Source organism: Rhizorhabdus wittichii (assembly GCF_017607425.1).
Classification (GTDB): domain Bacteria; phylum Pseudomonadota; class Alphaproteobacteria; order Sphingomonadales; family Sphingomonadaceae; genus Rhizorhabdus; species Rhizorhabdus wittichii.
This window is the reverse complement of record NZ_CP059319.1, coordinates 281157-725172: the sequence shown is the minus strand read 5'-3', so window position 1 is coordinate 725172 and position 444016 is coordinate 281157. Positions and strand designations below refer to the sequence as shown.

Genomic DNA, 444016 nt, shown 5'->3' with positions numbered 1-444016 from the left:
TGATCGGCCCGGTCGAGGAGGCCACCGGCCTGCTCGCGACCGGGGTGCCCGAATGGTTCCTGCCCAACGGCGACGTGCTGCGCCCCGAGACGCACGACCTGGGCACCGCCACGCTGCGCATGGCGAACGGCGCGATCGGCAGCCTCCAGGCCGGCTGGTGCGTGCCCGACACCGAAGGCTGGCGGGTCGAGGTCTGGGGCGACCGCGGCCGGCTGCTGCTCAGCGATTCCAGCTTCGGCAACCTGCTCTCGGCCAGGCTCTACGCGGGCGACGCGCGGCTGATGCCCTATGGCGAGCGCGCCTGCGCCGAGGTCGAGATCGATCCCGCCTTCTACACGGTGCCGGGCACGACCGGCGGCGAGACCGGCCCGCGCCCGTTCGTGGCGATGGACTGGATGTTCGCCAACATGGCCGCCGCGATCCGATCGGGCGGCGAGGGATCGCCGAGCTTCACCGAAGCCGCCGCCGTCCACCGCGTGGTCGAAGCGGTCGAACGCGCCGACGCCGAACGCCGCTGGATCAGGATGGACGAGATGGGGTGACGGCGAGCGGTCCAGGGCCAGGCCTCTCCTCGCCCCCTATCGTCATTCCCGCGAAAGCGGGAATCCATGGACGACGGCCCGCAAGAGACAAACTGTGCCGCAACCGTGGATTCCCGCTTTCGCGGGAATGACGAGAAGAAGGCCCCCCAGGAAGCGGGCGCCCAGCCGCCGGAGACCTCAACGCCGTTCGATTAACGAGCGGGCCGCCAGTCTGATCCGATAGGGCGCTCAGCAGGTGGGATCAGATGCTGGACCGATTTCCGCACGAGTTCGCTGAGAGCGCCGTAATGATCGCTGCAAGCTGCGTTTCCATTACCAGACGTCACACCTTTCCGCGTCCAGAGCTCAAAGGCGACACCAGTACCGTCAAGGCAGCCTACTCGCTCCCCCTTCCAATTTTCCGTCATAGCTTCGACGTCAAGAATAAGGCGACTTGCCGACGATTTCGCCATCGAGAAGGAAATGGTCTTCACCATTATCAGCTCTTCTTGTGGGCCATCCGGATGAGCAAAGATGTTGACGACGCCTCTGGCTCGATCACCATGCGCCGGTACCGTGAGGGCAAGCGCGAACCATGAGTCCCGAAGTGATGGCAGAGCTATGAAATGCAGGGAGTTCATTTGCAGGGGCGGCAGTGTCGCCAGCAGGTCCAAATCGTCTGGACGATAGCTTCGCGAACCCTTGACGACTATCGGACCATCATGAGTTCGCGTCAGCTCCATCGCTACTGCGAGATGCTTTCTGTCCTCATTCCAAAAGTAGAGGCTCAGGACCATTAGCCCCAGCAACTCCGCGGCAACGATAGCGGTTGTGAAGTAGCCGATGCGGTGTAGCCAGATCAGGGTTCGACTGCGTGTCATGCCGCATCGTCCACTTTCCCGCGTTCCGCTTCAAGGACCATCGACAGCTAACTGCTTCATTACGGATAGATCGATGGCGCGGAGAGCGGCCCGATAGAAGCCTTTGCGGCCTGTAGCTTCGGCCGCATTTGGCGCGGCGATGCTTCTGCGCCCTAGGACGCGTGCGCCCCGCCGCCCGAGACCTCGATCCCGCGACCGGTGATCATCGCCGCCTCGTCGCTCGACAGGAACAGCACCGCCGCCGCGATCTCGGCGGGCTGGACGCAGCGGTGGATCATCTGGTGGTGGCTGGCGACCTCGGCCTGCTGCTCCAGCGTGAACATCGACGCGATCTGCGGCGTGGCGGTGAGGCCGGGGAGCACGCTGTTCACCCGGATATTGTCCGCCGCATAGGTGCAGCTCGCATAATGGCTGAGATGGATCACCCCGGCCTTGGCGGCCGAATAGGAGGGCGGCGCCGAGGGGGTGAAGATGCGGCCCGACATCGAGGCGGTGTTGACGATCGTCCCGCCGCCATTCGCCTTCATCACCGGTATCTCGTGCTTCATCGCCAGGAAGGTGCTGGTCAGCGAGATCTGGACGGTCCAGTTCCAGTCGTCGAGGCTCAGCTCCTCCAGCGAGCCGAGCTTCGCCGCGCCGACATTGTTGAAGGCGTGGCGCACCGGGCCGTGCGCGGCGCAGGCCGCCTCGACCATCGCCCTGACCGACGCCTCGTCGGTCGCGTCGGTCTCGACGAAGCGGGCGGTGCCGCCCTCGGCGGCGATCGCGTCGCACACCGCGCGGCCCTTGTCGCCGTCGAGTTCGGCGATGGCGACGAGCGCGCCCTCGGCGGCGAAGGCGCGCGCGGTCGCCTCGCCGATGCCCGATCCGGCGCCGGTGACGATCACCGAACGGCCTTCGAAGCGGCGGTTGCTGCTCATGCTGTGTCTCCTGTCGGAAGCGCCGTCAGCGCGGCGATGCGGTCTGCGGCCTCTTCGGCCCAGAAGGGATTCCAGGCCTCGAATTCCTGCGGCAAGGTCGGCGGATGCGGGTGCGCGGCCCAGCCGGTGAAGGGCGCGCTCGGGCGCTCCTGCCAGTCGGCGGCGTACCAGTGCTTCTCCTGCCGGCGGACGAAATACCAGGCGCCGTCGCGCCGTTCATAGCTGTCGAAATAGGCGATCGCCATGACGATCCACTGGCCCTCGGCCTCATGCTCGGCGCGGCAATAGACCACGCCACGGGCATGGTCGGCATCGTCGAACTCGACCCGGTGGCCGCAAATCTGGTGGATCGAGCGGTAGAAGGTCCGTACCGCCGGCTCGATGATCGAGCGCAGCACCGCGCGGCCCGATCCGCGCCGCCCGCAATTCACATCGGGGACGAACAGCCCGACCCAGGCGTCGAGGTCGCGCCCGTCGACCGCCAGCGCGTAGCGGATCGGAAGCTGCTGGATCGCCGCCTGCGACTCCAGCCGATCGATCCGTTGCTCGATATCGCTCATGTCAGCCGCTCCAGGCTGGCGGGGTCGAACGGCAGGAAGGGCTCGCCCGCCACCGCCTTGGTGAACCAGGCCGGATCGTTGAGGATCGCCCGGCCGACCGCGACCAGGTCGAACTCGCCACACTCGAACCGTTCGACCAGCAGCGACAGGTTGTTCACCGACTGCTGGCTGTCGTCGATATGTTTCGCATTGCCCCGAGCCTTGTCGAGCGCGACGCCGCCCACCGTCATCGATGCCTTGCCGGTGAGCTTCTTCGCCCAGCCGGCGAGGTTGAGGGTCGATCCCTCGAAGGTCGGCGTGTCGAAATAGCGCTGGCTGGCGTCGAACAGGTCGACCCCGGCATCGGCGAGCGGGCCGAGCAGCGCGCCGAGCGCGTCGGGCGTGTCGGCGAGCAGCGCCTGATAGTTCTGCATCTTGAACTGCGAGAAGCGCAGCACGATCGGGCGGTCCTCGCCGATCTCGGTACGGATGGCGCGGACCACCTCCGCCCCGAACGCCGCGCGGCGGGCCGGATCGCCGCCCCACCGGTCGTCGCGCCGGTTGGTGTAATCCCACAGGAAGGTGTCGATCAGATAGCCGTGCGCGCCATGGATCGCGATGCCGTCGGCGCCCAGCGCCACCGCGTTGCGCGCCGCCAGAGCATAGGCGCCGATCACGTCGGCGATGTCGCCGTCGGTCATCGGCGGCACCGGCGCCAGGCTGGCGTCGCGGCCTTCGGGCCGGAAGGAGATCACCCCGTCGGCAGGTCCCCATATCCCCGACGGCCGCATCGGATTGCCGGTGCCGGGGCCGGCATATTCGACGTTCCACATCGGCCCCTGGTGCCAGAGCTGTGGCACGATCCGCCCGCCGGCCGCATGGACCTCCTCGATCACCTTGCGCCAGCCCTCCAGCACCTCGACCCCGTCGATGCGCGGGATGTCGGGATGGTCGGCGGCGGCATAATGCGGCAGCGCCACGCCCTCGGTCAGGATCAGGCCCAGGCCGGTCGCCGCGCGCCGGGCATAATAGCTCGCCACCTCCTCCGTCGGCACCCCGGCCGGCGACCGGTAGCGCGTCATCGGCGCCATCACGACGCGGTTGGGCAGTTCCAGGCCGCGCAGCGCGAAGGGCCGCAGCAGCGGTTCGATCGCGCTCATCTCATTGCCCCGTGAACTTGGGCCGGCGCTTCTCGAAGAAGGCCTTGCGCTTCTCGGCGGTGTCGCCGGTCGACTGACTCATGAAGATGGCGCGGTTCTCCATCTCGATCGCCGCCTCCAGGCTCGGCGCATCGGCGTTCAACCACATCGAGCTCTTGGTCAGCGCGATGCCGATCGGGCTGTTGGCCATCACCGCGTCGGCGAGCGCCAGCGCCTCGTCCATCAGCCGCGCGTCGTCGACGCAGCGCAGCACCAGCCCGATCCGCTCCGCCTCCTCAGCCATCACCGCGCGGCCGGTCAGCATCAGCTCGGCCGCCCGCTGGGCGCCGACGAGGCGCGGCAGCATGTAGCTGAAGCCCAGTTCATGGCCGGTGCCGGCATTGTGGAAGGCATTGACGAACTTGGCCGATCGCGCCGCGATCGTCATGTCGGCGGCCAGCGCCAGCGCATAGCCCGCTCCCGCCGCCGCGCCGTTGACCGCGCAGATCACCGGCTGCGGCAGCGCGCGCATCCGCAGCGGTATCTGGCCGAGCTTGTCCATGATCCGGCGCTGCCACTGCGCCTTGCCCAGCCCTTCGTCCACCCAGTCGGGCGCGCCGCCGGCGCGGGTGTCGTGGCCGGCGCAGAAGGCGCGGCCGGCGCCCGTCAGCAGCACGACGCGCACGTCATGATCGTAGCGGATCGCTTCCAGATGATCGATCAGCTCGCCATACATGGCGTAGCTCAACGAGTTGAGCGCGTCCGGACGGTTGAGCGTGAGGCGGCAGACGCCTTCGGCCGGGGTGTCCCGCAAGATGTCGCCCATGCGGCCTCCAATCCTATCCTCGGTTGTTCTCGGCCCAGCAATTGGACCAACCCCGCCGCAAAGGCGAGAGCCGCGGGCCTGCCGGAAAGCGCGCGCATCGGCATATCATGGTTGTGAACAGGCGGGCGGCGTCCCTTGCCATGGCGCCGGGCCGTGGCGAGGGATGATCGGGCAATTGCAGGTTGAGCCATGGCCAGACTACCCCTCGAGAATATCCGCGTCCTCGATCTCACCCGCGTGCTGGCGGGCCCGTTCGGATCGCAAGTGCTCGCCGACATGGGCGCCGACGTGATCAAGATCGAGCGGCCGGTGGTGGGCGACGACGCCCGCATCTTCGGCGAGCCCTATCTGCGCGACGCCGAAGGCAACCGCACCCGCGAGAACGCCTTCTACATGTCGGTGAACCGCAACAAGCGGTCGGTGGCGCTCAACATCGCCTCCGCGCGCGGGCAGGCGCTGATCCGCGAGCTGGTCCTGTCGTGCGACGTGGTGATGGAGAATTACAAGGTCGGCGACCTCAAGCGCTACGGCCTCGACTATGAGAGCCTGAAGGCGATCAACCCGCGCATCGTCTACTGCTCGGTCACCGGCTACGGCCAGACCGGGCCGCTCGCCGCCAAGCCCGGCTATGACGCGGTGTTCCAGGGCGAATGCGGGCTGATGAGCGTCACCGGCGTGCCCGACGGCAAGCCCGGCGCCGGGCCGATGAAGGTCGGCCCCAGCATCATCGACCTGTTCACCGGCCTCAACGTCGCCAACGCGATCCTCGCCGCGCTCTATCATCGCGACGCCGCCGGCGGCAAAGGCCAGTATATCGACGTCGCCCTGCTCGACTGTGGCATCTCCGCCCTGTCGCACTATGCCCAGATCCACCTCACCTCGGGCGACGTCCCGGTGCGGCGCGGCACCCAGGGCAATGGCGGCATGCCGACCAGCAAATTCGCGTGCAGCGACGGGGCGATCATGATCACCTCTGGCAACGACAAGCAATATGTCGCGCTGTGCGACGCGGTCGGCCATCCCGAACTCGCCACCCATCCGCGCTTCCACACCAACGTGCTGCGCGTCCAGCATCGCGACGAGATCACCGAGGTGTTCGACGCGATCTTCGCCACCGACACGGTCGCCCACTGGCTGGAGAAGCTGGGCGCGGCCGGCATCCCCAGCGGCCCGATCAACGACCTGGAGCAGGTGTTCGACTATCCCCAGGCGCGGCACCGCGGCATGCGCGTCCGCGCGCCGCACCCGCTCAAGCCCGATCTCGACCTGATCCGCAGCCCGCTCAACTTCTCCGAGACGCCGATCACCGACTATCGCGCCCCGCCGATGCTGGGCGAGCATACCCGCGCCGTGCTGGCCGGGGAGCTGGGCCTGAGCGAGGCCGAGATCGACGCGCTCGGGGACGAAGGGGTGATTTGAGGCCGCGCCCCGCCGCCTCAATTCTCCGGGATCATCGCCCCGACCGCCGCCCAATAGTCGGGCGAGCCGTAGATATATTCGACATGATGGCCGAGCGTCGCGCGCGCGTCGGCGTAGAAATAGGTCATGCCGTTGGATTCGGAATCGATCGGGATCGCGAAGCCGCGCTCCCTCGCCGTCCGGTGCAGCGCCTCCAGCTCGGCGAGCGTGTCGACCCGCTGCGCGACATGGTGGAAGTGCAGCGGGCCCGGCCGGTCGAGCGGCTCGCGATAGAGGTCGGCCGCGCCGCCGAGCGGCTGGATCAGCTCGATCTCCAGCCCACCGGTCCGCCCGAGCGCGATATGGCAATGCGCCTCGGCGCCCGCCCGATCGACCGGAAAGCGGATATCGCGCAGCTCCAGGAAGCGCTCGATGCCATGGCCGGCGCGCAGCGCCGCCAGCCCCGCGTCGAAGTCGGCGGTGACATAGGCGATCTGGTGGAACTGGCCGCCGAGCAGGTTGCGCATCTCCGTCTCCTTCACGATCAGGCGTAGCCGCGCCGGGCGCGATAGTCGGCGAAGCGCTCGCGCAGGCCGTCGGCGGTGAGGCCGAAATCCTCGGGCCGGTAGCGCGGCCCGGCAGCGGCCGCACGGCGCGGATGGGCGTCGAGCCAGGCCTGCATCGCCGCCTCGGTCGACGCGTCGAGGGTCAGGCCGAAATGATCGTAGAGCCGCTTGACCGTGCCGAGCTGGTCCCGCGTGAAATCGCGGAACTCGATGTCGAAGAAGCGATTGGCGCTGCCGGCACGCACCCGCTCGGCGCGGTCGAGCGCCACCGCCCACATCTCCGCCTCGCGCCCGCCGATCGCCACCGGATCGGCGCGATCGCCCGAAAAGACGCGCTGCGCGGCGAGGATCAGGTTGCAGATCGACGGCATCGCCTCGACTGGATCGCGATGCGTCTGGACGATCATCGCGTCGGGGAAGACGTCCAGCACCTCGCCGAGCGAGAACAGGTCGGTCGGGTTCTTGAGCAGCCAGCGGCGGTCGTCGCCCTTGCCGATCAACCGCAGCACGTCGGCCAGCCAGCGATAGCTGTCGCGGTCGTCGCGGTCGCGATACCAGAGGTCGTAGCGCGGCACCGGCCACATCGACGGCCACATGTTGCTGGCGAAGCCGGTGGCGAGGATGAACAGCGATTCCTCGATGCCGTCCGCCGACATCATATGGTCGTCGAGCATCTCGGGGGCGCTCGCCACGAAGGCGGCGATCGAATCGGCGACGGCGCGATAGTGCGGATCGTCCTGCCACCGGTCGCGCGGCGGGCGCGGCTTGGGCGCCACCGTCAGCCAATGCTCGGGGCCCTGGAACTGCGGATCGAGCGAGAGGAGCTGATGCAGCGCGGTGGTGCCCGAACGGACCAGCCCGGCGATGATCAGCGGCCGGCGAACCGGCGTCGCCAGCACCTCGTCATGCCGGCGTAACCCGTCGACCGCCAGCGCGCGCGCGTCGAGGAACTGGCCGATGCGGAAGGCGGTCGCCCGGGCGAAGCCTTCGGCCAGATCGAGCGCGCGGATGTCGGACAGCAGCCGGTCGAGCCCCTCGCGGAAGCCGGGATCGCCGAAGTCGGACAGGCCGGTACGCGCCGCCGAGGCCGCGAGCATCGTCTCGGGCGCGAGCAGGTCCGCCATGCTCATGCGGCGATCCAGGGGTCGACATGCACCTTGGTCTGGGTCGATCCGGTGCGCAGCGCCTCGAAGCCCGACGGCAGCGCGTCGAGCCCGATCGTCTCACTGACCATCATGCGCGGCGCGACATGGCCGGCGTCGAGCGCATCGGCGCAATGCTGGAACTCGCGCAGGTCGTAGGCGAAGGAGAATTTCATCGTCACCTGCTTCCAGGTGGCGAGCGACGGGATGATCGGATCGGGGCTGCCGCAGAAGCCGAGCGAGACGATCGTGCCGCCGGGCCGCACCAACTCGACCGCCTTCTGCATCAGGCCGACCGCGCCGGCACATTCGAGCACCGCGTCGGGCAGGCCGCCCAGCGCCGCCGCCAGCCGATCGCCCTCGCCTTCGCCGAACGCCTCGAACCCGTCGGCGCCCATCGCCGTGGCGAGGTCGGCCCGCCGCGCCGAGCGCGACATGGCGACGATGCGCCCGGCGCCGAGCATCCGCGCCCAGTAAATCGCAGCAAGCCCCACCGCGCCCGCGCCGAGCACCGCGACCGTCGCGCCGGGCCTGAGCCCGGCCAGGGCGACGCCGCGCAGGCCGACCGCGAGCGGCTCGACCAGCGCGCCGTCGGCCATCGACAGCGTATCGGGCAGGTGGATCGCGGCGGGCGCGTAGATCCGCATATATTCGCCGAAGCCACCGATCATCCCCGCCATCGTGGTACAGCCCAGCGGAAAGCCGGCCAGGCAGGATGCGCAGCCGCCGCAGCCCTTGGCCGGCATCGCCGAGACGCGCTGGCCGACCTTGAGGTTCGACACGTCCCTGCCGACCGCGACGACCTCGCCGGCATATTCATGGCCCAGGGTGGTGCCGGCGGGATAATCGGCATGGCTGCCCGACGTCATGCCGATGTCGGAGCCGCAAATGCCGCAGCGGCATACCTTGATCACCGCCTCGCCGGGGCCGGGCTCGGGATCGGGCACGTCCTCGATCGTCATCGGCTTGCCCGCGCCGTGGAATATGGCGGCCCGCATCATCCCTCCTCCGCGCCGATCCCGGCGTCCTTCTCTCGTCGGGATGTGGCCGGGCGCGCCGGTTCGTTGCAAGATCGCCCGGCAAGGGATCGCACCTATGATGTCCCCACTACACAGAAGACGAAAATAGGCGGCCCGCCCTAGGAAGACATGATGACCGAGATCCGATTCATCGACGCCAACGGGGCGGTGACGATCGCGCGGGGCGACAACGGCTTCTCGCTGATGGAGGTCGCCAAGCGCCACGGCGTCAGCGGCATCGTCGCCGAATGCGGCGGCTCCTGCGCCTGCGCGACCTGCCATGTCCATGTCGACGCCGCCTGGCTGGAGGCGGTGGGCGAACCGGGCCCAGGCGAAGCCGACATGCTCGATTTCGCGCGCGGCCGCCGGCCCGACTCCCGGCTATCCTGCCAGATCCGCATCACCCCCGCGCTCGACGGGCTGATCGTCCATGTGCCCGAGAGCCAGGGCTAAAGGCGTTCAGGATGTGATCGGATACCGCGAATCTCCCCACTTTTTCCGTCATTCCCGCGAAAGCGGGAATCCAAGGTCACGGCACATTCAGCCTCTTGCGGGCCGCCGTCCATGGATTCCCGCTTTCGCGGGAATGACGATGGGGGTCAGCCCAGCCTGGCCAGCGCCGCGAGCATCGCGGGTTCGTCGCCGATCGGATCGAACTCGGCCTCCAGCATCCCCCGCCAGCCGATCCGGTCGAGCGCGGCCAGGATCGGCGCGAAGGCCAGTCCCCCCGCCCCCGGCTCGACGCGGCCCGGCACGTCGGCGATCTGCACCACGCGCAGGCGATCGGCCTGGGCCAGGATCGCGGCGGGGATATCCTCACCGCCCAGCGCCATGTGGCAGCTATCGACGATCAGCCCGAGCGCCTCGTCGTCGATCCGGGCGACGATCGCCGCCGCCTCCGCCATATGCTCGACCAGCGCGAGCGGCACCCGGATGCGGCTGACCGGCTCCAGCGCGAGGCGGAATCCGCGCGCACGGGCCAGCACCGCCGCCCGGCCGAGATTGTCGGTCGCCCGCGCCAGCTGGTCGGCGCGCGGGGCGCCGGCGTCGAGCAGGACGAGGTTGACGACACCACTCACCCGTTCGGCCGCCGCGAAGGTCGGCGCGAGCGCGGCGGCGAGATCGGGCTGCGGCGCGCCCCAGAAGAAGCACGGCCCTTCGCCCGGCGGGTCATGGGTGAAGCTGCCCATCTCCATGCCGAGGGCGCGCAGCCGCTCGCCCATCCGCCGCTGCACGTCGGGCGGGCGCAGCATCAGGCCGTTGTCGGTGATGCCCGCGAAGCCCAGCACATGCGCCCGCTCGATCTGCGCGATCGGATCGACGCCGCCGCCGAGCAGCGGCCGGTCGGGGGACGCGATGCCGAGATGCGCGGCGAAGCGCCGACGCCCGTCGAGGCGCGGCGTCAGGCCGCCGTCCATCGCGCCAGCGCCGCACCGGCGTCGGTGCCGAGCGGCGGGTCGATCTCGCCGATCTGCGCCGGCGTGTGCGACAGGCGCGGCGACGGCGCGGCCAGGGCGAGATCGCCGAGCCGTTCGCTGCGCACATGGCGCAGGCTGTCGCGCGCGCGGACGTGCGGATCGGCCAGCAGCGCGTCGAGATCGTTGACCGGGGCGATCGGGATGCGCCGGGCGACCAGCGCGTCGATCGCCTCGTGCCGGGTCCGTCCCGCCATCCAGGCGGCGACGCGGGCATCGTCGTCGCCCTCCGCGCCGCCGGCCAGCGCGACCAGATCGGCATGGTGGCGCGCGGTGCTGGCCGAGAGCGCGACGAAATGGCCGTCGCCGGTCGCATAGACGTTGCGCAGCACGCCGGGCAGCTTCGATCCGCAGCGCATCGGCGGATCGCCCGGCGACCAGCGCTGCGCGGCATGGGCGACGATCTGGAGGATCGGCTCGTAGAGGCTCGTGTCGACCTGCTGCCCCTGCCCGCTCCGCTCGCGCCAGTAGAGCGCGGACAGCACGCCGATCATCGCGCTCATCGCGCCGACCGCGTCGCCCAGCGCGACGCTGGGCAGCATCGGCGGCCCGTCGCCCTCCCCGGTCAGCCAGGTGAGCCCGCCGAAGCCCTCGCCGATCGTGCCCGATCCGGGCCGGTCGGCATAGGGCCCGTCGGCGCCGAAACAGGAGACGCTGAGCATCACCAGCCGGGGGTTGATCGCCGACAGCACCTCCCAGCCGATGCCGCGCTTGCGCAGCAGCGCCGCCGGATAATTCTCGACGACCACGTCGGCCTCGGCAACCAGCGCCTTGAGCGTCTCGATCCCCTCGGCCATGCGCAGGTCGAGTTCGAGGCAGCGTTTGCCGCGCGCGACCAGCGGCCACATCCTGCTCTCGCGGAACGGATCGCCGCCAGGCGGCTCGATCTTGAGCACGTCGGCGCCGAAATCGGCCATGATCGTCGCGGCGAACGGCGCCGCGTAGAGCGACGCCATGTCGATCACCCTGAGCCCGGCCAGCGCCGCCATCGCCGGATCAGCCATCGACGCGCTCCGCCGCCAGGAATTGCTCGCGCAGCTTGCGCTTCATGATCTTGCCGGTCTCCTCGCGCGGCAGCGCATCGGTGAGGACGATGTGGCGCGGCACCTTGTAGCCCGCGAGCCGGCCGCGCAGGAAGGCGCGCACCGCCCCGGCGTCGATCGCGCCGGCGGGCTGGACATAGGCGACCGGCGCCTCGCCATATTCGGGATCGGGGACGCCGAACACCGCGCAGTCGCCGATCGCCCGATGTTCGAGCAGCGCCGCCTCGATCTCGGCCGGGTAGATGTTGACCCCGCCCGAGATCAGCATGTCGACGCGGCGATCGCACAGGAAGAGATAGCCCTGCGCGTCGAGCCAGCCGATGTCGCCGCAGGTGACCAGCCCGTCATGCTCGACCGCCGCGCGCTTGGCGGGATCACCGTGGAAGGTGAAGTCGGGGGTGCCGTGGATGCGCAGATAGACGTCGCCGACCGTGCCCGCCGGCGCCCAGCCGCCGTCCTCGCCGCGGATGCGCACCTCGCCGGTCAGCACCGGGCGGCCGACGCTGCCCGGACGTTCGAGCCATTCGGCGGGGCCGATCTTGGTGACGACGCCGGTCTCGGTCGATCCATAGGTCTCGTGCAGCACCGGCCCCCACCAGCCGAGCATCGCCCGCTTCACCTCGGGCGCGCAGGGCGCCCCCGAATGGACGACGTGACGCAGGCTCGACAGGTCGTAGCGGGCCTTCACCGCCTCGGGCAGGCGCAGCAGCCGGACGAACAAAGTCGGCACCAGCGCGCTGTGGGTGACGCGGTGGCGCTCGATCAGCGCCAGGCAGGCTTCCGGGTCGAAACGCTCCATGATCACCACCGATCCGCCCGCGCCGAAGGTCGCGGTCATCAGCGCCTGGCCGAACAGATGGTAGAGCGGCCCTGTGACCAGCGCGACATTGCCGGGCGCGCTGTCGTGGATCATCGCCAGCACCCGCGCGCGCTGCGCCGATTCCTCGCCCGAGGCGGGCAGCCGCCGCACCGCCTTGGGCCGCCCGGTCGTCCCCGAGGTGTAGACCATCGACGATCCCAGGCCGGTGCCGCTGCCGGCATGCGGTTCGTGGCCGGCGATCCAGCCGTCATAGTCGATCCAGCCCCGCGCCGGATCGCCACCGATCGCGACGACGGTCAGCCCGGCCGGGATACGGTCCTCGATCGCTTCCAGCAGGTCGCGGTGGCCGATCAGCAGCCGCGGCGCGCAATCGCGCAGGACATAGCCGATCTCGTCGGCATGCCAGTGCCAGTTGACCGGCACGCCATAGGCGTCGAGCCGCCGCACCGCGAGATTGGCCTCCAGCACCGCGAAGTCGTTGCGCAGCAGCAGCGCGACCGCGTCGCCCGCTTCCACCCCCGCCGCATGCATCGCCGCCGCAAGCCGCGCGCCGCGCTCGATCGCCTCGTCACGGGTGCGGACGCGGTCGCCGATGATGACGACCGGCGTCATCGGATCGGCCGGGTCACGGTCAGGCAGGTGCCCCAGCTATGCAGCATCGCCGCGTGGAGCCCGCCCAGCCCGCCCGCGACCATGACGATGACGTCGTCGGGTGTCGGCGTCAGGGGACGCGCCCGTCCGCCCCGATCCGGCCCAGCGCCTCGATCGGCGCGCGATATTCGGGGCGCCACCAGTCGATCGGCAGCGCGCATCTGTCCCACAGATAGGCCTGGACATCGGCCATGTCGGGATAGGCCCTGGCGATCACCTCGGCCCAGACCGGATTGATCGCGCACAGCGTCTCCGAAAAGGCCGAGGAGGTGAGGAAGCCGTTGGCGCCGGGATAGGCCATCGACTTGGCGATGATGTCCAGGAAGCCCTCGGCGCTGTCCGCAACCACGTCGCAGATATTGGCGGTGCCCATCGCGCCGTAGACGGTCACCGCGTCGCCCGCGACGCCGCGCCGTTCGGCGAGCGGCGCCCAGGGCGAGCGTTCCTCCCATTCGCCGAAGACGATGCCGGCGACCCGGCCCGGTGTCCCGTAGACGCTTTGCGAGGTGGCGTCGATCAACTGCCCCGCGACGTTGCGCATGATCAGCCGGATCGCCCGGCCGATCGCCGGCGCGGGACCGGCGACACCGCCCAGGCAACCGGCCTGGCAGGGTATGTCGAGTGCGTGGCGGACCGGGCCGTTGACGATGATCGCGGGCACGACCGATCCGGTGGTGGCGTTGAGCCCGGCCAGGTCGAACTTCGGATCGGCCATCGCCTCGATCGCGGCGCAGAGCAGCGGCATCGCGTCGCCGGCGCAGCCCGCCATCACCGCGTTGACCGCGATCTTCTCGACGGTGCATTCGGCGCGCAGCGGCGGCAGGATCGCGACCAGCTCGTCGGGGAAGCGCCCGCCCGCGACCAGGAAGTCCTGGACCCGCGCCTCGGTCGGCGGGATCAGCGGCAGGCCGTCGCCCCAGCCCTGCGCCATGGCGAAGCGGTTGAAGGCGACGATATCCTCGTCGACCTCATGCCGCCGACTGCTCAGCCAGTCCGCCTCGCACCCCGAAATTCCGCAGGAACGATCGATATTGGTCTCTTGCAATGTCATCAACCTGGTCCCGTGGCAGGATGTCGAGCGGATAGGGCAGGACGTGGAGCCGGAGCCCCGATCGCCCGCCGCGCTTGGCGAGATTATGGGCGAGCCCCTCGAAATGGGCGGTGGCGACGGCGATGGTCGGCAGGCCGGTGGCGGCCGCCTCCAGCGCGTCGGCGATCGTCCAGGAGGTGCAGGAGCCGCAATTGCCCAGGCCGACGATCGCGGCGTCGCTCTCGCGCAGCAGCGCGGCATAATCCATGGCCGCCGCCTCGCCCTCGGCGCCGGTCCGGCCGCAGCTCCGCCAGAAGGTCACCTCGGCGCCCTCGGCGCGCAGCCCCTCCGCCCAGATCGCGCTGACCCAGTCCCAGGAGCGCCACAGCATGTCGATGCGGATGGCGATGCGCTTGCCGCGCAGCGCGCCGGCGTCGGGGCCCGGATCGGCGATGTCGTGCGCCAGCGAGGCGGTGGGGTCGAGGACTCGGATCGTCATGACCTTCCTCTAATCAAATTTACATGTTGCATGCAAAACTAAAATGCGAACTGCGGCTCGGCGATCCCCCTGAAGCCGGTGTCGATCGCGAACAGCCCGCCCGCCTGATCGCCCAGCGGCTCGTCGCCGGGCATGTGGCGATGGCCCGCGCTGGTAAGGTAGAGGGTGGCGAGGTCCGGTCCGCCGAAGGCGATCTTGGTCGGCTGCAGCACCGGGACCGGGATCAGCCGGTCGAGCTTGCCGTCGGGCGTGTAGCGCGCGACCGCGCCCTTCATCAGCAGCGCGACCCAATAGCCGCCCTCGCTGTCGACCTCGGCCCCGTCGGGCTTGCCCTCGTCGGGGCCGAAGCGGACGAAGTCGCGCCGGTTGCCGGGCGTCCCGGTCGCCACGTCATAGTCATAGGCGAACACAGCGTTCTGCACGGTATCGGCCAGGTACATGGTCCGCCCGTCGGGGCTGAACGCCAGCCCGTTGGAACAGGTGATGCCGGTGACGATCGGCGCCAGGCCGGCGGCGTCGAGCCGATAGACCGCCGCCCGGCCGGCGATGCGGTTCTCGAAGAAGTCCAGGTCGACCGAGCCGACGACATAGCGCCCCTGGCGATCGCATCGCCCGTCATTGTAGCGCAGCGCCGCCTGGTCATAGGGCGGCGGCGCCGCGACCGGAGTCAGCGCGCCGCTCGCCCGGTCGAAGTCGAACAACCCGGTCCGCAGCGCGACGAGCAGCTTCCCGCCCCGGCCCCGGATCGCGAAGCTGCTGATATGGGCCGGCATCGTCCAGGCCTCGTTGCGCCCCGTCGCCGGATCGAAGGCGTTGAGCGTGAAGGCGAGCTGGTCGACCCAGAACAGCCGCTGCTCGGCCACCGACCAGACCGGGGTCTCGCCCGACTCCGCCCTGATATCGAGCACGCATTCGACCCGCGCCATGCCGCTTCTCCTCGCTCCCGCTGGGGCGAAATCGCCCGCCTGGGGCGCAGCATGCCCCGCCCCGTGCGCGCGGCAAGCCGCCGGGGGCGATCGGCGTCAAAGCATCATGCTGGTGATCGGCGGCGCTTCAGGTGGTGGCGAGCGAGCGGAGATGGAAGGCGCGGGTGCGCCCGATATGGGCGCGCATATGACGCTCGGCGGCGTCTGCGTCACGGGCGACGATCGCCCCGGCGATCGCGGCATGATCGCGCAGCACCGCGCGTCCGCTCCAGCCCTCGGCGCGCGACAGGCGGCCGTTGAGCACGCGCAGCTGCAGCTCGATCTGGCCGAGCTGGCGGGCGAGCCGGTCGTTGCCCGCCGCCTCGCGGATCGCGGCATGGAAGGCGGCGTCGAGCTCGACATGCCGGGCGAGGTCGCCCTCCTCCAGCACCGCCCTGTGATCGGCGAGGATCGCCTCGAGCCGCGCGACGCCCGCCGCGTCGATCCGCTCGGCGGCGCGCCGCGCGGTCATGATCTCCAGCCCTTCGCGGATGTCGAGCAGGTCGAGTATCTCCTCGCGCCCGCCCGCGATCACCGCCATGCCCGCGCTCGATCGCGGCACCACCAGCCCCTCGCGTTCGAGCAGCAACAGGCTCTCCCGCGCCGGGGTCCGGCTGACGCCCAGGCGGCGCGCCAGTTCGGGCACGCTCAGCCGTTCGCCGGGGGCGAGTTCGCCCGACAGGATCGCCTGGCGAATCAGCCCGGCGACGCGCCCGGTCAGCGCCTCGGGACGCGCGAGCACCGACAGCGCCTTGCCCGCCCTGTCCTCCCGCCCGATGTCCGCAGATCCATCCTCGCTCGCCATCGCGCCGTCATGCCGCGAGCGGGCGGCGGTTGCAACGGACCGCCGCGAATCGAGCCGGGCGATCCGAATGACGGCGAACATCCGCCACCGCGACCACTATGTAGCGAGTACTATATAATTTTTGATTTAAGGAAGGTTCCTTATTCAAATATGACAGCTCAGCTTTTCAAATAAAGCAAGCGGAACCTTCGAAGCAGGCACATATTCGCTGGCGAGGGATCGCATACGCGATTGCTGGGCGACTTTGCCCGACCATTGTCGGCGCGCTCCGGTCGACCTGTTAAGCTGCGCCTCATCCTGTGAAGCACGCATCTGCTTTAGGACATCCAAGAACAGGGGAGGAAAAAGTGAAACAATCACTACACGTCGCCAGTATTGCGACCATCGCGTTCCTGACCATGATCCCGGTCGACGCCCAGGCGCAGGAAGCCGCCAGGGCGGCGCCCGCCGACGAGGCGCCGGCCGCCGGCGGCATCGACGACATCGTCGTCACCGCCCGCCGCCGCGCGGAGCGCCTCCAGGACGTGCCGCTGGCGGTGAGCGCAGTGTCGACCGCCGCGCTCGAACGCGCCAACATCCAGAACGTCGCGCAGCTCAGCCGGCTGGTGCCCAGCCTCACCTCGGTGCCCGGCCAGGGCGGCAGCCGCTCGCTGCCCAACTTCTCGATCCGCGGCCTGTCGCAGCAGGAGCTGACGATCCTCGCCGACCAGTCGGTGTCGACCTATATCGGCGACATCGTCGCGGCGCGCACCCAGGGCATCAACAGCGCGCTGTTCGACATCGCCTCGGTCGAAGTGCTGCGCGGTCCGCAGGGCACGCTGTTCGGCCGCAACACCACCGGCGGCGCGATCATCATCCGCCCCGCCCGGCCGACCGACGAGTTCGAAGGACGGGTCGGCGTGACCGTCGGCAATCTCGACACCTTCAACGTCGAGGGCATGGTCAACGTGCCGCTCAGCCCCAACATCGCGATCCGCGTCGCCGGCCAGCGGCAGCGCGACGACGGCTTCGTCTATGACGAGATCCTCCAGCGCAACGTCAACGACACGAAGCAGGAGGGCGCGCGCGCCTCGATCCTGATGCACAACGACGATCTGGAATCGCTGACCGTCTACAATTATTTCCACGAGAATGACGGCGGCACGGCGAGCTTCCTCCAGAATGTCCGCGCCACCGGCTCGCTCAACGGCGCCGCGGTGCGCGCGTCGCGCGGCTATCGCCCGCTCGAGGACCTGCTGGCCGAGCAGCGGGCGCGCGGCATCTACCGCATCGCCAACGGCTCGCCGATCTTCACCAAGGTCGAGACCCACGACATCGCCAACACCACCAGCTTCGACCTGTCCGAGACGATCAAGCTGAAGAACATCGTCGGCTATCGCCATGTGAAGGATCACATCTTCGACGACATGGACGGCAGCTCGAACGCGCTGCACCCGCAGGAGCGCATCGATCGCGCCAAGCAGTTTTCGGAGGAGTTCCAGATCCTCGGCGACACCGCCAATCTGAACTGGATCGCCGGTCTCTATTATTTCCGCGAGAGCGGCCGCAACCAGGGCATCTCGGCGGTCGGCGCGGTCGACCCGGGCCTGGTCGAGCCGGACAATGTCGCCGCCTTCCCCGGCACGGCGTACAGCAACACCGACACCGCCGCGCGCAACACCAGCTATGCGGCCTTCGCGCAGGGCACCTATCGGTTCGGCGGCGGGCTCAGCCTCACCGCCGGCATCCGCTACAACCGCGACGAGCGCCAGGCGACGATCCGCAACCGCACCGCGACCGCCTGCCGCTTCACCCGCGATCTCGACAATAATCCGGCGACGCCCGAAACCGCGGTGCCGCTGGCGCAGTGCGAGCTCGGCGTGAAGGACAGCTTCTCCGAGGTGACCTACAATGTCAGCCTCGAATATAAGATCGCGCCGGACAAGCTGGTCTACATCGCCCATCGCCACGGCTACCGCACGGGCGGCTTCGGCGCCCGCGCCTCGACCGAGGCCGGCCTGCGCCGCACCTTCCGGCCGGAGACGGTCGACGACGTCGAGGTCGGCGTGAAGGCCGACTGGCGGATGGGCGACGCCTTCCTGCGCACCAACCTCGCCGGCTATTACGCCAAGTACAAGGACATCCAGCGGCTACTGACCGATCCGGTGGCGGTGCCGCCGACCACGGTGACCACCAATGCCGGCCGGGCGCGGATCTACGGCATCGAGGCGGACATCCTGTTCCGCCCGGTGAAGATGATCGAGCTGACCGCGAACTACGCCTATACCAACGCGAAGTTCACCAAGTTCATCTATCCGGACGGCACCGATCACTCGAACGATCCGTTCGCCCGCGCGCCGCGCAACGTCTACACGCTGGGCGCCCGCCTGCTCGCGCCGCTCGACGAGGGCCAGGGCGACGCCTCGGTCGGCGTCAGCTACTACCACACCGGCGACTATAGCGGGAACGACACCTATGTCCCCGGCTATACCGACGTGAAGGGCTACAGCCTGCTCAACTTCGACGCGAGCTGGAACCGGGTGATGGGATCGGGCTTCGACGTGGCGCTGTTCGTCAACAACGTCACCAAGAAGAAGTACGACTTCCTGCTGATCAACCTCGACAGCCTGGGCTATACCAGCCACACGCCCGGCATGCCGCGCACCTATGGCGCGACGCTGCGCTACCATTTCTGAAGATTGCCGCATGCTGCGGTGATGCCCCGGTCGCCTCCCCCTCCCCCGCTGCCGTCCAGGCGGTAGCGGCGGGGATGGAGGCGACGGTCCCTCGAAGCATGGGACGCCTGGGAGGCTTGACGGATGCCGTCAGGCCTCTCCTTTTGTCCGACGACCCGAGGCACCCCGACGATCGCGGCCGAGCGGCCCGCGTCAGAAGCGGGGAACGGCCTCGAACAGGCTCTGGCCGGCGGGGCCGGGCCGCATATATTCGACGAAATGACCGATCTCGGCGCGGCGATCGAGATAGACGTAGCGCATCAGCCCGCCGAAATCGCCGCGCACCGGCATCGCCACGCCGGAGGCCGCCGCATCGGCCAGCACCGCGTCCCATTCGGCATCGCTGCCGACGAGGCAGCCGATATGATGGAGCCGCAGGCCACCGTCGGGCGGCAGCATGTCGCGATAGACCTCGTCCGTCCCGCCGGCCGGGGCGATCAGCTCGATCTGGACCGGGCCGGCGAACGCCAGCGCGAAATGACATAGCGCGGCCCCCCGCCCCGTCTCGATCGCGACGGCGCGGTTGACCTGCATCTTCGCCACGCCGAAGCGCCGCGCCGCCAGCGCGACGGCGGCGTCGATGTCGGCGGCGACATAGGCGGTCTGGAAGATGTTGAACGGGATCACGCAGCCCGCTCCGGGACGGCCGGCGCCTTGTGCAGGCCGCCGCCCCTGACGATCGCGAGCAACGCGTCGGATCGGGCGAGCAGTGTCGGATCGACGAGCGGATCGCCGTCGACCAGCAGCAGGTCGGCCGGCGCGCCCGGCGCGATCCCGCCCGCCCCCATGCCCATCAGTTCGCCGCCATTGCGGGTCGCGGCGACCAGCGCCTCGCGCGGCGAATAGCCGAGATAGGTGACGAAATGCGCGACGTCGCGCGCGTTGCCGCCGTTGGGCTGCCAGGCGAGGCCATAGTCGCCGCCGATCACCGCGCGCACCCCGCGCCGCCGGAGCGCGCGGTGCACCTCGACATTCGCCTCCATCGCCGCCTCGACGCCCATCCGGTCGAGCGTAGCGCGGTCGAACGGGCTGTCGTGGAGCAGGCTGTGATAATAGCCGATCGTCGGCGCCACGAAGACGCGGTCCTTCGCCGCCTCGAGCATGTCGAGCGCCTCCTCGTCGGCGAAATCGGCATGGTTGATCAGGGTCGCGCCGGCGCGCAGCGCGCGCTTGATCGACTCCGCCGAGCGGGCATGCGCGCTGATCGGCAGGCCGAGCGCGGCGCAGGTCTCGCCGATCGCCCGCATCTCGTCCTCGGCCAGGGTCGTGGTGCGGCCCGACGGGCGCGGGAAGAAATCGTCGCCCGAGACGTTGACCTTCACCAGGTCGACGCCCTCGCGATAGCCGGTCCGCACCGCGCGGCGGCAGGCGTCCGCTCCGTCGACCACCATCGCCGCCACGTCGCGCGCCTGGTGGAACTGGGCGGTGTCGTTCAGTCCGCCGGTGGCGGTCAGCGTCGGCGTCGACGCCATCAGGCGCGGGCCGGGGATGCGTCCCGCCTCGATCTCGTTGCGGATCACGACCTCGGCGCGCAGCTTGGGCGATCCCGCCCCCACCACCCCGGTGAAGCCGGCATCGAGCAGGATGCGGGCATTGTGCATCGTGATCAGCACCGTCTCCTCGGGCGGCGTGTCCTCGATCTGATAGGCGTAGGTGACGACGGGAAAGCTCAGATGGGCGTGCGCGTCGACCATGCCGGGGATCAGGGTCGCGCCGCGCGCGTCGACCCGCCGCGCGCTCTCGCAGCGCCCCGCCGGGACGGCGCCGACCATGGCGACCATCCCGTCCTCGATCAGCACGTCGGCGGCCACGGCCTCCTCGGCCAGACCGTCCCAGACCTTCCCGCCCGCGAAAAGCAGCTTCACCGACCCTCTCCCACGCCTTTGGGCCGACGCTATCATGTTCCGGCGCGACGGGGCCGGTTTCGGCCTTGGGCGCGCATATCATCGCCTATCTGAAGACCGGCGCGCCCACCCGCGTAACAGCGGTGTCATGTTCAATGCCTAGCTGGACGGGAAGGCAACGATCCAAGGCGGACCCCCATGAGCGCGACGATCGCAGCATCCGACCAGCATTCCCGGCCCAATCTCGACGGGGGACTCGGTCTCGCCGGCCAGCTGGGCTTCGGCGCCACGATCGTCGCGGCGATCGCCTATGTCGCCTACAGCATCTATATGGACGCCAACGCCGCCGGCGTCTCGGCGCTGGCGATCCTGCCGTTCATCCTGCTGTTCGTCGCGTTGATGATCGCGCTCGGCTTCGAGTTCGTGAACGGCTTCCACGACACCGCCAACGCGGTGGCGACCGTGATCTACACCAACGCCATGCCCGCGCATGTCGCGGTGGTCTGGTCGGGCTTCTTCAATTTCCTCGGCGTGCTGCTGTCGACCGGCGTGGTCGCATTCGGCATCGTCTCGCTGCTGCCGGTGGAGCTGATCCTGCAGGTCGGCTCGAACGCGGGCTTCGCGATGGTGTTCGCGCTGCTGATCGCCGCGATCATCTGGAACCTCGCGACCTGGTGGATCGGCATCCCTTCCTCCAGTTCGCACACGCTGATCGGTTCGATCATCGGCGTCGGCGTCGCCAATGCGATGATGCACGGCAAGAGCGGCACCGCCGGGGTCGACTGGTCGAAGGCGACCGAGATCGGCCAGGCGCTGCTCTTCTCGCCGCTGATCGGCTTCGGCGTTGCCGCGCTGCTGTTCGTGGCGATGAAGCTGCTCGTCCGCAACCAGGCGCTCTACCAGGAGCCGAAGGACGGCCTGCCCCCGCCCTGGTGGATTCGCGGCCTGCTGATCTTCACCTGCACCGGCGTCAGCTTCGCCCATGGCTCGAACGACGGGCAGAAGGGCATGGGCCTGATCATGCTGATCCTGATCGGCACCGTGCCCACCGCCTATGCGCTGAACCGCGCGGTGCCGGCCCATTACACCGCCGAATTCCACGCCAACGCCGACGCCGCCCGCGTCGCGCTGCACGAAGGTCCGGATGCCGGGATCGCCGCGGCGGACGCCCGCAAGCTCGTCACCGCCTATATCGCCGACCGGCAGTTCACCCCCGCCGTCACCCCGGCGATGGCCGCGCTCGTCAAGGACATCGATCGCCAGGTCGCCGAATATGGCTCGCTCGCCCAGGTGCCGGCGGCGGCGGTCGAGAACGTCCGCAACGACATGTACCTCGCCTCCGAGGGGATCAAGCGGCTGGGCAAGGAAAAGGCGATCCAGTTCAGCGAGGGCGAGAAGAAGGCGCTCGACACCTACAAGGCCTCGCTCGACGCCGGCACGCGCTTCATCCCCACCTGGGTCAAGGTCGCGGTCGCCTTCGCGCTCGGCCTCGGCACGATGGTCGGCTGGAAGCGGATCGTCGTCACGGTCGGCGAGAAGATCGGCAAGTCGCACCTCACCTACGCGCAGGGCGCGTCGGCGGAACTGGTGGCGATGGGGACGATCTTCGCGGCCGACCATCTCGGCCTGCCGGTATCGACCACCCATGTCCTCTCCTCGGGCGTCGCGGGAACGATGGCGGCCAACCGCTCGGGTCTCCAGATGAGCACGATCCGCAACCTCGCCATGGCCTGGGTGCTGACCCTGCCGGTGTCGATCCTGCTGTCGGGCACGCTCTACATGCTCTTCTCGTCGCTGTTCTGATCCGCCGCGACGGGGCCGTTCCGGTCAGTAGATTTCGGGAACGTACATCTCGCGCGGGACCGGGTGGCGGATATAGTCGTCGTGCCGCACCCGCGCCGGCAGGACCACCGACGGGCGCGGCGCCTCGTCATAGGGAATCCGCCCGAGCAGATGGGCGATGCAGTTGAGGCGGGCGCGTTTCTTGTCGACCGCCTCGACGATCCACCAGGGCGCCTCCTCGATATGGGTCCGCTCCAGCATCGCCTCCTTGGCGCGGGTATAATCCTCCCAGCGCCGCCGCGACTCGACGTCCATCGGGGATAGCTTCCACTGCTTGAGCGGATCGTGGATCCGCATGTTGAAGCGGAACTGCTGCTCGTCGTCGGTGATCGAGAACCAATATTTGAGCAGGATGATGCCCGAACGGACCAGCATCCGCTCGAACGCGGGGACGGAGCGGAAGAATTCCTCGACCTCCTCCTCGGTGCAGAAGCCCATCACCCGCTCGACGCCCGCGCGGTTGTACCAGCTCCGGTCGAACAGCACGATCTCCCCGGCGGCGGGCAGGTGCGCGGTGTAGCGCTGGAAATACCATTGGGTCCGCTCGCGCTCATTGGGCGCGGGCAGCGCGACGACGCGGCAGACGCGCGGATTGAGCCGCTGGGTGATGCGCTTGATCACCCCGCCCTTCCCCGCGGAATCGCGCCCTTCGAAGATCACCAGCACCTTGAGCCCGCGGTGCTGGACCCAGTCCTGCAACCGCACCAGCTCATGCTGCAGGCGGAACAGCTCGCGGAAATAGAGGCGCCGGTCGAGCTGCTCCTGCTCCGGATGCTCGGCCAGTTCGCCGAGCATCGCCTCCAGGCGGCTCTCGTCGATCTCCATCTCCAGCTCCTCGTCGAAGCTGTCGGCGATCTCCTGCTTGATACGCTCCATCTCGAAGGAGGGCGGGGCATCGGGCGAAGTCATGGTCCGGCTCATTCCTCGGTCGTCATTGCCCCGGCCTGTCTGTCAGCCCGCTGTGACAGACGCATGACCGGTCGGCCCCGCGCCCTCACCGGCGCACCGTCACCCCGATCGTGATCGCCGTCGGCGTCGCCCCGTCCAGATAGCGGCCCGCCAGGACATCCAGGTCGATCCGCCCCGCGTCCACCGTCCAGCGCACGCCCGCCTGTCCACCGGGCTTGCCCTGGTCGCGGGTGAACAGCTCGGTCATCAGGCTGACGGTCGGCCGCAGCGCGAATTCCACCTGTCCGCCGACGAACAGGTCGTGGCCGTGATCGGCGCGGGACCATTGCCAGCCGCCGTCGAGGTTGAATCGCAGCCGCGCCCCCACCGGGATCGTGACCGGGACGATCATCGAAGCCGTCTCGATCCGGCCGTGGCCGATATCGTAGCCGACGCTGGTCGCGACCCCGACGCCGAGGCCATGATCCTCGGATCGGAGCATCAGTTTCGGCGCGATGCCGATCACCGTATCGGCGGCGGCCCGCGTCCAGCCGTGCGAGACGAACCCGCCGATCTCCAGATCGGGCCATGCCTCGCGGGTGCAGGCCGGCGCGACATTGATCAACCCCGCGCCATGGCTCGACCGCGTGACCCAGCTTTCGACATGGCAGGCGCCGGGCGCCTCGACCGCCGCATCGTCGACGACATGGCCGCCGCCGGCCGCGAAGGCGGGGCCCGCCGCCGCCAGCAGCAGCCACGCCCCCCAGGATGCCGCCCGCATCAGCTCGGATCTTCCAGGCTGAAGCGATCGGTGTCCTCGTCATAGGCGAAGATCTCGGCATAGCGCGCCCAATGCGTCACCGCGCTCAGCGTCCCGGCGGCATAGTCGGGCGACATATGGTCCTCCAGCTCGTCGCGGAAGCGGCGGGCGGGCGCGACATGGCCGGGCCGCTCGTCGAGGATGCGGCGGATATGGCCGGCAAGCGGGACATGCGCGAGCAGCGCCTGGGCGAACAGGCCCTTGCGCGTGTCGACGTCGGCCTGGGCATAACGCCGCGCCGCCGGGGTCAGCCGCAGGTCCGCGCCCTTGAGCTCGGCGAACCGCATCAGTTGCAGCGTCTCCGCCATCGGGAAGAGCTGATCGACCTCCAACTGGAGCTGGTCGGCGAGGTCGGCCAGGCTGGCCTCGCCGTCGAAGGGCGCGCCATCCACCTCCTCGATCAGGCCCGCCAGCGCGTTGGTCGAGACGACCGGCAACGCCATGGCGATGCCGGTGCCGGGGAACAGCCCGTCATGGGCCGGCGCGGCGGCCGGACGCGCCGTCATCAGCGCGTATATCTCATCGACCAGCGCCCGGAACGCGGGATCGAGCCGGTCGCGCGGCTGCGGCAGGTCGACCCTGATCTCCGCCGCGACCCGGCCGGGATTGGACGAGAAGACCAGGATGCGGTCGCACATCAGCACCGCCTCCTCGATATTATGGGTGACGATCAGGATCGATCGGATCGGCATCCGCCCCTCCGACCAGAGATCGAGCAGGTCGGTGCGCAGCGTCTCGGCGGTGAGCACGTCGAGCGCGGAGAAGGGCTCGTCCATCAGCAGCAGCGACGGATCGACCACCAGCGCGCGGGCCAGGCCGACTCGCTGGCGCATCCCGCCCGACAATTCCTTGGGATAGGCGTTCTCGAAGCCGTCGAGGCCGATCAGGTCGATCGCCGCAAGCGCGCGGGTGCGGCGCTCGGCGGCGGGCACCCTGCGCGCCTCCAGCCCCAGCTCGACATTCTGGAGCACGGTCAGCCAGGGGAACAGCGCGAAGGTCTGGAAGACCATGCTGACGCTCGGCGGCGAGCCGTCCTCGCCGGGCACGAAGCGCACCTCGCCTTCGCTGGGCGCGATCAGGCCGGCGATCGAGCGCAACAGGGTGGACTTGCCCGAGCCGGAACGGCCGAGCAGGCCGACGATCTCGTTCTCGTCGAGGGTGAGGTCGACATTGTCGAGCACCAGGGCGCGGCCATGCCCCCGGCCATAATGGTGGCGGACATTGACGACCCGGACGAGCGGACGACGGTCGAGGATGGTGGCAGCCATATCGAGGCTCCTTGTTGAAACGGAATCTGGGTCGAAAAGGCATCAGGCGAGGCGCAGGCGACGCTCGGCGAAGCTGTAGAGCGGTCGCCAGAGCAGCCGGTTGAAGGCGATGACGAAGAGCGACATCATCGCGATGCCCAGGGCGACGCGGGGATAGTCGCCGATCGCGGTCGCATCGGCGATGAAGGCGCCCAGCCCCGACGCGTGGAGATGATCGTCTCCCCACGACACCGCCTCGGCGACGATCGAGGCGTTCCACGAGCCTCCGCTCGCGGTCAGCGCGCCGGTGACGTAATAGGGGAAGATGCCGGGCAAGGCGACCTGCCGCCACCATTGCCAGCCCCTGACGCCGAACATGCCGGCCGCTTCGCGCAGGTCGGTCGGAATGGCGCTGGCGCCGGCGATGACGTTGAACAATATGTACCACTGCGTCCCCATGACCATCAACGGCGACAGCCAGATGTCGGGATCGAGTTTCCAGCGGACGATCGCGATCACCGCGAACGGAAAGAGGACGTTGGCCGGGAAGGCCGCGAGGAACTGCGCCACCGGCTGGAGCCGTTCGGCCCATTGCGGCCGGAGCCCGATCCATACCCCCACCGGGACCCAGATCAGGCTGGCGACGGCGATCAGCGCCAGCACGCGCAGCATCGTCAGGCAGGCCAGGCCGAAGACGGCGGCGGCCTCCGCCCAGTCCAATGTCCGGCCGACATAGCCGATGATCGTCCAGGCGGCGAACAGCACGGCGATCGCGATCGCGGCGGTCCAGACCCTGTCGCCGATCACGCCGCGCCGTGCCTCGGCGCGTCCGGCCGGCCGCGTGGCGCGGACCGGATCGAGCATCAGCAGCGCCCGGCCGAGCCCGGTGAGCGGCATCAGCAGCAGCGGCAGCAGCCGGGTGAGGCGGAACAGCTCATAGGCCCAGGAGCGCGGGCGTTCCGTGCTCGCGACCTGCTCGAAGCGGAAGCGATCGGCCCAGGCGACCACCGGCCGGAAGACGAGCTGGTCGTAGAGCAGGATCACGACCGCCATCGCGCCGACCGCCCAGGCGACGCCGGTGAAGTCGCTCCGGTCGATGGCGAGCGCGAGCCAGGAGCCGATGCCCGGCAGCGTGACCGAGGTGTTGCCCACCGTGATCGCCTCCGACGCGACCACGAAGAACCAGCCGCCCGACATCGACATCATCGCGTTCCAGACCAGCGCCGGAGTCGCGAAGGGCAGTTCCAGCCGCAGGAAGCGGCGCAGCGGCGACAGGCCGAAGCCGCGCGACACCTCCTCCAGGTCGGACGGCACCGAGCGCAGCGACTGGTAGAAGCTGAACGCCATGTTCCACGCCTGGCTGGTGAAGATCGCGAAGATCGACGCCAGCTCGACGCCGAGCTGTCGCCCGGGGAACAGGCCCATGAAGAAGGTGACGGTGAAGGTCAGGAAGCCGAGGACCGGCACCGACTGGAGGATGTCGAGCGCGGGCACGATGATCTGCTCGGCCCGCCGGCTACGGGCCGCGAGCGTGCCGATCGCCAGGGTGAAGGCGAGCGACGCGAACAGCGCCGCGAACATGCGCAGCGTCGTGCGCAGCGCATAGCCCGGCAGGTTCCACGGATCGAGCGTCACCGGCGCGTTGCGCAGCCGCGCGAGCGGCTCGGCCATGCCCTCGGCGCCGCGGATGACGAGTATGGACAGTCCCGCGAGCAGCAGGACGGCGATGATGTCGGCCCGGTTCGGCGCCGTCACGCGCAACATGCGCGAGAAGGGACGCAGACCCCGGGCGATCGGGGTCGTTGAGTTCATGTCTCACCTCTTCGGATGCCGCTGGCGGCACCCGGGGCGAGACTGACGAAAAATCAGGCTCGGCCGGCGACCGTCAGCAGCAAGGGCAATCGACTACTGTCGCTTGGCATTGGTCGGTTGGCTTTCCTGATTGTCGGCGGAACTGCCGACGGGCGGCGCTCCTGCTCCCGCCGGGCGCCGTTGTCAAGCAAGGGAGGCAAGCAAGGGCCGGAATCGAAACGGGGAAGGACAGCGCCCTTCCCCGTCGGACGGCCGAAGCGGCCGATATGGCGCAGCCCGGCCGGTTCAGTCGGCCAGTTCGGGCGTGGCCGGCAGGTCGCCGGGCGCCTTCGCCGACATCCCCAGCGCCTTCGCGACACCGGCGCCATAGGCCGGGTCGCAGCGGGTGCAGTTGTCGATGTGCCGTTGCTTGATGAAGTCCGGCGCATCGCCCATCGCGCGGGCGGTGTTGTCGAACAGCACCTGTTGCTGGGCGGGCGTCATCAACTGGAACAGCTTGCGGGGCTGGGTGAAATAATCGTCGTCATCCTCGCGGAAGTTCCAGAAGTCGGCATTGCCGTCGATCTTCAGCGGCGGCTCCCGGAAATCGGGCTGGTCGACCCACTGGCCGAAGCTGTTCGGCTGATAGTGCGGCAGGCCGCCATAATTGCCGTCGGTCCGGCCCTGGCCGTCACGATGGTTGCTGAACACCGGGCAGCGCGCAGCGTTGACCGGAATCTGGTGATAGTTGACGCCGAGCCGGTAGCGCTGCGCATCGGCATAGGCGAACAGCCGCGACTGGAGCATCTTGTCGGGCGACACGCCGATGCCGGGCACCAGGTTCGACGGCGCGAAGGCGCTCTGCTCGACGTCCTGGAAGAAATTCTCCGGGTTGCGGTTGAGCTCGAACTCGCCGACCTCGATCAGCGGATAGTCCGACTTGTACCAGACCTTGGTGAGGTCGAACGGGTGGACGTGATAGGTCTCGGCGTCCTTCTCCGGCATCACCTGGATGAACATCGTCCATTTCGGGAAATCGCCGCGCTCGATCGCCTCGTAGAGGTCGCGCTGGTTGCTCTCGCGGTCGCCGGCGACGACGGCCGCCGCCTCGGCATCGGTCAGGTTGTCGATGCCCTGCTGCGTCCGGAAGTGGAACTTCACCCAGAAACGCTCGCCCGCGTCGTTGTAGAAGCTGTAGGTGTGCGATCCGAAGCCGTGCATGTGGCGGTAGCTCTTCGGGATGCCGCGGTCCGACATCACGATCGTCACCTGGTGCAGCGCCTCGGGCAGCAGCGTCCAGAAATCCCAGTTGTTGGTGGCGGAGCGCATGTTGGTGCGCGGATCGCGCTTCACCGCCTTGTTGAGATCGGGGAATTTGCGGGAGTCGCGCAGGAAGAAGACCGGCGTGTTGTTGCCGACCAGGTCCCAATTGCCCTCCTCGGTATAGAATTTCAGCGCGAAGCCGCGGATGTCGCGCTCTGCGTCGGCCGCGCCGCGCTCGCCGGCGACGGTGGTGAAGCGGGCGAACATCTCGGTCTTCTTGCCGACCTGCGAGAAGATGTCGGCGCGGGTGTAGCGGCTGATGTCATGGGTGACGGTGAAGGTGCCGAACGCGCCCGACCCCTTGGCGTGCATGCGCCGCTCGGGAATGACCTCGCGGTTGAGGTTGGCGAGCTTCTCGAGCAGCCAGACGTCCTGCATCAGCAGCGGCCCGCGCGGGCCGGCGGTCAGGCTGTTCTGGTTGTCGACCACGGGCGCGCCGAAGGCCGTCGTCAGATGGGTCACCGGGCACTTGCCGGCATTCTGCGGATTGTCGGACATGTCGATCACTCCTTCCACTCGGTCATCATTTGCAACGGATGCAGCAGGGCTAAGCCATTATCCTCCCACGGTACAATTGATCGATCCGGCGACAGTGATCGCCTCCCTCGATCTATCCGAGCCCGGCGGCAAAGGCGATCCGCAACGCGTCGGACAGGCTCTTGACGCCCAGCTTGGTCATCAGGTTCGCGCGATGCACCTCGACGGTGCGCGAGGAGATGGCGAGGTCATAGGCGATCGTCTTGTTGGGCAGGCCCCGCGCCAGCCCGTCGAGCACCTCGCGCTCGCGCGCCGTCAGCTTGGCCAGCATGACCTGCGCCTCGGCGCCGCGCGCCGCCTCGTCCGCCTGCCGGCCGAGGCGCGCATGCGCCGCCTCGATCGCCGCCAGCAGCGCCGTCCTCTCGAACGGCTTCTCGATGAAATCGACCGCGCCGGCCTTCATCGCCTGCACCGCGGTCGAGATGTCGCCATGGCCGGTCAGGATGATCACCGGCATGGTGACGCCGCGCTCGTTGAGCTGCTGCTGGACCTGCAGCCCGTCCATCTCGGGCATGCGCACGTCGAGCAGGATGCAGCCCGGCGCGGCATGGCGGACGGCCTTCAGGAAGGCGGTGCCTGACTCCCAGCATTCGACGGCATAGCCCACCGTCGTCAGCATGAAGCGCGTCGATCGGCGGATCGCCTCCTCGTCGTCGACGATATGCACCAACCGCGTGTCATCCATGCTCGTCCTCCGGCGTGAAGCCCAACAGGGTGAAGTGAAAGCGCGATCCGCCGCCGGGATCGCGTTCGTAGGTGATCCGGCCGCCATTGGCCTCGACGATCGTCCGGCAGATCGACAGGCCCAGCCCCATTCCGCCCGCCTTGGTGCTGTTGAAGGCGCTGAACAGGCCCGCCTCGATCTCCGGCGCGACGCCATGGCCGCTGTCGGCGACGGTCACGCGCACCATGCCGTCGCCCTCCCTGCGCGTCTCGATCCGCAGCAGGCGGACCGGGCTGTCGGCCATCGCCTCGATCGCGTTGCGCATCAGGTTGATCAGCACCTGCTGGATCTGGACGCGGTCGACCAGCACCGGCCCGGCCAGCGGATCGACGTCGAAGCGCAGCTCGACGCCGCGTTCCTGCGCGCCGATTAGGCCCAGCTTGGCGGCGACGTCGATCAGCGCCGGCAGGTCCTCGACGGTCTTCTCGACGTCGCCCCGGGCGACATATTCGCGCAACCGCCGAACGATCTGCCCGGCGCGCATCGCCTCGCTCGCGCTTTCCGCCAGCGCCTCGCGAATGACGGGCAGGTCCCCGGCCTTCGGCTCCACGAGCATGTCGCGGACCGTCTCGACATAGTTGACCACCGCGGTGATCGGCTGGTTGAGCTCATGCGCCAGCGTCGACGCCATCGTCCCCATCGCGCTGACCCGCGCGACATGGATCAGGTCCGACCGCAGATCCTCGATCCGCTCCTCCATCCGCACCGCCTCGCTGAGGTCGCGGATGAAGCCGGTGAAGACCGGCTCGCCCCCGGCCTCGGCCTCGCCGACCGACAATTCCATCGGGAAGGTCGATCCGTCGCGCTTCTGGCCGATCACCTTGCGGCCGATGCCGATGATGTGGCGCTCGCCGGTGCTGGCATAGCGGTCGAGATAGGAATCGTGCCGCTCGCGATAGGGCGACGGCATCAGCCGGCTGACGTTGCTGCCCAGCATCTCCGCCTCGGCATAGCCGAACAGCCGCTCGGCGGCGGCGCTGAACGAGATGATCAGGCCGCGCGCGTCGATCACCACCATCGCGTCGGGAACGGTCGAGAGGATCGATCGCATCTGCCCGGCGCTGGAGCGGAGCTGCCGCTCGACCGCGCGCTGCTCGGTCACGTCGCGGATCACCTTGCCGAAGCCGCGCAGCTGGCGATGCTCGTCATAGAGCGCGGTCAGCGACATGTGCGCCAGGAATTGCGATCCGTCCTTGCGGATGCGCCATTCCTCCTCCTCGAAGCGGCCCTCCTGCCGGGCGCGGTCGAGGTCCGCCGCCGGCTTGCCCGCCGCCACCGCCTCGGGCGGATAGAAGAAGGCGATCGGCTGCCCGACCGCCTCGGCCTCGCTCCAGCCCATCAGCCGCTCGGCGCCCTTGTTCCAGATCGTCACCCGGCCGTCGGGGTCGAGCATGTAGATCGCATGGTCCGTCGCGCCGTCGATCAGCAGGTTGAGCTCGTCGGCGGTCTCGCTCGCCGCGACCGCGCGGCGATAGCCCTCCAGCTTGTCCTGGGCGAGCCGACGCCGCGTCCGCTCGACCGAGCGCGACAGCCCGACGATCACCGCCGCGACCAGGAGGAAGCCGGCGAGGTCGGCGGCGCGCGCATGATCGAGCGGCGCGCCCTTCCCCTGCAGCACGACGAAGCCGGTCGCCGCGACCGCCGCGATCGCCGCCGCGGCGCTGCCCCCGGTCAGGCCGGCGACCAGCATCGCGACGATCAGCGGCAGATAGTCGCCCGCCGCGCCGGTCGACATCGCCAGCTCGACCTGGACCAGGGCGGCGACGCCCACCGCCGCCAGGGCGAGGAGAACGGCCGGGATGGTCCTGCCCATCGACATCTTTCCTCGGATCCGCACGGCGCCGACCATAAGCGCAAGCCGGCCGGCCGCAAGGCGCGAAACGACCCGCCTCAGTGCGCCATGAACAGCGGCACCGGGCTTTTCGAGAGCAGGCTGCGCGAAACCCCGCCGAACAGCGCCTCGACGAGGCGCGACCGGCCGAAGCCGCCCATCACCAGATAGTCCGCCCGCTGCCCGGCGATCGCGGCAAGGATGTTCGCCTCCGCCCGGCCCTTCGTCGCCTTTTCGAGGATGACGAGCGGGTGGACGCCATGCCGCGACAGGAAGCTCGCCGCCTCGCCCGCCGGGATGCGGATCGATCCGTCGTCGACCTGCAGGATCATCACCTGCTCGGCCAGCCCGAGCAGCGGCACCGCCGCGCGCAGCGCCGCCTCGGCCTCGGGCGAGCCGTCCCAGGCGATCAGCGCGCGGCCGCCCAAAGCGATGCCCCGCGCCCGGTCGGGAACGGCCAGGACCGGCGGCCCGCTCTCCAGCACCAGTCCGGCGACGGCGCCGTGCGGATCGCGGTCGACCACGATCAGGTCGGCGATCGCCGCCGCGCCGCGCAGGCATCGTCCGGGTTCTCCGACCATGTCGACCCAGCTCCAGGAGACGTCCTCCTTCGCCAGGCGCTGCTCCAGCGTCGCGCGGTTCGCAGCCTCGCGCTGGCGTTCCTCCGCCATCAGCAGCGCGCTTCCGGCGCCGCCGTCCCACAGCTCGGCCGGCGCCTGCGGCGGCACGACCACGTCGACGCAGGTGAGATGGCCTTCGAGCGCGCGGGTGACGTCGAGCGCCGCCTGGAATCGCGCCTCCTGCCCTTCGTCGTCATGCACCAGCAACAGGATGTTCTTCACCGCAGGTCTCCGTCTCGTCCTCCGGAAGATTGCTAGGTGCGGACGGGCCATTCCGACATTGGGGACTATACGGATGGGCGCCCGTTCCGGAAATCACCCTATTTTGCACGGATCGGCGGAAAAACGGGAAATTATCGCGTGGAGAGCCATCACTGAAAGATTAGTTTGCAAGGCCATGTGATTTTGGAGGGTTCACTCGGGATATCATCCCTGTATAGGCACGGCCGAAACGCCCGCGCGATCGGGCCCAAGGGAGCAGCATGCCGGATGGCCTATCCGCACAATCAGGGTCTGTACGATAGCCGCAACGAGCATGACGCCTGCGGCGTCGGCTTCATCGCCAACATCCGTGGCGAGAAATCCAACGCGATCGTCCAGCGCGGCCTCGAGATCCTGCTCAAGATCGACCATCGCGGCGCGGTCGGCGCCGATCCGCTGCTCGGCGACGGCGCCGGCATCCTGATCCAGATTCCCGACGCGCTGCTGCGCGCCTGGGCCGCCGGCATCGGCGTCACCCTGCCCGCGCCCGGCGACTATGGCGTCGCCATGTGCTTTCTGCCGCGCGACGCCGCCGCGCGCGACCTGGCGGTCGGCAATTTCGAGAAGTTCATCGCCAAGGAAGGCCAGCATCTGATCGGCTGGCGCGACGTTCCGGTCGACACCGCCGGCCTCGGCCAGGCGGTGCTCGACGAGATGCCGGTGATCCGCCAGGCGATCATCGGCCGCGGCGGCGACTGCGCCGACCAGGATGCGTTCGAGCGCAAGCTGCTCGTCATCCGCAAGCAGACCCAGAACCCGCTCGAAGCCCTCGCCCGCAAGCACGACCTGCCGGGCCTGACCGATCTCTACATGCCGTCCTTCTCGACCCGCACCGTGGTCTACAAGGGGCTGCTGCTCGCGGGCCAGGTCGGCAGCTTCTACAAGGACCTGTCCGATCCGCTGACCACCTCGGCGATCGCGCTGGTCCACCAGCGCTTCTCGACCAACACCTTCCCGAGCTGGAAGCTGGCGCACCCCTACCGCTTCATCGCCCACAACGGCGAGATCAACACGGTGCGCGGCAACGTCAACTGGATGAACGCGCGCCGCCGGACGATGGAGTCCGACCTGATCGGCGCCGATCTCGACAAGATCTGGCCGATCATCCCGCACGGCCAGTCGGACACCGCCTGCCTCGACAATGCGTTGGAGCTGCTCGTCGCCGGCGGCTATTCGCTGGCGCATGCGGTGATGATGCTGATCCCGGAAGCCTGGGCCGGCAACCCGCTGATGGACCCGGCGCGCAAGGCCTTCTACGAATATCACGCCGCGCTGATGGAGCCGTGGGACGGCCCCGCCGCCGTCGCCTTCACCGACGGCCGCCAGATCGGCGCGACGCTCGACCGCAACGGCCTGCGCCCCGCCCGCTTCCTCGTCACCGACGACGACCATGTGATCATGGCGTCGGAATCGGGCGTGCTGCCGGTTCCCGAGGAGAAGATCGTCCGCAAGTGGCGCCTCCAGCCCGGCAAGATGCTGCTGATCGACATGGAGCAGGGCCGGATCATCGAGGACGAGGAGATCAAGGCCAGCCTCGCCGAGGCCGAGCCCTACGCCAAGTGGCTCGAGGCCAACCAGTACAAGCTCAAGGACCTCGAGGTGCTGGCAACCGACGACGGGACCGCCACCCCCGCCCTGCCCAACGACCCGCAGGCGCTGCTCGATCGCCAGCAGGCGTTCGGCTATTCGCAGGAGGACATCGCCCGATTCCTCGAACCGATGGCCCGCGCCGGCGAGGACCCGATCGGATCGATGGGCACCGACACGCCGATCGCCGTGCTCTCGGCCCGGCCGCGCCTGCTCTACGACTATTTCAAGCAGAATTTCGCGCAGGTCACCAACCCGCCGATCGATCCGATCCGCGAGGAACTGGTGATGTCGCTGGTGTCGATGATCGGCCCGCGCCCGAACCTGCTCGGCCGCGAGGCCGGCACCCACAAGCGGCTGGAGGTCGACCAGCCGATCCTCACCAACCGCGACCTGACCCGCATCCGTTCGGCCGAGGAGCAGCTCGACGGCGCCTTCCGCACCGAGACGATCGACATCACCTGGGACGCCGCGACCGGGGCCGACGGCCTCGCCATGGCGCTCAAGGAGATGTGCTGGGCGGCGACCGAGGCGGTGCTCGCCGACAAGAACATCCTGATCCTGTCCGACCGCGCCCAGAGCGCCGACCGGATCGCGATGCCCGCGCTGCTCGCCACCGCCGCCGTCCACCATCATCTCGTCAAGCAGGGGCTGCGCATGCAGACCGGCCTCGTCGTCGAGACCGGCGAGGCGCGCGAGGTCCATCATTTCTGCGTGCTCGCCGGCTATGGCGCGGAGGCGATCAACCCCTGGCTCGCCTTCGACACGCTGGAGGAGATCCGCGTCCGCCAGGAGCTGCCGCTGTCGCCCAACGGGGTGCAGAAGAACTACATCAAGGCGATCGGCAAGGGCATCCTCAAGGTCATGTCCAAGATGGGCATCTCGACCTATCAGAGCTATTGCGGCGCGCAGATCTTCGACGCGATCGGCCTGTCGTCGGCCTTCGTCGACAAATATTTCACCGGCACCGCGACGACGATCGAGGGCATCGGCCTGGCCGAGCTCGCCGAGGAGACCGTCCGCCGCCACGCCGCCGCCTATGGCGACAACCCGATCTACCGCAACATGCTCGATGTCGGCGGCGTCTACGGCTACCGCATCCGCGGCGAGGAGCATGCCTGGACGCCCGAGAGCGTCTCGGCGCTCCAGCATGCGGTGCGCGGCAACAGCAAGGAGCGCTACGAGGCGTTCGCCCGCTCGATCAACGAGCAGAACGCCCGGCTGCTGACGATCCGCGGCCTGATGACGCTGAAGAAGGTCGACCGGCCGCTGTCGATCGACGAGGTCGAGCCGGCCTCCGAGATCGTCAAGCGCTTCGCCACCGGGGCGATGAGCTTCGGCTCGATCTCGCGCGAGGCGCACACCACGCTGGCGATGGCGATGAACCGCATCGGCGGCCGTTCGAACACCGGCGAGGGCGGCGAGGAAGCCGATCGCTTCAAACCGCTGCCCAACGGCGACTCGATGCGCTCGGCGATCAAGCAGGTCGCCTCGGGCCGGTTCGGCGTCACCGCCGAATATCTGGTCAACGCCGACGACATCCAGATCAAGATGGCGCAGGGCGCGAAGCCCGGCGAGGGCGGCCAGCTGCCCGGCGACAAGGTCGACAAGAACATCGCCCGCGTCCGCCATTCGACGCCAGGCGTCGGCCTGATCTCGCCGCCGCCGCACCACGACATCTATTCGATCGAGGACCTGGCGCAGCTCATCCACGACCTCAAGAACGTCAACACCGGCGCCCGCATCTCGGTGAAGCTGGTGTCGGAGGTCGGCGTCGGCACGGTCGCGGCCGGCGTCTCCAAGGCGCGCGCCGACCATGTCACCATCTCCGGCTATGAGGGCGGCACCGGCGCCTCCCCGCTCACCTCGCTCACCCATGCCGGCAGCCCGTGGGAGATCGGCCTGGCCGAGACCCAGCAGACGCTGCTGCTCAACGGCCTCAGGAGCCGCATCGCGGTGCAGGTCGACGGCGGGCTGCGCACCGGCCGCGACGTCGCGATCGGCGCGCTGCTGGGGGCCGACGAGTTCGGCTTCGCCACCGCGCCGCTGATCGCCGCCGGCTGCATCATGATGCGCAAATGCCACCTCAACACCTGCCCGGTCGGCGTCGCCACCCAGGACCCGGTGCTGCGCGCGCGCTTCACCGGCCAGCCCGAGCATGTGATCAACTATTTCTTCTTCGTCGCGGAGGAGCTGCGCCAGATCATGGCGGAGATGGGCTTCCGCACGATCGAGGAGATGGTCGGCCGGGTCGACCGGATCGACATGCGTCCGGCGCTCGACCATTGGAAGGCGCACGGCGTCGACCTCGGCCGCCTGCTCCACCAGGCGCCGCCGGCGATGGGCAACACGCTCCACCACTCGCAGTTCCAGGACCACGGCCTCGACGCCGCGCTCGACAACCACCTGATCGCCGCCGCGATGCCGGCGCTCGAACAGGGCGAGCCGGTGGTGATCGAGCGGCCCGTCGCCAACGTCAACCGCACCGTCGGCGCGATGCTGTCGGGCGAGGTTGCGAAGCGCCACGGCCATGAGGGCCTGCCGGAGAACAGCATCACCGTCCGCCTGACCGGCGTCGCGGGGCAGAGCTTCGGCGCCTTCCTGGCGCATGGCGTCACCCTGGAGCTGACCGGCGACGGCAACGACTATGTCGGCAAGGGCCTGTCGGGCGGCCGCGTGATCGTCCGCCAGCCGGCCGGAGTCGACCGCGATCCGCTGGAGAACATCATCGTCGGCAACACCGTGCTCTACGGCGCGATCGCGGGCGAGGCCTATTTCCAGGGCGTCGCGGGCGAGCGCTTCGCGGTTCGCAACTCGGGCGCGATCGCGGTGGTCGAGGGCACCGGCGACCATGGCTGCGAATATATGACCGGCGGCGTGGTCGCCGTGCTCGGCCGCACCGGGCGCAACTTCGCGGCGGGCATGTCGGGCGGCATCGCCTATGTCCACGACGCCGACGGGCTGTTCCGCCAGCGCTGCAACCTGGCGATGGTCGACGTCGAGCCGATCGACCCCGCCGCCGACGCCGACGTCGAGGAGGGCCGCCCGCACCAGCGCGCCGCCAGCGTCCACGACTATGGCATGGGCGACATGCTCCGCCACGACGCGGCGCGGCTGCGCATCCTGCTCGAACGGCATCATCTCCACACCGGCAGCGATCAGGCCGCCGCGCTGCTGGAGGATTGGGACACCACGCTGTCGCGCTTCGTGAAGGTCATGCCGCGCGACTATCGGCGGGCGTTGCAGCAGCTTGAGGCCGAGCGCCTCGCCGCCGCCAACGTCGCCGCCGAATGACCGGAGATTGATGATGGGCAAGGCAACCGGATTTCTCGAGATCGAGCGCAAGGACCGCGGCTACGCCAAGCCCGGCGAGCGGCTGAAGCACTGGAACGAGTTCGTCGTCCCGCTCGCGGGCAACGACCTGCGCGATCAGGCGTCGCGCTGCATGAATTGCGGCATCCCCTTCTGTCACAATGGCTGTCCGGTGAACAACATCATCCCGGACTGGAACCATCTCGTGTTCGAGGATGATTGGAAGAACGCGCTGGAAGTTCTTCATTCCACGAATAATTTCCCGGAGTTCACCGGGCGCGTCTGCCCCGCCCCGTGCGAGGCGGCCTGCACGCTGAACATCCAGGACACCCCCGTCACGATCAAGTCGATCGAATGCGCGATCGTCGATCGCGGCTGGGAGGAAGGCTGGATCATGCCGCAGCCGCCGGCCCGCAGGACCGGCAAGTCGGTCGCCGTCGTCGGATCGGGCCCGGCCGGCCTCGCCTGCGCGCAGCAGCTCGCCCGCGCCGGCCACAGCGTCACCCTGTTCGAGAAGAACGACCGGATGGGCGGACTGCTCCGCTACGGCATCCCCGACTTCAAGATGGAGAAGCATCTGATCAACCGCCGGCTGGTGCAGATGGAGGCCGAAGGCGTCACCTTCCGCACATCGACCGAAGTCGGCGTCCAGGTCTCGCTCGACTCGCTGCGCGAGAATTTCGACGCGATCGTGCTGTCGGGCGGCGCCGAGAAGCCCCGCCCGCTGGAGGTTCCGGGCTTCGAGCTGTCGGGCGTCCGCTATGCGATGGAGTTCCTGACCCAGCAGAACAAGCGGGTCGCCGGCGACGACGAGCTGCGCGCCGCGCCGCGCGGCTCGCTGACCGCGACCGGCAAGCATGTCGTCGTGATCGGCGGCGGCGACACCGGTTCGGACTGCGTCGGCACCTCGAACCGCCAGGGCGCCGCCTCGGTCACCCAGCTCGAGATCATGCCCCGCCCGCCCGAGAAGGAGGCGAAGGCGCTGTCCTGGCCGAACTGGCCGCTCAAGCTGCGCACTTCGTCGAGCCATGAAGAGGGCTGCGAGCGCGACTGGGCGGTCGTCACCAGGCGCGCGATCGGCACCAACGGCCAGCTCACCGCGCTCGAATGCGCGCGGGTCGAGTGGGTCGACGGCCGGATGCAGGAGGTGCCGGGCAGCGCGTTCACGCTGAAGGCCGACCTCGTCCTGCTGGCGATGGGCTTCCTCGGCCCGAACACCGCCGGGATGATCGAGCAGGCCGGCGTCGAGCTCGATCCGCGCGGCAACGTCAAGGCCGACACCAGCGGCTATGCGACCAGCCAGGACGGCATCTTCGCCTGCGGCGACATGCGGCGCGGCCAGAGCCTGATCGTCTGGGCGATCCGCGAGGGCCGCCAATGCGCCCGCGCGGTCGATCTCCACCTGATGGGCCGCACCGACCTGCCGAACTGATCGGCCCTTGCCCTGCCCCGCCCGCTCCCTATCTCAAGGGAGCGGGACCGGGCCCCTCTGGCGATCCATCGGATCGTGATGTCGGACCGCATCGAGCATGCTCGGTGACGCGGGGTCCATCTTCCTCACGCGCCGGGCGCACCATCGAGGGAGACGACCATCATGTCCATGAACTGCCCCGTCTGCGCGGTGCCGCTGACGATGAGCACGCGCCAGAATGTCGAGATCGACTATTGCCAGCAATGCCGGGGCGTCTGGCTCGACCGCGGCGAGCTCGACAAGATCATCGAGCGCTCGGTCGCCGAGCTCGCGCCGCAGGCGCCGCCGCGCGGCCCTGATCCCGCGCCGCCGCCGTCCTACGGCCGCCCTCATGACGACCGCTACAAGTACAAGCGGAAGAAGAGCTTCCTGGAGGAGCTGTTCGACTAGCCACATCACCCCCCTCCCTTTCAAGGGAGGGGCCCGGGGGTGGGTGACGGAGCCGAGGGGCTCGACGCCCCTCGGCGGAGTTCCATGGAATGGCCGGGGCAGGCTCGCTGCGCTCGCCACCCACCCCTTGATCCCCTCTCTTGAAAGGGAGGGGAAAGTCATGGCCTCAAGCCGCCGCCTTGGCCCGGCTCGCGCGCTTGCGCTCGTGGGGGTCGAGGTGGCGCTTGCGCAGCCGGATCGACTTCGGCGTCACCTCGACGAGCTCGTCGTCGTCGATATAGGCGATCGCCTGCTCCAGCGTCATCCGCTTCGGCGGGGTCAGGCGGATCGCGTCGTCCTTGCCGCCCGAGGCGCGGAAGTTCGTGAGCTGCTTCGCCTTCATCGGGTTGACTTCGAGATCGTCGGTCTTGGCGTTCTCGCCGACGATCATGCCCTCGTAGAGCGCCTCGCCATGGCCGACGAACAGGATGCCGCGATCCTCGAGCGGGCCGAGCGCATAGCTGTTCGCCTCGCCCGCGCCGTTGGAGATCAGCACGCCGTTCTTGCGGCCTTCGATATTGCCCTTGTGGGGGCCGTATTTCTCGAACAGCCGGTTCATGATGCCGGTGCCGCGCGTGTCGGACAGGAACTCGCCATGATAGCCGATCAGGCCGCGCGACGGCGCCGAGAAGGTGATGCGGGTCTTGCCGCCGCCCGACGGGCGCATGTCGGTCATCTCGGCCTTGCGCTGCGCCATCTTGTCGACGACCGTGCCCGAATAATCGTCGTCGACGTCGATCACGACGGTCTCATAGGGCTCCTCGCGGCCGCCCTGCTCATTCTCGCGGAACAGCACGCGCGGGCGGCTGATGCCGAGCTCGAAGCCCTCGCGGCGCATCGTCTCGATCAGCACGCCGAGCTGGAGCTCGCCGCGGCCGGCGACCTCGAAGCTGTCCTTGTCATCGCTCTCGGTCACCTTGATCGCGACGTTCGATTCCGCCTCGCGGAACAGACGGTCGCGAATCATCCGGCTCGTCACCTTGCTGCCTTCGCGGCCGGCCATCGGGCTGTCGTTGACGGCGAAGCGCATCGACAGCGTCGGCGGATCGATCGGCTGCGCGTGCAGCGGCTCGGTGACGCTCGGATCGGCGATGGTGTTGGCGACGGTCGCGACGGTCAGGCCCGCGATCGAGATGATGTCGCCGGCCTTCGCCTCGTCGACGGGAACCCGCTCGAGGCCCCGGAACGCCATGATCTTCGACGCGCGGCCGGTCTCGACGACATTGCCCTCGGGATCGAGCGCGTGGACCGGCGAGTTGATCTTGACGGTGCCGCTCTGGACCAGGCCGGTGAGGATGCGGCCGACGAAATTGTCGCGGTCGAGCAGCGTCACCAGGAATTTGAACGGGCCGTTGGGATCGGCCTTCGGCGCCGGCACATGGTCGACGATCTTCTGGAACAGCGGCTTCAGCGTGCCCGAGCGCGCCGACGGGTCCTCATTGGCATAGCCGTTGCGGCCGCTGGCGAACAGGACCGGGAAGTCGAGCTGCTCGTCGGTCGCGTCCAATGAGACGAACAGGTCGAACACCTCGTCGAGCACCTCCTGGGTGCGCTCGTCCGGCCGGTCGATCTTGTTGACCACGACGATCGGGCGCAGCCCCAGCGCCAGCGCCTTGCCGGTCACGAACTTGGTCTGCGGCATCGCGCCTTCGGAGGAGTCGACCAGCAGGATGACGCCGTCGACCATCGACAGGATGCGCTCCACCTCGCCGCCGAAGTCGGCGTGGCCGGGCGTGTCGACGATGTTGATGCGGGTCCCTTCCCATTCGACCGAGGTGCACTTGGCCAGGATGGTGATCCCGCGTTCCTTTTCGAGGTCGTTCGAATCCATCGCGCGTTCTTCGACGCGCTGGTTGTCGCGGAAAGTGCCCGACTGCCGGAAAAGCTGGTCGACGAGCGTGGTCTTGCCGTGATCGACGTGGGCGATGATGGCCACGTTGCGAAGGCTCATATAATATCCGGTCCTGTTTGGAGGAATCTGGCGCGCGCATAGCGGAATTGGCGCAATGCAACAAGGGCGCCGTTCCGCCCTTTCGACCTTTATCCGCAGGACGGGCCCGATCGCCCGCCGACAAAAAAAGGGCCGGCTCCGAAGAACCAGCCCGTAAGTCATTAGGAGAGGATGCCTGAAAGGCCCGCTCCCTTTGCGGGCCGGTGCCCGATTCGACAAATGCTGATGCGGCAATGACGATTGCAGTAAATGCAATCGTTCGATTTTGAAATGCGCAATCGCAACGCCGGCCGGAGCGGCTCCGCGGTCCGCGCCGTATCGCTTGAATAATGCACCCCATGCGGCCATCTTCCGTCCAACAACGCATCAGGAGACCAAGGGGCATGGCAACCACGACGACGACCGAGGAACCCGATCTGGTGCTGCAGGCGCCGGCTCCGGTGAAGGTGCTCGCTCCGGAGAAGGCCGCCGGTCTCGTGCCGCTCAGCGACGAGCAGCGCTCCAAGCTCGACGAGAAGGTCGACGGCTTCATCGAGGAACTGGTCGCGCAGGACGTCAACAGCCCCGAATTCGGCAAGCGCGTCGATTCGATCAGCAATATGGGCCGCAAGGAGATCGCCGAGGCGGCCGGCCAGTCGAACCGCTTCCTCGACCGTCCCGTCCGCGCGATGGATGCCGACACCGGCGTCGGCGCCGACCTGGCCGAGCTGCGCCGCACCATCGAGGATCTCGACCCCGGATCGAAGGGCGACCTGTTCACCCGCCGGAAGCTGTTCGGGATCATCCCGTTCGGCAGCCGGATGCGCGACTATTTCGACAGCTACAAGTCGGCGCAGAGCCACATCTCCTCGATCCTGCGCAACCTCGCCTCGGGCAAGGACGAGCTGATCAAGGACAATGCCGCGATCGACGTCGAGCGGCAGAATCTGTGGGCGGCGATGGGCCGGCTCGAACAGATGATCCACCTGTCGAAGAAGCTCGACGACAAGCTCGAGGCCAAGGCGCTCGAACTCGACAGCAGCGATCCGGAGAAGGCCAAGACGATCCGCGAGACCGCTTTGTTCTACGTCCGCCAGCGCAGCCAGGACCTGCTGACCCAGATGGCGGTCACCGTGCAGGGCTATCTCGCGCTCGACCTGGTCAAGAAGAACAATGTCGAGCTGGTGAAGGGCGTCGACCGCGCCTCGACCACCACCGTCTCGGCGCTGCGCACCGCGGTGACGGTGGCGCAGGCGCTGACCAACCAGAAGCTGGTCCTCGAACAGATCACCGCGCTCAACACGACGACCGCGAACATGATCGAGTCGACCGGCTCGATGCTCAAGAACCAGACCGGCGAGATCCACAAGCAGGCCGCCGCCTCGACCATTCCGATCGAGACGCTGCAGCGCGCCTTCCAGAACATCTACGACACGATGGACACGATCGACCGCTTCAAGGTCGAGGCGCTGTCGTCGATGAAGCAGACCGTCAACACGCTGACCAGCGAGGTCGAGAAGTCGCGCGGCTATATCGCGCGGGCCGAAGGCGCCAACCAGGCGCAGGCCGAGCCGTTCAAGGCGCTGGAATAGGATAGCGGGACAGCCGATGGCCGACAGCCGCGTCACCATGGACCGCGCCGAGGAAGTGCTCGAACGCATCCGCGCGCGCACCACGCCCCGCGCGATCAAGGCGCATCGCCGCCGCGTCGTCGGCTTCTTCCGCCGGCTCAAATATGCCTTCTTCGCGGTGCTCGGCGTCGCGCTGGCCGGGGGGCTGATCGGCAGCTTCGTCACCCCGCTCGGCATCTGGGGCTTCTTCCTGATGCTGGTGGCGATGGCGATCGTCTTCTTCGGCATCCTCGGCTGGCCGCAGGCGCCCGAACCGACCCCGCAGCAGATGGCGAAGAGCGATCTGCCGCTGCTGCCGTCGCAGACCGAACGCTGGCTGGAGGCGCAGCGCCCCGCCCTGCCCGCGCCCGCGCAGCAACTGGCCGACGCGATCGGCATCAAGCTGGAGGCGATCGGGCCGCAGCTCGCCCAGATCGACCCGCGCGAGCCCGCCGCCTTCGAGTTCCGCAAGTTGATGGCCGAGGAGCTTCCCGAGCTGGTCGAGGGTTACAAGCGCGTGCCCGAGGGGATGCGCCGCGCCGAACGCAACGGCAGCTCGCCCGACCGGCAGCTGGTCGAGGGCCTCCAGGTCGTCGACGAGGAGCTGGCGCGGCTGAGCGAGCAGATCGTCAGCGGCGACCTCAACAAGCTCGCGACCCAGGGCCGCTACCTAGAACTCAAATATCGCGGCGAGGACGGCGAGACGCGCTGAACCGCCCCCATTCCGCCACCGTCACCCCGGCGGAGGATCGTAGGCGGACAGCGGACTGCCGGGGGCAGTCCGCAGCCGGAGATCGGCTCGCAAAGCGAGCCGGGGGGTCTCGGGAGAGAGGAGATAAGGCCGAGGCAGGAACCGCCTGAGATGCCGGCCTCCGCCGGCATGACGGTGAATGGGCCGTCCGATTAACAGTCGGATGCCCCTATCTCCGCCCGTCCGCCCGCTCGATCCCCCGGTACAAGGTCGCCATCGCATCGGGATAAGACGGGCCGCCGCACGTCGTCAGCGCCTCGGGGATGACGATCCGCCGGCCCGGCGGCACCGCGCGGCGGAGCAGCGGGTGCTGGAGCAGCTCGGTTCCCTTGTCGCGGACCTGGTCGCCATTCTCGACGAGCAGGAAGTCGGGCCGCGCCACCGCCATCTCCTCCAGCGACAGGCGCGACAGCATCGGCCGGTCGAGCCGGGTGGCGAGGTTGGTCAGCCCGGCGCGACGCATCATCTCGTCGATCAGCGTCCCCTGCCCGGTCAGATAGCCGCGCCGCTGATAATAGGCCGCGATCCGACCCCGCCCTGGCGGCGGGCCCAGCGCCCTGATCCGGGCGCGCATCGCCGCGATCAGCGCCTCGCCGCGCGCGGGATGGCCGATCTCGGCGGCGATCGTCCGCGCGGTCCGCTCGATGCCGGCGAAGCTGTCGGCCCAGCCGATGTCGACGAGCCGCACCTTGCGGCTGCGCAGCACCGCCAGCGCCGCCGGGGTGCCGAAGCCCGAGGTGAAGACCAGGTCGGGCTTCAGCGTCAGCATCTCCTCGGCGCTGCCGCGCACCGCCGGAAAGCGCCGCGCCTTCGCGACGCCCCACGACATCGCCGGATCGTGCGAGAAGCGGTTGAGCGCGACGATCTGGCCCGGATCGGCGAGCAGCAGCAGATATTGGTCGGCGCACAGGCTGAGCGAGACGATCCGCCGCGGCGCGGCCGACAGCGGGCCCGCCGCCGTGAGCGCCAGCGACAACCCCGTCAGGAGCCGGCCAAGATTTCGGAACCGCATCGGCTTCTCATTCGGAGAAGGGCCCGCTAGGGTCAAGCCGCCCCGATGAGCAGCACCTTCCCCAAGCGCCTGATCCTGATCGCCGCGCTGGCCGCCGCCGCGCTGCTGCTTGCCGTCGGCTCGCTGCTGACCGGGCCGACGCGCTTCGGATCGGGCGAGATCGCGGCGATCCTGGCGGGCGGCGGCGATCCGGTGCTGCGCGCCGTGCTGCTCGAACTGCGACTGCCGCGCGCGCTGCTCGGCCTGCTGGTCGGCGGGATGCTCGGCCTCGGCGGCGCCGTCCTGCAAGGCTATCTGCGCAACCCGCTCGCCGAGCCGTCGGTGCTCGGCACCTCCAACGTCGCGGCGCTCGGCGCGGTGATCGCGCTCTATTTCGGGCTTGCCCAGGCGCATCCGCTGGCGCTGCCGCTGCTCGCGGTCGCCGGGGCGCTGCTCGGCCTCGCGCCGCTGCTGCTGCTCGCCGGGCGCGCCGAAAGCCCGCTCTCGCTGATCCTCGCCGGGATCGCGGTCGGCACGCTCGGCGGCGCGGGGATCAGCCTCGCGCTCAACCTCGCGCCCAATCCGTTCGCGGCGATGGAGATCATGAGTTGGCTGATGGGGTCGCTCGAGGATCGCTCGTTCGAGCATTTCTGGCTGGCGCTGCCCTGCATCGCGATCGGCGCGACGCTGCTGCTGTGGAACGCTCGCGCGCTCGACGCGCTGACCCTGGGCGAGGACGCCGCCCGGACGCTCGGCGTCGACCTGCGCGCGCTGCGCTGGCGGCTGCTCGCCGGGGTCGCGATCGGGGTCGGCGGCGCGGTCGCGGTGTCGGGCGCGATCGGCTTCGTCGGGCTGATCGTCCCGCACCTGCTCCGCCCGCTCACCGATCGCTCGCCCTCGGCGCTGCTGCTGCCCTCGGCGCTCGGCGGCGCGGCGCTGCTCAGCGCGGCCGACATCGCGGTGCGGCTGATCCCGACCGCCGACAGCGAGCTGCGGCTCGGCGTGCTCACCTCGCTGCTCGGCGTCCCCGTCTTCCTCTACCATCTGGTGCGCGAGCGGCGGCTATGGTGACCCTGTCGATCGAGGCGCTGCGGATCGATCTCGGCGGCCGCGCGATCCTGCACGGCATCGATGCCGAGATGCGCTCGGGCAGCCTGATCGGCGTCATCGGCCCCAACGGCGCCGGCAAGTCCACGCTCGCGCGCGCCGTGACCGGGCTGCTCCGCTCCGCCTCCGGGCGCGTCGCCATCGACGGGACCAACGTCCGCGCCTTTTCGCCCGCCGATCTCGGCCGCCGCATCGCCTATCTGCCGCAGGGGCAGACGGTGCATTGGCCGCTGACGGCCGAGCGGCTGGTCGCGCTCGGCCGCCTGCCCCATCTCGCCCCCTTCTCGGCCATGGCGCGCGCCGATCGCGACGCGATCGAGCGGGCGATGGCGCGCGCCGACGTCGGCGGCCTGCGCGAGCGGGTCGTCACCGAACTGTCGGGCGGCGAGCGCGCCCGCGTGCTGATCGCCCGCGCGCTGGCGGCCGAGGCGCCGGTGCTGGTGGTCGACGAGCCGCTCGCCGCGCTCGACCCCGGCCACCAGCTCGAACTCATGGACCTGATGCGCGCCGAGGCCGAAGCGGGGACGCTCGTCCTGCTGATCCTCCACGACCTGGCGATGGCCGCGCGCTTCTGCGACCGGCTGCTGCTGCTCCATGAAGGTCGGCTGGTCGCGGACGGCGCCCCCGGCGCGGTGCTGACCCCCGAATATTTGAGCGACTGCTATAATATTCGCGCCTGGACCGGCACGATCGAGGGTCAGGCGGTGGTGCTACCGATCGAGCGGTCGTCGCCGCCCGGCGCGGCGAAGCTGAGATAGGCGAGCCGCCGCACCTCGCGCCGGCCGCGCACGACGGTGGCGAGGATCAGCCCGCAGAACAGGTTGAGGAAGGCGAGGATCATCAACCCGGTGGCGAGCATCGCGGTGGGCAGCCGCGGCACCAGCCCGGTCTGGAAATAGGTGATGCCGAGCGGGATGGCGAGCAGCACGGCGAACAGCGCCAGCGCCGCCGCGATCACCCCGAAGAACAGCATCGGCTTCTCGATCCGGAACAGCGTCGCGATCGTCCAGAGGATGCGCCAGCCGTCGCGATAGGTCGACAGCTTCGACGCCGACCCCTCCGGTCGCGCGCCATATTGGGTGACGAGCTCGCCGACCGGCATCTGCAGCTCCAGCGCGTGGATGCTGATCTCGGTCTCGATCTCGAAGCCCGCCGAGAGCACCGGGAAGCTCTTCACGAACCGTCGCGAGAAAACCCGATAACCCGATAGGATATCGGAGAAAGTCCGTCCAAACAGGCGCGCCAGCAGGCCGGTCAGCATGCGGTTGCCGAAACGGTGCCCGCGCCGATAGGCGGCCTCGACCTCCGACTTGCGCGCGCCGACCACCATGTCGAGCCGCTCGTCGAGCATCATCCGGATCATCTCCGGCGCCGCGGCGGCGTCATAGGTCGCGTCGCCGTCGGCCATCACATAGATGTCGGCCTCGACGTCGGAGAACATCCGCCGCACGACATGGCCCTTGCCCTGCATCCGCTCGGTCCGGACGATCGCGCCGGCGGCGCGGGCGACCTCGACCGTGCGGTCGCGACTATTGTTGTCGAACACGTAGATGCGCGCGTCGGGCAGCGCCCGGCGGAAAGCCGCGACCGTCGCGCCGATCGCCGCTTCCTCGTTGTAGCAGGGCAGGATCACGGCGATATCGGGCGTCATGACGGCCTGATAGCCGGGGCCGCGGGGCTTGTCATCCGTCCGTGGCGCGCGCTTCCCCGGCGCCGCGCCAGAGCAGGCCGGCAATGATCGCCGCCAGCGGCAGCAGCCAGACGATCCGCGCCTGATAGCGCGCCTGCGGCTCGGATATGCCGCCGCCGAGCAGCGCGTTGGCCGCCAGCGCGACGACGATCAGCAGCAGCCAGAGACGAAGGTCGTCCCGCCGCTCGCCGCCCCGCCGCGCATCGACCGCCAGCCAGGCCAGCAGCAGCAGGATCGCGGCGACGATCGCGCCCTGTTGCAGCCGCGCGATCGCCGGCTGCGGCCACAGCCCCCGGCCGCCCAGGCTGGCCTGCAACGCCGCCCGCTCGCGCGGCGGCAGCGCCGGCCAGCAATGCGGGCCCGCGACGCAGGCATAGTTGAGCAGGTCGGCCTCGACCGCGATCGCCTGCCGCCAGCCATTGCAGAGGATGTCCGCCCCTTGCGCCAGCGGATGATCGGCAAGCACCGCCAGGGCGAAGGCCTTGTCCTCGGCCGACAGCGCCCGGCGGGTCGCGGCGTCGGCGAACATATAGCCGCCCTTCGCCGGATCGTGCGACCAGAGCAGGTCCGCCACCACGACCTCGTCGCGATCGGCCCAGGCGCAGGCGGCGAACCCCGCCTCCGGGCAATGGCGGCGCAGATAGTCGAGGCCGGGCCCGTCCGCCATGAAGCGCGCGGTGAGCAGCGGGACGAGCAGCGGCTTGCGACCGAACACCTGCTCGACCACCGTCGAGGTGAGCAGCACCGACGCGATCCCGGCGGCGAGGATCAGCAGCGTCGGCGCGATCGGCGCGACGATCCGCGCGCGGGGCCAGTGCCCCGCCCACGCCCGGATCGCCAGCACCGCCGCCATCGCCGCGACGATCAGGATATGGGTGAGGTGCGCGACCACCGACAGCAGCAGCAGCGCGAGCAGCCCGATCCGCTCGCCCCGCGCCAGCCGTCCGCGATCGATCGCGAGCAGCAGGAAGGCGAGGATGCCGATCCCGGCGAGCAGGTCGGGCATCAGCAGGCCGGTGAAATAGGGCAAGGCGGTGACCGCCGACAGCAGCAGCACCGTCCCCGCGACGGTCGCCGGCCGGGCGAGCCCGAACAGGCGCAGCGCGACGCGGACCAGCCAATAGGCGATCGCCGCCTGGGCGACGACGAACAGCCAGAAGCGGCTGAGCAGGTAGCTGAGCCACAGCAGCGCCCCGAAATAGGGCGAGCGGCCGGCCATGATGCTCTCGCTGGCGAGGTCGTTGCCGCGCGCGCCGACATGGCGGTCGGCGTCGCGCGCCTTGCCTTCGGGGTCGAGCGAGCGGCGATAATGCTCGGTCCATTCGGTGCGGATGCGCTCGCCCGAGAAGATATAGGCGGCGCTGTCGGCGGCGCGGACATAGGCGGTGCTGTCGGGGAAATAGAAGGGCTGCCCGTTGATAAAGGCAGGCCAGGCCAGCGCCAGCACGCAGCCCAGATGGAACAGCCATCGCTGAAGCACCGCCCCGATCCCCGCATCAAACCCCATCCCGTCATCCGGGATTAGCGATGGCATTGCAACCGATGTTGGGGCAGCAGGGGACGGGATGCATGAAGATTACAATCTTTTCGTCACCATCGTCGAGGCCGGCAGCCTGTCCGCCGCGGGCCGGCGGCTGCGCATCTCCCCGGCGATGGTGTCGAAGCGGCTCGCCCGGCTCGAGGCACGGCTCGGCGCGACGCTGGTCCATCGCACCACGCGGCGGCTGCTGCTCACCGACGTCGGCCAGGGCTTCTACGAGGACGCCAGCCACATCCTCGACGCGGTCCGCACCGCCGAGGCGCGGGTGGCCGGGCGGGTCGGGCAGCCGGGCGGGCGGCTGCGCGTCTCGGCGCCCACCTCGTTCGGGCGGATGCACGTCGCGCCCTATCTCCGCGCCTTCCTCGATCGCTATCCCCGGATCGAGCTGTCGCTCGACCTCGACGACGGCTTCGTCGACCTGCTCGGCGAACGGATCGACGTCGCGATCCGCATCGCCACCCGGCCGGAAGGATCGCTGGTCGCGCATCACCTCGCCGAGAATCGCCGCATCCTCTGCGCCGCCCCCGCCTATCTCGCCGCGCAGGGCACGCCCGCGACCCTCGCCGACCTCTCCCGCCACCGGCTGCTCGCCGCCGACCACCAATTCCCCTGGCGGCTCGAAGGGCCCGACGGCCCGGTGGGGCTCGACGGGGTGAGCGCGGTCCGCACCAATTCGAGCGAGGTCGCGCGCGAGCTGACCGTCGCCGGGCTCGGCATCGCGCTGCGGTCGACCTGGGACGTCGGCCCGGCGCTGCGCGACGGATCGCTGGTCCGCATTCTGCCGGAGATCAGCGGCGCGACCGACGTCGCCATTTACGCCGTGCAGCCGCGCGGCACCGCCGGCGCGCCCAATGCCGGCGCCTTCGTCGACCATTTCCGGGCGCTCTTCTCGCCGGTGCCGCCCTGGGATAGGTGACGGTCATGCTTGAAGAACTTCGCGACATCATGGCGCGCCTGCGCGACCCGGAAACCGGCTGCCCCTGGGACGTCGAGCAGGATTTCCGCACCATCGCCCCCTATACGATCGAGGAGGCCTATGAGGTCGCCGACGCGATCGAGCGCGACGACATGGCGGCGCTGCGCGACGAGCTGGGCGATCTCCAGCTCCAGGTCGTGTTCCACGCCCGCATGGCCGAGGAGGCCGGCGCGTTCGACCTGAAGGACGTGCTCGATTCGATCAGCGCGAAGATGATCCGCCGCCATCCCCATGTGTTCGGCGACGGCGCAAGCCCCGGCTGGGAGGAGATCAAGGCCGCCGAGCGCGCGGGCGCGTCGGAGGACCGCAGCGCGCTGGCCGGGGTCGCGTCCGCCCTGCCCGCGCTGCTCCGCGCCGAAAAGCTCCAGAAGCGCGCCGCGCGCACCGGCTTCGACTGGCCAGATCCCGACGGCGCGCGCGACAAGGTCGCCGAGGAGATCGACGAGGTCCGCACGGCGGCGACCGATGCCGACCGCTTCGAGGAGATGGGCGACCTGCTGTTCGCGGTGGTCAACTGGTCGCGCAAGCTGGGCATCGACCCCGAAGCGGCGCTGCGCGCGGCCAATCTGAAGTTCGAGAAACGCTTCCGCGCGATGGAGGATATCGCCGGGGAGGCCTTCAAGGGCCTGTCGCTCGACGACAAGGAAGCGCTCTGGGTGCGGGTGAAACGATCCTGAACGTCATTCCAGCGAAAGCTGGAATCTCATTGCCTTAGCTCGCTCAGTAAAAGTGCGATCCCAGCTTTCGCTGGGATGACGATGCGCGTCAGCGCGCCTCGAAGCGCGCCAGGTCCTTGTCCGACAGCCGCACCTCGACGATCATCGCGTCGCCCTCGACCTCCTGCCCGATCACCTCGCCATTGGCGTGGAGCCAGGCCAGCGCCGCGCCGTCGGCGATCGGCACCGACAAGGTGCGGACGCGGTTGCCGGTCGACAGCCGGTCGGACACCAGCCGGCGCAGCTCCTCGACGCCCTCGCCGGTCAGCGCCGACAGCGGCGCGACGTCGTCGCGGCGCGCGGCCTCCGCCTCGGTCGCGGCGCGGGCCTCGGGATCGAGCATGTCGATCTTGTTCCAGACCTCCAGGATCGGCGCGCCCTCGCCGGCCTCGCCTGAGCCATGCCCTTCCGGCGCCCTGGGGCCGACGCCGATCTCGCCCAGCACCGCCAGCACGTCGCCCGCCTGGGCGTCGCTGTCGGGGTGGGATATGTCGCGGACGTGGAGGATGATGTCGGCGCCGGTGACCTCCTCCAGCGTCGCGCGGAAGGCGGCGACGAGCTGGGTCGGCAGGTCGGAGACGAAGCCGACCGTGTCGGACAGGATCGCCTTGTCGAGGCCGGGCAGCGAAATCTGCCGCATCGTCGGGTCGAGCGTGGCGAAGAGCAGGTCCTCGGCCATCACCTTGGCCCCGGTCATGCGGTTGAACAGGGTCGACTTGCCGGCGTTGGTGTAGCCGACCAGCGCGATCACCGGCCAGGGCGCGCGCTGCCGCCGGGCGCGGTGGAGGCCGCGGGTGCGGCGCACCTGCTCCAGCTCGCGGCGCAGCTTCGCCATGCGGTCGCGGATCAGGCGGCGATCGGCCTCGATCTGGGTCTCGCCCGGGCCGCCGAGGAAGCCGAAGCCGCCGCGCTGCCGTTCGAGATGGGTCCAGCTCCGTACCAGCCGGCCCGCCTGATAGTCGAGATGGGCGAGCTCGACCTGCAGCCGGCCCTCGGCGGTCGCCGCGCGCTCGCCGAAGATCTCCAGGATCAGGCCGGTGCGGTCGATCACCTTGGCCTCGGTCGCCTTCTCCAGGTTGCGTTGCTGGATCGGGGTCAGCGCCGCGTCGACGATGATCAGCTCGGCCTCGCCCTGGCGGGCGGCAAGTGCGATCTGGTCGACCTGGCCGGAGCCGAACAGGGTCGCGGGCTTGGGATCGCGCAGGCGGAAGGCGAGCTTGTCGACCACGTCGACCCCGATCGCGGCGGCAAGCCCTGCCGCCTCGTCGAGTCGCGCCTCCGCGCTGCGAGGATTGTCGCCGGAACGTTCGGGCAGGGCCACCAGCGCTCGCGCGCCGCGGCTCAGCCCGTCGTCCTCGTCACGGTTGAAGACGCTCAATCGTCGTCCGTGCTGTCGATCTCGGCCAGGTTGATCGGATGCGCCGGCTGCACCGTCGAGATCGCATGCTTGTAGACGAGCTGGCTGAGACCATCCCGCCGCAGCAGCATGCAGAACAGGTCATAGGCCGCGATCTCGCCCTGGAGCATGACGCCGTTGACGAGGAACATCGTCACCGGCTCGCGCGCCTTGCGCACCGCCGAGAGGAACACCTCCTGCAACAGGTGGGACTTCTTGTCCTCGAAGCTCTTGTCGATCTCCGCCATGTCGAGCGGATGCGCGGGCATCACCGTCGAGATGGCGTGCTTGTAGATGAGCTGCGACTGGCCGTCGCGGCGCAGCAGGACCGAGAAATTGTCGAACCAGGTGATGATGCCCTGGAGCTTGACGCCCTTCACGAGGAACATCGTGACGGGCGTCTTGGTCTTACGGACCGAGTTGAGGAAGATATCCTGAAGATTATTGACCTTGTCGGCCATTGCCGGTCTCCGGTCTTGGCGGGTCATGGCCCGCTGATTGCGCCGTTGCATGGCGTCGTGCAGCCCGCGCCACATGCGGGGCTGGGTGCTTCATATAGCAGCTTGGCGGGCGCGTCCATCTCGCAGTTGCAGCAAAACCGCTCGCTTCGCCGCAACCCTCCCATCGTCATCCTGACGAAAATCAGGATCTCCCTTCTTCTTCAACATCTTGCCAGAGCTTACTGAAAGACAGTGAGATCCCGGCTTTCGCCGGGATGACGGTCCGGAGGTTACTCCTCCCCCTCCTCCCGCGGATCGACCAGTCCCAGCGTCTTGAGCTTGCGGTGGAGCGCCGAGCGCTCCATGCCGATGAACGAGGCCGTCTTCGAGATATTGCCCGAGAAACGGCGGATCTGGACGCGCAGATATTCGCGCTCGAACGTCTCGCGCGCCTCGCGCAGCGGCGTCCCCATGATCGATCGGGCCGCCTCGCCCGGCGCCAGCCGCGCCTGGTCGCTCAATATCTCGGGCGGGAGCATGTCGAGTTCGATCTGGCCGATCCGCTCGCCGGGCGCGAGGATGATCGTCCGCTCGACGATATTGCGGAGCTGACGGACATTGCCCGGCCAGTCGTAGGTTTGCAGCGCGCCGACCGCATCGTCGGTGACGACCGGAGTCGGCACCCGCCGTTCGGAGGCGAAGCGCGCCAGGAAATGTTCGACCAGCGCCGGGATGTCCTCGCGCCGCTCGGCCAGCGGCGGGATGTTCACCGGCACGACGTTGAGTCGATAATAGAGGTCCTCGCGGAAACGCCCGGCGGTGATCTCCTCGGCCAGGTTGCGCGAGGTGGCCGAGACGACGCGGACGTCGACCTTGACGATGCGCTGCCCGCCGACCCGGTTGAACGCCTGTTCAGTCAGCACCCGCAATATCTTCGCCTGGGTGGTGAGCGGCATGTCGGCGATCTCGTCGAGGAACAACGTGCCGCCATGCGCCTGTTCGAGCAGGCCGGGGCGAAGCAGCTCGCCATTCTCCTCGACCCCGAACAGCTCCTCCTCGACCCGCTCGGGCTCCATCCGCGCCGCGCTGACGACGATGAAGGGCGCCTGCGCGCGGTGGCTCCAGACATGGAGGAGGCGCGCCGCCACCTCCTTGCCGACGCCGGCCGGGCCGCTGATCAGCACGCGGCTGCCGGTCGCGGCGACGCGTTTCAGCGTGGCGCGGATGCCGTTGATCGCGCCCGAATTGCCGGTGAGTTCCTCCTCCTGGCCAATCTGCGCCTTGAGCGTCGCATTCTCGCGGCGCAGCCGGTCGGTCTCGGTCGCGCGGTCGACCAGCAGCAGCAGATGCTCGGCCTCGAACGGCTTCTCGATGAAGTCGGTCGCGCCGCGGCGGATCGCCGTCACCGCGGTGTCGAGATTGCCGTGGCCCGAGATCATCAGCACCGGCAGGCTCGGGTCGCGGCGCTTGATCTCGTCGAGCAGGTCGAGCCCGTCGAGGCGCGATCCCTGCAGCCAGACGTCGAGCAGCACGAGCGACGGCCGCCGCTCGTCGATCGCCGCGAGCGCCGAGTCGCTGTCGGCGGCGGTGCGGGCGGCATAGCCCTCATCCTCCAGCACGCCCGCCACCAGGTCGCGGATATCCGCCTCGTCGTCGACAATCAGGATTTCGAGCGCCATGCCTCAACCAGTTCCACTTCGCTTGAGTTCGGGGAATTTTGCTTCCTCGGCCGCGTTGCCGGCGCGGTCCGCGCCCTCGACGGCGAGGCTGCCGAGCGCCTCCAGGTCGAAATCCATCTCGACCATGGTGCCGCCGCCGGGCCGGTCGCGCAGCGCCAAGGTACCGAGATGGTCCTCGACGATCTTGCGGACGATGGCGAGGCCGAGCCCGGTGCCGCGCTTGCGCGTCGTCATATAGGGCTCGGTCAGCCGCTCGCGCTCGGGCGGCAGGCCGGGACCGTTGTCGGCCAGCACGATGCGCAGCCGCCGCTCGGCGATGCGGATCGTCATCGCGATCACGCCCGGGGCGTGCTGCGCGGGGTTCTCCTCGATCGCCTCGACCGCGTTCTTGACGAGGTTGGTCAGCGCCTGGCCGAGCTGGCGGCGGTCGCAGATCATCGTCGGGGTCAGCCCCTCGCTGTCAAGGCTGAAGCTGATCGCGGGATGGGCGACCTCCTGCAGGAACATCGCCTGCCGCGCGATGTCGACGATCGCCTCCTCGCGGAAGGCCGGCTTGGGCATGCGCGCGAAGGACGAGAATTCGTCGACGATCCGCCGCATGTCGCCGACCTGGCGGACGATCGTCGCGGTCAGCCGCTCGAACACGCCCGGATCGGACTGGATTTCCTTGCCGTAGCGGCGCTGGAGCCGTTCGGCGGCGAGCTGGATCGGGGTCAGCGGGTTCTTGATCTCGTGCGCGATGCGGCGGGCGACGTCGGCCCAGGCGGCGCGGCGCTGGTCGGCGAGGCGCTGGGTGATGTCGTCGAAGGTCAGCACCCGCGCGCCCTCCGCCGCGACCGCGCGCACCGACAGGGTACGCGGCTCGCCGGCGATGACGATCTGGACCACCGCCTCGCGGTCGCCGGCGTCGAGGATATGGTGCAGCTCGGGCGAGATGTCGGCGAGCGGCCGGCCGTCGACCGGTTCCTCCAGGGCGAGCATCGCCCGCGCCGAGGGATTGACGAGCGTGATCCGGCGGTCGCCGTCGACCGAGATGACGCCCGCGGTCACGCCCGACAGCACCGCCTCGATGAAGGCGCTGCGGCTTTCGAGCTGGCTGTTGGCGGCGACCAGCGCGCCGGTCTGCTCGCCCAGCTTGCGGGTCATGCGGTTGAAGGCGCTGCCGAGCGTGCCGATCTCGTCGGGGCTCGGATCGATATGCACGCGCGCGCTGAGATCGCCGGCCGCGACCCGGCGCGCGGCGGCGACGAGGTCGTTGACCGGGCGGACCAGCCGGTCGGCCACCGTCATCGCCACCCAGATGGCGATGCCGAGGATCGCCAGCGCGATGATCATCAGCAGGATGTTGAAGCGGAGCTGGAGCGCGCGGGCGCGGTCGACGGTCGCGACATAGTCGCCCAGCGCCGATCGCGCGCGGGCGGCCTGGGCCAGCACGTTCCGGTCCGACTGGCGCGAGATGTAGAGATAGGTGCGGCTCGCCGCGTCGAGCAGGATCGTGCCCTCGATCCGGTCGCCCGCCCCGGCGGTGATGCGCGGCTGTCCGCCCGCCAGGAAGGGCAGCGTCGCGGGCGGCAGACGCTTGTCGAGCGGCCGCTTGTCGAGATTGGCGAGCGCGATGAGCTGCGGCGTGCCGGCGCGGTCGACACTGATGATCGCCGCTTCCGACAGGCCGCGATAGGCGACCTGGCGCGCGAAGAAGGGCGCGAAGCGCGGATCGTCGATCGTCGTCGCCGACAGCGCGCTGCGCAGGTCGCCCGACATGGCGAGGATGTCGCCGAGCAGCCGCTCCTTGCTCTCGGTCACATAGGCCTGCGCGACCCGCTCGGAGCTGCGCAGCACGACGGTGGCCTTGTCGGAGAACCAGAATTCGGTGCCGAGCTGGAACAGCAGCGACGCGAAGATCACCACCAGCAGCGTCGGCGCGGTGGCGATCAGCGAGAAGAAGGCGACGAGGCGGACGTGCAGCCGCGCCTTGCCCCCCAGCCCCGACCGCGCCGCGCGGTGCAGCGCCACCCGGCGGGCGGCGAGCACCATCAGCACCATGAACGACAGCAGGTTGGCGCCGAGCAGCAGCGCCACGACGGTCGGCGAGATCGGGATTTCGGGCTTGCCGCTGGCCGTGACGACCCGATAGCTGACCGCGACCACCAGCAATGCGGCCAGCGGCGCCAATATCTCCAGCAAAGGCAGCAGGCGCCGTGGCCGCAGCGCCGTCACCGCGCGCCTGCGCCATCGCCTGGATACAAGCCCATATGCAGCCATCGTGGCCGGATTACCACAAGGGCGTGGCTTCGGGAACACAGTTAACATGCATTTGGTCGAGCGGGGTCGTCGGTCCGGCGATAGCGGCCGATCGGCCCCGCCGATATCGGCGGCCCGACTTTGCTCTTTCCCGCCTCGGTCCGGCTGATATGCTCGCTCATCGACGAGCCATCACAGGATGCCAGCCATGACGTTCAAAGGCCGATCCTCCTTCCTCCTTTCGGCGCTCATCCTGGTCCCGGCGGCGGGGCAGGCGCAAAGCAGCGACGATGTCGCCGACCTGGTCGGCGCCCGCGCCGCCGGGGCGGAGACCCAGATGGAGGCGCGCGGCTATCGCGCGACGGTCAGCAACACCGTCCGCGACCAGCGCTTCACCTTCTGGTGGAACGAGCGGAAAGGACGCTGCGTGTCGGTCTCCACCGTCGACGGCCGCTATGCGTCGATCGATGCCGTCCCGCCGGGGAACTGCGACGCGCAGGACGCGTCCCGCCCAGCCTATGGGGCGCAGCAGGCGCCCGGGCACGACGCGAAATCGCTGGTCCTCGTCTGCTACGGCGCGGGAACCAAGCCGACCGTCGAACCGTCGCGCTATGCTTGGAACCCGTGGAACCACAAATGGGAATGGAGCACGCCCCAGAACGGCGCCAAGGGCTTCAGTTCCGACGTGCAGATCGAGCTCTACGGCGATTCCGGCCGCATCCATCTGGGCAAGAGCCTGGTGCCGCCGATCCACTCGGGCGGCGACAACGGCTGGTGGGACATCGAAAACCTGGCGGTGACGCCGGACCGGATATCGGGCAGCTACCGGCTCAACGGCATGAACAAGCCGCGCTTCACCGTCGATCGGCGCACCGGACGGATCGAGGTCAAGGCCGTCACCAATTTCGCCGGACAATGCGACATGGGCGACTGGGGCAAGGGCCAGCACCGCTTCTAGGACACCGGGTTCAATCCGCCCGGCGCGAGGCCCCCGCGTCGATCCCCAGATCGGTCAGCTTCTTGCGCAAGGTGTTGCGGTTGATCCCCAGCAGCCGCGCGGCGCGGAGCTGGTTGCCCTTGGCCGCCGCCATGCTGAGTTCGAGCAGCGGCCGCTCGACCTCGGCCAGCACCCGGTCGTAGAGCCCGTCGGGCGGCAGCTCGCGGCCGAAGGTGGTGAAATAGCGGGCGAGGTGCTGCTCGACGGCATCGGCGAGGCCGCCGCTGCCCGCCGGCACGGGCGGCGGAACGTCGGCCGTCGGGCGCTGATGGAGCTGCTGCTCGACCAGCGCGGCGGTGATCACGTCCTCGCGGCTGAGCACCGCCAGGCGGCGCATCAGATTCTCGAGCTCGCGGACGTTGCCGGGCCAGCCATGCTGGATCAGCCGCGCGACCGCCCCCGCGTCGAGCGCCTTGCGCGGCAGCCCGTCCGCCGCCGCCCGGTCGAGGAAGAAGCGCGCCAGCTCGCCGATGTCGTCGCCGCGCTGGCGCAGCGCCGGCAGGCGGATCGGCACGACGTTGAGGCGGTAATAGAGGTCCTCGCGGAAGCCGCCGTCGGCGATCAGCCTGGGCAGGTCCTTGTGGGTCGCGGCGATGATGCGAACGTCGGCGCGGATCGAGCGGGTGCCGCCGACCGTGGTGAACTCGCCCGCCTGGAGGACGCGGAGCAGCCGGGTCTGCGCCTCCATCGGCATGTCGCCGATCTCGTCGAGGAACAACGTGCCGCCCTGCGCCTGCTCGAAGCGGCCGGCGCTGCGCGCCTGCGCGCCGGTGAAGGCGCCGCGCTCATGGCCGAACAGCTCGGATTCGATCAGCTCGCGCGGGATTGCGGCCATGTTGATCGCAACGAAGGGTGCCGCGGCGCGTGGCCCGAAATCATGGATGGCGCGCGCGACGAGCTCCTTGCCGGTGCCCGATTCGCCCAGCACCAGCACGGTCAGGTCGTTGGCGACGACCCGCGCGATGGTGCGGTAGACCTCCTGCATCGGCGGCGACCGGCCGATCAGCGGCAGGTCCTCGGCCGCCTCGCCGTCGAACGCCGCCGCGCCGCCGCCCGCCCGCGCCGCCAGCGCATCGGACACGGCGCGGGTCAGCTCGCCCAGGTCGAACGGCTTGGGCAGATAGTCGAACGCCCCCTGCTCTGTCGCGCGCAGCGCCGTGGTGAAGGTGTTCTGCGCCGACAGCACGATCACCGGCAGGCCGGGATTGGTGCGGAGCATCTCCGGGATGATGTCGAGCCCGTTGCCGTCGGGCAGGATCACGTCGGTGACGAGCACTTGCGGATCGAAGCTGGCGAACAGCCGGCGCTGCTCGGCGACCGAGGCCGCCGTCTCGACGATATGGCCGGCGCGGCGCAGCGCCTCGCGCACCACGGTGCGGATGGCGCCGTCGTCGTCGACGACCAGGACCCTGCCCCCGGTTCCGGTCATGCCGTCACCCGCGCGCGCGGGAGCAGGAGGCGGAACACGGTCCGCGACGGCGTGCCTTCGCGCGCATATTCGATGATTCCCCCCTGGTCGGAAACGAGCTTCTCCACCAGCGCGAGGCCAAGGCCACTGCCGGTGCGCTTGGTGGTGACGAACGGATCGAACAGATGCCCTTCGATCTCGGGCGGCGCGCCGGGGCCCTCGTCGATCACGCACAGCTCGATCGGCAGCGGCTGGCGCGCGTCGCCGTCGGCGCGGCGCATCGAGACGCCGTGGCGATAGGCGGTGGTGAGCGTGATCGCCCCCGGCTCCTCGCCCATCGCCTCGGCGGCGTTCTTGAGCAGGTTGATGACGATCTGGATCAGCGAATCGCGATGGCCGAGCACCGCCGGCAGCGACGGATCATAGACCTCGCGGATCACCCGCCCCTGCGCGAAGCCCTTGAGCGCCACCTCGCGCGCATGGCCGAGGATGGCGTGGATGTTCTGCGGCGTCATCTCGATCGGGCGGGTGTCGGTGAAACCCTGCATCCGGTCGATCAGCGCGGCGACGCGGTCGACCTCCTCGCGGATCAGCCGGGTGAGCGGACGCGATTCCTCGTCGCAGCTCGTCTCCAGCAGCTGCGCCGCGCCACGCACCGCCGACAGCGGGTTCTTCACCTCGTGCGCCAGCATCGCCGCGGCGGCGACGGCGGTGCGGGTGCCGCCCTCGCGGTCGATCGACCGCGCCCCGATCGCGCTGCGGGCATGGCCGTGGATCGATACCGCGCGCCAGCCCGGCCGGTCGGGCAGCGGCGCGACCATCAGGTCGACCCGCATCCGCCGCCGGCCCGGCAGGACGATGTCGATGTCATAGGCGGCGAAGGGCGCGTCGCTGGGCATCGTCGTCAGCGGATGGCCGATCGCGTCGAGCACGCCATGCCCGACGATCTGGCTGCGGCTGAGGTTGAACAGCGATTCGCAGGCGGCGTTGATCTCGACGACCTGACCGTCGGGATCGATGGTCAGCACGGCGGTCGCCATCGCCGCCATGATCTCGGCCGCCGAGGGGGCGTCGGCGGGACGATCCGCCGCGGATGCGCGCCGCCCGAAGCGGATCAGGCTGCTGCCCGGGAGAGCCATGGCGCGTAGAATTCTCCGAGCATGGCGATCACCCTGGCGGCGTCGGGCTCCTGGTTGACGGTGTTGCGGAACTCCGCCGAGCCGACCAGCCCCTTGGTGTACCAGCCGATGTGCTTGCGCGCCATGTTGACGCCGACCTCTTTTCCATAGAGTTCGAGCATCGCATGATAATGCGCTAATATAACGTGATATTGCTGCTCGATCGTCGGATCGGGCCTGCGCTCGCCGGTAGCGAGATAATGCATCACCTGCGACAGCAGCCAGGGCCGGCCATAGGCGCCGCGCCCGATCATCAGCCCATCGGCGCCCGACTGGTCGAGCGCGGTCTCGGCATCCTCGATCGAGCAGATGTCGCCGTTGACGATCACCGGGATCGACACCGCTTCCTTGACCCGGCGGATGAACGCCCAGTCGGCCGATCCCTTGTACATCTGGCAGCGGGTACGGCCGTGGACGGTGATCATCTTCACGCCGACATCCTCGGCGATGCGCGCCAGTTCGGGCGCGTTGAGGCTGTCATGGTCCCAGCCCATCCGCATCTTGAGCGTGACCGGCACCTCGACCGCCGCGACCGTCGCCTTGACGATCTCGACCGCCAGTTCGGGCGTCCGCATCAGCGCCGATCCGGCGTCGCCGTTGACGACCTTGCGCACCGGGCAACCCATGTTGATGTCGATGATCGCGGCGCCGCGATCCTGGCTGAGCTTCGCCGCCTCGCCCATCTCCTTCGGCGTGCAGCCGACGAGCTGCATCGACACCGGCTCCTCGGCCGGGTCCCACAGCGCCTTCTGCACCGACTGGCGCGTCTCGCGGATCGCCGCCTGGCTGGCGATCATCTCGGTGACGTTCAGCCCCGACCCGTAGCCGCGCACCACCTTGCGGAACGGCAGGTCGCTCACGCCGGTCATCGGCGCGAGAATCACGGGGTTGTCGATCCGCACGGGACCGATGTCGATGGGGCGCAGTCTGGGGGTCATGAAGCCATATTGCCTAAAAAAGCGGCAATCGCTCTACCCGCAAAGCGGCCGGGGAGCAAGCGAGGTGGCATTGCCCAACCAAATCGTCATTCCAGCGAAAGCTGGAATCTCCCTACCTTCCCACATCCCGGGAAGAAGGGAGATCCTGGCTTTCGCCAGGATGACGGACAAGGGGCGACGGCGGCCCGAGCTTTACTGTTCGAGCCCCCCCACCTAAAGCGCGGCGCATGACGGGGAAGCCCAGCATCGCCGCCTTGATCGTCGCCGCCGGACAGGGCGTCCGCAGCGGCGGCGGCGTGCCCAAGCAATATCGGTGGATCGGCGGCAAGGCGGTGCTCGCCCATGCCGTCGACGCGCTGGCGCGCCATCCGGCGATCGGCAGCGTCCAGCTCGTGATCGGCGCGGGCCAGGAGGACCTCCATGCCGAGGCGGTCGGCGGACGCGCCCTGCCCCCGCCCGTCACCGGCGGCGCGACCCGGCGCGATTCGGTGATCGCCGGGCTGGCGGCGGTCGACGCCGACATCGTCCTGATCCACGACGCCGCCCGCCCCTTCCTGCCCGCCGCGGTGATCGACCGGCTGATCGCCGCGCTCGACGGCAGCGACGGCGCGGTTCCCGCGCTCGCGGTCGCCGACACGCTGGCGAAGGGCGACGCCCTGCTCGGCGACGCCGTGCCGCGCGACGGGCTGCACCGCGTCCAGACGCCGCAGGCCTTCCGCCGCGCCGACATCCTCGCCGCGCACCGCGCCTGGGACCCGGCGCGCGAAGCGACCGACGACGCGCAGGTCGCGCGCGCCCACGGCCTGTCGGTCGCGATCGTCGAGGGCGACCGCAGCCTGGAGAAGCTCACTTTTGCCGCCGATTTCGAGGCCGCCGAGGAAAGGATGGCGATGATCAGCCGCACCGCGATGGGCTTCGACGTCCACGGCTTCACCGCCGGCGACGGCGTCCAGCTCGGCGGCGTCCGCATCGCCCATGACCGCGCCCTCGCCGGGCACAGCGACGCCGACGTCGCGCTCCACGCGCTGACCGACGCGCTGCTCGGCACGATCGCGGCGGGCGATATCGGCAGCCATTTCCCGCCCAGCGACCAACGCTGGAAAGGCGCCGATTCGGCGATGTTCCTGGCCCATGCCCGCGACCTCGTCGCGGCGGCGGGCGGGATCGTCGACTTCGTCGACCTGACCATCATCTGCGAAGCGCCCAAGGTCGGCCCGCACCGCGCGGCGATCCGCGACCGGATCGCCGCCCTGCTCGGCCTGACGGCGGGCCAGGTCAGCGTCAAGGCGACCACCACCGAGCGGCTAGGCTTCACCGGCCGGCGCGAGGGGATCGCGGCACAGGCGGTTGCAACGGTGCGCGTGCCGTCCATATAGCGAAGGGGAAGAGATCGTGACCGAGCACCAAGACACATTGCTGCCCCCCGAGCTGGTCGAGGCCGCGCGCCGGGTGATCGAGGCGAACCGCGCCGAGGGCCGCAAGATCGCGGTGGCGGAGAGCTGCACCGGCGGCCTCGTCGCCGCCGCGCTGACCGAGATTCCGGGATCGTCGGACGTGCTCGGCTGCGGCTTCGTCACCTATTCGAACGAGGCGAAGGTCTCGCTGCTCGGCGTGTCGGTCGAGATGATCGAGACGTTCGGCGCGGTGTCGATCGCGGTCGCCTGGGCGATGGCGCGCGGCGCGCTGGAGCAGAGCGGCGCCGACACCGCGGTGGCGATCACCGGCGTCGCGGGCCCGGGCGGCGGCAGCGAGAAGAAGCCGGTCGGCACGGTGGTGTTCGGCCGCGCGCGGAAAGGCGCCGATCCCGAGGACATCGCCGCCGACAAGCGCCATTTCGGCGACCTGGGACGCGGCGGCGTCCGGCTTCAGGCGGCGCTATGCGCGCTCGAGCTGCTGATGCCGGGGGCGACGCTGGCCGAGGAGCCGTAAAGCTTCGCCGCGCGTTCCTCGAACGCGTTGATCATCATCCTGAGCGCCCGGTCGAACATCTGGCCGGCGATCATCTCGAACAGCCGCGACCGGAACTCGAAGTCGATCGAGAAGTCGACGATCGACCCGCCCTTGCCGTCGGCGGCGAAGGCCCAGTCGTTGTGGAGGAATTTGAGCGGCCCATCGACATAGTCGACATGGATGCTCGCCGGCCGCTGCTTGCTGACCTTCGAGGTGAACTTCTCGCGTAGCGCCTTGAAGCCGACCATCAGGTCGGCGACCATCTCGGTCTCGCTGTCGGAGCGGACGCGCACCGCCGACACCCAGGGCAGGAACTCGGCGTAGGACGCGACGTCGGCGACGAGCGCGTACATCTGCTCCGGGCTATAGGGCAGCGTCCGGGTCTCGCGGTGGCGAGGCATGTCAGGCGGCCGGCACCGCCGCCTTGCGGGCCAGCTCGGCATTGCGGGCGTCGCGCAGCTTCACGAAATCGTCGCCGGCATGGTAGCTCGACCGGGTCAGCGGGGTCGCTGCGACCAGCAGGAAGCCCTTCGCTCGCGCGATCGCGGCATAGGCCTCGAAGGTCTTGGGCGCGACGAAGTCGGCGACCTTGGCGTGCTTCGGCGTCGGCTGGAGATATTGGCCCATCGTCAGGAAATCGATGTCGGCCGAACGCATGTCGTCCATCACCTGATGGACTTCGAGCCGCTCCTCGCCCAGCCCGACCATGATGCCCGACTTGGTGAAGATCGTCGGGTCGAGCCGCTTGACCGTCTCCAGCAGGCGCAGCGACGCATAATAGCGCGCGCCCGGCCGGATCGTCGGATAGAGCCTCGGCACCGTTTCGAGATTATGGTTGTAGACGTCGGGCCGCGCCGCGACGATCATCTCGATCGCCGCGTCGGCCTTGTTGCGGAAATCCGGGGTGAGGATCTCGATCGTCGTCCTGGGCGTGGTCCGGCGCAGCGCCTCGATCACCTTGACGAACTGCTTCGCGCCGCCGTCGGGCAGGTCGTCGCGGTCGACCGAGGTGACGACGATATGCTCCAGCCCCAGTTCGGCCGCGGCGTCGGCGACATGCTGCGGCTCCAGCGCGTCGACCGGGCGCGGCATGCCCGTCTTGACGTTGCAGAAGGCGCAGGCCCGGGTGCAGGTGTCGCCCAGGATCATCACCGTCGCATGCTTCTTGGTCCAGCATTCGCCGATGTTCGGGCAGGCCGCCTCCTCGCACACGGTGGCGAGGTTGAGGCGGCGCATCAGCGCCTTGGTATCGGAGAAAGCCTGGCCCATCGGCGCCTTGACCCGAATCCAGTCGGGCTTGCGCTGCTTCGGGGCGTCGGTGATCGGCAGGGGTTCGCTCATGGGATGCCAGATAGGCGATAAGGGCCGCTCTTGCCAGTCCCCCCGCTCAGGTCTAGGGCACTCGCTCATGACCGACTTCTCCGGGCTCATCGAGGGCTATCGCCGCTTCAAGGCGAATGGCTGGAAACAACAACGCGAACGCTGGACGCAGCTCGCCAGTGGGCAGAATCCCCGCTTGATGGTGATCGCCTGCTCGGACAGCCGGGTCGATCCGACGATCATCTTCGACACCTCGCCCGGCGAGATCTTCATGGTCCGCAACATCGCCAACATGGTGCCGCCGTTCGAGACCACGGCGGGCCGTCACGGCGTCTCGGCGGCGCTGGAGTTCGCGGTGACCCAGCTCGAAGTGCCCGAGATCGTCGTGCTCGGCCACCAGAGCTGCGGCGGCTGCGCGGCGGCGCTCACCCGCCGCTTCGAAAATGCCGAGAAGGGCCAGGGCGGCTTCATCGCCGACTGGATGTCGATGCTCGACGAGGCGCGCGACAAGGTCGTCGCCGAGCATGGCCATGGCGAGGAAGCGGTGCGCGCGCTCGAATGGGAGGCGGTCAAGGTCTCGATCGCCAACCTGCGCACCTTCCCCTGCGTGCCGATCCGCGAGCGGAAGGGCCGGCTGAAGATCCACGGCGCCTATTTCGCGGTCGCCGACGGCATCCTCCACCTGCTCGACGAGGAAACCGGCGAGTTCTCGCCGGCCTGACGCTTCCTTTGGCGAGGGGGCCGGAACGCCCGCCCCTCTCCGTTCGTTGAGCCCCTCGATCATTTGTTGAGGAGCTTGACCATGATAGCCCGTTCGATCCTGGCGATCACCGCGCTGATCGCCGTCGCCTCGCTCGCGGCCCAGAGCAGCCCGGCCCAGACCGATCCCGCCCACCAGGCCGCCGACGCCCGCGAGGTCCCGGAGACCCGGGCGCTGAACGACAAGGTCGGCAGCGCGATCGCCCAGACCCAGACCAACAACGCGGTCGCGCAGGCGCAGAACGAAGAGAACCAGGCCCAATATGAGGCCGACAAGGCCGCCTATGCGGCAGCGCTGCGCCAGCACAACCGCGAGGTGCTGGAGAACGACGCGACCTTCATCCGCCAGCGCGAGGCCTATGCCATGGCGATGCGCGACTGGCGCGCCCAGGTCGCGATGTGCAAGCGCGGCTACCAGAGCGCCTGCAAGCTGCCGACGCCGGACCCCATGAACTATATGTGAGGAGTTCGTCATCCTGGCGAAAGCCAGGATCTCACTACCTTCCTGACGAAGAAGAAGAAGGGAGATCCTGGCTTTCGCCAGGATGACGGTCGGAATGAACAAGAAAAAGCCCGGAACCTCTTGAGGTCCGGGCTTTTTCCTTAACGCGTCAGCTTCTTGTACGCCCCGGCGCTGGCCCGGTCGGCGGCGTCGCCGAGGCGGCGGCGCTTGTCTTCCTCATAGCTTTCGAAATTGCCTTCGAACCATTCGACATGGCCGTCGCCCTCGAAGGCGAGGATGTGGGTGGCGAGGCGATCGAGGAAGAAGCGGTCGTGGCTGATCACCACCGCGCAGCCCGCGAAATTCTCCAGCGCGTCCTCGAGCGCGCGCAGCGTCTCGACGTCGAGGTCGTTGGTCGGCTCGTCGAGCAGCAGCACGTTGCCGCCCTTGCGGAGCATCTTCGCCATGTGGACGCGGTTGCGTTCGCCGCCCGAGAGCTGGCCGACCTTCTTCTGCTGGTCGGGGCCCTTGAAGTTGAACGCGCCGACATAGGCGCGGGTCGACATCTCGAACTTGCCGACGGTCATGATGTCATGACCCTCCGACACTTCCTCCCAGACGTTCTTGTTCGAATCGAGCGCGTCGCGGCTCTGGTCGACGAAGCCGAGCTTGACGGTCGGGCCGATGTCGATCGAGCCGGCGTCGGGGGTCTCCTGGCCGGTGATCAGCCGGAACAGCGTGGTCTTGCCCGCGCCGTTCGGCCCGATCACGCCGACGATGCCGCCCGGCGGCAGCGTGAAGTCGAGCCCCTCGAACAGCTTCTTGTCGCCATAGGACTTGGTCAGCCCCTTGGCCTCGATCACCTTGCCGCCGAGGCGCTCGGGGGTCTGGATGACGATCTGGGCCTTGCCGGGCGCGCGGTTGTTCTGCTTCTCGACCAGTTCGTCGAACGCGCGGATACGCGCCTTGGACTTGGTCTGGCGCGCCTTCGGGCTCTGCCGGATCCACTCCAGCTCCTCCTTGATCGCCTTCTGGCGGCCGGCGTCCTCGCGCTCCTCCTGCTCCATGCGCTTCGCCTTGGCGTCGAGCCACGACGAATAATTGCCCTCATAGGGAATGCCCCGGCCGCGATCGAGCTCGAGCACCCAGCCCACGACATTGTCGAGGAAGTAGCGATCGTGGGTGACGAGGATGACGTTGCCCGAATAATCGACCAGATGCTGTTCGAGCCAGGCGACGCTCTCCGCGTCGAGATGGTTGGTCGGCTCGTCGAGCAGCAGGATGTCGGGCTTTTCGAGCAGCAGGCGGCACAGGGCGACGCGGCGCTTCTCGCCGCCCGACAGGCCGGTGACCGGCAGGTCGCCCGGCGGGCAGCGCAGCGCTTCCATGGCGATCTCGAGCTGGTTGTCGAGCGTCCAGCCGTCGGCCGCGTCGATCTTCTCCTGGAGGACGCCCATCTCCTCCATCAGCGCGTCGAAATCGGTGTCGTCCTTGGGATCGCCCATCTCGGCCGAGATCGCGTTGAAGCGGTCGATCATGTCCGCGACCTCGCGGACGCCGTCCATCACGTTCTGCTTGACCGTCTTGTCCGGATCGAGCTGCGGCTCCTGCGGCAGATAGCCGACGCTGACGCCCTCTGCGGCCCAGGCCTCGCCCGAATAATCGGTGTCCATGCCGGCCATGACCTTCATCAGGGTCGACTTGCCGGCGCCGTTGACGCCGATGATCGCGATCTTCGTCCCCGGCAGGAACTGCAGGTGGATGTTGTTGAACAGCGGCTTGTTGGCGCCGGGGAAGGTCTTGGTCAGACCCTTCATCACGAAACTATATTGCACGGCCATCGGGCGCGAACCTCATCGAACGTCAGGGCTGGGATTTGCCGCCGCCACTAACCGACGACAGGGCAATTGGCAAATGGGGAGCGGATGGTTAGCAACCAACCCCATGAAGAAAATTTCGTTGCTGGCGCTCGCCGCCTCCGCCGCCCTTTCCTCCCCCCTCCTCGCCCAGGCCAAGCCGGAAGAGACCGCCGCGCTGCGCGACGCGGCGCTGACCGACAGCGTCGCCTGGGACATCACCGAAGGCCTGACCACCGAGATCGGCCCCCGCCTCGCCGGCAGCGACGCCGAGGCGCGCGCCCGCGACTGGGCGGTCGCCCGGCTCAAGGCACTCGGCTTCTCCAACGTCCGGGTCGAGCCGTTCGAGGTTCCCTATTGGGAGCGCGGCGAGGCAAGCGCGGAGATCGTCGCGCCCTATCCGCAGCCGCTCGTCCTCACCGCGCTCGGCAACAGCGCCGCGACCCCGGCCAAGGGGCTGACCGCCGAGGTGATCGGCTTCGACAGCCTCGATTCGCTCAAGGCCGCCGATCCCGCGGCGGTGAAGGGCAAGATCGTCTTCCTCACCCACCGCATGGCCGTGACCCAGGACGGATCGCATTACGGCACGGTCGGCAAGGTCCGCCGCGAAGGGCCCTCGGCAGCCTCCAAGCTCGGCGCCGCCGCGATCCTGATCCGCTCGATCGGCACCGACCATCACCGCGCGCCGCACACCGGCGCGCAGAGCTGGAGCGACGGCGCGCAGCCGATCCCGGCGCTGGCGCTCGCCAATCCCGACGCCGATCAGCTCGAACGGGTGCTCAAGCGCGGCCAGCCGGTGACGGTGGCGCTGAAGGCGACGGCCCGGATGGCGGGCAAGCGCCTGTCGGGCAACGTCATCGCCGAGGTGCCGGGCCGCGATCCCAATGCCGGGATCGTCCTGGTCGGCGGGCATCTCGACAGCTGGGACCAGGGCACCGGCGCGATCGACGACGCGGCCGGCGTCGCCATCACCACGGCGGCGGCCAAGCGGATCATGGACGCCGGGCAGCCGCTGCGCACGATCCGCGTCGTCTGGTTCGGATCGGAGGAGATCGGCCTGTTCGGCGGCGCCGCCTATCGCGAGAAGCACAAGGACGAGAAACACCATCTGCTCGCCGAATCCGATTTCGGCTCGGACCGCATCTGGCGCTACCAGACCTCGATCGCCGAGGCCGCCCTGCCGGCGATGAAGCCGCTCGCGGCGGCGCTCGCCCCGCTCGGCATCCAGCCCGCGCCGCGCAACGGCGACGCGTCGGGATCGGACATCTCCGAGATCCAGAAGCTCGGCATCCCGGTGATCGAGCTGGGCCAGGACGGCACCCGCTATTTCGACGTCCACCACACCCCCGACGACACGCTCGACAAGGTCGATCCGGCGCAGCTCCGCCAGAATGTCGCCGCCTGGACGGCGCTGCTGTCGGTCACCGCCAACGACCCGACCGATTACGGCCCGGTCCCGCCCCGCGCCCACTGATCCCTGGCCAACTGATCCCGGCGGGCGGCGGCAAATGTCGCCGCCCAGCAAAGGACCAGCAACACAGCGGTCATACCTCGGCTGTCGCGACCGCCCGCAGGAACGGCGGCGCAAGCAGGAGAACGCAATGACCATGATGATGCTTTTGGGGGCGCTGACCGCATCCCTGGCGGGCGCGGATGGAGGCCATCTCCATCGCACGACGATCGAGCATCGCGGCGCGCCCGTGACGATCGACTACCGGGCGAGCACTGCGCTCAGCACCCGCCAGACCGGGATGTCGCCGCCGACGCGGACCGGCGGGGTCGTCCGCTGCGCCTGGGTCGCCCGGGTGGCGGTCGAGCGGAGGCTGGGCGGCGCCGACGGACTCAGCCGCGTCGTTGACACCGGGCTGCAGCTCAAGGGCAGCCAGCCCGGCACCTGCACCGCCGCGAAGAAGGCGATCGAGCGCGAGGTCGCCGCGCGCGGCGACGAGGTCCGCCGCCACGTGCTGGCGGTGGTCGAGCGCGACCGCGCGACCTTGCTCGCCGAGCTCGAGGCCGCCGCGCGGCCGAACGCGAGCTGATCGTGCGTCTCCGGGCAGCGACCATTTTTTCCGGCCTGCTGCTCGGTGGCCAGGCAATGCAGGCGGCGCGGGCGGCGGACTGGTCGCCCTCGCTCTCCGCGACGCTGACCAGCGACGAGCGCCGCCGCGGGCTGAGCTGGAGCGACGGCCGTCCGGCGGCGAGCGCGCGCCTGTCGCTGCAACCCGTCGAGGGCCTGTCGGTCTCGGTCGCGGGCACGACGCTGCGCCACGGCGCGCGGCACGATGGCGCCGCGATCGGGATCGACAGCGCGCTAGTCTACACGCAGGACTTCGGCGCGATCCGCGCCGACGCCCAGGTCAGCCACCACGCCTTCCCCGGCCATGGCGGCGCGAACTTTGTCGAGCTGGGCGGCGGCGCGGGGACGACGATCGGCCCGGTGCAGTTCGACCTGTTCGGCCTCTACGCCCCCAAGCAGGACGCGATCGGCGGCGACAATCTCTACCTCGCCGCCGCCGCCTCGGTCGCGATCGTCGGGACGCCGGTCACGGTCGGCGCGCAGGTCGGCCGGTCGAGCGGCACGTCCGACGATCCCGTCCGCTCCGCCCGCCTCCGCCCGCACGGCCGCTACACCGACGCGGCGCTGCGCGTCGACTATGTCGCCGGGCCCTTCACGATCGGCGTCGACCTGACCGACAGCTGGCACGGCCGCCGCGTGGCCAGCGGCCCGATCGCGGCTGACGCCGGACGGCGGGTTTCGGCGCGGATCGGGGTCAGCCTCTAATTCCTCATGCCGGCAGGCTCTACCCCCGCTTCGGAATCTCCAGCCCGCGCTGCACCGCCGGGCGGGCGAGGCCGCGGTCGAGCCAGGCGGGGACGTTCTTCAGGCCGTCATATTCGACGAGGTCGCGCGCCTCGTAGAAGGTGATCAGGTTGCGGACCCAGCCGAGGGTCGAGACATCGGCGATGCTGTAGTCCGCCCCCATGATCCAGTCGCGGCCGTCGAGCCGCTGTTCGAGTACGCCGAGCAGCCGCTTCGACTCGGCGACGTAGCGCTCCAGCGGGCGCTTGTCCTCATAGGCCTTGCCGGCGAATTTGTTGAAGAAGCCGACCTGGCCGAACATCGGGCCGATCCCGGCATTCTGGAAGAACACCCACTGGATCGTCTCGTAGCGCAGCGCCGGATCGGCGGCGATGAACCGGCCGCTCTTGTCGGCGAGGTAGATCAGGATCGCTCCCGACTCGAACAGGCCCAGCGGCCGGCCGCCGGGGCCGTCGGGATCGATGATCGCCGGAATCTTGCCGTTCGGGTTGAGCGACAGGAATTCGGGCGTGTGGCTCTGGTCGGCGGTGATGTCGACGAGGTGCGGCTCATAGGGAAGCCCCGTCTCCTCCAGCATGATCGACGCCTTCACCCCGTTGGGCGTGTTGAGCGAATAGAGCTGGATGCGGTCGGGATGTTCGGCCGGCCAGCGCCGGGTGATCGGAAAGGCGGAAAGATCGGCCATCGATGGTCTCCATTCTATGATCTGGGTTTTGTTTAACCCCCTCTTCCATCGTCATGCCAGCGGAGGCTGGCATCCATGTCTGTCGTCTCCTCAGATGGCATCTGGCTGGTGAGAGACATGGGCCCCAGCCTCCGCCGGGGCGACGGTGATATCAATAAACCTCGCTGTCCGGCTGGCCGCGCATCCGCAGGGTGTGGACCCCGGCGAAGGCCAGCCCGACCAGCCCCGCCACCACGCCGAAGATCGCCGGCGGGAAGCGGCCCTGCCCTGCCGGCATCCAGTCGCCGCGTTCCATGTTCGCGACGATCGCGAAGCGGCGGCCGACCGGATAGTCGGCCAGCTCGCCGCAGGCGATCGACAGACCGTCCTGGAAGGCCATCGTCCGGTCGCGGAACTCTATCCGCAGCGAGCAGATCGCCAGCGGCGACGGGTCGCTGCGATACTGCGCCACCACCCGCGCCGAAAGCTCGCGGCCGCCGCGCAGGATCGCGTCGCGACGCGCATATTCGGTGGCGGAGACCCAGGCGAAGACCAGGGTGAGGACGCTCAGCACCGCCCAGACGATCCGCAGCGACAGCCAATGGTCGGGCCTGTTCTCCGCCAGCGCCATCGACCGTCTGCCGCGTCAGTTCGGCAGGCCCGGCTCGCCGCCCTCCGGCGATGCCAGCAGGTCGACCGACGGCTCGCTCGCGCGGGTCTCGATCGCGCCCAGCTCGTCGATCTCCTTGTCGCCGGTCTCGACGTTGAGCTCGCGGAACTTGCGACCGGTGACGAGAACGCGGCCCTCGAAGCTCGACACGAATTTGTTGTAATTCTCGACCGCGCTGTTGAGCCCGCCGCCGACCCGGCGCAGATGGCCGGCCGCGGTCGACAACCGCTCGTACATCTCCTTGCCGAGCCGGCCGATCGCGCGCGCCTCCTCGGCCATCTTCTCCTGCCGCCAGACGCTGGCGATGGTGCGCGCGAGCGCGACGAGGTTGATCGGCGTCGCGATCAGCACGCGGCGCTGGTGCGCCCAGTCCCACAGCTCGGGGTCCTGCTCCATCGCCGCCGACAGGAAATGCTCGCCCGGGATGTACATGACGACATAATCGGCCGCATCGCCGAAACGATCCCAATAGCTTTTCTGGCCAAGCTGGTTGGCATGGGTGCGCAGCGCCGCCGCATGCGCCTTGAGCAGGGTCGCGCGCGCCGTCTCGTCGACCTCCTCGCTCGCGTCCATATAGGCGTTGAACGAGCATTTGGCGTCGACGATCAGCTTGCGGCCGCCGGGCAGGCGGACGACGACGTCGGGGCGCAGCCGGCCGTCCTCGGTATCGACCGACACCTCGGTCGCGAAATCGGCATAGGGCGACAGGCCCGCCTGTTCGAGCACGTTGCGCAGCGACTGCTCGCCCCAGCGCCCGCGCGCCTTGGGGCTGGCGCGCAGCGCGTTGACGAGGCGAGCGGCCTCGTCGCGCACCTGCCCCTGCCCCTGGCGGACCAGCTCGACCGCCTCGCGCAGGCCGGCATAGCTGTCGACCCGCTCCTTCTCGACCCGCTGCAACCCTTCCTCATAGCGCTTGAGGGTGGTCTCGACCGGGTTGAGCAACGCCTTGAGCTGCGCCTCGTTCTTCTCGCCCGCCTGGTGGAAGCGCTGGTCGGCGCGTTCGAGGAACTGGCGCTGCGCCTGGTCGAGCAGCTTGCCGCCGACCTCGGCGAACTGGGCCGCGAGCTGCTCCTTCGCCTCCTGGAGCTGGCGGATCTGCGCCTCGAACGCCTCGGTCCGCGCCTGCCGCTCGGCGGCGAGCCCGGCGCGATCCGCCTCCGACCGGGCGAGCGCGTCGCGCGCGGCGTCGAGCGCCCGGCGCAGCCCGGCGGCGTCCTCGGCCCCGCTCGCCAGCAGCCGGCCGCGCACCAGCCAGCCGATCGCGAGCCCGATCAGCAGGCAGGCGGGCAAGGCAAGGGCGACGATCGGCGACATGGGGCATCCTTTGGAACAGAATGGGAACCCTGCCCCGGACCGGCACGGATTGCAAGCGAACTCGCCGCTTCCCATCTGCCTCGCAATCGCTCTAATATCCCGCCAGGGCATATTGGGGGATTCTATGGCGGGTAGCGGCGAAGGCGCGTCACTGGCGGCGCGTATCCGGGGTTTCGGTCCGCTCTTGCGCAAGACGCTGCGACAGATCGGCGCGACCCGACTCGTCGTCACCGCGATCTTCCTGATCCTCGGCCTCGCCTTCGCCCGCTACAGCTGGAACGTGATGCTGGCGAAGGACGCCGAGCGCGCGCTGTTCGACGTGCGGCTGCTGCTCGCCAGCCCGCGGGTCGAGACCGATCCGCGCATCGCGATGGTGACCTTCACCGAGGACACGCTGCGCCTGACCGGCCGCCGCTCGCCGCTCGACCGCTCGATGCTGGCCAAGGGACTGCTCGCGCTCGACCGGATGAAGCCGAAGGCGATCGGCATCGATATCCTCGTCGATCAGCCGACGCCCGAGGACCAGATATTGATCGACGCCTTCCGGACGATGAAGACGCCGACCTATCTGGGCTTCGCGTCGCATGCGACCAACACGACCTTCATGACGCTCGACCAGGAGAATTTCCTCCGCGACTTCCTGCGGCAGACAAAACCCGGCAACGTCCACCCGACGAGCATCCGCCTGCTCGCCGACGACGACGGGGTGATGCGGAGTTGGCCGAACCAGCCGCGCGAGCTGCCGCCGCTGATGGCGAACTCGCTGACCGGCGGCGGCGAGCAGTTCCGGTCCTACCAGGGATCGATCCGCTACCGGCTGCCGAAGTTCGCCGACCGGCCGGTGTTCGACAAATTCCCGATCGAGATCATCGCCAATCCCGATCTGATCGAGGCGTTCCGCCCGCAGATCGAGGGGCGCTACATCATGATCGGCGGCGACATCCCCGACGTCGACCAGTTCATCACCCCCGCCTCGCGCATCCAGAAGGGCGAGACGACGATCGGGCTGGAGATCCACGCGACGCTGCTCGCGCAGATGCTCGACAACATCATGCCGCGCAAGATTCCGGGCTGGGGCCTGTGGCTGATCGCGCTCAGCGTGATCGCGCTCGGCGCGCTGACGGCGGTGTCGAACATGAAGATCTGGAAGCTCGGCCTGCTGCTGCTGGTCCAGGCGGGCGCGATCGCGGCGGTGCCGTTCATCTGGCAGTTCCACGGCATCGACACCCAGGGGCTGCCGGTGTTCGGCTGGCTGATCGGCTGGGTCTTCGCCTATTCGGCGGTCGGCACCGCGGCGCGGGGCATCGGATCGGAGCAGCGCAACTTCGCACAGTCGGCGCTCGGCAAATATCTGCCCGGCGACATCGCCAAGGACATCATGAAGAATCCGGAGCGGCTCCAGCTCCACGGCGAGAAGCGCGAGATCTACGCGCTGTTCAGCGACCTGGAAGGCTTCACCAAGCTCAGCCACCAGATCGAGCCGGAGATGGTCGCCTTCCTGCTCAACAAATATCTCGACGTGCTGTCGGAGACGGTGCTCGAACATGGCGGCACGATCGACAAGTTCGTCGGCGACGCGATCGTCGCCTTCTGGGGCGCGCCGATCAGCCGCCCCGACGATTGCGAGCGCGCCGTCCGCTGCGCGGTGGCGATGTACGAGGCGGGCGAACAGTTCCGCCGCGAGGCGCCCGAGGGCGTGCCGCCGATCGGCGTCACCCGCGTCGGCGTCCATTTCGGCGAGGCGATCGTCGGCAATTTCGGCGGCGAGGGCCGCATCCAGTACACCGCGCTCGGCGACTCGATGAACACCGCGTCGCGGCTCGAAGGCGCCAACAAATATCTCAAGACCAAGACGCTGGTCAGCGACACGGTGGTCGAGCGCTCGGCGCTGAGCTGTTTCCGGCCGGTCGGGCGGATCGCCGTGTCGGGCCGGTCGACCCCGATGGAAGTGTTCGAACCCGTCTTCGATTTTTCCGAAACCGCTGTGCAACAGTTCACAGACATCTTCCGTAGATATGATGCAGGAGATGAAGGTGCGTTGGCCGAGTTCGAAAAGATGGCCACAGAAAATCCTGATGATAAGGCGCTCGCCAATCTGATAGAGCGTCTTCGTGAGGTTGGACCGGGAGGTTATAGTGCTCTGGACAAATAAACGCCGGCCGCAGGCTGCCATTGCGGCGTTCCTTGGAATCATGCTGGCGGGCAGCGCCGTGGCGGCCCCGCTGGTGGTCCGTTCGGCGGGCCCCTCGGCCAAGGTCTATCCGGCCGGCAAGGCGCTTCCGGACAATGCCAAGATCACGCTGAAGGCCGGCGACACCGTCGTCCTGCTCGACGGTCGCGGCACCCGCACGCTCAGCGGCCCGGGCACGTTCAGCTCGACCGGATCGACCGTCGCGGCGGCGACCACCGGCTCGACCCTGGGCGCGCTCGTCTCGGGCGGCGGCGAGCGGCGCGCGCGGATCGGGGCGGTGCGCAGCGCGAGCGGCATCGACAAGAATGCCGGCCGCAACCCGAACGTCTGGTATGTCGACGTCACCCGCAGCGCGAATATGTGCGTCGCCGACACCTCGTCGGTGACGGTGTGGCGCCCCGACGCGAGCAAGGCGGCGAGCGTCCGCGTCACCCGCGCCGACGGCACCAGCGGCACCATCGACCTCGCCGCCGGCCAGGCCGCCGGGCTGTGGCCGGCCAGCCTGCCGGTCACCGACGGCAGCGCCTACAAGCTGAGCTGGGACGGCGCCAAGGCCCCGACGTCGCTCAAGTTCGTCGTGGTCAAGCCGACCTCGCCGGGCCTCGAGGACATGGCGCAGTCGCTGATCAAGGCCGGCTGCAACGCGCAGCTCGACCTGCTGATCGAGACGGTCGCGCTGCCCGACGGCAAGTCGCAGGGCTGATCCCTCCCTTCGGGGCAGAGCGGAGGCCGGCGGGGCGACCTGCCGGCCTTCTTCTTTAGGGAGAAATCGTCATTCCAGCGAAAGCTGGAATCTCCCTGCCTTTCGACGCTGTGACGGAAACAGGCCGGGCGAGGTGAAGGGAGATCCCGACTTTCGTCGGGATGACGGATATGGGGACAGGCCCCTTGGCCCCGTCCGCCAAAATGCTCTAGAGCCGCGCCGCTATCTTTATGGGATCATCGATGACCGACACCGCACCCGCCGGCGCTCCCCTGATGCTGTTCGACAGCCTCACCCGGTCGACCCGCGCCTTCGCGCCGATCGATTCGGCGATGGTGCGCCTCTACAGCTGCGGTCCGACGGTCTATAATTTCGCCCATCTCGGCAATCTGCGCGCCTATGTCTTCACCGACACGCTGCGCCGGACGCTCAACTGGAAGGGCTGGCCGGTCAACCATGTCATCAACATCACCGACGTCGGCCACCTGACCTCCGACGCCGACGAGGGCGACGACAAGATGGAGGCGGCGGCGAAGAAGGCGGCCAGGACGATCTGGGAGATCGCGGCCTTCTACACCGACGCGTTCAAGGCCGACCTCAGGGGCCTCAACATCATCGCGCCGACGCTGTGGAGCGTGGCGACCGACCATATCCAGGACATGATCGCCTTCGCCCGGACGATCGAGGCGGCGGGCGCGAGCTACGAACTCGACGGCGGCCTCTATTTCGACACGTCGAAGGTGCCCGACTACGGCCGCCTCGCCGGCGCGCGCGGCGACGAGACGGTCGGCCGCATCGCCGAGGTCGAGGGCAAGCGCAACGCCGCCGACTTCGCGCTGTGGCGCCGATCGGCGACGGGCGAGCAGCGGCAGATGGAATGGATGTCGCCCTGGGGCCCCGGCGCGCCCGGCTGGCACCTCGAATGCTCGGTGATGAGCATGAAATATCTGGGCAGCCAGTTCGACATCCATACCGGCGGGATCGACCATCGCGAGATCCACCACTGCAACGAGATCGCCCAGAACCAGGCCTTCACCGGCACCGCCGCGTCGGGCGCGAATTTCTGGATGCACAACAACTTCCTGGTGGATCGCGGCGGCAAGATGTCGAAGTCGAAGGGCGGCTTCGCGACGCTCGCGGGCGTGATCGACAAGGGCGTGCATCCCCTCGCCTATCGCCTGCTCTGCCTGTCGGCGCATTATCGCTCCGAGCTCGAATTCTCGCCCGAGGCGCTGGCGGCGGCGCTGACCCGGCTGACCCGGCTGGTCCTCGCCGCGCAGCAGCTCCGCGAGAAGGCCGGCGATCCCGACTGGCTGCGGCTGATCGACGAGACCGGCGCGAGCAAGGGCGCCTCCTTCGCCTATCAGCGCTCGGTCGTCGAGGCGGGGCTCGGCGCGAAGGCCCGCGCGCTGATCGTCCAGTTCGACGAGGCGCTGTCGAACGACCTGATGGTGCCGCAGACCCTGCCGCTGCTCGAAACCGCGATCGCCGACAAGGCGATCCCCGCCGAGGAACGGCTGCGGCTGCTCGCGTCGATGGACCTCGCGCTCGGCCTCGGCCTGCTGCGCCTGCGGCGAGTCGACCTGCGGCTCCGCCCCGCCGACGCGCGGATCGGGGACGACGAGATCGAGGCACTGATCGAACAGCGCCAGGCCGCGCGCGCCGACAAGGACTATGCCGCTTCGGATCGCATCCGCGACGAACTCGCCGAACGAGGGGTCTCGGTGATGGACGGGGCCGGCGACATGCGCTGGGACTGGATTCTCGATCTCTAGGCAATTGTGGCGGAATCAATCCGCAACAGATTGTAAAAAATCCTGTTCCCCGTCGCCGAAATGACATAGCAATCGCCCATCTTGCATGGTCGCAACAGGGGCGCGACGACAGTAAGGGGGGCATAGCATGGCGACGAAGGCATCCGATCTCTTCATCCAATGTCTGGAAGAGGAGGGCTGCGAATATATCTTCGGCGTTCCCGGCGAGGAAAACCTCGACATGCTCGACAGCCTCTCGCGGTCGACGAAGATCAAGCTGATCCTGACCCGCCACGAACAGGGCGCCGGCTTCATGGCCGCGACCTATGGCCGCCACACCGGCAAGACCGGCGTCTGCATGGCGACGCTCGGGCCGGGCGCCACCAATTTCGTGACCGCCGCCGCCTATGCGCAGCTCGGCGGCATGCCGATCCTGATGGTCACCGGCCAGAAGCCGATCAAGAAGTCGAAGCAGGGCCGCTTCCAGATTCTCGAAGTCGTCGAGATGATGAAGCCGATCACCAAATTCACCCACCAGCTCGCCTCGGCCGACAACATCCCGAGCCGCATCCGCGAGGCCTATCGCCTCGCCGAGGAGGAGAAGCCGGGCGCGACCCATATCGAGTTCCCCGAAGACGTCGCCGACGAGCACACCGACTCGAAGCCGCTCAAGCGCTCGCTGGCCCGCCGTCCCGAGGCCGAGGACAAGGCGGTCCGCGCCGCCGTGAAGATGATCGAGGACGCGAAGTCGCCGATCCTGGTGATCGGCGCCGGCGGCAACCGCAAGCAGACCGGCCGGATGCTGCTCCAGTTCATCGAGAAGACCGGCATCCCCTTCGTCACCACCCAGCTCGGCAAGGGCGTGATCGACGAATGCCACCCGAAGTTCCTGGGCTGCGCCGCGCTGTCGGCGGGCGACTTCGTCCACCGCTCGATCGAGCATGCCGACCTGATCATCAACGTCGGCCATGACGTGATCGAGAAGCCGCCCTTCTTCATGCGCAACGGCGGCACCCCGGTGATCCACGTCAGCTCGAAGACCGCCGAGGTCGACCCGGTCTATTTCCCGCAGGTCGAGGTGATCGGCGACATCGCCAACGCCATCTGGAAGATGCAGAAGGACATCGTCCCGTCGGGCCGCTGGAATTTCGACTTCATGATGAAGGCCCGCAAGGCCGAGGTCGCCCATACCGAGACGCTCGAAGGCGATGAGCGCTTCCCGATCTTCCCGCCGCACCTGGTGCGCGAGATCCGCCGCGCCATGCCGGCCGACGGCATCATCTGCCTCGACAACGGCGTCTACAAGATCTGGTTCGCGCGCAACTATCCGGCGCGCCAGCAGAACACCGTGCTGCTCGACAACGCGCTCGCCACGATGGGCGCGGGCCTGCCCTCGGCGATGGCGTCGGCGATGGTCTATCCCGACCGCAAGGTGATGGCGATCTGCGGCGACGGCGGCTTCATGATGAACAGCCAGGAGATGGAGACCGCGGTCCGCCTCGGCCTCAACATCACCGTGCTGATCCTCAACGACAGCTCCTACGGCATGATCCGCTGGAAGCAGGCGAACATGGGCTTCAAGGACTGGGGCCTGACCTACGGCAATCCCGACTTCGTCAAATATGCCGAAAGCTACGGCGCCAAGGGCCACCGCGTCGAAAGCGCGGCCCATCTGACCAAGCTGATCAAGGAATGCCTCGACACGCCCGGCGTCCACCTGATCGATTGCCCGGTCGACTATTCCGAGAACGACCAGATCCTCAACAAGGACATCAAGACGCTCAGCAAGGAAATATCTTAATTCCGTTATGATCGATTTCGGCGGGGTCGCCTGGCTGCCTATATGGAGCCGCCACCCCCGCCGCTCCCGGCGATGACGATAACGGACGGTCCGCGATGAAGCTCAAAGACACCTATCCCCTCTATCTCGCCAACGAGGCGCAGCAACCGAACACCGACCTGAAGGTGACCGACAAGTTCACCGGCGAGGTCGCGACCCGCGTCGCGCTGGCCGACGCCAAGACGATCGACGCCGCGATCGGATGGGCGGTGAAGGCCGCCGAGCCGATGGCGAAGATGGCGAGCTACGAACGGCAGGCCGTCCTCCAGCATTGCGTCGACCGCTTCGTCGAGCGCAAGGACGAGCTCGCCTACGCGCTGTGCGTCGAGGCCGGCAAGCCGATCAACGACTCGCGCGGCGAGGTCGGCCGCCTGATCGACACCTTCCGCATCGCCGCCGAGGAATCGGTGCGCATGACCGGCGAGGTCCAGCCGCTCGACATCTCGCCGCGCGCCCGCGGCTATCAGGGGATCTGGAAGCGGGTGCCGATCGGCCCCTGCTCGTTCATCTCGCCGTTCAACTTCCCGCTCAACCTCGCCGCGCACAAGATCGCCCCGGCGATCGCGGTCGGCTGTCCGTTCGTGATGAAGCCGGCGAGCCGCACCCCGCTCGGCGCGATCATCATGGGCGAGGTGCTGGCCGAGACCAACCTGCCCAAGGGCGCCTTCTCGATCCTGCCGGCGGCGCGCGACGGCGCCGACCTGTTCACGGTCGACGACCGGCTCAAGCTGCTGTCCTTCACCGGCTCGCCCGACGTGGGCTGGGACCTCAAGGCCCGCGCCGGCAAGAAGAAGATCGTGCTCGAACTGGGCGGCAACGCCGCGGTGGTGATCGATGCCGACGCCGACCTCGACGACGCGGTCGAGCGCACCGTGTTCGGCGCCTTTTACCAGTCGGGCCAGTCGTGCATCGGCGTCCAGCGCATCCTGGTCCACGACGCGGTCTACGACGCGTTCCGCGACAAGCTGGTCGCGAAGACCAAGACACTAATCGCCGGCAACCCGCATGACGAGAAGACCTTCGTCGGCCCGATGATCGACGTGAAGGAGGCCGAGCGCCTCGACGGCTGGATCCAGGAGGCGACCGCCAAGGGCGCGACCCTGCTGTGCGGCGGCAGGCGCGAGGGCGCGATGCTCGAGGCGACGCTGCTCGAGAAGGTCGATCCCGACACCAAGCTCAACCGCGAGGAGGCGTTCGGCCCCGCCGCCTTCCTGATCCGCTTCAGCGACTGGCACGAGGCGCTCAGGATCGTCAACGACTCGAAGTTCGGCCTGCAGGCCGGCATCTTCACCCGCGACATCTTCAAGATCCTCGACGCCTGGGACGATCTCGACGTGGGCGGCGTCGTCGTCAACGACGTGCCGAGCTACCGGGTCGACAACATGCCCTATGGCGGCGTCAAGGACTCGGGCCTCGGCCGCGAGGGCATCCGTTTCGCGATGGAGGACATGACCGAGATCCGCAATCTCGTCATCCGGCGGCGAAGCGCTTGATAAGCTTTGAATGATTGCCATCGGGCGGTTAAAGAGCGATACAAACTCTCGATCGTGACCGCCCAGGGGCAAAAGTGGCGTTTACGAATGGGCATCGGCAGTTAGGGAGCGCCGAATTGGGGGGTAAGGTCTCGAGCAGGCTATCCTGTGTCTGCGGGCTTATCGGCGCCGCGGTTCTCGGCATCGCGCTGCTGTTCCTCGCCACGACGGGCACGGCCGACCAGGCGGTCGCCTCCTCGGCGTCCGCCGCCACCGGCGCGGTCCATGTCGGCGTCGCCTCCTGCGCGGGATCGACCTGCCACGGTCGCAGCGAGCCCACCGGCAAGGTCGTCCGCCAGGACGAGATCCTCCACTGGCAGAACGCGTCGAGCAAGACCGGCGCGCACAGCCGCACCTATGCCGCCCTCGCCTCCGCGCGCGGCCAGGCGATCGCCGCGAAGATGGGGATCGGCCCGGCGACCTCGGCCGGCGAATGCCTCGGCTGCCACGCCGATCCCGCCTTCAACGGCAAGGGCCCGCGCTGGCAGGTCAGCGACGGCGTCGGCTGCGAAGGCTGCCATGGCGGCGCGGGCGGCAGCAATGGCTGGCTGACGACCCATTATGCGGTCGGGCAGAGCCACGCCGCCAACGTCGCGCGCGGGCTCTACCCGCTCGATCAGCCGCGCGCCCGCGCGGAGAAGTGCCTCGACTGCCATCTCGGCAGCGACAAGCCCGGCCAGTTCGTCTCGCACCGGATCATGGCCGCGGGCCACCCGCGCGTCGCGTTCGAGGTCGACCTCTTCTCGGCGCTCCAGCAGCACCATGACGAGGACGCCGACTATGTGCAGCGCAAGCGCCGCACCAACAACGTCCAGCTCTGGGCGGTCGGCCAGGCGACGGCGGTCGGCCGCGCGACCAACCTGTTCGCCAATCCCAGGCTCGGCACCGACGGCATCTTCCCGGAAATCTATTTCTTCGACTGCCAGAGCTGCCACCGCCAGATCATCGACGGCCCGAACGGCCGGGCCAACTGGGTCGCCAATCCGGGCCGCCCGATCCCGTCGGGGATGCCGCCGTTCAACGACGAGAACATGATCATGCTGTCGGCCGCCGCCAAGGTCGCGGCGCCGGGCATGGCGGCGAAGTTCGATGCCGACTCGCGCGCCTTCCACGCCGCGCTGGCGAAGGACCGCCCGGCTGCCGTCGCCGCCGCGCGCCGGCTGTCGGCAACGGCGGGCAGCCTCGCCGACACGCTGAGCCGCAGCGCCTTCGGCCGCGAGCAGACCTTCGCGATCATCGACACGATCGCCGGCAACGCCATCTCGCCGCGCTTCACCGACTATGAAGGGTCGGCGCAGGCGGTGATGGCGGTCGACACGCTGCTCAACGCGCTGGTCCGCCAGGGCCATGTCAGCGAGGATCGGGCCCGTGGCGCGCGCGGCGCGATCGATCGGGCATACAAGGCGGTGGGCAACAGCAACGCCTATCGTCCCGCGGAATTCCGGGCGGCCCTGGGGCAGGCAGCCGCTTCGATAAGGGCCCTCAAATGACCGTTGCCTCGCGTAGTGAGCCGCTTTCACCGCCCCGCCTTCACGCTCGCCTCCTGCGGCGGCGGCAGCGGCGACAGTTCGACCCCGACGCCCACCTACCCCGACGCCGACGCCCACCGCGCTCTACACCGCGCCGGCCCAGGAGGCGCTGACCGTCGCCGACGTGCAGAAGGTGCTGGCGCAGGCGATCGAGGAAGCCGCGGCGCGCAACAAGCCGGCCGTCATCGCGATCGTCGACCGGGTCGGCAACGTCCTCGCCGTCTACCAGATGACCGGCGCGCCGACGACGCTGACGATCAAGACCACCCACCGCGTCGTGACGCCGACCGACGTCGAGGGCCTCGTCGTCGCCGGATCGCCCGCCGCCAACCCGCTCGCGGCGGCGGCGATCGCCAAGGCGATCACCGGCGCCTATCTGTCCTCTTCGGGCAACGCCTTCTCGACCCGCACCGCCAGCTTCATCGTCCAGGAACATTATCCGCCCGGCAACAACCAGCTCGCCGGCGGCCCGCTGTTCGGCGTGCAGTTCAGCCAGCTCCCCTGCTCGGATTTCTCGCGGCGCTACCTGCCCGCCGGGGGCAGCGCCGCCTTCATCGGCCCGAAGCGCTCGCCGCTCGGCCTCGCCGCCGATCCGGGCGGCTTCCCGCTCTACAAGAACGGCGTGGTGGTCGGCGGCATCGGCGTCATGTCGGACGGCCTCTACGGCTATGATCCGAACGTCGACGACATCGACAGCGACGACGACGAATATATCGCGACGGCGGGCCTGAGCGGCTTCGATGCGCCCCAGGACGTCCGCGCCAACAATATCCAGGTGATCGTCCAGCTTCGCTATACCGACGCGGACACGTCCAGGCTGCGCACCAACCCGGCCAACGCCCGCGCCTTCTCTGCCCTGTCGGGCACCGGATCGCTGGTATCGATCCCGGGCTATTATGCGCAAGGAAGCACCCCGGCGGTGCTCGCCGGCCATGCCTATGGCACCGAGGCGTCCGGCTATCGCGCGGTGACCGCGGCCGAGCGCAGCTCGGGCAACGCGATCGACAATGTCGACGCCTTCGTCCTGACCGACGGCGCCGGCAACAACCGCTACCCGCTGCGCGGCGGCACCGACGCCGCCGAGGTCTCGACGCCGCTGACCCAGGCCGAGGTGAAGGCGATCCTCGAGGAAGCCTTCAAGGTGATGAGCCGCGCCCGCGCGCAGATCCGCAAGCCGCTCGACAGCCGCGCGCAGGTGACGATGACCGTCGTCGACACGCGCGGCGTCGTGCTCGGCATGGTGCGCGGCCCCGACGCCCCGATCTTCGGCACCGACGTGTCGCTACAGAAGGCGCGCACCGCGACCTTCTTCTCGGGCGCCCACGCCGCGCCCGACCTGCTCGGCGACACCAGCCCCGACGTCCAGTCCTTCGTCCAGAAGGTCCGGACCTTCCTCAACGATCCGAGCGCGCTGACCGGCACCTACGCCTTCGCCGATCGCTCGGGCGGCAATCTCTCGCGCCCCTTCTTCCCGGACGGCGAGGTGGGACGGCCCAACGGACCGCTGTCGCGCCCCTTCAACCAGTGGAGTCCCTTCTCCACCGGACTGCAGAGCGCGCTGATCTTCAACAACCTGGCCGAGCATCTCGGCTTCGTGCTGGGCGCCTCGCCCACCGACACGCGCCAGCGCTGCACCTTCCTGCCCGACGTTCCCGGCACGACCGAGAACCGCTTGCAGAATGGCATGCAGATCTTCCCCGGATCGGTGCCGGTCTATCGCGGCAACAAGCTGATCGGCGGCGTCGGCGTGTCCGGCGACGGCATCGACCAGGACGACATGATCTCCTTCCTGGGCCTCCATAACGGCGGCGAGCGGGTCACCACCGTCTCGAACGCGCCCAAGGACATCCGCGCCGACAACATCATCGTGGCGGTCGGCGCGGGCGTCCGCCTGCGCTTCGTCAACTGCCCCTTCGCTCCCTTCCTCGATACGTCCGACCAGGACGTCTGCGGCGGGAAATAATGGCGGCGGCGCTCTCCTCCCTGCTCCTGCACGCGGTCGCGCTGGCCTCGGCCGCGCCCGACGAGGCCGCCGCGCAGCCGCGCGACGCGACAGCACCGGTCGACGCGCCCGCCCCCGATGCGCTCGCCGTCCCCGGCAGCGTCGAGCCCGGCGCCACCGTCGACGATCCGATGATCGCCGGCCGCCGCCGTCCCGGCTACGTCACCGAGCTGCCGGCGCCGATCGTCCAGAACAATGTCGGCGCGGTCCATGCCCCCCCGCCCGAGGCCTTCCCGACCGACCAGTTCCCGATCCCCGATCGCTGGCGGCTGGTCACCGCGCTGTGTCCCGACAAGAATTTCGTCGGGCTGCAGACGGTCTGCAAGTCGCGCTTCGACCCCTATCACCAGAACCCGCTGAAGGCCGACCGGCCGATCCAGCTCGACAAGAAGCCCTTCTTCCTGCCGATCACCGGCGACGACTGGTTCTTCGGCATCAACGCGATCTCCGACACGGTCGTCGAGCCGCGCTCCTTCCCGACCCCGGTCGCCGACCAGACGAGCAGCTATCCGGGCGCGATCGACACCTTCGGGCGCGACCGCAGCCTCGTCCTCGCCCAGACCGGCCTGCTCGGTTTCGGCCTGACCAAGGGATCGACCGCCTACAAGCCGCCGGACGTCGAATATCGCGTCCTGCTGGCCTATCAGGTCAACTATGTGAACGTGCAGGAACGCCGCGTCCTGAACGTCGAATCCTCGCGCCCGACGCACCGCACCGACACGTTCCTGGGCGTCCAGGAATTCTTCGTCGACAAGCATCTGGGCAACCGTTCCGACCGCTTCGACTTCGACTCGATCCGCATCGGCATCCAGCCCTTCCAGTTCGATTTCCGCGGCTTCCTGTTCCAGGACAACCAGCTCGGCATCCGCTTCTTCGGCAATCGCGACAACAACCGCTACCAGTTCAACCTCCAGGCGATCTGGCGGCTCGACAAGGATACCAACAGCGGCCTCAACGACATCACGAAGAAGCCGCGCGACGACTATATCCTGAGCGCCAACATCTTCGCGCAGGACTTCCCGCTGCCGGGCCTGACCTCGCTCGCCTCGTTCACCGCCAACTTCAACCGCGAGACCGAGCGCGAGCTCGACCATAACGGCTTCCCGGTCCGCCCCGCCCTGCTCGGCGACCAGCGGCCGCGCGAATATGACGTCTATTATGTCGGCTACAGCCTCGACGGGCGGCTCAAGCGCTTCAACCTGTCGTCGACCCTCTACGGCGCCTTCGGCGAGGACCGGAACAGCTTCTTCACCTCGAAACCCGCCAAGATCCGCGCCTTCTTCGCGGCGGCCGAGCTGAGCTACGACATCGACTGGATTCGCGTGAAGCTGTCGGGCCTCTACGCGACCGGCGACGGCAAGCCGAAGGACAACAAGGAGACCGGCTTCTCGGCGATCTTCGAGAACCCGATCTTCGCGGGCGCCGACACCAGCTACTGGATCCGCCAGACCGTCCCCTTCGCGGGCGGCGGCGTCAACGTCGCGCTGTCGCCGCGCAACGGCCTGCTCAACGACCTGCGCACCTCGAAGGAGCAGGGCCAGTCGAACTTCAACAATCCGGGGACGATGCTGCTCGGGGTCGGCGCCGATTTCGACATCCTGCCGCAGCTCCGCTTCTCGACGAACCTCAACCATCTGTGGTTCGAGAACACCGCGACGCTGCGCGAGCTGCGCAACGAGGGCAGCATTCCGAAGTCGATCGGCTGGGACCTGTCGGGCGCGCTGATCTGGCGGCCCAGCATGATCCAGAACATCGTCTTCCGCCTGTCGGGCGCGGTGCTCGATCCGGGCAAGGGCTTTTCGGACCTCTTCACCAATTCGCGCGGCGACGACCGATATTATTCGGTCCTCTTCAACGCGATCCTGTCTTTCTGAGGATGTAGATGCGAGGCTTGGGATCCCTGGTGACGATGCGGTGGGCGGCGCGCGGCGCGATGGCGCTGGCGGCGGCGGTCACCTTCCTCGTCTCGGCGCCCTCGCCCGCCCCGGCCTCCGAGGGCGAGAAGCCGGTCGCGCGCAGCTATCCCAAATTCGCCGACGCCCCGCGCACCCAGGACTGGGCCGAGGCCGACGGCAAGAGCGCGGGCTGCGTCTCCTGCCACACCGCGACCGACCGCAAGACGATGCACCAGACCGAGGCGGTCGTGCTCGGCTGCGTCGACTGCCATGGCGGCGACGCGACCGTCCATGTCGATGCCGGCGCGAAGATGGGCGACGCCGCCTATACCCGCGCCCGCGACAAGGCGCACGTCCTGCCGAAATATCCGGAGAGCTGGCACTGGCCCTCCCCCGCCAACCCGAAGCGCGGCTACACGCTGCTCAACCGCGAGGCGCCCGAATATGTGCGCTTCGTCAACCCGGGCGACTATCGCGTCGCGCGCCAGGCCTGCGGCTCCTGCCACCTCGAGATCATCCAGGCGGCCGAGCGCTCGCTGATGTCGACCGGCACGATGTTCTTCGGCGGCGGCGCCTACAACAACGGCATCGTCCCCTATAAGAACTACATCTTCGGTGAGGCCTATACGAGCAAGGGCGAGCCGGCGCAGGTCAAGTCGCCGGGCACGCCCGCGGGCACCGTGACGCCCGAGCAGAAGGCGCGCGGCGCGCTGCCGGTCGTCTATCCGCTGCCGACCTGGCACGTGCTCCCGCCCGCCGACGTCTTCCGCGTGTTCGAACGCGGCGGCCGCACGATCAACAGCACCTTCGCCGAGATCGGCCTGCCCAACTCGACCGGCAGCATCCAGCGCCTCGAGGAGCCGGGCCGTCCCGACCTCAAGCAGTCGAACCGCGGCCCCGGCACCGGCCTGCGCGTCGCGATCGCCGTGCTCAACCTCCACAAGACGCGCCTCAACGACCCGTTCATGTGGTTCATGGGCACCAACGACCAGCCCGGCGACTATCGCAGCTCGGGCTGCTCGGGCTGCCACGTCGTCTATGCCAACGATCGCGATCCGACCCACAGCCTGATCTACGCCAAATATGGCCGCGATGGGCAGACCGCGACGGTCGACCCGACGATCAAGGACCGGCTCGAACCCAAGGACGACGGCCATGGCGGCCACGGCGCCAAGGGGAGCGGTCCCAAAGGCGATCACGGCGACGACCACGGCACCGCCGACACGCCGCGCCATCCGATCGGCGCGATGAAGGAGAAGGGCCACCCGATCGAGCACGCCTTCACCAAGGCGATCCCGACCGCGCAGTGCATGAACTGCCACATGCACCAGCCCAACATCTTCCTCAATTCCTACCTCGGCTACACGATGTGGGACTATGAGGCCGACGCGCCGCTGATGTGGCCGGAGAAGCAGAAGCATCCGACCATGGCCGAGCGCCACGCGGTCTACGAGCGCAACCCCGAAGGCGCCGCCGCGATCGGCAAATGGGGCGATCTCGACTTCACGCGCAACGTCTATGACGACATCAACCCGCGCGCCAAGGACACCCAGTTCGCCGACTATCACGGCCATGGCTGGAACTTCCGCGCGGTCTACAAGCGCGACCGCGAGGGCAACCTGCTCGACGAGGCCGGCAACATCGTCTCGCCCGACGATCCCGAGAAGTTCCGCAAGGCGGGCATGCCCGAATTCGCCCCCGTCGGCGAACAGAAGGGCAAGGCGGTCCACATGATGGACATCCACGCCGAGAAGGGCCTGCAATGCGCCGACTGCCACTTCGCGCAGGACAGCCATGGCAGCGGCCTGATCTATGGCGAGGTCGCCGCCGCGGTCGAGATCGGCTGCAAGGACTGCCACGGCACCGCCGACGATTTCCCGACCCTGCGCACCTCGGGCCCCGCCGCGCCTCCGGGCGGCACCGACCTGTCGCTGCTGCGCAACCAGGACGGCAAGCGCCGCTTCGAATGGACCACCGACGCCAATGGCGAGCGCGCGCTGATCCAGCGCTCGATCGTCGATCCCAAGCTCGAGTGGAAGGTTTCGCTCGTCAAGGAGGCGGTCGACCGCAACAGCGCCCATTTCAACCCGCTGGCGGCCCGCTCGAAGCTGATGGGCAAGGCCGGCAAGGACACCGGCACCTATTTGTGGGGCCCCGGCATCGCCAAGGCCGACCGCGCCCACGACACCGACAAGATGGCCTGCTTCACCTGCCATTTGTCGTGGACGACGTCGTGCGGCGGCTGCCATCTGCCGATCGAGGCGAACTGGAAGACGACCAGCCACAAATATGAAGGCTGGGAGACGCGCAACTTCGCCAGCTACAACCCGCAGGTCGCGCGCGACGAGATGTACCAGCTCGGCATCCACCAGACGACCAAGGGCAACATCATCGCCCCGATCCGGTCGACATCCGCGCTGGTGCTGTCGTCGACCAACCTGAACCGCGAGCGCATCTACGTGCAGCAGCCGCCGATCTCGTCGGCCGGCTTCTCCAGCCAGGCCTTCGCGCCGCACTTCCCGCACACCGTCCGCAAGACCGAGACGAAGAAGTGCACCGACTGCCACCTGTCGGAGGAAGACGACAACAACGCCATCATGGCGCAGCTCAACCTGCTCGGCACCAACTTCGTCAACTTCGTCGGCCTCAACGCCTGGACCGGGCTGGAGAAGGGGATCGAGGCGATCCGCGTGACCGAATGGGACGAGCCGCAGGCGGTGATCGGCTCCTACCTGCACAAATATGCCTATCCGGAATGGTACAAGCAGCATCTCGACCATGGCCGCGAGCTGATCGAATGGGTGCGCGGCACCCGCTTCGACAAGAAGCTGTCGGGCGAGCCGGACTCGCTCGAGGAGTTCGCCAACACCCATCACCCGACCGGCGGCGCGGCGCGCTGCGTCCAGCTCCGCGGCGAATATTTCTTCGTCGCCGAGGGCAAGGGCGGGTTCCGCGTCTATGACGTCGCATCGATCGCCAACAAGGGCACCTCGCAGCGCATCCTGACCGCGCCCTTCTCCCCGCTCGGCCACGACACCCATGTCCCGTCGCAGAACGCGACCTGCATGGCGCTGCCGACCGACCAGGCGATCTCGACCGAGCGCAACGACCACATCCTCAAATATTATCCCGAGAACCAGGAACAGAAGATGGGCGAGATCTATCGCTACGCCTTCGTCACGGACTCGGTGGAGGGCCTGATCGTCGTCAATGTCGAGACGCTGGCCGACGGCGAGCCGCGCAACAACTTCCTGAAGCGCACCGCCACCTGGAACGAGAACAACGTCCTCGCCGGCGCGCGCCACATCACGATCGGCGGCAACTATGCCTATATCGCCGCCGATGTCGGGCTGGTCGTCGTCGACATCAGCGATCCGAAGCATCCGCGCCTCGCCGCGACGGTGCCGCTGCGCGACGCCCGCGCCTCGGCGCTGCAGTTCCGCTATCTGTGGGTGACGACCGCCGACGGCCTCCAGCTCGTCGACGTGACCCAGCTCGACAAGCCGGTGCTGATCCCGTCGGCGACGCTGCCGATCGCCAATGCGCAGCGCATCTACCTCGCCCGCACCTATGCCTATGTCGCGGCGAAGCAGGACGGGCTGGTGATCGTCGACATCACCCGGCCGCTCAAGCCGAAGCTCTACGAGAAGGTGACGTTCGACGGGCGGCTCAACGATGCCGAGGACGTGATCGTCGGCACCACCAACGCCTCGCTGTTCGCCTATGTCGCCGACGGCCGCAACGGCCTGAAGGTGATCCAGCTCACCTCGCCGGACAGCCAGCCCAATTTCTACGGCTTCTCGCCCGCGCCCAAGCCCGAGCTGATCGCCTGGGCGAAGACCCCCTCGCCCGCGCTGGCGCTGTCGAAGGGCCTGGACCGCGACCGCGGCGTCGACGAGAGCGGCAACCAGATCGCGATCTTCGGCCGCCTCGGCTCGCGCCCGTTCAAGCGCAACGAGATGGAGAAGCTCTATCTCAACGCCAAGGGCCAGGTCTGGAAGGTCAGCGACACCCCGACCTTCGCCGACTGGGTCGCGGCGCGGAAATAGGCCTCCCGATCCTCCCCATGCTCCGCATGAGGAAGGGGACCGTCCGCAGGACGGTGGAGGGGTAAATCCCAATTTCCAGCACCGGTGGTAGGAGGACGCGGCTACCCCTCCACCGCCCTATGGGCGGTCCCCCTCCCCGGCCTGCGGCCAGGGAGGATTTTTTGAGGGGGGATCACGCCCTCGGATGGGCGTTGCGGTAGACGTCCATGAGGTGCGCAGCGTCGACGCCGGTATAGACCTGGGTCGACGACAGGCTGGCATGGCCGAGCAGTTCCTGGAGCGAGCGCAGGTCGGCACCCCGGCCGAGCAGGTGGGTCGCGAAGCTGTGGCGCAGCGCGTGCGGCGTGGTCCGCTCGCCCAGCCCCAGCCGGACCCGCGCGGCGCGCATCGCGCGGCGGATCAGTTCGGGCGCGAGCGGCCCGCCCCGCGCGCCCCGGAACAATATCTCGCCCGGCGCCGCGCCATGGGGGCTGAGCGCGACATAGCGCTCGATCGCCTCGCGCACCGGCGCGAGCATCGGCACGATGCGCGTCTTGGCGCGCTTGCCGGTGACGCTCAGCGTGTCGCCCAGCGGCAATATGTCGCCGGTCAGCGCCATCGCCTCGCCGATGCGCAGCCCCGCGCCGTACAGCAGCAGCAGCACCGCCTCGTCGCGCGCGGCGATCCAGGGTTCGGCGGCGGACTCGGCCGCATCCTCGGCGATCGCGGCGATATCGTCGGGGGCGACCGGACGCGGCACGCCCTTCTTGATGCGCGGCCCCTTCACCTTGACCGGCTTGGCCGCGCCCTCGCGCTCGGCGACATAGTCGAGGAAATTGCGGACCGCCGACAGTTCGCGCGCGGTCGAGACGTTGGACAGCCCCTCGCCGCGCCGCTCGGCCAGATAACCGCGCAGGTCGCCGCGATCGAGCCGCGCCAGCAGCGCGCCGTCGACCGCCGCGCCGCGATGGCGGCCGAGAAAGGCGATCAGGCGATGCGCGGTGGCGAGATAGGCGCGGACGGTATGCTCGGACCGGCGCCGGTCGCGGCGGAGATGATCGGCCCACGCCACCGCGATGTCGCGGGCGGGATGATCGTCTAAAGTTAGGGCAGCAACCACCGCCCTATCATGCGCGAAAGCATCGCGCCGAGGAAGCCCAGCAATTCGGAGCCGGCGCGGGTGTCGAAGCCCATCGGGCGGCGCTGGCCCAATGCGAGCACCCCGCCGGGCAGTGGCGCCTCGGCCGACAGGCGGATCAGCGCCTCGGCGCGGATCAGTTCGGAGGCCGGGCCGAACAGCGGATGGCCACGCTCGACGCTGCGCATCACCACGCCCTCGATGTCGACGATCGACCGCTCGATGATCCGCCGCTCGACGAACTGCATGCCCGACGCATCGGCGCGCAGCCCCTGGTCGCCGACGAACAGCGCGACCGACACCGCGTCGAGGCCGAGCATGTCGGGCCAGACCTGGGTGACGATGTGGATGAGATGATCGAGCCCGTCCGACTCGGTCGCCGCGAGCACCGCCGCATGGATCGACGAGACCGCGCCCGAATGGCCCCGCGCGAAGGCGATGAGGTCCTGATTGGCCTCCTCGACCTCGGCCATCCGCCGCTTGAGCGAGGCCATCGCGCCGCCCTCGAAGTCGATCACGCTTCCCATGCGGGCAGTTTACCCTGCATTGGTTAACACTCAATGGGTTGTTTGTTACGCCCTTGGTTGGGTGCCCTCAGGCGCCGGGCGCGAGGCATCCGCCTCGCTTGGCTATCCTCGCATAAGCTCGGGCGCGCATTCGCGCTTGCGGAGCCCTAAGGGCTCCGATGCAGAACCTATGCGGTGGAACGGGACGCGCAGCGTCCCGCAAGGCCGAACGGCCGCCCGAGCTTATGCGAGGATAGCCAAGGTCACGGATGTGACCGCCGGCGCCTGAGGCCAAACAAATCAATGCCCCGCCTTCTGCTGTTCCCACGCCCGGAATTTCTGGACCAGGCAGCCGCTCGCGCCCGCTGCACCCGACGGCGAGCAGGAGCCGATCCCGCTCTCGCCGCCTTCCATCAGCCGGTGCCGCTCGCGCGACACGCCATCGACCGCTTCCTGGTGGAAGTCGAAGCCGTCGGGGCGCAGCGCCTCGGGAATGCGGTAGCGTTCCGCCGCATTGCCGCGCCGGCACACCACGATCTCGCCCGACCGGCCGCGCGGGCAGGCGGTGGCCGTCTCGATCGCGGCGCCCAAGGTCGAAGGCATCGTCGGCGCCGCTGCCGGCGCTTCGGCGGCCAGCAGCAGCGCCAGCGGGATCAGAGGATGCTCTGCCCCGTCTTGGCCCAGTCGGCCATGAAGCCCTGGATGCCCTTGTCGGTCAGCGGATGGTTGAACAGCGCGCGGATCACGGCCGGCGGCGCGGTCATCACGTCGGCGCCGATCTTCGCCGATTCGAGGATGTGGATCGGGTGGCGGACGCTGGCGACCAGGATCTCGGTGCCAAAGTCGTAATTGTCGTAGATCTGGCGGATGTCGGCGATCAGGCCCATGCCGTCGAGGCCGACATCGTCGTGGCGGCCGACGAAGGGCGAGATGAACGCCGCGCCCGCCTTGCCGGCCAGCAGCGCCTGGTTGGCCGAGAAGCAGAGCGTGACGTTGACCATGGTGCCGTCGTCCGACAGCGCCTTGCAGGTCTTGAGCCCGTCGATCGTCAGCGGCACCTTGATGCAGACATTGTCGGCGATCTTGCGGAGGACCTCGGCCTCCTTCATCATCGTCGCATGGTCGAGCGCGACGACCTCGGCCGACACCGGGCCCGGCACGATCTTGCAGATCTCGGCGATCACGTCGACGAACTGCTTGCCCGACTTGGCGATCAGCGAGGGATTGGTGGTCACGCCATCGAGCAGGCCGGTCGCCGCCATTTCGGCGATGTCGGCAGTGTCCGCGGTGTCGACGAAGAATTTCATGTAGGAAGGCCCTTCCGGCTGCATATCTGATTGCCGCTGCCTATAGCGGCCGCGACGCCCCTCGCCTAGGCCCGGAACGGGTTATCCACCGCTTCTACGGGGGCGGCATTGCGGCGGCCGGAGGCTCCCCCTAAGCACGGACGAATGGCCCGCGCCCATGTCCTCCTGCTCAACCCCGCCCTCGGGCCGCTCGACTATCGCGCCGACCGCGAGCATGTCGTCGAGCCGGGCAGCATCGTGCTCGCGCCGCTCGGCCCCCGGCAGATGATCGGCGTGGTCTGGGAGGAGGAGACGCTGCCCTCGGCCGACCAGGTCGGCGACAACCGGCTCCGCCCGCTGCTCGACGTCTACGACGTCCCGCCGCTCGCCGCGCCGCTGCGCCGGCTGATCGAGTGGACCTCGGACTATTATCTGGCGCCGCCCGCCGCGGTGCTGCGGATGGCGCTGCCCTCCTCCAGCGCGCTCGACGGCGCGCGGACGATCGTCGAATATCGCGCGACCGGCGAGCGGCCGGGCCGGATGACCCCGCAGCGCGAGCAGGCGCTCGACCGGATCGGCCAGCGCCAGGGCCTGATCCGCGAACTGGCGACGATCGCCGACGTGTCCGAGGGCGTGATCCGCGGCCTCGTCAAGTCGGGCGCGATCGAGGCGGTGACGGTGTCGATCGACACGCCCTGGGACGCCCCCGATCCCGACCATAAGGCGGTCGAGCTGTCGGACGAGCAGCAGCTCGCCGCCGGCATGCTGGCGGAAGCGGTCGCGGCGAAGCGCTTCCAGCCCTTCCTGCTCGACGGCGTCACCGGATCGGGCAAGACCGAGGTCTATTTCGAGGCGATCGCCGAGGCGCTGCGCGCCGGCCGGCAGACGCTGGTGCTGCTACCCGAGATCGCCCTGACCGAACCCTTTCTCAAGCGCTTCGAGGCGCGCTTCGGCCATCTCCCCGTCGCCTGGCACAGCGAGCTGCGCCAGTCGCAGCGGCGGCGCGCCTGGCGCGGCATCGTCCATGGCGAGGCGAAGGTCGTCGTCGGCGCGCGATCGGCGCTGTTCCTGCCCTATCGCGACCTTGGCCTGATCATCGTCGACGAGGCGCACGAGACCAGCTTCAAGCAGGAGGACGGCGTCCTCTACCATGCCCGCGACGTCGCGGTGATGCGCGCCAAGCTGGAGGAGATCCCGATCGTGCTCGCCTCGGCGACGCCGGCGATCGAGACGCGCCAGCAGGCGGCGATCGGCCGCTACACCGAATTGAAGCTCACCGCGCGCCACGGCGCCGCCGAGATGCCGGAGATCGAGGCGATCGACCTGCTCGCCGATCCGCCGCCGCGCGGGCGCTGGATCGCGCCGACGCTGGTGCGCGCGCTGGCCGACCGGCTCGAGAAGAAGGAGCAGAGCCTGCTCTTCCTCAACCGGCGCGGCTATGCGCCGCTGACGCTGTGCCGGACCTGCGGCCACCGCTTCCAATGCCCGAACTGCACCGCCTGGATGGTCGAGCACCGGCTGCTCGGCCGGCTGCAATGCCACCATTGCGGGCACAGCATGGCGCCGCCCGCCGAATGCCCGGAGTGCAAGGACGAGGACAGCCTGGTCGCCTGCGGCCCCGGCGTCGAGCGGATCGCCGATGAGGTGGCGGCGCTGTTCCCCGACGCGCGGGTGGCGATCGCCACCTCCGACACGCTCTCCACCCCCGCCCGCGCCGCCGAGTTCGTCGAGCGGATGGAGGCGGGCGACATCGACGTGGTGGTCGGCACCCAACTCGTCACCAAGGGCTATCACTTCCCCGAGCTGACGCTGGTCGGGGTGATCGACGCCGATCTCGGCCTGTCGGGCGGCGACCTGCGCGCGGCCGAGCGCAGCTTCCAGCAGATCGCCCAGGTCGCCGGGCGCGCCGGGCGCGGCGCCAAGCCCGGCCATGTCTATATCCAGACCCACGCGCCCAAGGCCCCGGTGATCCAGGCGCTGCTCTCGGGCGACGCGCAGAGCTTCTACACGGCCGAGACCGAGGCGCGGAAGATCGCCGAGGCGCCACCCTTCGGCCGCTACGCCGCGATCATCATCTCCGCCGAGAAGCTGGAGGAGGCCGCGACCACCGCGCGGCTGATCGGCCGGACCGCGCCCGCCATCGACGGCATGCACGTCTACGGCCCCGCCCCCGCCCCGCTCGCCATGCTGCGCGGCCGCCACCGGCAGCGCCTGCTGGTCCACGCCCGCCGCTCGCTCGACGTCCAGCAGGTGATCCGCGACTGGCTCGGCCCGCTGCAATGGCCGCGCGGCGTCCGCGTCGCGGTCGACGTCGATCCGTATAGCTTCTTGTAAACGCGTTCGTCGTAAACAGCCCGTCACCCCTGCGAAGGCAGGGGTCCATGTCTCTCATCGGCCAGATGGCCGTCGGGGAGAAGACAGACATGGATGCCAGCCTTCGCTGGCATGACGCGGATGGGGAAAGGAAGGCGCTTGAAGTTACCCTGCCCAAGTGCTGAAACGCCGTGCATGACAGCCCTGCGCCGCCCGACGATCCGATCGATTCTCGCCGTCGCCGCGCTTCTCCTGTCCGCCCTGCTGATCGCCGATCCGGCGCTGGCCTCGACCGCGGGGCCGGCGCAGACCGGCGCGCTCGACCGGGCGATGACGACGATCGCGGGCGACGGCCGGCCGCTGTCGCTGTCGCTCCAGATCCTGGTGCTGATGAGCCTGCTGACGGTGCTGCCGTCGCTGGTGCTGATGATGTCGAGCTTCACCCGCATCATCATCGTCCTGTCGCTGCTGCGCCAGGCGCTGGGCCTGCAACAGACCCCGCCGAACCAGGTGCTGGTCGGCCTCGCCATGTTCCTGTCGCTGTTCGTGATGCGGCCGTCGATCGACCAGATCAACGCCGATGCCTTCAAGCCCTATGGCGCCGGACAGATCACGATCGAGGAGGCGATCACCCGCAGCGGCGCGGTGCTCCATCGCTTCATGGTCCTCCAGACCCGCCAGACCGACCTCAAGCTGTTCGCCGACCTCGCCAAGGCGCCGAAATTCGCGCGGCCGGCCGACATACCCTTCTCGATCCTGCTGCCCGCCTTCGTCACCAGCGAGCTCAAGACCGCCTTCCAGATCGGCTTCCTGATCTTCCTGCCCTTCCTGATCATAGACCTGGTGGTGGCGTCGACCTTGATGTCGCTCGGCATGATGATGCTGTCGCCGGCGATCATATCGATGCCGTTCAAGCTGCTATTGTTCGTCCTCGTCGACGGATGGGCGCTGACGATGGGCTCGCTCGCGGCGAGCTTCGCGACATGAGCGCCTTTCCGATCGTCACCCCGGCGGAGGCCGGGATCTCAGGAGACAAGGGCGCGCGCAAGCCTCCCGAGGCCCCGGCCTCCGCCGGGGCGACGGAATGGGCCCATGGATAGCGCCGGCAGCCCCGACTATTTCATCGGCATCGCCCAGCAGGCGATGTGGATCCTCGCCCTCGCCTCGGCGCCGATCCTGATCCCGGCGCTGGTCGCGGGGATCATCCTGGGCATGATCCAGGCGGCGACCTCGATCAACGAGCAGACGTTGAGCTTCGTCCCCAAGCTGATCGTCGTCGGCATCGCGCTGGCGCTGTTCGGCGGGGCGATCCTGATGCTGCTCGCCGATTTCACGCGCGAGATATTCGCCCGCATCCCGGACATGCTCCGATGATGGCGCTCCCATGATACCCCAGGGCCTGGCGGGGATCGAAACCCAGCTCTGGCTTTGGATGATCGCGATGATCCGGCCGGGCGCGGCGTTCATCGCGGCGCCGGTGTTCGGCGCGCCGCAGGTGCCGATGCAGCTTCGCGCCGTCGTGGCGCTGGCGATCGGCATCCCCGCGCTGGCCAACACGCCCTTCGTGATGCCGGTCGGCGGGATCGTGACGATCGAGGGCTTCCTGCTCGTCGCGGGGGAGATACTCGCCGGGCTCGCGCTCGGCTTCGCGGTGCAGATTGGCTTCTCCGCCGCGCTGGTCGCGGGCGAGGTGATCGGCAACGCGATGGGGCTCGGCTTCGCGGGGATGATGGACCCGGCGACCGGATCGCCCTCCCCCGCCGTCAGCCAATATCTCTCGCTGCTCGCGACCTTCCTGTTCCTGGCGACCGGCGGCCATCTCCAGCTCGCCGCGATCATCGTCGAGAGCTATCGCGCGCTGCCGCCGGGCGAGGCCTGGCTCGGCGCGCGCAGCATCCAGGGGCTGGCGCTGTTCGGCGGCGACCTGTTCGCGGCCGGCCTCGCCATCGCCCTGCCGGTCGGCTTCGCACTGATCCTCGTCCAGCTCGTCATGGCGATGCTGGCGCGGTCGGCGCCGCAGATGAACATCTTCTCGGTCGGCCTGCCCGCCACGCTGATGGCCGGCCTCATCCTGCTGGCAATCGCCGCCCCGGTGATGGCCGACGGCATCACCGCCGCGATCCAGCGCGGCCTCGCCGAGGCGCGGCTGCTCGCGCTCGGGAGATAGGCGATGGCCGAGGGTCCCGAGGACGACGAGAAGACCGAAGCCCCGACCCCGAAACGGCGGCAGGACGCCGCCGAGAAGGGCGACGTCCTCCAGTCGCGCGAACTGGGCACCGCGCTGGTGATGGTCGTCGGCGCCGGCTGGATCGCGATCGCCGGCCCCTGGGCGATGGCGGCGCTCAAGCGGATGCTGTCCAACGCGCTGTCCTTCGATGCCGGCGCGATCGAGAATTTCGATCCGCTCTCGGCCGCGCTGGCGATGGTCGCGACGGTGGCGCTGCCGCTGCTGCTGCTGTTCGCGCTGACCCTGGCGGCCGCGATCGCCGCGCCCGCCATGCTGGGATCGCTCGGCTTCCGCTGGTCGGCGCTCGGCTTCAAGGCCAACAAGCTCAACCCGATGGCGGGGCTCAAGCGCATCTTCGGCATGCAGGGGCTGATCGAGCTCGGCAAGTCGCTGCTCAAGATCCTGGCGCTCGGCGCGGTGGGCTACTGGCTGCTGATGGACCGCATCGCCGCGATCGTGACGATGGGGCAGCAGGACCTTCGCACCGCGCTCGACAGCCTCGGCTCGACCTTCGTCTTCGCGGTGCTGGTGATGACCCTCGCGCTCGCGGTCGTGGCCGGCGCGGACGTGCCGATGCAGATGTTCCAGCGCGGCAAGCGGCTGCGCATGTCGAAGCAGGAGATCAAGGAGGAGTCGAAGCAGACCGAAGGCTCGCCCGAGCTCAAGGCCGCGATCCGCCAGAAGCAGATGGCCGCCGCGATGGGATCGGCGCGCAAGGCGGTGGTCGAGGCGACGGTGGTGCTGACCAACCCGACCCATTTCGCGGTGGCGCTGCGCTACCGCCCCGGCTTCGACACCGCGCCGGTCGTGCTGGCGCGCGGCCGCGGCGCGACGGCGCAGGCGATCCGCGAGCTGGCGACCGAGAACAGCGTTCCGATGCTGCACTATCCGCAGCTCACCCGCGCGATCTACTACACCAGCCGCTCGGGCCAGGTGATCCGCGAGGACCTGTTCATCGCGGTCGCGGCGATCCTCGCCTTCGTCTTCAACCTCGACCGCGCCATGGCCGAGGGCATCGCCCAGCCCGAAGTCGACGTGCCCCAGGGGGCGCGGTTCGACGAGGAAGGCAGGCGGGCGGGATAGAAAGAGCATCCCGTCATCCCGGCGAAAGCCGGGATCTCAGTGCCTTCGCTTCGGAAGCGCCACGAGAAAGAAGGGAGATCCCGGCTTTCGCCGGGATGACGTTGGCAGCAAGGGTGACGGCCCTTGGGAAAAGATGGTTAGCCGCCGTTAGGAAATTAAAAGGACTTGCCCGGCTAAACCCCTCGTCGAATGCGCCGTTACCGGCAGCAGCGAGGTGGTGAGAAGTCCATGGTCACGTCTGTCGGTTCGTCCATCCTGACCGCGCTCGGCGCGTCGAGCATCGACACCAGTTCGCTGGTCGACCAGCTCGCCACCGCCGCGATCGCCAACAAGACCAAGGCGCTGACCGACCGCGAGACCGCGAACACCGCGAAGATCTCCGACCTCGCCAATGCGGTCAATTCGATCACCACCTTCTCCTCGTCGCTGTCCTCGCTGATCTCGGGCGGCTCGCTGTTCACCCAGCCGACCAGTTCGAACAGCTCGATCGTCAACGTCAGCGCGGTCGCGGGGTCGCGGCTCAGCGGCCTGTCCTCGACGATCAAGGTCGAGCGGATCGCCAGCGCCCAGACGCTGACCGCCGCCGCCCTGCCCGGCGCGGCGAGCCCGGTCGGCCTCGGCACGATGGAGCTGACCGTCGGCGACAAGACCAAGACGATCACCATCACCTCCGCCAACAACTCGCTCGCCGGCCTCGCGCAGGCGATCAAGGACAGCGGCCTCGGCGTCACCGCCAGCATCGTCACCGATTCGACCGGCGCGCGCCTGGTCGTGAAGGGCGCGACCGGCGAGGCGAACGCCTTCTCGCTCAAGGTGACGAGCGGCACCACCGGCGAGCTCGACCGCTTCGCCTTCGATCCCGCCACCTACGATCCCGACGCCGTCACCGGCATGACGCTTCAGCAGCAGGCGCAGGACGCGCAGATCGTCGTCGACGGCGTCACCGTCAACAAGGCGAGCAACAGTTTCAGCGACGTCATCCCTGGCGTGAAGATCGACCTCGTCTCGGCCTCGCCGGGCACGACCGTGTCGATCGGATCGAGCCAGCCGGTTGATTCGATCAAGCAGGCCGTCAGCGACTTCGTCGCCGCCTATAACGAGATGAAGGCGACGCTCACCGCGATGACCGGCACCGAGGGGTCGCTGCGCAGCGACGCCGGCATCCGCGCGCTCGTCACCAAGCTCGGCGGGCTGACCTCGACCCGGCTCACCTATGCCAGCGACGGCAGCCCGACGACGCTGGCCGAGATCGGCGTGTCGACCAACCGCGACGGCACGCTCTCGCTCGACAGCGCCAAGCTGTCCTCGGTAATGGCCAGCAACCCGGCCGCGGTCGAGGCGATGTTCAACCCCGGCCAGCGCAGCGACAATCCGCTGATCCAGATCACCAATGCGGTCGGCCAGGTGCGGGGCGGCGTCTACACCGTCACCAACGCCACCCCGGGCGGCTCCGGCAGCACCGCGCAGGCGACGCTCGACGGCGGCTATACGCTGCCGCTCGGCGCCACCGGCGTCCAGGCGTCGTTCACCTCGGCGGCCGCCGGCCTGTCGTTCGACGTGCTCGGCCCGGTCGCCAGCGCGACGATCACCATCGACCTCGGCCTGCAAGGCGCGCTCGATGCGATCAAGAACGAGCTGACCGCCTCGTCCGGCCAACTCACCGCCTCGCAGACCCGGCTCGACAACGAGAAGAAGTCGATCTCCGACGACAAGGACAAGCTGACCGCGCGCGACACCGCCTACCGCGCCCAGCTCACCGCCCAATATACCCGCATGCAGGGCGCGCTGTCCGCCTTCTCGTCGACGCAGAGCTATCTGAGCCAGCAGATCAAGCTCTGGACCAACGACAGCAGCAGCTAAACGAAGAGGCCGAATTCTTATGTATATGAGCCACGGTTATGGCAGCCCGATGAATGGGGCGAAGCTCCGTTATCAGACGGTCGACGTGGACAGCCGCGTCGAGGGCGCCTCGCCGCATCGGCTGATCGGCATCCTGTTCGAGGAGCTGATGAAGGCGCTGGAGATCATGACCGCCGCCCAGCGCGCCGGCATGACCGCCAAGGCGATCGACAGGCAGGCGCGCGCGTCGAACATCCTGCTCGCGCTCGAAACCAGCCTCGACTACCGCAACGGCGGCGAGATCGCGGTCAACCTCGCGAAGATCTACCGCGAGGCGCGCCGCCTGGTGCGGCTCGGCGGCCGCGACAACCAGCCCGAGCTGGTCGACCGCGCCCGCTCCTACCTGGCCGAGATCGTCGAGGCCTGGGAAGCGATCGGCTGAAGCCCTTAGGCTTTCGTTAACGCATTCGGCCGCATCATGCGGCCGACTGGAGACGACCATGGCCCTGTTCAAGCACAAGCCCGATGCCGACGCCGCCCCCTTCCGGGAGCGCCGCGTGCGCGGCAAGGTCGTCGCCTTCTCGGCCGACATCGTCGCCGAGCACGTCCCCTCGCCCGCCCACGCGCTCCAGCAGATGCTCGCCGAGCGGACCGCGGACGGCTATATCCTCGATCCCGTCGCCCGCCGCCGCGCGCTGATCCGCTTCCTCGGCACCGCGCTGCTGCTGTGGGGCGGCAGCGCCGTCGGCCTCGCCACGATGATGATGCTGGCGCGCTGACAGTTTCCGTCAATCCTCCAGCTTCGCGCCGTCGACCAGCCGGTCGGCGCGGGCCTTGTCGATCCGGTCGCGGTCCTTTTCCGCTTTGGTGCGGCCGAATTTCGCGCGATTGGCCTCGGCGACGACCTTCGCGTCGGACCGCGCTTTCGCCTTGCGCGCCTTGTTGAGATTGACCACGTCGCCCATCGCGCCACCCTGCCGCGCGGGCGGAGGTGACGCAATCCCCGCGATCGGCTAAGGCGCGCGCGATGAACGACACCGCCCTTCGCGCCTGGATCGCCGACACGCTCGGTCACGAAGCGCGCGACCTCGCCCTGTTCGAGCGCGCGCTGACCCATGGCAGCTACGGCCCGAACCATTATGAACGCCTCGAATTCCTCGGCGACCGGGTGCTCGGCCTGGTCGCGGGCGCCTGGCTGTTCGAACTGTTCCCCGACGAGCCCGAGGGCAAGCTGTCGCGCCGCCTCAACGCGATCGTCAGCCGCGAGACCTGCGCCGACGTCGGCCGGGCGATCGGCGTCGCGACGCACATGAAGCTCGGCAAGCAGGCGCGCGACGACGGCGCGGTGCAGAGCGACAATGTGCTGGGCGACGTGGTCGAGGCGCTGATCGGCGCGCTCTACCTCGAAGGCGGGCTCGACGCCGCGCAGGCCTTCGTCCGCCGCGCCTGGGACGACCGCGCCACCGGCCAGGCGCAGGCGCCCAAGCATCCCAAGTCCGCGTTGCAGGAATGGGCCGCCGCCCATCGCTGCAAGCCGCCCGTCTACACCATGGGCAACCGCAGCGGCCCGCACCACGCGCCGCGCTTCACCGTCACCGTCGCCATCCCCGGCCGGGCCGAGGCGAGCGCCGAGGGCAGCTCGAAGCAGGAAGCCGAAACCGCCGCCGCCAAGGCGCTTCTGGAGAAATTGTCATGACCGAGCGCTGCGGCTTCGTCGCCGTCGTCGGTGCCCCCAATGCGGGCAAGTCCACCCTCGTCAACGCGCTGGTCGGCCAGAAGGTCGCGATCGTCAGCCCCAAGGCGCAGACTACGCGCACCCGGCTGATCGGCGTCGCGATCGCGGGCGAGAGCCAGATATTGCTGGTCGACACCCCCGGCATCTTCGCGCCGCGCCGCCGGCTCGACCGGGCGATGGTCGCCGCTGCCTGGGGCGGCGCGCAGGACGCCGACCTGATCGCCTTCGTGATCGACGCCAAGACCGGCATCACCCACCGCATCGGCGAGCTGCTCGACACGCTCGCCCAGCGGCGCGAGCCCAAGCTGGTGGTGCTCAACAAGGTCGACATCTGCTCGAAGGAGAGCCTGCTCGAACTGGCCGTGCGCCTACAGGAGAAGCTCGCCCCCGAGGCGATCTTCATGGTCTCCGCCGCGACCGGCGACGGCGTCGCCGACCTGCGCCAGACGCTGGCCGACCGGGTGCCCGAGGGGCCGTGGCATTTCCCGGAGGAGCAGGTCTCCGACGCCACCGACCGGATGCTCGCCGCCGAGGTGACGCGCGAGCAGCTCTACCTCCAGCTCCACGCCGAGCTGCCCTATGATTCGGCGATCGAGACCGAGAAATATGAGGAGCGGCGCGACGGATCGGTCGCGATCCACCAGCAGATCCTGGTCGCGCGCGACACGCAGCGGGCGATCGTGCTTGGCAAGCGCGGCGTCCGGCTGAAGGAGATCGGCTCGCGCGCCCGCGCCGAGCTGGAGACCCTGCTCGAACGCAAGGTCCACCTCTTCCTCCACGTCAAGGTCGCCGAGAAATGGGGCGAGGACCGCGGCCTCTACCGCGAGATCGGCCTCGACTGGGTGGATTGAGCAGATATGCCCCTCCCCTTCAGGGGAGGGGACAGGGGTGGGGTACGGAGCCAAGGGGCTCGATGCCCCTTGGCGGAGTTCTGCGGAACGATCGTGGCGCTCGCTGCGCTCGCGACCCACCCCCGGCCCCTCCCTTGCAGGGAGGGGAGCTACTTTCCCAAAATCTCCTCCACCCACGCCGGCACCAGCTCGCCCGCCGGGCCCAGTCGGGTCTCGTGGAAGAAATAGCTCCCCGCCGACGGCTCCAGGTTGAGTTCGAGCGTCTCGATCCCGGCGTGGCGCGCCTGCTGGACATAGCCCGCCGCCGGATAGACCGCGCCCGAGGTGCCGATCGACACGAACAGGTCGGCTGCGCCCAGCGCCGCGTCGATCCGGTCCATCTCATAGGGCATCTCGCCGAAGAAGACGATGTCGGGGCGCAGCGTGTCGGCCGCGCCGCAGCCGCCGCACCGCGTCCCGTCGAGCATCGCGCCGCCGAAGCGCTGGCGATGGCCGCAATGCTCGCAGAAGGCCGACATCAGCTCGCCATGCATGTGCAGCATCCGCTCCGCGCCGGCGCGCTCGTGCAGGTCGTCGACATTCTGGGTGACGATCAGCAGCCCGCCCTGCCATTCGCGATCGAGCCGCGCCAGCGCGACATGCCCGGCATTGGGCGCGACCGTCGCCAGCGCCGCGCGCCGCTGGTCGTAGAAGTCGAGCACCAGCGCACGGTTGCGCGCCAGCGCCTCGGGCGTGCAGATGTCCTCGACCCGATGCCCCTCCCAAAGGCCGCCCGGCCCGCGAAAGGTGTTGAGCCCGCTCTCGGCGGAGATGCCGGCGCCGGTCAGGACGACGATGTTGCGGATGTCGGTCATGGCGCCTCTCCCGGCCGTGGAATCTGCGTCAGCCCATGGCGCGTCCGGCGGTCATAATCCTCCTGGATGTCCTCGATCCGCTCCTGGGTGCGCTTCGCCACATCCTTGATCGACCCGCAGTTCGCCTTCGCCGCCGCCTTCACGAAGTCGTTGCGATGGTCGATCGCGATCCGCGCATGGCCCGCCTCGTGGATCTCCAGCCCGTGCATCGTCCGTTCCCAGAAGGCCAGCCCCTCCGGCGTCACCCCGTCGGTGGTGGCGAGGCGCGGCAGGACCACGGTGATCGACAGGCTCGTGATCGGGTCCGCGACCTCGCAGGTCTTGCCGCGCCGCGTCTGGCGCCAGCCGACCCGGATGTGCCAGGCGGTGTGCGCCACGCCGTCGCCCTTCTGCGGCGCCCGCGCGCGCATCGACGCGTAGATCTGGGCCGGGGTGCGGCCCTCGACGTCATAATAGCGGAAGGTGAGATTGGGCATGCCCGCGAAGGGCGACGATGCGGGAACCTCGGCGCTCGTCGCCGCGGTGAGGGCCAGCCCGAGCGACAGGATCATTCGCCGCCCTTCGGCCCCCAGAAGATCACCCAGGTCGCGAAATCGTCGCTGAAATCCTCGAAACGGTGGAGCGCATGCGCTTCGACGAAGATCGCGTCGCCCGGCTTGAACGGTCGCCGCTCGCCGCTCTTGACGAAGGTGCCGGTGCCCGAGGCGATGATGTAGAGCTCGTCCTGCTCGTGGGGCGCCTGCTCGTCGATGCCGAGCGGGGCATAGACGCCGATCCGCATCGAGCCGTGCCGGATCGGATAGGCGAAGCGGCCGTCCGGCCCCTCGGGCAGCGTGGCGAGCGCCGATTCGAGCGAGAACATCCAGTCCGACGGAACCATGCGAGCCTCCTTTCCCTCCGACCCTTCCGTTTGAGCATGGCCGCCGCCGCAACGCCAGCGGCTATCGCATGCTTGCGTCGCGCGACGGCGCCCGCCATGAAGCGCGCGACGAAGACGAGGGGCACGGCATGACGGTGATCGGGATTTTGGGCGCGAACGGACGGATGGGCCGCGCGATCGCCACCGTGGCCCCCGAACTGGGCGCCGGCCTCGCCGGCGGCGTCGACCAGGAGGGCGCGGTGTTCGGCCCGCATGGCGACGCCGCCGCGCTCGCCGCCGCCAGCGACGTGCTGGTCGACTTCTCGGCGCCTTCCGCGCTCGCCGGCCATCTCGACGCCGCGCTGGCGGCGAAGGTGGCGCTGGTGGTCGGCACCACCGGCCTCCAGCCCGAGCATCACCGCCTGATCGACGCCGCCGCCGCGCGCGGGCTGGCGGTGCTGCAGTCGGCGAACACCTCGCTCGGCGTCAACATCCTCGCCCATCTGGTGCGCGAGACCGCGGCACGGCTCGGTTCCGACTGGGACATCGAGATCGTCGAGATGCACCATCGCCACAAGGTCGACGCGCCATCGGGCACCGCGCTGCTGCTCGGCACCGCCGCCGCGCAGGGCCGCAACGCGACCCCGGAGGCGCTCAACCGCTTCGACCGGATCGGCCATGGCAACGACCGCCCGCGCGAGGAAGGCACGATCGGCTATGCCAGCTTGCGCGGCGGATCGGTCGCGGGCGACCATATGGTCGTGTTCGCGACCGACAATGAGCGGATCGAGCTCGGTCACCGCGCCGAGAACCGCGCCATCTTCGCGCGCGGCGCGGTCAAGGCCTGCCTGTGGATGGCGGGACGCCCGGCCGGCCGCTACGCGATGGGCGACGTGCTGAGCCTATGAAGAAGGCGGACATCTTCGAATTCTACCGGCGGCTCGCGGAGGACGATCCCGCGCCGGAGACCGAGCTCAACTATGTGAACCCCTATACGCTGCTGGTCGCGGTGGCGCTGTCGGCGCAGGCGACCGACGTCGGGGTGAACAAGGCGACCGGCCCGCTGTTCGCCAGGGTCACCACGCCGCAGCAGATGCTGGAACTGGGCGAGGAAGGGCTGAAGCGGCATATCAAGACGATCGGCCTGTTCAACACCAAGGCGAAGAACGTCATCGCCGCCGCCCACATCCTGGTCGACAAATATGGCGGCGAGGTGCCACAAAGCCGCGAGGCGCTGGAGGAACTGCCCGGCGTCGGCCGCAAGACCGCCAATGTCGTGATGAACACCGCCTTCGGCGCCGAGACGATCGCGGTCGACACCCATATCTTCCGCGTCGCCAACCGCACCGGCCTGGCGCCGGGCAAGAACGTCCTCCAGGTCGAGCTGAAGCTGGAGAAGGTGACGCCCAAGCCCTTCCTGCAGGGGGCGCATCACTGGCTGATCCTGCACGGCCGCTACATCTGCAAGGCGCGCAAGCCCGAATGCTGGCGCTGCCCGGTCGCCGACCTGTGCGCGTTCAAGCCCAAGACCCCCGCGCCGCCCCCGCCCAGGGCGGCCTGACCGCTTTTCCGTGACCGTCGCCGCGAATCGAGCGTATGATCGCGCGACCGGCGGGACGAAGCACCCGAGGCGACAGGAGACGGCGATGAGCAGGATGATCGCGGGCGCGGCGGCGCTGATGCTGGCCGCCATCGGGATGACGGCCGACGCCCGGCCGCTGAAGCCCGAGCAGGAGGCGAAGATCAAGCCGGCCGGCCCGGCCGAGAACTGCATCCAGCTCCGCTCGATCCGCAACACCCGCGTCCGCGACGACCGGACGATCGACTTCTACATGAACGGCGGCAAGGTCTACCGCAACGTCCTGCCGCAGAGCTGCCCCGGCCTCGGCTTCGAGGAGCGCTTCGCCTATGCGACCTCGCTGTCGCAGCTCTGCTCGGTCGACATCATCACCGTGCTGAACAGTTCGCCCGTCCCGCAGGGCGCGAGTTGCGGCCTCGGCAAATTCCAGCCGATCACGGGCGCGCCGAAATAGCTGCGGCGCAATCCGAAATTGCGCTGGCGGTTCGCGGATCGCTTTGCTAAGCGCCCCTCGACGCACCCGTAGCTCAGCTGGATAGAGCGCTGCCCTCCGAAGGCTCACGTCCAACGCGAGAGTAAAGGAATCATACAATATTTTCGGCTACTTAGGAAGGCCGGCGAAAGGACGAAGAAAAAAACTCACCAGAAACTCACCGTGATCGGACAGCCATTTTTGATCGCGGATTGACCTTCTTCGTCACAACAAATACGGCTTCAAGCCATCCGCACCCGTAGCTCAGCTGGATAGAGCGCCGCCCTCCGAAGGCGGAGGCCACAGGTTCGAATCCTGTCGGGTGCGCCAAAATATTCTATAAAATCAGTTAGTTGTAATGGATGCGACGATCCCATCTGCGGTGTCGCTGATTCCCAAACTCACCAACCTCGGCAGCGATACCCGCAAGTCCCCTGGATTTCGGCCGGAAAATGCCGGGTGCAAACTCACCAGAGACAACGAAATGAAGGCGGGGCGATCGAATACCACGTCGCGAGCAGTCGCGACTGGAAGTCTTCGCCTTGGGTTTCGGAACATCTGTCATGCGACACACTGCTGTCCTGGTTCGAGCAGGAAAAGAAATAGCTGGGGGAAGTCTCCCCCTGAGCGGGAGCCCTTGGGTCTCCCGCTACCCCCTCTGCGGGGACACCCCGCAACGCCCCGAGAGTGAGAGTCCGCCCGGTCGGCCGTGACGGGCTCACGAGGCAGAGGGAGTGACCCCTGCCGGCCCGTCGCGGAGACTTGCGATGGCGCTTTCCACCGCCGCGACCCGCGTCGGCTATGATCCGGCGAGCCTCATCATTCTTGGCCAGACCCCAGACCGCGACGCGATCCGATTGCGCGTGCTTAGCCTGGGCGCTGGCGTCCAATCGACCACGCTGGCGCTGATGGCCGCCCACGGCGAGATCGGGCCGATGCCCGATTGCGCCATCTTCGCCGACACCGGCTGGGAGCCGCGCGCCGTGCGCGAGCATCTCACCTGGCTCATGTCCGCGAAAGTGCTGCCCTTCCCGGTGCATATCGTCTCGGCCGGCGACATTCGCGCCGACCTGTTGCGCGCTGGCAGCGGCGCGCGCTGGGCTTCGATCCCCGCTTTCACGCGCACCGTGAAACGCGGCCGCATCGAGGTCGGCATGATCCGGCGCCAATGCACCAAGGACTACAAGATCGTCCCCATTCGCCGGAAGGTGCGCGAGCTGGTCGGCCTGACCCGCCGCCGCTCGCCGGACCATGCGATCGTTGAGCAATGGATCGGCATCTCGCTCGACGAGCTAATGCGGATGAAGCCGTCGTTCGAGGCATGGCAGGTCAACCGTTGGCCGCTCGTCGAGCAGCGCATGGCGCGCCACGACTGCCTGCGCTGGCTGGAACGGCACGATTATCCGATCCCGCCCAAGAGCGCCTGCGTCGGCTGCCCCTTCCATTCCGACATGCGCTGGCGCGAGATCCGCGACCGCGATCCCGAAGCCTGGGCCGAGGCAATCGAGGTCGATCATGCCATCCGCACCGGCCTGCGCGGCATCCGCGGTGACGTCTATTTGCACCGTTCGGCCGTGCCGCTCGACGAGGCCGACCTCAGCACGCCCGCCGATCGCGGCCAGCTCGATCTCTGGGGCAACGAATGCGAGGGCATGTGCGGCGTGTAGCGGCGGACGTGGTGGCTGCGGCGGCCGAGAGAGTGAGAGGAGGGCCTTCGGTTTCGTGACGGGCTGGATAGCCGAGAGAGTGTCTCGCGGCGGCCCGTCATGGAGTAACCGACATGGCAAAAGCCACCCCCAAGATCGTCCTCAGCGCGTCGCGGGACATTCCCTTCGACAAGCTGTTCCTGTCCGATTCCAATGTTCGCCGCGTGAAGAACGGCGTGACGATCGAAGACCTCGCCGACGACATCGAGCGGCGCGGCCTGCTGCACGGCCTCAATGCCCGCCCCGAGGTTGACGACGACGGCAACGAGACCGGTCGGTTCGGCATCCCCGCCGGCGGCCGCCGCTACAGTGCGCTGGCGATCCTCGTAAAGCGCAAGCGCATGGACAAGACTTGTCCGGTCCCGTGCATCGTCAAATCGGCCAGCGATCCGATCCTTGCCGAGGAAGATTCGCTCGCCGAGAACAGCCTGCGCGAACCGCTTCATCCGCTCGACGAGTTCCGCGGCATGAAGCTCCTTCACGACAAGGGTGAGCGCGAGCAGGCCATCGCCGCGCACTTCCGCGTGACCCCAGCCGTCGTCACGCAGCGCCTGCGGCTGGCGTCTGTCTCGCCCAAGCTGCATGAGGTCTATGCCGCCGGTGACATGACGCTCGATCAACTCATGGCGTTCACGGTCAGCGAGGATCATGCGCGCCAGGAGCAGCTCTGGAAGCAGCTCGACCACAGCAGCAACAGGTCGCCGGCGTTCATTCGCGAAAAGCTGACCGAGGACATGGTGCCGGTTTCCGACAGGCGCGTGCTGTTCGTCGGTCTCCCGGCCTATCTCGCGGCCGGTGGCACCGTGCCGACGCGCGACCTGTTCGAGCCCGATGACGGCGGCTGGCTGTCCGATCCCGCTTTGCTCGACGGCCTGGTTGCCGAAAAGCTCGATGTCGAAGCCGCAGCGATCAAAGCCGAAGGTTGGAAGTGGGTCGCGGCGCTGGTCGACCTGCCCTATGGCTACGACGAAGACTACCGGGAAATCGATGCGACCCGTGAGCCGCCGACCGAGGCGGACGAAACCCGGATCGCCGAGCTTCGCGCCGAAGCTGACGCGCTGGAGGAACAGTGGGCGGGCAGCGGCGACGTCCCGCCGGAGGTCGAGGCCCGCGTCACCGCCATCGACGTCGAGCTGGCCAAGCTGTCGCGCGGGTGGTTCACCTACGATCCGCAGGAGCAGGCGCGCGCTGGCGTGTTCATCGGTCTCGAAACCGATGGCACGCTCTATATCGACCGCGGCTGGGTGCGACCGGAGGACGAACCCGAGGAGGAACCCGACGAGACGGGCGACGGCGAAGCCTTGGCCGAAACGTCCAGCGACGAACCGGCTGGCGACGACGCGCATTCCGTGCCGGCGAACTCGGAACCCGCAACCGTTCCCGGTCTCGCTGTCGAATGCGGTGACGACGACGAGGACGTCATCAAGCCGCTGCCCGATCGGCTGGTGGCCGAGCTGACCGCCTCCCGGACGGTCGCCCTGCAGGACGCCTTCGCGCAGAATCCCTCGGTGGCGTTCGCCGCCGTGCTTCATGCGATGGTGCTCACCACCTTCTATCAGGTGCGCACGGAGACCTGCCTGGAGCTGTCGGTCAACCGCGTCTATTTCCCGTTCCAGGCGCCGGGCCTGCGGGAAAGCGCGGCGGTCAAGGCGGTGGAGGAGCGCCACGCGGGCTGGAAGGCGCGGCTGCCCAAGTCCGACAAGGACGCCTGGGACGCGATCCAGCAACTCGACGGCGCCGATCAGGCGGCTTTGTTCGCGCATTGCGCCGCCTATGCGGTGAATGCGCAATGGGAGCCGGTGCCCAAGCATGGCGGCGGCCGCATCTCGGCGCATGGCGTCGCGCGCCGGGTCGAGCACGCCAATGTGCTGGCCCGCGCGGTCGGGTTCGACATGGTGGCGGCCGGCTGGCGGCCCACAGTCGAGAATTATCTCGGCCGCGTCACCAAGCCGCGCATCCTCGAAGCCGTGGCGGAAGGCACGGAGCCGCAGAAGGCCGGGCTGATCGACCACCTCAAGAAGGGCGACATGGCCCGCGAGGCCGAGCGGCTGCTGACCGATTCCGGCTGGCTTCCCGAGCCGCTGCGGATGGCGGAGGTCGAACCCGTCCTGCCGATCGCCGACATGCCGGTTGACGGCGGGGATGCCGAGGCGCTTCCGGCGTTCCTGGGCGACGAGGGCGAGGACGAGCAGGACTCGGCCTACGCCATCGCGGCGGAATAGCCGCACACGGGCGGGGCGGTTTCGGCCGCTCCGCCCATTTCTTCACACCCCCTCGATGGCCCGGCCGAGCGCCGGGCCTTTTTGCGTGGCCACCGGGCCACTTCCGACCGGGCGGCTTCCCCTTCAGCATAGGAGACTCGCCATGAAGATCGACGACATCGCGCTGGCCGACGCGGACGCGCTCGCGCCCGTCCTGCTCGCGGCCATCCAGCGTCTCGGACAGCTCGGCCGCTCAGGCGCCGTCGCGCTGGCGCGGCAGGTCGAAGACGGCGACGCCGATTTCGACGAGGCCGCCTCCTGGATCGCCGACATCGCAGCCGGGGCGCTCGCCGACTGAGCCGCGCCGCCAGTCCCGTCACTGAGGCCGGCGGCCAGAGCGCGAGGGCGGGCCGGGGCCGGGTGAGCCGGACGGATGGAGAGAGCGCCGGACGGCTCGATCCTTTCCCGCTCTCCACGGAGACCCATGATGTCCGACCTGATTTCCAATCCGGCCCAAGCCGCCGTTTCGGCTGTGCTCGATGGCCACGCGGTCATCGCCACCGCGCCGCTCGGAACCCTGCTGCGCTTTTCCGACGGGGAACCGCGACCGCCCGAACGCTTCCGGCGCAAGCTGTCCGCCTGGAAGAACCGCAACGGCACGGGCCGTCTGGTCGAGAAGTCGGCCGCTTGCACGCTCGGCGACAGGCCGTTTCCCGCCACGTTCACGCTGCACCTCGCCAACTACGGCTCGAACGGCACGATCGTCATGGTCGTGAACCGGGGTTTCCAGGCCACGACCGATCTTCGCTTCGAGGTTCTCGAACGTCCCGCATCCGGCATGGTTCGCGTGCTCTCGCGGCGTGGCGGCCGGGTCGAGCTACATCGCCTAACATCCGATATGGCCGAGGCCGAGGCATGGATGGCAAAGAACCGCTATTGCGATCCCATCGCCGAGATCGTCGGTGAAGATGAAGCCGGTGCCGCCCCGGTCGGGAGGGCAGCATGAACGCCGTCGCTCCCACGCAGGCCGTCTATGGCCGCACCGCCGATGGCGACCTGGCGGCGCTGGTCGGCGACAATGCCTATCTCGCGCTTCCGGTCGAGGATGGTCTGCGTCTCTGGAGCGGTTGGCGGATCGACCGTCCGATCGCCGAGTGGCGGCGGGCTGACTTCTCCGGCTTCGGCGACGCCATCGCCGACGAAGCGGCGTTTCGGGTTCTCGTCGCGGAGCAGGTCGAGCATCGGCGCGAGATGATCGCGCTCGATCGACGACACCGAGCGTCCGACCGCTGGAGCCCCTGGGGCGCGTCGCAGGGCGGCTCGGTCTATGCCGAGGGCGTCGTCTTCCATGTCACCGCCAGCCACGGCGGCTTCAATCTCGATGACGCCCACAATGCGGCCATGCCCGCCGCGCTACGCATCGAAAGCGGCTGGTATGAGGAGGACTGCGATTGGGCGATGGTTGCGCTCGGCTTTCCCGAACTGTTCACCGCCTACGAACGCCGCATCGCCGAGAAAACCCTGCGCGACACCTATCCCGAACGCTGGGAAGCCGTCCACGGTCGGCCCCTCGCGCCCGGCGAGTCCTTTACCAAGGATCGCCGTCTGTTCGAGGAAGCCCATGCCCAGGACTGGATCGTCATATCCGCAAGCATGTCGGGGACCACGCCGGGATTGGTGCAATGCGTCGCGGCGCTCGGCGGAAAGCGCGACCAGCGACCCTATCGCGGGTTTCTCGTCCCCAAGACGGAATATCGCGCCGGGCCGCATGGTTTCGTGATCGACGAGGCCCGGCACGGAACCTGGGAACTGCCGACCGCTCCCGACGCCTGAATCCTGTCTAGCCCGTCCCTGCGCCTCGGCCGGGGACGGGCTTCTTTTTTGTTCGACCGCTGGAGATCGCTTCTCCCCGGCGCGCGGCAACCGGCACGCCGCAAGCGTCGGGCCGAGCTGCGAACCAGGAGAGTGAGAGATGGGCCGGAAACGGGCGGGTCGACCGGATCGAGAGAGAGCGTCCGGCCGCCCGTTCCCTCCCGGCTCTCCAGGACATCCACCATGACCCTTGCTGCACCCGCTGCCCATCCGGCGGCGCCGTATCCCGTCGCGCCCGGTTTCGCCGCAACCGCCCGGTCCATCCTTGCCGCCGCCACGCTCATCCTGCCCGATCTCGAACGGGGCCGCGCTATCGACGCGCGCGCCCTGCGCTGTGCGATGGAAACCGCGTTCGGCGGCTCCGACGCCGATGGCGCCTGGAACTGGAAAACCGCTTACGACGCCTGCGAGGCGGCGCAGGTTCTGTTCCTGCGCAAATACGGCGGCACGATCCTCCGCAAATCCGCGTCCACGGTCGCCGCGCTGGCGATGATCGAAAAGGTGGCGGCGCTGCTCCCCACCCATACGCGCCGGTCGGAGACATCCCAGGCGTTCCAGCAATTCTCGACCCCGGTCGGACTCGGTTTCGTCGCCACTGTCGCGGCCGCGATCCGGCCCGGCGAGCTGGTGCTCGAACCCTCGGCCGGGACCGGGTTGCTCGCCATTCAGGCCGAGACGCGCGGCGCGAGTCTCATTCTCAACGAACTCGCCGAGATTCGCGCCGAGATGCTCGCCGGCCTGTTCACCGATTGCCCTGTCACCCGCCATGACGCCGCGCACATCCATGATTATCTGCGCGCCGACATCGTGCCGAGCGTGGTGGTGATGAATCCGCCGTTCTCGGCTGTCGCCCACGTTGACCGCACGATGAAGGATGCAGCGCTGCGCCATGTGGGCTCAGCACTTGCCCGGCTCGCCGAGGGCGGCCGCCTAGTCGTGATCACCGGGGCGAGCTGTGCCCCAGACAATCCCGCCTGGACCGACGCCTTCGCTCGGCTTCAGGAGCGTGGCCGCGTCCTGTTCTCGGCGGCGATCGACGGCCGGGTCTATGCCAAGCACGGCACGACCATCGACACACGCCTGACCGTTATCGAGCGCGTTCCCGCCGATGACCCTTCCGTCTTCCCGGCCTCGCCCGGCGTCGCGCCAGATACCGCGACCCTGCTCGGCTGGGTGCAGGACCACGTGCCGCCGCGCGGGTCCGGCCCCGATACGCCGCCGCCCGCCATGCCGGTGGCCGTGCCCGTCGCCATGCGGGCGATGTCGGCCAAGCCCGCCATTCGCCGTCAGGTCAGGCCCGCACCGCGCGCACCCATCGCGCTGCCCGAAGCGGCGGAGATGGCCTATGACGCGATGGACTGGACGCCGGCCGAGGCGGGCCGCCTGACCGATGCGATCTACGAGCCCTATGCGCTCCAGTCGCTGCGCATTGACGGCGCCAAGCCGCATCCGACGCCGCTCGTCCAATCGGCGGCGATGGCCTCGGTCTCGCCGCCCAAGCCGAGCTATCGGCCCATGCTGCCCGCCAACCTCATCGCCGACAGCATCCTGTCGGACGCCCAGCTCGAATCCGTCATTCTCGCGGGCGAGGCCCATAGTGGCCACCTCGCCGGAGCGTGGACGGTTGATGACACCTGGGATGTCGTCACAGCGGCGCCGGACGAGGCACAGGATGCCGTGCGCTTCCGCCGCGGCTGGTTCCTCGGCGACGGCACCGGCGCAGGCAAGGGCCGCCAGGTCGCAGGCATCATCCTCGACAACTGGCTGAAAGGCCGCCGCCGCGCGGTCTGGGTAAGCCGGTCCGAGACCCTGCACCAGGACGCGATGCGCGATTGGGAGGCGCTCGGCCAGGAGCGCCTGTTGGTGACGCCGCTGTCCCGCTTCCGGCAGGGCACGGCGATCGCGCTGGACGAGGGCGTGCTGTTCACCACCTACGCCACCCTGCGGTCGCAGGAACGCGGCGAGAAAGCGAGCCGTGTCCAGCAGATCGTCGACTGGCTCGGCGCCGACTTCGACGGCGTGATCGTGTTCGACGAGGCGCACGCGATGGCGAACGCGGCCGGCGGCACGGGTCCGCGCGGCGAGCAGGCGCCGTCGCAGCAAGGCCGCGCGGGGCTTCGGCTCCAGCACGCGCTGCCCAATGCGCGTGTGGTCTATGTCTCCGCCACCGGCGCGACCACCGTGCAGAACCTCGCCTACGCCCAGCGGCTCGGCCTGTGGGGCGGCGAGGATTTCCCGTTCGCCACGCGAGCCGAGTTCATCGCGGCGATCGAGGATGGCGGCGTCGCGGCGATGGAGGTGCTGGCGCGCGACCTCAAGGCCCTCGGCCTCTATTCGGCCCGCTCGCTGTCCTTCGACGGCGTTGAATATGAGATGCTCGAACATGTGCTGACGCGAGCGCAGATCGGCATCTACGACGCCTATGCCGGCGCCTTCCAGATCATTCACAACAATCTGGACGCGGCGATGAAGGCCGCGAACATCACCAGCACGACCGGCACGCTCAACAGCCAGGCCAAGTCGGCTGCGCGCAGCGCCTTCGAGTCGGCCAAGCAGCGGTTCTTCAATCACCTCATCACCGCGATGCAGACGCCATCGCTGATCGCCAGCATCGAGCGTGATCTGGAAGCCGGCCACAGCGCCGTCGTCCAGATCGTCTCGACCGGGGAGGCGTTGCAGGAGCGCCGGCTGGCCGACATCCCGACCGAGGAATGGGATGACGTGCGCGTGGACGTGACGCCCCGTGAATACGTCCTGTCCTACCTCGAACACAGCTTCCCGGTGCAGCTCTACGAGCCGTTCACGGACAGCGAGGGCAACCTGTCGTCGCGGCCCGTCACCGACGCCGACGGCAATCCCGTCGAGTCCCGCGAAGCCGCCGAGCGCCGCGACCGGCTGATCGAGCGCCTGGCGTCGCTGACCCCGGTTCCGGCCGCGCTCGACCAGATCATCCACCATTTCGGGACCGATATGGTCGCCGAGGTGACGGGGCGCTCGCGGCGGATCGTCAAGCGGCGCGGCTCAGACGGTATCGACCGCTTTGTCGTCGAGAGCCGGCCGGGTTCGGCCAATGTCGGCGAGACCGACGCGTTCCAGAGCGACGCCAAGCGCATCCTGATCTTCTCCGACGCCGGCGGGACCGGCCGCAGCTATCATGCCGACCTCGGCGCGCGGAACCAGCGGCTGCGGGTCCATTATCTGCTGGAGGCGGGCTGGAAAGCCGACAACGCCATCCAGGGCTTTGGCCGCACCAACCGGACCAATCAGAAGCAGCCGCCGCTGTTCCGGCCGGTGACGACCGACGTGAAGGCGCAGAAGCGTTTCATCTCGACCATCGCGCGCCGCCTCGACACGCTGGGCGCGATCACGCGCGGCCAGCGCCAGACCGGCGGCCAGGGGCTGTTCCGGCCGGAGGACAATCTGGAATCGCAATATGCGCGCGACGCGCTGCGCCAGCTCTACCGGCTGCTCTATGCGGGCAAGGTCGAGGGGTGCTCGCTGCTCGCCTTCGAGGACGCGACGGGTCTTCGCCTCAGCGACGATACCGGCCTCAAGGACGAGCTGCCGCCGATCACCACCTTCCTCAATCGTATGCTGGCGCTCACCATCGCCCTCCAGAATACGCTGTTCACCGCCTTCGAGGATTTGCTGACCGCCCGCATCGAGGGAGCCATCGCCTCGGGAACCTACGAGCTTGGCTTGGAAACGCTTCAGGCCGAGAGCTTCACGATCATCGACCGCAACATCATCTATACTCATCCGGGCACCACGGCGGAAACGAGGTTGCTGACGATCGAACGCAAGGACCGTAATCGGCCGATCACGCTGGACGACGCGCTCGACCGGCTTTCGGACCCGCGCGCGGTCCTGATGGTCAACGCGCAGTCGGGTCGCGCGGCGGTGCAGATTCCGACGCGCGGGTTGCTGCTCGACGATGGCAGCATCGAGCGGCGCGTGCGGCTGGTCCGGCCGATGGAATCGACGCCGATGCCGCTGGAGGCGATGGCGCAGACGCAATGGCGCGAGGCGAGCCGCGCCGACTTCGCCCGCGCGTGGGAAGCCGAGCTGGCCGAGGTGCCGGAGTTCGCCACCAGCACCATGCACATCGTCACCGGCTTGTTGCTGCCGATCTGGAAACGCCTGCCCAACGAGTCCACCCGCGTCTATCGGCTCCAGACCGATGGCGGCGAGCGGATCATCGGCCGCCGGGTCTCGCCGGCCTGGGTGGCGACGGCGACCGCCAACGACGACGGCCCGCGTCTCGACCCGCAGGCCGCCTTCGCCGCGCTGATGGACGGCCGCACCGTCCTCGACCTGGCCGAAGGGCTCCAGCTCCGCCGCGTGCGGGTGATGAGCGCCTACCGGATCGAATTGACCGGCTTCACCGACGCCATGCGCGAACGGCTAACCGCTTACGGTCTCTTCCACGAGATCATCTCGTGGTCGCTGCGCATGTTCGTTCCCGTCGATGCGGGCGGCGTCGCGGTGCTGGAGCGGCTGATGAAGCGCTGGCCGCTGCAACGCATCGCCGACCGGGCGGCCGCGTGATGGGCCGGCTGTCGGACCAGGCAGGCGAGTTGGCGCACCGTCTCGGCGATCGGGCCGAGGCGGTGTGCCGCCACTATCTGTCGAAGGGCTGCCGCGAAGGTCGCTACTGGATGGTTGGCGACGCGCACAATACGCCGGGGCGCAGCCTCTATGTGCGGCTTACCGGCTCAGAGGACGGCCGCGGCGCGGCCGGCAAATGGACCGATGCGGCGACCGGCGAACATGGCGACTTGCTCGACATCATCGCGCTGGTCTGCGGCCATGTGCAGCTCGGCGACACGCTGGACGAGGCCCGGCGCTTCCTCAGCTTGCCGGACCCCGAGCCTTGCCCCGAGGGTTTGCGCCGCCGGGGTGAACCGAAGGCGCCGACCGGCTCGCCGGAATCGGCGCGGCGCTTGTTCGCCGCATCCCGGCCTGTCCGGGGATCGCTTGTCCAGGCGCATTTGCGCGCGCGGGGGATCACCGACCTGCGGGCCGACGATCCGCTCCGCTTCCATCCCCGCTGCTACTACACCCCGTCGCGGAAGGATTTGCCGGGGACACGTCGCGCATGGCCCGCGATGATCGCCGCCGTCACAGACCTGGACGATTCGATCACCGGCGTTCACCGCACCTATCTGGCCTCCGGGCTCGGCCCGGCCGCACCGACGAAGGCGCCGGTCGCCACGCCTCGGCGCGCGATGGGTTTCCTGCTCGGGAACGGAGTCCGCTTTGGCGGGGCGGATGCGGTGATGGCGGCCGGCGAAGGCGTCGAGACCATCTTGTCGCTGCGTCAGGTCGTGCCCGCTGTGCCCATGATCGCCGCTCTGTCCTCGGCCCACCTCAGCGCCATCCTGTTCCCGCCCGCACTTCGGCGTCTCTATGTCGCCCGCGACGACGATCCTGCCGGCGATGCGGCGTTGGCGACGTTGTCCGAGCGGGCGGCGACGGCCGGGATCGAGGTCGTGCCGCTTTCGCCCATACTCGGCGATTTCAACGATGATCTGCGCCTGGTCGGGCCTGAGCGGACGTGCGCGTCGCTCGCCGTGCAGCTTGTCCCCGAGGATGCCAACCGTTTCCTGACCATCTCCGGCTGAAGGCCGGAAGGAGGGCGGAAGGCGTCGGTTCGGAGTTCGCGAAGACCCCGGCTTGCGAGTTGTGATGACAGTTCGATCATCGCAAGAGGACCGCGCCATAGCGGCCTTCTTGAGAGGCGTTCGGGACGACAGCCGCCCCGGCCCGGCAACGGCGGTCTGCGACTAATTTCCGCCGCGGCCGCAAGCGGCCGCTTTGCATCGCGAGACAAATTAGTCGCCGCCCTGCCGTCCGGCGCTTCGCTTGGCCCCCACCCGCGTCAGAGGCGCGGGATGGCGGTGCAAGCCCGGTTCGCCCGCCGTCTTTCGACGCCTGCGAAGGCCGCGATGGTCGCGGTCAGCCGATGAAAGGCGTCATCATGTCAACCGACAGTCCGCTTCCCGAATTTGAACCCGAACACGAGGCATCCGCCACCGCCCACCTGCTTCAGGAGATGGCCCTATACGGATACCGGCCCTTCGACGACGAACCCGACGATCGGCCGCTTCCCGATGACCGCCAGGCGACAGGCGCAATCGTCGACATCTTCGATGCGATGATCTCCTGCCTGATCGACACGCGGCTCGAACCGGACCTTGAAGACCTGCTCTGGAACATCACCAACGTCTTCCACCGCGCCGGCGAGCGGATCGAGCGCGACCTGGACAGCAACGAGGTCGCCCAGAAGCGCAGCCAGCAGGAACAGGATGGCTCGGAGGTGAAGTCGGTCGAGCTGGAGCGGCTCCTGCGCGAGGGCGCGACCATGATCGAGCGCCGCAACGCGATGGAGTTCTTCCGCGACACCTGCGCCGACCAGTTCCGCACGCACTTCCTCAAAGCCTGGACGCCGCGCTCCGGCTCCAAGGTGAACCGCAAGGCGCTCACCTCGGCCGTGATCGCCAGCCGGGACTTCATCAATGCGCGCAAATGGGCCGACAAGCAGGTGCTCGTGCCGCCCGGCACCCGCATCGCGGTCTCCTCGGGGCCGGCGTTCAACGACGTCGATTTCATCTTTGCGACGTTGGACCGCATCAAGACGAAGTTCCCCGACATGGTGCTGCTGCATGGCGCGACACCGACTGGCGGCGAGAAGATTTCCGTCAGTTGGGCCGACATTCGCGGCGTCCCCACCGTGCCGTTCAAGCCCGATTGGGCCAAGCACAAGCGGGCAGCGCCGTTCAAGCGCAACGACGAGATGCTGTCGGTGATGCCGAAGGGCATCGTCATATTCCCCGGCACCGGCATTCAGGACAATCTGCGCGACAAGGCCAAGGTGATGGGCCTCAAGGTCTGGGACTTCCGGGATCGGAGCGGCGCGTGAGCGCCGCTTTGTGCTATCGTATCTGTGTTTTGGGAACGCCGCGCAGGCGATAGTCCAAGTCAAACGCCGGTATAGGGGAGCATTTGTGGCGACATTCACCTTGGAGATTGTTCAGGCTGTCAGTGATTGGCAGCGCGGCGGCGACCACAACGCCAAGGTCAAGCGAGGCGCGGCGCTGAAAAGGGCATGTGCGGGACTGCCATCGTCATTCCGCACCTGGGGCGGTCCCTGCTATCGCCAGGAAGCCCATGAAAAAGACCGTGTGTGGCAGCTCCTCGCGGACAACCACCTCCCCGAAACGATCGCGGCATGGACGACCGACCTCGACATCGCCAAGACTTTCAAGGGCGGGGTGCCTCCCGCGGAACTTCGTGGCGTGATCTTCAAGCTGCATCCACCGGCAGCTTCCGTCATCGTCAACCTGTCCGCGCTCTATGCCGACGCTGACTTCCATGACGCCTGCCAACGCCACCAGAGTCAGATCTCCTGTTACGGCGGCGGCATCGGACGATATGGAGACAGTCAGAAGGAAGTCGTCCTCGAAATCGCTTCGTTGGATCGAGCGTCGATCCATGCCTATGGCGGCTATTCAAGTTCGCGCGAAGACCTCGCCGAACTGTATTTCGGGCGCGTCCCTTCAGATGACGACTTGGCGGCCTTCGACCGACTTTGCCTTCAAGCCAATGCTGGCGCCGGCCCTTGGTGGTTGAGCGAGACCGGCACGCAATCCGTCCTCAAACGGATGGAGTCCGATATGGCGCGGCTAAGGGCGCAACGGCAGGCGGCGATAACCGCCCCAGCGCGATGACCCACAGCCCAGAATCGCAGCCATCCCGGCCCAAGGCGTTCGACCTCCTCGCGTCGGTCGCCTCCTTCGCGCGCGACCAGCGACTTGCCCTCAACGATCCCTCACTGATTGAACGGTTCACCCACGATGCAGCGCAAAGGCTGCAAGAGGCTTTGGCCGACCCGGCGTTGATTCACGGATCGCGCACAGAGCGGCTGTTCGAGGCCACCGTCCTGAGCCTGGGCAAGTTCCGACTGCTCAAATCGGAGGATGCGGGTCGCGTTCATCCCCTTGGGGCCTACCGCGCACCGGACTTCCGCGTCGTTCTGGACGATGGCCACCAGTGGCTGGTCGAGGTGAAGAACGTGCGGTGCAAAGAACCTTTGCGGCAGCAGACGACCATGACCGCCGCCTATCTCGCCTCGCTCGAAGCCTATGCTGACGCCGTAGGCTCGCCGCTGAAGATCGCGATATTCTGGTCGCTCTGGAATATCTGGACCGTGATCTCGCCTGAGCGTTTCCGGCGCCCCGATGGCGGGCTTCGGATTGAGATGCAGGAGGCGCTGGTCGCAAACGAGTTCGGCCGGATCGGTGAAGTTATCATCATGACCAGGCCGCCGCTGCGTCTCGTTCTCGGCGCGGCGACCGACATGCCGCGCACACTCAGCGTTGACGGCCTGGCCAACTTCGTCATCGGTTCCGCCAAGCTGTTTAGCGGCGACACCGAGCTGGTCGATCCGAAGGACCGCAAGCTCGCCGAGGTGCTGTTCCTCTATGGCGACTGGTCGGTCGAGGGGCCGTTCGCGATCATGGACGACGGGGGTATCGCCGGTGTCGAGTTCGTCTCGAATCCGGTTGAACCATCGGACGAGGGATTTGATGGCATCGGCTGGGCGAGCCGAATCTTCACGCGCTTCTTCGCGCAGCAAACCGTCGATGGCGATCACGTCATCCAGCTCAACGGCGAAGCCGCGCCCGAGTGGTTCGCGCCTCTGGCCGAATGGGATTTCCGCAACAGCAAGCTGCCTCTCTGGCTCGGCAAGATCGAGCCATCCGCTTTGAAAACCGACGAGCGCGCCGGCGAATAGGCGCACCGGCATCGGGTCTTAGATGGGCTCAAGCGATTTTGCGGAATGGGGCATCCGACTCCCACCTGCGCGCGCACCACCCCGCTCTTTGAGGCGCAATCCTTGGTCTGACCGATGGCCTGGCGCCATCAACCCGTAAAGGGTCCGCTACGCGAGCGTGCGGCCTTCAGGCTTCGCCTGTGCGGTGATTGCGGCCATCCGCCCGACGCTTCGGGCGCCTGTCGAGCGGGGATGGTCCCCGCTCCGAAAGACAGGAGCCGGATCAATGTCCCTGGAAATCGCTCAGTCTCGTGCCTGGAACCTCGCCAGAACGCTGATGACCTGCATCGTCGTCATCAGGATCGCCGACCAGATGTTCGGCGTCGTCGAGTCAAGCGAGTTCGACGGTGACGCCGCCACCATCGTTCGTGAATATGATCCCTTCGCATGACGATCGGCGAACCGATCGCATAGCGAGCGCATGGGCGGTCATAATGGCCGCCCTATCGCGTTTGCGCTCAGAAATGGATGAAGCGGCCGTGCGGGGCAAGCTGCTGGATCAGGTCGAACTCGTCCCGGTTGGCCGTCAGCACCGGCAGGCCCGCTTTCGCCGCCGTCAGGAAGATCAGCGCGTCGTTCAGGGCTTCCTTGCGCTGATACCGCTGCCAGTTCTGCGCGCGGGCGAGCGTGCCTGCAATCAGTCCGGCTTCGGCCCAGACGTCAGGGTCGGGCGTCAACAACCGCGTGGCCGGGATGCTGGCAATCACCCCCGCATAATAATCGCGCAGCGCCTTCCAGCCGGCATGGGCGGGATCGGCGTTGGCGATGCCGGTGCTCAATTCCCCGACGCAGACCGAGCAGTGAAACAGCAGCCCCTGCACGACCAGCAGTTTCACCGCGGCCGGCAGAGTGCCGGCGGCGGCATGGATATAGACATTGGTATCGACCATGATCGCCGCCCGCCCGCCGCCGACGAAATCGGCGGCCGCAGCCAAATCTTCGGGCTGACGCGGGACGAGCTGGCGAAGATGCTTGTCCGGTTTGATGCGTCGCAGAGGCGCGCGCAGGTCAATAGTCAAGCTGGTGATCCGCTCCGAGCTTACCGTAGTTTTTCTTGAGATAGGTCGCTACCGGGTCGGGCTGGGCCAGCATCGCCAGCGCTAGCAGACCAAGCTCGGTCGGTTTGGTCGCACCGCTCTCGCGCTTGGCTGCCTCGATCAGCGCCTTGGGCGCACGGAAGCTGACATGCTCGGTCGAGTCCCCGTCGAGCAGGCCGGCGCGACGCGCTTCCTCCATCACCACCGATGCGCCGGTGATGCGCCCGGTCGCGCGCGAACGCGCGCCCTTGGGAGCGCCGCGCTTCTCCGCGCTCTTTCCACTTTTCGACGTTGCCGCACTGGCGATCATGATCGACTCCTTATGTGTGCAAGATAATATCATCTGTCACACAAATCAAGGTGGCCGGCGGCGCTGCGCCGGCCCTCTCGCACCCCGGTTAGGGGACCGCCGTGATCGCCGACGGCGGCATTCTCCCCATCGGCGCACGCCCGCAGGCTGTCCACCTGGCCATCATCCCGACGCCGCAGACGCCCGCCGCTGTCGCTCCCTCGGCATGGGCGCGCGACCAGCCTTATTTCCTTCCCGGCTCCTGAGCGGATCGCCGGGCCGTGCCGGGGTTGCGCCATTGGAATCCTGAACCGCGCCGCTGTCCCATTGAAATGTCCACCGTCCACGAAGGGACGGCGGCGGGGTGAAAGGGACGCAGGACCACCCTCGGAGGCGGCAAGGCCAACCTGTCTCGCGTCACCGCGAACGACGCTGCGCCCCAGCATATCCCTCCAGGTCGCTTCGCCGAAGGAACAGCCCCTTCCGACTGACTGATCCCCTAAGCCCGTGCGGTTTTCGCCAGCAACCCCCGCGGCATCCGAACCGTGTTGGCGCTGAAGCGCCTGCCCGCACCACTTCGGGCCTTGGGGGTCGAGGTCTCCGCTGCGCGTCGATGCCAGCGCCTCCCGCCGGTCTTTGCCGGGTCTCGTCGGAGGGGCGGTCCCTCGGACTTGAAGCAACGGAGACTTAAAATGCAGAACATCGTCATCCTCGCCGGCAACATCGGCCAGGCCCCGGAAAGCCGCACCACCCAGGGCGGCACCACCATCACCCACTTCACGCTCGCCACCTCGCGTCCCCGCTACGCGGAGGGCAAGGTTCTCCGGGACGAGAACGGCTACCGCGTCCAGGACACCGAATGGCATCGCATCACCGCCTTCAACGGCCTCGGCAAAACCATCCAGGATCATTGCGAGAAGGGTATGAAAGTGCTGGTTCGCGGCCGCATCCACTACACCAAGTGGACCGACCAGCAGGGCGTCGACCGCTACGGCTGCGAGGTCATCGCCGAGACGGTGGACTTCCTTAGCCGGGGCAAGTCCGGCCAGACGGGCAATAACGCCACCGACGATCTCGACGACGACGACATCCCTTTCTGATCCGGGGCGCGAGAGGCCCGGCGGCTCCCCGCCGCCGGGCCTTTTTTCTTGGGACATCGCGCCGCGTTGCAGTTATACCAAGACGACTATAATAGTCGTTTCCATGGCGTATAGTTCTCGCCTGGTGAACGTGATCGCACATGATCACTTCCCGCCAGGTGCGGGCCGCACGCGCGCTTCTCGGTTGGACACAGGAGATGCTTGCCGACAAGGCCCTCGTCGCACTGACCGCGCTCAAGCGCGTAGAGTCGGTAAGCGGCCTGCCCGTGCGCGAGGAAACCCGGCACCAGGTGGTCAAGGCGCTGGAAGCGGCCGGCGTCGTTTTTCTCGACTCGGACCGAGGCCAGGGCGTGATGGTGGTCAGCGAGGCCGCGGAGAAGGCACGGAAATAAAAGGCCGGGTCGCTAAGTCTATTATCCCTCTTGCATGGAGCGGCCATAGCCGATCCGGTGTGATTACTTCGGTCCATTATGGTGTATATCTCGCCGGTCAGCAGGCGCAGGAGGCTATGGCTGAAGGCGGAGCGTGGCGATGGCGATAGCCGCTTTCGAGGATCGCGCGCCCGACGCGCCCCAAGTCACCGATTATGACGAACGTCACCACCGGACCTACTGGCGGCTGCTCGACGCCGCGGAGGAAAATGCCGACTGGCGCGAGGTCGTGCAGATCGTTTTCGGGATCGACCCGGTAGCCGAGCCGGAGCGCGCGCGCCTGGTTTACGCCTCCCACCTCGCCCGCGCCCGATGGATGTGCGAGGCCGGCTATCGCCACTACCTGCCCCCGGACCAATCGTAAAATTGGGATTCACGCTGTTCGGCTAGTGCGTGGAATATCGAGCCAAAACGCTGACTTGAATCAGCTATGCGGCTGTCCGGACAGCGGGCCTTCACAGCCGATACTTGCCTGAGAACATCTCCCGACGCGCTCCATAGAGGGCCACGCTTGGGAGGGATTCGATGCCACCTGAGAGGGACTGGCGCGCGCCCCTGGACGAAGCCGGGGACGACGCGCTGCAATATTCCGACATCGCCATCGGCTATGTCAGCAGGAACACGCGCTATCGCATTGACTACCGCCGCGCCCTCGGCCGCGTGAAGCGCGGCGCGACGACCGCCGACGAGGCGACCGCCGATCTCGTTCGACGCTGGGGGATCAGCTTCTATGCTGCGCCGACCGCCGCCTACGATCCGAAGCTGGCGGTCGCGCGGCCTGACCTTTCGCCGGACAATATCGTGCTGGCGCCATCGCTCGATGGAATCGGCGACGCGCGACCGCTCGACATGAAGATGCTGGGCGCCGTGCGGGCGCGCATGAAAATCGGCGACTTCCTCCATCTCATTCTCGCTGACAGCGATGGCGATGAGCATATCTGGATCTCGGGATCGCTCGATCTTCCGCTGGCGATGATCCTGCCGCTCGGGCGCGATCCCTTCGCACGCCTCGCGGCCGCCGAACGCCTGTCCCGTCGCTTGCTTGGCGTTGCCGCGGGGCCGCCGGCTCTACGCCCCACGCCCTTTCGCCGCCAGCATCTTCTCACCCTGTTACAGGTGCTCGACGGACATCAGGCGGGCGCTACCCGCCGCGAACTGGCCGCCGTCCTGATCGACGGCAGCGTCCGCGACTACAGCGCCGCCGAATGGTCCGACAGTCGCCAGCGCAAACGCATCAACCGATGGTTCGCCGAGGCCGTCGAACTGCGCGACGGCGGCTATCTGCGCCTGCTGCGCGGCGCGTGAACGGGGACATTTCCGAGCGCCTAGGTTCTGTCCATTCACCGCATAGAGGTCGGTTCGCCACCATCACCTCCTGTCCGCCGACCCCGCTTTTCGGAGCCGGCCAACATCAGGAGGATCATCATGGCCGAGCCTGTCACCGCCACGACGCCACGCTATCTCAAGACGCCCGATGCCGCGATCCATCTGGGCCTGTCGGCCCGGACGCTGGAGAAGCATCGCTGCTTCGGCACCGGGCCGGTCTTTCGCAGGCTCGGCGGCCGCATCGTCTATGCCATCGACGATCTTGACGCCTGGGCGGCGCTGGGCACCCGGCGCTCGACCTCCGATCCGGGCAACGGCGTCGTCCATCCCGCCAAGCCGCTGCCCACCGATTGCGTTCGGCGTTGAGCGATCCATGCACCCAATCCGCTCTCATTCCGGCCCCGTCAGCGGGGAACGAACACAGCTTGAGCTGTTTCGCTCGAAGCCCGGCGATCTCGCGCCGCGCGATGCCCAGGACTTGATGGCGTGGCCGTTCTTCAGCCTCGCCAAGACCAAGCGCACGACGCCGATCGACTTCCGCATGGGCACAACATGGATCTCGGTCGAGGCGGTATTCGAGCACGGCATGGCAACCATTTGGGACGCCGACGTGCTGATCTGGGCCGCCAGCCAGCTCGTCGCCGCGCGCGACGCCGGCCATCCGACATCGCGGCTCATGGTGACGACGCCGCACGAGATATTGGCCTTCACCCGGCGCGGCACCGGCAAGGCGAGCTACGAGCGGCTGAAAGCCGCGCTCGACCGGCTGCAATCCACGACCGTCGCCACGTCGATCCGACAGGAGCATCAGCGCCGCCGCCATCGCTTCTCCTGGATCAACGAATGGCGCGAGTTGGCTGACGGCAATGGCCGCGCGCTCGGCATCGAATTGATCCTGCCCGACTGGTTTTACGATGGGGTGCTCGACCGCGCGCTCGTCCTGACGATCGACCGCGCCTATTTCGACCTGACGGGCGGCCTCGAACGCTGGCTCTACCGCATCGCGCGCAAACATGGCGGGCGGCAGGACGGTGGCTGGAGCTTCGATGTTCCGCATCTTCATCTGAAGTCCGGCGCGCTGTCGCCGCTTCGCCGCTTCGCCTTCGAGCTGCGCGCTATTGTCGCCCGCCAGTCGCTTCCCGGCTACGTCCTCACCCTCGAAAACGCGCTCGGCCGTGACCGGCTGAACTTCGCGCCGATCCCGCCCGATCCGCTCCACGCCGCGATGCGCCGTGTCGGCCTCAAGCCCGTGGAAAACTGGCCATGAGATTCGGACGATCAGGAACAGCCGGAGTCGGACCATCAGGAACGCCGGACTCGGACTTTCGGGAACGCGCGCACCTTCCAAGCACCTGTGATTCCTCGCTGAATCCACCCCCTTCTAACCATGCTAATAGAATCGAATCCTTCGGATTCTTGCTAACCGCGCGCTCGGCTGTGGACAGCCGGCGTCCGGCCGCGCGCGCTCGATCGGGAAGCGACCCGGCCAAGCCTCGAACCGACTGCCCATCATCCCCGGAGATCACCCATGAACGATGACCGCCCTCGCGGCGTCCGCGTCGGCGGCGCGTTCAGCGCGCTCGCCCGCGACGGACTCACCCATGTCGAAGTGACCTGGATCGAGCAGAGGCTGGAGCATTGGATACGCTTCGGCCGCGTCTCGGATGACCGCATCCTGAGCCGACGAACGCGCGTCGTCAGCTTCCGGCCGGGCGCGGTCTTCGCCTTCGTCCGCTGGGCCTCGAACGACTTCGGCACCATCGTCTCGCGCATCGACGTGGTGCGCGCGGTGGCGTCGGGCGAGCCCTACACCACGCTCCCATTCGTGCGGCCCGGCGGGGAAATCCTGCTCAAGATCCAGGGCTGGCCGAAGGTCCAACAGGCGCTCGCCGCCATCGACGCGGTGGAGGCGGCCGGCGTCGATCCCTGCGACGCCGCGCCCGATCACTGGCGGCATGTCCACCAGCGCATCGCCGCCGGCCATCAGCCGCGCCTCTACACGGCGGAGCGCCATAGCGCCTGGCTCAAGCGGCGGGAGATCGAGCAATGACCTCCCGCTTCTATGGCATGGCCACCGTCATTGCGGCGTCCGTGGCCACGGTTTCGTTCGTCGCGGTGGCGCTCGCTAATCCGGCGCCGTGGCTGATCTGGAACGCCAGCGCCAGCGCGCCGATCGGCCTCTACCGCATCCATTCCGACCGCGATCCGCAGGTCGGCGCGCTGGTCGCCGCGCTGCCGCCCGCCGGTCTCGCACACTGGCTTGCCGAGCGGCGCTATCTCCCTGTCGGCGTCCCGCTTTTGAAGCATGTCGCGGCCAAGGCGGGGCAGCGCATTTGCCGGACCGGCGACGTGGTGAGCGTCGATGGGCGCACCGTCGCCATCGCTCAGACGCGCGATAGTCGCGGCCGGCCGCTGCCCGTCTGGCGCGGCTGCCGCAACCTGCGAACCGGCGAACTGCTGCTGCTCAACCCGGCCGTCCCGGACAGCCTGGACAGCCGCTACTTCGGCCCGCTTCCGGCATCCGCCGTCATCGGCCGAGCGACGCCGCTCTACCCGCGCACGCCGTCGCCGCCGCTTTCACCCGTCAACCCCAAGGAGAGTGACCATGCCGGTGAACATCTTTGAACCCACCGACAATGGCTATGCCGGCCGCGTCCGGCTGTTCGCCATCAACGAGGCGATCGTGCTCGTTCCCGCCGAGCCGAGCCGCGCCGAGGATGCCGCCGACTATCACATCCATCTCGACGACGCGGACGGTCCCATCGTCGGATTTGCGCGCAAGCGCAGCAGCGAACTCGCTGGCGATTACATCGCGTTGGAGATCGAAAGCCCGCTGTTTCCGCGCTGGTTCAAGCCGAAGCTATTCCGCGCGGATGCCGAAGGGCGGGCGTTTCGGCTGGCGTGGCGGCACCCGCGATCCGGCCAGGACCGCGCCTGATGCCGTTCCGGCGTCCCGGTTCGCCGCGTTGTCGGATGGTGGCGCTGGCGCTGCTCGCCGTCACGGTGGGCGCGCCGGTCGCCATTCGAGCCGCACCCGCCCACGCGCAATCCGCCGCATCGTCGAGCGCCGCGGCACTCGACCGTCATGTCGCCGACGCGGCCCGGCGCTTCGCCATCCCCGAAGCCTGGATATGGGCGGTGATCCGCGCCGAGAGTAACGGCGATGTCCGCGCCGTCTCGCCGGCCGGGGCGATGGGCCTCATGCAGATCATGCCCGCGACCTGGGCAACCCTGCGGGCGCGCTATCGTCTCGGCTCCGATCCCTTCGATCCGCGCGCCAACATCATGACGGGCGCGGCCTATCTGCGCGCGATGCACGACCGCTACGGCAACGCGACGGCGATGCTGGCCGCCTACAATGCGGGGCCGGGCCGCTATGACGAATATCTGTCGCGCGGCCGCCCGTTGCCCGCGGAAACGCGCGCCTACCTTGCAAAACTGACGGCGATCACCGGCGGTTCGGGCGACGGCCAGCTTGCCGCCGCGCCTGCTCCCGATCCGCTCGCCTGGCGCCGCGCCGCGCTATTCACCATGCGCTCGGGCGTCGCCGCGACAGCGCCGCCGGATGCCGCAAGCGATGACGCCGCCGCGCAGACCGCGCGTCGCCCGACCGACCGCGCTGGCGTTACGGTGGCCGCGACCACGCCGCCTTCGACCGGCCTGTTCATCCCTCTTTCCGGCTCGCCCGCGCCATGAGCGGCTACCGCGCACTCTGGCGGGCTTCGTCGCAGGCTTTCGCAGCGCCGGAAGGGGGCAGGCTTCGGGTTTGGCAGGGGAAGGAGCGAGGGCAAGATAAAGGGCGGCAATGTGCGTTGCCATTTCGCCCCGGTCGTAGCCTTGATTCTCAAGGCTTTGGGTCATTGCTGCGCAATGTGTGCGGGAAACCCGCACTGTGCGGCGCTGGCCGAAACCCAGCCGCCAGCAGGCATTTCCGCACCGTGCCGAGCGCCGCGCCATGAGCGGCGACGACGATTTCCGCATCCGGCCTGGCCGTATCCGTTCGCGCGGCGGCCAGCGCACGCTTCCGATCGTCGCCCAGGCGATCGCCGCCGCGCAGCGCGCGGGCGGCCATGTTTCGCGCCGTGGCCGGATCATCGCGCCGGGCCGCTCGACCTTCGGCCGGGGCCGCGTCGCCAGCCTGCGCGCCACGCACCGGCTCGGCCACCGAGCGCGCCAGGTCGTCGTCAAGGCGCGGGTGGTCAAGCATGGCGGCCGCGCCTCGCTCGCCGCTCATCTCAATTATCTACAACGCGACGGCGTGACCCGCGACGGTGAGAAGGGTGTGCTGTTCGGCGCCGAGGCCGAGGGCCTCGACCGCAACGACTTCGCCGCGGCTTGCGAAAACGACCGGCACCATTTCCGCTTCATCGTCTCGCCCGAGGACGCGCCACAGATGGGCGACCTCAAGGGCTTCACCCGCGAGCTGATGGCGCGGATGGAAAAGGATCTGGGCACCAAGCTCGATTGGGTCGGCGTCGATCACTGGAACACCGACAACCCCCATGTCCATATCATCGTGCGCGGCGTCGCCGACGACGGCCAGAACCTCGTTATCTCCCGCGACTATATCGGCGAGGGGATGCGGGCGGTCGCGCGCGAGATCGTCACCCGCGAGCTGGGGCTGCGCAGCGACCTCGACATCCATGCTTCGCTGGAACGGCAGGTCGAAGCCGAACGCTGGACCGAGATCGACCGCGACCTGTCGCGCACACTCCAGCGCGATGGCGTCATCGACATGGCGCCCGAGCCGGGCGTGCGGCCGGCCGGCGACCATGCGCTGCGGATGGGACGGCTGCGCAAGCTGGAGCGGCTCGGCCTCGCCAGCGAGATCGCGCCGGGCCAGTGGACGCTCGCGGACGACGCGCAGCCGGCCTTGCGCGCCCTTGGCGAACGCGGCGACATCATCAAGCGGATGCACAAGGCGATGAGCGAACGCGGCATCGACCGGGGCGCCGCCAGCTACGTGCTTGCGCCCGATCCCGCGCAGTCCGTTGTCGGCAGGCTGGTCGATCGGGGCCTCCATGACGAACTGACCGGCCGCGCTTATGCGATCGTCGACGGGATCGACGGGCGCACGCACCATGTCCAGCTTCCCAACATCGAGGCGACCGGCGATTGCCGGCCGGGCGCCATCGTCGAGCTGCGCCATTTCACCGACCGCAAAGGGCGCGATCGCGTCGCGCTCGCCGTGCGCTCGGACATGGACCTCGACGCGCAGGTCAACGCGCCGGGCGCCACCTGGCTCGATCGCCGCAACCTGGCGAGCGACGGCCGCGATCTCGGCGGCGGGTTCGGAACCGAGGTGCGCGCCGCGATGGAAGCGCGCGCCGGGCATCTGGCGGATATTGGCCTGGCGCGGCGGCAGGGCCAACGCATCATCTTCGCGCGCGGCCTGCTCGATACGCTCAAGCGGCGCGACCTCGACGCGACGGCCAAGGAATTGTCGGCCGAGATCGGCCTGCCGCACACGCCGTCAAAGGCCGGCGAATATGTCGCCGGCACCGTGCGCCAGCGCCTGACGCTCGCCTCGGGCCGCTTCGCCATGATCGACGACGGCCTGAGCTTCCAACTCGTGCCCTGGTCTCCCTCGCTCGACCGTCAGATCGGCAAGCACATCTCCGGCATCATGCGCGGTGACGGCGGCGTGGACTGGTCATTCGGGCGCGGCCGGGGCCTGGGGCTGTGACAAAGAGATAGAAGATGCCCGCCACAAAGATACTCTGGGGCCAGGTCATCACCGTTTTCGCGATCGTCCTCGCAACGGTCTGGATCGCGACGCAATGGACGGCGGCGGCGCTGGATTACCAACCGCAGCTCGGCCCGCCGTGGTTCATGCTGGGCGACTGGCCGATCTATCCACCCTACGCCTTCTTCATCTGGATGTTCTTCTTCGACGCCTACGCGCCGAAGATATTCGAGACCGGCGCGTGCATCGCGGCCTCGGGCGGCTTCCTCGGCTTCATCATCGCCATCGCCATGTCGGTGCGCCGGGCTCGCGAACTGAAGAACGCAGAGACCTACGGCTCGGCCCGCTGGGCGGAGCACCAGGAGGCGGAGGCGGCGGGCCTGCTCGGGCCGAACGGCGTCATGCTTGGCCGGCTGGGGCGCGACTATCTTCGCCATGACGGCCCCGAGCATGTGCTCTGCTTCGCCCCAACAAGGTCAGGCAAGGGCGTCGGCCTGGTTGTGCCGACGCTGCTCACCTGGCCGGGCTCGGCGATCGTCCACGACATCAAGGGTGAAAACTGGACGCTGACCGCCGGCTTTCGCGCGCGGCAGACGCGCGTGTTGCTGTTCGATCCGACCAATGCCGCATCGGCCGCCTACAACCCGCTGCTCGAAATCCGCAAAGGCGCCTGGGAAGTGCGCGACGTGCAGAATGTCGCCGACGTGCTGGTCGATCCCGAGGGGAGCCTGGAGAAGCGTAACCATTGGGAAAAGACCTCCCATGCGCTGCTGGTCGGCGCGATCCTCCATGTCCTCTATGCCGGCGAGGACAAGACGCTGGCCGGCGTCGCCGCCTTTCTGTCCGACCCGCGCCAGCCGATCGAGTCCACCCTGCGCGCGATGATGACCACCCCGCATCTGGGTGAAGCGGGCGTCCATCCCGTCGTGGCGTCGGCCGCGCGCGAACTGCTCAACAAATCGGCCAACGAGCGGTCGGGCGTGCTCAGCACCGCGATGTCGTTCCTGGGATTGTATCGCGATCCCGTCGTCGCCGAGGTGACGCGCCGTTGCGACTGGCGCATCGCCGATCTGGTCGATGGCGCGCGGCCCACCACGCTCTACCTCGTCGTGCCGCCGTCCGACATTTCGCGCACGCGGCCGCTCATCCGGCTCATGCTCAATCAGATCGGGCGGCGCCTGACGGAAGATCTGAAGCCCGCGGCCGGACGCCAGGACATGCTCATCATGTTCGATGAGTTTCCGTCCGAAGGCCGGCTGGACTTCTTTGAAAGCTCGCTCGCCTTCATGGCTGGCTACAAGATCAAATGCTTCCTCATCGCCCAATCGCTCAATCAGATCGAGAAGGCTTACGGCCCCAACAACGCGATCCTCGACAACTGCCATGTGCGCGTCTCGTTCGCGACCAACGACGAGCGCACCGCCAAGCGTATCTCGGACGCGCTCGGCACCGCCACCGAGATGCGGGCGATGAAGAATTACGCCGGCCATAGATTGTCGCCCTGGCTGGGGCATTTGATGGTGTCGCGCTCGGAGACCGCCCGCCAGCTCCTCACGCCCGGCGAGGTGATGCAGCTCCCGGCCGCCGACGAGATCGTCATGGTCGCGGGCGTGCATCCGATCCGCGCCAAGAAGATTCGCTACTTCAAGGATCGGCGGTTCACGGAGCGGGTGCTGTCGCCACCGGACCCGAAGGCCGGCGTCGGTCAACCGCGACCCGACGACTGGAGCGCATTGGCACCGGTCTCTGCGCCACCCATGCCCGATCCACCGGAATCCAAAGAGTCGAAGAAGCCGAAGAAGAAAAAGGCCGGCAAGAAAAAACAAGATGCCGACGATGATGCCGCGAACGCGGACCTGCGCCGCGAGCCGGAAATCGAGCGCCATGTCGACATCGCGCCTCCACCCAGCCCGGAGCCTGCCAACGAGTTCGAGCTGGATGAGCCCGATGCCGATGCTGGACGGCAGGCCACGGTTCGGCGCCACATGCAGGATATGGCGCAGCAGGCGTCGCTCGATCCCGACGACGGCATCGAGCTATGACCACCAAGACGCCGTTCTCGGTCTATCTCGACCCGGAGGTGATGGAGGCGCTCGCTGCCTACGCGGATCGCCGCGGCAAGTCGCGCTCTCTGGTCGCCGAGGCCGCCATCGCATCCTTCCTCTCGCCCGACGCCGACGAACAGCGCGAGGCCGCTATCGCCAAGCGGCTTGACCGGCTCGACCGCCGCCAGACCCGGCTTGAGCGTGATGTCGGGATTGGCGTCGAAATGATCGCGCTGTTCGTCCGATTCTGGCTGTCGAACACGCCACCGCCGCCCGAAGCGGAACGGGCCGTCCTGCGCCGTCAGGGCGGCGATCGCTACGACGCCTTCATCGAGGCGCTGGGCCGCCGACTCGCCAAGGGTCCGAAGGTCAAACAGGAAATCGGCGAGGACTTTGCGCCTCAAGAAGAATAAGCAAACTACGCCAGTTTTTGTATCTCTGCGCCAGACTACGATGACCACATTTCTTTGTTGAATCTCGATTTCTTCTGCCTTTCTTGATGTTCCCCTGATGCCGGGCGGTGGTTCGCCCGGCCCAATTCAGGGGCTATCTCTTGTCCATCCACCCGATCCGATCCGAGGCGAATGCACGCGGCGCGCGAATGCTGCGCACCGCTCTCGGGCCGTCGATCGCCGCCTGGCTCGATGATGCCGCCGTCATCGAGGTGATGCTGAACCCGGACGGCCGCCTTTGGGTCGATCGGCTGGGCGAGGGGATTTCCGACACCGGCCTCACGCTGACCGCGCAGGACGGCGAACGCATCGTGCGCCTGGTCGCCCACCATGTCGGCGCCGAAGTTCATGCCCGATCACCCCGCGTCTCGGCCGAGCTGCCGGAAGGGGGCGAGCGGTTCGAGGGCTTGCTCCCGCCCGTAGTCGCTGCGCCGGCGTTCGCGATCCGCAAGCCCGCGGTCGCCGTGTTCACGCTCGATGATTACGCGACAGCCCACATCATGTCGGCCGCCGAAGCGGTCGTGCTGCGCGATGGCGTCGCCAGCCGCGCCAACATCCTCGTCGCGGGCGGCACCGGCAGCGGCAAGACCACGCTGGTCAACGCGCTATTGGCGGAAGTCGCCAAGACGACCGACCGCATCGTCCTGATCGAGGACACGCGCGAGCTGCAATGCGCCGCGCCCAATCTCGTCGCCATGCGGACCAAGGACGGCATCGTCTCGCTGTCCGATCTCGTGCGTTCGTCGCTGCGCTTGCGGCCTGATCGCATCCCCATCGGCGAGGTGCGCGGCGCCGAGGCGCTCGATCTCCTCAAAGCCTGGGGCACGGGCCATCCCGGCGGCATCGGCACGATCCATGCCGGCACCGCGCTGGGGGCACTGCGCCGCATGGAGCAGCTCATCCAGGAGGCCGTCGTCACGGTCCCGCGTGCGCTGCTGGCCGAGACCATCGACCTGATCGCGGTCCTGGTCCGCGACGGCCACGGCCGGCGCCTCGCTGAGCTGGCCCGTGTCGAAGGGCTCGACGCCGCGACCGGCGACTACCGGCTGACCTCTCTCACACCCGCACCCCAAGGAGATACACCATGATCCATGCCTTGTCGGGCCGCGCACGTCGCGCCGTGCTCGCCGCAACCGCCAGCCTCGTCGCCTTGACCACTGCCGTTCCCGCCTATGCGTCGGGATCGTCGATGCCGTGGGAAGCGCCGCTGCAAAGCATCCTCGAAAGCATAGAGGGGCCGGTGGCGAAGATCGTCGCGGTCATCATCATCATCGTCACCGGCCTGACGCTGGCGTTCGGCGATACATCGGGCGGCGCGCGGCGCATGATCCAGATCGTTTTCGGCCTCAGCATCGCGTTCGCAGCCAGCTCCTTCTTCCTGAGCTTCTTTTCGTTCGGCGGCGGGGCGCTGATCTGATGGACGCTGGCGACCCGATCGCGGGCTTCTTCGCCCCCGTCCACCGGGCGCTGACCGAGCCGATCCTGCTCGGCGGCGCGCCCCGTGCGCTCGCTATCGTCAATGGCACGCTGGCGGGCGCCATCGGCCTCGGCCTGCGTCTCTGGATCGCCGGCCTGGTGATCTGGGCGATCGGCCACGCGATTTCGGTCTGGGCCGCGCGCCACGATCCGCAGTTCCTCGACGTGGCCCGGCGGCACCTTCGCTATCCGGTGTGGATGCGGCCATGATGTCCTTGCGCGAATACCGCAACAAGGCCGCGCATCTGGCCGACTTCCTGCCCTGGGCGGCGCTGGTCGGCGAAGGCGTCGTTCTGAACAAGGACGGCAGCTTTCAGAGAACGGCGAAGTTTCGCGGCCCCGATCTCGACAGCGCGACGCCCGCCGAGTTGGTCGCCACCACCGCGCGACTCAACAATGCGCTGCGCCGCCTCGGCTCGGGCTGGGCCATCTTCGTCGAGGCGCAGCGGACGCCCGCGCTCCATTACCCGGAATCGGTGTTTCCCGATCCGGTCTCGGCGCTGGTCGACATGGAGCGGCGAGAGCAGTTCCGCGAAGCGGGCAGCCACTTCGAGAGCGCCTATTATCTGACCCTGCTGTGGATGCCGCCCGCCGAGGAAGCCGCGCGGGCCGAAGGCTGGCTCTACGAGGGCCGCTCGACGTCCGGGGTCGATCCGTGGGAGTTGCTCAAGAACTTCGCCGACCGCAGCGACCGCGTGCTGGGTCTGGTCGAGGGCTTCGTGCCCGAGGTCCGCTGGCTCGACGATGGCGAAACCCTGACCTACCTTCATTCAACGATCTCGACCCGGCGCCAGCGCGTGCGCGTCCCCGAGACGCCCATGCACCTCGACGCGCTATTGGCCGACGAGCCGCTGACCGGCGGTCTCGAACCCAAGCTGGGCGATCATCATCTGCGTGCCCTGACGATCGTCGGATTCCCGAGCCTCACATTTCCCGGCCTGCTCGACGAGCTGAACCGGCTGGCCTTCGAGTATCGCTGGTCCACCCGCGCGATCATGCTCGACAAGACCGATGCGACCAGGCTGCTGACGCGCATCCGTCGCCAATGGTTCGCCAAGCGCAAAAGCATCGCGGCGATCCTGAAAGAGGTGATGACCAACGAGGCGTCAACGCTGCTCGACAGCGACGCCTCGAACAAGGCCGCCGACGCCGACACCGCCCTCCAGGAGCTGGGCGCGGATTATGCCGGCATGGCCTACGTCACCGCGACGGTCACGGTCTGGGATCGCGACCCGGCCATCGCCGCCGAGAAGCTGCGACTGGTCGAGAAAATCGTTCAGGGCCGCGACTTCGCCGTCATCCCCGAAGGCATGAACGCGATCGAGGCATGGCTAGGGAGTCTTCCCGGCCAGGTTTACGCGAATGTCCGCCAGCCCCCCATCTCCACGCTCAATCTCGCCCACCTGATCCCCCTGTCAGCGGTGTGGGCGGGGCCGGAGCGGGACGAGCATTTCGGACAGCCCCCGTTGCTCTACGCACGGACCGAAGGCTCGACCCCGTTCCGGTTTTCCCTTCACGTCGGCGATGTCGGGCACACGCTGATCGTCGGGCCGACAGGTGCCGGCAAATCGGTGCTGCTCGCGCTGATGGCGATGCAGTTTCGCCGCTACGAGAACGGCCAGGTCTTCGCGTTCGATTTCGGGGGCAGCATCCGCGCCGCCGCACTCGGCATGGGCGGAGATTGGCAGGATCTCGGCGGCGGTCTTTCCGATGACGACGATGGCGGCGTCCAGTTGCAGCCGCTGGCCCGCATCGACGATCCGGCGGAACGCGCCTGGGCGGCCGAATGGCTGGCGGCGATCTTTGCGTCCGAAGGCGTCGCGGTCGATCCGCAAGCCAAGGAGCATATCTGGTCCGCGCTCGGCTCCCTGGCGTCGGCGCCGATGCCGGAACGCACGCTGACCGGGCTGGCAGTGCTGTTGCAGAGCCAGCAGCTCAAGCAGGCGCTCGCGTCCTACTGCATCGGCGGGCCGTGGGGCCGGTTGCTCGATGCCGAGGTCGAACGGCTCGGCGAGGCCAGGTGCCAAGCGTTCGAGACCGAGGGATTGGTCGGCGCGGGATCGGCTGCGGCCGTGCTGTCCTATCTGTTCCACCGGATAGAGGGCCGGCTGGACGGTTCGCCGACGCTCATCATCATCGACGAGGGCTGGCTCGTGCTCGACAGCCCGGCCTTCGCGGCACAGCTACGCGAATGGCTGAAGACGCTCAGGAAGAAAAACGCTTCCGTCGTCTTCGCCACGCAGAGTCTCGCCGACATCGAGACCAGCGCCATCGCGCCGGCCATCATCGAATCCTGCCCGACGCGGATATTCCTGCCCAACGAGCGCGCGGCCGAGCCGCAGATCGCGGCGATCTACGAGCGGTTCGGGCTTAACGCGCGGCAGATTGAAATCCTCAGCCGGGCGACGCCCAAGCGCGACTATTACTGCCAGTCGCGGCGCGGCAACCGGCTGTTCGAGTTGGGGCTGGGCGAGGTGGCGCTGGCCTTCGCCGCCGCCTCGGCCAAGACCGATCAGCTCGCCATCGCCGAGATCATCGAAACCCACGGCGCTCCCGCCTTCGCCGCCGAATGGCTGCGCCATCGCGGCTGTGCCTGGGCCGTCGAGCTGCTGCCGGACCCTGTGTCCGACCGCGAGCCCGAACTTCCGCTCACGCCCGACATGGAGATCGAACCATGAAACTGCCTGCCCTTCGCCGCGCCCTCATGGCCGGCGCTCTCGCCACGACGGCGATCTTGCCGGTGATCGCGCCGATGCCGGCCTATGCACAGTTCGGCTTCGGCGGGATTGTCTATGACCCGACGAATTATGCTCAAAACGTGCTGACGGCGGCCCGCTCGCTCCAGCAGATCAACAACCAGATCCAGCAAATCCAGCAAGCAGCGACGAGCCTCATCAACCAGGCGCGGAATCTGGAATCGCTGCCGTTCAGCTCGCTCCAGCAGTTGCAGCAACAGGTCCAGCGCACCCAGCAGCTTCTCGGGCAAGCGCAACGCATCGCCTATGACGTGCAGAACGTCCAGCAGGCGTTCACCGACCGCTACAAGGGCGCGGCGCTGACCGGCGATCACGCGCAGATGGTCGCTAACGCCAATGCACGCTGGGAAGATAGCGTCGGCGCGTTCGAGGACGCCATGCGCGTCCAGGCCGGCGTCGTCGGCAATATCGAGGGCGAGCGCACGACGATGAACGGCCTGGTCTCGGCCAGCCAGTCGGCGACCGGCGCGCTTCAGGCGACGCAGGCGGGCAACCAGCTCCTCGCGCTGCAATCGCAGCAGCTCGCCGACCTCACCGCCGCCGTCGCCGCGCAGGGCCGGGCGCAGGCGCTGCAATCGGCTCGGCAGACCGCCGAGGAAGCCGAAGGCCGCGAGCGGTTCCGCCGCTTCATGGGCAACTGAGGCCTCGCGATGTCGCGCACGGCGAAGATCGCGGGGGTGGCGGCGCTGGCCGGCATGATGATGGCGGTGGCGATCGTCGCCGCTACCGATGATCGCAAGCCCGCGTCCGCGCCGCACCTCGTCTTGCCGGCGGACGAAGGCCGTGACCGGCTTGCGCGCGAACTCGACCGCTGCGCCACGCTCACCATGCCCGATAGCGGCTGCGAAGCGGCCTGGGCCGCAAACCGGCGGCGCTTCTTTCACCAGGCCATGCCAGCACCCGGACACCCGAGCGACGGGAACATGCCGACCGATGCCGAAGGCGTCGCGCCATGAACGACACCGGCGTCATCGACACCTTCCTGTCGGTCTTCAGCACCTACATCGACAGTGGATTCGGGCTGCTCGGGCATGAGGTCGCGTTTCTCTCGACCACGCTCATCGCCATCGACCTGACCATCGCCGGCCTGTTCTGGGCCTGGGGCGCGGACGAGGACGTGCTTCAGCGGCTCGTCAAGAAGACGCTCTACATCGGCACCTTCGCGTTCATCATCGGTAACTTCCAGAACCTCGCCACCATCGTCTTCGAGAGCTTCGCCGGGCTCGGCCTCCAGGCGAGCGGCGGCGGCATGTCGATCGCGGACTTTATGAAGCCGGGCACGATCGCCGCCACCGGCCTTCAGGCGGCCAAGCCGCTGCTCGACGCGGCAGGCCAGTATTCCAGCCTTTGGGCCGTCTTCGCGAACCTCGCGCTGATCCTCGTGCTGCTGATCGCCTGGCTGATCGTCGTCTTGGCCTTCTTCATCATCGCCGTGCAGGTTTTCATCACGCTGATCGAGTTCAAATTGGTCACGCTCGCCGGGTTCGTCCTGCTCCCCTTCGCCTTCTTCAACAAGACCGCCTTCATGGCCGAGCGCGTCCTGGGCCACGTCGTCTCGACCGGCATCAAGGTGCTCGTGCTCGCCGTCATCACCGGCATCGGCACGACGCTGTTCAATCAGTTCACCAGCGCCAACCTCGGTGTCGAGCCGGACATCAATCAGGTCATGGCGATCGCACTCGCCGCACTGTCGTTGCTCGGCCTCGCAATCTTCGGCCCCGGCATCGCCAACGGTATCGTCTCGGGCGGCCCCCAACTCGGGGCGGGCGCTGCGGCAGGCACGGCGCTGGCGGCAGGCGGTGCTTTGGTTGGCGGCGCTGCGCTCACGCGGCTCGGCATGGGTGCCGCCGGGTCCGCTATGGGCACGGCCGGCCGGATGACCGCCGCCGCCGCGCGCGGCGGGGCGCAGATGGCGGGCGGGGCAACGAGCGCCTATAGCCTCGGCTCCCTCGGCAAGACCGGGGCCGGCGCTGTCGCAGGCGGTATGGCCGCAGCCGGTCAGGCCGCGGCGGGAAGCGCGGCCAACGCCGTCCTCTCCCCGTTACGCAACGCGGCCGCCAAGGGCGGCGCGGCGATGAAGGCCAGTTTCCGTTCCGGTGCGCGCGGCGGATTCACCGCCACCGGCGGCACCATTACCGGCGGCCCTGCACCCGCGGCCACCACCGCTGCGGCCGGTTCAGTTCCTGCTTCCAGCGCCTCCGGCGCACCCGCCTGGGCTGCTGCAATGAAGCACCGCCAGTCCGTGACCCACGGCGCCACCATTCTCACGCACACGATGAAATCCGGCGACAGCCACGGCGGCGGCGGTGGTCCCGACATCAAGGAGAAGGACTGAGCCCATGTTCCGACGCCCGACAATCCGCTACGGCCAGATGCCCGAACCCGTCACGCCCTATCAACGCGCCGTGCAGGCGTGGGACGATCGGATCGGCTCTGCCCGCGTCCAGGCGAAGAACTGGCGCCTCGCCTTCTTCGGCGCGCTGGCCCTCGCCGGTGGGCTGGCCGGCGGCCTCGTCTGGCAGTCGGCCCGCGGCACCATCGTTCCCTGGGTGGTGGAGGTCGATCGGCTGGGCCAGGCCCAGGCGGTCGCACCGGCCGAGGCCGGCTATCACCCGACCGATCCACAGATCGCCTTCCACCTCGCCCGCTTCATCGAGGAGGTGCGCTCGATCCCCGATGATCCGATCGTGGTGCGCCAGAACTGGCTGCGCGCCTACGACTTCACGACCGACAAGGGCGCGGCGGCGCTCAACGATTACGCCCGCGCCAATGACCCGTTCGCGCAGATCGGCAAGGCGCAGGTCGCGGTGGACGTATCGAGCGTCATCCGGGCCTCGCCCGACAGCTTCCGCGTCGCCTGGACCGAACGCCATTACCAGGACGGAAGCCTCGCCGCGACCGAGCGGTGGTCGGCCATCCTCACCATCGTCGTGCAACCGCCGCGCACGCCCGACGCGCTGCGCAAGAATCCGCTCGGCGTATTCGTCAACGCCCTCAACTGGTCAAAGGAGCTGTCGCAATGACGCATGTGCCTTTTCACCGTTCCGCCTCGGCGGTCCTGCTTGCGTCCGCCGCGGTGCTGGGCGGATGCGCCACCACATCGGCGAAGCCGCCCGCCATTGCCTATGACGACCCGCCGACCGAGATCGCCGCAACCCTGGCGCCGGAACCGCTCAAGCCCGTCAAAGTGGTGACGATCCCCGAACCTCTGCCATTACCCGGCCAGCTAAAGCGGCTGACGCCGAGCGCCCCGTCGCCCGAGGCGGCCGATCCGCGCAACCGTGTCAGTGCGGCCAACGCGGCGGCGCGTATGCAACCCGTGCGCGACGGCTTCCTCAATTCCATCCAGCAATATCCGTGGGCCGACGGCGCGCTTTATCAGGTCTATGCCGCGCCCGGCCAGGTGACGGACATCGCCTTGCAGGAGGGCGAGCAGCTCGTCGGGCCAGGCCCTGTCGCCGCCGGCGACACTGTGCGCTGGATCATCGGCGACACGACAAGCGGCGCTGGTCCTACCGCGCGCGTGCATATTCTGGTGAAGCCGACCCGGCCGGACATCACGACCAACCTGGTCATCAACAGCGACCGGCGCACCTATCATCTGGAACTGCGCGCCACGCCCGCAACCTACATGGCGTCGGTATCCTGGACCTATCCGCACGACGCGCTGCTTGCGCTGGCGGGCCGGAACGCGGCGGCGGCCTCCGCCGCGCCGGTGGCGACCGGGGTGAACGTCGCCGCGCTCAATTTCCGCTACCGCATCGACGGCGACCGCGCGCCGTGGACGCCGCTGCGCGCCTTCGACGATGGCCGACAGGTCTATATCGAGTTTCCGGCCGGGATCTCGCAGGGCGAGATGCCGCCGCTGTTCGTGATCGGCGCGACCGGCAACGCCGAGCTGGTCAACTATCGCGTCCAGGGCCGCTACATGGTGGTGGACCGCCTGTTCGCCGCCGCCGAGCTGCGCCTGGGCGACAAGCACAGCGAACAGCATGTGCGCATCGAGCGTGACGACGGACGAAAGGGGCGGTCGTGAGCGATCCCGCCGATACGCCCGCACCGGAAACGGGAAGCCCGCAAGCGCCCGCATCCGATCCGCAAGCCTTTCAGCTTCGCGGGCCGACACCGCGCGTCATGCGCCTGTCGCGCAAAACCCTGGCTGTCCTTGGCATCACCACCGGCCTCTGTATTGGCGGCTCGCTGATCTATGCGCTCAAGCCCGCCGGCCATCGCGAGGCCAAGGAACTCTACAACACCAATGGCCGCGCAACGGCCGAGGCGATCACGTCAGCGCCGAAAGACTATACGCAGGCGCCTCGGCTTGGCCCGCCGCTTCCCGGCGATCTCGGCCGTCCTATCGTCTCGGCACAGCAGCGGGGCGAGAACGTGCCCGTGTCGCCGATCGGTGCATCCGGCGCGCCGTCCGATCCTCGCGCGCAGGCGGCGGAGACTGCTCGGCAACGTATCATCCAGGAACGCGACGCGGCGCGCACCAGTTCGGTGTTCCTAGGCCACGGCGCACAGAACGCCGGCGCGGCCGTGCAGCCGGCCACGATCGCGCCGGATCGGGCGGCGGCGCCGCAAGTTGGCGGTGCGGCGCAGGGAGACCAGGCCGCCAAGCGCGCCTTCATGGCGCGAGCGTCCGACCTGAACACGGTGAGCGGCGAACGGCTTGCGCTGCCAGCATCGCCCAACATCATACAAGCCGGCAGCATCATCCCGGCCGCACTCATCACCGGCATCCGTTCCGATCTCCCCGGTCAGATCACCGCCCAGGTGACGGCCAACGTCTATGACAGCATCACCGGGCGCATTCTGCTCATTCAGCAGGGCGCGCGGCTGATCGGCGAATATGACAGCGACATCGCCGCCGGCCAGACCCGCGTGCTGCTTGCCTGGGACCGGCTGATAATGCCGGACGGCCGCTCGATCGTTCTCGAGCGCCAGCCCGGCGCCGATGCAGCGGGCTTCGCTGGGCTACAGGACCGCGTGGACCAGCATTGGGGCAACATGCTCAAGGCGGCCGCGATCTCGACCTTGCTTGGCGTGGGCGCCGAGCTGGGCGCGGACGGGGACGACGATCTTACCCGCGCGCTGCGCCGGGGAAGCCAGGACACCATCAACCAGAGCGGCCAGCAGCTTGTGCGGCGACAACTGGACGTGCAGCCGACGCTCACCATCCGGCCGGGCTATCCGTTGCGCGTGGTCATCACGCGCGACCTGGTGCTCGAACCCATTGGAGCGACACGATGACGAAATTGAAGCTGGGACCGCTGGCCGATGACCGGCCGGTGAAGCTCACGGTAGAATTGCCCGCCGCCGTCCATCGCGATCTCGTTGCCTATGCCACAGCACTCGCCGCCGAAACCGGGGAACCGCCGGTAAAGCCCGACAAGCTGGTCGCGCCGATGCTGACCCGGTTCATGGAGACCGATCGCGCCTTTCGCCGGCATCGCGCCCAGGCGAAGTGAGGGAGCGTCCGCTCTACTTGCCCAGAAAACGCTTGAAGCGATCCCGGCCATCGGCCTCGGTGACGGCCTGCTCGGCATTGGCGCACTCGTTTCCGCGCACCGTTCCCTGGGCGCAGCCCGCTACGATCCGGCGCCCTTCATCTAGATGCGCCGCGAAATATTGCGTGCTGCGTGCCCCGGGGGGCGCCGGGGCGGCAAGAGGTGGGCCGGCGACGGCCCTTGTCTGACCGACAGGGATAATCACCGGCCGTAGGACGATGCCCGCCCCGAATCCGACGATTAGTGCTATCAGCACGATGATAAGTGTCTTGCCCTGCGTCATGGCGGTCCCAATTCTGATTGCTGAGGCGGAGGATGCGACCCCGACAAGGGCGGTAGCGAATAGCGGACGGCCACAAAATCGAGGAACCGACGCAACACCGCATTCTCATTGTCGTCGCGCCAGTAGCCCGAGAAACCGACTCGTATGTGGCCGTTGGTCTCATGAACTTCGCGAAACACAACACCCGGCACCTGGATGCCGAGCGCTGATTCCGCAACGATCGACATGTGCCCGCCCGGCGCGATGGCGCTCAGCACCGTTTCACGGCTAACGTCGTTCATGTCGATCTCGGGCGTGTAGCCGGGCATCCCGAGCTTGCCCAAAAGCATGTTGCGCGTCTCTGGGCCGGGATCTCGTTCGGTCAACAGGAAGCGTTCGCGGGTCAGGTCGGTCCAGTGGATGCGTTCGCGTTCGGCCAGCGGATGGCCTTCCGGCATCGCCACCAATATACGCTCGCTCCAGAGTGGGCGGCTCATCAGTCCCCGGTAAGGCGCTTCGCCAATCATGATCGCGATGTCGAGCAGGCCGTTCTCTATGCCGGCCAGCAGCATATCGCGGTCTCGTTCGAACCCGCGCACCCTGACATCGGGATAGCGTTCGCCGAACTCGGTCACGGTCGCGCGCAAATTGCCAGCGGAGAAAGAGGTGTAGAAGCCGATACCGAGATTGCCGACATGACCGTCGTTCGTGGCGCGGACCCAAGCGTTTAGTTCCTCGAACTCCCTTACGATGCGCTGTGCCGTGCGCAGATAGATCATACCGTTCGGCGTCAGCGTAGCGCCGCGCGTCATGCGGTTGAAGAGCACCATGCCTAGGCGCTTCTCGATCTGCAGGATGTGTCGGCTGAGTGTGGCTTGCTTGATGTTCAGATTGCGGGCCGCTCGGCTGAAGCTACCCGCCTCATCCGCTGCGATCAAATAGCGAAGTTGACGAAGTTCAGTCAAATATTTTCCTATAATTATGCGTAATAAATCTCGGAACTATGGCTTATTTTTAAAGTTGTCTTATGCTGAGCGGAATAAGTAAATTTAGTCACTTTTCTTTATCCATATTTGAAACCGGTCGAGATAAAGATAGATTACCGGCGTCGTGTAGAGCGTGAGCAACTGACTAAACACAAGTCCGCCGATTATCGCATAGCCGAGCGGTTGACGCAGCTCCGAACCAGTGCCGGTGCCGAGCGCGAGCGGAATGCCAGCCATCAATGCCGCCCCCGTCGTCATCAGGATAGGGCGGAAACGCAAGAGACACGCCTCGCGAATGGCTTGGGCTGGCGTAAGATGCCGGTCTCGCTCGGCGACGATGGCAAAATCGACCAGCATAATGCCATTTTTCTTGACGATGCCGATCAATAGGATGATCGCGATGATGCCGATCACCGAAAGATCCATATTTCCCATCCACAGCGCAAGCAGCGCCCCGACGCCGGCCGACGGCAATGTGGACAGGATGGTCAACGGATGAATGAAGCTCTCATATAAGATGCCGAGAATGATATAGATAACGACGAGCGCGGCGATAATAAGCACGGGCATCGTCGACAGAGATGCCTGGAACGCCTCCGCATTACCCTGGAACGCGCCGGTCACTGTCCCCGGCATGTTGATCTCATCTGCGGCACGGTTGATGGCGGTGACAGCCTCCCCTAACGCAACACCAGGCCGAAGATTGAACGACAGGGTAACAGCCGGAAATTGGCCCTGATGCGTTACCGATAATGAGCCAATGTGGGAGGTATCCACTTTCACAAGCGCGGAAAGCGCTACCGGAGTGCCCGTCAGCGGAGACCGCACATAGAGCCGATCGAGCGATGCAAGCGTGCGCTGCAGTGACGGCGTCGCCTCGAGAATGATCGGATATGTACTGAGTTGAGTGAAATATTGCGTGACCTGTCGCTGTCCGTAGGCATCGTTGAGCGTATCGTCGATCATTTGTGCCGAAATCCCAAAGCGCGAGGCCTGGTCCCGATTGATGTCCACGGTGAGCAGTGGCGCTTCAGCGAGAAGGTCAGTGGCAACGTCCGCGAGTTCCGGCAGTTCGCGCATTTTCTCGAGCATCTTCTGCGTCCACGTAGTCAACTCGATGTTATCGGCGCTCTGCAAGGTATATTGAAAACTGCCGCGCGAAGAGCGGCCGCCTACGGTGATGTCCTGTGTCGCTGACATGGAGAGCTTGACGCCCTGGACTTTTGCAATTTGCGGTCTCAAACGATCGATAATCTGGGATGCTGTCTTCGTGCGCTCATCGCGCGGCTTGAGAACGATATAAAAGCGAGCGGTATTCGCAGTCTGCGCATTGCCGTTGCCACCGGTGCTCCCTGTCCATGAGGCAACTCCCTCAACACCAGGGTCCTTGAGGATGACATCGCCGAGCAGGCGTTGGAGACGCTTCATCTCCTCGGGCGATACCTCCTGAGCGGCCTCCGCCAAGCCGCCGATCAGGCCGGTGTCCTGAATTGGAAAAAAGCCTTTGGGTATCTGGATGGCCATGACCACGGCCAACATCACCGTCAGGAAGAACACGCCCAGGGTGGCCGCCTGATGGCGCAGCACAATGTCAAGCGTGCGCTGATAGCCGGATAGCATCGTGTTGAAGAACGCTTCGAGAGCGCGGTAGACGCGGCCGTGACCCGCGGGCGCCTCCCGGCGCATGAAGCGCGAGCAGAGCATCGGCGCGAGCGTGAGCGACACCAGCACTGAGACTGCGATCGCCGCCGTCACGGTTAGCGCAAACTCTCGAAACAAACGGCCGACAATTCCACCCATCAGCAAAAGCGGGATGAAAACGGCGACCAACGAGAAGCTGATGGATAGCACTGTAAATGCGATTTCGCGTGAGCCTTTCAGCGCAGCTTCAAAGGGCTGCGCTCCATTTTCGAGATGACGGTAGATATTTTCGACGACGACAATCGCGTCATCGACGACGAAGCCGACAGCTATCGTCAAGGCCATCAGAGACAGATTGTCGAGACTGAACCCAAGCATATACATGGCCGCGAACGATCCCAGCAGCGCGAGCACGATCGTGATGCTCGGGATCACCGTCGCCCAGATATTGCGCAGGAAAAGCAGGACCACCATCACGACGAGACCGATGGTCAAGAGGAGCGTAAACTCGACGTCGTGCACCGAGGCGCGGATGGTGGTCGTTCGGTCCAGAACGGTGTGGATCGTGATGGCCGGTGGGATGTCGACTGTGAGGCTGGGCAGTTGCGCCTTAATCCGGTCAACGGTGTCGATGACGTTGGCGCCTGGCTGCTTATAGATCGTGAGAAGGATCGCGGGCTTATTATTGTCATAGGCCGCCGCGGTTCGATCGGATGCGGCGAAAACTGCCTGACCGACGTCGCTGACTCTGACAGGGGCGCCGTCACGGTAAGCGAGTACGACATCATCGAATTTTTTTGCTTCGGTGATCTGGTCGTTTGCGCGAATTGTGAAGCTCAGCTTGCCAGTGTCGAGTGCTCCCTTGGCACTCTCCGTCGTGGCGCTGGCAAGGACGGGCCGTATCTCCTCGAGTGTCAATCCGCGCGAGGCGAGCTTGGCTGGATCAACTTGGATACGGATCGCCTGCTTCTGCTCGCCGCCGAGCGAAACCTGGGCCACGCCGGGGACTTGGGAGATTTTCTGGGCGAGATAATTGTCGGCATATTCATTGACGCCGGTCAGCGGGATGGTGTCTGAACTTGCCGAAAGGACGAGGATGGGTGCGTCGGCCGGATTCAGCTTCTTATAGGTCGGCGGCGTCGTCATCGATTGCGGCAAGGTCTTGGATGCGGCGTTGATCGCCGCCTGCACATCCTGCGCAGCGGAATCGATGTTGCGATCGAGATCAAATTGAACCGTGATGGATGTCGCGCCCAGAGCGCTAACCGATGTCATCTGGGTAACGCCCGCGATTTGCCCGAGTTGGCGCTCCAGCGGCGTCGCAACTGATGAAGCCATCGTCTCGGCGCTCGCTCCGCTAAGCGTCGCGGTGACTTGAACGGTCGGGAAATCCACCTGCGGCAGCGGAGCCACGGGCAGGAGCGGAAATGCGGCAATGCCGAGGAACGCCAAGGCCGCCATCAGCAATGTCGTTGCGACTGGCCGCGCGATGAATGGTGCGGAGAGATTCACCTAACGCCCTCGGGCCTTGGCGACATCGATAACGTGGCCCTGATCTGTACCTGCGCATTGCGCTTCAGCTTGAACTGTCCCGCCGTCACAACACGCTCACCCTCGCGAAGACCCGACGTGATCACCGTCAGATCGCCACTCGATGGCCCGGTCTTGATCTGCCGGGTTTCAGCCGTGTTATGCCCTGTCACGAGCCATAGAAATAAGCCCTTCGGCCCTCGTTGGACCGCAGCCGATGGAACCACGACGACATTGTCGAGTGTCTTGAGCAACAAACGCGCGTTGACGAACTCACCAGGCCAGAGCCGTTCATCATCATTGGGGAAGATGGCTTTCAGACGAATGGTATCGGTGGCCTGATCGACCGTACCGTCCACGAGGAGGAGCCTTCCGGTGCCGAGGGGACGCAAATTGTCCTGGTCCAATGCCGTCACTTCAACCGCACCGACGGCCAAAGCGCCACGAACGTCGTCGAGGAAGCGCGCTGGCAAACTGAACAGAACTGCCGACGGCCTGATCCGCGTCAGCACGGCGATCGGCTGTGCGTCGGACACATGCACCAGGTTGCCAGGATCGACCGAGCGAATACCAATCCGTCCGTCGTTTGGCGCGCGGATTGTCGTGTAGGAGAGTTGCGTTCGCGCCGTCTCGATCGCGGCTTCGTCTGCGGCAATGGATGCTTCCAGTTGATCGACTGTCGCCTGTTGATGGTCGACGGTTTGCCGCGCTATCGCCTCCAACAGGACCAATGCCTTATACCGCTCGAGATCTTTCCTGGCGGAAACGAGCAGCGCGGTATCCTGAGCTTTTTTTGCCAGAGCCTGGTCGAGCGCAGCCTTGAACAGGCGTGGGTCTATCCTCGCGAGCACATCGCCTTTTCTTACATTCTGTCCTTCGACGAATACCACGTCCTGCATTGTCCCATCGACCTGGGGCCGAATGTCGACGGTCAAAGATGCCTGAACGATGCCAAGCCCGGTTTGATAGACAGGTACATCCTGTCGACTAGCAACAGCGGTGCTTACCGGCACTGGCGTGTGTGTGGGGAGCTTGCTCTTGGGACTCGCCAAATGCCAGTAAGTGACCGCCCCAATTGCAAGGAGAGCGGTAATCGCGCAAATGAGAACGATACGACGTTGTCGGATAGGGCGGCGCCTAGCAGGCGGATTCACTATTGTCCCACCGTGTTGCCAGAGTCCACCACTATGCTTATGGCAACGAACAAACCGATGATCGTTTTGACGTCATGAGCAAATTTACGCATAGTAATTCTCCGCTATGCCGTACAAGATGCCCCCAATAATCTTGAGCAACAAATGCGAATTTCTCACCGTTAGCCCAATCTAAGTTTATGGTCATAATGACTTGCCATCTATTCTCTTTGAGAGGATGGCGCGCCTTCGAAGCGGCTACGCGGCATAGGCTGCGACATTGCCACTGTGCCTCAGCCCGGCGCCCCGACATCGGTGTCGAAGCCAGTCGGGCAGCCAAAAGAGAGGCGGCTTAGCCGCCATTGCCGGTCGGCGGAGGCAGGGTGTCGACAAGCTGGTCGCCGCCGAGCGCACGGTAGACGGCAACTAGGTTGGTGGCGCGCACCAGCCGCGTGTTGGCGACGGTGCGGCGTGCCTGATACAGCGTCCGCTGAGCATCCAGAAGGTCAAGGTATGTGTCGATTCCGCGCTGGTAACGCGCGGTGGCCAGGGTCAGCGTGTCGGCGGCGGCGGCCTCAAGCCTGGTATCGGCGGCCAATTGATCATCGATCGTCGCGCGCCGTGCGAGGGCGGTGGCGACATCGCTGAACGCGGTCTGGATCGCCTTCTGATACTTGGCTGTCGCCGCGTCGCGTTCGGCCTTCGCAAAGGCCAGATTGCCGCGATTGGCACCGCCGTCGAAGATCGGCAGCGTTGCTTGCGGGGCGACCTGCCAATTGAACGCGCCACCGGTGAACAGCGCCGACAAGGCGGTGCTTGCTAGTCCGGCGACGGCGGTCAGCGAGATGGTTGGGAAAAAGGCGGCACGGGCGGCACCGATGCGGGCGTTGGCGGCGCGCAGCGCATATTCCGCCTGCAAGACGTCGGGCCGTCGTAGCAGAATTCGCGAATCGAGCCCAGCCGGTATCGCTGCCCGCAGCCCCTCGACCGTTTCGATCGCCGCCGGCAGGTCCGCGTCGGCGACCGGCGCGCCGACCAGCAGGTCGAGCGCGGCACGATCCTGCGCGACCTGCGTAGTCAGTTGCGCCTTGTCCGACTGCGCCTGCGACAGAATGGTCTCGGCCTGACGCAGATCGGTGCGCGGGGCGAGCCCCCCCGCCAACCGCACTCGGGTGAGTTCAACGCTGCGTGTCGCACTGTCCTCCGTATCAACCGCGATGGCCAGCAGGCTGCGATCGGCGGCAAGGGTCAAGTAGGTGACGGCAACCTGCGCCACCAAGGTCAGCCGTGCCGACCGCAGCGCTGCTTCGGTCCCCAGATATTCATTGAAGGCGGCCGTGCTCAGGTTGCTCAACCGTCCGAACAGGTCCACTTCGAAGCCGCTGAGACCGCCGTCGAGCGCGTAGCTCTTGCCGGGAAGGTTGTTGCTGGCGCCGCCCGCTTCGCCATGCCGGACGTCGGCACCGGCGGTGACGTCCAGCTGCGGCAGTATCTGCGCTTGCGCCACTCGCGATTGCGCGCGCGCCGCCGCAACATTTGCGAGTGCCACGCGCAGGTCCTGATTGTTGGCCAGTGCCTGGCCGATGATCGCTAGCAGATGTGGATCGCGGAATATTTCGCGGTAGCTGACCGCCGGCAACGCCGCTTCGTCGGCTCGCAGGTCTGGTGCGCCAGCCGACCACGATGGCGGGATGGCCGGATCAGGCCGGTGATAGGCCGGCGCCAGGCTGCACCCGGCGAGAGCGAGAAGTGCGGGGAGGCCTGCGGTCATGCAGTCGCTCCCTTGGAGCCCATGGAACCTCACTTTTTTATGGGGTCCGGAATAGAGCGCCCTTTCCCTTTCTCGGCTACGATGAACTCCAGGAACCGTAGAGGCTTCGTTGCGCTGGGATTCCAGTGAGAATGGATCGTGCCGGCAGGAACATACAAGCTGTCGCCCGCGCGCAGCGTTACCGCGGGCTTCCCCTCCTCCTGCCAAACACCTGTTCCTGACACGACATAGAAGGTGACGGCCGCCGGATGGAGGTGTCGCGGATTGATCGCACCGGGAGCATATTCCGTCTCGTAAACCGCGACCTCGACGTTCGCCGTGCCGGGCAAGAGCGTTTTCAGGAGCGGCGCGTGCGGTATCACACCATGCTTTACCTGGCTCGCGGCCGGCGCTGCTTGAAGGATACACAAGGCGCCCATTGCCGCGACCATGATTCTTGGGATGCTCGATATGGTCGTCATTTGAAGCTCCTCGCACGTCGGGCCACCATAGAGCCGCATGGCGCGAGCTCGTTGCTGGATGGATAGCCGGGTCAGGCTGTGGCTGCCCGCCAGCTTACGCTATCATCGGACCTTGCCGCTGAGGCCAACTGCACTGCCGGTCTGAGAATGCCACCAATCGTGCCAAGGCCAGTCCCACCCGTGGTGCATGGGCCCTCGTGGAACCAGGCTTGCAATGGCCACCACTATGATTGCAACGGCAATCAAGCTAATGGCGATTTTGATACCGGGAGCAAATTTACGCATAGAAATTATCCGCCTCTGCGCTTAAGATTGCTCCGATAGGCGCAGGTAGCAAACGCAAATTTCTCACGGTTAGCCCAACATATATTAGGGGTCTCAATGCATCGCCAACTACCCTCTTTGAACGGTTTGCGCGCCTTCGAAGCGGCTGGAAGGCATGGCAGCTTCAAGGCGGCAGCAGAGGAATTGAATGTCACGTCAACGGCCGTGAGCCATATGGTGCGACTTCTGGAGAATCAGCTCGGGTTCGGGCTTTTCCATCGTCGTGCGAACAAGCTTGAATTTACCGATCAGGGTCGGGCTTTCCAGCCAGGCCTTACAGACGCCTTCGATGCGATCGCGCGACTCACCGAGCAGGTGACCGTGATGCAGGCAGGGCCAGTGCTCACCGTAGGAGTTTCCCCCGCCTTTGCTTTGCACTGGCTTATTCCGCGGTTGACGAACTTCAATCGCAACCATCCCGATGTTGAGGTGCGAGTCTCTGCCGGCGGTGCAATGCATCCGATGCGCGACGATTGGACATGCGCCGTGCGGCGCGGCACTGGTGACTGGCCTGGCTATGCTGCCGAGGAGCTCTTCGCGTCGACACTGATACCAGTCTGCACGCCGACGATGGCAGCAGGCCTGCGGCACCCTCGCGATCTCAGCAGTGCCACCTTAATCGTCGTTGCTCATTTGCGTGAACAATGGACTTGGTGGTTCCAAGCGGCAGGCCTGCATGCGTCGATCCAGCCTGCCAATGAGGTGCTGTTCGAGAGTTCCGCGATGGCAATTCAAGCCGTTCTTGACGGAGTAGGAATCGCCGTCGCACAACTTCCGTATGTCAGTGACGCGCTGGCGGCAGGCCGTCTGGTTTCCCCCTTTCCTGTCAGCGAGCTTAAATATGAAGACTGGTATCTGGCCTATCGGCCGATGCGTAAGGAGGATCCAGCGTTATTGGCGTTCCGCGAGTGGCTGCACAGTGAAGCGGAGTTGCAACGCCAAGCGTATAAGAAGCTAAGTTCGACACAACCGCTTACGGCTGCATCGCACCTTAAAGAGTCCATGTCGGCGGTTACACGGTGATCTCCAGAAGGGGTACGAATGGAAGATCTCGAATCCCCACCTTCTAAGCCACCTTCCTTAGCAGAGATCGCTTACGTTTCCGTCCGGTACGGCAATTTCACGTTTGGGGGCGGAAGCGCCGGCGTGGCGGTCATGTACCGGGAGATATTCCATAAGCGTCATTGGCTCACCAATGATCAGTTCAATCTTGTTTTCATCTTGGCTCGGCTCGTGCCCGGTACAAACCTCTTTGCTTTCGGAACGGGCGTGGGCTGGACATTGCGCGGCATTCCCGGTGCCGTAACCGCATTGTTGGCGGGCTCCATCCCTTGCAGCCTAATAATCTTTGCCGCGACGGCATTATTCCGTGATTTGCAGCACAACCCTTGGGCTCAACCCGCGATCCATGGCGCTATTGCCGCCGCAGTTTCAATCACCGTCAAAGCCGGTTGGGAGATCGCCCATTCCCAATTGCACGGCCGCGCCAAGCCTCGTGTTGTCATCATCGCGATTACAGCCTTCGTGCTTTACACCTTTTTTGGTGTCCCCGCTTTCGACGTTCTATTGCTAGCAGCACTGACAGGCGCAGTCGTTACACGGGACACCGATGAATTTATTTGAACTCTATATCGTATTCTTACGAGGGTCTTTGTCGGCTTTTTCTGGACTTGCGTCATTGCCAGTAATCCAAGATAGCCTAGTCATCCATAGCCACGTCCTCACTACCGCGCAGTTGAACGAAGCGGTCATGATTACGCGGAGCGTGCCAGGACCCGTGGGATTATATTTTGTCAGCGTTGGCTACTTCGTCGCTGGCATTCCGGGCGCGATCACTGGTTGGCTGGCAACGATTACACCTGCGTTTCTTATCATTCCAATGACCCATTTTGTTGGGCGAAAGATGAAAAATCCGCGTGTGCGCTCAATCTTAGATGCTGTCATAACCGCAAGCGCGGGCCTTCTGGTCGCTTCGGCCATCCCTCTCGCTAAAGATGCACTTACGAATCCTGTCGATATAGTGATCGCCTTGGTTAGCTTTGCATTTCTTCTGAAGACGAATATTGACACAATTTGGATTCTTCTTGCTGCTGGCGTTATTTCAACTACTGTTCACGCCCTCGGTGTTCTGCAGAGTCTCACCTAAATCCGCCCGATATGTCCTGCATCGTCGACCCGCTCGGCAATGTGCTCGTCGAACCGGATTTCACGGGCGAGACAATCCAGCTGACGGAACTGGACCGCGTCATCGCGCGCGGTAAATACGACCTCGACGTCGTCGGCCATTATGCGCGTCCGGACATTTTCAGCCTCTCGGTCGATGCCCGGCCCAAACCCGCTGTGGCTTTCACGCTGCCACCTGGGCTATCGATCGTCGCTGAGGCCGACGCAGAGAGCGAGACGCAGGGGGAATAGCATGCTCGGACTGACCGCATTGGAACTGGCGCGCATTCAGTTCGGCTTCACCATCTCCTTCCACATCATCTTTCCCGCGATCACTATCGGGCTCGCCAGCTATCTCGCCGTCCTCGAAGGGCTGTGGCTGTGGAAGAAAGACACGGTCTATCGCGACCTCTACCATTTCTGGTCGAAGATCTTCGCCGTCAATTTCGCCATGGGCGTCGTTTCCGGCCTGGTCATGGCCTATCAATTCGGCACCAACTGGAGCTATTTCTCGTCTTTCGCCGGTTCGATCACCGGCCCGCTGCTCGCCTATGAGGTGTTGACGGCGTTCTTTCTCGAAGCGGGCTTCCTGGGCGTCATGCTGTTCGGCTGGAACAGGGTCGGACCGGGCCTCCACTTCTTCGCGACCATCATGGTGGCGCTTGGTACATTGGTCTCGGCGACCTGGATTCTGGCATCGAACAGCTGGATGCAGACGCCGCAGGGTTATGAGATCATCAACGGCGTCGTCGTTCCGGTCGACTGGTTCAAAGTGATCTTCAACCCCTCCTTCCCCTACCGCCTCGCCCATATGACCGTGGCCGCTTTCCTCGCGACGGCGCTCTTCGTCGGTGCATCGGGGGCCTGGCATCTCCTGCGCGGCAACGATACGCCGCGCGTGCGCACGATGCTGTCGATGGCGATGTGGATGCTGCTCATCGTCGCGCCGATCCAGATATTCATCGGCGACATACACGGCCTGAACACACTGAAGTATCAACCGGCCAAGATCGCGGCGATGGAGGGGCATTGGGAGAACACGCCCGGCGAGGGGGTGCCGCTCATCCTGTTCGGGATGCCCGACATGGAAGCGGAGACGACGCGCTACGCCGTCGAGATACCCCATCTCGGCAGCCTGATCCTCACGCATGAGTGGAACGGCCAGTTTCCGGGGCTCAAGGAATTCGCCCGCGAGGACCGCCCGAATTCGCTCGTGGTGTTCTGGAGCTTTCGCATCATGGTCGGGCTCGGCGTGCTGATGCTGGTGCTCGGCGTCTGGAGCCTGTGGTTGCGCTGGCGCGGCGGATTGTTCCGATCGAAGCTTTTCCTGCGCTTTGCCATGTGGATGGGACCGGCTGGCCTGATCGCCATCCTCGCCGGTTGGTTTACCACCGAGATCGGTCGGCAGCCCTGGATCGTCTATGGGGTGATGCGCACCAAGGACGCGGTCTCGAACCACTCGGCACTGGTGCTTTCGACCACGCTGATTGTCTTCATCGTCATGTATGCGATCGTGTTCGGAACCGGCATCAGCTACATGCTCAAGCTCGTCGCCAAAGGACCGCATCCAGGCGAGGATGAAGCGCCCCCGCATGACCTCGACCAATCGCAACGTCCGGCGCGGCCGCTCTCGGCCGCACCCGACGACATCGATCCGTCGCTGTACTGAGGAGGACATATCATGGGTATCGATCTTCCTCTGATCTGGGCGATCATCATCGGCTTCGGGCTGATGATGTACGTCATCATGGACGGCTTCGACCTGGGCATCGGCATCCTGTTCCCCTTCGTGAAGGGCAGGGAGGACCGGGATGTCATGGTCAACAGCGTGGCGCCGGTCTGGGACGGCAACGAGACATGGCTCGTGCTTGGCGGCGCGGCGCTTCTCGCCGCCTTTCCGCTTGCCTATGCCGTGATCCTGAGCGCGCTCTATCTGCCGCTGATGATGATGCTGGCCGGGCTGATCTGGCGCGGCGTCGCGTTCGAGTTCCGGTTCAAGGCGGACGAGGCGCACAAGCCGTTCTGGGACAAGGCCTTCATGTGGGGATCCTATATCGCGACCTTCTCGCAGGGGCTAGCGCTCGGCGGGTTCATCAACGGTTTCGAGGTCAGCAAGGACGCCTATGCTGGCGGGTTCCTCGACTGGCTGTCCCCATTCAGCCTGTTCACCGGCGTCGCGCTGGTCATCGGCTATGCACTGCTCGGGGCAACCTGGCTCGTCATGAAAACCGAAGGGGCGTTGCAGCAGCGGATGCGCGCGCTGGGCAAGCCGATCACCTTGGCCGTCCTCGCAGCGACCGCCATCGTCAGTCTCTGGACACCCTTCGTCCATGCCGACATCGCGGCCCGCTGGTACTCCTTGCCCAACCTCTTCTTCTTCGCCCCGGTGCCGGTGCTGGTCGTTCTGGCGACATGGGCACTTCTGAGGAGTCTGAAGCGTGAGAGTCACGCCGCGCCATTCATCCTGGCGCTGTTTCTGCTGTTCCTTGGATATACCGGGTTCGGGATCAGCCTGTGGCCCAACATCATCCCGCCGGACATCTCGATCTGGGATGCCGCCGGCCCGGCACAAAGCATGGGCTTCACGCTGGTCGGGGCCCTGCTCATCATCCCCTTCATCCTCGTCTACACCGCCTGGTCCTATTACGTCTTCCGCGGCAAGGTGAAGCCCGGCGAGGGCTATCACTGATGTCGTCCGACAGGCGGGACAAGAAGCTCTGGCCGCGCCGCATCGGCTGGCTCGTGCTGATCTGGGTCGCCAGCGTCGGCGTGCTGGCAATCGTCGCGGTCCTGTTTCGGCTGTTGATGAACATGGCCGGACTGACCGTGTAGGCGGGCCGAGAACGACGAAACGGGGAACTACGTCTACACGCTATGGCCCTCCGTGACCCTCCTAAATGGAGCGGCGGCTGAATGGCAGCACAGGGGTGGATTCCTGCCCGACCGCTTCCAAGCGGCAGAGTTGGAAAATCGGCCATCTACGCAAACAGGCTTGTGTGGCACGCTTGCGCCTGAACCCTCAATAAGTCGAGCCTGGTTCGGCTTGCAGTTCTCGACGGCGCGGGCATTGGCTTCTTCATGGAAGCCGATATTGGCGACGACATTGCCGCCGGATGGCTCGAACGCGTTCTCGAAGACTGGATGCCGTCGGTCGCCCCGCTTTGCGCCCATTATCCCGGCCGCAAAAATCCCCGTGCCGCTTTCAGCGCCTTTATCCAGGCCGCGCGCGAATTCGGGAATGCTCGGCGTGCATGATTTCAGGCCGCCGATCTTCAAGGGTCAGCATCCGACCGTCCGCAATCTCCGATGTCGAGCAAATGAGGTGAGGAGCGGGATGATTGAAATAGTCGATCGGGGTCATGTCGGGGTTAGGAAACAGACCCCCCGCTCTTGGTGCGGGAAAGCAGACCCACCTGTTTCTCGTCTTATGTCTCAATGTTCTTTCCGAGGAAATCGATGAGAACCCGCGCTGCCATCGGCAGATGACGCCGGGAAACATAGAGCGCGTGGATGCCCAATGTTTCGGGCTGCCATTCCGCAAGCACCGTTTCGAGCCTGCCATCTTGGACGTCTTGTTCGGCGGCGAAGCGCGGCAGCATCGCGATCCCCATGCCGGCGATCGCCGCGCGCCGCAGGGCCACCGTGTCGTTGGTCTCGAAGCTGCCCGCTACCGGTATCGAGACTTGGGTGTGCCCATCCCGGAGTGTCCATTCGGCACCGCCCAGATTGGTATAGGTCAGGCACTGATGCTCTCTCAGGTCGTCGACGCTGACCGGCCGCCCGCGGGCGTCCAGATAGGCCGGCGCAGCGTAAAGCTGCGACTGGCACGTTCCCAAACGCCTGGCGATAAGCGACGGGTCGAGATTGTTGGCGATCCGGGTGGCGACGTCGATCCGATCCTGCACCAGATCCACGGATCTGTCGGAAATGAGCACATCCACTTTGATGCGGGGATAGTCACGCGCAAATTCCGCCAGCAACGGGACAAGAAGCGCGTCAGCGAGGATGGTCGGGGCAGTCACTCTCAACCTGCCCCTGGGCGTTGCGGCGTCTGCCGCCACCTCGGAGACGGCGTCGGCGATGCGGACCATTTCCTTGCATAGTTCGAGGACGCGCTCGCCGGCCGAGGTCAGGCTGAGCCGCCGCGTCGTGCGGTGCAGCAGCCGAGTTCCCGACCAGTCCTCGATCGAGGCGATGTACCGGGACGCCATGGCGCGCGACATGTCCAGCGCCTCGGCCGCCGCCGTGGCGCTGCCGCGCTCAACGGTCTCGATAAAAACGCGGGCGGCCGTAATCCGGTCCATGGTTATTCGCTCGTTTTACGCAACATTCTGTCGATCATAACGCTGTTTATCTCCATTTGGCGCGACAGTACATATGTCTTCGACAAAAGGAGACCGCTATGACCCAGACCATTGAACTCCAGTATTTCTTCGACCCCTTCTGCGGCTGGTGCTACGCCAGTGCGCCGGCTCTCGAGGGTCTCGCCGCCAGATACCCGGGCCAACTGAGCATGATGCCATCCGGGCTATTCGTTGGCAGCCGGCCCGTCTCTTCGATGGCGGATCACGCCTGGCGCAATGACCAGCGGATCCAGTCGCTGACCGGCCAGCAATATACCGAGCGCTACCACCAGAATGTCCTGCTCGCCCCCGATGGGGTGTTCAGCTCTGCCCCCGCCACGCTGGCGTTGCAGGCGCTGGGCGAACGCGATGCAAAGCTCGAACCCGCCTTCCTCCATGCCGTGCAGATCGCCCGCTATATCGACGGGCGCGACACGGCCAGGGAAGAAGACGTGGCGAAGGTGGCCGTTGCGGTCGCCGGCGAGAACGGGATCGATCTGACGGCCGAAGACTTTGCCGACAGGTTGCGCAGCGATGCCGAACTGCGTCAGCGCACGCTCGACCGCATCGAAGCGTCGCAGGGCCGCATGAACGAGCTCGGCATCCGTGGCGTGCCCCAACTGGTGGCCGTGATCGACGGCAAGCCGACCGCTCTCGACGGCCAAATCCTTTACCACGGTCCCGACCGCCTGATTGCTGCGATCGAAGACCTCACCGTCACCGCATAACTCTCAACAGAAAGGATAGTATCATGAACATCGCTCTTATTGGCGCTTCCGGCCGGGTCGGCTCGCGCATTCTGGCCGAGCTTTCGAACCGCGGGCATACCGTCACCGCCATTGCGCGCGACCCTGCCAGGGTCGCTTCGCTTCCGGGCGTCACCGCGATTGCGGGCGACATCGAAGCCACCGAAGCGCTTGCCGAGCTTGTGAAAGGCCATGATCTGGTCATCAGCTCGGTGCTCTTTTCCGCAAGTGATGCGAACAAGCTCATCGCTGCCGTCAAGGCTTCCGGCGTGCGCCGCTATTACGTCGTCGGCGGGGCCGGCGGCCTGGAAGTGGCGCCCGGCAAGATGCTGCTCGATACCCCGGAATTCCCCGAGATCTACAAGGTCGAGGCCCAGGCGGGCGTGGACTTCCTCGACAAGCTCAAGGCCGAAGATACGCTGAACTGGACCTTCCTCGCGCCGTCGGCCGTCTTCGAGCCCGGCGAGCGCACAGGAAGGTTCCGCCTCGGCAAGGACCAGCTCCTGGCCAACGAGAACGGCAGCAACATTTCCTTCGAGGATTTTGCCGTCGCGCTCGTGGACGAGATCGAAACGCCGACCCACGTCCGGCAGCGCTTCACCGTCGGCTACTAAAGCCTGAAATCTCAGACATCGTGTGCGGCAGCTCGCCCGCCGCACCTTTCCAAGCGAGCGCGCCGAAGGGCGTCTCGGCTAGGGTGCCTCGCCGATCATGATGGCGATGTCGAGTTGGCCGTTCTCTATGCCGGCCAGCAGCATCGCCCGGTCGCGCTCGAAACCGCGTACCCTAACGTCCCGATAGCCTTCGCCAAACTCGCTCATGCCTCACGCCGCATCGCCCAGGTCCGTCAGGCCGCGAGGCGTTCCGGTTCTTCCGGTTGAGGCGGCGCTTCCGGGCGCGGCGTCAGAAAACGGACCAGCGCCGCCTTTCTGGAGCTGCGATCGAGCGCGTAGTGCGTATGGGATAGCTTCGCTCCGCTAAGCAGCGCAGCGATATATCCAGAGACCGTATCCGCTGCCATGACGAGCGCCGCATCAAGCGTATGCACGTACCGGCTTGTGACCGACCCAGACGCATGACCGAGCAGCGCCGCGATGGTGATCTCTGTGAAGCCCAGATCATTCGCCATACTGGCGAAGCTGTGACGCAGCACATGCGCGGTGAGGTCGGCCAACTCCGTGTCGGCAAAAATCTTCGCCCAATGCCGGGGGAAGCTGCCGAACGGCTTGTCGCTGTTTCGCGTGCCCGGAAACACATAGGGGCTGTCGCTGCTCATACCCTGTTCGTCGAAATACTCCAGAACAGGCAAGCCCATCGGCCGGACCGACTGGCCCTCCTTCGTATCCTCGAACCTGAAGCAGCTTCCCGCGGTGTCGAGTTCGTCCTTGCGCAGCTTGATGATCTCACTGCGGCGACAGCCCGACATGGCGATCTGTCGGATCATCTCGACGGTGCGAGTGTAGCGTTCGTCTTCGGCGGCCTTGGTGAGGATGAGACCGAGCGTGCGATACTCGTCCTCGTTTAGGCGCCGCGATCGCACCGCATCCTTGGGCTTGCGGACGCCGTGCGCTGGATTCACGTCAATGATGCCTAGCTCGTCCCGCGCATAGGTGAAAATGCCGCCCAGGAGGCCAACGGTGCGGCTGGCGACGCCGATGCCGCCGCGCACGATCGACTTGCCGCGCAGCTTCTCGGTCTTCTCGATCCCGCGCGTCTTGCCCGCCATGATGTCCTTCATCATGGCCGTCACGTCCGCCTTGGTGACGTGCGTGACGCGCTTCTTGCCCAGAAGCGGGATGATGTGGCGGTTGATCCGGCCGAGGTCGGTGATCTTGGTGCTGGCCTTCTTCGGCCGCCCGCCCTTGCCGAGGATGCGGCCGGCATCGAGTTCGGCGATGTATAGCTCGCACAGCTCCTTCACCGAGATAGCCTTGCGCGCGCTGTTCCGATCTTCGAGCGGGTCGTTGCCCTTGGAGACATCCGCCAGGGCTTGAATGGCCAGCGTGCGCGCCTGCTCGGCGGTGATCTGACCGTGCCGGCCCAGCTTCATCCGGCGTCGCACATTGTTGGCGTTCCGGTAATCGACGAAGTAGGTTCGGGTGCCGGAAGGCAGGACGAAGACGCCAAAGCCCTTCAGCTCGCCGCACCAAACGGTATATTGCCGGTCGCGTGGCTCAGCCTTGTCCACGACGGTTTTCGTAAGTTTCGACATATGCACCTCGCTAGAGCGGGCTCAAAAAACTCACCAAAAACTCACCACGGGATCGAAAACAGTGGGTGTCGTTGGCGTAGCTCAGAGAACCTCATGAGTCAATAAAACGCCGCATAAACAGTGGTTTAGCGTGCTCTAGCGTTGGGTTGGCAAGCCTGTCGTAGCGCTGTAGTTCTAGCTCCGAAGGCGTAGGTCACAGGTTCGAATCCTGTCGGGTGCACCAAATTTCTCCTTAAAAATCAATATTATACGAGCATTCTGACCTTTCAGGATCGCTACCTCGCCGAGCCCGAAACTCACCGGCTTCACGGCGCACACCTCACAAACCATTGAAATCCCCCGGAAAACCGACTCGCACGACACTCACCACGTCGAATGGCGCCTGGTCTTGTCCAGCACTTGAGTTTGCAGGGGACAGCCTTCCCCTGCTGGCGAGCCCGCGGTCTCGCCAGACCCCTTCTCTCATGTCCGTTTTTGTCAAGCACAGACACTCATGTCCGTTTTTGTCAAGCACAGACACGGCGACGCACTCGGCTGTGGGCCGAGGAAGATGATAAACGTTCATGCGCAGGGTCGGAGGCGGGGCTCAAGACGACGGTCGATCAGACACTCATACGCGGGTTGGATACCGCAGGACCACGGTGTTCGTCTCGGAGCTTCCTCTGTCAGCGGACGGGCGTCGGTTCCATGACCGGCCACAAGAAGGGGCCGAGGGTTCTCCTGACCGGCCCCGCCCCCGATGCTGCGCACCAACGTGCTTCTGGGTTGATCAGGCGGCCACTCGCTCCTCTCCGCCACCGGTCGCTGCAACCTGCTGGCCTATCGCCCAGATGAAGCCGACGAACTCGCGAGCGATGGCGGTGATGACGACGTTCTTCGGCTTGCCGGTCGTGGAGAGCCGGCGATAGCGATCGTGCAGCCGGAGCTGCGCCTTCCAGGCGGTTTTGACGATGTTGAGGTCGAGCCCCTCCTGCCGGCGCTGGATGCTCTGGCTGACCCTTGGGGCTCGGCAATAGGTCCATGCGCTTTCGACGAGAAGCCGACGTACCCTTGCGTTCCCGGCTTTGGTGATGCCACGACGCCGTATCTTCGTGCCGCTGGAGTGCTCGGCGGGCACCAGACCGAGATAGGCCATCAGCCTTCGCGGCGATTCGAACCGGGAGATATCACCGATCTCGCCCACGATGGTCGCCGCGGTGATCAAGGCTATCCCACGCATAGCCTGAAGGGACGCTACAAGCGGTGCCATTGACCAGCTCGGCACAGCAACCTCGATCTGCTGGACGAGGCGATCGTGTCGGGCGTCGGCTTCCTTGATCGCCAGGATGTATTCCTGCATCGCGATTTGCTGAGCCGGGTGTTCCATCTCGAGCGTGGCCAGCCAGCGCCAATACGCGACCGTCCAGGCCTTGGTCCCATTGTAGCGATAACCCTGCCGCAACAGAAAGCTTGAGAGCGCCTGTCGCGCCTTGTTCCGCCAGTACATTGCGGTTTCCCGCGCCCGGACCAGGTCTCGTATGGCTTCGTGCTGCGTATCGGGAACCCATACCGATGTGAGTTCTCCGGCGCGGTGCATCTTTGCCAATGCCGTTGCATCACGCTTGTCGGTCTTGATGTGGTCGCCTGGTCGTGACGGGATCAGCGATGGTGCCACGACAAGGCATTCGTGACCGGCCTCGGTCAGTTCGCGCGCAAGTCCGTAGCCACATGCTCCAGCTTCGTAGCAAAAGGTCAGACGCTGATCGGGATGCTTTCCAGCCAGCTTTCTGGCGAGATCCGCCATTGTGCCTGGCCGATGAGGTACAGACCCATAATACCGGATTTCGCTCGATCGTCCTCCTGGCGCGATAGCGACTGCGATCGTCGCCTTATGCACGTCGAGACCGACATATACGATTTCATCCACGACTCGTCTCCTTTCCATGATCGCCGCCGGCAGACGCCGGCGCGGAACGATGGTGACACACCGTGGTGCGCCGACCACCCAGGAACGGACATTAGGTCAGCGAGGACACCCCGCAACGCCCCGTTCGGCATAGCCATGCCGATCCGTAAATCCGCCCTGGCGGATTTGCATTTTCCTGTCCGCCGCTGGCGCGGCGCGGTGCTTGGGGCTCTGCCCCTGGCGCACTTCGGATCGGCTTCCGCCCAGCTTCCTCCGCGCTTCGCGTTCCGTGCAGCCGGTTCCCCGCGAAGCCGCCCCTCCGTTTGCACCCCCGGTCTCGCCGACGGGCAGGGTTTCAGCGCGGCGCTCCGCTGCGCAGAAACCCAGACCCAAGGAGTAAGGAAGATGACCGATACCATTCAGACCGAAACGACCCCCGGCGACGCGAACGGCGCGGTGGTTTATATCCCCCTCAACAAGCTCAAAAAGCACCCGCTCAACGCCCGCAAGAAGCCGCATAGCGAGGCGTCTATCGAGGCAAAGGCGGCGAGCATCCATGCCAAGGGCATCCTGCAAAACCTTGTGGTGGAGCCGGAGTTCAAGGCCAGCGGCGAGCCGACCGGCTTCTATCTCGTTTCCATCGGCGAAGGCCGCAGGCAGGCGCAATTGCTCCGCGTGAAGCGCAAGCAGATCAAGAAAACTGAACCGATCCGCTGCGTCATCGATACTGTGAACGACCCGAGCGAAATCAGTCTGGACGAGAACGTCAACCGCGAGAACCTGCATCCCGCCGACGAATATGAGCGGTTCCACGAACTGTCCCGCGACAAGGGATGGGGCGCGGAGGAAATCGGCGCGCGGTTCGGCAGGTCGCCGGACTTCGTGAAGCGGCGGCTTCGGCTTGGCGCGGTCAGCCCGAAGCTGATCGAGGTCTATCGGCAGGACGGCCTTACGCTGGACCAGTTGATGGCCTTTACCGTCAGCGAGGACCATGCCCGGCAGGAACAGGTGTTCGAGAGCCTGTCGTGGAACAAGGAACCGGCGCTGATCCGGCGCGACATGACCGCTGGCAAGGTGCCGGGCACCGACCGGCGGGCCGTATTCATCGGGCCGGAGGCGTATCAGGAAGCGGGCGGCGTCGTCATCCTTGACCTGTTCACCGAAGGCAGCAGCGGCTATTTCGAGGATGCGGGCTTGCTCGATACCCTCGTTGCCGAACGGCTCCGCGAGATCGCGGCGGACGTGCTGGCCGAGGGCTGGAAATGGGCCGAGGCAAGCATCGACTTCCCGCACGATCATGGGATGCGGCGCTACTATCCGCAGACTGTCACCCTGTCCGACGAGGACGAGGCGCGGCTTGCCGAAGCGGCGGCGGAGTATGACGATCTGATCGAGGGCTATTCGTCCGATGACGAGATGCCCGAGGACGTGGCGGCGAAGGTCGAGACGCTGGACGCCGAGATCGACGCCATCACCGTCAAGCGTTCGGCCTATGACCCGGACGTGATCGCGCGGGGCGGCGCGTTCGTGATGCTCAATGCCAACGGGATGCCCCGGATCGAGCGCGGTTTCGTTCGCGTCGAGGACGAGCCGAAGCCCGAGCCGGAAGCCGAGGACGGGACGGCTGAGGACCGGAGCGTCAAGGATGACGAGCAGGATATTGAGGACGAGGACAATGCGGAGATCGAGGATGCCGACGATGGCAAGCCGATCCCTGATAGCCTCATTCGCGACCTGACCGCACACCGGACGCTTGGCCTTCGCCTTGCGCTTGGCGAGCAGCCGGGCGTGGCGATAGCCGCCCTGACCCATGCCTTGGTGTTGCAGCTTTTCGCTCACGGCCATGACGACACCTGCCTCCAAATCCGCACGAGCAGCACGGACCTTGGCATGGACGCCGAGGGGATCGCCGACACCAAAGCCGGCGAAGCGTTGGCGGCGCGTCACGACCGTTGGGCGGAACAACTGCCCGGCGACGTGGCGGACCTGTGGGCGTTCATCGTGGCGCTAGACGGGGACAGCCGGGAGGGGCTGCTGGCGCATTGCGTGTCGCTCACCGTCAATGCCGTGAAGACGCCGTGGGAGAGAAAGAACCGCGCGCTGGCGGCAGCGGACGTGATGGCGGAGGCTGTGTCGCTCGACATGACCGCCAACTGGACCGCAACCAAGGCCAGCTATTTCGGGCGCGTCACCAAGGCGCACATCGCCAAGGTGGTGAACGAGGCGGTGTCCCCGGAGGCGGCGGAGCGGATCACGCCCATGAAGAAGCCGGACATGGCCGAGGCGGCGGAACAGCTTGTTGGAGCGACCGGATGGCTTCCCGCGATCATGCGGACGCCCGAGCCGGAACCCGAAGCGAGCGCACAGCCGTCCGAAGCGGAGGCCCCCGATACCGGAGCGCAGGACGGCGATGCGGTGGAGGTCGAAGCCGTGGAGGCCGTGACCGATGAACAGCCGTCCGAGGCGGAAACGCAGGATAGCGACGCATCGGAATATTCGGCCGCCGCCGAATAGGTGACGGGCCGGGGCCGCTTCGGCGGCCCCGGCTTTCGGGCGTCGGTTCCCCATAGGGGGCCGCGCCGATAAGATAGCGAACATGGTCCAGGTCTATCTGATCGAATGCCGCTATTGCCGTGGCGACGGCAAATCGCGGATCAACGGCATCCCGCAGTGCGACAGCAGTTGCTCCGCCTGTGGCGGGGATGGCGACCTCACCGTCGAAGAACGGAACCTCGAACATAGTGACAGGTTGCGCGGGCCGGGCTGGCACGAGTGAGAGACGCTGAAAAACGGCCGCGCACCCGATGGTGCGCGGCCGTTTTGTTGTGTGGGGAAACCGTGGCTCGCCGGGCAAGGCCCGGCTCGCATTCTATGAGTCTTCGTCCAACAGGGTCTCGAAATCCCGGCCGCCGTAGAAAACCCCGACGACGACAACCGCCTTGTCGTCCACCGCAAAGGCGATCGTCACACGCCGCCGCCAAGCGATCGTTCGCAGGCCCGGCCGCAAGTCGTCGCGCATCGTGCCGCGATTGGGGAAGTCGGTCAGCTTGCCGATATGATGGAGGATGCCATCGGTGAAACGTCGGGCGATCTCGGGGGAAGCTGCGGCAGCGATATAATCGTAAATGTCATCGAGATGGCCGCGCGCTTCCGGCGTGACGATAATGGAATGTCCCACGTTCAGGCGCGCTTGGCGGCCCGCTCGTGGCGTTCGGCCAGACCGACGCGCACATCGTCGAGCGGGATACCGCGCGAAGGATCGGCCTGGTAGGCGTCAAAAGCGGGCACGACCTCATTGCTCAGCCAGTGCTCGACAGCCCGGTCGCGCGCCTGGAGCGCGCGCAGCCCGTCACGGATCACTTCGCTTTCGCTCGCATACTCGCCCGAGGTCACCTTGGCGCGAACCTGCGCCGCCATCTCGTTCGGCAGCGTCACGCTGAACTGCTGGGTCGTTCGCATGGATACACACTCCTTATCGGATGGGATTTAATCCTATCGGCACGAACCTTCAAGGCCGCTCTTGGAATGAAGTCCGCGCAGCCAATTCAGATGGTGCGAATGCGCCCACCCACCATCGCCGTCATACTTCGTCTCTACCATCACCACGCCCCCACGCGGCCTCTTCAATGGCTTGATCTGGCCGAGCTTCGCCCGCCTTCCCGCAACAGCGCCGGTCAACCTTTTTCCGCCACGCGGCCAAGGCCGCGCTTTGCATCGCGAAGCAAAAAAGCCGCTCGCCGCCGTCTCCGCAATGCTCGCCCCAAGGGGTGCAGGTCGGTCGCCGCCCGTCCGGTCGATCGCCATCGAGGCCGCGATAGGCGCGGTCCGATAGCAGAAAGGAATGACGACATGAGCATCAGCGGCCACTTCACCACCACCGAGACCGGCATTGCGGGCGAGATCCGCTTCTTTGGCGCCCGCGAGCAGGTTGCGCTCCGCCGCGTCGAGAAAACGGAAAACGAAAAGTCCCCCGACTTCCGCATCCTGGCAGCCGACGACGAGCGGATCGACTATGGCGCGGCCTGGGCCAAGACCAGCAAGGACGAGCGCAGCTACATCTCGCTCAAGCTCGACTCTCCGCTGTTTGCCGGACCGACCTACCCGACGCTCAATGAAACCGAGGCGACCGGCGAATATGAACTGGTCTGGTCGCGCTGACCGGCTGTGCGCCCCGCCCACCGGGCGGGGCGCTCTTTTCCTTCCATCTCCCGACGACAGGATCGGCGCTGGCGCCGCCCGGCGCGCTTCAATTTGACGGGTGAAGAGTCGCCAGATGCTCGCGGCTCTTGGCAATGACGCCGGCGACAAAGGTGAAACTGGTCGACAGCACCGAATCCAGCGCCGCGTTGTCGATGCCTTGGCCCGCGACCCGGTAGCTTGTCACGATCTGGACGCCGACGTTCGGGAACGGTTCGGCCGCCTCCCAAATCGGATAGCTGTCGTTCGCCGCAAAATGATCCGCCGGCATCTCGACAATTTTGTGCTGCTGCGAGCCGGGCGGGAACCATTGAACCGCGAGCGCGCCAGCGGTTCCGGTCGCCAACTCCCAATGCTTCGCTTCGCGCGACAGGACACGGACCAGTTGGAGATAGAGCAGATAAGGGCGATGCGCCTCGCGGGCGGCCGCGAAAATATCGATCCACGCCGGCTCCAAATGCGGGGCAACCTTCTCGCCGATGGCCTTGGCATAGGCGGCATCGTCCTGCTCGATCGAGAAATAAAGGTTCCTCGGATTGGGTAGGCCGGCGGATTTGCGCGCCGCGGCCGTGACATGATCGAGCGCGTGGACGAGATTGTTGGCGACATCGGCCAGGATCGGCTTGGCCCGGCGCTGCACGTCCCGGTCGATCCGCAACTCGGCGCGATGCTGGCCGTCGGGCGACGTCGAGCGTCCTATGTTCCACAGCAGGCCGGCGCCGGCGCCAAAGAGCCTGCCAAGCTCGCGGTTATGCGCTTGGGCACGCTCGAACAGCAGTTGCGCGTCGTCGAGAAGATCCGTTGCCGCCATGCTTCCGCCTTAGCCGCCCGGCCGCCCGCGCGCCATCACAACCCGGACGGACGGCCGAGCAGAATTCTTGTGCGCCGCAGACACGGCGCGGTGCTTGGGGCGCTGCCCCTGGCGCCCTTCGGAGCGGCTTCCGCCCAGCTTCCTCCACGCTTCGCGTTCCGTGCAGCCGGTTCCCCGCGAAGCCGCCCGCTCCGGTTGCACCCCCGGTCTCGCCGACGGGCAGGGTTTCAGCGCGGCGCTCCGCTGCGCGGAAACCCAGACCCAAGGAAGGAACGACCATGTATCACCAACTCGCCACCCGGTTCGGCCGCAATAGCCACCAGATCAGCGGCCGAGAGCCGCTCGACAACGAGGCGCTCTATCGCCACGTCCCTTCCATCTTCGCCCGCGAAGCGCACGACAGCCGTTCGGACCGCTATGTCTATGTGCCCACCATCGACATCGTGGAGGGGCTGCGCCGGGAAGGATGGTTCCCATTCTTCGCTGTCCAGTCCGTTCCCCGCGACGGCAATCGCCACGGCCATGCCAAGCATATGCTGCGCCTGCGCCGGGAGGACGGCATCGGCAAGCCGGAGGCCGCCGAAGCCATCATCGTCAACAGCCATGACGGCACGTCCGCGTTCCAGCTATTTGCAGGAATGCTGCGTTTCGTCTGCACCAACAGCATGATTGCGGGCGAGCGGTTCGAGGAAGTCCGCGTGCCGCACAAGGGCAACATTCAGGACGACATTATCGAAGGCGTCTATACCGTCGCCGAGGACTTCCCCCGGCTGATCGACGCCAGCGAGACGATGAAGGAGACCCGGCTTTCCAGCGACGAGCAGCGTTTGCTTGCCGAGGTGAGCCTTGTCGCCCGCTACGGTGAGGATGAAAGCCCGATCACCCCGGAGCAGATCATCGAGCCGCGCCGCCGCGAGGATGTCGGACGGAGCCTATGGAGCACGTTCAACGTCATTCAGGAGAACGTCGTGCGGGGTGGATTGCAGGGCCGCAAGCGCAACGCCGAAGGCCGCATCCGCCGAAGCCAGACCCGCGCAATCAACGGCATCGACCAGAATGTGACTCTCAATCGCGCGCTCTGGACGCTGGCCGAAGGCATGCAGCGCTTGAAGGCGGGATGACCACTTGCCGCCGTAGGGCTGGATTTCCGGCCCTGCGGCTTCGCCTTCCCCAGACCGCACAAGCCGCCGATCCCCTCGCCGGATCGGCGGCGGCCGCGCGTCCCGATGGACCGCACGGCCGCTGAAGTGACGCGCTCGCCAGGCATTCGCCCGGCTCGCGTTTGGGATATTCCCATTCTCCCAAGGCGACTATAATAGTCGTTTTCATAGCGAACGACGCGCGGGTTGTGGAGGTCATCGTGCATGATCACTTCCCGCCAGGTGCGGGCCGCTCGCGCACTTCTCGGTTGGACACAGGAGATGCTTGCAGACAAGGCCCTCGTTGCTCTGACCGCGCTCAAGCGCTTGGAATCGGAGAACGATCTGCCTGTGCGCGAGGACACGCGGCACCAGGTGGCCAAGGCGCTGGAGGCGGCTGGGATCGTTTTTCTCGATTCGGATCGGGGCCAGGGCGTGCTGCTCGTGAGCAATTCGCGGCGCGAACAGCGCAAGTAACGAATAGCGGTGCGCTTCCGATTATGCGCGCATCGTCAGACTGCCATAGCAGAGACAGTGCAGTTACTTCGCTCCATTATGGTGTATATTAGGTGAATCAGCAGGCGCAGGGGGCAATGGCTGAAGGCGGAGCGGAGCGATGGCGATAGACGCTTTCGATGAGCGCGCGCCCGACGCGCCCCATGTCACCACCTATGACGAACGCCATCACCGGACCTATTGGCGTCTCCTCGACGCGGCTGCCGAAAAGGCCGATTGGTGCGAGGCCGTGCGGATCATCTTCGGGATCGACCCGGCCGCTGAACCCGAACGCGCGCGCCTTGTCTATGACTCCCATCTCGCCCGCGCACATTGGATGTGCGACACCGGATACCGCTACTATCTGCGCCCGTCCGGCTCCTAGCGGCGAACCCCCGCCGCACGGCGACGGTCCGAAAATCCTGTCAAAACGCTGACTTGAATCCGCTATGCGGCCGCCCACTCGGCAGGGCTTCTCCGCAATGGCGGGCCTGAGAACATCTTCCAACGCGCTCCACAGAGGGCCATGCTTGGGAGGATCTCGATGCCGCCTGAGAAGGACTGGCGCGCGCCCCCGGATGAAGCCGGGGACGACGCGCTGCAATATTCCGACATCGCCATCGGCTACGTCAGCCGCAATGACGGCTATCGCGCCGACTACCGCCGCGCTCTCGACCGCGTGGGGCGCGGTGCCATCACTGCCGACGACGCGACCGCCGCGCTGGTGCGGCGCTGGGGTATCAGCTTCCACACCGAGCCGTCGTCAGCCTTCGATCCGAAGCTGGCGGTGGCGCGGCTCGACCTTTCACCCTCCAGCATCGTGCTTGCGCCGTCGCTGGACCGTATCGGCGGGGTGCCGCGCCTCGACATGAAAATGCTGGGTGCCGTCCGCGCGCGGATCAGAATAGGTGACTTCCTGCATTTGATCCTCGCCGACAAAGACGGTGACGAGCATCTCTGGGTGTCGGGTTCACTCGACCGGCCGTTGGCGATGATGTTGCCGATCGGGACCGATCCCTTCGCACGCCTCGCGTCCGCCGAGCGGTTTTGCCGCCGCCTGCTCGGTATGGCGGCCGGCCCCCCGGTGCTGTGTCCGCCGCCCTTCCGGCGCAGGCATCTTCTCAAGCTCCTGCGTGTGCTCGACGGCCACCATGCTGGTGCCAGCCGCAGGGAACTGGCCGCGACGCTAATCGACGGCGAAGCCCGTCAATACGGTGCCGCCGAATGGGTCGAAAGTCGCGAGCGCAAGCGCATCGGCCGGTGGATCAATGAAGCCGTCGAGTTACGCGACGGCGGCTACATCCGCCTGCTACGCGGCGGTTAGGGGGACATTTCCAGCCCCCTCGGCGCTGTCCCTTCTCCGCGCTGGGCTCGTTCGCCACCATGCCCTCCTGTCCGCCGGTCCCGCCCTTGGGGGCCGGCCATCACCAGGAGGATCATCATGGAACAGCCTGTGGCCGTCACCACGCCGCGCTATCTCAAGACGCCCGACGCTGCGATTCACCTTGGCCTCTCGGCCCGGACGCTGGAGAAGCATCGCTGCTTCGGCACCGGCCCGGTGTTCCGCAGGCTCGGCGGCCGCATCGTCTATGCGATCGACGACCTCGACACCTGGGCCACGCTCGGCACCCGCCGCTCCACATCCGATCCGGGGCATGGCGTGGTCCATCCCGCCAAGCGACTGCCCGCCCACAGCGGGTTGCGCTGAGCGCCAATGCGCGCCGCACACTCCCTTTCCGGCCGATCCGGCGCCGAGCGCACACAGCTTGAGCTGTTCCGTTCGGTCCCCGGCGACCTCGCTGTCCGCGATGCGCAGGACTTGATGGCCTGGCCGTTCTTCAGCCTCGCCAAAGCCAGACGCACCGCGCCGATCGACTTTCGCATGGGCGCGACATGGATTTCGGTCGAGGCCGTGCCCGAGCACGGCATGGCGACTATTTGGGACGCCGACGTGCTGATCTGGGCAGCGAGCCAGCTCATCGAGGCGCGCGATGCGGGGCGGCCGACCTCGCGCCTCATGGTGACGACGCCGCACGAGATACTGGCCTTCACCCGGCGCGGCACCGGCAAGGCGAGCTACGAGCGACTGAAGGCCGCGCTCGACCGCCTGCAATCCACGACCGTCGCCACCTCGATCCGGCAGGAGCACCAGCGCCGCCGCCATCGTTTCTCGTGGATCAACGAATGGCGGGAGCTGGCGGACGGCAATGGCCGTGCGCTCGGCATCGAGCTGATCCTGCCCGACTGGTTCTATGCCGGCGTTCTCGACCGCGCGCTCGTGTTGACCATCGACAGCGCCTATTTCGACCTCACCGGCGGCCTTGAACGCTGGCTCTACCGCATCGTGCGCAAGCATGGCGGGCGGCAGGAAGGCGGCTGGAGCTTCGATGTTCCGCACCTTTACCTCAAGTCCGGCGTGCTCTCGCCGCTCCGGCGCTTTGCGTTCGAGCTGCGCGCCATCGTCGCCCGCCAGCCGCTCCCCGGCTACGTCCTCACGCTCGAACGGGCGCTCGGCCGCGACCGGCTCAACTTCACCCCAATCCGCGTCGATCCGTTCGACGCTGCCATGCGACGCGTCGGCCTCAAGCCTGTGGGGAGCCGGCCATGAGGTTCGGACTATCGGGAACGGCCGGACTCGGACGATCGGGAACGCGAGACTCGGACTTTCGGGAACGCGCGGGCCCCGCAAACCCGCAGAAATCCTCGCGGAATCGGCCCCCTTCTAACAGTGCTAATAGAAAAGAATCCTTCGGATTCTTGCTAACGGTGCGCGCCGCTGTGGACAGGGCAGCACCGTTCGCAGGCTCGGCGTTCGGTCAGCGGACAGCCTCCCGGCATCGCACCGCACCCTTCGCGACCCGCATCCCTGGAGACCTCCCATGATCGACGGCCGGCCCCCCGCCGTCCGCGGAGGCGGTGCGTTTAGCGCACTCGCCCGCGACGGCCTCACCCATGTCGAGCTGACCTGGATCGAGAAGAAGCTGGAGCACTGGATACGCTTCGGCCGGATCGCCCAGGACCGCATCCTGACCCGCCGAACGCGCGTCGTCAGCTTCCGTCCGGGCGCTGTCTTCGCCTTCGTCCGCTGGGCCGCCAACGACTTCGGCACGATCGTTTCGCGCATCGACGTCGTGCAGGCCGTCGCCGCCAACGAGCCCTATGCGACGTTGCCGTTCGTGCGGCCGGGTGGGAACATCCTGCTCAAGATCGAGGGCTGGCCCAAGGTCCAACAGGTGCTCGCCGCGATCGACGCGGTAGAGGCGGCCGGCGTCGATCCTTGCGACGCCGCGGCCGATCACTGGCGGCACGTCCATAATCGCATCGCCGCCGGCCATCAGCCGCGCACTTACACGATCGAGCGCCATAGCGCCTGGCTCAAGCGCCGGGAGATCGAGGGATGAGGCACCGTCGCTATGTCAAGGCGACGGCCATCGCCGCATCCGCCTTCGCGACCGCGTTTGTGGCCATCGCCGTTGTCGATCCGGTGCCCCGCGTCATTTTTAACGCCAGCGCCAGCGCACCGATCGGGCTCTACCGCATCCATCCCGACAGCGATCCGCCCACCGGCGCGCTGGTCGCCGTCGTGCCACCCCAACGGCTGGCGCGCTGGCTTTCGGCGCGCGGCTATCTGCCCGAAGGCGTGCCGCTGCTGAAGCATATCGCGGCGAAGGCCGGGCAGCGGGTCTGCCGAAACGGCAACGCGATGAGCGTCGATGCCCGACCCGTCGCCATCGCCCGCGCGCGTGACGGCCAGGGCCGGCCGCTGCCTGTCTGGCAAGGTTGCCGCACGCTGCGAACGGGCGAGCTGCTGCTGCTCAATCCCGCCCATCCCGACAGTCTGGACGGCCGCTATTTCGGCCCGCTCCCGGCCTCCGCCGTCATCGGACGCGCCACGCCGCTCTATCTGCGCGCGCCGTCCGCACCGCCTTCCACCCCCGAAGCCAAGGAGATCGGCCATGCCGAGGAACATCTTTGAACCCACCGCCAACGGCTATGCCGGCCTTGTCCGGCTGTTCGGCATTAACGAGGCGATCGTGCTTGTCGCCCTCGATCCGAGCGATGCCGAGAACGCGCCCGACTATCGTGTCCACCTCGACGACGAGGACGGCCCCGATGTCGGCGGCGGCTGGAAACGGGTCGGCGAACGCGCGGGCGATTACGTCGCGCTGGAGATCGACAGCCCGCTCTTTGGGGCGCCGTTCCGGCCGGTGCTGTTCCGCGCCGATGACGAGGGACGGAAGCTGCGGCTGTCCTGGAAACGTCCACGGCCGCGCGAAGACCGGAGTTGATCCGGTGTCTGTTCCGGTCATCCCTCTGTTCGCGGGAAAACCGTCTCATCCCTCCGTCCCGCTCGGTCGCAGGCCGGCCGGCGTGCGCAGCGAAGGTCAAGGGCGGCCCCCGGCCGGTGCTCCGCGCGCACCCATTGCCGGAGCGAGCACGCTGGCAGGCTGGCGGCGGAGCGGGGGCGGGTCGGCCGCGCTGCTCGCGATCCTCCTGCTGTTTGCCTCGGGAGCTGCGCCCGTCGCCGCGCTGGCGCAGGACGCGTCGGCCGAGCGGACGGCCGAACGCCATCCCTATGCCGGCCATGTGGCCGAGGCAGCGCAGCGCTTCGGCATCCCCGAACGCTGGATATGGGCCGTCATGCGCGTCGAGAGCAACGGCGATGTCCGCGCCATCTCGACGGCCGGGGCGATGGGGCTGATGCAGATCATGCCAGGCACCTGGGCGGGGCTGAGCGCGCGTCATCGCCTCGGTTCCGACCCCTTTGATCCGCGCGATAACATCATGGCGGGCGCGGCCTATCTGCGCGAAATGCACGACCGCTACGGCAACGTGACGGCGATGCTGGCCTCCTACAATACAGGGCCTGGCCGCTACGACGAGCATCTGTCGCGCGGCCGTCCGCTGCCCACCGAAACGCGCGCCTATCTCGCAAAGCTGGCGTCGATTACCGGCAGCGCGGACGACACTCGGCTTGCCGCCGCACCGTTGCCCGATCCTCTCGCATGGCACCGCGCCGCGCTGTTCGCGGCGCGGCCGGACGCGCTTTCGACTGCGCCGCCGTCCGCCGTCGGCACGGCATCCGACGCGCAGCCGGAGCGGCCGTTTGCCGTCCGCACCGAGCTTGCGATGACCGATGCTCCCCCGCCTTCCAACGGCCTGTTCGTCCCTCTTTCCGGGCGGCCGCCGCAATGAGCGACCCTAGCGCGCGCTGGCGTTTCCCTTCGCAGCCTTTCGCAGCGCGGGCAGGGGGAAGGGCTGACTTTTTCAAGGGGGAAGGTCGAGGGCAAGATAAAGGGCGGCAATGTGCGAAACCATTTTGCCCCGGTCGTAGCCTTGATTCTCAAGGCTTTGGGGCATTGCTGCGCAATGTGTTCGGAAAACCCGCACTGTGCGGCGCTGGCCGAACGCCAACCGCCGCGAGGGTTTTCCGCACAGTGCGATACTTCGCGCCATGAGCGGCGACGATGATTTCCACATCCGGCCTGGCCGCATCCGCTCGCGGGGCAGCCAGCGCGCGCTGCCGATCATCGTCCAGGCGATCGCCGCCGCCCAGCGTGCCGGCGGTCATATCTCGCGCCGGGGCCGGATCGTCGCACCCGGCCGCTCGACCTTTGGGCGCGGGCGGGTCGCCAGCCTGCGCGCCACCCACCGGCTCGGCCACCGATCGCGCCAGGTGATCGTCAAGGCGCGTGTCGTCCGGCACGGCGGCCGCGCCTCGCTGGCCGCCCACCTCAATTATCTGCAACGCGATGGCGTCACCCGCGATGGCGAACGGGGGGTTCTGTTCGGCGCAGAGGCCGAGGGCCTCGACCGCAATGCGTTCGCCGCGAATTGCGAGAATGACCGCCACCATTTTCGCTTCATCGTCTCGCCCGAGGATGCGCCCGAGCTGGGCGACCTCAAAGGCTTCACCCGCGAGCTGATGACGCGGATGGAAGCCGACCTCGGCACCCGCCTCGACTGGCGGGCCGTCGAGCATTGGAACACCAACAATCCCCACGTCCACATCATCGTGCGCGGTGTCGGCGAGGACGGACAGAACCTCGTCATCTCCCGCGATTATATCGGCGAAGGGATGCGGGCCACGGCGCGCGACATCGTCACCCGCGAGCTGGGGCTGCGCAGCGACTTCGACATCCGCCAGTCGCTGGAGCGGCAGGTCGAGGCCGAACGCTGGACGGAGATTGACCGCGACCTGTCGCGCACGATGCAGCGCGAAGGTCTGATCGACATGGCAACCGAGCCCGGTGTCCGGCCGGACGGCGATCACGCGCTCAGGATGGGCCGGCTGCGCAAGCTGGAGCGGCTCGGCCTCGCCACCGAGATCGGGCCGGGCCAGTGGGCCATCGCGGCCGACGCGCAAGGAACCCTGCGCGCGCTGGGCGAGCGCGACGATATCATCAAGCGGATGCATAAGGCGATGGGCGATCGCGGCATCGATCGGGGCGCCGCCAGCTATGTGCTCGACGCCGATCCCGGCCAGCCCGTAATCGGGAAGCTGGTCGATCGCGGCCTGCATGACGAGCTTACCGGCGGCGCCTACGCGATCGTCGACGGCATCGACGGGCGCACCCATCATATCCGCTTTGCCGACATCGAGGTGACCGGCGATTGCAAACCCGGCGCGATCGTCGAGTTGCGCCATTTCGAGGATCGCAACGGCCGGCAGCGGGTCGCGCTTGCGGTGCGCTCGGACATGGATGTGTCCGCGCAGGTCCGCGCGCCGGGCGCGACCTGGCTCGACCGGCGTAACCTGTCGAGCGACGGCCGCGATCTTGGCGGCGGCTTCGGGACAGAAGTGCGCGCCGCGATGGAGGCGCGCGCCGAACATCTCGCCGACGAAGGGCTGGCGCGGCGTCAGGGCCAGCGCGTCATTTTCGCACGCGGCCTGCTCGATACGCTCCAGCGGCGCGAGCTGGATGCTGTCGCCAAGGATTTGTCGGCCGGGATCGGCCTGCCGCACACGCCGTCCAAGGCGGGCGAATATGTCGCCGGCACCGTGCGCCAACGTCTGACGCTCGCCTCGGGCCGCTTCGCGATGATCGACGACGGTCTGGGATTCCAGCTCGTGCCTTGGTCTCCCTCGCTCGACCGCCAGATCGGCAAGCACATCTCCGGCGTCATGCGGAGCAATGGCGGCGTCGACTGGTCGTTCGGACGCGGCCGGGGCCTCGGCTTGTGAACCGCCAAAGGAGTTAATTCATGTCCGCAACCAAGATCCTGTGGGGCCAGATCATCATAGTGTTCCTGATCGTTCTCACCGGGGTGTGGGGCGCGACGCAATGGACGGCTGGGGAGCTCGCGTATCAGCCCGAGCTGGGGCCGCCGTGGTTCGTGGCTCTCGGCTATCCCGTCTATCCGCCGCCGGCCTTCTTCTGGTGGTGGTTTTCATTCGACGCCTATGCGCCGCGCATCTTCGAGAAAGGCGCGTTCATCGCCGCGTCGGGCGGGTTCGCGTCGATCGCCGTCGCGATCGGAATGTCGGTATGGCGCGCGCGGGAGCTGAAGAACGCCCAGACATACGGGTCAGCGCGCTGGGCCGAGCAGGGCGAGGTTCGCTCCGCGGGATTGCTTGAACCGAACGGCGTTATGCTCGGGCGGCTCGGACCCGACTATCTCCGCCACGACGGGCCGGAGCATGTATTGTGCTTCGCGCCGACACGCAGCGGCAAGGGCGTCGGTCTGGTCGTGCCGACCCTGCTCAGTTGGCCGGGCTCGGCGATCGTGCATGACATCAAGGGCGAGAACTGGCAGCTTACCGCCGGCTTTCGCGCCCGCCACGCGAGGGTCCTGCTGTTCGACCCGACCAACCCGTTATCTGCCGCCTACAATCCCCTGCTCGAAATCCGCAAAGGGGCCTGGGAAGTGCGCGACGTGCAGAACGTCGCCGACGTGCTGGTCGATCCAGAAGGCAGTCTCGAGAAGCGCAACCACTGGGAAAAAACGTCCCATGCGCTGCTGGTCGGCGCGATCCTCCACGTCCTCTATGCCGGCGAGGACAAGACGCTCGCCGGCGTGGCCGGCTTCCTGTCGGACCCGCGCCAGCCCATCGAGACCACGCTCCTCGCCATGATGACGACGCCGCATCTCGGCGAGGCCGGCGTCCATCCCGTCGTCGCCAGCGCCGCGCGCGAGCTGCTCAACAAATCGGCTAATGAGCGGTCGGGCGTTCTCTCCACCGCCATGTCGTTCCTGGGACTCTACCGTGATCCCGTCGTCGCGCAGGTCACGCGGACTTGCGAGTGGCGTATATCGGATCTGGTCGATGGGGAGCGACCGGTAACGCTCTATCTGGTCGTTCCTCCCAGCGACATCTCGCGCACCAAGCCGCTTATCCGCCTCATCCTCAACCAGATCGGGCGCCGTCTCACCGAGGAGCTGACCCCGAAGTGGACCCGCCACCGCGTGCTCCTGATGCTCGACGAGTTTCCGGCGCTGGGGCGACTGGACTTCTTCGAGTCCGCCCTGGCCTTCATGGCCGGCTACGGATTGAAGGCGTTTCTGATCGCGCAAAGCCTCAACCAGATCGAGAAGGCATATGGGCCGAACAACGCGATCCTCGACAACTGTCATGTCCGCGTATCGTTCGCCACCAACGATGAACGCACCGCCAAGCGCGTTTCGGATGCGCTCGGCACCGCCACCGAGATGCGAGCGATGAAGAATTATGCTGGCCACCGGCTCTCGCCCTGGCTCGGTCATCTGATGGTCTCGCGATCCGAGACCGCCCGGCAGCTCCTGACCCCCGGCGAGGTGATGCAGCTTCCGCCCGACGACGAGATCGTCATGGTGGCCGGCGTGCCGCCGATCCGGGCCAAGAAGGTGCGCTACTTCAAGGATCGGCGGTTTACCGAACGGGTGCTGTCGCCGCCGGATCTGAGCATTGGACGAAACCGGGCGCGGCCCGACGACTGGAGCGCCCTGCCGCCGGTCGCCGCGCCGCCGCCACCCGAACCGCCGCAGCAGGATCAAGCGCGCGAGGCCGCGGGTGAGGATGAGGATGAGAACGCCGGGCTATGTCGGCAGCCCGACATCGAGCGGCATATCGACATCGCACCGCCGCCCAAGCCCGCGCCCGCCAACGAGTTCGAGATGGACGAGCCGGACGCCGACACCGACGCCGCGCGGCAGGCGGCGGTGCGCCGTCAGATGCAGGGCGCGGCGCGGCAAGCCTCGCTCGATCCCGGCGATGGCATCGAGCTATGACTACGAAAACCCCGTTATCGGTCTATCTCGACCCGGCGCTGATGCAGTCGCTCGCGGCCTATGCCGACCGCAGGAGCAAATCGCGCTCGCTCGTCGCCGAGGCGGCAATCGCATCGTTCCTCTCGCCCGATGCCGACGAGCAGCGTGAGGGGGCCATCGCGAAGCGTCTTGACCGTCTGGACCGGCGCATGACCCGGCTTGAGCGCGATGTCGGGATAGACGTCGAGATGATAGCGCTGTTCGTGCGCTTCTGGCTGTCGAACACGCCCCCACCGCCAGAGGCCGAGCGCGATGCCCTGCGCCGGTTGGGGAACGACCGCTACGATGCCTTCATGACCGCGCTCGGTCGCCGACTCGCGAAGGGACCGAAGGTCGGCCAAGAGATTGGCGAGGATATCCCGCCCCGGGACGAATGAGCGCCTACGCTGCTCCCTGTCTTTCTTCGCCAGACTACGACGCCTGCATTTCCTTGTTGTATCCCGACCTTTCCTGTCTCTCTTGATGCGTCCCTGAAGCCGGGCGGTGGTTCGCCCGGCCCAATTCCAGGGGCTCAACCTTGACTGTTCAACCGATCCGATCCGATGCCAAGACGCGCGGCGTGCGGATGCTTCGCACGGCGCTGGGGCCGTCGATCGCGGCCTGGCTCGACGATCCCACCGTCATCGAAGTGATGCTGAATCCCGACGGGCGGCTGTGGATCGATCGGCTCAGCGAAGGCATCAGCGACACCGGCGAGGTGCTGGCCGCCGCGGACGGCGAACGTATCGTGCGCCTCGTCGCGCATCATGTCGGCGTCGAGGTTCATGCCCGCTCCCCACGCGTCTCGGCCGAGCTGCCCGAAGGCGGCGAACGGTTCGAGGGGCTGTTGCCGCCCGTCGTCGCCGCGCCCGCCTTTGCGATCCGCAAGCCCGCGGTCGCTGTGTTCACGCTAGAAGACTATGTAGCGGCCGACATCATGTCGGCCGCGCACGCCGAAGCGCTGCGGCAAGGCGTCCAGACGCGCGCCAACATCCTCGTCGCGGGCGGCACGGGGAGCGGCAAGACCACGCTGGTCAACGCGCTGCTGGCCGAAGTGGCGAAGACCACCGATCGCATCGTGCTGATCGAGGATACGCGCGAGCTGCAATGCGCCGCGCCGAACCTCGTCGCCATGCGGACGAAGGATGGCGTCGTCTCGCTGTCCGATCTTGTCCGCTCCAGCCTGCGCCTGCGCCCCGACCGCATTCCCATCGGCGAGGTACGCGGCGCGGAAGCGCTCGATCTTCTCAAAGCCTGGGGCACCGGACACCCCGGAGGCATCGGCACGATCCATGCCGGCACGGCCCTCGGCGCGCTGCGCCGGATGGAGCAGCTCATTCAGGAGGCCGTGATCACGGTCCCGCGCGCGCTGCTGGCCGAGACCATCGATCTGATCACCGTGCTGGTCCGTGACGGGCACGGCCGCCGCCTCGCCGAGCTGGCCCGCGTCGAAGGGCTCGACCTCGCCACCGGCGACTACCGCCTCATCCCGCTTTCCCCACCCCAGCCAGGAGACCTCCCATGATCCATGCTCTTCGGTATGGCGCACGTCGCGCCATGCTCACCGCTTCGGCCAGCCTGCTCGCGCTGACATTCGCCGTTCCCGCCCATGCGTCGGGATCGTCGATGCCGTGGGAAGCGCCGCTCCAGTCGATCCTCGAAAGCATTGAGGGGCCGGTCGCGAAGATCATCGCGGTGCTGATCATCATCATCACCGGGCTGACGCTCGCATTCGGCGATACGTCGGGCGGCGCGCGCAAGCTCATCCAGATCGTATTCGGTCTGTCGATCGCCTTCGCCGCGTCGAGCTTCTTCCTGTCGTTCTTCTCGTTCGGCGGCGGAGCACTGGTCTGATGCAGGACGCCCCAGAGTCGTTTGGCTCGCCGATCGCGGGGTTCTATGCCCCGGTCCACCGGGCGCTGACCGAGCAAATATTGCTCGGCGGTGCTCCCCGCTCGCTCGCCATCGTCAACGGCACGCTGGCGGGCGCGATCGGCCTCGGCCTGCGGCTCTGGATCGCCGGCCTCGTTATCTGGGCGATCGGCCATACGCTGTCCGTCTGGGCAGTGCGGCGCGACCCGCAATTCGTGGACGTGGCCCGCCGCCACCTCCGCTTGCCCGTTTGGATGCAACCATGATGTCCTTACGCGAATATCGCGGCAAGGCCACGCGCCTCGCCGATTTCCTTCCTTGGGCCGCGCTGGTCGGCGAAGGCATCGTTCTGAACAAGGATGGGTCGTTCCAGCGGACGGCACGCTTCCGCGGTCCCGATCTCGATAGCGCGACGCCGGCTGAGCTGGTCGCCACCACGGCACGGCTGAACAGTTCGCTACGCCGCCTGGGTTCAGGCTGGGCAATCTTCGTCGAGGCGCAGCGCACGCCCGCGCTCGATTATCCCGACGCGGAGTTTCCCGATCCCGTCTCGGCGCTGTTGGACATGGAGCGCCGCGAACAGTTCCGCGAGGAAGGCGCGCATTTCGAGAGCGCCTATTATCTGACGCTGTTGTGGATGCCGCCGGCCGAGGAAGCGGCGCGCGCCGAAGGCTGGCTCTACGAGGGCCGGTCCAGCACCGGCGCCGATCCGTGGGAACTGCTAAAGGGCTTCACCGATCGCAGCGACCGCGTCCTTCATCTGGTCGAAGGCTTCGTCCCCGAGGTCCGCTGGCTCGATGACGGCGAGACGCTGACCTATCTGCACAGCACGATCTCGACCCGGCGCCAGCGCGTTCGCGTGCCGGAAACGCCGATGCACCTCGACGCGCTCCTGGCCGACGAGCCGCTGACCGGCGGACTGGAGCCGCGCCTGGGCGAGCATCATCTGCGGACGCTCACCATCGTCGGCTTCCCGAGCGTGACCTTCCCCGGCTTGCTGGACGAGCTGAACCGGCTCGCCTTCGAGTATCGCTGGTCGACCCGCGCGATCATGCTCGACAAGACCGACGCGACCAGGCTGCTGACCCGCATCCGCCGCCAATGGTTCGCCAAACGCAAGTCCGTCGCCGCCATCTTGAAAGAGGTGATGACCAACGAGGCTTCGACGCTGCTCGATAGCGACGCCTCGAACAAGGCCGCCGACGCCGACGCCGCGCTGCAGGAGCTGGGCGCCGACTATGCGGGCATGGCCTACGTCACCGCGACGGTGACGGTATGGGACCGCGATCCTGCCATTGTCGCCGAGAAGCTGCGGCTTGTCGAGAAGGTCATCCAGGGCCGCGATTTCACCGCCATCCCCGAAGGCATGAACGCGGTTGAAGCGTGGCTCGGCTCACTTCCCGGCCACACCTACGCCAATGTCCGCCAACCCCCGATTTCCACGCTCAATCTCGCCCACCTGATCCCCCTGTCAGCAGTATGGGCGGGGCCGGAACGGGACGATCATTTTGGTGCGCCCCCTCTGCTTTACGGCAGAACCGAAGGCTCGACCCCGTTCCGGTTTTCCCTTCACGTCGGCGATGTCGGCCACACGCTGATCGTCGGGCCGACCGGCGCCGGCAAGTCGGTGCTGCTCGCGCTGATGGCGATGCAGTTCCGGCGCTATGAGGGGTCGCAGGTGTTCGCCTTCGACTTTGGCGGCAGCATCCGCGCCGCCGCGATCGGCATGGGTGGCGACTGGCAGGACTTGGGCGGGATGCTCGCCGACGAGGCCGGCGACGGCGTGCAGCTCCAGCCGTTGGCACGGATCGACGATCCGGCCGAGCGCGCCTGGGCGGCCGAATGGCTGGCGGCGATCCTGGCCAGCGAAGGCGTCGCGGTCGATCCGCAGGCCAAGGAGCATCTGTGGTCGGCGCTCGGCTCGCTGGCGTCCGCGCCCGTGCCGGAACGCACGCTGACCGGGCTCGCCGTGCTGCTTCAAAGCCAGCAGCTCAAGCAGGCGCTCGCGCCCTATTGCATCGGCGGGACGTGGGGCCGGTTGCTCGACGCGGAAGCCGAGCGGATCGGCATAGCCGACGTGCAAGCCTTCGAGACCGAGGGCCTGGTCGGCCACGGATCGGCGGCCGCCGTGCTGTCCTATCTCTTCCACCGGATCGGCGATCGACTGGACGGCTCACCCACGCTCATCATCATCGACGAAGGCTGGCTGGTGCTCGACAGCCCGGACTTCGCCGCCCAGCTTCGCGAATGGCTCAAAACACTGCGCAAGAAGAACGCCAGTGTCATCTTCGCCACGCAGAGCCTTGCCGACATCGAAACGAGCGACATCGCGCCGGCCATCATCGAGTCCTGCCCGACGCGGATATTCCTGCCCAATGAGCGCGCCGCCGAGCCGCAGATCGCGGCTATCTATGAGCGCTTCGGCCTCAACGACCGCCAGATCGAAATCCTCAGCCGGGCGACGCCCAAGCGCGACTATTATTGCCAGTCGCGGCGCGGCAATCGGCTGTTCGAGCTGGGCCTGGGCGAAGTAGCGCTGGCCTTCGCCGCCGCGTCGTCGAAGACCGACCAGCTCACCATCGCCGAGATCATCGAAACCCACGGGGCATCCGCATTCGCGGCCGAGTGGCTGCGCCATCGCGGTTGCGCCTGGGCGATCGAACTTCTTCCGCCCGGACCCAAATCGCAACGCCAGCAGGAGTTACCGCTATGAAGACCGCTTTTCTGCGCCGCGCCATCCTGGCCGGCGTCCTCTCGACCTCGGGCGTCATCGGCATCACCGCCGCGACGCCGGCCTACGCGCAGTTCGGCGGGATCGTCTATGATCCCACCAACTATGCGCAGAACGTGCTAACCGCCGCCCGGTCGCTCCAGCAGATCAACAACCAGATCCAGCAAATCCAGCAGCAGGCGACCAGCCTCATCAACGAGGCGCGCAATCTCGCCTCGCTGCCGTTCAGCTCGCTCCAGCAGTTGCAGCAACAGGTGCAGCGCACCCAGCAGCTTCTCGGGCAGGCGCAGCGCATCGCCTACGACGTGCAGAACGTACAGCAGGCGTTTACCAGCCGATACACCGGTTCGGCACTCACCGGCACGCAGTCGCAGATGGTCGCCAATGCCAATGCGCGCTGGGAGGATAGCGTCGGCGCGTTCGAGGATTCGCTCAAGGTGCAGGCCGGCGTCGTCGGCAACATCGATGGCGCGCACACGGCGATGGACGGCCTGGTATCGGCCAGCCAGTCGGCGACCGGCGCGCTTCAGGCCACGCAGGCGGGCAACCAGCTCCTCGCGCTGCAATCGCAACAGCTCGCCGACCTCACCGCCGTCGTCGCCGCGCAGGGCCGCGCCCAAGCGCTCGAAGCGGCGCGGCACACCGCCGAGGAGGCCGAGGGTCGCGAGCGGTTCCGCCGCTTCATGGGCAATTGAGGCGGACCTGATGCTGCACGCTTCCTCGCGCACGGTAAAGATCGCGGGCGTCGCCGCGCTTGCGGGCATGATGATGACGGTGGCGATCGTCGCCGCCACGCACAAGTCCGAGTCCGCGCCATCGCCGCCCGTCGCCGTGCGCGAGGATGTGAGCCATGACCGGCTCGGGCGTGAACTCGACCGCTGCGCGACACTCACCATGCCCGATGCCGGCTGTGAGGCGGCCTGGGCCGAGAACCGCCGCCGCTTTTTCCGTCAGCCCGCCACCGAAGCAGAGGATGGCGAGGGCACGGCCCCCTCTCCGGAGAATAGTGCGCCATGAACGACACCGGCGTCATCGACACCTTTCTGGGCGTCTTCACCAGTTATATCGACAGCGGATTCGGGCTGCTCGGCGGTGAAATCAGCTTCCTCTCGACGACGCTGATCGCGATCGACGTGACGCTGGCCGGGCTGTTCTGGGCTTGGGGGGCGGATGAGGATGTGTTGCAACGCCTCGTCAAGAAGACCCTGTATATCGGCACCTTCGCCTTCATTATCGGCAATTTCTCCAACCTCGCCAACATCGTGTTTCAGTCCTTTGCCGGGCTCGGCCTCAAGGCCAGCGGCAGCGCGATGTCGATCGTCGATTTCATGAAGCCGGGCACGATTGCGGCCACCGGACTTCAGGCCGGCAAACCGCTCCTGGATGCAGCGGGGCAGGTCTCCAACCTTTGGGCCGTGTTCTCAAACCTGGCCCTCATCATCGTGTTGCTGCTCGCCTGGGTGATCGTGGTGCTCGCCTTCTTCATTATCGCGGTGCAGATCTTCATCACCCTGATCGAGTTCAAGCTGGTGACGCTGGCGGGCTTCGTGCTGCTGCCGTTCGCTTTCTTCAACAAGACCGCCTTCATGGCCGAACGTGTGCTGGGCCATGTCGTCTCGACCGGCATCAAGGTGCTGGTGCTCGCCGTCATCACCGGCATCGGCACGACGCTGTTCAATCAGTTCACGAGCCCAGGCCTGGGCACCGCGCCCGACATCAATCAGGTGATGGCGATCGCACTCGCCGCGCTGTCGCTGCTTGGCCTCGCCATCTTCGGTCCCGGTATTGCGAACGGGATTGTCTCGGGCGGACCGCAACTCGGCGCTGGCGCGGCGGCCGGCACCGCTCTCGCCGCCGGCGGGGCGCTGGTCGGCGGTGCGGCCGCTGCCCGCCTCGGCGTCGGAGCGGCCGGCGCTGCAGTTGGCGCCACTGGCCGAATGGCCGGCGCTGCAGCACGCGGAGGCGCCCAGATGGCGGGCGGTGCGACCAGCGCTTACAGCCTCGGTTCGCCCGGCAAGAGCGGCGGTGCCGCGGTAGCAGCCGGCATGGCGGCGGTCGGCCAGGCAGCGGCCGGAACCGCCGCAAATGCCGTGCTCTCGCCCTTACGCAAGGCGGCCGCCAAGGGTGGCGACGCAATGAAGGCCAGTTTTCGCTCCGGCGCGCGCGCCGGACTCACCGCCACCGGCGGCACCATCACGGGCGGGCCAGAAGCCGCCGCCGCGTCCGCATCAGATTCGGCTGCGTCCAGCGCCGCCGCTCAACCCGCCTGGGCGGCCGCCATGAAGCGCCGGCAGTCCGTGACCCACGGCGCGACCGTGCTCGCCCACGCGATGAAGGCCGGCGACAGTCACGGCGGCGGCGGCGGCCCCGACATCAAAGAGAAGGACTGATCGATGTTCCGACGCCCGACCATTCGCTACGGCCAGACCCCCGAACCCACGACACCCTATCAACGCGCGGCGCAAGCATGGGACGACCGTATCGGTTCGGCGCGCGTGCAGGCGAAGAACTGGCGGCTCGCTTTCTTCGGCACGCTCGCCCTGTCGGGAGGATTGGCCGGCGGCCTCGTCTGGCAATCGGCGCGCGGCCATATCGTGCCCTGGGTTGTGCAGGTCGATCGGCTCGGCGAAGCGCGGGCGGTCGCACCAGCCGAAGCGGGTTATCGGCCGACCGATCCGCAGACCGCGTTCCACCTCGCCCGTTTCGTCGAAGAGGTGCGAAGCATTCCAGTCGATCCGGTGGTCGTGCGCCAGAACTGGCTTCGCGCCTACGACTTCACCACCGACAAGGGCGCGCTGTTCCTCAACGACTACGCGCGCGCCAACGACCCGTTCGCCCAGGTCGGCAAGGTGCAGGTCGCGGTGGATGTGTCGAGCGTCATCCGCGCTTCGCCCGACAGCTTCCGCGTGGCCTGGACCGAGCGCCACTATCAGGACGGCAGCCTGGCCGCCACCGAGCGCTGGTCGGCGATCCTCACCGTCGTCTTTCAGCCGCCAAGAACGCCCGATGCCCTGCGCAAGAATCCGCTCGGCATCTTCGTCAGCGCCCTCAACTGGTCAAAGGAGCTGTCGCAATGACGCGCCCACCATATCGTCGCGCCGCCTCGGCGGTACTCCTTGTATCTGCATCAGCGCTTAGCGGCTGCGCCACCACATCGGCGAAGCCGCCCGCCATCGCCTATGATAACGCACCGCCCGAGATCGCGGCGATGCCCGCTCCCGAGGCGCCCAGGCCCGTCGAAGTGGTCACGATCCCCGAGCCGCTGCTGCTCCCCGGCCAGTTGAAGCCTGTCGCCGCGAACCCGCGCCCGCCCGAACCCGTCGATCCGCGCAACCGCGTCGGCGTGGCAAATGCCGCCTCCCGCGTTCAGCCGGTGCGCGACGGCTTCCTCAATGCCATCCAGCAATACCCCTGGACGGACGGGGCGCTCTATCAGGTCTATACCGCGCCCGGCCAGGTGACGGACATCGCCTTGCAGGAGGGCGAGCAGCTCGTAGGGCCGGGGCCGGTAGCGGCCGGTGACACCGTGCGCTGGATCATCGGCGATACGGTGAGCGGCAGCGGTCCAACCGCGCGCGTGCATATCCTCGCCAAGCCGACCCGGCCCGACCTTTCGACGAACCTCGTCATCAATACCGACCGGCGAACCTACCATCTGGAGCTTCGCGCGACGCCGAGCACCTATATGGCGTCGGTCTCGTGGACCTATCCGCAGGACGCGCTGATCGCGCTGCGCCGCGCGAATGTGGCGGCGGCTTCGACCGCGCCGGTCGCGAGCGGCGTCGACGTGTCCGCGCTTAATTTCCGCTACCGAATCGATGGCGACCGCGCGCCGTGGAAGCCGCTCCGCGCCTTCGACGATGGCCGCCAAGTGTTCATCGAGTTTCCCACCGGGATCTCGCAGGGCGACATGCCGCCGCTGTTCGTGACCGGCGCGGCCGGCAATGCCGAACTGGTCAACTACCGCGTCCAGGGCCGCTACATGGTGATCGATCGCCTGTTCGCCGCCGCAGAATTGCGCCTGGGCGACAAGCGCAGTGCGCAGCGCGTGCGCATCGTGCGCATCGTGCGCGACCGGGCGAACACGCCTCGGGAGCGGCGGCCGTGACCGATCCTGCTGAATTCTCCGCCGTCGAGCCTGCCGCGCCCCCGGCCGATCCAAACGCGTTTCAGCTCAGGGGCGACCCGCCGCGTGTCATGCGCCTGTCGAGAAAAGCCCTCGCGGTTGTCGGCGTCGCCGCTGGCCTCGGCATCGGCGGATCTCTGATCTATGCCCTGCGGCCTCCCAGCCCGCACGAGGCCAAGGAACTCTACAACACCGACAGCCGCGCCGGCGACGCGATCACTTCCGGCCCGAAGGACTATGCGCAAGCGCCCAAACTTGGTCCGCCGCTCCCCGGCGATCTCGGCCGGCCGATCGTCTCGGCGCAGGAGCGTGGGGCCGCCGTGCCCGTGCCACCGATCGGCGGCCAGGCCGCGCCGCCCGATCTGCGTGCGCAAGCCGCGGAGGCCGCGCGGCAGCGCGCGCAACAAGAGCGCGACGCCGCCCGCACCAGCACGGTCTTTCTCGGCGGCGGCGCGGGCGGCGCGACAGGAGCGCCCGCGCAGCCTGCGGCATCGGTCGGTTCGCCGACGCCGCCCGCGATCACTGCGGCGCAACCCGCCGACGCGCAAGGCGATCAGGCCGCTAAGCGGGCGTTCATGGGCCAAGCGTCCAATCAGCAAACCCTGAGCGTCGAGCGGCTCACGGCGCCGGCTTCGCCCAACATCGTCCAGGCCGGCAGCATCATTCCCGCCGCACTCATCACCGGCATCCGTTCGGACCTTCCCGGCCAGATCACCGCCCAGGTGACGCAGAATGTCTATGACAGCATCACCGGCCGCATCCTGCTCATTCCGCAAGGCGCTCGCTTGATCGGCGAGTATGACAGCCAGATCACTGCGGGGCAGACTCGCGTGCTATTCGCCTGGGACCGGCTGATCCTGCCGGACGGCCGCTCGATCGTGCTCGAGCGCCAGCCCGGCGCCGATGCGGCTGGTTATGCCGGCTTGCAGGACCGCGTGAACCAGCATTGGGGCAATCTCTTGAAGGCTGCCGCCATCTCGACCTTGCTAGGGGTCGGGGCAGAGTTGGGCGCGGGCGACGATGACGACCTGACCCGCGCACTGCGGCGCGGCACGCAGGACACCATCAACCAGTCCGGCCAGCAGATCGTGCGTCGCCAGCTTAATGTGCAGCCGACGCTCACCATCCGGCCCGGTTATCCGCTGCGCGTGGTTCTGACCCGCGATCTCGTGCTCGAACCACTTGGAGTGACGCGATGACGAAATTGAAACTCGGCCCGCTCGCCGACGATCGACCGGTCAAACTCAGCGTGGAGTTGCCGGCCACGGTCCATCGCGACTTGCAAGCCTATGCCGCTGCGCTCGCGGCGGAAACCGGGGACTCGCCGGTCGCGCCTGAAAAGCTGGTCGCGCCTATGTTGGCGCGGTTCATGGACACCGATCGCGGCTTTCGCCGGCAACGGGCACAGGGTCGTTAGACGCGATCCCGCGCTCAATGCCCCATGAACTTCTTGAAGCGGTCCCGGCCTTCGGCCTCGACAACAGCTTGCTCGGCATTGGCGCATTCGTCGCCGCGCACCGACCCATCCCGACACCCAGCGACGATCCCCCGCGCTTCCTCAAGATGCGCCGCGAAATAGGACTTGCCCCGTGGCTCTATTGATACGGACACTGCGGACGCCGGGCTGGCGACCACCGCCGGGGCGCTGGCAGGCCGGATTACCGGACGCAGAGTGAAGACCGCTCCGAATCCGATGATGAGCGTGACCAGCGCTATGATGAAGCTCTTGCCTTGGGTCATAACTGTTCCTTTCTCGGCGTAAGGGATGACAGCGGCCGCACCGGCATGGGCGGCAGGGAATAGCGCGCGGCTACGAAATCGAGGAACCTGCGCAGGACGGGATTTTCGTTGTGCTCGCGCCAATAGCCCGAGAAGCCGATCCGCATGTAACCGTTGTTCTCGTGGACCTCGCGAAACACGACGCCCGGCACCTGGATACCGAGTGCTGATTCCGCGACGATCGAGATGCGCCCGCCGAGCGCGAGGGTACTAAGCACCGTATCGCGGCCGATATCGTCCATGTCGATTTCGGGCATGTAGCCCGGCATGCCCAACTTCCCCAGCAGCATGTTGCGCGTCTCCGGGCCGGGATCGCGCGCGGTCAGCAGGAAGCGCTCGCCGGTCAGATCGCTCCAATAAATACGCTCTCGGGCGGCGAGCGGATGGCTCTCCGGCATCGCCACCAAGATGCGTTCGCTCCAAAAGGGGCGGCTCATCAATCCGCGAAAAGGTGCCTCGCCGGTTAGGATCGCGATGTCGAGCAAGCCGTTCTCTATCCCGGCCAGCAGCATGTCCCGGTCGCGTTCGAATCCCCGGACTCGTACTTCGGGATAGCGCTCATCGAACTCGCTCAGCGTCGCCCGAAGATTGCCGGCGGAGAAGGATGTATAAAAGCCCACTGCGAGCCTACCAGCGTGGCCGTTCCTGGTGGCGTGGACCCAGGCGTTTAGCTCCCCGAACTCCTTCACGATGCGCTGGGCCGTGCGTAAGTAAATCTGGCCATTCGCCGTCAGCGTCGCGCCGCGCGTCTTGCGGTCGAAAAGGACCATCCCGAGACGCTTCTCGGTTTCGAGGATATGCCGGCTGATTGTCGCCTGCTTGATGTTCAGGCTGCGCGCCGCGCGGCTGAAGCTACCGGCCTCGGCCGCCGCGATCAGATAGCGGAGCTGGCGTAACTTGTCCGTCGTCGGGACATTTGGCGCAGATGGTTGCGCAGAGAAGAGGAGATCGGGCCTCGTCTGGGGTTGATGTTTAGGCGGCGAGCTTGCGGTGAAGCAAGCGTCGCTGTTCGATGGTCTTTCGCTTGATGCGTTTCCTCCGTTCGATAATGGCGGCGGCCCTGCCGAAATAGGCGTCGGCCGGTGTCACGTTGTCGAGGCTCTCGTGATAGCGGCGATGGTTATAATGCTCGACGAAGGCCTCGACCTGCCGTTCGAGATCGCCAGGCAGGAAGTAGTGCTCCAGCAGGATGCGGTTTTTCAGGGTCTGGTGCCAGCGCTCGATCTTGCCCTGGGTCTGGGGATGTAGCGGAGCGCCGCGAACATGGCTCATGTCATGGGCTTTGATCCAGTCGGCGAGTTCGCCGGCGATGTAGCTCGGTCCGTTGTCGCTGAGCAGCTTTGGTTTGTGCCTGACGGTGGCGTGGTCGCAGCCTGAGGCTTCGAGCGCGAGTTGCAGCGTGTCGGTCACGTCCTCGGCCCGCATCGTGGTGCACAGCTTCCAGGCGATGATGTAGCGCGAGAAATCGTCGAGCACGGTGGAGAGGTACATCCATCCCCAGCCGATGATCTTGAAGTAGGTGAAATCGGTCTGCCACATCTCGTTCGGGCGGCTGGTCTTGCGATGGAACTCGTCGGCCGCCTTGACCACGACGAAGGCCGGGCTGGTGATCAGGTCATGCGCCTTGAGCAGGCGGTAGACCGTTGATTCCGAGACGAAATAGTCCTTCTCATCGGTGAAGCGCACCGCCAGTTCGCGGGGCGACAGATCGGACTGCTCCAGTGCCATCTCGACGATCTGGTCCTGAATGGCGCCGGGGAGGCGGTTCCAGACCCGGCTCGGCGCGGAAGGACGATCCTCCAGCGCCTCGGGGCCGCCTTCGAGATAGCGATCATACCATCGGTAGAAGGTCCGCCGCGCGACGCCCAACTGGTCGAGGGTCCGCTTCGCCGGCAGGTGCGACTGCTCGACGATGCGGATGATCTCCAGCTTCTCGGATCCCGGATACCTCATTCGGGGTCTCCCCCATCCGCGATCATGCTTTTTTTCAGCAGCCGGTTTTCGAGCGTGAGGTCGGCGACGGCCTCCTTCAGGGCACGCGCCTCACGGCGCAGATCCTGTACCTCGCCGCTCGTCGCGGCACGGGCGGTGTCGCCCGCCAGCCGACGCTTCCCGGCCTCCATGAACTCCTTTGACCAAGTATAATACAAGCCCTGGGCAATGCCCTCCTTGCGGCACAGCTCCGCGATGCTGTCATCGCCGCGCAAGCCCTCCAGAACCACGCGGATCTTGTCCTCCGCCGAGAAATGCCGGCGTGTCGCGCGCCGGATATCCTTCACCACCTGTTCGGCCGACGCCTTGGGTTTGCGGGCCGATTTTACGCTTGAGGATTTGGGCTTCATCTTCGTTCCTTCGTCACTACGACGAAGCCCAAATCCTCCTTACATCACAACCTCAAATCTGTGCCATTGGCGCTGACGGCGGACAGTCGAAATACTCGGCAACGGGCAAGCCCATCGGACGGACGGACTGGCCCTCCTTGGTATCCTCAAACCGGAAGGCGCTCCCAACCGAGTCGATCTCCACCTTCTGCAGTTCGATGATCTCGCCGCGACGGCAGCCTGACATGGCGATCAGCCGGATGATGTCGACGATCCGCGTATAGCGTTCGTCCTCAGCCGCTTTGGTGAGAATGCGACCGAGGCTTCGATACTCATCCTCATTCAGCCGGCGAGTCCGCACCACGTCCTTCGGCTTGCGAACACCATGCGCTGGATTGAGCTCAATGATGCCGAGTTCGTCCCGCGCATAGGTAAAAATGCCGCCGAGCAGACCGACCGTGCGGCTCGCAGCGCCAAGGCCGCCCCGCACGATCGACTTGCCGCGCAGCTTCTTAGTCTTCTCGCTGGTGCGCGTCTTGCCGGCCATGATGTCCTTCATCATCGCCGTCACATCGGCCTTGGTGACATGGGTGACAGGCTTCTTGCCAAGCAACGGGATGATGTGCCGGTTGATCCGGCCAAGATCGGTGATCTTGGTGCTCGCCTTCTTCGGCCGACCGCCTTTCCCAAGTATGCGGCCCTCTTCCAGTTCCTTGATGTAAAGCTCGCAGAGTTCCTTGACCGAGATGGCCTTGCGGGTGCTATTGCGATCCTCCAGCGGATCGTTGCCCTTGGAGACTTCGGCAAGCGCCTGGATCGCTAGCATTCGAGCCTGTTCGGCGGTAACAGCGCCATGCCGGCCCAGCTTCATCCGGCGACGCACATTGTTGGCATTGCGGTAGTCGACGAAGTATGTCCGCGTGCCGGAGGACAGGACGAATATGCCGAAGCCCTTCAGCTCGCTGCACCAGACAGTGTATTGCCGCTCACGCGGCTCAGACTTGTCTACGACCGTTTTCGTCAGTTTTGGCATAACGCACCTCGCTAGAGCAGATCCAAAAATTCACCAAAAACTCACCACCAGAACGAAAACTGTGGGGGTCATTAGGGTAGCTTGGAGAACCCTTCTTGTCAATAAAACATTGTATAAACAGTGAGTTATAGCACCCTAGCGTTGGGTCGACAAAGCTAGCGTAGCATTGTAGTTCTAGCTCCGAAGGCAGAGGCCAGGGGTTCGAATCCCTTCGGGTGCGCCATTTCCCTCATTGCCGATGACGCACATAGGCGAGGACGACCGAGATGAGCTCGCGTCGGACGTCGGCAGAGTGCAGCGTTCCCCTTTCCGCTGCGTCATGAACCACGCCGGCGATCGCCGAGGACAGAATTTGCGCCGCGGTCCCTCGATCGGCCCCGCGCCATGCCGCTCTCGCGAGAAAGCTGTCATAGCGTCCGAGATATTCGGCTGCGAACAATGCATGCGTCGCCTGCAGGCTTTCGCTGGCCGGCACGTCCCTGAGAAGCACCCGATGCAGACGTGGATTGCCGCCATGAATCCTGATCATCCCGGCCACGAGCCGCTCCGTCCGCGCCTCCAGCGACAGATCGCAGCCGTCGATCTCCCGCAACACGTCCAGGATTTCATCGAAATGGCGCCGGGTTATCGCTTCGACGAGGGCCGCCTTGTCGGGAAAATACTGGTACAATGAGCCGATGCTGACTCCGGCGATCTCGGCGACGCGATTGGTCGTGACCTTCAGCCATCCGACCTCCGCCAAAAGCTGAGCGCCCGCCGTCAGAATCGCCTCCACGGTGGCACGCGACCGCGCCTGGCGAGGCTGTTTGCGCATGGATCCCGAAGATGCGGGAATACGAGTAGCCAAAGCGCACGCTCCGAAAGAATATGAGTAATCTGCTCGCATATGCTCGACGTGCGATGCGATTGCGTCAAGGGAGTGATCGATGACCGAACTACCGATGGGAAGCCGGGAAGTCAGGCTGGCCAGGACGCATGCGGGACTTCCGGCACCGGGCGATTTCGAGATCGTGTCCGTACCCCGTCCGGCGGCAGCGGGCGAAGTGCTTGTCCGAAATCTCTGCTTCCTTGTCTCGGCGTCCCTGCGCCAGATGATCGTCAAGGGCGCATCGGATGAGAAGGGTGTGCCGTTTCCAGCCATCAGGACGGGCGAGGCCCTCCGCGGCGAGGCACTTGGCGAGGTGATCGCGGCCCCCGGGGACAGCGGCTTTTCGAGCGGGGATCTCGTCGTTCACTTCCTGGGATGGCGCGACTATGCGGTCGTGCCGGTCACGCAGTGCCGCAAGGTTCGGGATGACCTTCCGGATCGCGCCGCGCACCTCGGCCATGGCTGGACGGCTTATGCCGCGCTCACACGCGGCGTAGCTGTTCGACCGGGCGATACGGTGTTCATCTCCAGCGGCGGCGGCGCGATCGGGTCGATGGCGGCGCAGGTCGCACGCCTGCTGGGCGCCGCCCGCATCATCGGCAGTACGAGTACGCGGGAAAAGGCCGATCGGCTCGTCGCCGAGCTGGGATATGACGCGGCCGTCCATCGCGATGGACCACCGATCCTCCAACAATTGTCAGAGGCCGCGCCCGAAGGGCTGGACGTCTTTCTCGACAATGTGGGAGGCGAGCAATTTCAGGCTGGCGTCGCCGCCTGTCGCGAAGGCGGACGCGTGGTCGTGCTCGGCACGCTATCCCAGCAACTGGCCGCTGAAGACAGCGGAAACAGCATGCCCGTGCCCCTCGATTCCACGCACATCCTGATGAAGCGCCTTCTGATCCGCGGCTACAGCGCCGATGACGATCCGGATGCCCGGCAGGAATGGGAACGGCATCTCGGCGATCGGCTCAGGTCGGGACAGATCCGCTTTCCCCATGTGGTTGTGGAGGGTCTTGCCGAGGCGCCACGAGCCTTGGAACGGACGATCAGGGGGGGCTATCTGGGAACGGTGATCGTGAAGATCTGAAGCATCCGGCCGATCCGTCGTCGGATTCACCCCGAAAAAGAGGGTCCGTGCTTCTCCGCCATATGGAGCTTCCAGCGCTGGCGCAGCTCGCCGGACCGGGCGCGCCTTCCCCCTTCAGCTCCCCGCAAACGGGCTTCGCAGCAGCCGGGCCAGGTCCTTCACCAGATCCTGATCCACATCCCCGCGCCAGCACATATAGGCGGGATAGTGGAAGCGAGGCGCGTCTTCGACGAGGCGGAGATCGCCGCTGTCGAGCAGGTCCTGGACGACGCGCCGGGGCATGAAGCCGCACATGCGCTGCTCGACCAGCCATCGCGCGGAATGGATGCCGAGGTCGAGGATCAGTCCGCTTTCGGGCAGGGACGGCAGGCGGGCCGCGATCTCGCCGAGCGTCCCCTGCCCCCATTCGATCCTGACATAATGGGCCTGCCAGTCGTCGCTGCCGGCACCCGAGACGAGGACGAGATCGTCGTCGAACAGCTTCTCGACCGTGATTCCCTTGCGGAACACCGGATCGTAAAGGACGACGAGGTCGAGCAGCCCCTCGACGATGTCCCGGTTCAGCCGCGCGGAGGCGCCCGCGGTGACGCGGAACGCGACGTCGGGAAGGGCCGCGCGGGCCGTGGCGAGCCAGTCGGTCAGGAAATGGTGCCACAAGGCATATTGGCCACCGATCGCGATGCTGCGGGAGAAAGCTTCCGGCAGGGCGATGTCGTGGCAGGCGATCTCCCAGGTGCGGATCGCCTTGAGCGCGGGCTCGTGGAAGCGCTTCCCCGCCGCCGTCAGCCGGCACCCCCGCTTGTCGCGCTCGAACAGCCGCGCGCCGACGCGATGTTCGAGCTGGCGGATCCTTTCGGTCACGGTCGACGCGCTGGCGTTCACGCGCAGCGCCGCATTGGCGAAGCTCCCCGTGCTCGCCGCCGCCAGGAAGGTACGCAACAGGACGATGTCCATGATCAGGTTCGACCGAATACAAGCTGCGGATAATTCGCCTTTATCGGGTTCAATCGCTGCCGTAACCCCCTTTCGACAGGGCGGTTCTCTCCGAAGACTTCGTCGGGAATAGCCGCTTCGAGGGGGATTCGATCGAATGACGATGCGGGAGTCGAGCTACGGATATCGCCCTGAAAGACCTCGGATCGTCGACCGGATCGCCGCCTGGGCGGGCGGCCTGTTCGTGATCGACGGCCTCGCCCATCTCTGGTTCGCCGACGCGCGCGCGTCCCTGACCGGCCTGGACATGGGCGCGGCATCGATCGCGATCGGGATATTCTGGACGATCTTCGGAACCGTGATGATGGTGGGCGGGCTGGCGCATGCACGCAGCGTCGCGATCAACGCCGCGACCAGCCTGACCCTGGCGAGCGGCGGCTGCCTGATCATGATCGCGCTGAAGAGCGCCGGGCTGCTCCCCCTCCTCATCTATTCGACGATGGCGATGATCAGCTTCGTCGTCCTCGTCTCGCTGCATTTCACCGAACGATCCGACCTGAAGAGGGAATTGGCGATCGCCCGGTCGGCCATGCCGAAGCCGACCAGCACGCGTCCGGACGGCCCCCGAATTTGCCATCGCCGCAACGAAACGGAAGAAAGCGGTAAATGACGACGTCCAACGCGGAGCATGGCATGGTCGACACGGTGAAGATGCGCATCGAGCGCGTTCCCCTCTATCGCTGGTGGCGGCGCGCGATCGTCGGCAGCGTGGACCATCAGGAGATCATCGAGCGCATCTTCGTCGACGGCAAATGGTCGCCGCGCTACGCCTTCATGACGATGATGTCGGCGGGGATCGCGATCCTCGGCCTGCTGCTCTCCTCCCCCGCCGTGATCATCGGCGCGATGCTGATCTCTCCGCTGATGAACCCCATATTGGGGCTGGGCTTCAGCATGGCGCTGTTCGATTTCGCGGAGATGCGCCGGTCGCTGATCGCGCTGGCCGTCGGTTCGCTGGCGGCGATATTGTTCACCGCGCTGATCGTCGCGATCTCCCCCTTGCAGGCGCCGACTCCCGAGATCATCGCCCGCACCCGGCCCAACCTGTTCGACCTGGCGGTGGCGCTGTTCGCGTCGCTGGCCGGCACCTTCGCGATCATCCGCGGGCGCGGCGACACCATCGTCGGCGTGGCGATCGCGACCGCGCTGATGCCGCCGCTGGCGGTCGTCGGCTTCGGCCTGGCGACCTGGAACATGGCGGCGTTCGGCGGCGCGCTCGCGCTGTTCGTCACCAATTTCGTGACGATCGCGCTCTCCGCGACGGTGATGGCGCGCTATTATGGCTTCGGCCATCATCTATCGAGCCAGCAGAGCTGGACCCAGACCTTCATCCTGTTCTTCGTGTTCGTCGCGATGGCGATCCCGCTCGGCATCTCGCTCGAACGGATCGCCGGCGAGGCGGTGACCACCAACAGGGTCCGCTCCTTCCTCTCCAAGCAGTTCGGAGCGGATGCGCGCGTGACCCAGCTCGAGATCGACTTCGCCGCACAGCCGCTGTCGGTCCGTTCGGTGATCATCGCCCCCCGCAACGGCGCCCGCCCGGTCGGGACGTTGCAGGCCGATCTCGAAAGGCAGCTCGACCGGCCGGTGCAGTTGCGCCTCGACCAGGTGCTGCTCGATCCCCGCGCGGGCGCGATCGACGTCCAGCGCGAGCAGTTGCGCCAGGCCGAACACAGCGCGGCCATGGAGACCAACCGTATTTCGGCGGTTTCGCAGGCGCTCGCGGTCTCGGCCGGGGTCGATATCGACCAGATCACGATCGACCGCGAGCAACGCCGCGCTACCGTCAACGCCGCACAGCTTCCGGGGGCGACGATCGAGACCTACCATGCGCTGGAGAAGCGCGCCGCGGCCCAGGCCGAAGGCTGGACCATCGCCATCGTTCCGCCGCAGGGCGCCCTGCCCTCGATCGGCTTCGTCGATGGCGGGGATGCGCTCGATCCGGCCGGTCAGGCCGCCCTGTCGACATCGACCTGGGCCGCGCGCCGCTGGAACGTGCCCGCGCTGGGCGTCCCCGGACTGCCGCGAACCCCCTCGGCCCGGCCGAACCTCGCGGAGCGAAGGGCCCAGGCGGTCGCCGCGCTGCTGCGGGCGCAGGGGATCGAAGCCGTGCCAGCCCGGACGACGGGACGCGGCTTCGTGCTGACCGTCGCCCAGGGGGAAGCGACATCCTCGTCGCTCCCGCGCGGGCCCGGCTCATGAGCGACGCCGTCATCGTCGTCGTCGATGACGACCCCAGGATCTCGGCGACCTTGCTGAGCGCCCTCGCGGAGACCGGCCTGGAGGCCCGGGCCTTCGCGGACGGCGAAGGAGCGCTCGACTATCTGGCCGGCGGTAGCGAGACGCCGGCGTGCATCGTCACCGACATCAACATGCCGGGAATGTCGGGATGGGAATTCGCCAAGCGCGCGCGATTGCTGCTGCCCCGGCTGGGGGTGGTCTATATCAGCAGCGAATGCATGGACGACTGGCGCCTGAAGGCGGTGGCCGACAGCCATTTCCTGCCCAAGCCGTTCGTGCGCGACCAGTTGCTCAGGGCGATCGCGGCGTTGATCTGAGGGGCCCGCCCTGGAACAAGGCCCTGGCGGCCGTCGTTCGTCATGGGCGCGGATTGGACGAGGAGAGCGGACCATGGCCAGGCGCTTCGAGATCGGCGACCATGTGAGCTGGAACAGCGAGGCCGGGCGCGTGTCGGGGACGATCATCGCGGTCCACAGGCGGGACTTCGACTATAAGGGCCACACCCATCACGCCTCGGACGAAGAACCCCAGTACGAGATCAAGAGCGACAAGACCGACCATGTCGCGGCCCATAAGGGCAGCGCGCTCGACCACGCCTGATCACGAGGCCGGCCGCCGCCTCACCCCGAGAAGGAGGGTCCGTGCTTCTCCGCCATATGGCGCTTCCAGCGCTGGCGCAGCTCGCCGGGCCGGGCGCCATGACATTCGTCGAGGAACTCGGCCGAAACCACGCGGTCTGTACGGAAATGGCGGAAATCCTGGCGCAGCTCGCACCAGGCGGCGAGCATCCGGGCGCTGTCGAAGAAGCCGATGACGACCGGCCAGATCACCCGGCTGGTCGCCCGCCCCTGCTCGTCGCGATAGTCGATCCTGATCTTGCGGCCGGCATGGATCGATGACCGGGTGCGGGCGATGTCGATGCCGTCGCGCGGCGCGCGGGCCGGCCGCGCCGCCGTCGCGGGCAGCATCGCATAGGAGCGCAGCCGTTCGGGGACGACCGAGCTGATCTTGGCGATCAGGTCGCGCGCCGCCCCGGCCAGCACCGGATCGCCCCGCCCGGCCACCCATTGCGCGCCGAGCATCGCCGCCTCGATCTCGTCGGGCGTCAGCATCAGCGGCGGCATATCGAACGCGTCGTCGAGGATATAGCCGAAGCCCGCCTCTCCACGGATCGGCACCCGCTGCCCGATCAGGTCGGCGATGTCGCGATAGACGGTGCGCGGCGACACCTCCAGTTCGCCGGCGATGTCGGCGGCGGTGATCGCGCGGTTCGAGCGCCGCATGATCTGGATGATCTGGAACAGCCTGTCGGCGCGGCGCATGCCCGTCTCCCTACTGACAACATGCTGTCAGCAGGGGTGGTCTAAACCGGAATCGTCGCGCCGGGCAAGCCGTCCGGCGGCGGCAAAAAGGAAGGAACATCCGCCATGATCACGCTCTACCACGCGCCCCAGTCCCGTTCGTCCCGGATGCTCTGGCTGCTGGAGGAGATCGGCGCGCCCTACGAGATCAAGCCCGTGTCGATCTTTCGCCCGATGACCGGCGAGGGCGAAGGCGATCCGGGCAATCCGCACCCCGACCAGCGCGTCCCCGCCATCGCCCATGGCGGCAATCTCGCCGCCGAATCGGTGGCGATCGTCCTCTACCTGACCGAGGCCTTTCCCGAGGCCGGGCTCGGGCCGCTTCCCGGCGATCCGCAGCGCGGCGCCTATCTGACCTGGCTCGCCTGGTATGCGGCGGAGATGGAGCCGGCGATGGTCGCCGCGATGACCGGCGAGCTCGACCGCGCGCCGATGCGCCAGCGCTATCATGCGCAGGTCGTCCGGCGGATCGAACGGGCGCTGGCGCAGGGCCCCTATATGATGGGCGATCGCTTCACCGGCGCCGACCTGCTGATCGCGAGCGCGCTCGCCTTCGGACGCCAGGCCTTCCCCGAAAGCCCGACCATCGACGCCTATATGACCCGCTGCCGCGAACGCCCCGCCGCGATCCGGGGGCTCGCCCTCGACGACGCGTCGGGATTGCAGCAGGCCGCCTGAGCCTCGCAAGGGCGTCGCCGGGCCCCTGCCGTGTCCCCGGCGACGCTCGAACGGCTTGTGCTCGCCCGGGCTTCGGCCCTAATCCCGGTGCGGACGGCAGCATCGGGGGCGGCGGGCGTGCAGAAGGTCGAGACCGGATCGGCGATGATCCACCGCTTCGACGGCGCGCTGAACCCGGCGATCTGCGCGCGGCTCTGCGCATTGTCGCACAGCCGCACCGAGAAGCCCGAGGGCGCGGCCGACCCCGCCAAGCTCCCCTGGCAGGACAGCGACACCTTCGCCTTCGACCATTGGGAGGAAGGCGAGCTGCGCCACCTGATCGGCGGCTATCGGCTGATGGTCGGCCAGCTCATCTGCCTGGCGGTCCGCGAGATCGTCTTTCCACACTTCACCGATCTCGTCCGCTGGCGGCCGGGCAAGAGCATGGACGAGCATAAGGACGACGGCTATCCCGGCGACGACGAGCTTATGAGCTGTCGTCACTATTCGGCCGTAACCTATTGCAATGACGACTATTCGGGTGGCGAGACCTTCATCCGCAACGAACATGGCGGCTATTATGTCAGCGCGCCCCGGACCGGCACCCTGGTCTTCTATCCCAGCGACGAGCGCGCCACCCATGGGGTGAAGCCGGTGGTCGGCGGCGACCGCGTGACGCTCAGCACCTGGTTCACCCGCGACGTCCGCCACTATCGTCCCTGATCGGATCGCGCGCCATCTTCACGAAGCCGATCATGGGCTGTAGCGTCGTCGGCGCACCTCTGGGGAAGGACGACGGCTTTTGAGCATGAGCGGCAGCGCGATGGCGCGGATCGTCGGCATCCAGACCGTGATCCAGTTCGTCATCGACTTTTCCGCCAGCCTGATCGTCGCCCGCCTGCTGTCGCCGCACGAGCTGGGCGCCTTCTCGATCGCGCTGGCGGCGGTGATGATCGCGCAGACGCTGCGCAGCGCGGGGATCAACATGTTCCTCGTCTCCGCGCCCGAGCTCGACCAGACCCGCATCCGCACCGCGCTCGGCCTGGCGATGATCGCCAGCTTCGGCTTCGCGCTGCTGATCTTCGCCGCCGCGCCGCTGATCGCCGCCTTCTACCGCGCGGCGGTGATCGCCGACGTGCTGCGGATCGTCGCCTTCACCTATCTGCTCGCGCCCTTCCAGGTGCTCGCCCATGGCCTGCTCAACCGCGCGCTGCGGTTCAAGGCGATCATGGCCGCCACCCTGGCCGGGGCCGCCACCAGCGGGGGAACCGCCGTCGCCCTCGCCTTCCTCGGCTGGGGGACGCTGTCGATGGCCTATGCGACGCTGGCCGGCGGGATCGTCAGCCTGGGCGTGATGCTCGCCAGCCGCCCGGCCGGCTTCGTCTTCCGCCCCGCCCTCGTCCATTGGCGGTCGATCTCCTCCTTCACCGGCTGGGTGCTCGGCAGCACGCTGCTCAACCAGATCGGCCCGCGCCTCAACGAACTGTTCGTCGGCCGCTCGCTCGGCATCGCCCCCGCCGCCTTCCTCGACCGGGCGGAGATGCTGCCGCGGATGCTGTGGAACTATGCCGCGCCGCCGGTGCTCAGCATCCTCGCCCCGCTGGTCGCGCACGAGATGCGCCGCGGCGTCGACGCGCGGACCACCCTGCTGCTCCGCATGCGGCTGTTCGGCTGCATCTTCTCCCCGATCATGATCGGCATCGCCACCCAGTCGGCGCCGATCCTGATCGGCCTCTATGGCTGGCAGTGGCAGGCCTCGATCGCGCCCGCGCCCTGGGTGTGCGTGGCGGCGGCGATCACCGGGCAGTTCGTCGTGCTCGGCGCCTCGCTCTCGGGCCTCGGCCATGCCCGCCCGCTGTTCCTGCTCAGCATCTGCGAACAGGGCGCGCGCGTCGTCATGCTCGCGATGCTGAGCCGGACCGACATCGTGCTGGTCGCGATCGGCACGGTCGGCGTCTCGCTGGTCTATGCGGCGGCGGCGATCCGGCTCGGCGCGCGGCTGAAGCTGTTCACCGTGCGCGATGTGCTGGCGAGCCTGATGCCGTCGATCGCGATCTGCGCGGTGGTGGCGGCGGCCGGCATCGCCATCGACATGGCGCGCGGCGGCGGCATTCCGGCGCACCCGATCCCGGCGGTGATCGAGGCGGCCGCGATCCTGGCGGTGGTGTGGATCGCCGCGCTGTTCGTCTTCCAGCGGTCGGTGATCACCGCGCTGTGGAAGCTGGTGCGGCATTGATCCCGCCTCCCGCCACGGCCTCCAATGGCACGAAACGGGCGACGGCGCGTTGGATGTTACGGGGCCAGAATCAGGCCATAAGGTCGCTATCGGGCGGATGATGTCGAGCGGGATGTTCGCGAAGGGCGAGAATTGCTGGCGGATCGAGCGGGCCTCGCGGGCCGCGGTGATCGTCGACGCCGCCGACTATTTCCGCACCGCGCGCGACGCGATGCTCCGCGCGCGCGAGCAGATATTGCTGGTCGGCTGGGACGTCGATCCGCGCATCCTGCTCGATCCCGACCTCCCCGCCGGCGGGGACGGCGAGGAGCCGCCCAATTGCCTGGCGCAGTTCATCCCCTGGCTCGTCCGGCGCCGGCCCGATCTGCGGATCAACCTGCTGATCTGGAACATGGGCTTCCTGAAGATGCTGACGCGCGGGCTGTCGATCTTCACCATCATCCGCTGGCGGATGACCCGCAACGTCTCGATCCGCTTCGACAGCAGCCACCCGATCGGCGCGACCCATCACCAGAAGATCCTCGTGATCGACGATTCGGTGGCGCTGTGCGGCGGCATCGACATGACCGAGGACCGCTGGGACACGCCGCTGCACCTCGACGGCGATCCGCGCCGCCACCGGCCGAACGGCAAGCCCTATATGCCGTGGCACGACACCGCCGGGATGATCGAGGGGCCCGCCGCCGCCGCGCTGGGCGACCTCGCCCGCGACCGCTGGAAACATGCCACCGGCCACGACCTGCCCGTGCCGGCCCCTCATGGCGGGATTTGGCCCGAGCAGGTCGAGCCGCTGTTCCACGACCGGCCGGTCGCCATCGCCCGCACCCATCCGAAGAGCGAGGGCGCCGCCGAGGTCCGCGAGATCGAGCAGCTCTATGTCGACATGATCGCGGCGGCGAAGCGCTTCATCTATGCCGATAACCAGTATTTCGCGTCGCGCCGTGTCGCCGAGGCGATCGCCCGGCGGCTGACCGAGCGCCATCCGCCCGAGATCGTCATCGTCAACCCGATCAGCGCCGACGGCTGGCTGCAGGAAGCGGCGATGGGCAGCGCGCGGGCCGAGCTGTTCTTCGCGCTGGCGGAGATCGACCGCGACGACCATTTCCAGATCTACACCCCCGTCACCGCCGGCCGGAAGCCGATCTACGTCCATTCGAAGCTGCTGATCGTCGATGACCGCATCCTCAGGGTCGGGTCGTCGAACATGAACAACCGGTCGATGGGGCTCGACAGCGAATGCGACATCGCCCTCGAAAGCGAGGCGCCCGACGCCCCCGATCCAGCGATCCGGCGGCTGCGGGAATTGCTGATGGCCGAGCATCTGGGCGCCACGCCCGATGCGGTGCGCGACGCCTTCGACCGCACCGGATCGCTGATCGCGACGGTCGAATGCCTGATCGGCCCGGCCAAGTCGCTCCTCCCCTTCGAGCCGCATGAATGGAGCGACGCGACGCTGGCGATCGGCGCGAGCAGCCTGCTCGACCCGGAATCGGTCGACGAGCGGTTCGAGCCGCTGTCGAACCGCGGCCTGTTCCGCGGCTTCCTGCGGCGCGGCACCCGGCAGCTGTTCGATACGATCCGCGAGAAGCGCCGCGCCCGGCGCGAACGCAACCGCGGCCGCTGGCGGCGCAAGTTCCGCAAGCTGTGGAACGCCGCCCGCCAGCTCGACGATTGACGGCCGCCCGTCGCCCCGCCAATCTCCGGCTTTCATCCTTGTAAGGACGCATCGATGCGCCATGCCCGAAAGCTGCTGATCGCCCTGTTCGCGGGCGCCGCCCTCCCCCTCGCCGGCCTGCCCGCCCATGCCGCCGCGCCGACCCCGGTCGATCCTGCGCAGCACGGCCAGATGCTCGACATCTGGAAGAAGATGATCGCGATCCCGACCGTCCATGGCCGGGGCCAGACCCGGGCGATGGCCGACTATATCGCCGGCCTGCTGAAACAGGGCGGCTTCGCGGCCGAAGACATCGTGATCGAGGGCGACGGCGACGACATCTCGCTCGCCGCCCGCTATCGCGGCACCGGCAAGGGCAAGCCGATCCTGCTGTCGGGCCATATGGACGTGGTCGAGGCGCGGCCGTCCGACTGGACCCGCGATCCCTTCGTCCCGGTCGAGGAGAACGGCTTCGTCTACGGGCGCGGCGCGCTCGACATGAAGTTCGGCGACGCGGTGCTGGTCTCCACCCTGCTCAAGCTCAAGGCCGAGGGGTTCAAGCCGTCGCGCGACATCCTGCTGCTGCTGTCGGGCGACGAGGAGACCGCGATGGCGACCACCGCGCGGCTGGCCGAACGCTATGGCGGCGATGCCGAGCTGCTGCTCAACGCCGACGGCGGCGGCGGCATGCTCGACGACCAGGGCAAGCCGGTCGCCTTCTACGTCCAGGGCGGCGAGAAGACCTATGCCGACATCGAGATCAGCGTGACCGACCCCGGCGGCCATTCGAGCCGGCCGGGCGCCACCAACGCGATCGCCACCCTCGCCCAGGCGATCGACCGCATCGCCGCCTACAAATTCCCCGCGCAGGTCAATGAGATCACCCGCGCCTATTTCAAGGCGACCGGCAAGCAGGTCGGCGGCACGATCGGCGCGGCGATGCTGCGCTTCGCCGACGATCCCAACGACGCGGCGGCGGTCGCGACGCTGCGCGCCGAGCCCGAATATGTCGGCATCACCGGCACGACCTGCGTGCCCACCATGCTATCGGGCGGCCATGCGCTCAACGCGCTGCCGCAGAAGGCGACGGTGTCGGTCAACTGCCGCATCTTCCCCGGCGTCCCGATCGACAGCGTCCGCGACACGCTGGCCAAGGTGATCGACAATCCCAAGGCGACGGTCACGATCATCGATCATCCGCTGGGCAGCGACGCCTCGCCGCTCCGCCCCGACCTGATGAAGGCGGTGCGCAAGGGGATCGATCAGAGCTTCCCCGGCCTGCCGATCGTGCCGCAGATGGCGGCGGGCGCCACCGACAGCCTCTATTTCCGCGCGAAGGGCGTGCCGAGCTACGGCGTGCTCGGCATGTTCCTCAACCCCGCCGACGACTTCTCGCACGGCCTGAACGAGCGCGCGCCGGTGGCGAGCATCGATCCGGCGCTGCGGCTGATGCGGACGCTGATCGTCGACCTGTCGAAATAGAGCGATTTCCAGGCAGATGGAAACATCTTCCGACTCGAAAATCGCGGTAAAACAATAAGCTAGAGCGGCTCCCTGCGTCATTCCCGCGAAAGCGGGAATCCATGGACGGCGGCTCGCAAGAGACTGGATGTCCCGTGACCGTGGATTCCCGCTTTCGCGGGAATGACGGAGACTGTCAGCCCAGGCTGACGCTCAGGAAGCCCGGCACCGGGCCGTTCCAGCCGTCGTCGGGCTCGTCGTCGATGGGGTCGCGACGGCGGTCGTCGCGGCGCGGGCGACGGTCGCGCTCCTCGCGCTTCGCCTCGCGCGGCGCGGGCACTTCGGCCTTCTTCTCGCGGCGTCCGCCCCGCTCGCGCTTCTCGCGCCGCGGCTCGGCCGTTTCCGGGGCCGCCTCCTCGATCGCGCCGGCCGGCTTGCCGCGCCGGGCGATCTTGTTGCCGGTCAGCTTCTCGATCGCCTCGATCGCTTCGGCGTCCTCGGGCGTCACCAGCGTGATCGCGGTGCCGGTCGCGCCGCCGCGGCCGGTGCGGCCGACGCGGTGGACATAGTCGTCGGGGTGCCAGGGCACGTCGAAGTTGATGACGTGGCTGACGCCCTTGATGTCGAGCCCGCGCGCCGCGACGTCGGAGGCGACGAGGATGTTGATCTCCCCGCCCTTGAAGCGGTCGAGCTCGCGCAGCCGCTCGGGCTGCTCCATGTCGCCGTGGATCTGCCCGGCCCTGAAGCCGTAACGGCCGAGGCTCTGGGCGAGGTCGCGCACCGTGGTCTTGCGGTTCGAGAAGATGATCGCGGTCGACACATCCCCGCCGTTGAGCAGGCCGCGCAGCGTCTCGCGCTTCGCCCGGCTCGACGTCTCGACCAGCGACTGGTCGATGGCGAGGTTGGTGCTCGCCGGCCGCGACACCTCGATCTGCTTGGGGTTCGACAGGAACTTGTCGGCCAGCTTCTTGATCGGCGCGGGCATCGTCGCCGAGAAGAGCAGTGTCTGCCGCTGCGCGGGCAGCTTGGTGCAGATCTCCTCGATGTCGGGGATGAAGCCCATGTCGAGCATCCGGTCCGCCTCGTCGATGACGAGCAGGCTGCATCCGGTCAGCAGGATCTTGCCGCGGCCGAACAGGTCCATCAGGCGGCCCGGGGTCGCGATCAGCACGTCGACGCCCTTCTCGAGCGCGGCGACCTGATCGCCCATGTTCACACCGCCAATCAGGAGAGCCATGGTAAGTTTATGATATTTACCATATTTCTCAAAATTCTCGGCCACCTGCGCGGCGAGTTCGCGGGTCGGCTCGAGGATCAGCGAGCGCGGCATGCGCGCGCGGCTGCGGCCATGCGCGAGGATGTCGATCATCGGCAGCACGAAGCTGGCGGTCTTGCCCGTCCCCGTCTGGGCGATGCCGATCAGGTCCTTCATCATCAGGACGGGAGGGATCGCCTGCGCCTGGATCGGGGTCGGCTCGCTATAGCCGGCCTCCGAGACCGCACGGAGGAGTTCGTCAGAAAGGCCGAGATCGGCAAAGGACATGAAGCTATCCGGAAAAGACGGCAATGAGCGCCGCACAGAGCGCGCGATTGAGCGTCCGGCCGTGTTTTGTCAAGGAAATTAGGGGTCCGACGGGGCTCAATCGTCGAGAACGAGCTTGCGGAATCGCTCGATCTCGCACTGGCCGCCGGAGCGGGTGCGGATCACGTCGCGATCGGCGCAGATCCTGCCGTCCTCGGTCGGCAGGATGTAGAAGCCCGAATAATAGTCGAGCGCCGGACAGCGCGAGGAGAATTGCGCCCGCAGCCGCTGCCCGCCCTTGAGCGCGAGGTCGATCGCGTCGTCGGCGACCACGGCGGCGCCCGCGATCGTGCTCATCGCGACGCATTTGGGGCCCTTCTTCTCCTTCCAGCGCAGCGGCTTGGCCGGAACGCGGCGCGGCACCCGCACGATCAGCGACTGCTCGACGGTGACCTGGGCCACGCGGATCGGGGCCACGCGGATCGGGCGCGGATCGGCCGCCGCGGGGATGGCGAGCCCGAGCCCCGTTCCGAGGGCGACAAGAACCGTGGGCAGTCTTCCGGCACACAGCAATCGCGGCAAGCGGCCAGGCATCACGGTCGAGAATCCACCCTTTGTCGAGATTTCGCGCTTATACGCGATCCTTACCCGGTTCGATCCTCGACGCAATCGCTTGAACCCCGGATGAACTGACAGGCCATGGAACCGGCCGGCCGCCGGACGGGCTGGCAAATCGCGCGACGCCTGCATTATGCTGCGCGCATGTCCCGTCCCCATGCCCCCGATCCGTTGCTGCTCGACCGTCTCGGCGCCCTGCTGGGGCCGCAGGGCTTCGTCACCGATCCCGATCTGGTGACCCCCTGGCTCACCGACTGGCGCGACCGCTATCGCGGCGAGACCCCCGCCCTGCTCGCGCCCTCCTCGACCGCGCAGGTGGTCGAGGTCGTCCGCCTCGCCGCCGAGGCGCGGGTCGCGCTGGTGCCGCAGGGCGGCAATACCGGCACCGTCGGCGGGGCGACTCCGCCGGCCGACGGGTCGGCGCTGCTGCTGTCGCTGCGGCGGATGAACCGCATCCGCGCGATCTCGGCCGAGGACAATGCCGTGATCGCCGAGGCCGGCGTGATCCTGTCCGACCTGCACGATGCCGCCGCCGCGATCGGCCGGCGCTTCCCGCTGTCGCTCGCCGCCAAGGGATCGGCGACGATCGGCGGGTTGGTCTCGACCAATGCCGGCGGCACCCAGGTGCTGCGCTTCGGGCCGATGCGCGCGCTGGTGCTGGGGATCGAGGCGGTGCTGCCCGACGGATCGCTGTTCGACGGCCTCGCCACGCTGCGCAAGGACAATCGCGGCTATGACCTGCGCCAGTTGCTGACCGGCGCCGAGGGGACGCTCGGCGTCGTCACCGCCGCGGCGCTGCGGCTGGTGCCGGCCGTCGCCGCGCGCGCGGTCGCCTGGGTCGGGGTGCCCGATCCGCGAGCGGCGCTGGCGCTGCTCCGCCGGCTCGAGGAACGGACCGGCGAGGCGGTCGAGAGCTTCGAGCTGGTGCCCGACAACGCGCTCGCGCTGGTCCTTCGCAACATCGGCGGCACGCGCGCGCCGCTGTCCGAACCCTGCCCGTGGAACGTGCTGGTCGAGGCGGTGGGGACGGCCGGCGGGCCCGATCCGCGCGACGCGCTCGAACAGACGCTCGCCGCCGCGATCGAGGACGGGCTGGTCGTCGACGCGACGCTCGCGGCGAACGAGGCGCAGGCCGAGGCGCTGTGGGCGCTGCGCGAATCGATCTCGGAGGCCGAGAAGATCGACGGCCCCTCGCTCAAGCACGACATATCGGTGCCGGTGTCGGAGATGCCCGCCTTCCTCGAGCGCGAGCGCGAGCAGATCGAGGCGCGCTATCCGGGGTCGCGGATCATCGCCTTCGGCCATCTCGGCGACGGCAACATCCACTTCAACCTGCTGCCGCCCGAGGACGCCCCGCGCCGCCCCTGGATCGCCGAGCATGGCGCGGCGGCGAGCGCGCTCGTCCACGACCGGGTCGCCGCGGTCGGCGGGTCGCTGTCGGCCGAGCACGGCATCGGCCAGGCCAAGCTCGACGAGTTCGCGCGGCTGACCGATCCGGTCCGCCTCAACGCCCTCCGCGCGATCAAGCGGGCGATCGATCCGCTGGGCATCATGAACCCCGGAAAGCTTGTTCCGCTTGCTTCCGGCGGCGAGGACCAATAGACGGCGGCGGCATCCTTCGGGCCCGTCGTCCGAACGCGAAACCGATAGTCCTCAGGAGATTTTCGATGGCGAGCGCCCCGGCCAACGCCCTGCCCCTCTTCTATAACGATCTGCAGCCCCTTTCGAGCCAGCTCCACGCCACCTGGAAGGCGAAGACGATGGAGAGCGCCGAGTTCTTCGGCAAGGCGCATGCGGTGCCGCTGACCGTCGAGGAGTTCATCCCCGCGCAGCGCCATTATCCGATCGTCTTCTCGGTCGGCCCCGATCCGGTGCCGCTGGCGCTGTTCGGCCTGAACGAGGGCGTCAACGTCTTCACCGACGAGCAGGGCCAGCCGACCCGCGACCTCTATGTCCCGGCCTATGTCCGCCGCTATCCGTTCATGCTGGCGCGGCTGCGGCCCGACAGCGAGGACCTGTCGCTGTGCTTCGACAGCACCGCCGGCCTGCTGGGCGAGTTCGAAGAGGGTTCCCCGCTGTTCGAGGGCGAGGAGCCGTCGGAGGCGATCAGGAACACCCTCGCCTTCTGCGAGCAGTTCGAGCAGGCGGGGATGCGCACCGGCATGTTCATGCAGGAGCTGATCCAGAACAAGCTGCTGATCGACGGCGAAGTGACGATCGAGCCCGACGGCGGCGGCCAGCCCTTCGTCTATCGCGGCTTCCAGATCATATCGGAGGACAAGCTCAAGGAGCTGCGCGGCGATGTGCTGCGCAAGATGGTCCAGAGCGGCCTGCTGCCGCTGATCTATGCCCACCTCTTCTCGCTGTCGCTGATTCGCGACGTCTTCTCGCTGCAGATGCAGCAGGGCAAGGCCCCCGCGCCTGCCCCGGCGGTCCCGGCCTGAACCGTCCATCGCCCGGCGGGCGCGACGCGCGTCCGCCGTGGCGAGGCCGGCCCGTCCGCCGGTTCCGGGCTCCCCATGCGAGCCCCTTTCCGAAAGTGCTTTCGGAACCCAACCCAAGACAAAGATAAGGAATTTTCCCGAGGAGGACGAACTGTCCTTGAATCCGCGGGGGAAGCGCCCTATCTTGTTGATGTGCGGTGGTCGTGCCCCCCTTTCGCGGCCCCGTACGGCGCATCCCTCGGGATGCGCTCCTCCCTGAACCTTGGCCACCTCGTGCGTAAGCACGAGGTGGTTCTTTTTTGTGCGGGAGATCGGAAGCCCCGTTTTGCGGGCTTTTCCTGGAGCGATTTCCAGGCGGATGAGAACATCCGCCGACTCGGAAATCGCGGTAAAACAACCAGCGCTGACGGTCTCTTGCGCTATTCGGCCGCGATCGGCAGGTCGGGGCTGAGCAGCGTCCCCAGTTCGGCGACGATCGCCGCGAGCAGCCGTCCACAGTCGTCGATCCGCGCGGTCGGCATGTCGAGCGCCGCGTCGAGATAGAGCGACCGGTCATATTCGATCTGGATCGCGTGGACCTGCCGCCGCGGCCGACCGTGGCGGTCGATCGTATAGCCGCCGGCATAGGGATGGTTGCGCGCCGCGCGCAGCCCCACCCCGTCGATCACCGCCAGGACGAGGTCGACCACCGCCCCCGCCGCGCCCGCGCCGAAACGGTCGCCGATCACGATCCGTACCGGCCCGCCCGCCTGCCGCACCGGCAGCGGCGGCATCGAATGGCAATCGATCAGCACCGCCGCGCCGAACAGCGCGCGGGTCGCCTCGATCCGTTCGGCGATCGCGCGATGATAGGGCTCGTGGACCTCGGCGATCCACCGCGCCGCATCCTCCGCCGGCATCCGCGCCCGCCACAGCTCGCCGCAGGACGGCAGGCGGCGCGGGAACAGGCCGAGCCCGGCGCGGACCTTGCCGGTCGCCAGCAGCCCGTCGGTGTCGAGCTTCCCCTCGATCATCGCCGGATCGATCTCGCGCGGATCGCGGTTGAGGTCGATCGCGGCGCGCGCGACATGCGCGACGATCGCGGTCGCGCCGGCGTCGACCGCCTGGGCGACGAGCCGCTCGGCGTGACGGTCCTCCAGCGCGCGCAGCCGCTCCATCGGCACCCGCGCCCGCGCCACCACCTCGGCGGGATAGGCACGCCCGGCATGCGGCACCGCCAGCAGCACCGGCGAGCGCGGCGTCGCGGGACCGAGGATCGAGAAGGCGGGTTCGAAGACCATCGCCGCCAGTGCTAGGGACGTGCGGCGCGGCGTGCAACCGGCGCCTTTCCGCCACCATTCCCCGAAGGTCGAATTTCGCGTGGCTGGAATTTGTTAAGCGATGCGCGCATAAGGAGGAGCGCAGGTCCGGCATGTGACCGGCTGCGGGGTTCGATCGGTTATGATCCGTATATTGCTGGCCGAAGATGACGATTCGATGCGCGAATATCTGGCGCGCGCGCTCGAACGATCCGGTTATGCCGTCACCAGCGTCGATCGCGGCACCGCCGCGCTGCCGCTGATCGAGGCGAATGGCTTCGACCTGCTGCTGACCGACATCGTCATGCCGGAGATGGACGGGATCGAACTGGCGCAACGCGCCAACGTCATCGCCCCCAACATGCGCGTCATGTTCATCACCGGCTTCGCGGCGGTCACGCTGAAGTCGGGCGCGACGCCGCCCGACGCCAAGATATTGTCCAAGCCCTTCCACCTGCGCGACCTGGTCCTCGAGGTCGATCGCATGTTCCAGGTGGGCAGCGCTTCGGGCCTTTGAAGAAAAAGCTGTGACACGGGGTTGCGCACCCCGAACGCCTCGGCTAGGGAGCCCCGCATTGGGCGTGTAGCTCAGTGGTAGAGCACTGTGTTGACATCGCAGGGGTCGCAAGTTCAATCCTTGCCACGCCCACCACAAACCCCGGCAAGTCACTGACTTGCCGGGGTTTTTGATTCCCGCAGCAGTGCATCCGGCCACACCGGCGACAGGACGAAGGACATCGCCCGTTCGTTTCTCTATACGCCCCCGACGACGAGGCGCGGGGGAGAGGCATGGCGTGAACGGTCCCGGCATAGACTTCCTCACCGTGTTCGCGCTGCCGCCAGTGGCGTTCGTCGAGCTCGCGGCGGACCTCGGCGCGCCGTCCATCTCGCTGATCCTCGAACCGCTCGACTATGATCCCGAAGGCCATGCGCCCTATTCGCTGCGCACCGATCGCGCGCTCCGGCGCGATCTGGTCGCCGTGGCGCGGGATCGCGGGGTGACGCTCGCGCTCGGCGAGGGGCTGGTCGTCCGCCCCGACCGCGACGTGCGCGACCTCTATGCCGACGACATCGCGATCATGGCGGAACTGGGGGTGCGCTGCATCAACATCCTCAGCTTCGATCCCGACACGGCGCGGACCTTCGACCAATATGCCCTGCTGGCCGAGATGGCGGGCGCGGCCGGCATCGACAGCGCCATCGAATTCTCGCGCGGGCGCCCCAGCACCCCCGACCTGCCGACCGCGCTCGCGGCGTGGCGGCATGTCGGCCGGCCCGATTGCCGGATCCTGCTCGATACGATGCACCTGGTCCGGTCGGGCGGAACGCCCGCCGACGTCGCCGTGCTGGCGCCGGGGACGATCGGCTATGTGCAGCTCTGCGACGTGCCGCTCGCGCCGGCCCATCCCGTCTATTTCGAGGAAGCGGCCTTCTTGCGCCTCCCGCCGGGCGAAGGCGAGCTGCCCCTGTTCGATATCCTGATGGCGCTGCGCGACGATCCGGTGGTCAGCGTCGAGGTGCCGATGCGCGCGGCGGCCGAAGCGGGCGTCGGCCCGCGCGAGCGCGCCAAAAGGGCGCTGGCCCCTGCCCGCGCGCTGATCGACCGTGTCGCGGCGGCGCGCGCTACGGCCTGAGCCCCCGCTTCAGTCCCCCGCGCCGCCGCCATGATAAGCCGCGCGGAAATCGGCGGCGAAGGCGGACAGCGTGCCGGCCGCGATCGCGGCGCGCAGATCGGCCATCAGCGCCTGGTAGAAACTGAGATTATGCTCGGTCATCAACATCGCGCCGAGGATCTCGCCGGCGCGGATCAGGTGGTGGATATAGGCGCGGCTGAACTGGCCGCAGACCGGACAGGCGCAGCTCTCGTCGAGCGGCCGTTCGTCCTCGCCGAACCGCGCGTTGCGCAGGTTGATCGGGCCCCGGCGGGTGAAGGCCTGGCCGTTGCGGCCCGATCGGGTGGGCAGCACGCAGTCGAACATGTCGATGCCGCGCTCGACCGCGCCGACGATGTCGTCGGGCTTGCCGACGCCCATCAGGTAGCGGGGCTTCGCGGGATCGAGCTGGCCCGGCGCGAAGTCGAGCGTGGCGAACATCGCCTCCTGCCCCTCGCCCACCGCCAGGCCGCCGACCGCATAGCCGTCGAAGCCGATGGCGAGCAGCGCATCGGCCGAGGCCTTGCGCAGCCTCTCGTCGAGCGCGCCTTGCTGGATGCCGAACAGCGCCGCCCGCTGGGCATGCTCGCCGCCCGCGTCGAACGCGTCGCGCGAACGCTTCGCCCAGCGCATCGATCGCTCCATCGCCTCGGCCTGCTGCTGCATGGTGGTCGTGGTCGGCACCAGCTCGTCGAACGCCATGACGATGTCGGAGCCGAGCAGCCGCTGGATCTCGATCGACCGTTCGGGGCTCAGCATGTGCGCCGAGCCGTCGAGATGGCTCTTGAACGACACCCCCTCCTCGCTCCGCCGGGTCAGCGCCGACAGGCTCATCACCTGATAGCCGCCGCTGTCGGTCAGGATCGGCCGGTCCCAGCGCATGAAGCGGTGCAGGCCGCCGAGCCGGGCGACGCGCTCGGCGCCCGGACGCAGCATCAGGTGATAGGTGTTGCCGAGGATGATGTCGGCGCCGGTCGCGCGGACGTCGGCGGGCTTCATCGCCTTGACCGTCGCGGCGGTGCCGACCGGCATGAACGCCGGGGTGCGGATGTCGCCGCGCTGCATGCGGATCGTGCCGGTGCGGGCCTTGCCGTCGGTCGCGGCGATCGAGAAGTGGAAGCGGGGTGCCGTCATGGCCGCAGGCCATAGAGGCGCGGCCCCGCACTGCCAAGGTCCCGGCAAGGCTCGCGCCCGGGGACTTGCGCTGCGTCGCGCCCTGCGGCACGGGCGATCCATGCATCTCGCCACCGAAACCTATGCGCTGCTGACGGTCGTCGCCTTCATCGCCGGCTTCATCGACGCGATCGCGGGCGGCGGCGGGCTGCTGACCGTCCCGGCGATGCTGTCGGCCGGCGTCCCGCCGATCGCGACGCTGGCGACCAACAAGCTCCAGTCGAGCTTCAGCTCGGCCACCGCGACGTTCAACTTCAGCCGCAAGGGCCTGATCGACTGGCGGACCTATTGGCCGCAGGTGGCGGTGATCCTGGTCCTGTCGGGGCTCGGCGCCTGGATCGTCCAGTCGATCGAGACCGATATGCTCAAGCTGATCGTGCCGGTGCTGCTCGTCGCGGTCGCCGCCTATGTGCTGCTCAGCCCGCGCATGACGGACGAGGACGTCCATCATCGGCTCGGCACGCGCGGCTATCTGCCGGTCGGCGGCGCGATCGGCTTCTATGACGGCTTCTTCGGGCCGGGCACCGGCAGCTTCTTCGCGACCAGCCTGGTGTCGCTGCGCGGCATGGGCCTGATCCGTGCGACCGCGCACACCAAGGCGTTCAATTTCGCGAGCAATTTCGGTAGCTTGATCGTGTTCCTTTCGACCGGACATGCGATGATCCTGCTGGGCCTGTGCATGGCGGTCGGCGCGGCGTCGGGCGCCTGGACCGGCTCGCATACCGCGATCCGCTTCGGTGCGAAGGTGATCCGCCCGGTGCTGGTGACGATCTGCCTCGCCCTCACCGCCAAGCTGCTCTGGGACGCGCTGAGCTGAACCGGTTTCGGGGGTTTCCCCCAGCCGCCCCTATGGCCTATGAAGGGAAACCGCACGGGCCATTCGCCACGGCGCCCGAACGACTCACCGAGGACCCGCTTGCCTTCCCGAGCCGTCGGCGCCCAGCACGGGCCCGTACAGGCAGGAGAGAGTGACGTTGAGCGACGACAATAGCACCCCGGACAACAAGCCCGCCGCGAAGAAGAAGGGCGTCCCCACCCCCAAGATCACCAAGAAGACCGCCGTGGTCGGCGCCGCGATCGGCATCGGATCGGCGGCGATCGTCGCCGCCCTGCTCTACACCAACCGCAACAACAGCGGCGGCAAGAGCTGAAGCCGGCCCCCATGCGGATCTTCACGATCGGCTATGAGGGGGCGACCCAGGCGGAGCTGATCGATCGCCTCCGCGCGGCGGGCGTGACGCTGCTCGCCGACGTTCGGGCGGTGCCGCTGTCGCGGCGGCCGGGCTTCTCCAAGAATATCCTGGCGGCCGGGCTGCGCGAGGCGGGGATCGACTATGTCGGGCTGAAGGCGCTCGGCACCCCGCCCGACGGCCGCACCGCCGCGCGGCGCCACGACATGGCGACGCTGCGCCGCGTCTATGACGGCCAGCTCGCCTTGCCCGAAGCGATGGCACAGGCGGCGATGCTGGCCGACATGGCCCGCGAGCGGCCGACGGCGCTGCTCTGCTTCGAACGCGAGCCCGCCTGCTGCCACCGCTCGCTGCTGGTCGAGGCCGTGTTCCCCGACGCCGAGGTGATCGACCTGTTCGCCTGACCGATGCGGCCGGCGCCGATCGGCCGATGAGCGGCCAATGACCGGCCAATGACCGGCCAATGACCGGAACGCCCCGATAGGCCAGTCGTTTACAGCCCGCCACGTAGGAGGAGGACGGACAATGTATAGACATTTCCTGATCGCATCGACGGCCGCGCTCGCGCTGAGCCTCGCCGGATGCGGCAAGAAGGCCGAGCAGGCGGCCGACAGCGTCGCCAATGGCGCCGCCGAAACCGCCGATACCGCGGGCGCGATGGCGTCGAACGCGATGGTCGACGTCCAGCAGGCGATGACGCCGACGCCCACCGGGCAGGACTTCGCCGACCAGGCCGCGAAGTCCGACGCGTTCGAGATCGCGGCGGCCAGGGTCGCGCAGACCAATGCCGCGTCGCCGGCCGTCAAGGACTTCGCCGCCGAGATGATCAAGGCGCACACCGAATCGACCGCCAGGATCAAGGCCGCGGCGGCGACGGCCAGCCCCGCGATCACGCCGAACGCGACGCTCACCGACGAGCAGAACGAGGACCTGGCCGAGCTCGCCGCCAAGAAGGGCGCGGCATTCGACGAAGCCTATATCGACGACCAGGTCGACGCCCATCAGGACGCACTGGTGCTGATGCGCGACTATGCCGAGCATGGCGACACCGCGTCGCTCAAGACCGCGGCCGGCGAGATCGCACCGGTGGTCCAGAAGCATCTCGACCACGCCAAGAGCCTGGACAAGTAAGGACCGCGGGGCGGCTGGACTCAGTTGACCAGCACGACCTTCCCGACATGATCCTCGTCCAGGCGGCGATGCGCATCGGCCGCCTGGGCGAGCGGGAAGGTCGCGTCGATCACGGGCTTGAGCCGCCCCTCCTCGACATGCGGCCAGACGACCGAGGCGATCTCGTCGGCCACCGCCGTCTTGAAAGCGACGCTGCGCGGCCGCAGCGTCGATCCGGTCAGGGTCAGCCGCTTCTGCATGATCTTCCAGATCGGGATCTCGGCCTTGGCGCCGCCGAGCACCGCGATCGAGACGTGGCGGCCGTCCTCCGCCAGGCAATCAAGGTTGCGCGGCACATAGGCTCCGCCGACCATGTCGAGGACGATGTCGACCCCTTTGCCCCCGGTGATCCGCGCCACCTCCGCGACATAGTCCTGGCTGCGATAGTTGATCGCATGGGCGGCGCCCAGCTTGACCGCGGCGGCGCATTTCTCGTCCGACCCGGCGGTGACGATCGTCTCGACCTGGAAGATGCGGCCGAGCAGGATCGCCATGGTGCCGATCCCGCTGGTCCCGCCATGGACGAGCAGCCGGTCGCCGTCGGCGGCATAGGCGCGCTCGTAGACGTTGCTCCACACGGTGAACAAGGTCTCGGGGATCGCCGCCGCCTCGACCATCGACAGCGTGTTCGGCACCGGCAGGCACAGCCCCGCCTCGGCCACGACATAATCGGCATAGCCGCCGCCCGCGACGAGCGCGCAGACCGGCTGGCCGAGCAGCTCGGGCAATGCCCCCTCCCCCAGCGCCACGACCTCGCCGGCGACCTCGAGCCCGAGGATCGACGGCGCGCCCGGCGGCGGCGGATAAGCGCCGTTGCGCTGGGCGACGTCGGGGCGGTTGACCCCCGCCGCGGCGACTCGGATCAGCACCTGGCCGGGGCCCGGCCCGGGGACCGGACGGCGCACCGGCCGCAATATCTCGGGACCGCCCTTCTCCTCGGGGTCGATCGCGGTCATCCATTCGGGAATCTCGGCCATGGGTCCCCCTTTTCGGCCTCGGCGAGGCGCGCTTCTCGAAGGGTTTATTGACATGCGGCCCGCCAGGGTCAACGTTATGCCTATGGAGCCCGACGATCTTTTCGCGAAGCGCCCCGACGATCCGGTGACGCAACTCGTCCGGCAGGACATCGATCATCTGTCGGTCGACGAGCTGGAGGCGCGCATCGCCGCGCTGCAGGGCGAGATCGAGCGGTGCGGGACCAAGATCAGGAACGCCCTCAGCCATCGCGCAACGGCCGAAAGCCTGTTCAAGCGATGAGGACGCGCCTGCCGGAAAGCGGTGCACGCTTGCTCCGGCATGAGGTCTTGATGAACGGCCCAAGGCATCCGACATATGGTGAAGCGGCATGGCCCGGCCCATGCCGAACGGAGTAAAACGACCATGCCATCCTTCGCCCGCGAACTCGAACAGACGCTGCACAACGCGCTGAGCGCCGCCAGCAGCCGGCGCCACGAATATGCGACGCTGGAGCACCTGCTCCTCGCGCTGATCGCGGACGAGCATGCGTCGAAGGTGATGACCGCCTGCGGCGTCGACCTGAGCGAGCTGCGCAACGCGGTCACCAACTATCTCGACACCGAGCTCGACGCGCTCAAGGTCGAGGGCGAGACCGATCCCTCGCCCACCAGCGGCTTCCAGCGGGTCGTGCAGCGCGCGATCCTGCACGTCCAGTCGTCGGGCCGCGAGGAGGTGACCGGCGCCAACGTCCTCGTCGCGCTGTTCAGCGAGCGCGAGAGCTACGCCGTCTTCTTCCTGCAGCAGCAGGACATGAGCCGCCTCGACGCGGTCAGCTACATCAGCCACGGCGTCGGCAAGGCCGGCCAGCCCACCGAGCAGCGCGAGGTCAAGGGCGCCGAGGAGGAGAAGGCGCAAGCCAAGGCCGACGGCAAGAAGGGCGAGAGCGCGCTCAAGCAGTTCTGCGTCAACCTCAACGAGAAGGCCAAGAACGGCAAGGTCGATCCGCTGATCGGCCGCGGGCCCGAGGTCGACCGCACCGTCCAGATCCTGTGCCGCCGGTCGAAGAACAACCCGCTCTATGTGGGCGATCCCGGCGTCGGCAAGACCGCGATCGCGGAAGGGCTGGCGCGCAAGATCGTCGAGGGCGACGTTCCCGAGGTGCTGCTGCCGGCGGTGATCTACTCGCTCGACATGGGCGCGCTGCTCGCCGGCACCCGCTATCGCGGCGATTTCGAGGAGCGGCTGAAGCAGGTCGTGACCGAGCTGGAGAAGCTGCCCCACGCGGTGCTGTTCATCGACGAGATCCACACCGTGATCGGCGCGGGCGCCACCTCGGGCGGCGCGATGGACGCGTCGAACCTGCTCAAGCCGGCGCTGTCGGGCGGCACGATCCGCTGCATCGGATCGACCACCTACAAGGAGTTCCGCAACCATTTCGAGAAGGACCGCGCCCTGCTGCGCCGGTTCCAGAAGATTGACGTCAACGAGCCGACGATCGAGGACACGATCAAGATCATCACCGGCCTGCGCTCGGCGTTCGAGGAGCATCACAACGTCAAGTACACGCCCGACGCGATCAAGGCCGCGGTCGAGCTGTCGTCGCGCTACATCAGCGACCGCAAGCAGCCCGACAAGGCGATCGACGTGATCGACGAGGTCGGCGCCTCGCAGATGCTGGTGCCGCCGAACAAGCGCAAGAAGGTGATCACGCCCAAGGAGATCGAGGCCGTGATCGCGACGATGGCGCGCATCCCGCCGAAATCGGTGTCGACCGACGACAAGAAGGTGCTCGGCACGCTCGAGACCGACCTGAAGCGCGTCGTGTTCGGCCAGGACAAGGCGATCGAGGTGCTCAGCTCGGCGATCAAGCTGAGCCGCGCGGGCCTGCGCGATCCCGACAAGCCGATCGGCAACTATCTGTTCTCGGGCCCGACCGGCGTCGGCAAGACCGAGGTCGCGCGCCAGCTCGCCTCGATCCTGGGCATCCCGCTCCAGCGCTTCGACATGTCCGAATATATGGAGCGCCATTCGGTCAGCCGGCTGATCGGCGCGCCTCCGGGCTATGTCGGCTACGACCAGGGCGGCCTGCTGACCGACGCGGTCGACCAGCATCCGCACAGCGTGCTGCTGCTCGACGAGATCGAGAAGGCGCATCCGGACCTGTTCAACATCCTGCTGCAGGTGATGGACAACGGCAAGCTGACCGACCACCACGGCAAGACGGTCGACTTCCGCAACACCATCCTGATCATGACCACCAACGCCGGCGCGTCCGACATGGCGCGCGAGACGCTGGGCTTCGGCAACCTCACCCGCGAGGGCGAGGACGAGGAAGCGGTCAAGAAGATGTTCACGCCGGAGTTCCGCAACCGCCTCGATGCGATCGTCCCGTTCAGCTATCTGCCGGCCGAGGTCGTCGCGCGGGTCGTCGAGAAGTTCATCCTCCAGCTCGAGCTGCAGCTCGCCGACCGCGACGTGCACATCAGCCTCGACGAGGAGGCCCGGAACTGGCTGACCGCCAAGGGCTATGACAAGCTCTACGGCGCCCGCCCGATGGGCCGCCTGATCCAGGAGAAGATCAAGCAGCCGCTGGCCGAAGAGCTGCTGTTCGGCAAGCTCGTCCATGGCGGCGAGGTGAAGGTCAAGCTCAAGGACGACGCGCTGTCCTTCGAGATCGTCCCCGCCGCGCCCAAGCGCCCGAAGAAGGGCGGCGGCGCCAAGCCCAGGGTCAAGGCCTGAACCTTCGAAACGAAAAAAGGCCCGTCTCGAAAGAGGCGGGCTTTTTTTGATTACGTCATGCCGGCGGAGGCCGGCATCTCGGGCGGCTCCTGCGTCGGCCTCGCCTCCCCTCTCCTGAGATCCCGGCCTCCGCCGGGATGACGGGTGGGAGAGCTTTTTCCTCCGCCCCCATTGATCGGCGCGCGCCCAATCCTCATGTTCCACCCCGGCAACAACCGAGGATTCCACCCCCCGCATGACAGCATCCATCATCGACGCCCGCGCCGTTCGTCTCGCGCTGGGCAAGGGATCGGCGCGGGTCGATATCCTCAAGGGCATCGACCTCGCGATCCGGGCGGGCGAGACGGTGGCGCTGCTCGGGCCGTCGGGATCGGGCAAGTCGTCGCTGATGGCGGTGCTGTCGGGCCTCGAACGCGCCGATGAGGGCAACATCGACATCGCCGGGCTCGACTTCGGCCGGCTCGACGAGGACGCGCTCGCCGCCGCGCGGCGCGGGCGGATCGGGATCATCCTCCAGGCCTTCCACCTGCTGCCGACGATGACCGCGCTGGAGAATGTCGCGGTGCCGCTCGAACTGGCCGGCGAGGCCGATGCCTTCGCCCGCGCCGCCGCCGAGCTGGAGGCGGTCGGCCTCGGCCATCGGCTCGACCATTATCCGTCGCAGCTCTCGGGCGGCGAGCAGCAGCGGGTCGCGATCGCCCGCGCCACCGCGCCGCGCCCCGCCATCCTGTTCGCCGACGAACCCACCGGCAATCTCGACGGCGCCACCGGCGCGACGATCATGGACCTGCTGTTCGACCGCCAGCGCGAGACCGGCGCGACCCTGCTCGTCATCACCCATGATCCGGCGCTGGCGGCGCGCTGCGCCCGGATCGTCGAGATGCGCGACGGGGCGATCCTTTCCGACCGGGCGGCCGCGTGAAGACCGCCTGGGCGCTGGCGCTGCGCGACATGCGCGGCGGGCTGAAGGGGCTTCGCCTGCTGATCATCTGCCTGTTCCTCGGCGTCGCCGGGCTGGCCGGTGTCGGCAGCCTGTCGCACGCGATCACCGCCGAGCTCGACAGCCGCGGCCAGGAGATACTGGGCGGCGACATCGAGATGCGCGTCGCCCAGCGCGAGGCCGCGCCCGACGAACGCGCCGCCTTCGCCCGGCAGGGCCTGGTGTCCGAGACGATCCGGCTGCGCGCCATGGCCTCGCGCGCCGACGCGGCGGCAGCCGTGCTGGCCGAGCTCAAGAGCGTCGACGATCGCTGGCCGCTCTACGGCGCGCTGCGGCTGGAGCCGGGCGCGCTCGCCCCCCGCCCCGCCGGCCTCGACGCGATGGTCGCCCCCGCGCTGGCCGAGCGGCTGTCGCTGCGGATCGGCGACAGCGTGCGGATCGGCGAAATCAGCTTCCGGGTAGCAGGACTGATCGCCGAGGAGCCCGACCGGGTCGGCGAGGGCTTCACCCTGGGGCCGAGCATCCTCGTCTCGCGCGAGGGGCTGGCGGCGACCCGGCTCGTCCAGCCCGGCAGCCTGTTCACCGCGCGCTACCGCATCCGCCTGCCCGCCGACCGCGACGCCCATGCGATCGCCGAACGGCTCGGCGAGCGCTTCCACGACGCCAATTGGGAGGTCACCGACCGCACCAACGCCGCGCGCGGGCTGCGCCGGCTGGTCGACCAGCTCGGCCAGTTCCTGACGCTGGTCGGGCTGACCGCGCTGGTCGTCGCCGGGATCGGCGTCGGCAACGGCGTCGCCTCCTGGCTCGACCAGCGGCGGCCCGGCATCGCGACGCTCAAGATACTGGGCGCCTCGTCCGCCACCATCTTCCGCATCTACCTGATCCAGGTCGCGATCGTCTCGGCGGGGGCGATCCTCGCCGGCCTCGCCGTCGGCGCGGCGGTGCCGGCGATCGTCGGCCGGCTGGCGGGCGACGCGCTGCCGGTCGCGCCGAAATTCGCGATCTTCCCGCTGCCGCTGCTGATCGGCGCCGTCTACGGCCTGCTCGCCGCGCTGCTGTTCAGCCTGTCGCCGCTGGCGCGGGCGGGGCAGGTCAGCCCGGCGGCGATCTTCCGCGCGCGGGTCGAGCCGTTCGGCTGGCCGCGCTGGCGGGTGCTGCTGCCGATGCTCGGCGCGGGCCTAGGCATCGCCCTGCTCGCCGTCGCCACCGCGCGGCAGCCGATGCTGAGCGCCGGCTTCCTCGCCGCGACCGCCGGCATCTTCGCGCTGCTCGGCGCGATCGGCTGGCTGGTCCGGCGCGGCGCCCGCGCCCTGCCCCGCCCGCGCCGGCCGCTGCTGCGCCTCGCCATCGCCAATCTCCACCGCCCGGCGGCGCAGACCGACCGGCTGATCGTCGCGCTCGGCCTCGGCCTCACCCTGTTCGTGCTGCTCGCGGTGCTGCAGACCAGCCTGACCCACCAGATCGAGAAGACCGTCCCCGCCGTCGCGCCCAATTTCTTCGCGCTCGACGTGCCGACCGAGGATATCGACCGCTTCCGCTCGACCGTGCTCGCCCGCGCGCCCGGGGCGAAGATCGACAGCGTGCCCTCGCTGCGCGGATCGGTGGTGGCGGTGCGCGGCGTCCGCGTCACCGACATGAAGCCGGTTCCCAAGGGCGCGTGGATCCTCAACGGCGATCGCGGGCTGACCTATGCGGCCAGGCTCGCCGAGGGCAACGAGATCGTCGCCGGCCAATGGTGGCCCGCCGACTATGCCGGACCGCCGCTGATCTCGGTCGAGGAGCAGGCGGCCAAGGCGCTCGACCTCAAGCCCGGCGACAGGATGACCCTGTCGGTGCTCGGCGTCGAGATCGAGACGACGGTCGCGTCGATCCGGCGGGTCAACTGGGAGACGATGGGCTTCAACTTCGGCATCGTCTTCGCGCCGGGCGCGCTCGAAGGCGCGCCGCACAGCTACATGGCGACGATCGCGATCCCCGACGCGCGCGAGGCGGCGGTCAACCGCGCCGTGATCGCGGGCTTCCCCTCGGTGTCGCTGATCCGGGTCAAGGACGTGGTCGAGCAGGTCTCGTCGATCTTCGGCCAGCTCGCCACCGCGATCCGGGCGGCGGCGTCGGTGGCGCTCGCGGCCGGGGTCGCGGTGCTGGTCGGCGCGGTCGCCGCCTCGCGCCGCGCGCGGCTCTACGACGCGGTGCTGCTCAAGCTGCTCGGCGCGAGCCGCCGCCAGGTCCTGGCGGCGCAGGCGATCGAATATGCCCTGCTCGCCGCCATCATCGCGCTGCTCGCGCTGGCGGCCGGGACGGCGGCCGGCTGGTATGTCGTCACCCGGATCTTCGAGCTGGCCTGGGCGCCCGACTGGCCGATCGTGCTGGCGACGCTCGCGGCCGGGGCGCTCGGCACGCTCGGCATCGGCCTGCTCGGATCGCTGCCGGTGCTGGCGGCGCGGCCGGCGGCGGCGCTGCGGTCCTTATAGAGTGATTTCGAGGCAGATGGACTCATCTGCCGGCTCGGAAATCACGACAAACAAAGGAAAGCGGACTCGATCCGGTTCAACCTGAACCGGATCGAGTCTAGCGTCCGCTATAAAAATCTCGCCCGCGCCGCCGCGAGCGCCTCGGGCGTGTCGACGTCGATCACCACCCCCGGATCGTCGCAGGCGAGCGGCGTCGGCGGAGAGCGGGCGAGGATGTCGCGCCCGCCCTTGTCGCCGCTCAGCGCGGCCAGCGCCGGGAAATGGTCGCGGCCCCACGCCACCGGATTGCCCGGCGTCCCATCGAAGACCGGCCGGACGATCGCATCGGGCACGGATGCGGCAGCGAGGGCGCGGAGCGTCGCCGGTCGGACGAAGGGCATGTCGGCGAGGCCGATGACCGCCGCCGTCCAGTCCCCCGGCACCGCCGCCACCGCCGCCGCGAGCGAATGGCCCATGCCGAGCGCATGATCCTCGACCAGGACGAGGCGGGCGCGATCGGCGAACAGCGCGGCGACCGCACTGCCGGGCGCGACGGCGACGATCGGCCGATCGAAGCCGGCGGCGAGGAGCGCCTCGAACGCATGGAGGGCGAGCGGCCGCCCGCCCAGGTCGGCCGTCAGCTTGTCGGCGCCCATCCGGCGCGCGCTGCCCGCCGCCAGCAGGATCGCGCCGACGCTCACGCCCCGCGCAGCGCCGCCGTCGCGCCGGCGAGGATCGACAGCGCGATCTCCGCCGGGGTGGCCGCCGCGATCGGCAGGCCGGCGGGGCCGTCGATCCTGGCGATCGCCTCGGCCGTGCAGCCCGCCGCGCTCAGCCGCTCGATGCGCTTGACATGGGTGCGGCGCGACCCCAGCGCGGCGATGTAAAAGGCGTCGCTGCCGAGCGCCGCGACCAGCGCGGGGTCGTCGATCTTGGGATCATGGGTCAGCGTGACGACCGCCGTGCCGCCGTCGGGGCGCCATTCGGCCATCGCCTCGTCGGGCCAGCGGGTGTCGACCGCGATACCGGCGAAGCGATCGGCCGCCGCGAAGCTGTCGCGCGGATCGACGAGCTGGACGCGGTAGCCGAGCTGGCGGGCGAGCGGGACGAGATGCTGGCTGACATGGACCGCGCCGACGATCATCATCCTGAGCGGCGGCGGATAGAGGTTCACGAAGCGCCCCTCCTCCTCCCCGGCGTCGCGCGCGGCTTCGGCGGCGGCGCCGGTCGCGAGGTCGCTGGCGACGGCGATGGGGCGGCCCGCCCGGCGCTCGGCGGCAATGCGATCGAGCAGCGCGGGCGGGACATGCGCCTCGTCGATCGTCTGGATCAGGATGGCGATGCTGCCGCCGCAGGCGAGGCCGAAGCTCCAGGCGTCGTCGTCCGCGACGCCATAGTCGCGCCGGTCGAAGCCGCCCCCGGCCGCGAGCAGCGCCTGCGCCGCGACCAGCACGTCGCCCTCGACGCAGCCGCCGCTGACCGATCCCTCGAACAGCCCGTCGTCGCGGATGACGGCATGCGACCCGCGCCGGCGCGGCGCCGAGCCCCAGGTCTGCATCACCGTCGCCAATGCGACGCCATGGCCCTGGGCGAGCCAGAGGCGGGCCTTGCCGAGAAGATCGTCGAGTTCGTCGAGCATGATGGTCGTTCCGGCTCCGGTTCGCGACGGCACGGGGCTTGCCCGCGCCCGATGCGCGAGGCATGGGTTGCCCTTCCATTTCACGGGCGGACCGCCCAGCGCAAGGACCATCAATGACCGAAGCGACCATCGACGTCGTCGGGATCGGCAATGCGATCATCGACCTGCTCGCCCACGCCGAAGACTCGTTCCTGATCGAGCACAAGCTGAACAAGGGCGCGATGACGCTGATCGACGAGCCGACCGCCGAGCGGCTCTACGCCGCGATGGGATCGGCCACCCGCGCCTCGGGCGGATCGGCCGGCAACACCATCGCCGGGCTCGGGTCGCTGGGCGCCTCGTGCGGCTATATCGGCAAGCTGCGCGATGACGAGCTCGGCGCCGCCTATCGCCACGACCTGCTCGCCTCGGGCGTGCGCTTCACCACGCCGATGGCGAGCGACGGCCCGTCGACCGCGCGCTGCATCATCTTCGTCACCTCGGACGCCGAGCGGACGATGAACACCTATCTCGGCGCCTGCGTGAACCTGACTCCCGACGACATCGACGAGGCGCTCGTCGGGTCGGCGAAGGTCACCTATCTCGAAGGCTATCTCTACGACGAGCCGCATGCCAAGGCGGCGTTCCACCGCGCCGCCGACATCGCGCACGGCGCCGGCCGCAAGGTCGCGCTGACCCTGTCCGACGCCTTCTGCGTGCTGCGCCACCGCGCCGACTTCCTCGACCTGATCCGCGACCGGATCGACATCTTGTTCGCCAACGAGGCCGAGCTGCTCGCGCTGTTCGAGACCGAGGACCGCGACGCGGCGCTCGACCGGATCGCCGGCATGGTCGAGCTGGCGGCGGTGACGCTGAGCGCCGAGGGATCGGTGGTGGTGCGCGGCGGCGAGCGGGTGCGCAGCCCGGCCGCGCATATCGAGCGGGTGGTCGACACCACCGGCGCGGGCGACCTCTATGCCGCCGGCTTCCTCTACGGCCTGACCCAGGGCCTGCCGCTCGCCGAATGCGCGCGCATCGCCGGGCTGGCCGCGGCCGAGATCATCTCCCACTTCGGCGCACGGCCCGAAGTGCCGCTGCGCGAGTTCGCCGGGCTCGATTGAGTCGATCGAGGGCCCCCTCTCCCCGTCATTCCCGCGAAAGCGGGAATCTCACTTCTCTTCGTCCCCCGTCCGACAAGCATGGAAAGGCAGGGAGATCCCGGCTTTCGCCGGGATGACGGGAGATAGGTTTCCAAACAAAAAAAGGGCGGCCCGAGGGCCGCCCTTTTCGTATCGAGTGGTCCCGTCGCCTCAGAAGGCGCCGGCGTACTTCTCGTTGCCGACGAAGCCCATCTTCTCGACCTGGGCGCGCTTCGTCACCGCGAGGACGCGGTCGACGAGATCGTAGCGGGCCTGGCCATCCGGCTCCAGGTGGAGCTCGGGGATCGGGTTCATCGTCTGGGTGATGTCAAGATACTGGCGCAGACGCACCAGATCGATCGGCGACCCATTCCACAGGACCTGGTTGTCGGGCGTGATCACCACCTTGTTCTTCACCGGGTCGACCGGCGGCGGGGTGTTCTGGCCCGTGTCGACCGGCAGGTCGAGCTTCACCGCGTGGGTCTGGATCGGAATGGTGATGATGAACATGATCAGGAGCACCAGCATCACGTCGATCAACGGCGTGGTGTTGATGTCCATCATGGGCTCGCCTTCGGTCGTGCTTGCGGCCATTGCCATGACTTTAACTCCTCGAAAGCGAAATCAGAGACGCGCGCTGGCGTAGCCAGCCGGCGGTTCCGAAATGAAGCCGACGCGGGTGAAGCCTGCACGCTGCATCGTATAGACGGCACCGCCGATGCAACGATACGGGGTGTTGACGTCGCCACGGATGTGGACTTCCGGAAGCTCGAGGCCGGGGGCGTTGGGGCCACCCTGGCGGTCGATTTCCTTGCGCAGCTTGACCACGGCACGATCGATCAGCTCCTGCGCGGTCACCGGGGTCTGGCCCCAATAGACTTCACAGACGCCCGAGGACGAAGCCCGCACGGTGAGCGCGACGTTCTCCGGCTTGGTCGTCGTCGGTTCGAAGACCACGTTCGGAAGCTTGACCGGAACGGTCTGGATCACGACCGGCACGGTGATGAGGAAGATGATCAGAAGCACCAGCATGACGTCCACGAGCGGCGTCGTGTTGATGTCCGACATAGGGCTACCGTCTTCGGCGGGGCCGGCACTCATGGCCATCGGCAGAAATCCTATCTACTTGTCGGCTCTACGGATGACCGGCGCTGGGCCGGTTCCTGGCCTTTCTGTTTCTGGCGAAAGGGGCGGGTGCACGGACGCACCCGCCCCTGTTCGTCAGCCGCTTACTTCTTGACGGCCGGAGCCGGAGCGGCCTTGACCTGGGTCGCGGGCTTCACCGCGCCGGCCGAGACCATGTAGCCGTGCAGGTCGGTCGCGAAGGCCGAGATCTGCTCGGCGACGACCTTGTTGCGACGGATCAGCCAGTTGTAGCCGAGCACCGCGGGAACGGCCACGGCCAGACCCAGGGCGGTCATGATGAGCGCTTCACCGACCGGGCCGGCGACGGCGTCGATCGAGGCCTGACCGGCGGCGCCGATCTTGATCAGCGCGCGGTAGATGCCGATGACGGTGCCGAACAGACCGATGAACGGCGAGGTCGAACCGACGGTGGCGAGCACCGCGAGACCGTTGCCGAGCTTCGAGTTGATCAGCGCCTGGCTGCGCATCAGCGAGCCGGTCAGCCACTCATGCTGGTCGACCGGGTCGGTCAGCTTGGTGTGCTGGTCCTGGGCGAGCAGGCCGTCGTCGACGATCTGGCGATAGGCCGAGTTCTTCTCGAGCTTGGCCTGGCCGTCCTTCAGGCTCGGGGCCTGCCAGAAGCTGGCGCGGGCGCGCTTGCCCTGGTTGAGGATCTTCTGCTGCTCGATCAGCTTGGTGAACATGATGTACCAGGAAGCGGCCGACATCACGACGAGGATGATGAACACCGTCCAGGCGATCGTGCCGCCCTGCTCGAGGGCGGCCATCAGGCCATAAGGGTTGGAACCGGCGGCTGCGGGACTAGCCATAAACTTCTTATCCTTCTCTGAAACTGTCTTTGTTCTTCGGTCAGTGAAAAGCCGGGCGGGCAAGGGGTGCCGACCCGGCCAAAGCTCAATCCTTCGGGATCTGCCAACGGACGCGATTGCGATAGGTGAACGGCATCGGCTGGCCATTGCCATCCAGCTGGGCCTTGAAACGGGCCCGGCGGAGAAGCATCTGGCAAGCCTTGGTATCGAGCGACGGGAAGCCGCTCGAATTGGTCACCTTGCAGTCGGTCGCCTTGCCGTCAGGGCCGACGGCCAGTTCGAAGCTGGTCGTGCCCTGGTTCTCGGCGCGAAGGTCGGCCGAGGGATAATCCTCGGGCGTGACCCACTCACCCGGAGTACCGCGCGGCTCGCCACGGCGCGAAACCGCGGGCGGAGGGGGCGCGGGCGGCGCGGCGGGCGTAATGACCACCGGCGGCGCGACGGGCACCGAGACGATCGGAGGAGCCATGGTCGGCGCAACCTGGACGATCGGCGGAGGCGCCACGACGGGCGGCGGCTCGATCCGCGTCTCGGGCGGCGGCGGCGGCGGCTGATCCGGGGGCGGAGGAGCCTCTTCAGCAACGTCGAACGTCTTCAGATCGCGCGCGACCTTCTTCACGACGTTGTACGCAAGGCCGGTGACGAAGGCGTAACCGATGACGGCGTGAAGCACGATCACCAACGCAATCGACACCACCTTGCGGGTGCTCAGCGTTTGATCACCATAAGCCATTAAGGAACGACACTCCCTCCAATCCAGAAGCCAGCAAAAAAGTCCGGCATGCACCCACGGCTTCAGCCATCGGCGCCCGGCCCTACCCCGCCAGACATGTTCTAATATTTAGCGGAAGTGTGTCCTTATCGCGACAGTTCGATCGACGCAATAACCGAAAAGCCAGTTTGGTGGAGGCTTTCCGGCATGACACCGGCAACGGTTCGACGCTAAGGAACCGATGAAAGTAGCGTAGACAAGGATGAAGCCCATGCCCGCACCGGCCAAAAACCGTCAGATGCTTCGTTTTGGCACATTACTTGCTTTCAACCTTGTCGCAATGAGCGCCGCGGCGCCGGCGATCGCCCAGCCCCAGCCACCCGCCGCGACGCAGACTTCGGGAATCCGGGCCTTTTCCTACGCCGACCTGGCCGACCTGGCCCTCACCGCGCAGCTCATCGCGGGGGTCACCGTGATCAAGGCGGAGCGCCTAAAGGGTGAGCTTGCGCCCAATTTGGCGGCAGGAAAGGCCCGTTTTCTGATCGAGGCGCAGACCGGAATGCTGCTGCGCGGCGCCGATGGATTGGCCGGCACCGTCTCCTATATCGTCGACGTATCGCTCGATGCGCGAGGCAAGGCGCCGAAGCTCAAGAAAGCGCGGTTCATCCTGTTCGCGAACCGGGTGCCGAACCGCCCCCAGGAGATTCGCCTCACTTCGCCTTATTCTCAGCTCGACTGGACGCAAACGACCGAATCGACCCTCCGGGCGATTCTCACCGAGGCCACCGCGGCGTCGGCGCCGCCGCTCGTCACGGGAATCGGCAACGCCTTCCACGTCCCCGGCGCGATCCCCGGCGAAAGCGAATCCCAGATCTTCCTGACCACCGCCGACAACCGGCCGATCTCGCTGTCGATTCTCCGCCGTCCGGGCGAGCAGCCGCAATGGGCGGTGGCGCTCGGCGAGATGGTCGACGACAGCGCGCGGGCACCCGCCAGGGACACGATGCTCTGGTATCGACTCGCCTGTTTCCTGCCGGCGCGGCTGCCCGAGAAGGCGACGGCGGCGTTGTCGGCCAGCGACGCCGAGGCGGTTCGCGCCGACTATCGCCATGTGCTGACCCAGCTCGGCCGCTGCGGCCGGACGATCGAGCGCTGAGCCGGGAGGCAGGAGCCGACTCGCGGCCCCTGCCCGGACCGGTCAGAAGGAGCTGAGCTCCACCCCGACCTCGGCGCAGTCGGGATAGACGTCGGGCTTGCTGGTCGCGACGCGCAGGCCCTTCACCCCGGCGCGCGCGGCGACCAGCGTATAGATCTCGCGCGCGAGGGTCTCCTGCAGGTTGTAGCGCCGCCCCTCGACCAGCAGCAGGATCTCGCTGCGCAGGAAATCATAGTCCCAGGCGGCGGCGACCTCGTCGACCGCGGCGAAGCTCGCCTCGTCGAGCCAGACCTCGACCGTCACGGACACGCGCTGGGGATTGCCGACCTCGAAATCGTGGAAGCCGATGTCGACCGGCACCGCGAGGTCGCGCAGCACGATCCGCCGGGTGCGCGGGCCGAGATGATCGGGGACGAGGCCGTCGAGCCGGGCGGGGTCCATCAAAGCTCCATGAACTGTCATCAGGATTCCAAGAACTGAACGTCGCGCGGCAGGCCGAGGAAGCGCTGCCCGCCGTCGAGGGTGATCGTCTGCCCGGTGATGGTCGGCACCGCGATCAGGAAGCGCAGCGCGGCGACGATCTCGCTCACCTCGACGCCGCGCCCCAGCGGGTTGAGGCCGTGCACCTTGTCGAAATTCTCGCGGCTCTGCGGGCCCGAGACCAGCGTGACCGACGGCGCGATCGCGTTGACCCGGATGCCCCGGCCGGCGAGGCAGCGCGCGAGCAGCTCGTTGACCCCGGCGAAGGCGATCTTCGAGATGGTGTAGGTGAAGAAGTCGGGGTTGAGCTGCGACAGCTTGGCGTCGAGCATGTTGACGATCAGCCCCCCCGCCCCGTCCGGCACCGCCGCGGCGAAGGCGCGGGCGAGCAGCGCCGGCCCGCGCGCATTAGCGGCCATGTGCATGTCCCACGCGTCGATCGTGAAATCGTCGAGCGAATCATAGACGAAGGACGAGGCGCTGTTCACCAGCAGCGCCGGCGGCGGCATGCCGTCGAGCGCGGCGATCACGCGAGCCGGGCCGTCGGGATCGGCGAGGTCGGCCGCGACGGTCCGCGCGCGGGGCAGCCCCGCCGCCAGCGCCTGCGCCTCCGCCTGCGACCGGCGATAATGGATCAGCACGTCCCAGCCGTCGGCGGCCAGGGCGGCCGCGATCTCCGCGCCGATGCGCTTGGCGCCGCCGGTGACGATGGCGGTTCTGCTCGGTCCGAATTCGGGTGTCATCGCCACCTGCGATAGGCAATGCCCGAAAATCAGGCAAGCCGGGCGAGCATCCGGCCGATACGGGCCCCCAACGGCCTTATCCCCATCTTATCCACAGCCTGTCCCCAGCGGCTGGGGAAATCTCAGGCGGATGCGGACGGGCGAGCGGCGATCGCCGCATGCCAGCGCGCCAGCGCCGCTCGGCCCTCGCGCGGGTCGGGCAGGCGCGTCGCGATGCCGAAGTCGGCCGCTACGAAGGCGGCGATGTCGGCCATGGTGAAGGCGTCGCCCGCGACATAGCGCTGGTCCGCCAGATGCCGGTCGAGGACATCGGCAAAGGCGTTCCACATGCACTGCCCCCGCTCGACCAGCGCCGGAATCTGCGGAATCGGCGGCCATTCGCCGCTGACCGCACGATCGGCGAAGGTCGGCACCCGGTTGCGGAAATGCAGCGCCACCGCCTGGAACCAGTCATGCTCCACCCGGCGAAGCCAGGATTCGACCAGGCCGATCTCCTTCGCGGTCGCGCCGAACAGCGGCGGATCGGGGTAGAGCGCCTCGAAATAGCGGCATATCCCCAGCGAGTCGTCGATCGCCGTGCCGTCGTCGAGCACCAGCACCGGCAATTGCCGCTGCGGATTGGTGCGGACGAAATCGGGGCGCAAATGCTCGCCCGTCTTGAGGTCGACCGTCACCCGCTCGACGGCGATGCCCTTCTCCGCGAGGAAGATGCGGACCCGCCGGGGACTGGGGGCCCACGCGGCGTCGTAGAGCTTCATCGAACCGCCATCGGAATTTGCTTCACATTCATCTTCAAGACGCTAAAGGCGCGCATCCATTCCGGCAAGGACCTCCCCACCCGGCAAGGACAGGACCCGACACAGAATTGATCACGCTCACCCCCATCGCCGCCGTCGCCGCTTCGCACGTCGAACATCTGCTCGATCTCGCCTTCGGCACCGACCGGCACCAGCGAACCGCCTACCGGCTGCGCGAAGGGGTGGAAGCGCTGCCGGACCTGAGCCTCGCGGCGCTGGAGGATGGCGAGCTGATCGGATCGATCCAGTGCTGGCCGATCCAGCTCACCGGGGACGATGGGGATAGCACGCCGCTGATCCTGGTCGGCCCGGTCGCGGTGGCCCCCGGCCGGCAGCGCGCCGGGGTCGGCCGCATGTTGATGGACGCGGCGCTCGCCAAGGCCGACGCGGCGGACCGCGAGCCGATGATGCTGATCGGCGACGTCAGCTATTATGAACGCTTCTTCGGCTTCTCGTCGCGGCATACGCGCGGCTGGGCGGTTCCGGGCCCGGTCGAGCGCGACCGGCTGCTGGCGCGATTGCGCCCCGGCCAGGTGGTTCCGGGCCACGGCCGGCTCGGCCCCCGCGTCGCGGCCCTTGTCCCCGGCGACGATTGACGGCACATCGCCGTCATGCCCGAAACCACGCCGCCTCCCGATTTCGCCGGACTGTCGCTGAGCGACATCGCCGCCTTCGCGGCCGACAACCGCCTGCCGCCCGTCGAGAAATGGAATCCGGCGCATTGCGGCGACAGCTTCATGCGGATCGCCAGCGACGGCACCTGGTTCCATGAAGGATCGCCGATCGGCCGCGCCGCGATGGTGCGGCTGTTCTCGACGATCCTGCGGCGCGAGCCCGACGGCGGCTATGTCCTCGTCACCCCGGTCGAGAAGCTGTCGATCGCCGTCGACGACGCCCCGTTCGTCGCGGTCGAGATGAAGGTCGAGGGCGAAGGCCGGGAGCGCCGCATCGCCTTCCGGCTCAACACCGGCGACCTGGTCGTCGCCGACGCGGCGCATCCGCTGCGGATCGTCGAGCGCGACGACGGCCCGCATCCCTATGTCACGGTGCGCAAGGGCCTCGACGCGCTGATCGCGCGGCCGGTCTATTATGAAATGGTCAACCTCGCGCTCGACGAGGGCGGCGAGGACGGCGACCGGCCGGGGCTGTGGAGCGAAGGCAGCTTCTTCGCGCTCGACGCGCAATGACCGCGCTGGCCGACCGGCTGCGCGGCAGCTTCGCCGACGCGCGCGACGACGCCCCCCTGGTCGACGAGATCGGCCTGGTCGGCGACATCGCGACGCTGACCCGCGCCGCCGTGCTGGTGCCGATCATCGAGGCCCCCCGCCCCCGCGTGCTGCTGACCGTGCGCCACGAGGCGCTGCGCGCGCATGCCGGGCAGGTCGCCTTCCCCGGCGGCCGGCTCGATCCCGAGGACGGCGGCCCGGTCGACGCGGCGCTGCGCGAGGCGTGGGAAGAGGTCCGCCTGCCGAGCGAGCGGGTCGACGTGGTCGGCACGTCGCGTCCCTATGCGACCCGGTCGGGCTATCTGATCACCCCGGTCGTCGGCGTCATCCCCGAGGGGATCGAGCTCCACCCGCAGGAGGCCGAGGTCTCGGGCCTGTTCGAGGTGCCGCTCGACGTGCTGCTGGCGGAGGCCAACCATCTGCGCCGCTCGGTGATCTTCGAGGGCCGCCCGCGGCAATATTATGAGATCGACTGGCCCGACCAGCGCATCTGGGGCGTGACCGCCGGGCTGATCGTCGAGCTCGCCCCCCGGCTGCGCGGCGCGCTGGAGAGAGCGGCATGACGCTGCTGCCCGATGCCGCCTGGCGGCACCTTCCCGGGCTCGACCGGCTGCTCGACGCGCTCGGCGCGGCGGAAGGCGACGTCCGCTTCGTCGGCGGCGCGGTGCGCGACACGCTGCTCGGCCTGCCGGTCAAGGACATCGACTGCGCCACCCGGCTGCTGCCCGAGGAGAGCAGCCGCCGGATCGCCGCCGCCGGCTTCAAGGCGATCCCGACCGGCATCGCCCATGGCACCGTCACAGCGCTGCTGCCGTCGGGGCCGGTCGAGGTGACGACGCTGCGCCGCGATGTCGCCACCGACGGCCGCCGCGCCGTCGTCGCCTTCACCGACGAATGGCGCGAGGACGCCGCCCGCCGCGACTTCACGATCAACGCGCTGTCGGCCGATCCCGCGACCGGCGCGCTGCACGACTATTTCGGCGGCCGCACCGATCTCGACGCCGGGCTGGTCCGCTTCATCGGCGATCCGCTGCGCCGGATCGCGGAGGACCATCTGCGCATCCTGCGGCTGTTCCGCTTCCACGCCCGCTTCGGCCGGGGCACGCCCGATGCCGCCGCGCTCGACGCCTGCATCGCCCGCGCCAACGATCTGATGGCGCTGTCGCGCGAGCGGGTCGCCGACGAGCTGCTCAAGCTGCTCGGCGTCGCCGATCCAGCGCCGACCGTCCGGCTGATGCACGACAGCGGCATCTTCCGCCCGATCATCCCCGAGATCGACGGCGACGGCGTCGCCCGGCTCGACCGGCTGATCCCGCGCGAGGCGATCGCCGGGACGGCCCCCGATGCGCTGCGGCGGCTGGGCGCGCTGCTCCCGCCCGACCCGGTCATCGCCGCGGCGATCGCGCAGCGGCTCAAGCTCTCCAAGGCGGCGACCCGGCGGCTCGAACAGGCGGCCTCGGGAATCGACGATACGCCCCGCGCCCTCGCCTATCGCTTCGGCGCGGAGGTCGCGGCGGACCTGCTGCTGCGCGGCGAGCGGCCGGCCGAGGCGCTCGGCCTCGATACGCTCGACGGCTGGGAACGGCCGCGCCTGCCGATCGGCGGCGGCGAGCTGATCGCGATGGGGCTGAAGGCCGGGCCGGTGGTCGCGGCGACACTCCAGGCGATCGAGCGGCGCTGGATCGCGGAGGGCTTTCCCGGCGACGCGCGCGTCGCTGAGCTCGCCGCCGAGGCGATGGCTCAGGCCGGACGCGACCGCAGATAGGCGAAGGCCTCGTCCGACGGCAGCGGCCGGGCGAAATAATAGCCCTGGGCGATGTCGCAGCCGAGCCCGATCAGCGTCTCGATCAGCGCTTCCGATTCGACGCCCTCGGCGGTCGTCGCCATGCCCAGCGCCGAGGCGAGGCCGAGGATGGCGCGGACGATCGCGACCGAGTCGCGGTCATGGAGCATCGGCGCGACGAAGCTGCGGTCGATCTTCAGCACGTCGATCGGCAGCCGCTGCAGATAGGTGAGGCTCGAATAGCCGGTGCCGAAATCGTCCATCGCGATGGTGACGTCGAGGCCGTGGATCGCGCGCAGCACCCGGGCGATGCCGTCCGGATCGGTGACGATGCAGCTTTCGGTCAGCTCGATCTTGAGCCGGCTGCCGGCGATGCCGCTTTCGGTCAGCGCGGCCTTGATCGCCGAGACGACGTCGTCGCGCTGGAACTGCACCGCCGAGACGTTGACCGCCATATGGACCGGCAGCGGCGCGCCCGCCCGGCGGTCCCATTCGGCGAGGGTGCGGGTGGCGGCGCGCAATGCCCAGCGGCCGAGCGCGACGATCAGCCCCGACTCCTCGGCGACCGGGATGAAGTCGACCGGGGAGATCGCGCCCTTTTCGGGATGGTCCCAGCGGGCGAGCGCCTCGAAGCCGATCACCCGGCCGGTCGACAGTTCGATCAGCGGCTGGAAGGCGAGATGGAGCTGGTCGCGCTCGATCGCGCGGCGCAGCTCGGTCTCCAGGCTGAAGCGCTGGCGCGCGGTGACGCTGTCGCCGGCCTGGTAGAGTTCGGCATGACCCGACTGCTTGGCGCGCTTCATCGCGATCTGGGCGTTGCGGATCAGGTCTTCGGCATCGTCGATCGCGGGCGCCATCATCGCCACCCCGACCGCGCAGTCGATCTTGATCTCGAGATCGCCGAGCCGGATCGGCGTGGCGAGGCAGGCCTGCATGCGGCGCGCAGCCGCGATCGCCTCCGACGGATCGTCGGCGACGCCGAGCAGCACCGCGAATTCGTCGCCGGCCAGCCGCGCCAGCACGTCGCCCGCGCGCAGCGCCGAGACCAGGCGGCGCGCCACGGTGATGATCAGTTCGTCGCCGGCCAGCGAGCCGACCCCCTCATTGACCCGGCTGAAGCGGGTGAGGTCGATCAGCAGCACCGCGAACTGGCGCCCCTCGGCCGCATAGTTGAGCATCGCATGCTCGGCCTGCTCGGCGAAGGCCGCGCGGTTGGGCAGGCCGGTCAGGCTGTCGCGCAGCATCTGGGTGCGCAGCGAGCGTTCGCCCTCGACCTGCTGGGTGCGGTCGATCAGCGACAATATGCAGCGCGGCACGGGTGATTCGCCGCCCGACAGGCGCGACAGGCGGACCGCGAAATGGCGTCCGCTGATGCCGTCGCCCTCCTGCATGTCGAACGACCGATCGCTCTCGTCGCCGTTCAGGAAATCCTCGATCTCGGGGAGCAGCGGCAGGGCGATGCCGACGCACAGGTCGCGGCCCGGATCGATCTCGCGGCGGCTGCTATGACGGTCGGCGAGCTGCAGGAAGGCGCGGTTTCGCGCCAATATCGCCGGTTTCCGATCGACCAGGCAGACCAGCGCGATCGCGATCGGCAGGGTGTCGATGAACTCCTGCTGCGCGGCCGAGCGCGGCGTGTCGAGCAGTTCCTGGAGCGCGGCGGGGAGCTTGTGCACGGGCAATGAGGGATCGCTGCCGACCCGATCGGATGTGGACATGATATGGGTTTTCGCCGCCCGCATGGTCGAACGGCATTAGCAGCACAGGGTTAATGCTCTGTTTCTACGGGATAGCTCCCGCCGCTATCCCCGAAACCGGTTGTCGCGGGGGAAGCCGACCGGCGGCATCCGTCCCGCCGCGCCGCGCGCCGCGCGCCACGGGGTAAGGTCGGCCTCGGTCCGGGTCCGCCCGGTATCCCCGCCCATCGTCCAGCTCAGCCCGTCGTCGAGCCTGAAGCTGATCGCGTCGGACAGGCCGCCGTCCTTGTAGCGCTGGATGGTGACGCCCTGCCCGCGCGCCATGCGCGGCAGCTCGCCGAGCGGGAAGATCACCATCTTCCGGTTGTCGCCGATCGCGGCGACATAGTCGTCGGTCGGCGCGACCGGATGGACGACCTTGAGCCGCCCGCCCTCGCGCAGGTTGACGACCTGCTTGCCCTTGCGCGTCTCGGCGGTGACGTCGGCCATGTCGACGACGAAGCCCTTGCCGTCGCCCGAGGCGAGCAGCAGCTCGGCGCCCGGCTTCGCCGCCAGCAGCGCCGCCACCCGCGCGTCGGCGTCGATGTCGGCGAACAGCCGCACCGGCTCGCCGAAGCCGCGGCCGCCGGGCAGCTTGTCCGCCGGCAGGGTGTAGAAGCGGCCCTGGTCGGTCGCCAGCAGGATGCGGTCGGTGGTCTGGGCGCGGATCGCGTGGGCCGGGCCGTCGCCCTCCTTGAACTTGACCGCCGCCTGCGCCGCCTCGTCGAGATGGCCCTTCATCGCGCGGATCCAGCCGCGTTGCGACAGGATCACCGTCACCGGCTCGCGCTCGACCATCGCCTCGAGCGGAATCTCGCGCGCCGGTGCGGCCTCGGACAGCAGGGTGCGGCGCGCGCCGAGCGCGGTCTCGGGGCCGTAGCGCTCGCGCAGCGCGGCGAGGTCGCGCTTCATTCGGGTGCGCTGCCGCGCCGGGCTGGCGATCAGCGCCTCCAGCTCCTTGCCCTCGGCGTCGAGCGTCGCGCGCTCCCGGGTGAGCTCCATCTCCTCGAGCCGGCGCAGGCTGCGCAGGCGCATGTTGAGGATCGCCTCGGCCTGGCGGTCGGTCAGCCCGAACTCGGCCATCATCACCGGCTTGGGCTCGTCCTCCTCGCGGATGATCTGGATGACCCGGTCGAGGTTGAGATAGACGATCAGATAGCCGTCGAGCAGCTCGATCCGGTCGGCAATCTTGGCGAGCCGGTGCTGCGAACGGCGGATCAGCACCTCGAACTGGTGCTTGAGCCAGGCGGCGAGCGCCTGCTTGAGGCTCATCACCAGCGGCGTGCGCGTGTCGTCGAGGACGTTGAGGTTGAGCGAGACACGGACCTCCAGCTCGGTCAGCCGGAACAGGCTCTCCATCAGCATGTCGGCGTCGACCGTGCGGCTGCGCGGTTCGAGGACGATGCGGATCTCCTCGTCGCTCTCGTCGCGGACATCGGCGAGGATCGGCAGCTTCTTGTCGTTGATCAGCTCGGCGATCTGCTCGATCAGCTTCGACTTCTGGACCTGATAGGGGATCTGGCTGACCACCAGGTGCCAGCCGCCGCCCTTCTCGTCGACCTTCTCGATCTTCGCGCGGACGCGGAAGGCGCCGCGCCCCGTCGCATAGGCCTCGGCGATCGTCGCCGGGCTGTCGACCAGCACGCCGCCGGTCGGGAAATCGGGGCCCTTCACATGGTCGAGCAGCTCGGCGGTCTCGGCCTCGGGCTTGTCGATCAGCAGCACCGCGGCGTCGATCAGCTCGGCGACATTGTGCGGCGGGATCGAGGTCGCCATGCCGACGGCGATGCCGCTGGCGCCGTTGGCGAGCAGGTTCGGGAACAGGCCGGGGAAGATCTCCGGCTCCTCCTCCTCGCCATTGTAGGTGGGGCGGAAATCGACCGTGCCCTCGTCGAGGCCGGCCATCAGCTCGCCCGCCGCCGCGGTCAGCCGCGCCTCGGTATAGCGCATCGCCGCGGCGTTATCGCCGTCGACATTGCCGAAATTGCCCTGCCCGTCGACCAGCGGGTAGCGCAGCGAGAAGGTCTGGGCGAGGCGGACCATCGCGTCATAGACCGATTGGTCGCCATGCGGGTGATATTTGCCGATCACGTCGCCGACGACGCGGGCGCATTTCTTGTAGCCCGACGCCGGATCGAGCCGCAGCAGCCGCATCGCCCAGAGCAGGCGCCGGTGCACCGGCTTCAGCCCGTCGCGCACGTCGGGCAGCGAGCGCGCCGTGATCGTCGACAGGGCGTAGACGAGATAACGATCGGACAGGGCGCTGTCGAAGGGGGTGTTGCGGACGCTGTCTTCGGGCAGCTCGGCGATATCGGTCATGGACAAGCTCTAGCGAGGAAAGTCGCCGCTTCCAAGTTCCTCCCCATCACAGATGGGGAGGGGGACCATCCGCAGGATGGTGGAGGGGTGGGGTCGCAAGACGGCGCTAACGCGCCCCCCTCCACCGCCTGCGGCGGTCCCCCTCCCCGAGCTTCGCTCAGGGAGGATTTCAGCCCGCCCGCACTTCGGCCATCAGCCACTCGCGAAAAGCCTTCACCTTGGGCGAACCATGCTTGTGCTCGGGATAGACCAGCCAGAAGCTGCCGCCGTCGCCGACATGGGGGAAGAGCTGGACGAGCCGCCCCGTCGCGAGCTCGAACGGCCAGAAGCGCGGCGTCAGCATCGCCACCCCCTCCCCGGCCGTCGCCGCCATGCCCTCGATCACCTGCGAGTCGACGTGGATCGACCCACGGTCGAGATCGTCGGGGACGGCGACGCCGACCTCCGCGAACCACGCCCGCCACCAGACGTCGTCGGAGTTCATCCGCAGCGTGTCGAGAAGCTGGGCCGGATCGGTGAACGGCCCCATCCGATCGATATAGGCCGGGCTGCACATCGGCGTGAACTCGGCGCCGAACATCTCGATCGCGCGCAGCCCCGGCCACTCGCCCTGGCCGATGCGGATGCCGACGTCGACCTCGTCGCGGGCGAAGTCGACCAGCTCGTGGCTGGCGAGCAGCCGCACCGCGATATCCGGCTTGGCGAGCTGGAAGCGGGCGAGGCGCGGGCCGAGCCAGCCCGCGGCGATGCCGGGCGCGGCGCTGATCGTCAGCACCCCGCTTTCGGCGAGACGGACCTTGGCGAAGGCCTCGTCGAGCCGGTCGAACGCGGCGGTGACGGCCGGCGCCAGCCGCTGCCCCGCCGGGCTGAGCGAGACGCGCCGGCCGCTGCGCACGAACAGCGGCGTGCCCAGCCGGTCCTCGATCATCCGTATCTGGTAGCTGACCGCCGCCTGGGTCATCGCCAGTTCCTCGGCGGCGCGGGTGAAGTTGAGGTGCCGGGCCGCAGCCTCGAACACGCGCACCGCGCTGAGCGGCGGGATCTGTCGGGCCATAATGATAAACCCTCCTTATCTAGGAGGATCGATAACCGATTGGCGCCGGACAAGGAACAGGCATATTTGAAAGGCCGTCACCAAGGAGGACATGATGATGGCACAGATAAGGACGAAGCAGGCAACCCCTCGCCCGATGGGGTTGCGCGAACGGATCGGCGGCGCGATCCGCTGGTGGGCGGAACATCAGGCCTGGCCGGCCACCGAGGACATCCGCGTCGAATGGCGCCGGCCGGTCCGCAACGGACCGACGCAGAGGAAGGGGTGACGAACGCGCGGCAAGGCGGCATGCTGGGTCGATAACCAGAATGGATGCCGCCTGCCGATGCACCGCTTCCCCTCGCTTCCGCTTTCCCTCCTGGCCCTGATCCTGGCCGCTCCCGCCACCGCCATCGAGCTCAGCCTGCCCCAGCCGCTGCCGATCGAGCGCCAGGTCCCCGCCGCCCGCGACATCGCCTATCCCGGCACGATCGAGCTGACCGTCGACGCGACCGACGTGGCGCGCGGCGTCTTCCGCATCCGCGAGCAGATTCCGGTCGCCGGCGCGGGCAGGCTCTATCTGCTCTATCCGCAATGGCTGCCGGGCAACCATGCGCCGCGCGGGCCGATCGACGACATCGCCAACATCGCGATCGCCGCCAACGGCCGGCCGCTGGCGTGGAAGCGCGACCCGGTCGACGTCTACGCGATCCAGGTCGACGTGCCCGAGGGCGCCCGGTCGATCGCGCTGTCGTTCGACTATGTCTCGCCCACCAGCAGCTCGCAGGGCCGGGTGGTGATGACCGGCGACATGCTGAGCCTGCAATGGAACCTGACCGCCTTCTATCCGGCCGGCTATTTCACCCGGCGGATCATGGTCGCCCCCAGCGCGGTGCTGCCCGCCGGCTGGGGCTATGGCACGGCGCTGGAGCCCGCCTCGCCCAGGGGATCGGCGACGGTCGCCTTCCAGCCGGTCAATTTCGAGACGCTGGTCGACAGCCCGCTGCTGGCGGGCCGCTATTTCCGGCAGGTCCAGCTCAGCCCCAAGGTCCGCCTGAACGTCGCCGCCGACCATCCCGACGAGTTGCAGGCGAGCGACGCCCAGATCGAGGCGCATCGCCGCCTCGTCGACCAGGCGGTGAAGCTGTTCGGCGCCCAGCATTACGACCATTACGACTTCCTGCTGTCGATCAGCGACCGGCTCGGCGGGATCGGCCTCGAACATCAACGGTCGAGCGAGAACGGCGTCGCCACCGGCTATTTCACCCGCTGGGAGGAACAGACCGCGCGGCACAACCTGCTGCCGCACGAATATGTCCATAGCTGGAACGGCAAGTATCGGCGCGGGGCCGATCTCTACACCCCCGACTACAGCGTGCCGATGCGCAACTCGCTGCTGTGGGTCTATGAGGGGCAGACCCAATATTGGGGCTATGTGCTGCAGGCGCGATCGGGCCTCGTCTCGCCCGACGACACGCTCGCCTATCTGGCGATGGCGGCGGCGCAGCTCGACGGGCGGCCGGGCCGGCAATGGCGCCCGCTGATCGACACCACCAACGACCCGATCATCGCCGCGCGCCGGCCCCAGCCCTGGACCAGCCTCCAGCGGTCGGAGGACTATTACAACGAGGGCATGCTCGTCTGGCTCGACGTCGACATGCAGCTGCGCGCGCTGACCGGCGGGCGGCGCTCGCTCGACGATTTCGCGCGCGCCTTCTTCGGCATGCGCGACGGCGACTGGGGGACGCTGACCTACACGCTCGACGACGTCGTCGCGACGCTCGACGGCATCGCCGCCCACGACTGGGCGGGCTTCCTGCGCGACCGGGTCGAGCAGGCCCGCCCGCATGCGCCGCTCGACTGGATCGCCAAGGGCGGATACCGGCTGGTCTATTCGAACAAGCCGACCAATTTCTGGCGGATCGAGGAGCGCCGGCGCAAGGTCGCCGACTTCAGCTATTCGCTGGGCCTCGTGATCGACAGCGGCGACCGCCGGATCGAGCAGGTGATCTGGGACGGCCCGGCCTTCGCCGCAGGCCTCACCAACAGCGACAGCATCGTCGCGCTCGACGGCGAGAGCTTCGATGGCGCCAAGCTTGCCGAGCGGATCGACGACGCGACGACGACGCGCAAGCCGATCGAGCTGCTGGTCCGGCGCGGCGACCAGTATCGGACGGTCGCCATCCCCTATTATGGCGGCAACCGCTATCCGCGCCTGGAACGGATCGAGGGCGGTTCGGCATGGCTGGACGTGTTGTTGAAGCCGAGGGGGTAAGTCTCCCCCTTTACACCGTCACCCCAGCGAAGGCTGGGGTCCATGTCTGTATTCTTCTCAGATGCCATCTGGCTGACGAGAGACATGGCCCCCTGCCTCCGCAGGGGTGACGGTTAAAATTGATCAGCCCACGAAGGCCTTCTCGATGACGAAATCGGCGGGCTTGGCGTTCGAGCCTTCCTCGAAGCCGAGCCGCTCGAGGATCGCCGAGGAGTCGCGGATCATGTCCATGCTGCCGCACATCATGACGCGGTCGGTCGCCGGATCGAGCTTCGGCTCGCCGTCGATGCCGTCGAACAGGCCGCCATTCTCCATCAGCGTGGTGATGCGCTGCTGGCGCGGGAAAGGCTCGCGCGTCACGATCGGCAGGTAGCGGAACTTGGCGGCGGCCTCCTCCTCGACCAGCGGGTCGCCGGCCAGCCGGCTCTCCAGCAGGTCGCGGAAGGCGAGGTCGCTGAGGTGGCGGACGCTGTGGACGATGACCACCTGCTCGTAGCGCTCATAGATGTCGGGATCGCGCATCACCGACAGGAAGGGCGCGAGGCCGGTGCCGGTGGCGAGCAGGAACAGCCGCTTGCCCGGGGTCAGCGCGTCGGCGACCAGCGTGCCGGTGGTCTTGCGGGCGAGATAGATCTCGTCGCCCGCGATGATGTGGCGCAGGCGCGAGGTCAGCGGGCCATCCTCGACCGCGATCGACAGGAATTCCAGCTCGTCCGAATAGGAGGGGCTGGCGATCGAATAGGCGCGCAGCAGCGGGCGCGCCTCGGTCGGCAGGCCGATCATCACGAATTCGCCCGAGCGGAACCGCAGCGACGCCGGACGATCGACCGCGAAGCTGAACAGATGCTCGTTCCAATGCTTCACCCAGAGGACCGTCTGGATGTTGAAGGCGTCGTTCGGGGCGATCTTCACCGCTTCCGTACGGCTGCTCATGAAAAACTTCCTTTCAAAACCGTCTCTCGGCCACGTCGGGGACCCCATAGAGCGCAGGCGGCCCCTATGCCACATCGGAATAGTTTGGCGGCTCGACAGTTCAGCTTCATCGCGCCGATCGCGAAGGGAAATGGGACGCCCGCGAAAGGAAGCAACCCCGCCCGTCCCCCGGAGTTGGGACGGACGGGGCGCTCGAGCCGCCCTGGGGCGGAACCGGTCGTCCGCCCGCTAGGGGCGGAACAGCGGAGAGGAGGAGCCGCGATCGCGCGGCGGCAGGCTTTGGGCGAGCCGGTCGAGCCCGTCCTGCGCCTGGGCCCGGACACGCCCCGGCTCGACCAGGTCGATGAAGCGATCGAGAAGCTCCTCGCCCTCGGGCCACCAGCCGAGGCCGTCGGCCGGCGCGAAATGGCCGCAGGCGCCGAAGCGGGCGAAGCCGGCGCCCCACTGGCGCGCCAGGCTGAAGGCGCGATCGGGCGACAGCGCGGGATCGTCGTCGCTGGCGACGAGCAGCGCCGGAAAGGAGAAGACCTCCGACGGCAGCGGCGCGAAATCGCTAAGGCGCGGATCGGCGTCGGCCGCCGCGGGGTCGCCCGGCGCGATCAGCAGCGCGCCGGCGACCGCCGCCTCGCTCTCGCTGCTCATCAGCCCGGCCCAGGCGGCGATGGTCAGCGCCCCCACCCCATGGCCGACGAGGATGACCGGCGCGTCGAGACGGCGCAGAGCATGGTCGAGGCGGGTGACGAGGCTGTTGCGATCGGGACGGCGCGCCTGGCCGAGGTCGACCAGCCGGCAGTCGATCCGGCTGTCGATCCAGTGGCGCAGCCAATAGCCCGGCTCCCCGCCGTCGAGGTCGGGCAGCAGCAGCGTCAGCGGCGCTGCGGAAGGATGTTCGAAACGGGGTGCCGCCATGATCCGACCCTCCTCGACTCGGCGGCTCGGAGGCCGCGTGATCGAGGCGTCAGATTATGTCTAGTCGCGCGGTTGTAAATAGGCGCTGCGACCAAATGCGGCGAGAATGCGGCAGGCCGGGGCGCCCCAGGGACGCTCCCGAAACGACCCGACCTAAGCCCTTGAAATCACTTGCCGCGATTCTTGCGGTGGCTTTCGAGGTCGAGGATCATATTCTCGCCGTCGGGCATCAGTCCGAGCCGGCGGGCGATCTCCTGATAGGCCTCGACCTCGCCGCCCAGGTCCTGCCGGAAGCGGTCCTTGTCGAGCTTCTCGCCGGTCGCCATGTCCCACAGCCGGCAGCCGTCCGGGCTGATCTCGTCGGCCAGGATGACGCGGCTATAGTCATTGTCCCAGAAGCGGCCGAATTCGAGCTTGAAGTCGACCAGGCGGATGCCGATCCCGGCGAACAGGCCGCACATGAAGTCGTTCACGCGGATCGCCATGTCGGCGATGTCGTGCATCTCCTCCTGGCTGGCCCAGCCGAAGCAGGCGATATGCTCGTCGGCGACCATCGGATCGCCCAGCGCGTCGTCCTTGTAATAATATTCGATGATCGTGCGGGGGAGCTGGGTCCCCTCCTCGATCCCCAGCCGCTTGGTCAGCGAGCCGGCCGCGACGTTGCGGACCACGACCTCGATCGGCACGATCTCGACCTGGCGGATGAGTTGCTCGCGCATGTTGAGGCGGCGGATGAAATGGGTCGGGACGCCGATCGTGCCGAGCATCGTGAAGATATGCTCGGAGATGCGGTTGTTGAGCACGCCCTTGCCGTTGATCGTGCCCTTCTTCTGGGCGTTGAACGCGGTGGCGTCGTCCTTGAAATACTGGATCAGCGTGCCGGGCTCGGGGCCCTCGTACAGGATCTTGGCCTTGCCTTCGTAGATCTGGCGGCGGCGGGTCATCTATCGGGCCTCCGGGGGCGCGGGAAACAGAGAAGCCCCGGCGGCAACGTCGATTCGGACGTGCCGCCGAGGCAGTTCGAACCCGCCTTTACCGCGATTGCCCCTCCCACGCAAACAATGCCGCATCGCCGCGAGATTCTACGTGCATTCCTTCGTAGAGAGGCCTAAGCGGCGCGCCGGCTTCGCCGCTTGAGGGCGTATTTGATGCGAAACGACATGGCCGACCCCGAAGGGCCGCCGCGCAAGGGCCGTCTCCGCGAAGAAGGCATGGCGGCGCTGACGCTGGGCGCGCTCGGCGTCGTCTTCGGCGACATCGGCACCAGCCCGATCTACGCCTTTCGCGAGGCGCTGGGCCAGGCGGCGGAGGACGGGATCGTCGCCGGCGAGATCCTCGGCGTGCTCAGCCTCGCGCTGTGGGCGCTGATCCTCGTCGTCACCTGCAAATATGTGCTGTTCCTGATGCGCGCCGACAACAACGGCGAGGGCGGCGTGCTGGCGCTGATGACGCTGGCGCAGCGCTCGACCCGCCGCCGCCGGACGCTGGTGATGGCGCTCGGCGCGATCGGCGCGGCGCTGTTCTACGGCGACGGGGTGATCACCCCCGCCCTGTCGGTGCTGTCGGCGGTCGAGGGCCTCAAGACCATTCCCGGCCTCGAACATTCGGTGTCGCGCGGCGAGATATTGCTGATCACCTCCGCGATCCTGATCGGCCTGTTCCTGATGCAGGCGCGCGGCACGCGGATCGTCGGACGGCTGTTCGGCCCGGTCTGCCTGGTCTGGTTCGTGACGATCGGCGGCATCGGCCTGATCCACATCGCCGACCAGCCGGCGATCCTGGCCGCGCTGCTGCCGCACAACGGCGTGCTGTTCATGGCCAATCACGGCGTCGCCGGCATGTTCGTGATGGGCGCGGTGTTCCTGACCGTGACCGGCGCCGAGGCGCTGACCGCCGACATGGGCCATTTCGGCGCGAAGCCGATCCGCACCGGCTGGCTGGCGATCGTCTTCCCGGCGCTGGCGCTCAACTATCTCGGCCAGGGCGCGTTCGCGCTCCACCGGCTGGAGGTCGCGTCGGCGCGGGGAGTCGAGTTCGTCAACCAGGACTGGTTCTTCCTGATGGCGCCCGGCCTCGCCCGCATCCCGCTGGTGATCCTGGCGACCTGCGCCACCGTGATCGCCAGCCAGGCGGTGATCACCGGCGCCTATTCGCTGACCCGCCAGGCGATCCAGCTCGGCCTGCTGCCGCGCCTCAAGATCCGCCAGACCTCCGAACATGCCGCCGGGCAGATCTACCTGCCGACGATCACCATGCTGCTGTTCGTCGGGGTGATGGTGCTGGTGCTGGGCTTCGGCTCCTCCTCGGCGATGGCGGCGGCCTACGGCGTGTCGGTGTCGGGGACGATGGTGGTGACGACCTGCCTCGCCTTCCTCGTCGTGCGGCGGAGCTGGGGCTGGGGCTGGCCGCTGACGGTCGCCGTCATCGTGCCGCTGCTGTTGCTCGACCTGTTCTTCTTCGGCGCCAACATCCTGCGCATCTACGAGGGCGGCTGGGTGCCGCTGATCGTCGCGGGCGGGGTCGGCCTGCTGATCGTGACCTGGGTGCGCGGGCGCAAGCTGCTGCTGGCGATCGACCAGAGCCAGGCGATCGAGCTCGAGGAGCTGGCGCGCATGCTCCGCGCCCGACCGCCCGAGCGGGTGCCCGGCATGGCGATCTTCCTGTCGTCGGGGATGGAGGCCGCGCCGAGCGCGCTGCTCCACAACCTCAAGCACAACAAGATCCTGCACGAGCGCAACCTGGCGCTGACCATCAACACGGTGAACCAGCCGGCCGTGCCCCCCGCCCAGCGGCTCGACATGACCAACATCGACGAGAATTTCACCCGCGCGGTGCTCAACTACGGCTTCATGGAAAGCCCCGACATCCCGCGCGACCTGGCCTTCGCGCTGCGCCATGGCGACAACAAGCTGGAGCCGATGCAGACCAGCTATTTCATCGGCCGGTCGACGCTGCGCCCGTCGAAGCACAGCGGCATGCCCTTCTGGCAGGACCTGCTGTTCATCTTCCTCTACCGCAACGCGTCCGACCCGACCGACTTCTTCCGCATCCCGCCCAATCGGGTGGTGGAGCTGGGATCGCAGACCACGATCTAGCCCCCTTCCGGTCGTGATCGGCTCCCGCGGACTTCCTGACCTTTCCGTCATTCCCGCGAAAGCGGGAATCCACGGTCACGGAGCATTTCGTCTCTTGCGGGCCGCCGTCCATGGATTCCCGCTTTCGCGGGAATTGTCTCTCGGGAAAATGATTTAAGAGTGGGTGGCTGGCGAGACGAGCTGCGGGGTGGCCACCCCGCAGCTCGTGGCGGCAAGGCGCCCGTGCGGGAATAGGTCGAAACGACCGACGTCATCCAGGGCTCTTGTCGCCCCAGCTTCGCATCGCTTGCTGACTTGAATGGGCCGCCTTTCGGCACGCCCGCAGACAATTCGAAGCATGGGACCCCAAGATGATACGATATGCCGACGAAATCCAGACAGCTCTTGGCCTCGACGTATCCCAGGACAGCGTGACCCTGTTCGACAGCGTAACCGGCCAGACCCTCACCATAGCCAACGAGACCCAGGCCCTCACGGCCGCGCTCGATCCGCTGCGCAACCGCGATCTGGCCGTATGCGAAGCGACCGGAGGCCATGAGGACAAGCTCCTCGCCGTCCTCTGCGGCCTCGCCATCCCCGTTCACCGCGGTGATGCCGCCAAGATCAAGGCCTATATCCGCTCCTTCGGCAAACGCGCCAAGACCGACCCCATCGATGCCCGCTGGCTCAGCCGCTACGCCATCGACCGCAGTCCCGGCCTGATGCGCTGGCAACCTCCCGAGCCTTGCCAGGCCCAGATCAGCCTCCTCGTCTCACGACGCCTCGATCTCGTCGCCATGAAGCGCCAGGAAACCAATCGCCTCAAGGCCCCTCGTGGGCATCTCGTCGCCGACGACATCCGCGACCATATCGCCGATCTCGAACACCGTATCCGCACCATCGAGGTTCAGATCGAGGAGCTCATCAACCAACACCGCGACCTCAGCTCCCGCGCTCGCGCCTTGCGATCCATCCCAGGCGTCGCCGCCGTCCTCGCTCCTCTCCTGATCGCAACCATGCCCGAACTCGGCTCTCTCAACCGCCGGCAGGCCGCAAGCCTCGCTGGTTGCGCCCCTCATCCCAGAGACAGCGGAAAACTCCAGGCCCGCCGACACAGCTCAGGCGGACGAAGGCAGATCAGGCCCGCCCTCTTCATCGCCGCCCTCGCCGCCGCTCGCGGCAAAAATCCTCTCGCAGACTTCTACAACGCACTCGTCCGCGCTGGAAAACCCAAACGCCTCGCTCTCGCCGCCCTCATGCGCAAAATCATCTGCATCGCCAATGCTCGCATCCGCGACGCTGCCAATCTCCAGCCTCAACTGACTTGATGACGATAGGGGGTGGAGGCGCCCCCGGGGCTTGCGCCGATGCTTCAAGCGCCTATGCCGGAACGACCATGACCGAACTGTTCGATTCCTCCTCCCTGAAGCGATTGATGGACGGCCATGCCGGGGAGATCGGCCTGCGCCGCGTCGACCATGGCGACGACTGGGCCGAACTCGCCTTCGACTATGACCCGCGGCTGGCGATGAACGCCGCCAACGGGGTGCTCGCCTCCGGCCCGATCATCTCGCTGATCGACAGCGCGTCGGGCCTCGCCATCGCCGCGAAGATCAAGGCGGTGCGGCCGATGGCGACGCTCGACCTGAGGATCGACTATGTCCGCGCCGCGCCGCCCGGCCGCGCGATCACCGCGCGGGCGACCTGCTACAAGGTGACGCGCAGCGTGGCCTTCGTCCGCTGCGTCGCGCATGACGGCGATCCGGCCGATCCGATCGCCCATTCGCTCGCCACCTTCTTCTTCACGGGGGACTGATGGACTTCGATTCGCCCTATGCCGAGGTGATCGGCGCGCATCCCAACCGGGCGACCGGCGAGCCGATATTGAGCGTGAGCTGGCGCCCCGCGATCGAGGGACGGCCGGGCTTCATCCATGGCGGCGTGATCGCCGGCCTGCTCGAAATGTCCTGCTACGAGGCGCTCGCCCACGAATTCCGCGAAACCGGCCTGCCCAAGGTGAAGCCGATCAACATCGCGGTCGACTATCTGCGCGGCGGGCTGATGACGGAGACCCATGCGCTCGCCCAGATCGTCCGGATCGGCAAGCGCGTCGCCAATGCCAGCGCGATGTGCTGGCAGGACGACCGGTCGAAGCCGATCGCCACCGCCCGCATGCACATCCTGATCGATCGCCAGGGGTGACCATGACCGATTTCGCCGGCCTCCTGCTGCCCGATCGCGGCGAACCCGCCCACCGCCTGACGCCGGTCGCGGCGGACGGCCTCGACGCCTGGCTGAAGGACCAGCCGGCGCAGGTCCGCGCGCTGGCCGAAGCCGGCCGCTTCAAGGCCAAGCCCGGCGAGCTGCTGATCCTGCCGGGCCGCAAGGACGGCGAATGGTCGGCGGCGTTCGGCAAGGCCAAGGCGCCGGGCCCGTGGGACATAGCGGCGATCGCCCAGAAGCTGCCGGCCGGCACCTACCGGATCGACGGCGACGGGGGCGACGATCATCTGCCGGGGGCGCTGGGCTGGCTGCTCGCGCACCACCGCTTCGACCGCTACCTCGCCAAGCCCGATTCGATCCCCGCCCGCGTGCTGCTGACCAGGGACGCCGCCGCGATCGCGCCCACCGTCGCGCTGGCCGAGGCGGTGGCGCTGGTCCGCGACCTCGTCGACACGCCGGCCGCCGACATGGGGCCCGCCGAGCTGGCCGACGCGGCCGAGGCGGTCGCCAAGGCGCATGCCGCCGAGTTCCGCGTCACCCGTGGCGATGCGCTCGACCAGGGCTATCCGATGATCGCCGCGGTCGGCCGCGCCGCGGTGCGCGACCGGGCGCCGCGGCTGATCGAGATCGAATGGGGCGACCCCGCCCACCCGCGCATCGCGATCGTCGGCAAGGGCGTGTGCTTCGATTCGGGCGGGCTCGACCTCAAGCCCTCCTCGGCGATGCTGCTGATGAAGAAGGACATGGGTGGTGCCGCCCATGCGCTGGCGCTCGCCGGGCTGGTGATGGGCGCGCGGCTGCCGGTGCGGCTCCACCTGCTGATCCCGGCGGTCGAGAATGCGGTGGCGGGCGACGCCTTCCGCCCCGGCGACATCCTGCGCAGCCGCAGGGGGATTTCGGTGGAGATCGGCAACACCGACGCCGAGGGCCGGCTGGTGCTCGGCGACGCGCTCGCCCGCGCGGGCGAGGACAAGCCGGACCTGATCCTCGACTTCGCGACGCTGACCGGCGCGGCCCGCGTCGCGCTGGGGCCCGACCTGCCGGCGATGTTCGCCAATGACGACGCGCTCGCCGCCGAGCTGCTCGCGGCGGCGGTCGCCGTGTCCGACCCGGTCTGGCGGATGCCGCTCTGGGCCGACTATGCCGAAATGATCAAGTCGACCACCGCCGACATCAACAATGCCGGCGAAGGCGGCATGGCCGGCGCGGTCACCGCCGCGCTGTTCCTGCAGCGCTTCGTGCCCGACGCCACCCCCTGGGCGCATTTCGACACCTTCGCCTGGCGCCCCTCCGCCCGGCCGGGCCGGCCCAAGGGCGGAGACGCGCTCGGCCTGCGCGCCGCTTTCGCGATGCTCAGGGCCAGATTCGTTACGCCCTGAGACTGGACGCCGGTTTTCAGCGACAAATCGCAGCCATTGCCGTCGCCCGGTGAAACGAAATGGGGCGGCCCGCGTTGTCCGGCCGAGGAGTGGGTCTGCACCCACCCCTCGACAGGATCCTATGCGAAGGGCGCGTACCATGTCCGAAAACCAGCTTTCCCAGTGGATGCGAGCCTTGGTCTCCTACGTCCGCTCCGGGCAGCCCGATCTGACGAACCGGCAGATGGCCCTGCTGCTGATCAGCTACATCACCCCCGGCCCCCACACGGTGCGCGGCCTGGCCCAGCAACTGGGCGTCTCCAAGCCGGTGATAACGCGCGCCTTGAATACATTGGGCTCGCTCGGCTATCTGCGCCGCGAACGCGACGACAACGACCGTCGCAACATCTTCGTCGCCAAGACCGAAAAAGGGGCCGCCTTCCTCGATGCCTTCGGAAAATCCATCGATCTCGAGAGGGCCCGCGGCTGACAGCTTCACCGGCGGCGGCCGGCCCGCCGCCGCCTTCCATCTCGACGGACCGACCCGCAGGCTCGATCCGCGGATCAACGCCTATCGCCCCGACATCGCCGACGTGGCGCTCGCGGGCACCCTGTTCGCCCCCCATTATGCCGCGCCGATGCCGGCGATGGCGGGCGGCGTCGCGGCGATGATGCGCAAGGCCGCCAGCACCGACGCGGAGGCGGTCTCCCAGCTCCTGCCGGGCGAGGACTTCGCCATCCTCGACCTGACCGGCGGCTGGGCCTGGGGCTTTTCGGTCCACGACCATTATGTCGGCTATGTCGACGCGCGGCTGCTGGCGCCGGTCGTCCCGGCCACCCACCGCGTCCATGTCCGCGAGGCGCTGCGCTTTGCCGGCCCGTCGATCAAGGCGCCGATGCTGGGCACCCTGCCCTTCGGCGCGCGGCTGTACGGGGAGATGCGCGACGACGGCTTCCTCGCGACCGGGGACGGCTTCGTCCATGCGCGCCACGTCGTCGCGGCCGACACGCTGTCCGACGATCCGGTGGGCGTCGCCGAAGGGCTGCTCGGCGCGCCCTATCTGTGGGGCGGGCGCGGCGCGGACGGCATCGACTGTTCGGGGCTGGTCCAGGTCGCCCTCGCCGCCTGCGGCATCGCCGCCCCGCGCGACACCGACATGCAACGCGAGACGCTGGGCACGCCGCTGCCCGAGGAGGCCCGCCTCCGACGCGGGGACGTCGTCAGCTTTCCCGGCCATGTCGGCCTGATGGTGGACGAGGACCGGCTGATCCATGCCAATGCGCACTGGATGAGCGTGGTGATCGAGCCCCTCGCCGACGTCGTCGCCCGCCTGCAACCCCATCATGACCGGCCGATCCTGGGCCGGCGGAGACTATATCCATGACCGCCAAGGTCTTCATCGACGGTGCCTCCGGCACCACCGGCCTCGAAATCCGCGATCGGCTCGCGGGCCGGGCCGACATCGAACTGCTCGCCGTCGCCGAGGAGCGGCGCAAGGACCCGGCCGCGCGCGCCGAGGCGCTCAACGCCGCCGATGCGGTGGTGCTGTGCCTGCCCGACGACGCCGCGCGCGAGGCGGTGGCGCTGATCGCCAACCCGGCGGTCCGCGTGATCGACGCATCGACCGCGCACCGCACCGCCGCCGACTGGGCCTATGGCTTCGCCGAGCTCGATCCGGGCCAGCGCGAGGCGCTGGCGGGCGCGACCCGCATCTCCAACCCCGGCTGCTATCCGACCGGCTTCCTGGCGCTCGTCCGGCCGCTGGTCCGCGCCGGGCTGCTGCCCGCCGACACGCCGCTCTCGGTCAACGCCGTCTCGGGCTATTCGGGCGGCGGCAAGTCGATGATCGCGATGTTCGAGGACCCCGCCTCGCCCGACGCGACCGACACCGCCTTCCGCGCCTATGCGCTGGGCCTCGGCCACAAGCATGTGCCCGAGATGCAGAAGCGCGCCGGCCTCGTCCATCCGCCGATCTTCCTGCCCTCGGTCGCCAGGACCTATCGCGGCATGCTGGTCGAGGTGCCTCTGCACCTGCACCTGCTACCCGGCCGCCCGACCGGCGCCGCGATCCGCGAGCTTCTGGCCGCCGCCTATGACGGCAGCCGGATCGTCCGGGTCGCGACCGACGACCGGCCGGTACTGACGATCGAGCAGGCGGCCGGCACCGACCGGCTCGAACTGTTCGTCCATGCCGACGAGAAGGCGGGCCAGGCGCGGCTGATCGCGGCGCTCGACAATCTCGGCAAGGGTGCTGCGGGCGCGGCGGTCCAGAACCTCAACATCGCCCTCGGCCTCGACGAGACCGAAGGGCTGCGCCTCTAACCGACCGTCAGGACCCGGCGGACGGCGGTGCCTCGGACGGCTCCGCCGACAGCATCGTCCCGGCCGAGGCCATGACGACGAGCAGCACCGCGAGCCATTGGAGCGCGGTCAGATGCTCGCCGAGCAGCGCGACGCCGGCCAGCGCGCCGGCGGCGGGCTCGAGGCTGAGGAAGATGCCGAAGCTGTTGTGCGACAGCCGCTTGAGCGCGACCATCTCGAGCGAATAGGGGATCGCGCTCGACAGGATCGCCGCGCCGAGGCCGAGCGCCATCAGCCGCGGATCGAGCAGCGCGAGCCCGCCCTGGTGGATGCCGATCGGCACGACGATCAGCGCCGCCGTGGCCATGCCGATCGACACCGACTGGCCGCCCGGAAGATGGCCCAGCCGCTTGCCGAACAGGATGTAGAGCGCCCAGCACAGCCCGGCCCCCAGCGCGAACATGATCCCGACGGGATCGAGGCCATGATCGCCGGGGCCGATCGGCAGCAGCAGGGCGAGCCCCGCGACCGCCAGCCCGACCATCGCGAAATGGGCGGGGCGGCGCGCATGGAGCAGCGACACGGCGAGCGGCCCGCTGAACTCGATCGCGATGGCGAGGCCGAGCGGGATGGTGCGCAGCGCCATGTAGAAGCACAGGTTCATCATCCCCATCGCCGCGCCGTAGCGCATCGTCGCGAACAGGTCGGCGCGAGTGATCCGTCCGCGCCAGGGCCGCCAGACGGTCAGCAGGATCAGCGCGGCAAAGCCGACGCGATAAGCGCTGGTCGCCTCCGCGCCGACGAGCGGGAAGAGCCGCTTGGCGAAGGAGGTGCCGACGCAGAAGGCGGTGATCGACCCGATCAGCGCGGCATAGGCGGCGGCGAGCTGGACGTCGAAGCGCGGACGGGTGGAGAGACTGCTGCTCATGCCGCCGATCTAGCCCAAGCCGGCTGGCGATGTTCGGCGATTTCTGTCACTGGGTGATGAGATCAGGCAAAGATAGCGATCAGATGACGGATTCCATCGACCTCGACGATTTCGACCGGCGGATCATCGCGATCGTCCGCCGCGACAACCAGCAGCCGGCGCGCACGATCGCCGATCAGGTGGGCCTGTCGGAAAGCGCGGTGCTCCGCCGGCTGCGGCGGTTGCGGAGCGGCGGCATCATCGTCGCCGACGTCTCGCTGATCGATCCGTCGCGGCTCGCGCCGGCGATCACCATCCATGTGCTGGTCGAGCTCGCCCAGAGCGGCCTCAAGGTCGAACAGCTCTTCGCGCGGACGCTGGAGAGCCGGCCCGAGGTGATCGGGGCGTGGAACGTCACCGGACGCACCGACTTCCTGGTGACGGTCAGCGTGCCGTCGATCGAGGCCTATCAGCGCTTCGCCGACGAGGTGCTGGCCTCCGACGACAATATCCGCGGCTTCGAGACGCTGGTCAGCCTGCGCGAGATCGTCCGCTTCGATCCGCTGCGGGCAGGCGATCCCCTTCCCATTGTCATGGCTCCCAAAGAGGGGCATCCTCCCGCGCGCTGAGCGGTAAGGGAGGATCGCGATGGTGCCTGTCTGGTATTGGGTGGTCACGGCGATCCTGCTGGTCTGGAACGCGGTCGGCTGCCTGGCCTGCTTCAGCCAGATGCGGATGAGCCCCGACAAGCTCGCCAGCCTGCCCGAGGCGCAGCGCGCCGCCTGGATCGCGATGCCGGCGACGGTGAAGGCCGCCTATGTCGTCGCGGTCGGCGCCGGACTGCTCGGCGCGATCGCGCTGCTGTGCCGCTGCGCCGCCGCCGGCCCGTTGTTCGTCGCATCGCTGGTCGGCGTCATCGTCCAGTTCGGCTGGTTCTTCGGCGTCTACAAGGGCGCGTCGAAGCTGGGCGCGAGCTCGCTCGCCTTCCCGGCCGTCATCGCGCTGGTCGCCGTCGCCCAGATCGCTTTCGCCTGCTGGGCCAAGACGCAGGGCCTGCTGGGCTGATTTTTCGCCGCGCCTGTCGGATCGCGGCCCGCCCATCCGTCGTCAGGACAATGGATCGATCATTGCAGGGAGAAGGATGATGAACGACACTGCCGAAACGAAGAGCGTTCCCGCCTGGTATTGGGTCCTCGCCGTCGTGCTATTGCTCTGGGGCGTCGCCGGCATCTTCGCCTTCTATAGCCAGCTCACCACGCCCTATGAGAAGATGGTCGCCGAGATGGGCAAGCTCGCCGCCGACTGCATCAAGGGCATGCCCGGCTGGCTGTGGTGGGTCTATGGCGTCGCAGTGTGGAGCGGCACCCTCGGCTCGGTCGCGCTGCTGGCGCGGCGGAACTGGGCGCAGCCGCTCTACCTGGTCTCGGTGATCGCGGTGATCGTCCAGTTCGGGCACAGCTTCCTAGTCGCGAAGGTCCAGGACCTGATGGGCTGGGGCGCGGCGATCTTCCCGGCGGTCATCATCCTGATCGCGGTCTTCGAGCTCTGGTTCGCCGGCTGGGCGAGGAAGCGCGGCTGGCTGCGCTGAGGCTACGGCTCCCTCCCCTTTGACCGTCATGCCTGCGGAGGCAGGCATCCATGTCTATATTCTTCTCAGATGCCATCTGGCTGATGAGAGACATGGACCCCAGCCTTTCGGCCAGAGGCCGAAGTTTATCCCGAGCGCCTGCCTTACAGGCAGTCGAGGGGCTGGGGTGACGTCAGTCGTTACATCTCGCCGCGCGAGCGGCGGATGGCGTAGAAGCGCTGGACGTTGGCGTTGTGCTCGGCGAGCGTGTTGGCGAAGACATGGCCGCCCTTGCCGTCGGCGACGAAGTAGAGCGCCGGGCTCTTCGCGGGATCGAGCACCGCCTCGATCGCCGCCTTGCTGGGATTGGCGATCGGTCCCTCGGGCAGGCCGGCCGAGGCATAGGTATTGTAGCCGTTGACGGCGCGCAGCTCCGACAGGCGGATGCGGCGGCCCAGCGGCTTGCCCTGGGTGATCGGGTAGATCACGGTCGGATCGGCCTGCAGCTTCATCCCCTCGCGGATGCGGTTCGAATAGACCGCCGCGACCATCGGCCGCTCGGAGGCGACCGCCGTCTCCTTCTCGACGATCGAGGCGAGGATCAGCGCGTCGCGCTTGGAGGTGACGACGGTGGTCGGCTTGCGCGCCGCCCAGGCCGAATCGAGCGCCTCGCGCATCGCCGCCTGCATCCGCGCCAGCACCGCCCCGCGCGGCTCGCCCGCCTCGAAGCTGTAGCTGTCGGGCAGGATCGATCCTTCCGCCGGCACCGCGATCGTGCCGGTGAGCTGCGGCTCGGCCATCAGCCGTTCCTGGACCAGGATCGACGGCATCCCCTCGGGGATGGTGACGAGGTGCTGGACCGGCTTGCCGTGCTGGAGCAGGTCGAGGATCTCCGCCCCGCTCGCCCGCGCCGGAATCTCGAACTCGCCGGCGCGGACCGGGTCCTGCGATCCGAAGCGGCGGGCGAAGCGCAGGAAGCCGGTGGTCGAGCGGATCGCCCCCGCCTTCTCCAGCGCGCGCGCCGCCGAGGCGAGCGTGTCGCCCTTCTTCACCTGGATGCTGGCCGGCTTCTGGAGCGGGCCTTCGCCCCACCAGTCGCGCGATACCCAGAGCGCCGCTCCGCCGCCGACCAGCGCGAGGATCAGGACAAGCGCGATCAGGCGGCGGATCATCGAAGGTCTCCTCCGGCGGCGGCTCAATCCTCGAGCTTGCGCATGACGAGGCTGGCGTTGGTGCCGCCAAAGCCGAAGCTGTTGTTGAGCACGGCGCGAACCGGGCGCTTCTTCGCCTTGAGCGGAACCAGGTCGAAGTCCTCCAGCCCGTCGCTCGGATCTTCGAGGTTCAGGGTCGGCGGCACGATCTGATCGCGCATCGCCAGGATGCAGAAGATCGATTCGACCGCGCCGGCGCCGCCGAGCAGATGCCCGATCGCCGACTTGGTCGAGCTCATCGACACGGTCTTGAGCGCGTCGCCGAACAGGCGGCGGACGGCGCCGGCCTCCAGCTCGTCGCCGAGCGGGGTCGAGGTGCCATGGGCGTTGATATAGTCGATGTCAGACGGCTGCAGGCCCGACTTCTTGAGCGCCATCGCCATCGAGCGATAGGCGCCCGATCCATCGGGATGCGGCGCGGTGACGTGATAGGCGTCGCCCGACAGGCCATAGCCGATCACCTCGGCATAGATCTTCGCGCCGCGCGCCTTGGCATGCTCATATTCCTCGAGCACGACGATGCCGGCGCCCTCGCCCATGACGAAGCCGTCACGACGCTTGTCATAGGGACGCGAGGCCTTTTCGGGCTCGTCGTTGAAATCGGTCGACAGCGCGCGCGCCTGGGCGAAACCGGCGATGCCGAGCGGACAGATCGCGCCCTCGGCGCCACCCGCCAGCATCACGTCGGCATCGTCCATCGCGATCATTCGCGCGGCGTCGCCAATCGCGTGCGCGCCGGTCGAACAGGCGGTGACGACTGCATGGTTCGGCCCGCGCAGGCCATATTTGATCGAGACCTGGCCAGAGATCAGGTTGATCAGGCGGCCATGGACGAAGTGCGGCGACACGCGGCGCGGCCCCTTCGTCTCGCAGACGATCGACTCGCTGGCGATGCCGGGAAGGCCGCCGATGCCCGAACCGATCGACAGGCCGGCGCGGTAGCTTTCCTCTTCGCTCATCTCGGTCAGGCCGGCATCCTCGAGCGCCTGGCCGGCGGCATCGATGCCGTAGATGATGAAGGGATCGACCTGCCGCTGCACCTTATGGTCGACGCGCTTGTTCGGATCGAAGCCATAAGGATGGTCGGCGGGCTTGACCTCGCACGCGATCTTGCAGACCTGCTCGGTCGTGTCGAAGCGGGTGATCCGCCCCGCGCCCGACTTGCCGGCGATGAGATTGGCCCAGGCGGTCTCGACATCCGCGCCGAGCGGCGTGACAAGACCCAATCCGGTTACGACCACGCGGCGCATGGCATTCTCCTGAAAATCTTCTTGAACGGCAAAACGGCTCCCCGTCCCATCGGATTGCCCGGGGTCGGGGAGCCGCTGAAAAGCCTCGGCTCTGTCACCTGCCCCGGTCGATCATCGGCCGGCGGGTGGAACGATCAGCCCTTGTGGCTCTCGATATAGCTGATGGCGTCCTTGACGGTCGCGATCTTCTCGGCCGCGTCGTCGGGAATCTCGACGCCGAATTCTTCTTCGAAAGCCATGACCAGCTCGACGATGTCGAGGCTGTCCGCGCCCAGATCGTCGATGAAGCTGGCTTCCTCGGTGACCTTCTCGGCCTCGACGCCCAGATGCTCGACAACGATCTTCTTAACGCGCTCGGCGGTCTCGCTCATGTTCTAAACCTTCCTTAGGGTTTCTGTCGCCTGCCCTAACGAGGGCAGGGATTGCTTGCAAGCATGCTTTGATGACGTGGGAAGCGACAAGCGCAACCGCAATATCATCAGATCATGGCCATCCCGCCGTTCACATGCAGCGTCTGGCCGGTGACATAGGATGCCTCCTGGCTGGCCAGATAGACGACGGCGGCGGCGATGTCGCCGCCCTCGCCCAGCTTGCCGGCGGGAATCTTGCCCAGCAGGGCCTCCTTCTGCGCGTCCGCCAGCACGTCGGTCATCGCCGATGCGATGAAGCCGGGGGCGACGCAGTTGACGGTGATGTTGCGGCTGGCCAGTTCCTGCGCCAGCGCCTTCGACATGCCGACCAGGCCGGCCTTCGACGCGGCATAGTTGGCCTGCCCCGGATTGCCGGTGGTGCCGACGATCGAGGTGATGGTGATGACGCGGCCGAAGCGCGCCTTCATCATCGGCTTGGCGGCGGCGCGGATCAGGCGGAAGGCGGCTTCCAGGTTGACCGAGATCACCTGGTCCCATTCCTCGTCCTTCATCCGCATGATCAGGTTGTCGCGGGTGACGCCGGCATTGTTGACGAGGATGTCGAGCTTGCCGCCCAGCGCCTCGACCGCGCGGGGGATCAGGCCGTCGACCGCTTCCGCGTCGCCGAGGTTGCACGGCAGGATCACGGTCTCGCCGCCGATCTCCGCCGCCACCGCCTTCAGCGCGTCCTCGCGGGTGCCCGACAGCGCGACCTTCGCGCCCTGCCGCACCAGCGCCCCGGCGATCGCCGAGCCGATGCCGCCCGAAGCGCCCGTCACCAGCGCGGTCATCCCTGAAAGATCGAACATGGCTTTCACCTTCCCTGTTTCGTCATTCCAGCGAAAGCTGGAATCTCCCTGCCTTTCGCCGGCAAGGAGAAATGAGATCCCAGCTTTCGCTGGGATGACGGCGGATTACAACGAAGCGGCCAGCACCTCGATATCGGCCATGGTCACGACGCTGGTCGCGGTCGCCCTGTCGGTGATGTCCTTGACCATCGGGCCGACGACCTTGCCGCCCAGCTCGACGAACTGCTCGACGCCGGCATCGGCCATCGCCGCGACGCTCTCGCGCCAGCGGACCGTGCCGGTCACCTGCTCGACCAGCAGGCGGATGATCTCGGCCGGATCGGAAACCGGCGCGGCCAGCACATTGGCGTAGACCGGCACCAGCGGCGCCTGCACCGCGGTCCTGCCCAGCGCCTCGGCCATCGCGTCGGCGGCGGGCTGCATCAGCGAGCAGTGGAACGGCGCCGATACGGGCAGCAGCATCGCGCGGCGCGCGCCCTTCGCCTTGGCGATCTCGATCGCGCGCTCGACCGCGTCCTTGTGGCCCGACACGACGACCTGGCGGTTGCTGTTGTCGTTGGCGGCCTGGCAGACCTCGCCCTGCGCCGCTTCCTCGGCGACCGCTTTGGCGCCTTCGAAGTCGAGGCCCAGGAACACCGCCATCGCGCCGACGCCGACCGGCACCGCCGCCTGCATCGATCGGCCGCGCAGCTTGAGCAGTCGGGCGGTGGTGGCGAGGTCGATCGCCTCGGCGGCGCACAGCGCGGTATATTCGCCCAGGCTGTGGCCGGCGACGAACGCCGCCTTGTCGGCCAGGCTGATGCCGCCTTCCTTCTGCAGCACGCGCAGGGTGGCGATGGCGTTGGCCATGATCGCGGGCTGGGCATTCTCGGTCAGGGTCAGCTCGTCGGCCGGGCCCTCGACCATCAGCTTGAACAGCTTCTGGCTGAGCGCGTCGTCGACTTCCTGGAACACCTCGCGCGCGACGGTGCTCGCGTCGGCCAGCGCCTGGCCCATGCCGACAGCCTGGCTGCCCTGCCCCGGAAAGATGAATGCGCGCATGATGAAACGTCCCCTCGGTCTGGCGAGCGCCCCTAGGAAAATGATGCGGCTTAGGCAAGCCCGATGGCCGCGGGGGTTGCTTTCGCGGGCCGATTCGGTCATAGGCCGCGCCAGCCGGGGCGGGAGCCTGTCTCTCCGCCCCTGCTTGCTTTTGGAAGACAGCCGGAGGGGCGTCGTGATGGGCACGGCGTCAGCGATCGGCAAGAGAAGGAAGACGCGAACATGGCTCTTTACGAGCATGTGTTTCTCGCACGCCAGGACCTGGCCCAGGCCCAGGTCGACGCGCTGGCGGAAGCCGCCACCAAGATCGTCGAGGAGAATCAGGGCAAGGTCACCAAGACCGAGACCTGGGGCCTGCGCAGCCTGGCCTATCGCATCGCGAAGAACCGCAAGGCGCATTACGTCATGCTCCACATCGACGCCCCCGCCGGCGTCGTGGCCGAGCTGGAGCGCCAGACCGCCATCAACGAAGACGTCATCCGCTACATGACGATCCGCGTCGACGAGCACGAGCAGGGCCCGTCCGCGATGATGCGCCGTGGCGAGCGTGACCGCGACGGCCGTCGTGACGGCCGTGGCGATCGGGGTGACCGCGGGGATCGTGGCGATCGTGGCGATCGGGGCGATCGGGGCGACCGCCCCCGTCGCGAAGACCGCGAAGTCGCGTAAGGAAGGGATAGAACATCATGGCACGCGCCTTTTTCCGCCGCCGCAAGAGCTGCCCCTTCTCCGCGAAGGATGCTCCCAGGATCGATTACAAGGACGTCCGTCTGCTCCAGGGCTTCGTGTCCGAGCGCGGCAAGATCGTCCCGAGCCGCATCACCGCGGTGTCCGCCAAGAAGCAGCGTGAACTCGCCCAGGCGATCAAGCGCGCCCGTCACATCGGGCTGCTTCCCTACATCGTCAAGTAAGAAGGGAGGACCGCCACCATGGACGTGATCCTGCTCGAACGCGTTGAGAAGCTTGGCCAGATCGGCGACGTCGTCTCCGTCAAGGCCGGCTTTGCCCGCAACTATCTGCTGCCGCGCAAGAAGGCGCTGCGCGCCAACGAGGCCAACAAGAAGGTCTTCGAGGCGAACCGCGCCCAGATCGAGGCCGACAACGCCAACCGTCGCGGCAATGCCGAGACCGAGGCGAAGGCGCTCGACGACAAGTCGGTGACGCTGATCCGCCAGGCGTCGAACACCGGCCAGCTCTACGGCTCGGTTTCGGCCCGCGACATCGTCGAGGCGCTCGCCGAGGACGGCATCAAGGTCGCCAAGTCGGGCGTCGTGCTCGGCCGCCCGATCAAGACGATCGGCCTGCACGAGGTGAAGATCTCGCTGCACGCCGAGGTCAGCCGCACCGTCAAGGTCAACGTCGCCCGCTCGCCCGAAGAGGCCGAGCTGCAGTCGCAGGGCGTCGACGTCATGGCGCAGCTCTTCGAGCGCGACGAGGCCGGCTTCACCGAGGACTATGATCCCAACGCCGAGCCGGGTGAAATCCCGACCGAGCTGCAGGACGAAGCTCCCGCCGCGGAAGCGACCGACGAAGCCTGATCGCTTCGCCATCGTACGAGAAAGAGGCCGTCCGGAGCGATCCGGACGGCCTTTTCCTTGTCCGCCATCGTCATCCTGGCGAAAGCCAGGATCTCACTTCTCTTCGTCTTTTCTTCGAAGATCGTGGAAAGGCAGGGAGATCCTGGCTTTCGCCAGGATGACGGGTGATTTGTCGCTACGCGGCGGGATCAATCGATCGACCGATGCCCCATCGGCCCATGGCCCCGGCCGAGTCCCGGCGGCGCCAGCAGCGCGGCGCGGACGAAGGCGCGGGCGCGGGTGATCGCGTCGGCCAGCGCGAGGCCCTGCCCCAGCCCGGTCGCGATCGCGCTCGCCAGGGTGCAGCCGGTGCCGTGATCGTGGATCGTGTCGATCCAGCCGGCGGTCCAGCGCCGCTCCGGGGCATCGCCGCCAGCCGTGAACAGCAGGTCGGTCAGCTCGCCGGTCGCGAAGCCGCCGCCCGTCGCCAGGATCGGGCCGCTGCCCTGCGCGATCAGCCCGGCCGCCGCCGCCACGACCGCCGGCTCGTCGCCGAGCGCGCGACCACCGCTCAGCGCGCCGAGCTCGTCGAGATTGGGCGTGGAGACCGCCGCGCGGCGCATCAGCCGGCCGAACGCCGCGATCGTCGCCGCGTCGGCGAGCCGGCTGCCGCTCGTCGCGATCATCACCGGGTCGAACACCAGCGGCACGCCCGCGAGATCGGGCCGGTCGAGCCGGTCGGCGACCCGTTCGGCGATCGCGGCATTGCCGATCATGCCGATCTTGACCGCGTCGACGCCGATGTCGTCCGCCACCGCGTCGATCTGCGCGATCACCATCTCGGCCGGAACCGGATGGACGGCGGAGACGCCGAGCGTGTTCTGCGCGGTCAGCGCAGTGATCGCGGTCATCGCGTGGCCGCCGAGCAGCGTCACCGTCTTGATATCGGCCTGGATGCCGGCGCCGCCGCCCGAATCGGAGCCGGCGATGATGAGGATGCGGGCGGTGGTCACGGCTTTTCGTCATTCCCGCGAAAGCGGGAATCCACGGTCACGGAACATCCGATCTCCTGCGGGCCGCCGTCCATGGATTCCCGCTTTCGCGGGAATGACGGGAGGGGAGGAAGGATGAACAATCTCAGGCCGCCTTGCGGACGGCGTCGCAAATCTGGTCGACCATCGCCTCGACCAGCCGCTTGTCCTCGCCTTCGGCCATGACGCGGATCAGCGGCTCGGTGCCCGACTTGCGGATGACGAGGCGGCCGGTGCCGGTCAGCTTCTCCTCCGCGTCGGCGATCGCGGCGATCACCTTCTCGTCCTTGAGCGGCTCGCCGCCCGCGAAGCGGACGTTCTTGAGGAGCTGCGGCAGCGGATCGAACTGGTGGAGCAGCTCGCTCGCCGGCTTGCCGCTCTCGACGAGCTGGGCCAGCACCTGGAGCGCCGCGACCAGGCCGTCGCCGGTCGTCGCATGGTCGGTCATGACGATATGGCCCGATTGCTCGCCGCCGATGTTGAAGCCTTCGGCGCGCATCGCCTCGACCACATAGCGGTCGCCGACCTTGGTGCGGTGGAGCGACAGCCCCTGCTCCGCCAGGAAGCGCTCGAGGCCGAGGTTCGACATCACCGTCGCGACGATGCCGCCGCCGCGCAGCTCGCCGCGGCGATGGGCGCCGACCGCGACGAGCGCCATGAGCTGGTCGCCGTCGACCACCCGCCCCTCATTGTCGACGATGATCAGCCGGTCGGCGTCGCCGTCGAGCGCGATGCCGATGTCGGCGCGGGTCTCGCGGACCTTGTCCTGCAGCGCGCGCGTGTCGGTCGATCCGCACTGGTCGTTGATGTTGACGCCATTGGGGTTGACCCCCATCGAGATCAGTTCCGCGCCCAGCTCCCACAAGGCGAGCGGCGCGACCTCATAGGCGGCGCCATGCGCGCAATCGATCACGACGCGCAGCCCGTCGAGGCGGAGATGCTCGGGAAAGCTCGACTTGACCGCATGGACATAGCGCCCGCGCGCGGACTCGACCCGGTGGGCGCGGCCGATATCGGCCGAGGCGGCGAGCTTGACCGGCTTTTCGAGGCGCGCCTCGATCGCGGTCTCGTCGTCGTCGGACAGCTTGTAGCCGTCGGGGCCGAACAGCTTGATGCCGTTGTCGGCGAACATATTGTGGCTGGCGGAGATCATCACGCCGAGATCGGCGCGCATCGACCGGGTCAGCATCGCCACCGCCGGGGTCGGCATCGGCCCGAGCAGGACGCAATCCATGCCGACGCTGGTGAAGCCCGCGACCAGCGCCGATTCCATCATATAGCCCGACAGGCGGGTATCCTTGCCGATCACCACCCGGTGGCGATGCTCGCCGCGCACGAAATGCGCGCCCGCCGCCTGGCCGACCTTCATCGCGATCTCGGCGGTCATGGGGCTTTCGTTGGTCCGGCCCCGGATGCCGTCGGTCCCGAAATATCTACGCCCCATACACGCCGTCCCCCATCGGAATTCGACCGCTCAATGCGCCGATTTGCAATGCGCCTCAAGCGTTAAGCCTTGCCGACGCCGTACATCAGCCGTCGGTCATCCCGGCGAAAGCCGGGATCTCGCTGCCTTGATGCCGCCCTCACCCGTATCGGGGAAAGAAAAGGGAGATCCCGGCTTTCGCCGGGATGACGTCCCCTCTCCCCTAATCAGCGCTCATAGGCCTTGGGCAGGCCCTTCTCGACCGGGTCGAGATAGCGGTCGCGCAGGCGGGTCTGGCGGCTGGTCGTCGGCTGGGCGACGCCGTCGATGAAGATCGCCGTCGGCGCCGAGGACAGCTCGAGTGGATCGCCGTCCCAGACCACGACGTCGGCGCGGCGGCCGGGGCGGAGCGACCCGATCTCCCCGTCCATCCCGATCGCCGCCGCCGGCTTCGAGGTGATCGTCGCGAAGGCCGCGCCCCAGTCGAGCCCCTGCGCGCCGGGGATCTTCGTCAGCGCGACGAGGTTCCCGGCATATTGGGCGAGATAGGATTCATAGGGCCCTTCGGAGATGTCGGCGTTGGAGATGGCGACGGTGACGCCCGCCTTCGCCAGCCGGCCGACATTGGACTGGGTCGCCGCGATCGACTCGAACTTCTCGGGCAGGTCGAGCAGCGCCGCCGCGATCACGGGGACGCCGGCCGCGGCGATCTCGCCCGCCACCATCCAGCCCTCGGTCGCGCCGACCAGCACCAGCCGGATCGCCGGATATTGCTTCTTGAGCGCGAGCACCGAGCGGATGTCGGCCGCCCGCTCGACATGGACGAGCAAAGGCTGGGTGCCGCGCACCACCGGGCCGAGCGCCTCGGCATCCTGGCGGGTGATCAGCGCGTCCTTGCTGGCGAAGTCGGCCGAGGCGGGGTTGGCCGCCGCGCCGAGCGCGACCCTGAGCAGCGCATAGGCCGCCGGGCGGCTGCCGCCCGCCGGGCCCATGCCGTCCTCGCCCAGCTCGACATATTGGAAGGCGCGCGGGCGCGTCACCGGGTCCATGTCGGCGCCGAGGTCGATCACCGCCCCCTGCCCGCCGAACATGGTGTTGCCGGCCGACGGGATCACGAAGGCGCGGGTGACGCCGGCCGCGCGCTCGACCCCGATCCGCTGGCCGGTCGGGTTGATCGCGGTCGACATGTCGAGCGCCGCCGAGAAGGGCGACTTGTCGGCGCTGAGATCGTTGGTCTCCGACATGCCATAGCCTTCCATCAGGCCGAGCGTGCTGACCCCGGCGATGATGCCGGGCGCGACCCACTTGCCGGTCGCGTCGACGACGCGCGCGCCGGCCGGCACCGCGACCCCGGCCCCGGCCGCGACGACCCGGCCGTTGGCGATGACGACGGTGCCGCCCTTGATCGGCTGCGATCCGTCGCCGATCGCGAGGGTTCCGCCGGTGATGGCGATCGTCTCGGCCGGGAGCGGGGCTGCGATCAGCGCTGCGGCGGCGAGCAGGAGGCGCTTCATTTCACATCTCCCTCGCCGGGCTGGCCCAGCTCGAAGTCGCTCACCGGGCGCAGCTTCGGATTATTGGCGTCGTAGAGCATCGCGCCGTCGATCCAGACCTTTTCGGGCCGGGTGTAGACGCTCAGCGGATTGCCGTTCCACAGCACGACGTCCCCCATCTTGCCGGGCTTGAGGCTGCCGGTCCGATCGGCGATGCCGAGCGCGCGGGCCGGGGCGATCGCGAGCCAGGTCCAGGCCTGCTCGTCGCTGATCGTGAAGCCTGCCCGCCGGCCGGCGGCGAGCGCCTTGGCGACCTCCTGGTTCAGGCGCTGGATGCCGTTCTGGTCGTCCGAATGGATCATCACGCAGGCGCCGGCATTGTGGAGGATCGCCAGATTCTCCCGGATGCCGTCATAGCTTTCCATCTTGAAGCCGTACCAGTCGGCCCAGACGGCGGCGCAGGTGCCGGTCGCCTTGAGCAGGTCGGCGATCTTGTAGGCCTCGACCGCGTGGTGGAAGGCGGTGACCTTGTAGCCGAACTCCTTCGCCATATCGAGGACGATGGCCATCTCGTCGGCGCGGTAGCAATGGTTGTGGACGAGGATCTCGCCGTTGAGCACGCCCATCAGCGTGTCCATCGAGGCGTCGCGGGCCGGCGCCTCGCCGCCCTTCTCCTCATATTTGTCCCACTTGCGCTTGTACTCGACCGCCTTCATCCAGGTCTGCCGGTCGACCGCGACATTGCCCATGCGGGTCGAAGGCTCGCGGTTCTTGCCGCCATAGACGCGCTTGGGATTCTCGCCGCAGGCCATCTTCAGGCCGTAAGGCGCGCCGGGGAACTTCATCCCCTGCACGGTGCGCGCATAGACGTTCTTGAGCGTGACCGACCGGCCGCCGAACAGGTTGGCCGAACCGGGAAGAATTTGGAGCGTCGTCACGCCGCCATTGACGAGCGCGCGGCTGAAGCCCGGGTCCTGCGGCCAGACGCTGTGCTCGGCCCAGACCTGCGCGGTGACCGGCGCGGTCGCCTCGTTGCCGTCGGACAGCGCCTTGACCGCCGGCGACGGATAGTCGCCGAGATGGCTGTGGACGTCGATGACGCCCGGCGTCACCCATTTGCCGGTGCCGTCGACCACGGTCGCCCCCGCCGGCACGGCGAGGTCGGGGCCGCCGACCGCCGTCACCTTGCCGTCGGCGAGCAGGACGGTGCCGTCCTCGATCCGGCCACCCTCCCCGTCATAGACGGTGGCGTGGACGATCGCGGTCGGCGCGCCCGGATAGGCATGGTAGGTCGACGGGAAGGGATCATGGTCGAACCCCTTGCCCTTGCCCGGCGCGGGCGCGTCGGAGGAGGCCGACTTGGGCGCGGCTCCGCCGGTGCAGGCGGTCAGCGCGAGCGCCACCGCCACCGAGAATCGCAGCTTGTTATTGAACACCATGCATCCACTTCTTGATGACAGGCGAAAGGACGAGGAGGACCGCGCCGATCGCGACCGAAGCGAGCCCGATCGTCTGGAACACGCCGGCATAGGTCTCCAGGCTGACCTTGAGGTTGGTGACCTGGCCGCCGACCGTCTCGACGCTGGCGACCTGGGCGACGATGCCCGCGACATATTGGGCGCAGCTGATCGACAGGAACCACAGCCCCATCATCAGCCCGACGACGCGCGCGATCGACAGCTTGGTGATCATCGACAGGCCGACCGGCGAGATGCACAGCTCGGCCATCGAGTGGATCAGGTAGAGCAGCGCCAGCCACCAGACCGACACCTTGAAGTCCGCCCCGGCATATTGCGTGCCCCACACCAGCGCGAGGAAACCGAGACCGACGCCCGCCAGCGCGATCGCGAACTTGACCGGGATCGACGGCTCCAGCCCGCGGCGGCCGAGCGCGTTCCACAGGAGCGAGGTCAGCGGCGCCAGCACGACGATGAAGAAGGCGTTGAAGAACTGGGTCTGCCCCGCCGACATGGTGAACAGGCCGAACACCGACAGGTCGGTGTTGCGATCGGCGAACAGGGTGAGCGAGGAGCCGGCCTGCTCGAACAGCGTCCAGAAGACGACGTTGAAGACGATCATCACGATCGCCGCAATCATCATCTGGAACTCGACCTTGTTGCCGGCCTTGAGCGCCCAGAGCGGGATCAGGATCACCGATGCCAGGAAGGTCGCGAACAGCACCTTGCCCATGATCGGCAGGCCGAGCAGATAGCCGACGATGCCGACGCCGGCCTCGGGCGCCGGGCTCGCCATCAGGTTGAGGAACAGGAACCAGCCGATCGGCACGACCGCGAGCGCGCCGATGTAGATCAGCAGGCTGCGGTCCTTCTCCTGCCCTTCCGGCGGCTCGCCATAGCCCGCCAGCTTCTCGCCCGCGAACTGGATCAGCGCCCAGCTTATCAGCATGCCGATCGCCGCGAGGCCGAAGCCCGCCCACCAGCCGAGCGCCACCGCCAGGAACGGACAGAGTATCTGCGAGAAGAGCGAGCCGAGGTTGATGCCCATGTAGAAGATGGTGAAGCCGGCGTCGCGGCGCCGGTCCCCCTTCTCGTACAGCGCGCCGACGATCGTCGAGATATTGGGCTTGAAGAAGCCGTTGCCGACGGTGAGCAGGCTCAGCGCGACGAGCATCAGGCCGGTGTGGAAGGGATCGCGGTCGGCATCGGCCTTGAAGCCGCCCTTGGCGACGGTGCGGGCGACCGAGCCGTCCGCGGCGACGAGCGCGACCGAGCCGTCCTCCTGCCCCTTGATCGCCAGCTTCTGCGCGCCGTCGACGAGATATTGCTGCTTGGCCTCGTCGATCACCACTTCGTAGCGGCTGCCGTCGATCACCGCATAGGGCTTGGCGGTCTGGCCGCCGAAGCAGAGCGTGAAATAGGCGATCGACATCAGGATCGCGCCGAACTTCACCGACTTCTTCGAACCGAGATAGCGATCGGCGAGCAGGCCGCCGACGAGCGGGGTCAGGTAGACCAGCGCGGTGAAGCCGCCATAGAGGCCGTTGGTGGTCTGGTCGCTGAACAGGAAATGCTGGGTGAGGTAGAGGGTGAGGAGCGCCCTCATCCCATAATAGCCGAAGCGTTCCATCGCCTCGGTCGAGAAGAGCCTCGCGAGCTGCCTGGGATGACCGAACCAGGTGTCGCCGTCCGATCGGCTCACATGCGGCGATGCGGGTTCGGTGGTCGCGTCAGCGTCGGGATTGACCATGAAGTTCTTTCTGTTCTGCGTGGTCGGCGCGGCGCTCCCCCAAGGGCGGCACGACCTTCATGGACGCCGACGATAGCAACGATTCGCGCGCTGTGAAGCGGTTATTGTTTCGCTTGAAACGACATTGCCGATCTACGCTCGTTCAACGAAACAGAATTACCCCATGGTTCGATTTTCTCCCCGAACCGGCGGAAACATGTCCGGACAGACATGTGTCTCCGAGACCGTTGTTCCGCGGAGGGCCAGCATCTAGATGATGACCATGTTCAACGATCTGTCCTCCACCGCCGCCCTCCTCGCCACCCGCCGCTCGGGCAAGGCCCGCGACATGATCGCGCCGGGGCCGGATTCGGCGGAGCTCCGCCGGATATTGGAAGCGGCGATGCGCGTGCCCGACCATGGCAAGCTCGCCCCCTGGCGCTTCGTGATCGTCGAGGCCGATCGCCGCGACGCCTTCGCCGACCTGCTCAAGGACGCCTATCGCGCCGAGAAGCCCGAGGCGGGCCGGATCGAGCTGGAGGCGATGGAGCAGTTCGCGCACCAGGCGCCGACGATGGTAGCGGTGCTGTCGACCCCGACGCAGAACAGCAAGATTCCGCTGTGGGAGCAGGAGCTGTCGGCCGGCGCGGCCTGCATGAACCTGCTGTTCGCGACCCATGCGGCCGGCTTCGTCGGCTGCTGGCTGACCGGCTGGCCCGCCTATAACGGCCAAGTGCTTGAATCGCTGGGCGGATCACCGCACGATCGGATCGCCGGCTTCCTGTTCCTCGGCTCACCGGGACGCGCGCTGGAGGAACGGCCTCGCCCGACCTATGAAGCTGTCGTTTCGACGTGGAAAGGCTGATTGCCATTGACGCGCCATGCTGTGTTAGCACAGTGTGACGCCATGAGCAGCCAGGACCGCCCCGTCTATCTCCGCCTTCGCGACATCATCGCCGAGTCGATCCTCGACGGCAGCTATGGCGACGGCGATGCTCTCCCCTCGGTCCGCGCCTTCGCCGCGCAGCACGGCGCCAATCCGCTGACGGCGGCCAAGGCCTATCAGGGCTTCCAGGACGAGGGCTATGTGACGGTCAAGCGCGGCGTCGGCATGTTCGTCGCCGAGGGCGCGACCGACCGCCTCCGCCGCGAGGCGCGCAACACCTTCCTGCGCGACGAATGGCCGCGCGTGGTGGCGAGCATGCGCCGCCTGCGGATCGAGCCGGGCGACCTGCTCGAGCGCGTCGAGAGCTGACGCCCCCCACTTTTCGTCATTCCGGCGAAAGCCGGAATCTCCCTTCTTCCTGGTCGCCCCGCCGGCCCAAAGGCAGTGGGATCCTGGCCTTCGCCACGATAACGGGAAAGAAGCAGGACTTGCTCCGTCCGCCCCGGCGCGATAGCCGCGCAGCGTGACCGAGACCCGCATCCTTCCCGCCGATCCGACCGGCATCGCCGAAGCGGCCGCGCTGATCGCGCGAGGGCTGCCGGTCGGCGTGCCGACCGAGACGGTCTATGGCCTGGCCGGCGACGCGACCTCGGGCGAGGCGGTCGCTGCGATCTACGCCGCCAAGGGCCGCCCGAGCTTCAACCCGCTGATCGTCCATGTCACCGACCTCGCCATGGCCGGCCGGGTCGCGATCCTCCCGCCGCTCGCGCGCCGGCTCGCCGAGCGTTTCTGGCCGGGGCCGCTGACGATGGTGCTGCCCGCCGCGCCGGGATCGCCGATCGCCAGCCTGACCACGGCCGGGCTGCCGAGCGTCGCGGTGCGAATGCCCGCCCATCCGGCGATCCGCGCGCTGATCCTGGCGAGCGGCCGCCCCCTCGCCGCGCCGTCCGCCAACGCCAGCGGATCGATCAGCGCGACCCGCGCCGAGCATGTCGCCCGGTCGCTGGCCGGCCGGATAACGCTGGTCCTCGACGACGGCCCCACCGCGGTCGGGATCGAATCGACGATCGTCGCGGTCGAGACCGACCGGCTGCGCCTGCTGCGCCCCGGCGCGATCACCGTCGAGATGCTGGCCGAGGCGTCCGGCGTCGCCGTCGAGGGCAGCCGTGGCGGAGCGATCGAGGCGCCCGGCCAGATGGCGAGCCACTACGCCCCGTCGAAACCACTCCGGCTCAACGCCGAGAGCGCGGAGGCCGGCGAGTATCTGATCGGCTTCGGCGCGGTCACGGGCGACGTCACGCTGTCGGCGTCGGGGCGGCTCGACGAAGCGGCGGCGCGGCTGTTCGACCTACTCCATGCGGCGGATCAGTCGGATGCGGCGGCAATCGCGGTGGCTCCGGTTCCGTCGGACGGCCTCGGCCTCGCGATCAACGACCGGCTGAAACGCGCGGCGGCTCCCAGATAATTTAATTCCTCCCCAGTGAAACTGGGGAGGGGGACCGCCGCAGGCGGTGGAGGGGGCGACGGCGCAGCCGGCGCTATCGCGCCGTCACCCCTCCACCATGCTGCGCATGGTCCCCCTCCCCGCACTACGCGCAGGGAGGAATCAGGCTTTCAACCGCGCGGCGTAGCTCTTGCGGAACTTGGCGAGCTTGGGGGCGACGACCATCACGCAATAGCCGCTGCTCGCACCCTCGCGCGCGAAATATTCCTGATGATAGTCCTCGGCGGGATACCAGGGCGCCTCGGGCTCGATCCGGGTGACGATCGGATCGGACCAGTCGGCGCGGGCGCGTTCGATCGCAGCCTTCGCCTCGGCCCCCTGCTCGGGCGAGTGCGGGAAAAGCGCCGAGCGATATTGCGGGCCGATGTCGTTGCCCTGCCGATCGAGCTGGGTCGGGTCGTGGACGTGGAAGAAGATGTCGAGCAGCTCGCCATAGCCGATCACGTCGGGATCGAAGGCGACGCGGATTGCCTCGGCATGGCCGGTGTCGCCGTTGCAGACCTGCTTGTAGGTGGGATTGGCGACATGGCCGCCGGTATAGCCGCTCTCGACCGACTCGACGCCGATCACGTCGTCGAACACCGCCTCGACGCACCAGAAGCAGCCACCCGCCAATGTCGCGATTTCCCGGGCCATGTGTCGTTCTCCTTTGCCACCGGCGAAGATAGGTCGTCACGGTCGCGATGCAATGCCGCGCCGGGCCACGCCGGCATATGGGATCGGGCGACGGCCGAACCGCCACCACCTATCCATCGAATATCACCAGTAAATTTGGAAAATCGGAATTCCTCATCTACGTAGAGTCCATATATGGACTCCTTCCATCAATCAGAGAAATTCGATTCTTCAGAATCGCTTCGAATTTTACTGGGCAGTATTCTGCAATATTCCTTAGAAGTAACAATAGTTTACAATTCAAATTTTAAGCAATCGCAGGTCGCATGTAGTGACATTGGGAAAGACCATCGGAAATCCTCCGCGTGTCGGGACCAATGTTCGGCACTGGCGACATTCGCAAAATTGACCGGTCATCATGAACAACCCATCGTCAACTCTGTCGGCATGGCCGTCGCCACAGCAGCCGAGGCCCGCGATCCTGATCGTCGAGGATCAGATCATCATCGCCACGGCGATGCGCGACTCGCTGGTCGAACTGGGGGCCGACGTGGTCGGCCCCTGCCTGACCCTGCGCAGCGCGCTCGACGCCGCTGCCTCGGCCAAGATCGACGCCGCGGTGCTCGACGTCTGGCTCTCCGGCGAGCTTTCCTATCCCGTCGCCGACCTGCTGGTGGAGCGGCGCATCCCCTTCCTGTTCACCAGCGGCGTGGACCTCGACCGGGAACCGCCGCAATTCCACCGATTTCCGCGGCTGCTCAAGCCCTTCTCCGATCAGGAGCTCCATTCCGCCCTCTCCGGGCTGTTGAACCCGCCGCGCACCGTCCCGCCGATCGCCCCTTTCGCCGCATAAACTGATCCAGGTTGAAGTCGCCCGGGCAGAAAAGGGCTACACTGCGCTCTTCCCAGCGACGAGCAGGACGGACCCGGCGCGCCAGCGTGTCGGCCGGCGTCCGCCGTGGCGCTGCCGCGCCAACGAGGAGTCCGATCGATGAGCCAGGAAGACATCGTCTATTTCGAGCAAAGGGCCGCGCAGGAGAAGCAGGCCGCGGCGAAAGCCGGCTGCACGGAGGCGAGGCAGGCCCATCTGATGCTGGCCAGCGTCCATGGCCAGGCGGCCGAGCGCGAGCGCCTGTTGATACAGGAGCGGCGCCCCTCCGCCGACCCGGCCGAGCAAAGCTGAAGCCGGGCGCGCGCCGCCGATCAGGCCGCCGCGTGCTTGCGGCGCGTCACCCATCCCTTGCGGGCCGCCGCCGATCGCTGCTCGGCCGAACCCGACTTGTGGGCACGCCCGCCGCGTGACGAGGAGACGTGGGTGTCGGCCTTGCCCCGGCCGGAGCCGGACTTGTTGCCGCCGCCCGATTCCTTGTTGACGGTCGCCCAGGCGCGGCGTTCGGCCTCCTCCCGGGGCACGCCGCGATCCTCATAGCCTTGCTCGATATGCTCGGCCTTGCGCTTCTGCTTGTCGGTGTAGCTGCTCTTGTCGCCACGGGGCATGCTCTCTCTCCTGTCCATAGGGACGATCAACGCGCCAGCCTCGAACCATTGCCCACATGCTGCGGCAAGCTGCTCGAAAAGCGCGACTATTCCCCGCGTAGACAACCCCTGGCGCGCATCCATTTCGCAGATGCGGAATTATGATGAGGGGCAGGCAAGGATGCGCATGGACCAGGACAGCGATTATTATCTGAAGCGGGCCGAGGTCGAGCTGACAGCAGCCCGCGCGGCCCGCCATCCGGCGGCGATGCGCGCCCATTATTTCCTCGCCGGCTTCTACCTGGACAAGGCGCACAGCCCCGTCGCGGCGCCCGCGCAGATCCCCCGCCGGCCCGCGCGGCGCAGGGAAGAACCAGAGGGCCTGTAAGCCGGGTTCTGTCCACCGGCCGAAGCCGGATGGGCGATCATTCCTCTAGGACCGGGCTTGCGCCCGGCCTCCAGCAATCAACCCGGACGACCGGGCGGAGTAGCCCATGCGCCGTCCCTATTCGATCTTGCTCCCGGTGGGGTTTACCATGCCGTTCCCGTTGCCGGGACCGCGGTGCGCTCTTGCCGCACCCTTTCGACCTTGCCCGGAACATACCAAGCGAGCTTGGCGGTCCGCCGGGCGGTCTGCTTTCTGTGGCACTGTCCCTGGGGTCGCCCCCGCCGGGCGTTACCCGGCACCGTCACTCCTTGGAGCCCGGACTTTCCTCCCCGCATCGCTGCGCGGCGACCGCCCGGCCCTCTGGTGGAGGTGCCGTTAGGAGCTTTTGGACGGAGACTCAAGCAATCCGTCGCCCTCGCGGTGGAGCAGCAGGCGGAGCAGGATCGCGCGGCATTCGCCGTCGGCGATCCCGTCGATCCGCTCGGGACGGAAGCGGCGCTGGAAGGCGGTGACCGCCGCCGGCCCGTCGCTCACATCATAGCCGAAGCGGTCGAGCGCGAGCAGGAAGCCCCCGGGCGTCCAATGCGGATCGGCGAGGCCGTGGCGCGGGCGGCGGAGCGCGAGGCCGAGCTTGCCGAGCAGTTCCCAGTCGAACAGCTCGCCCGGGTCCTGCTTGCGCCGGGGGGCCACGTCGGAATGGCCGACCACATTGGCGGGCTCGATCGGATGGCGGCTGGTGATGTCGGAGATCAGCGGGATCAGCGCGTCCATCTGCGGCTTGGGAAAGGGCCGGTAGCCCAGCTCATGGCCGGGATTGACGATCTCGATGCCGATGCTGGCCGAATTGACGTCGGTGACGCCGCGCCAGCTCGACTGGCCGGCGTGCCAGGCGCGGCGGTCCTCGGGGACGAGGCGCATCACCTGCCCGTCCTCGGCGACCAGATAATGGCTCGACACCTTCGCCTCGGGATCGGTCAGCCGGGCGATCGCGGAGGCCGCGTCGGCCATGCCGGTATAATGCAGCACCAGCATGGTGATCGGCAGGGTGCGCTCGTCATGATTGGGCGACGGGCAATCGATGATCTCGTCCATTGCGGACATGCTTTAAACCCGGATCATCCGGGGCGGAAGCGCAAAGCGGCCAGGGTCGTCGTCCGCGGACCTTTGTCATGCTGAACTTGATTCAGCATCCAGAAACGCAACGCTGCGTTTCCTGCTCAGGCGCTGCGTTTCTGGATCCCGGATCAAGTCCGGGATGACGATCCCGTCTCGCCTGCTCACGCGGCGTGCGGCACGGTGCGCGCGGCGGCGGGGCGATAGACCATCGGCAGCTCGGGATCGGCGACGAAGCGGGCCGAGCCCTGCACCGTCTCCCCTGCCCCCAGCAGCAGCCCGCCGTCCGGGGCGATCGCCAGCGCCAGCCCCTCCAGCATCTGGTGGCGCCGCTCGGGCGAGAAATAGAGCAGCGCGTTGCGGCACAATATCAGGTCGAAGCGGCCGCCGGCGGGCGGCGGGCCGAGCAGGTTGTGCCGCTGGAAGGAGACATGGGCGGCGAGCTGCGGCTTCACCCGCCAGCCCTGGTCGAGCACCGGATCGAACCAGGCGATGAGCTGCCGGATCGGCAGGCCGCGCTGGACCTCGAACTGGGTGTAGAGGCCGCCGCGCGCCTGCTCGACCGCCGAGCGGGAGATGTCGCTGCCGACGATGTCGATGCGCCAGCCGGCCCAGCGATCACCCTGCTCGGCGAACAGCATCGCCAGCGAATAGGCCTCCTGCCCGGTCGAGCAGGCCGCCGACCAGATGCGCAGGCGCCGCTCGCGCCGCCGCGCCGCCGCCAGCCGGGGCAGCAGCGCCTCGCCGAGCTGGGTGAACACCCCGGCATCGCGGAAGAAGCTCGTCTCGTTGTTGAGCAGCGCGTCGATCATGTCGAGCGACAGCTCGCGGTCGGCGCTGCGTTCGAGCGCGAGGGCGAGTTGGTCGAAGCTCTCGATCCCGCGCGCGCGGCAGAAGGGCATCAAGGTCGTGCCGATCCGCCAGAAGCGGTCCTGCGACAATGTCTGGCCGGTCGCCTGCTCGAACAGGCGAGCGATCGTCATCGCCGCGCGGGGGCTTACCTCCATGCCCCACCGGCATTGCGGTGGCAGACGTGGCGGGCCAGTTCCTCGGGCGGCATCACCAGCGAGGCGAGCCCCGCCTGCGCCACCGATCCCGGCATGCCCCACACCACCGAGCTGGCCGAATCCTGCGCCAAAATCTCGGCGCCCGCGGCGACCATCGCCTCGGCGCCGATCGTGCCGTCGCGGCCCATGCCGGTCAGCACCACGCCGACGCCCTCGGCCCCGAACAGCTCGGCCACCGCCGCGAACATCGGATCGACCGAGGGCATGCAGCGGCTCGGCGCGGGCGCAGGATCGATCGATACCAGCACGCGCGACCCCTTGCGCGCGAGGCGGATATGCCCCTCTCCCGGCGCGACCAGCATCTCGCCGGGCACCAGCGGCGTCCCATCGGCGGCGACGGCGGTGGGCCGGCCGGCGATGTCGCGGAGCTGCGCCGCGAAATAGGGCATGAACGGCGGCGGCAGATGCTGGGTGATCAGGATCGGCGCCCGGAAATCGGGAGTCAGCCGGCGCAGGAAGGCCGACAGCGCGTGGAGCCCGCCGGTCGAAGCGCCGATCGCGAGGCAGGCGATCCGGCCGCTCCGGGTCGGCCGCAGCGCGACGATCGGCACGGGCGCGGGACGCGGGGCGGCGTCGGCCGCCTTGCGGTCGGGCCGCTGGGCGTGATGGTTGGCATGGCCGATGCGCAGCAGCGCGTCGATGAACTTGTGCGAGAACTCTCCCGCGAAATTGCCGGCGGTCGGCTTGAGCAGCGTGTCGGCCGCCCCAGCGTCAGCGCCCGCACCGTCGCCGCCGCCCCGCCTCCGCCGCCGAGGGCAATCCAGAACGCGCGCCAAGTGGCTCGCCTCAATATCTCCGGGCAGCGCGGTCGAAGCCGCGATCGCCCCCGGCATCTCGACGTCGAGCACGACGATAGATGTCGATGTCGTGGCTGCTGAGGAACTGGATCGCCTGGTCGGCCGTCGGCGCGGCCCCCGCGATCTCGAATTCCGGCCGCCCCTCCAGCAGTCGCGCCAGCACGGTCCTGGCCACCAGCGAGTCGTCGACGAGCAGCACGCGGATCGGACGGGGCCGCCCCCTTCCGACGTCCTCGACGCCCACCCTGACGCTGCCTCCAAGTCCCCCCCGAGACATGGTCAGGCGACGCCCACCAGTTGCAACTTGCTTTCCAGCGTCTCGCGATCGAACGGCTTCATCATATATTCGTCGGCGCCCGCCTCGATCGCGGCGCGGATATGGGCCACGTCGTTCTCGGTGGTGCAGAACACCACCTTCGGCCGCTGGGCGAAATCGGACGAGCCGAGCGAGCGGAGGAACTCCATCCCGCTCATCACCGGCATGTTCCAGTCGAGCAGGATCACGTCGGGCAGCTTGCCCGCCTGGCAGCGGTCGAGCGCCTCGCGCCCGTCGCCGGCCTCCTCGACCCTGAAGTGGAGCGCCTCCAATATGTGACGGGCGACCTTCCTGATCACCTTCGAATCGTCGACAACCAGGCAGGTCTTCATCACGGTCTTCCGTCTTGGATGGGCGTTCCGGCTATCTCTAGACGGGACGGGTAAGCGCCCCGTTAACGGCCTTTCACGCGGCCCCTTTTCACGCAGCCCCTTTTCACGCAGCCATGTCGAGCGGCCCGGCGATCAGCGCGGCGACGTCGACCAGCAGCAGCGGCTCGCCCTCATGATCGAGCACCCCGGTCGCATAGCGCGCCCAGCCGGCCGACAGCGGCGCGCGGAACTGGCTGGGGGCGGCGTCGATCGCGACGACGTCGTCGACGTCGTCGACCAGCACCCCGTAGAGATGGCCGTCGACATGGACGATCACCGCCTGCTTCTCGCCCCGCGCCCCGCGTTCGCCGCCGAGCGCGGCGATCGTGTCGATCACGGTCAGCACCCGGCTGCGCAGCGCGAACAGGCCCAGCACGTGCGGCGGCGCGCACGGCACCGGGGCGATGTCCTCGATCTCGACGACCGACTCGACGAAGGCGGCGGGCAGCAGCGCCCGCTGGCCGGCGATTTCGACGATCAGGTAGAGGTCGTTCATGGTCAGGCGCTCCGCTTGTTCCAATACCGGCGCAACTCGGCGGTGAGGCCGGCCCGGTCGTAGCGCCACAGGCTGTCGGGCGAGGCGCCGCGATCCTCGGCATGCTGGCGCAGCCGCAGCACCGCCGCCGCTTCGGCCGGCCCATCGGCCGCGGCACCGTCGGCGACGATGACGAGATCGGCGGCCGGCCCCTCCTCCGGTGCATAGATGATCCGATAGCCGGCGCCTTCGACCAGCGGCGCGAGCACCTGGCGCGTCCAGGGGTCCTCGTCAGACAGCAGGCAGACCGGGCGCTGCTCGGCGGCCGGCTCGCTGCCCAGCCCCTGCGCGAACAGCCAGAAGGCGTCGAGGAACTCGACCGGCCGCTCCTCGACCAGCATCACCCCGGCGACCGGACCGGCGACGGCGCTGCGCTGCAGCTCGATCGCGACCGGGACGATGTCGATGACGCTGTCGATCGCATAGGCCAGCTCCTCGGCCCCGTCGCGCATCCGCAGCACGCGGACCTTGGCCTCGATGATCGGCGCGCCGCACGACACCAGCGGCACCAGCCGCCCGTCGATGTTCAGGCGCATCCGGCCCGCGCTGTGGCTGACCGAGGCGGAGAAGCAGTCCTCGATCCGCTCGACCAGCGCCAGCGGCACGCCGCGCTCGACCCCGTCGAGGTCGCGGAACAGCAGGACGGGCACGGCGCCCTTCTCGTGCAGTTCCTCCTCGCCCTCCTCGGCCGCCGGCTCGACCGCCGCCTGGTCGTCGCGGCGGACGCCCGCCTTCTCGGCGACGCCCGCGACGTCGAGCAGCAGCATCGGCCGGCTGTTGTCCGGCAGGGTCGTGCCGCCATAGATGCCGCAAGCCATCACCACCGGCGCGGCGGGCTTGACCACCAGCTCCTCATGGTCGTGGACCGCGTCGACCGCGAGCGCATAGCGCGCGCCGCCCGAGAGCTTGAGCACGACGAGATTGGCCTGTGCGCCCCGTTCGAGGCCGAGCACCGCGCCGAGCGACACCACCGGCACGCGGACGCCGCGGATGAAGACGAGATCGGCGCCGCCCAGCGTCCCCATGCGGACGGCGTCGCCGCCGACGCGGACGATCTCGTCGATCGCCGATCGGGGAATCGCGAAATGCTGGCCGCCGGTGCTGATCGTCAGCGCGGGGATGATGGTGAGGGTCAGCGGCACGCGCAGCGTCAGGCGCAGCCCCTGCCCCGGCCGGCTGTCGATGTCGACGAGGCCGCCGATCCGTTCGACATTGGCGCGGACGACGTCCATGCCGACGCCGCGTCCCGAAATCGCGGTCACCTCCCGCGCGGTCGACAGGCCGGGCGCGAAGATCAGCTCGAGCTTGCGTTCCCAGCTCAGCGTCGCGGCGCGCTCCCGGCCGAGGATGCCGGCGGCGACCGCCTTGCCGACGAGCTGGTCGGCATCGATGCCGCGGCCGTCGTCGATCACCTCGATCAATATCTGGTTGCCGACCTGCCGGGCGCTGACGTGGAGACGCCCCGCCACCGGCTTGCCGGCGAGCACCCGCGCCTCGGGCGGCTCGATGCCATGGTCGATCGCGTTGCGGACGATATGGGTCAGCGGATCGCGGATCATCTCGATCATCTCGCGATCGAGCTCGACGTCGCCGCCGTCGATCTCGAGCTGGACCAGCTTGCCCAGTTCGGCGGAAATGTCGCGGACCATGCGCGGCAGCGCGGTGAAGAGATGCTCGACCCGCGCCATGCGGGTGCGGGTGATCGCGTCGCGCATCTCGGCGATGCAATGCGACAGCCGCTCGAAGGCGACCTCGGTGTTCGATTCGGCGCCGCTCTCGCGCAGGCGGCGCGCCAGCTCGTTGCGCGCCAGCACCATGTCGGACACGCCCGCCATCATCCGGTCGAGCAGGTCGACCGGCAGGCGGATGCTGCGCGAGACGGCGCGCGGGCCGGCCGGCGCCGCGGCGGCCGGGGCTTCGACCAGCACCGGGACGACCGCCTCCTCCTCGTCCGTCTCCTCGGCGATCCGGATCGCCTCCAGCGCCTCGGCGAGCGCGACGTCGTCGGCATCGGCGGTATCGACGACGGCCTCGGACACGGGCCGAAGCGCCGCGATCAGGCGGGCATCGTCCTCGTCGGGGACGGTCCGGCCGCTCTCGATCGCGTCGGCCAGTTCGGCGATGCGGTCGATCACCGCCAGCACGGCGCTGACCAGCGCGGGATCGGGGCGGCGGCGGTCGGCGCGGACGTCGGCGAGCACGTCCTCGGCCGCGTGGCTGAGCTTCTCGAGGCGCGGCAGATCGAGGAAACCGCAGCTTCCCTTCACGGTATGGACGAAGCGGAAGATCGCATCGAGCCGCGAGCGATCGTCGGGCGCGAGTTCCCACGCGACGATCTCGCCCGACAGGGCGTCGAGGGTCTCGCGTGTCTCCGCGACGAAGTCGCCGAGCAGATCGTCCATGGCATCATTCCCGAACCGGTTGTCGGCTCGGGTCATGCCCCAACAGGGTTAAGGCCGGGTTTACGACCTGCTCAGCGGCCCACGACGGTACGGTCGGCCCAGGCGCTCCGGGGCCCGAAGCGGTGCAGTTCGCGCCGGCAGAACGCCTCGTTGAGGCCGAGCAGCAGCTTGGCCAGTTCGCGCCGGAAGGCCGGCGGCAACCGCTCCTCCGCGACGAGGGCGCGCAGGCAGGCGGCGAGATGGCGCTCCTCGCGCTCGAACAGGCGGACGACGAAGCGCTCGTTGGTCAGGCCGATGCCGAGCAGGCGGATGCGCATCCGCTTGAGCCAGCCGCGCAGCGTGCCGCGACGGCGCGGCTCGCCGCCGAGATGGCCGACCTTGTGCCTCAGCCGGCGAACGACGTCCTGGCGCAGCAGCACCTCACGCTCATATTTGGCGTAGAGGGGGAAGCGGCGAGCATCGCGCGCGATCGCCTCGCAGGCGCCGATCGTGTCGTTCAGCGCCGCGATCAGGCGATTCAAGGATCGTGTCAGGGCGAAGTCGCTGTCCATGGCGGCGGACGATCGACGATGAGCGCCGCCACGGACAATAAGTAGATGGCACAGGGTCGTCCCCGCCATCTCCTTTCCCGGTCAGGCCGGCAGCGTCGCGCCGATCATCAGCAGGCCGTCCTCGGGTTGCGAGACCTGCACCGCGCCGCCCTGTTCGCTGACCAGGATATGGACCAGCCAGGCGGCGGCGGCGCGCGGCGAGACCAGGTCGGGATCGGCATGGCCGAGCAGGGCGTTGCGCAGCTCGGGATCGAGCACGACGCGGGGCCCCTCGGCGCGGATCACCACCTCGCCGCCTTCCGCGGCGATGTCGAGCTGGCCGCCGCGGACCAGCGCGTCGCCCGCGATCAGCGCGAGGTTGAGCAGGGTCTTGATCGCCGGCTTGGGCAGCGTCGGGGCATCGACCATCCAGCCGAGCCGGACCTTGCCGTTGCCATGCAATCCCTCGATCGCCTCGCGCGCCTCGCGGGTGTCGACCCGCTCGCCGAAGCCGCCCGCCGCGCCGAAGGCCAGACGGTAGAATTTGAGCCGGTTCGCGGTGGTCTGGGCGCTTTCGGCCAGCAGCTCCATGCAGCGTTCGCGCATCTCCGGGTCGGTCTCGTCGGCGAGCAGCTCGATGCCGTTGTTGAGCGCTCCCACCGGCGACAGAAGGTCGTGGCACAACCGCGAACAGAGCAGGCTCGCGAAATCGGCCGAACGATTGACCATGGACACTTCCTCAGAGGGCAGACAGGTCGGGTCTTTTGGCAAGCGGGGGCCGGTTGCGCAATCAGCGATTGTCGGCCTCGACGATCGTCACGGCCCGGAAACGCCCCTTTCCGTCCGCCGGGCGGCCGTCCGCATACCAGGCGCACAGCACGCCGCTGCCGGCGATGATCCAGTAGCTGCCCGGCTCCGCCGCCGCCGCGTCGCGCGCCGAGGGAACCGGGGAGCCGCCGGGATGCGAATGATAATGGCCGACCAGCGCGGGACCGCCGGCGCGTGCCGCGCGGTGCGCGGCGATCAGCGCGGCGGGATCGACCTCGAAGCTGTCGCGCGGATCGGCGGCGACGTTGGCGCAGGGGCGCAGCGCGGCGACGATGGCGCCCCGCCCCTTCGTCTGCCCGAGCAGCAGGCCGCAAATCTCGGCATCGGGGCTCGCCGCCGCCGACGACAGGATTTCGTCGAGCGCCGCCCTTGATATCCGTAGTTCCATCGCCACATCGCTACAGGATGACCGGGGGGAAATCGACATTGCATGCCGTGGTGCCGCAGGATGCCGAGGGCTGGCGGCTCGACCGGGCGTTGGCCGCGGCGCTGCCGACATTGTCGCGCGAGCGGCTGAAGGCGCTGATCTCCTCTGGCCAGGTCAGCCACGCCGACGGCGCGCTCGCCCGCGATCCGGCGATGAAGGTCGCGCCCGGCGCGTGCTTCGCGGTGGTCGTCCCCGATCCCGCCCCCGCGCACAACGCGGCGCAGGATATCCCGCTCGTCGTCGCCTATGAGGACGAACATCTGATCGTCATCGACAAGCCCGCCGGGCTGGTCGTCCATCCGGCGGCCGGCAATCCCGACGGGACGCTGGTCAACGCGCTGCTCCACCATTGCCGGGGTAGCCTGTCCGGGATCGGCGGGGTCGAACGGCCCGGCATCGTCCACCGCATCGACAAGGACACGTCGGGGCTGATGGTCGCCGCCAAGACCGATCCGGCCCATGTCGGGCTGGCGGCGCAGTTCGCCCGGCACAGCATCGACCGGCGCTACCGGGCGATCGTGGCGGGAACGCCGCGCCTCGCCGCCGGGACGGTCGACGCGCCGCTCGCGCGCTCGACCGCCGACCGCAAGAAGATCGCGATCGTCGCCGACGGGCGCGGCAAGCGCGCCGTCACCCATTACAGCGTGATCGAGCCGCTGCGCCGCGCCGCGCTGGTCGAATGCCGGCTGGAGACGGGTCGCACCCACCAGGTGCGCGTCCACATGGCCTCGCTCGGCCATCCGCTGCTCGGCGACCCGGTTTACGGGCGCAGCCGGCCGGAACATCGCGAGTTGCTCAACCGTTTGAAATTCCATCGCCAGGCGCTGCACGCGGCCCGGCTGGGCTTCGTCCATCCGGTGACAAGCGCGGCTTTATCTTTCGATAGCGAAATTCCGCAGGATATGCAGGATTTGTTCAGCGAACTGCGTGTAAGGGTGCTATAGATGTTACAGAACGGTACGGGAGTGATTCTCCCCTATCGACACACACAAGGTTGCGGCGCACCATGCCGGCGCGCCGACGAGGGAGTAAGTTGATCATGGCAAGCGGAAAGAACGTGCCCGCCACGATCCCCGCGCTGGGCGGGGAGCAGAGCCTCAACCGCTATCTGGCCGAGATCCGGAAGTTTCCGCTGCTGACGGCGGAAGAGGAATATATGCTCGCCAAGCGCTTCCAGGAGCATGGCGATCCCGAGGCGGCGACCCGCCTCGTCACCTCGCACCTGCGTCTCGTCGCGAAGATCGCGATGGGCTATCGCGGCTATGGCCTGCCGGCCAGCGAGCTGATCTCCGAAGGCAATATCGGCCTGATGCAGGGCGTGAAGAAATTCGAGCCCGACCGGGGCTTCCGTCTCGCCACCTATGCGATGTGGTGGATCAAGGCGTCGATCCAGGAATATATCCTGCGGTCGTGGAGCCTGGTGAAGATGGGCACTACCGCGGCGCAGAAGAAGCTGTTCTTCAACCTGCGGCGGATGAAGTCGCAGCTCGAAGCCTTCGAGGACGGCGACCTCAAGCCCGAGGACCTCAAGAAGATCGCCACCGACCTCGGCGTGTCCGAGGAAGAGGTGACGAGCATGAACCGCCGCATGTCGATGGGCGGCGACGCGTCGCTCAATGTCTCGATGAACGAGGACGGCGAAGGCGAGTGGCAGGACATGCTGGTCGACCAGGGCCCGCTCCAGGACGAGCGGCTGGCCGAGGTCGAGGAGAAGTCGGTCCGCCACAACATGCTCAACGAGGCGCTGGCCGCGCTCAACGATCGCGAGAAGCATATCCTGGTCGAGCGGCGCCTGGTCGACGAGCCCAAGACGCTCGAGGAGCTGAGCCAGGTCTATGGCGTCAGCCGCGAGCGCGTCCGCCAGATCGAGGTTCGCGCCTTCGACAAGCTGCAAAAGGCGATGATGCGGATCGCCGGCGAGAAGCGCCTGCTGCCGGCGATGTGATCCTGGGGAGTGTCCGGCGGCACTCCCCTCTCCACGTCATCCTGGCGAAAGCCAGGATCTCCCTTTCCTCTCCCCGGTCATCCGCGCAGGAAGGCAGGGAGATTTCAGCTTTCGCTGGAATGACGGGGAAAAACTCAAAACCGCCGCGACACGCCGACATAGAGCTCGACGTCGGGCGCATGGCGGTCGAGCCCGCCATTGGCGCCGATGTCGAACTGGAGGTCGTCGCGCGGCTGCCAGGCCAGCGACAGGCCGCCGAGCTGCTGGCTCTCATGGCCCGACGGGTCGCGATCGCGGGTGAACTGATATTCGAGCGTCGCGGACAGCGTCGGGCCCAGCTTCGCGGCGACCCCGGCGACCGTGCCATAAGCGAGGTGCCGCCCCTTCCCGTCCGAATCGACCGCCGCATCGACCTCGGGCACCCATTCGAGCGCGAAGGTCTCGTCGATCTCGTAGGAGACGGGCAGCCGGAAGCCGGCGCCCCAGTCGCCCGCGCCGATCGGTTCGCGGCCCACCGGCAACGTCGCGAAGGGCATCAGCGCAACCGACAGCGCCGATCCGTCCGGGTGGAGCAGGTTGTGGCGGAGCGCGACCGTCACGTCGCCGACCCCGCTCTCGCGCAGCCGCAGGCCGGCGGAACGATCGCGGTCATGCTCCCGCCCGAAACTCGTCCAGCCGAACTGGACCTCGGTGCGGTCGCCGATTCCGTAGCGGACGAGCAGGTCGCCGAGCAGCAGCCTGTCGTCGCGCTCGCCGGCCTGGCGGTCGAGCGTCCAGTCGGCCAGCCCGACCTCGACCGAGACATGGCCCCGGTCGATCGTGCAGGCCGGCGTGCCCAGCCCCGGCCGGTCGGGGCAATAATCGCGCATCTCCGCCGCCGCGCCCGCCGCCGGCAGCGCCATCGCAAGCCATCCCAGGAACCGCGCGAACATGACGAATTCCTACTCTGTGACGTGATCCACTGACAGCGTTGTTTTTCGTGCTAGGATGGCGCCATGATGGGGGACATGAAGGCAGGCGGGGGGCGCCGTGCCGGCGATGCGGCCGTGGCCGTGGCGCTGGCGATCATCGTCACGGCCCTGGCGGCGGCGGCGCTGCTCGGGGGGCCGACGCTCGACGACCATTGGACGATCTATCTGTCGGATTCGACGCGCGGGCTGGCGAAGCTGGTCGAGGAGCGGTGGATCCTGGATATCCGCCCCCCGGTCTTCGACGCCTGGGCGACGCTGCTGCACATGGTGGGGATCGACTCGATCCCGCTGGCCCGACTCATCTCCTCGCTGCCGGCGGTCGTCCTGCTCGTCCTCGCCGTCCGCGCTTTCTCCAGGCGGCTGCCCGACGAGGCCCCCTTCTTCGCCATCTTCCTGCTGCTGGTCCTGTCGACGCCGGCCGCGGTCCGCGCCTTCGGTGTCTATCGCGGCGATTTCTGGCAGCTCGCGGCCTTCGCGATCCAGATCCTCCTCGTCCGCCATGTCCTGTTCGTCCAGAAGGACTATCGCCGCAAGACCGACGCCGTGCTGGCGCTGTTCGCCCTGCCCGCCACCTTCGCCGCGATCACGATCGACTATGGCGGCGCGCTGTTCGGCGGCATCGTCGCGATGGCGACGATCCTCGCGGCCATCGCGCGCGGGCTGCGCCGCTGGGCGCGATCGCTGCTGATCACGGTGGCGCTGGCGGTGGCGACGGTCATCGCCATGATCTCCTGGCAGGCCGGCGCATGGGCGGCGAATTTCGACCTGTACCAGAACTGGATCGAGATGAGCTACGGCTCGGCGGGCGCCATCATCGCCGCGCTGCTGTTCGGCACCATCCTGCACAATCCGATCGCGCTGGCCGGCGGCTATCTCGGTCGCGAGCAATGGAGCCGGGGCGATACCGGCTTCGCGATCATCATCGGCGCGGCGCTGGTCGCGGCGCTGGTCGCGATCATGCAGATCGACGCGCAACGCCGGCTGATCACCTTCAGCAACAGCAGCGACGTCGCGGTGCTGGTCACCGCGCTGATGGCGACGGCGGGCGCCAAGATCGCCGACCGCCGGATGTGGATGAACGCGCTGGCGGGCGTCGCCATCCTGTCGGTGACGGTGTCGGCGACGGTGAACGGCAGCGGCAGCGGCTGGCAATCGGGCGCCAAGCGCATCTCGCGGATCGTCGCGGCCTGCCCGCAGACGCAGGTCTTCGCCGTGTCGGGCTGGCGGCTCGACGACGGCAGCGCGTCGCGCGCGGCGCGGCGCGAGGAGCCGGTCTTCACGATCGGCTATAAGCGGCTGGCGCGCAGCTACGGCTTCACCGCGATCGTCATCCCGCGCGACCGCCCGGCGACCGCCGCGCCCGGCCGCTGCCCGGTGCTGCTATGGATCGAGCGGGTGCCGTCGAAGAAGCGCGTGAAGCCCGCGCAGGTGCTGAAGGCAGCCGGCCTGGGCGGGCTCGAAAAAGCGCGGCTCAGCCTGATCCGTGGCGAAAACGGCCTTATCGTTCGTGCCGACCGCTGATAAGCGGCCCATCATGGCCAGAGAGTCCTTCGCGCGCCGCGCGCTTCGCTGGATCGTCCGCGCGCTGATCATCTTCGTGATCGGCTCGGTGATCTGGGTCGGCATCTATCGCTTCGTGCCGCCGCCCGTCACCACGACGATGATCGTCAACGCCTTCGACGGACGCGGCATCGCCAAGGACTGGATGTCGATCGACACGATGTCGCCCAACATGGCGCTCGCCGCGATCGCCGCCGAGGACGGCAATTTCTGCTCGCACCACGGCTTCGACTTCAAGGCGATCCAGAAGGCGATGGAGAGCAATTTCCAGGGCGACCGGCGGATCAGGGGCGGGTCGACAATCAGCCAGCAGACCGCGAAGAACGCGTTCCTGTGGCAGAATGGCGGCTATGTCCGCAAGGCGTTCGAAGCCTGGTTCACCGTGCTGATCGAACTGCTCTGGCCGAAGAAGCGGATCATGGAGGTCTATCTCAACATCGCCGAGACCGGGATCGGCACCTATGGCGCCAATGCCGGGGCGATGCGCTATTTCCACCATGACGCGTCGCGCCTCAGCCGCGCCGAGGCGGCGCGCATCGCCGCCGTCCTGCCGCTGCCCAAGAAGCGCGAGGCGATCTCCCCGACCGGCTTCACCCGCCGCTACGGCGACCGGATCGCCCGGCGGATGGGCCAGGTGCAGCGTTACGGGCAGGATGGCTGTTTGAAGTGAACTTGAGGGGAAGTGCCTTCCCCCATCCCTTCGTCATGCTGAACTTGATTCAGCATCCACCGGCCCGCAGGCGCGAACCAGCAGGCTTCGTGAACGACGCTGCGAACGCACAGCCTTGATGCGCGGCTTGGTGGATCCTGAAACAAGTTCAGGATGACGCCTCGCAAGCGGGCGTCAGCTGAACGGCATCTTGAAGCCGGGCGGGATCGGCAGCCCCTGGGTCAGCTTCGCCATCTCGGCGTTGGAGGCGGCGTCGGCCTTGGTCCGGCAATCGTTGATCGCGGCGGTGATCAGGTCCTCGAGCATCTGCTTCTCGGACAATTCCATCAGCGAATCGTCGATCGCCACGCCGAGGATGCGGCCCTTGGCGGTGGCGCGGATCTTGACGAGGCCGCCGCCGGCCGCGCCTTCGACCTCGATCGTGTCGAGCACGGTCTGGGCCTGTTCCATCTGCGTCTGGATCGTCTGCGCGGCGCTCTGCGCGGCGGCGATCATTTCCTCGAGGCTTTTCATGATGCGAGACTCCGTTTTTCAGGGGCGCTGTAGTCGATCAGCTCGGCATCCGGAAAGGCTTCCAGAGCGGCCTTGACCAGCGGGGATTCGAGAATGGCGTCGCGCGCCGCGTCCTCTTCGGCGCGGATCCGGGCGAGCAGCGAGGGCGCGCCCGCCTCGTCGACCATAGCGACCGACCAGGTCCGACCGGTGGATCGCTTGAGGATATTGGCGACGTCGCCGGCGAAATTCTGCGGCAGCCGCTGGTGGCGCGCGATCAATAGTTCCTCGCCTTCCAGCCGGACGATCGCCGCATAGTCGTGGAAGAGCTGCGCGAGCAGCGCGTTTTCCGGCAGCAGCAGCGCATGGATCGCCTCGCCGGTCGCGGGCAGCGACGGCGGCACGGGTTCCGGCTCGGGCTCGGGGATCGCGACCGGAACCGGAGCGACGACCGGGGCCGGGGCCGGCACGGCGGCCAGCGGCGGCGGCGTCTCGATCGGGGCGGGCGCAGGCGCAGGAGCGGCAATGGGCGCCGGCGCGGCCATCAGCGCCCCCTGCGGCTCGGCCGCCGGCGGCCGAGCGGGCGCGGGCTGGACGGGCAGGTTCAGGTCGCCCGAGGCGAGCCGGCGCGCCAGCTCGCCCGGATCGGGAAGCTGGCTGGCATGGACGACGCGGAGCAGCGCCATCTCGGCCGCCTCGATCGGCATGGCGGCGGTCTGGACCTCGCCATGGCCCTTGAGCAGGAGCTGCCACAGCCGGTGGAGCGTCGCGAAGCCGAGCTTGCCGGCCCAGTCGCCATAGGCCTCGCGCTCCTCGGCCGACAGCGCGGGATCGTCGGTCCCGGCCACCTTGGCGCGGGTGATCGCATGGCAGGTCTCGAGCAGCCCGTGCAGCATCGCCACCGGCTCGACGCCGAGGTCATATTGCCCCCGGATGCTCGCCAACACCGCCGCCGCGTCGCCCTTCAGCATCTCGCCGAACAGGCGGCGGACCGCGCCACGATCGGACAGGCCCAGCATGTCGCGAACCTGCTGCGCCTCGACCCGGCCCGATCCGTGCGCGATCGCCTGGTCGAGGATCGACAGGCCGTCGCGCGCCGAGCCTTCGGCCGCCCGCGCGATCAGCGCCAGCGCCTCGGGATCGGCCTCGACGCCCTCGGCCGCGACGACGTTGGTGAAGTGCGCCGCCAGCTTGTCGGCGGTGATGCGCCGCAGGTCGAAGCGCTGGCAGCGCGACAGGACGGTGATCGGAACCTTGTTCACCTCGGTCGTGGCGAACAGGAATTTCACATGCGCCGGCGGCTCCTCCAGCGTCTTGAGCAGGCCGTTGAAGGCCGACTTCGACAGCATGTGGACTTCGTCGATGATGTAGATCTTGTAGCGCGCCGACACCGACGCATAGCGCACCGCCTCGATGATCTCGCGGACGTCGTCGATGCTGGTGTGGCTGGCGGCGTCCATCTCGACCACGTCGATATGCCGTCCCTCGGCGATCGCGACGCAGGGCTCGCAGACGCCGCAAGGATCGATCGTCGGCCCGCCCTGCCCGTCCGGCCCGATGCAGTTGAGCGCCTTGGCGATCAGCCGCGCGGTCGAGGTCTTGCCGACGCCGCGCACGCCGGTCAGCAGGAAGGCATGCGCCAGCCGGCCGCGCCGGATCGCGTTGGCGAGGGTCGTCACCATCGCGTCCTGGCCGATCAGCTCGTTGAAATTCTGCGGCCGATATTTGCGCGCGAGGACGCGATAGGGTGTCGAGGATTCGGACATGAGGTGAGCTTACCGAGGCAGGCCCGGATTGTCGTTGGTGATTTTCGGGGTGGGAGCCGGAACGACCCGATACGAAATCGTTGCGGCTGCTTCCTTCCGGACCTGACCGGGTTGGCGACGGCACCGTCCGCCCGACTCCCGCGGCGCATATGGGGGATCGGCGCCGGGGATGCAAGCCGTCCCGGCTATCGGCCCAGCCGACCGGCCGCGGGCGCGGAACTGCCCGCGCGCTGCGGGACCGTCAGGATCAGCAGGACGATCGCGCCCGCCAGCACGGCGGAGGCCAGCGGCCGGCTGAAATCCAGGCCGCCATGGTCGATCGGCTTGTCGAGGAAGTCCCCCACCGTCGCGCCGAGCGGACGGGTGAGGATGAAGGCCGCCCAGAACAGCATCACCCGGCTGGCCGGCGTGAACAGATAGAGGAGCGCCAGGCCGGCGAGCAGCGCGCCGAATATCGTCCCCGCGCCGACATATCCGAGCCCGCCAGTATCGGCGAGCCAGTCGCCGAGCGCGGTTCCCAGCGTCTGGGAGAAGGTGATGGTGATCCAGTAGAACAGCTCCGTCCCGGAATCCCGGACCTGATCGACCGCGACCGAGCCGAGCGAGCGATACCATGTCAGCAGCGAGCCCAACACGCAGACCAGCAGCAGCGCCGAGCCTCCCGCATAGCCGATTCCCATGGAGCGGGTGGCGAAGTCCGCCATGGTGGTGCCCGCCATGGTCGAGGCGATGATCGTCAGCCAGTAGAGCGAAGGGACGAACCGCCGCGCCGCCATCTGCACGCCGACCAGGACGAGCAGGAGGGTCAGGAATATCCCGGTTCCCGCCAGATAGCCGAGGTTCATCGTCATCGAGACCGTATCGCCGCCGGTCTCCCCCAAGGTCGTTGCCAGGATCTTGATGATCCAGAAACCCAGGGTGACGGCGGGAAGCTTGCTGTCCGCCGGGAAATCCTGATCTCGCATCGGGCGCCTCATCTTGCCGGCCAGCCGAATTTGCTGGTCCGACCGAGACGCCGCCGGCACCGCCTTTCCGCAGCCCGTCCGGCCTATCGCCCCTGCATGTTCCGCGCGCCGACCGGCATCCGCACGGTCAGGCCGTCGAGCGCGTCGGTCAGGACGATCTGGCAGGCGAGCCGCGAGGTGCGCGTGACATGGCTGGCGAGGTCGAGCAGGTCCTCCTCCATCTCCGACGCGCGCGGCAGCCGGGCGAAATCGGCCGCGTCGACGATGACGTGGCAGGTCGAGCAGGCCATCTGCCCCTCGCAGGTCCCTTCGAGCGGCTGGCCGTCGGCCTGGGCGACGTCGAGCAGATGCTGGCCCGGCGACGCCTCGACCTCGCTGCGATGCTCGCCGTCGGCGGAGATGAACACGACCCTGGTCATGCCGCCCACATACGCTGTCTGGCGGCGGCGTCGAGGATCATCGTCGCGGCGCGGTCGATCTCCTCCTCGCTCGTATAACGGCCGAAGCCGAGGCGGATGCTCGAGCGCGCCTGCGCGTCGCTCAAGCCGAGCGCCTTGAGGACGTGGCTCGGCCGCCCCGATCCGCTGGCGCAGGCCGAGCCCGCCGAGAAGGCGAGTTCGCGCAGGTCGGAGATCAGCCGCGCGCTGTCGACGCCGTCGCGGCGGAGGTTGAGATTGCCGCGCCAGCGCCGCTCGACCGATCCGTTGATCCGCCATTCGGGACCGAGCCGGCGGGTCGCGATCAGCCAGAGCCGCTCGACATGCGCGGTATCGGCCTCGCGCCGCGCCACCATCAGCGCCGCCGCCGCGCCGAACCCTGCGCAGAGCATCGGCGCCAGCGTGCCCGAGCGGCCCGGCGCCTCCTGCCCGCCGCCGTGGAGCAGCGGTTCGAGCGCCACCCCGTCGCGCACCCACAGCGCGCCGATGCCCTTGGGGCCGTGGACCTTGTGCGCCGAGATCGCGACCAGATCGCAGCTTTCCGGAATCGGCACCCGGCCATAGCCCTGCACCGCGTCGCACAGGAACAGCGCGCCCGCCTGATGGGCGAGCGCGGCGAGCGCCTCGACCGGCTGGATCACGCCGATCTCGTTGTTGACCAGCATGACGGCGACGAGCCCGGTGCCGGGCGCGATCGCCGCCCGCGCCTGCTCCGGATCGACCAGCCCCTCGGCATCGACCGGCAGGATGCGGACCGCGCGCCCCGCCTGGCCGACCGCCCGGACGCTGTCGAGGACGGCGGCATGTTCGGTCGCGACGGTGACGATCGGCCCGCGCGTGCCCTTGATCGCCCAGTTGAGCGCCTCGGTCGCGCCGCCGGTGAAGGCGACCCGCCCGCCCTCCGGCAGCAGCGAGGCCACCTGCCCGCGCGCCACCTCGACCGCCGCCGCCGCCTCGCGGCCCATGCGGTGCGGCGAATGGGGATTGCCGAACTTGTCGTCGAGGAAGGGCAGCATCGCGGCGCGCGCCTCGGGCGCCAGCGGGGTGGTCGCCTGATAGTCGAGGTAGATCATGCCGCGCGCGCCCGCGCCGCCGTCGCGATCGTCCGCCATTCGGCGGCGACCCGGTCGATGTCGGCCTCGCTGGTGTCGCGGCCGAAGCTGATCCGCACCACCTCGCGCGCGCTCGCCTCGTCCCAGCCCATCGCCGCGAGCACATGGCTGGGCTTGAGGCTGCCCGAGGAACAGGCGCTGCCCGCCGACACCGCGATCCCGGCCATGTCGAAGCGGATGAGCTGCGCCGTCGCGGCGACGCCCGGCATGCGGTAGCTGGCGATGGTCGGCAGCCGCTCGCAGCCGCCCGCGACGACGATGCCGCCGGCTGCCGCGATCACGGCGTCGAGCCGGGCGCGCAATGCCGCCGCCCGCCCGATCCAGTCGAAACCCGCCTCGATCGCCGCCGCGAAGCCCAGCACGGCGGGCAGGTTCTCGGTTCCGCCGCGATAGCCCTGCTCCTGCCCGCCGCTCGGGGCGAGCGTCGCGAGGTCGCGGACCAGCAGCGCGCCGATCCCCGGCGGGCCGCCCAGCTTGTGCGCCGACAGCGCGGTGAAATCGGCATCGGGCAGGGCCAGCTTGGCGCCGCTCTGCGCACAGTCGGCGAGCAGCAGCCCGCCGCCCGCGCGCACGTCCGCGCCGATCCGTTCGAGCGGCTGGATCACCCCGGTCTCGTTGTTGACCGCCTGGACCGCGACCAGCGCCCCGCGCGCCGCAGCGGGCAGCGGCCCGACCAGCCCGTCGCCGTCGACCGGCAGCACCACCGCGTCGGGGGCCGCGCGGCGCACCGCGTCATGCTCGACCGCCGAGACGAAGCGCCCGGCCGCCTTGGCGCGGCGCAGCGCGATCTCGATCGCCTCGGTCGCGCCGCTGGTGAAGAGGATCGCGCCGTCATGGCCCAGCGCCCGGCCGATCCGCGCGCGCGCCTCCTCCAGCGCCGCGCGGGCGGCGCGCCCCTCGGCATGGGGCGAGGACGGATTGGCCCATCGATCGAGCGCCTGCGCCATCGCCGCGCGCGCCGCCGGATGCAGCGGCGTGGTCGCGGCATGATCGAGATAGAGTCGCGGGGTAGCCAAGCGGCGACATGCTCCATTTGATTGCACCCGATGGGGCCGAGCCTATATAGGCTCTCGATCGGCGGCGCGCCATCCGGCGCGCCCGGCCCCATGCATGTCCCGAAGGATATCGATGCCCGAAGTCATTTTCCCTGGTCCCGAAGGTCGCCTCGAAGGCCGGTTCAACCCCGGGCCGCGTCCGCGCGCGCCCGTCGCGATGATCCTCCACCCGCATCCGCAGGGCGGCGGCACGATGAACAACCGCATCGTCCAGTCGCTCTACCAGACCTTCGTCCGCCGGGGCTTCGCGACGCTGCGCTTCAACTTCCGCGGCGTCGGCAAGAGCCAGGGCACCTTCGACAACGGCATCGGCGAGCTGAGCGACGCCGCCTCGGCGCTCGACTGGGTCCAGTCGATCCACCCCGAGGCGCAGACGACGTGGATCGCCGGCTTCAGCTTCGGCGCCTGGATCGGCATGCAGCTGCTGATGCGCCGGCCGGAGATCAAGGGCTTCATCTCGATCGCGCCCCCCGCCAACATGTACGACTTCACCTTCCTGGCGCCCTGCCCCTCCTCGGGCATCATCATCCAGGGCGACAGCGACGAGGTGGTGACGCCCGGCGCGGTGCAGAAGCTGGTCGACAAGCTGCGGACCCAGCGCCACATCACCATCCATCACGACACCATCCCGGGCGCGAACCATTTCTTCGCGGACGAGATGCCCGAACTGATGAAGTCGGTGGACGACTATCTCGACATGCGGCTGTCGGGCGACCGCTGATTCCGGGAAAGGGGGTTTCGGCCCCCTTTTCTCCTGTCCGTCAGCGAAGCGGCATCGTCCAGATCGCGACATTGGCGAACATCACCACGGCGGCGGCGATCATCAGCCAGCCGCGCTTCGGATCGCCCCTGCGGACGATCATCCACAGCCCGCCGATCCCGAGCACCAGCCCGCCCAGCATCAGCAGCGACAGGGTGAGCGCGGCCGGTCCGTTCATCATCGGTCCATCTCCATGGGATCAGGGTCCCCCGCGATGGACGGGGGGCGGACGGCTGTCAACGCGACGAGCGCGATATGTTGCATGGCTCTCACGAATCGCCCTATCGAACGATCCAAGGGCGTAATGCGATGATCAGGTTGAAGCTCCAGGCGCTGATCGGCAGCGGCGGCAGCGCGGACGTGTTCCGGCTGGCGGGCGGCCGCGTGCTGAAGCTCTACCGCGAGGGCCTCGACCCCGGCGTCATCGCGCGCGAGCATGACGGCGTCCGCCACGCCGTCGACCAGGGTCTCCACGTCGCCCGCGCCTTCGGCACGCGCGACCATGGCGACCGCAGCGGGATCGTCTTCGAGGAGCTGGTCGGCAAGCCGCTGCTCCGCCTCCCCGTGCTGCGTCCGTTCCGCACCCGCGCGCTGCTGCGCCGCTTCGCCGACTATCAGGCGCGCATCCACTTGTGCGGCGCGGCCGGCCTGCCGCACCACCAGCACGACATCATCCATGTCCGCATCGAACAGGCCGAGGTGAGCGAAGCACTCCGCGCCGCCGCGCTCGAACGGCTCCACGCCATCCCCCGCGGCGACCGCTTCTGTCATGGCGACTATCATCCCGGCAACGTCATCCTGACCCGGGCCGGAATCGCCGCGATCGACTGGTCGAACGCCTCGGCGGGCGATCCCGCCGGCGACGTCGCGCGCAGCGAGCTGCTGTTCCGCTATGCCGGCTACGGCCCCAGCCTGCGCAACGTCCCGGCGCTGCGCCGCATCCGGACGATGACCGCCGACTTCTACCTGCGCCAGTATCGCGAGAGCACCGGCCTGAGCGACGCCGCGATCGACGCCTGGCGCCTGCCGATGGCGGTCGCCTCGCTGGTCCCCGGCAGCCGGGTCCACCGCCCCACCCTGATCGCCGCGCTGGAGCGGCAGGGGTTCAGCGTCTGATCACCTGTGCTCGGCCATCCATTGCTTCAGGGCGCTGTCGATCCTCGACTGCCATCCTGCTCCGGAACCCCGGAAATAATCGATCACGTCGCGTGATAGCCTGATGGTCGTGCTCACCTTCGTCGGGGCTTTCTGCCCGCCCCGGCGCTTTACGGTCGCGGCCAACTCGGGCAGCATCTCAGCGAACGGTTTCGCCTTGGCAATATCGTCGGCGCTCAACTCGGGATTGTCGGAAACCGCATCCCAATCGGCCTTGGTATAACCCTTCTTCGTCATGTCAGCAGGGCCTTCTCGTTACGACTCGCCGGGCGCGCGGAGACGATCGAGATACCTTCCGCGCCCAGCGTGGCGAAAATGACGATGATCACAATCTATTTGTAGTAACAATTAACCATATAGTCAACCGAATTATATCGAGCAACCCCTGTGGGCCCGGAGGTACCGGGCCCACATGAATCCTAAGATTTCAAGGGTTTGAGAGTGGTGGGCGCAGCAGGGTTTGAACCTGCGACCCCTGCGGTGTGAACAAATCTGATAGTCCATAATTGCTGGCTTTCTACGTCGTCGACTGCAACTCGCCGCCTCAGAAAACACAGCATTTTCAGACCGTCGCGATAGGTCACACCGGACTTTCACCGGATCGCCACTCGCTACCTGCTGCGCCCTTCCCGCCTGCGCTTCCGACCCGGAAAGCAAGCGAAACCCACCTGCGGAAAGCTTCGACCGTCTTCCGGCGGCCGGAGCCTTTTGCGCGTCGCAACCTCCACGGTGGGGGGGGGGCAGCAATGCAAGTTCGTCATGCTGGAGCGAATCGCTCCGCATCCTCGGAGGGATCGCAGCATAGCTGGGGCGAGGCTGCCGACATCAAGCGCCCGAGCATCACCAACTATGATCTCGCCCGCTACATCCGCGACCATTTCCCCTTCGACCAGCTGATCCTCGAGAACTTCCGCAAGGGAGTCCCCAACAGTGGCTGGGTCCACGTCTCCTACCGCGAAGGCCAGCTCCGCCGGTCGCACCTGACCAAGCTGGTCGGCGAACGCGGCTATCGGCAGGGATTGATCGTATGAGTTGGCTCCTCGGTCTCGTCTTCACCCATCACTCCTTCCTGGTGCTGATCGCCGCGGCGAAGCGCATGTCGACGGCCGCGCGCCGCATGGAGGAAGCCAATGCCCAGGTCAGTTCGGACGATCGCGTTGATGGCGATTGGTTCGCTCGCCTTAACGACCTTGCAGGGCTGCGGCCCTGATCATGTCGCGTCGGCCGGCGAGGTGCCGGTCGTCGTCGAGGTCGACGACACGCCGCCGACCGACCTTCTCCGCTGCCCGGAAAAGCCGGTCGCCTTTCCGGTCGACCAGTCCGCGACCATGGGTTCCGAGGTCCGATCGGCGCTGATGAGCCTCGCCTTCGCCTATGCGGCGACGCTCGACCAGCTCAAGCGCCTCACTGGGAACGGCCGGGCGCCTGCGCGATCGACGATGCAGAAGCTCGATAGCCTGCGCCAGGCGATCGTCACCGCGCTGCCCGACCTGAAGAAGAAGCCCGACAACCTCGCGATCTATGCCCGCAAGGGCCGGATCGTCTCGCGCGACGGCCCCGCCCTCGGCTTCCAGTACCGCTACACCGCGCTGGTCGAGCTGCTCGACTTCGCCGGCGATCCCGACGCGCTCTTCGTCGCGATCGTACTGTGGATCCGCCGGCATCAACCCGACCTGGTCCAGAAGCTCGACGATCGCGCCGGCTTCCGCTTCGACGCCGATCGCCTGTCCCCCAAGGCCGTCGACATCGTCGTCGAGCTGGATCTCGACGAGTCGGTCGCCACCGCCCCGCGCCAGGGCGGAGGGCTGGACCTGGTGCATGTGGTCGACCCCGCCGGCGAGGATGTCTGGAACGCGGTGCTCGACGACGCGATCGGCCGCCCGCCCCTGGCGGAGATCTGGCTCGGCGATCGGCGGCTGCTCCCGGATTCCGCCAGCGATCCCGATTGATGGCCGACGGCGCGGACCTGGAGCAGCTCCATGGCTGGATCGGCGACATGCTCGCCAGCCTGGCGCCCGGCGCGCGCCGGCGCATGGCGCTGCGCATCGCCAAGGAGATCCGCCGCGCCAATGCCGACCGCATCGGCGCCCAGGTCCAGCCTGACGGAACGCCCTTCACGCCGCGCAAGCCCCAGAAGGGATCGCGCGGCCGGGTCGGCACGATCAAGCAGCGCCGCCAGGCGCGCAAGATGTTCGCCCAACTCCGCCAGTTCCGCAACCTGTCGGCCGAGGCCTCCCCCGACGAGGCGGTCGTCGGCTTCCGCAGTCCCGCGGTCGCCCGCGTTCACCAGCTCGGGCTGCGCGATCGCGTCAGCCGCAACGCCAACGCGCCCGAATATGATTATCCAGAGCGCGTCGTGCTCGGCTTCGCGGCCGGCGATCCCGGGCGGGTGTTGGACTTGCTGCTTGCCGAGTTGGACCCTGCCTGATCGCCACCTCGTCTAAAAGTTGCTGTAGACCACCTGTAGCCCAGCCTGCTGGCCCCATGCGGCTAAGCATTTCTGCGGCTCCTCGGGCGAGTTCTTCGCGATCATGAGCGATCCAGTTTTCGAGCTAAAGGCAGCAGCCGGCCTTCGACCGCCCTCCCAATAGGTTCTCAGGTCGACTCCACATCGTTCCGCAGCCGTCCGAAAATCGGCTTCGGTGACGGACGTCTGCTGGCTGCCAGCGAATAGAAGCATGAGCGCAAAATATGAGATCATGCCGGCATCATAAACGCGAATAATATTGAGCCGCAATCCTTACGTAGTAATACGAATGATATTTGCCGCACCTTGATAAAATCAAACAACATTTCCCATCATTCGGCGCAGGGAAGCAACCATTATGGATGTTTTCTGGGAAGGTTGATTTCATATTAAGGAGGAAGAGGCATGACATGGAGCGCTGTTCTCGCCACGATCCACTTCTATGATGGAACCGAGACTTGGGCCGATCCCGTCAAGATGACGGCCATGTCAGCCGGGGAAAAGGCATCCTTCCTGGCCAAGATGGAGGATCTCTACGACAATTCTCCGACCTTTGCCGCCACGATGGACAATTTTTCCACCAACGGCGATGTCCTCGGAGGAACTGAGCTCAATATTATCGGAGCTTATGCCGATCCGAATGGCGCTGTTGCTTCGAATCTCGAAATATCGATGCCGGGTGGCAATGTTAACACCTACTTCTTCCAGATGGATGACTTGGAGGACAGTGTCGTTTTCAACACCAACGGCAAATTGATCCATACCAACGCATCGCTTACCATAGCGCACGAACTTTATCATGGCATCACCGGCTACCAAGACCCCGACCCCGCCGATGCGATCGCGGTCCAGAACGCCGACCTCTACGATTTCGACGGCCCACAGGTCATTTTCCAGAACGCCGTCGCCGCCGATATGGGCTGGGGCGATCAGCTCCGCGCGTCCTATATGGGGCAGGTGAGCGAGCAGTTCGCCATCGATGCGGGCTGGACGCTGAATCATAACTACAGCCTCGGCGCACCTATCGACGAGATGCGCTATGGCGACATCACCGGCGATCTCATCGATCACACCGCAAAGACCGACGACGCGCACGACCTCATCTTCTCCCTATGGGGCGACGACACCGTCAAAGGTGGCGGCGGCAACGACCACATCTGGGGCGGCCTTGGCAACGACCTGATCGAAGGAAATGCAGGCCAGGATTTGCTTGTCGGGGAAGAGGGCGACGACACCCTGGTTGGCGGGAATGGTGCAGATTTCCTGGTTAGCGGTACCGGAAACGACGTCCTTGACGGCGGCGCTGGTGATGATCTGATTGTGATGCAAGGCGGATCGGGACAAGCGACAGGCGGTGACGGCAACGATATTTTCTGGTTCGACCTCGGCACCGTGAAACCGTCAATCACGGTTTACGATTATACGTTAGTGGGCGGCGATCCCGGCGATAGCATTATTTGGAACGGCTATGTTCTTGAGGGCGGCCCTTTTACAATATTAGACCGTGAAGGTGGCTATCCATTTTATAATTATTTGGATGATCATGGAATAATATATTTTTATGCTTTTGGCACTTCAGCCATGATCATCGGCCTCCCAACCAATGAGCTAATATACATCGATGATTTTACCAACGGCGATTATGGCATAACCTTTTCAGAGCCTCCACCCCATGAGGATTTAGCTTATCTTCCAGTCAGCAACATTGTTGACAATGATGAATTTGGGGACTGGTACAATTTGGCTGGAAGGTCCGAAGCCCTGGAGACGCCAGGGTCTATCCCTGACCCTTGGCCATTTTCTTAGCTCTCCAGGCGCGTACGAAGCGCATGATCTGTTCTCGCGGCGCGAGTTTTTTCCACAGATTAGCAGCCGATCTAGCTCATTATCCTAGGCCGGTAGATTAGTTCGCCACTGTGTCCCGCAGTTTTCCAGAGGTCGCGTAGAGGCACATCCCGCCGGCCATCCTTCGTTGTCGAAGCGCGCTCAAACAACGCTCGCGTATCGCGGCCTTGCCCTCGCCTCGGCGACACGACGAGGGTGTCCGATCTCGCCGCCAGCTCCTTAGCCGTCGACCTGTCGCGCCTCGCCGCGCCGCCGGTGCTGCGCCCGCTGTCCTTCGAGGATCGCCTGGCGGCGATCGTCGCCGACTTCCAGGCGCGCTTCCCGGGCTACGATACCATCCTCGAAAGCGATCCGGTGATGAAGCTCCTCGAGGAGCTCGCCTATCGCGACATGCTTGGCACGGCCAAGGTCAACGACACCGCCTCGGCGCTGCTCCTCGCTTATGCGATCGGCGCCGATCTCGACCATCTCACCGCGCGCTTCAGCAACTCGTCAAGCTCCTTTCATTCGTCAAAAGCGACTATGTTCGTCTGTTCATCGTGCTCGTGATCTGCACCGCGGCCCGCATGGGTGCGATCCTGGAATCGCCAGTGGGTTCAGGTCGACGTCAAGCACCGGACGATCACCGAACGAATCTACGCTCGCTACTCGCCGAGCTATATGAAGGACGCCGCCAATGCGGTCGATTTCTGAGCCCAACCTCTTTGATCTGATGTTCGAAACATACCAGATCAACGTCGTTGAAGAGAAGCGAGAGCCGAGCCGTTGAATCATTTCGGTCGACAGTTGGAAGAGACTTGAGAACGAGATCTAGCCCAGCTTCATTGGGAAACCGGAGCCCAGGTTATTCAACATCCCCATCGTCATCGACCGAAGTATGGCCCCCGGAACGTGAGAGCTTCGCATGAAGGCTGACGATATCGGAGAATAACACGCCTCCCTGTGTCTGGCGTTAGAGGCTCTCTGGCATGTCGAGAATTTCCTCAACCACGAAGACGCCCCCTGGTGGGCCGAGGTTCCGGAGAGGGGGTGGTCTTGATCGTTCCAAGATCGAGCGAGGCATGGAGGCTCTTGAGGCATGTTTGATCGGTGGCTCGGGTACATCTGTACCCGCGAACCCTGTGGAAACAGGTGCCCAAGAAGGAGAAAAATCCTTATAGATCAGGGGAGCAGAGTGGTGGGCGCAGCAGGGTTTGAACCTGCGACCCCTGCGGTGTGAACACAGTGCTCTACCACTGAGCTATGCGCCCACTCTGCAACGTCGCGCGGGGCGTGCCCCGCGAACGGCTGTGCGGATAGGGCGGGACGTTCGTCCTGTCCAGCCCCAAAAACGATCCGGACCGGACGCCGTCGCCGAAAGCGTCGCCCGACAGGCGAAGGCCGCACGCGTCCCGGAGGACGCGGCGGCCTTGCCCCCCTCGCCCGGGTCGACGCCGGGCGATAACCGGATCTAGTTGACGGCGTCCTTGAGGCCCTTGCCCGGCTTGAACTTGGGCTGGCTCGATGCGCTGATCTTCATAGGTTCGCCGGTGCGCGGGTTGCGGCCGGTGGAGGCCTTGCGCTTCGTCACCGAGAAAGTGCCGAAACCGACGAGGCGGACCTCGTCGCCCTTCTTGAGCTGGGTGGTAATCGAATCGAACACAGCTTCGACCGCCTTCGAAGCATCATTCTTGGTCATGCCGGTCGCCTCGGCGACGGTGCCGATAAGCTCCTGTTTATTCATGCCTTCATCCCCTACCAATTTTTATGTAGCTGCGGCACGCGGCGCTCCGGCCGCACGGCCCGTTTTTCGGCCGCGACACGATGCTGCAACAAAGGCGTCACATCCGCAAGGGGCGAGAAGCGGCGCATTGCCGCCGATTCAGCGCTTTTCCGGAAGGCCGAGCTGGACGCGGGCATAACGCTCGAAATCGGGGTCGAGCGCGGGCGGTTCGAGCGGCACGATCCGCTCCAGCGAATCGGCGACATGGGTCAGCGCGGCGATGCGCGCGGCCTTCTTGTCGTTGCCGTCGATCACCGTCCACGGCGCCCAGCGCGTATCGGTCTCGCGGAACATGTCCTTCATCGCGGCGAGATAGTCGTCGCGCCGCGCGCGATTGCGGAAATCCTCGGGCGTGACCTTCCAGCGCTTCCACGGATGGTCGAGCCGGTCGGCGAGCCGCTTGTCCTGCTCCTCCTGCGTCACATGCAGGAAGAGCTTGACGATGGTGACGCCGTCGGCCTGCTGCTGCGCCTCGAACTCGTTGATCTCGTCATAGGCGCGCCGCCATTCGCGCTCGCTGGCATAGGCCTCGACCCGCTCGACGAGCACGCGGCCGTACCAGGTGCGATCGAAGATCGCGATCCGCCCCCGCCCCGGCAGCTTCTGCCAGAAGCGCCAGAGGAAATGCCGTCCCCGCTCCTCCTCGGTCGGCGCGGCGATCGGCCAGACATGGAAATGGCGCGGGTCCCAGCCCATCGTCAGCCGCTGGATCGCGCCGCCCTTGCCCGCGGCGTCCCAGCCCTCGAACAGGATCATGCTGCGCAGGTTGCAGACGACATGCGCCACCTGCAGGCGGGACAGGCGCTTCTGCACCTCCGCCAGGGCGGCATCATAATCACCGTCGAAGGGTGCCCCCTTCTCGTAATCCGCGAGATCGATCGCCAAGCGACAACACTCCCAGCCCGAGTCGCTCCCCATAATGCGTCGGGGAGAGTCCTATAAAGCGCGGGAGTTGGTAAATGGTTTCGGAACCGTCCAGCTATGGGACAGGTCACACCCTATCCTTGTCATGCCGGCGGAGGCCGGCATCTCCGGAGAGATGCGCGGCGCTCGACCTCCCGAGATTCCGGCCTCCGCCGGAATGACGAGGAGAACAGAAGCTTACTGCTTGCTCTGCTCGACCACCCGGATGTTCAGCTCGCGGAGCTGCTTCAGGCTGACCTGCGAGGGGGCGCCCATCATCAGGTCCTCGGCCTTCTGGTTCATCGGGAACAGCACGACCTCGCGGATGTTCGGCTCGTCGGCGAGCAGCATGACGATGCGGTCGATGCCGGGGGCCGATCCGCCGTGCGGCGGCGCGCCGAACTTGAAGGCGTTGAGCATGCCCGAGAAATTCTCCTCGACCTGCTCCTGGCTGTAGCCGGCGATCTCGAACGCCTTGTACATGATCTCGGGCCGGTGGTTCCGGATCGCGCCCGACGACAGCTCCACGCCGTTGCAGACGATGTCGTACTGATAGGCGAGGATGTCGAGCGGATCCATCGTCTCCAGCGCCTCCATCTCGCCCTGCGGCATCGAGAAGGGGTTGTGGCTGAAGTCGATCTTCTTCGCATCCTCGTCATATTCGAACATCGGGAAGTCGACGACCCAGCAGAATTTGAACACACCCTGCTCGATCAGGCCCAGTTCCTCACCGACGCGGGTGCGCGCGGCGCCCGCCAGCTTGGCCGTCGCCAGTTCCTTGCCCGCCGCGAAGAACACGCCGTCATCGGGGCCGAGGCCCAGCGCCGCGATCAGCTTCGCGGTCGCCTCCTCGCCATGATTCTTGGCGATCGGGCCGCCGGCCTCGCCGCCCTTGATGTTGATGTAGCCGAGCCCGGCATGGCCCTGGGCGCGCGCCCAGTCGTTCATGTCGTCGAAGAATTTGCGGCTCTTCGCGCCCGCGCCCGGCGCCGGGATGGCGCGGACGACGCCGCCGCCCTCGACGATCCGCGCGAACAAGCCGAAGCCCGAGCCCTGGAAATGCTCGGTGACGTCGGTGATCTCCAGAGGGTTGCGCAGGTCGGGCTTGTCCGAGCCGTAGCGCAGCATCGCGTCGCGATAGGCGATGCGCGGGAACGGCGCCGGGGTGACCGCGCGGCCATTGGCGAATTCCTCGAACACGCCGTGCAGCACCGGCTCGATCGCGGCGAACACGTCCTCCTGGGTGACGAAGCTCATCTCGAAGTCGAGCTGGTAGAATTCGCCCGGCGACCGGTCGGCGCGGGCGTCCTCGTCGCGGAAGCAGGGGGCGATCTGGAAATAGCGGTCGAAGCCCGCCACCATCAGCAGCTGCTTGAACATCTGCGGCGCCTGCGGCAGCGCGTAGAATTTGCCCGGATGGATGCGGCTCGGCACCAGGAAGTCGCGCGCGCCTTCCGGCGAGGAGGCGGTCAGGATCGGCGTCTGATATTCGGTGAAGCCCTGGTCGATCATGCGGCGGCGGATCGAGGCGATCACGTTCGAACGCAGCACGATATTGGCGTGGATGCGGTCGCGGCGCAGGTCGAGGAAGCGATAGCGCAGGCGGATATCCTCGGGATAGTCGGCCTCGCCCGCCACCGGCAGCGGCAGTTCCTGCGCGGTCGACTGGACCGAGACCTCGCGGGCGCGGATCTCGATCTCGCCGGTCGCGAGATTGGGATTCACCGCCTCGCCGGCACGGGCGACGACGTCCCCGGTGATCGTCACGACCGACTCCACGCGCAGCCGCTCGAGCTGCCGGAAAGCCTCCGACTCGATGTCGGTGACGATCTGCGTCAGGCCGTAATGGTCGCGCAGGTCGACGAACAGCAGGTTGCCATGATCGCGCTTGCGATGCACCCAGCCCGACAGGCGGACCTGGGACCCGACGTCCTGGGCCCGGAGCTGGCCGCAATTGTGCGTGCGATAGGCGTGCATCATGGTGACGTTTCAACTTTCCGGTGAATTTGCGAGCGGAGCGCTTCGCGCGCACGAGCAGCGCTTGTCAAGCGTTGTAACCAAGCTATGCACGAAAGCATGCACATTCACCCCCTGATTACCGACAGCGCGACGCTCGCCAATCTCTGCACCCGCCTCGCCGCCTCGCCCTACGTCGTGGTCGACACCGAATTCATGCGCGAGAGCACCTATTGGCCCGACCTCTGCCTGATCCAGATCGCCAACAGCGAGGAAGCCGCCGCGATCGACCCCAAGGCGAAGGACATCGACCTCACGCCGCTGCTCGACCTGCTGGTCGAGAATGAGGAGGTGCTCAAGGTCTTCCATGCCGGCGGCCAGGACCTGGAGATCGTCCACAACCTGACCGGCAAGACCCCCTATCCGCTGTTCGACACGCAGGTCGCGGCGATGGCGATGGGGCTGGGCGAGCAGATCGGCTATTCGAACCTGGTCGAGACGATGCTGGGCATCAAGCTCGACAAGGGCGCGCGCTTCACCGACTGGGCGCGCCGCCCGCTCGACAAGCGGCAGATCGACTATGCGATCGGTGACGTCACCCATCTCTCCGCGATCTTCCCGCGCATGCTGGAGAGGCTGCGCAAGTCGGGACGCGGCGGCTGGCTCGACAACGAGATGGAACGACTCGGCGATCCCGCCAGCTACGCCAACCTGCCCGAACTGGCCTGGACCCGCATCCGCCTGCCCAGCCGCAAGCCCGAGGTGCTGGGCCGGCTCAAGGCGATCGCCGCCTGGCGCGAGCGCGAGGCGCGGTCGAAGAACCTGCCGCGCGGCCGCATCGCCAAGGACGAGACGCTGGCCGACCTCGCCTCGCACCCGCCCAAGGTGCAGGCAGACCTGTCGCGGGTGCGCGGCCTGTCGCCGAGCTGGGCGCAGAACGACATCGGCGCCCGGCTGATGTCCTCGATCGCCGATGCCGAGCCGCTGCCCGATGCCGAGATGCCGCCGCGCGAGGACCGCAAGCCCGGGCTCGGCAAGGAAGGCGCGTTGATCGCCGACCTGCTCAAGCTCCTCCTCAAGGTCCGCTCGCGCGACGCCGACGTCGCGCCGCGCCTGATCGCGCGCGCCGACGATCTCGAACTGCTCGCCGCGGGCGTCCGCGACCTGCCGATGCTCGACGGCTGGCGCTTCGACATCTTCGGCAAGGATGCGCTGGCGCTGGTCGAGGGCCGGCTGGCGTTCAGCGTGCGCAACGGCCGGATGGTGATGTCGGCGCTCGACGGCGACCAAGGGTAAATTTAGCGCTCCATCGCGCCCTTGCCGGCCATGATCTTGTCGCGGAAGCCGGCGATGCGCTTCACCCGCGTTTCGGACTGCTTCGCCGAATTGAGATTGATGACGTAGCTCTTCCGGCGGCCGGGGGTCAGGGCGTGGAACGCCTCGGCCAGCTCCGGATCGGCGTCGAGCGCCTCGGACAATTCAGGCGGCGCATCGGGCTCGCTATCGTCCCTGGGCGGCTTCACGCCTTTCGCGGCATAGTCCATCGCCTCGCCCAGATAGGCGCGGATGACGGGTTCCAGCGCGTCGACGCCGTCGTCGGAGGTGAAGCGGATCATGTCCGGGTGCCGGGTGTTCGGCCCCTGCCGTTCGAGCACGGCTTCGGGGTCCTTGAGCAGCGCCGCGTTCATGAAGCTCAGCCGGAAGTCGCCCCGCAGCGCCCCCATGATCGCGATGTTGCGGCCCGCGTGCATGTAGCAGGGATGGCCCCATTTCACCGTCTCCTCGAGGCCCGCGCTCCGGCAGATCTCGCGGAGCCTGGCGAGCCCTTGCTCCCAATGGCGCGCCGAGCAGTCGGGCGTGTCGAACCGGTCGCAGCGCCCGCAACCGCGCGTGAAGAAGTCTTCGATCTCGGTGATCATCATGACTCGATCGGATCCTATCGATTTCCTCGCCTTTCCGTCATTCCCGCGAAAGCGGGAATCCACGGTCACGACACATTCGACCTCTTGCGGGCCGCCGTCCATGGATTCCCGCTTTCGCGGGAATGACGACGGAGGCGGCTGACATGCCTCAGACGCGGACGCCGGCCAGCATGTAGCGCGCGCCGGCGATGCTGAGATGCGCATGATCGAAATAGAGCACCCCGGCGCCGGGCATATAGGCCGGGCAGAGCCGGTCGCCGCAGAGCCGCTGCGCCGGCACGATCCGATCGGCCCCGGTCTCGCGGACGATGCGGTCGAGCCGGGCCGAGACGATCGCGTCGCGCCGGTCGAAATCGGCGCGACGCTGGCCGAAATCGGACGGATCGCCGCCGCGCAGCCTTTCCATCGCCAGCGCGGTCGGCGCCACGAAGGGCATGCGCGGGATCGAGTAGACCAGGCTCAGCGTCTTGCCGTCGGCGTGAAGCGCCCGCGCGGTCCGCTCGACCCCGTCGAGCAGCGCCGCCTGCTGGGCGGGCGTGTCGGCCATGAAGCCCAGATAATTGACGACCAGCACCACCTCCCGGATGCGCGGATCGGCGGCAAGCTCGGCGAGGCGTTCGGCATTATAGGCGGCGCAGCCCGGCCGCCGCCGTGGGTTATAGCCGAGCGCGGGCGGGCAGCCCGACGCGGTGACCTGCAGCACCGACCGGCGCTCGCGCGCCATCTTCTCGCCCAGCGCCACCACCAGCTCGGCGCCGAAGCTGTCGCCCCAGACCGCCATGCTCGGCGCCGCCCGCGGATCGCCGAACGCGCAGAGCTTGCGATAGGGGATCGCTCCATGCTCGCCGCTATGGCAGGTGGCGCGGAAATCGCTGCTGTCGCCGGCCGCCGCGATCAGCGTCCGTCCCATCGGGTCGAGCCGCTGGGGAAGCCCCCGGCCGAGCACCACCGCCGCGGCGAGTGCCGCCGTCATGGCCATCGTCGCGCCGCCACCGGCCAGCACCCGCCGGCGCGGCAGCCGCCATTTCAGCACCGGGCTCTCGACATAGCGCCACGACGCCCAGGCCAGCGCGAAGGCCACCGCGACCGCCGCGATCGCCTCGGGCGCGGTCAGCGGGCGCAGCGCGAGATAGCGGCCGAACACCAGCGCCGGCCAATGCCAGAGATAGAGCGAATAGGAGAGCGAACCGACCAGCACGAGCGGCGCCGCGCCGAGCATCCGGCCGCCCAGCGACTCGCCCTCCTCCCCCGCCGCGAGGACCAGCGCCGCGCCGATGCAGGGCGGCAGCGCGGCGAGCCCCGGAAAGGGCCGCTCCTCCGACAGCAACAATAGCGAGCCGGCGATCAGCGCGATGCCGAGCAGCGACAGCCCGTCGCGGACCGCCTGGTGGCGGGCCTGCGGGATCGCCCCCACCGCGACGATCGCGCCGATCAGCAGCTCGAAGGCGCGCGGCCAGGGATAATAGAAGGCGCGCGAAGCGTCCTGCCCGAGCTCGCGGACGCTCCACGCCAGCGACAGCGCCGCCGCCGCCCACAGGATCGCGGGCAGCCAGCGCGGCCGCAGCCGCCAGACCGCCGCCAGCGCGAGCGGGAAGACCAGGTAGAACTGCTCCTCGACCGCGAGCGACCAGGTGTGGAGCAGCGGCTTGAGCTCGGCCTCTCCGCCGAAATAGCCCGACAGGTCGTAGAACAGGAAATTGGCGACGAAGCCGACCGTGGCGGCGACGGTCTTCGCCAGCTCGCGCAGTTCGTGCGGCGGCAGCAGGACGAGGCCGAGCAGCATCGTCGCGAACAGCATCAGGTAGAGCGCGGGAAACAGCCGCCGTACCCGGCGGACGTAAAAGCCGGTGATGCTGAACCGCCCCTCGCGCAATTCCTGATGGAGGATGCGGGTGATCAGATAGCCCGAGATGACGAAGAAGATGTCGACCCCGACGAAGCCGCCCGGCAGCAGATCGGGAAAGGCATGGAAGGCCACGACGGGCAGCACGGCCAATGCGCGCAGCCCCTGGATGTCGGGGCGGAACCTGTGCGCCGACATGTGCGCCTGATCCATAGCCACTCCCGGCAGCGGCCCCCGCCGCCGGCCAAGCAGTCACACTAGCGCACCGCCCTCAAGCCGCTATCGGCCAGCCGCCGGATAATCGCGGGGAAATGCCCATGCCCGCTCTTGTTCAAAAAACGTCATGCCGGCGGAGGCCGGCATCTCAGCGGGCTCTTGCGACGGCCTCATCTCCCCTCTCCCGAGATCCCGGCCTCCGCCGGGATGACGAGATATTATCCGAGGATCAGCCGCGCCGGCAGGCCGAACGCGGCGGCGAGCGCCTTGTGGCGGCGTTCGACGGCCTCTCCGTAGAGGATCGCGTTGTCGCGCTCGGCATGGAGTTCGAGCGCGCCGCCGCCGATCGACAGCCGGCTGCCGGCCAGCGCGTCGGCGACGCCGCCCGAGAAGCGCTGGCCGAGCCGCAGCGCCAGCCCCCAGCGCTCGGCGGCGACGATCTCCGACGGCGAGCAGATGCCGCTGATCACCGGCACCACGCCCTGCCCGCCGAAGCTGGTCCACAGCGCATGCGCCATCATCCCGCGCCCGCGCGAATCGATGCCGACCCAATTGCCGTGCAGCGCGGTCTCGATGCCGCGTTCGGCGCGGAATTCGGGATGGGCGCGCCAGCCCACGTCGGCGAGCAGGCAGGTGGCGTGGCGGATGCGCGTATCGGCCGGGCTCTCGCTCGCGAACAGCGGCGCGAGCCAGCGGTCGAGCAGATCGCCATGCTCGGGGAAGCGGCCCTGGCGGGCGCCCTCCTCGCGGGTCGAGGCGATCAGCGGGTCCTGGGCGCGCTGATATTCGCTGAGATCGTCGAACAGCAGCCCCTCGCGCAGGCCATAGGCCGAGACGATCAGCTCGCTCGACCCGAGCCGGCGCGCGACATGGCTGAGCAGCAGCGCGGCATGCGACAGCGTCGGGATGCGGGCGCCCGACAGGCCGACGACGTCGCGCAGCCGCTTGCGGTCGAGATGGGCGAGGACGCGGACCAGATGCTGGGCATTTTCCGGCGGCATCCAATAATGGTGGACGATCGGCAGCGGATAGCCGGTCAGGTGCATGTCGAGCCGGGCGAGCGAGCGCCACGATCCGCCGACCATGTAGAAGGGCAGCCCCGCCCCCTTCCCCGTCCAGCCATTCTCCTCCAGCGTCCGCGCCACGAGGTTGCGGAGCGCGCGCGGCCCCTTCGCCTTGACCGCGTCGATGCGCAGCACGCCGAGCGGGAAGGAACTGGTCTCGCGCACCTCGCCGTCGACCACGCGCGCCAGTTCGAGGCTGCCGCCGCCGAGGTCGCCGACGATGCCGTTGGCCTGCGGGATCGAGGCGATCACGCCCATCCCGGCCATCCGCGCCTCGTCATGACCCGACAGGATCTCGACCGGCAGGCCGAGGTCGAGGACGCGATCGATGAACTGCTGGCCGTTGCTCGCCTCGCGCACCGCGGCGGTGGCGACGGTGCGCGGCTGCGGCACGCCCATCTGCTCGGCAAGGCGCCGGAACCGCGCGAGCGTCGACAGCGCGCGCTCGACCGCCTCGGCATCGAGCATGCCGTCGCGCGACACGCCCTTGCCCAGCCCCGCCATCACCTTCTCGTTGAACAACGCGGCCGGAATCCGGGCCGGACCATCATAGATGACGAGACGTATGGAGTTGGAACCGATGTCGATGATTCCGACACGGGCGTGGCCGGGCGCCGGGGTCCTGGCGCGGCGGAACATCGAGATGGACGACATAGGCGTTCGATTTAACCGAAATCGGGCCCGGCGCAAACGGCGAGCGCAGCCGAATTCCGTCCCTTCCGCGCTTTTGTCGGGTTATGGAAACCCGATGCCGCACGGATTCCGCTCATCGCCGCTGATGCTTTCGGGGCTGATCCTGATGATTGCGGGATTCGCACTGTGGCGGCTGGCGCCGGAGCTCGACCTGACCCTGCTCATGGCCTTCCGGCTCGACCCGGCCTCCCCTGCCGTCCCTGCGATTCGGGGCCTGACGATGCTCGGCGGCCTGGCGCTGCTGGCGCCCTTCGCGCTGGTCGCCGCCGCGGGGCTCGCGCTGCGCGGCGACCGGTGGCGCGCCTTGTGGCTGGTCCTGACCGTCGCGAGCGGGCGATTGGCGGTCGAGGCGGCGAAGCTGATCTGCGCGCGCGCGCGGCCGCCCCTCGCCGGGCGGCTCGACGACGTAAGTTCGCCCAGCTTCCCGAGCGCCCATGCGGCGGGAACGCTGCTCGTCTGGCTGGCGCTGGCGATGCTGTTCGACCGGCAGCGCCGCGTCCTGCTCCCGGCCACGGTCGCGATGGCAGCGGCGATCGGCTGGACCCGGCTCGCGCTCGGCGTCCACTGGCCGGGGGACGTGCTTGCCGGCTTCGGGCTGGCACTGCTGTGGGCGGGGCTGGCGGAGCGCTGGCTGCCGCCCGCCCGCGCGCCGATCAACCGCGCCTGAGCGTCAGTTTCGGCACCTGGCCCGACTGGCGGAGCGCGGCGCCGCGGCCCGACAGCGACGGGTTGGTCATGAAATAGCGGTGCAGGTTGAACGGCCGCTTGCCGGGCACGATCCGCTCGTAATCGCCGTCGGGCAGCAGCCGCCAGCTCTGCTCGTCGTCGATCAGGTTGGCGACCATCACCTGGTCGAGGATCTGGGCGTGGACCGTCGGATTCTCGATCGGCAGCAGATATTCGACGCGCCGGTCGAAGTTGCGCGGCATCCAGTCGGCCGAGCTGATCAGCACCTTCGCCTTGCGGTTGGGCAGCGCCGCGCCGTTGCCGAAGCAGATGATCCGGCTGTGCTCGAGGAAGCGGCCGACCACCGACTTCACCCGGATATTCTCCGACAGGCCCGGAACGCCGGGCCGCAGGCAGCACATGCCGCGAATGACGAGGTCGATCTGCACGCCTGCCGCGCTCGCGCGGTAGAGCTTCTCGATGATCGCGGGGTCGACCAGCGAGTTCATCTTCGCCCAGATCGCCGCGTCGCGACCCTCGCGGGCATGGTCGATCTCGGCATCGATCAGCCGCGCCAGTTCGTCGCGCATGCCGTGCGGGGAGATGGTGACCAGGTTCAGGTCGGTCGGCTCGACATAGCCGGTGATGTAGTTGAAGATCTGCGCGACGTCGCGGCCCAGCCGGGGATCGGCGGTGAAGAAGCTCAGGTCGGTGTAGATGCGCGCCGTGATCGGGTGATAGTTGCCCGTGCCGAAATGGCAGTAGGTGCGATGCCCGTCGCCCTCGCGGCGGACCACCATCGAGACCTTGGCATGGGTCTTCCAGTCGATGAAGCCGTAGACCACCTGCACGCCCGCGCGTTCGAGCTGCGACGCCCAGAGCAGGTTCTGCTCCTCGTCGAAACGGGCCTTGAGCTCGACCACCGCGGTCACCGACTTGCCCGCCTCGGCCGCATCGACCAGCGCGCGGATCACCGCCGACTGCTTGCCGGCGCGGTAGAGCGTCTGCTTGATCGCGACGACGTCGGGGTCCTGCGCCGCCTGCCGCAGGAAGGCGAGCACGACGTCGAACGTCTCATAGGGGTGGTGGACGACGATGTCCTTCGCGCGGATCGCGGCGAAGCAGTCGCCGCCATGCTCGCGGATCCGCTCGGGGAAGCGCGGGCTGAACGGGGTGAACTTCAGGTCGGGCCGGTCCTCCTCGACCAGCCGGGCGAGGTCGGCGATGCCGAGGAAGCTGCCCGATTCGGTGACGAAGCTGTCGGCGCCGCCGATCTGGTCCTTCCACAAAGGTTCGAGCGAGGTCGACATGCCGCCTTCGAGCTCGATCCGGATCACCCGGCCGCGCCGCCGCCGCTTGATCGCGGTGCGGAAGTAGAGGACGAGGTCCTCGGCCTCCTCCTCCACCTCGATGTCGCTGTCGCGGATGATGCGCAGCGCGCCGTGGCCGCGCACCTCATATCCGGGGAAGAGGACCGAGGTGAACCGCCGCACCATCGTCTCGATCGCGACATAGCGCGCGCCGTCGCCCGGCAGGCGGATGAAGCGCGGCAAGGTCGCCGGGACCATCAGCAGCTCGAACACCTGCTCCCCGTCCGACAGGCGGGTCAGGTCGAACAGCAGGCTGAAGCCCTTGTTCGGGATGAACGGGAACGGATGCGCGGGGTCGAGCGCCTGCGGCGTCAGCACCGAGAAGATATGATCGCGGAAATAGGCTTCGAGCCAGACCGCGTCCTGGCCCTCGATCTCCTCCAGCACGACGATGCCCGATGCGGCCAGTTCGTCGCGCAGCCGGTCCCAGACGAGCTGCTGCTCGGCCATGAGCTGATCGGCGCGGTCCGAGGCGCCCTCGATCTGCTGCGCGACGGTCAGCCCATCGGGCGAGAGCGTGTCGACCTCCTCGATCTGCTGCGCGCGCAGGCCCGCGAAGCGGACCATGAAGAACTCGTCGAGATTGTTGCCCGAGATCGACAGGAAGCGGAGCCGTTCGAGCAGCGGATGCGCCGGATTGGACGCCTCCTCCAGCACGCGCTCGTTGAACGCCAGCCAGCTCAGCTCGCGGTTGAAGTAGCGATCGCGCAGGGCGATCGGCTCGATCGGCGAGAGCGCGCCGATCAGTTCCTCTTCATGTTCGGGTTGATCGATCGAATCCATAGCCGCCCATCATAGCAGCCTATATGTATCTTCCGTGACACCGATCGTCGCAAGGGCTTCACGGGCCACCGCCATGGTGATCGGCCGCCGCCGCGCCAGCGCCGCCTCGTCGAGCGCATCGACGATCCGGCCGATACCGACGTAGCTGCGCTCGATCCGCGACGCGACATAGCGCACCACCTCCGGCCGGACGGCGAGGCCGCGGACGTGGAGCAGCTTTTCGACCAGCCCCAGCATCAGCGGGAAATCGGGCTCCTCGATCGCGACGTGCGGGCTGGCGAGCAGGCGCGAGCGCAGGTCGGGCAGCTTGATCCGCCACCTGGCCGAGGGCAGGTCCGCGGCCAGCAGCAGCGGCTTATGGTCGGCCTGCGCCGCGTTCCAGGCGTGGAACAGCTTCTCCTCGTCCTGGGCGTCGGCATTGTCGACGAAGCGGCCGCCGGTCTTGGCGGCGAAGATGCGGCCGAGCAGGCTGCGCCCCGACTTGCGCGGGCCGGTCAGCACCGTCGCCATCACCGGCCACAGCGACCAATGTTCGAGGTGGCGCACGGCGGTGCTGTTCGCCTCGCTGACGATGAAGTCGCGCTCGTCCTCCTCCGCCGGCCAGACGAAGGGCAGCGCGATCTGGTCGGTCATGGGGCGGGCGGGCTCCCGCCACGGCGGATGCGGTAGCCGCCGCCGACGTCCTCGACCTGCCAGCCGCGCGCGACCAGCGCCTCGCGGAAGGCGGCCGCCGGGCCCGAGAAACTCACCCGGAAGATCGAGATGCCGCCGAGCGCGAGGCTGGAGGTCTGGACGCCCGTCACCCCCGTCATCCCGCGCAGCGCCGTCTCCGATCCGCGCAGCGCTCCCGCATCGGGGGTGTCGACCTGGATGGTGACGTTGCTGGTCGCCGCCGACGCCATCTCCGCGAGCACGTCGTCGATCGGCACCTCGGCCGCCGGCGTCTCGACCACCAGCGACTTGTCGGCGCGCAGCGCACCTTCCTGCAACGCGCGGGTATAGGCGCGGTCGATCCGCTCGATGCCGCGATCGAGCATCGCCGGCAGCGCATCGCCATTCTCGGCGGTCAGGGTGAAGCTGTCGATCACCGCCGCGTCGGGGCCGTGGCGGGCGACGAACCTGCCGATCACCGGGCCGCCCGGCCATTGCCGGAACAGGGTGACCTCGGGCACGACGATGTCGGCCGCGCCATATTGGTCGAGCAGCATCCGCCACCAACCCCGGCCGGGCCGGCGCGTCTGGGCGGCGTTGAGCAGCACCGGATCGGCGCCGGTGCCCGACACGCGGACATAGTCGATCGGACTGTTGCCGGCGCGGAAGCGGGCCCAGGCCTTCTGCCATTCGCTGCGCCGCTCGAAGCTGATCGGCGTCGCGCCGCTCCATTCGACCGGGATGACGAGCATCGGCGCCGACCGGCGGATCGCGCCCTTGACGCCCAGCAGCTCGCCGGCGCGGGCACGATCGAACAGCACGCCCAGCGTCGCGATGTAGCGGTTGGGGCCGATATGCTCCTCTTCGACGACGATGCCGCCGCTGATCGAGTCGAGCGTCGAGTCGGGCAGGCCCGGCGCATTCTCGACCGGCTTGCCGTTGGCCCGCGCCCACAGCATCTTCCAGCCCTTGCGCTGCGCCTCGCGCCAGCCGGCGGTGCGCGCCTGATCGGCATTGCGCGCGGCCATATCGACCTTGATTCCGTCGACTTCGAAGCTGCCCGACCCGTCGATCGGCGGTACGCCGCGTTCGTCGGCGCGTTCGAGCTGCGCGAAGGCCAGGGCCGCCGCGAACAGTGCGACGCACAGGATCGACAGCGGGAGGGGGCGGAAAAGACGGTCGGCGAAGGTCACGAACGCCTTTTGGCGACTTGGCCGTGGAAATCCAAGAGCGATGTGGCTAGGGCGACGTGCATGAGCAGCAACGACCAAGAATCCTACACCTATGCCAAGGCCGGCGTCTCGATCGCGGCGGGCAACGCGCTGGTCAAGGCGATCGGCCCGCTCGCCAAGGCGACGCGTCGGCCGGGCGCCGATGCCGACCTGGGCGGCTTCGGCGGCTTCTTCGACCTGAAGGCGGCCGGCTACAGCGATCCGCTGCTGGTCGCCGCCAATGACGGCGTCGGCACCAAGCTGAAGCTGGCGATCGACAGCGGCAAGCATGACGGCGTCGGCATCGACCTGGTCGCGATGTGCGCCAACGACCTGATCGTCCAGGGCGCCGAGCCGCTGTTCTTCCTCGATTATTTCGCGACCGGCCGGCTCGACAACGGCGTCGCCGAAGCGGTGATCGCGGGCATCGCCGAGGGCTGCAAGCTCGCCGGCTGCGCGCTGATCGGCGGCGAGACCGCCGAGATGCCGGGCATGTACGCCGACGGCGACTATGACCTGGCCGGCTTCTGCGTCGGCGCGGTCGAGCGCGAGCAGGCGCTGACCGGCAACCGCGTCGCGGCGGGCCAGGCGATCCTCGGCCTCGCCTCGTCGGGCGTCCATTCGAACGGCTTCTCGCTGGTCCGCCGACTCGCCGCTGACAAGGGCTGGAAGCTCGACCGCCCCGCCCTGTTCGACCAGGACGTGCTGCTGATCGATGCGCTGCTCGCGCCGACCCGCATCTATGTGAAGGCGCTGCTGCCGCTGGTCCGCTCGGGCGCGGTCAAGGCGATGGCGCACATCACCGGCGGCGGCCTGCTCGAGAACATCCCGCGCGTCCTGCCCGAGGGGCTGCACGCGCATGTCGACGCCGACCTGTGGCCGCAGCCGCGGCTGATGGCCTTCCTCCAGGCCCAGGGCCATATCGAGCCCGAGGAGATGGCCCGCACCTTCAACTGCGGCATAGGCATGGCGGTGATCGTCGACGAGGCCGACGTGGCGGCCGTCACCGCCGCGCTGGAGGCGGCCGGCGAGACGGTGCTGAGGATCGGCCACATCGCCGCGGGCGACAAGGGCTGCACCGTCCGGGGCGGCGACGAGAGCTGGAGCGCGCGGACCGCCTGGTCGGCCACGCACCTGGGCTAGACATGCCTGGCCTTCGTCGCGGGAATGACGGGAGAGGGTCGTGAACGGCAGGACCCCCATCGCCATCCTGATCTCCGGGCGCGGCAGCAACATGCGCGTGCTGGTCGAGGCGTCGCGGGCGCCCGACTGCCCCTATGAGGTGGTGCTGGTCGCGTCGAACGATCCCGACGCGCCCGGCCTCGCCATCGCCCGCGACGCCGGGATCGCTACCTTCGCGCACAGCCACAAGGGGCTGACCCGCGACGCGTTCGACGCGATCATCGACAAGGCGCTGCGCGAAGCCGGGGTCCGCTATGTCGCGCTCGCCGGCTATATGCGCATCCTGAGCGAGGGCTTCGTCGCCGGCTGGGCGGGCCGGATGCTCAACATCCACCCCTCGCTGCTGCCCAGGTACAAGGGGCTCGACACCCATGCCCGCGCGATCGCGGCGGGCGATGCCGAAGGGGGCTGCTCGGTCCACATCGTCACCGCGACGCTCGACGACGGCGAGGTGGTCGGGCAGGCGCGCGTGCCGATCCTGCCGGGCGACACGCCCGAGGCGCTGGCCGACCGCGTCCTTATCGAGGAACATCGGCTTTATCCGGCGGCGCTGGCCGACTATATCCGGGCGCATGGCTGACGACAGTGCGGAGGCCGCCGCCGCCCGGCGGCGCAGGTTACGATGGCTCACTTTGGCCGAGGTCCTCGGCGTATCGGCGCTCGTCATCTCGGCGCTGACGCTGTGGAACAGCTATAGCGAGCGCCGCCACAGCGAGGAGACGCGCACCGCCGAGAGCCGCGCGGCGAGCAGCAAGGCCCGCATCCTCGTGCTGCGCGCCGAGGTGCAGCGCGACGGCGACCGGCTCGAACTCCACGCCGCCGGGGACCAGGTGATCCAGGGCCAGACCATCGCCTTCCCCAAGGCGCTCGGCGTCGATCCGGTCGACAGCACCGATCCGCGCATCGAGGCGTCCTGGTTCGCGAGCGGCCTCAAGAAGGCGCGCCGCGAGGCCGGCGAGCCCGAACGGCCGCGCGGCGACGCGCGCCTGCCGGTGGCGATCACCACCCGCTTCACCGTCGACGGCGACCTGGCCGAGGACGTGACGCTCTACGACATCGGCTATGTCACCGACGGCAGCTTCCTCGGCGGCACCTCGATCCGCCTGCGCGGACTGTCGCTGATCGGGCGGAGCAGCGCCAAGGCGGCGCAGGCGCGGCTCGACGCGCTGTGGAAGGCGCGCCACAAGGGAGCGAAGTGATGGCGTCGGACGATCCCAGGGCGGTCCATGCGCGGGTCGCCGCGCTGGCGGCGGCGCTGCCGCAGGTCGAGGAGAAGGTCTCGCACGGGTCGCCCTGCTGGCGCGTCGCCGACAAGCGGATGTTCGCCTATTTCTGGCACAACCACCACGGCGACGACCGCACCGCGCTGCTGGTCAAGACGAGCGGCGTCGAGGAGCAGGAGATGCTCATCGACCTCGATCCGGACATCTATTTCAAGCCGCCCTATCTGGGTCCGTCGGGCTGGATCGGCGTCCGGCTCGACCAGCCCGATACCGACTGGGAGCAGGTGGACCATCGCCTGCGCGAAAGCTGGCGCCTGGCCGCGCCGCCCAAGCTGGCGGCGATGATGGAATTCTAGAGCGATTTCTAGGCAGATGGAAACATCTGCCGACTCGGAAATCGCGGTAAAACAAAAATCTAGAGCGGCCGATCCGATGCAATCGGATCGTGAACCGCTCTAGGCGAAACCTGCGCCTTCTGCGTCATTCCCGCGAAAGCGGGAATCCATGGACAGCGGCGTACAAGAGCCTCCAACGGTCCGTGACCGTGGATTCCCGCTTTCGCGGGAATGACGGGAGAGGAAGGCTAAAGCCCCCTCCCCCTCATTCGGCATCAGCCGACGATCTCTTCCGGCTTGAAGAAGAAGTCGATCTCGATCTTCGCGTTCTCGGCGCTGTCCGAGCCGTGGACCGAGTTGGCCTCGATCGACTCCGCGAAGGTCTTGCGGATCGTGCCCTCGTCGGCGTTGGCCGGGTTGGTCGCGCCCATCACCTCGCGGTTGCGCGCGACGGCGTTCTCGCCCTCGAGCACCTGGACCACGACCGGGCCCGAGATCATGAAGCTGACGAGGTCGCCGAAGAACGGACGCTCGCGGTGCACGCCGTAGAAACCCTCGGCCTGCTCCTTGGTCATGTGGATGCGCTTCGAAGCGACGACGCGCAGGCCGGCCTCTTCGAGCTTGGCGGTGATCGCGCCCGTCAGGTTGCGACGCGTCGCGTCGGGCTTGATGATCGAGAAAGTGCGTTCGGTCGCCATCGGCGAGCGGCTCCATGTCTTGGGTGGTGAAGGATGGCGCGCCTTTAGTGGCTGCACCGCGATATGGCAAGGCGCAGCGCGGCGAGGCCCGTGCCCTAATGTATAGACAAAAGTGCTGGCGGCATTCGTCGAAAAACGCTTAGGTGCCCGCCATCGCCCGTCCGGGCCGCAACCTTCCGACAGGAGCTTCCATGCGCAAGATCGCAGCCTGCTCGCAGCCCCGCTGCTGCTCGCCCGCCTCTGCCTCGCCGCCCCCACCCTGCCTTCGACGTCCAGCGCTTCCAACCGGACGTGAAGACGCTGTCCGACGACAGCTTCGAGGGCCGCGCCCCCGCGACCGAGGGCGAGAAGAAGACGATCGCCTACATCATCCAGCAGATGAAGGCCGCCGGCCTCCAGCCCGGCATGCCCGATGGCGGCTGGACGCAGAGCGTGCCGCTGCTCAAGTCCGACATCGTCGGCGCGCCGAAGCTGTCGCTCAGGCTGGGCGACGGCGCCGCCCGCGCGCTGACCCAGGGCGAGGAGATCGCCGTCCGCGCCGCGCTGACCGGGCAGGACAAGGTCGACATCGCCGCCGCCCCGCTGGTCTTCGTCGGCTATGGCGTCAAGGCGCCCGAACGGAACTGGGACGACTTCAAGGGCGCCGACCTCAAGGGCAAGATCCTCGTCGTCCTCGTCAACGATCCCGATTTCGAGGGTGGAGCCGGAGAATTGGGGGGCGATTTCGGCGGCAAGACCATGACCTATTATGGCCGCTGGACCTACAAATATGAGGAAGGCGCGCGGCAGGGCGCGGCCGGCGTGCTGGTGATCCACGAATATGCGCCGGCCTCCTATGGCTGGCCGACGGTCAAGAACTCGAACACCAACACGATGTTCGACATCGTCCGCGCCGATCCCACGGCCGAGCATGTCCCGATGGAGGGCTGGATCCAGCGCGACCTAGCGGTCGACCTGTTCAAGGCGGCGGGCCTCGATTTCGAGGCGATGAAGAAGGCCGCGCAGAGGAAGGACTTCAAGCCCGTCGCGCTCAACGCCACGCTCGACGCCGCCTATGCGGTGAAGGCGGAGACGATCACCTCCTACAACGTCCTCGGCCGCCTCGCCGGGGCGAAGCATCCGAACGAGACGGTGATCTATTCGGGCCATTGGGACCATCTCGGCATCGGCCAGCCCGACGCGAAGGGCGACCGCATCTACAACGGCGCGCGCGACAACGCCTCGGGCATCGCCGCGCTGCTCGAACTGGGCCGCGCCTTCGCCAAGGCCCCGCGCACCGACCGATCGGTCCTGTTCCTCGCCGTGACCGCCGAGGAGAAGGGCCTGCTCGGCTCCGAATATTATGCCGCCAACCCGGTCTATCCGCTCGCCACCACCGCCGGGGTGATCAACATGGACAGCATCGTCGGCGAAGGCGCGGCCAGGGACTTCACCATCTCCGGCGTCGCCAGGCTCGGCCTGCTCGACATGCTGGTCGACCAGGGCAGGAAGCTCGGCCGCGTCTACGTGCCCGATCCCAAGACCGAGACGGGCGGCTTCTACCGTTCCGACCATTTCCCGATGGCGAAGGCCGGGGTGCCCGCCTTCTCGTTCAAGGGCGGCATCGACCTGGTCAATGGCGGCGTCGCGCGCGGCAAGGAACTGGGCGCGATCTACACGCGCGACCGCTACCACCAGCCCGCCGACGAGTGGAGCGCCGACATGGACCTGTCCAACATCGGGCCGGACCTGACCTTGCTCTACAATACCGGCCGCGCGCTCGCCGACGGCCGTGCCTGGCCCGACTGGGCGCCCGACGCCGAGTTCAAGGCGAAGCGCGACGAGACGGCGGCGGAGCGGAAATAAACCTCAGGGAGAGGCCTCACTTGTCGATCCGAAACAATGGGGTGTAGCCTCGCCCCGTCGTCGTAGTTGCGAAGAGAAGGGTAAGCGGCGGCGTTAACAGGAGAGGCATATGACAAGGAAGCTTGCAGCAGAATTGTTCGGAACCTTCTGGCTGGTGTTCGGCGGATGCGGCTCGGCCGTGCTCGCCGCGGCATTCCCGGAACTCGGCATCGGGTTCGCGGGCGTCGCCCTCGCCTTCGGCCTGACCGTGCTGACCATGGCCTATGCGGTCGGCGGCATCTCCGGCGGGCATTTCAACCCGGCGGTCTCGCTCGGCGCCGCCGCCGCCGGCCGCCTGCCGTGGAAGGACCTGGTCCCCTATTGGGTCGCGCAGGTCGTGGGCGCGATCGCCGCCGCCGCCGTGCTCTACGCGATCGCGTCGGGCAAGCCGGGCTTCGAAGCCGGCGGCTTCGCCTCCAACGGCTATGACGCGCTGTCGCCGGGCGGCTACAGCCTGCACGCGGCGCTGCTGATCGAGATCGTCCTGACGGCCGGCTTCATCATCGTCATCCTCGGGTCGACCTCGTCGCTGGTCCCGGCCGGCTTCGCGCCGATCCCGATCGGCCTCGCGCTCACCCTGATCCACCTGATCTCGATCCCGGTGACCAACACCTCGGTCAATCCGGCGCGCTCGACCGGCGTCGCGCTGTTCGCGACCACCGACGCGCTCGGCCAGCTCTGGCTGTTCTGGGCGGCGCCGCTGGTCGGAGCCGTGATCGGCGCGCTGATCTGGCGCTTCCTGCTCGCCTCGCCCGACGAGGCTTGAGCCCAAGGCGTTTCGGGGCGGATCGAAGCGTCCGCCCCGAAACGCCCTATTTCGTCGCCGCCGGATCGAACAGGCGGCGCAGGAACACCGTCTCCACCTCGCGGCGCAGGTCGTTGTTCGGCTTCTTGAGGAAGCCATGGCCCTCGTCGGCGAACAGCACGTACCACGCCTCGTTGCCGGCGGCGCGCAGCTTGGCGACCACCTGGTCGGACTCCGACTGCGGCACGCGCGGATCATTGGCGCCCTGCATCACCAGCATCGGCCTGGTGATCCGGCCGACATTGTTGGTCGGCGAGATCGCCTCGAAGACCTTGCGCATCTTCGGGTCGCGCTCGTCGCCATATTCGGCGCGGCGATTGTCGCGGCGATAGGCTTCGGTATTCTCGAGGAAGGTCGTCCAGTTGCTGATGCCGTAGCGCTCGACCCCGCCGACCAGCCGGTCCGAATAATGGGTCATCACGGCAAGGCTCATATAGCCGCCATAGGACTGGCCGTAGACCGCGACCCGCTTGGCATCGAGCCCGGGCTGCCTCGCGATCCAGTCGAGCAGCGCGCCGATGTCGCGCACCGAATCCTCGCGCTTTTCGGCATTGTCGAGGTTCAGGTAGCGCTTGCCATAGCCGTCGCTGCCGCGGACGTTGGGCAGGATCACCGTCGCCTGCAGCACGTCGGCGAAATATTGCGCGCCATAGTTCCAGACCGGGCGGGTCTGCGCCTCCGGCCCGCCATGGATGTCGATGATCACCGGGGTCGGCCGGTCGGCCGGCACGCCCTTCGGCCGATAGACGAAGGCCGGCACCGACAGGCCGTCGAACGATGTGAAGCGGATCAGCTCGGGCTCGGCGAGCCCGGCGGGATCGAGCTCGCCCAGTTCCGAGGTCGTCCAGCGGGTGAGCGCGGCGCCGTCGACGTCCCAGCTCCACACGTCGCCCGCCGAGGTGGCCGAGGTCAGGCCGATCGCCAGCCGGCGGCCGTCGGGCGTGAACTTCAGCGCGGTCAGCACGCCCCTGGGCAGCGCCGGCTGCGGCAGCGCGCGGCGGGTCACCCGGTCCTGCACGACGACGCGGGAGAAGCCGTCCTCGTTGATCGCATAAGCGAGGACACGGCCGTCATCGGACAGGTCGTAATCCTCGACGCCCCAACCGAGGCCCGGCGTCAGCACCGTCTGCCGGCCGGTCGCGAGATCGATCTCGACGAGCTGGCGGGTGTCGCTGCCGCTGTCGGAGATGGCGATCAGGCTCCGGCCGCCGGGCAGGTAGCGCGGCTTCTGGTAGATGGCGGGCGCGGTCTTCGGCGCGATGCGGGCCGCCTTGCCGGTCGCGAGGTCGAGCTCGAACAGCTGGTCCTCGCGGTTCGACAGGCTCCGCACGAAGATCAGCCGGTTCTTGTCCGCCGCGATGTCGGCCGGATCGATCGCGCCGTCCGCCCGGTAGAGCGGCCTCGGGGCGCCGCCCGCCTTCGGATCGACGCCGATCAGGCTGTAGGCCGCGCTGCCCCTGGTCGCGCGCGCCCAGACGAGCAGCGACCCGTCCTTGCTGAACACCGGCGACTGGTTGCGTGTCGTCGGCTCGGTCAGCCGCGTCGCGGTGCCGGCGAGGCCGCGCAGGTCGAGCTGGAACCATTCGTCGCCGCCGGTGTCGCCGACCGTCACGAAGCGATCACTGCCGGGAATGACGTGCGCCTCGGCGATCGGCTCGCTGCCGAAGCTGATCTGGGTACGGGCGCCGCCGGGCACGGCGACGTGGTGGATCTGCTGCGTCGCGCCGAAGCGGGTCGCGATCAGCATCGATCCGTCGGGCAGCCAGTCCTCGAACAACGCCGCGCGGCTGTTCTGGTAGCGCTGCACCGCGTCGCGCACCTCGGCCGGGATCGCCGGCACATTCTGCAGCGTGGCGGAGCCGACATGGCGGGTTTCGACGGTCTGGGCGGAAAGGGGCGCGACGAGCGCGGCGAGCGCCGTGGAGGCGACGAGCATCTTGAACATGCCCCCGATATTCGACCGCGCCCTCCCCGCCGTCAGCCGCCGCCGTCCGACCGGCCCGAGGGCTCGCCCTATCGCAACGGGAGCGCCCCAAAATTGACAGCCCAAATCAACGAGATGCCAATCGTCCCTGCGAACCGGAGGAAGATGTGACGATAACCGACGGGCTGGCACGACCGGTCATCCGCAGCCTGGCGACGATCGCCTTCGCGACCTCGGCCGCGCCGATCCTGGCCGACGCCATCGACGAAAACGCGCCCGCGATCGATTTCGACCTGTCCGAGCCGCACAAGGACTGGCTCGCCTTTGCCGAGCAGCCGGTACCGGCGGCGGAACCGGGCTACGGCCCGTCGCTGCCCGCCACGCCCGCCGCCGAGGAGCCGAATGGACAGCGGCTGTCGTTCGGTCGGCAGGTCGGAGCGATCAAGTGGGAATTGGGCGCCGCGCTGGTCTGGGTCACCGGGACCAACATCGCCAAGGTCAACCGCGAGGGCGGCCGCCGCTTCCACTTCCAGGACGAAGGCTGGTTCGGGAAGGACACGATCAACCTGGGCATGGACAAGCTGACCCACGCCTGGAACACCTATTGGATCACCGACATGATCGAGGCGCGCATCCGCCGCAAGACGGGTGCGACCAATGCCGGGCTGACCGCGGCCTCGCTGTCGATGGGGGTGATGCTCTATGCCGAGCTGTGGGACGCCCACAAGAAATCGAGCGGCTTCTCCTTCCAGGACATCGCGATGAACGCGAGCGGCGCGGGTTTCTCGCTGCTGCGCAACGCGGTGCCGGGGCTCGACCGCAAGCTCGACTTCCGGCTGCTGCTGATCCCCAACAAGGACATCTACACGCCCTCGGGCACGCGGCATTACCGGCAGATGCGCTATCTGTTCGCGCTCAAGCTGGCCGGGTTCGAGGGGCTGGAGGACAGCCCGCTCCGCTTCGTCGAGCTCCACGCCGGCTATCGCGCGACCGGCTTCACCGCGAAGGAGGAAGCCCGCGGCGATCCGCGCCGCCGACGGCCCTTCATCGGGATCGGCCTCAATCTCAACGAGCTGTTCTTCCCCAGTCGCCCCTCGGGCTGGGCCGGCCGAGCGGCGAGCGAGGCGCTGCAATATGTGCAGGTCCCCTACACCGCCTATCACGCCGATTGAGGGGAGCGCCCTTGGACTCGATAGATGGATGCCCACCGTCTCCCATCGTCATTCCCGCGAAAGCGGGAATGACGGAAAGGTCAGGAAATCAGCAGGAACGAATCTAGCCGGGCAGCAGCAGGCTCGAATCCCCATAGCTGTAGAAGCGATAGCCTCCTGCGATCGCATGGGCATAGGCCGCCTGCATCCGCTCGCGCCCCATCAGGGCGCTGACCAGCATGAACAGGGTCGACTTGGGCAAATGGAAGTTGGTCATCAGCCCGTCGATCGCGCGGAAGCGGTAGCCGGGGGTGATGAAGATCGCGGTGTCGCCGTCGAAGGTGCGGATCACGCCGTCCTCGCCGGTCGCGCTTTCGAGCAGGCGCAGGCTGGTCGTGCCGACCGCGATCACCCGGCCGCCGGCCGCGCGGATCGCGTTGAGGCGGTCGGCGGTCGCGGCGTCGATGCGGCCCCATTCGGCATGCATCCGGTGGTCGTCGGTGTCGTCGGCCTTGACCGGCAGGAAGGTGCCCGCGCCGACATGGAGGGTCAGCGTCTCGCTGGCGATCCCCGCCGCCGCCAGCGCCTCCATCAGGCGCGGCGTGAAATGGAGCGCGGCGGTCGGCGCGGCGACGGCCCCCTTCTCGCGCGCGAACATGGTCTGGTAATCGTCGCGGTCGCGATCGTCGGTCGGGCGCTTGCCGGCGATATAGGGCGGCAACGGCATGGTGCCGGCGCGTTCGAGCAGCAACTCGACCGGCTCGTCGCCCTCGAAATCGAGCAGGATCGATCCGTCCTCGCCACGCCCGGCGGCGATCGCCGACACGCCCGCGCCGAAATCGATCCGGTCGCCGGTCCGCACCCGCTTGGCGTTGCGGACGAAGGCGCGCCACTGGCGCAGCCCCTCGCGCTTGTGGAGGGTCGCGCCGATCCGCGCCTCGCCGCGCCGCCCTTCGAGCTGGGCCGGGATCACCCGCGTGTCGTTGAACACCAGGCAGTCGCCGGCGCGCAGCAGCCCCGGCAGGTCGGAGACATGCCGGTCGGCGAGCGCGCCCTCGCTTCCCTCGACCAGCAGCATCCGCGCGCTGTCGCGCGGGCTGGCGGGCCGCAGGGCGATATTCTCGGGCGGGAGATCGAAGTCGAAGAGGTCGACGCGCATCGCTGGGCGTTATTGCGGCGAGGCGGCCGCCTCCTCGCCGGCCACCGCGCGGACCGCATCCTCGGTCGGCTGCGCGTCGGCCACCGCCTCGACGGCGGCATCGGTGCCCTGCGGGGCCACAGAGGGCGAGACCGCCGCCTCGCCGCCGCCACCGACCGCGTCGGCGGGGTTGGCGAGGTCGCCGGGCTGCGACTGCTGCTTGCGGAGCTTCTTCGCTTCCTTGGCCGCCTTCTCGGCAGCTTCCTTCTCTTCCTTCGCCGCCTTCTCGCGCGCCTTGCGGTCCTGCTTGCCGGCGGCGGCGGGCGCGACGGCCTCAGGCGCGGCCGGGGGCACGAAGGCGACCGGCGGCTGGCCCTGATCGTCGGACTCGATCGAGGCATGGACGATCTTCGACGGGTTCGCCGGCGGCTCGCCCTTCTCGATCGCGTCGACATATTCCATGCCGGAGAAGACGCGGCCGATCGGCGTGTAGTTGCCGTCGAGCGTCAGGTTGGGCTGCAGCATGATGAAGAACTGGCTGTTCGCCGAATTGGGGTCCTGCGCGCGCGCCATCGCCATCACGCCGCGAACGTGCGGCATGTCGTTGAACTCGGCCTTCAGGTCGGGAAGGTCGGAACCGCCCTCGCCCGTGCCCTTGGGATCGCCGCCCTGCGCCATGAAGCCTTCGATCACGCGGTGGAAGGTCAGGCCGTCATAGAAATGGCGGCGCACCAGCGTCTTGATCCGGTCGACCGAATAGGGCGCCTTGTCGGGGCGCAGCAGGATCTTCACCCGCCCGCCGGTCGACAGGTCGAGATTGAGGATGTTCTGCGGGTCCTGCGCGGGCGCATCGACAGGTGCGGGAGCCGGCGCCGGCTGGGCCAGCGCCACGCCGGCCATGAACAGTCCCGCAAAAGCCGCAACAACGAACTTCGATCGCATCAGATCACTTCTCCACACCGCGCCCCGGAGGCGCGGCCTCGAATAGGCATGTCCGGATTGCCCGCGGCTGAACCGCCGGCACCCGTCCTCAGCTTCCCTTCTTACCGATCTTTTCGACGCGCGCGACGACTTCCTGCACCACCCGCTTGGGCACGAAGCGATCGATCGCCCCGCCATAGAGCGCGATCTCCTTGACGAGGCGCGACGCGATCGGCTGCAACGCGACGTCGGCCATCAGGAAGACGGTCTCGACGCGGTTGTTGAGCTGCTGGTTCATCCCCGCCATCTGATATTCATATTCGAAGTCGGCAACGGCGCGCAGGCCGCGCACGATGATCGCCGCGCCCATGCTCTCGGCGAAATCCATCAGCAGCGAATCGAAGGCGACGACCTCGACGCCGGGAAGATCGGCGGTCTCGCGACGGACCATCGCCAGCCGCTCCTCGACCGTGAACATCGGCGACTTGGACGCATTGGTGGTGACGCCGATGACGAGCTTGTCGACCAGCTTCGCGCCGCGCCGGATGATGTCCATATGACCCAGCGTGATCGGATCGAAGGTGCCGGGATAGACGCCGGTCCGCATAGATGCTCCCCCTTTGCCGGCCGTTCAGCGGTCGCGATCGACCACATAAGCCGCGATGTCGCGTAGCAGATCGGCTTCGCGTCCGAAATTGCCAAGATGATCGATCGCCTGCTGCGACAGCAGCCGCGCCTGCGCCCGCGCGCGATCGACGCCGAGCAGGCCGACGAAGGTCGCCTTGCCGGCGGCGTGGTCCTTGCCCGCCGCCTTGCCCATCGCCGCGGGATCGCCCTCGGCGTCGAGCAGGTCGTCGGCGATCTGGAAGGCGAGGCCCAGGTCGTGGGCATAGGCGCGCAGCTTGGTCCGGCCCTCGGGCGGCACCCGGCCGAGAATCGCGCCGGCCTCGATCGAAAAGCCGATCAGCGCGCCGGTCTTGAGCTGCTGGAGCCGCGAGATGGCGTCGAGGTCATGCTCCCCGCCGGCCTCCGCCGCCATGTCCATCGCCTGCCCGCCGACCATGCCGGCCGGGCCTGCCGCGGCCGCCAGCGCCGCGACCAGCTCGCTGCGGACGAAGGGATCGGGATGGGTCGCCTCCGACGCCGCGATCTCGAAGGCGAGCGCCTGGAAGCCGTCGCCGGCGAGGATCGCGGTCGCCTCGTCATAGGCGCGGTGGACGGTCGGGCGGCCGCGCCGCAGGTCGTCGTCGTCCATCGCCGGCAGGTCGTCGTGGATCAGGCTGTAGACGTGGATCGCCTCGATCGCGAGGCCGGCGCGCAGCGCGCATTCGGGATCGACCGCGAACAGCCGCGCCGATGCGCAGGCCAGCAACGGCCGCAGCCGCTTGCCGCCGCCGATCGCGGCGTGGCGCATCGCCGCGTAGAGGCGCTCGCGGCTGTCGTCGGGCGGGGTCAGCAGCGTATCGAAACGGGCGTCGATCTCCTGCGCGATGCGCGCGAGCTCGGAAGCGAGAAGGGCCGACATCGCCGGATCAGCTCGCGGTGAAGGGCTCGGTCCCCCGCGGCGCGCCATCGGCGCCCAGGCTGATCTTCTCGATCCGCGCCTTGGCGGCGTTCAGCCGTTCCTCGCACAGCCGCTTCAGCGCATCGCCCTTCGCGTAGAGCGAGATCGATTCGTCGAGGGGAACCTCACCCGATTCGAGCTGGCGGACGATCGTTTCGAGCTGCTTGAGGGCGTCCTCGAAGGAGAGGTCGGCAAGGGCGGCGCTATCGGTCATGGCAAGGCTTTTGGGCTCGGGCGGCGGCAGGGTCAAGGATGGGTTGGGATGCGCGGGCCCTTCTGGCCTCACGCATTCCCCGACCGTCATTCCCGCGAAAGCGGGAATCCATGGACGGCGGCACCTCGCGTCGAACAGCGTTCCGTGACAGTGGATTCCCGCTTTCGCGGGAATGACGACAGAGGGAGCGCAGGCTCGAACCGCTCCTTACTTCTTGAACGGATCGTGGAAGGTCGCGCCGCCATAGGTCGACTCTTCGACATGGACCGCGTCGGCGTTGCGGACGGCGGCCTCGCGCTCGGCGCGGAGCTGCTCGATCAGCGCCTCGCGGTCGCCTTCGAGGCGGGTGTCGGTCGGCGCTTCGAGGCCGGCGGCCTTGGCCGCCTTGGCGACGACGGCGTCGAGCTCGCGCTGCGAGCTGAGGCCCAGCGTCACCGGGTCCTTCGGCACGATGTTGGCGATGTTCCAGTGGGTCCGGTCGCGGATCGCGGCGATGGTGGTGCGGGTCGTGCCGATCAGCTTGGAGATCTGGCCGTCCGACACCTCGGGATGGTTGCGGATGATCCAGGCGATGCCGTCGGGCTTGTCCTGACGCTTCGACACCGGGGTGTAGCGCGGGCCCTTGGTGCGGCGGAGCTGGTCCGGCCCCTTCTGCATGACGAGGCGGTAGTTCGGGTCCTGCTGGCCCTTCTCGATCTCGGCCATGGTCAGCTCGCCCGCGCGGACCGGATCGCGCCCGGTCAGCTTGGTCGCCGCCATGTCGTCAGCGATCGCCTGGACCTCGAGGATGTGCAGGCCGCAGAACTCGGCGATCTGCTGGAAGCTGAGCGCGGTGTTGTCGACCAGCCACGAGGCGGTGGCATGAGGCATGAGCGGCTGGGCCATAGCGGTCCTCCAAAATAAAAGGGCCGCCCCGTCACGGAGCGGCCGAAGCGTGGGGGATGATGTACTGAAGCCCGCGCTCCAGCACAAGACTGACGTGTGGAGGCGCTTCCGAGCCCTCTCCCGCGTGGGAGAGGGCGGCGCATCAGGCGGCCAGCCGCCGCCGGCCCTCGCCCTGGGGAACGAGCGCGCCGAGGAACTGCTCGGCGCTCCGACGCCAGCCGAAGGTGGCGCCATAGGCTGCCGCCGCGCCGCGATCGCATCGGAGCGCGCGGCCGATCGCCGTCGCCAGGTCGTCGTCCATCGCCGCGCTCGACGGGGCGAGGATGTCGATCGGCCCGGTCACCGGGTAGGCGGCGACCGGCGCGCCGCAGGCGAGCGCCTCGATCATCACCAGCCCGAAGGTGTCGGTGCGGCTCGGGAAGACGAAGACGTCGGCCCCGGCATAGGCGGAGGCCAGTTCCTCGCCGTGCAGCGCGCCGAGGAAGCGGACCTCGGGATAGTCGCGCGACAGGGCGGCGCGGGCCGGGCCGTCGCCGACGACCACCTTGGTGCCCGGCGTGTCGCAGGCGAGGAACGCCTCGATATTCTTCTCCACCGCGACCCGGCCGACATAGAGCTGGATCGGGCGCGGCAGCGCCGCGAAGGCGGGATGCGCCGCGCGGTCGGGGCGGAACAGCGCCAGGTCGACTCCCCTGCCCCAACGCTGCACCGGGCCGACGCCGCGTTGTTCGAGGATCGCCTCGACCGACGGCGTCGAGGCCAGCACCGCCGCCGACGGCGCGTGGAACCAGCGGATATAGTGCCAGAACCAGTCGGCCGGCATGCCGGTGCGCTCGGCGACATAGTCGGGGAACTGGGTGTGATAGGCGGTGGTGAAGGCCAGCCGCCGGCCGAGGCAGTGGCGCCGCGCGGCGAGGCCGATCGGCCCTTCGGTGGCGATGTGGATCGCCTCCGCGCCGAACTCGGCGATGCGGCGGCCGACCCCGGCCTGGGTGGTCAGCGCCAGCCGTATCTCGGGATAGCTGGGACAGGGGACGGTCAGGAACTGGTCGGGCGCGATCACGCAGACCTCGTGCCCCATCGCGCCGAGCTCGGCGGTCACCGCCTGGAGGGTGCGGACGACGCCGTTGACCTGCGGCGCCCAGGCGTCGGTCGCGATCGCGATCCGCATGTCAGGCCGCCATCGCTGCGGCGGCGGTGGCGCCCTGGCGGCGGGCGGCGATCTCGTCGGCCCAGTGGAGCACCTCCATCCGGCCGTCGAAATGCTCGACCAGCGCGGTGCAGCCTTCGACCCAGTCGCCGTCATTATAATAGACGATGTCGCCGAACCGGCGGATCTCGGCGGTGTGGATATGGCCGCAGACGACGCCGTCGACGCCGCGCTCGCCCGCCTCGTGCGCGACCGCCTCCTCGAAGCGCGAGATGAACTCGACCGCGTTCTTGACCTTGTGCTTGGCGTGCTTGGAAAGCGACCAATAGGGCAGGTCGAACCACTGGCGGACCGTGTTGATCACCACGTTCAGCCGCATCAGCGTCTCATAGGCGAAATCCCCGGCGAAGGCGAGCCAGCGGTGGCACATCACCACCGTGTCGAACTCGTCGCCATGGGTGACCATCAGCCGGCGGCCGTCGGCGGTCTCGTGGATCGCGCTGCGGCGGATCTCGATCCCGCCGAAGGTCATGCCCGAATATTGGCGGAACATCTCGTCATGGTTGCCGGGGATGAAGACGACGCGGGTGCCGCGCTTGGCGCGCTTCATCACCCGCCAGACGATGTCGTTGTGCGCCGACGGCCAGTACCAGCTCCGCTTGAGCCGCCAGCCGTCGATGATGTCGCCGACCAGGTACATCGTCTCGCTGTCGGTCGAATCGAGGAAGTCGATCAGCATCTGCGCGTTGCAGCCGCGCGTGCCGAGATGGATGTCCGACACCCAGATGGTGCGATAGCGGCGGCGCTGGCGGCGGGCCTCGGGCGTGGCGGGACGGCTGCCCTGGGCAGCGGCGATCCGGGTGATGGCGTTCATCGCTCGTCTCCTGTCTGGATGACGTGCGGAGCCTATGATTCAACTATGTTACAGCCGCCTCGACAATAGCTTACGGCTTTGTGACAGCAACCTGACCCGTTTCGCAGGTGCAGCGGAAAGGTCGTGCGATCGCAGGTCGATAAGCCTGCTTTATGATAATGGCCGTCAGCTTTGTTTCCGGACGGCAACGGCGCGGTGCTACGGGATTTTCAACGCTTTTCAGGGGATAGGTTCGATGCGGGTCTATGGCGATTCGATTTCCGGCAACTGCCTGAAGGTCAAATGGACGGCCGACCTGCTGGGGATTCGCCATGAGTGGATCGAGACGAGCGTGCTCGACGGAGCGACGCGGACGCCCGATTTCCTGGCGATGAACCCGGCGGGACAGGTGCCGCTGGTCCGCTATGACGACGGCCGCACCATCGCCCAGTCGAACGCGATCATCCTGAGCCTCGCCGAAGGATCGGCGCTGATCCCCGCCGACGCCCATCAGCGGGCGAAGATGCTCGAATGGCTGTTCTGGGAGCAATATAGCCACGAGCCCTATGTCGCGGTGGCGCGCTTCCAGGTCCATTATCTGGGCAAGGCGGTGGCCGATCTGGAGCCCCGCGTGGTCGAGCGCGGCAAGGGCGCGCTCAAGCTGCTCGACGAGCAACTGACCGGGCGGACCTTCCTGGTCGGCGACGCGCTCAGCCTCGCCGACATCGCGCTGGTCGCCTATACGCGGGTCGCGGACGAGGGCGGGTTCGAGCTGGGCGACTATCCGGCGGTGCGACGCTGGATCGGGCGGGTGGAAGAAGTGCTGGGGATCTAGGCCCCTCTCCCTTTGATCACGTCACCCCAGCCTTCGCTGGGGTGACGTAGAAGAAGATCAAGCCTCGGCCGGCTCGCGCACCGGGTTTTCGTGCAGCCAGGCCAGCACCTTGTCGGGGGCGCTTTCGCCATAGGGGTCGTCGTCGGCGCCGACATCGTTGATGCCGGGCTCCTCGAACCAGCCGGTGATCCGGCCGTCGTCGACCACCATCGCATAGCGCCACGAACGGTCGCCGAAGCCGAGATGGTCCTTGTTGATCAGCATGCCCATGCGGCGGGTGAAGTCGCCCGATCCGTCGGGGAGCATCCTGGTCTTCTCGACGCCGAGCTGCTTCGCCCACTGGTACATGACGAAGGCGTCGTTGACCGACAGGCAATAGACCTCGTCGGCGCCCCGCGCGCGGAGCTCGTCATAGCTGCGCTCATAGGCCGGACACTGCTCGGTCGAACAGGTCGGGGTGAAGGCGCCCGGCAGCGCGAACACGACGACGCGGCGGCCCGCGAACAGCTCGCCGGTGTGGACGTCCTGCCAGCGGAAGGGATTGGGGCCGCCCACGCTCTCGTCGCGCACGCGGGTCTTCAGGGTCACGTTGGGAACCGTACGTCCGATCATCGATCGTCCTTTCTCTGAATGGGGTGGCCGCCTTCTGCCGAAGCGCGACTGATCGATCCAATCAGAAAGAACGGTTTCAGTTATCGAAAACGTCGAACAATGGATTATTGGATCGGCCCTTCGGCGCGTCCCTGAACGAACTGATCCACATAAGGGTTGCCGCTGTCGTACAGCCGGTCGCGCGGGCCGCTCCAGACGATCCGCCCCTGGTAGAGCATGGCGACCCGATGGGCGATCTTGCGCGCCGAGGCCATGTCGTGGGTGATGGTCAGCGCGGTGACGCCCAGTTCCTCGACCAATTCGACGATCAGGTCATTGATCACGTCGGCGCGGATCGGGTCGAGGCCGGTGGTCGGCTCGTCGAAGAAGATGATCTCCGGCCGGGGCGCGATCGCGCGGGCGAGCGCGACGCGCTTCTGCATGCCGCCCGACAATTCGCTCGGCCGCAGGTCGAGCACCTGGGAGCCGAGGCCGACCCGTTCGAGATTCTCGGCGGCGATCTTCCGCATCTTCGCGGCGTCGCGCATCCGCCCCTGGGTCAGCGCGAAGGTGACGTTGCGCCAGATCGGCAGCGAATCGAACAGCGCCGAGCCCTGGAACAACATGCCGAACTTGGCGCGCGCGGTTTCCAGCTCGCGCGCCGACATCGCCATCAGGTCCTCTCCGTCGACGCGGATCGCGCCGCGATCGGGCCGGATCAGGCCGAGGATGCATTTGAGCATGACCGACTTGCCGCTGCCCGACTGGCCGATGATGACCAGCGATTCGCCGCGCTCGATCGCGAGGTCGACGCCGTCGAGGACCGCGTTGCCGCCGAACGCCTTGCGGACGCCCTCCAGCACGATCTTGTGGTTGTCCGCCATCAGCCGAACGCCATCAGGGTGATGATCATGTTCGACAACAGGATCAGGATGAAGGCGGAGACGACCGCGTCGGTGGTGGCGCGGCCGACGCCGGCGGCGCCGCCCTGCGCGCGGAAGCCGTGATAGCAGCCCATCAGCGCGATGAAGAAGCCGAAGAAGGCCGACTTGACCAATGCCATCTGCAGGTCGGTCGCGGTCAGGAACTGGCGGGTGGTGTCGAGATAGCCGACCGCGTTGAAGCCGAGCTTGTAGACCGCGACGAAATAGCCGCCGAAGATGCCGATCGCATTGGCGACGAGCACCATCAGCGGGATCGCGATCAGCGCCGCGAACAGGCGCGGCGCGATCAGGTAGCGATAGGGATCGGTGCGCAGCGTGGTCAGCGCGTCGAGCTGCTCGGTCACGCGCATCGTGCCGAGCTCGGCCGCCATCGCCGAGGAGACCCGCCCCGCGACCATCAGGCCGACCAGCACCGGCCCCAGCTCGCGGACGATGCCGAGCACGACGATCGCCGGCACGGTCGAGGTGGCGTTGAAGCGCGAGCCGGCGGTGAAGGTCTGCTGCGCCAGCGCCGCGCCCGAGAAGATCGCGGTCATGCCGACGACCGGCAGCGAGAACCAGCCGATCTGCATCAGCTGCTCGAACAGCCGCGACGGATAATAAGGCGGGCGGACCGCGCGCGAGATCGTCGTCGCGGCGAACACCGTCACCCTGCCGATGGCGGCGAGCGCCGCGATGAAAAGCCGGCCGATCGAGCCGAAAAATCCGATAACAGGCTGCAAAGTCGCGGACATCCTACTCTTTCCACCGCCGCTGATAGCGACTGCCCAGCCCGGTCAGCAACTCATATTGCGAAAGTCCGGTCCGATCGGCGGCGCTTTCGAGCGCATAGTCGATCTCCAGCCAGTCGCCCTCGGCGGCATCGGCCCCGGTGAGATCGACCGCGATCAGGTCCATCGACACGCGCCCGGCGAGCGGGCAGCGCCGCCCGTTCACCAGCGCCGCGCCATTCCCTGCGAAGGCGCGGAGATAGCCGTCCGCATAGCCGAGGTTGAGGATCGCGACGCGCATCGGCCGCTCCGCCGTGAAGGTCGCGCCATAGCCGATCGTGTCGCCGGCCGGCACGTCGCGGACCTGAAGCACCTGCGCCTCGATCCGGACGACGCGGACGATATGGCCCCGTGCCTCGGGCCGGGGGATGCCGCCATAGAGCGCGATGCCGGGACGGATCAGGTCGAAGCCGTAATCGGGCCCCAGGCAGGCGCCCGCCGAATTGGCGAGGCTATGGCGCTTCGCCGCCACCCGCCCGCGCAAATCGACGAAGCGCGCGCGCTGGCGCTCGTTCATCGGGCTGCCGGGCTCGTCGGCGCAGGCGAGATGGCTGAGCAGCAGGTCGATCTCCAGCCCGTCGAGCAGGCCCGAACAGGCCTCCTCGACGGTGAGGCCGAGCCGGTTCATGCCGGTGTCGACCATCACGTCGCACGGGCGTCCCGGCGCCCCCGCCTTCCAGCGCGCGACCATCGCCGGGCTGTTGAGCACCGGCCGGGCGCGCGAGGCGAGCGCCGCCGCGAGGTCCTCCTCGCGCAGGCCGTGGAGCACCGACAGGCCGGCGCCGAACGGCAGCGAGCCGAGCGCCTCGGTCTCCGCCCAGGTCGCGACGAAGAAGTCGCGGCACCCGGCGTCGGCGAGCCGGCGCGACACCTCGACCGCGCCGAGCCCATAGGCGTCGGCCTTGATCGCCGCCCCGGCGGGCGCCGCCGCCCGCTCGCCGAGCCAGCGCCAGTTGGCCACGAGGGCCTGCGGATCGAGATCGAGGCGGAGGGGGAGGAACTCTTGCGTCACCTCCGGGGCGATAGCCGCCCCGGCCGCGCTATTCCAGTTCCTTTCCCGCCGTCTCGGGCAACCAGACCAGCGCGATCAGGAACGCCACGCCCGCGACGATGAACGTGTACCAGAAACCGGCGAAGGGATCGCCGGTGCGGGCGACGATATATTGGCTGATGAAGGGCAGGAAGCCGCCGAAATAGCCGGTGCCGATATGATAGGGCACCGACAGCGAGGTGTAGCGCACCCGCGCCGGGAACAGCTCCACCATCACCGCCGCCGACGGCCCGTAGGTCATCCCCGAGAAGAAGCCGAGGATCAGCAGATAGACGAAGATCTTCGCCGAATCGCCGAGCGAGGGGGTGACCTTGGCGAGGTCGTAGCCGGCGGCGGCGAGCCCGGCCTCGAGGCTCTCGGCGTCGCTCGCATCGACCGGCGCGCCGCCGATCGTGACGGCGGGCGCCGTGCCGGGGACGCCGTCGACCTTGGTGTAGGCGACGCCCTTCTTCGACAGCGCGTCGAGGACCTTGCCGCAGGCGGTCTCCTGCCGCGAGGCGAAGGGATCGTAGCGGCAGTCGCTGCCCGTCACGACCACCGGCGCGCGCTCCATCGCGGCGGCGAGGCCGGGATTGGCGGCGGCCGCGATCCAGTGGAACAGCGGGAAGAGGAAGACCAGCGTCAGCACATAGCCGGTCAGGATCAGCCGGCGGCGGCCGATCCGGTCCGACAGCCAGCCGAACAGGATGAAGCCGAACACCGCCCCGAACGCGGCCGCGCCGACCAGCACGCGCGCGACCATGTCGTCGACCCGCAGACTGTTCTGGAGGAAATAGAGCGACTGGAACTGGCCGACATACCAGATCACCGTCAGCCCCGCCGACAGGCCGAACAGCGCGAGCAGGATGCGCCGGACCTTGGCCCAGCTGTCGAAGCTTTCGCGCAGCGGGTTGCGGGCGACCTCGCCCTTCTCCTTCATCGCCGTGAAGACCGGGCTTTCGCTGAGCTTGAGCCGTACCCAGAGCGAGATGCCGAGCAGCACCAGCGAGAAGAGGAAGGGAATGCGCCAGCCCCAGGCGGCGAACGCCTCCTTGTCGACGAACTGGTTCGACAGCAGCACCACCGACAGGCTGAGCATGAAGCCGACGCTGACCCCCGACTGGATGAAGCTGGTATAGAAGCCGCGCCGGTTGCGGGGCGCATGTTCGGCGACATAGACCGCCGCCCCACCATATTCGCCGCCGAGCGCCAGCCCCTGGAGGATGCGGCAGAAGACGAGCAGGATCGGCGCGGCGACGCCGATCGTCGCATAGGTCGGCAGCAGCCCGACCGCGGCGGTGGCCACGCCCATCAGCGTGATGGTGACGAGGAAGGTGTATTTGCGGCCCAGCCGGTCGCCGAGCACCCCGAACAGGATCGCGCCGAGCGGCCGCATGCCGAAGCCGACGCCGAAGCTGCCGAGGAAGATCAGGAAGCTGACGGCCGGATTGTCGGACGGGAAGAAATGGCCGGCGACGATCGTGGCGAGCGTTCCGTAGACGAAGAAGTCATACCATTCGAACGCGGTGCCCAGCGTCGACGCGAAGATGACCAGCCGGTCGCGCCGCACATCGATCCCGCCGTCCGCCGCCATCCCCTGCCCTCATCCCATTGTCGTCGTGACCATCGACTATGGCAGCGGACCGCGACGGACAAGTGGGCGTGGCCGGTCCTGCGCGGAGGGGTCAGCCGTCTTGCGGCCTGCGCCGCGCCGCGTCCATCAGCGGGTGGCGCGCATTGACCAGCTCGACCAGATGGGCGCTGTTGACATGGGTATAGATCTGGGTGGTGGCGATATCGGCGTGGCCGAGCATCGTCTGGAGCGCGCGGAGGTCGGCGCCGCCTTCGAGCAGATGGGTGGCGAAGGCGTGGCGCAGCACGTGCGGGCTGATCCGCTGCGGCGGGATGCCCGCCTCGGCGGCCAGCTCGCGGACGAGCTGGAACAGGCGGACCCGGCTGAGATGGCCGTGGCCCGAGGGGAACAGCCAGGGCTGGTCGGTAGGGACATGGGCGCCCCATTCGGCCACGGCCATCCGCGCCCGGTCGGAGATCGGCACCAGCCGCTCGCGCCCGCCCTTGCCGCGCAGGATCAGGAACGGCCGGTCGCCCCGCAGCGCGTGGCGCGGCAGCGAGACCAGCTCGGTCGCGCGCAGCCCCGATCCGTAGAGCAGTTCGACCAGCGCGATCAGCCGCAACGTCAGCGGATCGGCATGGCGATCGCGCCGCCGCTCCTCCAGCGTGTCGAACAGCCGCTCGATATCGCTATGCGACAGGGTGCGCGGCAGAGCGCGCTGCACCGCCGGGCGCGGCAGCGCGTCGGACGGGTCGTCGCGGCGGATGCCCTCCTCCTCCAGGAAGGCGAAGAAGCGGCGCAGCACCGACGCCTTGCGCGCGACGCTGGTCCGGCTGAGCGCCATCCATTCGCCGCCGAGCGTCTGGAGCCCGGCCGTGTCGGCGTCGACCAGGCCGCCGCCGAGCAGCTCCGACGCGCCGCGCAGGTCCGATCCATAAGCGAGCAACGTGTTCCGCGCCGCCCCGCCCTCGGCCGCGAGCATCTCCAAGAACTGGGCGATCGCCTCGGAATCCTTCACCTTAATTCCTCCCTGGCGAAGCCGGGGAGGGGGACCATCCGTAGGATGGTGGAGGGGCCTGCGAGAGCCAGCGTCGGACGCCCCCTCCACCGCTCTTCGAGCGGTCCCCCCCCCATCGCGATGCGATGGGGAGGAATTGAAGGAGCCTCGCCATTACAAGCGGGTCATCGCCTCGGCCGCGATCATGCGCGCCTCGCCGTCGAGACCGACGTCGTGCAGCGCGCGGATCATCGTCGCGAACATCGCCGAGGACAGGCCGCTCCAGCCGGTCTTCTGCATCCCGACCGCGACCAGCAGCGCCACCGTCGCCGGCTCCTTGCGGTCGGCGGCCTGAAGCAGCAGCCGGCCCCAGTTGCTGCGATTGTCGAACCCGACCTGATATTCCTGCAGCAGGCGCATCTGCTCCTCGGTCTGCAACCGGTCGAGCCCAGCGAGCGCGGCGAGCAGCAGGCGCAGCTTCTGCGGATTCTCGGCGCTCCAGCGGTCGGCGACCGCCGACAGCCGGTCGGCCGAGACGTCGACGACGGCGCGCGGCGTGCCGACCGCGAGGATCGCCCAGGCGTCGTCGCCCTTGCCCGCCGACATGCCGGAGACGATCGGCGCCCAGGCCGCCGCCTTGCGGTCGAGCCCGGCCGACATCATCGACCCGATCAGGCCGGCCGCGTCGGAGACGTGATCGCTGTCGGGCGCGATGCGCGCCGCCGCGCGGGCCGTCAGGATCAGCCCGGCATAGCGGTCGACCTGCTTGCCGTCGCCCTGCCCTTCGCCGCTCCAGAAGCCCCGCATCGCCGAGAGGCGCGCGCCAGCATCGTCGCCCGCATAGCAGAGGCGCAGCCGGCCGGCCGGGGTGTCGCTGGAGAAGTCGCCGCTCTCGTCGGCGGCCTGCGCGTAGAGGTCGACCAGCGCCGAATTGGAGAAGACGCCGAGCCGCGCCGCCGTCATCGCCGCATCGAGCCGCTCGGCGGGCGGGATCATCGGCGCCCGCGCGCTCCACGCCACCACCTGCGGGCCGACCGTGCGATAGAGATCGGCCGGAATGGTCAGGCCGAGCGCGCTCGCCATGCCGAAGCGCCAGGCGGTGAGCTGGTTGACCCCGGTCCATTCGACGCTGATGCTGCGCCGGCCGGCGCCGTTGACGCCCATCATCCGTTCGGCGAGCTGGACGTCGATGCCCTGCGGATTGCTGGTCCGGCGGCGCGCCTGGTCCATCAGCACGTCGGCGATCGCGGTGTCGCCCGACAGCGCCGCGCAGATCGCCCGCGCCATCGGCCAGACCGCCTCGCGGCTGCGGATCGCGCCGCCGTCGGCCAGCGCGCAGAGCCCCGCCGCGTCGGCGCCGGCGAGCGCGCTCTGCCCCGCGACGGTGTAGAGCTTGGCGTTGAAGCGATCGACGTCGACGCCCTCGATCAACATCCGCGCGCCGTCCGCCTCGCCCATCCGCAGCAGCAGCCAGGCCCGTTCGGCGATCCAGTCGGGCGCCGAGACATTGTCCGGCGTGCCCACCCGGGTCAGCAGCGCGCGGCGCAGCGTGATCGAAGCCCAGCGCGAGGCGATCGGCACGTCCAGCCGCCGCATCAGCGCGGAAAGGAAGCGGCCGTCGGCCATGCCCCAGGCATTGGGCCCGAAGCCCGCGAGCGGCCCGACCGCGTCGATCGAGCGGCGCGCCGAAGGCGGCAGCTCCTCGACCGGGACGACCGGCGCATCGGGCTCGGCCAACGCGAAGATGGCGGGGTCGAGCGTCAGCGTGGGCGCAACCGACGCGCCGGGCGCGGCCGGTGCCGCCTGCGTCGGGCCGGCGGTCGGCTGGGCCGGCGCGGGGGCGGCCGGCTGCGGCCGATTGGCCGGCGGCGGCTGGTTGCCGAAGCCGGGCGGCAGCAGCGATTCCTGCGCGAATGCGGCGACCGCGGCCAGCGAGGCCACACCCGCCGTCAGCGCGAGGAAGGCCTTCTTACTTGGCCTGGGCTTCATTCAGCATCGCCTTCTCGACCGTCACGGGCGGCTTTTCGGTGTTCACGAAGCTCAGGGCCACCAGCGCCACGACGATGATGATGACGACACTCGACAGGATGAAGCTGAACCGCGACATGGACTTCCCTTAAAAACTCTGGCCTTGAAACTGTGACTCTGGCCTTGATTCCGACGGCCCCGGCCGGGCCGGACAGGTTGCAATCGACGTGCTTTTGCCCGAGGGGGCGCCCATGTGTATAGCCCTCGACGACATGCCGCAAAGCCTGCCTCCCAATCTTCCCCATTTTGACCGTCCGCTGGTCCTGATCGGGCTGATGGGCGCAGGCAAGTCGACGATCGGCAAGCGGCTCGCGGCGCGCGTCCACCTCCCCTTCGTCGACGCCGACCAGGAGATCGAACGCGCGGCGGGGCTGACCATCTCCGAGATTTTCGCGCGATTCGGCGAGAAGGAATTCCGCGACGGCGAGCGCCGGGTGATCGCCCGGCTGATCGACGGCCGGCCGAAGGTGATCGCGACCGGCGGCGGCGCCTTCATGCAGGAGGAGACCCGCGCGCTGATCCTCGACCGCGCCACCGCGGTCTGGCTCGATGCCGACATCGAGGTGCTGGCCGACCGGGTCGGCCGGCGCGAGGGCACCCGCCCGCTGCTCAAGGACCGCGACGCGCGCGAGGTGCTGGCCGAACTGGCGGCGGTCCGCAATCCGGTCTATGCGCTCGCCCCCATCCACATCCGCAGCCAGCCGCTGCCGCACGACGCCACGGTCGATGCGATCCTCAAGGCACTGACGCAATGACCGTACGGGTTTCGCTGGGCGACCGCAGCTACGACATCACCATCGAGAACGGCGCGCTCGACCGGGCGGGCGAACTGCTGGCCCCCTATGCCGCGCGGGGCCGCTTCATCGTCGTCACCGACCGCAACATCGTCCCCAACCAGCTCTACCGGCTGGAGACGGCGCTGACCGGCGCCGGCATCGCCAGCGCGGTCGAGGTGCTGCCGCCGGGCGAATCGACCAAGAGCTGGGCGATGCTCGAGAAGCTGACCGACGCGCTGCTGAGCTACGGGGTCGAGCGCGGCGACACGATCGTCGCGCTGGGCGGCGGGGTGATCGGCGACCTGGTCGGCTTCGCGGCGGCGATCCTCAAGCGCGGCTGCCGCTTCGTGCAGGTGCCGACCACGCTGCTCGCCCAGGTCGATTCCTCGGTCGGCGGCAAGACCGCGATCAACAGCAAGGCCGGCAAGAACCTGATCGGCGCCTTCTACCAGCCCGCCCATGTCCTGATCGACCCGACCACGCTCGACACGCTGCCCCCGCGCGAGACCCGCGCCGGCTATGCCGAGGTCGTCAAATACGGCCTGATCGACGACGCCGACTTCTTCGCCTGGTGCGAGGCGAACGGACCGAAGCTGCTGGCCGGCGATCCCGAGGCGCGCGCCGTCGCGATCGCCAAGAGCGTCGGCGCCAAGGCCCGCATCGTCGGCGAGGACGAGCGCGAGACCAGCGGCCGTCGCGCGCTGCTCAACCTCGGCCACACCTTCGGCCATGCGCTGGAGGCGGAGACCGGCTTCTCCGACCGGCTGCTCCATGGCGAGGCGGTCGCCGCCGGTATGGCGCTCGCCTTCCGCTTCTCGGCGGCGCAGGGCCTGTGCCCGCCCGAGGATGCCCGCCGCGTGACCGCGCACATCGCGGCCACCGGCCTGCCCGCGACGCTCCAGGCCGCCGGCGTCGATGCCGGCGGCGCGACGCTGGTCGGCCATATGCAGCACGACAAGAAGATGGAGGGCGGCCGCCTGCCCTTCCTGCTCGCGCGCGGCATCGGCGAGACCTTCCTCGACAAGCAGGTCGACCTCGCCGCGGTCGAAGCCTTCCTCGACGCCGAGCGCACCGCTACGGCCTGAGCCGTTTCGGACGTTTCCGGCGGTTTGACGCCCGGGCTTCCTTCGCTAGGCTGATCGCGGAAGGGAGAATCGGTGCTCGGCTTTCTCGCGGCAGGGGAAAATCTCGCGTTCGTCATCGCGCTGGGGACGATGGTCCTGATCGGCCTGGTCGAGGCCGTCGGGCTCGGATCGAGCGCGCTCGGCCATGATCTCGACCTTGACGCGGACGGCGACTGGCTCGGCTGGCTGGGCTTCGGGCGGCTGCCGCTGCTGATGCTGCTGGTCGTGTTCCTCGCCTGCTTCTCGGTGATCGGGCTGGTCGGCCAGCAGATCGCCCTGTCGAGCTTCGGCGCGCTGTTGCCCGGCTGGATCGCGATCCCCGCCGCCGGGGTCGCCGCCCTGCCCGCCACCGGCGGCATGGCGCGGATCGTCGGCGCGATCATGCCGCGCGACGAGACCACGGCGATCGGCATCGACCAGCTCGTCGGCCTCCACGCCCAGATCGTCGTCGGCACCGCGACGCAAGGGTCGCCCGCCAAGGCGCGGGTCCGCGACTTCCACGGCCAGGTCCATCATGTGATGGTCGAGCCCGACATTGCCGGCGCGCGCTTCGCGGAAGGGACCGAGATCCTCCTCGTCCGCCGCGAGGACCATCTGTTCCGCGCCATCTCCAGCGACCGCCCACCCTTCTCCGAATGGATCGAACGATGAGCAACCTGCCTGCCACCACCAGTTCCGGCTTCTTCGACAGCGCCTCCAGCATCTATGTCGTGGCGCCCGGCATCGCGGTCATCGCCCTGGTCATCCTGGGCCTGATCATCGCCCGCCTCTATCGCCGCGCGTCGAAGGAGATCGCCTTCGTCCGCACCGGCTTCGGCGGCGAGAAGGTGGTGATGAACGGCGGCGCGCTGGTGCTGCCGGTGTTCCACGAGACGATGCCGGTGAACATGAACACGGTGCGGCTGGCGGTCGAGCGCAAGAATGCCGACGCGCTGATCACGCTCGACCGGCTGCGCATCGACGTGAAGGCGGAGTTCTACGTCCGCGTCCGCCCCGATCGCGAGGCGATCGCGATGGCGGCGCAGACGCTGGGCATGCGCACCATGCATTCGGAGAATCTGAAGGAGCTGGTCGAGGGCAAGTTCGTCGACGCGCTGCGCTCGGTCGCGGCGGGAATGACGATGAACCAGTTGCATGAGCAGCGCTCCGACTTCGTCCAGAAGGTGCAGCAGGTGTCGTCGGCCGACCTGGCGATGAACGGGCTGGAGCTCGAATCGGTGTCGCTGACCGGGCTCGACCAGACCTCAATCGAGCATTTCAACGCCAACAACGCCTTCGACGCCGAGGGCCTGACCAAGCTGACCGAGCAGATCGAGCTGCGCAAGAAGGCGCGCAACGACATCGAGCAGGACACCCGCGTCCAGATCGAGGCGAAGAATCTGGAGGCGCAGCGCCAGTCCTTCCTGATCTCGCGGGACAGCGAGTTCGCCCGGCTGGAGCAGGAGCGCGAGATCGAGATGCGCCGCGCCGAGCAGTCGTCCGAGGTCGCCCGCCAGCAGTCCGAGCGCCAGCGCGAGGCCGAACAGGCGCGGATCGAGGCGAAGCAGCTCACCGACGCCGCCCAGATCGAGGCCGATCGCGCGGTGCAGGAAGCGAAGATCGCCCAGGCCCAGGCGCTGGAGATCGCCCGGCAGGAGCAGCAGATCGCCGTCCAGAACAAGAGCCGCGAGGAAAGCCAGGCCAAGGCCGAGGCCGACAAGGCGCGCGCCGCCGCGGTCGCCGCCGAGGAGCAGGTCGTCACCGCGCGCGAGACCGAGGTCGCCGAGCGCGCCAAGCGGATCGAGCTCATCCAGGCCGCCAAGGAGGCCGAGCGCCAGGCACTGGGCGTCAAGGTCGAGGCCGAGGCCGAGAAGCAGGCGGCCGCCGACCGCGCCGAGGCGCTGCGCGCCGCCGCCAAGGGCGAGGCAGAGGCCGAGAAGCTGCGCGCCGATGCCGCGCGCGTCCGCTTCGAGGTGGAGGCCGCCGGCAAGCGCGCCGTCAACGAGGCGGCGAACCTGCTGTCGTCCGAGAATATCTCGCTGCAGGCCAAGCTGGAACTGCTCCGGGTGCTGCCCGACATCATCCGCGAGGCGGCGAAGCCGATGGAGGCGATCGATTCGATCAAGATCGTCCAGGTCGACGGCCTGACCGGCGCGGGGGCGGGCGGCGCGGAGATCGTCTCGGCCGGCGGCGAGCAGAACCTCGCCCAGTCGGCGGTCGCGGCGGCGCTGCGCTACCGCGCGCAGGCGCCGGTGGTCGATGGGCTGATGAAGGAACTGGGCCTCGACGGATCGACGCTCGATTCGCTGGTCAAGGGCGGCGCCGCCGAGATGCCGGTCGTCGCCCCGAAGGCGAAGGCGGCCGAACTTCCCGAATAGGGGTGGAGCGGCCTACCGTCCCCGCAAATAGAGGATCGCGATCCAGATCCAGCCGAGGATCATCGCGAGGCCGCCGAGCGGGGTGACCGCGCCGAGCCAGCGCGGACCGCCCAGCGCCATCGCGTAGAGCGTGCCCGAGAAGAGCAGCGCGCCGAGCAACAGGAGCCCGGCCGCGCCGCGCCCCCTAGCCAGCACGACGAGCCCCGCGACGGCGTGGATCATCTGATATTCCGCCCCGGTTGCCAGCCATTCCGCCGCCTTGCCGCTGGCCCCGTGCGCGCCATAGGCGCCCGCGACCACCGCCACCGCGCCGGACAGCGCGAACAGCGCCGCCAGCGGATCTCCCAACGTCCTAGCCCGCGCCATCCTCATCCTCTTCCGGTTCGAGATCGAGCTTGCGATCCGGGTTGAACATCATGTCGCGGCGCACGGTCAGGTCGTCCGCGGCGATCTGCGCCTCCAGCCGCAAGCCGTCGCGGCGGCGATATTCGGCCTCGATCTTGTCGATATTCGCCTCGCTGACGCCGACCGCTTCGAGCGCCTCCCGGCCCAGCACCACCGCCGATTCGAACAGCTCGCGCACCGCGCCCGCGATGTCGAGCCGACCCAGCACCATCATGTGCCGGCGATCGAAGGCGCGGACCAGCACCGCCGCATTGGGAAAGGCGTTGAGCACCGGCTGCAACTGCGCCTTGCCGAGCCCGTCGCCGTCGACGCAGAAGATGATCGCGCAGGCCTGATCGGCGCCGGCATGGCGGAGCAGCTCGACCCGGGTGCCGTCGCCGTAGAAGACCTTCGATCCGAATTTCTCGGCGACGTCGATCTGCTCGATCTCGTTGTCGATCAGGCTGACCCGCGTGCCCGCCGCCATCAGCATCTGCGCGACGGTCTGGCCGAAGCGGCCATAGCCGACGACGATCGCCGCCGGGCTCATGCCCCCATCGGGGCCGGGGCGCTCCTCCTGGCTCGGGGGCGGGGTGAGGAAACGGCTGGAGACCATCATCAGGAAGGGGGTCGTCGCCATCGACAGGGTGACGATCGCCCCGAACAGGCTGGCCGCCTCGGGCCGGATCAGCAACGCCTCGCTCGCCTGCGCGAACAGCACGAAGGCGAACTCGCCGCCCTGGCTGAGCAGCAGGCCGAAGCCCAGCGCCCCGCGATTCGACACGCCGAACAGCTTGGCGACGCCGAACATCACGAGCGTCTTGGTCGCGACCACGGCCAGCGCCATGGCGGCGACGAACAACGGCCGTTCGGCGATGACGTGCAGGTCGAGCAACATGCCGACCGCGATGAAGAACAGGCCGAGCAATATGGTGCGGAACGGCTCGACATCGGCCTCCAGCTCGTGCCGGTAGGGCGAATCCGCCAGCATCACGCCCGCGACGAAAGCGCCGAGCGCGGTCGACAGATGGAGCGCCTCCATCACCGCGGCGCTGGCGAGCACGGTGAACAGCCCCGCCGCGACGAACAGCTCGCGCTCGCCCAGCCGCCCGACCAGGCGGAACAACGGGTTGATGATGAACCGGCCAGCCAGCACCAGCCCGACCACCGCCACCACCGTATGGACGCCGAGCAGCCAGCCGGGCGGCGCATCGGCGGCGGGCGGAGTACGCGACAGGGTGGCGATGATCGTGATCAGCGGGATCAGCGACAGGTCCTGGAACAGCAGCACCGAGAAGGCGCGCTCGCCGGCGGGCGTGTTGAGGCGTCCCGCCGACCGCAGCATCGGCAGCACCTGCGCGGTCGAAGACAAGGCGAGCGGCAGGCCGAGCGCGATCGCCGCGGCGGCGGTGAAGGCGGTGCCGAAATAGATCACCGCGCTGAGCGCGACGCCGCAGGCCACCACCTGCACGAAGCCCAGTCCGAAGATGTCGCGCCGCAGCCGCCACAACCGGTTGGGATGGAGTTCGAGGCCGACGAGGAACAGCAGCAGGACGATGCCGAGCTCGGCGATGCCGAGCTTCGATTCGGCGTCGCCGATCAGGCCGAACCCCTGCGGGCCGATCAGCGCCCCCGCGACGAGATAGCCGAGCGTGGCGCCGAGGCCGAGCCGACGGAAGATCAGGACGCAGACGATCGCCGCGCCGAGCAACAGCACCCCGTCGCGCAACAATAAGGCGTCCGCCGCGTCGCTCAACGCACCGGCTCCGCCAGCGCCTGCGCCGCCGCCTCGGCGACCGCCTCGAAGGCGAGCCGGATCGAGGGGTGGCGCGCGGCATGCGGCCGCGCGGGCAGGAAGATGTCGAGGTCCGGCCAGTCGCCCGGATCGTCGCGCTCGCCGGCGAGGAAGGCGGTCAGCGCGTCGCGCGCGGCGGCCAGCTCGGCCGGGGTCCGACCGATCGCATGCGCGCCCATCAGCGCCGCCGAGGCCTGGCCGAGCGCGCAGGCGCGCACCTCCTGCCCCAGCGCCGCGACACGCCCCTCCCCGTCCATCACCACGTCCACCGTCACCCGGCTGCCGCAGACCGGCGAGCGCCGCGACACGGTCGCCTGCGCATCGGCGAGGCGGGCCTGGTGGGGAATGCTGGTCGCGAGGCGGAGAATCCGGGCGTTGTAGAGCGAGGCCGACATGCGCCCCATGTAGGGCCATCCGGCCCTGACGTCATCCCGGCCGAAGGGCGGTCGCGCACTTTTCCATGGAGTGCTGCACACTCCCACGTCACCCCAGCCCCTCGACTGCCTGCAAGGCAGGCGCTCGGGATAAACTTCGGCCTCTGGCCGAAGGCTGGGGCCCATGTCTCTCATCAGCCAGACGGCATCTGAGAAGACTACGGACATGGATGCCTGTCTTCGCAGGCATGACGGGAACGGAGTAGGATCAGCCCTCGAGCTGGCGGATCAGCAGGCGGACGTCGGCGTCGAGCTCGGCGTCGGTCTGGCGCAGCTTCTCGATCTGCTTGACCGCGTGGATGACGGTGGTGTGGTCGCGCCCGCCGAAGCGTCGGCCGATCTCGGGCAGCGAGCGCGGGGTGAGCTGCTTGGCGAGGTACATCGCCACCTGGCGCGGGCGGGCGACCTCGCGGGCGCGGCGGGCGCTCGACATCTCGGCCTGGCGGATGCGGTAATGGTCGGAGACCTTGCGCTGGATCTCGTCGATCGTCACCCGGCGCTGGTTGGCGCGAAGGATGTCGGCGAGGGTCGCCTGGGTGAAGTCGATGTCGACCGGCTTGCCCGACAGCGCCGCATAGGCGACGACGCGGTTGAGCGCGCCTTCCAGCTCGCGGACATTGGCGCTGATCCGGCGGGCGAGGAACATCACCACGTCCTGCGGCACCTGCGCCTGCGGCATACCTTGCAGCTTGCGCATCAGGATGTTGAGGCGCAGCTCGAAATCGGCAGGGTTGACGTCGGCGACGAGGCCCCAGGACAGGCGTGACAGGATGCGGCTCTCGATCCCGTCGAGGTCCTGCGGCGAACGATCGGCACTGATCACCAGGCGGCGGCCCGCCGAGATCAGCTCGTTCATCGTGTGGAAGAATTCCTCCTGGGTCGATTCCTTGCCCGCGATGAACTGGACGTCGTCGATCATCAGCACGTCGGCCGCGCGCAGCCGCTGCTTGAAGCTGAACGTGTCCTTGGCGCGCATCGCCGAGACGAACTCGAACATGAACTTCTCGGCCGACATGTAGACGACCTTGGCGCCCGGCTGGCGCGCCAGATATTCATGGCCGATCGCATGCATCAGATGCGTCTTGCCGAGGCCGGTGCCGCCATGCAGGAACAGCGGGTTGAAGACGAGCTTGCCGCCTTCCGCCAGCGTGCGCGCGGCATTGTAGGCGACCTCGTTCGCCTTGCCGACGACGTAGCTGTCGAAGGTGTAGCGGGCTTCGAGCGGGGTGCCGCAGCGGACGTCGTCGCTCGGCGCCGGCATCGCCTCCTCGACCGCCGGCGCGGCGACGGGGACCGCGGGAGCCGAGAACAGCGCGGGACGCTCGCTCGCCGACGCCGGCACGATCGAGACGTGGCGGACCTGCGGCAGCAGCGCGCGCCAGCCCTGGAGCAGATGGTCGACGAAATGGGTGGTCGCCCAGTTCGCCATGAACTCGCTGGGGGCGATGAGCTTGAGCGTGCCCGAGGCGAGATCGCAGTCCCCGAGCGTCAGCGGCTTGAGCCAGCCGTCGAAGGTCCGCACGCCGATGCTGCGGCGCAGGCTCGCGCGGATGGTTTCCCATGCCTGCGCAAGCGCCGCATCGATACCGGCATTCGCGGCTGGACCTTCATTCATGCCCACGCCGCCGACCTTGTCAGACACCCCGCATCCTTCCCGGACAGACCCCTTCTGCCCTTCCAAATCAAATTCGTTTAAAGGGCAAAGCCCTCCCCTGTCCGGAAGCAGCGTTCCGGCGTGCCCATCGCTAAATCGTCATGATGCCATTGCGACAGAATCGCGCTCGGCTGTGGAAGGCACTCTAGGGAGAAGCCGCGACAGGGATCAAGAGCATCAATTTCGTCATCGGACCGCAATATGGGCTTGACACTCGATAAGCCGGGCCTCTCCCGCTGAAAAAAATTTTATCTTTGTTTTTCAGTTTCTTGGGAGGGGTTCTGACAACGAATCAAAGTAATTCCGAGAGTTACGGTTCCGTGACGCCGACATGACAAAAGGCCCGCCGGCATCTCTGCCGGCGGGCCTTTTGTCATACGGGCCTGAACGATCAGCCGAGGGCGGCGATGCGCTTGGTCAGGCGGGAGAACTTGCGCGAGGCGGTGTTCTTGTGGACCACGCCCTTCGAGACGCCACGGAACAGCTCGGGCTGGGCAGCAGCCAGCGCGGCGGTGGCGGCGGTCTTGTCGCCGGCGGCGAGCGCAGCCTCGACCTTCTTCACGAAGGTGCGGATCCGGCTGACCCGGGCACCGTTGATCTCGGCGCGACGATCGTTGCGACGGATGCGCTTCTTTGCCTGCGGCGTATTCGCCATGCTCGTTCAAACCCTAGCTATAATGACAGGAACGGCTGGGAACGGGTCCCCGCCGGAAGGCCGCGCCAATACACAGGCCGGGCCGCATGGTCAACCTCCAACTCGCCCTATTTCTGGCATTTGGGGCAGTAGAAGGTCGATCGGCCGCCATCGACGCGGCGCCGGATCACGGTGCCGCAATGGCACGGCTCGCCTTCGCGGCCATAGACGCGCCACTGCTTGGCGAAATAGCCGAGCTCGCCGTCGGGCCGGGCATAGTCGCGCAGCGTGGAGCCGCCCGCCTCGATCGCCGCCGCCAGCACCTCGCGAATCGAATCGACCAGCCGGTCGAGCCGCTTCTTCGCGATCCGGCCCGCCATGGTGGTCGGCGCGATGCCGGTCATGTGCAGCGCCTCGCACACATAGATGTTGCCGAGCCCGGCGACGATCCGCTGGTCGAGCAGCATCGCCTTGATCGGCGCGACGCGCCCTTCGAGCGCCCCGGCGAGATGGGCGCCGGTCAGATCGGGGCCCAGCGGCTCGGGCCCCAGCGCCTTGAACGGGCCGAACCCGGCGAGTTCCTCGCCCCGGACGAGGTCGACCGATCCGAAGCGGCGCGGGTCGCACAGCGACAGCGTCCGCCCCTCGTCGGTCTCCAGCACCAGATGATCATGCGCGCCGATCTCGCTCGGGTCGATCCGCCAGCGGCCCGACATGCCGAGGTGGAAGACCATCACGTCGCCGCGATCGGTCTCGATCAGGCCATATTTGGCACGGCGGCCGAGCCCGGTGATCGTCGCCCCGGTCATCCGCTGGCGCAGGTCGGCCGGAAAGGGGCGCCGCAGGTCGGCGCGGCGGGTCTCGACCCGGCTCAGCCGCCGCCCCTCGAGCGGGGGACGCAGGCCGCGGACGGTGGTTTCTACTTCGGGAAGCTCGGGCATGGGTCCGACCTAGAGCCTGATCGTCCGAGGTGGAAGCGCTTTGCGCTTCTGCTGATGACGTGAATCAGGCTCTCTTCAAAGAACCACGACCAGCCGTCATCCCGGCGGAAGCCGGGATCTCGCTTCTGCTCGTCGCGGGAAGAGAGGGAGATTCCAGCTTCCGCTGGAATGACGATCGAGAGTTTGCGGGCGCGGCATCCTGTCGCTAGAGCGTCGCGCATGAGCGACACCGTTTCCTTCGGCTATGCCGACGTCTCCCCCGACGAGAAGACCGCCAAGGTCGGCGAGGTCTTCCGCAGCGTCGCGAGCCGCTACGACCTGATGAACGACGCCATGTCGGGCGGGATGCACCGGCTGTGGAAGGATCGCTTCGTCCGCCGGGTGAAGCCGCGCGCGGGGGAGGTCATCCTCGACATGGCGGGTGGCACCGGCGACATCGCCTTCCGCCTCGCCCGGTCGGGCGCCGCGGTGACCGTGTCGGACATCAACCCCGCGATGCTGGAGGTCGGCAAGGAGCGCGCCGCGAAGAAGCGGATCGAGGGCCTGTCCTGGTCCGAGCAGAACGCCGAAACGCTGAGCTTCGAGGCGAACCAGTTCGACGCCTATACGATCGCCTTCGGCATCCGCAACGTCACCCATCGGATGCAGGCGCTGAAGGAGGCGCATCGCGTGCTAAAGCGTGGCGGGCGCTTCTACTGCCTCGAATTCTCGACGACGCTGTGGCCGGGCTTCAAGGAAGCCTATGACGCCTATTCGCACCGGCTGGTCCCCAAGATCGGCAAGATGCTGGCGGGCGACGAGGAAAGCTACCGCTACCTGATCGAATCGATCCGCCGCTTCCCGACGATGGACGCCTTCAAGGCGGAGATCGCCGAGGCCGGCTTCGTCCAGGCGAAGGTCGAGCCGCTGCTCGGCGGCCTGGTCGCCATTCACAGCGGCTGGAAGATTTGACCCCCAGCTTCGTCCATATCTGGCGGCTGTTCCGCTGGGGCCGCACGCTCGCGCGCCACGGCGCGCTGCGCGGGATCGAACGCGATCCACTGGCCCCGCCGCAGGTCCGGCGCTTGAGCCGAATCCTGCGCATCGGCGCCCGCCTGCCCGCGCAGCCCGCTTACGCCGACGCCTTCGAGGCGCTGGGCCCGGCGGCGATCAAGCTGGGCCAGGCGCTCGCCACTCGCCCCGATCTGGTCGGCGAGCAGGCGGCGGCCGAATTGTCGCGGCTTCAGGACGCTCTGCCCCCCGCGCCCTTCCCGCTGATCCGCGCGGCGATCGAGCAGGGCCTCGGCAAGCCGATCGAGGAACTGTTCGCCGCGTTCGAGGAGGAGCCGGTCGGCGCCGCCTCGATCGCGCAGGTCCACCGCGCGGTGACGACCGACGGCCGCACCGTCGCGGTCAAGGTGCTGCGGCCGGGCATCGAGGAGGAGATGGCCCGCGCGATCGAGACCTATGAATGGGCCGCCGCGCATGCCGAGCTGATCGGCGGCGAATTCGCGCGGCTGCGCCCGCGCCTCGTCATCGCCACCTTCCGCCAGTGGACCGCGCGCGAGCTGGACCTGCGCCGCGAGGCCGCCTCGGCATCCGAGCTGGCCGAGAACATGGCGGCGGTGCCGGGCTTCGTCGTCCCCGCGATCGACTGGAGCCGCACCGCGCGCCGCGTCCTCACCATGGAATGGATCGACGGCATCAAGATGGCCGACCGGACGGCGATCGCCGCCGCCGGGCATGATGGCAAGGCGCTCGGAGCGCTGCTCGTCCAGGCCTTCCTGCGGCAGGCGATCGCCGACGGCTTCTTCCACGCCGACCTCCACCACGGCAACCTGTTCGCGCTGCCCGACGGGCGGATCGCGGCGATCGACTTCGGCATCATGGGCCGGATCGACCGGCGCGCGCGGGTGTGGCTGGCGGAGATCCTGCACGGGCTGATCACCGGCAACTACAAGCGTGTCGCCGAGATCCATTTCGAGGCGGGCTATGTGCCGCCGCACCACAATATCGGCGAGTTCACCACCGCGCTGCGCGCCGTCGGCGAGCCGATCCGCGGGCTGCCCGCCAAGGACATCTCGATCGGCCAGATGCTCGACGGCCTGTTCACGATCACCCGCGACTTCGACATGCAGACCCAGCCGCACCTGCTGCTGCTCCAGAAGACGATGGTGATGGTCGAAGGCGTGGCGACCGGCCTCGATCCCGACCTGAACATGTGGGAGACGTCGGGCCCGTTCGTGAAGGAATGGATCCGCTCCGAACTCGGCCCCGAGGCGTGGCTGGCCGACCGCACGTCGGCGACCTGCGCACCCTGGCCGGGCTGCCCGACCTCGTCCGTCGGATCGAGCGCAGTTCTCGCCCCCCCCGGCGGCGCCCCGCCCCCGCCGCTGCCCGAGGTGCAGGTGATCCGCATCGGATCGGGCTGGCGCTACGCGGCGGTCGCGGCTGGCCGCCGTGGCTGGTGCGGCGGCGATGCTGCTCGTCGGTTGATGGCGCCGCCATTCGGTATTACGTAATACGGTATGGACGTCAGCAAGCTCACGGCGAAGAACCAGGTGACGATCCCGGCCGACGTCCGGCAGCAGCTCGGCGTCAAATCGGGCGATCATGTCGCCTTCGAGGTCGAAGACGGCAAGGTGATCGTGCGCAAGGCTCGCGCGATCGATTGGGCCTGGACGGCGACGGTCGGATCGACCTTGAGCGAATGGTCGAGCGACGCCGACGAAGAGGCCTTCCGTGACCTTTGACCGGTTCGACACGGTCGTCGTGCCCTTTCCCTTCACCGACCGGCGCACGACCAAGCGGCGTCCCGCGCTGATGCTCAGCGACCGGGCCTTTGGTGAGGCGACCGACAATGCGCTGCTCGCGATGATAACCTCCGCCGAACAATCCGACTGGCCGGGCGACACCGCCCTCAGCGATCGGGAGCGCGCCGGCCTGCCCAAGCCCTGCAAGGTCCGGATGAAGCTGTTCACCCTCGACCATCGGCTGATCGAGCGACGGATCGGCACATTGTCGCAAGCCGACCGCGACGCGGTCGTTCGCGCGCTCCGAACGGTGGTCGGGCTATGATCGCTCCCCGCATCCTGCTCATCATCGGCGGCGGCATCGCAGCGTACAAGGCGTGCGAGCTGGTGCGGCTGATCCGCAAGGGCGGGGGCAGCGTGCGCTGCGTGCTGACCGAGGCGGCGCATCATTTCGTCACGCCGATGAGCCTCGCCGCGCTCAGCGAGCAGGAGGTCCACACCAGCCTGTGGGACCTCAAGAACGAAACCGAGATGGGCCATATCCAGCTCAGCCGCGAGGCCGACCTGGTGGTGGTCTGCCCGGCGACCGCCGACCTGATGGCGAAGATGGCCGCCGGGATCGCCGACGACCTGGCCACCACCCTGCTGCTGGCGACCGACAAGCCGGTGCTCGTCGCCCCGGCGATGAACGTGCGGATGTGGCTCCATCCCGCCACCCAGCGCAACGTCGCGCGGCTGCGCGACGACGGGGTGACGGTGCTCGATCCCGACGATGGAGCGATGGCCTGCGGCGAGTTCGGGCCCGGCCGCCTGCCCGAGCCGCCGTTCATCTGGGGCGAAATCGAGAAGGCGCTCGACCGGCCGCGCGCCGCGCCCGCACCGGGGATCAAGGGCGGCGCGCTCGCCGGGCGCCATGTGCTGGTGACGGCGGGGCCGACCCACGAGCCGATCGACCCGGTCCGCTACATCGCCAACCGCTCCTCGGGGAAGCAGGGCTATGCGATCGCCGAGGCGCTGGCGGCGCTCGGCGCGCGGGTGACCTTGGTGTCGGGGCCGGTCAGCCTGCCGACCCCGGCCGGCGTCCACCGGATCGACGTCGAGAGCGCGCGCGAGATGGCGGCGGCGGTCGAGGCCGCCTTGCCCGCCGATGTCGCGGTGATGGTCGCCGCCGTCGCCGACTGGCGCGCCGAGACGTCCGCCGGGCAGAAGATCAAGAAGGACGGATCGGGCGCGCCGCCGGTGCTGCCCCTCGCCGAGAATCCCGACATATTGGCGGGCCTCGCGCGCAATCCGCGCCGCCCCCGCCTGCTGGTCGGCTTCGCCGCCGAGACCGAGAATGTCGTCGACCATGCGATCGCCAAGCGCGCGCGCAAGGACGCCGACTGGATCGTCGCCAATGACGTCTCCGGAGACGTGATGGGCGGCGACAGCAACAGCATCCATATCGTCACGCGCACCGGGGTCGAAAGCTGGGAAACCATGCCCAAGGCCGAGGTCGCCCAACGCCTCGCCACAAGGATCGCCGATGAGTTCGCCTGAGATTTCGATCAAGCTGAAGCGCCTCGACCATGGCGCGGGCCTGCCGCTCCCCGCTTATGCCACCGCCCATGCCGCCGGGCTGGACGTGGTGTCGGCCGAGGACGTGACGCTGGCGCCCGGCGCGCGCCATGCCGTCGCCACCGGCTTCGCGATCGCGATCCCCGAAGGCTATGAGGTGCAGGTGCGCCCGCGCTCCGGCCTCGCGCTCAAGCATGGCGTCACCTGCCTCAACACGCCCGGCACGATCGACGCCGACTATCGCGGCGAGGTGAAGGTGATCCTCGCCAATCTCGGTTCGGAGCCGTTCGAGGTGAAGCGCGGCGAGCGCATCGCCCAACTCGTGCCGGCCGCGGTGCAGCGGGCGGCGTTCGCGGAGGTCTCGGACCTCGACGAGACCGCGCGCGGCGCCGGTGGGTTCGGATCGACCGGACGATAAAGCTCCATCCGCTGGAGTGACGCGCACATGTCCCTGACCGACGAACAGCTCGACCGCTACGCGCGCCACATCATCCTCAAGGAGATCGGCGGCGCGGGGCAGCAGGCGCTGCTGAAGGCGACGGTGGCGGTGATCGGCGCGGGCGGGATCGGGTCGCCCGCGATCCAATATCTGGCGGCGGCCGGGATCGGCCGGTTGCGCGTCATCGACGACGACGTCGTCGACCTGTCCAACCTGCAGCGCCAGACCTTGTTCGGCACCGCCGACATCGGCTGCCCCAAGGCCGAGGTCGCCGCCGCGAGGGTGGCGGCGATGAACCCCGACGTGCTCGTCGAGCCGGTGACGGTGCGGATCGACGCGGACACCGCCGACGATCTGCTGGAGGGCGCCGACCTGGTCCTCGACGGCTGCGACAATTTCGCGACCCGCCTCGCCGTCTCCGACGCCGCGACCCGGCTCGGCATCCCGCTCGTCTCGGCGGCGGTCGGCCAGTTCGACGGACAGCTCGGCGTCTGGCGCGGGTGGGAGGCGGACAAGCCCTGCTATCGCTGCCTGGTCGGCGACGATCCCGACCGGCCCGACATCAGCTGCGCCGACCAGGGCGTGCTCGGCGCGCTGACCGGGGTGATGGGCAGCCTCGGCGCGATGGAGGCGGTCCGCGCGATCACCGGCTTCGGCGACGATCCGGCGGGCCGGCTGCTGCTGGTCGACGCGCTCGCCTTCCGCTTCCGCACGATCGCGGTGCCCAAGGACCCGGGATGCCGGTGCGCGGGCTGACGATCCTCGTCGCCGCCGACGACGGCGACCGCCTCCACGCCGCGCTGAGTTTCGCCGCGGCGGGCGCGGCGCGGGGCGACCGGGTCCGCCTGCACCTGCACGAACTGGCCGTCGGCCTGCTGCGCCCGCCGATCCGGGCGCCCGCCGACGCGGATCGGGCGCGGGCCGGGATTCCGATGCTGGCCGAACTGCTGGAGGAGGTGCTGGCGCTGGGCGTAGCCGTCAGCGTCTGCCAGAGCGGACTCGCGCTTTACGAAATCGACCTGGCGACGCTGGACCACCGCATCGAGGCGCAGGGACCGGTCGGCCTGCTCGCCGCCGCCGGGGACGACCGGCTGATGGTGTTCTGAGGATCAGGCCGCCTTGCGCTCGGGCAGGCGCGCGACATCGATCCGCTCGGGGCCCTCGATATAGACGAGATAGCGATCGGCGGCCCGGCCACCCTCGCTGACCACCGAAGGCGCCGGCAGCGCGCGGCCGAAACGGGCCAGCGTCGACATATGGACGCCGAGCGCCTGGCGGGCATTGCCCTCCACCTCGACCGTGGTGGCGCCATAGGCGCGGCAGTCGGGGATATCGACGAAATCGGCCCGGAACACCCCATCCTCGCGGCTGATCATCGCCGGATAGAAATCGAGGCCCCTGATATAGATCCCCATGATGCGACCCTTTACCGACCCGACCAAATGTCGGGCCTTCTTAGGCCGTGGCTAGGATGAATCCATGACGGGAATATTGCGTAGTCCGATAGTCTAATCGAAAATATGTTTTCTTTTCAATTTCTTGCAGAATTGTTGCACCCCCTTCAGTCCCATCTAAAAGACGATCCGGAAAGGAATGCCGATGGATGAGAGACTCGAAGCCGCGGCTAGGCATTGGTCGATCGAGAGACGAGCCGATCGATCGCGATGGTGGATGCACGAGACGATCATCCGGCATATCAACCGGCTGGCATGCGGCGAGGCGATCGACGGAATCCATCAAGGCTTCCATCGCCTCATCCACGATAGGATGCCCGAAGGAGGCTTCAGGCGCGCCCTATCGGTCGGTTGCGGCTCGGGCGGGAAGGAGATGCGCCTGCTCAAGCAAGGCATCGTCCGGAGCTTCGACCTGTTCGAGATCGGGGAGCACCGACGCGAGCAGATCGCGTCCAAGGCGGCGGAGCATGGACTGGAGGACCGGATCACCATCCATATCGGTGACGCGTTCCGGGAGGACATCGTCGCCGGGTTCGATCTGGTCTATTGGAATAACGCGCTGCATCACATGTTCGATGCGAAGGCGGCGGTGTCCTGGAGCCGCCGCGCTCTCCAGCCGGGCGGCTGGTTCGCGATGGACGATTTCGTAGGCGCCACGCGCTTCCAATGGTCCGACGAAGATCTGGAGATCGCATCCAGAGTCAGAAGCCTCCTGCCGGAACGCCTCCTCGTCCATCCAGGAAATCCGGAGAAACGGCTTCCTTGCAAGCTGGAGCGGCCCGCGATCGCCGCCATGATCGAGGCTGATCCGACCGAGGCGGCGGATAGCGGCAATATAGTCCACGCGCTAAAAGCCGAGTTCCCGGACGCCTCCATCATGGCGACCGGGGGCGTCGTATATCACCTCGCGCTCAACGACGTCCTCAATAACTTCGAAGCGGAAGACGACGCACTCCTGAACGCGCTTCTCTTGCTGGACGAGGTCCTCGCCTCGGGCGGCCACAACCAATATGCGGTGGCTTTGGCGGAAAAGCATTAGTCCCCGAAGCGAGCCGGCCGATAAGCGGCCGGGTCAATGGCGCGGACAGGATCGGGAAGCGCCGTTCCCAGCAGCAGCGCGGCGCCGATCATCGCGGCGGCGGGCGCGGTCTGGATGCCGAAGCCGCCCTGCCCCGCGAACCAGAAGAAGCCCTCCGCGCAGCCGTCGAAGCCGTAGACCGGCGCGCGGTCGGGGGCGAAGCTGCGCAGGCCCGCCCAGGCGCGCTCGACGCGCAGGACCCGCCAGTCGACGGTGCGTTCGAGCCGGTCGATCGCGATCGCGATGTCGAGCTCGTCGGGGGCCGCGTCGCAAGGCGGCATCGGCGTCTCGTCGTGCGGCGACAGCCAGAGCCGACCCGCCTCGGGCTTGAAGTAGAAGCGCCCGGCGATGTCGAGCACCAGCGGCAGCGATGCGGGCACCGGCGGATCGAGCTGGAGTTGGACGACGGTGCGCCGATAGGGCTGGATGCCGATCGGCGCGACGCCCGCGAGCGCCGCCAGCTCGTCCGCCCAGGCGCCCGCCGCGTCGACCAGCAGCACCGCCTCGATCATGCCGGCGTCGGTCGCGATCCGCCAGTTGCCCGCCACCCGCTCGATCGACCGCACCCGCGCGTCGCCGATCAGCTGCGTCCCTGCCCGCCGCGCGCGGCCGAGATAATGGGCGTGGAGCCTGGCCACGTCGATGTCGCGGCAGCTCGGCTCGGCGACCCCGCCTGCGAAGCCCGGCCGGAGCCCCGGAATACGGGCCGGCAGCGCCTCGGCCGCCACCCGCTCCAGCGCGACATTGCCGGCGAAGGTGGCGAGCATGGCGTCGACCGCGCCGATATCCTCGGGCCGGGCGATGTGGATCGCGGTGCGGTCGCCCAGGAAGCCATGCCCGTCGAGATAGGCGAAGGAGGCGCTGGTCAGCGGCTGCACCGCCGGCCCGCCATAGGTTTCGGACCAGAAGGCCGCCGACCGGCCGGTGCTGTGATAGCCGGGCTGCGCCTCGCCCTCGATCAGCACGACCCGCGCCGCGTCGCCGATCTCGGCGGCCAGGCTGGCGCCCGCCATGCCGGCGCCGACGATGGCGATATCCGCGATGATGTGGGGTGCGGTCATGGAGGGCGTTTAGATTTTGGTAAGAGCCGCCGTCTAGCCTGCTTAACCATGTCCATTCAAATTCCCGACCTGTTCGGCATCCTGCTGGCGGTACTGCTGCTGATGGCGGCGTGGACCGACATCCGGACGCGGACGATCTCCAACGAGCTCAACGCCGCGATCGCGCTGCTGGCGATCGTCTTCTGGTGGATCGCGGGCGAGGCGCTGTGGCCCGACGTCGCGCTGCGGATCGGGGTGGCGCTCGCCATCTTCGCGCTGTTCGCGGTGCTGTTCATGCTCCGCATGATGGGCGGCGGCGACGTCAAGATGATCGGCGCGCTCGCGCTGTGGCTGCCGTTCCACGCGCTGATCGCGATGCTGACCGTCATGGCGCTGGCCGGCGGCGCGATCACGCTCGGCCTGCTGATCCGGCAGCGCTGGCGGCCGAACGCCGACCGGCCCGAGGTTCCCTATGGCGTCGCGATCGCGATCGGCGGGCTGTGGGTCATCGCAAACGGCTTGTTAACCACGCCCGTTGCATAGCGTTTCCGGGTCCGCTTCCGGGCCACGCATATTCTTCATGCCCCGACCGGGGCGAAGGTGGGTCTGAAAGATGGACGCGAGGAAGTTGCTGCTGCTGATCATGGCGCTGGTCATGGCGGGCATCTCGGCAGTCGTGGCGCGCAGCATGTTCGGCGGCAACAGCGAGGCCGAGGCGGCCCCCGCCGCCGCGCCCCAGCCGAGCGGTCCCGAGGTCGCCGTCGCGGTCCGCCCGCTGCCGGTCGGCACGATCATCGGCCCGGAAAGCTTCCGCTACCAGCGCTGGCCGGCCGAGCTGGTCAGCAAGACCTATTTCATCAAGGGCGAGAGCGACCTCGCCGCGCTCAACGGATCGGTCGTCCGCTACGCGATCACCGCCGGCGCGCCGGTCACCCAAGGCGCGCTGGTCAAGCCCGGCGATCGCGGCTTCCTGGCCGCGGCGCTCGGCCCCGGCATGCGCGCCGTCACCATCTCCGTCTCGGCCCAGTCGGGCGTCGCCGGCTTCGTCTTCCCCGGCGACCGGGTCGACCTGATGCTGACCCAGGAGGTTCCGGGCGGGGGCGACGGCCCGCCGCTCAAGGCCGCCGAGACGATCATCCGCAACATCCGCGTCCTCGCCGCCGACCAGCGCACCGACAAGACGGTCGACGAGGAGGGCAAGACGGTGGTCGCCAACACGTCGAACGTCACGCTGGAGGCGACCCCGAAGATCGCCGAGAAGATCGCCGTCGCGCAGACGATCGGCCAGCTCTCGCTCGCGCTCCGCTCGATCGCCGACGACAGGGCCGAACTGGAGGAGCGGATCGCCAATGGCGACATCAAGCTGCCGGCCCAGGGCGATCCCAAGGCCGAGCGCCAGATGCTGCTCGAGATCACATCGCGCCCGATCGACACCAACACCACCTATACGGTCGGCGCCGACGTCTCGCGCTACCAGCGGTCGAGCATTCCCGCCAAGGCGGGCGGCGACGCCGCCCCGCCCCGTCGAGCGCCCCGCCGCCCCGGCCGGCCCGCCGTCCGCGTGGCGCGCGGCAACACCGCGTCACCGTCAGCACGGTCGGAGGCCCGATGCGCGCCTCCATGAAGTTCCTGGCCGGCGGTGCGCTGATCGCCGCGATCGCGCTGGCCCCGGTCGCGGCAAGCGCCGCCGTCCGCCCCTCGCGCGGCGCGACGGCCGTCCGCACCGCGACGATCGGCAAGCCCAGCGAGACCACCACCCTGTCGATCGGATCGGGCCAGATGATCGCGCTGTCGGCGCCGATCAGCGACCTGTTCGTCGCCGACGACAAGATCGCCGACGTCCAGGTGCGTTCGACCACGCAGCTCTACCTGTTCGGCAAGGGCGCCGGCGAGACGGCGGTCTATGCGACCGACAAGGCCGGCAATGTCGTCTGGTCGTCGATCGTCCGCGTCGGCAGCAACATCACCAGCGTCGACACGATGCTGAAGCTGGCGATGCCCGAGGCGGCGATCACCGCGACGACGATGAACGGCATCGTCCTGCTGACCGGCACGGTCGCCTCGCCCAGCGACGTCGAGGAAGCGCAGAAGCTGGTCGAGCAGTTCGTCGGCAAGGAGACCCAGGTCGTCAACCGGCTCAAGTCGGCGGTGCCGCTGCAGGTCAGCCTGCACGTCAAGATCGCCGAGGTCAGCCGCGAATTCGCCAAGTCGATCGGCATCAACCTGCTCAACCGCGACACCACGGGCGGCTTCCTGTTCGGCGTGGCGCAGGGACGTAATTTCGGGTCGATCGGGAATCTCGACACCTCGGCCTTCCCGAAGCTCGACGCCTCGTCGCTCTACGGGCTGCCGGCCGGATCGCTGTCGCTGCCGTTCAATCCGGCGACCGGACAGTTCATCGCGGGCGGCACCGCCTACACCTTCGACAAGCTGGGCAAGGGCGCCGGATCGGGAACCTCGTTCGGCCTCGCCGGCAAGTTCCTGGGCATGGACCTCGCCGCCGCGATCGACCTGGCCGAGGCGGACGGGCTCGTCACCACCCTCGCCCAGCCGAACCTGACCGCGATCTCCGGCGAGACCGCGAGCTTCCTGGCCGGCGGCGAGATCCCGATCCCGCTCGCACAGGGGCTCGGCGCGGTGTCGGTCGAGTTCAAGCAATATGGCGTCAGCCTGTCCTTCACCCCGACGGTGCTCGGCGACGGGCGCATCTCGATCCGGGTGCGGCCCGAAGTGTCGCAGCTCACCGACGCGGGCTCGGTCCGCCTCAACGGCTTCACCATCCCCGGCATCACCACCCGCCGGGCGGAGACCACGGTCGAGCTCGGCTCGGGCCAGGCCTTCATGATCGGCGGCCTGTTGTCGAACGCGCAGAACAGCAATGTCGACAAGGCGCCGTTCCTCGGCGACCTGCCGATCCTCGGCGCGCTGTTCCGGTCGAACGGGTTCAAGCGCAACGAGACCGAGCTGATGATCGTCGTCACCCCCTATCTGGTGAAGCCGGTCTCGCCGCAGCAGATCGCCCTGCCGACCGCGGGCTTGCGCGCCGCCACCGACGGCGAGCGGCTGATCGCCGGCCAGACCTTCATGGGCAAGTCGGGCGAGAAGAGCCCCGCCCCGGCCGCCGCGCCGCCGCGCACCATCCCCGACAAGGCCGCGCCGGTTCCCGATGCCGGCTTCTCGCCCAATTGAGAGGAGGTTTCCGATGATCGACGACATCCTCTTGCGCCGGCGGCCCGCCGCCCAACCAGCCGTCATCCCGGCGAAGGCCGGGATCTCACTGCCTTTCGACGAGCAATCCGGGGAGAGGTCCGGAAAGAAAAGAGAGATCCCGGCTTTCGCCGGGATGACGATCCTCGGGACACTCGGGATCATCGCCCTCGCCGCGACGCCGGCTCTCGCCGATCGCTACAATCGCGGCGTCGAATCGGTGCACCAGCCGGTCGTGCAGCGCAGCGACTATGTGCTCGACGTGCCGGCCGACGGCCTCGATCCCGCCGCGCGCGACCGGGTCGGACAATGGTTCGACGCGATCGGCCTCGGCTATGGCGACCGCATCGCGATCGACACGAGCGCGGGCGCCGCCGGATCGAACCGCGACATCGCAGAGATCGCCGGCCGCTACGGCCTGTTCGTCGGCAATGGCGCGCCGGTGACCGAGGGCGCGATCGCGCCAGGCCATGTCCGCATCGTCGTCAGCCGGTCGACCGCCAGCGTGCCGGGCTGCCCCGACTACAGCCAGTGGTCGCAACCCAACTTCACCGCCGCCGCCTCGTCCAACTATGGCTGCGCGATCAACTCGACCCTCGCGGCGATGGTCGCCAATCCCGAGGACCTGGTGAAGGGCCAGGCCGCGCGCGGATCGAACGCCGACACCGCGACCAAGGCGATCCGCATCTGGCGCAACACCGAGCCGACGTCGAGCAGCGGCCTCAAGATCGAATCGACGAAGGGAGGCAATTGATGAACGCGCCCTTCAACGCGAAGCAGCAGCAGACGCGCAACCCGTTCGCCGCCTTCGTCACCGACGACGTCAGCTCCGAACTGCTCAAGCCGCTCGTCTTCGAGCTGGGCTGGGCGCCCGAATCGGTCAACAAGGGCGGGCTGCGCACGGCGATCCAGTCGCTGTCGGTCTCGGCCAGCCCGACGATCCTGTTCGTCGACCTCAGCGAATCGACCGACCCGCTCGGCGACGTCAACGCGCTCGCCGAGGTGTGCGAGCCGGGGACGATCGTGATCTCGGCGGGCACCGCCAACGATGTCCGCCTCTATCGCGAGCTGCTCAACAGCGGCATCCAGGACTATCTGCTCAAGCCGTTCACCGCCGACCAGATCCGCGACGCGCTGGCCCAGGCGCAGATGATGCTGATGGGCCCACGCCACGGCGTCCAGGCCGAGGACAGCATCCACATCATGACCGCCGTGGTCGGCGCGCGCGGCGGGGTCGGCGCCTCGACGGTGGCCAGCTCGATCGCCTGGCTGATGGGCGAGAGCGGCGGCCATACGACCGCGCTGCTCGACCTCGACGTCCATTTCGGAACCGGCGCGCTGTCGCTCGACCTCGAGCCCGGACGCGGCCTGACCGACGCGATCGACAATCCCGCGCGCATCGACGGCCTGTTCCTCGAACGCGCGCTGGTGAAAGCGAACGAGAAGCTGTCGGTGCTGTCGGCCGAGGCCCCGATCAACCATCCGATCATCACCGACGGCGGCGCCTATTTCCAGCTCCAGGAGGAGATGAAGGGCGCGTTCGAATGCACGATCGTCGACGTGCCGCGCACGATGATGGTCCAGCATCCCCATTTGTTCCACGAGGTGCAGTCGGTGGTGCTGGTGGTCGACCTGACCCTCGCCGCGACCCGCGACACGATCCGCATCCTCGCCTGGCTGAAGAACAACGCGCCGCAGGCGGGCGTGCTCGTCGTCGCCAACCGCGTCCATCCGAGCCTGACCGAGATCAGCCGCAAGGATTTCGAGAATTCGATCGAGCGCGAGATCGACTTCGTCCTGCCCTATGACCACAAGCAGGCGGTCAACGCCGCCAAGCTGGGCAAGCCGATCGCCGAGGCGGGCAAGAGCTCCAAGCTCGGCCAGGGCCTGGCCCAGATCGCCGACAAGCTGCTGTCGCTCGCCAGCGACGATCCCGACCGCGACGCGAAGAAGGGCAAGGGATCGCTGATCGACGAACTGGCGGCGATCTTCGCCCCCAAGCCCAAGACCGCGAAGAAGTGAGCGGCGGGAGCGTGTCCGCCCCATGCTGACGATGCTCTTCCTGATGGTCATGGCCGCGGTCGTGCCCGTCTTCATCTTCGTGCTGGCGCGGCCGCCGGCGCAGCGCGCCTTCGCGCGCCGCCTGTCGACGGTGCGGGGCCGCTACAACGTCAATGGCGAGCCCGGCGTCAACGAACAGGTCCGCAAGCTGCTCGCCAGCCGCGCGACGGTGGTGCGCCGCGAGAAGACGCTGCTCAACCGCTTCCTGCCCGATCCGGCCGACGTCCATCACCAGATCGAGGCGGCCGGCAAGAAATGGACGGTCCGGCAATATTATACCGGATCGGGGATCGCCTTCGCGGTGCCGCTGCTGCTGCTCGCGCTGGTCGGTCTGCCGCTGTGGATGGCGCTGATCGTCGGCGCCGCGGCGGGGCTCGGCCTCCCCCGGCTGGTGCTGAACATCCTCGCCAAGCGGCGGATCGCGCAGTTCATCACGCGCTTCCCCGACGCGATCGAGCTGCTGGTGCGCGGCCTGCGCGCCGGCCTGCCGATCGCCGAGACGATGGGCGCGGTCGCGTCCGAGATCGAGGGTCCGGTCGGCAGCGAGTTCCAGGCGGTCAGCGACCGCATGCGGATCGGCCGGACGCTGGAGGGCGCATTGCAGGAGACCGCCGATCGGCTGGGCACCGCCGAGTTCCAGTTCTTCGTCATCACCCTCGCGATCCAGCGCGAGACCGGCGGCAACCTGGCCGAGACGCTCGGCAACCTCGCCGACGTGCTGCGCAAGCGCATGCAGATGAAGCTCAAGATCTCCGCAATGTCGTCCGAATCCAAGGCGTCGGCCTATATCATCGGCGTCCTGCCCTTCGTCGTGTTCGGGCTGATCAGCTTCATCAGCCCGACCTACATGGCCGGCTTCTTCGCCGACCAGCGGCTGATGATCGCGGGCGCGGGCGGACTGATCTGGATGTCGATCGGCGCCTATATCATGCGCCAAATGATCAATTTCGAGATCTGAGGCCGCGATGCAGCCCACCCCCTCCCCCCAGTTCTTCGACACGCTGCTGTCGATCGGCATCGCGCTGGCCACGGCGATCGTCATGCTGGTGGTCGGCCATGCGCTGGTGAAGTCGATCGCCCGCGATCCGATGGCGCGGCGGGTCCGCGCGCTCAACGACCGGCGCGAGCAGCTCAAGGCCGGCGTCGCCGCGTCGAAGACCCGCCGCCGCCAGAAGATGGACAAGAAGGCCAGCATCTCGGTCGACCGGATGAAGGCGATCCTCGGCAGCATGAAGATGCTCCAGGATTCGCAGCTCAAGGCCGCCTCGCTGAGCCTGACCCGCGCCGGCATCCGCACCAAGGACGCCGCGATCACGGTGATCTTCTTCCGGCTGGTGTCGCCGGTCCTGATCGGCGGCACGGCGGTCGTCGGCGTCTATGTGCTCCACTGGTTCCCGGAGGCGAGCGCCTTCAAGCAATATATGATCGTCGCCGGCGCGCTGATCGCCAGCTACAAGGCGCCCGACGTCTATGTGAAGAACCTGATCACCAAGCGGCAGCAGGCGATCCGCAAGGCGCTGCCCGATGCGCTCGACCTGCTGGTGATCTGCGCCGAGGCGGGCCTGTCGGTCGACCTCGCCTTCAACCGGGTCGCGCGCGAGCTGTCCAAGGCCTATCCCGAACTGGGCGACGAATTCGCGCTGACCGCGATCGAGCTGGGCTTCCTCACCGACCGGCGCCAGGCGTTCGAGAACCTCGCCCAGCGCGTGAACCTCGATTCGATCCGCGGCGTCGTCACGACGATGATCCAGACCGAGAAATACGGCACCCCGCTCGCCGCCGCGCTGCGCGTGCTGTCGGCCGAGTTCCGCCACGAACGGATGATGCGCGCCGAGGAAAAGGCCGCGCGGCTGCCCGCGATCATGACGGTGCCGCTGATCATGTTCATCCTGCCGGTGCTGTTCATCGTCATCCTCGGCCCGGCGGCCTGCTCGATCCGCGACAATGTGATCCATTGAGGCCGGCGCGCATATTCAAGCCGCGCTTTTCCGCCTCCCTCGCGCGGAACGTAAACGCCGCGAAACGGTTTTAGCCTCCAGTTTCAGGGAGGCTTCGCTACATGTTTGCGTTCACGACCAATCAGTGGGTCATCATTGCGCTCGTCTTCATCCTCGGCTGGCTGTTCGGCCTGTTCACCCTTTCCGGCAATCGCCGCTGGAAACCCGACTTCGAGCGGGAGCGCACGCTGCGCATCGCCGCGGAGGAGCAGAATGACAGGCTGTCGGCCAAGCTGACCGAGCTGGAGGGGGAGCGCGACCGGCGGAGCGAGCTGGAGCGCGAGCGCGAGCATCATGCCGCCCGCGCCGCCGCCGCGAGCGAGCGGATCGCCGAGTTGGAGAAGCGCCGCCCGGCGATCAATGCCGACACCGCCGGGACGATCGCCGCCGCGGCCTCGGGCCAGCGCGACGACCTGGCCCGCATCTTCGGCGTCGGGCGCGGCGGAGAGATCAGGCTCAACGAGCTCGGCATCCATCGCTATGCCGACATCGTCGCGCTGAGCCCGACCGAGGAGGCCGAGCTCGAAGGCCGCATGGGCATCGCTCCGGGCGCGATCGCCGACGAGCGCTGGCGCGAACAGGCCGAGATCCTGCGCAAGGGCGATGTCGACGAGCATGCGCGGCGGTTCGCATGATGGCGACGGGCGACGCCGCTCCGCCCGCTATCCGGTGGCGTTGAGGCAGACCAGGAACAGCTCGGCTATGTTGGACACGCCGAGCCGTTCATAGGCCCGGCGGCGAAGCGTTCCCACCGTCGACAGGCCGATGCCCAGCGCCGCCGCGATCTCGGCATTGGCCCGTCCACCGAGCGCGGCCAGGCAAACGTCGGTTTCCCTGGGCGTCAGCCCGCGATCGAGCCGCTTCAGCCGTTCGCCGAGCACGCCGTCGAGGTCGATTCCACCGATCGACGGATCAACCAGTTCGAGATGCCTTGCGACCGCCGCGTGAATGAGCGGAGCGACCTGTTCGAGCGCGCGAACGTCCTTGCGCGGAAGCGTCGCGGCGTCTCGATCGCGATAGAGATTGACCGACATCCATCCGAGGCGCGTATGCCCGAAGATCGTCAGCCGCTGGCCCAGATCGAAACGGGCGAAGAAGGCGCGGCGGGCGGCGTTGGCCGCACCCGGATCGTCCGAGAAGAGGCGGACCGTCGCATCGCCGTCGTCCAGCCTGGCGCGCAACGCACTGCGCAGCGGATCACCCAGATAGAGCCCGAGCCGCAGATAGGCCTCGCCGGCCCGCCGGGCGATATCGCTGCCGTCCCGGCTGAACGCCAGGGCCACGACGGGGGACAGCGCCTGCTGGAACAGGAAAACGGACAGATGCGCGACTCCGACCGGCCTGGATATGCCTTCCACCACGGTGGAGGCGAAGCCGGGCCTCGCGATCGCGTCGATCGCAGCGGCGATCGTCATCCGGCCCCCTCGCCCTCCTCCATCGCGGTCCGATAGATCCAGCGGCGCATGGCCAGTCCGGGGCGATCCGACGCGAGCGATATCTCGTACCGGTCGTCCTCCGGCGTTTCGGCGATCATCCTCTCGATTTCCGTCAGCCCGACCACGTCCTCCGTGAACGCGACCGTCAACTGCTCCTGCATGAAATCCGTCACGGACGGATCGTCCTGGGCGAAATTCCGGCCATGGTGGATGAAGTAGTGCGTCGACGTCGCCGTTTCCGGAGTCGGCAAATGGGCCGTCCTGATCCCGGTCCGCCCCCGCTCGGCCTCGGCGACGTCGAGCCCGTAGAATTGCGCGGAGACGACATGGGTCGAGGGGCCCAGGAATTCCGATGTCGTGACGCGCGCCGCGTCCTTGCCGGTGAGCCCGGTCGGCTCGGCCCAGACCGGCGGCAGCCGGGTGGGAACGACCGAGCGCGTGAGGGCGAAGCGACCCGCATCCTCGTCGAGGTCCACCGCATAGGGCGCGGCGGCATAGTCCGGCGTCCCGAAGCTATGAGCGTGGAGGAAGGAGAGATGGGTCAGATCGAGAAGATTCTCGTGCAGCGCGACATAGCTCGCCGGAAGGTGGTAATATTGCTGGCTCGCCGGCCATTGTTCGTCGGCGACCCACGATCCGGTCGGGAGCTCATCGGCCGGAGCGGCATCCCCCATCCATATCCAGACGAGCGGCCCCTGCTGCCGCAGGGGATAGGACCGCACGCCGATCCCGCGCGGACATTCCCCGACCGCCGGCGCCTCGATGCACGCGCCGCCGGAATCGTAGCGCAGCCCATGATAGCCGCAGACGATGCTGTCTCCGTCGAGCTGGCTCTTGCTCAGCGGGAAGGATCGATGCACGCAGCGATCCGAAAGCGCCACCGGATCGCCGGCCGAGGTGCGGTAGAAAACCAGCGGGCGCCCAAGGATGGTGCGCGCCTTGAGGTCCCTCGCGAATTCCCAGGCGAAGCCGGCGACATACCAGCAGTTGAAGATGAAGGGCGTCGCGCGGCCCGCGAGCCGTGCGTCCGCGCGACGGGATGCCTCTTTGATCTTCGGCGCAACCTCAGCCATCCCGGCGCTCCTCGTCTCTCCGGTGTTCGAGCATTCGCCCCGATCGTAGCCCGGCCGGCAGGAACCGTCTGTCATGCCTGTGAATGACAAAGGCGGTTCCGCGCCCCCTCCACAATGCAGCCGTCGCCCCGATGTCTCAAGGCCGCCGGCCGTAGGTCCCCCAGCGCCAGAGCCATTCGACCGGGCCGTAGCGGAACCCCCGGAACCAGAACACCGCGAACAGCGCCTGGGCGGCGAGGATGACGAAGGCGACCAGCCACAGCGCCGGCCAGGACAGCCGATCCCACAGGCCCAGCCCGAAGCCCGAGAAGATCCACGCCGCGATCAGGCTCTGGCCGAGATAGAGGGTCAGCGCCATCCGTCCCATCCGCGCGAGGCCGCTCATCAGGCGCGGCCACGCTCCCTTGCGCCACAGCAGCAGGAACAGGCCGGCATGGCCGATCGTCATCGCCAGCCGCCCCGGCTGGTCGACGATGCCGCTGACCACGGTCGGCGCGCCGTCGTTGTGGAAGACCAGCACGGCGTGGATCAGGCGCAATGCGAGCCCGACCGGATAGCCGATCCGCACCATCTGCCACAGACGGCGCTCCTCGAAGCGGCTGTCGAACAGACCGATCCGGTAGAGCGCCATGCCGACCAGCATGAAGGCGAGCGCGTCGCCGATCCAGCGATAGGTGAGCGCGTTGACCGTCCAGTTCCAGCTGACGTAGCTCATATAGTCGAAGGTCTGCCAATAGCCGCCCAGCCGCGCGGCGCCCTCGCGGGCCAGCATCTCGGCCGAATAGACGGTGTCGGCGGGCTGGAAGGACGGCGCCTCCAGCCCGGCCCAGGCCGACAGCAGCAGCAGGATCACCGCCGCCGCCGAGACGAGCTGGGCCGGCGAGAGCATGTGGAGGATCATCGCGACGATCCCGGCCAGCGCATAGATCAGCAGGATGTCGCCGGGCCAGAGCAGGAATGTGGAGTCGACGATGCCGAACAGGAACAGCAGGATCAGCCGGCGCATGTAGAGGCGCGGCCGATCGGCGCTGTCGTCGTCGCCGAGGAACAGCAGCAGGCCGACCCCGAACAGCATCGAGAACAGCCCGCGCATCGTGCCGGTGATGAACAGCTGGGAGAAGCCCCAGAGCTGCCAGTCGGGTGAGGCCAGCGACGGCTCGGCCATCGGCCGGTCCATCGCGATCGGGCCGCCCATGTCGACGATGTTGATCAGCAATATGCCGCACAGGGCGAACCCGCGCAGCGCGTCGATCGACAGGAGCCGCTGGGCGGGATCGGCGGGCCGGAGGGGCGAGGACATCGGCCGGGCTTAGCCGATGCGCCTGACCTCGTCATCTATCCCCCCGACGTCATCCCGGCGAAAGCCGGGACCTCCCTTCTCTTCGTCTTTCGTGCCGAGGCGTCGAAAGGCAGGGAGATTCCAGCTTTCGCTGGAATGACGTACGGGTAGTCGGGCCTACCTCTTCGCCTTGAGCGCGGCCTGCGCCGCGGCGAGGCGGGCGATCGGCACGCGGTACGGCGAGGCCGAGACGTAATCGAGCCCGGTCGCCTCGCAGAAGGCGATCGAGGCCGGGTCGCCCCCATGCTCGCCGCAGATGCCGAGCTTGATGTCGCCACGGGTCTTGCGGCCGCGCTCGGCAGCCAGCTCGATCAGCTCGCCGACGCCGTCGACGTCGAGGCTGACGAACGGGTCCTTCGGGTAGATGCCCTTGTCGACATAGGTGGTCAGGAAGCGGCCCGCATCGTCGCGCGACACGCCCAGCGTGGTCTGGGTCAGGTCGTTGGTGCCGAACGAGAAGAACTCGCCGACCTCGGCGATCTCACCCGCCTTGAGCGCGGCGCGCGGCAGCTCGATCATCGTGCCGACCAGATAGTCGAGCGTGCGGCCCTTCTCGGCGAACACCGCCTTGGCGGCCTTGTCGATCACCGCCTTCATCAGCTCCAGCTCGCGCCGGGTCGCGACCAGCGGGACCATCACCTCGGGGATCGGCGCGCTTCCGCTCTTCGCGGCGACGTCGCAGGCCGCCTCGAAGATCGCGCGCGCCTGCATCTCGTAGATCTCGGGATAGGTCACGCCGAGGCGGCAGCCGCGATGGCCGAGCATCGGGTTGAACTCGTGCAGCTCGGCGGCGCGGCGCTTGAGCGCCTCGATGCCGATGCCGGTCGCCGTCGCCACCTCGGCGAACTCCTCCTCCTCATGCGGCAGGAATTCGTGGAGCGGCGGATCGAGCAGACGGATCGTGACCGGCAGGCCGGCCATGATCTCGAAAATCTCGGTGAAGTCGGCGCGCTGCTCGGGCAGCAGCTTGTCGAGCGCGACGCGACGGCCCTTCTCGTCCTCGGCCAGGATCATCTGGCGAACCGCGGTGATGCGGGCGGCGTCGAAGAACATATGCTCGGTGCGGCACAGGCCGACGCCCTCGGCGCCGAAGATGCGCGCGGTCTTGCAGTCGAGCGGCGTCTCGGCATTGGCGCGGACCTTGAGGCGGCGGACCTGGTCGGCCCAGCCCATCAACGTGCCGAAGTCGCCCGCCAGCTCGGGCTGGACGGTCGGGACGGCGCCCAGCATCACCTCGCCGGTCGCGCCGTCGATGGTGATGACGTCGCCCTCGCGCACCTCGCGGCCGGCGACGCGGAAGACCTTCGCCTTGGCGTCGATCGCGAGCGTGCCGACGCCCGACACGCAGGGACGGCCCATGCCGCGCGCGACCACCGCCGCGTGGCTGGTCATGCCGCCGCGCGCCGTCAGGATGCCCTTGGCGGCATGCATGCCGTGGATGTCCTCGGGGCTGGTCTCGACGCGGACCAGGATCACCGCATCGCCCAGTTCGGCGCGCTTCTCGGCGGTCTCGGCATCGAACACGACGAGGCCCGAGGCGGCGCCCGGCGAAGCCGGCAAGCCCTTGGCGATCACGTCGCGCGGCGCCTGCGGGTCGAGGGTCGGGTGGAGAAGCTGGTCGAGCGCGGCCGGATCGACGCGGGCGACGGCCTCCTCGCGGGTGATCAGCCCCTCGTTCGCCATGTCGACCGCGATCTTGAGCGCGGCCTTGGCGGTGCGCTTGCCCGAACGGGTCTGGAGCATCCAGAGCTTGCCCTGCTGCACCGTGAACTCGATGTCCTGCATGTCCCGATAATGGGTCTCCAGCAGGTCGAACACCTTGGCCAGTTCGCCATAGACCTCGGGCAGCGCCTCCTCCATCGAGGCGGGCTTGGCGCCGGCGGTCTCGCGCGCGATCCTGGTCAGATATTGCGGGGTGCGGATGCCGGCGACGACGTCCTCGCCCTGCGCGTTGATCAGGAACTCGCCATAATAAGCGCGGTCGCCCTTCGACGGATCGCGGGTGAAGGCGACGCCGGTGGCCGAGGTGTCGCCCATGTTGCCGAACACCATCGCCTGGACGTTGACCGCGGTGCCCCAGTCGCCCGGAATGTCGTTGAGGCGGCGATAGACCTTCGCGCGCTCCGACTGCCAGGAGCCGAACACCGCGCCGATCGCGCCCCAGAGCTGCTCGTGCACGTCCTGCGGGAAGGGCTTGTCCCACATCTCCGCGACCAGTTCCTGGTAGCGCTTGACGAGCGCCTGCCAGTCGTCGGCGGTCATCTCGGTATCGAGATTGTAGCCCTTGTCCTCCTTGGCGATCTCGAGCGCTTCCTCGAAGGCGCTGTGATCGAGCTCCAGGACGACGTCCGAATACATCTGGATGAAGCGGCGATAGCTGTCCCACGCGAAGCGGGCGTCACCCGACACGGCGGCGAGGCCGACCACGGTCTCGTCGTTGAGGCCGAGGTTGAGGACGGTGTCCATCATCCCCGGCATCGAGGCGCGCGCGCCCGAACGGACCGACACCAGCAGCGGATCGGCGGCGACGCCGAACTTCTTGTTGGTGATCGCCTCGATATGGGCGATGCCGTTGGCGACCTCGCTCCTCAGGCTGTCGGGGAATTGCTGGCCCTCGTCATAATAACGCTGGCACATCTCGGTCGAGATGGTGAAGCCGGGCGGAACCGGCAGGCCGATCGAGGCCATTTCGGCGAGGTTCGCACCCTTTCCGCCGAGGAGGTTCCTGTCACCCTTGCCGCCGTCGGAAACGCCGCCGCCGAACCGATAGACATATTGCGTCGTCATACGCCCGTCACTCTCCCCATCACGACCCGCTCCCGGCAGGGAGCACGGCAATCGAATCAGCCCTCGATGTTCGAGAAGTCGGCGACGTTGTGCACCGCAACACGGATTTTTTCAAGCAGCGCGAGCCGAGTGTTTCTTTTCGATGACGAAGAATCGTTGACGATGACCTGATCGAAGAAGGCGTCGATCGGCCCGCGCAACGTGGCGAGAGCGGCCATCGCGCCCGCGAAATCCTCCGCTTCGACCGCCGCCGCGGCCTTCGGCTCGGCCGCGTCGAGCGCGGCGATCAGTGCCGATTCCGCGACTTCCGGTTGGTAATCCGGGGTCGCCGAGGCGCCTTCGGGCACCCCGCCCTCCTTCCTGAGGATGTTGGCCGCGCGCTTGTAGCCGGCGAGCAGATTCGCGCCGTCCTCGGTCTCGACGAACGCCTGGAGCGCCTTCACCCGCGCCAGCAGGCGGACGAGATCATCCTCCCCGCCCAGCGCGAACACCGCGTCGATCAGGTCGTGGCGGACGCCCGCCTCGCGCTGCTGGACCTTCAGGCGGTCGGCGAAGAAGTCGAGCAGCTCGGCGCTGTCGAGCCCGCTCGCGCCGAGCCCCGTCTTGGCCTGCTCGATCGTCGCCAGCAGGTTCATGCGGGTGCCGTTGACGAGGATCGTCTGGATCGTCTGCAACGCGGCGCGGCGCAGCGCGAACGGGTCCTTCGACCCGGTCGGCTTGATCCCGCGCGCGAAGAAGGCAACCAGCGTGTCGATGCGGTCGGCCAACGCGACGCAGGCCGGGATGCAACCCTCGACCGCCGCGACATATTGCTGCTTGAGCGCGGAGACGGTGCCCGGCTTCTCGCCGCGCTTCTCGGCATAATAGCCGCCCATCACGCCCTGCAGCTCGGGGAACTCGCCGACCATGGCGGTGGCGAGATCGGCCTTGGCGAGCAGGCCCGCGCGGCGCGCCGTCTCCGGATCGCGCTCGGGGAAATAGGCGTGCGCGATCCAGGCCGCGAGCGCCGCGATGCGATCGGCCTTCTCGCGCAGCGTGCCCATGCCCTCGTAGAAGAGCATCGCCTCCAGCTTGGGGAGATAATCGTCGAGCGGAACCTTCAGATCCTGCTCCCAGAAGAATTTCGCGTCCGACAGCCGCGCCGCCAGCACCTTGCCGTTGCCCGCGACGATCGCCGCGCCGCCGTCCCTGGCGCTGATGTTGGCGGTGCAGATGAAGGCCGGGGCGAGCTTGCCCTCGGCGTCGTTGAGCACGAAATATTTCTGGTTGGTGCGCAGGGTGAGCTGGATCACCTCGCGCGGCACCTCCAGGAAGGCCGGGTCGAAATGACCGAGCAGCGGCACCGGCCATTCGGTGAGGCCGGCATTCTCGGCGACCAGCCCCTCGTCGGGGATGACCGTCATGCCCTGCCCCGCCGCCAGCTCGGCGGCGCGGGCGCGGATGATGTCGCGGCGCTCGGCATGGTCGACGATGACGTGGCAGGCGCGCAGCTTCCCGGCATAGTCGGCGGCGCTGCCGATCGTGATGATGCCGGGATGGTGGAAGCGGTGGCCGACCGTCGCCGCGCCGCTCGCCACGCCGTCGATCTCGAACGGCACGATCTCCTCGCCGAGCAGGGCGACGATGCCCTGGAGCGGGCGGACCCAGCGCAGCGCGGCGGTCGACAGCGAGGCGGTGCCCCAGCGCATCGACTTGGGCCAGGGGAAGTTGCGGACGATCGCGGGGATCGCCTCGGCCAGCACCGCGGCGGTCGCACGGCCCGGCTTCTCGATCACCGCGAACAGCGTGCCGTCGCGCTCGACGAGTTGTTCGCGGGTCAGGCCGGTCTTGCGCAGGAAGCCTTCGAGCGCCTGCGGCGGCGCGGAGGCCTTGGGCCCCTTCAGCTCCTCCGACACCGCCGCCGTCTCGATCGGCAGGCCGTGCGCGATCAGCGCGAGGCGGCGCGGGGTGACGTAGGAGGTGATGCCGTCAGGCTTGAGACCGGCCTTGGCCAGTTCCTCGGTGAACAGGCGGGCGAGGTCGGCCGACGCCTTCTCCTGCATCCGCGCGGGGATTTCCTCGGAGAGGAGTTCGAGCAGGAAATCAGCCACGGGCCTTCTCCCCTATCGTCATCCCGGCGAAAGCCGGGATCTCCCTGCCTTCGTGCCGGCCGCGGGAAGAAAGAAGTGAGATCCCGGCTTTCGCCGGGATGACGCTATTGGAAAGCATGATCAGGCCTCCCACCCGTTATGCGCCATCCAGGCGGCGCAGGCGCCCTTCGCCAGGTCACGGACGCGGCCGATATAGGCCTGGCGCTCGGCGACCGAAATCACGCCGCGCGCCTGGAGGGTGTTGAAGATGTGACTGGCCTTGATCGCCTGGTCATAGGCGGGCAGCGGCAGGGGCCTGTCGCGTTCGAGCAGCGCGCGGCACTCGTCGGCGGCCAGGGTGAACTGCTTGAACAGCGTGTCGGTGTTCGCGGCCTCGAAATTATAGGCGCTGAACTGGCGCTCATTCTCCAGGAAGACGTCGCCATAGGTGACGCCCTCGTCGTTGAAGGCGAGGTCATAGACCCGGTCGACGCCCTGGATGTACATCGCCAGCCGTTCGAGCCCATAGGTCAGCTCGCCCGCGACCGGCTTGCAGTCGAAGCCGCCGACCTGCTGGAAATAGGTGAACTGGGTCACCTCCATCCCGTCGCACCACACTTCCCAGCCGAGCCCCCAGGCGCCGAGCGTCGGGCTCTCCCAATCGTCCTCGACGAAGCGGATGTCGTGCGCCAGCGGGTCGATGCCGATCCGTTCCAGGCTGCCGAGATAGAGCTCCTGCAGGTTGGCGGGCGATGGCTTCAGGATCACCTGATACTGGTAATAATGGCCGAGCCGGTTGGGGTTCTCGCCATAGCGGCCGTCGGTCGGCCGGCGCGACGGCTGGACATAGGCCGCCTTCCACGGCTGCGGGCCGAGCGCGCGCAGCGTGGTCGAGGGATGGAAGGTACCCGCGCCCATCTCCATGTCGTACGGCTGGAGGATCAGGCAGCCCTGGTCGCTCCAATAGTCGTGGAGCGTCAGGATCAGGCGCTGGAACGATAGCGGCTTGGTCGCCAAGGTCGGGTCCTTCGAGGCGGTTGGGAACGTGACCGGCCCTTTGCGTCAGGGGGCGCGGCGGGTCAAGGATGGCGAGGCTCCCCGGCCCCTTGCCCATGCGGCGGAAAAGCGAGAGGGGCTCGCAATTCGCGCCGTCCGTTTCTAGATCACAACCATGTCCTTCTTCCGCCGCGCGCTTGCCGCACTCCTCGCCTTCACCCTAGCGGCCCCGGCCACGGCCTCGCCCGCCCTGTGGAAGTTCGGCGACGCGGACACGACGATCTACCTGTTCGGCACGATCCACGCGCTGCCGCCCGGCTATAAATGGCAGGACGCGCGGATCGAGAAGGCGATGGCGGCGTCGGACACGCTGGTGATCGAGACGCTGCTCGACAAGGACCCGCAGGCGATCGCCAGCCTGTTCCCGCCGCCCGACCCGACCCTGCCGCCGATCCTGGAGCGGGTGCCCGAGAAGAGCCGCCCGGCCTTCGCCGCGGTGCTCAAGAAATCGGGCCTCGACCCGGCCATGCTCAGCCGCATGCCGACCTGGCAGGCGAGCTTCATGCTGATGGGCGCGATGATGAAGGACCTGGGCATCCAGCGCGACGCCGGCGTGGAGGACAGCCTGATGCCCGCCTTCGCCCCGCCGCCCTCCCCCGACGCCAAGGACGCCAGCCCCGCAAGGTCGAGGCGCTGGAGACCGCGTCCGAGCAGCTCGCCCTGTTCGCCAACCTGTCCGAGACCGACCAGCGCGAGATGCTGGCGAGCTTCGCCGACGGACAGGGCGACGCCAAGGAAGACTATGCCAGGCTCCTCGCCGCCTGGGCGAGCGGCAACGAGGCGGCGATCGCCAAGGCCTTCGCCGACGACAAGGACCTGACCCCGCACCTGCGCGAGATATTGCTGCGCCGGCGCAACGCCAACTGGGCCGAATGGCTGAAGAAGCGGCTGGCGACGCCGGGCACGGTGTTCGTCGCGGTCGGCGCCGGGCATCTGGCGGGGCCGCTGTCGGTACAATCGATGCTCGCCGCCGAGGGCATCACCGTAGAGCGCATCTGGAACCAGCGTGACCGCAAGCAACGACCCACTCGCCACTGAGATCGCCACCGACGCCAATTTCGACGCGCAGCGCTACCTGCTCTGCTGCGGCGATCTCGCGGACCCGTATCGCGACGGCCTCGACCCGTGGGAGCATTTCGACCGGCACGGCCGCCACGAAGGACGGCGCCAGCTTGCCGGCGGCCCCGCCGTCGCGCCCGCGGATCGGACGCCCGGCGTCACGCTCTGCGGAATCGCGCGCAACGAGGGGCCCTATCTGCTCGAATGGATCGCCTGGCACCGGCTCTGCGGCGTCGAGCGCATCATCCTCTATTCGAACGAGAGCGACGACGGCAGCGACGCCCTGCTCGCCCGGCTCGGCGCGCTCGGCGTCATCGACTATCGTCCCTGGCCGGGGGTCGAGGGACGATCGTCGCAGATTGCCGCCTATCAGGATGCGATCGTCCGCTGCGCGACGCGCTGGATCGCCTTTCTCGACCTCGACGAGTTCCTCAACCTGAAGCAGGCCGCGACGGTCGGCGACTTCCTGGCCGGCCTGCCCGCGGACACCAGCGCGGTGGGCCTCAACTGGCGGGTGTTCGGATCGGCCGGCCGGCTGGAGAAGGAAGCCGGGCTGGTGACCGAGCGCTTCACCCGCGCCGCCCCGCTCGACCATCCCAGCAGCCGGCAGATCAAGACGATCGCGGTCGCGGCCGACATCTGCAAGGTCACCGCGCACCGCGTCCGCCTGATGCGTGGGCGCGGCCGCTATGTCGACGCGGCGGGCGCGCCGCTCGACCCCGGCCGAGGCTTCGCGCCCGCCCGGCACGGCCACGCGCAGGTTAACCACTATGTGTTGAAATCGCGCGCCGAGTTCGAGTCGAAGCGGGCGCGCGGATCGGCGTTGCGGGCGGTCGGCGACCCGATGAAATTTACCCATCGCGACGGCAGCTATTTCGACGACCACGACCGCAACGAGGAAGCCGACGAGACCATCCTGGCCGGAAACGCCCGGCTCCACGGGGAGATCGCGATGCTCGGGCGGCTGCTCGACATGCCCGAAACAATTGGTGGATAAGTTCCCGGATTCACACGGTTTGTTTACCTACGTAAAAATCGGGACTGGCCTTTAAGAGCGCGTTAACCTTTTACCTTCATTAACGGCGTGGTTAACAGAGGTTGACGGGAAGCGCGGAGCAAGCGGGCTCCTCTCCCGGCAGATGAGCAGGAAGACATCCCATGCGCGTATTGCTGATCGAGGACGATCCCACGACCGCCAAGAGCATCGAGCTGATGCTCGGCGCCGAAGGCTTCAACGTCTATACCACCGACCTCGGCGAGGAAGGCCTCGATCTGGGCAAGCTCTATGATTACGACATCATCGCGCTCGACCTGAACCTGCCCGACATGCACGGCTACGACGTGCTCAAGAAGCTGCGCGGCGCCAAGGTGCAGACCCCGGTGATGATCCTGTCGGGCATCGGCGAGATGGACTCGAAGGTCCGCGCGCTGGGCTTCGGCGCCGACGACTATGTCACCAAGCCCTTCCACCGCGAGGAGCTGGTCGCCCGCATCCACGCGATCGTCCGCCGCTCGAAGGGCCACAGCCAGTCGGTGATCCGCACCGGCAAGCTGGCGGTGAACCTGGACGCCAAGACCGTCGAGGTCGACGGCGCCCGCGTCCACCTGACCGGCAAGGAATATGCGATGCTCGAGCTGCTGTCGCTGCGCAAGGGCACGACGCTGACCAAGGAGATGTTCCTCAACCATCTCTATGGCGGGATGGACGAGCCCGAGCTGAAGATCATCGACGTCTTCATCTGCAAGCTCCGCAAGAAGCTGAGCCTCGCCTGCGGCGGCGACAATTATATCGAGACCGTGTGGGGCCGCGGCTATGTGCTGCGCGATCCCGAAGAGGGCCAGGTCGCCGCCTGACCCCGTCACCGGATTTGCTGCCGGGAGCAAAGCAAGGCCGCGTTCCTCATCGGAACGCGGCCTTTTTTTCCTATTTGGCGGACGCGTCGAAGCGCTGGCGGAAATCGGTGAGCTCGATCGAGAAGTCGTCCATCCGGTGATAGTCGGCGTCGCTGAGATGGGGTTGTTCATGCCCCTTGTACCAGGCCGCATATTCGGGCGTGTCGACGCTCAGCTTCTTGTAGTGCGTCGAATAGGTGCGGACCTTCACCACGGGAACCTTGCCCGCCATGTCGAAGGTCATCAGCCGCATCCAGCCGTCGCCGATCCCGATCGGCCAGTCCGACTTCACGCCGGCGTCCTTGGCGGTCTGCCCCCGGTCCTGATAGTCGGCCAGCACCTGATGGACGACATGGCCGAAGCGGTTCGCGTCGGCCCGCATCGCCTGCCCATGCTCATGCCCGCACAGCACCAGGAAGATCTGGTCGTGCTGGCTGATCAGCTTGTCCCAGATCATCTGCGGGCTGTTGTCCTGCGGGTCGGCGGCGTGGCCGTCGATCATCGGGTTGGGAATGCGCTTGCCGTCCTTGTCCATATAGTCGTGCATCGACACGATCGTCGGCAGGCCAGGGAAGCGGCGGATCACCGACGCCGCCCATTCCAGCGAGGCGTCGGGCGCGTCGAACTGCAGGCCGATGTGCAGGAAGCGATAGCCGCCCGCGGTGAAGAGCTGCGCCGCGTCGGCGCCGCCGTCATGCGAGGCGACATACCAGGGCTGCCCCTTGAAGAAGGCGCTCTGATCCCCGAACACCGACCGGAAATTGTCGAGGCCGCCGGGGTGCAGCATGCCCAGGGTCGACATGTCCTTGGGATCGAACTTCGCCGCCGGCGGGAATTTGGAATCGGTCCACATCGCGTCATAGTCGTGGTTGCCGGGGATGACCGAGAAGGGCACCTTGCCCATCAGCAGCTCATAGCCCTTGCGCGCCGCCGGCATCTCCACCGAGGTCACCTTCGGGGTCGGCGCGAAATGCGCGTCGAGCACCGGGTTCGGCGCGGTCTTGAAGCCGCGCGCCGCATGGCCGGCGTCCATCTTCAGCGTCTGGTGCTGCCACACGTCACCGAGGCCCGCGACGAAGGCGATGTCGCCGCCGGCGCTTTCGACGTTGTCGGCGATATATTGCATCTGTTCGAAGAACATCCGGTTCGCGTCGAAGGCGAAGCCCTCGGCCGTCTGGTGGGTGTAGTCGACATAGTTCTGCGTGTCGGGAATGACCGCGATGGTGAAGCTGTCATCGCCCGCCAGCACCGGCGAAGCCAGCGCGGCCAGGGCGATCGCCGACCCGAGGGCGAGCTTGCGCGTCAGCGAAGAAAAGGATGCCATGGGGGATTCTCCTCTTGGGATCAGAATTTGATGCCGAATTCGGCGCGATAGGTGCGGCGCGAACCGGCGATGAAGGTGGGGATGCCGAAATAGTCGCCGGTATTGCCGGCATCGACGAGGAACTTCTTGTCGGTCAGGTTGTCGCCGACCAGCGCGAAGCTCCAGCGATCGTCGGCGCCCTTGAAGGTGAGCCGAGCGCTGAGCAGGCCGAAGCCGCCCTGGAATTCGTCCACCACCATGTCGGACAGGGCGACCGGAACGCGCTGTTGCAGGTCGAGCCGGTCGTTGTCGTCGAAGAAGTACATCTTCGACTGCCAGCTATAGAGCGGCGCGAAGCTGACCGATCCGCCCGCCACCGGCAGGGTGACGTCGGCGCCGACCGCGAATTTGTGATCGGGGCTGTTGCGGAAGCGATTCCCCTTGAACGCGCCCGACCGGAGCCGCGCCTTGTTGTAGCCATAGCTGCCGAAGATCGACAGCTCGCGGGTCAGCGCGACGTTGAGCTGGGTCTCGAAGCCCGTCGCGTCGGCCTTGCCGGCGTTGACCGTCGCCAGCCGGCCGTTGACGAGGCCCTGGGTCTGGAAATTCTCATATTCATAATGGAACAGCGTGGCGTCGCCGACCACGCGCCCGTCGAACAGGCGGAACTTGACGCCGCCCTCGACCGAATCGAGCCGTTCCTCGGGGATCAGGTCGGCCGGCCGGGTCGGGTTGATCTGCAGGGTCTCGGGCCGCTTGCCGACGCCATAGGCGACGAACAGGTTGACGTCGGGCGTCAGCTTGAAGCGGGCGCCGCCACGGCCGGTCACGATCGTCGAGCTGTTCTCGCCGCGCAGGACGGCGCCGCCGGGGGTCGGCTGGAGCAGGATGCCCGCGCCGGTCAGGTTCGACGGCCCGAGCGGAGTCAGCCCCTGGAGCGACGCCTTCTTCTTGTCCCAGGTGATGCGGCCGCCGGCGAAGACCTCGAGGCGCTCGCCGAGATGCGCGGTGACGTCGCCGAAGATGTCGAAGGTGGTGATGTCGGCCTTGGTGAGCTGCCGGTCGAGCGTGAAGGGCTTCAGCCCGGCGGCGGCCGGCCCGAGCAGCGCGTTGATCTCGTTGTTGGTCAGCCCGCGCGGCGCGAATTTCTGCAGGGTGCCCGAGAACATCAGCGCCATCGCCCGCTCGTCATAGCCCAGGTCGAAGTTCATCCCGTTCTTCGCCTTGAAGGCGCTGCCGCCGATGAAGCCCTCGAACGGCCCGACATCCTGGAAGTTGAGCCGGGTCTCCTGCGAATATTGCTTGCCGTAATTGCACTGCTCATAGGCGATGATGTTGGTCGGCGTGCCGTCATTGTCGCCGCTCTGGCAGGCGTCGAACCAGCGATAGCCGGTGATCGAGGTGATCGAGAAGCGATCGTTGATCGTCCAGTCGGCCGTGCCGCTGATCCCCAGTATCTCGCGATGGAAATAGGCGGTCGGGATCGTCCCGAAGCTGTTCAGATGGGTGGGCGTCCAGAAATTGAGGTCGCCGACGACCGCCCCGGTCGCCTGGTCGAGCGGAACGAAGGTGCGCGACTTGAAGGGAACGCCGCCGTCGGTGTCGTCGACGTCATAGGTCGCGATGAGGTTGAACTTGAAATCGCTGCTCGGCTCGAACTTCGCCGCGAAGCGATAGGCCTGGGCATCGAGCGCGTTGTAGCTCCCCTGCCCGTCGACATCCTTCACGAAGCCGTCCCGCTTGCGCAGCATCGCGCCGAAGCGCACGCCGACCGTGTCCGACAGGGGAATGTTCGCGATCCCCTGGACATGCTTGTAGTCATAGGTCCCCAGCCCGCCCTTGAGCTCGAAGCTCAGATCGTCGGTCGGCCGCTTCTGGAAGATCGAGACGCCGCCGTTGAGCGCCGAGCGGCCGTGCAGGGTGGATTGCGGGCCCTTCTCGACCTCGACCCGGTCGACGTCGAACATCTCGCCATAGGAGGCGGTCGCCTGCGACGCGGGCACGCCGTCCTGGAACACCGCGACGCGCAATTCGCTCTGCGGCGAGAAATCGTTGGAGGTGATGCCGCGCACCGAGAAGCCGGGGGCGAACTTGTCCTGCAACTGGATGACGAAGCCCGGCGTGATCGCCGACACCTTCGACAGCTCGGTTCCGCCGACCTGTTCGAGGAACTGCGCGCCATAGGCGCTGATCGACATCGGCACGTCGGTGATCCGCTGCTCGCGCTTCTGCGCGGTGACGATGATCTCCGCGCCGCCGTCGGCGGAGTCGGCGGCGGCCATGTCGGCGACCTCGGCCGCCTGCGCCTGGGCGATCGAAAGCGAGAGAAGACTGGAACAGATCAATATTCGATACAGCACGGCGCGGCCTCCTGAGGTATTTACGAGACGGCCGTGTATCGATATTCTGTGACAGAATTGCTGCACCGCAAAAGGAATCCGGATGACCGACACGATCCTCGTTCAGCGCGCCCGCGGTCGGCCCCGGGACTCGGGCAAGGACGCTGCGATCCGCGAAGCCGCATGGCGCATCCTGGCCGAACGCGGCTTCGACGGGCTGACCTTCGAAGGCGTCGCCGAACTGGCGAGTTGCAGCCGCGCGACGCTTTACCGGCGCTATGCGTCGAAGGTCGAACTCGTGGCCGCCGTCCTCTATGAGACGTCGCGTTCGATCGAGCCGACCGTCCCGGCCGATGCCCAGCCGCGCGACATATTGATCGCCCATGCCACGGCGGCGGCCCTGTACATGTCCGGCGACCGGGGCCAGGCGCTGCTGAACCTCACCATGGCCACCTTCCGCCTGCCCGAGCTGGCATCGGCCACCGAAAGCTTCGGGGAGAATGAGCGGGAATATTATCTGCGCGAACTGCGCCGCCTAAGGCCCGGCGCGACCGAGGCGACGCTGGCCTTCGCCTGCGACACGCTGATCGGCGGCATCCTCTATCACGCGACCTTCCGGCAGCGGTCGCTCGCTTCCGGCGAGATCGCGCGGCTGGTCGACGGCGCGATCGCCCTGCTGGCCGACTGAGTCTCCCCGGAACTCGCCGGTCAGGCCGAGCGGCGGACGACCCGCAGCTTGCCGCTGGTGCCGCCGCCGCAGAAGAAGCGGCCGCCGCCGTCGGAATCGAGCCCCGAAACGCCGATGCCGGCCGGCATGTCGATGCGATCGAGCACCGCCCCGCTACGGTGGTCGATCCGCCGGATATCGCTGGCGTCGGCCTGCGAGGTGGCGTGCCACAGCTCCCCGTCGATCCAGGTGACGCCGGTGACGAAACGGTCGGAGTCGATCGTGCGGAGGATCGCGCCGGTATCGGGGTCGACCTGGTGGATCTTGCGCTCGCGATATTGTCCGACCCACAGCGATCCCTCGGCCCAGGCCAGGCCCGAATCGCCGCCGCCGCCCGGCGCCGGGATGGTCGCCAGCACCTTGCCGGTGCGCGGGTCGATCTTGCGGATGACGGCCTCGGCGATCTGGAAGAGATGCGCGCCGTCGAAGGTGGTGCCGGCATGGGCGGGAACCTCCACCGCATCGACGATCTCGCCGCTGTCGGGATCGAGCGCATTGACCCGATCGCCCGAGGCGAACCAGACACGCCGCCCGTCGAAGCCGACCCCATGGACAGCGTCGACCTCGGGAAAGGGGCCGAACTCGCGCAGGATTTCCGCCGTTCGAGGCTTCATGATCATCATCCTTGCAAGGGGGGGGCGGGCTCGCTTTCCCCTTACCCCACCGGCAGCGCGGCCGGGAGTAACAAGCTTGTCGGGAAACCGGGCACCTGCCGCGCCGTCCAGCGGCAGGCCCGACCACGGCCGAAGCAATCGGCCTTGCCGGCCGCCGCCAGCGCCTCCAGCGCGCGCTGGACGGTGCGCGCGCTGACCCCGAGCGCGAGCGCCAGCGCCGAGCTCGACCAGGCCTCGCCATCGGCGAGCAGCGCCAGCAGCGCGGCATGCTCCTCCTCGTGCGGCGGCAGGAGCAGCCCGACCGACGCGCCGTCGCCGCGCGGCTGGAGCAGGAAGCCGCCCTCCGTGGCGTGGAGTTCGGCCAGCGGCCCCAGTTCGGCGCGCAGCCGACCGATCTCGACGCGCAGCCGCCCGCGATGCGATTCGTCGGCCTGCCGCGCGCGGAACGCCCGGGCGAGCAGTTCCTCGCGCGAGACGTCGCCCGGCCAGGCCTGCGCCAGCGCGCGGGCGAGCGCGAAGAGGACCGGGCGGCTGCCCAGCGGAACCACCTTGTCGCCAGCGTGGACGAGGTTGCGGCAGGCGTCGACGACCAGCATGTCCGACGCCAGCACCGCCTCGACATCGCCGAGCAGGAGCAGGCGCCCCTCGCCCCGCGCATGGAGTCGGGCGGCCGGCGCTTCGAAGGCCTGGGCGGCGCGCTCGACCTCGGCGACGAGCGCGGGCACGGCGATCCGGCGGGCCGCCCGCGCTGCCCGATCGAGCGCGGCGCGCGCCGGTTCCGCCTCGATCCGGCGCATCGCGATGCCGGCGGCGACCAGCCAGGCGCCCGGCCGCGAGACCGGCGGGAGCGCATCGGCATCGATCGAGTCGAGCACCCTCCCCGCCTCGTCGAGCCGGCCGATCAGCAACAGGCAGCGCGCCTCCAGATAGCCGGCATGCGCCGCATTGGCGCGGTCGCCGTGCGCCTCCAGCACCGCGCGCGCCGTGCCGAGCGCGCGCATCGGTTCGGCCAGGTCGCGCGACACCAGCGCGATCTCCGCCTGGGCGACGAGGCAGCGGGCGCGGGCGACCGGCTCGCGCGCGCCGAACGCCCGCGCCGCGCGCCGCAGCAGCTCCCGCGCGCGGGGAAGATCGCCGAGCTGGGCCATCGCGATGCCGCGCAGCGCCAGCGCCGCCGGGTCCTCGCGCAGCGCGACGCGGTTCAGCGCGCCGAGCGGATCGCCCAGGGCGAGCGACCGGGCGGCGGCTGTCACCAGCGAGTCCATCGCAATCCCGTCACAGTTGTAACTCCCGCCATCGCGGCCCCCACTCCTATCCTCGCCGGCACGACGATGGAAACCGGAGGATGACGATGGCCATGACCGCAAGGACCCGCTTCACCGTGGCGCGCCCGCTCCGGCTGGCGGCGGCGCCGACCTTCGCGCTGATGGCGCTGGTCTCCTTCGCCGATGCGCCGCCCCTCGCCCACTGCGCGGCCGGCGCCACCGTCCTGCCCGTCGACGGGATGACGGCGATGTACCTGTTGATGACCCTGTTCCACCTGGCGCCCTGGCTGAGCCCGGCCGCACGCGACTGACCGATCACGAGAGGAGACCGACCATGTCCCATGCCATCGTTTCGCGGGAAGAATGGCTGACCGCCCGCAAGGCCCTGTTCGACAAGGAGCGCGAGATCACCCATGCGCTCGACGCGCTGCGCGCCGAGCGGCGGGCACTGCCCTGGGTGCGGATCGACCAGCCCTATGTCTTCGAAGGGCCGCAGGGCTCCTGCACGCTGGACGACCTGTTCGGCGACCGCAGCCAGCTCGCCGTCTACCATTTCATGCTGACGCCCGGCTCGGACCATATCTGTCCCGGATGCTCGTTCACCATGGACCATGCAGACGCCGCGCGACGGCATTTCGAGCAGGCCGACCTCGCCTTCGCCGCGGTGTCGCGCGCGCCGGTCGCCCAGATCGAGGCGGCGAAGAAGCGGCTGGGCTGGACCTTCCCATGGGTGTCGTCGGGCGAAGACGGCCGCTTCGCCTATGATTTCGACGTGTCCTTCACCGCCGAGGACCGCGAGGCCGGGCGGGCGCTCTACAATTACGGCCATATGCACATCCAGCGCAGCGCCGACATGTTCGGGCTGAGCGTCTTCGCGAAGGACGAGGCGGGCGACGTCTTCCACAGCTATTCGACCTATCATCGCGGCACCGAGCTGCTGATGGGCGCGTTCAACTGGCTCGACCTGACCCCCAAGGGCCGCAACGAGACCGGCGGCACGATGAGCTGGGTGCGCCTGCACGATCAATATTGATCGCGCTCCCTAGGCGGCGGGCGGCACCGCGCAGCCCGTCGCATCACATCCCCCGGCGGGGTCGGCCATGGCGCTCGCCGCCACCGGCTCCGCCAGCAGGGTCCCGAGGATGCTGCCGAGCGCAAGGTCGTCGATATGGCCGAAGCGCTGGAAACGGCGGAAGCCGTTGCGATCGACGACGATCAGGGTCGGCGTCCCCTGCATGCCATAGGCCGTCATCGTCGCCGGCAGCGCGCCGTCCTGGCGGTCGATGCCGATCGGGAAGCCCAGCCGATATTCATGCGCGAAGGCGGCCAGCGCCTCGCGGGTGCCCTGGGCGGCGTGATGCTCGAAGACGGTGTGGAGGCCGATGACCGCCAGCTGGTCGGCCGGGAAGGTGCGCGCGACGCGCTGTATCTGGGGAAGGCCATGCTCGACGCAGCCCGGACAGAGCATCTGGAACGCCTCGATGACGAGGACCCGGCCGCGAAAGTCGGGAATGTCGAGCGGCGTCGGACTGTTGAGCCAGCCGCTGGTGATCAAGGCGGGCGCGGGGCGAAGGTCCATGACGGAGACTCCTGATCGGCTTGCCCCAGCCTGCCGCCGGAACGCCGGACATTGCAAGCGCTCCCTCCCTTGCCGGCCCGAAAACGCAAAGGGTTGCCAGCCGGGCGGGAGATCGTTACCTCCTGCACCGTCCCAATTTCGAGGAAAGGAGGGCGCAGATGTTGTTTTCGACCGCAATACGCCCTCTCGGCGGGTTCCAGGCCATCGGGCGTTTTCGCCACTAGGTCCTGAGACCTCCCTGATCCGGCCTGTTCGTCCGGATCGCCCCTGACATTCCTCGCATTGGAGACGGCGCCCCGGCGCCGGTTCACGACATGACATCGACACGGGACAAGGGCCGCACGGATTCGATCCGTCGCGTCCTCACCTTCACCTTCCGGCACTGGAGCAGGCTGCGCGGCCGCGCGGCGTTCGTCGCGCTGTTCATCACCGCCGCGACGGTCACCGAGATTTTCGTGCCCCTGTTCGCGGGCCGGCTGATCGACGCCCTCGCCGCAGACCGGCGCGACACCGCGCTGGCGCTGTTCGGGGCGATGGCCGCGCTCGGCCTGGCGATGGTGGTGCTCCGCCATATCGCCTGGGCGGGGATCGTGCCCTTCACCCTGCGGATGATGGGCGACGTGACCCGCGACGCCTTCCACCGCGTCCAGCGCTTCTCGACCGACTGGCACGCCAACAGCTTCGCGGGGTCCACCGTCCGCAAGATCACGCGCGGCATGTGGGCGTTCGACACGCTCAACGACGTGCTGCTGCTGCAACTGCTGCCGTCCACGGTCGTGCTGCTCGGCACGATGCTGCTGCTCGGCTGGCGCTGGCCGGTGCTCGGGCTGGTGATGGGCATCGGCGCGGCGGCCTATGTCGCGATGACGGTAGTGCTCGCGACGCGCTGGGCCTCCCCCGCCGCGACGCTGTCCAACGCCTGGGACACGAAGCTGGGCGGGCTCCTCTCCGACGCGATCGGCTCGAACGCGGTGGTCAAGGCGTTCGGCGCCGAGGACCGCGAGGAGGAGCGCGTCGGCCGGCTGCTCGGCAAATGGGCGAAGCGGACGCGGCGCACCTGGATGCGCTACACCTGGTCGGGCAGCGCGCAGATCCTGGTGCTCTGGGGCATCCGCAGCGCGATCACCGGCGCCGGCCTGTGGCTCTGGTGGCGCGGCGAGGCGACGCCGGGCGACGTCACCTATGTGCTGGCCAGCTATTTCGTCGTCCACGGCTATCTGTTCGACATCGGCTTCCACATCCACCACCTGCAACGCTCGGTGAACGAGATGGAGGAACTGGTCGACCTGCACGACCAGCCGCTCGGCATCGAGGATCGCGGCGACGCGGCGCCGATCCGGATCGGCGCGGGCGAGGTGCGTTTCGAGGACGTCACCTTCCGCTATGGCGGGCACGAGACGCCGCTCTACGAGCATCTCGACGTCACCGTGCGGGGCGGCGAGCGGATCGGGCTGGTCGGCCATTCGGGATCGGGCAAGACGACCTTCGTCAAGCTCGTCCAGCGGCTCTACGACGTGACCGAAGGCCGGGTGACGATCGACGGGCAGGACGTCGCGCACGCCACGCAGCAGTCGCTGCGCGGGCAGATCGCGATCGTGCAGCAGGAGCCGATCCTGTTCCACCGCAGCCTGGCCGACAACATCGCCTATGCGCGCCCGGGCGCGCGCCAGGACGAGATCGAGGCGGCGGCGAAGCTGGCCAATGCGCACGACTTCATCATGAAGCTGCCGCGCGGCTATGCGACGCTGGTCGGCGAACGCGGCGTCAAGCTGTCGGGCGGCGAGCGCCAGCGCGTGGCGCTCGCGCGCGCCTTCCTCGCCGACGCGCCGATCCTGATCCTCGACGAGGCGACGTCGAGCCTCGATTCGGAGAGCGAGGCGCTGATCCAGCAGGCGATGGACCGGCTGATGAAGGGCCGCACCGCGATCGTGATCGCCCACCGGCTGTCGACGGTCCGCACGCTCGACCGCATCCTAGTGTTCGACCAGGGCCGGATCATCGAGGATGGCGACCATGACCGCCTGCTCGCCGATCCGGACGGCCGGTATCGCCGGCTGTTCGACCGGCAATCGGGCAATATCGTCGACGAGGCGCCGCTGCTCACGGACGCGTAAGGTGGGACGGACGGCGGTTCAGACCGCCTCCACCCCCAGCACTTCGATCGCGTCCGCCTTGCCGGCGAAGTCGGCGAAATCCCCCTCCCCCGCGCCGATCAGCGCGCGGGCGAGCGGCGAGGAGAAGGAGACGAGGCCGGCCGCCGGGTCGGCCTCGTCGTCGCCGACGATCGCGACCGCCTTCTCCTGTCCGTTGAGGCGGTAGCGGACGCGGGTGCCGAAGGCGGCCTCGTCGCCGTCCGCCGGGGGCTGGATCTCCATCGTCGCGTGGCGGGTGGTCCAGTAGCGAAGGTCGCGCTTGAGCGACTTGAGCTGCTCCTCGGTCGCCTTGGCCGCGACGGCGGCCTCGATCGCGGCTTCGAGCTCGGCGACCCGCGCCGCGATCAGCGCCGCGCCGCGTTCGGTGACGAGGTTCGGACCAGGCGGGATCGGCAGCTCGAACTTGGGTTCGAGATGCTCGTCGTCGCTTTCCCGGCGGAAGGCGACGCTCACGCCGCCGCCACGATCGACACGCCGTCGCCGCCCGCGGGGACATGGCGGCGGACGCCGACCCGCTTGAGCAGCAGCCAGAGCGCCTCGACATGGATGCCCGCGACCACCTTCAGCGTCAGCAGCGGGTGGCGCAGGAAGGCGCCGAACAAAGCGCCGTCGCCCAGTTCGCACCGATCGCCCTGGAAGGCGGCGACGATCAGCGGCCCGTCGGCATCGCCGCCGGCGACGACCACGCGGGTCTTCTCCATCGGCGGCTCGACGGTGAAGTCGTAGCGCATGTCGATGTCCATGAACGGCGACACATAGAAGCATTTGTCGCACGCCTGGCGGATCAGCGCGTCGCGCCCATGCCCCTCCGCCACCGGGATGACGTAGCTGTGCCGCTCCTTGAAGGTGTTGGTCACCTCATAGACGATGGTCGCGAGGCTGCCGTCGCGGCGATGGCAGAACCAGACCGACAGCGGGTTGAAGACATGGCCGAACATGCGCGGCATGGTGAGCAAACGGATCGGCCCGCCGTCCGGTTCCTGCCCCGCCCGGCGCATCAGCGCCTCGACCTGGGGCCTGAGCGGCGCGCCCGAACGATCGCCATAGTCGCGGTCGTGGAAGGAGAAGAGGTTGAGACGGTTGCGCGAGAACAGCCGGCAACGTGTTGATATCTCATCGATCTCCTCGAGGTCAAACAGGCATTGGAAGATGCGGTAGCGCAGATTGTGCGCGCGCGGGCGGAAGCGGCGGTGGAAGACGGTGCCCGCGTAGATCGCCGATTTCACGCCGCCGCTTCCCGTGTTGCCGCCGGGCCGGCGACCGGATCGATCGCCAGCCGGCCATTGGGTTCGTCGACCGTCCAGGGCCGGCGCGCGCCGAGCATCTCCGCGACGGCGAGGCCCGACTGGAGGCCGTCCTCATGGAAGCCCGCGCCGAGATGCGCGCCGCAATAGAAGGTGTTGCGCTGCCCCTGGATCGCCCAGATGCGGCGCTGCGCGTCCATCGCGGCATGGTCGAAGATCGGGTGATCGAAGCTGGTGCGGCTGATCTCCTTGGCGCGGTCGATCGCGCGGTGCGGGTTGAGCGTGACGATCAGCGGATCGCGGGTGCGATAGCCCTGGAGCTGGTTCATCCAGTAGCTGACGCACAGGTCGCCGGTCGCGTCGTTGGCGTGACGGCGGCCGAAATAGTTCCACGCGCCCCACAGCATCCGCCGCTTGGGCATCAGCGCGGCGTCCTGGTGCAGCACGACGAGGTTGGAGCTGTAGCGGAACGCGCCGAGCAGCTCGGCCTCCTGCGGGCTCGGATCGGCGAGCATGGCGAGCGCCTGGTTGCCGTGCGCGGCGATCACCACCTCGTCGAACCGGTCGGCATGGCCGCGCTGGTCGGTGATCGTCACCCGGCCGCCCTTGCGCTCGATCCGCGCGACGGGCGAGGCCAGCCGCAGCTCGCCGTCGAAATCGGCGAGGACGCGGTCGACATAGATCTGGCTGCCGCCGACGACGGTGCGCCATTTCGGGCGGCGGCCGAGGTCGAGCAGGCCGTGGTTGCTGCAGAAGCGGACGAACGCCTCGGCCGGATAGTCGAGCAGGAGCTGCGCGGGCGCCGACCAGATCGCCGCCGCCATCGGCAGCAGATGATCGTCGCGGAAGGCGTCGCCATATTGGCCCTGTTCGAGCAGCTGGCCCAGCGTCATGTCGCCGAAGCCGCCCATCCGCGCCGCCGCCTCGCGGTAGAAGCGGACGAGGTTGCGCAGCATCGACCAGAAGCGGCGCGAGAAGAGGTTGGAGGGCTGGGCGAAGAGCTGCCAGATGCGATCGCCCGCCGCATATTCGAGCTTGCCGTCGTCGAGCGACACCGCGAAGCTCATGTCGGTGGCGCGGGTCGGCACGCCGAAATGCTCGAACATCGCGATCAGGTTCGGATAGGTGCGGTCGTTGAATACGATGAAGCCGGTGTCGACGCCCAGCACGCCGCCGTCGCCCGTATCGACGTCGACGGTGCGGGTATGGCCGCCGGGCCGGTTCTCCGCCTCGTAGAGGACGACGTCGTGCCGCTTCGAGAGGAGCCATGCCGCCGACAGTCCGCTAACGCCGCTGCCGATCACCGCGATCCGCCGCCCCATGCGGATGTTCGTCATGCCCATAGCCCCCGTCATGTCGCCCTGCTCCCTTGCCCTCGCTCCCAGATACGGCGGGCGAAGCCAGGGAGTTGCGCGCGGCCCCTCGTCCGTCTGCTAAACCGCGCTGCGGAAAGCGCAAAGTCGAATCTTGCGCAACCGCCTTGGCGGGATGCGCCGTATAGGGTTACGAGATGGTTCCGGCTGAGTTCGGGTGCCGGGCCCACCGTCTCTCCGTCATTCCCGCTTTCGCGGGAATGACGAGGAGGATGGGCATGAAATAGCTTTGGGCCAGGACAATAAGGCGGGGGGTTGATGAGCGGACTGGACAGCATCCTCGCCGCATCGGTCGTGCTGTCGGCGATGATGGCGGCGGCCTGGGCGGTGCAGCGGGCGACCGGGCAATCGGGCTGGGCCGACGTCTTCTGGTCGTTCGCGATCGGCATCGGCGGGCTGGTGACGGCGCTGATGGCGGCCGGCGACGGGCCGATCGAGCGGCGCTGGCTGGTCGCCGGCATGGTCGTCTTCTGGTCGATGCGGCTCGGCTTCCACATCCTCGCGCGCACCGCGACCGCGACGGCGGAGGACCCGCGCTATGCCAACCTGCGCCGCGAATGGGGCGATCGCTTCCAGGCGCGGCTGTTCCTGTTCCTCCAGATCCAGGCGCTGTGCGGGATCGGGCTGGTCGTCACCGTTTACGCCGCCGCGCACCGGCCGGGCCCGGCCTTCGCCGCCGGCGACTGGATCGGGCTCGCCCTGCTGATCGTCTCGGTGGTCGGCGAGGGCGTCGCCGACGGCCAGCTCCGCGCCTTCGCCGCCGACCCCGCCAACCATGGCAAGGTCTGCGACCGCGGGCTGTGGCGCTGGTCGCGCCATCCCAATTATTTCTTCGAATGGCTCGGCTGGCTCGCCTATCCGGTGATCGCGATCTCCGTGACGGGCGGCTGGTGGCCCGGCTGGCTGGCCCTGGTCGGCCCGCTGCTGATGTACTGGCTGCTCGTCCACGTCTCGGGCATCCCGCCGCTGGAGGCGCACATGCTGCGCAGCCGGGGCGACGCCTTCCGATCCTATATGGCGCGGACCAGCGCCTTCTTCCCCCTCCCACCCAGGAAAGCTTGATGGACATCATCGCCGCCGCCACAGCAGCCGTCGAACGGCTGCCGCTTCCCGACGCCGTGACCCTGGCGGGGGTCGAGTTCCTCGTCGGCCGCACCGGCCGCAAGCTGGCGAAGCAGCCCGACATCGAGGCCGCCTTCGCCCGCGACATGGACGGCTTCCCGATCGCGATCCACACCGACGACGCCAATGCCCAGCATTATGAGGTGCCGGCCGCCTTCTTCGACCTCTGCCTCGGCCCGCGCCGCAAATATAGCTGCTGCTATTATGAGGGACCGCAAACGACGATCGCCGAGGCCGAGGAAGCCGCCCTCGCCCAGACCGCCGAGCATGCCGGCCTGCGGGACGGGCAGGAGATATTGGAGCTCGGCTGCGGCTGGGGCTCGCTCAGCCTGTACATGGCCGCCCGCTATCCCAACGCGCGGATCACCGCGGTCTCCAATTCCCATTCGCAGCGCGAGCATATCGAGACGCTCGCCAGGGCGCAGGGATCGACCAACCTGACCGTCGTCACCTGCGACATGAACGATTTCCAGGCGGACGGCCGCTTCGATCGGGTCGTCTCGGTCGAGATGTTCGAGCATATGTCGAACTGGCGCGCGCTGCTGACCCGGGTGAAGGGCTGGCTGAAGCCCGACGGGCTGCTGTTCATCCACATCTTCACCCATGACCGGGCGAGCTACCGCTTCGACCATGGCGACAAGGCCGACTGGATCGCCCAGCATTTCTTCACCGGCGGGATCATGCCCAGCCACGGCCTGCTCCGCCATTTCCCCGACCTGTTCGCGGTCGAGCAGGAATGGCGCTGGAACGGCGAGCATTATGCCCGCACCGCGTTCGACTGGCTCGCCCGCTTCGACGCCAACCAGCCGGCGATCGCCGAGATATTCCGCCAGACCTACGGCGCCGACGCCAGGCTGTGGGAGCGGCGCTGGCGACTGTTCTTCCTGGCGACGGCCGGGCTGTTCGGCCACAAGGACGGCGTCCCCTGGGCGGTCAGCCACTATCGGCTGCGGCCGGCGGGGTAAGGCCGCCCGCCCCTATCAGATAGACGATATCGCGGGCGCGCGGCTTACCGGGCCGCACCGCCCTGCCCTACTCTTCCCGGCGAACGACGCGGAGAGGCGGCAGGATGGGCTATTCGGTGGAGACGCTCCGGGAGGGGCTGGGGTTCGGCAAGCAGGTCGTCGGCCTCGCCCGACAGGACATCGATCGGGAAGCGGTGCGCGCCGAACTGCGCGACCACTGGATCCGGGACGGCCTCGTCGTCTTTCGCGGCAGCGAGGTCACGCCCGAATTCCAGATCGCGCTGAGCCGGGTGTTCGGCGAGCTGGAGGTCCATCCGATCCCCGAGCTGCGATCCGCCGACCATCCCGAGCTGATCACCCTCGTCTCCGACAAGGACAAGGAAGGGCTGTTCGAGGTCGACGGCGTCGAATCGGTCGCCTTCCTGCCCTGGCATTCCGACCTGATCTTCGTCGACAGCATCAACCATGGCGGACTGCTGACCGCGAAGACGATCGCGAGCTGGGGCGGGCAGACCGGCTTCATCGACCAGGTCCAGGCCTATGAGCTGCTGCCCGAGACGCTGAAGGCGGAGATCGAGGGGCTGGAGATCGTCTACCAACTCTGCGTCAATCCCGGCGGCTCGCGCTACGGGACCAGGAGCCGGGTGCGCACCATCCTGACCGGCGATTTCGAGAAATCGGTGGGGCCGCGCCTCGACGCCGATTATCCACCGGTCGTCCATCCGGTCGTGTTCGTCCAGCCGGATACCGGCCGCAAGGTGCTCAACGTCTCGCCGTTCGGCGCCCAGCATATCCTGGGCCATGACGATGAGGCCGGCCATGCGCTGCTCGGCCGCCTGGTCGATCACCTGACCGCCTGCCCCGCCTATTTCCACCAATGGCAGCCGTCGGAGATGCTGCTGTGGGACAATTGGCGGATGGCGCATTGCGTCACCGGCGCGGCCCCCGACGAGGTGCGGATCATGGAGCGCACGACGATCATGGGCGATTACGGCCTCGGCCGCCGCCTGCACGGGCGGAAGGCGGCCTGACCGGCCCGCATCGTCAATCCTCGCGGAACGCCTCCCGCCGGACCGTCTCCGCCTCCTCGAGATAGCGGCGCCGGGCATAGCGTTCGGTGACGACGCCGACCACCCGGCCTTCCGGGTCCACGACCGCCAGCTCGTCGGCTCCGGCAGCGTCGAACCGGTCGAGGATCGCCTCGATGCCGCTCGTCGGCTGGAGCGTCGCGTCGCCGAGCGTCGCCAGCGCGTCGATCCGCGTGGCCTGGTCGAGATCGGACCGGTAGGCGGCAGCGGTCGGGACGATCCCGCCATAATGGCCGTCGGCGTCGACCATCACCGCGCGGCTGGTCGACCCCAGCGGGATGCGCATGCGGAACTCGGCGATCGTCATGTCGGCCTGCACAGGCACCCAGTCGCGCCGCATCAGCCGGCCCGCGTTGAGATCGAGCGCCCAGCCGACGTCGCGCGGCCCGCGCACCCCGGCGCCGCGCAGGTGCAGCCGCCATGTCGAGAAGGAATAGCCGAACATCTCGCGCGTGAAGGCGCTCGACACCAGCGACGCGGTCAGCACCACGCCCATCAGGCCGAAATCGCGGGTCGTCTCCAGCACCAGGATCGACAGGGTCATCGGCCCGCCGACGATCGCCACGCTCAGCGCCGCCATCCCCACCAGCGCCGCGTCGGTGACGTCGACCATCGGCCCCAGCGGGCCGAGGGCGAGCAACTGCGCATAGATCTGCCCGACCAGCGAACCGAGGAAGAGCGAGGCGAAGAACAGGCCTCCCCGGAAGCCGAAGCTGAGCGAGATGACCGAGGCCGCGATCTTCAGCACCAGGACGACGACGAGGAAGGTCGTCGCGGGATGCAGCAGCAGGTTGAGATGCAGCGCCCCATGTCCGGCGGACAGCGATTGCGGCGACATCAGCGCGATCGGCATCAGGATGAGGCCACCGACCAGCGGCCGCCAGCCGTCCAATATCTTCCAGCCCTGCACCCGGCGCTCGGTGGAGGTGACGAGCCGCATCACCAGGATGCCGAGGCCGGCGCACAACAGGCCGAGCAGCGCGAACAGCAGATAGTCGACGCTGGTCACCGTCCGCTCGGCGCTCGACACGAGGAGATAGGGCTCGACGCCGAGCGCGCGGGTGACGAACGCCGCCGCCAGCGCCGCGCCCATCACCGGCGCGATCGCGGCCGGCGTGTAATTGCCGATGACGATCTCGAACGCATAGAAGGCGCCGGTCAGCGGGGCGCCGAACGCCGCGCCCACCGCCGCCCCCGCCCCGGCGCCGACCAGCGTCCTCAGGTCGCCGCGCCGCAGCTTGAGCCATTGGCCGAGCATCGAGGCGACGCCGCCGCCGACCTGCGCATAGGCGGCCTCCAGCCCGACCGACGCCCCCGCGCCGTTGGAGATGATCGTCTGCGCGGCGATGACGAGATTGTCCGCCGGCGGAATCCGCCCGCCGTGCAGCGCATTGGCCTCGACGACGTCGACCAGCGGCCTGCTGCGCCGCCGCACCAGCCGCGACAGGAGGATCAGCAGCAGCCCGCCGATCGGCAGGGCCAGTAGCTTCCATGGGTGGTGGATCGATCCCAGCGCGCTGAGCCGGTTGATCGTGACGCCGTAGAAGAGCTGCTGCAAGCCATGAGCCAACGCCTGCTGGACATTGGTCAGCAGCCCCGCCGCCAGGCCGACGATCGTCGCGAGCAGGATGAAGGCCGCCTCGCTCTCGCGCAGCCGCCGTCGCTGGCGGAGCGCGAGGGACAACAGGAGCGACCTCAACGAACGGCGCATCAGCCCTCGGCCGGCGACAGGCGGCGGCGGTCAGTCACCCGGCACATTCTCCCCCCTGCCCCAGTCGCGGCCCTCGAAGGGGGTGATGGCGACCTTCAGATCCTCCCAGCCGTCGATGCAGCGCAGCGAGATGCTGATCCCCTCGGGGTGCGAGCGCGGCCGGTAGAAGCTCTTGATCCCGCATTGCCCGCAGAAGATGTGGCGCGCCTTGCCCGATCCGAAGCGATAGGTGGTCGTCTCGCGCTGGCCTTCGATCAGGCGGAAGCGGCTGTCGGGCACGATCAGGTGCAGATAGCCCGTCATCGAACAGATCGAGCAGTTGCAGTCGAGTATCTCGAGCGGCTCCTCGCCGACCTCGGCCTCGAACCGCACCAGCCCGCAATGGCAGCCGCCTTCCACCCTCACGCCCTCAGCCCTTCGTCGCCAGCCGGGTGAGCAGGAAGCCGCCGGTCGATCCGACCGCGGAGACGAAGGTGCCCCACGCCATGTCCGCCAGGGTGATCCGGGTCGACCAGACCGACAGGGTCGCCTGGTTGGTCAGGTCGTAGGTCGCATAGGCGAAGAAGCCGAACAGCGCGCCCTTGACCAGCGCCGTCCGCCACGCGCCCGCGACCAGCGCCGGGTGGACCGCGAAGACGATCAGGCCGGCGATGTAGAGCGCATAGAAGACGATCGCCGGCGCCATGCGCGGCTCGGGCGCCAGGATCGCGCCGATGATCGGTCGGTAGAGCGAAGGGCCGACCTGGGTCAGCCAGACGGCGTCGACGATCGCGAAGACGACGAGCGTCGCAAAATAGGCGATGATGATGCGGGTCATGCGGGCCTCCCCCTGTTCGCCGCCTTCATGAACGAAGCGCCGGGCGTCGTCATCCCCTCCGCTGCCGTCCTTGTCTTTTCGCCGGCAAGCGCCGATGTAGCGGGCGCCGGTGTGGGCCCGGCCAAGATTCGGGGAACGCATGTCGGTTTCAGAGCGTGGCAAGAGCAACGCCACCGTCTTCATCGTCGCCACCATCCTGATCGACGCGATCGGCTTCGGCATCGTCATCCCGGTGCTGCCGCGCCTCGTCATGGAGGTCGGCCAGCTCGACCTGCCCGCGGCGATCCGCGTGGGTGGGTGGCTGTCGGTCGTCTATGCGCTGATGCAGTTCCTGTGCGGGCCGCTCGCCGGCAATCTCGGCGATCGCTTCGGCCGCCGGCCGGTGCTGCTGCTGTCGCTCGCCGGCCTCGCCGTCGACTATGTGCTGATGGGGTTTGCCCATACGCTCGCTTTGCTGTTCCTCGGGCGGCTGATCGCCGGCGTGTTCGGCGCGTCGTTCAGCCCGGCGACCGCCGCGCTGGCCGACATCACCGCGCCCGAGGACCGCGCCAAGCGCTTCGGGCTGGTCGGCGCCGCCTTCGGCATCGGCTTCATCCTCGGCCCGGCGCTCGGCGGCATCCTCGGCGAGTTCGGGCACCGCATGCCCTTCTACGCCGCCGCGATCTGCTCGGCGCTCAACTTCACGTTCGGCTTCTTCTTCTTTCCCGAGACGTTGCCGCCGGAGAAGCGCCGGCCCTTCAGCTTCGCCCGCGCCAACCCGGTCGGCGCGCTGCTGCAGGCGCGCAAGATGCGCGGCGTGCTGGGGCTGTCGGGCATCCTGCTGCTGTGGAACATCGCCTCGATGGTCTATCCGGCGACCTGGTCCTTCTTCGCGATCGCCCAATATGGCTGGTCGAACGGGATGATCGGCCTGTCGCTGGCGCTCGCCGGCATCTCCATGGCGGTGGTCCAGGCCACCGTTCTCGGCCGGGTGATCAAGCGCTTCCGCGAGCGGCGCACCGCGATGATCGGGGTCGCCGTCGCCGCGTTCGGCTATCTCGGCTACGCCCTCGTGCCCTATGCCTGGTTCGGCATGATCGTCATCGTGATCACCGCGCTGCAGGCGCTGGTCCAGCCGTCGATCACCGCGCTGATGTCGCAGCGCGCCCCCGCCGACGCGCAGGGCGAGATGCAGGGCTTCATCGGCAGCCTCAACGCGGTCGGCGCGATCGCGGCGCCGCTGCTGCTCAACCCCGCGCTCGCCTGGTTCACCGGCCCCGACGCGCCGGTCCATTTCCCCGGCGCGGCCTTCGTCATCGCCTCGGCCTTCGCCTTCGCCGCGCTCCTGTCGCTGGCGATGACGCGGCGGATACGCGACGATGCGGCGGTGGATCAGATGCCGTCGGCGACCGGGGCGTAGCCGAGCAGGACGAGGCCCTCGCCGATCGCCGCGATGCAGCGGTCGACGGTCAGCGGGTCGGTCGAGCGAACGACGAAATTGGCGCCGACCCGGCCCTCGCGGAAGAACGGATAGCTGCCGATCTGCGCCCCCGCATGGGCGCGCTCGGTCTCGCGCAGCAGGTCGGCGATCTCGCTTTCCGGGACCCAGCAGCCGATCGTCCGCGACAGCACCGGCAGGCCGCCTTCGAGCTGGTCGGAGAGCGCCTCCAGCATCAGCCCGGCGATATGCGGCACCCCCGCGAGGATGAAGATGTTGCCGAGGCGGATGCCGGGCGCGCCCGACATGGCGTTCTCGATCAGCTCGGCCCCATCGGGAACGCGCGCCATGCGCAGCCGCGCGTCGGTCAGGCCGCCGCGCGTCGCATAATAGCCTTCCAGCGCGGCGCGGGCCTTGGGATGGACGACCACCGACACGCCCAGCGCCCGCGCGATCGCGTCGACGGTGATGTCGTCATGGGTCGGACCGATGCCGCCGGTGGTGAACAGATAGTCGTTGCGCGCCTTGAGCTGATGCACCGCCTCGCCGATCGCGTCCATGTCGTCGGCGACGACGCGGACCTCGGCCAGCCTGATCCCCTGCAGGTTGAGCCAGGTCGCGACCTGCCCGACGTTCCTGTCCTGGGTCCGCCCCGACAATATCTCGTCGCCGATGACGAGCAGGGCCGCCGTCCAGATTCGCTCTTCTGTTTCCGGGCCGATCATGATGGTCCCATAGAGCGGGATCGGCGGAGGGGGAAGCACCCTGCACCCCTTCCCTTCCGCATTTCCCGCCCGCGGCCCGTCGGCGCTCGCAATAGGGCCGGAGATCGCCTATATGACGGGGATGACCACCTACATCACCGCCGACGACGCCGCCGCCTCCCATCCGCGCACGGGGGCGATCAAGCTCCACGGGCCGTCCGGGTTCGCCGGGATGCGCGCCGCCGGCCGGCTGGCCGCCGAGATCCTCGACGCGCTCGCCCCCCATGTCGTGCCCGGGGTCGAGATGCAGGAGCTCGACCGGATCGTCTACGACATGACGGTGGCGGCGGGCGCGGTGCCCGCGACGATGAACTATCGCGGCTATACCCATAGCTGCTGCATCAGCATCAACCATGTCGTCTGCCACGGCATCCCGAGCGAACGAACGCTGAAGGACGGCGACATCGTCAACATCGACGTCACCCCGCTGCTCGACGGCTGGCACGGCGACAGCAGCCGGATGTACCTGGTCGGCGACGTCGGCATCAAGGCGAAGCGGCTGGTCGACGTCACCTATGAATGCCTGATGCTGGGGATCGAGCAGGCGAAGCCCGGCAACCATCTCGGCGACATCGGCCACGCGATCCAGCGCCATGCCGAGAAGCATCGCTACGGCGTGGTCCGCGACTTCTGCGGCCATGGCCTCGGCCGGGTGTTCCACGACGCACCCGAGGTCGTCCATGTCGGCCGCCCCGGCGCCGGGCCCGAGCTGCGCCCCGGCATGTTCTTCACGATCGAGCCGATGATCAACATCGGCCGGCCCGACGTGAAGCTGCTCGACGACGGCTGGACCGCGGTGACGCGCGACCGGTCGCTCTCCGCCCAGTTCGAACATTCGATCGGCATCACCGAGGACGGCTGCGAGATCTTCACCGCCAGCCCCAAGGGACTGCACCAGCCGCCCTATATCTGATCACCATATCCGATCAGCCGGGGCGACCGTCCAAGATCAATCCATGGGCACAAACTGCCCATTTTTCAGGCATGCCGCTGATAGATGCCGTCTTTTGCGGCAATGCGGCAGAATATCGCCCCGTTCCGCCCCAGCGTCCTTGCGACTCGCGGGATCGCACGCCATGGAAGGCCCGCAAGCGCTGGCCGGGGAGGGCACGGGTGAAGAAAATCGAAGCTATCATCAAGCCGTTCAAGCTGGATGAGGTCAAGGAAGCCCTCCACGAGGTGGGCGTCTCCGGCATCACCGTGACCGAGGCGAAGGGCTTCGGCCGCCAGAAGGGGCATACCGAGCTCTATCGCGGCGCGGAATATGTGGTCGATTTCCTGCCGAAGGTGAAGCTGGAGGTCGTCGTCGACGACAGCCTGGCCGACCGCGTGGTCGAAGCAATCGCTTCCGCGGCGCAGACGGGTCGCATCGGCGACGGCAAGATCTTCATCCTGCCGGTCGAAGGCGCGGTCCGCATCCGGACGGGAGAGAGGGACGCCGACGCGATCTGAATCGCGTCAGGCCGTCGCAACCGGGCGCAACGATCGCCCGAAACATTTCAATGGATTTTCTCACGGGGAAGGCAAGGCACATGGCGAACAAGCCCGCTGACGTTCTTAAACTGATCGAGGACAAGGAGATCGAGTGGGTCGATCTTCGCTTCACCGACCCCAAGGGCAAGTGGCAGCACCTGACCATGGTCGCCAGCGTCGTCGGCGAGGACGAGCTGACCGACGGCTTCATGTTCGACGGTTCGTCGATCGAGGGCTGGAAGGCGATCAACGAGTCCGACATGATCCTGAAGCCCGACCTGGACGCGGTCTGGATCGATCCCTTCTCGGCGACCCCGATGCTGATCCTCGTCTGCGACATCGTCGAGCCCTCGACCGGCGAGCTGTACGGCCGCGACCCGCGCTCGACCGCGAAGCGCGCCGAGGCCTATGTGAAGTCGATCGGCATCGGCGACACCGTCTATGTCGGGCCGGAAGCCGAGTTCTTCATGTTCGACGACGTCCAGTTCGAGACGAGCTACAACACCAGCTATTATCGCCTCGACGACATCGAGCTGCCGACCAACAGCGGCAAGGCGCTCGAAGGCGGCAATCTGGGCCACCGCCCGCGCGCCAAGGGCGGCTATTTCCCGGTCGCCCCGGTCGACAGCGCGGTCGATATCCGCGCCGAGATGGTCTCGACCATGCTCGAAATGGGCCTGCCCTGCGACAAGCACCACCATGAGGTCGCCGCGGCGCAGCACGAGCTCGGCCTGACCTTCGGCACGCTGGTCACCACCGCCGATCGCATGCAGATCTACAAATATGTCTGCTGGCAGGTCGCGCAGGCCTACGGCAAGACCGTGACCTTCATGCCGAAGCCGATCAAGGAAGACAACGGCTCGGGCATGCACACCCACATGTCGATCTGGGACAAGGGCCAGCCCCTGTTCGCGGGCAACGGCTATGCCGGCCTGTCGGACACCTGCCTCTATTTCATCGGCGGCGTGATCAAGCATGCCAAGGCGCTCAACGCCTTCACCAACCCGACCACCAACAGCTACAAGCGGCTGGTGCCGGGCTATGAGGCCCCGGTGCTGCTCGCCTATTCGGCGCGCAACCGTTCGGCCTCGTGCCGCATCCCCTATGGCACCGGCGCCAAGGCGAAGCGTGTCGAGTTCCGCTTCCCCGACGCGATGGCCAATCCCTATCTCTGCTACGCGGCGCTGCTGATGGCGGGCCTCGACGGCATCGAGAACAAGATCCATCCGGGTGAGGCGATGGACAAGAACCTCTATGATCTTCCGCCGGAAGAGCTGGCCGAGGTTCCGACCGTGTGCGGTTCGCTCCGCGAGGCGCTCAACTCGCTCCAGGCCGACCATGGCTTCCTCACCAAGGGCGGCGTCTTCACCGAGGACCAGATCGAGGCCTATCTCGAGCTCAAGTGGCCGGAAGTCGCCCGCTGGGAAATGACCCCGAGCCCGGTCGAGTTCGACATGTACTTCTCGAACTGATCCGCCGAAAGGCGCTTCGAGAAAGGGCTCCGGGGCCAGTGCCCCGGGGCCCTTTTCTCTTTTGGTTGCCAGCCGGCGGACCCACGCTTATTGCCCCGCGCAGGATCCCCCGCATGAACGCCCCCGAACCCATCCAGTCCGAAAACGCGTCGCACGGCTTGCCGTTCGGCGAGTTCGTCGCGCTGATGGCGTCGCTGATGGCGGTCAATGCCCTCGGCATCGACATCATGCTGCCCGCGCTCGGCCGGATCGGCAGCGAGCTGGGCGTGTCGGTGGAGAACCACCAGCAGCTCGTCATCGCGGTCTATATCGGCGCGTTCGGCTTCGGGCAGCTCGTCCACGGCCCGCTCGCCGACCGCTTCGGCCGCCGCCCGCTCCTGCTCGGCACGATGGGCATCTATGCGCTGATGAGCTTCATCGCCGCCCATGCCGGCAGCTTCGAGCTGCTGCTGGTGGCCCGCGCGCTGCAGGGCTTCGTCGCGGCGTCGACCCGCGTGCTGTCGATCTCGATCGTGCGCGACTGCTATGCCGGCCGCCGCATGGCGCGGGTGACGTCGCTCTGCTTCATGGTGTTCCTGGCGGTGCCGATCCTCGCCCCGACGCTGGGCCAGCTCATCCTGATCGTCGCCCCGTGGCACTGGATCTTCTACCTGCTCGGCGCCTTCAGCCTGTTCGTCGCGCTATGGGCATGGCTGCGGCTGCCCGAGACGCTGGCCCCCGATCGCCGCCGCTCGATCGCGCTCGCCTCGATCCTCGACGCGACGCGGACGACGCTGCGCGACCGCCTCTCGCTGGGCTATGCCCTCGCCTCGGCGGTCGTCTATGGCGGGCTGGTCGGCTTCCTCAACAGTTCGCAGCAGATCTTCGCCCACAGCTTCCACGCGCCCGAGCTGTTCGCGCCCGGCTTCGCCGCGATCGCGGTGATGATGGGCATCGCTGCGCTGCTCAATTCGCGGATCGTCGAGCGGCTGGGCACCCGCCTCGTCTCGCACAGCGCGCTGATCGCGATGATCCTGCTGTCGCTCGTCCGGCTCGCCGTCGTCCTGTCCGGCCGGGAGACGGTGCTGATCTTCGCGCTGTTCCAGGGGACGACGATGTTCCTGTTCGGCCTGACCGGATCGAATTTCAGCGCGATGGCGATGGAACGCGTCGGGCATATCGCCGGCACCGCCTCGTCGATCCAGGGCTTCATGCAGAGCCTGATCGGAACGCTGATCGGCATCGCCATCGGCCAGACGTTCAGCGGCACCACCCTGCCCCTGACGCTGGGCTTCCTGATCGGGTCGTCGGCGGCGCTGCTGATCGTCCTCGTCGCCGAGCGCGGGCGCCTGTTCCGGGCGCATAATTGCCGCCCGACGACCCTGGCCTGAAAGGTCAGCCGCGCTTCTGCGCGCGCAGGGCATCCAGGCTGAGCGGCCCCGGGCCGGCGAAGACCAGGTAGAGGAAGATGAAGCAGTAGAGGATCGCCGCGTCGCCCATATTGTTCACCGGCCAGAAGTTCTTCGGCATGTGGCCGATGAAATAGGCCACCGCCATGGTGCCCGAGGCGAGGAACGCCGCCGGCCGCGTGAACAGCCCCAGCGCGATGAGCAGGCCGGCGCCGAACTCGACGATCCCGGCAAAAGCGGCGGGATTGTCGAGCGCCCAGCCCGACCCGGCGCGTTCGCCGCCCGGGAAGGAGAGGTATTTCTGCGTCCCATGGGCCAGGAACAATAATCCCGACATGATGCGCAACACGCTCAGCATCAGCGGGCGGTTCTGATCGAGGCTGTTCATCGGCTTCCTCCCCGTCTCGTTACGGCAGGCGAACATAGCACAGGATGGTCCGCTGCCAAGCAGCGGCTCGGAGCGGCCTAGAACATCGAGTTTTATCCGGCCCGCTCATCCTGAGGTGGGACTGAGCCTTGGCGAAGGCCCGTATCGAAGGATATCTCGAGCATCGAACGCCCCTTCGAGACAGCATTTCGGCTACGCTCAATGCTTCCTCAGGGTGAGCGGAGTTGGAGACGCCAAGGTTATAAACCTCAATAGTCCTTCGACACCTTCACGCTGGCGCTCTGCCGGCCGATGGTGGAGATGCTCGACAGCAGCGACAGCCAGCGGGTGATCTGGAACTCGATCCGCGTCGCCGAATAGCCCTGCCCGTCGCTGATCACCTCCACATAGGTGCGCCGGCCGATATATTTGCCGGCGGCGATCGAGGTGCCGATGCCGATCGTCGGATCGGCGGGCAGGATGCGCAGGCGATCGAGCCCGGCGGCGCGGCGCACCGCGTTGATCGGGTTGAGCCCCCCGCCCCCGCCGCGCAGCGACCCGACCGCCGCCGCGAGCTGGAGCGCCTCGGGCGCCGACAGGTTGGTGATCGAGGTGCCGAACAGCAGCCGCGACAGCAGTTCGTCCTCGGGCAGCGCGGGAATGCTGCTGAAGTGTATCTCGGGCTTCTGCCCGGTGCCGCTGACCGTGATCGTCGCGCTGACGCCGTTGAGATTGGCCTTGGCGGTGATGTCGAGCAGCGGATCGGGCGGGGTTTCGCCGAGGAAGCGGATCGCGCCGCGATCGAGATCGAAGCGGCGGCCGGCGAACTCGTAGCCGCCGCGCACCAGGTCGACCCGGCCGTTGATCGCCGGATTGTCGATCGTGCCGCCGAGGTGGAGCTTGCCGCGCCATTCGCTGTCGAGGCCGAGGCCGGTGACCGCGAGCTGGTTGCGCGAATCCACGTCGATGTCGAGCTTCCACGACAAGGGCCGCTGGACGTCGTCCTCGTCGTCGGGGCGGTTGAGCTCGACCGTGTCGAACTGCGGGATCGTCGCGACCGCCGCGGCACGGCCGAGCTGGAAGCGGCCTCGCACCAGCCGGACGTCGCCGCCGATCGTGCCGCTGCCGCCGTCCGAACGGATCGTGATCGGACCGGTCACGATCGCGCCGATATCGTCGCGGTTGATGAGCTGGGCGTTCTGCGCGTCGAGCGAGACGTCCATGCCGATGCCCTTCTCCGCCGCGAAGTCGAACGCGGCGCGGCCGGCGATGGTGCCGCCGCCCCGCGTCTGGCCGGACAGCTTGTCGACCAGCAGCCGCGATCCGTTGAAGCGGCCGGTCGCGGCGATGTTGGTGATCACCGTGCCGGTCACCGCGCTTTCCAGGCGCGCCTGGGTCGAGCGCAGCGATCCCCGGATCACCGGATTGGCGCCGGTGCCGCTGATGTCGGCGCCGATCGACACCGGCCCCGATATGTCGATCGTCTCGACCCCGATCAGGCGCCACAGCGTGTCGGCCGGGCCGCCATAGCGGAGCTGCGCGAGCAGGTTGCCGCTCATCAGCCGGTCGGGCAGCGCGCCGGTCGCCGGCAGGTTGGTGATCCGCGCCTGCCCACGTCCGATCACCTTGCCGCCGCTCGACACCACCGCCCGCGCGGCGGCGACATTCTCGGTCAGCACGCCCGCCAGCGCGACATCGGCAGGGCGCGAGGTCAGCACCAGGCCCGAGCGCGACAGGCCACGGATCTTGAGGTTGACGCGGCCGGTGGGGATGCGCGCGCCGCGCTGGAGCCGATAGTCGACGTCGCCGGTCGCGACGCCCGACAGGCCCAGCCCCGGATAGAAGATGTCGAGCACCGACAGCGGCATCGCCTGGATGCCGGCCTTGACCTCGTTGGTCGCACTGCCGAAGCGGCCGGCGAGCGTCGCCTTGCCGCTGCCGAAGCTGAGGGTGGTCGGTTCGAGACGCCAGGCGTCGGGCTCGCGCCGCAGCACGGCCGGGCCGTCGAGCCGGATCGGCTTCTGGTCGATCGTGCCGTCGGCGGTCAGGCTGACGCTGTCGGGGGTGAGACGGGCGACCGTCGCCAGTTCGAAGCCGCGCCCGCGCGATCCGGCGAGGTTGGCGCTGATCGTCCCGCTCTCGCCCTTGAGCGCGATCGTCGCGCGGCCGCGGCCGAGGGTGATGCCGCGCATCGTCGTGCCGAACAGGGCGACGGTGGCGTTGACCTGCACCCCGGCCGGATCGAGCAGCACGGTGCCGTCGAGCCGCCCACGGCCGACCGTGAACGGCACCGCCGCCCCGATGGTGGCACGGCGGGCGCGCAGATGCCCCTCGATCTTCTGCAAGCCCTGTTCGACCGAGAAGAGCAGCGGACCGGTGACGGTGCCGTCGGCCAGGTCGATGCGCCCGGTGAAGCCGTTCGGATCAGAGCGCAGGCTGCCGCTGCCCTTGGCGCCGCTGACCGCGAAGTTCGCGACCTGGATGGTGGCGGGCTGGTTGGCCGGCAGCAGGATCGCGCCGCTGCTGCCCCACGGGCCGAGGTGCGAGCCGCCCGTCGCGCTATAGGCGAAGCCCTGCGCGGTCGGGTCGAGCTTCACCGCGACGTTGACGAGGCCCAGCGCCTGCACCGGGCTGGCGAGGACGAGGTCGATCTTCGGCCGGCTGATATCGCCGTCGAGGGTGATCTGGACCGGGCCATATTGCGCCTGGGTGCCGCTGCCCTTGAAGTAGAAACTGCCGTCGCGACGGCGGAAGCCGTTGCCGGTCAGGCGGATGCCGGGCCCGGTCAGCACCAGCCGCTCGAAATGGAGCACGCCGTCCGGCCCGCGCCGGAGCTGCGTGTCGATCGACGGCAGCCCGCCGGCCAGCGATCGCAGGAAGGCATTGTCGAACCGGCGCACCCAGGCGCGCCCGCGCCCGGCGACCACCGTGCCGCGCCCGCCCGCGCCGGGGACGACCTTCAGGTCCGAATTGACGTCGACGATGCCGATGCCAGGGATGAAATAGCGCAGCAATTTTCCTGTCAGGGCAACGTCATAGGCGCCGGTCCGCAGGTCGAGGCTGAGCGAGAGCTGCCCCGCCAGCTTGTCCGAGCTGAGCCGCAGCTTCTCGCCGGTCACCTTCTGCGCGGTCACCTGCAACACGCCGTCGACCTTGAGATTGCCGAGGATGCCGCCGGCGACGTCGCCGACCCCCGTCACCCGCCGCGCCGACAGGCGGACCGGCAGCTTGACCGGCGGATCGGACAGCTTGCCCTTGCCCTCGGCGCGGACGATGTCGAACCCGGTCGTGTCGAAGGCGACATGCTCGGCGGTCAGCGCATAGGCATAGTCCGCCGTGCCGAACGGCCCGTCGAAGCTGGCGTGCAGCCGGATGTTGCGCCCGGTCATGTTGGGGAACATCGCCTGGGGACGCAGCAGCTTGGCGTCGACGACCACTCCGTCGAATGCCGAAGCCGCCAGGTCGAGCGTACCCGAGGCGGCGATCTCCAGCGCGGGCGTCGCGATCGACAGCGTGCCGCCGAGCTGCCGGTCGACCAGCGTCGCCGCGCCGTTGATCCGGATCGTCGGATCGGACAGGCGCTGCAACTTGCCCGACAGCAGGCGGCTGGGCGCGAGCGAGCCGTCGAGGGCATATTTGCCGCGATCGGCGGCCAGCCGCAGGTCGACCAGCCGGATATCGCCGACGTCCATCGTCGCCCGGCCCTTCCAGGCGGACCAGCGCCCGGTGCCGGAGATGACGCCGTCGACGGGCTTCTTCCATCGCGTCGCCCCGGCGATGACGCCGTCGGCCGGACCGACCAGCCGCGCGTCGAGGTCGAAGCGGTCGCGGTCGGGCTCCGAATCGAGCTGGAGCGTCAGCCGGTCGCGCGCGCTCGACGCGGCATCGAGCTTGAGCAGCACCCGGCCGTCATGGATGTCCGCCTCCGCCGCGATGCGGACGATATGGCGCCGCCCGGCGACCGGCGGTTCGAGCCGCAGCTTCGCGACGCGCAGCCGCCCGACATGGATGTCGAACCCCGGCAGCAGCGGCCCCTTCTTGGGCGACGGCTGCAACTTCGGCTTGCGATGCAGGATCAGCAGGTCGGTATCGACGCTCCTGATCCACAGCTTGTTCGCGACCCAGGCGGCGGGCCGCCAGTCGAGCGCGATCTCGGGCGCTTCCAGGAACAGGCCCTGATTGTCGTAGAGGCGCAGGTCGCGGAGCGTGGCGCGGTTCCAGATCGAGCCGTCGATCCGGCCGATGCGGATGCGCAGCCCCGACGATGGCCTGAGCGCGCCGATCCGATCGATGATCAGCCGATGGCCGGGGGCGCTGTCGAGCATCCAGATCGCGGCCGAGAGCAGCAGCAGCACCGACAGCAGGCCGATCGCTACGAAGCGCAGCACCGGGTGGCGCCGGCGCCAGGCCTCGACCTTCTCCTCGACCATGGCGATCTCGTCGGCCATCAGAAGGCCTGCCCGAGCGAGACGTAGACGGCGATCCGCGAATCGCCGGCCCGCCGGTTGAGCGGCGTGCCGACGTCGACGCGGATCGGACCGAAGCTGGTATAATAGCGGACGCCGATGCCGGCGCCGTAGCGCAGGTTGCTGAAGGTCGGCAGCCGCGCCGAATAGAGATTGCCGCCGTCGATGAACGGCACCACGCCGAAATCGCCGAAGCGGACGCGCGCCTCGATCGAGAATTCGGCGAGGCTGCGGCCGCCGGCCGGATCGCCGTTGATGTCGACCGGGCCGATCTTCTGATAGCCGTAGCCCCGCACCGATCCACCGCCGCCCGCGTAGAAGCGCCGGGTCGGCGCGATCCGCTCGGCCGACGCGCCGATGATCGATCCGAAGCGGACCCGCCCGGCGATCACCGTCCGCCCGCCGACCGGCAGATAGGAGCTGCCGTCGACCTGCGCCTTCACATAGCCGAAGGCGCCGCCTTGCAGCGACAGCTCGGGCGAGACGCGCGCGGCGAGGCGATAGCCGCGGGTCGGGTTGAGCAGATCGTCCGACCCGTCATAGGACAGGCTCGAAGGCAGCGCGCCGATCAGATATTGGCGGCTGCGCGGCGCGCCGGTCGCCTTGACGGTGTCCTGTTCCTTCGACGCCACCAACTCGACGCCGTAGGACCAGGTCCATTTCTTCTGCCAGATGATGTTGGTCTGCCGTTCGAGCCCGGCGCCGATGGTGAGGCTGCGCGCCTCATAGGCGTTCTGGTCGAGATGGCTGAGGATGACCTGGCCGGTGAGGACCCGGTCGCGCGCCTTGTAGTTGTTGCGACGCAGCGTCGCGCCGAGCGACTGTTCCTGGGTGCCGAGTACGCCGCGGAAGGTGACCGCGCCTTCGGGCCGGACTAGGTTGCGATGCTGCCAGCTCGCCTCCAGCCGATAACCCTCGCCGGTGCCGTAGCCGATCGCGCCGGCAACGGTGCGCGGCGGCGCGGGCTCGAGCTTAACGGCGATGTCGACGACCTGCGGGTCGGCGGTCGCCACCGGCTTGATCGTGACCGCCGAAACCAGGCTGGTCTGGATCAGCGCGCGGCGGAAATCCTCCATCCGCGCGGCGTCGTACATGTCGCCGGTCCGGAAGCGCGCGATCCGGCCGAGATGCTTGGCGCTGAACAGCCGCTCGCCGTCGATCCTGATCTTGCCGATCCGCTGGGCATAGCCGGGCTCGACATCGACCGCGAGCCGCACCGCATGCTCGTCATGGTCGACGGTGAGCTTGGGCTCGCCGATCTTGGCGAAGACGAAGCCCTCATGCCCGAGCTCGGCCTTGAGCGCGCCCAGCCCCGCCTCGATCCGGTCCGAATCGGCCGGCTGGCCGGCTTCGAGCCCGAAGGCGCGGCGAAGTTGCGCGGCGACGTCGCCGGCCGCATCGATCCCGCCGAAATCGATCCCCGACAGCGTGTAGAGCTCGCCGGGCCGGACGACGAGGGAGACGCCGAGCCGGCCGGTCTTCTCATCCTCGATCCGGGTCGAGACGCGCGCGTCATAATAGCCGGCGGCGCGCAGCAGCTCGTTGAGCAGCGCCTCGTCCTGCCGGGCGCGCCGGTCGATCTGCGCGGTGTTGCCGGCGCCCTTGCCTTCCTCCAGCGCGGAGAGCTGGCGGAAGCGGGAACGGATCGCGCTCTCGGTCTCGGGCGGCACCCCGTCCTTGCCCGAAAGGCCGGTGATGTCGACGCCGTAGCGCCGGTCGGCCTGCGCATCGGAAAGCGTCGATTCCGCCGTGGCGCCGGTCGCGGAGCCGGCGTCGGCAGGTTGCTCGCCCGCGGTATCGGCCGCCTCGGGCCAGTCGACCTCCATGCCCGGCAGCGGCGCCATCTCGGTCGAGGGATCGAGTTCGGGAAGCTCGGCGGGATCATCGGAGGCGGCGGGCGGAGGCGCGGGTTGCGCCTGCGCCGCGGCCGACACGCATAACATGGCACCCAGTACGATCGATCGGGCGCTGGTCGGCCAACGGGCGTTACGCATGGCACGACCCTAGGGTCGAAACCCAATGATCGCAATGGCCGGGGCGGCGGATGATGCCGCTCCGTCGCCCGGTCATCGCATCAATGAACGGTGCCGACCGCGATATCGAGGGTCAGGAGCGACAGGAAGCGCTCCATCTGCCGCCACTCGCAGAAGCGGATAGCATTGCCGAGCTCGCGATAATGCCGGCTGCGCGCGGCGGCCTCGTCGACGGCCATCACGCCGAACTCGCGGATCAGCGCCTCGGCCTGGTCGATGCTGGTGCGATCCGCGATATAGAAAATCTCTTCCAACCCCGGCCCCTTCCCGTGCGACGCCAGACCCCACACAAGAGCCGTGCCACGACCGGCAAATCCCGCGCCGTCAACGGGATGATTGGTGAACGGCGCGTTGACCGCGTCCCATGCCGGCACGCCTCGTCCCACGGCGGGACAGGCGGGACGAACGCTGGCGCGCGGCGCGGCGGCGTGGCATGGGGACGGCCATGGAACAGAATAGCGGAAAAGCCTCCCGCGCGGGCGGCGCGATCCTCGCCTTCACGATCGTCGCCGGGGCGATCGTCGGCAATCATTACGGCCAGCCGTCGATCGGGACGCTGATCGGCACCGGCGTCGGCGTGGCGATCGCGGTCATCCTCTACCTGATCGATCGCGCCCGAAGCTGAGCGTTCGACGGGCTACAGCTTCCGGCCGCACCACAACACGCGGCCGATCACCTGCAACGTCGCCGGATCGAAGCCGGCGATCTCCGGATGAGCCGGATTGTCGCTGTGGACGACGAGGCCACGGTCGTCGCGGAGCAGCCGCTTGACCATCAGCAGGTCGTCGAGCCGCAGCACATAGATACCGCCCGGACGGATTTCGCTGGCGTCGCGATCGACCAATATGTCGTCGCCGTCGTGCAGGGTCGGCTCCATCGATTCCCCGGCGACCCGGATGATCGACAGCGCTGCCCGCCGCCCCGCGCCGAGATCGCGCAGCAGCCCGTCGTCGAAGGCGATCGGGCGATCGCGCTCCTCGATCTCGGCGATGCCGCCCGGCCCGGCCGAGGCGCCGATCGCGATCCTGGGCACCGTCACCAGCGCGGCGGCGGGCGCCATATCCCCCGCCGGCCCTCCATCTGCCCGACCACCAAGCCGGGTTTCGGGAACCCGGAAATAGGCCGCCAGCCGAAGCCGGTCCTCCTCCGACAGCTTGCGTGGGGAGCCGCGCTTGATGAATTGCTGGATATAGGCGGGGTTGCGCCCCAGCAGCCGCGAGATCGCGCTGTAATCCTCTCCCCGCTCCCGGATCAGGGCATCGAGAGCGCTGCGGACGTCGTCGGCCATGCCCCCCTTTATCGATAGGATTTTTCCTAGACAAGTAGGAAATGGATTGGAACATAAAGCGAACGATTGAGTCGCGAGGGAGCTTGGGATGGATTTGCTGTGGTTGATCGAACGCTATCTTCGCGAAAGCGGCACCCCCGCCTCGCGCTTCGGCCGCGATGCGATGGGCGATCCCGGCTTCGTCGCGATGCTGCGCCGCGGCCGCGAGCCGCGCGACGACACCGTCCGGCGGGTGCAGGCCTATATCGTCCGGGCGCGCGAAAAGATGGCCGGTGCGCGATGAGCGATCCGGTCAAGGCGATCGCGCGCCGTCTCCACCATTGCTGCCGGCCGTTCGCCGAGCTGCTGCTCGATCATGGCGAAAGCGAGGATTGGCGCAGCCTGCTGTTCGACGGCGGGCGGCATCGCCTCGACCTCAGGCTGCGGGGAGATGGGGTCCAGCAGGCGCTCGACGCCCTGCCCGACTGGATCGCGGCATCCGACTTCACCATAGCCGGCCATCTGATCGCCGACATGAAGCTGGTCTCGATCGAGCGGCGCGACCACGAAGCGCTGGTACGGCTGGAGGCGCTGACCGTCGCCGACGGCGTCGCCGTCAGCGTTTGACCATGTTCCGCAGCAGATCGAGCGTCACGTGCAACGGCTGGTCGAGCAGGTCGTCGTTGCGCAGTTCGGGGACCGCGCGCGGCGGCGCGACCGGCAGGATCGACGCGGCGACGGGCGCCGCAGCCGGCTGATCCCGAAGGGCGACAGGTACGGGCTCGATGATCGGCGGAGGCGCGGCCGGCGGTTCCGGCAAGGGCTGCGGGGGCGTGGCAACCGGCGCCGGTTCCTGGCGCGCGACCGGAGCGGCCGGAGCGATCGGGGCCTGCTGCTGCTGCTCCGCCTGCGCCCGAGCGGCAGCGGCGGCCCTGCGCTGCTGCAACCCTCTTTCGAGGCGAACCAGCAGGTCTTCGAGCCGGGCGCGATCGAAACCGGGCTCGGGCAGCGGGCGCGGCGGCGGAACCGGTTGAGCCGGCTGGGCTGCCGCCGGCGCGGCCGGAATCTCCACGGGCGGCTCGTCCGGCGGCCGGACGGCGGGAGCCGGCTGGGAATCGGCGAAGGGCTGCGCCGTCAGCGGCGGCGTCTCGTCCATCAGCGGCGGCGGCGCGAAGCTCTCCGGTAGCGGCGGCGGCACGATCGGATCGAAGACCGGCTCCACCTCCGGTTCGGGCGCGGCCGGTTCGGCCGGCTCCTCGTAGAAGGCGGCCGGCAGCGGATCGGCGGGCTGACCGTCGGGGCGCAGGCCCGGCGCGGGCATCCAGCTCGGCAGATTGCCGGCGGGCGGCGGCACGTCGCTCGGCTCCGGACCGGCGGGTCGGAACGCCTCCGGCGCCGGCGCAGCTTCCGGAAACGGCGCGATCGGCGGCTCTTGCGCCGAAGCCGGCGGGAAGGGCGCAGGCTGGATCAGCGGCGGCAGCGCATTGGGTTGCAGCGGCGGCGCGCTGACGCCCGTGCCGGGCAATATCTCGCCGATCGGCGGCAGCGCCTGGTTGAGCCCCGCGAGCGGCGCTCCGAACGGGTCGAGCGCGGGCGGCGGATCGCCGATGTCGGTGCGCGCGGAGAGCGGCTTGCGGGCATCGCCCGCCGACGGCATCGGCCATTCGGCGCCCGGATCGTCGGCCGGCGTCACCAGGTCGAGCGGATCGGTGGGACGGAAATGATCCTCGTCCTCATCCTCATAATCGTCCTCGCGGGTGCGGATCAGCGTGCTGATCCCGGCGCGGCCGAACACCAGCCAGTCGATCAGGACCCAGCCGATCCCGGCGGTGAGGATCGCCGCCAGCACCGCCAGCAGGGTGCGGTCGTTGGGCGAGATCGGCGGTTCCGCCTGCACCATCAGCTTGGACAGCCGGGTGAAGGTCGTCACCGTCTCCAGCATGCGGATCGGCATGGCGAGCACGAAGAATGCCGCCGCCACGCCGAGCAACAGCGCGAGCAGCGTGCCCATGATCAGGCTCGACCGGCGACGCGCTTTCGTTTGAACCATCGGAACGCCCATATGTCTCTATTGTCATCCCATAATAAGGCAAAATTGGGATTCCGTTACTTTTCAATTCTTATCGGCCGTTACTGACAACGATGTTTTAACGTGAGGCCGTAGCGATCAATCCTTCGTAGACGGGACGATAGCGCGCGACATTGACGCCCCAGTTGCGTTCGCGTTCCACGAAGGCGCGCGCGGTTTCGCGCCGTTCGTCCCATATCCGCCGATCGTCGAGCAGGCCCGCCAGCGCCGTCGCCAGCGCCGCCGGATCGTCGGGCGAGAACAGGGTGCCGGTGACCCCGTCCTCGATCAGCTCGCGATGCCCGCCGACGTCGGAGGCCGCGACCAGCCGGCGCTGCGCCATCGCCTCGAGCGGCTTGAGCGGGGTCACCAGGTCGGTCAGCCGCATCGACTTGCGCGGATAGGCGAGGATGTCGATCAGGCTGTAATAGCGCTCGACCTGCTGGTGCGGCACGCGGCCGGCGAAGCGGATGCGGGCCTCCGCGGGCGATGCCGCCACCTGCGCCCGCAGCGCCTCCTCCATCGGGCCGCCGCCGACCAGCAGCAGCGCCGCCTGCGGACGCCGTTCGAGCAGCAGCGGCATCGCCGCGACGAGATCGTCGAGCCCTTCATAATCGTAGAAGGAGCCGATGAATCCGATCACCTCGGCCCCTTCCAACCCGAGCTCGGCGGCAAGCGCCGCGTCGGGCGGCGGCGGATCGCCGAACAGGTCGAGGTCGACGCCGTTGGGGGAAACCATGACTTTGTCGGCGGCGATCCCGCGCGCGACGAGATCGGACCGCAGCCCCTCGCAGATCACCGCCACGGCATCGGCGCGGCGGACGATATGGGTCTCGAGCCGGCGGGTCAGCCGGTAGAGCGGCGATCCCTCCCGCCCCGTGCCGTTGCCGACCGCCGCATCCTCCCAGAAGGCGCGTATCTCATAGAGGAAGGGCAGCCCCAGCCGGCGCGCCGCGCGCAGCCCCGCCAGCCCGACCAGCGCCGGCGAATGGGCGTGCAGGATATCGGGCTTCCATTCGGCCGCCACCTCGGCGATCCGGCGGGCGAGCGCCGTCACCTCGCGCCATTCGCCAACCGGCGCGCGGGCGGGACGGATGGCCGGGGTGCGCCGGAAGACCAACCCCTCCTCCTCGTCCGGATCGGGCTGCGGGGCGTTGTAGCGCGGGCCGGTGACGCCCATCACCTGCCAGCCCATCGAAATCTGGGATTTGAGGATCGCCCGCGTACGAAATGTATAGCCGCTGTGGATCGGCAGGCTATGATCGAGGATGTGGAGGATCTTCATGCCGTGCGAACGCGCATGAAGAGGCTTGTCCTGTCAACCGGAAACGGATCGGAAGTCGCCGATGATCGATACGCTTTCGCTGATGCTGGCCCATTTCCTGATCGCCTTCGTCGCCGTGAGGCTGCTGCTCCATCCCGACCTGAACGAGGAACCGACCGCGTCCGGCCGTCATTTCAAGCCGGTGCTGCCGAAGAAGCAGCCGGTGCGCCGCGCGGGCGTCGAGACCGGCGAGGCAAGGCCCGGCGCCGACCGTGCGTGACCTTTTCCTCATCGGTTTCCTGGTCGCGATCCTGCTGGCGGGCTTCCGGCGGCCGTTCCTGTTCGTCTGCGCCTATGTCTATGTCGACATCGTCTCGCCGCAGCGCATCTCCTATTATCTGCTGAGTTCGGTCCCGGTTTCGCTGATCGTGTTCATCGCCGCCTTCCTGGGCTGGGCGATCAACGACGACAAGTCGCTCAGCAAGCCGACGCCGCGGCAGGTGCTGCTGATCCTGCTACTGCTCTATTGCGGCTATACGACGCTGACCGCCGACTATCCCGACGCCGCGCTGGAGAAATGGGACTGGGTGTGGAAGGCGCTGGTCTTCTCGATCTTCATGCCGATGACGCTCTACACGCGCATCCGCATCGAAGGCGTGCTGCTGTTCATGCTGCTCTGCCTGTCGTCGATCGCGGTGGTGGGCGGCGCCAAGACGCTGGCCGGCGGCGGCGGCTACGGCACCCTCAACCTGATGGTCGCCAACAACAGCGGCATGTACGAGAGCAGCACCATATCGGCCTTCGCGATCTGCTCGATCCCGCTGATCCTCTACATGGCGAAATATTCGACGATCGTGCGGCCGACGATCTTCTCGCGGCTCTACTGGTATGCGCTCGCCTTCGCCTGCCTGCTGATTCCGATCGGCACGCAGACGCGCACCGGCCTGCTGTGCATCGTGCTGGCGGGCGTGCTCGAACTGCGCGCGACGAAGCGGCGCTTCCTCTATATCGGCATCATCGCGGCGATCGCCACGGCGGGCATCCCCTTCCTGCCGAAGACCTATACCCAGCGGATGGACACGATCCAGGGCTATAAGGGCGACGCATCGGCCTCGACCCGCCTCGCCGTGTGGAAATGGACGCTCGACTATTCGAAGTCCCATCCGTTCGGCGGCGGCTTCGAGGCCTATCGCGGCAACAAGCTGACCATCGACATGAGCTACAGGACCGCCGACGGGACGGTGGTCAGCGTGGTCGGCTACGACGCCGGCCGATCCTTCCACAACGCCTATTTCGAGATGCTGGGCGAACAGGGCTATCCGGGGCTCGCGCTGTTCCTGGCGGTCCACCTGATCGGCATCTTCCGCATGGAGGTGATCCGACGAAGTTACCTGAAGGAGCAAGGCGCCAACGCCTGGGTGTCGCCGCTCGCGGCGGCGCTCCAGCATGCCCACCTCATCTACATGCTGGGCTCCTCCTTCGTCGGCATCGCCTTCCAGCCCTATATCTACTACATCATCGCGGTCGAGATCGGCTTCGACCGCTATGTCCAGATCCATGTGAAGCGACGGGTCTGGAATCCCTTCCGCAAGCGCAGGCGCGACGTGGAAGCGGAGGAGGAGGCGAGCGAAGCCGAGGCGCTTCCCGAGCCCGAACCGGAGCCGGAGCGCCCGCTGTCGGCCGCGGCGGAACGCCGCCGCGCCCAGCCTCGTTGGGGCAATGTGAACGGCAAATGATGGAAGGTCGAATGACGAAGACGGGTAACGCCGCGACCGGCGCCGACATGGCGCCGCCGATCCAGTCGCTCGGCGACGTGGAACTGTTCTGGCAGCAGACGCAGGGCTGGATCGCCAGCCATTATCTGAGCATCGCCATCGCCTGCGCGAGCGGCGCGCTGATCATCGCGCTGCTCTACGGCCTGCGCATGCTCGGCACCCGGCTGTGCCGGCGCGAGCATCTCGGCCACTGGCCGCGCATCGTCGGCCGGGCGATCGCGCGCACCAACCTCTTCTTCATCGTCATGCTCGCGGCCCGGCTGGTCAGCGGCTATGCCACCCCACCCGCGGTCGTCGCCGGGACGATCGGCTTCCTGTTCACCGTCGCGACCGCCGTGCAGGCGGCCTTGTGGGTCCGCGAGCTGGTCATCGGCATCGTCGAGTATCGCGCCGGGGAGGAGGACGGCGGCTCGTCCACGCTCGGCTCGGCGATCGGCATCATCCGCCTGCTCGTCACCGCGGTCTGCTTCATCGTCGCGACCCTGCTGATCCTCGACAATATCGGGGTCAACATCACCGGCCTGGTCGCCAGCCTCGGCATCGGCGGCATCGCCATCGGCCTTGCCGCGCAGGGAATCTTCTCCGACCTGTTCGCCAGCCTCGCGATCATCTTCGACAAGCCGTTCCGGCGCGGCGACACCGTCAAATGGGACCTGACCACCGGCACGGTCGAATCGATCGGCCTCAAGACCACCCGCGTCCGCTCGACGACCGGCGAGGAGGTGGTGATCTCCAACACCAACCTGCTCAACAAGGAACTGCGCAACCTGGCGCATACGCTGCGGCGGCGGGCGACGCTGATGCTCAGCGTCACCTATCAGACGCCGCCCGAGGTCTGCCGCCGCATCCCCGACATGGTGAAGGCGATCGTCACGGCCCATGACAAGGCGGTGTTCCTCCACTGCTGCATGGTCAATTTCGCGCCGTCGAGCCTCGACTATGAGCTGTTGTTCGACGTGCTCGACGAGGATGGAGAAGTCTTCAACAGCGCGCGCCACGACATCTGCATCACGATCCTGGAAAGCTTCGCGAAGCAGGGGATCAGGTTCGCCTATCCGACCCAGACGACCTTCACCGCGGCGCCGGACGGGACGATGATCATGCCTTATGCGGAAGCGCCGACGCCGGCGGCCTGATCAGTCCTGGCGGGTCAGTTCGAGGCCGTCGACGACGATCTCGGCATCCTCCTCGTCGCCGCGGCCGGCGACGACCAGCGACAATTGCTGGCCGGGGCAATCGGCGGGAATGGCGAACTGCCCGGCATAGTGGGACGATGCCTTGCGCACCGGCAGTTCGAGCGACCAGGCCGGCCGGTTGCCGGGCAGGCACTGCATCTCCCATTTCGCCGCGGCGACGACGTCATCGTCGGGCGCCTCGACCTTCTGGCTGAAGCGGTAGCGCCCCGCCGGAAGCACCAGGGTCCGGACGGCGACCTTGAGCGGTCGCGCGGTCGAGACACGCACCTGGAGCCGTCCCGCCTCGTCGCGCCGGCCGCTCACGGCCTGCTCGTCGGCGAAGGCCCAGGCGAAGGGCCCGAACCGCGCATCGGTGGTCGCAGCGGAGAAGCCCGGGTCGGTCGCGATGCCGCCGGCGCGCATATTGCGTAGATAGCCGCCGGCGATGCCGAATTCCCCCTTGGCCACGATCCCGGCCAATATCTGCTGGTCGAGCCCGGCATAGATGGGCGACGACGGCAGCCCGCCGGCCGCGACGACCAGGGCGCCGACATGCTCGCCGGCATCGCCGCCCGCCAGCGCATAGCGCATCAGCGCGGGCATCCAGCGACGCGACTGCCGCACATAGGGCACCAGCGCCGCCCGCATCCCCGGATCGAACAGCGCCGCGGACAGCGCCGGATACATCACTTCCCCAGCAAGCGGGGTGGTCGTCAGCGCCTCGTCGAAATGACGGGCGACCCCGGCCGCGTCACCACGGTCGAGCGCAGCTTCGATCAGCAGCCACGACGTGCCCAGTTCCCGGCGGGTGAGGTCGTAGGACAGGTGCACCAGCCGGTCCGCCGCCCGATGGCGTCCAGCCACCCCTTCCGCGACCGCGATCTGCCGCAAAGCCGGGGCGGTCAGCGGATCGGAGCGCAGGGCGCGCCGGGCGACATCGGCGATCGCGGCGGTGCGCGCCGGGCTCATCTCCTGATCGGCCTGCCGCTGGTCCTCGTTCAGCGTCAGGGCGACGGCATCGCCGGGCCGGACCTGCAGGGCCCGGTCGGGATCGATGGCGCGCCACCGATTGGCCGTCGCGTCGATGCCGGCCGCAAGTGCGAGGCCCAGCGACCCAAGGCCCAGAAGGGCCCTGCCCCATGACGTGACGACCGGTCGATCCATGGCGAGGCCCCGTCAGGCGGCCTTGTGCTCGACATCGTCGCCATAGCCATAGCCGTAGCCATAGCCGTAGCCGTAGGCGAGCTCGCTGGCCTTGATCTTGGTCAGCACCGTGCCGAAGATATGGGTGTTGACCATCCGGAGGCGGCTGATCGCCGCCCGGACGCCGCGCACCGCCGCGCCCTCGGCCTGGATCACCAGCACAGCGCCCTCGACCGCGCGGCCGAGCAGCGGCGAGTCAGACAGGCCCAGGATCGGCGGGGCGTCGATGACGACATGGTCGTACATGCCCTGCAGCTCGCCGACGATATGCCGGATGCGGTCGCTGCTGAGCAGCTCGGCGGCGCTCGGCGGCTTGGGCCCCGAGGTCAGCACCGAGAGGCCCTTGTACGGCGTGCTCTGGATCAGCGCGGCGACGTTGTCGTCGCCCGCCAGGGCGTTGCTGAGCCCCATCGCATTGTCGAGGCCGAGCAGGTGATGGATGTCGGGCGAGCGCATGTCGCCGTCGATCAGCAGCACGTTCTTGCCGGTCCGCCCGATGATCCGCGCCAGCGCATAGGAGGTCGTCGACTTGCCTTCGGCCGGCTGGGTGCTGGTGACGATGAACGATCGCGGCAGGCCGTGGTCGGTGGTGAAGGCGAGGTTCGACCGGATCGTGAAATAGGCCTCCGAGAAATAGGATTTCGGGTCCTCGATGCCGTCCGTGACCGACGAGTCGGTCAGCGGCACATGGCCCAGCAGCGGCAGCTGGAAGAGCTGCTGGATCTGGCCCGGCTGGCTGATGCCTTCGTCGATCTGCTCGAGGGCGAGCGTGGCGATGACCGCGAGGGCGAGGCCGATCGCGAAGGCCAGCGCCATGTTCTTGGGCAGGCTCGGCGCCGAGGGCGTCGACGGCGCGATGGCCGGATCGACGACGACGATGTTGCTCACGCCCACCGAACCGGCGATGCCGATCTCCTTGTAGCGCTGGAGCAGCGCGTCATAGAGCTGCCGGTTGGTATCCGCTTCGCGCTGGTAGATATTGTACTGGATCGCGTTGTGCTGCTGGTCGTCGAGGCGCCCCTTCAGCGCCGCGACCTGCGCGCCGAGATCCTGCTCGCGCTTCAGCGCCTCGCGATAGCTCTGCGCGCGGCTGTTGCCGACGCGAGCCGTCTCGCGCGCGATCGCCTCGTCGAGCGACTTGATCTGCATCATCAGCGCCTGGGCGGTCGGGTAGTTCGGCTCGAAGCGCACGATCATCTTGGCATAGTCGGACGCGACGTCGGCGCGCTTCTGGCGAAGCTGGGTGATGGTGGGATTGGTCAGCGCATCGACATTGTCGTCGCCGCCCCTGCCCGTCAGGCGGCTCTCGGCCGCGACCCGGTCGGCACGAGCGACGTTCAACGCCGTGTTGAGCTCCTCCAGGTCGCTCTGGATCATGGTCCGCTGGACCTGGGTCTTGCCTTCGTTGTCGCGCACCGAAGCAAGCGCGACGATGTCGTTGCGCGAGGCATAGCCGACCGCTTCGCGCTCGGACTGTTCGAGCCGCGCCCGCAGATTGCCCAGCCGCTCCTCGAGAAAGCGGCGGGCATCCGCGGTGGACGCGAGCTGGCGATCCATGCTCGCGGCGATGAACTGGCTCGCCCAGGCATTGACCACCCGCGCCGAGAGGCCCGCGGACCGACTGGTATAGGAGAGGTTGACCAGGCGCGACCGGCGGACCGGCGACACCTCGATATTGTCGAGCAATAGCTTGGCGGCCAGCTTCTCGCGCGCGGCGAGCTGGCCAGCGGTCAGGTTCGACTGGCCGGCGGCGCCGAAACGCCCGGCATCGAGCGTGATGCCATGCGCCGCGAAGAAATCGTCACTCCGCCCGAGATCGAGCTTCCTCGCGACCCGTTCGCCCAGCGAATAGGAGCGCAGCAGCGCATATTGGGTCTCGTAGAACTCCATGTCGCTGTCGGCCGTCGACGAATCGAGGCCCTCGACATTGGTGATCTTCTTCTGCTCGCGGCTGATCTCGATCTGCGATCCCGCGGTATAGCGGGCCGGCGTCAGCAGGGTGACGATCAGGCCGACCGCCAGCGCCCCCGCTATGATCGCGCCGATCAGCCAGCGCCACCGGAGCGCCGTATGCCAATATTGCTTGAGGATCGGCGGGACGGCGTAACTGTCGTTGACCTGACCGCCCTGGCCCGGGCCGGAGGCCTTGGGGTCCACGGTTCTGCCGCCCTGCACTTCTGCCGCTTCACGCATGAATTTTTTCCACTAACGCAGATCGCCAGGCGATCTATCTGAACCGGTCCACGGCGACGATGATCGGCGTCGTGAGCAGCGGAACCACCTGGAGGAGATCCTTGAAGGTCCGGCGCGCCCGCGATTCGCCCACCACGACCACGTCGTTGGCGTAGATGTCGGGATCGGCATAGGCGCCGACCCGGATCTGCTTGAGACTGTAGAGCGCGGCATATTGCTCGCCCTTCACCGTGCGGAAGACGACGACCTGGTTCAGCTTGGCGAACTCGTCGGTCCCGCCCGCGAGCGCGACCGCGCGCAGCAGCGTCATCCGGCCGACCACCGGGAAGAGCCCCGGCTTCTTGACCTGCCCTTCGACCGTGACCACCTGGCTGACGGTCTGGTCGAGATTGACCGTCACCTGCGGGTTGCGGACATAGTTGGTGGCCAGCTTCTGCTGCAGCACGACCTCGATCTCACCCGGCGTCAGGCCGGCCACGTTGACCACGCCGACCAGCGGGAAGGATATCCGGCCGCTCGCGTCGACCTGGGCCTTGCGGTTGGAGAGCTCGTCGATCCCGAACACGTCGATCGCCAGCTTGTCGAACGGGCCGACGATATAGGGACGCTCGGTCTCGACCATGTCCGATCGATCGGGCGCCGGCAATTCGGTGGCGTCGAGCACCTGTATATTCGTCGCGCCACCGATCTTGGGGGCGCTGGCGCAGCTCGCCAGCATCAGCATGGCCATGAGCGCCACGGGCGCCTTGCGCCGCAGACGGACCCCGGCGAACGAGGATTTTCTTTGAAGAAACAAGAGCAAGCCCCTCAAACCCCTTCTTTCGTCGCCCTATCGGGCCCGATTGAACTTATCCATAGGACTATGACACAAAAGAAGCACGCCAGCGATGGCACACGCAAGGGATAGTCGCTGATACTTGCCGCGGCGAAGATCAGCACCATCCAGAGGCCGGCCCCCGCCAGCAGCATATCGTCGTCACGACCGGCGCGCGATCGCCACCATCGCGCCACCATCCTGAAGAACGCGACCGCCGCCACGCCGGCCAGTAGCAGCGCCGACAGTCCGCCGGTGATCAGCAGTTCCAGCCAGTCGTTATGGGCATGGAAGAACATCGCCGAGGTGAGCAGCTCGGTCGGCTCGTTGATCTTGAACAGGTCGGCAAAGGCGCCGAAACCACCACCCAGCGGGAAATAGGTCATCGCCGTCGACAGCATCGGCCCCCAGGCCTGGAACCTGACGTCCTCCGTCGCCGGCGTCTCGACCAGCCGGTCGATCGCTACCGCGCGCCCCAGCAGGACCGTCAGCACCACCAGCGCGAGAATCACCAGCGCCACCACGGCACGAAGCAGATGGCGCCGCCCGCCATCGTCCCGCCCGCCGCCCGGCATCGTGTAGAGGAAGGGGACGCTCACGAAACCGATCGCCATCATCGCCATGCCGTTCCGCGACCCGGTGACGAGCGAAAGCGGCAGCAGGACCACTCCGATCGCCAGCGCCACCGCGGTGCGCAGACGGGCGTCGATCGACGATGACCGCGCGGCCGATGCGAAGACGGCCAGCAGGGGAAACAGCGACGCGAGGAAGATCGCCTGATGGTTGCGGTTGGCGAACAGCCCGACCGCGCGGTTGGTCACGCGATAGAGATAGAGCGGCCCCTGGGGGTCGCCGCTGAGCTGCAGGACGGCGAGGATCGCGCTCGACAGGCCGATGCCGATGAGCAGGATGGCGATCCGCCAGCGGCCCTGTCGATCGAGTTGCGAGGCGAGAACGAGCGCCGCCAGCGGCGGGATCAAGGCGAACAGCGCATTCCAGGTCGCCGATGGGACCAGGCTGATCGGCCGCCACACCGCGCCGAGACCGGCGGCGTCATCGATCCGGGTGACCAGGTTGCGCCCCGGAAACGCGGCCCAGATGGCCGGCGGCAAGGGTATCAGGTGGAGCAGGACGAGCCCGACGATCGCGGCGGCCATGCCGTAGACGAAGCGGTGCCGCCGCACATCGGAACGGGTCAGACCCCAGAGGCCGACCCCCAGCAGGATCGCGGCGGCCGGGCGCAGCACGACCAGCGAAGCGATGTCGGAGCGCGATCCGCCGCCGGTGAGGAAGACCAGGAGAAGCAGCGCGCCGAGCGCCCAGAAGGCGACATCGGACCGCGCAGCGCCTGCAGCCGCGATCTTCATGCAGCCGCCCGAGCGCCCCAGAGCCATTGGAAAACGGTCGATGCCATTGCCTGCGACGCCACCCCCTGCGGAGGGCGGCCGAATCGCGCCCCTCGCCGTCCTGTTCGTACGGGATCAGAATAGCCCCACGGCAACCCCGCGCTGTGACCCGCCGCACAGTCGTCCCGTGCATTAACCTACGCAGGGAAAATGGAAAGATGACTCGACGCTCTTCGCCGCCGCCATGCGACGAACCGAAATATCCGCGACGAACCGAAACGATCGGGAAGTCATGCCCGGCGCCGACGAGAATCGAAGCGATGCCGATTCGATCCAGAGCGGCTCATGATCTGATCGCATCAGATCAACCGTTCCAGATCTTTGCTTGCCGCGATTTCCGAGTCGGCAGATGTTTCCATCTGCCTAGACATCGCCCCAGAAACAAAAAGGGCGGCTCACGCCGCCCTTTCTATCGATTCGCTGATGGCGCCAGCCTTACGGGCTGTTGCTGCCACCACCGCTCGAGGCCGCCACGGCGACGCCCGCCGCAGCCGCGACACCGGCGACCGCACCAGCGATACCGAGACCGCCCGCGACACCGGCACCAGCCGCGCCTGCTCCGGCGGCACCAGCGCCAGCGGCGCCCGTACCGGTCCCAGCAGCGCCGGCACCAGCGCCTTCCTCAACCTGGGCCAGCTCGACAGCATTCTTGCGCGCGACCTTCTTATTGAGGCGCACGACAACGCCGGACCGCATCTTCGTGCCAATCGCCTTCGCGGCAGCACGGCTCAACGTGGTTCCGGCTTCTGGAACAGCCGCAGCAACGGGAGCCGCGACCAACGCAGCAATCGCAAGCGACGAAGCAATCTTACCAAAGCTTTTCACAACGGCCTCCTTACAAGGTCGAACTTTCCATAGCCCCGTCGGGGCGTCCGCGCAACGTGAAAAAACCTGTACGGCTCTTTAATATACTGTCCAACTCCAGATAAATGCTGATATAAATGGAAACCGGGCCAGTAACTTTCATTTGCCGCTGGGCATCCAGGGGGAGCAGTCCGATCACGTTCGCAGGGCTCTTGCATAGCAGGCTGCCGCATCTTCGCTGTGCGCTGGATCACTGCAACCATGTCGCGTAACGGGCAGAAGCGCGGCATGTTTCCCATGACGCGCTGCTGAGGAGTGTTACGGACCGTGCTCATGACGCGCGAGCCCCAGGTCAGGATAGCGCGCGTCAGCGCGCTCAATGCGCTGCCGGCCCAGTTCCTCATCGGTTTCTGCGTCGCGATCCTGTTGCCGGCCTATGTCCGCTACGGCGATTTCAAGACCGCCCTCGGCACGACCGGCTTCACCAACAGCTTCGTCGGCGCGACGATCGCCTTGATCCTCGGCATGACGATGCTGAGCCGGGTCACCGCCTTCCCGGGCACCCGGACCTTCGGCTATATCCTGCCGTCGTTCATCGGCTCGTTCGGCCTCACCATCACCGCGCTGTTGACGCTGCGCCTCGAATATAGCCGCCTCTACCTGACCTCGACCTTCCTATCGAGCATCGCGGTCTTCTTCGTCCTCAGCATCTACCTGTTGCCGCGAACCCGACGTCGTTTCTACGTAGTACCGGGTTTCGACTTGCAGGGCCTCACCCTGCCCTCCGAGGTCGAATGGATCCGGATGCGGACGCCGGCGGTGCCCGACGATCCCTCGGCCTTCATCACCGCCGATTTCCGCCGGGATCATGACCCCAAATGGGATCGCATGCTGGCCGAGGCCGCCGTCCAGGGCCGGACCGTCCTGCACAGCAAGCAGGTCCTCGAATCGCTGACCGGCCGGGTCTCGATCGAGCATCTGTCGGAGAATAATTTCGGATCGCTGATACCGAATCGCGCCTGGCGCCATGCCAAGCGGGCGATCGACCTGCTGTCTGCGCTGATCCTGCTGCCGCTGCTATGCCCGCTGTTCCTGGTCCTCGCCGCCTGGATTCGAATCGATTCGCCGGGCCCCGCCTTCTTCCGGCAGCTGCGGGTCGGCGCCGGCGGGCGCGCGTTCCGCATCATCAAGTTCCGGACGATGCGCGAAGAGAAGGCCGGCGGGGAAGCCGACGCCACCGCCGCGATGACGATGGTCGCCGACGACCGCATCACCCGCGCCGGCCGTTGGCTGCGCCGCACCCGGCTCGACGAGCTGCCGCAGATCTTCAACATCCTGGCCGGCCAGATGAGCTGGATCGGCCCGCGCCCCGAGGCGATCTCGCTCTCGCGCTGGTACGATGCGGAGATTCCCTTCTATCTCTACCGCCATATCGTCCGCCCCGGCATCACCGGCTGGGCCCAGGTCAACCAGGGCCATGTCACCGATCTCGACGCGATCCACCGCAAGCTGCAGTACGACTTCTACTATATCCGCAACTTCTCGGTCTGGATCGACGTGCTGATCGCGATCAAGACGATCAAGATCGCGATCACCGGCTTCGGCGCGAAATAGGGCCGGCGGGCGCCGCCGCGTCGTCGGCGTCTTTCCTCCGGCCCTTTCGTCGACTAGGGCGACGCCAACGAGCAACGGGATTGTCCACAGGTAGTCGATGGCCATTCGCGACCTTCTGTCGCCTTCGCGCTGGAAGCGCCCCCGCCACGCCGCGCCCGAAGGCCAGCGCTGGTATGCGATCGGCGACATCCATGGCTGCTACGAGCTGCTCAACGCGCTGATCCGCACGATCGACAGCGACGACGAACAGCGCGGCGTCGCCGATACCCGGCTGCTCTTCCTCGGCGACTATATCGATCGCGGCCCGAATTCGCGCGGCGTGATCGAGCTGATGATGAAGCTCGACCTGGGCGACGACAAGGTCGTGTTCCTGATGGGCAACCATGAGGAGGTCCTGCTCGCCACCGCCGAGGGCAATCGCCGCGCCGCCGCGCTGCTCCACAAGATGGGCGGCCGCGAAACGCTGCTCAGCTACGGCGTCTCGGCGCAGGACTACGACTATGCCGATCCGCCGGGGATCGTCGACATGGTCCGCTCCGCCATCCCCCGCGAGCATCTCGACTGGCTGGCGGCGCTGCGCAGTTCCTACCGCGCCGGCGGATATTTCTTCGCCCATGCCGGCATCCGCCCCGGCATCCCGCTCACCGACCAGGCCCCGAGCGACATGCGGTGGATTCGGCGCGACTTCCTTTCGCACGCCGCCAGCCATGGCCCGATGGTGGTGCACGGCCATTCGGTGACGACCGAGATCGACGAGCGCGCCAACCGCATCGGCATCGACACCGGCGCCTATGCCAGCGGCCGCCTCACCGCGCTCGGCATCGAGGGCGCGCAGCGCTGGTATCTCCAGACGGGTACGCCCGACGCCTGACCGTCGGTCGGGGGTCAGGCGGCGCGGCCGACCATCGCTTCGCTGAGCGGCATCTGGCGGACGTTGCCGCAACGCAGGCTGACCTCCTCGACCAGCCAGCTGTTGCGCATCTTGTCGGCGACGATCCCCGCCTCATGGACCGACAGGCCCGGCTGCTCGATCGCCACCTGCATCATGCCGTTGGCCTCGCGGGCCTCGACGATGCTGGGGATGAGGGCGCGTTGCGCGAAATGATTGATCAGCCGGGCCAGCGTCTGCGGATCGGGCCGCGCGACGATATCGAACCGCGAGACGGTCCCGCCATCGGCATCACCTACGTCCATCGCCACGCTCCTCCATCGAGCAAGCATAGCGTCGACGGCGCCGAAAAAATTGCCGCTTTCAGCTGCCAACGATCCAATAATCGGCAAATCTTATCCCAAATGATCATCAAGACGAAAGATTTTTCCGTTCCGCCCCTCAGGCGTCGTCCACGATCATCTGCGCCGCCTTCTCGCCGATCATGATGCTCGCCGCGTTGGTGTTTCCCGATATCAGCGTCGGCATGATCGACGCATCGGCGACGCGCAGCCCCTGAACCCCGTGGACGCGCAGCCGGCTGTCCACCACCGCCATCCGGTCCTTGCCCATCTTGCAGGTCCCGACCTGGTGCGAGACGCAGCCGCCGGTCTCGCGGAAATAGGCCTCGATCTCGTCGTCGGAGCGCACGTCGCCGCCGGGCAGATGCTCGGCCGAGATGAAGTCGGCGAGCGGCGGGGTTGCCGCGATCCGGCGCGCAAGCTTGAGCCCCTCGACCGCGATTCGCCGGTCGGCCTCATGCGCGAAATAATTGGGCGCGAGGCGCGGCGCCTCGAACGGGTCGGCGCTGGCCAGGCTCAGCCGCCCGCGGCTCTGCGGCCGGACCGGGCAGATGAAGTTGGCGAAGCCCGAGAATTTGAACAGCCCGTCCTCATAATAGCCGCCGCTGAAGGTCTGGAACAGGAACTGGACGTCGGGCGTCGCCGCCCCCGGCGAGACGCGGGCGAACAGCCCCGCCTGCCCCGCCGGCACCGACAGCGGACCGTCGCGGAACAACAGCCAGGTCAGCCCGGCGAAAAGCTGCTTGCGCTTGCTGAGCATGATGTCGTTCATCGTGATCGGCTGGTTGCAGCGCCAGGTGATCTGCCCGCCATAATGGTCCTGGAGGTTCTCGCCGACGCCGGGCAGGTCGTGGACCGGGTCGATCCCCAGCGCCTTCAGCTCGGCCGCCGGGCCGACGCCCGACAGCAGCAGGAGCTGGGGCGAGTTGACCGAGCCGCCCGACAGGATCAGCTCGCGCCGGCTCCTGACCGTGAAGCTCTCGCCGCGTCGCCGCACGCGCAGGCCGCTCGCGCGCGGGCCGTCGAACAGAACCTTCTCGGCCTGGGCCTCGGTCAGGATCGTCAGGTTCGGGCGGCGCTTGACCGGGTTCAGATAGGCGACCGAGGTCGAGCAGCGCGCACCGTTGCGGATCGTCGCCTGATAATAGCCGACGCCCTCCTGCGCGGCGCCGTTGAAATCGGGATTGTGCGGGATGCCGTTGGCCTCCGCGCTGCCGATCAGCGCGTCGCACAGCGGGTTCCGCTCGACCAGGTTGGTGACGCTCAGCGGGCCGCCGACGCCATGATAGCGATCCTCGCCATTCTCCTGGTCCTCGGCGCGGCGGAAGAAGGGCAGCACGTCGTCATAGCCCCAGCCCTCGTTGCCGAGCTGGCGCCACTGGTCGTAGTCCTGCGCCTGGCCGCGGATGTAGATAAGGCCGTTGATGCTGCTCGACCCGCCCAGGGTCTTGCCGCGCGGCCAGTAGATGCGGCGACCGCCGAGCGCCGGATTGGGCTCGGTCATGTACTTCCAGTTCACCGTGGGATCGGTGATGGTGCGTCCGTAGCCGACCGGGATCTTGAGCCAGAAGCGGTTGTCGCTGCCGCCCGCCTCGATCAGCAGGACGCTGACGTCCGCCCGCTCGCTCAACCGCGCCGCGATCACGCTACCCGCCGAGCCCGCCCCGACCACGATGTAGTCGAACTCGGCACCTTCCATCTGCATTTCCAAATCCCCGGTTGAATGGCTAGCGCAGCGCGCCGGCATGGGCCGCGACCGCGTCGATCGCCGCCTCGTCGGGCAGGATCGCGGCGGCGGCGGCCATCTGCCGGCCCTTCTCGTCGCCCTCGCGCCCGCGAATGCCCTTCCTGAAATTGCGGAGCTGCCGCGCGAGATAGTCGGCGTCGGTGCCCGCCAGCGGCGGCGCGCCGAGTTCGGCATTGCCCTCGCCGCGCGCGCCATGGCAGGCGGCGCAGCTTTCGTAGAGCGCCGCCCCCGCCCCGCCCTTCGTCGCCACGACCTTGGCCGGCGGCGGGGACGGCAGCGTCGCGATATAGGCGGCGACGTCGTGCACCGCCTGCTCGTCGGGCAGCGCCTTGGCGCGGCCGTTCATCTGCACGCCCTGGAAGTCGGCGGGGCCGCCGCGCAGGTCCTTGCGGTAGAGGATGAGCTGCTCGGCGACATAGTCCGCCGGCAGGCCCGCGAGGCGCGGCGCCTTCATGCCGGCGAAGCCCTCGCCGGCATTGCCGTGGCAGCCCTGGCAGGTGGTGTAATAGGCCCGGCCGCGGGCGACCGGCGACGAGGCCTCCGGCGCGGGCGTGGCGGTGGAGCAGCCCGCCGCCGCCACGACCGCCGCCGCGCCGATGAGGATGACGGGCGCCCGCATGACCGTCAGCGCATCGCCGCCGCGATCGCGGCGCTGTCGAGATATTCGTCGAAGCTGGTGATCTTGCCGTCACCGGTGCCGATCACATGGACCCACTCGACCGCATAGTCCTTGCCGGTCGCCTTGACCTTGCTGCGCTCGATGCCGCGCACGTAGACGAGGCCCTCCGCCTCCGCCATCGACTTCGGCGTCATCTCGATCGGCTCGGCGAACTCGCCGAACCTGGCGAAGAAGTCGCCGACGCCCTCGGGCCCCTTATAAGTGCCGCCCCACGGAATCCCGTGGGCGTGCAGGGTCCAGCGGACGTCAGGCGCGAGCAGCGCCATCGCGCCGGGGACGTCGCCCGCTCCGAAGGCGGCGAAGAAGGCGCCGACGATGGCCGTTCCGGTAGAAGACATGATCTTTCCTCTCAGGCTTGGGGAAGGTCGGGCTCGAGCCCGTAGAAAGTGTGGAAGACGAGGCCGGGGTCGTATTTCCGCCGCAGCGCGCCCAGCTTCCGCCAGCCCTCGGCGGTGTAGCATTCGCGGATGCGGTGGATGCGGCCTTCCTGGTTCAGCTCGTTGATGTAGCTGCCGGTGCCGAGCGGCTGCAGCTCCTCGTACATCGCGACCATGAAGTCCTTGTTGGCCTTGTCGGCCGCCGGATCGTCCCATTGCGCGTAGCAGGAGACGTAGAAATTGCCCTTGGTCGCGCAGGCGCCGTCGGGCAACTCGGGTCGTCCCTTGTAGAGCAGCACCGGCGCGGTGACGCGCGACGGCGATTGGGGCATGCGGCGAATGAATATCTCGATCGGCTTGGCGAGGCTGTCCGCATAGATGTTGTCGACGCAGTAGCGGCGCTGCGGGAACGGCACCTCGTTACCGTAATAGAGATTCTCGAAGCTCTCCTCGGCGTTCTCGATCCTGGCGATCGCGCGCTTCGTGACCGGATGCTCCTTGAGCGCGGCCATGCCCACCAGCGCCGCCGCCTCGCTGTCGACGAAGGCGACGCTTTGCAGGATGAACACCTGGTCGCAGCCGGCGGCGCTGCACGCCTTCTCCATGCCCGGCGGGGCGGCGGTGATGACGCCGATCAGCTCGACGTTCAGCGGCAGCTTCGGCCCGATCTCCTCCATCGCGGCGGCGACCTCGGCGCTCGCGGTGAAGGGGAAGATATAGGTGTGCGAGCGCATCGCCTTCGGCGCGGGGTGGACACGCAGCCTGAAGCTTGTGACCACCCCGAAAAGGCCGGGGCCGCCGCCGCGCACCGCCCAGAACAGGTCCGGATTCTCGGTCTCGCTGGCGGTCCGCACCTGGCCGTCGGCGGTGACGATCTCGACCTCGAGGATGTTGTAGACGCTCATCCCGCCCCAGGCATTGCCGTTCCAGCCGAGCCCGCCGCCGAGCAGGAAGCCGCTGACCGGCACCATGCCGCAATGCGCGGTCGGGAAGGCCAGCCCTTGCCGGCCCAGCTCCTCCTGGAGCCTCCGGCCGATCACGCCGGGGCCGACGATCGCCTCGCGCTTGCCTGCGTCGATCTCGATCGTCGACAGGCGCGACACGTCGACGAGCATGCCGTCGTCGCGCATGAAACAGCCGCAGAAGCTGTGCCCGCCGGCGCGGGTGGTGATGCGTCGCTTGTTCTCGCGCGCATGGTCGACCGCGGCGACCACGTCCTCGACGCTCTCGGCCTGGACGATGATCTCCGGGTTGCGCGGGAATTTCTGGGTCTGCCAGATCATGCTCCGGCGCCACGGCTCGTACAGCTCGGTGTCGCGCGCGACGACCTTGCCCTTCACCCTGGCCTGGAGCCGCTCGACCTCCCTGGCGTCGACCGCGGCACCGGCCGCCGCCATCGGCATCAGGCCGGCCGCCGACAGGGTGGCGAGCGTCGCCGTGCCGGCCAGGAAGCCGCGGCGATCGAGCTTCGGCAGTGCGAGGGGTTTGTCGAGGATCATATCGCCCTTCCCGTCAGCGCCGGACCACGCCGGCCTTGATCGCGAGGTGGGACATCAACCCCTCCTCGCCCAGCTCATGACCGACCCCCGACTGCTTCCAGCCGCCGAAAGGCAGCGACAGATCGAGCGTGTTGTGGTTGTTGATCCAGACGGTGCCCGCCTGCACCCGCTCGACGAAATCCTCGATCAGGTCGAAGTCGCGCGACCAGATGCTGGCGCCCAGCCCGAAGCTGGTGCCGTTCACCTGCGGCATCACGCCGTCCATGTCGTCGAACGGCGTGGCGACGAGGACGGGGCCGAATATCTCCTCCTGCACCACCGCGTCGGTCGGCCTGGCGCCGACGATGATCGCGGGGCGCAGATAGGCGCCCGGATCGTCGATCGCCTCGCCGCCGAAGAACAGCGATCCGCCATCCGCCACGCCGCGCTCGACATAGCCGAGCACCCGGTCGCGATGCGCATGGCTGACCATCGGGCCGAGGCCGCTCGACGGGTCGAGGCCGGGACCGATCTTCAGGCTGGCGGCGATCTCCGCGACGCCCTCGACCACCGTGTCGAAGATCGAGCGATGGACGTAGAGGCGCGATCCGGCGCAGCAATTCTGGCCGTGATTGCCGAGGATCGCCCAGGCCGCGCCGGGGATCGCCGCATCCAGGTCGGCGTCGGCGGCGATCACCACCGGCGACTTGCCGCCCAGTTCGAGATTATACTTCTTGAAGCGCGGGCCGGCCGATCCGGCGATGATCCGGCCGACCTCGGTCGATCCGGTGAAGTTGATCTTGTCGATCCCCGGATGCTCGACCAGCGCCGCGCCGGCGACCGCGCCGCTGCCGGTGACGACGTTGACGACGCCGGCCGGGATGCCCGCCTCGGCGCACAGCTCGGCGAGGCGCAGCGTGGTGAGCGGGGTCTGCTCGGCGGGCTTGAGGACGATGGTGCAGCCGGTGGCGAGCACCGGCGCCAGCTTCCACACCGCCTCGCACAGCGGCACGTTCCAGGGCGTGATGCCCGCGACGACGCCGAGCGGCTGGAGCCGGGTGAAGCCCGAGAAGCGCGCGCCCGGCAGATAGGGCACCGACAGCTCCATGGTCTTGCCGTGGAGCTTGGTCGCCCAGCCCGCCATGTAGCGCAGCGTGTGGACCGAGAGGTCGGCGTCGAACAGGCGCGTGTTCTGGATCAGCTTGCCGCTGTTGACCGTCTCGATCTGCGCGATGGTCGCAGCCTCGGCGGCGATCAGGTCGGCGAGCCGCAGCATCAGCGCCTCGCGCTCGTGCGGGCGCATCGCCGGCCAGGGGCCGCTTTCAAAGGCGCGCCGCGCGGCGCGGACCGCGTCGTCGACGTCGGCGGCATCAGCCTCGGCCACCTCGGCGATCGCCCCGCCATGGCTGGGATCGATCACCGGACGGTAGCGGCCGGCACGCGGGGCCCGCCAATCCCCGTCGATGAACAGCTCCCGCCTGCCGCTCGCGAAGGAACGGGCGGCGTCGGACAACAGGCTATAGTCGTTGGCGAGGGTCATCACGAACCTTGTGCGAGGATGGGAGCCGGGGAGGATGGCCGCAGCAGCGCGGCGATCGCGAACAGGCCGGCGCCGAGGAAGGCGAGCGTCGCGATCAGGTAGATGCCGGCCGGGCCGCCCGGGCCGAGTACGGTCAGCGCCGGCCCCAGGCCGAGCCCCGCGCCGGTCAGCGCCGCGGCGGCGAGCATCGGCCGGCCGTCATGGTCGACCTGCCCGAGCGCGCCGAGCTGGAAGGGATAGATGACGTACCAGCCGAAGCTGAACATCGCGGTGGCGAGGACGAAGACCGCGAAGCTTCCGGCGACCGCATAGACCTGCACCGCCGCGACCAGTACCGCCGCCGCCGCGACGATCGGCGCGATCCGGCCGAAGCGGCCGCCGACGATGCCGGGCAGGAAGGACGCCGCGAAGGCGACCAGCTTGGAGATGCTGAGGACCAGCGCGACCTGCGTCTCGCCGAGCCCGATCCGCTGCCCGAGCAGCGCGAGGAAGGTCCACAGCGCTCCGACGCCGATGAAGAAGCAGAGGATCGACACCAGCATGCCGCCGCTGCGCAGCCAGCCGGCGAGATCGTTGCCGGGCATGGCGTGATGCTCTTCCGCCGCGCTGATCGGCCTGAGCCGGGTGGCGACGAGCGCGAGGGCAAGGATGTCGAAGGCGAGCAGCACACTATAGGCGGCGGCGAAGCCGAAGGCGCCGATGATCGGCGGCATCGCATAGACGCAGACGATCGACAGCACGGTCTGGAGCGCGAGAAACAGGCCGAAGCTGCGTTCGGCGTTGCGGGTCCGCGCCATCGCGGCGGTCGCCTGCGACACCGCGATCCCGCCGGCCGCGCCGCCGATGCCGCGCAGGACCAGGAAGACCGTCCAGCCCGGCCGGATGAGGCAGAGCAGGTCGCAGACGATCATCACCGCGAGCGCGGCGATGCCGAAGCGGCGGAACTGCCCGCGCGGCAGGAAGGTGCTGAGCAGGCAGCCGCAGGACAGGGTGATGAGCTGGATCGTCGAGAAGAGGCCGACGTCGCGCTCGCTGGCGCCGAGCACGTTGACCAGCGCGGCGGCGATCACCGGCATCGCCAGGAAGGTCATCACCCCCGCCGTGCCGAGCGTGATCAGCGCGGCGAGGCTATCCTGCCCCGCCGCGCCGTCGATCGTCCGCTTCTGTCCGCTCTTCGCCATGCTGCGCCCTTGACGGGTGCGGGACGCCGAAGCGCCCCGCACGGATGATCAGAACCGGTACAGCGCGCTCGCGCCGAACACCCGCGGCTCGGAATAGATATACTGGACATAGCCGAGGTCGTTGAACTGGAACGCCTTGGTGATCGCCAGCTTGTTGCCGATGTTGCGGACGAAGGCCTGGAGCTGCCAGTTCTCGTTCACGTTGAACGAGATGTCGGCATTATGCTTGAAATAGCCCGGCATCTTCACCGACGGATCGTTGAAGTTGTTCGAGTAGCGGCTGGAGCGATAGTTCCAGTCCCAGTTGAACACCAGCGAGCGGTCGTTGGCGAGCGGCACGGTGTAGGCGATCGCGCCGTTGGCGGTCCATTTCGGCGCGTTCGACATCTCGCGGTCGGCGACATAGACCCCGCCGCCGGGCACGCCGTTGCGGACGTCCTTGATCTTCGTCTCCAGCCACGAACCGCCGAAGCGCAGCTCCAGATGGTCGACCGGCGCCGCCTGGATCTCGACCTCGGCGCCATAGGCATTGGCGCTCTGGTTGGTCAGCAGGCCGCCGATCCCCTCGAAGTTGAAGGTCTGGTAGCGGTTATAGTCATAGTAGAAGAAGGAGGTGTTGAAGCGCAGCTTGCGGTCGAACAGCGTCGCCTTCTCGCCGATCTCATAGGCGATGACGTTCTCGTCGCGATAGGGGATCTGCGCGGTGCTGACGCCGCCCGGATAGAAGCCGTTGTTGAAGCCGCCGGCCTTGGTGCCGCGCGACACGCTGGCGAACAGCAGCAGGTCGGCGTTCACCTGGAAATCGAGCGCGGCCTTACCCGAGATCAGCGTCTTCTTGTAGGTGTCCCGATAGGGGTTGGCGATGCCCGGCCCGTTCGGCGGCAGGAAGCAGTTGGTCGGGATCGGGAAGCCCGGGCAGCTCCGCAGCGAGGCGTTGTCGCGCTCGTCGAACTTCTTGCTGTCGCGGGTGATGCGGCCGCCGAGGGTGAAGGTCAGCCGGTCGGCGAGCTCCACCTCGCCCTGCGCGAAGGCCGCGACCGAGGTCGTCCGCATCTTCCAGTTGGCCGCCAGGTTGATCGGGAAGAAGGCGCCGTTGTACAGGCCCGTCACCGGATCGACCGCGGTGTCGCCCGACACCGGCACGTTGAAGGTCGCGTTCGGATTGTTGCGCGCCTTCGAATAGAGGCCGTAGACGCCCGCCGTCCAGTTGAAACCGTCGCCCTTGCCGAAGGCGCGGAATTCCTGGGTCGCGGTGTCGCTCTTATACGGGAAGGTGGCGACGCAGATCGTGTTCGGGCTGGCGTCGCAATCCTCTTCGAGGTTGCGGGTGAAGTGCATGTAGCCGGTCAGCGAGGTGAAGCTGACGTCGCCGAAGTCCCGTTCGGCGCGGAGCAGCGCGGTGGAGCCCTTCGACTTCAGCCGCTGCGGGTTGCTGGTATAGGCGACGTTGCGCTTGCCCGCGCCGAAATTGGCCTCGTTATAGCCGGCGTCGTCGACCCCGGTCGGATCGGCCGAGCCGAGCCCCGTCACCGGATCGCGCAGGCTGGGGGTCTGCTCATAATAGGTGTGGACCTTGTCGGTCCGGCCATATTCGCCCTTCAGCAGCACGTCCCAGTCGCCGTCGTCGTAGCGAAGCTGGAGGCGGACCGCGTCGGTGCCGGCCTGGCCGCCCTTGTCCTTGGCGAATTGCGGATTGAGGTTCTTGATATAGCCGTCGCTGTGATGCGACAGGAAGGACAGACGCGCCGACAGCGTGTCGGTCAGCGGCGCGGTGACGCCGCCTTCGAGCTTCAGCTCGTTGAAGCGCGCATAGCTGCCCTTGACGAAGCCGCCGGCCTCCTGGCTCGGCTTCTTGGTGACATAGTGGACGAGGCCGCCGGTCGAGTTGCGGCCGAACAGCGTGCCCTGCGGCCCGCGCAGGATCTCGGCGCGGTCGAGGTCGAACAGCGCGAAGTCGACTGCCGGCACGTTCACGACGTAGAATTCGTCGACATAGACGGTGACCGGCGCCTCATGGCCCTCGCCGAAGTCGTTGAGGCCGATGCCGCGGATGACGATGTTGGCGCTCGAACCCGGGCCGTAGGGCGAATAATTGTCGACGCTCGGCGTGCGGGTGATCAGGTCGATGCTGTTGGAGATGCCGCGCTCGAGGATCTGGTCGCCCGAGACGGCGGTGACGGAGATGCCGACCTTCTGGAGGTTCTGCTCGCGCTTCTGCGCGGTGACGACGATCTCGGCCAGGCCGCCATTGTCGGCTTCGGCCGCGGCGGGGGCGCTCGTCGCTTCCTGCGCGGCGGCCGGCGCGCTCGCCAGCAGCGCGGCGACGGTCAGGGCGATGGTGGAGGAGGTCGAAACAAAGGATCTGGTCATGAAAGCCCCCGAGGTTGGCGGCGCCGGAGCGCGACGTGCGTTTCCTACCTGCGGCGTGGCGCATATGTTCGCGCCATCGTCGTGACGCATCTGTGTGGCATCCGGCGGGGGGCGGCTATACCGCCGTGGCAATCATCCTACCCGATTGGCAATATTCGCCGCGCGGCGGCGGGCACGGTCAGGCGCTGTGGGCCTTCTTCAGGGTGAAGGAGGGCAGCTCGCCGAAGCGGCGGGCATAATCCTGGGAGAATTTGCTGGGGTGAAGGAAGCCGTTGGCGAGCGCGACCTCGGTCACGGTCACGCCGCTGCCCTGCACCTCCCTGAGCATCGCCCGCGCCCGTTCGAGCCGGTAGCGCTTGAGATAGCCCATCGGGCTGTCGTCGCGGAACCGCCGGAAGCCGAAATGCAGCGAACGGCCGCTGACGCCCGAGGCGGTGATCAGGTCGGACAGGGTGAGCTGCTCATGATAGCGCTCGCGGATCAGCTCCTCGGCGCGGCGCACATAATAGGGCGTCGCGACGTTGCGCGGCTCCATCGCATAGTCGTGCGAATAATTGTGCGGCACCGAGGTGAGCAGCAGCCGGCCCAGCATCTCCTCGGTCGTGCCGATCGCGCGCGGATGGACGAAACCGGAATCGCCGTCGTCCATGTCCTCGACCACCGCGCGCACGAACTGCGCGAAGGAGCCGGCGAGCCCGTCGATCGCGATCGGATCGGGCGCGAAGATCAGCGGCCGGGTGCGGTGGCCGAAATCCTCGTTGAGCAGCTTTTCGAGGTGCGAGCGATCGAGCTTGACGGTGAAGTGGCGGCAGCCGGCGTCGGTGATCTGGCGGATCGGCTCATGCGGGCTCAGCACCGACATCTGGCCGGGCCGCAGCACGAAGGTCCGCCCCTGATGCCCGAACTGCGCCTGGCCGCTGAGGACGAACTGGACGAGGAAGCAATGCTCGGCCGGCGGGATCGACACCGCCACCCGGCCATAGGGCAGGCCGTAATCGGTCGCGTTGAAGGTGCTCGACCGCAGCGTCGCCTGGTTGTGGCGGAAAGCGATCGGCGGCACGCCGCCCTCGGTCGACAGGTCGTGGGGGCAGAAGGCGTGCACCATATGCTGGTGGACCGCGTCGATCTCGGTGCTGGCGAAGCGGTTCCAGCGGTCGAGCGGAAGATCGCCCGGGGTCCAGACCTTGCGTTCCTCGATCATCTGGCCTCGGTCATCTGGCTGGCCACCCGCATCACGGACATCCCGTCATCCTACCAGATATGCGGCCGATTGCGAGCATCTCGATGGCGGCCGCGACTCCGGCCCCCGCCAATGATGACCGATTTGTAATCCTCCCGCAGCCCGCGACCGGAAAAGGAATTATCATATTTCAATATCTTATATGAAAATCCTCAGCTCCGCCTGTCGGAGCCTTAACGTGCGTTCGGCGGCGGGCAGGTCCACATTCTGCACATCGGGACAGGGCGACGGCGCCTCGTCCCCGACAGAAAAGGATGGGACCATGTTGAAGACCGCTTTCCGTTTCCTGGCCCTGACGACCGCCATCGCGGGGCTCGGCACCACGATCGTCATGGGCGCCGCAGAGGCCGCCACCCCGACCGGCGACGTGCCCTTCTGCTCGAAGACGATCACCGACAAGTGCATGGACCGGCCAGCCGCCGCCACGCATCACGCCACCCGCCATGCGGCGCATCATCGGACCCACAAGCCGACCGCCGCCAAGGCCGCGCATCCCAAGAGCTGACCCCGCCGGTCAGCCGCCTGCTCCTCCAGCAAAGGGCCACTTCGGTGGCCCTTTTTTCATGCGCCCGCGCCGGGCAAGGCGGCGATCAGGTGGCGGTAGAGGCCATCGGCGTCACGGCGCAGCGGATGGCCGCCCGGCATCGCGATCCGCCGCATGTTGGGCTGGTGGAGCAGCGGGCAGAGGCTGTCGGCCTCCTCGCGCCCCTGGACGCAGAGCAGCGGCACCCAGTCGAGCCGCCGGCCGGTGTCGACCGCCGCCGCGTCGGCCGGCACCAGGTCGAGCATCTCGGCCGGCGACGCCCGGTAGATCACCGTGTCGGTCGGCACGACCAGCGCGACCATGGCGATCTTCGCCCGCAAGGCGGGCGGCAGCCCGACCAGCCCGACATGGACCATGTCCGCCCCATAGGACTGGCCGATCAGCAGCAGGCGTCGCGCATGGCCGAAGGCCAGCCCGCGCCGCACCGCCTCCTCGATCAGCGCGCGGACCTGGGCGGGCGACCGGCGCTCGCGGAAATAGACCAGCGAATTGACCCCCAGCACCGGAACGCCGTCGGCGGCCAGCCGCTCGGCGATCTGGCGACCCATCCCGATCTTGAAGCCCATGTCGCCGGAGACGATCACCGCCGCCAGCCCCGCTTGCGCCGGTGCGGGCGGGCGTTCGGCCCGGACCGGAACGTAGAGGTCGCCGCCGAAATAGCCGAGCCAGCCCCAATAAGCGGTCAGCCCCGCGCCGACCAGGGCGAGGGCGAGCGCCGCGCCGATCAGCCCGCGCCTCACAGCAGCCCCCGCAGCACGGCGGCGGCGAGCGCATCGCCATTGTCGCCGAAATGATGGCCGCCGGGCAGCAGCACCTGCTCGGCCAGCCCCGCCGGGATCGCCGGACAGGCGCTGTGCTTCTCCTCCTCGCCGCGGATGCACTGCATCGGCGTGCCGCGCAGCCGCTCGATCGCCGGCAGGGTCGGCAGCGCGTTGGCGCCGCCGATGTCGAGCCAGGAGGCGAGATGGAACTGGAAATCGGCGGTGCCGCTCAGCCCCAGCATGCTCAGCCGGGTCACCATCGGCCGGATCGCGGCCGGCAGGTTGCCGACGATATAGGCGAGGTCGTCGGCGCCGAAGGAATAGCCGACGAAGATCACCTTCGGCCGATGCCATTCGCGCGCGAAATGCTCGACGATCCGTCCCGCGTCGCGCCCCGCCTCGGCCGGGGTCCGGGCGTTCCAGAAATAGCTGAGGCTGTCGACGCCGACGACGGGAACGCCCGCCGCCGCCAGTTTCGTGGCGAGATCGCGATCGATCCCGGCCCAACCGCCGTCGCCCGAATACATCACCGCCATCAGGTCGGTGTGGCGCGCCGCCGGATCGGCGACGATCGTCAGCGGCAGGTCGGCGACATTGGCGAGCGGCACGACGGGCGCCGGATTCGGCTGCGGCTCGAGCAGCGGCGCGAACGCCGCCTTGAACTGCGGCATCCAGTTCGCCTCGACCGAGAAGCCGTGACCGACCTTGGGCAGCTCGACGAGCTGCGCCTGCGGTATCTGCCGGGTGAAGGCGCGGGTCGCGGCGGGGCTGACGACCTGGTCGATGGTCCCCTGCAGCACCAGCCACGGCGCCGACAGGCGCGGCGCGGCCGAGAACAGCCAGCCCGCCTCGGGCTTGGCGATGCGCGACACGGTCACGCCCGGGATCGCGCACCACGGCTTGGTCCCGCCGATATCGGGGCCGAAGCCGAGCGACACCGCCCCGCGCCACGTCCCCGCCGGGGCCTGCGCCAGCGCCGCATAGGCGATCGTCGCGCCCGACGAATAGCCGGCGAGGATCGGCTTGATGTAGCGCGGCAGGCCGAGGCGGTGCTCATAGTCCTGCGCCAGCGCCTGCAGCGCATAGTTGGGATTGACGCATGTCTCGGCATCGCCGTCGAGACGCTTCTGCAACGCCGGGGTGGAGATGCCAGCGACCGCGACGCCCTGTTCGGCGAGCGCCTTCGCCATGTCGACCACGCCGAGGTTCCAGCCGCCGTCGCCCGACAGGAAGACCACCACGCCGCGCACCGGACCGGCGGGCCGATAGGTGGCGACCGCCTGCCAGCCGGCGAAGGTGAAGTCGCCGGCGGCGACGGGCCCCTCGCGCTCCGGCGCGGCGGGCCGCGCGACGGGCGCCTGCGCCGCGACCGGCGTCGCCGTGGAGGATAAGGTCGACAGGATCATCGCGGCGGAACCGGCGGCGACGGCCAATGTGGAGAACAATCTACGCATCTTCACCCCCGCAGGAGGACGTCATGCACCCGGCTTAGACCGGCGCACCCGACGCGGGCGTGAGGGCGAGGTTAAACATCGGTAATGTCGCCCGCGCGTCAGTGGGCGAGATGCAGCTCCACCCGCAGCCCCGGTCCGTTGTCGTGCAGTTCGAGCGCGCCGTCGTGCAGCCGCGCGACCGCCGCGGCGAGCGCGAGGCCGAGCCCGGCCCCCGCCTTGCTGCGCGCCGCGTCCAGCCGGCCGAAGCGGCGCAGCGCCTCGGGCCGCTGCGCCTCGGGGATGCCGGGACCGTCGTCGCCGACGCTGATCACCGTATCGCCGGCCGGCGTCCGCCGGGCCGCGACGACGATCCGCCCCGCGCCATATTTCATCGCATTGTCGATCAGGTTGGCGAGCGCCTGGCCGAGCAGCTCGCGGTGGACATGGCCCGTGATCCCCGGGGGGGCGTCGGCGACGATCTCGAAGCCATTATCCTCGGCGAGCGGCCCATAGACCTCGACCATGTCCTCGACCATCGCCGACAGGTCGAGGTCGACGAAGCTCTCGCGCCCCAGCCCGGCCTCGGCGCGGCTGATCCGCAGCGCGGTGTCGAGCATCGTCAGCAGCCGGTCGCCCTCGTCGATCGCGCGGGCGACCGCCCCCCTCGCCTCCTCGCCCTCGCTGGCGTCGAGCGCGCGTTCGAGCGTCGACCGCAGCCGGGTGAGCGGCGAGCGCAGGTCATGGGCGAGGCCGTCGGTGGCGATCTTGAGCTCCGCCATCAGCGCGGCGATGCGGTCGAGCATCGCATTGATCGCGATGCCGAGCGCGTCGAAGGCGTCGTCGCTGCCGTCGACCGGCACCCGTCGGTCGAGATGGCCGGCGGCGACGGCGCGGGCGGTGCCGACGGTCGCGGCCAGCCGGCCGTGGATCAGCCGGGTCGAGCTCCATGCCGCGAAGGCGGCGAGCGCCACCGCCACCGCGAAGGCGCTGACCATCGCCTCCTCCAGGATGACGGTGAAGCGCAGCTCGCTTTCGACGACATGGCCGGTCAGCAGCCGGCCGCCGCCCGCGAGCGGGGTCGCGACGAGGTAGATCTGCTCGGACTGCTCATGGCCGATGCGGAACAGGTCGAGCGTCGCGGCGGTCGCGGACGGCGGCAGCGAGGGCGGCCATTCGGCGATGTTGCCGGCCACCGCCCGGCCGTCGCGATCGACCAGCAGCAGCGCGGCGCCCGGCGCCCGGCCGGGCTGGGCGCGCGCCGCCACCGCCGCGTCGAGCGCCGCGAAGCCGCCCTGCCGGTAGCTGTGGAGGAACTGGTCGCGCAACTGCTCGGCATGCGCCTCGGCCTCGTCGCCGATCTGGTCCTGGGTCAACTGGTGGACGGTGGCGAGCAGCAGCGCCGCGCCGACGAGTTGGAGCAGGAAGACGAGCGCCGCGAAGCGGAGGAAGGTCGACCGCGGAAGCCCCATCCTCAACCGTCGAGGCCCAGCCGATAGCCCGATCCGCGCACCGTATGGAGCAGCGGCCGGGCCTGGCCCTCGTCGATCTTCTTGCGCAGCCGGCTGACATGGACGTCGATGACGTTGGTGCCCGGATCGAAATGATAGTCCCACACGCCTTCGAGCAGCATCGTCCGCGTCACCACCTGCTCGGCATGGCGGAGGAGGAATTCGAGCAGGCGGAACTCGCGCGGCTGCAACTCGATCGGCTGGCCGCCGCGCCGCACCTTGCGCGACAGCAGGTCCATCTCCAGGTCGTCGCAGGCCAGCCGGGTCTCGGGCGCGGCGGCGCTCCGGCCCTGGCCGTGGCGGATCAGCAGACGGACCCGCGCGAGCAGTTCGGCGAAGGCGAAGGGCTTGGTCAGATAGTCGTCGGAGCCGCCTTCGAGGCCTTTCACTCGGTCCTCGGCCGCGCCCAGCGCCGACAGGATGATCACCGGCGTCTCGATCCCCGCCGCGCGGATCGCGCCGAGCACCGCCATCCCGTCCATGCCCGGCAGCATCCGGTCGAGGATCACGCAGTCGTAGCTGCCGTCGGTGACGTGGAACAGGCCATCGCGGCCATTGTCGGCGCGATCGACGACGAAGCCGTGCTCGGACAGCCCGGTCGCGACGAAGTCGGCGGTGGCGGCGTCATCCTCGACCAGCAATATCTTCCGGCTCATCCGCCATGTCCTCCCCCGTCGCGCCGCATGTGGATGTCGAACGGCACGCCGCGACGCAAGACCCGCAGGTCGACGACCTCATAGGAACCGCTGGCGACGTCGCGGTCGAACGCGGCGAGGCTCGGCGCCGGCAGGCCGTCGACATCCTCGATCTCGTCGCCGACCCGGAGCCCGGCGAGCGCGCCCGGCCCGCCGGTCTGGAGGCTCGTCACCAGCAGCCGGGGCCGCCCCGCGCTCTCGACCACCGCCAGCGTCGCGCCGGTGGGCAGCGACTCCCCGGCGGCGACCGGCTCCCGATAGGGGCGGACGAACTGATGGGTGACGATCACCGCCGCCAGCGCCGCGCAGAGCAGCGCCAGCCAGCCGATCCAGGAGAAGGTCCTCGTCACATCAGGCCTCGTTTCGTTCGACGCAGACCGTGGCAATGATGCGATCGAGCCGCTCGGTGATCGCCTGGTCGAGTTTCTCATGCAGCCGCAATATTTCAAGCTCGGCGCGCAGGTTGACCTCATAGTCGAGGCTCGCCGCCAACCGGTCCTTCGCCGCCTGGCGGTTCTGGCTCATCATGATCACCGGCGCCTGGATCGCGGCGAGCGTCGACAGCAACAGGTTGAGGAAGATGAAGGGATAGGGATCGAACGCCAGCCCCCAATGCGTCAGCACGTCGCTGTTGAGCAGCATCCAGGCGAGCAGCACCAGCGAGAAGCCGATGATGAAGGCCCAGCTGCCGCCGACCGCGGCGACCCGGTCGGCGAGCCTGTCGCCGAAGGTCGCGTGCATGTCCGCCACGTCGCCGGCATCGCGCGAGATCGGCTGGCGCGCCAATATCTTGGCGAGGACATGCGCCTCGCCGGGGTCGAGATGCTGCTTGCCCAGCAGCCGCGCAGCCAGGGTCCGGACGGGTTCGCTCGCCATATCGCCTCCTTCATCACGGGATTAGCCGCGATCATCATACCCCAGCATGAGCGCCGCATGACCATTTCGTCATGTTGGGGATTACCGATGCTTAATATCGGGACCATCGTCCGGAGAGGCGCGCGGGCGCACAAGAGTCTCCATTCTCGAAAAGGAGACCTGTCATGCGTCACCCATTGTTCATCCCGATCGCCGCCGCATCGATCCTGGCCATGGGCCTTGCGGGCGCCGCCCAGGCGACGTCGCGCGCGGGCGGGCCGGAGGCAGAGATCGGCAAGGCGCTGGCCGGGCGGACCGCCGGCAAGCCGGTCGACTGCCTCGACCTCAACCGCATCCGCTCGTCGCGGATCATCGACCGCACCGCGATCCTGTACGAAACCGACAACGGCACCCTGTACCTGAACCGCCCCGCCAGCGGCGCGGACCAGCTCCGCACCGGCCTGACCCTGGTCACCGACACGCATACGCCGCAGCTCTGCAGCGTCGACACGGTGCGCCTCGTCGACCTGCCGGGGCATTTCGAGAGCGGCTGGGTCGGGCTCGGCAAGTTCGTCCCCTATGCCCGGCGCTGACGCCGGCGGCGCCGCGCAACATTACCAATAATTCAGGCGGCGCCCACCCGGCGGGCATGCGGGTTCCCCTATCGGTGTCGTCAAAGCTGCATGGGGGAATGCGATGAAGCCTGCGATCCTGATGACGGCGGCCGCGCTGCTGGCCGTCGCGGTGCCCGCGGCCGCCAGCCCGGCCCCCGCGAACGGCTGCGCCGCCGCCGCCCGGCCGACGGTCGAAGGGCTGTGGATGAACCCGCACGGCACCGTGGCGGTCCGGACCGGCGATTGCCGGGGCCGGCTGTGCGGCTGGGTGGTGTGGGCGAGCCCGCAAGCCCTCCAGGACGCGAAGGACGGCGGCGTCGACCATCTCGTCGGGACCGAACTGCTCGAGGACTACAGCGCCGACGGCGCCGATCGCTGGTCCGGATCGGTCTACGTCCCCGACATGGGACACAGCTTCTCGTCGACCATCACCCTTTCCGCCCCCGGCGAACTCCAGATCCGGGGCTGCCTGATCGGCGGCATCTTCTGCAAGTCGCAGACCTGGCAGCGCATCGAAAAGGTTCCCAATGCATAATCCGCCCCTCCGCCGCCTGATCGCCCGCCTGCGCGAACGGCGCGGGCCGCTGTCGGTCGTCCTCGTCATGCTGCTGAT

At 68.1% G+C, this 444016-nt stretch carries 438 protein-coding genes, 3 tRNA genes, 2 other RNA genes and 4 pseudogenes (2 of these 447 only partly in view); 240 read left to right on the top strand and 207 right to left on the bottom strand.

Annotation, left to right across the window (positions count from 1 at the left end; all coding sequences use genetic code 11):
• Positions 1–542, top strand: the 3' end of a protein-coding gene (locus HRJ34_RS03550) for a Gfo/Idh/MocA family protein (protein ID WP_208633360.1). It extends 613 nt beyond the left edge of the window; only the last 542 of its 1155 coding nucleotides appear in the window; its start codon lies off the left edge, out of view; its stop codon occupies positions 540–542.
• A 191-nt stretch (positions 543–733) separates the two neighbouring features.
• Here the strand turns inward: HRJ34_RS03550 and HRJ34_RS03545 are convergent, their stop codons facing one another.
• The 5 genes from HRJ34_RS03545 to HRJ34_RS03525 all read right to left on the bottom strand — a co-directional run bounded on the left by HRJ34_RS03545 (position 734) and on the right by HRJ34_RS03525 (position 4826).
• A complete protein-coding gene (locus tag HRJ34_RS03545) occupies positions 734–1402 on the bottom strand; it encodes a hypothetical protein (RefSeq protein WP_208633359.1) in 669 nt (222 codons plus the stop codon).
• A 152-nt stretch (positions 1403–1554) separates the two neighbouring features.
• On the bottom strand, positions 1555–2322 hold the full coding sequence (locus tag HRJ34_RS03540; protein WP_208633358.1) for an SDR family NAD(P)-dependent oxidoreductase: 768 nt from the start codon (positions 2320–2322) through the stop codon (positions 1555–1557).
• Positions 2319–2882: a nuclear transport factor 2 family protein gene (locus HRJ34_RS03535; RefSeq protein ID WP_208633357.1), complete on the bottom strand. Its 564-nt coding sequence runs from the start codon at positions 2880–2882 to the stop codon at positions 2319–2321. The genes HRJ34_RS03540 and HRJ34_RS03535 overlap by 4 nt, the downstream gene beginning before the upstream one ends.
• Positions 2879–4021, bottom strand: coding sequence for an NADH:flavin oxidoreductase (locus HRJ34_RS03530; RefSeq protein ID WP_208633356.1), 1143 nt, complete (start codon positions 4019–4021; stop codon positions 2879–2881). The genes HRJ34_RS03535 and HRJ34_RS03530 overlap by 4 nt, the downstream gene beginning before the upstream one ends.
• Before the next feature lies 1 nt (position 4022).
• Positions 4023–4826 (bottom strand): enoyl-CoA hydratase/isomerase family protein, encoded by an 804-nt coding sequence (locus tag HRJ34_RS03525; RefSeq protein ID WP_029991941.1) that lies wholly within the window; start codon positions 4824–4826, stop codon positions 4023–4025.
• A 189-nt stretch (positions 4827–5015) separates the two neighbouring features.
• On the opposite strand from HRJ34_RS03525, the gene HRJ34_RS03520 reads away from it, so the two are divergent.
• Positions 5016–6245, top strand: a complete 1230-nt coding sequence (locus tag HRJ34_RS03520; protein WP_208633355.1) for a CaiB/BaiF CoA transferase family protein — start codon at positions 5016–5018, stop codon at positions 6243–6245.
• 17 nt (positions 6246–6262) lie between these two features.
• Here HRJ34_RS03520 and HRJ34_RS03515 read toward each other — a convergent pair whose 3' ends face one another.
• The 3 genes from HRJ34_RS03515 to HRJ34_RS03505 are packed head-to-tail and all read right to left on the bottom strand — an operon-like array spanning position 6263 to position 8930.
• Positions 6263–6751, bottom strand: a complete 489-nt coding sequence (locus HRJ34_RS03515; RefSeq protein WP_226949029.1) for a VOC family protein — start codon at positions 6749–6751, stop codon at positions 6263–6265.
• Positions 6752–6768: 17 nt separating this feature from the next.
• Positions 6769–7920 carry a sulfotransferase family protein gene (locus HRJ34_RS03510; RefSeq protein WP_208633353.1) on the bottom strand — a complete coding sequence of 384 codons (1152 nt, stop codon included), beginning with the start codon at positions 7918–7920 and terminating at the stop codon, positions 6769–6771.
• Positions 7917–8930 (bottom strand): zinc-binding dehydrogenase, encoded by a 1014-nt coding sequence (locus tag HRJ34_RS03505; RefSeq protein WP_208633352.1) that lies wholly within the window; start codon positions 8928–8930, stop codon positions 7917–7919. The genes HRJ34_RS03510 and HRJ34_RS03505 overlap by 4 nt, the downstream gene beginning before the upstream one ends.
• Positions 8931–9083: 153 nt before the next feature.
• Between HRJ34_RS03505 and HRJ34_RS03500 the strand changes: the two genes are divergently transcribed.
• Positions 9084–9404, top strand: coding sequence for a 2Fe-2S iron-sulfur cluster-binding protein (locus HRJ34_RS03500; protein WP_226949028.1), 321 nt, complete (start codon positions 9084–9086; stop codon positions 9402–9404).
• A 146-nt stretch (positions 9405–9550) separates the two neighbouring features.
• Here the strand turns inward: HRJ34_RS03500 and HRJ34_RS03495 are convergent, their stop codons facing one another.
• The 7 genes from HRJ34_RS03495 to HRJ34_RS03465 all read right to left on the bottom strand — a co-directional run bounded on the left by HRJ34_RS03495 (position 9551) and on the right by HRJ34_RS03465 (position 16320).
• Positions 9551–10369 (bottom strand): TIM barrel protein, encoded by an 819-nt coding sequence (locus tag HRJ34_RS03495; RefSeq protein ID WP_208633350.1) that lies wholly within the window; start codon positions 10367–10369, stop codon positions 9551–9553.
• On the bottom strand, positions 10354–11430 hold the full coding sequence (locus HRJ34_RS03490; protein WP_208633349.1) for a CaiB/BaiF CoA transferase family protein: 1077 nt from the start codon (positions 11428–11430) through the stop codon (positions 10354–10356). Before HRJ34_RS03490 ends, HRJ34_RS03495 begins: the two co-directional genes overlap by 16 nt.
• Entirely contained in the window at positions 11423–12901 is a 1479-nt protein-coding gene (locus tag HRJ34_RS03485) for an AMP-binding protein (RefSeq protein ID WP_208633348.1), read from the bottom strand. Before HRJ34_RS03485 ends, HRJ34_RS03490 begins: the two co-directional genes overlap by 8 nt.
• Positions 12902–13010: 109 nt before the next feature.
• Complete coding sequence (locus HRJ34_RS03480) at positions 13011–13991, bottom strand: hypothetical protein (protein ID WP_226949027.1); 981 nt, start codon at positions 13989–13991, stop codon at positions 13011–13013.
• Positions 13909–14469, bottom strand: coding sequence for a UGSC family (seleno)protein (locus tag HRJ34_RS03475; RefSeq protein WP_011951131.1), 561 nt, complete (start codon positions 14467–14469; stop codon positions 13909–13911). Before HRJ34_RS03475 ends, HRJ34_RS03480 begins: the two co-directional genes overlap by 83 nt.
• 38 nt (positions 14470–14507) lie before the next feature.
• Entirely contained in the window at positions 14508–15395 is an 888-nt protein-coding gene (locus HRJ34_RS03470) for an SMP-30/gluconolactonase/LRE family protein (protein ID WP_011951130.1), read from the bottom strand.
• A gap of 127 nt (positions 15396–15522) precedes the next feature.
• Complete coding sequence (locus HRJ34_RS03465) at positions 15523–16320, bottom strand: GntR family transcriptional regulator (protein WP_208633347.1); 798 nt, start codon at positions 16318–16320, stop codon at positions 15523–15525.
• Between the two features lie 266 nt (positions 16321–16586).
• Between HRJ34_RS03465 and HRJ34_RS03460 the strand changes: the two genes are divergently transcribed.
• Positions 16587–18914 carry a TonB-dependent receptor gene (locus HRJ34_RS03460; protein ID WP_226949026.1) on the top strand — a complete coding sequence of 776 codons (2328 nt, stop codon included), beginning with the start codon at positions 16587–16589 and terminating at the stop codon, positions 18912–18914.
• A gap of 192 nt (positions 18915–19106) precedes the next feature.
• Here the strand turns inward: HRJ34_RS03460 and HRJ34_RS03455 are convergent, their stop codons facing one another.
• Positions 19107–19580 (bottom strand): VOC family protein, encoded by a 474-nt coding sequence (locus HRJ34_RS03455; RefSeq protein WP_208633346.1) that lies wholly within the window; start codon positions 19578–19580, stop codon positions 19107–19109.
• Positions 19577–20818, bottom strand: coding sequence for an amidohydrolase family protein (locus tag HRJ34_RS03450; protein WP_208633345.1), 1242 nt, complete (start codon positions 20816–20818; stop codon positions 19577–19579). Before HRJ34_RS03450 ends, HRJ34_RS03455 begins: the two co-directional genes overlap by 4 nt.
• Positions 20819–20995: 177 nt before the next feature.
• Between HRJ34_RS03450 and HRJ34_RS03445 the strand changes: the two genes are divergently transcribed.
• Positions 20996–22600, top strand: a complete 1605-nt coding sequence (locus tag HRJ34_RS03445) for an inorganic phosphate transporter (protein ID WP_016747589.1) — start codon at positions 20996–20998, stop codon at positions 22598–22600.
• 24 nt (positions 22601–22624) lie between these two features.
• Here HRJ34_RS03445 and ppk2 read toward each other — a convergent pair whose 3' ends face one another.
• From ppk2 to HRJ34_RS03405, 8 genes are all read right to left on the bottom strand, one after another.
• Positions 22625–23548, bottom strand: a complete 924-nt coding sequence (gene ppk2 / locus HRJ34_RS03440; protein ID WP_030092145.1) for a polyphosphate kinase 2 — start codon at positions 23546–23548, stop codon at positions 22625–22627.
• Between the two features lie 85 nt (positions 23549–23633).
• A complete protein-coding gene (locus HRJ34_RS03435; RefSeq protein WP_029991925.1) occupies positions 23634–24308 on the bottom strand; it encodes a hypothetical protein in 675 nt (224 codons plus the stop codon).
• Entirely contained in the window at positions 24308–25615 is a 1308-nt protein-coding gene (locus tag HRJ34_RS03430) for an ABC transporter ATP-binding protein (protein ID WP_208633344.1), read from the bottom strand. Before HRJ34_RS03430 ends, HRJ34_RS03435 begins: the two co-directional genes overlap by 1 nt.
• 42 nt (positions 25616–25657) lie before the next feature.
• Positions 25658–27406, bottom strand: a complete 1749-nt coding sequence (locus tag HRJ34_RS03425; protein WP_208633343.1) for an ABC transporter permease — start codon at positions 27404–27406, stop codon at positions 25658–25660.
• A 285-nt stretch (positions 27407–27691) separates the two neighbouring features.
• Positions 27692–29206, bottom strand: a complete 1515-nt coding sequence (locus HRJ34_RS03420; RefSeq protein ID WP_011951120.1) for a catalase — start codon at positions 29204–29206, stop codon at positions 27692–27694.
• 112 nt (positions 29207–29318) lie between these two features.
• Entirely contained in the window at positions 29319–29930 is a 612-nt protein-coding gene (locus HRJ34_RS03415; protein ID WP_011951119.1) for a response regulator transcription factor, read from the bottom strand.
• A complete protein-coding gene (locus tag HRJ34_RS03410; RefSeq protein WP_208633342.1) occupies positions 29923–31818 on the bottom strand; it encodes a PAS domain-containing sensor histidine kinase in 1896 nt (631 codons plus the stop codon). The genes HRJ34_RS03415 and HRJ34_RS03410 overlap by 8 nt, the downstream gene beginning before the upstream one ends.
• A 41-nt stretch (positions 31819–31859) precedes the next feature.
• Positions 31860–32642: a universal stress protein gene (locus HRJ34_RS03405; RefSeq protein ID WP_208633341.1), complete on the bottom strand. Its 783-nt coding sequence runs from the start codon at positions 32640–32642 to the stop codon at positions 31860–31862.
• Positions 32643–32909: 267 nt separating this feature from the next.
• Between HRJ34_RS03405 and gltB the strand changes: the two genes are divergently transcribed.
• The 3 genes from gltB (at position 32910) to HRJ34_RS03390 (ending at position 39441) form a co-directional block, all read left to right on the top strand.
• Positions 32910–37562: a glutamate synthase large subunit gene (gltB, locus tag HRJ34_RS03400; RefSeq protein WP_208633340.1), complete on the top strand. Its 4653-nt coding sequence runs from the start codon at positions 32910–32912 to the stop codon at positions 37560–37562.
• Positions 37563–37575: 13 nt separating this feature from the next.
• Positions 37576–39012 carry a glutamate synthase subunit beta gene (locus tag HRJ34_RS03395; RefSeq protein ID WP_208634319.1) on the top strand — a complete coding sequence of 479 codons (1437 nt, stop codon included), beginning with the start codon at positions 37576–37578 and terminating at the stop codon, positions 39010–39012.
• 162 nt (positions 39013–39174) lie between these two features.
• The gene (locus tag HRJ34_RS03390) at positions 39175–39441 is read left to right on the top strand and encodes a TFIIB-type zinc ribbon-containing protein (protein ID WP_208633339.1); all 267 of its coding nucleotides are present in this window, start codon (positions 39175–39177) and stop codon (positions 39439–39441) included.
• 166 nt (positions 39442–39607) lie between these two features.
• On the opposite strand, the gene typA is transcribed toward HRJ34_RS03390, so the two are convergent.
• Positions 39608–41431: a translational GTPase TypA gene (gene typA, locus HRJ34_RS03385; RefSeq protein ID WP_011951113.1), complete on the bottom strand. Its 1824-nt coding sequence runs from the start codon at positions 41429–41431 to the stop codon at positions 39608–39610.
• A 383-nt stretch (positions 41432–41814) separates the two neighbouring features.
• On the opposite strand from typA, the gene HRJ34_RS03380 reads away from it, so the two are divergent.
• Both HRJ34_RS03380 and HRJ34_RS03375 read left to right on the top strand, forming a co-directional pair.
• A complete protein-coding gene (locus HRJ34_RS03380) occupies positions 41815–43002 on the top strand; it encodes a toxic anion resistance protein (protein WP_208633338.1) in 1188 nt (395 codons plus the stop codon).
• 16 nt (positions 43003–43018) lie between these two features.
• Positions 43019–43732 carry a hypothetical protein gene (locus tag HRJ34_RS03375; RefSeq protein WP_016747602.1) on the top strand — a complete coding sequence of 238 codons (714 nt, stop codon included), beginning with the start codon at positions 43019–43021 and terminating at the stop codon, positions 43730–43732.
• A 208-nt stretch (positions 43733–43940) separates the two neighbouring features.
• On the opposite strand, the gene HRJ34_RS03370 is transcribed toward HRJ34_RS03375, so the two are convergent.
• A complete protein-coding gene (locus tag HRJ34_RS03370) occupies positions 43941–44783 on the bottom strand; it encodes an ABC transporter substrate-binding protein (protein ID WP_226949025.1) in 843 nt (280 codons plus the stop codon).
• 45 nt (positions 44784–44828) lie between these two features.
• Between HRJ34_RS03370 and HRJ34_RS03365 the strand changes: the two genes are divergently transcribed.
• Entirely contained in the window at positions 44829–45833 is a 1005-nt protein-coding gene (locus HRJ34_RS03365) for a FecCD family ABC transporter permease (RefSeq protein ID WP_011951109.1), read from the top strand.
• Positions 45827–46627 (top strand): ABC transporter ATP-binding protein, encoded by an 801-nt coding sequence (locus HRJ34_RS03360; RefSeq protein ID WP_208633336.1) that lies wholly within the window; start codon positions 45827–45829, stop codon positions 46625–46627. Before HRJ34_RS03365 ends, HRJ34_RS03360 begins: the two co-directional genes overlap by 7 nt.
• Here HRJ34_RS03360 and HRJ34_RS03355 read toward each other — a convergent pair.
• Together HRJ34_RS03355 and HRJ34_RS03350 are read right to left on the bottom strand one after the other, a co-directional pair.
• A complete protein-coding gene (locus tag HRJ34_RS03355; RefSeq protein WP_208633335.1) occupies positions 46567–47520 on the bottom strand; it encodes a glycosyltransferase family 2 protein in 954 nt (317 codons plus the stop codon). The genes HRJ34_RS03360 and HRJ34_RS03355 overlap by 61 nt on opposite strands.
• A 31-nt stretch (positions 47521–47551) precedes the next feature.
• Complete coding sequence (locus tag HRJ34_RS03350; protein WP_226949024.1) at positions 47552–49066, bottom strand: hypothetical protein; 1515 nt, start codon at positions 49064–49066, stop codon at positions 47552–47554.
• Positions 49067–49124: 58 nt separating this feature from the next.
• Here HRJ34_RS03350 and HRJ34_RS03345 point away from each other — a divergent pair, with 58 nt between their 5' ends.
• Both HRJ34_RS03345 and mazG read left to right on the top strand, forming a co-directional pair.
• Positions 49125–50015, top strand: coding sequence for a LysR family transcriptional regulator (locus HRJ34_RS03345; RefSeq protein WP_030090544.1), 891 nt, complete (start codon positions 49125–49127; stop codon positions 50013–50015).
• Positions 50016–50020: 5 nt separating this feature from the next.
• On the top strand, positions 50021–50752 hold the full coding sequence (gene mazG / locus HRJ34_RS03340; protein WP_030090543.1) for a nucleoside triphosphate pyrophosphohydrolase: 732 nt from the start codon (positions 50021–50023) through the stop codon (positions 50750–50752).
• Between the two features lie 88 nt (positions 50753–50840).
• Here mazG and hflX read toward each other — a convergent pair whose 3' ends face one another.
• From hflX to HRJ34_RS03320, 4 genes are all read right to left on the bottom strand, one after another.
• The gene (gene hflX, locus HRJ34_RS03335) at positions 50841–52169 is read right to left on the bottom strand and encodes a GTPase HflX (RefSeq protein WP_011951103.1); all 1329 of its coding nucleotides are present in this window, start codon (positions 52167–52169) and stop codon (positions 50841–50843) included.
• Positions 52166–52648 carry an RNA chaperone Hfq gene (gene hfq, locus HRJ34_RS03330; RefSeq protein ID WP_011951102.1) on the bottom strand — a complete coding sequence of 161 codons (483 nt, stop codon included), beginning with the start codon at positions 52646–52648 and terminating at the stop codon, positions 52166–52168. The genes hflX and hfq overlap by 4 nt, the downstream gene beginning before the upstream one ends.
• A gap of 269 nt (positions 52649–52917) precedes the next feature.
• Positions 52918–54306 carry a nitrogen assimilation response regulator NtrX gene (gene ntrX, locus HRJ34_RS03325; protein ID WP_011951101.1) on the bottom strand — a complete coding sequence of 463 codons (1389 nt, stop codon included), beginning with the start codon at positions 54304–54306 and terminating at the stop codon, positions 52918–52920.
• Positions 54307–54309: 3 nt separating this feature from the next.
• Positions 54310–56616 carry a sensor histidine kinase gene (locus HRJ34_RS03320; RefSeq protein WP_011951100.1) on the bottom strand — a complete coding sequence of 769 codons (2307 nt, stop codon included), beginning with the start codon at positions 56614–56616 and terminating at the stop codon, positions 54310–54312.
• 139 nt (positions 56617–56755) lie between these two features.
• Here HRJ34_RS03320 and HRJ34_RS03315 point away from each other — a divergent pair, with 139 nt between their 5' ends.
• Positions 56756–57505, top strand: coding sequence for a hypothetical protein (locus HRJ34_RS03315; protein WP_051743732.1), 750 nt, complete (start codon positions 56756–56758; stop codon positions 57503–57505).
• Positions 57506–57515: 10 nt separating this feature from the next.
• Here the strand turns inward: HRJ34_RS03315 and ntrC are convergent, their stop codons facing one another.
• The 3 genes from ntrC to dusB are packed head-to-tail and all read right to left on the bottom strand — an operon-like array spanning position 57516 to position 61068.
• Positions 57516–58973 carry a nitrogen regulation protein NR(I) gene (gene ntrC, locus HRJ34_RS03310; protein ID WP_030090539.1) on the bottom strand — a complete coding sequence of 486 codons (1458 nt, stop codon included), beginning with the start codon at positions 58971–58973 and terminating at the stop codon, positions 57516–57518.
• Positions 58970–60091 (bottom strand): two-component system sensor histidine kinase NtrB, encoded by a 1122-nt coding sequence (locus HRJ34_RS03305; RefSeq protein ID WP_208633334.1) that lies wholly within the window; start codon positions 60089–60091, stop codon positions 58970–58972. The genes ntrC and HRJ34_RS03305 overlap by 4 nt, the downstream gene beginning before the upstream one ends.
• The gene (dusB, locus tag HRJ34_RS03300; protein WP_208633333.1) at positions 60067–61068 is read right to left on the bottom strand and encodes a tRNA dihydrouridine synthase DusB; all 1002 of its coding nucleotides are present in this window, start codon (positions 61066–61068) and stop codon (positions 60067–60069) included. The genes HRJ34_RS03305 and dusB overlap by 25 nt, the downstream gene beginning before the upstream one ends.
• A gap of 227 nt (positions 61069–61295) precedes the next feature.
• Here dusB and HRJ34_RS03295 point away from each other — a divergent pair, with 227 nt between their 5' ends.
• Positions 61296–62444 carry a bifunctional 2-C-methyl-D-erythritol 4-phosphate cytidylyltransferase/2-C-methyl-D-erythritol 2,4-cyclodiphosphate synthase gene (locus HRJ34_RS03295; protein ID WP_208633332.1) on the top strand — a complete coding sequence of 383 codons (1149 nt, stop codon included), beginning with the start codon at positions 61296–61298 and terminating at the stop codon, positions 62442–62444.
• A 16-nt stretch (positions 62445–62460) separates the two neighbouring features.
• Entirely contained in the window at positions 62461–62997 is a 537-nt protein-coding gene (locus HRJ34_RS03290; protein ID WP_011951094.1) for a CinA family protein, read from the top strand.
• Here the strand turns inward: HRJ34_RS03290 and HRJ34_RS03285 are convergent.
• Both HRJ34_RS03285 and lipA read right to left on the bottom strand, forming a co-directional pair.
• Positions 62934–63419 carry a type II toxin-antitoxin system RatA family toxin gene (locus tag HRJ34_RS03285; protein ID WP_011951093.1) on the bottom strand — a complete coding sequence of 162 codons (486 nt, stop codon included), beginning with the start codon at positions 63417–63419 and terminating at the stop codon, positions 62934–62936. The genes HRJ34_RS03290 and HRJ34_RS03285 overlap by 64 nt on opposite strands.
• 1 nt (position 63420) lies before the next feature.
• A complete protein-coding gene (gene lipA / locus HRJ34_RS03280) occupies positions 63421–64359 on the bottom strand; it encodes a lipoyl synthase (protein ID WP_011951092.1) in 939 nt (312 codons plus the stop codon).
• A gap of 67 nt (positions 64360–64426) precedes the next feature.
• On the opposite strand from lipA, the gene HRJ34_RS03275 reads away from it, so the two are divergent.
• Positions 64427–65059: a carbonic anhydrase gene (locus tag HRJ34_RS03275; protein ID WP_208633331.1), complete on the top strand. Its 633-nt coding sequence runs from the start codon at positions 64427–64429 to the stop codon at positions 65057–65059.
• Between the two features lie 81 nt (positions 65060–65140).
• Positions 65141–65560 carry a hypothetical protein gene (locus HRJ34_RS03270; RefSeq protein ID WP_208633330.1) on the top strand — a complete coding sequence of 140 codons (420 nt, stop codon included), beginning with the start codon at positions 65141–65143 and terminating at the stop codon, positions 65558–65560.
• 140 nt (positions 65561–65700) lie between these two features.
• Here HRJ34_RS03270 and ettA read toward each other — a convergent pair whose 3' ends face one another.
• Positions 65701–67380, bottom strand: coding sequence for an energy-dependent translational throttle protein EttA (gene ettA, locus HRJ34_RS03265; protein WP_011951089.1), 1680 nt, complete (start codon positions 67378–67380; stop codon positions 65701–65703).
• A gap of 73 nt (positions 67381–67453) precedes the next feature.
• On the opposite strand from ettA, the gene HRJ34_RS03260 reads away from it, so the two are divergent.
• The 3 genes from HRJ34_RS03260 (at position 67454) to HRJ34_RS03250 (ending at position 70177) form a co-directional block, all read left to right on the top strand.
• A complete protein-coding gene (locus HRJ34_RS03260; RefSeq protein WP_016745236.1) occupies positions 67454–68869 on the top strand; it encodes a M20/M25/M40 family metallo-hydrolase in 1416 nt (471 codons plus the stop codon).
• A 127-nt stretch (positions 68870–68996) separates the two neighbouring features.
• Positions 68997–69434 carry a hypothetical protein gene (locus tag HRJ34_RS03255; RefSeq protein WP_011951087.1) on the top strand — a complete coding sequence of 146 codons (438 nt, stop codon included), beginning with the start codon at positions 68997–68999 and terminating at the stop codon, positions 69432–69434.
• A 2-nt stretch (positions 69435–69436) separates the two neighbouring features.
• Positions 69437–70177 (top strand): TorF family putative porin, encoded by a 741-nt coding sequence (locus HRJ34_RS03250; RefSeq protein ID WP_226949022.1) that lies wholly within the window; start codon positions 69437–69439, stop codon positions 70175–70177.
• A 19-nt stretch (positions 70178–70196) separates the two neighbouring features.
• Here HRJ34_RS03250 and HRJ34_RS03245 read toward each other — a convergent pair whose 3' ends face one another.
• From HRJ34_RS03245 to HRJ34_RS03235, 3 genes are all read right to left on the bottom strand, one after another.
• Positions 70197–70901, bottom strand: coding sequence for a glutathione S-transferase family protein (locus HRJ34_RS03245; RefSeq protein ID WP_016745238.1), 705 nt, complete (start codon positions 70899–70901; stop codon positions 70197–70199).
• Positions 70902–71052: 151 nt separating this feature from the next.
• Positions 71053–71511 carry a hypothetical protein gene (locus HRJ34_RS03240; RefSeq protein WP_208633329.1) on the bottom strand — a complete coding sequence of 153 codons (459 nt, stop codon included), beginning with the start codon at positions 71509–71511 and terminating at the stop codon, positions 71053–71055.
• 15 nt (positions 71512–71526) lie between these two features.
• Complete coding sequence (locus tag HRJ34_RS03235; RefSeq protein ID WP_086400728.1) at positions 71527–72864, bottom strand: DNA recombination protein RmuC; 1338 nt, start codon at positions 72862–72864, stop codon at positions 71527–71529.
• Positions 72865–72988: 124 nt separating this feature from the next.
• Here HRJ34_RS03235 and HRJ34_RS03230 point away from each other — a divergent pair, with 124 nt between their 5' ends.
• The 9 genes from HRJ34_RS03230 to HRJ34_RS03190 all read left to right on the top strand — a co-directional run bounded on the left by HRJ34_RS03230 (position 72989) and on the right by HRJ34_RS03190 (position 90359).
• Positions 72989–75016 (top strand): adenylate/guanylate cyclase domain-containing protein, encoded by a 2028-nt coding sequence (locus HRJ34_RS03230; RefSeq protein ID WP_016745241.1) that lies wholly within the window; start codon positions 72989–72991, stop codon positions 75014–75016.
• A gap of 40 nt (positions 75017–75056) precedes the next feature.
• The gene (locus tag HRJ34_RS03225; RefSeq protein ID WP_226948603.1) at positions 75057–75758 is read left to right on the top strand and encodes a hypothetical protein; all 702 of its coding nucleotides are present in this window, start codon (positions 75057–75059) and stop codon (positions 75756–75758) included.
• Positions 75759–76000: 242 nt separating this feature from the next.
• Positions 76001–77533 (top strand): cysteine--tRNA ligase, encoded by a 1533-nt coding sequence (gene cysS, locus HRJ34_RS03220; protein ID WP_208633328.1) that lies wholly within the window; start codon positions 76001–76003, stop codon positions 77531–77533.
• Positions 77534–77660: 127 nt separating this feature from the next.
• Positions 77661–79313 (top strand): acetolactate synthase large subunit, encoded by a 1653-nt coding sequence (locus HRJ34_RS03215; protein ID WP_016744628.1) that lies wholly within the window; start codon positions 77661–77663, stop codon positions 79311–79313.
• A 95-nt stretch (positions 79314–79408) separates the two neighbouring features.
• Positions 79409–80845 (top strand): aldehyde dehydrogenase family protein, encoded by a 1437-nt coding sequence (locus HRJ34_RS03210; RefSeq protein ID WP_011951078.1) that lies wholly within the window; start codon positions 79409–79411, stop codon positions 80843–80845.
• Positions 80846–80961: 116 nt separating this feature from the next.
• Positions 80962–82374 (top strand): multiheme c-type cytochrome, encoded by a 1413-nt coding sequence (locus tag HRJ34_RS03205; protein WP_011951077.1) that lies wholly within the window; start codon positions 80962–80964, stop codon positions 82372–82374.
• 163 nt (positions 82375–82537) lie between these two features.
• On the top strand, positions 82538–84376 hold the full coding sequence (locus HRJ34_RS03200) for a heme-binding protein (RefSeq protein WP_404947163.1): 1839 nt from the start codon (positions 82538–82540) through the stop codon (positions 84374–84376).
• Complete coding sequence (locus HRJ34_RS03195) at positions 84376–86289, top strand: hypothetical protein (RefSeq protein ID WP_029991894.1); 1914 nt, start codon at positions 84376–84378, stop codon at positions 86287–86289. The genes HRJ34_RS03200 and HRJ34_RS03195 overlap by 1 nt, the downstream gene beginning before the upstream one ends.
• Before the next feature lie 59 nt (positions 86290–86348).
• On the top strand, positions 86349–90359 hold the full coding sequence (locus HRJ34_RS03190; RefSeq protein ID WP_404947167.1) for an LVIVD repeat-containing protein: 4011 nt from the start codon (positions 86349–86351) through the stop codon (positions 90357–90359).
• A 172-nt stretch (positions 90360–90531) separates the two neighbouring features.
• Here HRJ34_RS03190 and HRJ34_RS03185 read toward each other — a convergent pair whose 3' ends face one another.
• The 4 genes from HRJ34_RS03185 to fsa all read right to left on the bottom strand — a co-directional run bounded on the left by HRJ34_RS03185 (position 90532) and on the right by fsa (position 93289).
• A complete protein-coding gene (locus tag HRJ34_RS03185) occupies positions 90532–91458 on the bottom strand; it encodes a tyrosine recombinase XerC (RefSeq protein WP_011951073.1) in 927 nt (308 codons plus the stop codon).
• Complete coding sequence (locus tag HRJ34_RS03180; RefSeq protein WP_011951072.1) at positions 91443–92003, bottom strand: DUF484 family protein; 561 nt, start codon at positions 92001–92003, stop codon at positions 91443–91445. Before HRJ34_RS03180 ends, HRJ34_RS03185 begins: the two co-directional genes overlap by 16 nt.
• A 279-nt stretch (positions 92004–92282) precedes the next feature.
• Entirely contained in the window at positions 92283–92585 is a 303-nt protein-coding gene (locus HRJ34_RS03175; RefSeq protein ID WP_011951071.1) for a hypothetical protein, read from the bottom strand.
• Between the two features lie 50 nt (positions 92586–92635).
• Positions 92636–93289, bottom strand: coding sequence for a fructose-6-phosphate aldolase (gene fsa, locus HRJ34_RS03170; RefSeq protein WP_011951070.1), 654 nt, complete (start codon positions 93287–93289; stop codon positions 92636–92638).
• Positions 93290–93433: 144 nt separating this feature from the next.
• On the opposite strand from fsa, the gene HRJ34_RS03165 reads away from it, so the two are divergent.
• From HRJ34_RS03165 to HRJ34_RS03130, 8 genes are all read left to right on the top strand, one after another.
• Positions 93434–95602, top strand: a complete 2169-nt coding sequence (locus HRJ34_RS03165; RefSeq protein ID WP_208633327.1) for a primosomal protein N' — start codon at positions 93434–93436, stop codon at positions 95600–95602.
• A gap of 174 nt (positions 95603–95776) precedes the next feature.
• Positions 95777–96568 carry a flagellar type III secretion system pore protein FliP gene (gene fliP, locus HRJ34_RS03160; protein WP_192812846.1) on the top strand — a complete coding sequence of 264 codons (792 nt, stop codon included), beginning with the start codon at positions 95777–95779 and terminating at the stop codon, positions 96566–96568.
• A 105-nt stretch (positions 96569–96673) separates the two neighbouring features.
• A complete protein-coding gene (gene fliQ, locus HRJ34_RS03155; protein ID WP_011951067.1) occupies positions 96674–96955 on the top strand; it encodes a flagellar biosynthesis protein FliQ in 282 nt (93 codons plus the stop codon).
• Between the two features lie 10 nt (positions 96956–96965).
• Positions 96966–97748, top strand: a complete 783-nt coding sequence (gene fliR, locus HRJ34_RS03150; protein ID WP_016744638.1) for a flagellar biosynthetic protein FliR — start codon at positions 96966–96968, stop codon at positions 97746–97748.
• A 3-nt stretch (positions 97749–97751) separates the two neighbouring features.
• The gene (gene flhB, locus HRJ34_RS03145) at positions 97752–98891 is read left to right on the top strand and encodes a flagellar type III secretion system protein FlhB (RefSeq protein WP_011951065.1); all 1140 of its coding nucleotides are present in this window, start codon (positions 97752–97754) and stop codon (positions 98889–98891) included.
• Between the two features lie 228 nt (positions 98892–99119).
• Positions 99120–100751, top strand: coding sequence for a flagellar filament capping protein FliD (gene fliD / locus HRJ34_RS03140; protein ID WP_208633326.1), 1632 nt, complete (start codon positions 99120–99122; stop codon positions 100749–100751).
• A 25-nt stretch (positions 100752–100776) separates the two neighbouring features.
• Complete coding sequence (locus HRJ34_RS03135) at positions 100777–101172, top strand: flagellar export chaperone FliS (protein WP_226949021.1); 396 nt, start codon at positions 100777–100779, stop codon at positions 101170–101172.
• A gap of 58 nt (positions 101173–101230) precedes the next feature.
• A complete protein-coding gene (locus HRJ34_RS03130) occupies positions 101231–101509 on the top strand; it encodes a hypothetical protein (RefSeq protein WP_011951062.1) in 279 nt (92 codons plus the stop codon).
• A 9-nt stretch (positions 101510–101518) separates the two neighbouring features.
• Here the strand turns inward: HRJ34_RS03130 and HRJ34_RS03125 are convergent, their stop codons facing one another.
• Positions 101519–101695: a DUF4169 family protein gene (locus tag HRJ34_RS03125; protein WP_016744640.1), complete on the bottom strand. Its 177-nt coding sequence runs from the start codon at positions 101693–101695 to the stop codon at positions 101519–101521.
• Positions 101696–101757: 62 nt separating this feature from the next.
• On the opposite strand from HRJ34_RS03125, the gene rnc reads away from it, so the two are divergent.
• The gene (rnc, locus tag HRJ34_RS03120; protein ID WP_208633325.1) at positions 101758–102426 is read left to right on the top strand and encodes a ribonuclease III; all 669 of its coding nucleotides are present in this window, start codon (positions 101758–101760) and stop codon (positions 102424–102426) included.
• Entirely contained in the window at positions 102423–103316 is an 894-nt protein-coding gene (gene era, locus HRJ34_RS03115) for a GTPase Era (RefSeq protein ID WP_011951059.1), read from the top strand. Before rnc ends, era begins: the two co-directional genes overlap by 4 nt.
• Positions 103317–103465: 149 nt before the next feature.
• On the opposite strand, the gene HRJ34_RS03110 is transcribed toward era, so the two are convergent.
• The 3 genes from HRJ34_RS03110 to HRJ34_RS03100 are packed head-to-tail and all read right to left on the bottom strand — an operon-like array spanning position 103466 to position 105050.
• Entirely contained in the window at positions 103466–104170 is a 705-nt protein-coding gene (locus HRJ34_RS03110) for an NAD-dependent deacylase (protein ID WP_208633324.1), read from the bottom strand.
• A complete protein-coding gene (locus tag HRJ34_RS03105; RefSeq protein ID WP_208633323.1) occupies positions 104167–104721 on the bottom strand; it encodes a DUF922 domain-containing protein in 555 nt (184 codons plus the stop codon). Before HRJ34_RS03105 ends, HRJ34_RS03110 begins: the two co-directional genes overlap by 4 nt.
• Entirely contained in the window at positions 104718–105050 is a 333-nt protein-coding gene (locus tag HRJ34_RS03100) for a cupin domain-containing protein (RefSeq protein ID WP_016744644.1), read from the bottom strand. Before HRJ34_RS03100 ends, HRJ34_RS03105 begins: the two co-directional genes overlap by 4 nt.
• 128 nt (positions 105051–105178) lie before the next feature.
• Here HRJ34_RS03100 and dapB point away from each other — a divergent pair, with 128 nt between their 5' ends.
• The 15 genes from dapB (at position 105179) to HRJ34_RS03025 (ending at position 122086) form a co-directional block, all read left to right on the top strand.
• Positions 105179–105937, top strand: coding sequence for a 4-hydroxy-tetrahydrodipicolinate reductase (gene dapB, locus HRJ34_RS03095; RefSeq protein WP_208634314.1), 759 nt, complete (start codon positions 105179–105181; stop codon positions 105935–105937).
• On the top strand, positions 105934–106590 hold the full coding sequence (gene nth / locus HRJ34_RS03090) for an endonuclease III (RefSeq protein WP_011951054.1): 657 nt from the start codon (positions 105934–105936) through the stop codon (positions 106588–106590). Before dapB ends, nth begins: the two co-directional genes overlap by 4 nt.
• 85 nt (positions 106591–106675) lie before the next feature.
• The gene (locus HRJ34_RS03085) at positions 106676–107062 is read left to right on the top strand and encodes a hypothetical protein (RefSeq protein ID WP_037505179.1); all 387 of its coding nucleotides are present in this window, start codon (positions 106676–106678) and stop codon (positions 107060–107062) included.
• A 271-nt stretch (positions 107063–107333) separates the two neighbouring features.
• A tRNA-Arg gene (locus HRJ34_RS03080) sits at positions 107334–107410 on the top strand.
• Between the two features lie 437 nt (positions 107411–107847).
• Complete coding sequence (locus HRJ34_RS03075) at positions 107848–108747, top strand: adenine nucleotide alpha hydrolase family protein (protein WP_226949020.1); 900 nt, start codon at positions 107848–107850, stop codon at positions 108745–108747.
• A gap of 113 nt (positions 108748–108860) precedes the next feature.
• Positions 108861–111008, top strand: a complete 2148-nt coding sequence (locus HRJ34_RS03070) for a ParB/RepB/Spo0J family partition protein (RefSeq protein ID WP_208633322.1) — start codon at positions 108861–108863, stop codon at positions 111006–111008.
• A 142-nt stretch (positions 111009–111150) separates the two neighbouring features.
• Entirely contained in the window at positions 111151–111345 is a 195-nt protein-coding gene (locus tag HRJ34_RS03065) for a hypothetical protein (RefSeq protein ID WP_208633321.1), read from the top strand.
• Positions 111346–111474: 129 nt separating this feature from the next.
• On the top strand, positions 111475–111993 hold the full coding sequence (locus HRJ34_RS03060) for a hypothetical protein (RefSeq protein ID WP_226949019.1): 519 nt from the start codon (positions 111475–111477) through the stop codon (positions 111991–111993).
• Positions 111990–112820: a DUF7007 domain-containing protein gene (locus HRJ34_RS03055; RefSeq protein ID WP_208633320.1), complete on the top strand. Its 831-nt coding sequence runs from the start codon at positions 111990–111992 to the stop codon at positions 112818–112820. Before HRJ34_RS03060 ends, HRJ34_RS03055 begins: the two co-directional genes overlap by 4 nt.
• A gap of 222 nt (positions 112821–113042) precedes the next feature.
• Positions 113043–117407: a strawberry notch-like NTP hydrolase domain-containing protein gene (locus tag HRJ34_RS03050; RefSeq protein WP_208633319.1), complete on the top strand. Its 4365-nt coding sequence runs from the start codon at positions 113043–113045 to the stop codon at positions 117405–117407.
• Positions 117407–118483 carry a DUF7146 domain-containing protein gene (locus tag HRJ34_RS03045; protein ID WP_208633318.1) on the top strand — a complete coding sequence of 359 codons (1077 nt, stop codon included), beginning with the start codon at positions 117407–117409 and terminating at the stop codon, positions 118481–118483. Before HRJ34_RS03050 ends, HRJ34_RS03045 begins: the two co-directional genes overlap by 1 nt.
• A gap of 356 nt (positions 118484–118839) precedes the next feature.
• Complete coding sequence (locus HRJ34_RS03040; protein ID WP_208633317.1) at positions 118840–119781, top strand: DUF2493 domain-containing protein; 942 nt, start codon at positions 118840–118842, stop codon at positions 119779–119781.
• Between the two features lie 85 nt (positions 119782–119866).
• Complete coding sequence (locus tag HRJ34_RS03035; RefSeq protein WP_208633316.1) at positions 119867–120589, top strand: hypothetical protein; 723 nt, start codon at positions 119867–119869, stop codon at positions 120587–120589.
• Complete coding sequence (locus HRJ34_RS03030; RefSeq protein ID WP_208633315.1) at positions 120586–121656, top strand: hypothetical protein; 1071 nt, start codon at positions 120586–120588, stop codon at positions 121654–121656. Before HRJ34_RS03035 ends, HRJ34_RS03030 begins: the two co-directional genes overlap by 4 nt.
• 265 nt (positions 121657–121921) lie before the next feature.
• Positions 121922–122086 (top strand): hypothetical protein, encoded by a 165-nt coding sequence (locus HRJ34_RS03025; protein ID WP_208633314.1) that lies wholly within the window; start codon positions 121922–121924, stop codon positions 122084–122086.
• Between the two features lie 67 nt (positions 122087–122153).
• Here HRJ34_RS03025 and HRJ34_RS03020 read toward each other — a convergent pair whose 3' ends face one another.
• Together HRJ34_RS03020 and HRJ34_RS03015 are read right to left on the bottom strand one after the other, a co-directional pair.
• Positions 122154–122714: a type II toxin-antitoxin system VapC family toxin gene (locus HRJ34_RS03020; protein ID WP_226949018.1), complete on the bottom strand. Its 561-nt coding sequence runs from the start codon at positions 122712–122714 to the stop codon at positions 122154–122156.
• On the bottom strand, positions 122704–123042 hold the full coding sequence (locus tag HRJ34_RS03015) for a hypothetical protein (RefSeq protein ID WP_208633313.1): 339 nt from the start codon (positions 123040–123042) through the stop codon (positions 122704–122706). The genes HRJ34_RS03020 and HRJ34_RS03015 overlap by 11 nt, the downstream gene beginning before the upstream one ends.
• 101 nt (positions 123043–123143) lie before the next feature.
• Here HRJ34_RS03015 and HRJ34_RS03010 point away from each other — a divergent pair, with 101 nt between their 5' ends.
• The 25 genes from HRJ34_RS03010 (at position 123144) to HRJ34_RS02890 (ending at position 143764) form a co-directional block, all read left to right on the top strand.
• Entirely contained in the window at positions 123144–123287 is a 144-nt protein-coding gene (locus tag HRJ34_RS03010; protein WP_208633312.1) for a hypothetical protein, read from the top strand.
• A 426-nt stretch (positions 123288–123713) separates the two neighbouring features.
• A complete protein-coding gene (locus tag HRJ34_RS03005) occupies positions 123714–124121 on the top strand; it encodes a single-stranded DNA-binding protein (RefSeq protein ID WP_208633311.1) in 408 nt (135 codons plus the stop codon).
• Between the two features lie 140 nt (positions 124122–124261).
• A complete protein-coding gene (locus HRJ34_RS03000; RefSeq protein ID WP_208633310.1) occupies positions 124262–124513 on the top strand; it encodes a helix-turn-helix domain-containing protein in 252 nt (83 codons plus the stop codon).
• Between the two features lie 139 nt (positions 124514–124652).
• Positions 124653–124916: a DNA -binding domain-containing protein gene (locus tag HRJ34_RS02995; protein ID WP_208633309.1), complete on the top strand. Its 264-nt coding sequence runs from the start codon at positions 124653–124655 to the stop codon at positions 124914–124916.
• A gap of 161 nt (positions 124917–125077) precedes the next feature.
• Positions 125078–125857: a DUF2285 domain-containing protein gene (locus HRJ34_RS02990; RefSeq protein WP_119037238.1), complete on the top strand. Its 780-nt coding sequence runs from the start codon at positions 125078–125080 to the stop codon at positions 125855–125857.
• 120 nt (positions 125858–125977) lie between these two features.
• Complete coding sequence (locus HRJ34_RS02985) at positions 125978–126244, top strand: helix-turn-helix transcriptional regulator (protein WP_119036603.1); 267 nt, start codon at positions 125978–125980, stop codon at positions 126242–126244.
• A gap of 7 nt (positions 126245–126251) precedes the next feature.
• Positions 126252–127145, top strand: a complete 894-nt coding sequence (locus tag HRJ34_RS02980; RefSeq protein WP_208633308.1) for a replication initiator protein A — start codon at positions 126252–126254, stop codon at positions 127143–127145.
• Positions 127146–127406: 261 nt separating this feature from the next.
• Entirely contained in the window at positions 127407–127928 is a 522-nt protein-coding gene (locus HRJ34_RS02975; RefSeq protein WP_119036605.1) for a DUF2840 domain-containing protein, read from the top strand.
• Positions 127925–128503 (top strand): S26 family signal peptidase, encoded by a 579-nt coding sequence (locus HRJ34_RS02970; protein WP_208633307.1) that lies wholly within the window; start codon positions 127925–127927, stop codon positions 128501–128503. Before HRJ34_RS02975 ends, HRJ34_RS02970 begins: the two co-directional genes overlap by 4 nt.
• Positions 128484–128816: a DUF736 domain-containing protein gene (locus HRJ34_RS02965; protein ID WP_208633306.1), complete on the top strand. Its 333-nt coding sequence runs from the start codon at positions 128484–128486 to the stop codon at positions 128814–128816. Before HRJ34_RS02970 ends, HRJ34_RS02965 begins: the two co-directional genes overlap by 20 nt.
• Positions 128816–129574, top strand: a complete 759-nt coding sequence (locus HRJ34_RS02960) for a lytic transglycosylase domain-containing protein (protein ID WP_319025635.1) — start codon at positions 128816–128818, stop codon at positions 129572–129574. The genes HRJ34_RS02965 and HRJ34_RS02960 overlap by 1 nt, the downstream gene beginning before the upstream one ends.
• Before the next feature lie 259 nt (positions 129575–129833).
• A complete protein-coding gene (locus HRJ34_RS02955; RefSeq protein ID WP_208633305.1) occupies positions 129834–131564 on the top strand; it encodes a relaxase/mobilization nuclease domain-containing protein in 1731 nt (576 codons plus the stop codon).
• 14 nt (positions 131565–131578) lie between these two features.
• Complete coding sequence (locus HRJ34_RS02950) at positions 131579–133606, top strand: conjugal transfer protein TraG (protein ID WP_208633304.1); 2028 nt, start codon at positions 131579–131581, stop codon at positions 133604–133606.
• Positions 133603–134022 carry a CopG family ribbon-helix-helix protein gene (locus HRJ34_RS02945; protein WP_119036611.1) on the top strand — a complete coding sequence of 140 codons (420 nt, stop codon included), beginning with the start codon at positions 133603–133605 and terminating at the stop codon, positions 134020–134022. The genes HRJ34_RS02950 and HRJ34_RS02945 overlap by 4 nt, the downstream gene beginning before the upstream one ends.
• Positions 134023–134162: 140 nt before the next feature.
• Positions 134163–135149 carry a P-type conjugative transfer ATPase TrbB gene (gene trbB / locus HRJ34_RS02940; RefSeq protein ID WP_208633303.1) on the top strand — a complete coding sequence of 329 codons (987 nt, stop codon included), beginning with the start codon at positions 134163–134165 and terminating at the stop codon, positions 135147–135149.
• Positions 135146–135478: a TrbC/VirB2 family protein gene (locus HRJ34_RS02935; RefSeq protein ID WP_208633302.1), complete on the top strand. Its 333-nt coding sequence runs from the start codon at positions 135146–135148 to the stop codon at positions 135476–135478. Before trbB (HRJ34_RS02940) ends, HRJ34_RS02935 begins: the two co-directional genes overlap by 4 nt.
• Entirely contained in the window at positions 135478–135747 is a 270-nt protein-coding gene (locus HRJ34_RS02930) for a VirB3 family type IV secretion system protein (RefSeq protein ID WP_208633301.1), read from the top strand. Before HRJ34_RS02935 ends, HRJ34_RS02930 begins: the two co-directional genes overlap by 1 nt.
• The gene (gene trbE, locus HRJ34_RS02925; RefSeq protein WP_208633300.1) at positions 135744–138215 is read left to right on the top strand and encodes a conjugal transfer protein TrbE; all 2472 of its coding nucleotides are present in this window, start codon (positions 135744–135746) and stop codon (positions 138213–138215) included. Before HRJ34_RS02930 ends, trbE (HRJ34_RS02925) begins: the two co-directional genes overlap by 4 nt.
• Complete coding sequence (gene trbJ, locus HRJ34_RS02920; protein WP_208633299.1) at positions 138212–138934, top strand: P-type conjugative transfer protein TrbJ; 723 nt, start codon at positions 138212–138214, stop codon at positions 138932–138934. Before trbE (HRJ34_RS02925) ends, trbJ (HRJ34_RS02920) begins: the two co-directional genes overlap by 4 nt.
• 9 nt (positions 138935–138943) lie before the next feature.
• Positions 138944–139249, top strand: coding sequence for a putative entry exclusion protein TrbK-alt (trbK-alt, locus tag HRJ34_RS02915; protein ID WP_208633298.1), 306 nt, complete (start codon positions 138944–138946; stop codon positions 139247–139249).
• Positions 139246–140628: a P-type conjugative transfer protein TrbL gene (trbL, locus tag HRJ34_RS02910; protein WP_208633297.1), complete on the top strand. Its 1383-nt coding sequence runs from the start codon at positions 139246–139248 to the stop codon at positions 140626–140628. The genes trbK-alt (HRJ34_RS02915) and trbL (HRJ34_RS02910) overlap by 4 nt, the downstream gene beginning before the upstream one ends.
• Positions 140629–140632: 4 nt before the next feature.
• Positions 140633–141316 carry a conjugal transfer protein TrbF gene (gene trbF, locus HRJ34_RS02905; protein ID WP_208633296.1) on the top strand — a complete coding sequence of 228 codons (684 nt, stop codon included), beginning with the start codon at positions 140633–140635 and terminating at the stop codon, positions 141314–141316.
• Positions 141313–142329, top strand: coding sequence for a P-type conjugative transfer protein TrbG (gene trbG / locus HRJ34_RS02900; RefSeq protein WP_208633295.1), 1017 nt, complete (start codon positions 141313–141315; stop codon positions 142327–142329). Before trbF (HRJ34_RS02905) ends, trbG (HRJ34_RS02900) begins: the two co-directional genes overlap by 4 nt.
• The gene (locus tag HRJ34_RS02895) at positions 142326–143546 is read left to right on the top strand and encodes a TrbI/VirB10 family protein (RefSeq protein WP_208633294.1); all 1221 of its coding nucleotides are present in this window, start codon (positions 142326–142328) and stop codon (positions 143544–143546) included. The genes trbG (HRJ34_RS02900) and HRJ34_RS02895 overlap by 4 nt, the downstream gene beginning before the upstream one ends.
• Positions 143543–143764 carry a DUF2274 domain-containing protein gene (locus HRJ34_RS02890; RefSeq protein WP_208633293.1) on the top strand — a complete coding sequence of 74 codons (222 nt, stop codon included), beginning with the start codon at positions 143543–143545 and terminating at the stop codon, positions 143762–143764. The genes HRJ34_RS02895 and HRJ34_RS02890 overlap by 4 nt, the downstream gene beginning before the upstream one ends.
• Before the next feature lie 13 nt (positions 143765–143777).
• Here the strand turns inward: HRJ34_RS02890 and HRJ34_RS02885 are convergent, their stop codons facing one another.
• From HRJ34_RS02885 to HRJ34_RS02860, 6 genes are all read right to left on the bottom strand, one after another.
• Positions 143778–144086: a hypothetical protein gene (locus tag HRJ34_RS02885; protein WP_208633292.1), complete on the bottom strand. Its 309-nt coding sequence runs from the start codon at positions 144084–144086 to the stop codon at positions 143778–143780.
• Entirely contained in the window at positions 144083–145030 is a 948-nt protein-coding gene (locus tag HRJ34_RS02880; RefSeq protein WP_208633291.1) for a LysR family transcriptional regulator, read from the bottom strand. Before HRJ34_RS02880 ends, HRJ34_RS02885 begins: the two co-directional genes overlap by 4 nt.
• Before the next feature lie 84 nt (positions 145031–145114).
• Entirely contained in the window at positions 145115–148204 is a 3090-nt protein-coding gene (locus HRJ34_RS02875; RefSeq protein ID WP_208633290.1) for an efflux RND transporter permease subunit, read from the bottom strand.
• Positions 148201–149235 carry an efflux RND transporter periplasmic adaptor subunit gene (locus tag HRJ34_RS02870; protein WP_226949187.1) on the bottom strand — a complete coding sequence of 345 codons (1035 nt, stop codon included), beginning with the start codon at positions 149233–149235 and terminating at the stop codon, positions 148201–148203. The genes HRJ34_RS02875 and HRJ34_RS02870 overlap by 4 nt, the downstream gene beginning before the upstream one ends.
• Before the next feature lie 472 nt (positions 149236–149707).
• Positions 149708–151126: an efflux transporter outer membrane subunit gene (locus HRJ34_RS02865; RefSeq protein WP_208633288.1), complete on the bottom strand. Its 1419-nt coding sequence runs from the start codon at positions 151124–151126 to the stop codon at positions 149708–149710.
• Positions 151127–151155: 29 nt separating this feature from the next.
• Complete coding sequence (locus HRJ34_RS02860; RefSeq protein WP_119037240.1) at positions 151156–151587, bottom strand: cupin domain-containing protein; 432 nt, start codon at positions 151585–151587, stop codon at positions 151156–151158.
• A 381-nt stretch (positions 151588–151968) separates the two neighbouring features.
• Between HRJ34_RS02860 and gcvA the strand changes: the two genes are divergently transcribed.
• Genes gcvA through HRJ34_RS02845 form a run of 3 tightly spaced genes read left to right on the top strand, consistent with a single transcriptional unit; the run spans position 151969 to position 154057 of the window.
• On the top strand, positions 151969–152934 hold the full coding sequence (gene gcvA, locus HRJ34_RS02855; protein ID WP_208633287.1) for a transcriptional regulator GcvA: 966 nt from the start codon (positions 151969–151971) through the stop codon (positions 152932–152934).
• 18 nt (positions 152935–152952) lie between these two features.
• Positions 152953–153534, top strand: a complete 582-nt coding sequence (locus HRJ34_RS02850; RefSeq protein ID WP_208633286.1) for a chromate transporter — start codon at positions 152953–152955, stop codon at positions 153532–153534.
• Positions 153521–154057, top strand: a complete 537-nt coding sequence (locus tag HRJ34_RS02845; protein WP_208633285.1) for a chromate transporter — start codon at positions 153521–153523, stop codon at positions 154055–154057. Before HRJ34_RS02850 ends, HRJ34_RS02845 begins: the two co-directional genes overlap by 14 nt.
• Here HRJ34_RS02845 and HRJ34_RS29540 read toward each other — a convergent pair.
• Positions 154054–154197 (bottom strand): hypothetical protein, encoded by a 144-nt coding sequence (locus HRJ34_RS29540; RefSeq protein ID WP_208633284.1) that lies wholly within the window; start codon positions 154195–154197, stop codon positions 154054–154056. The two genes, HRJ34_RS02845 and HRJ34_RS29540, sit on opposite strands and share 4 nt — an antisense overlap.
• A 130-nt stretch (positions 154198–154327) precedes the next feature.
• Here HRJ34_RS29540 and HRJ34_RS02835 point away from each other — a divergent pair, with 130 nt between their 5' ends.
• The 4 genes from HRJ34_RS02835 to HRJ34_RS02820 all read left to right on the top strand — a co-directional run bounded on the left by HRJ34_RS02835 (position 154328) and on the right by HRJ34_RS02820 (position 157329).
• Positions 154328–155743 carry a cytochrome ubiquinol oxidase subunit I gene (locus HRJ34_RS02835; RefSeq protein ID WP_208634309.1) on the top strand — a complete coding sequence of 472 codons (1416 nt, stop codon included), beginning with the start codon at positions 154328–154330 and terminating at the stop codon, positions 155741–155743.
• Between the two features lie 12 nt (positions 155744–155755).
• Entirely contained in the window at positions 155756–156763 is a 1008-nt protein-coding gene (gene cydB, locus HRJ34_RS02830) for a cytochrome d ubiquinol oxidase subunit II (RefSeq protein ID WP_208633283.1), read from the top strand.
• Positions 156763–156906: a DUF2474 domain-containing protein gene (locus HRJ34_RS02825; protein ID WP_119036632.1), complete on the top strand. Its 144-nt coding sequence runs from the start codon at positions 156763–156765 to the stop codon at positions 156904–156906. The genes cydB and HRJ34_RS02825 overlap by 1 nt, the downstream gene beginning before the upstream one ends.
• Positions 156907–157107: 201 nt before the next feature.
• Entirely contained in the window at positions 157108–157329 is a 222-nt protein-coding gene (locus HRJ34_RS02820; protein WP_208634308.1) for a type 2 periplasmic-binding domain-containing protein, read from the top strand.
• A 170-nt stretch (positions 157330–157499) separates the two neighbouring features.
• Here the strand turns inward: HRJ34_RS02820 and HRJ34_RS02815 are convergent, their stop codons facing one another.
• On the bottom strand, positions 157500–158378 hold the full coding sequence (locus HRJ34_RS02815) for a LysR family transcriptional regulator (protein WP_208633282.1): 879 nt from the start codon (positions 158376–158378) through the stop codon (positions 157500–157502).
• 98 nt (positions 158379–158476) lie between these two features.
• Here HRJ34_RS02815 and HRJ34_RS02810 point away from each other — a divergent pair, with 98 nt between their 5' ends.
• Both HRJ34_RS02810 and HRJ34_RS02805 read left to right on the top strand, forming a co-directional pair.
• Positions 158477–159145: a DsbA family protein gene (locus HRJ34_RS02810; protein WP_208633281.1), complete on the top strand. Its 669-nt coding sequence runs from the start codon at positions 158477–158479 to the stop codon at positions 159143–159145.
• Positions 159146–159168: 23 nt separating this feature from the next.
• Positions 159169–159777 carry an NAD(P)-dependent oxidoreductase gene (locus tag HRJ34_RS02805; protein ID WP_119036635.1) on the top strand — a complete coding sequence of 203 codons (609 nt, stop codon included), beginning with the start codon at positions 159169–159171 and terminating at the stop codon, positions 159775–159777.
• A 78-nt stretch (positions 159778–159855) separates the two neighbouring features.
• Here the strand turns inward: HRJ34_RS02805 and HRJ34_RS29425 are convergent, their stop codons facing one another.
• The 3 genes from HRJ34_RS29425 to HRJ34_RS02790 all read right to left on the bottom strand — a co-directional run bounded on the left by HRJ34_RS29425 (position 159856) and on the right by HRJ34_RS02790 (position 163281).
• Entirely contained in the window at positions 159856–159984 is a 129-nt protein-coding gene (locus HRJ34_RS29425) for a hypothetical protein (protein WP_264319419.1), read from the bottom strand.
• A gap of 26 nt (positions 159985–160010) precedes the next feature.
• A complete protein-coding gene (locus tag HRJ34_RS02795; RefSeq protein WP_208633280.1) occupies positions 160011–161375 on the bottom strand; it encodes a tyrosine-type recombinase/integrase in 1365 nt (454 codons plus the stop codon).
• A gap of 769 nt (positions 161376–162144) precedes the next feature.
• A complete protein-coding gene (locus HRJ34_RS02790) occupies positions 162145–163281 on the bottom strand; it encodes an IS110 family RNA-guided transposase (protein ID WP_208633279.1) in 1137 nt (378 codons plus the stop codon).
• A gap of 384 nt (positions 163282–163665) precedes the next feature.
• On the opposite strand from HRJ34_RS02790, the gene HRJ34_RS02785 reads away from it, so the two are divergent.
• Together HRJ34_RS02785 and HRJ34_RS02780 are read left to right on the top strand one after the other, a co-directional pair.
• Positions 163666–165774, top strand: a complete 2109-nt coding sequence (locus HRJ34_RS02785) for a ParB/RepB/Spo0J family partition protein (RefSeq protein WP_208633278.1) — start codon at positions 163666–163668, stop codon at positions 165772–165774.
• 82 nt (positions 165775–165856) lie between these two features.
• Complete coding sequence (locus HRJ34_RS02780; RefSeq protein WP_208633277.1) at positions 165857–166036, top strand: hypothetical protein; 180 nt, start codon at positions 165857–165859, stop codon at positions 166034–166036.
• A 93-nt stretch (positions 166037–166129) separates the two neighbouring features.
• Here the strand turns inward: HRJ34_RS02780 and HRJ34_RS02775 are convergent, their stop codons facing one another.
• Together HRJ34_RS02775 and HRJ34_RS02770 are read right to left on the bottom strand one after the other, a co-directional pair.
• Entirely contained in the window at positions 166130–166438 is a 309-nt protein-coding gene (locus HRJ34_RS02775; protein ID WP_208633276.1) for a type II toxin-antitoxin system RelE/ParE family toxin, read from the bottom strand.
• A 2-nt stretch (positions 166439–166440) separates the two neighbouring features.
• Positions 166441–166719 carry a type II toxin-antitoxin system ParD family antitoxin gene (locus HRJ34_RS02770; protein ID WP_208633275.1) on the bottom strand — a complete coding sequence of 93 codons (279 nt, stop codon included), beginning with the start codon at positions 166717–166719 and terminating at the stop codon, positions 166441–166443.
• Positions 166720–167109: 390 nt separating this feature from the next.
• Here HRJ34_RS02770 and HRJ34_RS02765 point away from each other — a divergent pair, with 390 nt between their 5' ends.
• On the top strand, positions 167110–167418 hold the full coding sequence (locus tag HRJ34_RS02765; RefSeq protein ID WP_208633274.1) for a DUF736 domain-containing protein: 309 nt from the start codon (positions 167110–167112) through the stop codon (positions 167416–167418).
• An 88-nt stretch (positions 167419–167506) separates the two neighbouring features.
• Here HRJ34_RS02765 and HRJ34_RS02760 read toward each other — a convergent pair whose 3' ends face one another.
• A complete protein-coding gene (locus tag HRJ34_RS02760; RefSeq protein WP_208633273.1) occupies positions 167507–168268 on the bottom strand; it encodes a hypothetical protein in 762 nt (253 codons plus the stop codon).
• A gap of 278 nt (positions 168269–168546) precedes the next feature.
• Between HRJ34_RS02760 and HRJ34_RS02755 the strand changes: the two genes are divergently transcribed.
• The 24 genes from HRJ34_RS02755 to HRJ34_RS02640 all read left to right on the top strand — a co-directional run bounded on the left by HRJ34_RS02755 (position 168547) and on the right by HRJ34_RS02640 (position 189276).
• Positions 168547–169389, top strand: coding sequence for a DUF932 domain-containing protein (locus HRJ34_RS02755; RefSeq protein ID WP_208633272.1), 843 nt, complete (start codon positions 168547–168549; stop codon positions 169387–169389).
• A gap of 243 nt (positions 169390–169632) precedes the next feature.
• Positions 169633–169884, top strand: coding sequence for a helix-turn-helix domain-containing protein (locus tag HRJ34_RS02750; protein ID WP_208633271.1), 252 nt, complete (start codon positions 169633–169635; stop codon positions 169882–169884).
• Positions 169885–170023: 139 nt separating this feature from the next.
• The gene (locus HRJ34_RS02745; protein ID WP_208633270.1) at positions 170024–170287 is read left to right on the top strand and encodes a DUF2285 domain-containing protein; all 264 of its coding nucleotides are present in this window, start codon (positions 170024–170026) and stop codon (positions 170285–170287) included.
• Positions 170288–170446: 159 nt separating this feature from the next.
• A complete protein-coding gene (locus HRJ34_RS02740; protein ID WP_208633269.1) occupies positions 170447–171226 on the top strand; it encodes a DUF2285 domain-containing protein in 780 nt (259 codons plus the stop codon).
• A 117-nt stretch (positions 171227–171343) separates the two neighbouring features.
• A complete protein-coding gene (locus HRJ34_RS02735) occupies positions 171344–171610 on the top strand; it encodes a helix-turn-helix transcriptional regulator (protein ID WP_208633268.1) in 267 nt (88 codons plus the stop codon).
• A 6-nt stretch (positions 171611–171616) separates the two neighbouring features.
• A complete protein-coding gene (locus HRJ34_RS02730) occupies positions 171617–172510 on the top strand; it encodes a replication initiator protein A (RefSeq protein ID WP_208633267.1) in 894 nt (297 codons plus the stop codon).
• A 271-nt stretch (positions 172511–172781) separates the two neighbouring features.
• Positions 172782–173303, top strand: coding sequence for a DUF2840 domain-containing protein (locus HRJ34_RS02725; protein ID WP_208633266.1), 522 nt, complete (start codon positions 172782–172784; stop codon positions 173301–173303).
• Positions 173300–173878 carry a S26 family signal peptidase gene (locus HRJ34_RS02720; protein WP_208633265.1) on the top strand — a complete coding sequence of 193 codons (579 nt, stop codon included), beginning with the start codon at positions 173300–173302 and terminating at the stop codon, positions 173876–173878. Before HRJ34_RS02725 ends, HRJ34_RS02720 begins: the two co-directional genes overlap by 4 nt.
• Positions 173859–174191 carry a DUF736 domain-containing protein gene (locus HRJ34_RS02715; RefSeq protein ID WP_208633264.1) on the top strand — a complete coding sequence of 111 codons (333 nt, stop codon included), beginning with the start codon at positions 173859–173861 and terminating at the stop codon, positions 174189–174191. The genes HRJ34_RS02720 and HRJ34_RS02715 overlap by 20 nt, the downstream gene beginning before the upstream one ends.
• A 4-nt stretch (positions 174192–174195) precedes the next feature.
• Positions 174196–175098, top strand: a complete 903-nt coding sequence (locus HRJ34_RS02710) for a lytic transglycosylase domain-containing protein (RefSeq protein WP_208633263.1) — start codon at positions 174196–174198, stop codon at positions 175096–175098.
• Positions 175099–175357: 259 nt separating this feature from the next.
• Complete coding sequence (locus HRJ34_RS02705; protein ID WP_208633262.1) at positions 175358–177088, top strand: relaxase/mobilization nuclease domain-containing protein; 1731 nt, start codon at positions 175358–175360, stop codon at positions 177086–177088.
• Between the two features lie 20 nt (positions 177089–177108).
• On the top strand, positions 177109–179112 hold the full coding sequence (locus HRJ34_RS02700; RefSeq protein WP_208633261.1) for a conjugal transfer protein TraG: 2004 nt from the start codon (positions 177109–177111) through the stop codon (positions 179110–179112).
• On the top strand, positions 179109–179528 hold the full coding sequence (locus tag HRJ34_RS02695) for a CopG family transcriptional regulator (protein WP_208633260.1): 420 nt from the start codon (positions 179109–179111) through the stop codon (positions 179526–179528). Before HRJ34_RS02700 ends, HRJ34_RS02695 begins: the two co-directional genes overlap by 4 nt.
• A gap of 140 nt (positions 179529–179668) precedes the next feature.
• Positions 179669–180655: a P-type conjugative transfer ATPase TrbB gene (gene trbB / locus HRJ34_RS02690; protein WP_208633259.1), complete on the top strand. Its 987-nt coding sequence runs from the start codon at positions 179669–179671 to the stop codon at positions 180653–180655.
• Positions 180652–180984: a TrbC/VirB2 family protein gene (locus tag HRJ34_RS02685; RefSeq protein WP_208633258.1), complete on the top strand. Its 333-nt coding sequence runs from the start codon at positions 180652–180654 to the stop codon at positions 180982–180984. Before trbB (HRJ34_RS02690) ends, HRJ34_RS02685 begins: the two co-directional genes overlap by 4 nt.
• Positions 180984–181268, top strand: coding sequence for a VirB3 family type IV secretion system protein (locus tag HRJ34_RS02680; protein WP_208633257.1), 285 nt, complete (start codon positions 180984–180986; stop codon positions 181266–181268). Before HRJ34_RS02685 ends, HRJ34_RS02680 begins: the two co-directional genes overlap by 1 nt.
• A complete protein-coding gene (gene trbE / locus HRJ34_RS02675) occupies positions 181265–183715 on the top strand; it encodes a conjugal transfer protein TrbE (protein ID WP_208633256.1) in 2451 nt (816 codons plus the stop codon). Before HRJ34_RS02680 ends, trbE (HRJ34_RS02675) begins: the two co-directional genes overlap by 4 nt.
• Positions 183712–184428 carry a P-type conjugative transfer protein TrbJ gene (gene trbJ / locus HRJ34_RS02670; protein ID WP_208633255.1) on the top strand — a complete coding sequence of 239 codons (717 nt, stop codon included), beginning with the start codon at positions 183712–183714 and terminating at the stop codon, positions 184426–184428. Before trbE (HRJ34_RS02675) ends, trbJ (HRJ34_RS02670) begins: the two co-directional genes overlap by 4 nt.
• A gap of 10 nt (positions 184429–184438) precedes the next feature.
• A complete protein-coding gene (gene trbK-alt / locus HRJ34_RS02665) occupies positions 184439–184750 on the top strand; it encodes a putative entry exclusion protein TrbK-alt (protein ID WP_208633254.1) in 312 nt (103 codons plus the stop codon).
• Positions 184747–186123 (top strand): P-type conjugative transfer protein TrbL, encoded by a 1377-nt coding sequence (gene trbL, locus HRJ34_RS02660; protein WP_208633253.1) that lies wholly within the window; start codon positions 184747–184749, stop codon positions 186121–186123. Before trbK-alt (HRJ34_RS02665) ends, trbL (HRJ34_RS02660) begins: the two co-directional genes overlap by 4 nt.
• A gap of 3 nt (positions 186124–186126) precedes the next feature.
• Complete coding sequence (gene trbF / locus HRJ34_RS02655; RefSeq protein ID WP_208633252.1) at positions 186127–186810, top strand: conjugal transfer protein TrbF; 684 nt, start codon at positions 186127–186129, stop codon at positions 186808–186810.
• Positions 186807–187841, top strand: a complete 1035-nt coding sequence (gene trbG / locus HRJ34_RS02650; protein WP_208633251.1) for a P-type conjugative transfer protein TrbG — start codon at positions 186807–186809, stop codon at positions 187839–187841. Before trbF (HRJ34_RS02655) ends, trbG (HRJ34_RS02650) begins: the two co-directional genes overlap by 4 nt.
• Entirely contained in the window at positions 187838–189058 is a 1221-nt protein-coding gene (locus HRJ34_RS02645; protein ID WP_208633250.1) for a TrbI/VirB10 family protein, read from the top strand. The genes trbG (HRJ34_RS02650) and HRJ34_RS02645 overlap by 4 nt, the downstream gene beginning before the upstream one ends.
• On the top strand, positions 189055–189276 hold the full coding sequence (locus tag HRJ34_RS02640; RefSeq protein WP_208633249.1) for a DUF2274 domain-containing protein: 222 nt from the start codon (positions 189055–189057) through the stop codon (positions 189274–189276). Before HRJ34_RS02645 ends, HRJ34_RS02640 begins: the two co-directional genes overlap by 4 nt.
• A gap of 14 nt (positions 189277–189290) precedes the next feature.
• On the opposite strand, the gene HRJ34_RS02635 is transcribed toward HRJ34_RS02640, so the two are convergent.
• From HRJ34_RS02635 to HRJ34_RS02615, 5 genes are all read right to left on the bottom strand, one after another.
• Positions 189291–189599: a hypothetical protein gene (locus HRJ34_RS02635; protein WP_208633248.1), complete on the bottom strand. Its 309-nt coding sequence runs from the start codon at positions 189597–189599 to the stop codon at positions 189291–189293.
• A complete protein-coding gene (locus tag HRJ34_RS02630; protein ID WP_208634307.1) occupies positions 189596–190708 on the bottom strand; it encodes a LysR family transcriptional regulator in 1113 nt (370 codons plus the stop codon). Before HRJ34_RS02630 ends, HRJ34_RS02635 begins: the two co-directional genes overlap by 4 nt.
• Positions 190611–191980, bottom strand: a protein-coding gene (locus HRJ34_RS02625; RefSeq protein WP_150289884.1) for an IS3 family transposase whose coding sequence is annotated in 2 segments (ribosomal slippage) — positions 190611–191626 and positions 191626–191980 — 1371 coding nt in all. Because the reading frame shifts where the segments join, the coding sequence is not laid out codon by codon here. Before HRJ34_RS02625 ends, HRJ34_RS02630 begins: the two co-directional genes overlap by 98 nt.
• Before the next feature lie 52 nt (positions 191981–192032).
• On the bottom strand, positions 192033–192992 hold the full coding sequence (locus HRJ34_RS02620; protein ID WP_226949017.1) for a tyrosine-type recombinase/integrase: 960 nt from the start codon (positions 192990–192992) through the stop codon (positions 192033–192035).
• Between the two features lie 229 nt (positions 192993–193221).
• On the bottom strand, positions 193222–193767 hold the full coding sequence (locus HRJ34_RS02615) for a TetR/AcrR family transcriptional regulator (protein ID WP_226949016.1): 546 nt from the start codon (positions 193765–193767) through the stop codon (positions 193222–193224).
• 151 nt (positions 193768–193918) lie between these two features.
• On the opposite strand from HRJ34_RS02615, the gene HRJ34_RS02610 reads away from it, so the two are divergent.
• Positions 193919–194947, top strand: a complete 1029-nt coding sequence (locus tag HRJ34_RS02610; RefSeq protein ID WP_016744648.1) for an MDR family NADP-dependent oxidoreductase — start codon at positions 193919–193921, stop codon at positions 194945–194947.
• A 114-nt stretch (positions 194948–195061) separates the two neighbouring features.
• Here HRJ34_RS02610 and HRJ34_RS02605 read toward each other — a convergent pair whose 3' ends face one another.
• Positions 195062–195901 carry a LysR family transcriptional regulator gene (locus tag HRJ34_RS02605; protein ID WP_208633246.1) on the bottom strand — a complete coding sequence of 280 codons (840 nt, stop codon included), beginning with the start codon at positions 195899–195901 and terminating at the stop codon, positions 195062–195064.
• 136 nt (positions 195902–196037) lie between these two features.
• Here HRJ34_RS02605 and HRJ34_RS02600 point away from each other — a divergent pair, with 136 nt between their 5' ends.
• The 4 genes from HRJ34_RS02600 to HRJ34_RS02585 all read left to right on the top strand — a co-directional run bounded on the left by HRJ34_RS02600 (position 196038) and on the right by HRJ34_RS02585 (position 198781).
• A complete protein-coding gene (locus HRJ34_RS02600) occupies positions 196038–196550 on the top strand; it encodes a hypothetical protein (RefSeq protein ID WP_011951001.1) in 513 nt (170 codons plus the stop codon).
• On the top strand, positions 196547–198142 hold the full coding sequence (locus HRJ34_RS02595; protein WP_208633245.1) for a DUF389 domain-containing protein: 1596 nt from the start codon (positions 196547–196549) through the stop codon (positions 198140–198142). The genes HRJ34_RS02600 and HRJ34_RS02595 overlap by 4 nt, the downstream gene beginning before the upstream one ends.
• Positions 198139–198498, top strand: a complete 360-nt coding sequence (locus tag HRJ34_RS02590) for a response regulator (RefSeq protein WP_011950999.1) — start codon at positions 198139–198141, stop codon at positions 198496–198498. Before HRJ34_RS02595 ends, HRJ34_RS02590 begins: the two co-directional genes overlap by 4 nt.
• 73 nt (positions 198499–198571) lie before the next feature.
• Positions 198572–198781: a hypervirulence associated TUDOR domain-containing protein gene (locus HRJ34_RS02585; protein WP_011950998.1), complete on the top strand. Its 210-nt coding sequence runs from the start codon at positions 198572–198574 to the stop codon at positions 198779–198781.
• Between the two features lie 20 nt (positions 198782–198801).
• On the opposite strand, the gene HRJ34_RS02580 is transcribed toward HRJ34_RS02585, so the two are convergent.
• Positions 198802–199503: a helix-turn-helix transcriptional regulator gene (locus HRJ34_RS02580; protein ID WP_011950997.1), complete on the bottom strand. Its 702-nt coding sequence runs from the start codon at positions 199501–199503 to the stop codon at positions 198802–198804.
• Between the two features lie 105 nt (positions 199504–199608).
• Between HRJ34_RS02580 and HRJ34_RS02575 the strand changes: the two genes are divergently transcribed.
• The 5 genes from HRJ34_RS02575 to HRJ34_RS02555 all read left to right on the top strand — a co-directional run bounded on the left by HRJ34_RS02575 (position 199609) and on the right by HRJ34_RS02555 (position 205571).
• Complete coding sequence (locus tag HRJ34_RS02575; RefSeq protein WP_011950996.1) at positions 199609–200220, top strand: glutathione S-transferase family protein; 612 nt, start codon at positions 199609–199611, stop codon at positions 200218–200220.
• Between the two features lie 117 nt (positions 200221–200337).
• Positions 200338–200922 carry a 2OG-Fe(II) oxygenase gene (locus HRJ34_RS02570; RefSeq protein ID WP_016744652.1) on the top strand — a complete coding sequence of 195 codons (585 nt, stop codon included), beginning with the start codon at positions 200338–200340 and terminating at the stop codon, positions 200920–200922.
• An 85-nt stretch (positions 200923–201007) separates the two neighbouring features.
• The gene (locus HRJ34_RS02565) at positions 201008–202435 is read left to right on the top strand and encodes an oligosaccharide flippase family protein (RefSeq protein WP_016744653.1); all 1428 of its coding nucleotides are present in this window, start codon (positions 201008–201010) and stop codon (positions 202433–202435) included.
• A 97-nt stretch (positions 202436–202532) separates the two neighbouring features.
• Positions 202533–204110: a phospholipase D-like domain-containing protein gene (locus tag HRJ34_RS02560; RefSeq protein WP_011950993.1), complete on the top strand. Its 1578-nt coding sequence runs from the start codon at positions 202533–202535 to the stop codon at positions 204108–204110.
• 54 nt (positions 204111–204164) lie between these two features.
• Positions 204165–205571 carry a M20/M25/M40 family metallo-hydrolase gene (locus HRJ34_RS02555; protein WP_208633244.1) on the top strand — a complete coding sequence of 469 codons (1407 nt, stop codon included), beginning with the start codon at positions 204165–204167 and terminating at the stop codon, positions 205569–205571.
• A gap of 175 nt (positions 205572–205746) precedes the next feature.
• Here the strand turns inward: HRJ34_RS02555 and HRJ34_RS02550 are convergent, their stop codons facing one another.
• On the bottom strand, positions 205747–207093 hold the full coding sequence (locus HRJ34_RS02550) for a DEAD/DEAH box helicase (protein WP_011950991.1): 1347 nt from the start codon (positions 207091–207093) through the stop codon (positions 205747–205749).
• A gap of 96 nt (positions 207094–207189) precedes the next feature.
• Positions 207190–207534, bottom strand: coding sequence for a hypothetical protein (locus HRJ34_RS02545; RefSeq protein ID WP_226949014.1), 345 nt, complete (start codon positions 207532–207534; stop codon positions 207190–207192).
• Positions 207535–207834: 300 nt separating this feature from the next.
• On the opposite strand from HRJ34_RS02545, the gene HRJ34_RS02540 reads away from it, so the two are divergent.
• Positions 207835–209292: an FAD-binding oxidoreductase gene (locus tag HRJ34_RS02540; RefSeq protein ID WP_226949013.1), complete on the top strand. Its 1458-nt coding sequence runs from the start codon at positions 207835–207837 to the stop codon at positions 209290–209292.
• A gap of 65 nt (positions 209293–209357) precedes the next feature.
• Positions 209358–210134, top strand: a complete 777-nt coding sequence (locus HRJ34_RS02535) for a SapC family protein (protein ID WP_011950988.1) — start codon at positions 209358–209360, stop codon at positions 210132–210134.
• 419 nt (positions 210135–210553) lie between these two features.
• Here HRJ34_RS02535 and HRJ34_RS02530 read toward each other — a convergent pair whose 3' ends face one another.
• The gene (locus tag HRJ34_RS02530) at positions 210554–211414 is read right to left on the bottom strand and encodes an N-formylglutamate amidohydrolase (protein WP_208633242.1); all 861 of its coding nucleotides are present in this window, start codon (positions 211412–211414) and stop codon (positions 210554–210556) included.
• Positions 211415–211574: 160 nt separating this feature from the next.
• On the opposite strand from HRJ34_RS02530, the gene cpdR reads away from it, so the two are divergent.
• The 3 genes from cpdR (at position 211575) to HRJ34_RS02515 (ending at position 213066) form a co-directional block, all read left to right on the top strand.
• Positions 211575–211949, top strand: coding sequence for a cell cycle two-component system response regulator CpdR (cpdR, locus tag HRJ34_RS02525; RefSeq protein ID WP_011950986.1), 375 nt, complete (start codon positions 211575–211577; stop codon positions 211947–211949).
• A gap of 60 nt (positions 211950–212009) precedes the next feature.
• Positions 212010–212084 (top strand) — tRNA-Val (locus HRJ34_RS02520).
• Between the two features lie 142 nt (positions 212085–212226).
• Positions 212227–213066: a sugar phosphate isomerase/epimerase family protein gene (locus tag HRJ34_RS02515; RefSeq protein WP_208633241.1), complete on the top strand. Its 840-nt coding sequence runs from the start codon at positions 212227–212229 to the stop codon at positions 213064–213066.
• A gap of 9 nt (positions 213067–213075) precedes the next feature.
• On the opposite strand, the gene tgt is transcribed toward HRJ34_RS02515, so the two are convergent.
• On the bottom strand, positions 213076–214218 hold the full coding sequence (gene tgt, locus HRJ34_RS02510; RefSeq protein ID WP_029548554.1) for a tRNA guanosine(34) transglycosylase Tgt: 1143 nt from the start codon (positions 214216–214218) through the stop codon (positions 213076–213078).
• A gap of 100 nt (positions 214219–214318) precedes the next feature.
• On the opposite strand from tgt, the gene HRJ34_RS02505 reads away from it, so the two are divergent.
• From HRJ34_RS02505 to HRJ34_RS02490, 4 genes are all read left to right on the top strand, one after another.
• Complete coding sequence (locus HRJ34_RS02505; protein ID WP_041378830.1) at positions 214319–215074, top strand: TSUP family transporter; 756 nt, start codon at positions 214319–214321, stop codon at positions 215072–215074.
• 157 nt (positions 215075–215231) lie between these two features.
• A complete protein-coding gene (locus tag HRJ34_RS02500; protein ID WP_011950983.1) occupies positions 215232–215408 on the top strand; it encodes a hypothetical protein in 177 nt (58 codons plus the stop codon).
• 11 nt (positions 215409–215419) lie between these two features.
• On the top strand, positions 215420–215851 hold the full coding sequence (locus tag HRJ34_RS02495) for a DUF488 domain-containing protein (protein WP_208633240.1): 432 nt from the start codon (positions 215420–215422) through the stop codon (positions 215849–215851).
• A 121-nt stretch (positions 215852–215972) separates the two neighbouring features.
• A complete protein-coding gene (locus HRJ34_RS02490) occupies positions 215973–216578 on the top strand; it encodes a DUF4142 domain-containing protein (protein WP_011950981.1) in 606 nt (201 codons plus the stop codon).
• A 20-nt stretch (positions 216579–216598) separates the two neighbouring features.
• Here the strand turns inward: HRJ34_RS02490 and HRJ34_RS02485 are convergent, their stop codons facing one another.
• Entirely contained in the window at positions 216599–217594 is a 996-nt protein-coding gene (locus tag HRJ34_RS02485) for an NAD(P)H-quinone oxidoreductase (RefSeq protein WP_016744663.1), read from the bottom strand.
• A gap of 82 nt (positions 217595–217676) precedes the next feature.
• Here HRJ34_RS02485 and HRJ34_RS02480 point away from each other — a divergent pair, with 82 nt between their 5' ends.
• The 4 genes from HRJ34_RS02480 (at position 217677) to HRJ34_RS02465 (ending at position 223727) form a co-directional block, all read left to right on the top strand.
• Complete coding sequence (locus HRJ34_RS02480; RefSeq protein WP_029548555.1) at positions 217677–217874, top strand: DUF1192 domain-containing protein; 198 nt, start codon at positions 217677–217679, stop codon at positions 217872–217874.
• A gap of 123 nt (positions 217875–217997) precedes the next feature.
• Positions 217998–220313, top strand: a complete 2316-nt coding sequence (gene clpA, locus HRJ34_RS02475) for an ATP-dependent Clp protease ATP-binding subunit ClpA (RefSeq protein WP_011950978.1) — start codon at positions 217998–218000, stop codon at positions 220311–220313.
• 235 nt (positions 220314–220548) lie between these two features.
• Entirely contained in the window at positions 220549–221235 is a 687-nt protein-coding gene (locus HRJ34_RS02470; protein WP_029991868.1) for an ABC transporter ATP-binding protein, read from the top strand.
• Positions 221232–223727 (top strand): ABC transporter permease, encoded by a 2496-nt coding sequence (locus HRJ34_RS02465; RefSeq protein ID WP_208633239.1) that lies wholly within the window; start codon positions 221232–221234, stop codon positions 223725–223727. Before HRJ34_RS02470 ends, HRJ34_RS02465 begins: the two co-directional genes overlap by 4 nt.
• A gap of 107 nt (positions 223728–223834) precedes the next feature.
• On the opposite strand, the gene HRJ34_RS02460 is transcribed toward HRJ34_RS02465, so the two are convergent.
• Positions 223835–224407, bottom strand: a complete 573-nt coding sequence (locus HRJ34_RS02460) for a nucleotidyltransferase family protein (RefSeq protein WP_226949012.1) — start codon at positions 224405–224407, stop codon at positions 223835–223837.
• The gene (locus HRJ34_RS02455) at positions 224404–225345 is read right to left on the bottom strand and encodes an XdhC family protein (protein WP_208633238.1); all 942 of its coding nucleotides are present in this window, start codon (positions 225343–225345) and stop codon (positions 224404–224406) included. Before HRJ34_RS02455 ends, HRJ34_RS02460 begins: the two co-directional genes overlap by 4 nt.
• Before the next feature lie 113 nt (positions 225346–225458).
• Here HRJ34_RS02455 and HRJ34_RS02450 point away from each other — a divergent pair, with 113 nt between their 5' ends.
• Positions 225459–226445, top strand: coding sequence for an adenosine kinase (locus HRJ34_RS02450; protein ID WP_208633237.1), 987 nt, complete (start codon positions 225459–225461; stop codon positions 226443–226445).
• A gap of 189 nt (positions 226446–226634) precedes the next feature.
• Here the strand turns inward: HRJ34_RS02450 and HRJ34_RS02445 are convergent, their stop codons facing one another.
• From HRJ34_RS02445 to HRJ34_RS02430, 4 genes are all read right to left on the bottom strand, one after another.
• Positions 226635–227063 (bottom strand): ExbD/TolR family protein, encoded by a 429-nt coding sequence (locus tag HRJ34_RS02445; RefSeq protein ID WP_011950972.1) that lies wholly within the window; start codon positions 227061–227063, stop codon positions 226635–226637.
• Between the two features lie 24 nt (positions 227064–227087).
• Positions 227088–227570 (bottom strand): ExbD/TolR family protein, encoded by a 483-nt coding sequence (locus tag HRJ34_RS02440; RefSeq protein WP_011950971.1) that lies wholly within the window; start codon positions 227568–227570, stop codon positions 227088–227090.
• Positions 227571–227692: 122 nt separating this feature from the next.
• Positions 227693–228418 carry a MotA/TolQ/ExbB proton channel family protein gene (locus HRJ34_RS02435; protein WP_011950970.1) on the bottom strand — a complete coding sequence of 242 codons (726 nt, stop codon included), beginning with the start codon at positions 228416–228418 and terminating at the stop codon, positions 227693–227695.
• An 85-nt stretch (positions 228419–228503) separates the two neighbouring features.
• Positions 228504–229151 carry an energy transducer TonB gene (locus tag HRJ34_RS02430; RefSeq protein ID WP_011950969.1) on the bottom strand — a complete coding sequence of 216 codons (648 nt, stop codon included), beginning with the start codon at positions 229149–229151 and terminating at the stop codon, positions 228504–228506.
• 250 nt (positions 229152–229401) lie between these two features.
• On the opposite strand from HRJ34_RS02430, the gene HRJ34_RS02425 reads away from it, so the two are divergent.
• Positions 229402–230286 (top strand): hypothetical protein, encoded by an 885-nt coding sequence (locus tag HRJ34_RS02425; RefSeq protein WP_208633236.1) that lies wholly within the window; start codon positions 229402–229404, stop codon positions 230284–230286.
• Positions 230287–230328: 42 nt separating this feature from the next.
• On the opposite strand, the gene HRJ34_RS02420 is transcribed toward HRJ34_RS02425, so the two are convergent.
• The 3 genes from HRJ34_RS02420 to HRJ34_RS02410 form a co-directional block, all read right to left on the bottom strand.
• A complete protein-coding gene (locus HRJ34_RS02420; protein ID WP_011950967.1) occupies positions 230329–230727 on the bottom strand; it encodes a dihydroneopterin aldolase in 399 nt (132 codons plus the stop codon).
• A gap of 20 nt (positions 230728–230747) precedes the next feature.
• A complete protein-coding gene (locus tag HRJ34_RS02415) occupies positions 230748–231509 on the bottom strand; it encodes an SDR family oxidoreductase (protein WP_208633235.1) in 762 nt (253 codons plus the stop codon).
• A 122-nt stretch (positions 231510–231631) separates the two neighbouring features.
• Positions 231632–232267, bottom strand: a complete 636-nt coding sequence (locus HRJ34_RS02410; protein ID WP_208633234.1) for a glutathione S-transferase family protein — start codon at positions 232265–232267, stop codon at positions 231632–231634.
• Between the two features lie 107 nt (positions 232268–232374).
• On the opposite strand from HRJ34_RS02410, the gene HRJ34_RS02405 reads away from it, so the two are divergent.
• From HRJ34_RS02405 to HRJ34_RS02390, 4 genes are read left to right on the top strand one after another with little or no spacing between them, the layout of a single operon-like run.
• Entirely contained in the window at positions 232375–232902 is a 528-nt protein-coding gene (locus tag HRJ34_RS02405; RefSeq protein WP_011950964.1) for a GNAT family N-acetyltransferase, read from the top strand.
• 15 nt (positions 232903–232917) lie between these two features.
• Positions 232918–233493 carry a DUF1285 domain-containing protein gene (locus tag HRJ34_RS02400; protein ID WP_208633233.1) on the top strand — a complete coding sequence of 192 codons (576 nt, stop codon included), beginning with the start codon at positions 232918–232920 and terminating at the stop codon, positions 233491–233493.
• Entirely contained in the window at positions 233490–234095 is a 606-nt protein-coding gene (locus tag HRJ34_RS02395; RefSeq protein WP_011950962.1) for a CoA pyrophosphatase, read from the top strand. Before HRJ34_RS02400 ends, HRJ34_RS02395 begins: the two co-directional genes overlap by 4 nt.
• The gene (locus HRJ34_RS02390) at positions 234092–235297 is read left to right on the top strand and encodes a CCA tRNA nucleotidyltransferase (protein ID WP_208633232.1); all 1206 of its coding nucleotides are present in this window, start codon (positions 234092–234094) and stop codon (positions 235295–235297) included. Before HRJ34_RS02395 ends, HRJ34_RS02390 begins: the two co-directional genes overlap by 4 nt.
• Here HRJ34_RS02390 and HRJ34_RS02385 read toward each other — a convergent pair.
• The 3 genes from HRJ34_RS02385 to HRJ34_RS02375 all read right to left on the bottom strand — a co-directional run bounded on the left by HRJ34_RS02385 (position 235273) and on the right by HRJ34_RS02375 (position 240424).
• On the bottom strand, positions 235273–237033 hold the full coding sequence (locus HRJ34_RS02385) for a putative bifunctional diguanylate cyclase/phosphodiesterase (protein WP_161628935.1): 1761 nt from the start codon (positions 237031–237033) through the stop codon (positions 235273–235275). The two genes, HRJ34_RS02390 and HRJ34_RS02385, sit on opposite strands and share 25 nt — an antisense overlap.
• 84 nt (positions 237034–237117) lie before the next feature.
• On the bottom strand, positions 237118–239370 hold the full coding sequence (gene parC, locus HRJ34_RS02380; RefSeq protein ID WP_011950959.1) for a DNA topoisomerase IV subunit A: 2253 nt from the start codon (positions 239368–239370) through the stop codon (positions 237118–237120).
• Between the two features lie 169 nt (positions 239371–239539).
• Positions 239540–240424: a LysR substrate-binding domain-containing protein gene (locus tag HRJ34_RS02375; RefSeq protein ID WP_016744038.1), complete on the bottom strand. Its 885-nt coding sequence runs from the start codon at positions 240422–240424 to the stop codon at positions 239540–239542.
• A gap of 94 nt (positions 240425–240518) precedes the next feature.
• On the opposite strand from HRJ34_RS02375, the gene HRJ34_RS02370 reads away from it, so the two are divergent.
• Positions 240519–240692 carry a hypothetical protein gene (locus HRJ34_RS02370; protein WP_158305137.1) on the top strand — a complete coding sequence of 58 codons (174 nt, stop codon included), beginning with the start codon at positions 240519–240521 and terminating at the stop codon, positions 240690–240692.
• Between the two features lie 57 nt (positions 240693–240749).
• A complete protein-coding gene (locus tag HRJ34_RS02365; protein ID WP_208633231.1) occupies positions 240750–242678 on the top strand; it encodes a M61 family metallopeptidase in 1929 nt (642 codons plus the stop codon).
• 123 nt (positions 242679–242801) lie between these two features.
• Here the strand turns inward: HRJ34_RS02365 and HRJ34_RS02360 are convergent, their stop codons facing one another.
• From HRJ34_RS02360 to purC, 3 genes are all read right to left on the bottom strand, one after another.
• Positions 242802–243611, bottom strand: a complete 810-nt coding sequence (locus HRJ34_RS02360; protein ID WP_208633230.1) for a ferredoxin--NADP reductase — start codon at positions 243609–243611, stop codon at positions 242802–242804.
• Between the two features lie 228 nt (positions 243612–243839).
• Positions 243840–244520, bottom strand: a complete 681-nt coding sequence (locus tag HRJ34_RS02355; RefSeq protein ID WP_011950955.1) for an RBBP9/YdeN family alpha/beta hydrolase — start codon at positions 244518–244520, stop codon at positions 243840–243842.
• A 167-nt stretch (positions 244521–244687) separates the two neighbouring features.
• Positions 244688–245464 carry a phosphoribosylaminoimidazolesuccinocarboxamide synthase gene (gene purC / locus HRJ34_RS02350; RefSeq protein ID WP_016744035.1) on the bottom strand — a complete coding sequence of 259 codons (777 nt, stop codon included), beginning with the start codon at positions 245462–245464 and terminating at the stop codon, positions 244688–244690.
• Between the two features lie 204 nt (positions 245465–245668).
• On the opposite strand from purC, the gene HRJ34_RS02345 reads away from it, so the two are divergent.
• From HRJ34_RS02345 to argC, 8 genes are all read left to right on the top strand, one after another.
• A complete protein-coding gene (locus HRJ34_RS02345) occupies positions 245669–247615 on the top strand; it encodes a potassium transporter Kup (protein ID WP_208633229.1) in 1947 nt (648 codons plus the stop codon).
• A gap of 350 nt (positions 247616–247965) precedes the next feature.
• Complete coding sequence (locus HRJ34_RS02340; RefSeq protein WP_030093295.1) at positions 247966–248922, top strand: IS110 family transposase; 957 nt, start codon at positions 247966–247968, stop codon at positions 248920–248922.
• Between the two features lie 68 nt (positions 248923–248990).
• Positions 248991–249410 carry a PaaI family thioesterase gene (locus HRJ34_RS02335; RefSeq protein WP_029991857.1) on the top strand — a complete coding sequence of 140 codons (420 nt, stop codon included), beginning with the start codon at positions 248991–248993 and terminating at the stop codon, positions 249408–249410.
• Positions 249410–249796, top strand: coding sequence for a PaaI family thioesterase (locus HRJ34_RS02330; RefSeq protein ID WP_011950951.1), 387 nt, complete (start codon positions 249410–249412; stop codon positions 249794–249796). The genes HRJ34_RS02335 and HRJ34_RS02330 overlap by 1 nt, the downstream gene beginning before the upstream one ends.
• 2 nt (positions 249797–249798) lie before the next feature.
• Positions 249799–251196 carry a leucyl aminopeptidase family protein gene (locus tag HRJ34_RS02325; RefSeq protein WP_208633228.1) on the top strand — a complete coding sequence of 466 codons (1398 nt, stop codon included), beginning with the start codon at positions 249799–249801 and terminating at the stop codon, positions 251194–251196.
• Between the two features lie 139 nt (positions 251197–251335).
• Positions 251336–251665 (top strand): MarR family transcriptional regulator, encoded by a 330-nt coding sequence (locus HRJ34_RS02320; RefSeq protein ID WP_011950949.1) that lies wholly within the window; start codon positions 251336–251338, stop codon positions 251663–251665.
• On the top strand, positions 251622–252560 hold the full coding sequence (locus tag HRJ34_RS02315) for a C40 family peptidase (RefSeq protein ID WP_208633227.1): 939 nt from the start codon (positions 251622–251624) through the stop codon (positions 252558–252560). Before HRJ34_RS02320 ends, HRJ34_RS02315 begins: the two co-directional genes overlap by 44 nt.
• On the top strand, positions 252557–253498 hold the full coding sequence (gene argC, locus HRJ34_RS02310) for an N-acetyl-gamma-glutamyl-phosphate reductase (protein WP_208633226.1): 942 nt from the start codon (positions 252557–252559) through the stop codon (positions 253496–253498). Before HRJ34_RS02315 ends, argC begins: the two co-directional genes overlap by 4 nt.
• Positions 253499–253505: 7 nt before the next feature.
• On the opposite strand, the gene HRJ34_RS02305 is transcribed toward argC, so the two are convergent.
• On the bottom strand, positions 253506–254405 hold the full coding sequence (locus HRJ34_RS02305) for an EamA family transporter (RefSeq protein ID WP_011950946.1): 900 nt from the start codon (positions 254403–254405) through the stop codon (positions 253506–253508).
• An 83-nt stretch (positions 254406–254488) separates the two neighbouring features.
• On the opposite strand from HRJ34_RS02305, the gene HRJ34_RS02300 reads away from it, so the two are divergent.
• The 3 genes from HRJ34_RS02300 to HRJ34_RS02290 all read left to right on the top strand — a co-directional run bounded on the left by HRJ34_RS02300 (position 254489) and on the right by HRJ34_RS02290 (position 255972).
• Positions 254489–255013, top strand: a complete 525-nt coding sequence (locus tag HRJ34_RS02300) for an Lrp/AsnC family transcriptional regulator (RefSeq protein WP_226949011.1) — start codon at positions 254489–254491, stop codon at positions 255011–255013.
• Between the two features lie 19 nt (positions 255014–255032).
• Complete coding sequence (locus HRJ34_RS02295; protein WP_029991852.1) at positions 255033–255449, top strand: hypothetical protein; 417 nt, start codon at positions 255033–255035, stop codon at positions 255447–255449.
• 79 nt (positions 255450–255528) lie between these two features.
• On the top strand, positions 255529–255972 hold the full coding sequence (locus HRJ34_RS02290) for a hypothetical protein (RefSeq protein ID WP_226948717.1): 444 nt from the start codon (positions 255529–255531) through the stop codon (positions 255970–255972).
• Positions 255973–256151: 179 nt separating this feature from the next.
• Here HRJ34_RS02290 and mltG read toward each other — a convergent pair whose 3' ends face one another.
• The 5 genes from mltG to fabD form a co-directional block, all read right to left on the bottom strand.
• Positions 256152–257123 (bottom strand): endolytic transglycosylase MltG, encoded by a 972-nt coding sequence (gene mltG, locus HRJ34_RS02285; RefSeq protein WP_208633224.1) that lies wholly within the window; start codon positions 257121–257123, stop codon positions 256152–256154.
• Positions 257124–257146: 23 nt separating this feature from the next.
• Entirely contained in the window at positions 257147–258412 is a 1266-nt protein-coding gene (gene fabF / locus HRJ34_RS02280) for a beta-ketoacyl-ACP synthase II (protein WP_011950941.1), read from the bottom strand.
• Between the two features lie 134 nt (positions 258413–258546).
• Positions 258547–258783: an acyl carrier protein gene (locus HRJ34_RS02275; protein WP_011950940.1), complete on the bottom strand. Its 237-nt coding sequence runs from the start codon at positions 258781–258783 to the stop codon at positions 258547–258549.
• Between the two features lie 107 nt (positions 258784–258890).
• Positions 258891–259631 (bottom strand): 3-oxoacyl-[acyl-carrier-protein] reductase, encoded by a 741-nt coding sequence (gene fabG, locus HRJ34_RS02270; RefSeq protein ID WP_011950939.1) that lies wholly within the window; start codon positions 259629–259631, stop codon positions 258891–258893.
• A gap of 105 nt (positions 259632–259736) precedes the next feature.
• Complete coding sequence (fabD, locus tag HRJ34_RS02265) at positions 259737–260672, bottom strand: ACP S-malonyltransferase (protein WP_208633223.1); 936 nt, start codon at positions 260670–260672, stop codon at positions 259737–259739.
• Positions 260673–260894: 222 nt separating this feature from the next.
• Here fabD and rpsF point away from each other — a divergent pair, with 222 nt between their 5' ends.
• Genes rpsF through rplI form a run of 3 tightly spaced genes read left to right on the top strand, consistent with a single transcriptional unit; the run spans position 260895 to position 262210 of the window.
• On the top strand, positions 260895–261341 hold the full coding sequence (gene rpsF, locus HRJ34_RS02260) for a 30S ribosomal protein S6 (protein WP_208633222.1): 447 nt from the start codon (positions 260895–260897) through the stop codon (positions 261339–261341).
• Between the two features lie 17 nt (positions 261342–261358).
• Positions 261359–261583 carry a 30S ribosomal protein S18 gene (gene rpsR / locus HRJ34_RS02255; RefSeq protein ID WP_011950937.1) on the top strand — a complete coding sequence of 75 codons (225 nt, stop codon included), beginning with the start codon at positions 261359–261361 and terminating at the stop codon, positions 261581–261583.
• Positions 261584–261601: 18 nt separating this feature from the next.
• Positions 261602–262210 (top strand): 50S ribosomal protein L9, encoded by a 609-nt coding sequence (gene rplI, locus HRJ34_RS02250; RefSeq protein WP_011950936.1) that lies wholly within the window; start codon positions 261602–261604, stop codon positions 262208–262210.
• 188 nt (positions 262211–262398) lie between these two features.
• Here rplI and thiD read toward each other — a convergent pair whose 3' ends face one another.
• The 5 genes from thiD to HRJ34_RS02225 all read right to left on the bottom strand — a co-directional run bounded on the left by thiD (position 262399) and on the right by HRJ34_RS02225 (position 269343).
• Complete coding sequence (thiD, locus tag HRJ34_RS02245; protein WP_208633221.1) at positions 262399–263202, bottom strand: bifunctional hydroxymethylpyrimidine kinase/phosphomethylpyrimidine kinase; 804 nt, start codon at positions 263200–263202, stop codon at positions 262399–262401.
• A gap of 124 nt (positions 263203–263326) precedes the next feature.
• Positions 263327–264664 (bottom strand): phosphoglucosamine mutase, encoded by a 1338-nt coding sequence (gene glmM, locus HRJ34_RS02240; protein ID WP_011950934.1) that lies wholly within the window; start codon positions 264662–264664, stop codon positions 263327–263329.
• Positions 264665–264870: 206 nt separating this feature from the next.
• Positions 264871–266157: an amidohydrolase family protein gene (locus tag HRJ34_RS02235; RefSeq protein ID WP_208633220.1), complete on the bottom strand. Its 1287-nt coding sequence runs from the start codon at positions 266155–266157 to the stop codon at positions 264871–264873.
• On the bottom strand, positions 266154–267575 hold the full coding sequence (locus tag HRJ34_RS02230; RefSeq protein WP_208633219.1) for an amidohydrolase: 1422 nt from the start codon (positions 267573–267575) through the stop codon (positions 266154–266156). Before HRJ34_RS02230 ends, HRJ34_RS02235 begins: the two co-directional genes overlap by 4 nt.
• A complete protein-coding gene (locus HRJ34_RS02225; RefSeq protein ID WP_208633218.1) occupies positions 267562–269343 on the bottom strand; it encodes a peptide MFS transporter in 1782 nt (593 codons plus the stop codon). Before HRJ34_RS02225 ends, HRJ34_RS02230 begins: the two co-directional genes overlap by 14 nt.
• A 262-nt stretch (positions 269344–269605) precedes the next feature.
• On the opposite strand from HRJ34_RS02225, the gene HRJ34_RS02220 reads away from it, so the two are divergent.
• The 3 genes from HRJ34_RS02220 (at position 269606) to HRJ34_RS02210 (ending at position 271673) form a co-directional block, all read left to right on the top strand.
• Positions 269606–270187 (top strand): nitroreductase family protein, encoded by a 582-nt coding sequence (locus HRJ34_RS02220; protein WP_030091570.1) that lies wholly within the window; start codon positions 269606–269608, stop codon positions 270185–270187.
• A gap of 42 nt (positions 270188–270229) precedes the next feature.
• Complete coding sequence (locus HRJ34_RS02215) at positions 270230–270577, top strand: GntR family transcriptional regulator (RefSeq protein ID WP_029991842.1); 348 nt, start codon at positions 270230–270232, stop codon at positions 270575–270577.
• Between the two features lie 154 nt (positions 270578–270731).
• Positions 270732–271673, top strand: coding sequence for an L-threonylcarbamoyladenylate synthase (locus HRJ34_RS02210; protein ID WP_208633217.1), 942 nt, complete (start codon positions 270732–270734; stop codon positions 271671–271673).
• Positions 271674–271814: 141 nt separating this feature from the next.
• Here HRJ34_RS02210 and msrA read toward each other — a convergent pair whose 3' ends face one another.
• Complete coding sequence (msrA, locus tag HRJ34_RS02205; RefSeq protein WP_208633216.1) at positions 271815–272348, bottom strand: peptide-methionine (S)-S-oxide reductase MsrA; 534 nt, start codon at positions 272346–272348, stop codon at positions 271815–271817.
• A 397-nt stretch (positions 272349–272745) separates the two neighbouring features.
• Here msrA and HRJ34_RS02200 point away from each other — a divergent pair, with 397 nt between their 5' ends.
• Positions 272746–273180, top strand: a complete 435-nt coding sequence (locus tag HRJ34_RS02200) for a response regulator (RefSeq protein ID WP_011950926.1) — start codon at positions 272746–272748, stop codon at positions 273178–273180.
• Positions 273181–273318: 138 nt separating this feature from the next.
• On the top strand, positions 273319–273510 hold the full coding sequence (locus HRJ34_RS02195) for a hypothetical protein (protein ID WP_029991839.1): 192 nt from the start codon (positions 273319–273321) through the stop codon (positions 273508–273510).
• Positions 273511–273530: 20 nt separating this feature from the next.
• Here the strand turns inward: HRJ34_RS02195 and HRJ34_RS02190 are convergent, their stop codons facing one another.
• The 12 genes from HRJ34_RS02190 to HRJ34_RS02140 all read right to left on the bottom strand — a co-directional run bounded on the left by HRJ34_RS02190 (position 273531) and on the right by HRJ34_RS02140 (position 282538).
• Positions 273531–273824: a hypothetical protein gene (locus HRJ34_RS02190; RefSeq protein WP_016744925.1), complete on the bottom strand. Its 294-nt coding sequence runs from the start codon at positions 273822–273824 to the stop codon at positions 273531–273533.
• Positions 273825–274172: 348 nt separating this feature from the next.
• Positions 274173–274555, bottom strand: an RNA gene (gene rnpB, locus HRJ34_RS02185) — RNase P RNA component class A.
• Between the two features lie 11 nt (positions 274556–274566).
• Positions 274567–275292, bottom strand: coding sequence for an N-acetylmuramoyl-L-alanine amidase (locus HRJ34_RS02180; RefSeq protein WP_081663358.1), 726 nt, complete (start codon positions 275290–275292; stop codon positions 274567–274569).
• 176 nt (positions 275293–275468) lie between these two features.
• Positions 275469–276287 carry a CheR family methyltransferase gene (locus HRJ34_RS02175; RefSeq protein ID WP_029548610.1) on the bottom strand — a complete coding sequence of 273 codons (819 nt, stop codon included), beginning with the start codon at positions 276285–276287 and terminating at the stop codon, positions 275469–275471.
• Between the two features lie 14 nt (positions 276288–276301).
• Complete coding sequence (locus HRJ34_RS02170) at positions 276302–277147, bottom strand: CheB methylesterase domain-containing protein (RefSeq protein WP_226949010.1); 846 nt, start codon at positions 277145–277147, stop codon at positions 276302–276304.
• Between the two features lie 10 nt (positions 277148–277157).
• Positions 277158–277367, bottom strand: coding sequence for a response regulator (locus HRJ34_RS29125; protein ID WP_226949009.1), 210 nt, complete (start codon positions 277365–277367; stop codon positions 277158–277160).
• 80 nt (positions 277368–277447) lie between these two features.
• Positions 277448–277816, bottom strand: coding sequence for a response regulator (locus tag HRJ34_RS02165; protein ID WP_030091575.1), 369 nt, complete (start codon positions 277814–277816; stop codon positions 277448–277450).
• A gap of 103 nt (positions 277817–277919) precedes the next feature.
• Complete coding sequence (locus HRJ34_RS02160) at positions 277920–278351, bottom strand: chemotaxis protein CheW (RefSeq protein WP_011950919.1); 432 nt, start codon at positions 278349–278351, stop codon at positions 277920–277922.
• A 2-nt stretch (positions 278352–278353) separates the two neighbouring features.
• Entirely contained in the window at positions 278354–280792 is a 2439-nt protein-coding gene (locus HRJ34_RS02155; protein WP_208633214.1) for a chemotaxis protein CheA, read from the bottom strand.
• 71 nt (positions 280793–280863) lie between these two features.
• Complete coding sequence (locus HRJ34_RS02150; protein WP_264319418.1) at positions 280864–281313, bottom strand: PA2169 family four-helix-bundle protein; 450 nt, start codon at positions 281311–281313, stop codon at positions 280864–280866.
• Between the two features lie 111 nt (positions 281314–281424).
• Positions 281425–282051, bottom strand: a complete 627-nt coding sequence (locus HRJ34_RS02145) for a histidine phosphotransferase family protein (RefSeq protein WP_011950916.1) — start codon at positions 282049–282051, stop codon at positions 281425–281427.
• Positions 282052–282112: 61 nt separating this feature from the next.
• Positions 282113–282538 (bottom strand): Mov34/MPN/PAD-1 family protein, encoded by a 426-nt coding sequence (locus HRJ34_RS02140; protein WP_208633212.1) that lies wholly within the window; start codon positions 282536–282538, stop codon positions 282113–282115.
• Between the two features lie 17 nt (positions 282539–282555).
• Between HRJ34_RS02140 and HRJ34_RS02135 the strand changes: the two genes are divergently transcribed.
• Positions 282556–283521 (top strand): RluA family pseudouridine synthase, encoded by a 966-nt coding sequence (locus HRJ34_RS02135; RefSeq protein ID WP_208633211.1) that lies wholly within the window; start codon positions 282556–282558, stop codon positions 283519–283521.
• Between the two features lie 95 nt (positions 283522–283616).
• Positions 283617–284522, top strand: coding sequence for an RNA polymerase sigma factor RpoH (gene rpoH, locus HRJ34_RS02130; protein ID WP_011950913.1), 906 nt, complete (start codon positions 283617–283619; stop codon positions 284520–284522).
• Positions 284523–284656: 134 nt separating this feature from the next.
• Here the strand turns inward: rpoH and HRJ34_RS02125 are convergent, their stop codons facing one another.
• Entirely contained in the window at positions 284657–285454 is a 798-nt protein-coding gene (locus HRJ34_RS02125; RefSeq protein ID WP_011950912.1) for a transporter, read from the bottom strand.
• 63 nt (positions 285455–285517) lie between these two features.
• Between HRJ34_RS02125 and HRJ34_RS02120 the strand changes: the two genes are divergently transcribed.
• Positions 285518–287014 (top strand): hypothetical protein, encoded by a 1497-nt coding sequence (locus HRJ34_RS02120; protein WP_208633210.1) that lies wholly within the window; start codon positions 285518–285520, stop codon positions 287012–287014.
• A 13-nt stretch (positions 287015–287027) separates the two neighbouring features.
• Positions 287028–287723 (top strand): monofunctional biosynthetic peptidoglycan transglycosylase, encoded by a 696-nt coding sequence (gene mtgA, locus HRJ34_RS02115; protein ID WP_029991829.1) that lies wholly within the window; start codon positions 287028–287030, stop codon positions 287721–287723.
• Positions 287724–287897: 174 nt separating this feature from the next.
• Here the strand turns inward: mtgA and HRJ34_RS02110 are convergent, their stop codons facing one another.
• The 7 genes from HRJ34_RS02110 to HRJ34_RS02080 form a co-directional block, all read right to left on the bottom strand.
• On the bottom strand, positions 287898–288236 hold the full coding sequence (locus HRJ34_RS02110; RefSeq protein WP_011950909.1) for a YbaB/EbfC family nucleoid-associated protein: 339 nt from the start codon (positions 288234–288236) through the stop codon (positions 287898–287900).
• A complete protein-coding gene (locus HRJ34_RS02105; protein WP_208633209.1) occupies positions 288233–289981 on the bottom strand; it encodes a DNA polymerase III subunit gamma/tau in 1749 nt (582 codons plus the stop codon). The genes HRJ34_RS02110 and HRJ34_RS02105 overlap by 4 nt, the downstream gene beginning before the upstream one ends.
• Before the next feature lie 45 nt (positions 289982–290026).
• An RNA gene (gene ffs, locus HRJ34_RS02100) (signal recognition particle sRNA small type) lies at positions 290027–290124 on the bottom strand.
• A 42-nt stretch (positions 290125–290166) separates the two neighbouring features.
• A complete protein-coding gene (locus HRJ34_RS02095) occupies positions 290167–290946 on the bottom strand; it encodes a COG4705 family protein (protein WP_011950907.1) in 780 nt (259 codons plus the stop codon).
• 83 nt (positions 290947–291029) lie between these two features.
• Complete coding sequence (locus HRJ34_RS02090; protein WP_011950906.1) at positions 291030–291365, bottom strand: 2Fe-2S iron-sulfur cluster-binding protein; 336 nt, start codon at positions 291363–291365, stop codon at positions 291030–291032.
• Positions 291362–292495: a cysteine desulfurase family protein gene (locus HRJ34_RS02085; RefSeq protein ID WP_404947162.1), complete on the bottom strand. Its 1134-nt coding sequence runs from the start codon at positions 292493–292495 to the stop codon at positions 291362–291364. Before HRJ34_RS02085 ends, HRJ34_RS02090 begins: the two co-directional genes overlap by 4 nt.
• A complete protein-coding gene (locus HRJ34_RS02080) occupies positions 292453–293511 on the bottom strand; it encodes a cysteine desulfurase family protein (RefSeq protein WP_208633208.1) in 1059 nt (352 codons plus the stop codon). The genes HRJ34_RS02085 and HRJ34_RS02080 overlap by 43 nt, the downstream gene beginning before the upstream one ends.
• 112 nt (positions 293512–293623) lie before the next feature.
• On the opposite strand from HRJ34_RS02080, the gene HRJ34_RS02075 reads away from it, so the two are divergent.
• On the top strand, positions 293624–294271 hold the full coding sequence (locus HRJ34_RS02075; RefSeq protein ID WP_011950903.1) for an alpha/beta hydrolase: 648 nt from the start codon (positions 293624–293626) through the stop codon (positions 294269–294271).
• A 40-nt stretch (positions 294272–294311) separates the two neighbouring features.
• Here the strand turns inward: HRJ34_RS02075 and HRJ34_RS02070 are convergent, their stop codons facing one another.
• Positions 294312–294491, bottom strand: a complete 180-nt coding sequence (locus HRJ34_RS02070) for a hypothetical protein (protein ID WP_011950902.1) — start codon at positions 294489–294491, stop codon at positions 294312–294314.
• Positions 294492–294619: 128 nt separating this feature from the next.
• Here HRJ34_RS02070 and HRJ34_RS02065 point away from each other — a divergent pair, with 128 nt between their 5' ends.
• Positions 294620–295426: a phosphotransferase family protein gene (locus HRJ34_RS02065; protein WP_029991823.1), complete on the top strand. Its 807-nt coding sequence runs from the start codon at positions 294620–294622 to the stop codon at positions 295424–295426.
• Here the strand turns inward: HRJ34_RS02065 and HRJ34_RS02060 are convergent, their stop codons facing one another.
• Positions 295427–295702, bottom strand: a complete 276-nt coding sequence (locus tag HRJ34_RS02060) for a BrnA antitoxin family protein (RefSeq protein WP_029991822.1) — start codon at positions 295700–295702, stop codon at positions 295427–295429.
• Between the two features lie 509 nt (positions 295703–296211).
• Here HRJ34_RS02060 and HRJ34_RS02055 point away from each other — a divergent pair.
• The 7 genes from HRJ34_RS02055 (at position 296212) to HRJ34_RS29420 (ending at position 300470) form a co-directional block, all read left to right on the top strand.
• Positions 296212–296496, top strand: a complete 285-nt coding sequence (locus tag HRJ34_RS02055) for a D-Ala-D-Ala carboxypeptidase family metallohydrolase (RefSeq protein WP_208633207.1) — start codon at positions 296212–296214, stop codon at positions 296494–296496.
• Positions 296493–296675, top strand: coding sequence for a hypothetical protein (locus HRJ34_RS02050; protein ID WP_208633206.1), 183 nt, complete (start codon positions 296493–296495; stop codon positions 296673–296675). The genes HRJ34_RS02055 and HRJ34_RS02050 overlap by 4 nt, the downstream gene beginning before the upstream one ends.
• Positions 296626–297414, top strand: coding sequence for a phage tail protein (locus tag HRJ34_RS02045; protein ID WP_208633205.1), 789 nt, complete (start codon positions 296626–296628; stop codon positions 297412–297414). The genes HRJ34_RS02050 and HRJ34_RS02045 overlap by 50 nt, the downstream gene beginning before the upstream one ends.
• Positions 297414–297893, top strand: a complete 480-nt coding sequence (locus HRJ34_RS02040) for a phage virion morphogenesis protein (protein WP_208633204.1) — start codon at positions 297414–297416, stop codon at positions 297891–297893. The genes HRJ34_RS02045 and HRJ34_RS02040 overlap by 1 nt, the downstream gene beginning before the upstream one ends.
• Positions 297894–298337: 444 nt before the next feature.
• Positions 298338–299738 carry a calcium-binding protein gene (locus HRJ34_RS29535; RefSeq protein WP_319025634.1) on the top strand — a complete coding sequence of 467 codons (1401 nt, stop codon included), beginning with the start codon at positions 298338–298340 and terminating at the stop codon, positions 299736–299738.
• Positions 299739–299972: 234 nt separating this feature from the next.
• Entirely contained in the window at positions 299973–300326 is a 354-nt protein-coding gene (locus HRJ34_RS02030) for a baseplate J/gp47 family protein (protein ID WP_208633203.1), read from the top strand.
• A 21-nt stretch (positions 300327–300347) separates the two neighbouring features.
• Positions 300348–300470 carry a hypothetical protein gene (locus HRJ34_RS29420; RefSeq protein WP_264319417.1) on the top strand — a complete coding sequence of 41 codons (123 nt, stop codon included), beginning with the start codon at positions 300348–300350 and terminating at the stop codon, positions 300468–300470.
• Between the two features lie 482 nt (positions 300471–300952).
• On the opposite strand, the gene HRJ34_RS02025 is transcribed toward HRJ34_RS29420, so the two are convergent.
• From HRJ34_RS02025 to aspS, 4 genes are all read right to left on the bottom strand, one after another.
• Positions 300953–301027: transfer RNA gene (locus HRJ34_RS02025), tRNA-Val, on the bottom strand.
• 200 nt (positions 301028–301227) lie between these two features.
• A complete protein-coding gene (locus HRJ34_RS02020; protein ID WP_011950898.1) occupies positions 301228–301500 on the bottom strand; it encodes an HU family DNA-binding protein in 273 nt (90 codons plus the stop codon).
• Positions 301501–301638: 138 nt separating this feature from the next.
• Positions 301639–302424 carry a polyphosphate kinase 2 family protein gene (locus HRJ34_RS02015; protein ID WP_011950897.1) on the bottom strand — a complete coding sequence of 262 codons (786 nt, stop codon included), beginning with the start codon at positions 302422–302424 and terminating at the stop codon, positions 301639–301641.
• A gap of 216 nt (positions 302425–302640) precedes the next feature.
• Positions 302641–304419 (bottom strand): aspartate--tRNA ligase, encoded by a 1779-nt coding sequence (gene aspS / locus HRJ34_RS02010; protein WP_029991820.1) that lies wholly within the window; start codon positions 304417–304419, stop codon positions 302641–302643.
• A 99-nt stretch (positions 304420–304518) separates the two neighbouring features.
• Between aspS and rnd the strand changes: the two genes are divergently transcribed.
• Complete coding sequence (gene rnd, locus HRJ34_RS02005; protein WP_192812893.1) at positions 304519–305694, top strand: ribonuclease D; 1176 nt, start codon at positions 304519–304521, stop codon at positions 305692–305694.
• A gap of 2 nt (positions 305695–305696) precedes the next feature.
• Here rnd and HRJ34_RS02000 read toward each other — a convergent pair whose 3' ends face one another.
• The 3 genes from HRJ34_RS02000 to HRJ34_RS01990 all read right to left on the bottom strand — a co-directional run bounded on the left by HRJ34_RS02000 (position 305697) and on the right by HRJ34_RS01990 (position 310097).
• Entirely contained in the window at positions 305697–306317 is a 621-nt protein-coding gene (locus HRJ34_RS02000; protein WP_226949007.1) for a YdeI/OmpD-associated family protein, read from the bottom strand.
• Positions 306318–306468: 151 nt separating this feature from the next.
• A complete protein-coding gene (locus HRJ34_RS01995; protein WP_208633201.1) occupies positions 306469–308376 on the bottom strand; it encodes an acyltransferase family protein in 1908 nt (635 codons plus the stop codon).
• A 221-nt stretch (positions 308377–308597) separates the two neighbouring features.
• Positions 308598–310097, bottom strand: a complete 1500-nt coding sequence (locus HRJ34_RS01990) for a Ppx/GppA family phosphatase (RefSeq protein WP_029991817.1) — start codon at positions 310095–310097, stop codon at positions 308598–308600.
• A 94-nt stretch (positions 310098–310191) separates the two neighbouring features.
• Here HRJ34_RS01990 and HRJ34_RS01985 point away from each other — a divergent pair, with 94 nt between their 5' ends.
• Positions 310192–310803 (top strand): phosphatase PAP2 family protein, encoded by a 612-nt coding sequence (locus HRJ34_RS01985; RefSeq protein WP_208633200.1) that lies wholly within the window; start codon positions 310192–310194, stop codon positions 310801–310803.
• On the opposite strand, the gene HRJ34_RS01980 is transcribed toward HRJ34_RS01985, so the two are convergent.
• The 3 genes from HRJ34_RS01980 to HRJ34_RS01970 are packed head-to-tail and all read right to left on the bottom strand — an operon-like array spanning position 310790 to position 314799.
• Positions 310790–312955, bottom strand: a complete 2166-nt coding sequence (locus HRJ34_RS01980) for an RNA degradosome polyphosphate kinase (RefSeq protein WP_011950890.1) — start codon at positions 312953–312955, stop codon at positions 310790–310792. The two genes, HRJ34_RS01985 and HRJ34_RS01980, sit on opposite strands and share 14 nt — an antisense overlap.
• A gap of 9 nt (positions 312956–312964) precedes the next feature.
• Positions 312965–313588, bottom strand: coding sequence for an HdaA/DnaA family protein (locus HRJ34_RS01975; protein ID WP_016746038.1), 624 nt, complete (start codon positions 313586–313588; stop codon positions 312965–312967).
• Entirely contained in the window at positions 313585–314799 is a 1215-nt protein-coding gene (locus tag HRJ34_RS01970; protein ID WP_208633199.1) for a heavy-metal-associated domain-containing protein, read from the bottom strand. Before HRJ34_RS01970 ends, HRJ34_RS01975 begins: the two co-directional genes overlap by 4 nt.
• Positions 314800–314859: 60 nt before the next feature.
• Between HRJ34_RS01970 and purM the strand changes: the two genes are divergently transcribed.
• From purM to HRJ34_RS01950, 4 genes and pseudogenes are all read left to right on the top strand, one after another.
• A complete protein-coding gene (gene purM / locus HRJ34_RS01965; RefSeq protein WP_208633198.1) occupies positions 314860–315960 on the top strand; it encodes a phosphoribosylformylglycinamidine cyclo-ligase in 1101 nt (366 codons plus the stop codon).
• Between the two features lie 40 nt (positions 315961–316000).
• Positions 316001–316564 (top strand): annotated as a pseudogene (gene purN / locus HRJ34_RS01960) (phosphoribosylglycinamide formyltransferase); the annotation flags it as partial.
• 7 nt (positions 316565–316571) lie between these two features.
• Positions 316572–317198, top strand: a complete 627-nt coding sequence (locus HRJ34_RS01955; RefSeq protein ID WP_011950885.1) for a hypothetical protein — start codon at positions 316572–316574, stop codon at positions 317196–317198.
• Complete coding sequence (locus tag HRJ34_RS01950; protein WP_208633196.1) at positions 317198–317578, top strand: MmcQ/YjbR family DNA-binding protein; 381 nt, start codon at positions 317198–317200, stop codon at positions 317576–317578. The genes HRJ34_RS01955 and HRJ34_RS01950 overlap by 1 nt, the downstream gene beginning before the upstream one ends.
• Before the next feature lie 254 nt (positions 317579–317832).
• Here the strand turns inward: HRJ34_RS01950 and ndk are convergent, their stop codons facing one another.
• Positions 317833–318255 (bottom strand): nucleoside-diphosphate kinase, encoded by a 423-nt coding sequence (gene ndk / locus HRJ34_RS01945; protein ID WP_011950883.1) that lies wholly within the window; start codon positions 318253–318255, stop codon positions 317833–317835.
• A gap of 291 nt (positions 318256–318546) precedes the next feature.
• Between ndk and HRJ34_RS01940 the strand changes: the two genes are divergently transcribed.
• Positions 318547–320100 carry a M28 family metallopeptidase gene (locus HRJ34_RS01940; protein ID WP_226949006.1) on the top strand — a complete coding sequence of 518 codons (1554 nt, stop codon included), beginning with the start codon at positions 318547–318549 and terminating at the stop codon, positions 320098–320100.
• A gap of 109 nt (positions 320101–320209) precedes the next feature.
• Positions 320210–320905, top strand: coding sequence for an aquaporin Z (gene aqpZ / locus HRJ34_RS01935; RefSeq protein ID WP_011950881.1), 696 nt, complete (start codon positions 320210–320212; stop codon positions 320903–320905).
• A gap of 46 nt (positions 320906–320951) precedes the next feature.
• On the opposite strand, the gene HRJ34_RS01930 is transcribed toward aqpZ, so the two are convergent.
• The gene (locus HRJ34_RS01930) at positions 320952–322889 is read right to left on the bottom strand and encodes a S9 family peptidase (RefSeq protein ID WP_226949005.1); all 1938 of its coding nucleotides are present in this window, start codon (positions 322887–322889) and stop codon (positions 320952–320954) included.
• A 146-nt stretch (positions 322890–323035) separates the two neighbouring features.
• On the opposite strand from HRJ34_RS01930, the gene HRJ34_RS01925 reads away from it, so the two are divergent.
• Entirely contained in the window at positions 323036–324040 is a 1005-nt protein-coding gene (locus tag HRJ34_RS01925) for a YfiM family protein (RefSeq protein WP_208633195.1), read from the top strand.
• A gap of 103 nt (positions 324041–324143) precedes the next feature.
• On the opposite strand, the gene queA is transcribed toward HRJ34_RS01925, so the two are convergent.
• The 8 genes and pseudogenes from queA to HRJ34_RS01885 all read right to left on the bottom strand — a co-directional run bounded on the left by queA (position 324144) and on the right by HRJ34_RS01885 (position 330765).
• The gene (gene queA, locus HRJ34_RS01920; protein ID WP_208633194.1) at positions 324144–325178 is read right to left on the bottom strand and encodes a tRNA preQ1(34) S-adenosylmethionine ribosyltransferase-isomerase QueA; all 1035 of its coding nucleotides are present in this window, start codon (positions 325176–325178) and stop codon (positions 324144–324146) included.
• A 359-nt stretch (positions 325179–325537) separates the two neighbouring features.
• Positions 325538–326057: pseudogene (locus HRJ34_RS29115) on the bottom strand (peptidylprolyl isomerase); the annotation flags it as partial.
• Between the two features lie 130 nt (positions 326058–326187).
• Positions 326188–326685, bottom strand: a complete 498-nt coding sequence (coaD, locus tag HRJ34_RS01910) for a pantetheine-phosphate adenylyltransferase (protein ID WP_011950876.1) — start codon at positions 326683–326685, stop codon at positions 326188–326190.
• A 24-nt stretch (positions 326686–326709) separates the two neighbouring features.
• On the bottom strand, positions 326710–327603 hold the full coding sequence (locus HRJ34_RS01905) for a polyprenyl synthetase family protein (protein ID WP_011950875.1): 894 nt from the start codon (positions 327601–327603) through the stop codon (positions 326710–326712).
• A 7-nt stretch (positions 327604–327610) separates the two neighbouring features.
• Positions 327611–327856 (bottom strand): exodeoxyribonuclease VII small subunit, encoded by a 246-nt coding sequence (locus HRJ34_RS01900; protein WP_020372200.1) that lies wholly within the window; start codon positions 327854–327856, stop codon positions 327611–327613.
• A gap of 207 nt (positions 327857–328063) precedes the next feature.
• The gene (locus HRJ34_RS01895; RefSeq protein WP_011950873.1) at positions 328064–328741 is read right to left on the bottom strand and encodes a DUF1013 domain-containing protein; all 678 of its coding nucleotides are present in this window, start codon (positions 328739–328741) and stop codon (positions 328064–328066) included.
• Between the two features lie 142 nt (positions 328742–328883).
• On the bottom strand, positions 328884–329912 hold the full coding sequence (locus HRJ34_RS01890) for a glycosyltransferase family 4 protein (RefSeq protein ID WP_208633192.1): 1029 nt from the start codon (positions 329910–329912) through the stop codon (positions 328884–328886).
• A gap of 1 nt (position 329913) precedes the next feature.
• Positions 329914–330765, bottom strand: a complete 852-nt coding sequence (locus HRJ34_RS01885) for a UDP-2,3-diacylglucosamine diphosphatase (protein WP_011950871.1) — start codon at positions 330763–330765, stop codon at positions 329914–329916.
• Positions 330766–331000: 235 nt separating this feature from the next.
• Between HRJ34_RS01885 and HRJ34_RS01880 the strand changes: the two genes are divergently transcribed.
• Positions 331001–331579 (top strand): glutathione S-transferase family protein, encoded by a 579-nt coding sequence (locus HRJ34_RS01880; RefSeq protein ID WP_208633191.1) that lies wholly within the window; start codon positions 331001–331003, stop codon positions 331577–331579.
• A gap of 57 nt (positions 331580–331636) precedes the next feature.
• Here the strand turns inward: HRJ34_RS01880 and HRJ34_RS01875 are convergent, their stop codons facing one another.
• The 8 genes from HRJ34_RS01875 to HRJ34_RS01840 all read right to left on the bottom strand — a co-directional run bounded on the left by HRJ34_RS01875 (position 331637) and on the right by HRJ34_RS01840 (position 339591).
• Complete coding sequence (locus HRJ34_RS01875) at positions 331637–332191, bottom strand: peroxiredoxin (RefSeq protein WP_011950869.1); 555 nt, start codon at positions 332189–332191, stop codon at positions 331637–331639.
• A 104-nt stretch (positions 332192–332295) separates the two neighbouring features.
• Entirely contained in the window at positions 332296–333054 is a 759-nt protein-coding gene (locus tag HRJ34_RS01870) for an ABC transporter ATP-binding protein (protein WP_011950868.1), read from the bottom strand.
• Positions 333054–333848, bottom strand: coding sequence for an MlaE family ABC transporter permease (locus HRJ34_RS01865; protein ID WP_011950867.1), 795 nt, complete (start codon positions 333846–333848; stop codon positions 333054–333056). Before HRJ34_RS01865 ends, HRJ34_RS01870 begins: the two co-directional genes overlap by 1 nt.
• Position 333849: 1 nt before the next feature.
• The gene (alr, locus tag HRJ34_RS01860) at positions 333850–334896 is read right to left on the bottom strand and encodes an alanine racemase (protein ID WP_208633190.1); all 1047 of its coding nucleotides are present in this window, start codon (positions 334894–334896) and stop codon (positions 333850–333852) included.
• Between the two features lie 28 nt (positions 334897–334924).
• On the bottom strand, positions 334925–336508 hold the full coding sequence (locus HRJ34_RS01855) for an MFS transporter (RefSeq protein ID WP_208633189.1): 1584 nt from the start codon (positions 336506–336508) through the stop codon (positions 334925–334927).
• A gap of 91 nt (positions 336509–336599) precedes the next feature.
• Complete coding sequence (locus HRJ34_RS01850; RefSeq protein ID WP_208633188.1) at positions 336600–337505, bottom strand: tyrosine-type recombinase/integrase; 906 nt, start codon at positions 337503–337505, stop codon at positions 336600–336602.
• Between the two features lie 153 nt (positions 337506–337658).
• Positions 337659–339473 (bottom strand): hypothetical protein, encoded by a 1815-nt coding sequence (locus tag HRJ34_RS01845; protein WP_208633187.1) that lies wholly within the window; start codon positions 339471–339473, stop codon positions 337659–337661.
• On the bottom strand, positions 339454–339591 hold the full coding sequence (locus HRJ34_RS01840; RefSeq protein ID WP_011950862.1) for a hypothetical protein: 138 nt from the start codon (positions 339589–339591) through the stop codon (positions 339454–339456). The genes HRJ34_RS01845 and HRJ34_RS01840 overlap by 20 nt, the downstream gene beginning before the upstream one ends.
• Positions 339592–339724: 133 nt before the next feature.
• Between HRJ34_RS01840 and HRJ34_RS01835 the strand changes: the two genes are divergently transcribed.
• From HRJ34_RS01835 to HRJ34_RS01820, 4 genes are all read left to right on the top strand, one after another.
• Positions 339725–340267, top strand: a complete 543-nt coding sequence (locus tag HRJ34_RS01835) for a shikimate kinase (protein ID WP_029994987.1) — start codon at positions 339725–339727, stop codon at positions 340265–340267.
• Entirely contained in the window at positions 340264–341373 is a 1110-nt protein-coding gene (gene aroB / locus HRJ34_RS01830) for a 3-dehydroquinate synthase (protein ID WP_208633186.1), read from the top strand. The genes HRJ34_RS01835 and aroB overlap by 4 nt, the downstream gene beginning before the upstream one ends.
• Before the next feature lie 72 nt (positions 341374–341445).
• Positions 341446–342063, top strand: a complete 618-nt coding sequence (locus HRJ34_RS01825) for a YqiJ family protein (RefSeq protein ID WP_029994985.1) — start codon at positions 341446–341448, stop codon at positions 342061–342063.
• Positions 342060–343769, top strand: coding sequence for a flotillin family protein (locus HRJ34_RS01820; RefSeq protein WP_208633185.1), 1710 nt, complete (start codon positions 342060–342062; stop codon positions 343767–343769). The genes HRJ34_RS01825 and HRJ34_RS01820 overlap by 4 nt, the downstream gene beginning before the upstream one ends.
• Before the next feature lie 12 nt (positions 343770–343781).
• Here HRJ34_RS01820 and HRJ34_RS01815 read toward each other — a convergent pair whose 3' ends face one another.
• From HRJ34_RS01815 to mutM, 6 genes are all read right to left on the bottom strand, one after another.
• Positions 343782–344135, bottom strand: a complete 354-nt coding sequence (locus tag HRJ34_RS01815) for a DUF423 domain-containing protein (protein ID WP_208633184.1) — start codon at positions 344133–344135, stop codon at positions 343782–343784.
• Positions 344122–345909: a cation:proton antiporter domain-containing protein gene (locus HRJ34_RS01810; protein WP_011950856.1), complete on the bottom strand. Its 1788-nt coding sequence runs from the start codon at positions 345907–345909 to the stop codon at positions 344122–344124. Before HRJ34_RS01810 ends, HRJ34_RS01815 begins: the two co-directional genes overlap by 14 nt.
• Positions 345906–346343, bottom strand: coding sequence for an iron-sulfur cluster assembly scaffold protein (locus HRJ34_RS01805; RefSeq protein ID WP_041378793.1), 438 nt, complete (start codon positions 346341–346343; stop codon positions 345906–345908). The genes HRJ34_RS01810 and HRJ34_RS01805 overlap by 4 nt, the downstream gene beginning before the upstream one ends.
• A gap of 247 nt (positions 346344–346590) precedes the next feature.
• A complete protein-coding gene (gene dnaA / locus HRJ34_RS01800) occupies positions 346591–347997 on the bottom strand; it encodes a chromosomal replication initiator protein DnaA (RefSeq protein ID WP_029548679.1) in 1407 nt (468 codons plus the stop codon).
• A 430-nt stretch (positions 347998–348427) separates the two neighbouring features.
• Complete coding sequence (rpsT, locus tag HRJ34_RS01795) at positions 348428–348691, bottom strand: 30S ribosomal protein S20 (RefSeq protein WP_012051059.1); 264 nt, start codon at positions 348689–348691, stop codon at positions 348428–348430.
• Between the two features lie 107 nt (positions 348692–348798).
• Positions 348799–349611 carry a bifunctional DNA-formamidopyrimidine glycosylase/DNA-(apurinic or apyrimidinic site) lyase gene (gene mutM, locus HRJ34_RS01790; protein ID WP_029994980.1) on the bottom strand — a complete coding sequence of 271 codons (813 nt, stop codon included), beginning with the start codon at positions 349609–349611 and terminating at the stop codon, positions 348799–348801.
• Between the two features lie 219 nt (positions 349612–349830).
• Between mutM and HRJ34_RS01785 the strand changes: the two genes are divergently transcribed.
• The 8 genes and pseudogenes from HRJ34_RS01785 to HRJ34_RS01750 all read left to right on the top strand — a co-directional run bounded on the left by HRJ34_RS01785 (position 349831) and on the right by HRJ34_RS01750 (position 355445).
• Entirely contained in the window at positions 349831–350562 is a 732-nt protein-coding gene (locus tag HRJ34_RS01785; protein WP_208633183.1) for a class I SAM-dependent methyltransferase, read from the top strand.
• Positions 350559–352086 (top strand): annotated as a pseudogene (gene ubiB / locus HRJ34_RS01780) (2-polyprenylphenol 6-hydroxylase). The gene HRJ34_RS01785 and the pseudogene ubiB overlap by 4 nt, the downstream one beginning before the upstream one ends.
• Before the next feature lie 32 nt (positions 352087–352118).
• Complete coding sequence (locus HRJ34_RS01775; protein ID WP_016747094.1) at positions 352119–352343, top strand: AbrB/MazE/SpoVT family DNA-binding domain-containing protein; 225 nt, start codon at positions 352119–352121, stop codon at positions 352341–352343.
• On the top strand, positions 352333–352668 hold the full coding sequence (locus HRJ34_RS01770; RefSeq protein WP_029994977.1) for a type II toxin-antitoxin system PemK/MazF family toxin: 336 nt from the start codon (positions 352333–352335) through the stop codon (positions 352666–352668). The genes HRJ34_RS01775 and HRJ34_RS01770 overlap by 11 nt, the downstream gene beginning before the upstream one ends.
• Positions 352665–353882, top strand: a complete 1218-nt coding sequence (coaBC, locus tag HRJ34_RS01765; RefSeq protein WP_208633182.1) for a bifunctional phosphopantothenoylcysteine decarboxylase/phosphopantothenate--cysteine ligase CoaBC — start codon at positions 352665–352667, stop codon at positions 353880–353882. Before HRJ34_RS01770 ends, coaBC begins: the two co-directional genes overlap by 4 nt.
• The gene (gene dut / locus HRJ34_RS01760) at positions 353869–354318 is read left to right on the top strand and encodes a dUTP diphosphatase (RefSeq protein ID WP_012051052.1); all 450 of its coding nucleotides are present in this window, start codon (positions 353869–353871) and stop codon (positions 354316–354318) included. Before coaBC ends, dut begins: the two co-directional genes overlap by 14 nt.
• A gap of 27 nt (positions 354319–354345) precedes the next feature.
• Positions 354346–355095: a HesA/MoeB/ThiF family protein gene (locus HRJ34_RS01755; RefSeq protein WP_029549014.1), complete on the top strand. Its 750-nt coding sequence runs from the start codon at positions 354346–354348 to the stop codon at positions 355093–355095.
• A complete protein-coding gene (locus HRJ34_RS01750; protein WP_208633181.1) occupies positions 355077–355445 on the top strand; it encodes a hypothetical protein in 369 nt (122 codons plus the stop codon). Before HRJ34_RS01755 ends, HRJ34_RS01750 begins: the two co-directional genes overlap by 19 nt.
• A gap of 3 nt (positions 355446–355448) precedes the next feature.
• Here the strand turns inward: HRJ34_RS01750 and HRJ34_RS01745 are convergent, their stop codons facing one another.
• Positions 355449–355754 carry a type II toxin-antitoxin system HicB family antitoxin gene (locus HRJ34_RS01745; RefSeq protein ID WP_208633180.1) on the bottom strand — a complete coding sequence of 102 codons (306 nt, stop codon included), beginning with the start codon at positions 355752–355754 and terminating at the stop codon, positions 355449–355451.
• A 256-nt stretch (positions 355755–356010) separates the two neighbouring features.
• On the opposite strand from HRJ34_RS01745, the gene HRJ34_RS01740 reads away from it, so the two are divergent.
• Positions 356011–356832: a class I SAM-dependent methyltransferase gene (locus HRJ34_RS01740; protein ID WP_029994971.1), complete on the top strand. Its 822-nt coding sequence runs from the start codon at positions 356011–356013 to the stop codon at positions 356830–356832.
• Here the strand turns inward: HRJ34_RS01740 and HRJ34_RS01735 are convergent.
• On the bottom strand, positions 356829–357932 hold the full coding sequence (locus tag HRJ34_RS01735; protein ID WP_208633179.1) for an NAD(P)/FAD-dependent oxidoreductase: 1104 nt from the start codon (positions 357930–357932) through the stop codon (positions 356829–356831). The two genes, HRJ34_RS01740 and HRJ34_RS01735, sit on opposite strands and share 4 nt — an antisense overlap.
• A gap of 48 nt (positions 357933–357980) precedes the next feature.
• Between HRJ34_RS01735 and HRJ34_RS01730 the strand changes: the two genes are divergently transcribed.
• The 8 genes from HRJ34_RS01730 to HRJ34_RS01695 all read left to right on the top strand — a co-directional run bounded on the left by HRJ34_RS01730 (position 357981) and on the right by HRJ34_RS01695 (position 365811).
• Positions 357981–358454, top strand: coding sequence for an A24 family peptidase (locus tag HRJ34_RS01730; protein WP_029994969.1), 474 nt, complete (start codon positions 357981–357983; stop codon positions 358452–358454).
• Between the two features lie 70 nt (positions 358455–358524).
• On the top strand, positions 358525–359535 hold the full coding sequence (gene cpaB, locus HRJ34_RS01725; protein ID WP_208633178.1) for a Flp pilus assembly protein CpaB: 1011 nt from the start codon (positions 358525–358527) through the stop codon (positions 359533–359535).
• Positions 359520–361100 (top strand): type II and III secretion system protein family protein, encoded by a 1581-nt coding sequence (locus HRJ34_RS01720; protein ID WP_208633177.1) that lies wholly within the window; start codon positions 359520–359522, stop codon positions 361098–361100. The genes cpaB and HRJ34_RS01720 overlap by 16 nt, the downstream gene beginning before the upstream one ends.
• 154 nt (positions 361101–361254) lie before the next feature.
• Positions 361255–361872, top strand: a complete 618-nt coding sequence (locus HRJ34_RS01715; RefSeq protein WP_208633176.1) for a CpaD family pilus assembly protein — start codon at positions 361255–361257, stop codon at positions 361870–361872.
• The gene (locus HRJ34_RS01710; protein WP_208633175.1) at positions 361872–363140 is read left to right on the top strand and encodes a pilus assembly protein CpaE; all 1269 of its coding nucleotides are present in this window, start codon (positions 361872–361874) and stop codon (positions 363138–363140) included. Before HRJ34_RS01715 ends, HRJ34_RS01710 begins: the two co-directional genes overlap by 1 nt.
• A 22-nt stretch (positions 363141–363162) precedes the next feature.
• Positions 363163–364137: a type II secretion system F family protein gene (locus HRJ34_RS01705; protein WP_016747105.1), complete on the top strand. Its 975-nt coding sequence runs from the start codon at positions 363163–363165 to the stop codon at positions 364135–364137.
• A 7-nt stretch (positions 364138–364144) separates the two neighbouring features.
• Complete coding sequence (locus HRJ34_RS01700) at positions 364145–365137, top strand: type II secretion system F family protein (protein ID WP_016747106.1); 993 nt, start codon at positions 364145–364147, stop codon at positions 365135–365137.
• Positions 365138–365238: 101 nt separating this feature from the next.
• Positions 365239–365811, top strand: a complete 573-nt coding sequence (locus tag HRJ34_RS01695; protein WP_012051036.1) for a hypothetical protein — start codon at positions 365239–365241, stop codon at positions 365809–365811.
• A 27-nt stretch (positions 365812–365838) separates the two neighbouring features.
• Here HRJ34_RS01695 and HRJ34_RS01690 read toward each other — a convergent pair whose 3' ends face one another.
• From HRJ34_RS01690 to HRJ34_RS01665, 6 genes are all read right to left on the bottom strand, one after another.
• A complete protein-coding gene (locus tag HRJ34_RS01690; protein ID WP_208633174.1) occupies positions 365839–366591 on the bottom strand; it encodes a helix-turn-helix transcriptional regulator in 753 nt (250 codons plus the stop codon).
• On the bottom strand, positions 366588–367685 hold the full coding sequence (locus tag HRJ34_RS01685) for an aromatic ring-hydroxylating dioxygenase subunit alpha (RefSeq protein ID WP_012051034.1): 1098 nt from the start codon (positions 367683–367685) through the stop codon (positions 366588–366590). The genes HRJ34_RS01690 and HRJ34_RS01685 overlap by 4 nt, the downstream gene beginning before the upstream one ends.
• Before the next feature lie 136 nt (positions 367686–367821).
• Entirely contained in the window at positions 367822–368985 is a 1164-nt protein-coding gene (locus tag HRJ34_RS01680) for a DUF418 domain-containing protein (RefSeq protein ID WP_208633173.1), read from the bottom strand.
• A 156-nt stretch (positions 368986–369141) separates the two neighbouring features.
• Positions 369142–371811, bottom strand: coding sequence for a pyruvate, phosphate dikinase (ppdK, locus tag HRJ34_RS01675; RefSeq protein ID WP_012051032.1), 2670 nt, complete (start codon positions 371809–371811; stop codon positions 369142–369144).
• A 56-nt stretch (positions 371812–371867) separates the two neighbouring features.
• Positions 371868–373901: a glycine--tRNA ligase subunit beta gene (gene glyS / locus HRJ34_RS01670; RefSeq protein WP_208633172.1), complete on the bottom strand. Its 2034-nt coding sequence runs from the start codon at positions 373899–373901 to the stop codon at positions 371868–371870.
• A 120-nt stretch (positions 373902–374021) separates the two neighbouring features.
• Positions 374022–374897 carry a glycine--tRNA ligase subunit alpha gene (locus tag HRJ34_RS01665; protein WP_208633171.1) on the bottom strand — a complete coding sequence of 292 codons (876 nt, stop codon included), beginning with the start codon at positions 374895–374897 and terminating at the stop codon, positions 374022–374024.
• Positions 374898–375051: 154 nt separating this feature from the next.
• Here HRJ34_RS01665 and HRJ34_RS29415 point away from each other — a divergent pair.
• The 4 genes and pseudogenes from HRJ34_RS29415 to ctrA form a co-directional block, all read left to right on the top strand.
• A pseudogene (locus HRJ34_RS29415) lies at positions 375052–375444 on the top strand (TraB/GumN family protein); the annotation flags it as partial.
• Positions 375384–375974, top strand: a complete 591-nt coding sequence (locus HRJ34_RS29410; protein ID WP_264319428.1) for a TraB/GumN family protein — start codon at positions 375384–375386, stop codon at positions 375972–375974. The pseudogene HRJ34_RS29415 and the gene HRJ34_RS29410, both read left to right, overlap by 61 nt.
• Complete coding sequence (locus tag HRJ34_RS01655) at positions 375943–376992, top strand: glycosyltransferase family 2 protein (RefSeq protein ID WP_012051028.1); 1050 nt, start codon at positions 375943–375945, stop codon at positions 376990–376992. The genes HRJ34_RS29410 and HRJ34_RS01655 overlap by 32 nt, the downstream gene beginning before the upstream one ends.
• Before the next feature lie 161 nt (positions 376993–377153).
• The gene (ctrA, locus tag HRJ34_RS01650) at positions 377154–377849 is read left to right on the top strand and encodes a response regulator transcription factor CtrA (protein WP_016746083.1); all 696 of its coding nucleotides are present in this window, start codon (positions 377154–377156) and stop codon (positions 377847–377849) included.
• 70 nt (positions 377850–377919) lie between these two features.
• On the opposite strand, the gene HRJ34_RS01645 is transcribed toward ctrA, so the two are convergent.
• Positions 377920–379212 (bottom strand): metallophosphoesterase family protein, encoded by a 1293-nt coding sequence (locus HRJ34_RS01645; protein WP_208633170.1) that lies wholly within the window; start codon positions 379210–379212, stop codon positions 377920–377922.
• Between the two features lie 20 nt (positions 379213–379232).
• Complete coding sequence (locus HRJ34_RS01640; RefSeq protein ID WP_081492251.1) at positions 379233–381551, bottom strand: TonB-dependent receptor; 2319 nt, start codon at positions 381549–381551, stop codon at positions 379233–379235.
• A gap of 82 nt (positions 381552–381633) precedes the next feature.
• On the opposite strand from HRJ34_RS01640, the gene HRJ34_RS01635 reads away from it, so the two are divergent.
• Positions 381634–382218: a TetR/AcrR family transcriptional regulator gene (locus tag HRJ34_RS01635; protein WP_012051024.1), complete on the top strand. Its 585-nt coding sequence runs from the start codon at positions 381634–381636 to the stop codon at positions 382216–382218.
• A 20-nt stretch (positions 382219–382238) separates the two neighbouring features.
• Here the strand turns inward: HRJ34_RS01635 and HRJ34_RS01630 are convergent, their stop codons facing one another.
• The gene (locus HRJ34_RS01630; protein ID WP_226949004.1) at positions 382239–382871 is read right to left on the bottom strand and encodes a glutaminyl-peptide cyclotransferase; all 633 of its coding nucleotides are present in this window, start codon (positions 382869–382871) and stop codon (positions 382239–382241) included.
• A 41-nt stretch (positions 382872–382912) separates the two neighbouring features.
• A complete protein-coding gene (locus HRJ34_RS01625; protein ID WP_226949003.1) occupies positions 382913–384124 on the bottom strand; it encodes an HTH domain-containing protein in 1212 nt (403 codons plus the stop codon).
• A 104-nt stretch (positions 384125–384228) separates the two neighbouring features.
• On the opposite strand from HRJ34_RS01625, the gene HRJ34_RS01620 reads away from it, so the two are divergent.
• Together HRJ34_RS01620 and HRJ34_RS01615 are read left to right on the top strand one after the other, a co-directional pair.
• On the top strand, positions 384229–384447 hold the full coding sequence (locus HRJ34_RS01620; RefSeq protein ID WP_226949002.1) for a hypothetical protein: 219 nt from the start codon (positions 384229–384231) through the stop codon (positions 384445–384447).
• 23 nt (positions 384448–384470) lie between these two features.
• Complete coding sequence (locus tag HRJ34_RS01615; RefSeq protein ID WP_012051020.1) at positions 384471–385169, top strand: DUF899 domain-containing protein; 699 nt, start codon at positions 384471–384473, stop codon at positions 385167–385169.
• A 9-nt stretch (positions 385170–385178) separates the two neighbouring features.
• Here HRJ34_RS01615 and HRJ34_RS01610 read toward each other — a convergent pair whose 3' ends face one another.
• Positions 385179–385715 (bottom strand): redoxin domain-containing protein, encoded by a 537-nt coding sequence (locus HRJ34_RS01610; protein ID WP_030090259.1) that lies wholly within the window; start codon positions 385713–385715, stop codon positions 385179–385181.
• 314 nt (positions 385716–386029) lie between these two features.
• On the opposite strand from HRJ34_RS01610, the gene HRJ34_RS01605 reads away from it, so the two are divergent.
• On the top strand, positions 386030–387829 hold the full coding sequence (locus HRJ34_RS01605) for an ABC transporter ATP-binding protein (RefSeq protein ID WP_208633166.1): 1800 nt from the start codon (positions 386030–386032) through the stop codon (positions 387827–387829).
• 18 nt (positions 387830–387847) lie between these two features.
• Here the strand turns inward: HRJ34_RS01605 and HRJ34_RS01600 are convergent, their stop codons facing one another.
• The 3 genes from HRJ34_RS01600 to HRJ34_RS01590 are packed head-to-tail and all read right to left on the bottom strand — an operon-like array spanning position 387848 to position 390449.
• Entirely contained in the window at positions 387848–388321 is a 474-nt protein-coding gene (locus HRJ34_RS01600) for a GreA/GreB family elongation factor (protein WP_012051017.1), read from the bottom strand.
• The gene (locus tag HRJ34_RS01595; protein ID WP_208633165.1) at positions 388318–389094 is read right to left on the bottom strand and encodes a DUF1365 domain-containing protein; all 777 of its coding nucleotides are present in this window, start codon (positions 389092–389094) and stop codon (positions 388318–388320) included. Before HRJ34_RS01595 ends, HRJ34_RS01600 begins: the two co-directional genes overlap by 4 nt.
• Positions 389091–390449 (bottom strand): NAD(P)/FAD-dependent oxidoreductase, encoded by a 1359-nt coding sequence (locus HRJ34_RS01590; RefSeq protein ID WP_226949001.1) that lies wholly within the window; start codon positions 390447–390449, stop codon positions 389091–389093. The genes HRJ34_RS01595 and HRJ34_RS01590 overlap by 4 nt, the downstream gene beginning before the upstream one ends.
• A gap of 294 nt (positions 390450–390743) precedes the next feature.
• On the opposite strand from HRJ34_RS01590, the gene HRJ34_RS01585 reads away from it, so the two are divergent.
• The 3 genes from HRJ34_RS01585 (at position 390744) to HRJ34_RS01575 (ending at position 393603) form a co-directional block, all read left to right on the top strand.
• Positions 390744–391547, top strand: a complete 804-nt coding sequence (locus HRJ34_RS01585; RefSeq protein WP_208633163.1) for a DUF1295 domain-containing protein — start codon at positions 390744–390746, stop codon at positions 391545–391547.
• Entirely contained in the window at positions 391547–392572 is a 1026-nt protein-coding gene (locus HRJ34_RS01580) for an SAM-dependent methyltransferase (RefSeq protein WP_208633162.1), read from the top strand. The genes HRJ34_RS01585 and HRJ34_RS01580 overlap by 1 nt, the downstream gene beginning before the upstream one ends.
• A gap of 104 nt (positions 392573–392676) precedes the next feature.
• On the top strand, positions 392677–393603 hold the full coding sequence (locus HRJ34_RS01575) for a TauD/TfdA dioxygenase family protein (protein WP_208633161.1): 927 nt from the start codon (positions 392677–392679) through the stop codon (positions 393601–393603).
• Between the two features lie 13 nt (positions 393604–393616).
• Here HRJ34_RS01575 and HRJ34_RS01570 read toward each other — a convergent pair whose 3' ends face one another.
• From HRJ34_RS01570 to HRJ34_RS01560, 3 genes are read right to left on the bottom strand one after another with little or no spacing between them, the layout of a single operon-like run.
• Positions 393617–395371 (bottom strand): chloride channel protein, encoded by a 1755-nt coding sequence (locus tag HRJ34_RS01570; RefSeq protein WP_208633160.1) that lies wholly within the window; start codon positions 395369–395371, stop codon positions 393617–393619.
• Between the two features lie 30 nt (positions 395372–395401).
• Positions 395402–395776, bottom strand: coding sequence for a GFA family protein (locus HRJ34_RS01565; protein ID WP_208633159.1), 375 nt, complete (start codon positions 395774–395776; stop codon positions 395402–395404).
• Positions 395777–395780: 4 nt separating this feature from the next.
• On the bottom strand, positions 395781–396188 hold the full coding sequence (locus tag HRJ34_RS01560; RefSeq protein ID WP_012051009.1) for a DUF2177 family protein: 408 nt from the start codon (positions 396186–396188) through the stop codon (positions 395781–395783).
• Between the two features lie 139 nt (positions 396189–396327).
• Between HRJ34_RS01560 and HRJ34_RS01555 the strand changes: the two genes are divergently transcribed.
• Positions 396328–397587 (top strand): TCR/Tet family MFS transporter, encoded by a 1260-nt coding sequence (locus tag HRJ34_RS01555; RefSeq protein ID WP_012051008.1) that lies wholly within the window; start codon positions 396328–396330, stop codon positions 397585–397587.
• Here the strand turns inward: HRJ34_RS01555 and HRJ34_RS01550 are convergent.
• Positions 397560–398330 carry a competence/damage-inducible protein A gene (locus tag HRJ34_RS01550; RefSeq protein WP_012051007.1) on the bottom strand — a complete coding sequence of 257 codons (771 nt, stop codon included), beginning with the start codon at positions 398328–398330 and terminating at the stop codon, positions 397560–397562. The genes HRJ34_RS01555 and HRJ34_RS01550 overlap by 28 nt on opposite strands.
• A gap of 121 nt (positions 398331–398451) precedes the next feature.
• Between HRJ34_RS01550 and map the strand changes: the two genes are divergently transcribed.
• The 4 genes from map to HRJ34_RS01530 all read left to right on the top strand — a co-directional run bounded on the left by map (position 398452) and on the right by HRJ34_RS01530 (position 402684).
• Positions 398452–399282, top strand: coding sequence for a type I methionyl aminopeptidase (gene map / locus HRJ34_RS01545; protein ID WP_029548614.1), 831 nt, complete (start codon positions 398452–398454; stop codon positions 399280–399282).
• A 200-nt stretch (positions 399283–399482) separates the two neighbouring features.
• Positions 399483–399821, top strand: coding sequence for a P-II family nitrogen regulator (locus tag HRJ34_RS01540; protein WP_012051005.1), 339 nt, complete (start codon positions 399483–399485; stop codon positions 399819–399821).
• An 80-nt stretch (positions 399822–399901) separates the two neighbouring features.
• Positions 399902–401314, top strand: coding sequence for a type I glutamate--ammonia ligase (gene glnA, locus HRJ34_RS01535; protein ID WP_012051004.1), 1413 nt, complete (start codon positions 399902–399904; stop codon positions 401312–401314).
• A gap of 113 nt (positions 401315–401427) precedes the next feature.
• The gene (locus HRJ34_RS01530) at positions 401428–402684 is read left to right on the top strand and encodes a multidrug effflux MFS transporter (RefSeq protein ID WP_208633158.1); all 1257 of its coding nucleotides are present in this window, start codon (positions 401428–401430) and stop codon (positions 402682–402684) included.
• Between the two features lie 4 nt (positions 402685–402688).
• Here the strand turns inward: HRJ34_RS01530 and HRJ34_RS01525 are convergent, their stop codons facing one another.
• The 4 genes from HRJ34_RS01525 to HRJ34_RS29110 all read right to left on the bottom strand — a co-directional run bounded on the left by HRJ34_RS01525 (position 402689) and on the right by HRJ34_RS29110 (position 409942).
• On the bottom strand, positions 402689–403090 hold the full coding sequence (locus HRJ34_RS01525) for a DoxX family protein (protein WP_012051002.1): 402 nt from the start codon (positions 403088–403090) through the stop codon (positions 402689–402691).
• Between the two features lie 248 nt (positions 403091–403338).
• Positions 403339–407517 (bottom strand): translocation/assembly module TamB domain-containing protein, encoded by a 4179-nt coding sequence (locus HRJ34_RS01520; protein ID WP_208633157.1) that lies wholly within the window; start codon positions 407515–407517, stop codon positions 403339–403341.
• Complete coding sequence (locus HRJ34_RS01515; RefSeq protein ID WP_208633156.1) at positions 407517–409529, bottom strand: autotransporter assembly complex protein TamA; 2013 nt, start codon at positions 409527–409529, stop codon at positions 407517–407519. The genes HRJ34_RS01520 and HRJ34_RS01515 overlap by 1 nt, the downstream gene beginning before the upstream one ends.
• Before the next feature lie 80 nt (positions 409530–409609).
• Entirely contained in the window at positions 409610–409942 is a 333-nt protein-coding gene (locus HRJ34_RS29110; protein ID WP_226949000.1) for a hypothetical protein, read from the bottom strand.
• A 71-nt stretch (positions 409943–410013) separates the two neighbouring features.
• On the opposite strand from HRJ34_RS29110, the gene HRJ34_RS01505 reads away from it, so the two are divergent.
• Complete coding sequence (locus HRJ34_RS01505) at positions 410014–410193, top strand: hypothetical protein (RefSeq protein ID WP_012050998.1); 180 nt, start codon at positions 410014–410016, stop codon at positions 410191–410193.
• A gap of 12 nt (positions 410194–410205) precedes the next feature.
• On the opposite strand, the gene HRJ34_RS01500 is transcribed toward HRJ34_RS01505, so the two are convergent.
• Positions 410206–410856, bottom strand: a complete 651-nt coding sequence (locus HRJ34_RS01500) for a S24 family peptidase (RefSeq protein ID WP_016744932.1) — start codon at positions 410854–410856, stop codon at positions 410206–410208.
• A gap of 88 nt (positions 410857–410944) precedes the next feature.
• Here HRJ34_RS01500 and HRJ34_RS01495 point away from each other — a divergent pair, with 88 nt between their 5' ends.
• Together HRJ34_RS01495 and HRJ34_RS01490 are read left to right on the top strand one after the other, a co-directional pair.
• Positions 410945–411139, top strand: coding sequence for a hypothetical protein (locus tag HRJ34_RS01495; RefSeq protein ID WP_016744931.1), 195 nt, complete (start codon positions 410945–410947; stop codon positions 411137–411139).
• On the top strand, positions 411136–411462 hold the full coding sequence (locus HRJ34_RS01490; protein WP_208633155.1) for a hypothetical protein: 327 nt from the start codon (positions 411136–411138) through the stop codon (positions 411460–411462). The genes HRJ34_RS01495 and HRJ34_RS01490 overlap by 4 nt, the downstream gene beginning before the upstream one ends.
• Here HRJ34_RS01490 and HRJ34_RS01485 read toward each other — a convergent pair.
• Positions 411452–412885: a hypothetical protein gene (locus HRJ34_RS01485; protein WP_208633154.1), complete on the bottom strand. Its 1434-nt coding sequence runs from the start codon at positions 412883–412885 to the stop codon at positions 411452–411454. The genes HRJ34_RS01490 and HRJ34_RS01485 overlap by 11 nt on opposite strands.
• A gap of 97 nt (positions 412886–412982) precedes the next feature.
• Complete coding sequence (locus tag HRJ34_RS01480; RefSeq protein WP_208633153.1) at positions 412983–414188, bottom strand: TIGR04063 family PEP-CTERM/XrtA system glycosyltransferase; 1206 nt, start codon at positions 414186–414188, stop codon at positions 412983–412985.
• Between the two features lie 61 nt (positions 414189–414249).
• On the opposite strand from HRJ34_RS01480, the gene HRJ34_RS01475 reads away from it, so the two are divergent.
• Genes HRJ34_RS01475 through HRJ34_RS01465 form a run of 3 tightly spaced genes read left to right on the top strand, consistent with a single transcriptional unit; the run spans position 414250 to position 417078 of the window.
• Positions 414250–414447, top strand: a complete 198-nt coding sequence (locus HRJ34_RS01475; protein WP_016745525.1) for a hypothetical protein — start codon at positions 414250–414252, stop codon at positions 414445–414447.
• Positions 414440–415903: a putative O-glycosylation ligase, exosortase A system-associated gene (locus HRJ34_RS01470; RefSeq protein WP_012050993.1), complete on the top strand. Its 1464-nt coding sequence runs from the start codon at positions 414440–414442 to the stop codon at positions 415901–415903. The genes HRJ34_RS01475 and HRJ34_RS01470 overlap by 8 nt, the downstream gene beginning before the upstream one ends.
• Positions 415900–417078 carry a mechanosensitive ion channel family protein gene (locus tag HRJ34_RS01465; RefSeq protein WP_030091555.1) on the top strand — a complete coding sequence of 393 codons (1179 nt, stop codon included), beginning with the start codon at positions 415900–415902 and terminating at the stop codon, positions 417076–417078. The genes HRJ34_RS01470 and HRJ34_RS01465 overlap by 4 nt, the downstream gene beginning before the upstream one ends.
• Here HRJ34_RS01465 and HRJ34_RS01460 read toward each other — a convergent pair whose 3' ends face one another.
• The 4 genes from HRJ34_RS01460 to HRJ34_RS01445 all read right to left on the bottom strand — a co-directional run bounded on the left by HRJ34_RS01460 (position 417079) and on the right by HRJ34_RS01445 (position 422721).
• Complete coding sequence (locus HRJ34_RS01460) at positions 417079–418281, bottom strand: hypothetical protein (RefSeq protein WP_208633152.1); 1203 nt, start codon at positions 418279–418281, stop codon at positions 417079–417081.
• A 12-nt stretch (positions 418282–418293) separates the two neighbouring features.
• Positions 418294–420513 (bottom strand): GumC family protein, encoded by a 2220-nt coding sequence (locus HRJ34_RS01455; RefSeq protein ID WP_226948999.1) that lies wholly within the window; start codon positions 420511–420513, stop codon positions 418294–418296.
• Positions 420514–420547: 34 nt separating this feature from the next.
• Positions 420548–421243 (bottom strand): polysaccharide biosynthesis/export family protein, encoded by a 696-nt coding sequence (locus tag HRJ34_RS01450; protein WP_226949184.1) that lies wholly within the window; start codon positions 421241–421243, stop codon positions 420548–420550.
• A 77-nt stretch (positions 421244–421320) separates the two neighbouring features.
• Entirely contained in the window at positions 421321–422721 is a 1401-nt protein-coding gene (locus tag HRJ34_RS01445; protein WP_208633151.1) for an O-antigen ligase family protein, read from the bottom strand.
• Positions 422722–423054: 333 nt separating this feature from the next.
• Here HRJ34_RS01445 and HRJ34_RS01440 point away from each other — a divergent pair, with 333 nt between their 5' ends.
• The 3 genes from HRJ34_RS01440 (at position 423055) to HRJ34_RS01430 (ending at position 426022) form a co-directional block, all read left to right on the top strand.
• Positions 423055–423591 (top strand): hypothetical protein, encoded by a 537-nt coding sequence (locus HRJ34_RS01440; RefSeq protein ID WP_208633150.1) that lies wholly within the window; start codon positions 423055–423057, stop codon positions 423589–423591.
• Between the two features lie 279 nt (positions 423592–423870).
• Entirely contained in the window at positions 423871–425151 is a 1281-nt protein-coding gene (locus tag HRJ34_RS01435) for a sugar transferase (protein ID WP_029993132.1), read from the top strand.
• Between the two features lie 97 nt (positions 425152–425248).
• Positions 425249–426022: a metallophosphoesterase family protein gene (locus HRJ34_RS01430; RefSeq protein ID WP_208633149.1), complete on the top strand. Its 774-nt coding sequence runs from the start codon at positions 425249–425251 to the stop codon at positions 426020–426022.
• A gap of 14 nt (positions 426023–426036) precedes the next feature.
• Here the strand turns inward: HRJ34_RS01430 and HRJ34_RS01425 are convergent, their stop codons facing one another.
• From HRJ34_RS01425 to HRJ34_RS01385, 9 genes are all read right to left on the bottom strand, one after another.
• Positions 426037–426345 (bottom strand): hypothetical protein, encoded by a 309-nt coding sequence (locus HRJ34_RS01425; protein WP_012050984.1) that lies wholly within the window; start codon positions 426343–426345, stop codon positions 426037–426039.
• Positions 426346–426481: 136 nt separating this feature from the next.
• Positions 426482–428086: a GMC family oxidoreductase gene (locus tag HRJ34_RS01420; protein ID WP_208633148.1), complete on the bottom strand. Its 1605-nt coding sequence runs from the start codon at positions 428084–428086 to the stop codon at positions 426482–426484.
• 22 nt (positions 428087–428108) lie between these two features.
• Entirely contained in the window at positions 428109–428747 is a 639-nt protein-coding gene (locus tag HRJ34_RS01415) for a c-type cytochrome (protein WP_208633147.1), read from the bottom strand.
• A gap of 5 nt (positions 428748–428752) precedes the next feature.
• A complete protein-coding gene (locus HRJ34_RS01410; protein WP_016745535.1) occupies positions 428753–429145 on the bottom strand; it encodes a nuclear transport factor 2 family protein in 393 nt (130 codons plus the stop codon).
• Positions 429146–429156: 11 nt separating this feature from the next.
• A complete protein-coding gene (locus tag HRJ34_RS01405; protein ID WP_208633146.1) occupies positions 429157–430683 on the bottom strand; it encodes an FAD-binding oxidoreductase in 1527 nt (508 codons plus the stop codon).
• Positions 430684–430696: 13 nt separating this feature from the next.
• Positions 430697–432202, bottom strand: a complete 1506-nt coding sequence (locus HRJ34_RS01400; protein ID WP_208633145.1) for an aldehyde dehydrogenase family protein — start codon at positions 432200–432202, stop codon at positions 430697–430699.
• A complete protein-coding gene (locus HRJ34_RS01395) occupies positions 432202–433383 on the bottom strand; it encodes an MFS transporter (protein ID WP_208633144.1) in 1182 nt (393 codons plus the stop codon). The genes HRJ34_RS01400 and HRJ34_RS01395 overlap by 1 nt, the downstream gene beginning before the upstream one ends.
• Positions 433384–433431: 48 nt before the next feature.
• Complete coding sequence (locus HRJ34_RS01390) at positions 433432–435753, bottom strand: TonB-dependent receptor (RefSeq protein WP_029993126.1); 2322 nt, start codon at positions 435751–435753, stop codon at positions 433432–433434.
• Between the two features lie 178 nt (positions 435754–435931).
• On the bottom strand, positions 435932–436954 hold the full coding sequence (locus tag HRJ34_RS01385; protein ID WP_012050976.1) for an AraC family transcriptional regulator: 1023 nt from the start codon (positions 436952–436954) through the stop codon (positions 435932–435934).
• A gap of 301 nt (positions 436955–437255) precedes the next feature.
• Here HRJ34_RS01385 and HRJ34_RS01380 point away from each other — a divergent pair, with 301 nt between their 5' ends.
• On the top strand, positions 437256–437498 hold the full coding sequence (locus HRJ34_RS01380) for a hypothetical protein (RefSeq protein ID WP_012050975.1): 243 nt from the start codon (positions 437256–437258) through the stop codon (positions 437496–437498).
• A 56-nt stretch (positions 437499–437554) separates the two neighbouring features.
• Here HRJ34_RS01380 and HRJ34_RS01375 read toward each other — a convergent pair whose 3' ends face one another.
• The 6 genes from HRJ34_RS01375 to HRJ34_RS01350 all read right to left on the bottom strand — a co-directional run bounded on the left by HRJ34_RS01375 (position 437555) and on the right by HRJ34_RS01350 (position 442810).
• The gene (locus HRJ34_RS01375) at positions 437555–438277 is read right to left on the bottom strand and encodes an AcvB/VirJ family lysyl-phosphatidylglycerol hydrolase (RefSeq protein ID WP_030091565.1); all 723 of its coding nucleotides are present in this window, start codon (positions 438275–438277) and stop codon (positions 437555–437557) included.
• Positions 438274–439752: a virulence factor family protein gene (locus HRJ34_RS01370; protein ID WP_208633143.1), complete on the bottom strand. Its 1479-nt coding sequence runs from the start codon at positions 439750–439752 to the stop codon at positions 438274–438276. The genes HRJ34_RS01375 and HRJ34_RS01370 overlap by 4 nt, the downstream gene beginning before the upstream one ends.
• 98 nt (positions 439753–439850) lie before the next feature.
• Positions 439851–441200 carry a sensor histidine kinase gene (locus HRJ34_RS01365; RefSeq protein WP_208633142.1) on the bottom strand — a complete coding sequence of 450 codons (1350 nt, stop codon included), beginning with the start codon at positions 441198–441200 and terminating at the stop codon, positions 439851–439853.
• Positions 441201–441202: 2 nt separating this feature from the next.
• Positions 441203–441895 (bottom strand): winged helix-turn-helix domain-containing protein, encoded by a 693-nt coding sequence (locus tag HRJ34_RS01360; protein ID WP_208633141.1) that lies wholly within the window; start codon positions 441893–441895, stop codon positions 441203–441205.
• The gene (locus tag HRJ34_RS01355) at positions 441892–442284 is read right to left on the bottom strand and encodes a PDZ domain-containing protein (protein ID WP_012050970.1); all 393 of its coding nucleotides are present in this window, start codon (positions 442282–442284) and stop codon (positions 441892–441894) included. Before HRJ34_RS01355 ends, HRJ34_RS01360 begins: the two co-directional genes overlap by 4 nt.
• Before the next feature lies 1 nt (position 442285).
• Positions 442286–442810, bottom strand: a complete 525-nt coding sequence (locus HRJ34_RS01350) for a DUF1003 domain-containing protein (protein WP_030090635.1) — start codon at positions 442808–442810, stop codon at positions 442286–442288.
• Positions 442811–442974: 164 nt separating this feature from the next.
• Between HRJ34_RS01350 and HRJ34_RS01345 the strand changes: the two genes are divergently transcribed.
• The 3 genes from HRJ34_RS01345 to mprF all read left to right on the top strand — a co-directional run.
• Positions 442975–443382 carry a hypothetical protein gene (locus tag HRJ34_RS01345; protein ID WP_012050968.1) on the top strand — a complete coding sequence of 136 codons (408 nt, stop codon included), beginning with the start codon at positions 442975–442977 and terminating at the stop codon, positions 443380–443382.
• 103 nt (positions 443383–443485) lie between these two features.
• Complete coding sequence (locus HRJ34_RS01340) at positions 443486–443938, top strand: DUF2147 domain-containing protein (protein WP_012050967.1); 453 nt, start codon at positions 443486–443488, stop codon at positions 443936–443938.
• On the top strand, positions 443931–444016 hold the 5' end (the start) of the coding sequence (mprF, locus tag HRJ34_RS01335; RefSeq protein ID WP_208633140.1) for a bifunctional lysylphosphatidylglycerol flippase/synthetase MprF. Its footprint extends 2533 nt past the window's final position; the window shows 86 of its 2619 coding nt (coding positions 1–86); the start codon lies at positions 443931–443933; its stop codon lies beyond the right edge, outside the window. Before HRJ34_RS01340 ends, mprF begins: the two co-directional genes overlap by 8 nt.

Bases quoted from the DNA above. Each gene is read 5' to 3' on its own strand.
- HRJ34_RS01740 (WP_029994971.1), top strand. From the start codon at position 356,011: ATGCACGAGACGATCATCCGGCATATCAACCGGCTGGCATGCGGCGAG.
- HRJ34_RS03520 (WP_208633355.1), top strand. From the start codon at position 5,016: ATGGCCAGACTACCCCTCGAGAATATCCGCGTCCTCGATCTCACCCGC.
- HRJ34_RS03085 (WP_037505179.1), top strand. From the start codon at position 106,676: ATGAGCAGGATGATCGCGGGCGCGGCGGCGCTGATGCTGGCCGCCATC.
- HRJ34_RS01530 (WP_208633158.1), top strand. From the start codon at position 401,428: ATGAACGCCCCCGAACCCATCCAGTCCGAAAACGCGTCGCACGGCTTG.
- HRJ34_RS01705 (WP_016747105.1), top strand. From the start codon at position 363,163: ATGCTGACGATGCTCTTCCTGATGGTCATGGCCGCGGTCGTGCCCGTC.
- HRJ34_RS01875 (WP_011950869.1), bottom strand. From the start codon at position 332,191: ATGATCGGACGTACGGTTCCCAACGTGACCCTGAAGACCCGCGTGCGC.
- HRJ34_RS03395 (WP_208634319.1), top strand. From the start codon at position 37,576: ATGGGCAAGGCAACCGGATTTCTCGAGATCGAGCGCAAGGACCGCGGC.
- trbJ (WP_208633299.1), top strand. From the start codon at position 138,212: ATGAAACTGCCTGCCCTTCGCCGCGCCCTCATGGCCGGCGCTCTCGCC.
- HRJ34_RS02590 (WP_011950999.1), top strand. From the start codon at position 198,139: ATGAGCGACGCCGTCATCGTCGTCGTCGATGACGACCCCAGGATCTCG.
- HRJ34_RS02110 (WP_011950909.1), bottom strand. From the start codon at position 288,236: ATGAAAAGCCTCGAGGAAATGATCGCCGCCGCGCAGAGCGCCGCGCAG.
- trbL (WP_208633297.1), top strand. From the start codon at position 139,246: ATGAACGACACCGGCGTCATCGACACCTTCCTGTCGGTCTTCAGCACC.
- HRJ34_RS02760 (WP_208633273.1), bottom strand. From the start codon at position 168,268: ATGGCGGCAACGGATCTTCTCGACGACGCGCAACTGCTGTTCGAGCGT.
- glmM (WP_011950934.1), bottom strand. From the start codon at position 264,664: ATGGGGCGTAGATATTTCGGGACCGACGGCATCCGGGGCCGGACCAAC.
- HRJ34_RS01585 (WP_208633163.1), top strand. From the start codon at position 390,744: ATGAGCGGACTGGACAGCATCCTCGCCGCATCGGTCGTGCTGTCGGCG.
- HRJ34_RS02700 (WP_208633261.1), top strand. From the start codon at position 177,109: ATGTCCGCAACCAAGATCCTGTGGGGCCAGATCATCATAGTGTTCCTG.
- HRJ34_RS01435 (WP_029993132.1), top strand. From the start codon at position 423,871: ATGACGCGCGAGCCCCAGGTCAGGATAGCGCGCGTCAGCGCGCTCAAT.
- HRJ34_RS01745 (WP_208633180.1), bottom strand. From the start codon at position 355,754: ATGGGGATCTATATCAGGGGCCTCGATTTCTATCCGGCGATGATCAGC.
- trbF (WP_208633296.1), top strand. From the start codon at position 140,633: ATGTTCCGACGCCCGACAATCCGCTACGGCCAGATGCCCGAACCCGTC.
- HRJ34_RS02740 (WP_208633269.1), top strand. From the start codon at position 170,447: ATGCCGCCTGAGAAGGACTGGCGCGCGCCCCCGGATGAAGCCGGGGAC.
- trbJ (WP_208633255.1), top strand. From the start codon at position 183,712: ATGAAGACCGCTTTTCTGCGCCGCGCCATCCTGGCCGGCGTCCTCTCG.
- HRJ34_RS01710 (WP_208633175.1), top strand. From the start codon at position 361,872: ATGAACGCGCCCTTCAACGCGAAGCAGCAGCAGACGCGCAACCCGTTC.
- HRJ34_RS02020 (WP_011950898.1), bottom strand. From the start codon at position 301,500: ATGAATAAACAGGAGCTTATCGGCACCGTCGCCGAGGCGACCGGCATG.
- trbK-alt (WP_208633254.1), top strand. From the start codon at position 184,439: ATGCTGCACGCTTCCTCGCGCACGGTAAAGATCGCGGGCGTCGCCGCG.
- HRJ34_RS29535 (WP_319025634.1), top strand. From the start codon at position 298,338: ATGACATGGAGCGCTGTTCTCGCCACGATCCACTTCTATGATGGAACC.
- HRJ34_RS03235 (WP_086400728.1), bottom strand. From the start codon at position 72,864: ATGTCGCCGATCGTCGCCCTTGCCTTGCCCGCCTGCCTGCTGATCGGG.
- HRJ34_RS03050 (WP_208633319.1), top strand. From the start codon at position 113,043: ATGACCCTTGCTGCACCCGCTGCCCATCCGGCGGCGCCGTATCCCGTC.
- HRJ34_RS03105 (WP_208633323.1), bottom strand. From the start codon at position 104,721: ATGATCCTGTCGCTCGGGCTGGCCCTCACCGCGGCGACGAGCGCCGAG.
- HRJ34_RS03075 (WP_226949020.1), top strand. From the start codon at position 107,848: ATGGCGCTTTCCACCGCCGCGACCCGCGTCGGCTATGATCCGGCGAGC.
- parC (WP_011950959.1), bottom strand. From the start codon at position 239,370: ATGACCGATATCGCCGAGCTGCCCGAAGACAGCGTCCGCAACACCCCC.
- HRJ34_RS02305 (WP_011950946.1), bottom strand. From the start codon at position 254,405: ATGAGCAGCAGTCTCTCCACCCGTCCGCGCTTCGACGTCCAGCTCGCC.
- HRJ34_RS01840 (WP_011950862.1), bottom strand. From the start codon at position 339,591: ATGTCGCGGTTCAGCTTCATCCTGTCGAGTGTCGTCATCATCATCGTC.
- trbF (WP_208633252.1), top strand. From the start codon at position 186,127: ATGTTCCGACGCCCGACCATTCGCTACGGCCAGACCCCCGAACCCACG.
- HRJ34_RS02140 (WP_208633212.1), bottom strand. From the start codon at position 282,538: ATGGAACTACGGATATCAAGGGCGGCGCTCGACGAAATCCTGTCGTCG.
- HRJ34_RS01400 (WP_208633145.1), bottom strand. From the start codon at position 432,202: ATGACCCTCGCCAACGACTATAGCCTGTTGTCCGACGCCGCCCGTTCC.
- HRJ34_RS02950 (WP_208633304.1), top strand. From the start codon at position 131,579: ATGCCCGCCACAAAGATACTCTGGGGCCAGGTCATCACCGTTTTCGCG.
- HRJ34_RS03180 (WP_011951072.1), bottom strand. From the start codon at position 92,003: ATGGGAAGCGTGATCGACTTCGAGGGCGGCGCGATGGCCTCGCTCAAG.
- queA (WP_208633194.1), bottom strand. From the start codon at position 325,178: ATGCGCGTCGACCTCTTCGACTTCGATCTCCCGCCCGAGAATATCGCC.
- HRJ34_RS01785 (WP_208633183.1), top strand. From the start codon at position 349,831: ATGAGCGACACCGTTTCCTTCGGCTATGCCGACGTCTCCCCCGACGAG.
- HRJ34_RS01990 (WP_029991817.1), bottom strand. From the start codon at position 310,097: ATGTCGTCCATCTCGATGTTCCGCCGCGCCAGGACCCCGGCGCCCGGC.
- HRJ34_RS03505 (WP_208633352.1), bottom strand. From the start codon at position 8,930: ATGCGGGCCGCCATATTCCACGGCGCGGGCAAGCCGATGACGATCGAG.
- HRJ34_RS02275 (WP_011950940.1), bottom strand. From the start codon at position 258,783: ATGAGCGAGACCGCCGAGCGCGTTAAGAAGATCGTTGTCGAGCATCTG.
- HRJ34_RS01820 (WP_208633185.1), top strand. From the start codon at position 342,060: ATGAGCAACCTGCCTGCCACCACCAGTTCCGGCTTCTTCGACAGCGCC.
- HRJ34_RS01635 (WP_012051024.1), top strand. From the start codon at position 381,634: ATGACCGACACGATCCTCGTTCAGCGCGCCCGCGGTCGGCCCCGGGAC.
- HRJ34_RS03355 (WP_208633335.1), bottom strand. From the start codon at position 47,520: ATGACGCCCGATATCGCCGTGATCCTGCCCTGCTACAACGAGGAAGCG.
- HRJ34_RS02090 (WP_011950906.1), bottom strand. From the start codon at position 291,365: ATGACCAGGGTCGTGTTCATCTCCGCCGACGGCGAGCATCGCAGCGAG.
- HRJ34_RS02095 (WP_011950907.1), bottom strand. From the start codon at position 290,946: ATGCGAGATCAGGATTTCCCGGCGGACAGCAAGCTTCCCGCCGTCACC.
- HRJ34_RS03030 (WP_208633315.1), top strand. From the start codon at position 120,586: ATGACCCACAGCCCAGAATCGCAGCCATCCCGGCCCAAGGCGTTCGAC.
- HRJ34_RS01905 (WP_011950875.1), bottom strand. From the start codon at position 327,603: ATGTCGGCCCTTCTCGCTTCCGAGCTCGCGCGCATCGCGCAGGAGATC.
- fabD (WP_208633223.1), bottom strand. From the start codon at position 260,672: ATGCGCGCATTCATCTTTCCGGGGCAGGGCAGCCAGGCTGTCGGCATG.
- HRJ34_RS01525 (WP_012051002.1), bottom strand. From the start codon at position 403,090: ATGAACAGCCTCGATCAGAACCGCCCGCTGATGCTGAGCGTGTTGCGC.
- HRJ34_RS03060 (WP_226949019.1), top strand. From the start codon at position 111,475: ATGTCCGACCTGATTTCCAATCCGGCCCAAGCCGCCGTTTCGGCTGTG.
- HRJ34_RS02075 (WP_011950903.1), top strand. From the start codon at position 293,624: ATGCCCGAAGTCATTTTCCCTGGTCCCGAAGGTCGCCTCGAAGGCCGG.
- ppdK (WP_012051032.1), bottom strand. From the start codon at position 371,811: ATGACGACGCAATATGTCTATCGGTTCGGCGGCGGCGTTTCCGACGGC.
- HRJ34_RS01490 (WP_208633155.1), top strand. From the start codon at position 411,136: ATGAGCGATCCGGTCAAGGCGATCGCGCGCCGTCTCCACCATTGCTGC.
- HRJ34_RS03475 (WP_011951131.1), bottom strand. From the start codon at position 14,469: ATGACGATCCGAGTCCTCGACCCCACCGCCTCGCTGGCGCACGACATC.
- ndk (WP_011950883.1), bottom strand. From the start codon at position 318,255: ATGGCGACCGAACGCACTTTCTCGATCATCAAGCCCGACGCGACGCGT.
- HRJ34_RS01815 (WP_208633184.1), bottom strand. From the start codon at position 344,135: ATGGCGCGGGCTAGGACGTTGGGAGATCCGCTGGCGGCGCTGTTCGCG.
- HRJ34_RS01590 (WP_226949001.1), bottom strand. From the start codon at position 390,449: ATGACGAACATCCGCATGGGGCGGCGGATCGCGGTGATCGGCAGCGGC.
- HRJ34_RS02695 (WP_208633260.1), top strand. From the start codon at position 179,109: ATGACTACGAAAACCCCGTTATCGGTCTATCTCGACCCGGCGCTGATG.
- tgt (WP_029548554.1), bottom strand. From the start codon at position 214,218: ATGACGGCACCCCGCTTCCACTTCTCGATCGCCGCGACCGACGGCAAG.
- HRJ34_RS02810 (WP_208633281.1), top strand. From the start codon at position 158,477: ATGACCCAGACCATTGAACTCCAGTATTTCTTCGACCCCTTCTGCGGC.
- fliQ (WP_011951067.1), top strand. From the start codon at position 96,674: ATGGATAGCGCCGGCAGCCCCGACTATTTCATCGGCATCGCCCAGCAG.
- HRJ34_RS02945 (WP_119036611.1), top strand. From the start codon at position 133,603: ATGACCACCAAGACGCCGTTCTCGGTCTATCTCGACCCGGAGGTGATG.
- HRJ34_RS01870 (WP_011950868.1), bottom strand. From the start codon at position 333,054: ATGGCGGACAACCACAAGATCGTGCTGGAGGGCGTCCGCAAGGCGTTC.
- HRJ34_RS02495 (WP_208633240.1), top strand. From the start codon at position 215,420: ATGCGGATCTTCACGATCGGCTATGAGGGGGCGACCCAGGCGGAGCTG.
- HRJ34_RS03370 (WP_226949025.1), bottom strand. From the start codon at position 44,783: ATGCGGTTCCGAAATCTTGGCCGGCTCCTGACGGGGTTGTCGCTGGCG.
- HRJ34_RS02795 (WP_208633280.1), bottom strand. From the start codon at position 161,375: ATGTCGAAACTTACGAAAACCGTCGTGGACAAGGCTGAGCCACGCGAC.
- HRJ34_RS01950 (WP_208633196.1), top strand. From the start codon at position 317,198: ATGGCGTCGGACGATCCCAGGGCGGTCCATGCGCGGGTCGCCGCGCTG.
- HRJ34_RS02565 (WP_016744653.1), top strand. From the start codon at position 201,008: ATGAGCGGCAGCGCGATGGCGCGGATCGTCGGCATCCAGACCGTGATC.
- lipA (WP_011951092.1), bottom strand. From the start codon at position 64,359: ATGAGCGAACCCCTGCCGATCACCGACGCCCCGAAGCAGCGCAAGCCC.
- HRJ34_RS01495 (WP_016744931.1), top strand. From the start codon at position 410,945: ATGGATTTGCTGTGGTTGATCGAACGCTATCTTCGCGAAAGCGGCACC.
- rpsF (WP_208633222.1), top strand. From the start codon at position 260,895: ATGGCTCTTTACGAGCATGTGTTTCTCGCACGCCAGGACCTGGCCCAG.
- HRJ34_RS03390 (WP_208633339.1), top strand. From the start codon at position 39,175: ATGTCCATGAACTGCCCCGTCTGCGCGGTGCCGCTGACGATGAGCACG.
- HRJ34_RS02735 (WP_208633268.1), top strand. From the start codon at position 171,344: ATGGAACAGCCTGTGGCCGTCACCACGCCGCGCTATCTCAAGACGCCC.
- HRJ34_RS03500 (WP_226949028.1), top strand. From the start codon at position 9,084: ATGACCGAGATCCGATTCATCGACGCCAACGGGGCGGTGACGATCGCG.
- typA (WP_011951113.1), bottom strand. From the start codon at position 41,431: ATGAGCCTTCGCAACGTGGCCATCATCGCCCACGTCGATCACGGCAAG.
- rpoH (WP_011950913.1), top strand. From the start codon at position 283,617: ATGGCAAGCGGAAAGAACGTGCCCGCCACGATCCCCGCGCTGGGCGGG.
- dut (WP_012051052.1), top strand. From the start codon at position 353,869: ATGAGTTCGCCTGAGATTTCGATCAAGCTGAAGCGCCTCGACCATGGC.
- HRJ34_RS02490 (WP_011950981.1), top strand. From the start codon at position 215,973: ATGTATAGACATTTCCTGATCGCATCGACGGCCGCGCTCGCGCTGAGC.
- mutM (WP_029994980.1), bottom strand. From the start codon at position 349,611: ATGCCCGAGCTTCCCGAAGTAGAAACCACCGTCCGCGGCCTGCGTCCC.
- fliP (WP_192812846.1), top strand. From the start codon at position 95,777: ATGACAGCCCTGCGCCGCCCGACGATCCGATCGATTCTCGCCGTCGCC.
- HRJ34_RS03345 (WP_030090544.1), top strand. From the start codon at position 49,125: ATGCATGAAGATTACAATCTTTTCGTCACCATCGTCGAGGCCGGCAGC.
- HRJ34_RS02165 (WP_030091575.1), bottom strand. From the start codon at position 277,816: ATGAAGACCTGCCTGGTTGTCGACGATTCGAAGGTGATCAGGAAGGTC.
- nth (WP_011951054.1), top strand. From the start codon at position 105,934: ATGAAGAAGGCGGACATCTTCGAATTCTACCGGCGGCTCGCGGAGGAC.
- HRJ34_RS02375 (WP_016744038.1), bottom strand. From the start codon at position 240,424: ATGGCCCGACAGATCCCGCCGCTCAGCGCGGTGCGCGTGTTCGAGGCT.
- HRJ34_RS02715 (WP_208633264.1), top strand. From the start codon at position 173,859: ATGCCGAGGAACATCTTTGAACCCACCGCCAACGGCTATGCCGGCCTT.
- HRJ34_RS02685 (WP_208633258.1), top strand. From the start codon at position 180,652: ATGATCCATGCTCTTCGGTATGGCGCACGTCGCGCCATGCTCACCGCT.
- HRJ34_RS01930 (WP_226949005.1), bottom strand. From the start codon at position 322,889: ATGTTCAAGATGCTCGTCGCCTCCACGGCGCTCGCCGCGCTCGTCGCG.
- HRJ34_RS03165 (WP_208633327.1), top strand. From the start codon at position 93,434: ATGGCCCGCGCCCATGTCCTCCTGCTCAACCCCGCCCTCGGGCCGCTC.
- HRJ34_RS03380 (WP_208633338.1), top strand. From the start codon at position 41,815: ATGGCAACCACGACGACGACCGAGGAACCCGATCTGGTGCTGCAGGCG.
- HRJ34_RS03535 (WP_208633357.1), bottom strand. From the start codon at position 2,882: ATGAGCGATATCGAGCAACGGATCGATCGGCTGGAGTCGCAGGCGGCG.
- HRJ34_RS03445 (WP_016747589.1), top strand. From the start codon at position 20,996: ATGAGCGCGACGATCGCAGCATCCGACCAGCATTCCCGGCCCAATCTC.
- HRJ34_RS02345 (WP_208633229.1), top strand. From the start codon at position 245,669: ATGCGAAACGACATGGCCGACCCCGAAGGGCCGCCGCGCAAGGGCCGT.
- HRJ34_RS02160 (WP_011950919.1), bottom strand. From the start codon at position 278,351: ATGAACGACCTCTACCTGATCGTCGAAATCGCCGGCCAGCGGGCGCTG.
- HRJ34_RS03275 (WP_208633331.1), top strand. From the start codon at position 64,427: ATGACCGACTTCTCCGGGCTCATCGAGGGCTATCGCCGCTTCAAGGCG.
- HRJ34_RS02060 (WP_029991822.1), bottom strand. From the start codon at position 295,702: ATGACGAAGAAGGGTTATACCAAGGCCGATTGGGATGCGGTTTCCGAC.
- msrA (WP_208633216.1), bottom strand. From the start codon at position 272,348: ATGGCCCGGGAAATCGCGACATTGGCGGGTGGCTGCTTCTGGTGCGTC.
- HRJ34_RS01955 (WP_011950885.1), top strand. From the start codon at position 316,572: ATGGCTGACGACAGTGCGGAGGCCGCCGCCGCCCGGCGGCGCAGGTTA.
- HRJ34_RS02965 (WP_208633306.1), top strand. From the start codon at position 128,484: ATGCCGGTGAACATCTTTGAACCCACCGACAATGGCTATGCCGGCCGC.
- HRJ34_RS02750 (WP_208633271.1), top strand. From the start codon at position 169,633: ATGATCACTTCCCGCCAGGTGCGGGCCGCTCGCGCACTTCTCGGTTGG.
- HRJ34_RS02050 (WP_208633206.1), top strand. From the start codon at position 296,493: ATGAGTTGGCTCCTCGGTCTCGTCTTCACCCATCACTCCTTCCTGGTG.
- HRJ34_RS01975 (WP_016746038.1), bottom strand. From the start codon at position 313,588: ATGACCGACCAGATCGCGCTGCCCTTCGTCTGGCCGGCGGAGGAGGAC.
- HRJ34_RS03495 (WP_208633350.1), bottom strand. From the start codon at position 10,369: ATGGACGGCGGCCTGACGCCGCGCCTCGACGGGCGTCGGCGCTTCGCC.
- HRJ34_RS02555 (WP_208633244.1), top strand. From the start codon at position 204,165: ATGCGCCATGCCCGAAAGCTGCTGATCGCCCTGTTCGCGGGCGCCGCC.
- HRJ34_RS03070 (WP_208633322.1), top strand. From the start codon at position 108,861: ATGGCAAAAGCCACCCCCAAGATCGTCCTCAGCGCGTCGCGGGACATT.
- HRJ34_RS03420 (WP_011951120.1), bottom strand. From the start codon at position 29,206: ATGTCCGACAATCCGCAGAATGCCGGCAAGTGCCCGGTGACCCATCTG.
- HRJ34_RS02960 (WP_319025635.1), top strand. From the start codon at position 128,816: ATGCCGTTCCGGCGTCCCGGTTCGCCGCGTTGTCGGATGGTGGCGCTG.
- HRJ34_RS03545 (WP_208633359.1), bottom strand. From the start codon at position 1,402: ATGACACGCAGTCGAACCCTGATCTGGCTACACCGCATCGGCTACTTC.
- HRJ34_RS03260 (WP_016745236.1), top strand. From the start codon at position 67,454: ATGGGGAGCGGATGGTTAGCAACCAACCCCATGAAGAAAATTTCGTTG.
- HRJ34_RS01985 (WP_208633200.1), top strand. From the start codon at position 310,192: ATGCCGCACGGATTCCGCTCATCGCCGCTGATGCTTTCGGGGCTGATC.
- HRJ34_RS01880 (WP_208633191.1), top strand. From the start codon at position 331,001: ATGCGGGTCTATGGCGATTCGATTTCCGGCAACTGCCTGAAGGTCAAA.
- HRJ34_RS02755 (WP_208633272.1), top strand. From the start codon at position 168,547: ATGTATCACCAACTCGCCACCCGGTTCGGCCGCAATAGCCACCAGATC.
- HRJ34_RS01980 (WP_011950890.1), bottom strand. From the start codon at position 312,955: ATGGATTCGATCGATCAACCCGAACATGAAGAGGAACTGATCGGCGCG.
- HRJ34_RS02430 (WP_011950969.1), bottom strand. From the start codon at position 229,151: ATGGCTTATGGTGATCAAACGCTGAGCACCCGCAAGGTGGTGTCGATT.
- HRJ34_RS03130 (WP_011951062.1), top strand. From the start codon at position 101,231: ATGGCCCTGTTCAAGCACAAGCCCGATGCCGACGCCGCCCCCTTCCGG.
- HRJ34_RS02805 (WP_119036635.1), top strand. From the start codon at position 159,169: ATGAACATCGCTCTTATTGGCGCTTCCGGCCGGGTCGGCTCGCGCATT.
- dnaA (WP_029548679.1), bottom strand. From the start codon at position 347,997: ATGAATGAAGGTCCAGCCGCGAATGCCGGTATCGATGCGGCGCTTGCG.
- HRJ34_RS01575 (WP_208633161.1), top strand. From the start codon at position 392,677: ATGGGCTATTCGGTGGAGACGCTCCGGGAGGGGCTGGGGTTCGGCAAG.
- HRJ34_RS01555 (WP_012051008.1), top strand. From the start codon at position 396,328: ATGTCGGTTTCAGAGCGTGGCAAGAGCAACGCCACCGTCTTCATCGTC.
- HRJ34_RS03360 (WP_208633336.1), top strand. From the start codon at position 45,827: ATGGTGACCCTGTCGATCGAGGCGCTGCGGATCGATCTCGGCGGCCGC.
- HRJ34_RS02230 (WP_208633219.1), bottom strand. From the start codon at position 267,575: ATGGTGTTCAATAACAAGCTGCGATTCTCGGTGGCGGTGGCGCTCGCG.
- HRJ34_RS03435 (WP_029991925.1), bottom strand. From the start codon at position 24,308: ATGCGGGCGGCATCCTGGGGGGCGTGGCTGCTGCTGGCGGCGGCGGGC.
- HRJ34_RS02065 (WP_029991823.1), top strand. From the start codon at position 294,620: ATGATCAGGTTGAAGCTCCAGGCGCTGATCGGCAGCGGCGGCAGCGCG.
- HRJ34_RS02390 (WP_208633232.1), top strand. From the start codon at position 234,092: ATGACGCTGCTGCCCGATGCCGCCTGGCGGCACCTTCCCGGGCTCGAC.
- HRJ34_RS01620 (WP_226949002.1), top strand. From the start codon at position 384,229: ATGACCGCAAGGACCCGCTTCACCGTGGCGCGCCCGCTCCGGCTGGCG.
- dapB (WP_208634314.1), top strand. From the start codon at position 105,179: ATGACGGTGATCGGGATTTTGGGCGCGAACGGACGGATGGGCCGCGCG.
- HRJ34_RS03215 (WP_016744628.1), top strand. From the start codon at position 77,661: ATGGCGACGAAGGCATCCGATCTCTTCATCCAATGTCTGGAAGAGGAG.
- HRJ34_RS01775 (WP_016747094.1), top strand. From the start codon at position 352,119: ATGGACGTCAGCAAGCTCACGGCGAAGAACCAGGTGACGATCCCGGCC.
- HRJ34_RS02825 (WP_119036632.1), top strand. From the start codon at position 156,763: ATGTCGTCCGACAGGCGGGACAAGAAGCTCTGGCCGCGCCGCATCGGC.
- HRJ34_RS01995 (WP_208633201.1), bottom strand. From the start codon at position 308,376: ATGGATCAGGCGCACATGTCGGCGCACAGGTTCCGCCCCGACATCCAG.
- map (WP_029548614.1), top strand. From the start codon at position 398,452: ATGACCACCTACATCACCGCCGACGACGCCGCCGCCTCCCATCCGCGC.
- HRJ34_RS03100 (WP_016744644.1), bottom strand. From the start codon at position 105,050: ATGGTTCCGTCGGACTGGATGTTCTCGCTCGAATCGGCGCTCGCCACG.
- HRJ34_RS02600 (WP_011951001.1), top strand. From the start codon at position 196,038: ATGACGATGCGGGAGTCGAGCTACGGATATCGCCCTGAAAGACCTCGG.
- HRJ34_RS03225 (WP_226948603.1), top strand. From the start codon at position 75,057: ATGCTGGCGGGCAGCGCCGTGGCGGCCCCGCTGGTGGTCCGTTCGGCG.
- rpsT (WP_012051059.1), bottom strand. From the start codon at position 348,691: ATGGCGAATACGCCGCAGGCAAAGAAGCGCATCCGTCGCAACGATCGT.
- HRJ34_RS01715 (WP_208633176.1), top strand. From the start codon at position 361,255: ATGACGATCCTCGGGACACTCGGGATCATCGCCCTCGCCGCGACGCCG.
- HRJ34_RS01365 (WP_208633142.1), bottom strand. From the start codon at position 441,200: ATGGGGCTTCCGCGGTCGACCTTCCTCCGCTTCGCGGCGCTCGTCTTC.
- HRJ34_RS02720 (WP_208633265.1), top strand. From the start codon at position 173,300: ATGAGGCACCGTCGCTATGTCAAGGCGACGGCCATCGCCGCATCCGCC.
- era (WP_011951059.1), top strand. From the start codon at position 102,423: ATGACCGAGCGCTGCGGCTTCGTCGCCGTCGTCGGTGCCCCCAATGCG.
- HRJ34_RS02885 (WP_208633292.1), bottom strand. From the start codon at position 144,086: ATGACGCAGGGCAAGACACTTATCATCGTGCTGATAGCACTAATCGTC.
- HRJ34_RS02395 (WP_011950962.1), top strand. From the start codon at position 233,490: ATGACCGCGCTGGCCGACCGGCTGCGCGGCAGCTTCGCCGACGCGCGC.
- HRJ34_RS02400 (WP_208633233.1), top strand. From the start codon at position 232,918: ATGCCCGAAACCACGCCGCCTCCCGATTTCGCCGGACTGTCGCTGAGC.
- HRJ34_RS03255 (WP_011951087.1), top strand. From the start codon at position 68,997: ATGACCATGATGATGCTTTTGGGGGCGCTGACCGCATCCCTGGCGGGC.
- rnd (WP_192812893.1), top strand. From the start codon at position 304,519: ATGCACATTCACCCCCTGATTACCGACAGCGCGACGCTCGCCAATCTC.
- HRJ34_RS02815 (WP_208633282.1), bottom strand. From the start codon at position 158,378: ATGGACCGGATTACGGCCGCCCGCGTTTTTATCGAGACCGTTGAGCGC.
- HRJ34_RS02605 (WP_208633246.1), bottom strand. From the start codon at position 195,901: ATGGACATCGTCCTGTTGCGTACCTTCCTGGCGGCGGCGAGCACGGGG.
- HRJ34_RS03410 (WP_208633342.1), bottom strand. From the start codon at position 31,818: ATGGTCGGCGCCGTGCGGATCCGAGGAAAGATGTCGATGGGCAGGACC.
- HRJ34_RS02620 (WP_226949017.1), bottom strand. From the start codon at position 192,992: ATGCCAAAACTGACGAAAACGGTCGTAGACAAGTCTGAGCCGCGTGAG.
- HRJ34_RS01350 (WP_030090635.1), bottom strand. From the start codon at position 442,810: ATGGCGAGCGAACCCGTCCGGACCCTGGCTGCGCGGCTGCTGGGCAAG.
- HRJ34_RS01465 (WP_030091555.1), top strand. From the start codon at position 415,900: ATGATGGAAGGTCGAATGACGAAGACGGGTAACGCCGCGACCGGCGCC.
- ettA (WP_011951089.1), bottom strand. From the start codon at position 67,380: ATGGCCGTGCAATATAGTTTCGTGATGAAGGGTCTGACCAAGACCTTC.
- hfq (WP_011951102.1), bottom strand. From the start codon at position 52,648: ATGGCCGACAAGGTCAATAATCTTCAGGATATCTTCCTCAACTCGGTC.
- HRJ34_RS02970 (WP_208633307.1), top strand. From the start codon at position 127,925: ATGACCTCCCGCTTCTATGGCATGGCCACCGTCATTGCGGCGTCCGTG.
- HRJ34_RS01475 (WP_016745525.1), top strand. From the start codon at position 414,250: ATGATCGATACGCTTTCGCTGATGCTGGCCCATTTCCTGATCGCCTTC.
- HRJ34_RS02765 (WP_208633274.1), top strand. From the start codon at position 167,110: ATGAGCATCAGCGGCCACTTCACCACCACCGAGACCGGCATTGCGGGC.
- HRJ34_RS02335 (WP_029991857.1), top strand. From the start codon at position 248,991: ATGACCGAACTGTTCGATTCCTCCTCCCTGAAGCGATTGATGGACGGC.
- HRJ34_RS02480 (WP_029548555.1), top strand. From the start codon at position 217,677: ATGGAGCCCGACGATCTTTTCGCGAAGCGCCCCGACGATCCGGTGACG.
- HRJ34_RS02985 (WP_119036603.1), top strand. From the start codon at position 125,978: ATGGCCGAGCCTGTCACCGCCACGACGCCACGCTATCTCAAGACGCCC.
- HRJ34_RS02455 (WP_208633238.1), bottom strand. From the start codon at position 225,345: ATGCTCGACGAACTCGACGATCTTCTCGGCAAGGCCCGCCTCTGGCTC.
- HRJ34_RS01405 (WP_208633146.1), bottom strand. From the start codon at position 430,683: ATGATCCTCGACAAACCCCTCGCACTGCCGAAGCTCGATCGCCGCGGC.
- trbG (WP_208633251.1), top strand. From the start codon at position 186,807: ATGACGCGCCCACCATATCGTCGCGCCGCCTCGGCGGTACTCCTTGTA.
- HRJ34_RS03465 (WP_208633347.1), bottom strand. From the start codon at position 16,320: ATGTTCGCCGTCATTCGGATCGCCCGGCTCGATTCGCGGCGGTCCGTT.
- HRJ34_RS02070 (WP_011950902.1), bottom strand. From the start codon at position 294,491: ATGATGAACGGACCGGCCGCGCTCACCCTGTCGCTGCTGATGCTGGGC.
- HRJ34_RS01610 (WP_030090259.1), bottom strand. From the start codon at position 385,715: ATGGACCTTCGCCCCGCGCCCGCCTTGATCACCAGCGGCTGGCTCAAC.
- HRJ34_RS02975 (WP_119036605.1), top strand. From the start codon at position 127,407: ATGAACGATGACCGCCCTCGCGGCGTCCGCGTCGGCGGCGCGTTCAGC.
- gltB (WP_208633340.1), top strand. From the start codon at position 32,910: ATGGCCTATCCGCACAATCAGGGTCTGTACGATAGCCGCAACGAGCAT.
- dusB (WP_208633333.1), bottom strand. From the start codon at position 61,068: ATGACCCCCAGACTGCGCCCCATCGACATCGGTCCCGTGCGGATCGAC.
- HRJ34_RS01415 (WP_208633147.1), bottom strand. From the start codon at position 428,747: ATGCGGGCGCCCGTCATCCTCATCGGCGCGGCGGCGGTCGTGGCGGCG.
- fabF (WP_011950941.1), bottom strand. From the start codon at position 258,412: ATGCGCCGCGTGGTCGTAACCGGATTGGGTCTTGTCACGCCGCTCGGC.
- coaD (WP_011950876.1), bottom strand. From the start codon at position 326,685: ATGCGGACCGGCGTCTATCCCGGCACCTTCGATCCGATCACGCTGGGT.
- gcvA (WP_208633287.1), top strand. From the start codon at position 151,969: ATGCATCGCCAACTACCCTCTTTGAACGGTTTGCGCGCCTTCGAAGCG.
- HRJ34_RS03285 (WP_011951093.1), bottom strand. From the start codon at position 63,419: ATGCCTCGCCACCGCGAGACCCGGACGCTGCCCTATAGCCCGGAGCAG.
- HRJ34_RS02180 (WP_081663358.1), bottom strand. From the start codon at position 275,292: ATGTCCGCAATGGACGAGATCATCGATTGCCCGTCGCCCAATCATGAC.
- HRJ34_RS03230 (WP_016745241.1), top strand. From the start codon at position 72,989: ATGGCGGGTAGCGGCGAAGGCGCGTCACTGGCGGCGCGTATCCGGGGT.
- HRJ34_RS02330 (WP_011950951.1), top strand. From the start codon at position 249,410: ATGGACTTCGATTCGCCCTATGCCGAGGTGATCGGCGCGCATCCCAAC.
- clpA (WP_011950978.1), top strand. From the start codon at position 217,998: ATGCCATCCTTCGCCCGCGAACTCGAACAGACGCTGCACAACGCGCTG.
- cpdR (WP_011950986.1), top strand. From the start codon at position 211,575: ATGATCCGTATATTGCTGGCCGAAGATGACGATTCGATGCGCGAATAT.
- HRJ34_RS03375 (WP_016747602.1), top strand. From the start codon at position 43,019: ATGGCCGACAGCCGCGTCACCATGGACCGCGCCGAGGAAGTGCTCGAA.
- HRJ34_RS03430 (WP_208633344.1), bottom strand. From the start codon at position 25,615: ATGGCTGCCACCATCCTCGACCGTCGTCCGCTCGTCCGGGTCGTCAAT.
- HRJ34_RS01605 (WP_208633166.1), top strand. From the start codon at position 386,030: ATGACATCGACACGGGACAAGGGCCGCACGGATTCGATCCGTCGCGTC.
- HRJ34_RS01445 (WP_208633151.1), bottom strand. From the start codon at position 422,721: ATGGCTCTGGGGCGCTCGGGCGGCTGCATGAAGATCGCGGCTGCAGGC.
- HRJ34_RS01370 (WP_208633143.1), bottom strand. From the start codon at position 439,752: ATGCGTAGATTGTTCTCCACATTGGCCGTCGCCGCCGGTTCCGCCGCG.
- HRJ34_RS02780 (WP_208633277.1), top strand. From the start codon at position 165,857: ATGGTCCAGGTCTATCTGATCGAATGCCGCTATTGCCGTGGCGACGGC.
- HRJ34_RS02055 (WP_208633207.1), top strand. From the start codon at position 296,212: ATGCAAGTTCGTCATGCTGGAGCGAATCGCTCCGCATCCTCGGAGGGA.
- HRJ34_RS02000 (WP_226949007.1), bottom strand. From the start codon at position 306,317: ATGATCACCGAGATCGAAGACTTCTTCACGCGCGGTTGCGGGCGCTGC.
- HRJ34_RS01340 (WP_012050967.1), top strand. From the start codon at position 443,486: ATGAAGCCTGCGATCCTGATGACGGCGGCCGCGCTGCTGGCCGTCGCG.
- rplI (WP_011950936.1), top strand. From the start codon at position 261,602: ATGGACGTGATCCTGCTCGAACGCGTTGAGAAGCTTGGCCAGATCGGC.
- trbK-alt (WP_208633298.1), top strand. From the start codon at position 138,944: ATGTCGCGCACGGCGAAGATCGCGGGGGTGGCGGCGCTGGCCGGCATG.
- HRJ34_RS03135 (WP_226949021.1), top strand. From the start codon at position 100,777: ATGAGCCACGGTTATGGCAGCCCGATGAATGGGGCGAAGCTCCGTTAT.
- HRJ34_RS02725 (WP_208633266.1), top strand. From the start codon at position 172,782: ATGATCGACGGCCGGCCCCCCGCCGTCCGCGGAGGCGGTGCGTTTAGC.
- HRJ34_RS02835 (WP_208634309.1), top strand. From the start codon at position 154,328: ATGCTCGGACTGACCGCATTGGAACTGGCGCGCATTCAGTTCGGCTTC.
- HRJ34_RS03525 (WP_029991941.1), bottom strand. From the start codon at position 4,826: ATGGGCGACATCTTGCGGGACACCCCGGCCGAAGGCGTCTGCCGCCTC.
- HRJ34_RS01690 (WP_208633174.1), bottom strand. From the start codon at position 366,591: ATGACGATCGCCGCTGCGATCGACGCGATCGCGAGGCCCGGCTTCGCC.
- HRJ34_RS02575 (WP_011950996.1), top strand. From the start codon at position 199,609: ATGATCACGCTCTACCACGCGCCCCAGTCCCGTTCGTCCCGGATGCTC.
- HRJ34_RS02220 (WP_030091570.1), top strand. From the start codon at position 269,606: ATGTTCAACGATCTGTCCTCCACCGCCGCCCTCCTCGCCACCCGCCGC.
- HRJ34_RS29425 (WP_264319419.1), bottom strand. From the start codon at position 159,984: ATGAGCGAGTTTGGCGAAGGCTATCGGGACGTTAGGGTACGCGGTTTC.
- mazG (WP_030090543.1), top strand. From the start codon at position 50,021: ATGCTTGAAGAACTTCGCGACATCATGGCGCGCCTGCGCGACCCGGAA.
- HRJ34_RS01430 (WP_208633149.1), top strand. From the start codon at position 425,249: ATGGCCATTCGCGACCTTCTGTCGCCTTCGCGCTGGAAGCGCCCCCGC.
- HRJ34_RS02105 (WP_208633209.1), bottom strand. From the start codon at position 289,981: ATGTCCGAATCCTCGACACCCTATCGCGTCCTCGCGCGCAAATATCGG.
- HRJ34_RS01390 (WP_029993126.1), bottom strand. From the start codon at position 435,753: ATGACCAGATCCTTTGTTTCGACCTCCTCCACCATCGCCCTGACCGTC.
- HRJ34_RS02860 (WP_119037240.1), bottom strand. From the start codon at position 151,587: ATGACGACCATATCGAGCATCCCAAGAATCATGGTCGCGGCAATGGGC.
- HRJ34_RS02980 (WP_208633308.1), top strand. From the start codon at position 126,252: ATGCACCCAATCCGCTCTCATTCCGGCCCCGTCAGCGGGGAACGAACA.
- HRJ34_RS03000 (WP_208633310.1), top strand. From the start codon at position 124,262: ATGATCACTTCCCGCCAGGTGCGGGCCGCACGCGCGCTTCTCGGTTGG.
- fliD (WP_208633326.1), top strand. From the start codon at position 99,120: ATGGTCACGTCTGTCGGTTCGTCCATCCTGACCGCGCTCGGCGCGTCG.
- HRJ34_RS02850 (WP_208633286.1), top strand. From the start codon at position 152,953: ATGGAAGATCTCGAATCCCCACCTTCTAAGCCACCTTCCTTAGCAGAG.
- HRJ34_RS03530 (WP_208633356.1), bottom strand. From the start codon at position 4,021: ATGAGCGCGATCGAACCGCTGCTGCGGCCCTTCGCGCTGCGCGGCCTG.
- HRJ34_RS02085 (WP_404947162.1), bottom strand. From the start codon at position 292,495: ATGGCGGACGATCGCGACGGCGGCGCGGGCGCGCGCGGCATGATCTAC.
- HRJ34_RS02355 (WP_011950955.1), bottom strand. From the start codon at position 244,520: ATGGCGGCACCCCGTTTCGAACATCCTTCCGCAGCGCCGCTGACGCTG.
- HRJ34_RS01805 (WP_041378793.1), bottom strand. From the start codon at position 346,343: ATGTCGGCCTCGCTCTACAACGCCCGGATTCTCCGCCTCGCGACCAGC.
- HRJ34_RS01570 (WP_208633160.1), bottom strand. From the start codon at position 395,371: ATGCGCCGTTCGTTGAGGTCGCTCCTGTTGTCCCTCGCGCTCCGCCAG.
- HRJ34_RS02195 (WP_029991839.1), top strand. From the start codon at position 273,319: ATGAGCCAGGAAGACATCGTCTATTTCGAGCAAAGGGCCGCGCAGGAG.
- HRJ34_RS02325 (WP_208633228.1), top strand. From the start codon at position 249,799: ATGACCGATTTCGCCGGCCTCCTGCTGCCCGATCGCGGCGAACCCGCC.
- HRJ34_RS29540 (WP_208633284.1), bottom strand. From the start codon at position 154,197: ATGGCCGACGACGTCGAGGTCGTATTTACCGCGCGCGATGACGCGGTC.
- HRJ34_RS02745 (WP_208633270.1), top strand. From the start codon at position 170,024: ATGGCGATAGACGCTTTCGATGAGCGCGCGCCCGACGCGCCCCATGTC.
- HRJ34_RS01680 (WP_208633173.1), bottom strand. From the start codon at position 368,985: ATGTCCTCGCCCCTCCGGCCCGCCGATCCCGCCCAGCGGCTCCTGTCG.
- HRJ34_RS02935 (WP_208633302.1), top strand. From the start codon at position 135,146: ATGATCCATGCCTTGTCGGGCCGCGCACGTCGCGCCGTGCTCGCCGCA.
- HRJ34_RS01890 (WP_208633192.1), bottom strand. From the start codon at position 329,912: ATGCGGATCGCGATCGCGACCGACGCCTGGGCGCCGCAGGTCAACGGC.
- HRJ34_RS01865 (WP_011950867.1), bottom strand. From the start codon at position 333,848: ATGTCCGCGACTTTGCAGCCTGTTATCGGATTTTTCGGCTCGATCGGC.
- HRJ34_RS02540 (WP_226949013.1), top strand. From the start codon at position 207,835: ATGTCCCGTCCCCATGCCCCCGATCCGTTGCTGCTCGACCGTCTCGGC.
- HRJ34_RS03055 (WP_208633320.1), top strand. From the start codon at position 111,990: ATGAACGCCGTCGCTCCCACGCAGGCCGTCTATGGCCGCACCGCCGAT.
- HRJ34_RS03040 (WP_208633317.1), top strand. From the start codon at position 118,840: ATGTCAACCGACAGTCCGCTTCCCGAATTTGAACCCGAACACGAGGCA.
- glnA (WP_012051004.1), top strand. From the start codon at position 399,902: ATGGCGAACAAGCCCGCTGACGTTCTTAAACTGATCGAGGACAAGGAG.
- HRJ34_RS02580 (WP_011950997.1), bottom strand. From the start codon at position 199,503: ATGCGCCGCGCCGACAGGCTGTTCCAGATCATCCAGATCATGCGGCGC.
- HRJ34_RS03245 (WP_016745238.1), bottom strand. From the start codon at position 70,901: ATGGCCGATCTTTCCGCCTTTCCGATCACCCGGCGCTGGCCGGCCGAA.
- trbG (WP_208633295.1), top strand. From the start codon at position 141,313: ATGACGCATGTGCCTTTTCACCGTTCCGCCTCGGCGGTCCTGCTTGCG.
- HRJ34_RS02225 (WP_208633218.1), bottom strand. From the start codon at position 269,343: ATGGTCAATCCCGACGCTGACGCGACCACCGAACCCGCATCGCCGCAT.
- HRJ34_RS02635 (WP_208633248.1), bottom strand. From the start codon at position 189,599: ATGACCCAAGGCAAGAGCTTCATCATAGCGCTGGTCACGCTCATCATC.
- mtgA (WP_029991829.1), top strand. From the start codon at position 287,028: ATGGCCAGAGAGTCCTTCGCGCGCCGCGCGCTTCGCTGGATCGTCCGC.
- fsa (WP_011951070.1), bottom strand. From the start codon at position 93,289: ATGAAATTCTTCGTCGACACCGCGGACACTGCCGACATCGCCGAAATG.
- HRJ34_RS02320 (WP_011950949.1), top strand. From the start codon at position 251,336: ATGTCCGAAAACCAGCTTTCCCAGTGGATGCGAGCCTTGGTCTCCTAC.
- ntrC (WP_030090539.1), bottom strand. From the start codon at position 58,973: ATGACCGGAACCGGGGGCAGGGTCCTGGTCGTCGACGACGACGGCGCC.
- purM (WP_208633198.1), top strand. From the start codon at position 314,860: ATGAGCAGCAACGACCAAGAATCCTACACCTATGCCAAGGCCGGCGTC.
- trbE (WP_208633256.1), top strand. From the start codon at position 181,265: ATGATGTCCTTACGCGAATATCGCGGCAAGGCCACGCGCCTCGCCGAT.
- HRJ34_RS03270 (WP_208633330.1), top strand. From the start codon at position 65,141: ATGATAGCCCGTTCGATCCTGGCGATCACCGCGCTGATCGCCGTCGCC.
- HRJ34_RS03425 (WP_208633343.1), bottom strand. From the start codon at position 27,406: ATGAACTCAACGACCCCGATCGCCCGGGGTCTGCGTCCCTTCTCGCGC.
- HRJ34_RS02450 (WP_208633237.1), top strand. From the start codon at position 225,459: ATGACCGAAGCGACCATCGACGTCGTCGGGATCGGCAATGCGATCATC.
- HRJ34_RS01885 (WP_011950871.1), bottom strand. From the start codon at position 330,765: ATGAACGCCATCACCCGGATCGCCGCTGCCCAGGGCAGCCGTCCCGCC.
- HRJ34_RS02680 (WP_208633257.1), top strand. From the start codon at position 180,984: ATGCAGGACGCCCCAGAGTCGTTTGGCTCGCCGATCGCGGGGTTCTAT.
- HRJ34_RS02845 (WP_208633285.1), top strand. From the start codon at position 153,521: ATGAATTTATTTGAACTCTATATCGTATTCTTACGAGGGTCTTTGTCG.
- HRJ34_RS02550 (WP_011950991.1), bottom strand. From the start codon at position 207,093: ATGTCCTTTGCCGATCTCGGCCTTTCTGACGAACTCCTCCGTGCGGTC.
- HRJ34_RS02445 (WP_011950972.1), bottom strand. From the start codon at position 227,063: ATGGCAATGGCCGCAAGCACGACCGAAGGCGAGCCCATGATGGACATC.
- mltG (WP_208633224.1), bottom strand. From the start codon at position 257,123: ATGATCCGCCGCCTGATCGCGCTTGTCCTGATCCTCGCGCTGGTCGGC.
- HRJ34_RS02295 (WP_029991852.1), top strand. From the start codon at position 255,033: ATGGTGCCTGTCTGGTATTGGGTGGTCACGGCGATCCTGCTGGTCTGG.
- cydB (WP_208633283.1), top strand. From the start codon at position 155,756: ATGGGTATCGATCTTCCTCTGATCTGGGCGATCATCATCGGCTTCGGG.
- HRJ34_RS01420 (WP_208633148.1), bottom strand. From the start codon at position 428,086: ATGCAGATGGAAGGTGCCGAGTTCGACTACATCGTGGTCGGGGCGGGC.
- HRJ34_RS01700 (WP_016747106.1), top strand. From the start codon at position 364,145: ATGCAGCCCACCCCCTCCCCCCAGTTCTTCGACACGCTGCTGTCGATC.
- HRJ34_RS02200 (WP_011950926.1), top strand. From the start codon at position 272,746: ATGAACAACCCATCGTCAACTCTGTCGGCATGGCCGTCGCCACAGCAG.
- HRJ34_RS02365 (WP_208633231.1), top strand. From the start codon at position 240,750: ATGCACCGCTTCCCCTCGCTTCCGCTTTCCCTCCTGGCCCTGATCCTG.
- aqpZ (WP_011950881.1), top strand. From the start codon at position 320,210: ATGACAAGGAAGCTTGCAGCAGAATTGTTCGGAACCTTCTGGCTGGTG.
- HRJ34_RS03490 (WP_208633349.1), bottom strand. From the start codon at position 11,430: ATGGCTGATCCGGCGATGGCGGCGCTGGCCGGGCTCAGGGTGATCGAC.
- HRJ34_RS02425 (WP_208633236.1), top strand. From the start codon at position 229,402: ATGCCCGCACCGGCCAAAAACCGTCAGATGCTTCGTTTTGGCACATTA.
- HRJ34_RS02530 (WP_208633242.1), bottom strand. From the start codon at position 211,414: ATGGTCTTCGAACCCGCCTTCTCGATCCTCGGTCCCGCGACGCCGCGC.
- HRJ34_RS01485 (WP_208633154.1), bottom strand. From the start codon at position 412,885: ATGGTTCAAACGAAAGCGCGTCGCCGGTCGAGCCTGATCATGGGCACG.
- HRJ34_RS01385 (WP_012050976.1), bottom strand. From the start codon at position 436,954: ATGATCGAGGAACGCAAGGTCTGGACCCCGGGCGATCTTCCGCTCGAC.
- trbE (WP_208633300.1), top strand. From the start codon at position 135,744: ATGATGTCCTTGCGCGAATACCGCAACAAGGCCGCGCATCTGGCCGAC.
- HRJ34_RS02045 (WP_208633205.1), top strand. From the start codon at position 296,626: ATGGCGATTGGTTCGCTCGCCTTAACGACCTTGCAGGGCTGCGGCCCT.
- aspS (WP_029991820.1), bottom strand. From the start codon at position 304,419: ATGCACGCCTATCGCACGCACAATTGCGGCCAGCTCCGGGCCCAGGAC.
- HRJ34_RS01450 (WP_226949184.1), bottom strand. From the start codon at position 421,243: ATGGCCATGCTGATGCTGGCGAGCTGCGCCAGCGCCCCCAAGATCGGT.
- HRJ34_RS01460 (WP_208633152.1), bottom strand. From the start codon at position 418,281: ATGGATCGACCGGTCGTCACGTCATGGGGCAGGGCCCTTCTGGGCCTT.
- HRJ34_RS03005 (WP_208633311.1), top strand. From the start codon at position 123,714: ATGCAGAACATCGTCATCCTCGCCGGCAACATCGGCCAGGCCCCGGAA.
- HRJ34_RS02215 (WP_029991842.1), top strand. From the start codon at position 270,230: ATGAGCAGCCAGGACCGCCCCGTCTATCTCCGCCTTCGCGACATCATC.
- argC (WP_208633226.1), top strand. From the start codon at position 252,557: ATGACCGCCAAGGTCTTCATCGACGGTGCCTCCGGCACCACCGGCCTC.
- HRJ34_RS02785 (WP_208633278.1), top strand. From the start codon at position 163,666: ATGACCGATACCATTCAGACCGAAACGACCCCCGGCGACGCGAACGGC.
- HRJ34_RS02145 (WP_011950916.1), bottom strand. From the start codon at position 282,051: ATGGTCAATCGTTCGGCCGATTTCGCGAGCCTGCTCTGTTCGCGGTTG.
- HRJ34_RS01750 (WP_208633181.1), top strand. From the start codon at position 355,077: ATGCCGGTGCGCGGGCTGACGATCCTCGTCGCCGCCGACGACGGCGAC.
- HRJ34_RS03295 (WP_208633332.1), top strand. From the start codon at position 61,296: ATGACGGGGAAGCCCAGCATCGCCGCCTTGATCGTCGCCGCCGGACAG.
- HRJ34_RS03480 (WP_226949027.1), bottom strand. From the start codon at position 13,991: ATGACATTGCAAGAGACCAATATCGATCGTTCCTGCGGAATTTCGGGG.
- HRJ34_RS03365 (WP_011951109.1), top strand. From the start codon at position 44,829: ATGAGCAGCACCTTCCCCAAGCGCCTGATCCTGATCGCCGCGCTGGCC.
- HRJ34_RS02415 (WP_208633235.1), bottom strand. From the start codon at position 231,509: ATGACACCCGAATTCGGACCGAGCAGAACCGCCATCGTCACCGGCGGC.
- HRJ34_RS02585 (WP_011950998.1), top strand. From the start codon at position 198,572: ATGGCCAGGCGCTTCGAGATCGGCGACCATGTGAGCTGGAACAGCGAG.
- HRJ34_RS03540 (WP_208633358.1), bottom strand. From the start codon at position 2,322: ATGAGCAGCAACCGCCGCTTCGAAGGCCGTTCGGTGATCGTCACCGGC.
- HRJ34_RS02865 (WP_208633288.1), bottom strand. From the start codon at position 151,126: ATGACCGCAGGCCTCCCCGCACTTCTCGCTCTCGCCGGGTGCAGCCTG.
- HRJ34_RS01695 (WP_012051036.1), top strand. From the start codon at position 365,239: ATGTTTGCGTTCACGACCAATCAGTGGGTCATCATTGCGCTCGTCTTC.
- HRJ34_RS03350 (WP_226949024.1), bottom strand. From the start codon at position 49,066: ATGGGGTTTGATGCGGGGATCGGGGCGGTGCTTCAGCGATGGCTGTTC.
- ppk2 (WP_030092145.1), bottom strand. From the start codon at position 23,548: ATGACTTCGCCCGATGCCCCGCCCTCCTTCGAGATGGAGCGTATCAAG.
- HRJ34_RS03065 (WP_208633321.1), top strand. From the start codon at position 111,151: ATGAAGATCGACGACATCGCGCTGGCCGACGCGGACGCGCTCGCGCCC.
- HRJ34_RS03125 (WP_016744640.1), bottom strand. From the start codon at position 101,695: ATGGGCGACGTGGTCAATCTCAACAAGGCGCGCAAGGCGAAAGCGCGG.
- HRJ34_RS02235 (WP_208633220.1), bottom strand. From the start codon at position 266,157: ATGAAGCGCCTCCTGCTCGCCGCCGCAGCGCTGATCGCAGCCCCGCTC.
- HRJ34_RS03305 (WP_208633334.1), bottom strand. From the start codon at position 60,091: ATGGCTCTCCCGGGCAGCAGCCTGATCCGCTTCGGGCGGCGCGCATCC.
- HRJ34_RS02440 (WP_011950971.1), bottom strand. From the start codon at position 227,570: ATGGCCATGAGTGCCGGCCCCGCCGAAGACGGTAGCCCTATGTCGGAC.
- HRJ34_RS03210 (WP_011951078.1), top strand. From the start codon at position 79,409: ATGAAGCTCAAAGACACCTATCCCCTCTATCTCGCCAACGAGGCGCAG.
- HRJ34_RS03110 (WP_208633324.1), bottom strand. From the start codon at position 104,170: ATGACCGACATCCGCAACATCGTCGTCCTGACCGGCGCCGGCATCTCC.
- HRJ34_RS03485 (WP_208633348.1), bottom strand. From the start codon at position 12,901: ATGACGCCGGTCGTCATCATCGGCGACCGCGTCCGCACCCGTGACGAG.
- purC (WP_016744035.1), bottom strand. From the start codon at position 245,464: ATGACCCGCCGCCGCCAGATCTACGAAGGCAAGGCCAAGATCCTGTAC.
- HRJ34_RS02505 (WP_041378830.1), top strand. From the start codon at position 214,319: ATGCATCTCGCCACCGAAACCTATGCGCTGCTGACGGTCGTCGCCTTC.
- trbL (WP_208633253.1), top strand. From the start codon at position 184,747: ATGAACGACACCGGCGTCATCGACACCTTTCTGGGCGTCTTCACCAGT.
- HRJ34_RS02560 (WP_011950993.1), top strand. From the start codon at position 202,533: ATGATGTCGAGCGGGATGTTCGCGAAGGGCGAGAATTGCTGGCGGATC.
- HRJ34_RS01455 (WP_226948999.1), bottom strand. From the start codon at position 420,513: ATGCGTGAAGCGGCAGAAGTGCAGGGCGGCAGAACCGTGGACCCCAAG.
- HRJ34_RS02340 (WP_030093295.1), top strand. From the start codon at position 247,966: ATGATACGATATGCCGACGAAATCCAGACAGCTCTTGGCCTCGACGTA.
- HRJ34_RS01900 (WP_020372200.1), bottom strand. From the start codon at position 327,856: ATGACCGATAGCGCCGCCCTTGCCGACCTCTCCTTCGAGGACGCCCTC.
- HRJ34_RS03415 (WP_011951119.1), bottom strand. From the start codon at position 29,930: ATGGATGACACGCGGTTGGTGCATATCGTCGACGACGAGGAGGCGATC.
- HRJ34_RS01520 (WP_208633157.1), bottom strand. From the start codon at position 407,517: ATGGCCGACGAGATCGCCATGGTCGAGGAGAAGGTCGAGGCCTGGCGC.
- HRJ34_RS02290 (WP_226948717.1), top strand. From the start codon at position 255,529: ATGAACGACACTGCCGAAACGAAGAGCGTTCCCGCCTGGTATTGGGTC.
- HRJ34_RS02315 (WP_208633227.1), top strand. From the start codon at position 251,622: ATGCCTTCGGAAAATCCATCGATCTCGAGAGGGCCCGCGGCTGACAGC.
- HRJ34_RS03190 (WP_404947167.1), top strand. From the start codon at position 86,349: ATGGCGCTGGCGGCGGCGGTCACCTTCCTCGTCTCGGCGCCCTCGCCC.
- HRJ34_RS01500 (WP_016744932.1), bottom strand. From the start codon at position 410,856: ATGGCCGACGACGTCCGCAGCGCTCTCGATGCCCTGATCCGGGAGCGG.
- HRJ34_RS02890 (WP_208633293.1), top strand. From the start codon at position 143,543: ATGACGAAATTGAAGCTGGGACCGCTGGCCGATGACCGGCCGGTGAAG.
- HRJ34_RS02040 (WP_208633204.1), top strand. From the start codon at position 297,414: ATGGCCGACGGCGCGGACCTGGAGCAGCTCCATGGCTGGATCGGCGAC.
- HRJ34_RS02155 (WP_208633214.1), bottom strand. From the start codon at position 280,792: ATGGACGATCTGCTCGGCGACTTCGTCGCGGAGACACGCGAGACCCTC.
- HRJ34_RS03470 (WP_011951130.1), bottom strand. From the start codon at position 15,395: ATGGCGCGGGTCGAATGCGTGCTCGATATCAGGGCGGAGTCGGGCGAG.
- HRJ34_RS01380 (WP_012050975.1), top strand. From the start codon at position 437,256: ATGTTGAAGACCGCTTTCCGTTTCCTGGCCCTGACGACCGCCATCGCG.
- HRJ34_RS01755 (WP_029549014.1), top strand. From the start codon at position 354,346: ATGTCCCTGACCGACGAACAGCTCGACCGCTACGCGCGCCACATCATC.
- HRJ34_RS01515 (WP_208633156.1), bottom strand. From the start codon at position 409,529: ATGCGTAACGCCCGTTGGCCGACCAGCGCCCGATCGATCGTACTGGGT.
- fliR (WP_016744638.1), top strand. From the start codon at position 96,966: ATGATACCCCAGGGCCTGGCGGGGATCGAAACCCAGCTCTGGCTTTGG.
- HRJ34_RS01395 (WP_208633144.1), bottom strand. From the start codon at position 433,383: ATGGCGAAGAGCGGACAGAAGCGGACGATCGACGGCGCGGCGGGGCAG.
- HRJ34_RS01615 (WP_012051020.1), top strand. From the start codon at position 384,471: ATGTCCCATGCCATCGTTTCGCGGGAAGAATGGCTGACCGCCCGCAAG.
- HRJ34_RS01560 (WP_012051009.1), bottom strand. From the start codon at position 396,188: ATGACCCGCATCATCATCGCCTATTTTGCGACGCTCGTCGTCTTCGCG.
- HRJ34_RS03510 (WP_208633353.1), bottom strand. From the start codon at position 7,920: ATGAGCATGGCGGACCTGCTCGCGCCCGAGACGATGCTCGCGGCCTCG.
- HRJ34_RS02385 (WP_161628935.1), bottom strand. From the start codon at position 237,033: ATGTCCACATCCGATCGGGTCGGCAGCGATCCCTCATTGCCCGTGCAC.
- HRJ34_RS02410 (WP_208633234.1), bottom strand. From the start codon at position 232,267: ATGAAGCTCTACGACGCCGCGTGGGCCCCCAGTCCCCGGCGGGTCCGC.
- HRJ34_RS01480 (WP_208633153.1), bottom strand. From the start codon at position 414,188: ATGAAGATCCTCCACATCCTCGATCATAGCCTGCCGATCCACAGCGGC.
- HRJ34_RS01630 (WP_226949004.1), bottom strand. From the start codon at position 382,871: ATGAAGCCTCGAACGGCGGAAATCCTGCGCGAGTTCGGCCCCTTTCCC.
- HRJ34_RS03015 (WP_208633313.1), bottom strand. From the start codon at position 123,042: ATGATCGCCAGTGCGGCAACGTCGAAAAGTGGAAAGAGCGCGGAGAAG.
- HRJ34_RS02120 (WP_208633210.1), top strand. From the start codon at position 285,518: ATGATGGGGGACATGAAGGCAGGCGGGGGGCGCCGTGCCGGCGATGCG.
- HRJ34_RS03320 (WP_011951100.1), bottom strand. From the start codon at position 56,616: ATGTTAACTGTGTTCCCGAAGCCACGCCCTTGTGGTAATCCGGCCACG.
- HRJ34_RS02175 (WP_029548610.1), bottom strand. From the start codon at position 276,287: ATGACGATCGCTCGCCTGTTCGAGCAGGCGACCGGCCAGACATTGTCG.
- HRJ34_RS02125 (WP_011950912.1), bottom strand. From the start codon at position 285,454: ATGTTCGCGCGGTTCCTGGGATGGCTTGCGATGGCGCTGCCGGCGGCG.
- HRJ34_RS01360 (WP_208633141.1), bottom strand. From the start codon at position 441,895: ATGAGCCGGAAGATATTGCTGGTCGAGGATGACGCCGCCACCGCCGAC.
- HRJ34_RS02435 (WP_011950970.1), bottom strand. From the start codon at position 228,418: ATGGCTAGTCCCGCAGCCGCCGGTTCCAACCCTTATGGCCTGATGGCC.
- HRJ34_RS03240 (WP_208633329.1), bottom strand. From the start codon at position 71,511: ATGGCGCTGGCGGAGAACAGGCCCGACCATTGGCTGTCGCTGCGGATC.
- HRJ34_RS03175 (WP_011951071.1), bottom strand. From the start codon at position 92,585: ATGCCTTCGACCTTGGGCGCCGCGATCGAGACGGCCACCGCCTGCCCG.
- HRJ34_RS01895 (WP_011950873.1), bottom strand. From the start codon at position 328,741: ATGGCCCAGCCGCTCATGCCTCATGCCACCGCCTCGTGGCTGGTCGAC.
- ntrX (WP_011951101.1), bottom strand. From the start codon at position 54,306: ATGGCGCTCGAAATCCTGATTGTCGACGACGAGGCGGATATCCGCGAC.
- coaBC (WP_208633182.1), top strand. From the start codon at position 352,665: ATGATCGCTCCCCGCATCCTGCTCATCATCGGCGGCGGCATCGCAGCG.
- HRJ34_RS02485 (WP_016744663.1), bottom strand. From the start codon at position 217,594: ATGGCCGAGATTCCCGAATGGATGACCGCGATCGACCCCGAGGAGAAG.
- HRJ34_RS01645 (WP_208633170.1), bottom strand. From the start codon at position 379,212: ATGGCATCCTTTTCTTCGCTGACGCGCAAGCTCGCCCTCGGGTCGGCG.
- HRJ34_RS03195 (WP_029991894.1), top strand. From the start codon at position 84,376: ATGGCGGCGGCGCTCTCCTCCCTGCTCCTGCACGCGGTCGCGCTGGCC.
- HRJ34_RS01835 (WP_029994987.1), top strand. From the start codon at position 339,725: ATGCCGCAAAGCCTGCCTCCCAATCTTCCCCATTTTGACCGTCCGCTG.
- HRJ34_RS02995 (WP_208633309.1), top strand. From the start codon at position 124,653: ATGGCGATAGCCGCTTTCGAGGATCGCGCGCCCGACGCGCCCCAAGTC.
- HRJ34_RS02370 (WP_158305137.1), top strand. From the start codon at position 240,519: ATGATGGCACAGATAAGGACGAAGCAGGCAACCCCTCGCCCGATGGGG.
- HRJ34_RS02535 (WP_011950988.1), top strand. From the start codon at position 209,358: ATGGCGAGCGCCCCGGCCAACGCCCTGCCCCTCTTCTATAACGATCTG.
- HRJ34_RS02610 (WP_016744648.1), top strand. From the start codon at position 193,919: ATGACCGAACTACCGATGGGAAGCCGGGAAGTCAGGCTGGCCAGGACG.
- HRJ34_RS02420 (WP_011950967.1), bottom strand. From the start codon at position 230,727: ATGGACCCCGCCCGGCTCGACGGCCTCGTCCCCGATCATCTCGGCCCG.
- ctrA (WP_016746083.1), top strand. From the start codon at position 377,154: ATGCGCGTATTGCTGATCGAGGACGATCCCACGACCGCCAAGAGCATC.
- HRJ34_RS02470 (WP_029991868.1), top strand. From the start codon at position 220,549: ATGACAGCATCCATCATCGACGCCCGCGCCGTTCGTCTCGCGCTGGGC.
- HRJ34_RS02770 (WP_208633275.1), bottom strand. From the start codon at position 166,719: ATGCGAACGACCCAGCAGTTCAGCGTGACGCTGCCGAACGAGATGGCG.
- HRJ34_RS01685 (WP_012051034.1), bottom strand. From the start codon at position 367,685: ATGGCTGAGGTTGCGCCGAAGATCAAAGAGGCATCCCGTCGCGCGGAC.
- rnc (WP_208633325.1), top strand. From the start codon at position 101,758: ATGAACGACACCGCCCTTCGCGCCTGGATCGCCGACACGCTCGGTCAC.
- HRJ34_RS01845 (WP_208633187.1), bottom strand. From the start codon at position 339,473: ATGAAGCCCAGGCCAAGTAAGAAGGCCTTCCTCGCGCTGACGGCGGGT.
- HRJ34_RS03045 (WP_208633318.1), top strand. From the start codon at position 117,407: ATGGGCCGGCTGTCGGACCAGGCAGGCGAGTTGGCGCACCGTCTCGGC.
- HRJ34_RS02730 (WP_208633267.1), top strand. From the start codon at position 171,617: ATGCGCGCCGCACACTCCCTTTCCGGCCGATCCGGCGCCGAGCGCACA.
- HRJ34_RS01580 (WP_208633162.1), top strand. From the start codon at position 391,547: ATGGACATCATCGCCGCCGCCACAGCAGCCGTCGAACGGCTGCCGCTT.
- HRJ34_RS02190 (WP_016744925.1), bottom strand. From the start codon at position 273,824: ATGCCCCGTGGCGACAAGAGCAGCTACACCGACAAGCAGAAGCGCAAG.
- HRJ34_RS03025 (WP_208633314.1), top strand. From the start codon at position 121,922: ATGTCCCTGGAAATCGCTCAGTCTCGTGCCTGGAACCTCGCCAGAACG.
- HRJ34_RS01855 (WP_208633189.1), bottom strand. From the start codon at position 336,508: ATGGCGGCGGACGGCGGGATCGATGTGCGGCGCGACCGGCTGGTCATC.
- HRJ34_RS02595 (WP_208633245.1), top strand. From the start codon at position 196,547: ATGACGACGTCCAACGCGGAGCATGGCATGGTCGACACGGTGAAGATG.
- HRJ34_RS02955 (WP_208633305.1), top strand. From the start codon at position 129,834: ATGAGCGGCGACGACGATTTCCGCATCCGGCCTGGCCGTATCCGTTCG.
- HRJ34_RS02930 (WP_208633301.1), top strand. From the start codon at position 135,478: ATGGACGCTGGCGACCCGATCGCGGGCTTCTTCGCCCCCGTCCACCGG.
- HRJ34_RS01345 (WP_012050968.1), top strand. From the start codon at position 442,975: ATGCGTCACCCATTGTTCATCCCGATCGCCGCCGCATCGATCCTGGCC.
- rpsR (WP_011950937.1), top strand. From the start codon at position 261,359: ATGGCACGCGCCTTTTTCCGCCGCCGCAAGAGCTGCCCCTTCTCCGCG.
- aroB (WP_208633186.1), top strand. From the start codon at position 340,264: ATGACCGTACGGGTTTCGCTGGGCGACCGCAGCTACGACATCACCATC.
- HRJ34_RS01425 (WP_012050984.1), bottom strand. From the start codon at position 426,345: ATGGACGTAGGTGATGCCGATGGCGGGACCGTCTCGCGGTTCGATATC.
- HRJ34_RS01505 (WP_012050998.1), top strand. From the start codon at position 410,014: ATGGAACAGAATAGCGGAAAAGCCTCCCGCGCGGGCGGCGCGATCCTC.
- HRJ34_RS02360 (WP_208633230.1), bottom strand. From the start codon at position 243,611: ATGAGCAGCCGTACGGAAGCGGTGAAGATCGCCCCGAACGACGCCTTC.
- flhB (WP_011951065.1), top strand. From the start codon at position 97,752: ATGGCCGAGGGTCCCGAGGACGACGAGAAGACCGAAGCCCCGACCCCG.
- HRJ34_RS03515 (WP_226949029.1), bottom strand. From the start codon at position 6,751: ATGCGCAACCTGCTCGGCGGCCAGTTCCACCAGATCGCCTATGTCACC.
- HRJ34_RS01735 (WP_208633179.1), bottom strand. From the start codon at position 357,932: ATGACCGCACCCCACATCATCGCGGATATCGCCATCGTCGGCGCCGGC.
- cpaB (WP_208633178.1), top strand. From the start codon at position 358,525: ATGGACGCGAGGAAGTTGCTGCTGCTGATCATGGCGCTGGTCATGGCG.
- HRJ34_RS01730 (WP_029994969.1), top strand. From the start codon at position 357,981: ATGTCCATTCAAATTCCCGACCTGTTCGGCATCCTGCTGGCGGTACTG.
- HRJ34_RS02705 (WP_208633262.1), top strand. From the start codon at position 175,358: ATGAGCGGCGACGATGATTTCCACATCCGGCCTGGCCGCATCCGCTCG.
- HRJ34_RS02640 (WP_208633249.1), top strand. From the start codon at position 189,055: ATGACGAAATTGAAACTCGGCCCGCTCGCCGACGATCGACCGGTCAAA.
- fabG (WP_011950939.1), bottom strand. From the start codon at position 259,631: ATGTTCGATCTTTCAGGGATGACCGCGCTGGTGACGGGCGCTTCGGGC.
- HRJ34_RS02300 (WP_226949011.1), top strand. From the start codon at position 254,489: ATGACGGATTCCATCGACCTCGACGATTTCGACCGGCGGATCATCGCG.
- cysS (WP_208633328.1), top strand. From the start codon at position 76,001: ATGACCGACACCGCACCCGCCGGCGCTCCCCTGATGCTGTTCGACAGC.
- HRJ34_RS03315 (WP_051743732.1), top strand. From the start codon at position 56,756: ATGACGTTCAAAGGCCGATCCTCCTTCCTCCTTTCGGCGCTCATCCTG.
- HRJ34_RS02135 (WP_208633211.1), top strand. From the start codon at position 282,556: ATGACCGGGGGGAAATCGACATTGCATGCCGTGGTGCCGCAGGATGCC.
- HRJ34_RS01550 (WP_012051007.1), bottom strand. From the start codon at position 398,330: ATGATCGGCCCGGAAACAGAAGAGCGAATCTGGACGGCGGCCCTGCTC.
- HRJ34_RS01410 (WP_016745535.1), bottom strand. From the start codon at position 429,145: ATGTCTTCTACCGGAACGGCCATCGTCGGCGCCTTCTTCGCCGCCTTC.
- HRJ34_RS02990 (WP_119037238.1), top strand. From the start codon at position 125,078: ATGCCACCTGAGAGGGACTGGCGCGCGCCCCTGGACGAAGCCGGGGAC.
- HRJ34_RS01720 (WP_208633177.1), top strand. From the start codon at position 359,520: ATGCGCGCCTCCATGAAGTTCCTGGCCGGCGGTGCGCTGATCGCCGCG.